Here is a 459,326-nt window from a genome sequence, read left to right as displayed (position 1 = left end):
TAGCGCCACGAAGGACCTCCCAGCACGCGCTCGAGGGGCGTCGAGTCGCCCCGCTGCTCGATCGTCTTGGCCAAAACCAGCTCGCGCATCCTCGTCGCGCAGAGCGTGATCAGGCCGTAAGCGGGGTTCTTTCCCAAGCGCGGATACATGCCCACGCAGGCGGCCACATCGCGCCGCGCCAGCGCGTCGACGAAGTTCCACGGCGCCAGCTCGGACGTGCGCGCCACCATCGACTCGATGTCGCGATCGGTGACCGGGGCGCTTGTTCCCGCATGGGAAAACGCAAGCTTCCTTAATTCCGAATCGATGCGAACGGTGTCGGTTCCCACGAACTCGACCAGCTTGTCGGCCGCGGCGGCGGTCATAGTGAAACCGTGGCCGGGCGCCATGGAGCGCACCGCCTTCGCCAGCTCATAGGATTTCATGGGGGCGCAGTCGATGATCGCCGTCTTCCCCACACCGGCCACGGCCTTGTACAGGCGCGTGTTCTTGGCGAGCTTGTCGGCTATCAGGGCCAGCACGGTCGAAGGGGACGGATGGGCAAGGTAGTCGACCAAGGCCTCGGAATCCTCTTTCCTCATCTTGTCGGCCTGGGCCACCTCGACGAGGCGGACGTCGCTCATGAACGGCAGGGTGTTGCACGCCGCCGCGACATCGGCGCCCGACGCGGACTCGCCGTCGAACCGGTCGTGGTTGAACTCGAGGTCCCCGAGTTTGGATGCGCTTTCCCTCAACCTCTCGATCACGCGGCGCTGCTTCAGCAGGTCTTCGCCGACGATGAGGTAAGCGGGCAAAAGCGTTGGTTGTTTCGATGAGGTATCCATGCATCCATTCTACCGTTGTGCGGAGACCTTCAGCCCCGAAGCCGTTATTTCGCACGAAACCTCGCCGCTCAGATCGGTGCGCATGATGATCGAGCCCTCGTCCCGAAGAAGCGACAGGACCCGTTTGCTCGGATGGCCGTAGCGGTTGTCCTTCCCGACGCTCACCAGGGAAAGGCGGGGAGACAGGGCCTTTGCGGACGCGGCGTCCAGCCCCGAATCCGACCCGTGGTGACACACCTTCAAAACGTCGATGCCGCTCACTCCCCCGCTCACGACCTCGGAAAGCTGCTCGACCTCCAAATCCCCCGTGAACAGGGCCCTGCAGTCTTCGGATCCGTCTGAATCCGCGTCGCAGCGAACGTCGAGGCAGACGCTGTCGGCGTTGCCGCACTCGTTCTCGATGCGGTAGGGCCACACCACCCGCATCGAGAACGTTCCCAGCGACATCGAGTCGCCCGCCTGCACATAGCGCACCTCGCCGGAGACGCGTCGCGCGGTTTCGACGAGATCCTCGACCTTGCGCTGAGGGCACGCATCGGCGCCGCGGGCAAGCACGACGCGGTCGATTTCGGCCACGCGGCCCAAAGCGTCGAGGGAGCCGCAATGGTCGTCGTCGGCATGCGTGATGACCACTGCATCGAGATGGCTCACATGGTTTCGAGCCAAACCCCTCACGAGGCTCGCATCCGACCGACCCGTGTCGATGAGCATGGTTTTTCCGCGTCCGATGAGGAGAAAGGAGTCCCCCTGGCCCACGTCGAGCATGACGATGCGGGAACAGAACCAATGCGGGGGCCATGCAACCGAAAAGACCGCAAGCGCCAAAAACGCCGCAAGGGCAACGACAGCGCACTTCTTTCCCCAAAAAGGCGGGAGGGCATAGAGCGCACCGGCGGGGACGAGCGTCGCTAAAAGCGCCTGCGGTGCGGAAAGATAGAACGGAACGCAGGCATACGGGATACCGGACAGCAGGGACAGAACCTGGGCCAGGGCATCGCACGAGAGCAGCGCCGGGACGAATGCGCAACCCGAAAGCGCGGGAAACGCGGCCGAGACGATGCACGCTGCGAGCCCGAGCGCGCATATGAGGGGAAAGAACGGCGCTGCGATCACATTGGACACGAGAAAGACCAGCGGAAAACGCGAGAACAGATGGATCGACAACGGGAGCGACAGCAGGTTCGCGGATACGGAAAGGGAGATCGCCTCGACGATCGCGGACGGGACGAGGGGCGCCAAGTGCCCCAGATACGCCGCGATGCGCGCCTGGAACAGCACGATGCCCAAAGTGGAAAGCACCGAAAGCGCGAAAGACGGGGAGAGGGCGCAGAACGGATCGATCACGAGGCATCCCACGATCACCAGCGCGAGGGCCTGCAGGCAAGCCGGCCTCCTGCGAGCGAAGAAGGAGGCTGCCCCGAGGGTGCACATGACCGTCGCGCGCACCGCCGAGACGGGCGCGGCCGAGAACACGAGATAAGCGGCCAGCACGCCGATAAGCAGCACGATGCCGAACGCGCGGGGCAGCCTCAACCTCCGCACCGCAAGCATGATCATCCCCGCGACCATCGCAAGGTGCGCCCCCGACACGGCCACCATATGCGCCAGCCCGCAGGCTTTGAAATCCTCCCCCGCCTCGGTTTCCAACAGCTCGCCTCGATACCCGCACACGATCGACTGAACGATCGCCGAGGATTCGCCCCCTCCTTTCAGGCGCTCGATCGAATCGCGCCTCGCCTTCCCTATCGCCGCGAACGGGGAATAGTCGGGTATCGGCTGGGCTTTCTCCATCCGCACAACACAGGCGGCGCCCGCGCTCCAAGCCGCCGTGTCGTCCTCGAAGTCGACTGCCAAAAACGAGCCGGCCCCCGCCACGCGGTCCCCGTAGAGCAGACCGCTGTCCTTTGGGAGGACGACCTTGGCCCTCAGATTGCGCGCGACTACGTAACCCCAGGCCGTGTCGTTCCATGAAGAAGGCCTCGCGTCGCTGGTGAGCACGATCTCGGTGCGCTCTGACGAGCCTTCGATCGAAGAGGCTTCACCATGCAGCTGCTTCGAGGCGAAGATCGATGAAACGATCACGCATACAGCCAGAACAACCACAAAAAGTATCTTTAAATAATACTTGGATAGCCGTTCAGCGATTTTAAATAAAAGAGAATTTTCTGAATGATCTGGATTTCCTTTCCGAACGAAGCGACGGGATGCCAGCGCTGCGAACCCGAGCGACGCCGCTGCCAGGAAAAAGGCAAACGCCAAGGCAGATGCGAAATGAGGATCGCTCCGACCCGACTCCAGGATCGCGGCTCCCGCGCCCCAAAGGCAAAGCGCTGCTGTGAGAAGAAGCGGGATGCGCGGGCTTCGAGCAGAGCTCGCCTCAGGCGCGCTCATACCGTGATCTTGTCCTTGAACTTGGCAAGCGTCTTCTGCCCGATGCCCGGCACCTTGGTAAGCTCGTCAACCGACGCGAACCTGCCCCGCTCGGTTCTGTACGAGATGATCTTCTTCGCAAGCGACGGGCCGATCCCGTCTAGGGACTGAAGCTCTTCGGCCGTTGCGGTGTTGACGTTCACCAGCTTCCCCTGGGATCCGGCAGGCGAACCGGCGCTCGGGGCGGGGTTATCGGCCGTCGGCGCAATGTGGGCCGCATCGTCTTTCGAGGGAATGCGAACTTCTTCCCCATCGACCAGGACGCGGGCGAGCCCCAGTCCCGAGTCGGCCGCATCGGATGTCAGACCGCCGGCAAGCATCACGGCGTCGTTGACCCGTGATCCCTCGGAAAGCGTGTACACCCCCGGTTTTTCCACGCACCCCGAAACCTGGATCGTGATATCCCGGTTTTCAGCCGCAGCCGGCTTCTCCGCCTCCGTCGAGGACTGCCGGGCTTCTTGCGGCGCCGTCGGATCGGCCTTGGCTTCGATATCGAACGAAGCGGGTTGGAACGCGTAGGTTTTGACGAGTACCGCAACCAGCACGACGATTGCCAGCAAGCCCAATCCGATCAGGGATTTTTCCGACTCGTTCTTAGAAGCCCGATCTTTCAGCGCCTCGAGGCGCGTGTCGATATGCATGACGTCTCCTTCCCTCGAGGGAAAGATAAGCCCGCAACCTCGCAGGATCCCACCCGCTGTGCGCCCGAACCCCGCCTGGAAGGCGGTTCGGAATCCAAGCGGAATCGGCCTTCTCAAACAGAAAACCGGCCCAATGGACCGGTTTTCCAACGAATCTTGCCTTCGCGCTCTGCGGAATCCGACGAATCCCCTCTATTGCCCCTGCTGATCGGCGGCAATAGAGCCGCGGGGCCGCTTGTACGAAGGGCATGCGTAGTCGTGGACCTCCGCCGAATCGGCGATGGAACAAACCCACTGCTCGATGGGAAGGGCGCTTTCGGCCTCCTCGACCACCGCAAGGTCCCCCTGCGTCTCGGGGTTGCGCGGCATGAACAGCGTGCAGCAGTCGGATACGTCCTGGGAGGAGATGTCGAACGTGCCCAGCGCCTCGGCATCGGCTATGATCTCCTGCTTGTCAGACCCGATGAGCGGCCTGAACACCGGCAGATCAACCACGGCGTCGGTGCAGCGGATGTTCGCCAGCGTCTGGGATGCCACCTGGCCCAGGCTCTCGCCGGTGACGAGCGCCCCGGCGCCCTCGCGGCGGGCGATCTCCTGGGCGACCCTGAACATCAGGCGGCGGTACATGATGATGCGCAAGGCGGGCGGTACCTTGAGGGATATCTCGCGCTGGTGGTCGCCGAACGGCACGATGTAGGTGCGTGCGATGCATCCGGAGCGCTCCAAGACCCGTGCGATGTCATCCACCAGATACTCGCTTGCATCGGATGCCTGGGGACGGCCCGAGAAATGCACCGCGATGCATATGGCGCCGCGCCGCGCGATGCGCCACGTCGCAACCGGGGAATCGATGCCGCTCGAGAGCAGGGTGACCACCTTGCCCGAGCTTCCCACGGGAAGCCCGCCCACCCCGCGCACGCTGCGCGCGTAGACGTACACGGCGTTCTGCACGACTTCGACCCCCACCTGAACATCGGGAGCCTTCATCTTGACCTGCTTTTCGGGGAAGCGCTCGCACAGCACCGCTCCGATGATGCGGTTCATATCCATGGACGTGGTCTCGAAGTCGGTATGGTTGCGCCGCGCTTGAACCTTGAAGCTGGAGAAATCCCCCGCCTCGGCAAGCGCCTCGATCGCAACCTGCCCCATAACCTCGAGGTCGCGTATGCATTTGAACCCGCACGAGACGCGGGCGACCCCGGGAACGCGCAGGATCACTTCGGAAGCGCGCACGGCCGTATCGAGGTCGGTGCCCTCCTTCAGAAACACGCACAGGCGGCCCGAGATGCGATGGATGGTCACCACCGGGTACCCGACAAGAAGAGACTCCACGTTTTTGAGGAGCCTCATCTCGAATCGCGCCCTGTTGTGACCTTTCAGCCCGATCTCGTGGTAGTGGATCAGGCAGATGCGCTGATGGTCCTGACTCATACGGTTTGCGAGCCTAGTGGTTCATCGCGTCGATCGAAGCGGGATCGTAGGAGACGTCTCCCTGCGCGATCTCGCCGAATGCGATGCTCAACGGCTTGGTGTCGGCAGCGCGCGCGATCTCGACCGCGGTCTGCAGCTGGATGGCGCGCTCGCGCTGACCGTGCATCATGTCGTTGATGTCGTGGGCGCGCTTGGAAGCCATCGCGCACAGCAGGAAACGGTCGTTGTCGGTGTGATCCAGAAGTACGTCGACCTTGGGTTCGATAATGCTCATACAGTCATCCCCGTTATTGTTCGGCTTGTTCGTTCACATAGTCGACGAGTTCCCCGAGCGCTCGCTCGAGGTCGTCGTTGACCAGGCAGTGATCATATTCGTGTTTGCGGGCGAGCTCGATTTGCGCCGTGCTCATGCGCGCCTCGATCGCCGCCGCGTCCTCGGTGCCGCGGCCCTCGAGGCGCCGCCTCAGCTCTTCGAGCGAGGGGGGTTCGACGAACACCAGGTGCGCGAAGGGCATGCGCTCCTTGACCTGGAAGGCCCCCTGCACTTCGATCTCGAGTATCACCTGGTCGCCCGCGGCCATATGCTCCTCGACCGACGCGCGCGGCGTCCCGTAGCGATTGCCCGAGTACGACGCCCACTCCAGCAGCCCGTCATGGGCCACCAGATCGTCGAACTCCTCGTCGCTCAGGAAGAAGTAGTGGGTCGCGTGCACCTCGCCCGGACGGGGCTTCCTCGTCGTGGCCGAAACGGACACCCACGCATCGGGAAGCTCGTCTAAAAGACGAGCCACCAGCGTGCCTTTGCCGGCACCTGATGGCCCAGATATGACGAAGAGATTTCCGCGTCGCATGAATTAGGAGAGGCGCTCCAGCAGGGCGGTCTGCTGACGCTCGCCCAGACCGCGCAGACGGCGGCTCTCGGCGATCTGGAGCTCGGCCATGATCTTCTCGGACTTGGCCTTGCCATAGCCGGGAAGCGTCTCGATCAGCGTGGAAACCTTCATGCGGCCGACCACGGGATCGTCCTTCATACCCAGGATGTCCTTGACGGAGAGCTTGCCGCTCTTCAGCTGCTCGCGGATCTCGGCGCGCTTGATACGAGCCGCCTTTGCCTTCTCAAGGGCAGCCTTGCGCTCTTCTGCGCTGAGTTGAGGAATGGCCATCGTAATCTCCTTTATAAGATTGGCTATCGGTAGTGAAATCCTACCGCACATTTCGGATTCCGACGAGTAGTTTAGCGTTGCCGTCGAAAAATTCAACAGTCAAACACAACGAACCCCATTTCAGGTGAAGAAAAACCTGAACAGGACACCCAACGGCTCCATCGACGGTGATTGTAGCGGATTGGAAACGCCGCGTCTACGCAATCTCGCCGCAAATACGCTCAAAAGCCTGAACTGGGTCTTTCGCTTGGGTGATCGGACGGCCCACGACGATGTGCGATGCACCGGCGCGAAACGCCTCGGAAGGGGTGGAAACCCGGCTTTGATCTCCCTTTTCGCTTCCTTCGGGACGCACTCCGGGAGTCACAATGTATGCATATTCGCCCAGAATCGAGCGCAGGGCGGCCGCTTCGCGCGGAGAGGCCACGACGCCCGAGATCCCGGCCTGCTTCGCCACATCTGCGAGAAGAGCCACCTGCTCTTCGGGTGCGCGCGGCACCCCTACCGAGGAAAGCGCGGATGCGTCCATGCTCGTGAGCACCGTGATGCCGAGCGTGACGATGCCGTCTTCGCCGCGCTCTGCCGAACCGGCCGCCGCTCCCGCCCGGCCCGCCTCGAGCATCTCGGGGCCGCCCGCCACGTGCATGGTGAGCATGTCGGCACCCGAGCGCGCAGCCGCCTCGGCGGCGCCGCGCACCTGGTGCGGGATATCGTGGAGCTTGAGGTCGAGAAACACCTTGAAGCCCTTCTCGCGCAGCTCGGAAACGATCGAGGGGCCGCACGAGTAGTACAGCGTCATGCCCACCTTCAGCCACGTCGCGTGCCCGCGCAGGGCCTCGGACAGCGACAGCGCCTCGTCGCGCGAGCAGTCCAGGGCGACAATAACGCGCTCGCGCGCCGGGATCTCATCGAAGATACTCAGCATTCCAAAGCTCCTATCAGCTCGTTCACATCGGATACGCCATGCCGTTCGCAGTAGTCGGCGATGCCGTCGATCACCTTCACGGTCGCCTGGGGGTCGACGAAGTTCGCCGTCCCGACGGCCACGGCGGTCGCGCCCGCCAGCATGAACTCGACCGCGTCGGCGCCGCTTGCGATGCCCCCCATGCCCAGCACCGGGACCTGCACCGCGCGGGCGACCTCCCACACCATGCGCAGGGCGATCGGCTTGACCGCGGGACCCGACAGCCCTCCCACCACGCGCGCGAGCTGGGGACGGCGGCGCTCGGGGTCGATCGCCATGCCCAGAAGCGTGTTGATGAGCGAGATCCCGTCGGCGCCGGCGCTTTCTGCGGCGCGGGCGATCTCGGCGATGTCGGTGACGTTGGGAGTGAGCTTCACGATGAGCGGGCGCGCGGTCGCCTCCCGGCACATCGACACGACCCTCTCGACGCTGTCGGTCCTGCACCCCATGGCCATGCCGCCGGCGTCCACGTTCGGGCACGAAATGTTCACCTCGTACGCATGGACGGCCTGCGACTGCTCGAGCGCCTCGATAACCTCGACGTACTCCTGGAAGCTGTGGCCCGACACGTTCACCATCGTCGTCGCGCCGATGGATTCGAGCCAGGGGATGTCGTGCTCGAGCAGATGGCGCACGCCGGGATTCTGCAGCCCGATGGAGTTCAGCATCCCGCACGGGGTCTCGGCGATGCGCGGCGAGGCGTTGCCCTCCCAGCCGTTAAGGGACACGCCTTTCGTGGTGACGGCCCCCAGCGAGGCCACATCAACGAAGTCATGGAACTCCCGTCCCGCCGCGAACGTCCCCGACGCGACCGTGACCGGGTTCTTCATGCGAAGCCCGCCCAGATCGACCGCAAGGGCCACCTTCGTGGGCCGGGGAACCAGCCGCTCTGCTGCCTGCATCATCGCCACACCACCTCGTCTGCATCGAAAACCGGGCCGTCCACGCACGCACGGCGCTTGCCCGCCGCAGTGTCCACCACGCACGAAAGGCACGCGCCCACGCCGCACGCCATGCGCCGCTCCATCGACACCTGGCACGCAACGCCCACCTCGGCGGCCATGTCGGACACGATGCGCATGAGCGGCTCGGGGCCGCAGCAGCAGACCAGATCGTAGGGCGCTCCGTCGGAGGCGCATCCCCCATCGAGGCGCCTGCTTGCAAGGCCCGTGCAAAAGCCCCGCTCGCCGTACGTCCCGTCATCGGTGGCGCATTCGACGCCGATACCCAGGCGCTCACGGTAATCCGACAGCGTCACCAGCGCGCTTCGGGTCTGGGCGCCCATGACCATATCGACCTTCGCCCCGCGCTCCACCAGCTGCTGGGCAAGCAGGTACAAAGGCGCGGCGCCCACGCCGCCCGCCACCAGCAAAACGCGCCCGGCATCGGCGCGCTCGCCGCCGGTCCGCGCACCCCAGGGCCGCCCGACAGGACCCACGAGCTCGATCGCGGGATCCGCTTCGGGGGAAAGCCCGGTCAGGTAGTCGGTGCCGTACCCGACCACCTGGTACAGGATGACGACCCTCCCCTCGCCCGGATCGGTCCGATACACCGAGAAGGGCCGCCTCAGGATATGGTCGGCCATCTGGTTCACGCGCATATGGACGAACTGGCCGGGAAGGATGGTCCGAGCGATATAGGGAGACTCGAGCTCCATGAGAAAGAGCCTCGGTCCCACCGGTTCGTTTGAAAGCAGCTTTGCCGGCTCGTTGGCAAGTGCGGCCATAGTCACCCTCTCTTTGCGAGGAAACGCCGCGCACCGAAGCACGCAGCGCATCCGATCGAAAACCCAGGCCCGATCGCGCCGGGGACCCCTCCGCCCGAAGCGGCCCCCGGCGCACCGCAGCCTTTCTTACGCCGTATGAAGCGCCTCGCCGGTCACTGCGCCGTCTTCGAGCATGGCGTAACCGGCGACGTAGACGTCGGTGGCGCGGCCGACGAACCGCTTGCCGATGAACCCGCTGTTGACCGACTTCGACTCGAAGCCGTCTTTCTCGACCTCCCACTCGATGTCGGGGTCGATCACGGTCAGGTCGGCGCGGCAGCCCGGCTCGAAAGCGACCCGGTCGATGCCGATGATCTCGCGAGGACGGACGCTCATGAGCTCGACCAGGCGGTTCCAGTCGATATGGCCGGGCTTCACCAACCCGGTGATGACCGCCGCAAGCGAGGTTTCGAGCCCCGTCATGCCGAAGGGCGCCAGCTCGAACTCGCGGTCCTTCTCGTAGATCGCATGGGGCGCATGATCGGTGACGATGCAGTCGACCGTCCCGTCGACGACCCCCTCGATGAGGGCGCGGGCGTCGTCGGGCGTGCGCAGGGGCGGGTTCACCTTGAGGTTCGTGTCGTAGGTCTCGTCGATGCACTCGTCGGTGAGGAACAGATGATGGGGCGTGACCTCGCAGGACACGGCGATCCCCTCTTCCTTGCCGCGGCGCACCATCTCGAGCGCGCGCTTGGTGGTGAGGTGCTGGATATGCAGGGGGCAGCCCGTAAGGCGGCCGATCTCCATGTCGCGCGAGATCTGGATCTCCTCGCCGGCGGAGGGCCAGCCGAGAAGGCCGAGGCGCGTCGACACCGCGCCCTCGTTGATCTGGCCCTTGTCGACCAGACCCTCGTCTTGGCAGTGGCTCATCACCGTTTTGCCGAACTGCGAGGCGTACTCCATCACACGGCGCATCGCACCGGCGCTCTGCACGCCGCGCCCGTCGTCGGTGAAGGCGACCGCGCCGTGCGCGACCATGTCGCCCATGTCGGACAGCGCCTCCCCGGCGAGTCCCTTCGTGCAGGCCCCCGACACGTGCACGCGGCATTTCCCCACGCGATCGGCCTTGTTGCGCACGTAGTCCACCACGACGGCGCTGTCGATGGTCGGCGCGGTGTTGGGCATGCAGCACACGTCGGTGAATCCTCCGTGAACCGCCGCGCGCGTACCGGACTCGAGGTCCTCTTTGTACTCCTGGCCCGGATCGCGGAAGTGGACGTGGATATCGACCAGGCCGGGCACGACGATCTTGCCGCCCAGGTCGCGCTCGACGCCCTTGTCCATCTTCAGATCGTGGCCGACCTCCACGATCCTTCCGTCGCGCACGAGCATCTCGCAGACCTCGTCCAGGCCGGTCTGAGGATCGATAAAGCGCGCGTTCTTAAGCAGTAAGGCCATCTTCGCTCCCTCCGAGCAGTAGGTACATTGCAGCCATGCGCACGAGGATGCCCGCGTACACCTGGTCGAGGATCACCGAGCGCTGCGGGTGATCCGCCATGAAATCGTCCAGCTCGACGCCGCGGTTGATGGGGCCGGGGTGGCACACGATCGCGTCGGGGCGCAAGAGCTTGTCGCGCTTCTCGTTCAGGCCGTACAGCATGCTGTACTCGCGCAGGTTGGGAAACGGCGAGTTCTCGAGGCGCTCCTGCTGGATGCGCAGCATGTAGACGACGTCGAGCTCGCCCAGCGCCTCGTCGAGGTTCGACGTGACGTGGTGCGCACCGAGGGCCTCGGGCGCGGCGGGAAGGAGCGTGGGCGGGGCGATGAGCGTGACTTCGCAGCCCATGGTGTTGAGCGCCGGAACCAGCGAGCCGCACACGCGCGAGTGGGCCACGTCGCCCACGACGCCCACCTTCAGCCCGTCGAGGGTTCCCTTCGCCTGCCAGATGGAGTACAGGTCAAGCAGCGCCTGGGTGGGATGCTGGTGCTTTCCGTCGCCCGCGTCGATCACGCTGACGCCGGAGGTCTCGGCGATCTGATGGGGAACCCCGGCGTGCTTGTCGCGCACGATGATCATGTCGATCTTGTAGGCGCACAGCGTCTCCACCGTGTCTTTCAGGCTCTCCCCCTTGACCGAGGAGGTGCTGGAGCCGCCGAAGTTCAGGCTGTCGCACGACAGGCGCTTCTCGGCGATCTCGAACGACGAGCGCGTGCGGGTAGATGGCTCGTTGAAGAACATGTTCACGACCGTGAATCCCTTGAGCGTGGGAACCTTCTTCACGCGGCGCTCGTTCACCGAGCGGAACCGCTCGGCGGTCTGGAGCATCAGCATGATGTCGTCGGCGGAGTACTCGCGGATGTCGATGAGGTGGCGATGATGAAAGCCCATGCTATTCTCCGATCTTTCCGGCGTTGCCCAACGGTGCCGAGCCGATCCGCTCGCCCGGAGCGGCGGCGAAGATCTCGACGCAGGACTCGCCGTCGGCTTCCTCCAGATAGAGCCTCACGTTCTCGTCGCGCGCCGAGGGGACGTTCTTCCCCACGAAGTCGGCGCGGATCGGAAGCTCGCGATGCCCGCGATCCACCAGCACCGCCAGCTGGATGCAGGAGGGGCGCCCGATATCCATCAGCGCGTCGAGCGCGGCGCGGATGGTGCGCCCGGTGTACAGAACGTCGTCGACCAGAACCACGTGGGCGCGATCCAGTTCGAAGGGGATGTCGGTGGAGTGCACCTCGGGCGCGAGGTGGGTTGCGAAGTCGTCGCGATAGAAGCTGATATCGAGGCGGCCGAGCGGCGGGCGGGTGCCCTCGATCTGCTCGATCTTGTCGGCGAGGCGCTTGGCGAGCAAATCGCCCCTCGTCACGATGCCGACCAGGGAGATGCCTTCGGCTCCCTTGTTCTTCTCGAGGATCTGGTGCGCCATGCGCGTCAGCGATCGCTCGATCTCGTCTGCGTCCATGCAGACCGTTTTCAACTTACCTGGATCCGTCATGTGTGCTCCTTGCTCGAAGTTGCACGGACAGACAGACGTTTCGCCCGATCCAGAAACAAAAACGCCTCTGCATCAGGCAAAGGCTCGTCAATGGCGCATGTATGTGAAGTGCGTGTGCGCCGCCGCGGTGCCTTGCCGGTCTCTCTGTACCGTCTTTAAAGGACTGAATCGATGATAGAACCTCGGTCGAGGATGCGGGACCGAAAACGATGTCTCGACAATTCCTACACATTCGCTCTCGCCATCGCGATGCAGGCACGGCGATGGCGCGGATTCGAGCGGATGCACGGGCGCGATGCCGAGCCAGAGCCGGGCGTGGTAGTATCCGAGCATCGACCGACGAGATACGGAGCAGCCGATGACAAGCGCCCACCAACCCTTCCGCCGCAGCCTGGCGAGGCTGCTGTCCACCAAAAAGGCCAAGCGCGCCGCATCCGCCGCCGCAGCGGTGCTGGTGGCCTGCGCGATCGGCGGAGGGCAGCTCGCGCTGAACGGGAGCGGAAACGCAGGCTCCCCCTCCCCCGCGGCCGACGCGCCGGCAGACGCAACCGGCGCGCGCCAGGCGACCCCTCCCATCGAGGAGGGCGGCTCCTACACCGACAAGGACGACGTGGCGCTCTACATCCACACCTACGGCAGGCTTCCCGGCAACTTCGTTTCGAAGACCAAGGCGCAGAAAGCCGGGTGGAACGCCTCGGAAGGCAACCTCGACGAGGTGCTGCCGGGAAAGAGCATCGGCGGCGGGCGCTTCTACAACGACGACGGGCTGCTGCCCGATGCGAAGGGGCGCACCTGGACCGAATGCGACATCGGCTATCGCGGGGGGCATCGGGGGCCCGAGCGCATCGTGTTCTCGAACGACGGTCTTATCTACTACACGAGCGACCACTACGCGTCGTTCGAGCGGCTGTACTGAGGAGCGACGGATGCAACGATTGTCGGTTACGCTGAACGAACGCGTTCTGACCAGCTACGATGACGTCCACGACGAGATCGTGCGAACGCTCGGGGTCCCCGCGCATTACGGGCGCAACCTGGCTGCGCTCAGCGACTGCCTGCAAGACGCAACCCGGCCGACCACCGTGCGCGTTCTGTTCGATCGCGAAGAGGGGCCGATGCACGACTACCTGGAGAAGATCGTGCGCATCGCCTACCGCGTCCAAGCCGAAAACCCCGCCGTGGACGTGCGCCTCGGAGGATGCCCGGAATAAAGCGGGGCCTTAGCGGAAGCGCACCACGCCGTTCTCGCCGCGGTGGCAGGTTTTCACGAAGCGCACCGTGCGGTCGGCCGCGTTCATCACGACGCTTTCAGTGGTGACGGACCCGCCGGCCTTCGAGACGCCGGACACCATCTCGCCGTCGGTCACGCCGCAGGCGAGGAAGGCCGCGTCGTCCGAACGCACCAGCATGTCCATGGTCAAAACGGCATCGAGGTCGATCTGCGCGGTCTTCTCCGCGCGGGCGCGCTTCTCGGCGCCGTCCTTGTCGAGGTCGAAGCGGAGGCGACCCATGAACGCGCCGCCGATGGCCTTCAGGCCCGTGCAGGCCAGCACGCCCTCCGGAGCTCCGCCCGAACCCATGTACAGGTCGATGCCCGTTCCCGGAACGGCGGTGGCGATGGCCCCGAACACGTCGCCGTCGTCGATGAGGCGCACGCGCGCGCCGGTCGAGCGGACCTCGGCTATGAGGTCGGCATGGCGGGAGCGGTCGAGGATGCACACGCACAGCTCATCGACGGGCTTGCCCAAGGCGCGGGCCACGTCGCGCACGTTGTCCGCAGGGGACTTGTCGATATGGACCGCGTCGGCCGCCGCAGGCCCCACCGCGATCTTCTGCATGTAGGTGTCGGGGGCGAACAGAAGCGATCCGCGCGGGGCGATGGCGATGGTGCACAGCGCGTTCGGCTTCATCGCCGCGCAGAGGTTCGTTCCCTCCAAAGGATCGACCGCAATGTCGATCTCCTCGCCGCCGCGACCCAGCTCCTCGCCGATGAACAGCATGGGAGCCTCGTCGCGCTCGCCCTCGCCGATGACGATGCGGCCGGAGAAGTCGATCTCGTTGAACGCATCGCGCATCGCCGTGGTGGCCGCTTGGTCGGCCGCCATCTTGTCGCCCAGGCCGTTCCATTCCGCGCTTGCGATCGCAGCCTTCTCGGCGACGTTCAGGATCTCCATGATGCGTGCGTTGTGCATTCCCCTCACCTTTCGGTTGAAAATCGATGCGATGTACCCAATCAGCGCGATTCTACCCCCAAACGACCGCTCGCCGCCTGAAAAGACGGCGAGCGAGGAGGTTTCCACCCGTGGCGGCTAGCCCTTCCGCACGAAGCACGCGGCGAAATGCGCGTCGGGCGACCCTTCGTCCAGCTTGGTCGAAATGCACGGGGCCCCGTCGATGGGAGCGAGCGCGAACCGCGAGCCCGCGGGGCTTTCCAGGAAGCGCTTCACCATCCCGGTGTTCTCGTCGTAGGTGACGGTGCACGTGGAGAAGACCAGGCGACCGCCTTCCTCCACATGCTCCGCCGCACTGCACAGCATCGCGAACGAGGTTTCGCCCACCGCATCGATGTTCTCCTTGTTGATGCGCCAGCGGATCTCGGGATGGCGCCGCAGCGTTCCCAGCCCCGAGCAGGGGGCGTCGACGAACACCGTTGCGAACGTGCGGTCGCCCAGAACCGTCTCGAGGCGCGTCGCGTTTCCGACCAGGGCGTCGGACAGATCGGCCCCGTACGCGCGGGCGCGGTCGCGCAGCAGGCCCACCTTGAACTCGTGCAGGTCCAGAGAGGTCAGGTCGACCTGCGATCCGAAACGGCGCTGGGCGTCGCTTTGGATGAGGATGGTTTTGGTGCCGCGCCCGGCGCCCACTTCCAGAACCGACGCGGGCTTCTCGTCGCCCAGCACGCGCGATGCGATGAGCTGGGCCGAAGCGTCGGACACGAGGATCTTTCCGTCCTCGAACAAACGGGCGATGGCACCCTCGACCAACACGCGCGGGTTGGACACGTGGAAGCATCCCGCAACCGCGGTTCCGTTCACCAGCACGGGGGTGAGCGCGGCATCGCAGGCGGAAAACGCCTCGATGACCTCCCCGTCGGTCGCCTTCAGCGCATTCACGGCGATGAACAGGGGCGCCGGGTCGTTCGATACGCGAAGGAACGTGGCGGCGTCTTTCGCGCCCATATCCTCCACCAGGCGCCGGGTCATCCACTTGGGGAAGGCGTAGACGCGCGCGAGCGCATCGATGTCGGTGTTCGGATCGCCGAAGGGGAACTCGCCCCTCATGCGCTCGATACGGTGCAGGATGGCGTTGCCCAGGCCGTGCGCCGACGGCGAGATCGCGCGCACGAGCTCGACCCCCTGGTCGATAGCCGCATGGGGCTGCTTGCCCAGGAAGATGAGCTCGTAGGTGGAGATGCGCAGCGCATCGCGCACGTCGCTGAACGCGTCGGCCGGACGGTCGAGCGCGCGGTTGATGACCTCGTCGAGCACGCCGTAGGTGCTCACGACGCCCAGGGACAGAAGCGTGGCGAACGCGCGGTCGGCCTCGGACATGTCCGACGAATCGACCACCGTCTCGATGACCTCCTGGGCATAGGCCTCGCGCATACGGACGATGCGCGTGACCTGGAGCGCCGCCAAGCGAGCGGGGCTTGCGGCGTTCTTGTAGAACCGCACCGTCCCGTCCTCGTTGGTATCGGGGCCGCCGCCCTTCTTCTCGCCGGCGCGCTTCTCCCGCTCGACCTCGCGCAGCTCTTCGAGCTTCTCGCGCGTGTTGCGCCCGGGGGCGATCTTGGTGCGCTGGCCCAGTTTCGGGTCGAGCTCGCCGCGGTAGATGCCGGCGGTGTCGTCGACCAAACGCGCGATCTGGCGCTCGTTGAACGCCTTCTTGTTGCGGGGGACGAACGCCTTCTTCACGCGGTCTTTCGAGGCGGCCTTGCCCTTCGCCCCGTCGAAGCGCCGGGGTTTGGCCGAGCCCCCGTCAAGCGAGCGCCCCGCCCGATCGGGACGGTTCGACGGGCTTCTGTCGGAACGGGCCGTGCGCTCGAAGCCCTTCTCCCCGCGATCGGAACGTCCCTTGAAGCCTCCCTCGGCCCCTTCGCGACGATCCTTGCCCGCGAACCCGCGCCGGTCGCCTCGGTTGGAGAACCCCCGTTTGTCGTCGCGCTTTTCGCCTCGCCCGGAAAACCCGCGCTTGGCGCCGTTCTCACGCGACCCGTCGGACGGCTTGCGGTCGTCGAAGCGGCGCTTGGCTCCCCCGAAGCGAGCGCCCTCGCCGCGCGTGCGCTTATCCCCGTCCCTGCCGAAGCGGGGCGCCCGTCCGTCGGCAGGCGCGTTCGCACCCGCAGAACGATGGTCTTTGATGCGCGATCCGGGCGCCGCTCCGGACGGTTTGCCGTCCGCGCGCGGTGCGCGCCCGCGACCTTCGGCCGAACCGCGATCCGACCGAGGACGCGACGGTCCCCCACCCGAACGGGAGAAATGACGGCGATCGCCGTCCCGACCGGCAGGACGGCCCTTGCGGTCTTTCCCGTCGCGATTCTTACCAGGTTGGCGATCGGCCATTATTCGGTCCCCCACTCCATAACGATGTTCTTCACGTTCTGGATGCCCGCCGCGAACGACCGGGCGTCCATTGATTTTTTCCCTCGGGGCCTCAGCCCCAGCACCTCGACGGCCCCTTCAGAGCACTTGAGGACGAAGCGCTTGCGCGAGAAGCGCGCCTGGCCGGGCTCCAGCCCTTCGGCCAGATCCTCGTCGGATTCAGCCAGAACCCGCACCGATTCGAGGATGGTGTCGCGGTCGGCGATGACCGAGTGCGAGGGATGGGCCCCGCTCGATGCCCGCACCTTGCGCTCGACGTCTTCGGCGGAATCGTCCGGACGCGGATCGAGCTCCCCCTTGCCGATCTTGTCGGCGTACGTGACGGCCGCCTCGTCTTGGGCCGTCCAAGAAAGCTCCGAGCGATCGGCCAGATCGAGCGCCTCGATAAGCGCCTCGGCCCCGCAGCGGGCAAGCCGCGCGGTGAGGTCGCCCGCATTGCTCGAACCGATCTCCACCTCGCGCATGCAGGCGAAATCGCCCGTGTCGAGGCCCGCCTCCATCCTCATCACGCACACGCCCGCACGCTCGTCGCCCGCCAGGATGGCGCGCTCGATGGGAGCCGCGCCGCGCCAGCGCGGAAGCGCCGAAGCGTGAACGTTCAGGCAGCCGTGGCGTGGGATGGAGAGAACCGACTCGGGAAGCAGCGCCCCGTAGGCCGCCACGCAGATGACGTCGGGGGCAAGCGCGTCGAGATACGCCACCTCGTCGGGATCGCGCAGGGTGCGGGGCGTGCGCACGGGGATGCCCAGATGCTCGGCCAGCTGTTTGACCGGAGATGCCACCAGCCCGTTTCCGCGCTTGCGCACCGCGTCGGGACGCGAGTACACCGACACGATCTCGTGCTTTTCCGCAAGCGATTCGAGGATCGTCGCCGCGATGGGAGGCGTCCCCATGAAGACCACGCGCATCAGTCGATACCCACTTCGATGGCGGTCTCGCCGGGACGGGCGCCCTCGAGGCGCGCGCGTTCGTAGGCGGCGAGCAGGTTGATGCGCGCCTCGGGCACGCAGCTCTCGAACAGCGTGCGGCCGTTCAGATGGTCGATCTCGTGTTGGAGGCAGCGGCCTAAAAGCCCGTCGCTTTCGATCTCCCACTGCTCGCCCTCGAGGTCGAAGTAGCGCACGCGCGCCCAGGGTGCGCGCGAGACGGGAGCGGATACGCCCGGAACGGACAGACAGCCCTCGTGATCGATTACCGGGTCGCCCCAGGTGTCGACGAGTTCGGGATTGACGAGAACCAAAGGATCGCGATGATGCTCGTCCCAGTCGCAGTCGACCACGATGAGGCGCTTGAGCACACCCACCTGGGGAGCGGCGATTCCCACCCCGTTGTTCTTGTACATAGTGTGCGCCATCTGGGTAGACAGCCTCTTCAAACTCTTATCCCCCAAATCGCACGGTTCGCATACCGTGCTCAGCAGGGGGTCCGGCGATTGGACCACTTTCAGCATCGTAACCATCCTTCAGTTATCAAAGAACGCACGGCGTGCGTCGGTAGGCAGATCTTAGGTGCAGTATAGCGTCTCGGCGGCGCGGCGGGCCGCCGCCTTGTCAAGCGAAAGCCAAACGACAACCGAACAACACGTCTTGGCGCGCGGGTGCGAGCTTCCCTTTAGGAAACCGGCGGCTTGTGGGCCGCCTTCAGGGCGCGCAGCTGCTTCTGGGAGGCGACGACGCTTTGGAACAGCAGGTCGCGCTCGTCGGCCGAAAGCTCGGTCGCGCCCGAAAGCTCGGCGCGCAGCTCCTCGATCGCATCCTCCATGTCGCCGATCACCAGCTCTTCGGCCAGGTAGTCTGCAAGCGCGGCGTCATCGACCCCCTCGCGGGCCGAACTCGCCGTCAATATGCGCGCAGCGCGCTGTTCGACCGCGGTTGCCGCAGTGACGATCTCGCCCGACGAAGCGGAGGGACACGCGGCCAGGGTGTCGGCGATGCTTCGGGCCAGCGTCTCGTGAACCGGCAGATGCCAGCGCGTTTGCACGAGGGTGTCCGCTTTGGCCAAGGCGAGGTAGGGAGCGCGCACGCACAGGCACAGGAAATCGCGCTCGACGCGGCGGCGGTTGCTTTCTGCCTGTCCGATCTGCGCGGGCGATCCCGGGGCGGAAGGGGCCGCACCCGCATGCGGATCCGGCTGCGCGGCCCCTCCCTGAATCTGAAGGGGCTCCTCCCTCTCGGCGCGCACGGGAGGGCGAAGGCGCGCGAGCATCGCCAGGACGTCTTCCTCGCGAGCGCGGCAGCGATCGGCGATCTGATGGGCGTAGTCCTTCGCAAGCAGCGAGTTCTTGATGGGAGCCAGCACCGACAGCGCGTCGGTGAGCGCGCGCGTGCGCCCCTCGGCCGTTGCGAGGTCGTGGCGGGACAGCCTGCGCTCGATGCCGTAGGTCAGAAGCGGCACCGCTCCCGCCACCAGCTCGCGCAGGGCATCGGCGCCATGCGCCGCGACGAATTCGGCGGGATCCTGGTCGTCGGGAAGCGTGACCGCGCACAGCTCGATGCGCGTGCGCCCCGCTTCGGGCGTCATGCTCTCGTCGATGAACTCGAGCGCCCGATCGGCGGCGCGCTGACCTGCGGCGTCTCCGTCGAACAGGTACACGATGCGCTTCTTCGCATGGCGCGAGATGATGCGGATATGGCTCATGGTGAGCGCCGTTCCCAACGTGGCCACCGCGTTTCGCACGCCGGCCTCGTGGAGCGCGATCACGTCGGTGTAGCCTTCCGTGATGATGGCCACGCCCGTCGCGGTCATGTCCGCCTTCGCCTTGTCCAGGCCGTAGAGCACCTGGGACTTATGGAACAGGGGCGTCTCCTGGGAGTTCAGGTACTTCGGCTCGCCCGAGCCCACCACGCGGCCGCCGAAGGCGATGCACTCGCCGGTCTGGTCGCATATGGGAAACATCACGCGGTTGTAGAACCGGTCGCGCGCGCGCCCGTCGCGGCCCTTCAGGGCGACGTTGGCCTCGATCATGTCGGACACGGGGATTCTCTTCGCGGAAAGATGGCGCACGAGGGAGCCGGATCCCGGCGCGAAGCCCAGGTTCCAGCGCTTGGGCACTTCCCCGCCGAACCCCCTGTTCGCCAGATACGACCGCGCCGCGGCGGCTTCGGGCGCGGGCGAGCGCATGAGCTGCAGATGGTAGAACTCGGCTGTGGCCGCGCACACCTCCTTCAGCCGCGCCTTCTTGCTGTCGGGCACGCGCGGGCCGCCCGAATCGGACAGCTCGATCCCCGCGCGCTGCGCAAGCGAGCGCACGGCGTCGGGAAACGACAGTCCGTCGAGCTTCATGACGAAGGTGAACACGTCGCCGCCCTCCCCGCAGCCGAAGCAATGCCACAGCTGGGAGTGGGGATCTATCTTGCACGAAGGGGTTTTCTCCTGATGGAAGGGGCAGCAGCACCAGAAATCGCGGCCGCGCTGCTTCACGGGCACGCGCTCGCCCACGATCGAGACGAGGTCGCTCGCCTCGCGCACCTTTCGGAGATCGTCGTCGCTTATCCCGCCTGCCATGCGATGCGGGCTCTTAGTTCTGCTGCTGGGCTTCGGAGGCGGACCGCTTGGCCTTGCGGCGGGCCTGCCACAGCAAAAGCCCCGAGGCAAGGTACAGCACGACCACCGTCATGACGCGGCCCATGCTGGGGTCTTTGTATCCGATGACGAAAACGCCGATGCCGAACGTGGCCATGACGGCGCAAAGGATGCCCAACCAGGTGAGATACGTGGAAGTGTTGCTCATGTCGCCTCCAGAAGAGATGCTTCGCTCGATTACCGCTTGAAGTATACCGCAAACGCACGGTGCCGCCCGAAGCGAGCCGAACCGAAAGACTGCTGATACAATGGCGCTGAAACACCGAGATTGGAGCCGTTTTATGAGCGATGCAAGCTACCTTGCGCTCGATCCCGCAATCGAGCGCGCCATCCGGGCGGACCGCGCCGCCGGCAAGCGCAACCCCCATGCGTTTCGCGACGAAGACGTCGTGCGCCGCGACGCGTTCGACCACGACCGGGCGACCCTCGTGCGCCCCGCGTTCGAGCGCGATACCGAGAAGATCATCAACATCCCCGCCTACAACCGATACGCCGACAAAACGCAGGTGTTCTCGTTCGTGGAAAACGACGATATCTGCCGACGCGCCCTCCACGTCCAGCTGGTCGCGCGCGTCGCGCGGTCGATCAGCTCGCTTCTGGGCCTGAACACCGCGCTCGCCGAGGCCATCGCGCTCGGACACGACCTGGGGCACACCCCCTTCGGGCACGCCGGCGAGAAGTTCCTCAGCACCTGCTACCACGAGCGCACCGGGCGCTTCTTCAACCACAACGTCCAAAGCGTGCGCGTGATGGACCGCCTGTACCGCCGCAACATCAGCCTGCAGACCCTCGACGGGGCGCTTTGCCACAACGGGGAGTTCGCCAAGCAGGAGCTGAGCGTTGGCAGCCTCGGCAGCTTCGACGAGCTCGACGAGCTGGTGGAGGCCTGCATAGCCGACGAGGAGACCATCGGATCGCTTCGCCCCTCCACCCTCGAAGGCTGCGTGGTGCGCATGTCCGATATGATCGCGTACCTGGGGAAAGACCGCATCGACGCGCGCGACATGGGCGTCATCGACTCGTTCGACGCGTTCGAAGGCGACTACATCGGGAAATCGAACGTCTCGATCCTCAACAACATGATCGTCGACATCGTGAACCACAGCTACGGGTGCGACCGCATCCGCATGAGCCCCGAGGCCTTCAGGGACATCAAGCGGGCCAAAGAGCAGAACTACGCCCTCATCTACCGGCGCGAGGGCATGTCCGACGAGCATGCCGACATGATGCAGGAGATGTTCGAGGAACTCTACGGAAAGCTTCTTGACGACCTGCGGCGAAAAGACGAGTCCTCCCCGGTGTTCAAGCACCACGTCGACTACCTGGTGCGCAAGTCGCGCAGCATCACCCGCGAGAACTACCTGAGGGAAGACCCCAACACCATCGTGGTCGACTACATCTCGTCGATGACCGACAGCTACTTCAGCGCCCTGTACGCGCACCTCTTCCCCGAAAGCGGCAAACGCGTCGTCACCCGCACCTACACCGATGATCTGAGGTAGCCATGAACCTGCTTTTCGCCTCCGACCTGCACGGGTCGGCAAACGCCGCCGAAGCGCTCGCCCAGCGCGTTCGCGCAGAGCGCCCCGACCGCATCATCTTGCTGGGGGACCTGCTGTACCACGGACCCAGAAACGCGCTTCCCGACGGGTACGATCCCGCGCGCACCGCGCAGATCCTCAACGAATTCGCCGAGAGCACCCTCGCGGTGAAGGGCAACTGCGAAGCCGAAGTCGATCAGTGGATGCTCGACTTCCCCTGCATGGCCGAATACGCGCTCGTCGAGACCGACGGCGTCTGCTTTTTCGCCACGCACGGGCACCGCGCGCGCATGGCGCCCAACGACCTGCCCTCCCTTCGCGCAGGCTCGGTGTTCGCATACGGGCATACCCACGTGAAGCAGCTTCGGCGCGAGGGCGGCATCGTGCTTTTGAATCCGGGCAGCGCCGCTTTGCCGAAGGATGGCGCGCGAAGCTACGCGACCTACGAGAACGGAACCCTGCATCTGAAGGCGATCGACGGCGCACCGCTTGCGCACCTCGATCTTTAAACGAGGAAGCCGCGGCCCACAGGGACCGCGGCTTCGCGTGAACGGTTTCGATCGGTCGTTACGCCCGCTGCCTCAGCGCACGCAGGGCAAGCAGAGCGGCACCCGCAGCAACGAGCGCGAAGGCGACCGTAGGAGCATCGCCCGTGGCGGGGATACCGTCCGTAGCGGGCGCCTCACCCGTGGTCGGCGTATCGCCGGGGTCGGTCGGGGGCACGTGGACGGGAGCAGGCTTATGGGTGTTAGTGACGATGAAACCCGAAACCGCGTCACCTGATACGGCCGCCTCGTAGCCCTCGGGGACGTCGCGCTCCTCGACGGTGTAGGCGATCTCGGTTCCCGCCTCGAATCTCTTCAGGTGCGCAAAGGAACCCTTCCAGTCGTTCGTTTCGGTGAGCACGAGAACCTCGCCGGTCGGCTTCCCATCCGCGAGCAGCGCCACGGTCGCGCTCGCGGGGCGGATGCCGTCAGCGTCGTTGCCGTCGTCCCACACCTTGGCCACAGCCACGGAAACCTCGGCCGACTTATAGGAGTTCGTAACCGTGAAGCCGTCCTTGGCCGTGCCGGACACCACCGAGGCGTAGCCCTCGGGCACGCCCTCCTCCGTGACGGTGTAGGCGACCTCCGCGTCATCATCGCCATGGGTTCTCAAACCCTCAAAGGAGCCCTTCCAGCCGTTCCCTTCCGAAAGCACGAGGGTCCTGTCGGTGGGAGTGCCGTCAGCGAGCAGGCGCACCGTCACGGAATCAGGGCGCGCGCCGTCGCGGTTGCCATCATCGTCCCAGTTCTTTGAGACGGCGATGCCTATGCGCTTGAGCGCGTTCTTAAGCGCGAGGGAGGCCTCAGGCGTTTCCGCATTAACGGTTACCTCGACCGGCTCTGCAAGCTTGAAGCGGGCGGGGGCGGAGACCTCGGTCACCACGTAGTCGCCCAGGACGAGATCCAAGAAGACGACGTTGCCCTCGTTATCGGTCGCGGCGTTCGGCACTTCCCTCTCATGGATATCCAGGGCGGGAGAGCCGTCTTTCTTGGCGATACTGAACTCGATACCCGCAAGAGGACGGGTCTGCTCTCCCTCTTCAGCCTCGGCGGTCTTGGTAAGCGAGACCTTGCCGGGGACGTACTCGACGGCGATGTTTCTAGTGGCCTCGCGCTGCTGGGGGTTCAGGGCGAATTCAGTGGTCTTGGCGGTCAGCCCTTCGTAGGTCGCCTCGTCCAGATCGCTGCCCGGGGCCGCGGTTCCGTCGGCCTTGGGCAAGAAGCGCTCCTGCGCGGTGCGCTCGGCCGCGATGCGGTAGGTCCCGCGCAGGTAGACGGGGGCCTCGTAGTGCCCCTCCGCGTCCGTTACCAGTTCGATGGCGGTGCCGTCGGGATTCTTGAGCTCGCTGCCGTCCAAGCCGACGATCTTGAGCGCGCGGCCCGCGAGCGGCCTGTCGGTGCCCTCGGTGTAGGCGCCGTCGCCGTCAAGGTCGAGAAAGTAGATACCGTCGACCTTGTAGGTGGAGAAGTAGGCCTCCACCGAATTGGCCTCCGAGTAGTTCTTTCCGTCGGTAGAGAAGGCAGAGGAGTTCACGGCCTTGTCGGGGTTCTCCGACGCGTCGTCGTGAAGCGTGCGGTCGAAGGGGATCGCCGAGGGAACGTAGATGTCGACGTCGGCCTTGCTCGCGATCTCCTTACCGTCATTGAGGACGGCCTTGAAGGACTTCACCTGGGAGAAGTCGGTCACCTGGGCAGCCGTGAGCCAGGCGCCGTCGCGCACCGACTCGAGGTCCGCGCCCTGCGGCGCTACCTGGTAGTAGAAGGTGAAAAGATCGTTGACCGCCCCGTCGTTGGCCGACTCGATGCTCGCGGTAAGGCCCGTGGGAAAGCTGGAACCCCGCGGCGGATAGGCGCCCTGGGCGTTGGCGACGACCGTATGGTCGCCAACGGCAGGCAGGACGTCGATCACAGAGAGCGCGGTCACCGGCACGATGGAGTTGTTGAACACGTTGAGGCGGTAGGTAAGCGGGTAGCCCAGATCGCCCGTAGTGGCAAGGCCGTAGTCCTCGCCATCGTAGGAGATGGCCTTGGAGAGCATGAGCTCCAAGGGCGGCACGTAGGTCACCGTGGAATGGACCTGCATGAAGACCTCGTCGTGGTCGCCGTCGCCGTCGAGGTCGAGGGCGTCTGCATAGTTGTACATTCCCTTCTGGTCGCCTGTGGCGTTGAACTTGTAGGGGCGGATAAAGTCGTTGTCATCCCAGGTCATGTACGTTGCCACGTCGTTGTCGCCGCGCTGGGTGTACTTCGTGGCGCGCAGGTGTAGCTCGACCAGGTGGCGGCGGGCGACGGGCACGTCGCCGTAGTCCACGACGACGGCGGTCCTGCCCGTGCCCTGGTAGTTGGGAACCGTCGTAACCGCGGGCACATCGAGGTCCGCCTGCTGGTCGACGCGTTTGTAGCCGTCGTATTCGATGCCGTCGGGCAGAAGCGTGATCGTCTTCAGATTTTTGATATGGGTGAAGTCGCCGTAGTCGCTGCGCCAATCAGTGGATCCTGTGGGAAGGTCGGGGCCGACGAGGAAGTTGAACGGCGTGCCGCCGGTCTTATAGACGACCGTCTGGTTGGACTGGATGTACTCGCTCACGATCGGCATGAGCGGCGAGACCGAAACGAAAGCGTAGTAACCGCTTGAGAGATACGTGCTCGTCTGTCCGCTCTCCAACGTGAGCGTTGCCGAGGAGCGGTACGGGGTGGTGTTGAAGTTGCCCATCTCGCTTAGGCGGTTCGTCTCGCTTTGCACGAGCCCCACGTAGGCGTTCGCGATGAGGCGCATATTGTCGAGCACCACCGGCTCTTCGAAGCGCGCCACGAGCTTCACGAACTCGCGCTCGGTCGCCTCCTCGACCGCGACGCGCTGCCCCATCTGGACGTGCTCGGCCAGAAGCTTCTCGGTGCCATCGGCGCGGACGCCGTAGAGCCTGGTGTTACCCTCGTTCACCACCTTGGTGGCGACGGCGATGTTGCCCTCGATGATCGGCCTGTTCTCGGCAGTCCAATCGCGGCTCGTCTCAAAACGCGTGAGCACGAAGGACTTGTAGTAGAGCTCGTCGTTCGCAAGGGCGTGCTCCACCTGAACGATGCGCGCGGTCGCGCCCCCTTCCCAAGGACTCGCGTAGCCCGACCCGTTGTTCGTTTGAGAGATTCTGATCCTAAATCCCATACCTTCTTCGGTCCAGTCGCTCTTGTTGTGGAAGAGCCGACCGTCGAGGTATCCGTAGTCGTAGCTGCCCCACGACGCACCGGGGTGGGACTCCGCCACATGACCCGAGTTCTCGATGCTGAGGTTCGAGGCTCCCTTGTAGACGACAGGGGCAAAGTTTACCGTCTCGTTGCGCGTACCGATGAAAGTGCCGCCCGTGCCGTCATCGTTGGCGTTGTAGTAGAAGTCCGCAGTGACCGAAATGTCGGTGTTTACCGGGGTGGTCGTGTCGAACCGAAAATACATGTAGGAATTAGGACGACCGTTAGACAACCCGCCCGTGATGTATTCGGACTGGTAGTTGCCGTTCAAGAAATACGGGGTGTCCGCGAACCTGGGTCCGGCGTAAAACGTCGTGACCTTGGTCGTGCCGTCGGCCTGCGGCTCGATGGTCGTGCTGGGAGCCGGATTGGTCAGGCTCACCCCCTTAGGAAGCGTTAGGACCGCTTTGACGTTTCTTGGGAACTCGAGCCCTTGATTGCCGGTAGCTCCCGACTCGGGATTGGCATGGAGGCTCCAGCGAAACGACATCCCCACGGGTACGTCCAGCGTCGTGGAATCCGCCGAATCGACAGGGCCATACACCTGCGCCCAGTGGCCGTTTGCCACAAGGCCGCCGGGGTTTCCAGCCGGAATGGGCGCGCCGTCGACGGCGTCAACGTACTTCGGCCTTGCCTGGGAATAGTCCCAGGCGTAGGAGTACGGCCCGAAACCCGCGGTCTTGGCGGTGTAGGTACGCGCGGTGTGCGCCACGACCGCGCCGCCGCCCGCATAGAGCGTAGCGTCGAGGGTGACCGTGTCGCCGTCGGTGGCGAAGTGGCCGTCGAAGTCGAACAGCACGGGATAGGTGGAGTGCGTGCCGCCCGAGAGCGAGCCGAAGCTGTACTTCACGTAGGAGTAGCTCTCGTCGCTGTAGCGCTCGGTGGTGCCGGCCTGGGAGTCTGCGAAGACGAGCTTCTCGATCTTGTTGGTTTTGTCGATGCGCAAGACGACGTAGGCGCCCGGGATGACGTAGTCTTTGCCCGAGACGTCGAGATCCACCACGTCCGAGACGTTCTCGAAGGTCCAGTAGTCGGACTTGCCCTCGGTGAAGGAGCCGTCGGGCGCGAGCGCGCCGATGCGCAGCTCGACGCGGGAGGTGTCGTTGGCCAGGGGCGCCAGAGCCGCCTCGCGCACGGTCGGGACGGGCGCGGGATTTTCGGCTTGCGCGGCCTCGGTGGGCGCGGGCGCCTCGGAAGTCGGAGCCTCGACCTGCGCCGAGGGCGCATCAGACGCGGCCTGTGCGGCGGTGGGCGCACTGGGCGCAGACTCCGTTGCGGCGGCCTCGAGCATCTGCGCACCCGTCCACGGGAGCGCAAGCGTGCAGGCCAGCGCGCAAGCGAGCAGCTTCTCTCTCAGTTTCATGGCTCTCCTACTCATCCGGGGCGTGCTGTGAAGGCACCCCCCCTCCCGAGCAGAGTTCCACGGACCCGATACGCCCTTCATACATGTGAGTCCACTATACCTGGTTTCTTCTCACATTGCAGGCCGACAATCGAATTATTAAGACCGCTCACCTATTTTCGTCGTTCTAAAATTGACTTGTACGCACAACTTAAAGCGCTTTCATTCACCCGGAAACGAAGAAGGCCGCACCCATACGGATGCGGCCTTTTCAATGCCTCGGAGCGCGAAACCCGTATAGGGACCTACACGAGCACCTGAAGCGCGATGAAGAGCGGCGAGAACGTCAGCGCGATGATCGTCATCAGGTTGATGAGGATGTTCATGGACGGGCCGGAGGTGTCCTTGAACGGATCGCCCACGGTGTCGCCGACCACGGCGGCCTTATGGGCATCCGAGCCCTTGCCGCCATGCGCGCCCTTCTCGATGTACTTCTTGGAGTTGTCCCATGCGCCGCCGGCGTTGGACATGAAGATGGCCAAAAGCATACCGGTGGAAACGGCGCCGGCGAGGAAGCCGCCCAGCATCTCGGGGCTGAAGCAGCCGATGACGATGGGGATGACCACGGCCAGAAGACCGGGGAGCATCATCTTTTTGAGGGCGGCGTTCGTGGAGATGGCGACGCACTTGTCGTACTCGGGCTCGGCCTCGTACTCCATGATGCCCTTGATCTCGCGGAACTGACGGCGCACCTCTTCGACCATGGCATGGGCGGCCTGCGAGACCGCACCCATGGTAAGCGCCGCGAACATGAACGGAACCATGGCTCCGATGAAGATGCCGGCGATGATGAGCGGGTTGGTGAGCGTCAGGCTGAAATCGGGGAACGCGTGGTGCATGGTCGCCTGGTAGGAGACGAACAGCGAGATGGCCGCGAGGCCCGCGGAAGCGATCGCGAAGCCCTTGGCGATGGCCGCGGTGGTGTTGCCCACGGCATCGAGCGAGTCGGTGCGGTCGCGGATCTCCTCGGGCAGGCCCGCCATCTCGGCGATGCCGCCGGCGTTGTCGGCCACGGGGCCGTACGCGTCGACGCCGATGGTGATGGCGGTGTTGGACAGCATGCCCGTCGCCGCGAGCGCGACGCCGAACAGGCCGACGGCGATGCCGCCCTCGCTGGTGTCGACCAGCGGGAAGGCCATGTTGCCGAAGAAGTACGCGCCGATGATGGCGAACGCCACCAGCAGGATGGGAACGATGGTGGACAGCATGCCCGTGGACAGGCCCTGGATGATGTTGGTGGCAGCCCCGGTCTCGGAGGCCTCCGCGATCTTATGGACGGGCTTGTACTCGTCCGAGCAGAAGAACTCGGTGGTCTTGCCGATCAGCATACCGGCGACCAGGCCGCAGATAACCGACCCGAACAGCCACAGGGGCTGGCCCTCCTGGGACTGGCTGTTCCACAGGAAGAAGATCGCGAAGATGGCGCAGATCTCGAGCACGGCCGCGACGTAGGTGCCGCGGTTGAGCGCCGCATGCAGCGAGGCGCCCTCCTTGGTGCGGACGGCGAACAGGCCGATGATCGAGGTGATGATGCCGCAGGCGGCGATCACGACGGGAACGACGACGGCCCACACCAGATCGACGCCGGCGAAATAGCCCAGCGAACCGAAGGTGACGGCCAGGATGGTGGGGGCGATGATGGAGCCCGTGTAGGACTCGAACAGGTCGGCGCCCATGCCCGCGACGTCGCCCACGTTGTCGCCCACGTTGTCGGCGATGGTGGCGGGGTTGCGGGGGTCGTCCTCGGGGATGCCGGCTTCCACCTTGCCCACCAGGTCGGCTCCGACGTCGGCGGCCTTGGTGTAGATGCCGCCGCCCACGCGCGCGAAGAGGGCGACTGCGGAGGCGCCGGTGGCGAAGCCCTCGACCATGCCGACGTGCTCGTGCATGAGGTCGACGGCGTTGATGTTGCCGAACACCAGCAGGATCAGCCACAGGGACAGGCCGAACAGGGCGAACGACGCAACGCACAGGCCCATGGTGAGGCCGGATTTGAACGAGACGTTCAGAGCGCGGGCGACGGACTCCTCAGCCGCATGCGCGGTGCGCGTGTTGGCGCGCGTGGCGACATGCATGCCGGCGTAACCGGCGCAGGCGGACAGCACGCCGCCGGTGATGAACGCGAGCGCGGTCCACGGAGACAGCGCGACGGCCATAACGACAGCGACGACGGCCACGAAGATGGCGAGCATCTTGTATTCGCTGACGAGGAATGCCTTGGCCCCCTGCTGGATCTTGACCGAGATGCTGTTCATCTTTTCCGGACCGGGGTCTTGCTTGAGGACCCAGGATCCGAGGTATGCTGCCACAGCCATGCCGATAAGGGCACAGATGGGAGCAAGCCATGCTACCGAAGTAGTCATGTAATCCCTCCTTGATACGCATAGGAAACAACTACGGAACGGTCTTTACGCTAGGCATTAGAGCGTAAAGACCGCATCGTAGTAATTCTAGGTGATTTGGAAGGAAATCGTAACCTCAAAAGTAAGCGTATTTCGGCGGTTTTATACCGCTCGATGCAGATTCCCCTCGCCGCTACAGGTTCTTTCGGATCCACTCGATGTTCGACTTCACGGTTTCGATCAGCTCCTCGACCGAGTCGAATTCGATCATGGGGCGGATCCGCGTGTCGAAGTCGACCGCGATCTCCTCGTCGTAGATATCGCCCGAGAAGTCGAGCAGATGGACCTCGCACGTGGCCGTCGCCTCGTCGCGGAAAACCAGCGAGACCCCCACCGACACCGCCGCTTTGTAGGTGGCGCCCCTCACATGGGCGTACGCCCCGTACACGCCGTCGGCCAGCACGCGGTTTTCCTGGGGGACCACCAGGTTGGCGGTACGGAACCCCATGTCGCGCCCCTCCCCCCTTCCGGGAAGCACGCGCCCGCGGATCCTGAAGCGCCTGCCCAGAAGCTGGTTGGCCTCGCCGATCGCGCCGCGTTGCAGAAGGGCGCGGATACGGGTGGCCGAAACGGGCATATCGGCGAGGCTGAGCAGGTCGTGGGCGCGCACCGTCATCCCGTGGGCGCTCCCCCACGCCGTCAGCTCGGCGATGCCGCCCGACGCCTTCGACCCGAAATGGAAGTTCTGCCCCACATGGATGCACGACGGGACGCGGCCGGCAAAGGCCCGCTCCAAAAACGCCTCGGGGGACAGCGACGCGAAGGCCCGCGAGAACCTGAACGCCACCACCGCATCGACGCCCGTCTCGGAAAGCTCGCGCAGGCGGTCTTCGTTCGACATGAGCTTTCTCAGGCTGTCTGCGCGAAACAGCTCGTCGGGATCGATGTCGAACGTCAGCGCGACGGCCCGCGTCTGCCGCTCGCGGGCATCGGAGCGCGCCTGGTCTATAAGGAACCGATGCGCCGAATGCACACCGTCGAAGACGCCGAACGCGCAGGTGGCGCCGGAAAGGACGCGCGGGTCGAACCCCTCGTCGCCCACGAACATGATCTCAGCCACGCGATACCCCCACAGAAAAGCCGCAGCACGATTTCCAGCAGCCGCGATCCGAATCGAATTCGTACAAGGCGATCAGCGACCCGCGCGCAACCAGCGCGACGACCTCGCCGGGCTCGGGCCGCTTGCAGCTGGGTTCGAACGCCGAGGAGCACAGCGAACCCGCTTCGAGGATCGGGCGCGGGGCGAGATCGAACAGCTCGAGGTCGCGCGCGGCGAAGCGCCCCCCGTTGCGCACGAGGGACTCCCGATCGTCGGCGAAGGCGAACCGATATCCCAGGACCGCGACCGGATCGAGGGCGGCCCGCTCCCGGACATCTTCCAACCGATCGAGCGTCACGCAGTCTTCGAGCCGAATCGAGCCCGCCTGGATGCGCCGCAGCTCGAACACGTGCGCCGGGCACTGGGCGACGCGCCCCACCGATCGGGCGAGCGAGCGGATGTAGGTGCCCTTCGACACCGAGAAGCGCACGTCCCAGAACACGAGGTCGGTCTCATCGTCGTGGGATATCCCCAGAAGATCGGCCGCGTACACCTCCACCGCGCGCGCCGCAAGCTCCACCTCGGCGCCGGCGCGCGCCCGCGCGTAGGCCGGCTTGCCGTCGATCTTCACGGCGCTGTACTGGGGCGGCACCTGCATTTGGGGGCCGACCTGAGTCTCCAGGACACGGCGGGCGAACGACTCCGACGAGAGCCGCGCCGATACGGGGCACACGACGGTCGGCTCCCCCTCGCGATCGTCGGTTGAGGTCTCGTACCCGAAGGCGATGCGCACGTCGTAGGACTTGTCGTGGCCCACCATGAACCTGTCGAGCCTCGTCGCCGGGCCGATGCATATCGGCAGGACCCCCGTTGCCAGAGGATCGAGCGTTCCGGTGTGCCCGACGCGCTTCTCGCCGAAGATGCGGCGGCACCGGTTCACCACGTCATGGGAGGACATCCCCTGGGGCTTGTCGACGGCCACCAGAAGCGAGTAATCGGTCGCGGCGCGCTTCACGTCGTATCGACCCTCCTTACGCGGACGCGCCGTACAGCGCGTCGATACGGGCCAGCACCTGGTCGAGGGCGCCTTCCAGCGTGTCTTCGACGGTGAAGCCCGCCGCCGCGGTATGCCCGCCGCCGCCGAACCCGCGCGCGAGGACCGACACGTCGGCCGCATCCTTCGCCCGCGCGCTCCCGCGCACCGAACCGTCCTGCTCGCGCAGCATGACGGCAACCTCCACACCCGCGATCTTGCGCAGGGCGTCGACCAAAGGCTCGGTGTCGGCCTTCACGGCGCCGAGGCGCTCCATATCGGCCGCCGACACGAAGCTGACCACGCAGCGACCCTCGCACGAGAACACCGCGCGCTCGATCGCGAGAGCTTCGAGGCGCATCGAGGCGAGCGTGCGGTACTGGAAGAACTCGCGCGCGACGAGGGCGGGGTCCGCCCCGTGCTCGACCATGGAAAGCGCCCCCGAAAACGCCGAGGCGTCGGCGTTTTGGAACTGGAAGCACCCCGTATCGGTGGCGAGCCCCGCGTAGGCGCACAGCGCCGCCTCGCTCGTCGGGCGCCCGACGAGCTGCAGGCACATCTCCCACACCATGAGCGCGGTGGCGGGAGCCGCGGGCTCGACGTGCACGAGGTCGGTCATGGTCGTGTCGACGGCGTGGTGGTCCACCGTGATGGAAAGCCCCGCCCGTTCCAGCAGGCGGGCCGCGTCGCCGATGCGCTCGACGGTGGGGACGTCCACGGCCACGAACACGCCGCAGGCCCCTTCGTAAAGCGCCGCGGGAACCATGTCGGAGGCGCCGGGGAGCAGCGAGAACGGACGATCGAGCGGATCGTCTTTCGCCAGAACGCAAACGGCGCGCTTGCCCATCTGGCGCAGCGTATGGGCGAGCGCGAGCTGAGAGCCCAAACAGTCGCCGTCCGGGCTCACGTGCCCGGTGATCACGAAGTCGTCGCCCGCGCGCAGCTTAGAGACGATGTCTTCCAGCGAGGCGTTCGTCTGGGGCGTGATGGCGGGCATGTTAGTCTTCCCGCGCATCGCTCGCGCGGCGGTCGCGCTCGTTTTTCAGGGCGATCGCGATGCGTTCAGCCTGATCAACGCTTTTATCCACGAAGAAGCGCAGCTCGGGGGCCACGCGCCAGGTGAGCTTCTTGCCCATCTGCGTGCGGATGCGCCCCGAGGCCGCTTTCAGGGCCTTGGCCACCTCGTCGTAGCGGCCCTTGTCGGCCGAGTAGTACACGTTGCACACCGAGCGGTCGAAGCTCACCTCGCAGTCGGTGATGGTGACCAGCGCCAAGCGCGGGTCGGCAACCTCGAACATGAGGATCTCGGCGATGACCTGGCGCGCCTGTTCGTTCACGCGCCGGCTAGACGATCCCTGTTTCATAGCGCCTCCTAACTTGAAAGCGGGCGCCGGAACATCCCAGCGCCCGCAACGGTGCATTGCCTGAGCGAAGCGGGCCCTACTCGGTGCGCTCCACTTCCTTGACCACGAAGCCCTCGATGGTGTCGCCCACCTTGAGGTCCTGGAAGCCGTTGATGCCCAGGCCGCATTCGTAGCCGGAGCGGACCGACTTCACGTCGTCTTTGAAGCGGCGCATGGACGCGAGCGTGCCCTCGAAGACGATGGTGCCGTCGCGCACGATGCGCACCTTGTCGTCGCGGTTCATCTCGCCCTCGATCATATAGCAACCGGCGATGGTGCCGACCTTGGGGACCTTGAACAGGTCGCGAACCTCCGCGATACCGGTGTCCTGCTCGACGATGTCGGGCGACAGCAGGCCCACACGCGCGGCGTTGATCTCTTCGAGCGCCTGGTAGATAACGCGGTACAGGCGGATGTCCACCTTCTCCTTCTCGGCCTGCTGCTTGGACTTGCCGGTCGGGCGCACGTTGAAGCCGATGATGATGGCGTCGGATGCCGCCGCCAGGGTGACGTCGGTCTCGGTGATGCCGCCCACGGCCGAGTGAACGATGTTGATGCGCACCTCGGACTGGTCCATCTTCTCGAACGCGTCGCGCAAAGCTTCGATGGAGCCCTGCACGTCGGCCTTGACGATGAGGTTGAGGTCGGTCTGCTTGCCCTCCTCGATGCGCCCGAACAGATCGTCGAGCGACATGTGGGACTTGGCGTCCTGCGCGGCGAGGCGCTCGCGCAGCGCGCGCTCCTCGGCCAGCTTGCGGGCATCGCGCTCGTCCTCGAACACGCGGAACTCGTCGCCTGCGACCGGCACGCTGTTCAGGCCCAGGATCTCCACCGGATCGGCCGGACCGGCGGCATCCACGTGGGTGCCCCGCGGGTCGACCAGCGCGCGGACGCGGCCGTAGGACGTTCCGGCCACCAGCGAGTCGCCCGGCTTGAGCGTGCCGCGCTGGATGAGGACGGTGGCAACCGGCCCGCGGCCCTTGTCGAGGTTCGCCTCGATGACGAAGCCGGATGCGAGCGCATCGGGGTTGGCGCGCAGCTCCAGCACGTCGGCCTGGAGCAGGATGGTCTCGAGCAGGTCGTCGATGTGGAGGCGCTTTTTGGCCGACACCTCGACGAACATGTTGGTGCCGCCCCATTCCTCGGGAACGACCTCGTAGCTCACCAGCTCCTGACGCACGCGATCGGGGTTGGCGCCGGGCTTGTCGATCTTGTTGACGGCCACGACGATGGGCACCCCGGCCGCGCGGGCGTGGTTGATGGCCTCGATGGTCTGGGGCATCACGCCGTCGTCGGCTGCGACCACGAGCACGATGATGTCGGTCACCTGGGCGCCGCGGGCGCGCATGGCGGTGAACGCCTCGTGACCCGGGGTGTCGATGAAGGTGATCTGGCGGCCGTCGATGGACACCACCGACGCGCCGATGTGCTGGGTGATGCCGCCGGCCTCGCCCTGGGCCACGCCGGTATCGCGGATGGCGTCGAGCAGCGAGGTCTTGCCGTGGTCGACGTGGCCCATGACGGTGACCACGGGGGGACGCGGCTTGAGATCGTCGTCGGAGTCGTGGTAGACCACCGCGAACTCCTCTTCGGGCGACACGACGCGCACCTTGCGGCCCATGTCGTCGGCCACGAGCTCGATCAGCTCGTCGCTCATCGACTGAGTGAGGGTCAGCACCTGACCCAGCATAAACAGGCGCTTGATGACCTCGTTGGGCTGAGCGCTGATGAGCTCGGCGAACTTGGAAACCGATGCGCCCTGGGGGATCTCGACGACGGAATCGTCGAGCACCAGGCTGGGATCGAGACCCTTCTCCAAGGCCTCCATCTCCAGGCGCTCGCGCTGCTCGGCCTGGCGCTTCTCCTTGCGCTTCTTGCGACGGCCCTCGTTTTCGGCGGGCGTGGCCGCCGCGACGGCCGCACGGGCCTCGGCCAGCACCTTGTCGCGCTGGAGCTTCTCGACCTGGACGGCCATGCGCGCGTAGCGATCGTCTTCGCTCGTGCGCTCGAGCTCGGGGACCACCTGCTCGCCGCGCTTGCGCTTGCCTCCGCGGGCGTCGTTGGCCCCTGCGGGCGCGCCGCGGCGGCCCGAAGCGGGCTTGGGAGCGGGACCCTGCTCGGCTATGCGCTTCTTCTCGGCTTCGATCTGGGACAGAAGGGAGTCGAACCCGCGCTTGGGAGCGGAAGCCGGGGGAACGAGGCGCTTAGCGGCGGGCGCGTCGGCTGCGCGGACGGGAGCCTTCTTGCCCCCGTTGCGCTGGCGAAGCGCCGCCTCGACGGCCTGCTTCTTGGCGACCTCGCGCGCTGCGGCTTCGGCGCGCGCACGGATGCGGGCCTCCTCGGCCTCGCGGCGAGCGCGTTCCTTCGCGTCGGCGATCTGAGCCTCGAGCCCGGAGAAGGGAGAGGCCGAAACCGGCGGCTTTTTCGCCGCAGGGGCAGCCGGAGCCGCCTTGGGCTCGCCTTCGGGGCGCTGGCGGCGGGCGCGTTCCTGCTCGCGCAGCGCGCGCTCCTTCTCAACCGCCTCGCGGCGGGCGCGCTCCTCTTCGGCCTGGCGCTCCTTTTCCTCGGCCTCCTTCTCGGAAACCACGACGATCTTCTCGACGCCGTTTTCAACCACTTCTTTGACCTCGGGCTCGAGGGCCTTGCGGATCTTGTCCACGTAGGCCTCCTCGAGCATGGAGGCATGGCTTTTCGCCGGGATCTTCATGTCGCGGATGCGATCGAGCATGTCCTTGCTCGACAATCCGAACTCTTTAGCCAGCTCATGTACGCGCATACCTGCCATAAACCACTCCTTTACGCTTGGGCATCGGCAAAGGCGCTCGAAACCTGCGCCGCAATGCTTATCACTTGATCGTCGTCAATCTTCATCTTCAATGCCCGCTGCAGTTTGGAGGTCCTTGCCGCCTTCTCGAAGCATTCCTGCGAGCACACGTACGCGCCCCTCCCCGCCATGCGGCCCTTCGGATCGACCTGCGCGGCTCCATCCGACGTGCGCACGATGCGCAGAAGCGCGGTCTTGTCCGACGTCGCGCCGCACCCGATGCAGGTGCGCTGGCGCTTGGGCTTTTCCTGGGGACGGGCTGCCATGATCGAACCTACTTGCCCGCCGGGTCGATCAGCAGGTCGTCGCCGCCGAGGGATTCGGTGGAAAACGACGAGGACTTGATGTCGATGTGCCATCCGGTAAGGCGGGCGGCCAAACGGGCGTTCTGACCCTCCTTGCCGATGGCCAGCGACAGCTGGTCGTCGGGAACCACCACGGTGGCGTACTGCTTGTCCGTGTCGACCGTCACCGAGGTCACGCGCGCCGGGGAAAGCGCCTGCGCGACGTAGCGGGCGGGATCCTCGCTCCACTGGATGACGTCGACGCGCTCGTTGTGCAGCTCCTCGACCACCATGCGCACGCGGCTGCCCTTCGGTCCGACGCATGCGCCGACCGGATCGAGGTTGTTCTCGCGCGAGAACACGGCGATCTTCGAGCGCACGCCCGGCTCGCGGGCGATGGACTTGATCTCGACCAGCCCGTCGTAGATCTCGGGAACCTCGATCTCGAACAGACGGCGGATGAGGTCGGGATGGGTGCGGCTGACCACGATGGAGGGACGCGCCTGGTCGCCTCGGGTGCGCGGCGCCTGGTTCGCGGGGTTGCGCACGTCGACGATCAGCACCTTGAGGCGCTGGTTGTGGCGGTAATGCTCGCCCTTGGGGCGCTCGTTCGACTCGCCGGGGTTGCGCTCGAGGTCGAAATGGGGAAGCTCGGCCTCGATGCCGTCGCGGATCTTGATGATGGTGAAGTCGGGGGTTCCCTGAAGCACCGTGCCCGTCACCAGGTCGCCCACGCGCTGGGAGAACTCTTCGTAGATGGACTGGCGACCCGCGTCGCGCACGATGGACGCGATCACGCTCTTGGCGTTTTGCGCCGCGATGCGGCTCACGTCGTCGGGCGTGACGTCGCGCTCGTCGAACTCGGTCCAGTTGCCCTCTTCGTCCATCTCACCGGTGGGAACCAGCTCGTAGACGTAGATGCGCCCGGTCTGTCGGTCGATGGTGACGCGGGCGTCCCATTCGAGGTCGAGGATATGCTGGTAGCTGCGGGCAAGGGACTCTTCCAAACGCTCGATGAGGTAGAACTCGTCGATCTTGCGCTCGTGCGCCAGCGATTGGAGGGCTTCGATCAATTCTGATGCCACGTTTGCCTGTCCTTTCTACGAACTGAAATCGATTTCGCCCTTGAGGTGGGCGCGTTTCATCTGGGTGTACGGAATGAATACCTGCGCTTCGCCGCATTCGACGGCCACCCCGTCTCCATCGGCCGAAACGATCGTGCCGATGAAGCTCGAACGGCCCTCGATCGGTTCCGAGGTCTTGATGCTGGCCTTCTGCCCCACGTGGTCCGAAAAGTGCTGCGGCGTGCGCAGCGGTCGGTCGACGCCCGGGGAAGACACTTCGAGCATGTAGGCCCCCGGGAAGGGGTCGAGGCGGTCCATGATCTCGTTTATCCACACCTGAGACGAAGAGAGCTGGTCGAAGCTCACTCCCTCGGGGGTGTCGATGTAGACGCGGATGGTGGGAGACTTGCGCGAGCCGATGACGTCGACCGTCACGATCTCGACGCCCTCTTCGGCCGCCTTGGGCTCCAAAGCGCCCAGCAGCTGCTGTTCCTTCGCGGTGAGCATGCAGCCTCCTCCCTCCTTGTTCGGTATCCGCATCGCGGTTTTCACTCCCACAATAAAAGAAAGCGGGACAAGCCCACTTTCTCGAATAGATGAAAGTTTTAACACCGCAACGTGCTCACGATAAAGCAAGCGCCCCATCTTTATACCACATCGGCGCGAACATTCACAGCCCCGCCGCGCCATTGTGCGCGGCTCCATCACAAATCCCCCGCAAGCTCACGACGCGGAGGGGCCGCTGCCGCCCCCCGCGCGACCCGCACGGCGCGCCGACACGATCGCACGGACGCCCGCATAGACGTAGAACACCGTGGTCGCAGCACCGATGGCCAACCCGATATAGACGAGCCAGATACCCCAGGAAACCGAAGCGGCGTTCAAGCCGGGAAGCCACGCAGCGTCGACCACACCCAGACCGGGAAGCTGCGGGGTGTTCAGCAGCAGGCCCGCGAACCCGGCGAACAGAAACGTGGTGGCCACCTTGCCCGGAAAGATGACCGGGACGCGGACGTGCCACCGCGCAAGCAGCAGTGCCCCGCCCGCCAACAGGGACAGATCGCGCACGATAACCAGCACGATGATCCACAGGGGCATGCGCCCGACCACGAGCAGGCCCAGCACCGCCGTGATCATGAGGATGCGATCGACCGCCGGATCGAGGATCTGCCCGAGCTTCGAGACCGCGCGCGTGCGGCGGGCGATCTGCCCGTCGACGAAGTCGGTGCCCGAGGCGATGCCGAACAGGATCGCAGCGGCGACGTCGTTTCCGCCGAACAGCAAAAGCAGGAACACCGGAACCATGCACAGGCGGATGAACGAGATCACGTTCGGAATGGTGAAGATGGCGTCGACCACTTCCTCGTCAGCCTGTTCCGATCGCGCCTTCTTCAAGGTCCCGGAGCTATGCGGCACTCGATCCACCTTCTCTGCGAAACAACGAACCGGATACCCGCAGGCCCGGAATACACAAGGGATTCGCTCCCATCCCCTCGATTATACCGAAAAGGCGCCCCTCGCCGCCGGACGTCGTTGCGCCGCCCGCCCATCCGCACAAACCGCAAGCATTCCGAAGCGAGCAGCCACGGGAAGGCCGCAAAGCCGCCGTTGGCGGATTCTATTGAAACCATGACTAACTTTTCCTATAATCAACTTCTGTTAGCTATAACTAACTGTAAGGAAAGGAGTTTCATGAAGTTGTCAGATGCAAGCAAGGGGGTTTGCTCGGCAGTCTTGGCCTGCGGGCTGGCGCTCGGCATGCCGGCGGCGGGCGCCTGGGCCCTCGATCCCGCTTCCGGATCGTCCGCAGCTCCTGCGGCGGCAAGCGAGGAAGCCCAGTTCGAGACCACGTTCGATCTCACGGTGATGTTGGAGAACAAGGACAACGACATCGTAAACCGTAATCTCAAAGGCGCGAAGTGGCGCCTGCACCGCGTCGTTGACAAGGATGCAAAAGTTCCGGAGCCCATCGAGATCACGCAGTCCGATCATACAGACGGGCCCCTCTCCAGCAGCACGGGCATCCACTGCAAGAAGAAGCTGCCTGCAGGAACCTATCGCCTCGAGTTCATGGGGATCGAGAACAGCGAGCTTCCTGCAGACTACTATGTGGCACGCCAAAGCCTCAAGGAATTCAAGATCGGACCGTCGTACGACTACCATGTGTCGAACGTCACCTTGCGTGAGGGAAAGAACCCCGGATATGTCCCGGACGATGATTTCAGCAACTACTTCACGCCCAGCTATTCGATGGATCCCGCCGGCACGGTGTTCACCGTGGCCGCCGGCAAAACCTTGAACGTCCCCGCTCCCACTAACGTTCTCGGCAAGATGCCGCTGCCCGAATACATGCGCTACAGCTCGACCAGCGTCCAGCACCCCAGCTTCGTGACGGTCAATCCCGACGGCTCGCTGGTCATCGCGCCCGACAAGCTGCAGCGCCCCGACTCCTACGACATGATGGTGTGGGCGGTGTATCCCGACGGCAGCTGGGACCGCATCTTCGCGACCGTCCGCGTGACCGACCCGTCTGAAACGGGCGGAGACGACCCCGTCGCGCCGCTGCCTAAGGTGACGGGCAAGGCGACCGTGATCCAGGCAGGCCCTGAAGGCCTCGTCGCGCGCGCCGACGTCGAGGGGCTCATCTCCGACGACCTTCCCGCCGGGTTCTATGCGGGCCTGATCGAGCGCGGCACCGAGCTGAACCCCGGCATCATCCCCGCAGGGGCCGTCTGGGTGAAAGACGTCCCGAAATCGGGCAAGGCCTCGGCCGTCATCAAGCCGGTCGATCCCTCCATGCTCGATCGCACGAAGAAGTACGACCTTCTGATATGGAAGGCCCACGGAAGGCCGTCGTCCGATCTCAACCGCGCGGTTCTTCCCCTCGATATTTCTGACGCTCAGTGGAACGACCTGATGACCGAGCCCAAGCAGGCCCAATGGAGCCGTCTTGCGGGCGATGACGCCTTCGGCACGATGAAGGCCATCACCTCGAGCGCCCAGGGCTGGGCGGGCGGATCGTGCAAGACCGTCGTTTTGGCCACGTCGTCGGGTTACTGGGACGCGCTGGCCGCCTCGGCCCTCGCCGGCGCCGAAGGGTGCCCCGTCCTGCTGACCTCCCCCACCGGCCTTCCCGAGCAGACCGCGTCTGAAATCCGCCGCTTAGGTGCCGAGAAGGTCGTGATCTGCGGCGGCGAGGCGGCGATCTCGGCTGGCGTCGAGAAGTCGGTTAAGGATCTCGGTGTGGCCGTCGAGCGCGCTCAGGGCGAGGACGCCCAGATGACCGCCGTCGAGATCGCCAAGCGCGTGCGCGCGCAGGCCAAGCCCACGACCTGCGTTATCGCCACCTCTGCGGGCTACTACGACGCGCTGTCCGTCGCTCCGTGGGCGTTCGGGTCCACCATGCCCGTGTACCTCACGGACGCCGAGGGCAACCTGGGAGAGGCGGCCCTGGCCGACATGAAGGCCGCGGGCTACACCCGCGCCGTCATCGTGGGCGGAACGGCCGCGGTGAGCGCCTCTACCGAGGCCAAGCTCGTTTCCACGCTGGGCATCCCGAAAGCCGATATCTCCCGCCTGGCGGGCGACAACGCCTGGCAGACCTCGGCTGCGATCGCAAACGCCCAGATCGAAGCCGACCCGTCTCGCGCCAAGTGCGTTGCCTTGGCTGACGGCAACGGGTATTGGGACGCCCTGACCGGGGCCGCCCTCGTCGGCAAGAACGGCGGCGTCATGCTGCTCGTTCCCCACGACGGCCCGAACTCCGAGGGAGGGGCGTTCTCCTTCGATCCGTTCGTCATCGACGAGGTCGTGAAGAAAAACGCCGATAAGATCAAGCGCGCGTTCGTGTTCGGAGGCGAGGCCGCCGTGCCCGCATCCACGCTCGACGCCGCGCGGGCTGCCGAGACGAGCAAATAGCGCAACCGCTCCGTGAAAGGCGAAGGCCCGGACCTGCTTGCAGGTCCGGGCCTTTCTGCTCATCTCGGGCGTTGCCGGGACGCCGCGCTCTGAAACGTCATTGGATCCGTGAGGCTTACGCGTCCGCCGCCTCGGTCGCAGGCGCCCCGTCGGAAGCCGGTTCCTTCGCCTCCGACCCCTCGGTTGCAGGGGCTCCGTCCTGCGTTGCAGCAGGCTGGGATTCGGCCTTTTTCTGCGCTTCTGCGCGCTCGGCCCGGGCGATAAGGCCGGCGCGCACCTTCTCGGCGCGCTCGGGATCGAGCCCCTCGGTCCGCTTGGCTATCTCGGCCTCCAGTTCGGGCGAAAGCGGTTCCCGGCCTTTCGCTTCCGCAGCGGCTGCCGCAGGCGCGCCGCCTGCCGGCTCGGCTTTCCCGTCGGTCGCAGCGGGGCGGGGCTTGCGCTCGGGTTTGGGCTTCTCGGGAACGACCAGCACGATATCCGTTCGCTTGCGGCCCACCGCAGTGCGCGACACTTCCATCGTCAGGCAGTTCTTCGGGCAGACCTCGACGCACAAACCGCACTGCACGCAGGCAAACGGCCTGATCGACCAGGTGCTTCCCTTCTTATCGACCTCGATGCACCCCGTCGTGCAGGCCCGCGAGCAGGCGCTGCACAGAATGCACTTCGTCTCGTCGTTTTCGATGTGCCCCCGAAACCCCGCCGGCTCGGTCACCGTCTCGAAGGGGTACAGGACGGTCTCGGGCTTCTTGAACAGCCCTTCCAGGGTCATCTTCCCCAGCTCGAACACTCCCATGCCCGCCTACCTTTCCGAACAGCTGATACACGGATCGATGGTCAGGATGATCATGTTGACGTCCGCCAGATCGCATCCTGCAAGCGCCTTGGCCATGCCGCCCAGGTTCATGGACGTGGGCGTTCTCATGCGCATGCGCTCGAGGTACTTCGTCCCGTTGCCCTTGGCGTAGTAGTAGCACTCGCCGCGCGGCTGCTCGACCGCCGAGCACGCCTCCGCGCCGTCGGCGGGACTCCCCTTCACCGGGACGAGGATGTCGCCGTCGGGAATGCGCGCGATCATCTCCTTGATGATCTCGATGGACTGGAGCACCTCTTTGCCGCGCACCTCGGTGCGCGCATAGCAGTCCCCGTCTTTGGAAAGCACCATGTCGAAGTCGCCCAGGTCCCCGTAGGCCCCGATGCCCAGCGAGCGCACGTCGTAGGCGACGTTGGACGCGCGGCCGAACGGGCCCAGCATCCCCAGCGCCTTGGCGTCCTCATGGCTGATATGCCCGATGCCCGCCAGGCGGTTGCGCACCGATCCGTTGTTCAGGAAGGTGTTGAGGATCTGGCCGTACTCGCCTTTGATGCCCTCGAGCACCGTGAGGATGTGGTCGAACTGCCCCCGGTCGATGTCGCGCGCGACGCCGCCGACGCGGTTCACCGACATGATGACGCGCCCTCCCGTGGTCTTCTCGAAGATGTCGAGCACGCGCTCGCGCAGGCGCCAGCAATGCATGAACAGGCTCTCGAAACCGAACGCGTCGGCAGCGAGGCCCATCCACAGCAGATGGGAGTGGATACGCGACAGCTCGTGCCAGATCACGCGGAGATACTCCGCGCGCTTGGGCACCTCGACTCCCATGAGGCGCTCGACCGTCTCGGCATAGCCCAGGGAATGCCCGAACGCGCAGATGCCGCAGATGCGCTCGGCGACGTAGATGAACTGGTTGTAGTCCTTCGTCTGAACCAGGCGCTCGAGACCGCGATGGATGAACCCGATCTGGGGCAGCGCCTCGACGACGTGCTCGTCTTGCACCACCAGATCGACGTGGATGGGTTCGGGGAGCACCGGATGGTGCGGCCCGAACGGTATAACGGTTGCCTTGCCCATCTTACCTCTCCCCCGCTTCCGTCTCGTCTGATGCGGCATCGGGCACAGCTTTCGCCCCGTCCGATGCCGATTCCTGCTCAGCCTTCGCAGCTTGCGCCGCAGCCTTGCGTTCGCGGGCCGCCTTGGCAAGCGCCGCCTTCTTCGCCTTCTCCTTCGCCTCTTTCTGCTCGGGGGAGATAAACGTCATCGGCTCGGTCTCCACGGTGCCGTAAAGCGTCCCGCCGAAGTCGAGCGCGATGTCGTGGAGGTCCACTCCGAACAGCTCGCGCGTCTCGTTCTCGAACACGAACGCCGAGAAGTACACGTCGGTGACGCTGGGAACCGGCATGTCGGGGGTAAGGCCCCGCACCGCCAGGTTCTCGAACACGCCGTCTTTGACGTAGGTGTAGTACACGTCGATGCCGGACTCGGTGTTCACCGCATGGATGTTGGCCAAGCGCCAGCCTCCGTCCATCCTGAGAACCGCCTCGTCATGGACGCGATCGAGCTCAAGATCCGAGAACGTGCCCTTGAAGTCCATTTACGCCCCCTTCCTGGCGAGCGCGAGCGCTTCGGCCTTCTCTTCGAGGATCTTGGTCGCCTCGACCACCGCGTCGATGATCGACTCGGGGCGGATGGCGCATCCCGGCGCGTACACGTCCACGGGGATGACCTTGTCGACGCCTCCCAGGATGTTGTAGCAGTCATGGAAGATGCCGCCGGAGCACGCGCACACTCCGCACGCCACAACCACCTTGGGCTCGACCATCTGGTCGTAGATCTGCTTGACGATGGGCGCGTTGCGCTCGTTGACCGACCCTGTGACGAGGAAGATGTCGGCATGCTTGGGGTTTCCCGTGTTCACCACGCCGAACCGCTCGGCATCGAAGCCCGGGCAGAGCGCCGCGAGGATCTCGATGTCGCAACCGTTGCAGCTGGAGGCGTCGTAATGCACGACCCAGGGAGACTTCGACAGGTAGCTCATGGCCGCCCTCCTTACAGAAACATCAGCCAGGCGATGTTCACACCGCCGGCAACCAGCGTGACCGCCCATGCGGACTTCAACATGAACTGCCACTTCACACGTGCGAAGTTGTTGTCGATCCATATCTCGAAAAACCATGCGGCCAGCGCGGCCACGACGCCGACGGCGATGGTGGCGGGCCCTCCCCATACGAAGAAGATGCCGACCCAACCCAGGAACAGGATGTTCTCCGCCCAGTGCATCAGCTCGACCTTGGCAAGCGTAGGGCCGCTCATCTCGGTGGTGATGCCCTTCACAAGCTCTTGGTGGGCGTGATGGGAATACGACAGGTCGAACGGGGACTTGCGCAGCTTGATGGTGAGGATGAACAGAAACCCGAGGAACACGAGCCAGATCTGCGTGAACGCGGGGGCCTCCAGCCCGAACACCGCCGATGCGTTGAAGGAGCCGACGGCCAGGTAGAACCCGACGGCCATCAGGATCACCATCGGCTCGTAGGCCATGACCTGCAGCGTTTCGCGCGCCGCGCCGATCTCGGCGAAGGGGCTGCGCGACGAGTACGCCGCAACGATGAAGAAGATTCCCGCGAGCGTGATGATGAACGAGCTCATAAGGAGGTTCCCACCGGAAAAGAAGATACCTCCCGCGAACGCGGTGAACACGCAGGCGCACGTTACGTACACCCCGTCGACGCCGCTGACCGAAACGTCCGACTTCATCAGGAGCTTGCGAACGTCGTAGTACGGCTGGAGCAGCGGCGGGCCCACCCGGCCCTGCATGCGCGCCGAGATGATGCGGTCCAGCCCGGCAAGGAGGCATCCAAGAGCCGGCGCTATCAGCGCGAAGAGAACGGTGCTGATGAGGATCGAGATCAGTGACATCGTTTCAACCTTTCCCTACGCGAACAGACCGAACTGGGCGAAGCCGTACAGGAAGCAGCACACGATGACCGCCGTGCACGCCGCCTCGCCGACGGGCCGCCACCGCGCCTCGCCGAAGTACTCCTCGAGGTACATGTTGCGCGTCGAGGCGGTCGCCTCGCGCGTGAGCGAATCGCTGAACGTGCGCGCATCACCGTCGACGGCAACGCCCGACAGGTACACCTCGCCCTTCTGCTGCGTCGTGCGTTTGATGCGGGCGAAGAAAACGACCAGCGAGAACGCCGCCAGGATGGAGGCCACCCACAGGTTGTCGGTCGCGATGTTCTGGCCGAGCGTCCCGAACACGCCGACGATGTAGGGCTCGGCGAACACGAACGAGAACACGGGCAGCAGGATGGTCGACACCAGGGCCGCGGCGGCCATCACGTTGATGGCGACCCACTCGGAAGTGTGCACGTCGACCTCCACGTTGTCCTGCGCAGCCGCGATACCCGAAAGCTTGCCCAGCCACTTCGCCCAGAACAGGAAGGTTGCGCCCGACCCGAAGGCCAAAAACATGATGAGGGCGAACTGGTGCGTGTCGGCGAACGAAACGAGCGCGGCCCACTTCGCGATGAGCATGCCGAACGGTGCGATGAACATGCACATGATGCCGATCATCATGTAGCGCGCCAAACGGGGCATGCGCTCGAACAGCAGGTCCATGTCTTCGATGTCGCGGCTGCCGATGTGGTGCTCGGCGGTTCCCACGCACAGGAACAGAAGCGATTTGGCCGCGGCGTGGAACACGATGAGCAGGATGGCCGCCCACACCGCCTCGGCGGTTCCCACGCCCGCGCAGGCCACGATGAGGCCGAGGTTGGCAACGGTGGAGTACGCGAGCACGCGCTTAGCGTTCGACTGGGAGATGGCCATGAACGAGCAGATGAGGAACGTCAGCCCTCCGACGCCGATGACCATGAGCGAGGGCGCCGGGCAGACGAAGAAGATGGGAGCGAGCTTGACCAGCAGAAACACGCCCGCCTTCACCATCGTCGACGAGTGCAGGAGCGCGCTGGTGGGCGTGGGCGCCACCATCGCGCCCAAAAGCCAGGTGTGGAAGGGCATCTGGGCGGCCTTGGTCAGGCCGGCGAACGCGAAGGCGCAAGCGGGAACCGCTGCGATCTGCGGGTACTCGACGCCCAGGGCGATGAAGTCGGCCATGGACAGCGTGTGGAAGTCCACAGCCACCAGCATGAGCCCCACGGCGAACGCGATGCCGCCCGCCATGTTCATCATGATCTGCCTGAACGAGTTGTCGATGGCCTCCTGGGTGCGGGTGTAGCCGATCAGGAGGAACGAGCAGACCGTCGTAACCTCCCAGCCCGAGAACACCCAGGCCAGGTTGTTCGAGAAGACGATGACGAACATCGCGGAGAGGAAGACGAACATCAGGGCGAAGAAGTGATGGCGCCGGTCGTCCCCGGAATCATCGTGATGTTGGAAGTCCTTCATGTAACCGAGGGCGTACACGCAGATCCCGCTGCCGATGGTGCCGATGACCAGGGCCATGACCAGGGAAAGCGAATCGATGTAGAGCCCCTGGCGCACTTCGATCCCGTGGGCGAACAGAAACTCGAACGCGAGGGTGCACGCGATCTGGACAGCGGCGAGCGCCACGGCGAACGGCTTTTTCCATTTGATGCCGAAATAGACGACCGTGCCGGAAGCCGCCAACCCTACGAGCGTCGCCAGCATATCGAGCCACGGAGAGCGGAAGTCGAACAGCACCCAGGGCGTCCCGAGAAACGAGAGGACCAACGCAACGGAGAGGACCGCGGTAGCAACCGCTCCGCCCCACACGATCGGCGCGCGGACTTCGTCGCTTCGGGCGAACAGAAGCGCAATGCCCGCGACGAGCGGCACGACGACAAGCAAACCGATGTATGCCACGAGGACTCCTTTGCGATCGACGGAAACAACCGAAGAGGCCTCGAGCGAAGCGGGACGGTTCAATTCCCCGCGTGGGAACTCGGTCGGACAACCTCTCTCGCAACCGATTGTACTTAACGAGGGAAAACCGATACCGAACGTTACTTGCTGGTAGATTTTTCGTTCGGTGAACGGAAAACGAAGGCGCAAAGCGCTGCTGCGATGACGACCGCCGCCGTGTCGACGGCCCAATCAAGCGGGTCGCACGAGCGCCCCGGGACGTAGAACTGATGGAACTCGTCAAGGACGCCGTAGGCGCTGGCAAGCGCGACGGACAGGGGCAGAGCCGCTGACAGGTCGAAATGGGATGCAAGCGCATTGACCAGCAGCGCGCCGAGGACGAAGTACTCGAAGAAGTGGCCGACCGCCGAAACATCGACGCCGCTTCCCATGATCGGGGCGGCGAGATCGTAGAGGACGCGCTTCAGCTGCGTGACGATCCCCAGGTCGTTATCGACCTCGGCACCCGTATGGGCACTGACGAACCAGATGAGGAGAACCCAAGCTACCACCAGGGCCCACGATAGGGCGCAGTATGCGACGCCGCGACCGCGGCGCAGGGCGAAGGGGGCGTCGGTATGCTCGATCGTTTCCATCGCCCGATTCTACGACGGGGCGGGCCGCCTCCCCGCATGCACACAGAGCATCCAGAGAAACTGCAGCAAGCCCCCAAGACGGCGCATGCACTCCCCCCAGACGAGCGCTTCCGCAGCCGTCCCGGACGAGCTCTTCGGGGCCGTCCCGGACGAGCGCCTCGGGGGCTGTCCCAGACGAGCTCTTCGGGGCCGTCCCGGACGAGCGCCTCGGGGGCCGTTCGACGTCAAAAAACGGACGGTTTGCATCGGCTCGCACGATTCGGGGGCTTTTCTGCCAAGAATCGACCGGTTTGCATTCGCGTGCGCGCCGATCCGAGGGTCTTTTTCGAAACAACCCCTCCCCTCTCCAGGGATAAACTAGCAAAGCGCCAGGTCGCTGAGATGAAACAACCACCGCTGGAAGTGCGAGCCGATGCAAACCGGTCGATTCTTGACAAAGAAGGGCTCTCTTCCCGCATTCCGATGCAAACCTGCTGATTCTTGACGAATGTGACTCTCTTCCCGCGCCCCTATGCAAACCGGCCGTTTCTTGACCTGCAGCCCTGAGTAATGCGGGCGAACGCACTCTTTGAAGCATAGTCCCGAACCCAACAGCGCCTTTCGGCCTATAGCCTGTTTTCGGTCCGAGCCTGGTCCGAAGTAGGTTTTGAAGGTGGTCGCCGAAAGCGTCGACTGAGCCGTTTAAGGGATCACCGTGCGGATGAGCGTTGCCCTTAGCCCACATGAACCCACAACCGCGTTATTTACAAACGAAAGCAGGCCAGACGTTTTAACCGTCTGACCTGCTGTTATAGCTGGTCGGGTTGACAGGATTTGAACCTGCGACCCCTTGACCCCCAGTCAAGTGCGCTACCAAACTGCGCCACAACCCGTTGTGCGTACCCGTCTCGTTCACAGGCAGCTCAGATATAGTAACCTTGCCCGCTTTTCCTTGCAAGCAGAAATTTCCGAATCCGCCGTTTTCCCCTCCCGCCGCTTTTCGACCCAAACGGGAAAACGCCGACGGGAAACGCCGGCACTCGCCTTGAAGCGTCTGTGCAAGACCCGAACCCCAGCGCTCGTCCTCGAAGCATCCGCTCAAGGACCCAGTCCCCGGTGCTCGCCTCCGAAACACCCCTGCGAACCCGAACCCCCAGTGCCCGCCCCGGCGCCCGTCCGACCCGAAAAAGACGCGCGCCCGAGTTGCGGTGGTACGCGACCCGAACCACGACGCCCGCCATCGACAGAGCCGATCCATCTCCCGAAAACCAAAGCCGTTTGCTAGGATATCCCCGAACGATGAACCCGACTGGAAAGGACGGCCATGGACTACCGCTGCAACCTCATCATCGATTCCTGCTGCGATCTCCCCTCCGACATCGTATGCCGGGAAGGCGTCGAGCTGATCCGGTTCCCCTACTTCTTCGACCAGGAAGAGTTCCACGACGACCTCTGGCAGTCGGGAGACCCCTCCTCGTTCTACGACCGCATGCGCAACGGAGAACAGCCCACCACGGCCCAGGTTCCCATCCCGGTGTTCGAAGACGCGTTCGGCCGCGCCATCGCATCGGGCGTGCCCACCGTGTACCTCAGCTTCTCATCGGCCCTCTCGGGAAGCTACGACGCCGCGATCCTCGTGCGCGACCGCCTGCTCGCAGAGAACCCCGGTGCCGAGCTCTACGTCGTCGACACCCACCTGGCCTCGTCGGGCGAAGGACTGCTGGTATTCGAAGCTCTCAGGCAGCAAGAGCGGGGTTTGAGCGCCCTCGAGCTGGCTGAATGGGCCGAAGAAGCCCAGTACTTCGTCAATATCTACTTCATGGTGGAGGATCTGGAAAGCCTTCGGCGCGGGGGGCGCATCCCGTCTTCGGTCGCCTTCGCCGGAAGCAAGCTGGATGTGAAGCCGCTGCTCTACGTCGCAGCCGACGGATCGCTTTCCGTCAAGGGCATAGCGCGCGGGCGAAAGAAGGGCCTGAAGCAGCTGGCGTCCCTGTACGAGGAGCGCGCCGATCGCGCGGCGGAAAGCTACGCGGTGACCGGAACGGCGGACTGTCCCGAGGACGTCCAGAAGCTCGAAGAGTACATCGCCAACACCGGATGCGAGCCGTTGCTGGTCGAAGGATCGATCGGACCGGTGGTGGGCTGCCACGTCGGCCCCGGCATGGTCGCGCTGGCATTCTGGGGGCAAGACAGGCGCACCGACGTTTCCGTGGCCGATCGCATCGCCCGCAAGGTCAAGGGAGGCGAATAGCTCGGAGAGGCGCCGAAAACGAAACGGCGCCCGACCCGTCTTCCGAACGCCACACGCTAGTTGATGGAGCGTGCGGCGTTCGATCGAAAACGGAGTCGGGCGCCTCGCTATCGCTTCCGCGCTACAGCGCGAAGGCGAGGGCTGCCGTGAGCAGGACGCAGATCGCCGAAGTTGCAAACGTGCTTTCCGCAACGGCCATGAAGAAATCTTTGTTAGACATAATTTCCTCCTTCGATCGTCCGATGCGGATATTATATACCCTATTTTGTATATTTGCTACACTTTTTAAAGTTATATTGCATTACAAAATTACTTATAGCGTTTCAGCCGACTTCGATGCCAACTGAAATACCTGGTCATTGACGAATTCTCAAAGCAAGGCAATCTGATCCGGCAAAAAGAAAAGGGCACCCGTCAAGGTGCCCTTTCCCGCATAAGAAACTATAAGCGATGCTTCGATTAGAGCTCGGCGACCCACAGACCGTGGAGGTTGCAGTACTCGTACACGGCAACGGCCTTCTCGCCGTTGAGGTTGAACGAAGCGGTGGGAGCCTCGCCGGGGTTCAGCTGCTTCACCAGCATGCCGGACTCGGTCTCGACGTACACGAAGTTGATGAAATGCTCGTCGAGCATGGGATGCTCGACCTCGCCCACGGTAGCCGTGAGGACGTCGCCATCGACCGAGACGACGGGCACGTGCTTCTCAGTGGCGGCGTCAGTGGTGTTGGCCTTGAGCTCGACCATGTCCTTGCCGCAGCAGGCGGGGTTGGCAGAGCCGCCCGCGAGCTTCACGATGATGTCGCCGGACTCGTTGCACTTATAGAAGGTAGCTTTAGCCATGATGGTTCCTCTCGAAAAAATTAGCTGCGACCTCTCTTACGTCGCTGATGCGACTATACCATCAGAAGCGCTTTTAAATTGCATACAATTTAGTAACGGGCCGCGAATGCACCGACGGTCCGGGCTTTCCTAGCGATCGCCCAGAATGTGGTCGAGCAGCGCATCGGCAACCGCGGATTTAGACGAACGGGGATACGAACGCTCGCCCTCGGCGCTTACCACGACTACTTCGTTGTCGTCGGCGTCGAACGCCCCGCCCTCGCCCACGAAATTGGCGACGACGTAGTCGGCGCCCTTCGCCCGGAGCTTCTTGCGGGCGTTTTCCACCACATCGTCGGTCTCGGCCGCGAATCCGACCACGACCTGCTTGGACTTCCGACGGGCCATCGTAGCCAGGATATCGGGATTCTCCACCAGTTCGATGCGCGCCAGCGCATCGGCGTCCGACCCCTTCTTGAGCTTCTTGGCAGCCGGCGCAGCCGGGCGCATGTCCGCGACCGCAGCGGCGAACACCGCGATATCGGCCTCGTCGAAGCAGCCCTCCACCGCCGCGAGCATCTCCCGGGCGGTCTCCACGCGCACCGTCTCGATCCCTGCGGGATCGGCCAGGGACACCGGACCGGTCACCAGGGAGACCTCGGCGCCCCGGCGGGCGGCTGCCTTCGCGATCTCGAATCCCATCTTTCCCGAGGAGCGGTTCGACAGATAACGCACCGGATCGATGGGCTCGATCGTCGGTCCCGCCGTGACCAGCACCTTCTTCCCCACCAAATCGCGAGACATCCCCAGTTCGGCGCAGATCGCCTCGACGATGTCGGCAGGTTCGGCCATCCGCCCCCGCCCTTCGTCGCCGCAGGCGAGATACCCGCTTTCAGCTTCCACCAAACGCACGCCGCGCGCACGGAGCCGATCGCGGTTCTCCCTCGAGACCGGCGCCTCGTACATGTTCACGTTCGCCGCAGGCGCGATGACGATGGGCGCCGTCGTCGCAAGCGCCGTGGTGGTCAGCAGATCGTCGGCGATGCCGCAGGCTATCTTGGCGATCACGTTGACCGTGCAGGGAGCGATGGCGAACACGTCGGCTTCCTTCGCCAGCGAGATGTGGTGGATGGGGTCCGACGGGTCGTCGAACAGGCCCACCGCAACGGGCTCGCGCGTCAGGGACCGGAACATGGTGGGATCGATGAACCCGCGCGCGTGCTCGGTCATGATCACCTTGGCTCGCACGCCCCTTTTCTGCAGAAGGCGGATGATCTCGCAGGTCTTGTATATCGCCACGCATCCGGTGACGCCGATGACCACGGTGGGCTGGATGGGTGCACTCAACGGTTCTCCTAAAGACGGGGGCGGATGACGTCGGTGAGGACGCGCACGTGGGCGTTGGTCTTTCCCAAGCAGGGAACGTAGACGAAGGTCGCCTCGTCCCCCGATCGGGAAAGAATATGGGCTTTCTGGGCGAAAACGGGCAGGACCTCGTAGAACACATCGTAGCGCGTCTCAAGGCAGTCCACCGAGAACCCGGGGCACACGAAGAACACGCGGCCCTCCCCCGCTTCCGCATACCGGGCAACCACCTCGTCGGTGGCGGGTTTGAGCCATTCGCAGTACTTGGCGAACTTGCTCTGGTAGCAGATGGTCCAGCGGCGCCTGTCAAGGCCAAGCTCCGTGGCCACCGCAAGCGCCGTGGCGCTGGTCTGCAGCTCGTAGGTGTCCCCCGCCTCGATGTCGGGCACGGGGATGGAGTGGAACGAGAATATCAGACGGTCGCTCGACTGGGGCCTGAAGCCCGCGTGCCTGACCGACGCGGCGATCGCACGGACGTAGGTTTTGTCGTCATGGTAGTCTTCGATGATCTCGCAGGGAACGTCCCATTTCATGCGGGAAAGGGCCCTTTCCACCCGATCGGTCGCAGAACCCGTGGTCGAAAACGCGCTCTGCGGATACATCGGCAGAACCACCAGACTGGTTGCACCGGCGGCGCGCAGCTCGGACAGGCCCGACGCGATAGAGGGATTGCCGTAGCTCATCCCCAAGCGCACGACCACGTCGCGGCCCTCGGCCTGGAACGACCGCTCGATCTCGGCGGCGAGCTTCACGCTGGCCACCATGAGGGGGGACCCCTCGTCGGTCCACACCTTCTCGTAGCGCTGCGCCGACGTGACGCTGCGATGGGGAAGGATAAAAAGACGCAGGATCAGGCCCCAGGCCATCCGGTTGATGTGGTGGACGAGCCGCCGATCGGAAAGCATCTGCTTGAGAAACGCCCTCACGCTGCGCGGCGTCGGTTCGTCGGGCGACCCCGTGTTGACGAGGAGCACCCCCGTCTTCTCTGTGGATTCGGCCATGTTCATCACCTCGTCGTCGCCAATGTCCGCTCGCAATCGATGCACTGCAGACGATTCTACCCGTTAGGATTCCGCCAGCGGAACCCCCTCGACGCTCGGCCTCGGCGAATGAGCCAAGAGCCCGAACGCCTCTGCGCCCGCCGGCGTGCGCCCCATGCTGCGATCCGACAGGCTGTCGAGGGCCTCCTGCAAATCGCGCGGCACGTTGTCGGCGAACTCGAGGCGCTCTCCCGTGACCGGGTGATCGAACGCCAACTTGAAGGAGTGGAGGAACTGCCGTTTGAGCCCCAGGTTCGGATCGCCCTTCCTCGGCATGCCCGACGTGTAGACCAGCTCGCCCACCAGCGGATGGCGCGTGTACTCCATGTGCACGCGGATCTGATGGGTGCGCCCGGTGAACAGCTTGCAGTCGATGAGCGTGTACCCGTCGTCGAAACGCGCCGCCTCGAACCGCTCGAGAACGTGGAAGGTGGTGATGGCGTCGCGCGCCGAGGGGACGTCGCGCACCGCCATGCGCTTGCGGTCCTTGGCCGACCGCGCGATGGGGGCGTCGATCATGCCCGTGTCATGGGCGATGATGCCGTGCACGAGCGCAAGGTAGTGCCGATCGACCACGCGATCCTGGATGGCCTGCATAAGCGCCTCGCCCGCCGCATCGGACTTCGCGGCCAGCATAAGGCCGCTCGTGTCCATGTCCAGCCGATGCACGATGCCCTTGCGATCGTTGTCCCCCTGAACGTTGCAGAGGTTCTGCTCGCCGCAGTGATGCAGAAGCGCGTTCACGAGGGTCCCGTCGCGGTGGTCGTCAGACGGATGGCATACGAGTCCCACCTGCTTCGACAGCACGATGAGATCGTCATCCTCGAAACGGACGTCGAGCTCGATGGGCTCCCCGCGCATCGGGGCGGGATCCTCTGCGGGCGCCTCCTCGACCTCGTAGACGATCGGATCTCCCGCCTTCACCGAGAGCTTCTTGGCAGCGGGTTGGCCTTTCACCAAAACGCCGCCCGCCTCGATCGCTCGAACGGCGGCCGAGCGGCTCGAGAACAGCCCCCGATCAGCCAACAGGACGTCGAGCCTCGTCCCTTCGTCATCAGGTGCGACGATGTACACGCGCGATGCGGCCATAGCTCCCCCTTTACTCGGTTTTCTCGGCCGCTGCGCCCTCGGTGTGCGCACCCGACAGCAGGATACCCGCCATGAACAGCACGATACCGCAGGTGACGCCGATATCCGCGACGTTGAACACCGGGAAGTCGATGAACGTCGTCTCGATGAAGTCGACCACGTACCCCTGCACGAACCGATCGACCGCATTGCCGATGCCGCCGCCCACGACCAGCGCCAACCCGATCGTTTCGAGCCAGGACGCGCGCTTCACCGTGAGGAGGAAGTACACGAACGCCACGGCACACAGCACCGCCGAGAACACCCCGAGGGCAAGCGTCGAATCGGAGAGCATCCCCCAGGCCGCGCCCCTGTTGTGAACGAGGCGGATGTCGAACAGGCCCGCGAACGGACCCGCGACCAGCTGGCCCACCTTCACTTCGGAAAAGAGGCTCTTCGTATACAGGTCGGCGAGCAGCCACACGATGCCCGTGCAGATGAACGCAACGGTCTTTAAGCCGGAGCGGGAGGGCGGCCCGTCTATGGCCGCCTCTCCCGCACCGTGTCTATCGAGAAATTCGCGCAAGAAAACGTCCGATCTATTCGATTTCCTCTTCGAAGCCGAGCTGGTCGAGCACCTCGCCGCAGCGCGCGCACACGTGAGGATGGCGCTCGTTTCCGCCCAGCGTGCGGTAGTTCCAGCAGCGCGGGCACTTCTCCCCCGCCGCGGAAGACACCTCGACGCTCAGTTCGTCGCCCTCGGAAAGCGCAACCGACGAGACCACGAACAGCTCCTCGAACACCGTCGGATCGAAGCCCTGCAGCACCGCGTAAACCTCGCCGGGCGCGACGATGGACACCGCGGCCTCCTGGCTCTTGTTCACCAGCTGGCTCGTGCGCGCATCCTCGAGCTGCTTCATGACGGCGGCGCGCACCTCGAGCACGGTGTCGAAGCGGCGGGCGACCTGATCGGCCTGTTCAGCCGGGATGGTCGGCACGAAGGCGCCTTCCTCGGGCCAGCCGGCCAGCTGGACGTTGGACGGGCGGCCGGCGCGCGCACGCTCGGCCTCGGGGTAGCTTTCCCATACCTCGTCGGTGGTGAACGTGAGAATGGGCGAAAGGATGCGCACCATGACCTCCAGAACGTTCATCAAAACGGTCTGGGCGCTGCGGCGCAGGGGCGAATCGGGGGCCTCGGAATAGAGACGGTCCTTCGAGGTCTCCATGTAGATGGCGGACAGATCGCCCACCACGAAGTCGTAGACGAGGCGGTACACGTTATGGAAGCGGTACTCGTCGTAGGCGGTTTCGACCGCACGGAGCAGCTCGCGCGTGCGCACCATCATCCACTGGTCGACCGGGGTGAGGCCGTCCCATGACGAGACGGCGTTTTTCTGGAAGTCGAAGTCGGAGAGGCTGCCCAGGATGAAGCGCAGGGTGTTGCGGAAGCGGCGGTACGTTCCTGAAACCTGGGCCAGGATATCGTCGGATATGCGCACGTCCTGCGAGTAATCGACGCTTGACACCCAAAGGCGCAGGATGTCGGCGCCGTACTTGCCCGTCACATCGGCGGGATCGATCCCGTTGCCCTTGGACTTCGACATCTTCTCGCCGTTGGCGTCCACCGTGAAGCCGCAGTGCATGACCGAGCGGTACGGAGCGCAGCCGAAGGCCCCCACCGACGTGAGCAGCGACGACTGGAACCAGCCGCGATGCTGGTCGGAGCCTTCGAGGTAGAGGTCGGCCGGCCAGCGCAGCCCCTCGCTCGCGCGGTGCTTGAGCACGCTGGTATGCGACACGCCGGACTCCCACCACACGTCGAGGATGTCCTTCTCGGGAACCAGCTCGTCGCAGCCGCAATGCTCGCAATGCGTGCCCGCGGGCAGGTACTCTTTGGGGTCGCGCGTGAACCAGGCGTCGGCGCCCTCGCGCTCGAACAGATCGATGATGGCGTCGAAGGTCTCGGCCGTCGCCACGGTCTCGCCGCACTTGGCGCATTTGAACACCGGGATGGGAACGCCCCACGAGCGCTGGCGCGAGATGCACCAGTCGGGACGGTCGGCCACCATGGAGCCGATGCGGTTCTTGGCCCAGTCGGGCACCCACCTCACCTGGTTGTCGATGGCGTCCAGCGCGCGCGTGCGCAGGTCGTTTCTCTCCATGGAGACGAACCACTGGTCGGTGGCGCGGAAGATGACCGGCTGGTGGCAGCGCCAGCAGTGCGGATAGCTGTGCGTGATCTCCTTGGCCGCAGCCAGCGTGCCCGCTTCGGTGAGGTAGGCGATCATCTCGGGGGCCACCTCGTCGGTGTCCATGCCCGCGAACCGCTCCCCCGCCTCCTCGGTGAGCTTGCCGTCGTCGTCGACCGGCATGTACAGCGGCACGCCGAACTTCAGCGACACCAGGTAGTCGTCCTGGCCGTGACCGGGCGCGGTGTGCACGACGCCGGTGCCGTCTTCCAAGGTGACGTGGTCTCCGTAGATGAACGTGCCGATACGGTCGGTGCGCACGGGGCACACGTAGGAAAGGCCCGCGAGCTCGGTCCCCTTGTAGCGAACCGGCTCGCCGGCCGCGTCGGACACCACCGACCACTCTTGCCATCCCACCACGCCGGCGACGCGTTCGATCAGCGCCTCGGCCATGAGGTGGTTCTTCCCGTCGGCCACGACCATCACGTAGTCGGCCTCGGGAGCGAGGCACACGGCCGCGTTCGCGGGAAGCGTCCACGCGGTGGTCGTCCAGATAAGGACCCAGGCCGTGCCCTCGGCCCCCGCTTCAGCGAAGCGCTCGGGCATGCTGGTCATCTCGAAGCGGACGAACAGGGACGGCGACGTTTCGTCCGAGTACTCGATCTCGGCCTCGGCGAGGGCGGTGTGGCAGCGCTTGCACCAGTGGATGGGCTTGCGGCCGCGGTACACCGAGCCGTTCAGGTACATCTCCTTGAAGATCTCGACGTTGCCCGACTCGAAGTTCGGCTGGAACGTCAGGTACGGATGCTCCCAATCGGCGTTGACGCCCAGGCGCTTGAAACCCTCGCGCTGGATGCCCACGTACTTCTCGGCCCATTCGCGGCACAGGCGGCGCAGCGTGGGCTGATCGATCGCAGCCATCTTCTCGGGACCCAGCGTGGTCTCCACCATATGCTCGATGGGCTGGCCGTGGCAGTCCCAACCGGGGATGTAGGGCGCGTAGTACCCGCGCTGGGTGCGGCTTTTCAGCACGAAGTCCTTGAGGATCTTGTTGAAGGCATGGCCGATATGGATGGGGCCGTTCGCATACGGAGGGCCGTCATGGAGAATGAACGGCTCGCCGTCCTTGTTCTTCTCCAGCACAGCCTGGTAGATATGCTCCTGCTCCCATTTCAAGAGGCGCTTGGGCTCGTTTTGAGCCAGGTTCGCCTTCATCGAGAAATCGGTTTGGGGCAGGTTCATCGTTGCCTTGTACGTGTTCGCCACCTGATGACCCCTCCTGCATTATCCTCGGCACAGCGCGGTTGCGCGCGCTGAAATAAACCCGTCCAGTATATGCGATAATGCAGTGAACGACGTGCATTTCGCACAACGCGTAGAATTTCGGGCAACCGAGCCGCGGCGGCTCGTCGTTGCAGCAAGCGAAGGGATGAGGGCATATGGATTTCGAACTGGTCACCGATACGAGCAGCAACCTTGTCGACGACGTGATCGAGCGGTTCGGCATCCACGTTCTGCCCCTGCAGTTCACCGTGGACGGCACCGCCTACCAAAGCTACCTCAAGGGCGAGAAGTCCGATCTCAAACGCTTCTACACCATGATGCGGGAAGGCAAGGTGATCACCACCTCGCTACCCATCCTGTCCGCATCCGACAAGACGCTGCGCGGCATCCTCGAAAGGGGAAAGGACCTGCTGTACCTCGGGTTCTCCTCGGGGCTTTCCGGCACCTTCCAGGCAACCGCCCTGCTGCTCGACCAGCTCGCGCGCGAGTATCCCGAACGCACCGTGCTCTACGTCGACACGCTGGCCGCCTCGGGCGGAGAGGGGCTTTTGGTGTACAAGGCCGCCCTCATGGCAAGCGAGGGGGCCTCGATCCGGGAAGTGCGCGATTGGGTGGAGGAGAACAAGCTGCGCCTGGCGCACTGGTTCACGGTAGACGACCTCATGTTCCTGTTCCGCGGCGGCCGCGTGTCGCGCACCAGCGCATGGGCCGGCACGATGCTGAACATCAAGCCCGTCATGCACGTCGACGACGAGGGGCACCTCGTCCCCCTCGAAAAGGTGCGCGGAAGGAAGAAATCCATCCAGGGGCTTTTCAAGCACATGGAGGCCACCGCGCTCGAGCCCGTCGAAGAGCAGACCGTCTACATCACCCACGGCGACTGCCCGGAAGACGCGGAGGCCCTTGCCGACCTCATCCGGAAGCGCTGGGAGGGCATCGACATCACCATCAACTACATCGACCCGGTGATCGGCGCCCACTCGGGGCCGGGAACGCTGGCCCTGTTCTTCCTCGCAACGGGTCGAAAGTAGCCTATATTTGTGTTTTGATTAATAGATCGCATTTTATTAATTAAAACACTTTTCTACTTGTAATCTGCAGGGTTCTTCGAACTTGAACCTGTGGTGTTGCCGCGTGTCCTCATCTCCTTGCCGTAGAGCAGAACGTCATCGCCGAAGCGGTCGCGCACCCGATCGGTCGCGCAGAGCAGCTCGTCGGTCTTGCGCGCATCGCGCGCTTCCTGAAGACGCTCGCGCTTCGCTCCCGGGTACCGCTTCGCTGCGGAACGCGGAGCGCTCGCAAAGCGATCGTCGGCGATGACCGCTGCCATAGGATCGTCGGTCGAGTGGGGCTCGAAGAACGCAGCGGCATCGAAAAGGGACTGCTGGACCGCTCGCTCGTCGAAACCCGTGACGGCCACCCCGACGAGCCGCACGCTCATCCCCTCGTGCCACAGCTCGTCGAGCATCGATTGCAGCATCCTATCGAAGGCGAATTCGCTGTCGGTCGGCTCCGGCAGCCGATGCTGAACGGAGCGGACCGTCCGATCGCCGAATCGGATCTTCAGGGTCAGCGTGCGGCCCTTCAGCCCTTTTCTCCGCAATCGGCGGCCCACCTTCGCCGCCATCGAGCTCGCCGCAGCCAGTATCTCGTCGCGACCGGATGCGTCGATCCCGAACGTCGTTTCGCTCGACACCGACTTCACCTCGTCGTCCGGACCGATGCTACCCGCCTCGACACCTCGCGCCCGATCGAGCATCATGCGCCCCGCCTTGCCGAGCAAGCGCTCGATGCGCGCGTCGTCGGCGTCGATCAGATCGCCCAGCGTCTCTATGCCGGCCGAAATGAGTTTGCGCTCGGCCGCCGCGCCGATCCCGCTCAGCTTCCTCACCGGCATGTCTTCGATGAACGCCCGCTCGGAGCCCGGATACACCACGGTCAGGCCGCAGGGTTTGTCGTAATCCGAAGCGATCTTGGCGATCGATTTGGAGGTGGCCACCCCGATCGAGCAGCTCACGCCGAGCTCTCGGACGCGGCTCTGGATGCGCGCGGCCACCTCGACCGGATGCTCGTCGAAACCGCGTCCGGGCGTCACGTCGACGAACGCCTCGTCGATGCTCACCTGCCGCACATGGGGGGTCTCGTCGAGGAGAATGGCCATGATCTGGTTGGAGACCTCGCGATAGCGGTGAAAGCTGCCTTCGGTCCAGATAGCCTGGGGGCACAGGGCCGCCGCCTGCGACGAGGGCATGGCGCTGCGCACCCCGAACGCGCGCGCCTCGTACGAACAGGTCGAGACCACGCCCCTCCTCTCGGGGCTTCCGCCCACGATGACCGGTTTGCCCCGCCAGGCGGGGTGGTCGAGCTGCTCGACCGAAGCGAAGAACGCATCGAGGTCGACCAGGAGCACGGCGCGGGCACGACCCCAGGGGTACAGATCGGGCTTGACGGGATGCTCCCGCCTACCCTCGCCCTCGTTGTCGCGATGGTTCGCCACAGGCTCCCTTCCCTTTCAGAAACGCCGCGAAACGGCCCTAACGGACCTCGAGCACTTCATAGCCGGCTTCGGTAACCGCAGCCGTCAGAACGTCTTGCGACACGGCCTCGTCCGCCTCGATCGACGCGGTGCCGGACTCGAGGTCCACATCGACGGACGACACGCCCGGCACGGCCTCGAGGGCCTTCTTCACATGGGACACGCAGTGCATGCACATCATGCCTTCGATCCTCATCGTCTTTTCCATCTTCGATTCCTTTCCTTCGCGTTCTCCCCCGCTTGGCAAGGGGGCTTTTACGATCTCCGAAGCGCGCCGGGGGCTCCATCGGCGCAAGCGCAGCGCATTCGACACCACGCTGACCGACGAAAGGCTCATCGCGGCTGCGGCGATCATGGGGTTGAGCGTCACGCCTATGCCCGCAAGCGCTCCCGCCGCAACCGGTATGCACACCGCATTGTAGACAAGCGCCCAGAACAGGTTCTGCTTGACGTTGCGGAGCGTGGCACGCGACAGGCTGATCGCAGCCGCAACGTCGAGCAGGTCGCTGCGCATGAGCACGATGTCGGCACTGTCGATGGCGATATCGGTGCCGGCTCCGATGGCGATGCCCACGTCGGCGCGGGTAAGCGCGGGAGCGTCGTTGATGCCGTCGCCCACCATCGCCACCTTGCCCTCGCCCGAAAGCCGCGCGACGAGCGCCTCTTTGTCGGCCGGGCTGGCGTTCGCCACCACCTCGTCGACGCCTGCGACCTTCTGGACCGCCGCAGCCGTGCGTTCGTTGTCACCCGTGAGCATGATGGTCCGGATCCCCATCGAGCGAAGCTCCGCCACCGCCTCGGCGCTGGTGGGCTTCACGGTATCGGCGACCGACACGATGCCGACGAGCGCACCGGCGCGAGCGAAGAACAGCGGCGTGGCGCCCTCGTCGGCACGCTGGCGGGCACGCGCCGCGAGCGCTCCGACCTCGATCCCCTCGTCCTCCATCAAGCACAGGTTCCCGCCGCAGACGCGCTCTCCCGCGATCTCGCCGATGATGCCGCGCGCCGGGACCTGGGAGAACCCTTCGACTGGAACCGGCTCGGCGCCGTTGCGCTGCGCATACGCGCAGACCGCGCGGCCGAGGGGGTGTTCCGAGCGCGCCTCGAGCCCCGCCGCGATCGAAACGAGGTCCGAATCCGCGACGCCTTCGGCCGCATCGAGGGCGACGACTTCGGGAACACCCGAGGTCACCGTCCCCGTCTTATCGAGCACCACCGTCTTCACGTCGTGGGCGCTCTGGAGCGCCTCGGCGGACTTCACCAGGATACCGTTGCGCGCGCCGCGCCCGGTGCCCACCATCACCGCAGTCGGCGTGGCGAGCCCCAGCGCGCACGGGCACGAGATGACGAGCACGGTGATCGCATGGACCAGCGCGTCTTGGAAGCCCGCGCCCAAAACCAGCGTCCAGATGGCGAACGCGGCAAGGGAGATCGCGATGACCACGGGGACGAACACGCCGCTCACCTTGTCGGCGAACTGCTCGATGGGGGCCTTGGTGCTGGTGGCCTCGTCGACCAGCCTGACGATCCCCGCCAGCGCGGTGTCGTCTCCCACCCGCTCGGCCCGCATGACCACGTATCCGCTCGCGCAGATCGTCGCCCCGATAACGGGGTCGCCTGCGGCCTTTTCGGCCGGGACCGACTCTCCCGTGATGGCGGACTCGTCGAACGCGCCGGCGCCCTCGACGATCGCGCCGTCGACCGGAACCGCCGCGCCCGACCTGACGACCAGGCGATCGCCCACGCAGATCCGCTCAACCGGGACGCATTCCGTGGACCCGTCGGCGCACAGGCGCTCGCCCGTCTTGGGCGCGAGCTCCATAAGCGACGACAGGGCGTCGGTGGTGCGCAGCTTGGCCCGGGCCTCGAAGTACTTCCCCAGCGTGATGAGCGTGAGGATCATGGCGGCGGACTCGAAGTACAGGTCCATGCCCGCCATAACCGCCTTGTCGAGATGGCCGAGACCCAGGTGGTACTGGATCTGGAACAGCGCGTACACGCCGTATACGGTAGAGGCTCCCGACCCGAGCGCGATGAGGGAATCCATGTTCGGCGCCCTGCGGGCAAGCGACCTGAAGCCCGTGCGGAAGAACCTGAAGTTCACGGCCAGCACCGGAACCAGCAAGATGAACTGGGCAAGCGCCAGGATCCCGATGGACTCGTCCGCTTTCAGCGCCGCGGGAAGCGGCCATCCCAGCATGTGGCCCATCGAAAGGTAGAACAGCGGCACGGTGAAGACGACGGACACGAGCAGCCGCCGGAGAACGGCGCGCTCCTCTTGCGCCGCCGGATGCTCAGAGCCGTCCGGCGCGCCACCCGGCCCGACCCCGGAGCCGGAACCCGGTTCCCGCAAGCGCGCGCCGTAACCCGCTTTGCCGACCGCGGCGCTAACCGCCGCCGCATCCTCGGAGCCGTCGTCGAATTCCACCTCCATGCTGTTCTTCAGGAGGTTGACCGAGACGTCGCGCACGCCCGCAACGCTGCGCGCCGCCTTCTCGACGCGCGCCGAACAGGCCGCGCACGTCATACCCGTCACATCGAAGGTCCGCTTCATGCCGATCACCCGCCCTACGACCGCGAGAAGCGGCGCATGAGGCCCAGCACCTCGTCGACCACTTCGGTGCGACCCTGCTGGATCTGCTCGACGACGCAGGTTTCCATGTGGTTCTTGAGCACCATCTCGGACACGCTGCGCACCGCGCTTTGCGCTGCGGCGAGCTGGATGAGCACATCCCCGCAGTAGCGGTTCTCGTCGAGCATGCTCTTCACGCCGTTCAGCTGGCCTATCGCACGGTTCAGGCGCTTGTTCAGATCGGCCACGAACGCATCTTCGCGCGGCGTCGCCTTCATGCGGCACGGGCAGGCCTGCGCCTCGCGGGCCCCGGCACGCCCTTCGATCGCTTCTTCCATGATCCGCCTTTCATTCGGCTCCGAATGAAGACAACATACCCCCAGAGGGTATATAGATCAAGCGGCGAACCGCTGGGATCCGCCGCGTCATCGAACCGTTGACGGCCCGTCCTCCAGACGCGCCGGCCGCCGAGCTCCAACGACCGCCGAGCGCCCAGGCTAGTTGAACTTGAACACCTTGCGGGCCAAGCGGTATCCTCCCAGCCCGATCCCCCGGCCCAGACGCCCGGGAAGGTTCATCCCGACGTTCAGCGGGCTTCTGCGGATGCGCCCGTAGGTCTCGGGGCGCACCTTGTTCAGATAATCCCACGTATCGGCGAGCTTGCGGTTCGATTCGGGCGTGTCGATCATGCGCAGGAACACGGCGCAGATGCACATCATCATCGACAGGTAGTTGCACAGATACGCGCGCAGGCGGGGCGAATCGACCTCCTTGTCGATGGCCACCTGGTCGATCATGAGGCGCGTCACGCGCAGATGCTGGTCGATGCGGCCCTTCATCACGTCCTCGTTCACACTTTGGCCCTCGCGCCCGATGAAGTACCGGTACATGTCGACGTTGAAGTACCGTATGGTGCGCACATGGGGCAACGGCACGTACACGAAGATGTTGTCCACGTAGAAGCAGTGCTCGGGAAGCACGAGCCCGATGTCGCGCAGCATCTGCGTGCGGTAGATGACCGAATGCATGAGCAGGTACTGGCTGGACTTGAAGCGCCCGACCTCGTCCCAACCGAACTCGCGGCCCTCGGGAAACACGTTCGCGTAGTCCATGACCGTATGCTTGCCTTCGAACACCTTCTCGTAGACGTAGTTCGCAACGACCATATCGGTGGCCTCGGAGCGGCCCGCCTGCTCGCGCAGGTACGGCATGATGGTTCGCATAGCCGCCTCGTCCAGCCAGTCGTCGGAGTCGACCACCTTGTAGTAGAAGCCCTCGGCATGGGCCAAGCCCGTGTTGACCGCCGATCCGTGACCGCCGTTGTCCTTATGGATCGCACGGATGACCTGCGGATGGCGCGCCTGCCATTCGTCGGCCTTCTCCTTGGTGTCGTCTTTGGTCGAGCCGTCGTTCACGATGAGGATCTCGATATCCTCGCGTTCGTCGCAAAACGCGAGGATCGATTCGATGCACTTATCCATGTACTCGGCCGAGTTGTAGCACGGCAACGCAAAAGAAATCGTTTTCACGAACAGGTCCCTTCGGAAGTCAGATGGAAACGGGCGCAAGCGGCCGCAAACCGCCGCGTGTGCGCTCATCGTCTATTCTAACGGGTAAACGCGTCGACGACGGGCTACCATATAAAGCGTACAGAGCAGACTGCGCGCAGCGCGCACGCGATCGCGGCCGCTTGCGCCGTCCTGCACGATCGACCGATCTTGAAAGGGGTCGCCATGTCCCGCTTCCTCGACCGTATGGTGGCGCAGGCGCGCACCGGAAAACAGACCATCGTCTTGCCCGAAGGCGAAGACCCGCGCACGCTCGAAGCCGCCGAGCGCATCCTCGCCGACGGCGTCGCCAACCTCATCATCCTGGGAGACGCCGCGACGATCGAAGCGTCAGGACGCGATCTGGGCTCCGCCACGCTCGTCGACCCTGCGACCTATCGGGACAAAGGCGAACTCGCCCGACAGCTCTTCGAACTGCGCAAAGCCAAGGGCATGACGCCCGAGCAGGCCGCCGAGAAGGTCGAAGACCCCCTCTACCTCGGCGTCATGATGGTCAAAGCGGGAATCGCCGACGGCATGGTGGCGGGCGCATGCCATTCCACCGGCGACGTGCTTCGCCCGAGCCTCCAGATCCTCAAGACCGCACCGGGCGCGAAGCTGGTCAGCTCGTTTTTCATCATGAGCGTTCCCGATTGCGAGCTGGGATCCGACGGGACGTTTCTGTTCTCCGACTGCGGGCTTGAGGTGCAGCCCGACGCCGAGGGCCTCGCCAACATCGCCGTGAGCTCCGCCAGGTCGTGGGAGGCGCTGATGGGAGTCGAACCCGTCGTCGCGTTGCTGTCCCACAGCACCTACGGATCGGCTAAAAACGACGACTCCGCCAAGGTAGTGGAAGCGGTGTCGATGGCCAAAGAGCTCGCTCCCGACGTGAAGATCGACGGGGAGCTGCAGCTCGACGCGGCCATCGTCGAGGCGGTCGGTTCCTCGAAGGCGCCCGGATCCCCCGTCGCCGGAAAGGCGAACTGCCTGATCTTCCCCGATCTCGATGCGGGAAACATCGGATACAAGCTGGTCCAGCGCCTCGCTCGCGCCGAAGCCTACGGCCCGATCACCCAGGGCATCGCCGCCCCGGTGAACGACCTGTCGCGCGGCTGCAGCGCATCGGATATCTACGGCGTGGTCGCCATCACCTGCGTACAGTGCCAGAGCCGCTCGGCGTGAAACCGGAAAGTGCCCTTCTCAAAGCGATGAGCGCCGCATAAGGTCGCAGTGCGCCGCAAACATGAAAAAAGGCCGAAGCCTTCAAGCTTCGGCTTTTTTTCATGTTTGGTCCCGCACACTGCACGCAAACGGACCACCATGGATGAATCGCGCACTACCGGGGAGTCGAGAAGGAGACGGCGTGCTTCTCGTGGACCAGGTCGTAGGTGTCGCGCGCGATCATGTACTCCTCATCGGTGGGAATGATGATGATGCGCACCGGCGACGAGTCGGTGGATATCTCGCGCTCGTAGCCGCGCTCGCGGTTGCGCGCCTCGTCGAGCACGATGCCGAGCGGCTGCAAACCGGCGAAGATGAGGCGGCGCATCTTGTCGCAGTTCTCCCCCACGCCGCCGGCCAAAACGATGGCGTCCACGCCGCCCATAACGGCGATGTACTGCCCGATGTGCTTCTTCACCGACTGAGCGTACATCTCGTAGGCCAGGATGGCGCGGGCGTCGCCCGCCTCGGAGGCCGAGCGGATCGAGCGCAGGTCGTTGCTGATGCCCGATACGCCCAGAAGGCCCGACTTCTTGTTCAGGACATCGTCCATCTCGGCGGGCGCGAGGCCCTCGTGGGCCATGAGGAACGTCACGATCGCGGGATCGAGCGCACCCGAGCGCGTCCCCATCATCAAGCCGTCGAGGGGCGTGAGGCCCATGGACGTGTCCACCGCGATGCCGTGGTCGATGGCCGTCACCGAGCAGCCGTTGCCCAGGTGACAGGTGATGAGCTTCAAATCGGCCAGGGGCTCGTCGAGCACCGCTGCGGCGCGCTCGGCGATGTAGCGGTGCGACGTGCCGTGCGCTCCGTACTTGCGGATGGAGTACTTCTGCGACAGCTCGTAGGGAATGGGGTACATGTAGGTGCGTTCGGCAAGCGTCTGGTAGAACGAGGTGTCGAACACGGCGACCATGGGAACGCCGGGGATGTGGTGGCGGCACGCCCGGATGCCCATGAGGGCGGCCTTGTTGTGAAGGGGGGCCAGCTCGGCCAGCTCGTCGATCTTCTCGATGACGTCGTCGTCGATGATCACCGAGCTATCGAAGTACTTGCCGCCCTGAACCACGCGATGCCCCACCGCGTTGATCTCGGAAAGCGAGCCGAGAGGGGCGTCGTCGCCTTCGACGAGGGTTTTCAGGACGATGCTCATCGCCGCGTCGTGGTCGGCCATGGGTTCGGAGATGACCGTCTCGTTGTCGTCGATGCCGTGCTTGTGGCTGGCCTCGTCGGTACCCACGCGCTCGCAGAGCCCCTTCGCCATAACCCGCTGGGTCTCGACGTTGATCAGCTGGTATTTGAGCGATGATGAGCCTGCGTTGATAACGAGAACGTTCAAGGATGCCCCCTTGTTTTCCTCGGCGGATACCGTCGTGGAACTAGTTTAATGGGGCGTATGTCGTTTCACTAAAGCCGCACACACGATTCGGCAAGCGGCAGGGCCGCCCGCCCGCAGCCCGAGCGGGCGGCCCCGTTGGGTGAAGCGATGGTGCGAAAAGCGCTACAGAGACGGATCGCCGCTGTTCATGGGCGCGCCGCCCAGCACATGCACGTGCAGGTGGAACACCGTCTGCCCCGCATGGGCGCCCGTGTTGACCAGCGTGCGGAACCCCTGCTCGCGCACGCCCTTGATGTCGGCCACCTTCTCGACGGCGGCGAACAGGTGCCCCAGCTCTTCGACCGGGATCCCCGCGGCGATGTTGTCGTAGTGGTTCTTGGGAACGATGAGCGTGTGCACGGGCATCTGGGGGCTCACGTCGTCGAACGCGTACACGTACTCGTCCTCGTACACCTTGGAGGAAGGGATCTCCCCCCTGATGATCTTGCAGAACAAGCAGTCGTCTCTCTGCATGGCTCGCCTTTCGTCTCGCATCGGCCGTCAGCCCTATTCTACAACGGGCGCGGGCGGGAAGCGGCTAGGAGAGCGTGGTGTCGCGCGCCTCGTCGTCCTTGTCGCCGCTGAGCTCGCCCATCAGCACTTCGACCTTCTGCTGGGCTTCGCCCAAACGACCCTTGAGGGCGCGCAGCAGCGCTACACCGCGCTCGTACTTGACGAGGCTCTCCTCGAGTTCGAGGGTGTTGCTTTCCAGCATGCCCACGATCGAGTCGAGCTCGGCCATGGCCTCCCGAAACGAAAGCTCTTCGATGGGCCTCATATCCTCAGACATTCCTGATCCTTCCGACGATGGTTCGACAGGGCGCCCGCGCAGCGGCGCCTTAGCTGATAGGCGGTTTCGGGGAACCGTCGCGCCCGACGCCGACGGCTTCGCAGGCGACGACGCCGTCGGCGACGGTCACTTCCAACCGCTCCCCCGTTTCGACCTGGGAAACCGATCGGACGACCGACCCCGCGGCGTTCCTGGTGATCGAATACCCGCGCGCGATCACGTTGAGCGGCGACAGGTCGCTTAGACGCGCGGCGGCCAGCGCGATCTCGCGCTCGCGGCGGTCGAGCAGGTCCCTACCCTGGCGAGCGATAGCATCCCCCCTGATCGCGACGTCGCGTTCGCGGCGGGAGACGGCCTCGCCCAACCCGGCGCGCAGCCGGTTCTCGAAATGGTCGATGGAAAGCGCATCGCCGGCGAACAGCTGCATGGTGTCGGAAAAGACCGGGCGCGTCTCTACGCGGGCGAGATGCGCGCTCGCGAACTCGATGCGCGACGAGACGCGATCGGCAAGCGCTTTCGACCTGATGCTGAAAGCGTTTTGCAGGTATTCGCGCGACGGGCTGACGGTTTCGGCCGCCGCCGTGGGGGTGGAGGCCCGAAAATCGGACACCATATCGGCGATGGAGTTATCGGGCTCGTGCCCGATCCCCGTGACGACGGGCACCGGGCAGGCGGCGATGGCGCGGGCGAGCTGCTCGTCGTTGAACGGCATGAGGTCCTCGTACGACCCGCCCCCGCGCACGACCAGCACCACTTCGGCTCCCGCAGCCGCGACCGCCTCGATTCCCTGGATGATATGGGAAGGCGCGCGCTCCCCCTCGACCGGGACGCCGGCCAGAAGTACGTCGGCGATGGGGAAACGGCGGCGCAGCGTGCGCATGACGTCGTGGACGGCCGCGCCGCGCGGCGACGTGACCACGCCGATGCGCTCGGGGTACTTGGGGATGGGGCGCTTGCGCTCGCGCGCCATGAGCCCCTCGGCTTCCAGCTTGCGGGCCAGGTTGGCAACGCGGATCCTCAGGTCCCCCTGTCCCGCCACCTGGATGGAGGACACGTCGAAGTTCATGCGCCCCTTCGCCACGTACAGGGTGAAGCGGCCCACCACCTCGACCAGCATGCCCATCTGGAGCTGCACGCCCGACGCGGCGTAGCGGTTGTTCCACATCATGCAGGGAAGCGCGGATTTGGCGTCCTTGATGGTGAAGTAGGCGGCCTTGTAACCGGGTTTGACCGAAACCTCGGACACCTCGCCCACGATCTTGACCGTGAAGGACTCGAGAGCGGTTTTGGCCAGCCCCATCGCCTCTGAGACGCCGAGGGCGTCGGAGGCGGGGGCTTCGGTTGCGAAGGGGCCGCCCATGGCTACTCGCTTCTCTGGCTGAGCAGCCACACCAGCTGGAGGATCGAGGTCAGGGCCGCGGCGACGTAGGTGAGGGCGCAGGCGCGCAAGACGTCGAAAGAGCCCTTGCGCTCGGTCTCGGGGAGGTTCACCGAGCCCATATAGGCCATGGCCCGGCGCGACGCGTCGAACTCGACCGGCAGGGTCACGAGGCTGAACAGCACCACGACGGCGTACATGATGATGGCGAGGTTGACGAAGCCCGCGACGTTGAGCGCGATACCGATCATCAGCAGGAACACCCAGGCGTTCGAAGCGGCGTTCACCGCGGGCACGATGGCCGTGCGCAGCTTCATGGGCGTGTAGTCCTGGGCGTACTGGTAGGCGTGCCCGCACTCGTGGCAGGCGGTTGCAGTGGCCGTCACCGAGCGCCCGTCGTAGACGTCGGGAGACAGGCTGATGGAGTTCGAGCGCGGATCGAAGAAATCCTGGCCCTCTCCGCCGCGATGCACGTCGACGCCCTGGATACCGTAATAAGCGAGCATCCTGCGCGCCGCCTCGGCTCCGGTCATTCCGTTGGTGACGGGGACCTTGGAGTAATGCTTGAGCCGATTGTTCACGTAAAACGTCGCTCCGGCTCCGATGGCGATCGTCGCGGCGATGAGCAGCAGATAGCTCATGGAAAACATGGGGCGGTCCTTTCTCGATTGCACCTGCGCATGTCGTTCGCACCGATTATAGCGAAGCGGGCGCCTTTCCTCCGAGCGCCTTCATCACAACAGACCTTTGTCACCGCGCCGACACGGGAGGTTAAGGGATCGTTAAGGTAGGCGCACCGGCCTCAGAACCGATCGACGCGCACCGAGCCGTTCTCCACCGAAAGCGCGATCCTCCCGTTCAGAAGATCGAGCAGCTCCGCCCCGATCAGCTCGCGGCGCCACCCGCGCAGGATCTCGACGTCGTCGCAGTACCCGCGGGCGATCTTGGTCAGGTCGTCGTGGCTGGCAAGCGTCGGGATGGCGATGTCGTTCTCGCGCGCCCGCATGCGCACGATGGCCATCATGAGATCGACCTGCATGTCGACGTTGGGCTCGCTTTTCGACGGATTCCCCGAGTCGGGCCAGGTGCTGGCCGGCGCGTTCATCGCCGATGCGACCCGCGAGATGATCGTGCGGGCGTCGCGCACGTTCAGCCGCTCGCGCATGCCGCGGACCATGAACAGATCGTCGATGGTGCGCGGCTCGCGTTTGCAGGCCTCGACGATCTGCTCGTCTGACAGGACCCACTTGCGGGGTATGTTGCGTTCGCGCGCGGCGGCTTCCCGCCAGGCGGCCATCTCGCGCGCAGCGGCCATCTGGCAGCGCGACAGGGACGAGACGTGCTTCAGCCGGCGGAACCGTTCGCGCTCGTCAACCTCGTAGCGCGACGGGTCGGACAGCTCGGCGAAATCGTTGCGCAGCCACTCCAGACGGCCCTTCTCCTCCAGACGGCGCTTCATCGTCGCGTAGATCTTGGGAAGGTAGACCACGTCCTCTCCCGCGTACTGGATCTGGGAGTCGGACAGGGGGCGGTGCGACCAGTCGGTGAACGAGTCCGCTTTCTTGATCCGCACCCCGCACAGGGCCCCCACCAGCGACCCGTATCCGATCTGCTGGGTGTGCCCTAAAAGCGCTGCGGCGATCTGCGTGTCGAACACAGGCGAGGGCAAAACGCCCACGTTGCGGTACAGAAGCTCGAGATCCTGGTGACCCGCGTGAAAGATCTTGACGATGCGCTCGTCGACCAGAAGCGGCGCGAGCGCGGTGATGTCGGATACGGCCAAAGGATCGATGATGACCACTTCGTCATCGGTGGCGATCTGCAGCAGACAGAGCTTCGCGTAGTAGGTTTTCTCGCGGAGGAACTCGGTGTCGATCGCCAGAAGCGAGGAATTCGCAGCCCGTTGGACGAAGGAGACAAGCTCGTCTTGGCTTTCTATGTACATGCAGACAGATCCTCGCCTTGCTATATCATGGGAACAACTCGGATCATTCTACCAAAACGAGGGCCGCTCGATGAAACTGCTCGTTATCAACAACTTGAAGGCGGGATACGCCGACGGGGCCATCTACGACTACGTGCGCTTCGTCAACAAAGACGCCGACGAGATCTGCATCCGCTCGACCGACGGCTTCATCGACGCACAGGCCCTGCTCCACGATGCCGCCAACTTCGATGCGGTGGTGGCGGCCGGCGGGGACGGAACGGTGGCGACGGTGTCGTACCATCTGGCGAAGACGGGGATACCCATCCTCCCCTTCCCCGCAGGCACCGCGAATCTCCTGGCGAACAACCTGCTTGCCCCCATAGAGCCCTACGCTCTGGCCACCATGACCCGCGATATGCGCACGCTCGATTTCGACCTGGGCGAGATCGAGGTGGCCGGAGAGAGGTTCGGGTTCGGGATCATGGCCGGCGCAGGGTACGACGCCACCATCATGCACGACGCGCGTCCCTCGAAAAAGCTTCTGGGCCCGATGGCCTATTTCCAGGCGGCCGTGTCCAACCCGCTGCCCAAGAAGTCCCACCTCACCATCGCGCTCGACGACCAGACCATAGAATGCGACGCGCTGGGGGTCCTGCTGGTCAACTTCTCGAAGATCCAGTTCGACATCACGGTCACGCACGAGAACCTCCCGCGCGACGGGTCGCTCGACGTGGTGATCCTGAAGGCGGAAAACGCCTTCGGGCTGCTCCCCGCGCTGTTGGCGGGTTTTCTGGATCGAGACGGGGAGTTCCCCGACCGCACCGATTCGCTGGAGATCCACCGCTCGAAAACCGTGCACGTGCAGGCCGATCCCCCCATGCACATCCAATACGACGGAGAGACCCCCGGGCTCACCACGCCCTTCTCCGCCCGTGTGATCGAAGAGGGGGCGCGGTTCATCCTGTCCGAAAACGGCTTCGACCGGTTCTGCGGCGCAGGGCCGCACAGCCGGCCGAAGCGATAGGCCTTCGGCAGCGCGTTAGCGCGACTCGGGGGAATTCTCCTCCAGCCACTTCTTGGCGTTGGAGTTGTAGCGCATCTGGATGAACTCGAGCACCACCGCGAACACCATGGCGAAGTACACCATGAGCTTCTCCACGTGCATGTCGAGCAGCTCGATGTCGGTGTGCAGGCCCATGGAGTCGAGCACGAGCAGGATGCCGATGACCGAGATGAACACGAGCGCGAGGATCTTCATCTCAATGTGCTTGTTGATGAAGTCCGAGATGGCGTCGATGAACACCATCATCAGCACGATGGCGATGAGGACGGCCAGGATCATGATGATCAGGTAGTCGGACAGGCCCACGGCGGTGATGACCGAGTCGATGGAAAACACCAGGTCCATAACCATGATGGTGCCGATCGCCTGGCCGAGCGCGAGCTTCTTCACATGCCCGCTCGCACCCTCTTCGTGCTTCTCTTTCAGCTCGTCGAGGCGAAGCAGGCTGCGCAGCTCATCGATGCCCTTGTAGATGAGGTAGGCGCCGCCCAGAAGAAGGATGATGTCGCGCACCGAGAACCCGTGCGAGAAGAAGCCGAGGTCGATGGTGAACAGCGGCTGGATCAAGTGCGTGAGGAAGGCGGCGACGCTTAGGAACAGCGCGCGCATGAGGAAGGCCCCCGCCAGACCCAGCTTGCGTCCCAGATGCTGCTGGGATTCGGGCAGGCGGTCGGTTGTGATCGTGATGAACACGATGTTGTCGATTCCCAGCACGATCTCGAGGAACGTGAGCGTGATCAGGGCGATCCACGCATCGGGCGAGGCGAATATCGAAAGGTCGAACATCGAGGCTCCTTGTCTTGTCTCATATCGGTGCAGCCCGGGGCGAGCATAAAAAAACTCGCAGCGCCTCCGCGAACGGAAGCGCCACGAGTCTCGTTTTTTAAGGAGTGCCAGGCCCGAAAGCCATGATGTTGACACAACCCGCAAGCACGCTTGCGCTAACTACTCCCCCATGGGCGGGATCATCCTAGCACGCCTGCGGTTTCAGGCCAATGGTATAATGCGCACTGCACAAAACCGCTAGGAGTCGCCCTGTGAACATCGAAGAGATACTGCACGGTCAAAGCGCCCACCTGGAGCGCGCTTACGACACCGAACACGAGGGCGTCCGCTACCTGGACGGAAGCTCTTTGAAGCGCCCGAGCCGCCCCACCGGGCCGGCGCTCGCGTTCATCGGAATCGTCGTCGCCGCGGGAATCGTCCTCGGCGGCCTGTTCGTCAACACGACGGTGATCGAACCCCTTCGCGCCAGCGAGGACGCCTCGTCCGCAGTCGCACGAAACCTCGCGAAAGAGCCTTCGATCGCAAGCCTTCCCAAGCTCGCTGAAATGGCCACCCTCAGCAACGACGAGATCAAGAAGGCGTTCGACGATGCCGGATACACCTATATCGCCCAAAGCGAGGAGGGCGACAGCGACCTGACCCTGTACAAGCTTCCCGCCGACACGTCGTCTGCCGCCGCGTCCCTCATGTACTTGAAGGGGTTCTCGGCGCTTAACGCAGGCGAGGCTTCCAAGCTCATGAACGGCGGATGGCTGTTCTCCGCCGACCGAACCACGAACAGCATGGTGGTTCGCTATGCCGACTTCGCATCCGGCAGCGTCGAGGCCGCCGTGCGCTCCGCGATCACCGCCCAGGGATTCGAGGCCGACTCGGTCACCGATACGGGAACCGACGAAGCCGGCAACACCTTCACCGAAGGCGAGGTCTCCGTCGAGGGGACCGATTACGTCTGGAAGGTGTCGGGCATCCAGCTTTCCAGCGTCTACGACATAGCGGGGCTGCCGGAAACCTCCTGCTACATCGGCATCCGTCTAACGAAGGCGGCTTAGCCGGCCCTGCACTCATACGACCCGCACCCACGCAACGCGAGGCGCGGAGCCGCGCCGGGGAACCGTGGGCCGGGGGCTGGCCCGCCTCCACCGGGAAGGCCCCCGGATACGCGAGAGGGGCCCCGGGAGGGGCCCCTCTCGGGGTCTTTTCTGGAGGCGACGCCCGGATTCGAACCGGGGGTGAAGGCTTTGCAGGCCTCTGCCTTACCGCTTGGCCACGTCGCCGGGGATGAAGCAAGGGGCCGGCCACGCTTGATGGCCGGCCCCGGGAAGACGGTGGAGCGGACAACGGGGTTCGAACCCGCGACCCCCACCTTGGCAAGGTGGTGCTCTACCAGCTGAGCCATGTCCGCGTCACGGGTGACCATGATACGCGACCGGGCGGGGGCGCGCAAGAGCGAAATTTGACGAGCACACAGAGTTCATCATCGGTAAAGGGCGAAACGGTCGCTTCCTTCGAATCTAGTCCTCGGTATTGCCGAGAATCTTATTCGCGGCGTATATACCGCTGATGCAAGCCGACTCCATATAACGCCCGGAAAATCGCGACCGCCCGCATAACGGGCGGTTTATCGTCTCCCGCGCTTCGCGCAGAGGGCAGGAAGACCCTAGAAGAAGAGGGCTTCCGGGACGTTCCCGAAAGCCCTCGGTTTACTCTCGTTTCCGTAAGAGGAAGAGCCCGGCGATCGCTGCGACAAGCACGATCGGCGCAATTCGGACGAAAGCCCACTCAAATCCGTGATATAGGGCGCCCGCGACCGCCAGCTCGGGATCGGAGAAGTCCCAATACGAGTAAGGGCTTCCCAGCAGAATCAGGCACGCGAAGACGAGGACGATCGCAATGGCCAAGGCGAGCAGGGTTCCGCGGACCAATCTCCGCCACAACTTCCTCCCACGAGCGAGCTGGAGGTCGACGACCTGGAGCTTTTCGGCAATTGCACTAAGGTTATCCGCTTCAGGTTCCGAAACGGTTTCACCAAGCAGCGCCCCCACGGAAGCATCGAGCACTTCCGACATCGAGACAAGCATATCGGAGTCGGGAACCGAAAGGCCGCGCTCCCATTTTGAGACAGTCTGGCGAACGACGTTCAGTTTGATCGCCAGCTCTTCCTGAGAGAGGCCGCGCGATTCGCGGACCGCTCGGATGTTCTCGCTCAACATTGCGGTCTCCTTCCTTCGATCGACTTTATTATCGTCGGTAGCGAGCCGTTGCGGCAAGCAACGGGAAGCGACATGGGGCGAACCCAGGCATGATTCAGGCATCATACCTGGCGGCTTGCAATGGGAGCCCGCCTTCTGGAGGAGAAGCGAGCCGGCGTCCACGGGGGCATCTACCATAACGCGGCCCGAAGGAGTTGCAGGAGAGATCGGCGGGCTCCTGCGGGAATACGACCCGAGGGCGGCTCACATGCTCGAGCAGATCATCGAGTTTCACGTCAAGTTCGAGCGCATCTATCCCTTCCAGGACGGAAACGGCCGCGTCGGCCGGCTCATCATGCTGAAGGAATGCCTGGCGAGCAACGTCGTGCCGTTTGTCATCGCCGCCAGCATGAAGGCCTATTACTACCGCGGTCTCTCGGAGTGGAACCGGGAGCGGGGGTATCTGACCGAGACGTGCCTCGCTGCGCAGGATCGGTTCAAGACGTGGATGGACTATTTCCGCATCCCGCATGGCGAGTAGGATGATGCGCGGATGACGGGTCGATTAAGAAAGCGCCATCAATCGTTCGGCTCAAGACGTTTCCGAGCGCGATCTACGGTTACGCTACCATCACGTTCGTTTCCGCCCACAGGAAATCCGAACCGTCGATAGTGCCGAGCGACAACTCCGTCGTATAGGCATCTCCCATGAGCGCGATTCCCTCGTGCTTCATAACCAGGGCGATCTTCCTATACATCTCGAATACCAGGTTCTCTTCGAGCGGACCGTCATCCCTGACCGCACCGAGGGGCAGGGCGCTCAGATACCGCAGATAGCGTCCTGCGGGACGCAGCCGGTATCGGTCGCAAGGTACGGGACGCAGGGTCTGCGTGCACAGGAAGAAGCCGAGCTGATAGCTATCGGCCGCAAAGCAGGAGCGTTCTATGCGGTAAGACGCCTGCTGCGACTCGGCAAGGAGCTCCAATCCCTTCCCGTTGCAGTAGGCGATGTGGTCGGCAAGCGCGTCGAACGTCACTTCGATGTCGCCGGCGAGGGGCAGGCGCGTCTCGATGTAGTGCGCCTCGGGGCATTCTTGGATGCGCCAAGAGCCGGATGTCAGCTCGCCTGCCCCACCTCGCCACGTTTCGAGCTCGTCGATGCGCTCGACGAAACTTGCGAGCAGATCTCGCTTGCGCTCAAGGAGGGCGATCTGCCGACCGAGTGCCTCCATGCGCTTGGCTATGACCTCCCTAAGTTCGCCCTTGTCGCCTTCCAGGAACCGCTTGATATCCGCAAGGGAACAACCCGCATCCCTAAGCGATGAGATGAGCATGAAGTCCATGACCTGGTCGGGAAGGTAGTTCTTGTAGCCATTTTCGGCAATGAAGGCAGGTGACAGCAGCCCGATATCCTCATAGTGCCGCAACGTGTCCTTGGTGGTCCGGCACAAGCGAGCGAACTGCCCACTGCGAAGCGCCCTGTTCATAGAGACGACTCCTTTCGCTTGTTTCAGCATTCGCATTTTAGCGCTTGACTATGGTGTTACCCCATAGTTTAAGGTCACTTCGTGATGAAGGCGACAAAGGGCGATCAAAGGAAGCGAGCATGGACGAAAAGCGGACAAGCGCGTCGGGCTCATCGGGCATGAGCGGTTGGAAACGCCGAGCGATGACCATATGGACGGGGCAGGCGCTCTCGTACGTGTCCACGCAGACCGCGACCTTCGTGGTGATGTGGCATGTGACCACGTCGACAGGATCAGCTGCGGCGTTGTCCTTGGCCGGTCTTGCGGGGCTTTTGCCGGCGGCGCTCCTTTCGCCCATAGGCGGCGTAGTAGCAGACCGATACAGCCGAAAGGCCGTCGTGCTGATCGCCGACGGCGGGGCGGGCCTCGTCTCGCTTGCGATGGCACTCGCCTTCGCGGGAGGCGTCACAGCGCTACCGCTGGTCATCGCCCTTCTGGCCATGAAGGCTACCGCGACGGCCTTCCACGGCCCCGCGCTTTCGGCCATGATGCCCCAGATCGTCCCCGAACGCCACCTCATGGGCATCAATGCACTCGACCAGATGCTCATCAGCGGCTCGGCCATAGCGGGACCGGTTCTCGGCGCGCTTCTCTATAGCACGCTCGGAATCTCCGCCGCCCTCTTCCTCGACGCCGCCTGCGCTGCACTCGCCTGCTTCTACCTGGCGTCGGCCCGGATCCCCTCTCATGCCCGTCTGCAGATCGCCGGACTTGCCAGCGTGCGCATGGAACTGAGGGAGGGCATTGCGTGCGTGTGGCATGACAGAGGCGTGCGCATGTTGATGCTGGTCGAGATGGCGGGCATGGCGCTGCTCATGCCCCTCGGCAGTCTGGAGCCGCTGATGGTCTATAGCCGCTTCGGCGGCGACAGCTGGGCGGCATCGTTCGTCGAAGCGGCTTTCGGCACCGGTCTCCTACTCGGCTCGGGGATCGCGATGGCGCTGACGGGTGTCCGCCGCAAGGTGTCGATCGTCTTGGGATCGGGTGCCGCGATGGGCGCCGCCCTGCTTTCCTGCGGCCTGCTGCCGCAGAACGGCTACGCGGCCTTCGTCATCCTTTTCGGCCTAGCGGGTGCAGGTATGGGCGTATACGCCGCACCTGTCATGCCCCTGGTGCAGCGGCGTATCCCCGAAAGCCATCTTGGACGGGCGATGGGCGTCTACTCTTCGGGCGTGCTCCTGGCATCGCCTGTGGGCCTCGCACTTGCCGGACCTGCGGCCGCGACGGTCGGCATCGCTCCGTGGTTCATGGTTTGCGGCTCGCTCATGCTGGCCGTCCACCTCGTAGCATTTGCGTCTGGCGGCCTTCGCGCGCTCGATAGGGAAGCTTCCTAGTTTCGCTGGTCGGTATCGTTTCCAGCGAACGGCATTTTTGAGGCTCATGATGTCCATTCCAATAGACAGCTTCTCAGAGCCTTTGGCGAAGAGTTGTCGTATATTGATGTCCTGCGTGGTCATATTCTAGAATCGAACCCGCACAGTTAATCGACGGTGTAAGCGCGAACTTGCTGGAGGGAAAATGAAGCCGGTTTTTGAAAATGCTGGAGTTCACTACGATGTTCCGGGGCGATACCGCCTGCATGTTCATGAGAAGGGCATCACTTATGCACCGACCGATGGGAAGAAGTCAGTTGATGTGAGGTTCTCGGAGGTCGGCTCGATTTTTCTTCTTGGATACTGCAACTCGAATCGAAGCTATACGGTGACTTTCCGTGATTTCGAGGGAAAGGACATCGGCGAGATTCAGACGGATGTGCATGACGACCGGGAATACCACAACGTCCGAGAGACGAAATCTATCCTTATCGCCTTTGCGGAGAGCAAGCTCACCGGGGAGTTTCCCGAGAACATCGACAACCTGGATCTGAAGATCGCATCCAGCCTGGCCGAGAAGGACATCTACATAAGGGACGGCTACCTGATGGGAGCTAAGCACCGGATAAGGCTCTCGGATATCCGCAGGGTGAAGTGCATCACCAACGGAACCTTGAGCAATCTCTCTGTGCACACCAAGGAAAAGGGCGGCTTTCTCGATAAACCCGATATGAAAGTTCCGGTCAACGAGCTGACGCTGCCGATCCTGGAAGCCGCAGTCGTTCGGAACACCGGAAATGTCATAGATTTCACCAGGGGCAACGGGTTCGACCAGAAAACGTGCGAGTTCGTCCTCGTTCGGTATATGAACTCGAGCTTCTTTGCGAACAGCGACGGAAGCGTCGCAGACGACTGGCGCCGAATCGCCTACAACCACATTCAGTCATACCAGTCGGATATCGCAATTCCCGAAACACGCTGATCAGCGTCTTTCCCATGCAGCCTCCCCCTCCCGCATTGTTTTCATCGGAAGGTGTGCGGCATTCGATGAAGCCGATGCGGGGATCCATCAACGCGCCACACTCTGTTGGCCGAGCAGCAGTCTCCGATAGATAGCGTAATCCGTCTCGGAGAACACGTCGAACACCACCGTCATGCCGCCGCCGTGCGACTCAAGCCAGCCGCGCACCGCATCGACCGCGATTCGCGCCGCCTCCTTCTGGGGAAACCCGAATATACCGGTGCTGATGCAGCAAAAGCCGATGGAGCGAAGCCCGTACTTCGCGGCAAGATCGAGGCAGCTGCGGTAGCACGATGCCAGCTGCATGCGATGCGCGTCGTTCGGCCGGCCGTCGGCGATGGGACCCACCGTGTGGATGACATGCCGGGAAGGCAGGTTGTAAGCGGCGGTGATCTTGGCCGCACCCGTAGGCTCGTCGCAGCCCTGCTCCTCCATGATGCGAGCGCATTCGGCTCGCAGTTGGACGCCGGCGAAGGTGTGGATGGCGTTGTCGATGCAGTGGTGCCCGGGCACCCAGCATCCGAGCATCCGGCTGTTGGCCGCGTTCACGATGGCATCGACGTCGAGCGTCGTGATGTCGCCGCGCCACAACCGGACGCGCCCATCGTCGGAAACGGCTTCGGTGGAATCGACGCCGGATATCCCGGCCTCGGCGATCATGCCCGTCAGAAGCTCGTCTTGCATCTCGATCCAGCGAGCGTCGGCCGCCCATGCAGGACGTGTATTCACCAGCGCCCGGAACGCATCCCAAAGCCCGTCTTCGTTGGCGGCCGTCGGCGCAGCGATGCCCCGCTCGGCGCTAAGGCCCTTCACGAGCTCTTCGAGCAGATGTCGTTTCCTTCCAGGTTCCATGCGCATCCTCCTCAATCCCCCGATCAAAGCAGCTCGCCCAGCACCGCGTCGATATCCGCATCCAGCACGATCGAACGGTCTCGAATCTCGACGGCCGTGTACGCCTCTCCGTAGTTCACGCAGGCGTAGATAGCCTCGGGGTTCTCGTAAACGCGCCGGTAGAAAGGGTACTTGATGATGATCGGGGTGTTCATGCCCACGCCCAGCTCCAGATAGAGCACCCTCCCCGTTTCGTGCGCCTCGAGAAACGCCCGGTAACGCGCAGCCGCCGCGCGCCAACCGGCATCCTCCACGAAGGTCCCGTCCGCGCGCAGGTTCATGGTCATGGGCTTGCCGCAGCGGGGGCACGTGGGCACCAACTCGCTGGGAACGCGCATATCGCGCTGCTCTTCCACCATGCGCTTCACCGCAGCGTAGTTGTCGTAGGTGATGTCGTGGCATGGTTCGCTGCACTGCCACAAACCGTAGTCGCCCTGGGTGTAGAACAGCCGCTCCCGAGGAAAGCCCGCCTGTTGGAACTGATGGTCGACGTTGGTGGTCAGCACGAAGAAATCCCTGCCGTCCAGCAGCTCGAGGAGCTTCCCGTAGGTGTCTTTGGGCGCCGGCTCGTAGCGGTTGCACCAGATATGGCGGCTCCACCACGCCCACCGCTCTTCGGGCGCGGCGAACGGGAAGAACCCGCCCGAATACATGTCGCGGATACCGTACTTCGCGGCGAAGTCTCCGAACAGCCTCTCGAAGCGCTCCCCCGCATACGTGAAGCCGGCCGCGGTTGACAAGCCCGCACCCGCTCCCACGACGATCGCATCGGCGCTCTCGATAGCTTCCTTCAAGCGTCCCAGGTCGTTTCCGTACCGGTTGCCAGTCACTGCGACCTCCCGTCCTTCGACAATCGCCCGGCTGCGACGGCTGGGATCGGCGCGATGCGCCCTTTCCCTTTTCGTCCGACATCGGCGTTCCGTTGATTTCTGTCGATGCGAATACTAGAATCGTTGCATACCGATGGAAAGTAGGCACAATATAGTGCTGTAGGTACCTTTTTGTAACTAATGTGCTTAAACTGGAGTTTAGGATGTGGTTAGACTATGGGGATAGCGAAGAACGAGGCGGTTCTCGAATCGCTGCCGCCTTGTCCCGTGGAAACGACGCTTTCGCTGATCGGCAATAAATGGCAGGTGCTCATCCTGCGCGACCTCGTGCTCAACGACACCATGCGCTTCAAGGAGCTGCAACGCTCCATCGGCAAGGTGTCGCAGAAGGTACTCACCTCGAACCTCCGTACCATGGAAGCGCGGGGCCTCGTTCACCGCGAGGTGTACGCCGAGGTTCCCCCGCGCGTGGAGTACTCGCTCACCGAGCTGGGCAAGACGCTCGAGCCCGTGCTCGACGCCCTGTGGGCCTGGGGCGAAGGATACAAGGAGCGGCTGAAAACCAGCGGATAGCCGGCCGGATGGAAGGTGGGCGCGTTGCTTGGCTCGAAGGCCCTATATCCTCAAAAGCCGCCGCACGTTTCCTCCCAGAACGGCCTCTGTGACGGCGTCCGAGGGGCTCGTCCGCCAGGAAGGCCCCCGGATACGCGAGAGGGGCCCCGGGAGGGGCCCCTCTCGGGGTCTTTTCTGGAGGCGACGCCCGGATTCGAACCGGGGGTGAAGGCTTTGCAGGCCTCTGCCTTACCGCTTGGCCACGTCGCCGGGGATGAAGCAAGGGGCCGGCCACGCTTGATGGCCGGCCCCGGGAAGACGGTGGAGCGGACAACGGGGTTCGAACCCGCGACCCCCACCTTGGCAAGGTGGTGCTCTACCAGCTGAGCCATGTCCGCGTCACGGGTGACCATGATACGCGACCGGGCGGGGGCGCGCAAGACCCAAAAAGTTTTTCTCCTGTCGAAAAAACCTTTGACAGCCTTAACCGTTCCTGTATACTAACTGCTTGCTGATGCGGAAACGCATCCACGGCTAATCGGGCGGTTAGCTCAGTGGGAGAGCACTTCCCTGACACGGAAGGGGTCACAAGTTCAAATCTTGTACCGCCCACCATGAATGCACGGACACGCGCTACGGCGCGTGTTTTTCTTTTCCAGGCAAGGTATCGAAGCGCGATCCTCCAATCCCGCGCTAGAGCTCGCGCAGACTCGCGATCGTAGGGCATCCCGGCCGGCGGCTCTTCCCCTCCCGATCCAACAGCACGGCCTCGATATCGGCGTTCAGGGCCCCGCATACGTCGGCCTCGTACGAATCGCCCACATGGACGGCGCTATCGACCGCCGCGCCCAGCCGCTGCAGCGCCAGCTTGAAGATGGCGGGATCGGGCTTGCGCAAGCCCACCGCCGCAGAAGCGACCACCTCGTCGAAATACGGAAGCAGGCCCAGATCCCGCAGAAGCCCCTCGAGATGGTTCGACCAGTTCGACACCGCAGCCAACCGGCATCCCCTCCGTTTGAGCCGCGTAAGGCACGGCACGACGTCGCCGTAGACCTCCCATGAGCGCGCGTCGAGGTAGCGATCGTACATGAGGCGCGGAATCCGGTCGATCTCGTCGTCAAGACCCGTTTCGCGGCACATAAGCGCGTACATATCGAGCCATATCAGAACCGACCGATCCTGGTGGCACCAGAAGTCGCCGTCTTTGAGGTACTCGGCTTCGTAGTACTCGTACACCAGCGGCTGGAGCCTCACCGCGTGCCTTCGATCCACCTCGTAGCCAAGCTCGGTGCTCACGCGCCAGAACATCTCGCCGATATCGGGGCAGGCGCGCACGAGCGTCTGTCCGACATCGAACAGGACGACGCGGTGGCCCTTGGGCGAGGCGCCGCTAATCGACATGGCCGTCGTTGGGCTCGATGTGCACGAGGGCCTCTTTGACTTCGGGGCGAGCCTCCTTGATGGTGCGCTCGACCGCCTCGGCGACGCGGTGGGCCTCCCCCACCGTCATCCCTTCGTCCACAAGGACATGCAGGTCGCAGTAGATCTCGCTTTCGGAGCCGCGCGAGCGCTCGTGGTGGGTATCCTCCACTCCCTCGACCGACATCGCCAGCCCGCGAAGCTCCTCGACCGGTATGACGGCATGGTCGGACAAGGTCACGATAGCCGTGCTGAACACTTCGTAAGCGGCCTTCAGAATGGCCAGCATGACCAAAAGCGTCATAATGGGGTCGGCCATCGGGTAGCCCAGGGCCACAAGCCCCAAGCTCGCCAGAACCCCGATCGAGACGAACACATCGGAAAGCGTATGGCGGGCGTCCGCCGCAAGAACCTCGCTTTTCAGCTCGGCCGCGCGGCGCTTCTCGTACTGGGACACGAATATGTTCACCCCGAGCGTGCCGATCATCAGGACGAACGAGAACGGCTCGACCGTACCCGTCGAGCCCGTCGCGATCTTGGACAGCGCCTCCGAACCAACTTCGTAGGCCGCGAACAGCAGCATGACCCCGATGATCACGCTCGCATAGGTCTCGAACTTGGCGTGCCCGTACGGATGCGTCTCATCGGGGGGCCTCGAGGCGATCAGAACGCCGAAGATCCCCACCACGTTGCCCGCCGAATCGAACAGCGAGTGGACGCCGTCGGCCTGAACCGACGACAGACCCGAAACCGTTCCGTAGATGAACTTGGCAAACGCCACGGCCAGGTTGAACAGCAAGACGACGACGAGCACCGTCTGCACCTGGTTCGTGCGCGAGGTCGAATTGGAAGAAAGGAAGGATGCCACGGTATCTCCTTGCGCCCAAATGCAAAAAGTGCGAACCGACAGGTTCGCACTTAGTTCTCCTGGTGTCGGAGGCGGGATTTGAACCCGCACACCCGAGATATGGGCACTAGCACCTCAAGCTAGCGTGTCTGCCGTTCCACCACTCCGACGAATGCTGCTTCAAAAGCAACGCTGGTAACTATAACCGAAACAACGTCGCTTGTGAAGTAGGAATTTCTAACGGGAAATCGTTCCCTGGGGGTACACGAACATCAGCGCGACGAGCGCCAGCATGAAGATGATCGCGAGCGCAATGGTGATGCGGTCGAGGTTCTTCTCCACGATGCTGGTGCCGGTTTGCGACGAGTACACGGCGCTGGCGACCATGTCGGACACGCCGGTGCCCTTGCCGGAATGCAGCAAGATGAACACGATGAGCCCCAGACCGGAAACGATCAGGAGTATGAGCAGGATAATCAGAAGAGGGTTCACAGCGACTCTACTTTCAGATTGCCTATTACAACAACTCGGAGATTATATTAGAAAACGAACCGCAATCGGCACCGTTTCGGGAAACAAACGGAAAGATCGACCATCCCTCCACAGATGGGAACCGCGCGATACCGTCACCCATCAGGCAAGAAGGCTGTCGGCGGTCATCTCGGCCGGCCGGGCCACGCCCATCATGTCCAGCAGCGTGGGCGCCAGGTTGCACAGCGATCCGACGCGGTTTCGCAGCGCGAGGCCCCTTCCCGAATAATCGACCAGGGCCAGCGGCACGAGCGCGGTGGTATGCGCGGTCATCGGCGTCCCGTCCTCGGCGATCATCTTGTCGGCGTTGCCGTGGTCGGCGGTGATGAGGGCCACGCCCGATCGGCGCTCGAGCGCCTCCAGCACCTGCCCGACCGCCGCGTCGACCGCCTCGACGGCGCGCACCGCCGCCGGGATGACGCCGGTATGCCCCACCATGTCGCAGTTGGCGAAGTTCACGATGTAGACGTCGGCCTCGTCGGCGTCGATCGCGCTTGCGAGGGCATCGGCCACCAAAGGAGCGCTCATCTCGGGCTGAAGATCGTACGTGGCCACCTTCGGGCTCGCGATGAGCTTGCGCATCTCCCCCGCCTTGGGCTGCTCGCGACCGCCGTTCAGGAAGAACGTGACATGCGCGTACTTCTCGGTCTCGGCGATGTGGTACTGGGCGAGACCGGCTTCGGACACCACGTCGGCCAGCACGTTTTCCGGGAACGTCTTCGGGAAGGCGACGGGTGCGTCGATGGTCGGATCATACTCGGTGAGGCAGACGAACGAGACGTCCCTTCTCTGCAAACGGTCGAAGCCGTCGAACGCCTCGTCGACGAACGCCCTGGTTATCTGACGGGCGCGGTCGGGGCGGAAGTTGAAGAACACCACGGCATCGCCGTCGCGCACGCCGCGGGCGTCGAACGCGGCCGGAACGACGAACTCGTCGGTGACGTCGCGCTCGTACGACGCGGCCAGCGCCTGCTCGAACGAGAGGTCGCTGAGCGGATGCGCGCCGACGATCGCGTCGTAGGCGAGCTGCACCCGTTCCCATCGGTTGTCGCGATCCATCGCGTAATAGCGCCCCGACACCGAGGCGACGCGCGCGCAGAAGCCGTCGTCGGACAGGTCGGACAGAACCGACTCCAGCTCGCGTGCGAATCCCGTGCCGCTTTTCGGCGCGACGTCGCGCCCGTCCATGAAGCAATGGACCGACACGTTGCCCACGCCGCGCTCCTTAGCGGCCCTCACCAGGGAGTACAGATGCTCGTTGGAGGAATGGACGCCGCCGTCGGACAAAAGCCCCATGAGATGGAGCACCGACCCGGGGCCCTTCGCCGCATCGAACGCAGCCTGCAGCACGGGGTTGGCGGCCAGCTCGCCGGTGCGACAAGCCTGGTTGATGCGCGACAGCTCCTGATGGACCACGCGGCCTGCGCCGATATTGAGGTGCCCCACCTCGGAGTTGCCCATCTGACCGTCCGGCAGCCCCACCGACTCGCCCGACGCATCGAGCTTCGTCATCGAGCAAGTCGAGAACACTTTGTCGAGCACCGGCGTCGAGGCGAGCGAGATCGCGTTTCCCGGGCCCGCGTCATCGAGCCCAAAACCGTCCATGATGATGAGCGCGGCCGGAAGCGTGTAGGCTGCGCGCGCTTCGGCGCCTTTCCTCTCCCACGTCATCGCACGCACGCCCTCACCAGCGACAGAAAACCCCTCGCATCGAGGCTGGCGCCGCCCACCAAACCGCCGTCGATGTCGGGTTGGGCCATGAGCAGCTCGATGTTGCCGATGTTCACCGACCCGCCGTACAGGATGCGCACCGCCTCGGCCGTATCCGACCCGTAGCGGCGCGCCAGCACTCCTCGGATGGCCGCGCAGATCTCCTCGGCCTGCTCGGGCGTGGCGGTGCGGCCCGTGCCGATGGCCCACACAGGTTCGTAGGCGATGACGCACGAGCGGGCCTCGACCTCGTCGATCCCCGCGAGCGCCGCTTCGACCTGGGAGCATACGTATTCGACCGCTTCGCCCGCTTCGCGCACGAACAGCGATTCCCCCACGCAGACTATGGGGGTCATGCGCGCGGCGAGAACGGCCTTGGCCTTGCGGTTCACGTCCTCGTTGGTCTCGCCGAACAGATTGCGGCGCTCGGAGTGGCCCACGATGACCGCCGAGCAGCCGGCCGAAGCCAGCATGCCGCAGGAAAGCTCGCCGGTAAAGGCGCCGCTTTCCTCCCAGTACACGTTCTGGGCTCCCACCTGGACCTTGACGCGATCGAACTCGAACACGGTCTTCACCGGTTTGATGTCGAGCGCGGGGGGGCACACCAGCACGTCCACTTCGCTTGCCCAGTCCCGTTCGAAGTTGTTGCAGATGTCTTGGGCCAGCACCACTGCTTCGGGAATGGTGTTGTTCATCTTCCAGTTGCCTGCGATCAGAGGTGTGCGCACGGATGCCCCTTTCTAAAAACGGTTACGCTACCGGCTAGCGGCAAAGCGCCGCCACGCCGGGCAGCTCCTTGCCTTCGACGAGCTCCATCGAGGCGCCGCCGCCGGTCGAGATGAAGGTCATGCGGTCGGCCAGGCCGAACTTGTTGACGGCCGCCACGCTGTCGCCGCCGCCGATGATGGTGGTTCCGGTGCGGTTCTCGGCAATGGCCTCGGCAACCGCGCGGGTTCCCGCCGAAAACGCATCCATCTCGAACACGCCCATCGGGCCGTTCCAGAACACCGTGGCGGCCTTGCGGCACGCCTCTCCGTACAGCTCGGCGGTCTTCGGGCCGATATCGAGCCCCATGCGGTCCTCGGGAATGGAATCGACCCCGACCACCATCGAATCGGCGTCCTCGGCGAACCGGTCGGCCGCGACGACGTCCACGGGAAGCAGCAGCTCCACGCCTTTCTCTCGCGCGCGCTCGATCATCTGAGCGGCGCGGTCGACGAAATCGCGCTCGCACAGGGACGAGCCGACGCCGTGGCCTTTGGCCGCAAGGAAGGTGAAGCACATGCCGCCACCGATGACGAGCGTATCGCATTTCTCCATCAACGCGTCGATGACCTGGATCTTATCGGATACCTTGGATCCTCCCAGCACCGCGGTGAAGGGGCGCTCGGGCTGGGCGAGCATGCCGGTGAGCGTGGACACCTCGCGCTCCATGAGGTAACCCGCATAGGTCGGGAGCAGCTCTGCCACGCCCGCGGTCGAAGCGTGGGCCCGATGAGCGGTGCCGAACGCGTCGTTCACGTACACTTCGCCCAGTTTGGCCAGCTCGGCGCAAAACGTCGGATCGTTTTTCTTCTCGCGCTTATCGAAGCGGAGGTTTTCCACCACGAGGATCTCGCCGGGCGCCAGGGACTCGGCCTTGGCGAGGGCGTCGGGGCCCGCGATATCGTCTGCCATGCGCACCGGCGCATCCACGAGCTGGGCCAGCCGCTTTGCGGCGGGCTTCAGGGAGAAGCCCTCCTCGAACCCCTCGCCCGAAGGGCGGCCCCGGTGGCTCATGAGCACCACGCGCGCGCCCTGGCCCACCAAACGCTCGATGGTGGGAAGCGCGGCGGTGATGCGCGTATCATCGGCGACCAGGCCGTCTTTGACCGGGACGTTGAAATCGACGCGCACCAGAACGCGTTTGCCGGCGGCGTCGAGCTGATCGATGGTGTTGATGGTGGTCATGCATGTGTCCTTTTCGTACAACCGGTCTGCAAAAGCAATCGGGCGACCCCGAGGCCGCCCGAGCGAAGTGCCTAGAGCATGATCTTGACAAGATCCTTGACGCGCTGGGAGTAGCCCCATTCGTTGTCGTACCAGGCAACGCATTTCACCAGGTTGCCCTGGCCCCCCAGAACCATGGTGAGCTGGGAGTCGAAGATAGACGAATGGGAGTTGCCCACGATGTCGCACGAGACCAGCGGCTCGTCGAGGTACTGGAGGATGCCCTTCAAGGGCCCCTCGGCGGCGGCCTTCATAGCGGCGTTCACCTCGTCTACCGTAACGTCGCGCTCGAGCTCGACCGTCAGATCGACCATCGATCCGTCGGGGGTGGGCACGCGCGTGGCGAACCCGTCGAACTTGCCCTTCAGCTCGGGAAGCACGAGGGAGACCGCGCGGGCGGCGCCGGTGGTGGTGGGGATCACCGACAGGTTGGCCGCGCGGGCGCGGCGCAGATCCTTATGCGGCAGATCGAGGATCTTCTGATCGTTGGTGTAAGCGTGGATGGTGTTCATGAACCCGCGCTTGATGCCGAAGCTGTCCAGGAGGACTTTGGCGAAAGGAGCGAGGCAGTTGGTGGTGCACGACGCGTTCGACACGATGCAGTCGGCGTCCTTGTCGTAGTCGCCCTCGTTCACGCCCATGACGATGGTCTTGTCGACGTTTTTACCGGGAGCGGTGATGACGACCTTCTTCGCGCCCGACTCGATATGGGCGCGCGCCGCATTGGCGTCGGTGAAGCGGCCGGTGGACTCGACGACGACGTCGACTCCCAGCTCGCCCCAGGGAATCTCGGAGGGGTTGCGGGTGCCGAACACCCGGGAGGGATGGCCGTCGACGATGAGGGTGTCTCCGTCGATCTCGATCTTGTCGAACATGCGACCGTGCACGGAGTCGTATTTCAGCAGATGGGCCATGGCCTCGATGCTACCAGGGTCGTTGATCGCGACGATCTCGACCTCCGGATCGTTCGCCATCGCACGATAGACAAGTCGACCGATTCGTCCGAAGCCGTTGATGCCTACCTTGGTTGCCATTGCTCCCCTTTCTTCGAATGACAGATGCGTTCTCGCGTCCAGCGCACGGAATGCGCGCGGCCATTTTAACGTATCGGAAACGTTAGGATTGACGAGCGAGCGCTTCTATTCGGCGGACGCGATGGTAAACGGCCGATTTGGACAGCGGCGGGTCGGCCCGCTCGCCCAACTCCTTCAGCGTGGCGTCCGGATACTTCACCCTCAGCTGGATGATCTCGCGCAACGCGGGGGGAAGCTTGTCGGGGCCGTGCGTTTCCAGCACGCGGCGCATGGCGTAGATCTGATCGACCGAGGCGTTCGCCGCCTTCGTGGCGTTGGCCATCTCGGCGTTGGTCATGCGGTTCACGTCGTTGCGCACGCTTTTCACCACGCGCGCGTTCTCCATGTCGAGCGCCGCCTGGTTCGCGTGCGCGTAGGCCAAAAACTCGAGGATGGCTTCCCCGCTTTTCAGGTAGACCATGTACGAGCTGCGCCGCTGCATGATGCGCGCGTGAATGCCCGCGCCGCCCATGAGCGCCGCCAGGTCCTCGGCCAGCTCGCGCGACTCGAGCGTGATCTCGAAGTGGAAGTCGCCGCGCGGGTTGGCGACGAAGCCGCTTCCCATGAAGGCCCCGCGCAGGTAGGCCGAAGCGCAGCAGCGCTTGGCAACCAGCTGGGGCGCCAAACCGCGCACGAGCCCCTCGTCGCCCAGCACCCCCATGTCGCGCAGCGCCTCCCCGAGGTTTTCCTGGTCGGCGAAGCGGATGAGGTAGTTCGGCGTCTTGTGCAGAACGCTGCGGCGGATGACCAGGTTCGTCTCGAGGCCGTACAGCTCGTGGGACAGCGTGATGACGCATCGCGCGACCGCGGCGATGTCGGTCGAGATCTCCAGGCCGTAGCGGCCCGGCCCGCGCAGAAGCAGCGTTCCCTCGACGCGCACGAGCGCCGCGAGAACGGCCCGGCCGCAATGCGAGCATTCGGGCGCGACGCGCGCAAGCTCCTCCTTCACATCCGAGGCGAACGACATCTGCCCAGCACCTCCTCGAACGCCTCGCGCAGACGAAGAGGATCGTGCCAGGTCACCGCATTATGGTCAGCCAGATCGCGCATGATCACCTGAATGCCGCGCGCTTCGATGCGCGCCGCCTCGGCAGAAGAGAGCAGCACGGGGCGCACCGCCTCGCCGCGTTCGTCGATCGCAGACGGCGCGTTTGCGATGAGGAAGTCGACCAGTCCGGTCATGCCGTGCTCTTCAAGCGCGCGCACGTGGTCGGTGACCGACATGCCGCGCGTCTCGCCCTGGACGTCGGCAAGCGAGCACACGAATGCGACCGGCGCCGACGAGCGGGAGATCGCCTCCACGATACCGGGGACCAGCAGGTTCGGAATGATGGAGGTGAACAGGGATCCGGGGCCGAGCACGATGAGGTCGGCCCGCTCGATCGCATGCACGGCGGGTTCGTAGGCCGCTATGGGCTCTTCGGACGAAAGGCGCACGCGCGAGAGCGGCGAGCGGGAATGCGACGCCACGGCCTGGCCGAACACCGTGCGTCCGTCGGCCGTGTCGGCTTCGAGGATAACGCGCCCGAGCGTGGAGGGGTACACGTGCCCGCGGGCCCCCAGCATCTTCTCGCAGATGGCGATGGCCTCCGGAAAGCTCCCCGTAGTCGCCTCGAGCGCGGAGAGCACGAGGTTGCCCAGCGTGTGGTTCTCGGCGAACGTGAAGCGTATCTTGAAGGCCTCGGTGAACGGATCGTCGGAATCGGACGCCATGGCGGTCAGGCACTTCCGAATATCCCCCGGTGCCGTCGCACCCGCTTCCGTGCGCAAGATGCCGGTCGATCCTCCATCGTCGGCCATCGCGACGACCGCGGAGGTCTTCACGCCCATGGACAGGAGGGTCCGTATCGAAACCGGCGCCCCGGTGCCACCGCCGATGACCACCGCCTTGAAGCGGCGTTTGGGAAGTATGGAGCCCGACAGGTCCTTCAGCACGGCGAAGGCGGCGGTTGCGGACGGATCGTGGACGAAGGCCTCTTCGGCCTGGCGGTCGCGCTTCATCATCAGTCGTTCGCGCTCTCGCTCACGTTGGCCACGGTGACCGACCCGTCACCGCGCACCGCCAGCTTCAGATCGCGGTGCGCGACGCTCACGCGGTATCCCTTCGACGAAAGGTAGTCGCCTGTGACCTCGGCGAGCGCGACGCTGCGGTGCTGGCCGCCCGTGCATCCGACCGCGATGGCGAGCTGCTGCTTTCCTTCCGACACATAGCCCGGCATGACGCAGTCCAAAAGCGCCTCCCAACGGCGCAGGAACTTCTCGGTCTCCTCGTTGTACAGCACGTAGTCCCGAACCGGCTGGTCCAGCCCGGTCAGATACTTCAACCTGCTCTCGTAGTAGGGATTGGGAAGGAAGCGCACGTCGATGACCACGTCGGCGTCGGCGGGCGCCCCGTGCTTGAACCCGAACGAGTACACCGTGACCGAAAGGCCCTGCGCGGGAGAGCCGTCGGAGAACAGCTCGTGGAGCTTGGCGCGCAACTCGGCGGGCAGCAGGTTGGTGGTGTCGATCACGAACGTGGCGGCCTGCTTCAGCTCGAACAGCACGTCGCGTTCGCGCGCGATGCCGCGCGAGATGGTGGCCCCGTCGCCGCACAGGGGATGGCGGCGACGGCTGGACTTGTAGCGCGAGATGAGCTTCTCGTCGTCGGCGTCGAGGAACACGATGCGGTAGTTCACGCCCTTGTCCTTGAGGCTTTCCAGCTCGGTGTGCATCGCCTCGAAGAAGTCGCCCGTGCGCGCGTCGCACACGAACGCCAGCTTCGCGGGCTTCCCTTCGACCCCGTGGGCGCGGTACATGTCGATGAGGCTGCCGATGAGAACGGGAGGCAGGTTGTCGACGCAGTAATAGCCCAGGTCCTCGAACACGCGCATCGACTCGGTGCGGCCCGCGCCGCTCATGCCGCTGACGATGACCACCTCGAGGTTTTCAAGCGTGACGTCGCGATCGCCCATACCCAGCACTCCTTACTCCTCGCGCTTTGCCGCGCCCGACGCATCCGCCGCGCGCTCCGCTGCATCCTTATTATACTGCCGCAGGACCGCGAACAGCTCTTCTGCCACCTCGTCGGGAACGACGCGGGCCGAACGGATGTCGTCGAGCGAGGCTTCCTTCAGACGCTTGAACGACTTGAAGTGCCCCAGAAGCGCTTTTTTCCGCACGGGGCCCAGTCCCGCGACATCGTCGAGGATGCTGGCCGTCATACCCTTGCCGCGCAGCTCCCGATGGAACGTGATCGCAAAGCGGTGGGCCTCGTCTCGCACCTGCTTGACCAGGTACAGAGAAGCCGACCCGCCCGGCAGGACCACCGGCCCGGCGCTCTGCCAGGGCACGAACAGCTCCTCGTCCCGCTTAGCCAGGCCAGCGAGGGCGATGTCGTCGATCCCCATCTCTTCGAACATCTGCAGAACGACATTGAGCTGGGGTTTTCCACCATCGAGAATGATAAGGTCGGGCTTTGCGCCGAATCGGCGGTCGGCCATGCGCTCGGGGGCGTAGCGCCGCCGCATAACCTCCTGCATGCTGAGGAAGTCGTTCGCCTCGGTAAGCGGCGTCTTTATCTTGAAGCGGCGGTACTGGTTCTTGTCGGGGCGCCCGTTGGTGAACACCACCATGGACGCGACGGTGTAGCTGCCGTGGATGGTGGAGATGTCGAAGCACTCGATGCGGTAAGGGGGCCCGTCCATCGCCAACGCGCTTTCCAGCTGCAGCAGCGCCTCGTTGATGCGCTTGTCGTCGTAGTTGGTGCGCACCTTGTAGCGCATGAGGGTGTGCTTGGCGTTCTTCTCGGCCAGCTCGACCAGCTCGGCGCGCTCTCCTTTCTGCGGGGCGACGAAGCGCACCTTCGCCCCGTGCGCGTTCGCGAGCTTTTCCGTAAGCCATTCGCCCATCGCCTCGGCGTCCTCGGGCATCTCGCGCACGACGACTTCGCGCGGGATGGGGATGGACGTCGTCGCGTCGTAGTAGCGCAGCAGGAACATGTGGAGCAGGTCTTCGTCGGGCACGTCGCGCCCGCGATTCAGCACGAACTCGTTCGAGTTGATGATACGGCCCTCGCGCACCATCAGCACATGCACGCCGGCAACCGTCTCCTCGCGCTCGATGCCCACCACGTCGGCGTCGAGCGCATGGGTGGAGACGGCGCGCTGCTTGTCGGTAAGCGAGTTGATGGTGTCGATGCGGTCCTTGATGCGCGCCGCCCGCTCGAACTCGAGGTTCTCGGCGGCCTGCGCCATCTCGCGGGAGAGCTCGTCGAGGAACTCGCGGTGCTGCCCGTCCAGAAAGCGCGCGACCTTCTTCACGTTCTCGGCGTACTCGTCCGGCGTGATGCGCCCGCAGCAGGCTCCCGGCCCCAGGCCCACATGGCAGTCGAAGCAGGGACGCGACGACGTCTCGGGCGCCGCGTCCGCCTCCCCGCGCTCGAGGCTGCGCGACAGCCGCCGCCAGTCGGCGCACGACGACGCGCAGATCGGAACGATCCGGCGCGCGATGTCCACCAGGTTGCGCGCCGCGCGGCTATCGGTGAAGGGGCCGAAGTACCGGGTTCCGGCCCGATGCCGCTCGCGCGTGTACTTGATGGCGGGAAAGACATCCGATTTGGTCAGTGCGATGAACGGGTAGGACTTGTCGTCCTTGAAGTCGGCGTTGAAGAAGGGCGCGTGCTGTTTGATGAGGTTCTTCTCCAAAACCAGCGACTCGTGCTCGTTGGCGACCACCAGGTACTCGAACGAGTGTATCTGCTCGACCAGCAAAGGGATCTTGGCGCGGTCGTCCTGGAAGTTCACGTATTGGCGCATGCGGGCGCGCAGCTGTTTGGCCTTGCCGACGTAGATGACCTCCCCTGCGGCGTTCTTCCACAGGTAGCAGCCGGGCAGCGCGGGAACGCTGTCCAGCTCGCGCTTTATCCGCGCGATCTTTCGGGCAGAGGACTGCGCAGATGCCGAAGCCTGAGCAGATGCACCGGAAACAGAAGGGTTCGAGGATGAGTGGATCGTATCAATCATAGGCGCAGTATAGCAAAGCGCCTCGAGACAAACGCGATACGTGCCCTAGCTGAAACCGCAAGAGCGCCATCAAGGCTCAGATCAGGATGCCGCGCCGCCGCTTTCGGATATCGTGCGATTATCCTCCAAACTAATTAGCGGGATACACAACGTCCCAATCGGGGGGAGACGGCGGCCAGAAAGGCAGGTTCAAGACAACACCTCGCGACAAGGCGGCCTCGCCACCGAAGACGAAGCCCTCGCACCTCGTGTCCCGAGCGACGGGCGCCTGGCAGCGCTTCAGCGCGAGCACTGCCGCCCACCCATCCTCGTACCCATCGGAGCTGTAGTCCTCCACGAGGGCGAGGCCGAGCCCGTGGCGCCCGCAGCAGGCCGAGGCCACGAGAGCGTCATAGTAGTCCTCCACCGTGGCCACGCCACCGCCCCAGAATCGGTAGCCGCGTGCAGCCTGCCAGTCCAGAAGCGCTGCACAGGTACCCACTGCGTCCACACCCCAGACGCGCTCGGGCGCGGCGGCACCGAGCCGAGCGAGTTCCGAAGAGGGAACGGCACTGTCGCCACCGAGAACCACCGCTTCAGAGAACGCACCCGAGCCGAGTGCGGCGGCGGCTTCGACGGACAGAACACCGTCGGCCCCGGCAAGGACCACCGGGCAGCGTCGGGCATAGGCGTAGGGGCCCGCCGACAACGCGTCCTGGAAGGTTCCGGAGGTGGCAACGAAAGCGGTAGACGACCACGAGCTACGCGACGTGAGCACCGCGAGCGAAGTGCCCACCGCATCCTCGCCCCAGATGCGTTCGGGATCGGAGCCCACCAGCTCGGCCAGCTGGGCGGCAACGCGAGCCGACACCGCGGCCTCACCGCCCACCACGATTGCGTGGGAGGGGGAAAGCTCCTCGATAACCGCACGGGTCTGCGCAGACAGCTCGTCGGGCTCGGTCAGCAGGACGGGTGCGCCCTCGATCCCGGCCAGACCCGATGCCGATAACGCGTCCCACCAACCCCGGGAAGTGCACACCACCACACAGTCGGGCGCCGGTTTCTCGGGGGAGCTGGCATCGAAGTCATCCACCCCGCCCCCACGGGGAACGAAGCCTGCGCCACGGTGAAGGACGGCCTCCTTCATGGTGTCGAGGGCGGAATCCCCGTAGACGCGATCCCAAATGACCAGGTAGTTGTAGTCGCATCCGTCCGAGCCGGGGATGCAGGCCCGCTGCTCGTCAGCCGAGGCAGTCGCCGGGGACCAGACGGAGATGAGCGCTGCCGCCACAAGAGAGCAGAACAGACCCGCAAGCGAAGCGGCCTTGGTTGCGTTCGTCATTTGGTCATCCTCCTTAGAGCAGCGCGTCGTTGAGACGCTTCTCGATGTCATCCGACGGAGCGGCCTTGCCACCCAGGATATAGCTTTCATTGATCGACCACTTGTTCGGCCTCACGAACCCGTCTATAGCCTCGCAATGACCTTCCGAGGCAAGAAGAAGCACCGATCCGAACTTGCCGCACAGGGACCCGCTCAAGTAAGTTATATCAAATTATAAGGAAAATGCCGACTTCTAACCTAAGCGTGCAGACACGCCTGGCGGATTCACACCAGTTTCTCGTAGGCGTAGCGCTCGGTCACCGGCTCGGGGCAGCCCACCAGATGGAAGGTGCCGCACTTCGTGTACCCCAGCTTGGCCAGGAGGCGGTGCATGGGGACGTTGCCCGGATGGGTGTCGAGGCGCACGCCCCTCATGCCGGCGGCGCGGGCGAGCTGCTCGGCCTGCCCCATCAGAAACGATGCGACGCCGCGACGGCCCGTGCGGGAGTCGGCTACCAGACGATGCACGACGCCGTAGTCGGGGTTTTCCGAATCGCCGTCGGACAGCCAGCTTCCCTCGAGCCTATCGTAGCTCGCGTCGCCGCGCAGGCTGAACATGACGTAGCCGAGGACCGAATCGCCCTCGACGCAGGCGAACAGCTCGCCGTTGACGATGTCGGCCTCCAGCATCGCGCGCGAGGGCCGGCCGTGCTGCCACTGGTCGATACCCAGGTCCGCGAGCGCCCGACGGCCGTCCTCGTATACATCCATCACCTGATCGAGCTCGGAGAGCTCGGCTTTGCGCAGTTCCATGAACGCCTCCCGCACTGAATCGCAAACGCCCGGCGCAGCTTGGATGCCGGGCGTTCCCTAACGCCCCGATTCGATACCGAGCAGGGGCCGTAAGAACCGGCCGGTGTGGCTTTCGGCCACACGGGCAACCTCTTCGGGCGTGCCCGCCGCCACTACGGTCCCCCCGCGGAAGCCCCCTTCAGGACCGAGATCGACTATTCGGTCGGCAGATTTTATCACATCGAGGTTATGCTCGATGACCAAAACGGTGTTCCCCGCATCTACCAGGCGCTGCAGCACCACGAGCAGCTGGCGAACGTCTTCGAAGTGCAGGCCGGTGGTGGGTTCGTCCAGTATGTAGAAGGTCTTGCCCGTCTGGCGCTTGTCAAGCTCGCTGGACAGCTTGACACGCTGGGCCTCGCCTCCCGACAGCGTGGTGGCCGGCTGGCCCAGGCGTATGTAGCCCAAACCGACGTCGTGCAGCGTCTGCAGCTTGCGCTTGATGCCCGGGATGTTCGCGAAGAACTCGAGCGCATCGTCGACCGTCATGTCCAAAACCTGCGAGATGTTCTTTCCTCGATACGTGACCTGCAACGTCTCGCGGTTGTAGCGTTCGCCGCCGCACACCTCGCACGGCACGTAGATGTCGGGGAGGAAGTGCATCTCGATCTTGATCTGGCCGTCGCCCTTGCATGCCTCGCAGCGGCCGCCCTTCACGTTGAACGAGAAGCGCCCCGGGGAATACCCGCGCGCCTTGGCCTCCTGCGTCGAGGCGAACAGGGCGCGGATGTCGTCCCACAGGCCGACGTAGGTGGCGGGATTCGAGCGCGGCGTGCGGCCGATGGGGCTTTGATCGATGTTGATGACCTTGTCGATCTTGTCCACGCCCGTGATCTTCTTGTAGGCTCCCGTGCGGCGGCGCGCCCGGTTCACGCGGTTGGCCAGAAGCGGAGCCAGGGTATCGGTGATAAGCGAGCTTTTCCCCGAACCCGACACGCCCGTGATGACGGTGAGCGTGCCGAACTCGATATCGAGCGAGACGTCTTTCAGGTTGTTTTCCGAAGCGCCCGCAAGCCGCAGCTTGCCGCGGTTGGGGCTGCGCCGCTCGGCGGGAACCTCGATGGACCTCCGCCCGCTCAGATAGTCTCCGGTGACCGAACCGATCGTATCGGTGACCTGCTGGGGAGTACCCGCCGCAATCACCTCGCCGCCGTGTTCGCCCGCGCCCGGGCCCATGTCCACCACGAAATCGGCGGCGCGGATCGTGTCTTCGTCGTGCTCGACCACCACCACCGTGTTGCCCAGGTCGCGCAGATGGCGCAGCGTCTCGATGAGCCGCTCGTTGTCGCGCTGGTGCAACCCGATGGACGGTTCGTCCAGAATGTAGAGCACGCCCGTCAAACCAGCGCCGATCTGGGTGGCAAGGCGGATGCGCTGGGCCTCTCCCCCGGAAAGCGTGGCGGTGGCCCTCTCGAGGGTCAGGTAGTCGAGCCCCACGTCGACGAGGAACTTCAGACGCGCGACGATCTCCTTCACGATCGGGCCCGCGATCTTCTCGTCGGCCCCCTCGAACGAAAGGGATCGGAAGAACCGCAGCGACTCGATCGCGCTCATCTCGCAGGCGTCGATGATCGACTTGCCCTCGATGGTGACGGCGAGGATCTCGGGGCGCAGGCGGCGGCCCTTGCAGGTATGGCACGGGATCGTGGCGAAGTAGGCCTCCAGCTTTTCCCGCTGCCGGTCGCTTGACGCCTCCTTCAGCTTGTCCTCGATCGCCTTGAGGATCCCGCCCCACTCGATGTACCAGTAGGTTTCGCGGCCATCGACGGTCACGTAGTCGACGCGCACGCGGCCCGCTACGCCGTTCATCAGCCCGTCGCGCACCTTTTCGGGCAGGTCCTCCCACGCGGTGTCGGCGTCGGCCCCGAGGTGCTGGGCCACCGCGACGAGGACCTGGGGGTAGTAGTTGCCCGTTTTGAACGGGGCGACCGCCCCCTCGTTCAGCGACAGCGAGGTGTCGGGAACCACCAGCGCAGGATCGACCTCTTCCCTGCTGCCCAAACCCAAGCAGTCCGGGCAGGCGCCGTACGGGGCGTTGAAGGAGAAGTCGCGGGGCTGAAGCTCGGCCATGGAATGCCCGTGCTCGGGGCAGGCCAGAGCCAGCGAGAACATGTGCTCGTTTTCGGCCAGGCCGCCCGTGGCGCCCGAAGAGGTCTTCTTGGAGGCGACGTCCTGGTCGCCGCTCTTGCCGATGACCTGGACCAACACGCGGCCGTCGGCCAGCGAGGTGGCGATCTCGACCGCTTCTGCGATGCGCGTCGTCGCGGATTCCTTGAGGGACACGCGATCGACCACCACTTCGATGAAGTGCTTGATCTTCTTGTTCAGCACGATCTCCTCGCCGGTGAGGCGAACGATCTCCCCGTCGATGCGCACGCGGGCGAAGCCCTCGCGGTTCAGGTCGGCGAACAGGCGGGTGAACTCGCCTTTCTTCCCTTCGACCATGGGAGCCATGACGATGGCCTTGTCGGCCTGGTCGGTTGCGAGCTTCAGGATCTCGTCGGTCACTTGGTCGGTGGTCTGCTTCTGGATGACGCGCCCGCACTCAGGGCAGTGCGGCACGCCGACGCGCGCGTACAGAAGGCGCAGGTAGTCGTAGATCTCGGTGGTGGTGCCCACCGTGGAGCGCGGGTTTCTGCTGGTGGTCTTCTGGTCGATGGACACTGCGGGGGAAAGCCCGTCGATGCTGTCCAGATCGGGCTTGCTCATCTGGCCGAGGAACATGCGCGCATAGCTGGAAAGGCTCTCGACGTAGCGCCGCTGCCCTTCGGCGTACATCGTGTCGAAGGCCAGGCTCGACTTGCCCGACCCCGACAGACCGGTGATCACCACCAGCTTGTCGCGCGGAATGGACAGGTCGACGTTTTTAAGGTTATGCTCGCGCGCGCCCTTGATGACGATTTCGCTTTGACCCATGTGAACCTTCTTCTTTCCCAAGTCGGCGCGCAGGCCCCGCAGCGGGGCCGAACCACCCGACCGGTCGCCGGACGGGTATCTGCGCAATAGTCGGATTTTACCGTCTGGCCGGAAGACGGAACCGTCTTGTAACGCAGTCTCTGAAAAACCGCTTTTTGTTCGCTTTTCGCCTACGAGCGGGGATGCGCCGCACGATGGGCCCGACGGAGGCGCTCGACGGTAAGGTGGGTGTATATCTGCGTAGTCGAAAGGGAGGCGTGCCCCAGCATCTCTTGCACGCTGCGCAGATCGGCCCCGCCCGCAAGCACGTCGGTCGCGAAGGTGTGGCGCATGTCGTGGGGCGTGATGTCGGCGGGAAGACCCGCCTGGGCAAGCGTCTGCTTGAACATCTTCCTCATCGCGTCGGTCTTCATCTGGTTGCCGCGCGTCGACACGAAGAAGAACTCGCTCTCAGCACCGCGCAAGAGCACCGGACGGGCGAGGCGGCGGTATCTCATCATCGAGTCGAGGCACAGAGCATGAACGGGCACGATGCGCTCCTTGCGGCCCTTGCCCACGACCTTCACCTGGCATTGGGAGAAATCAACCAGGTCGTTGCGCAGCTCGGACGCCTCGGAGATGCGCGCACCGCACGCGTAGAGGAACTCGAGGATAGCCTGGTCGCGCAAGCGGACGGCCTCGGCCTTGCCGATGTCCCCTTCGCCGGCGTCCACCGCGTTCACGCCGAGGAGCCGCGCCATCTCCTGCGGCTTGAGAACGCGGGGGAGCCGCGCCCCCTGGCGCGGACCCTGCAGAACCGATGCCGGATCGGACTGGATGGCGCCCTCGACCAGCAGCCAGCGGTAGAAGGCCCGGATCGACGAGAGGATACGATTCACGGTCGATCGGGCGTAGCGGGCCTGCGCGAGCTCGGCGAGGTAGAGGCGCAGCCCCCGATGGTCGATGGACAGGAAGTCGTATCCGCCCCTCTCGCACCACGCGAGAAACGCCGCGATGTCGCCGCGATACGCCCTTAAGGTATGGTCTGAGCAGTTGCGCTCGGCCCTCAACGACCCGCAGAAACGGTCGATGCACGTTTCCGCAGAGTGCAGGGCTCCCGCATCGTTTTCACCCATCTAGCAGCCGTCCCGTTCCAAAAGCCCCTCCGATTCGAGGATGCGGACATAGCCCGCAAGCGCCTCTGCACCCCGCTTCGCGTACGCAGCGTAGCGCAGGCCCTTGTTCCTCACGCGCTCGGAAAGGGGCGGCATGATGCCGAAGTTGACGTGCATGGGCTGGTAGCCCTCGGTCTGCGGGTCGGTGGCGTAGCGCAGAAGCGCGCCGAACGCGGTTTCAGCGGGAAGCTCGGGCGGCTCGATCCCCTTGAAGCGGGCCGCGATAGCCAGCGCGCAATGGAGGCCCGAGCGGATCGCCTCGCAGTACCCTTCCGTTCCCCCCAGTTGGCCGGCCACATAGATCGGGACGCCCCCGAGCGCCGCGCCGCGCAGGGCGAGGTTGGAATCGAGCAGATGGGGCGCATCGATGAAGGTGTTGCGATGCATGACGCCGAACCGGGCGAACTCGGCGCGTTCCAGGCCCGGGATCATGCTGAACACGCGCTTCTGCTCGGGAAAGCGCAGGTTGGTTTGGAAGCCGACCAGGTTGTATGCGGTCATCTCCGCATTCTCCGCACGCAGCTGGAGCGCCGCGTACGGACGCCGGCCCGTGCGCGGATCGGTAAGGCCCACGGGCTTGAGCGGGCCGAAGCGCGGGGCATCGATCCCCTTCCGCATGATCTCCTCGATGGGCTGGCATGCCTGGAAAAGATCCTTCGCCTCGAAATCGCGCTGGATGACGCGCTCCGCCTCGAGCAGGGCGTATGCGAACCTCTCGTACTCTTCGCGCGTGAACGGGGCGTTGAGGTAGTCCCCCTGGCCGCCGGGCCCTTCCCCGCCGTCCTCGTAGCGGCTCTGGCGAAAGACCTTGCCGTAGTCGATGGAGTCGGCCATGACGATTGGGGCCGCAGCGTCGAAAAACGACAGGCGGTCCGACCCGGTTATCGAAGACAGCTCTTGCGCAAGCGCATCGGTGGTGAGGGGGCCGCTCGCGACCACCACCGCATCGGCCGATCGGGAGACAAGGCTCAGACTCTCGACTTCCCCTTCGATGACCTCGATGTTCGGATGCCGACGCACGCTCTGGTCGAGCGCGGAGCTAAACGCGTCCCGATCGACCGCAAGCGCGCCGCCCGCCGCCACGCGCGTCTCGAGCGCAGCGGCGTAGGCGAAGGAACCGAGGGCGGCGAGCTCGGCTTTGAGCATGCCCGCAGCGCTTTCCGGCTTGGTGCTTTTGAGCGAGTTCGAGCACACGAGCTCGGCGCATCGTCCGGTTACGTGAACCGGGGTGCCCGTTTCAGGGCGCATTTCGTACAGGGAGACCCCGAACCCGCGCGAGGCGAGCTGAAGGGCGGCTTCGGTGCCCGCGAGCCCCGCGCCGATTATCGCGATCGTTTTATCCATGGCGACAGTGTAGCGCATGAGCTTCGGCCCCGCCGCCCCCGTTGGCGCGCACGCATCCGCCGCACACGGCTATCGGGACACGACAGACGCCCACCTCCCGTCAGGTTGGCGCGCGATCAAGCCGCGCGCCTCGGCCTTCACCGTTTCGCCCATGATCCAGCCCCGCACCCGATCGGGGGTTCCGTGCGAAGCGAACCGCGCGCACAGCTCTTCGGACGATAGCGGCTCGGCCAGCAAGGCCTGCACGACCTCCCCGCAGTTCGAAACCGAAACGCCGTCGCCAGCCGGCCCCCTCTCGTCCTGCAATGAGCCGAATACGGCCGTCATCTGGTCCTCGAACGTTTCATCGTCGATGATCGGAATCGCGCCGTCGTACAGGAGGCGGTTCGAGCCCCGCGAGTACGCAGACGTGATGGCCCCCGGAACGACGAATACCGGCTTTCCCGACTCGAGCGCCTCGTCGGCCGTGGAAAACGTGCCCGAGGGCATGCCGGCCTCGACGATGAGCACGGCTTTCGCAAGACCCGCGATAAGGCGGTTGCGCTCTCGGAACATATAGGGACGCGGCTCGGTGCCCCATTCGTGTTCCGACACCACCGCTCCTCCGCTATCGATCACATCCTGGAACAGCGCCCGGTGCTCGGCGGGGTACAAACGGTCGCAGCCCCCTCCCAGAAACACCACCGTCTTGGATCGAGACTCGACGGCTGCGCGATGCGCCTCGGCATCGCATCCCCGAGCTCCGCCCGACACGATGACGACCCCTCGTTCGGAGGCCTTCCGGGAAAAACGGGCCGCGCAGCCCTTGCCGTACGGGGTGGCGTGCCGCGCCCCGATCACCGCGAGCCCGCTTTCAAGCGCATGGGGGTTCCCCACGATGAAAAGCCGTTTGGGCGGTTTGCGCACGTGCTTGAGGCTTTCGGGAAACAAGCGGCTCTCGCATTCGATGATGAAGCGGCCCCCTTCCAGCATCGGACGTCTCACCTCGAACCCTCCCCTTTCTCTGCATTGCTCACGATCCCTCCGCCCTCCTCAATCTGAATTCCAACGCCTCGCATAAATCCGAACGGGACACCGATTCCCGTTCGGCCATATCCGCAATGGTTCGCGCGACCGACAGGGTGCGCGCCATCCCCCGCCCGCTCATCGCATGGGCGCGCGCAACGGAGGTGAAGAACTCGGCATCGCCTTCGGCCATGCGGCACGACTCGATGATTCCCTGCGTGGACGGATCGCACGGGTACCGCGCCCTCCTCCACGCCGCGAAGCTGCGGGCCCTCGACACCCCCTCCTTAAGGCACGACGACGATTCCGTCCGATCGAGGCTCATGATCTCGTTCGGGGGAACGCGCCTCACATCGATCTGCATGTCGAAGCGATCGAGCAGAGGGCCGCCCACTCTGGCCTGATACGAGGCGATCTGGGAGGGCGTGCAGGTGCAAGCGCGCTCGGGATCGCCCAGATAGCCGCACGGACAGGGATTCGACGCGGCGACGAGCATGAACCGGGCCGGAAAAGCCGTGTTCCCATCGGCCCTCGTGATGGTGACGCGCCCTTCCTCCAGCGGCTGGCGAAGCCCTTGGAGAACGGAGGTTTTGAACTCTGCGAGCTCGTCGAGGAACAGCACCCCGTTATGGGAAAGCGAGATCTCGCCGGGGCGAAGCGGAGACCCTCCCCCTATGAGGCCCGCCGCGCTCGCGCTGTGATGAGGCGCTCGAAACGGCCTGACACCGGCCAGGATGGATGAGATGTCGCCTCCCGCGACCGAGTGGATCAGAGCCGATTCCAGCGCCGATTTCCTATCGAGGGCGGGAAGGATCGAGGGCAGCCGCGAAGCGAGCATGGTCTTTCCCGATCCGGGGGGACCGATCATCAGAAGCCCGTGAGACCCCGCCGCCGCGATCTGGAGAGCGCGCTTCGCAAACGAGTTGCCCGAAACGTCCGCATAGTCCGACAGCGGACCGGAAAGCTCGCCCGCACAGCAGGAAACGCAGCCGAGCTCGCCGGTGCGTGCCGCCGCCAAAGACCCCATGCACCGCAGCGAGGCTCCTTCGACCTCTACCAGCCTCTCAGGAGCGTCGGCGCATACGAACTCCACTCCCATCTCGGCAGATTTGACCGCGCAGGCCAAAAGGCCGTTGATCGGGCGGACCGACCCTTCCAAGGACAGCTCGCCGACGAACATCCTGCCTTCGACGAAGCGCGCGGGAACCTGACCCGAGGCGACGAGGACCGCCAGGGCGATAGCCAGATCGAATCCCGTGCCGCGCTTCTTCAGGAAGGAAGGGGCGAGATTGACCACCACGCGATCTCCCGGCATGGAAAACCCCGCCGCCCTCAACGCCGCGCGGACGCGCTCTTTCGACTCTTGAACGGCCGCGTCTGCCAGCCCGACGATATAGAATCCCGGAAGCCCCGACGACACCGACACCTCGACTTCGACCGGCATCGCCTCGACACCCCTCAAACCCGCCGACAGAACCGTGCAGCGGCCGTACCGTGCGCTCATAGCTGCCCGAACGCGTTGATGTGATGGCGGACCAGGGCTCGATCGGAGGATACGACCAACAGCCCTATCACGTCGAAGCGCACGGGCACCTCGTCGAAGCCCTGCTCCATCTCCCTGAGGTAGCATGCCGCGATCTTCTCGTACCGCGCTTTCTTGTGGGCGTCCACCGCCTCCTCGGGCAAACCCACATTCAGGTTCGAACGGGTTTTCACCTCGACGAACACGATGCAGTCGCCATCGCGCGCGATGATGTCCGCTTCTCCTGCGAAACACGTCCAGTTGTTTTCGATGATCTCGTAACCCCGCATGCGCAGATAGCGCTCGGCGGCCCGCTCGCCCCGAATCCCCAATTCGCAGGGGGTCATATCCTCGATGCGCGCCTTCCCTTCGGGCTCGGCGCAGGCCTTCGGCTTTTCTTCGACAGCGTTTGCAGCCATACCGTCTCCTTTCATCCGAAAAGAGGATAGGGAGACGATCCGACGCGGATCCAACCGAAATCGATCGGAAACGCGGCTTAGATCGAACGCGGTTTGGAACAAAAGTCGCAGCATTCCATCCGAACGGCAGCGCCGCTTCTACTCATCCTGGCAGAAAGACCTGCAAAAGCTCCTCCGGTGTATCGGGGACAGCCCATGCAGCTTGATCGCTTCGATATGAGCTGGGGATCCGTAACCTTTGCATTCGTCGAACCGGTAGAGCGGGAATCGGCGGGAATATTCAACCATCAAGGAGTCGCGCTCGACTTTCGCTATGACGGAGGCGGCGGCGATCGACGCGCACTTGCCGTCCCCTTTGACGACGTTGACTTCGCGCTCGTCGACATGCAGGGGGTTCCCGTCGATCAGGACGAGGTCGGGAACGATTCCCTGGCGCTCGATATCCGCGATCGTCCGCGAAAACGCAACGCGCAGCGAGGCGGCCATCCCGGCAGCGTCGATCTCGTCCGGTTGGATGTGCTGTATGCTCCAGGCCAGCGCCGTTTCCTTGACCATGCGGGCCATTGCGGGCCGATCTTCCGGCTTAACCTGCTTGGAGTCGTTCAGGCCGGTTATGGGGACCGCAGGATCGAGCACGACGGCGCCGATCGTCAAGGGACCCGCCAGAGGCCCGCGGCCGACCTCGTCCAAACCGACGATAACGGAAGCCTCGCGCTCGCGTGCCAGATCCCGCTCGAAGCGGTACAGCCCCTCGAGGCGCTCCCGCTCGCGGTCTTCCCGATCGAATCGCCTTCGCGCGGATGCGAAAGCGGCGACGACCCCCTTGCGGTCGTCGTCCGAAAACTCCTGCTCGAGCTTGGCGAACCCGGCGCGATCGGCTTTGGACAGCATGTCTTTGATCTGCCCCACCGTCGCCCGATTGCCCGAATCGCCCATACCGCCCTCCTTGATCAAGCCGGTAAAAAGAAAAAGCCCACGCCGTAGCATGGGCTTGAGATGACAGCGGCTCCTAGCGGAACGACTTCTCCTTGATCTTGGCGGCCTTGCCGACCTTGTCGCGGAGGTAGTAGAGCTTGGCGCGGCGAACGTCGCCGTGACGCACGACCTCGATCTTGTCGATCTTGGGGGAATGCACGGGGAACGTGCGCTCGACGCCGATGGAGAAGCTCATCTTGCGAACCGTGAAGGTCTCGCGGCTGGACTCGCCGTGACGGCGGATGACGTCGCCCTGGAAGACCTGGATACGCTCGCGGTTACCCTCGGTGATGCGATAGTGAACCTTCACGTTGTCGCCCACGTGAAAAACAGGAAGATCCTGCTTGAACTGCTGCTGTTCGATAGCGCGAATGATATCCATGTCTGTTTCCTTCTATATGGTAAAACTTGAAAGCCGTTTTGCAATCTGCTTAAGACGCGATTAGGTAGTATATCGCCACAACGCCCCGTATGCAAGAGCATTTTAGACCTGCTCATTTCATGCATAAGCGGGCCGCGCACCGAGGATTATAACAGCGCTCGCCGCTCGAAGGGAGAGAAGAGGGGTTTCCTCGAAAACCTCAGAGCCGCATTCTCGCAAAAGCGGGGATCCAGGGAAAGATACGGGGCGGCAGTCACCCGCAAGTCCCTTATCCGAAGTCCTCCAGCGCCCGAAGAAGCTCGTCGCGATTCGTGGTGCCGGTCTTCGAGTAGATGTGGTTCAGGTGGGTCTTGACCGTGCTTTTGGAGATGACCAGCTTCTCCTCGATGTAACCGGCCGTGTGGCCCGTAACCCATATGGAAAGGACCTCGTATTCCCGGGGAGACAGCCTGTGCCTCTCGGACAGAAGGCGAACGCGACGCTCGAACGACAGAGGGGCTTCCTCCGGTCGGCCTGGGTCCGAGGCGTCCGAATCCCGTGAAAGCGCACCCGGTTCGCCCGACTCCGAAAAGGGGAACCCTATCAGGATGAGAAGGGCGACCATCAGCGAAATCAACACCGCTATGGTAACCATTGCGGTGTCCTCGAGAACATCGGCTCCGATCTGGCCGAGGCAGCTTCCCGCCCACTGGGAGAACCTCATGACCGCAAGGCAGAAAAGCGCCGGCATATCCCTCTTCATGATCGAATCTATCATGAAGAACCACACCAGGTACTTCACCAGTTCCGCACCGACGAGCGCCGTGCAGAACAGAGTCGCCCCCGCAAGCGGATCGAAGGAAACCGGAACGACCGAGGCGACGGCAATCAAGGGAAAGGCCAGGTACAGGGCGAAGATGGGCTTCCATCGATAGAACAGCCAGGCCAAAATGATAGCCGAGCACGAAGCGAGGGCCGGGGTCCCGGGAGACACGCTGTGAAATATCCCCGTCGCCTCGAAGCCCCCCGCAACGCCGCCGACCCTGGTTGCCCCGTACCCGAAAAACGTCAGAGCCAACGCGATCATGAGCTTCCATGGAATGCGCCTTAAAAGGGCGGTTGGCGCGGCTTCGCCCTCGTCGCAACGAGGACGCTCCTCGGGATCACCCGCCGACTCGACTGCGCGCGGCACGAACATGAGACCCCATGCGACAAGGGGCATGCAGGCCGAAACCACGAGGGCGGCAAAGGACGGGAGGGCGGAAACCGAGACGAACAAGCCGAAACCGACCAGATACGACAGGGCTGCCCCCACCGCCGTGTACCCCACTCCTCGGACAGAGAGCCTCTCTTCCCAGCCCAAGCGGAACGCGCTGCCGATGCCGCTCAAAGCGAAGGCGGCAACCATCCAGTCAGACGGAGCGTCGCCGTACCCCGACAGCGCGCCGATAACCATCGCCACCGAAGACACCAGCGAAAGAACGCCGAAGCACACGGCCCGCCTTCGAAGCGAAAGGGAGGTCGCAGACAGCGCGATCGCAAGGGCGGCGACCGCCGTGAAAGCAGCTTGAACGATCTGGGATTGCCCGATGATCGCCTCTCCCCTGACGCTCTCGAACAGAAGCGAGCCGTTCCAGAAGACGAAACTCCATGCGATGTAGAGCGCCAACCCCAAGACATCCTTCACGAGGAAGGCGTCGCGATGATGCAGCAAGGCGGAAACCCCCTTGGAAAGGGTGGGTTCCGATGCATTATCGGTGTAGCAGGTATCCCGTTTCATAAAGTGAATTCTACTCGAGGCTCAGATACGCGTCGAGACGCGTCCGCGGGCAAGCCCGCAGGCGCGTCTCATTCGATTCTCGCAAGATTCCCGCTAACGTGCGAAGGAAGCGGCCCTTTCCCCTGCGATGCGGCCGAAGACGAAGATGTCGGCGATGGAGCAGGATCCCAACCGGTTGTTCCCCATCTTGTGGCCCGCCTGCTCGCCGGCTGCGAACAGACCGGGGATGGCCTTGCCGCCTTCGTCGAGCACCTCGGCATCCACGTTGATGTGCAGCCCGCCCATGGTGTAGTGGACCGAGGGCTTGTACGCCAAGATGTAGTAGGGGCCCTCTTCGATCGGGTTCAGCGTGCCCCGGTAATTGAAATCGGGGTCCTTGCCCTGCTTGCAGTACTCGTTCCACTTATCGAGCGTCACGCGAAGCTCCGCCGCGTCGATGCCGAACCCGGAGCAAGCCTCTTCGAGCGTATCGGCCTTGACGAGCTTCTTGCGGGACATGAGGTTGTCGACCTCGCTCTCGTTCGCGCGGAACACCCCCGTCGAATCCACCTGCTTCTGGCAGAACAGCATGTAGCCGATGCCGTCGGTCTGCTTCTTCACCGCATTCGATATGACGTCGCGGCGCTCCAGCTCCTCCACAAAGCGACGCCCCTCTTTGTTGATGCATATAGCATTCATGTTCAGCCTCATGTTGCCCGTGTAGAGCAGCGAGCCCGTCTCGGTGTCGCATGTCGGATACGTCTGAATGTACTGCATGTCTATCAGGTTCGCGCCTATCTTCTCGGCCATCGTGATGCCGTCTCCCATGGCGCCGACGCTGTCGGTGGACAGGATGCTCTCATCCATTTCGGGGTTGTACTTGACGCGCATCTCGACATTGGACCCGAAGCCGCCCGTGGCAAGCACGACGGATTTCGACGAGAACTCGTATTTCCGATCGGAAAGCAGATGGGTCGCCTTGACCCCGGCCACCGAGGAGCCGTTCATGATCAGCTCTTCGACCTTCATGTTCCTCACCACGGTGAGATTAGGAAGCTCTGCGGCGCGTTTATCGAGCTTGACGATGAGCTCGCTGCCCTCCTGCCCGTAGGGGATCAGAGAGCGAGCCACCGAATGACCGCCGAAGAACTGCTGGTAAGGCTGCCATGCCACATCGGCTTCGAACGTCAGCCACTCCATCGCGTCGTAAGCGCCCTCGGCGATGACGCGAACCAGTTCGGGATCCCCGATATTGTCTCCGCCCACCAGCATATCCTCTGCGAGCTTGCTTGCGCTGTCTTCGATCCCGTCTCTTCTCTGGAAGTAGTTTCCGGGAACCGAGATCGCGCCGCCCGACAAGATGGTGTCGCCGCCCGTGATTCCGAGCTTCTCCAGAAGAACCACGTTCTTCCCCGCTCGGGCCGCCGTCAGGGCCGCCGCATACCCGGCCCCTCCCGCACCCACGACCACGACATCGGCCTCCGTCGGCATGCCGTCGGGAAGTTCCACGGCCGCCTTGTCCCTCTTCTTCCATTCCGAAGACTTCTCCCCCGCTGCATCGAGTGCAGACGAAAGAGCCGACAGGTACGCCATGCTGGTCAGCGTCGCGCCCGAGACGGAATCGATGTTGAGGGTCTGGTGTTCGACGGCTAGATCGGCAATGATGTCCATGGCCGCCGTCCCAACCCCTTCGGATTCCCGAGACTTGAGGTTGTTCACATGGAGGAGCTTCCCGTTCTCGACGACGACTTCTACGGTGAGCTCCCCTCCCTTCCCCACTGCGGTGCCGGAGCCCGCCGCTTGTGCGGAAGCCTTCGATCCCTTCCGACCGGCTTCGCCCGGCGCACAGCCCATAAGCGCAAGAGACCCTCCCAATGCGGCAACCGCTCCTCCTGCAATGAAACCCCTTCGCGAGATTCGATCCATTTCCCTTCCTCCTTCTCACGTTTCGAAAGCAGCCGACAACGCGCATCGGCATCGGTCGAAACTATGGAAGAAAGAAGGAGGGCCCGCATCGCCCTACAGGTTCGATACGCACGCCGAAGGAGCGCGAAGCTGCGCCAGAGACGCATCGTACTTTGAGTACGATAGCCTCGATCAGGTAATTCAGGACCCGAGTCCCGTAACCGAACCCATCCCGAACGCGCGTGCGCTAGATCAGCATGAGCAGCGAATAGGCTGCGATGCCCGCCACGGCGCACCAGAGCAGCGACTTCGTGAGCCGGGCGACCACCATCACGACCAGCGCGGCCGCGAGGGGGGCTCCCGCGGGCCAAAGACCCGCATCGAACATCCCCGGCGTCAGAAGGTCGTTCGCGACAAGCGCGGCGAACGCCGCGGGAGGGATGTATCCCAGCGCATCGGACACGCGCGTCGGGAGCTCCTTTCCTTTCAGGAGCATCATGGGAAGCACGCGGCTCGCAAGCATGCACGATGCGGTGACGGCCAGGATGATGAAGAAGTCGGGCCAGGTGATGGGAGCGGTCATCGAAGCACCTCCCTCAGCCGGTCGAACGCGATGGCCGCGACGACGCCGAGGGTTGCTCCCAGCAGGATCGCCGGGCCCGACAGGCCGACGAGCTTGCACAAGAACACGCCCGCAACGGCGGTCGCTATGGCGACGATGTTGGACGGCGTCATCTTCTGCGTGACCATAAGGCAGATGAAGATCGAGGTCATGGCGAAGGCCGCGATGGGAAGGGGTATGTTCAGGGCGCTGCCGATGAAGGTTCCCGCCACGCACGAGAGCGTCCACGACGACCACGAGAAGCAGTTCACCCAGGTAGCCCGTTCGACCGACCAATCGCCCGCCAGAAAGCGGTTCATATTCACGCCGAAGCTCTCGTCGGTGATGGTGGCCGCGAAGAAGAACGAAAGCGGACGGGGAACGTCTCTCACCCACGACGTGATGGACGTCGAATACAGGATGTGGCGCATGTTCACCAGCGACACGCTCGCCACGATCGAGGCGACCGGCGAGGCGGCCAGCCACATGTTGGGAATCATGAACTGACCCGCTCCCGAATACAAAAGCAGGCACATGATGAGGACCTGAAGCGCGTTCATCCCGATGGACGAGCTGAGGATGCCGCACGGGATCCCGATGGCCACGTAGCCGAGCACGATGGGGAAAGCCGCGCCGAAGGCCGCTTGTATGTTATCGCGAGAAAGCATAGGGATCCATTATAGAGGTACGAAGCCCCGTTTAGGACGCCAATTCGTTCGCCCGCAGCGAGCGGGGCGAGAAGATGTCGTGGAAGCTGTCGCGCGCGAACCGGTCGGTCATCCCCGCGATGTAATCGACCGCGGCGACCACCGCATCCCCGCCCGCGATGTCCCGGTATTCGCCGGGCACTTCGCCGGGATGCTCGACATAGTGCTCGAACAGCAATCCTATCAGGCGAGACGCCTTGTCCGCCTCCGTCTTCACCGCAGAGCTGGTGTACACCGAGTCGAACAGGAACGAGCGGAGCTCCATCATGGCGGCCCACATGGGATCCGACATGCGGATATCCCCGAATTCGGCCGACGTCTCGACCAGGTCGAGCACGAGCGACTCGATGCGCTCCGAATGGTCTTTCCCGATAACCGCGCGCGTCGACTCGGGCAGGTCGGCCTTGGACAGCAAGCCGGCCCTGATGGCATCGTCGATATCGTGGTTCACGTACGCGATCCGATCGGATACGGCCACCACGCGCCCCTCGAGCGTTTCGGCCCGCAGGTTCCCGCTGTGGCACACGATGCCGTCGCGCACCTCGGCCGTCAGGTTCAGCCCCGCACCGCCGTTCTCGATCGCCTCGACCACGCGCAGGCTCTGGCGGTTGTGCTGGAACAGCAGGTGGGAACGGTCTCCGCTGCCCGCGAACGACGGCCCGTCCAGCACGAGGCCCTCCCGGCGCGCAAGGCAATCGGACAGCGCGGCCTCCCCCGCGTGCCCGAACGGCGTATGCCCCAGATCGTGGCCGAGGGCTATGGCTTCGGTCAGATCCTCGTTCAGCGACAGGGCCCGCGCAACCGTGCGCGAGATCTGGGACACCTCGAGGGTATGGGTCAGGCGCGTGCGGTAGTGGTCGCCCTCCACGGCCAGAAAGACCTGCGTTTTATGCGACAGGCGGCGAAACGCCTTGGAATGGAGGATCTTGTCGCGATCGCGCTGGAAATCGTTGCGGAGGATATCTGGCGCAGACGAGCGGTCGCGCCCCTCGCTCTCGGACGAAAGCGTCGCGTCGCCGCCTAGAACCTCGCGCTCGCGAAGCTCTTGGTCTTCCCTTCTGGTAACGCGCATGGTCCCTCCCTTCAAGAGCCGCATCGACAACATCTTCCCCGATGTTAGCCAAAAAACGGACCGCCTGCAATCGCCGAGGCGCACTGTCCGTTTCAAGATAATATGAAGGCCCGCCTTTGCTATCTTGACTTTACCTAGATACATAATAGGATTTAGCTGTACGCAGGAGCTCGAACGACAAAGCGCTCGGGCACGAGAGGAAGAAGGAATCATGACCGTCTACAAGAACGTGTCCGAGCTCATCGGAAACACCCCCTTGGTGGAGCTCTCGAACTTCGAGGCCAACCACGGGCTTCGCGCGACCGTCATCGGCAAGGTCGAGTCGTTCAACCCCGCCGGTTCGGTGAAAGACCGCATCGCCAAGGCCATGATCGATCAGGCCAAGGCCGACGGCGCCATCGACGATGACACCGTGTTCATCGAGCCCACCTCGGGCAACACCGGCATCGGGCTTTCCGCCATCGCCGCTGCGACCGGCCACCGCATCATCATCACCATGCCCGAGACCATGTCGGTCGAACGCCGCAACCTCATGAAGGCCTACGGCGCCGAGCTCGTCCTCACCGACGGCTCGAAGGGCATGAAGGGCGCCATCGCCAAGGCCGACGAACTTCATGCCGAAATCGAGAACTCCTTCATCCCCGGCCAGTTCGTCAACCCCGCCAACCCCGCCGTCCACGCCGCCACCACCGGCCCCGAGATCTGGGAGGCGACCGAGGGCAATATCGACATCCTCGTCGCGGGTGTCGGCACCGGCGGCACCATCTCGGGCACGGGTTCGTTCCTCAAGTCGAAGAACCCCGACATCAAGGTCGTCGCCGTCGAGCCGGCCGGCTCCCCCGTCCTGTCCGAAGGCCGCCCGGGCGCCCATAAGATCCAGGGCATCGGCGCCGGATTCGTTCCCGACACCCTCGATACCGCGGTGTACGACGAGATCATCACCATCACCGACGAAGAGGCGTTCGAGACCGGCCGCGAGCTCGCAGCCAACGACGGGCTGCTGGTGGGCATCTCGTCGGGCGCTGCCGTGACCGCCGCCCGCAAGCTGGCCGAGCGCCCCGAAAACGAGGGGAAGGTCATCGTCGCCATCCTCCCCGACACCGGCGAGCGCTACCTGTCCACCGCGATGTTCAACTTCTAGGAAACCGCAAAGGCGGTTCCGACGCGCCGAAAAGCACAGATGCGCCGTCTCGATCGGGACGCTCGGACTCCGGGCGCCCCGATCTCGCTTTGAGGGGCCCGCCGGGCTTCCGCAGCGCCTCCCCTCCCTCGACCGCGCATCCTGGTTCTGTGATATGATCTGCCCATTCGACGAAACCTGAATAACCGCCCGAAAGGCCCGCCATGCGAATTTCCACCAAAGGCCTCTACGCCGTGCGCCTGATGATCTACCTGACCACGAAGGGCCAAGCCGAACCGGTGTCCCTGAAGGAGATCTCGGAAACCCAGTGCATCTCGAAGAAGTACCTCGAGCAGATCACGCCCAGCCTCACCGGAGCCAAGCTCCTGAAATCGACGCGCGGCGCATCAGGCGGGTACAAGCTCGCTCGCCCCGCCGACAAGATCAGCATCTACGACATCCTCGACGCAACGGAGGGAAGCCTCTCCCCCGTCGGAGCGCTCGACGACGGAGATCTCGAATGGACGCCGGCATCGCCCTTCCTCGAAGGCAGCATGTGGCGCGGGCTCGACAGCCTCATAAGGGAGTACCTGAGCGGCATCACGCTGCAGAAGATCGTCGACGACGAATCGCCCGTGGCGGCAGACAGCTACGCGATCTGATGAAGGCGCCCGAACACGCATACCCCTCGGCGGGACAGCGGGTCCTCTCCGCTATGAGCGGCGGCGTCGACAGCTCCGTTGCCACGCTCGCCCTCGCCGAAGCCGGCTTCGACGTGCAAGGGGTCACCCTCAAGCTGTTCGAGAACGAAGACGCCTGCCTCGCCGAATCGAAGACCTGCTGCTCGCTGAAAGATGCCGAGGACGCGCGGCAGGTCTGCCTGGAAATCGGCGTGCCGCACTACGTGTTCAACTTCACCAAGACGTTCAACCGGGAGGTCATCGACCGGTTCTGCGACGGATACCTTGGAGGGATGACCCCCAACCCCTGCGTCGACTGCAACCGCTACGTCAAGTTCGAGGCGTTGCAGGCGCGCCGGCGCGAGCTGGGGTTCGACTACGTGGCCACGGGCCACTACGCGCGGCGCGGCTACAACGAGAGGACGGGCCGCTACGAGCTGAGATGCGGCGTCGACGGGAACAAAGACCAGAGCTACGTTTTGTTCCACCTCGACCAGGACACGCTCGAGCACATGCTGTTCCCCCTCGGCGAGCTCACCAAACCCCAGGTGCGCGCGATGGCGGCCGAGCACGGGTTCATCAACGCCGACAAGCGCGAGAGCCAGGACATCTGCTTCGTCCCCGATGGCGATTACGCGCGGTTCATCGAGCTCAGAACAGGCTCGAGGTTCGAAGCGGGAGAGATCGTCGACCGCAGCGGAACGGTGCTGGGAACCCACGACGGGCTTGCGCGCTACACCGTCGGCCAGCGCAAGGGAATCGGCGTTGCGGCGCCGGAGCCGCTCTACGTCTACGCGAAGGACGTCGAGGGAAACCGGCTGATCGTCGATTTCGACCGCAACACGCTGTGCACCCGGATCCTCGTGCGCGACGCCAACTTCATCGCGCGGGCCCGTCTGGAAGAACCTGCCGCATTGCGCGTCAAGGCGCACTACCGCCAAGCCGCGCGGCCCGCAACCGTCGAGCAGGTTGGCGAGACGAACCTGGTCGTCACCTTCGCCGAACCGCAGCGCGCCTGCGCACCCGGGCAGTTCGCGGTGGCATACGACGGCGATACCGTCGTATGCGGCGGGACCATCGAGCGCGTCCTTGCCTAACGCGCGGGTCGTCTGCGGGCCCTCGCCTTCGACCGCAGGGCCGCAAGCCCGCGCGGCCGGCGCGACGATGCTCGCGTTTATATGGAACAAGAGGGGAACCCGCGGACAGGCGCGGGTTCCCCTCTTTCTTCGAAACGCAAGCCTCCGATGGGAAGCGGCTTCCTACTTCAGAGCGGCCTGGGCGGCGGCGAGGCGCGCAACCGGGACGCGGTAGGGAGAGCAGCTGACGTAATCGAGCCCGATCTTGTGGAAGGCGTGGATGGAGTCAGGATCCCCGCCGTGCTCGCCGCACACGCCGACCGTGAGGTCGGGATTGCCCTGACGGCCCAGATCGACGCCCATCTTCACCAGCTTCGCAACGCCCGGGTCGATGGTCGCGAAGGGGTTGTAGGGCAGCAGCTTCTCGGTGAGGTACTGCGGGATGAACTCGCCCTCGACGTCATCGCGGCTGAAGCCGAACGTAGTCTGCGTGAGGTCGTTCGTGCCGAAGCTGAAGAAGTCGGCCTGCGTGGCGATCTCGTCGGCGGTGACGGCCGCGCGCGGGAGCTCGATCATGGTGCCGATCTCCAGATGGAGCTCGACGCCTTCCGCCTCGACCACTTCAGCGATGGTGCGCTGGGCGACCTCGCGCAGCTTCGCCAGCTCGTTTACAGTACTGACCAGGGGAATCATGATCTCGGGACGAGGATCGAGCCCTTCTTTCTTCAGGCGGGCCGCCGCCGTCGCGATGGCGCGGACCTGCATGACCGGGAGAATCGGGTACACGATGCCCAGACGGCAGCCGCGCAGGCCCAGCATCGGGTTGGCTTCGACGAACGAATCGATCTTGGCCAAAAGCGCGCGCTTCTCGGCAACCGCGCGCGCATCGGCGCCGGACGCCTCCATGCGCGCGATCTCGACATCGAGGGTGCGGGGGCTTTCCAGGAACTCGTGCAGCGGCGGGTCGAGCAGGCGCACGATGACGGGCAGGCCGTCCATCGCCTTGAACATGCCGTAGAAGTCGCCGGTCTGGGCGGCGTACAGGTCGGCGATGGCCTTCTCGCGGGTCTCTTCGTCCTCGTTGAGGATGAAGCTCTGGATGATCTGCTTGCGCTCGCCGAGGAACATGTGCTCGGTGCGGTCCAAGCCGATGCCCTCCGCGCCGAACTCACGGGAGAGCTGGGCGTCTTCGGGATTGTCGGCGTTGGCGCGCACGCCGAGAGTGCGGAACTCGTCGGCCCATTCGAGAATGGTGTCCAAATCGCCGGTCAGCTCGGGCTGGACCAGATCGACCGCGCCCAGGACGACGATGCCGGTGGTGCCGTCCAGCGAGATGATATCGCCCTCGCGCAGCACCACGTCGGTGCCGACGACGGTCGCCTGCTTCTTCTCGGCGTCGATGCGCAGCGCCTCGGCGCCGCACACGCACGGAGCGCCCATGCCGCGGGCGATCACGGCGGCGTGCGAGGTCTTGCCGCCGTGCGAGGTGAGGATGCCCTCGGCGGCGATCATGCCCGCCAGGTCGTCGGGCGTGGTCTCCCAGCGCACGAGGACGGTCTTCTCGCCGCGCTCGGCCGCTTCGACCGCGTCGGCGGCCGAGAACACGACCTTGCCCACCGCAGCGCCCGGCGACGCGTTCAGACCGCGGGCGAGCACGTCGTAGCGGGCGTTCTTATCGAACTGGGGATGGAGGAGCTGGTCGAGCTGCGAGGGCTCGACGCAGCACACGGCCTCCTCTTTGGAGATGAGGCCCTCGCGCTGCATGTCGATGGCGACCTTGAGGGCGGATGCGGCGGTGCGCTTGCCCGCGCGGGTCTGGAGCATCCAGAGCTTGCCCTGCTCGATGGTGAACTCGATGTCCATCATGTCGCGGAAGTGGTTCTCGAGCAGCACGAACACGTCCTCGAGTTCCTGACCGGCCTCGGTGAGCCCCTCGACGTGCTTGAGCTCGGAGATGGGGCTCGTGTTGCGGATGCCCGCGACGACGTCTTCGCCCTGGGCGTTAACCAGGTAGTCGCCGTAGAACTCCTTGGTTCCGTCGGCGGGGTTGCGCGTGAACGCCACGCCGGTAGCCGAGGTGTTGCCCTTGTTGCCGAACACCATGCACTGGACGTTCACAGCCGTGCCCAGATCGTCGGCGATCTTGTTCTTCTGGCGGTACAGAGTCGCGCGCGGGTTGTTCCAGCTGCCGAACACGGCCTCGATGGCCAGCTGCAGCTGGACCATGGGATCCTGCGGGAAGCGCACCTCGCCGTCGACCACCAGGGAGGGGTAATCGGCAGCCGAGGTGTTCTGGGAGAAGATCGCCTTGAACTCCGACACCAGCTCGGCGAGGTCCTCCGCCGTCAGATCGGTGTCGGAGGCGGCGCCGCGGCGCTGCTTCATGGCGATGATGGCGTTCTCGAACAGGTCCCCGTCGAGCCCGATGACCACGTTGGAGAACATCTGGATGAAGCGGCGGTACGAGTCCCATGCGAAACGGGGATTGCCCGTCTGGGCGATGAGCCCCTGGATGGATTCGTCGTTCAGGCCGAGGTTCAGAACCGTGTCCATCATGCCCGGCATCGACATGGGAGCGCCGGAGCGGACGGAGACCAGAAGCGGGTCGGACGCGTCGCCGATCTTTTTGCCCATGCGCTCTTCGAGGTCGACGCGGTACGCGCGGATCTCGTCGAGGGCGCCGTCGGGCCAGACGTTGCCGGCGTTCGCGTACTCCATGCAGGTCTGGCAGGTGATGGTGAACCCGGGAGGAACGGGAAGGCCGATGTTGGCCATCTCAGCGAGGTTGGCGCCTTTGCCGCCCAGCACCCCCTTCATGCTCGCCGCACCCTCGGTCACGTTGACGCCCTGGGAGTCCTTACCGAACCGGTACACGCGTTTGACTTGCTCAGTCACCTTGTTCTCCTTAGCACTGATTCATTTGTTCTTACGCGTCTTGGGCCAATGCCCACGAACGACAACATGTTAACGCAGCGGTAACAAAGCCGCCTTCGATTCGGGTGCCCAAACGGTAAACGGCGGGCATCTCTCAAGGAAAAACACGGCTCGCACATGCGGCGGCGGCGCACCGGTTCCGATGCGCCGCCCGCCCGTTAAACGCTCGCTGCGGACTGGAAGGCCCCGGTGCGCCCTTGCATCATCTGCATGCCGCCTCCCATGCGGCCCGCCCCCGCCGAGGACGTCGCCGACGTCGATGCGCTCAGCGCAAGCGTCTGGGACCCCACCGACACGCTCACGCTGTCTCCCTCGGCGTACCCGGGGGCGGAAACCGTGATGGTCTGGTAGTCGGACGCCGGGGTGAACCGGGCGACCTCCGATCCGTCCGATCCGTACAGGACGATCTCCTGGCCGGCCGACCCGCTCACGCTCGACGTCGCGAAGGCCTGGGTTCCCGACGAGAATCCCCCGTCCATGCCCACGCTTCCCACGGCGATGACCGTGCCGCCGTCGATGGTCGCCGAAATCCCCGAGTCGACGGCCGAATTATCCGACAAGGAAGGCCCGCTGACGAGCACCGTCCCCCCGGTCACGGACAGGGTTCCGTTGCTGTCCAGGCCGTCGCCGTGCGAAAAGACGGTCACGCTCCCGCCCGAAATGGATATCGAGCAGTTCTCGTCGGTCTCCATGCCGCCCCCGCCGCCTCCGGGCATGCCGCCGCCCTGCGGGGCACCCGTCGCGGGCTGCTGCGACTGGGCCGGCATCGCGGCGGTCGTCGCGGACGCGCCCGCCGCCTGGGAGGCGGCCGCGCTCGCCGTGCCAGAAGGCGATGCGGCAGACGATGCCGAAGCGCTCTGGGAGGAAGCCGTCGCATCCGCCGTCGCCGCGTTCATGCCGTCGTCGCTCGAGACGATCGACACCTCCCCGCCGCTCACGGATATCGACTGCCCCTCGAGGCCCTCGACGCTCGACTTCACGTCGACCGTGCCGCCCGACACCGACAGGCCGTACTCGGCATGCACGCCGTCGTCGCCCGCCTCGATGCCGACGGATCCGCCCGTCACCTCGAGGTCGAGATCGCTGTGCAGCGCGTCGTCGCCCGACTTCACGTTCAGCGAACCGCCCGCCACGCGGATGTAGTGCGCGGCCTGCACGCCGTCGTCGGCGGCATCGATCGAGAAGGAGCCTCCGTCGATGCTGACGAACCCGCGGTCGGCGTCGTCTTCGTTCGACGACGCGATGCCGTCCTCGCCCGCCGTCAGCGCGAAGGAGCCGTCCTTGACCTTGACGCAATCCTTGCCGACCAAAGCGTCGCCCACCGCGCTCACGGTGTACGTTCCCCCGGTGATCACCAGGTCGTCTTTCGACTTGATGCCGTCGTTGCACGAGCCCGTCACCGAAAGCGACCCGGTTCCCTGCAACGTGAGGTCGGCCGTGCTGTACAGCGCCGCGTCGAGGGCGTCGCCTTCGCTGTCGGTGACCGCAGACGACGAATCCGCCAGCGTGTTCTGAGTGCCGGCCGCAAGCGTGACGAACACCTTGTCGGCGCTTTCGACGTAGAGGGCCGGCCCCGACGACGACGTGATCGACGCGCCGCTCAAAACGATCTGGACCTTGTCGGAGTCGGCGGCGCTCACCACGATCTGCCCGTCGGACAGCGAACCGGACACCACGTAGACGCCCGCTTCGGTGATGGTGACCGTGGACCCCTGCGCCACGGCGCCGCTGCCCGAAACAGAGGCGGTGGTGCCGGAAAGCTCGATGGAGGTCGCCGTGGAGGCGTCGTAGCTCGCATCGAGGTCGCGATCCGAGTAGGAAAGATCGTATCCCGTCGAGTCGACCGCAGTCGATGCGGCTGCGGTCGAAGCGAAGCCCGATGCGGCCGACGAAGCGGCGCCCGCCGATGCGCTCGTGCAGGCGGCAAGCGACGCAACCATGCAACCGGCGAGCGCGACGCCTGCGGCCTTCCTTCCCGCGCCCCTGAGGGCCCGGGCGACGACGTTGAATCTAGAAGGGTTGTTCGGAGTATTCATTACAGCACCTCTCGGTTGGCGGGGGTCATCCCCAACGATACTTTCAGGTTTCCGTTGTGGCAGCGAATCTCGTCGAGCAGCTGCTTGAAGCTTGCGCCCTCGTCCATCAGGATCGAGTATTCAAGCTGGTAGAGGCTGCCCATGTTGGTCGTGCGCACCGACACCAGCTGGACCTTCGTGGCATACCGCTCGATAACGCCCTCGAACACGCCCTCGAACTGCAGATCCTCGGGCACGGTGATGGACAGGGTCTTCGATCGGGGAGGGCTCTCCGAGAAGGGCGTCGCGACGTAGACGATGTTGAGCGCGCCCACCACCGCGGTGAGCATGACCGCGATGCCGATGTAGCCCATGCCGGTGGCGAGCCCGACGCCCATCGCCAGGAACACGCTGCCGATATCCTTGGCCGTCCCGGCGATCGAGCGGAACCTCACCAGGCTGAACACGCCCATCACCGCGACGCCCACCCCGAGGTTCCCGTTGACCAGCAGGATCACCATCTGGACGATCACCGGAAGCAGGGCGAGGGTGACGACGAAGTTCTTGGAGTAGTCGTGGCGGAACCGGTACACGGCGGCGATCGCCAGGCCGAGCGCCACCGAGGCCGCCGTGCATGCGGCGAACCCGAGGGGGTCGACCGTAACCGCCGAATCACTGGCGACGATCACGGAGGAGAACAACGAATCAAGCACTTTTCATCCTTTCATACGCAGGCAGGATCGCCGGGGGGTTGAACGGTTGGGCGGACCGGATGCCCTCGTAGGCGCTTCCGTATTTGGAAAACGACGAGGGGTAGATGCGCTCGGCGTCGAACAGCTCGAGCAGCCAGCGCGGAAGCGGGCCCTGGCACTTGACCTCCAGCAGCGCCTCGCCCGGGTACAGCAGCAAACCGCGCGCCGATCGGGGCCTCGTGCGCGCCTCGTACGGGGAGGCCTGCAGGTTGCGGTACCCGATCTGCCCGTCGAAGGTCAGCCGAAGCCCGCATTCGGCATCCTCCCGCGTCGTCGGCGCGAAAGCCCGGCGCACGCACGTGGTCACCAGGGCGGGCCTCAGGTTTCCCCAGCGCCCCATCATGCCCTCGATCTCGCGGGCGATCTGGACGTCGGTGTCGCGCAGCTCGTCGGCGCCGGCGGATCGCGGGTACAGCCCGCAGGCCCGCTCGAACCCCGCACCGGCCAGAAAGGCCTCCGCCGCGCGCCTGGACATGCGCACGCGCCGCTTGTACACCACGCCCTTCAGCTTCTTCTTCAGCTCGACGAACGCCTCGTCGGCCTGCTCGTAGGGCCCGTAGGTCCTCACGCGCAGCTTCTCTTTGTACAGGAGCTTTTCCATGGACCGCCCTATCACTTCCCAGGCGGGGGTGTCGTAGTAGACGCTCTCGATGCGCGCGGCGCCGAACCCGTCGAGGGCGAGTCTGCCCGCAAGCGCGCCTTCGACCGCGATAAGCTGCTCGGGAGAAAGGCGGTACTTGATCTCTTTGCGCTCGAACGTCTCGATGAATCCCGTCATCGTCTCTCCTTTCCTCATGAACCGGCCCGGACGGGTCGGGGTCTCGGCGAGGCGCGGGTCCGATCCCGCTCCTGCGCCGCGCCTCCGTCCCGGGGCCTTCGCTGGCGACGATGGGAAGAATAGACGGGGAAGCTGAAAACCCTCTGAAAGGGCATCGGCGAGGGCGGCGCCGAAGCGGCGGGCTCGCGCGAAGGCGCCACCGAAGCGCTCGAAACGGTTTTCTCCGCGCATTTTCAGACTGGTTTCAGCCATTTGGGGGACAATGGGGGCGCATCCCGTGAAGATGCGCCGCGGTTGAAAGGAATCGCATGCAAACGCTCATCATCGAAGACGACCGCCGCCTTTCGGATGCCCTCGTGCGCATCCTCGAAGAGAACGGCTGGCGAACCGACGCCGTGTACGACGGGCAATCCGGCCTCGACTACGCGCTCTGCGGCACCTACGACGTCATCATCTGCGATCTCATGCTGCCCAAAAAGGACGGCTACGCCGTGGTAAGCGAGCTGCGGCGCGCCAACGTCTCCACGCCTTTGCTGATGCTGACGGCCCGCGGGGCCATCGGGGACAAGATCGAGGGCTACGACAGCGGGGCCGACGATTACATGACCAAGCCGTTCTCCCCCGCCGAGCTGCTCGCCCACCTGCGCGCCCTCACGCGGCGCCAAGGACAGGTGATCTTCGAGAACGTGGAGTTCGGAGACCTTGCGCTCAATCTGGAAAGCCATGATCTGAGCTGCGGCGGCAAGACCATCAACCTCAGCTACAAAGAGTTCTCCATCGCCCAGCTGTTCATGTCGAACCCGCGCCAGGTCATCTCGAAGGAGACCCTCATCGCGAAGGTCTGGGGAGTCGAGTCGACGGCGGTGGACAACAACGTCGAAGCCTACATCTCGTTTCTGCGCAAGAAGATGCGCTTTTTGGGGTCGACCCTCCAGATAGAGACGATCAGGAAGACGGGCTACCGCCTGTGCGAAGGCCAGCCCGATGCTTAACCAGCTGAAGAGGAAGTTCGTAACGATCATCATGGCGATCGTCGCCGTGGTCCTCGCGACGGTGTTCGCGGGGATCTGCTACAGCGAGTACCGAAACGAAGTCGAGGCCTCTAACCAGGCCCTGCGAGAGTCCATAGACCGATCGGCGGCGTTCGAGGCCCGCAGCGCGGCGAACGCGGCGGGAGGGGTCCAGTCCTCCAATCCCCCCGAAATCGGAGGGGGCATGCGCACGGGGCGCTTCTTCGCACCCGCAGCCGTGTTCAAGATCACAGACGACGGCTCCGTCGTCTCGGACGAGGCCACCGCATCGGCATCCCTCTCGGCCGACACGCTCGCGGCGTTCTCCGCACGGGCCACCGCGCTCGACTACGGTATCGGAGATCTGCCCGACCTCGGTTTGAGGTACGCCAAGGAAACCGTCAACGGGATCACCTACCTTTCTCTGGTCGACTCCTCGACCGTGCAAGGGTGGCAGCGGATCGCGCTGCAGCTGTCCGTTGCCGGGATCGCGGCGCTGGCCGTCTTCCTGCTGGTAAGCATCAAGCTCGCCAACTGGGCCCTCAGGCCCGTGCAGGAGGCTTGGCGGGCGCAGAAGCAGTTCGTGGCCGACGCGTCCCACGAGCTGAAGACGCCGCTCACCATCATCCTCGCCAACAGCGCCATCCTGCTGAAGCACCCCGAGAGCACGGTCGCCCAGCAAAGCAAGTGGATCGAAAGCACCCAGATCGAAGCGGAGCGGATGCAGGGCCTTACCGAAGAGATGCTGTCTTTGGCCGAGATCGAGGCGCAGGCCTCCATCGAGCTTTCAGACGTGGACCTCAGCGACCTCATCGACCGGGAAGCGCTCCAGTTCGAATCGATCGCGTTCGAGCGGGGATGCGCGCTGGATGCGGATACCGAAGAGGGAGTCGTCGTCAAAGCCGACGCCCAGCGCCTGGGGAAATCGATCGCGACGCTCATCGAGAACGCCTGCAAGTACGTCGAGGCGGGCGGGCGCGTCCGCATCGGGCTTTCCAGCGAAAACGGCAGGGCCGTCCTGTCGGTCAACAACTCCGGATCGTATATCGAGCGGGACGACCTCGAGCACATCTTCGACCGGTTCTACCGAACCGACAAGGCGCGCAGCGGGGATGCGACCGGATACGGCCTGGGGCTTTCCATCGCGAAGGAAACCGCGGAAGCGCACGGGGGCACGCTGTCGGCCTCCAGCTCGCGCGAAGGCGGGACGACGTTCACGCTCACCCTCCCGCTTGCGTGAGAAAGCCCCGCGAAAAGCGGGTCCGGGCGAGAAGCGCCCCGCAGGCCTACGAACCCGCGCGCTGCGCGATGGCCGCAGCCGCCGCGTAGGCGGTCGTCCACGCGGCCTGAAAGTTGAACCCCCCGGTGATCCCGTCGATATCGAGAACTTCGCCGGCATAGAACAGACCGGGCGTCTGCTTGGACTCCATCGTCGCTTTGTCGATGGCATCCAGCGGCACCCCTCCGCACGTGACGAACTCGTCTTTGTGGCTTGCGCGGCCGGACACCGCGTACATGTCGCCCGTCAGAGCCTCGGTGAGCCGGGCGAAGTCCCGCTTCGACAGGTCGGCGCACCGCTTGCCGCCGATCGGCGCCTCCCCGCGCCCTGCGGCGCACAGGACCACGTGCGACCACAGGCGGCCCGATAAGCCGAAGGGAGCGACGTTCAGCACGGCCTTTCTCGCATGGGTGCGCGCGAGGTCCCTCAGCGAACCCGACACCTCGTCGTAGTTGCGCCCGCCCGCCCAGTTCACCTTCAGGTCGAACCGGTATGCACAGCCCGCCAGCTCCCGAGCGGCGTAGCTGGAAAGCTTCAGGATGGCGGGCCCGCTGAAACCGTCGTGCGTGACGAGGAGCGCGCCGCGCGCCGAAAGCTTCGTTCCCGAAACGGACGCGACGACTTCGGGCGCCGACACGCCGGCGAGGCCGACGTGTGCGCCCCCCGCAAGCTTGAACGCGAAAAGGCTCGGAACGCACCCCTGGCCGCCGGGGGTTCCCCCGATCGTAACGGCAACGAAATCGAAGTCCCCTCCCCTGTCGCGGAGAAGCGCTTCGGGCCGATCGATCCGGCATCCCGTCCGAACGCGCACCCCGAGCCTATCGGCTTCGGCCTTCAGACAGCCCGAGATCGCGCGGCTGTCCTGCGCGCGGGGAAACACCCGATGGTCGTCGGCGATCGCGAGGGGGACGCCGCGGCTCTCGAACCAGGCGAAGGCATCCCGGGGGCCGAACCGCTTGAACTGGCGCTTGATCAGGCCCGCCCCGCGCGGGTAAACCGTCTTGAGGTCCTTCACGTCGGCAAACGTGTTGGTGCAGTTGCAGCGGCCCCCGCCCGAAGCCTCCAGCTTCGACAGCACGCGGGCGCGCTGTTCGAACACGACGACCTCGAGGCCGGGCGCGGATTGCGCCGCGTTGACCGCCAGGAAGAACCCCGCAGCGCCGCCGCCGATTACCGCCAACCTCAACAGGTTCCCTCCTCACTGTCCGATACGGTACCCGCCCGACCCGAATCCGCACGCGGCGGGCAGACCCGCGACGCCCGCGAAAGCGAAAGGGCTTTAGCGGTATCCCAGCACGTCGGGGTGGTTGCGTGCGAAATGGGCGAGGATCTCCTGGGCGGTCTCCTCGACGGCGCGCCGCTCGGTGTGGATGACGATGCAGCCCAGGCGGCGCATGAGGGCCCGTGCGCGCTCGAGATCGTCGTACACGTACTCGGGATCGGCGTAGCTGCCGGCCACGCTGCAGGCGTTGCCCAGGCGGCGCTTGCGGATGTCGACCAGCACGTCGGGCGTGGTCATCAGGCCGAACAGGCGCGTCGGATCGACGTCGTAGATCTCCTTCGGCGGCTCGGTGTGCATGTCGAGCGGGACGTTCGCCACCTTGAACCCCTGTTGAGACAAATAGATCGAAAGCGGCGTCTTAGATGAGCGCGAAACCCCCAGAAGCACGATGTCGGCCTTGCAAAGCTCGTGGGGGTTGCGTCCGTCATCATGGGCGATGGTGAACTCGACCGCCTCGATGCGGCTGAAGTACTGCTGGTTCGCCACGTGCAGCTTCCCCGGCAGCTGGGAGGGCGCGAGCCCCGTCATCGAAGCGATCGCCTTGAGCGCCGGGGTCATGATGTCCACGGCGACGATGTTGGGGTGATCGGCCACGTACGCGCACAGCTTATCGGCCAGCTCGTTCGTGACCAGCGTGTAGAACAGCAGCAGGCGGGCGTCTCCCGTCTCCCGACCGCTCGACCCCCTGGGACACGTGCTCTTCCAGGAAAGACCGGATCTGCTCGAACGAGCGGACCTTCGAGAGCACCTCGACATGGGGGGCTTCGACGCCGAACTGGACCGCCGCCGCGCGCGCGATGGACTGGCCGGTTAAGCCGACCGAGTCGCTGACCACGTATATCGTCGGGAACGCAACGCCTGCTCCGCTCGTCTCCGTTTCGGGCATACGCCCCCCTTTCGAAAGCTACTTTCCCGACTTCGCCATCTTGCCGAAGTCGGCGACATGGGCGAACACCGACACGAAGCGGTTGAGCACCGCGAGGTGGTTCGCGCGCAGGGAAAGGTCGTCGTCCATGATGCGCGTCTTCTCGAAGAAGTCGTCGATGGGCGCCCTCAGAGACGAGAGCTGGGCGAGGGCCGCGGCGTAATCGTGGCGCTCAAGGGCCGAGGCCACCTCGGCGTCGGCGACGGACACCGCGTCGATGACGGCCCGCTCTTCCTCGGAAAGGAGCCCGTCGTCCACCTCGGTACCCGCCTCGGGGTCGCGCAGGTTGTTCGCACGGGCGTAGGCCGTGGCGAGGTCGGCGAACGCCTCTCCCTGCTCGCTGCGGGCGGCCTCGAGGGCGCGGGCGCGGCTCGCGAGGATGCGGGGCTCTTCGACCCCGGCTGCCAAAACGGCCTCGATCGTATCGGCGGCGCAGCCCTCGTCGCGCAGCATCACGCGGGCGCGGGTCACGAAGAACTCGACCACCTCGTCGCGCACGGAAGCGGCGTCGAAGGACACGCCGTCGGCCGAGAAGGCGGATAGCGCGCGCTCCACGGCTTCCACCAGCGAGAACTGGATACCGGACTCCATGATGGCCAGTATGCCGATGGCGCTGCGGCGCAGCGCGAACGGATCGGACGACCCGGTGGGACCCTGCCCCACCGAGAACAGGCCGCAGATGGTATCGAGTTTGTCGGCAGCTGCGACGATCTTGCCCACCGCCGTTTCGGGCAGCGCGTCGCCCGAGAAACGCGGGCGGTAATGATCCCTGATGGCCCCGGCGACGACAGAGCCTTCCCCGGACGCTTCGGCGTAGTAGCCCCCCATGACGCCCTGGACGCTGGTGAACTCGACGACCGCGTTCGTGACCAGATCCGCCTTGCACAGAAGCCCGGCGCGCCGGCAGTCACGCACCTCGTCGGCGCCCAGACCGGCCGCGCGAGCCAGGTCGCCCGCGAGCGATTCGATGCGCAGCGCCTTGGCGTGGGTGCTTCCCAGCTGCTCTTGGAACACCACGGCCTCGAGGCCCGCAACATAGGATTCGAGCGGCTTTTTCAGGTCTTCCTCGTAGAAGAACTTGGCGTCGTCCAGGCGGGCGCGCACCACGCGCTCGTTGCCGTCGACCACCACGTCGGAATGCGCGGGATCGCCGTTAGACACCACGATGAACCGGTTCGTGAGTCTTCCCTCGCCGTCGTACAGCGGGAAGTAGCGCTGATGCATGAGCATCGCGTCCACGATGATCTCTTCGGGCACGCGCAGGAAGCCCTCGTCGAAGGTCCCGCATAAAACGGAAGGGGCCTCGGACAGGTTCACCACTTCGAGCAGGGTTTTCGCGGGAAGCTCGGCGGTGTATCCGGTTTCGCGCTCGATGCGGGCCACGCCGGCACGGATAACGGCCTCGCGCTCGGCCTCGCTGACCACGATCTTCAGGGAACGCACGGTGTCGATGAGGCTGTCGGCATCCTCCACCTTGTGGGCGCCGGGCGACAAGACGCGATGCCCCCAGGTGAAACGGCCCGCGTCGACGCCCGCGAAGCTCACGGGCACCACCTCGTCGCCCAGAAGGGCGACGATCCAGCGGACCGGGCGCGAGAACGACTCGGTGCGGCGCGCCCATCGGCACGACTTGGGCCAGGACAGCTTCTCGAACACCGAAGCCAGGATGTCCCCGATGAGCCCCTTGGTGGAAGCCGCCTCGATATGCTTGGTCGCGTACAGGTAGTCGACCCCGTTCTCGGAGCGCACCTCCAGATCGTCGGCACCCACCCCCTTGCCGCGGGCGAATCCCAGCGCCGCCTTGGTGTAGTTGCCCTCGGAATCGATGCCAATGCGGGCGGCGGGGCCGCGGTACTCCTCGTCCACCGCTTCGGTCTGGCTGGCCACGTCGAAGACGATGGCGGTCAAGCGGCGGGGGGTCGAGTAGACCTCGATGGCGCCGTGGGGCACCTTGGCCGCATCGAGCAGCTGCTTCATCAGCTTGCCCAGCTGGTCGGTCGCTGCATGCAGGTCGAATGCCGGGATCTCCTCGGTGCCGATTTCGAACGCGAGCGTTTTCAGGTTACTCATTTCCGGCCTTCTCCCTCGAATCGGCGGCGTCGTCTTCGACCTCGACGCCGCACACGTGCTTCATATAGCTGGCGCACACGGCCTTGGCGATGGTCCGCACGCGCAGGATGTAGGCCATGCGCTCGGTTGCGGAGATGACTCCGCGCGCATCCAGCAGGTTGAAGGCGTGGCAGCACTTCAGGACGCTGTCGTACGCGGGGAGGGGCAGGCCCGCCTCGAGCGTGCGCAGGCACTCGGCCTCGCGATCGTTGAATTCGTTGAACAGGAACTCGGTGTCGGCGACCTCGAAGTTGTAGCGCGAGTACTGGCGCTCGTTTTCCAGGTACACGTCGCCGTACGTGAAGGTCACGCCGTCGTCGCCGCGCGCCCACACGATGTCGAACATGCTGTCGACGCCCTGGATGTACATGGTGAGGCGCTCGAGGCCGTAGGCGATCTCGACGGGAACGGGGCTGCACTCGAACCCGCCCACCTGCTGGAAATAGGTGAACTGGGTGACCTCCATGCCGTCGATCCACACTTCCCAACCCAGGCCCCAGGCGCCCAGCGTGGGGCTTTCCCAGTCGTCCTCGACGAAGCGCACATCGTGCGCGTCGGTGTCGATCCCGATGGCGCGCAGCGACCCCAGGTACAGATCCTGGATGTTGTCGGGAGAGGGCTTCATGAGCACCTGGAACTGGAAGTAGTGCTGCGTGCGGTTCGGGTTCTCGCCGTAGCGCCCGTCGGTGGGACGGCGGCATCCCTGCACGTAGGCCGTCCGCCACGTGTCGGGACCCAGCGAGCGCAGCGTCGTGGCCGGGGCGTTGGTTCCCGCGCCCACCTCGTTGTCGTAGGGCTGCAAGATGACGCACCCGCACGACGACCAGTAGCGCTGCAGGTTCATGATGATGTCCTGGAACGTCGGTGCGGAATCGGATTGCGGCTTTGAAACCTCGGGATCGGTGGGCATATCTCTCCTTCTCTGCTGATACGAGCCGAACGACGGATTAGGCGAGCGACCTGATGTCGGGAATCGGCCAGAAGATAACGACGGCGCGCCCGGTGACGCGCTCCTTGCTCACCGCGCCGAACCAGCGGGAATCCTGCGAGTTCGTGCGGTTGTCCCCCATCACCCACAGCGAGCCTTCCGGCACCGTGTAGGGAAACGAGATGCTGGAGTTCTCGAGCGGGTAGCTGGGCTTGGCATCGGTATAGGGCTCGGACAGGGGCTTGCCGTCCACGTAGACGACGCCGTCGACCAGATCGACCGTCTGGCCCTCGGTAGCGACGACGCGCTTGATCAGCGTGCGCACGTCGCCCGAGAAAGCGGGGTCGTAGAACGTGACGATATCGCCTTGCTGGGGGTCGCGGAAGTAGTACGAGACCTTCTCGGACACCAGGAAATCACCCGTCATGATGGTGTCTTCCATCGAGCCGGAGGGGATCTTGTAGGGCTGGAACACGAAGGTCCGCAGCGCCCAAGCCAGCACGAACACGAAGACGACGGTCGCCACGTTGCGCACTATCGATCGAACCATGCCCGAAGAGCGGGGCTCGGCATGTTGCCCGAGATCCATCGGCAACCGCACCTTTCTATGAGAGCAGGGCGCCGAAGCGCCGAAACGGTTTATCGAACCATGATACCGCGATCAGGTTATCCTTCGTCTGCGATGCCGCATCTCTCGACAAATTCCCTTTCGCAGGCGCTCAGGTCGGCGCCGTCGAGAAGATCGGGGCGCAGCCGCGCGGTGCGGATGAGGCTCTGCTCGCGGCGCCACGAATCGATGAGGGCGTGGTTTCCCGACAGCAGCACCTCGGGCACCGCTTCCCCCCGAAAGACCGCGGGGCGCGTGTACTGGGGGGGTTCCAGCAAGCCGTCCACGAAGCTCTCGTCGGCGGCCCCGTTCTCCGCGCCCAGAACCCCGTCGAGCTTGCGCACCACCGCGTCGATGACCACCATGGATGCAAGCTCGCCGCTGGTGAGCACGTAGTCGCCCAGCGAGATCTCGTAGTCGGCCAGCCGGTACGCGCGCTGGTCGATTCCCTCGTAGTGCCCGCACACGAACAGAAGGCGCCCCTCGCGGGAAAGCTCGGTGGCAAGCGCATCGTCGAAGCGGCGCCCGCACGGGGTGAGGAACACGGTTTTGGGGAGCGCCGCGTCGCAGAAGCGGGGACGCGGGCCGGTGAGGGGCTGCTCTGAGCCCGTGGGCGAAACGGAGGGGCCCCGCCCGCAGATCGCGTCGTAGGCCTCGAAGATGGGCTCGCACTTCATGACGAGCCCCGCCCCGCCGCCGTACGGATCGTCGTCGGTCGTGCGATGGCGGTCGTGCGTCCAATCGCGCAGGTCGTACGCAGCGAACTCCAAGATCCCCTTTTCCTGGGCGCGCTTCATCATAGACGAGCCCATGACCGACTCGTACATGGCGGGAAACGTGGAAAGGGTTTCTATGATCACGGCAGGGTCCTTACAGGTTCAGCAGCCCTTCGGGGATAGACACGACGATGCGGGAGCCGTCCGGATCCGCCGACATCACGAACTCGTCCACAAGCGGGATGAGGAGGGGGTTCTTGCGATCGGCGGAGACGACCTCGAGCAGCATCTGCCCGGGGTTCTCGAGGATATCGGACACCTCGCCCAGCAAACCGAAGCGCTCGTCAACCACGCGCGCACCCACCCACGACAGGGCGCCGACGGCAGGCGACGCGAGGTCCAGCGATTCGGACCGAACGAGGCAATGGCAGCCGACCAGGGCCTTCGCCTGAGACATCTCTTCGATCCCCTCGAACAGCACCTGAGCCGTCGTATCGGTCGCGCCCGTGATCTGCGATACGCGGGCGCGCCGGGGAACGTCGGTAACGGGCGGCACGAACGCCACCTCCATGCCGACCTGCAACAAAAAAGGAAGGCCCGCCGTGCTCTTCACGACGAACCCTCCGGCGAGGTTTCTGGTCTTCGCCAACACGGCGACATCGGTCCACGCGCGCATCTACTCGATGATCTCGACTTCCACGTGCGTGTTGGTGCGCGACGCAGCGGCGCGGGCAAGCGTGCGGATCGACTTGATCACGCGGCCCTGGCGGCCGATGATCTTGCCCGCATCCTCCTCGTTGACCTTCACTTCGACCAACACGACCCCTTCGGGAGAAACGCTCGAAGAGATCTGCAGGTCGTCTTTGTGGTCGATGAGGGGAGCGACGATGCACTCGACCAGGCTGGCGATTTCAGTGGGCTGATCGGCCATGACCGTTATTCGCTCTCGCGGCCCTTGATGAGGCGGGCGACGGTGTCGGTGGGCTGGGCGCCGCACTCGAGCCAGTACTTCAGGCGCTCGTCGTTGAACGACACCATGGTGGGTTCGGCGCAGGGGTTGTAACGGCCGATCTCCTCGATGAAGCGACCATCGCGCGGCGAGCGGGAATCGGCGACGACGACGCGGTAGTACGGACGCTTCTTCGCGCCGTGACGGGCAAGGCGAATTTTGACTGCCATTAAAGAACTCCTTTTATCCTATCAACTTCGGCGCAGACTTTGAGGCTGACACCGGAGTCTGCAAACAGCGACTGTACATGATACGGTTCAATACCGTTTTTGACAAGGGCATCCTTGCGCAATCTCTACAAGCGGGGCATATGCGGGGGCTCCTTCATAGGACCGCCACGCCGAAGGGTTACTCCCCCTTCATCAGATCCTGGATCTTCTTCAGATCCGACATGTTCATGCCGCCGAAACCGCCGCCCGGCATGCCGGGAAGCAACGGGCGGCGCTGCTTCTTGCCCTTCTTCCCCTTCTTGCCCTTCTTGCCGCGCGCGGGTTGCTCGGTGATGGCGGGCATCATCTTCTTCACCATCTTGCGCGCCTCGCCGTAACGCTTCATCAGCTGGTTCACGTCGGTGACGGTCACCCCGGCGCCGGCGGCGATGCGGGCGCGGCGCTGGCCGTTGATGAGGTCGGGCTTCTCGCGCTCGGCCTTGGTCATCGAGTTGATGATGACCTCCATGCTGTCGAGCGCCCTTTCATCGACCTGGCCTTGGGCAAGCGCCTTGTCGCCGCCGGGCAGCGCGCCGATAAGGCGCGAGATGCCGCCCATCTTGCGGATCTGGCGGTTCATGTCGATGAAGTCGTTCAGGTTCAGGTCCGCCCGGGCCAGCCGTTCGGCGACCTCGGCCTCCTCCTCTTCCTTCTGGACCTTCACGGCGCTTTCGATAAGGCTTAGGACGTCGCCCATGCCCAGGATGCGCCGGGCCATGCGGTCGGGATGGAAGGCCTCCAGCGAATCGGGCTTCTCGCCCGACGAGACGAACTTGATGGGCTTTCCCGTAGCCTCGCGCACCGACAGCGCGCCGCCGCCGCGGGCGTCGCCGTCCATCTTGGACATGATCACGCCGTCGAAATCGACCCGCTCGGCGAACGCCTTGGCGACGTTGACCACGTCTTGGCCGGTCATGGCGTCGACCACCATGAGGATCTCGTCGGGCTCGACCGCCGAACGGATGTTTTCCGCCTCGGTCATCATGGCCTCGTCGACGTGCAGGCGGCCCGCCGTGTCGATGATCACGACGTCGCGCAGGTTGTCCACCGCCTCGCGCACGCCCGCCTTGGCGATGGCGACCGGATCGGCTCCGTCGCCGCGAAACACCGCGACCCCGATCTCCCCACCCAGGGTCTCCAGCTGGTCGGCGGCCGCGGGACGGTACACGTCGCATGCCACGAGCTGGGGCTTGTGGTTCTGCTGCTTCAGCAGGTAGGCGAGCTTCGCCGCCGCCGTGGTCTTGCCCGAGCCCTGAAGGCCCACGAGCATGATGACGTTGGGTATGCGGTTGGGTGACAGCTCGAGCGTCGCATCGGTTCCGCCCAGGATGCGCGTCAGCTCGTCCATCACGACCTTGATGACGTTTTGGGCCGGCGTGAGCGAATCGAGGATGTCGCTTTCCATGCACTTCGCCGTGGCGTTGGCCGTGAAGTCCTTCACCACTTTGAAGTTGACGTCGGCTTCGAGCAGCGCCATGCGGATCTCGCGCATGGCCTCGTTGATGTCGGACTCGGTGAGGCGGCCCTTGCCGCGCAGGTTGGCGAACACGCCTTGGAGGCGGTCGCTCAGGCTTTCGAACATATCAGCTCCTCGAGAAACTTTAAGGGAAACGCAAGTATAGCGGACGCGGCGGGCCTAGGCGCTGCGCGCGTCGAAGCTCCCGATGAGCGCGTCGGCGTACTCGCGCGCGTCGAAGGGCTTCAGATCGTCCAGGCCCTCGCCCACCCCGAGCTTCAGCACGGGTAGGCCCAGGCTGTGCGACACAGCGAGCGCGATGCCGCCTTTCGCGGTGCCGTCGAGCTTGGTGACGACGACGCCGTCCAGATCGAGCGCGGAGTGGAACTCGCGCGCCTGGTTCAGCCCGTTTTGGCCGGTAGTGGCGTCGATCACGAGGACCGTGTGCACGGGAGCGTCGGCGCGCTTGCGCACGACGCCCACCACCTTGCCCAACTCGCGCATAAGGTCGGCCGAGGTATGGAGGCGTCCTGCGGTGTCGATGAGGACCAAATCGGCGTCGAGGGCCTCGGCGCGCTCGATGGTGTCGTAGCACACGCTGGCCGGGTCGGCCCCGCGCTCGCGCGCGCATATCTCCACCCCGGCCCGCTTCGCCCACACCTCCAGCTGCTCGATGGCGGCGGCACGGAACGTGTCGGCGCTGCCCAGCACCACCGAGCGGCCCGAATCGCGCGCCTGTTTGGCGATCTTGCCGCAGGTGGTGGTTTTGCCCGCCCCGTTGATGCCGACGAACAGCACCACGGAGCGGCCCTCGTCGAACACCTCGGGGCGGGGTTCGGAAAACGAGTCGGCTATGCGCTCTTTCAGAAGGTCGAGCACCGCGTAGGCGTCGGGAAGCGCCCGCCTCGTCGCGGTGTCGCGCAGATCCAAGACCAGCTCGGAAGCGAGCGCCCCGCCGATGTCGGCGAGTATCAGCGCCTCCTCGAGGCCGTCCCAGAACTCGTCGTCGAGGTCGGGGCCCCGGTCGAGCAGAACGTTCATCTGCTCTTTGAAGCGCTCCCTCGAGCGCTGCAACCCTTCGGTGAACCGTCCGAACAAACCCATGTGATCCCCTATTCTGCGTGCTTGAGCGCGTGTTCGAGCTTCTGGCTGATGACGCGCGTAACGCCGTCGCCTTGCATCGAGACGCCGAACAGCACGTCGGCCATCTCCATCGTGCGCCTCTGGTGCGTGATCATGATCAGTTGCGTCTCGTTGCGCAGCGAATCGACGTAGGCGGCCAGGCGGCGCAGGTTCGAATCGTCGAGCGCAGCCTCGACCTCGTCCAGTATATAGAACGGAGTCGAGCGAATGCGGTAGACCGCGAACAGCAGCGCGAGCGCCGTGAGCGATTTCTCGCCGCCCGACATCAGCATCATCTTGGTGATGCGCTTGCCGCGGGGCTGCGCGACGACCTCGATGCCCGTGCCGTCGACATCCGACGGGTCCACCAGCTCGAGGCGCGCCTGGCCCCCCGGGAACAAGACGGAGAATATCTCCGAGAAACCGCTGTTCACTTCGTCGAACGTGCGGACGAAATCGTCTTTCATGCGCTTCTCGATGATGCGCACGATCGAATCGAGCGACGTGCGCGCCGCCTCCATGTCCGCCAGCTGGGCCTCGAGGAAATCCGTGCGCTTCTTCAGCTGCTCGAATTCCGCGGCGGCGTCGGGGTTGACCGAGCCCATGTTCTTGATGCGCCGCTCGAGCCTGAACATCTCGTCTTCGAACGCAGCGCGGTCCTCGAGCTCGGGAAGGCCCTGGGCCGTCTCGATCGACGTCGCGCAATCGCGCGTGATCGCCGTGACGGCCGCCTCGATCTGAACCTCCAGGCGGCCCTTGTCGACGCGTACCTGCGTCATGCGGGCGTTGGCCTCATCGAAGCCCTCCCGCGCCGCCTGCGCCTCGCCGCGGGCCCGCGCCGCGCTTTCGGTGAAGCCCGACGATGCCTGCTCAGAGCTTGCCAGCGCCTCCTCGAGGGCGCGCACGCGGCGCCGCAGAGAAGCCCCCAGGCAGCCCATGGCCTCGAGCAGGGGCTCGCAGCGCTTCTGGGCGGCGCGCTTGACCGCCAGGACCTCGACGGAGGACTCGGCCTGCTCGTCGATCAGGGCGATGTCGCGCCCGCGCGCCTCGACGACGCGGCGGGCGTACGTGCGCCTCTCGGTAAGCGTCGCCAGCGAGAGCTTGGCGTTTGCGAACTCCTCGTTCAGGCGCCCCGCCTCGCGGCGAAGCGGGACGATCCCCTCTTCCAGCTCCTCGACGCGGGCTCGCGCAGCAACCAGGCCGCCTTCGATCTCGCACAGGCGCGCGTCCATCTTCTCGACGGCCGGGCGCAGATCCCCTACCTTCTGGCGGGCCCGCTCCAGCTGGCCGGTGATCTCGTCCCGTTCGCGGACGAAGGCAGCCAGCTTCTTCTCGGCCCGATCGGCCTCGGCGGCCGCGGAATCGACCTCGCCGCGGCAACGGGCCAGCTGCTGGCTGAGCTCGAGGCTCCTCTCCTGGGCCGTGCGGCAGGCGCCTTCGGCCGCAAGCGCCTCCCCGTCGCGGGCCCCCTTCGCTTCGACGGTCTCGGAGAGCCGCGCGGACAGCTGGTCGAGGCGGCGTTCGCGGGCCAAAACGCCGTCTGCCTCCTTGCGGGCCGCCCCGTACACGCGTACCTTCCCCGAGGGCCACGCCACAACGCCGTCCCGGGAGGCGAACCGGACGGGCGCGCCGCCGGCGCCGCGCTGCGCCTCGAGCGCCTCGCGGGCCGTATCGACGACGATCACGTCCCCCAGAAGCGACTCCACCGCGCCTGCGGCGTCTTCGCTGTACGAAAGGAGCTCCACCAAAGGGCGACCCCGCGGGGCCTCGCAGCGAGCCGGGGCGCTCGCCGTGCGCGCGACCAGGCTCACGTTTCCCGCACGGCCTTCCTCCAGCAGCGCCTCGACCGCCTCGCGCACGCGGGCGGAGTCGGGCGCGACGAGGCCGGCGAGGTCCTCGCCCAGAAGGCTTTCGACCAAGGACTCCAGACCCTGCGGCGCGCCGACCGCCTTGGACAGCGGCGCGAGCACGCCCTTGAAGCGGTCCGTGCCGTCCACCAGCCACGAGAGGGCCGGATCGTCGGCGCGCCCCGCTCGTTGGAGCTGCTCGAGGGCCGCGATCTCGTTTTCGGCCGCACGGACGGCGTCTTGGGCCGCATGGGCCGCCGCGCGCGCGGCGTCGCGCCTCTCCAGCGCCGAGGAAAGCTCGACCTGGGCAGCCCGCTCCCCTTCGATGAGCCCGTCGAAAGACGCGCGCAGCGACTCGAGCCGCGCTCGCTTCTGCTCGAAGTCGCTTCGGGCCGCGGCGATATCGGCGTCTATCTCGGTGCGGCGCGCATCGATGACCTGCTCGCGGGCGAGCTCGTTCGAAAGGGTGTCGCCCACGGATGCGCGGCGGTGGCGTATCTCTTCCCGCTCCCGCTCGTCTTTGCGTACGGTCACCTGCAGCCCGTCGAGCTCGCGCTCGACCGCGCGCCGGCGCGCGACCGCCTCGTCGCGCTGGGAGGAAAGCTCATCGACCTTGGCCGAAGCGGCGGCGAACAGGGCCTCGACCTCTTCGAGGGCCGCACGCGACCGATCGAGTTCGAAGCGGGCCTCCCGCCTCTTGGACGCGGCGGACGAAAGCGAGATGCGCACGTCCGCCTCGTAGCTTTGGGCGGCGCGGCGCTTTTCGCGCAACAGCATCTCGGCCGAGTCGAGGCGCTCGGCCGCCGACGAGGCGCGGCGCTGGGACCGGGCGATCTCGCCGGCGCCCGCGGTTTCGCGCTGGATAAGCTGCTGGAGGTCTATCACGGCCTGCTCGCACCGGGCAACCAGCGCGCGGCGGTCGTCGATGTCCGACGCGATCCGGCCTTCCTGCGCAACGATCTCGTCCCAACGACCCTGAAGCGACCGCAGGTCGTCCACTGCCAACGCCAGCCTCACCTCGGAAAGGCGGGCCGACGCCTCGGCATGCTCGCGGGCGCGCTTCGCCTTGCGTTCCAGGGGAGCCAGCTGCTTCGCGATCTCCGCATGAACATCGCGCACGCGGGCCAGGTGGTTGTCCATCTGCTCGAGCTTGCGGGCGCTTTTCTCCTTGCGCTGCTTGTGCTTGAGGATGCCCGCCGCCTCCTCGATGAGCGCGCGACGGTCCTCGGGGCGCGACTGGAGGATCGAGTCGAGGCTTCCCTGCGAGATGATGGAGTGCGTCCCCGTCCCCAACCCGGTGTCGTGCAGGATGTCCAGCACGTCCATGCGGCGCGCCACCGACCCGTTCACCAGGTACTCCGACTCGCCGCTGCGGTACAGGCGGCGCATGATCGACACTTCGGAGTAATCGATGGGAAGCGTCCCGTCGGAGTTGTCCAGCACCAGCTCGACCTCGGCCACCGACACGGGCTTGCGCGCCGTGGAGCCCGAGAAGATGACATCTTCCATAGCCTGCCCGCGCAGGTGGCGGGCGTTGCGCTCGCCCAGAACCCACAGCACCGCGTCGGAGATGTTCGACTTGCCCGAACCGTTGGGGCCGACCACGGCGGTGATCCCCGGTTCGAGGGAGAGGGCGCTGCGGTCGGCGAACGACTTGAACCCTTTGAGGACGAGCGATTTCAGGTGCATGCGCTAATCCGCCTTGTGGAGCTTCCTGCCCTTGCGAGCAGCGGCCCGCTCGGCCGCCTTGCGCGCGCGGGCTTCCGCGTTCGCGGTGATCTTGTCCGCTTTGGCGAAGGCGTCGGCCACCGTGCGCTCGGCCTTGGCCTGGGCGTTGGCCACGTCTTTCTTGGCCTTTTCCTCCTCGTCCAAGCCGAAACCGAAGAACTCGCCCAGACGGGCGAGGGTGCTTTTCGCCGCCTGGCTCTCGGCCTCCTTCTTCGTGCGGCCCGTTCCGCGCGCCAGGCCCTGGGTCCCGGCGAACACCTGGGCGACGAAGGTGCGGTCGTGCGGCGGTCCCTGGGTTTCGACCAGCTTGTACGTGGGCGTGATGCCGCCTTCCTGGAGCTTTTCCTGAAGGGCGCTCTTGGGGTTCTCGGGCTCGCGGGCCATGTCGATCGACATGCGCGGGATGAGGGTGCGCTGGACGAACTCGTTTGCGGCGTCCATGCCGCCGTCGAGGTACAGGGCCGCCACCACGGCCTCGAACACGTTTTCCAAGGCGGAGTGCAGCCCGCGCTTGCCCGTGCCGGTCTCCGAGGACCCGAACACGATCGCATCGGCGAACCCCAGCCCGGCCGCCACCTCCGAAAGGCTCGTGCCGGACACCAGCGCCACCTTGATGCGGGTCAGACCCCCCTCGTCGAGGTCGTGGAAGCGGTGAAACGCCGTCGAGGCGACGATGGAGCCCAGGATGGAGTCGCCCAAAAACTCGAGACGCTCGTAGGAGTACTTGACCGAACGGCCCTCGGTTGCCGACGGGTGCGTGATGGCCGACAGCAGCAGGTCCTCGTTTTCGAATCGATGCTGCACGATCTTCTCGGCAAGCGCAAGCTTGCCCCGCTGCTCTTCAGTAAGGTTCATACATCCCCGTTGCCGCGCCCTTGCGGGCGCTCCCATCGAAGCGGGCGCGCACCTGCAAGGGCCACGCACCCGACCTGTTCGCATACACGTACGCGAAAGCCCCGTTTCCAGGGCTTTCGGAATCCGTTTTCCTTATTGTACGCCAAGCAGCGCCGATGCGCGTTACCGCAGCGCGGTTTGCTCGATTAAACCAGAAACGTCGGCGCGCACCACCAACGCGGTGGTGAGGATGCCGTTGCGCACGGCGCGCGCGTTGGACGAACCGTGCCCGACGATGCAGGCGCCCTTGACGCCCAGAAGCGGGGCGCCGCCGTACGCGTCGGCGTCGACCCTGTTCTTGAGGTCGCTCAGCCCGCCCTTGATGGCCAACGCCCCCAGCTTCGCCGTGGGGGATGCCGTAAGGACCTGTTTGAGCTGCCCGAACAGCACCTTGGCCGTCCCCTCGAGCGTTTTGAGGGCGACGTTGCCGGTGAACCCGTCCGTGACGATCACGTCGAACGTCCCCGCCAGCACATCGCGGCCCTCGGCGTTGCCCTTGAAGCGGGGCTCCTTCTCCTTCAGAAGCTCGTGGGCCTGCTGCGCGAACTGCGACCCCTTGGTTTCCTCTTCCCCGATGTTCAAAAGCCCCACGCTCGGATCGTCCACGCCCAGGACCTTCTCGGCGTACACGCTTGCCATGCGGGCGAACTGCACGAGGTATTCGGGCTTGCAGTCGGCGTTGGCCCCGACGTCGCACAGCACCGTGGGTTTGAGGGGCGAGGGCACCACGGTGGCCAGAGCAGGGCGGGCCACCCCTTTGATGCGGCCCATGACCAGCGTGGCGGCCGCCAGGCAGGCCCCGGTCGACCCAGCGGAGAAGAACCCCTGGGCGGCGCCCTCCTTCACCAGGCGGCATCCCACGACGATGGAGGAGTCCTTCTTCTTGCGAACCGCGTTGGCCGGATGCTCGGCCATATCGATGAACTCGGTGGTCGCCTGCGCCACGCAGCGGGCGTGCCGGGCCGCGAAGGGTTCCACGGTCTGCGCGGGACCGCACAGCACGATGTTGAGGTTCTCGTCGGCCGCAAGCGCCTCGGCAACGCCGTCGAGCACCACCGAGGGGGCGTGATCGCCACCCAGAGCATCGACCGCTATCGTTACCTTTTCCTGCATGGGGCTCTCCCTTCAAACAAAAACCTCCCGACCGGCATGCCGCGGGAGGTTCTATTCTACGATCGTCCGAAACCGAGCCTAGTCGGTCTCGACAACCTCGCGGTTCTTATAGAAACCGCAGTTGGGGCAGACGCGATGAGGCAGTTTGACCTCGCCGCACTGCGGGCAGACGGAGCGCGAAGGCGCATCGATGCGGTCATGGGTGGCGCGACGGGTACGGGTGCGGATACGGCCCATGCGTTGTTTAGGTACTGCCATGTCTCTCTATCTCCTTCGTCGAGCCGCTGCCTTGAACCGCAGCTCAAATCTACATAAACATGCGACGTGATATGTTAGCAAAACAACCCGTGCGCCGCAAGGCCGTTTGAAATTTCAACGACCCTCCATCTTCGCGCAGCCTGCGATCCAAGGGAGATGGGCAGCGCTTGGAGCGGATCGAAACCGAAGCGGCCTATCCCAGATCGATCCGCTTGAGGACCGAAAACGGGTTCGCGGCCTCATCGAACTCGCGCACGGCGGCGTCCCCGCCGCAACCGCAGTCGCCCTCGTTGAGGTTCGCGCCGCAGTTCGGGCACAGCCCCGCGCAGTCGTCCCGGCACAGCGGCACGAAGGGAACCTCCACCAGCAAAGCGGCTTCGATGAGCGGAACCAGGTCGATCTCGTGGTTGGCGGGAAGCACGTCGAACTCGTCGTCGTCGAGACCCTCGACGCCGTCTTGTTCGGAGCCGATGAGGAAATACCCCTCGATCTCGCCTTCCAGGTCGAACTCCACCTCGTCGAGGCAGCGCGCGCAATCCACGACGGCGCACCCGCTCGCCCGCCCCGAAACAAGGAGCGCCTCGCCGGTGTTGGTGACGTCGACCTCCCAGGCAACCGGATCCGAAAAGCGGTACTCGTCGCTTCCGGCATGCAGCGTTCCCAGGTCGAACAGACCCTCATAGCGAGAGCTCTCCGCAGGTGCGAAGAGCTCGGCAGGGATCTTGATGGTTGCGAATCTGGCCATTAACGCGAAGACTGGGTGGTGGCGTTCAGCCGATCGCGGCAGCGGCGCACGTTGTTCAGCAGCGAGTCGAGGCTCTGCTCGACATGGCCGAACACCTCGTCGGCGTAGTCTTCCGCACCGGCGCGCGTCTGGCGTTCGAGCTCGCGGGCGTCGGCGACGATCTGGTCGCTCTGCTGCTGCGAGATGCGCACGATCTCCTGCTCGCTGGCGATGGTCATAGCCTGGCTGCGCGCGTCTTCGATCATGCGCGCGGCCTCGGCCTCGGCGTCGTCGAGCAGGCCCTGGCGCTCGCGAACGATCTGGCGGGCCTGGGAGAACTCGCTGGGGAACGTGTCGCGGATCTCGTCCATGATCTCGAATGCAGCCGAGATGTCGATCTGGCGCATGTTGTTCTTGCCGAAAACGGGCTTCGAATCCTCGAGGAGGATGGACAGCTCCTCGAGCAGTCCCAATACTCCTGTTTCGTCCATAATCGTCCTTCCAAGCCTGCTGCGTTTATGTTCCTGATAAATAAGCGCCCAACGCGCGTAATCGTCTGAATTTTAACAGGTTTGCCCGCAGCCCCAGACCACATCACAAAGCATTTATATTATAGCCGCTCTTCACGGCCCGATCCCGCGGAAGCGGCATCTGCGCCGAATCGGGCGGCGGCGCGGGAAAAGCCGCCTCAGCCGCCGAAGCGCTCGGCCAGCGCCTCGGCGACGCACGTGGGCACGAAACGTGCGTAATCCCCTTTCAAGCTGGCTATTTCGCGAACGATGGAAGAGGACAGGTACATGTATTCCGGCGACGACATGATGAACACCGTCTCCAGCTCTTCGTCGAGCTGGTAGTTCATCGCCGTCATCTGGAACTCGTACTCGAAGTCGGTGATGGCGCGCAGGCCCTTGATCACGACCGTCGCCTCGACCTCGCGGGCAAAGTCGACCAGGAGGGAGTCGAAGGCGACCACGCGCACGTTCGGGAGGTGGGCGACGGCCCGCTCGACCAACGCCACGCGCTCGTCGATATCGAACAGAGGATTCTTCTTCTTCGATGCGGCGACGGCCACCACCACTTCGTCCACGAGCTGCGACGCGCGCGTGATGACGTCGAGATGGCCGAGCGTGATGGGGTCGAAGGTCCCCGGTGTGAGCGCTCGCTTCATTGAACGGTCCCCTCTCATCTGAAAAGCGCATCCCGCTGCGCTGGAAACGACAAGCGTATTATGCCCTACCCTTCGACCTGCAGGATCGCGACGCCGGTCTTTCCGTACCTTTTATCCGCCAACAGCGAGAACCCGGCGGCTTCGGCCCGCTCGCGCACCGCCCCGCCCGACTTCGCGTCGAACTCGTAGGCGACGAGCGCGCCTTCAGCCAGCATCCCGGACGCCGCGAGGCAGGCCGGGATCGACAGCGCCTCTTCGGGAGCGTACCGGTACGGGGGGTCGAGGAACACGAGGTTAAACGGGACGGGACCCAGGCGCGCCGCCGAATTGAAAACGTCGGCCCTCAGCACGCAGGCGCGGTCGCGCCCGACTTTGCACCGCGCGAGGTTGGATACGACGACGCGATGCGCCTTCGGATCGCACTCGCAGAACACGGCGCGGGCCGCCCCGCGGGACAGAGACTCGATGCCCAGCGCGCCCGACCCGGCGAAGGCGTCGAGCACGCACGCGCCCTCGAGGGGCCCTCCGATGCTGATAAGCGAGCTGAACAGGGCCTCTCGCACCCGATCGACCGTCGGGCGCGTCGCATCCCCCGCAGGCGCGTCGATGGGACGGCCCTTGAACTGTCCTGCTATGATGCGCACGCTATCCTCCTTGGAACTCGGTTGATCGGCTGAACGACAGCCGCGCCTCCCGCGCGAGCGCGCGCACGTCTTCCCCCTCGAGCAGCGGATCGGCCTCGACGATCGCGCGGGCGTCTTCGTGGGCGGCTTCGATGAGGGCCGCGTCGCGTACCACGTTCACCAGCTTCAGCCCCGACGCCCCGTGCTGGCGGTTCCCGAGGATGTCGCCCTCGCGGCGAAGCGACAGGTCGAACGATGCGAGCTCGAATCCGTCATCGGTCCCCTCCATGGCCGCAAGGCGCGCGAGGGCCTGCTCGGAGCGGGAAGACGACACCAAGAACACCTGGGCGGGAAGACCCGCGCGCCCCACGCGGCCGCGCAGCTGGTGCAGCTGGGCCAAACCGAACCGATCGGCATCCTCGATGATCATGATCGTGGCCTGCGCGACGTCGACGCCGACCTCGATCACCGTCGTGGCCACGAGCACCTGGGTCTGCCCCGACCGGAACCGCTCCATGACCTCCTGCTTGCGCCGCGCGGGCATCTTCCCGTGCACCAGCTCGACCGCGTGATCGGTGAACACCTTCGTCTGGAGAAACGCCGCCTCCCCCTCCGCGGACGAAAGCTCGGCCTCGCATAGGTCGTCGTCCGATTCGATGCTGATGGACGCGTAGACGTATTCGGACTCGGCCTGCGATCCCCCGTCGGCGCTCTTCCCGCCCTCGGCGGCAGACGCCCCCACCAAAGGGCACACGACGTAGACCTGCTCGCCCCGCGCGAGCGCCTCCTTGGCGGCGTCGTAGGCGATGCCGCGGGAATCCTTGGTGAGCACCCGGGTCGCGCGCGGCGCGGCGCCGGCGGGGCGATGGCGCAGATACGACAGGGTCATCCCGCCGTACAGGGCAAGCGCAAGGGTGCGCGGGATGGGCGTGGCCGTGAGGAAGAGCGCATCGGGGCAAGACCCCTTCCCCACCAGCTTCGCGCGCTGGTCGACGCCGAAGCGCTGCTGCTCGTCGATGACCGCGAGCGAAAGGTCCTTGAAGCGCACGGCGTCCTCGATGAGCGCATGGGTTCCGATGAGCACGTCCACCACCCCGGCCTCCACGCGCTCGAGCAGCAGCGCGCGTTCGTCGGCAGGGGTCGATCCGGTCAGGACGTCCCAGATCACTCCCACCCGATCGAAAAGCGGGCCGAGCGTGGCGGCGTGCTGACGGGCGAGGATCTCGGTAGGGGCCATGAGCGCGGCCTGGGTTCCGGTATCGGCCACCGCAGCCAGGGCGTGGGCCGCCACGACGGTCTTTCCCGTTCCCACGTCGCCCAGAAGCATGTGATTCGCAGGTTTCGGGGCCGCCAGGACCGACAGGATCTCGCCCACCGCGCTTCGCTGCTCGGCGGACAGCTCGAACGGAAGGGCCGCCGAGAGCTCGGTCACGCGGCGCCCGTCCACTCGATGCGCAACGGGGACGCGTCCCTCGCGGTTCAGCGATTCGTCCCGCATGAGCTGCAACTGGAGGAAAAGCACCTCCTCGTAGGCAAGGCGGCGGCGGGCGGAGGCCTGTTCGGCCATCGACCGGGGGAAATGGATCGCGTTGAAGGCGCACCCGCGGCTCATGAGGCCGCGGCGCGCGCGCAGCTCGAGCGGAAGCGGGTCGAGCATCCCCGCCGTGTGCTGCAAGGCGTTTCTCACTAAGCGGCGGACCCAGGCGGTCGAGAGCTTCTCGGTGGCGGGGTGGATGGGCACCACCAGCCCGCCCGTTTGCCCGCCCGCGTCGTCGAGCACTTCGATGAACGGGTTGGTCATGCGCTTGAACCCGTAGTTGAACTCGACCTTGCCGGCAACCGCGACCGCCGCGCCCGGCTTGATCTGGTCGGCCAGCCAGGGCTGGCGAAACGCCGTTACCATGAGCACGCCCGTATCGTCTACGAGCGAGATCTCGACCAGAGACAGGTTGCGGCGGGGGCGCTTGAGCTTCACCTCGTGGACGCGCCCGTTCACCGTGCAGTTCTCGCCGATGGCCGCATGGGCGACCGCCTGGACGCTGGACAGGTCCACGTAGCGGCGGGGGAAGTGCTCGAGCAGGTCGCGGACGGTGCGCACCCCGAGCTTGCGCAGGGCCGCGGCCCGCGCGGGGCTGACGAGGCGCACGGCCGACGCATCGGCGTCGAGCGCCATCGTGGCCTCCAGGCGATCGCGCGGGGTCTCTCGCGCGGCCCTCGAGTGCTTGGATCCGTCTGCCACCGAACCGCCCGCGCTTTCTTCGGGCCGCTATTCGACGGAGAAGACGACCGGGTACAGCGGCTGCTCCCCGCGATGCGACTCGACCTCGATGTCCTCGTACTTCTCCTCGATGAGCGCGACCAGCGCCGCAGCCTCTTCGTCGCTGAAATCCTCGCCCGCCAAAAGCGTGAGGGTGTCGGCGTCTTCGGCCTCCATCGCGTCGAGCAGGGCCATGACCACCTGAGCGATATCGGATCCCACGGCCTCGATGGACCCGTCGGCGATGCCGATGACGTCGCCCGAGGCGATGGGGTTGCCGTGCGCGTCGCGCGAATCCTTCACCGCACGGGTGATCTCGCCGGTCTTGACGTCGGAAAACGCCTCGGTCATGGATTCGAGGTTGGCCGAAAGGTCGCATCCCTCGTTGAACCCGAACAGGGCGGAAAACGCCTGCGGAACCGTCTTGGTGGGAACCACGCCGCACGGGATGTCGGCCAGCTCGCAAGCGCTTTGGGCGGCCATGATGATGTTCGAGTTGTTCGGCAGCACGATGACCCTATCGGCGTTGATGGAGGCGATGGAGTCGAGCAGGTCCTTGGTGGACGGGTTCATGGTCTGACCGCCCGAGACCACCACGTCGACGCCCAGGCTCTTGAGGATCTTCGCGTTGCCCGCGCCGCTCGCGACGGCGACGAAGCCGTAGGGCTTGCGCTCGGCTTCCTGGGAGGCCTGCTCGGAAGCCAGCTTGTCGGCGCGCTCGGCGCTTTGCAGCTGCATGTTGTGGATATGGACCTCCGAGATCTGCGAGTCATGGGTGAGGAACCACTGGAGCACCTGGTCGGGGCGGTTCGAATGGACGTGCACCTTGAAGTTCGGATGCATGCCCACCATAAGGTCGCAGTCTCCCATGGTGGGAAGGAACTCGCGGGCCGCATCGACGTCGACCGAATCGGAATGCACGAGGAACTCGGTGCAGTAGCGGAACTCCGAGCCCTCCCAGTCGTTGATGAGCTCGATCTCCACCTTGGGGGCGTCGGTCCGCGCGAACGCGAACTCGTCTTTCAGCCCCCCTTCCTTGCCCATGAGCGCGGCGACGAAGCCGTCGACGAGGATGGCCAGGCCGTACCCGCCGGCATCGACCACGTTGTTCTCCTTCAGAACGGGCAGGAACTCGGGCGTGCGCTGAACCGAAGCGTAGGCTTCGCCCACCACGAACTCGAGCGCGTCGTCGAGCGAAAGGCGCTTCTTATGCGCCTGCCTGGCCGCCGAGGCGATGTCGCGCAGCACGGTGAGGATGGTCCCCTCGACGGGCTTGCGGACCGCTTGGAACGCAACTTCCTGAGCGCGGGCGAACGCGGTGTCGAGCGCCGCGGTGTCGAACGTCGAGCATTCGGCGCAGCCCTCGCACAGACCGCGCAGGATCTGCGAGGTGATGACGCCCGAGTTGCCGCGCGCGCCCATGAGCGCGCCGGTGGTGATGGCCTTGTAGATGTCGGCCGACGGGGCCCCGATGGGAACGCGGGCCACGTTTCCGATGACCGATTCGAGCGTGAGCGACATGTTAGTGCCGGTGTCTCCGTCCGGCACCGGAAAGACGTTGAGGCGGTTGATCTCGTCTTTGCGCGCGGAAAGCCCCTTGCTCGCCGCCGCGAGGGCGTTGAGCGTATCGTTGGCGGTGTATTCAGACATAAGTTGAAGATTCTCCTTGCATGCCGCACCCTGAAACGGGGTGCGCGACCCTGTTGCTACTTGCGGACCTTGACGCCCTGGACGTGCACGTCGACTCCGGCGAGCGGAACGCGCGCGTACTCCTTCAGCACGAAGGACACCTGGTCGACCAGGTTCTGGGACACGGTGTTGATATTGGTCCCGTACTCCATGACCACATACAGATCGACGTGGATCCCCCCTTCGACGGCTTCGACCACCACGCCGCGGCGCAGGCGGGACGTCGGGAGGATCTTGGCGATACCGGGCACGTTGGTGGGTGCGGTCATGCCGACGACGCCGTAGCACTCGGCGGCGGCATGGCCCACCATATCGGCAAGCACGTCGTTGGCGACGTGGAGCTCTCCGGGAATGACGGTGCTCATATGCGGTCCTTTCGATGAACGGGCGCTGTCTCGCCCGTTGTATGATCAGATCAACGGTAGTATAGACTAAAGGCCGTGGCCCGCGGTGCGCGCTGCGGCGAGGCGAAACCCTATACAGGAAAAAACCTTGCGGCCTTGAAAACGTTTATGGTACACTTCCAAGGCTGTTTGTCGATTACCATTTCATTCGTCGATGGAATGCCAAGCATGGAGTTGATTCAATATGTCTAAAGTTTGCGAAATCTGCGGTAAGCACCCCGTCGCCGGGCACAACATCAGCCACTCTCATCGCGTGACCGGGCGCATGTTCCGCCCCAACATCCAGAAGATCACCATCAGGGACGCGAAGGGCCGCGTTCGCAAGGCCAACGTGTGCACCAGCTGCATGAAGGCCGGCAAGGTCGAGCGCGCCTAACGCGCGACCCAACTCCCTTTTTGGCATTCGAGCCCCGCAGTCGCTGCGGGGCTTTTTCTCGTTTCCCGAACGTTTTGCCCCCTCGGCGAAACCCTTTGTGCGAAGGGAACCCGCGGAAGGCGGCTCGGCAAAGCGCTTCGGGCCCTCGCCGCCTCTTGCGGCCTGCGCCGCAAGCGGGACCGCGACCGCGCCGCGGCCCCGCTGTTCCCCTCACCCGGCGCGATGGCAGGATCAATCGGCGACGATGAGCAGGCGCCCGCAGTTCGGGCACACGCCCAACGGGGCATGGGCGCGCAGCTCGATGAGCTTGCCGTGCTCGAGGGGCGTTCGGCACGAGCCGCACTTTCCCTCGCTGAGCACGCCCACTCCCACACCGCCTCCGCGCGCAACCGATGCGGCGTAGCGCTTCAGCAGGTCGGCGGGCAGCTGCGAAGCCAGATCGTCGCGGCGGTCGGCCAGCGCATCGGCCTTCTTGCCGTATTCCGCCCGCGCCGCCTCGAGCGACTCCGACCAGCGTCGATCCTCCGAGGCGAGCGCCGACCGGGCCTCCTCGATCTGCCTGCGCAGACCCGCCGCCTTCTCGGAATCGGCATAGAGCTTCTCGAGGCGCTTCTCGCACGCCGTGCGCTTGTCGCCCAAAGAGCGCAGCTTCTTGGAATCGACCTCGATGCTGCGGTAGTCCGTCCCCGCCGCATCGATCCTCGCCTGGGCGCCCGCCTGCTCTTCGGCCAAACGGGCGTCTTCGGCCTCGGCCTGGGCTATCGAGTCGGTCAGCTGCTTTTGCGCCGAGGCGAGCGCACGGGCCTTCTGTTCGACCTGGGCGATCTTCGCCCTCACGGACGCATGCTCTTTGCGCGCGGGCAGCTCGTCGAACTCTCTTTTCGAACGCGCGATGTCCAGATCGACGCGCTGGAGCCTCATCAGGTTGTTCATATCCTCGTGTCGCAGCTGCATAGCGCCCCCCTTGCAAACCTATACGGTGAACCAGTTAGAACTTTGATCGTAGATGTGGATCGACTCGGCGTCGACGCCCACCGATGCGACCGCTTTGGCGAGAACCGCGCAGAACGGCAGCTCGCTCACGTCGTGCCCGAGCTCGACGAGCGAAAGCCCCCGCTCCTGCGCATCGAGGGCGTCATGGTACTTGACCTCGCCGCACACCAGGCAGTCGGCACCCTGGGCCAAGGCCCCCTCGATCACGTTGCCGGCCGATCCCGTGGCGGTGACCACGCGCGCAACAGGCGTATCGGGATCCCCCCACACGCGCGGAGTGCGGCCGAACACCCGCTTGCAGCGCACGGCGAGGCTCCGGAGATCCAGCTCGTCGCCGCGCACCGTGCACAGCTGCCCGTATCCGAGCCGGCCCTCGCGCGCCGAGGGGACGACGATCCCGTCGAACTCCAGGTCGAGGATCCACGGCAGCATGCGCGCCCCGTCGGAGCTCACGTCGAGCGCCGTGTGGAACGACAGGCAGCTCACGTTCCAGCGCGCCGCCGCATGCACGCGCGTGCCGGCCGCATCTCCCCCGTTGCCGAAGGCGATGAAGCCCTGCGGAGGGTCGATGAACAGGGGGTGATGGGTGATCAGCACGTTCGCCCCGAATTCGCGGCAGGCGCACAGCGCGGCGTACGTCGGGTCGAGCGCGATCGCCACCGACGACACCGGCTCGCCGGGATCGCCCACCACCAGGCCCGTTCGGTCCCAGCTCTCGGCGTCTTCGCGCGGATACAGCTCGAGCAGCCTGCGCTCCAGCTCACCCACGGTAAGCGCCGCCGCGAGCTCGTCTTCCCTCAGAAGATGGTTCTTCATGCCAGTTCGACCTCCCGTCGGTCACCGTCGCGCGTCGGCACCGTCACCGTGCGGTACCCCGCGGCATACATCGATCGCAGCGCCTCGGAGATTCCCCGCCCCACGTTTTCCGGGCAATGGGCATCGGAACCCACCGTGCAGGGAACGCCCGCCGAAGCGAACCGCTTCAGCAGGTCGGGCGCCGGATACACCTCGGCACACGGGCAGAAGGTCCCCGAAGCGTTCGTCTCGATCATGCGGTCCGAGGCGAGCACCGCATCGACCGCGTCGTCGTAGAGCGCATCGACGCGAAACGACGGGTAGATGCCGAACTTCTTCACCAGATCCGGATGGCACATCACGTGGAACGGCAGACGGGTGCACGCGGCCGCGTCGCACCACAGCGAGAAGTAGTCACGCCATATCCCGTCCGCTTCCCCGCGCACCTCCCAGCGCTCCATGCTTAAGTCGGGATGGTCGATGGGCCAGGTGCCGATGAAATGGACCGACGCGCACACAAGCTCGAAGCGCTCCAGATCGGCGGGTTCGATCCCCCGATCGTCCGCTTCGCCCAGCCAATCGAACTCGCAGCCGGCGAGGATCTCGATCCCAGGATGCTCGACGCGCGCCCGCTCGATCGCCTCCAGGTAGGACGGGAGCTCCGAGGCGGGCATGGCCGAATCGCCGTTGGGGTCGAACGCAGGGGAAAGCGGGTAGTGCTCGGTGATGCCCAGCGTGGACACGCCGCGAGCGCAGGCGGCCCTCACCAGATCGGACACCGATCCCGTCGCGTGGCCGCACAGCTCGGTATGGGTATGCGCGTCTACGAGCTCCCTCATTGCCAGTCCAGACACTCCCTCAGCGCGGCGACGAAACCGTCGATATCGGCTTCGGTGGTGAATCGCCCGAACGAGATGCGCAGGGCCCCGTAAGCCGCATCCGCATCGACTCCCATCGACTTCAGCACGTGGCTGGGTTCGAGGGAATGAGACGAGCAGGCCGAGCCGCCCGACACCCCGAACCCCTTCATGTCGAGGCGCAGCACGAGCGTCTCGCTTTCGTAGCCCTCAACGAGCACATGGACGATGTTGGGAAGGTAGTCCTCGCTTCCCGGCGCAACCGAGACCGTGGGCGTCACGCCCGCGATGGAGGCCAGCTGGGAATACAGGCGGTCGCGCAGGGTGCGCTGGCGAGCGCTCTCGTCCGCCCGCAGCTCCACGGCCGCGCGCGAGGCGGCCGCGAACCCCGCGATGCCCATCACGTTCTGCGTGCCGCTGCGCCGCCCGGCCTCCTGGCCGCCGCCCAGCAGGTAGTCTTGGAACGGGACGCGAGCGCGCACGTACAGCGCGCCGACCCCCTTGGGGCCGCAGATCTTGTGCGCCGCGAACGAGGCGGCGTCGACGTCGAGCTTCTGGACGTCGAAGTCGACCTTGCCGAGGGCCTGCACCGCATCGGTGTGGAACAGCGCCCCGTGATCATGGGCGATGCGGGCCAGTTCGGCGACGGGTTGAAGCGAGCCGACCTCGCTGTTGGCGGCCTGGATGGACACGAGGACCGTGTCCTGCCCGATAGCCGCGGCCAGCCTGTCGGGGCGGATGAACCCCGAGCGGTCGGGATCGATGCGCGTGACCTGGAAACCCAGCGACTTCAAACGGTGCGCCGGGGACAGAACGGCCTCGTGTTCGATGGACGAGATCACGATATGGGGCTCGAAGGAGCCCTGCCGAGCGCGGTTGCGCTGGGCGGCCGCGGCCTGCGCCAGCCCGATGATCGCGGTGTTGTCGGCCTCGGTCGCCCCTCCCGTGAAGATGACCTCGCTCGGACGGGCGGCGTTGATGTCGCGGGCGAACGAGCGGCGCGCGTACTCGAGCGCCTCGAACGCCGCGCGACCGGGCGCATGCAGGGAATTGGCGTTGGCGTTGAGCGCGATGTTGCGCCTTCCGGGCACCAGGTAGGGCCGCATTGCCTCGACGGCCTCTTCGCACAGCGGGGTGGTCGCGGCCCAGTCGAGGTACGCGTAGTTTTCAGAAACGGTGACGGCCATGCCCTACGCCTCCCGAGCCGCGCGGCGGGCGGCGTTTCCCAGATCGCAGATGCGCTTCAGCTCGGCTGCGGGGTCGTCCGCCTTGAAGAAGGCGTTTCCGCACACCATCACGTCGGCGCCGACCGCCGCCACGCGCTCGACCGTCGATGCGGAGATGCCGCCGTCGACCTCGATCAGCATGGCTTCGTTCCCGGCGGCGCGAGCCATATCGGCGATGCGGGCGACCTTGTCCTCGCTCCCCTCGATGTAGCTTTGCCCCGAGAATCCCGGCTCGACGCTCATGACGAGCGCCATGTCCAGCCTGTCGATGACGGCATCGAGCGCGGATGCGGGCGTGTTCGGCTTCAGCGACGCGCAGGCCTTGGCGCCCGACGACCGGATGAGGTCGACCGCCCGTTCCAGCTCGCCCTCGCCGAGCGCTTCGGCATGGACGGTGAGGATGTCGCTTCCCGCCTCGATGAACCAGGGGAGCTGGTCGAGCGGGTTGGAAACCATGAGGTGGACGTCGAGGGGGATGCGCGCGATGCGCTTGAGCTGCTTGACCACCGGGACGCCCATCGTCAGGTTCGGGACGAAGTGCCCGTCCATCACGTCGACGTGGATAAATCCCGCATCGGCGCTCTCGACGAGCTCGATATCGGCGGACAGGTTCATGAAATCCGCCGATAGAATCGACGGGGCGACCCGCAGAGGCTGGAACATTCTCGACCCTTCCCAACTGGATTCTCACGGATCCCCATTCTAGCGCAACGGTTCGACGGGCGAGGGCGCCTGAGCGCATGAGAACGTACTGTTAAACTAAAATAAGCGCATAACCGAGAAGGAGGGATGCATGGAACGGTCGAACTGGTGCACCTATCCCATGCCTCACGGCCCGCTGACCATCGCAGCCGACGATCGCGGCCTGACCGCGCTTGCGTTCGGGGCGGTGCCGCTTCCCGGAAGAAACGCGCCCTCGGCCCTCACCAACCAGGCCGCCACCGAGATCCAAGAGTACTTCGCCGGGAAAAGGCGCTCTTTCGACCTGCGGCTGTCGTTGAAGGGAAGCGCGTTTCAGCGCGCAGTATGGACCGAGGTGTGCTCGATCCCCTACGGCGAGGAGCGCACCTGCGAACAGCTCGCCCGCCTCATCGGCAAGCCGGGCTCCCACCGGTCGGTGGGGACGGCCGTCAAAAGCTGCCCGCTGCCGCTGATCGTGCCCACGCACCGCGTGGTCGGCAAGAACCGCGAACCCTTCGGTCACGACAAATCAGCCCAGGTAAGGCGGGGACTGCTGGCGTTCGAGCAGAAAACGGCGCAGAGATCCTAGATCCCGTAGAACTCGGGTTTGAGCGAGCGGGTGTTCAGCGCGTCGCGGGCCTCGTCGATGGCGAGGCCCTCCCATATCAGGCCGCGCACCACGTCGGTGATGGGAAGCTCGATGCGGTAGCGCCGCTCGAGGACCGCAAGGTTCCTGCAGGCGAGGGCCCCTTCGACCACCATGTGGGTTTCCTCGGAGAACCGATCGAGCGTCATGCCCTGCGCGAAGGCCTCGCCGAAGCGGCGGTTGCGCGAATGGTGCGACATGCAGGTGGCGATGAGGTCGCCCGCCCCGGCAAGCCCCATGCAGGTGAGCGGATCGCCTTCGGCCTTCGAGACCAGGCGGCTCATCTCGGCCATACCGCGCGTGATGAGCATCGCGGCGGTGTTGTCGCCGTAGCCCACGCCGTAGGACAGGCCCACCGCGATGGCGATCACGTTCTTGGCGGCGGCGCACAACTCGACGCCCACCGCGTCCGAGCTGGTGTACACGCGGAACTGCGGGGCCGAGAACAGCTGCTGGAACAGATCGGCGGTTTGCGCGCTCGGCGAGGCGACGACGGTTGCCGCCGGGATGCCGACGGCGACCTCCTCGGCGTGGTTCGGGCCCGACAGCACCGCCAGGCGGTCCGCGCCGCCCATCTCCTGCTCGAGCACCTCGAGGGGCAAACACCCCGTCCCCTCTTCGACGCCCTTGAAGCACACGAGCACGGGAACGTCCGGCCCGACCAGGCGGGAAAGCTCGCGCGCCGTCGAGCGCATGACCTTGGAGGGCGTGACCAGCACGACGGCCTCGGCCTCCCGCGCGACCTCGGCGAGGTCGGACGACGCGCGGATGGATGAGGACAGCTCGACCGACGACAGGTAATCGGGGTTGCGGTGGGACGACTCTATGGCGCGCGCAACCGACGCGCGGCGCGCCCACAGGGAGACCTGGCTTCCGTTCTTCGCGAGGGCCTGGGCAAGCGCCGTTCCCCACGATCCCGCTCCGATCACCGCTATGGTCATTGGGCGCTCCTTCCCTATCGGTCGCTCTTCTTGCTTCCCAGCTTCGATTCGGTATGCGCGCGCAGCCGCTCGATGTTGCCGCGATGGGCCCACACCACCGTGGCGGCGGCCAGCGAGCACACAGCGACGGCCCAGCCGTTGGGCCAGAACACGAAGGCGGCCGTGATCGGGCAAAGCAACGCCGCCGCGATCGATCCCAGCGACACGTAGCGCGACGCCGCCACGACGACGATGAACACCGCCAGCTCGATAAGGCCCGGCACGGGTCCGAACGCGACCATCATGCATCCGAACGCGACGGCGATTCCCTTGCCGCCCTTGAAGCCCAGCCACGGGCTGAAGATATGGCCCCAGGTGCAGGCCAGGAACGCGACGGCGGACAGGATCTGCAGCTCGAAGGCCGAGGGCGCAGCCTGGAAGGGCAGCAGGGAGGCGAGGCCGACGGCAACCCCGCTGAGCAGGCCCTTGGCCGCATCGAGGGCGAACACGGCGGCTCCGCCCTTCTTCCCCAGCGTGCGCAGCGCGTTGGTGGTCCCGATGTTGCCGCTCCCGTGCTGGCGCACATCGGTGTGGAAGAACAGGCGCGAGACGATGACGCCCCAGGGTATCGACCCCAGAAGGAACGAGGCCGCGAACACGGCCGCAACGGCGATTGCGAACAAACATGCGCCTAGTCCTTCTTCTTGAACTTCATGCGAACGGGCGTCCCCTCGAGGTCGAAATGCTCCCGCAGGCGGTTCTCGAGGTAGCGCTCGTAGTTGTCGTCGACGAGGTCGGGACGGTTCGCGAAGAAGGTGAACACCGGCGGGCACGTCCCGGTCTGCGTGACGTACTTCATGCGCAGCATGGCCTTGCCGTGCGAGACGGTGTGCCCGAACTCGCGGATGCCCTGCAGCCAGGTGTTCAGCTGGTTGGTGGGGATGGTCTTTCGGAAGTTGGCGTACGACGTGTCGATGGCGTCCCAGATGCGCTGGATGTTCTTGCCGGTGAGCGCCGAGATGGCGACCACCGGGGCGTAGCCGACGAACATCAGGCGGTCCTGGATACGTTCGCGCACCTCGGCCTTCGCCTCCGGTCCCTCGACGATGTCCCACTTGTTCAGCACGATGACCATCGCGCAGCCCCGGTCGGCGGCGAAGCGCGCGACGCGCTGGTCCTGGTCGGTGAGCCCCAGCGTGCCGTCGATGACGAGCAGCGCCACGTCGGCCCGGTCGATGGCGCGCATGGCGCGCACGAAGCCGTAGTACTCGACATCCTCGTCGATCTGGCTTTTGCGGCGCAGACCGGCGGTGTCGACGATGGTGTAGGCCTTCCCCTCGTGCTCGATGTAGGTGTCGATCGCGTCGCGCGTGGTTCCCGCGACGTCGGAGACGATGGAGCGGTCGTTGCCCGTGAGCTTGTTGGTGAGCGAGGACTTGCCCGCGTTGGGGCGCCCGATGATGGCGACGTTCACGCCCGTGTCGAGCGTACCCGAAAGCTCCCGGCCGGCCACGGCCTTCTGGAGCGCGACGACCACCTCGTCGAGCAGATCGCCCGTCCCGTGCCCGTGAACCGCCGAGACCGGCCAGGGATCGCCGATTCCCAGCTGGTAGAACTCCCAGATCTCATCGGTGCGGCCCGGGGTGTCGAGCTTGTTCACCACCAGGAACACCGGCTTGTCGGTCTTCCTGAGGATGCGGGCCACCTCGGCGTCGTCGGCGTTGATGCCCGTCTTGCCGTCCACCAGAAACACGATCGCATCGGCCTGCTCGGCGGCGACGAATGCCTGATGGCGGATGGACGCCTGGAAGTCGTCCTCGCCGCCCATCTCGATGCCGCCGGTATCGACCAGCGTGAACTTCACGCCGTTCCACTCGGACTCGTGGTACGAGCGGTCGCGGGTCACCCCGCGCATGGAATGGACGATGGCCTCGTCGGCCTGGGCGATGCGGTTGACGAACGTGGATTTGCCGACGTTGGGTCGGCCGACCACGGCTACAAGCGGCAGGCTCATACGGTGTTTCCTTCTCTATGTCTATGAGCGCTCGGCCAAGGCCGTCAGCTCGCGCAGATAATCGAACGGTGAACAGGATACCATGTTAACTTCGACCCCCGCGATCGCCTCCACATCCTCCAGACGCTTATCATCGAGCATGATCAGGTCGTCGTTGAACATGACGCGGGGAACGAGGTAGATCGCATCGCGCCCTCCCCTCTCGCGGTGGACGCGGCGGATGGCGGCCCCCACATCGGCGCCCACGAGCAGGCCCGTGACGTTCACGTTGCCGCCGAAGTACTCGTTTTCGACGTAGAGGGGCTCGAGCAGGCCGCGCAGGCAGCTCGCCTCGATGCTGGGCGTGAGGAAGTGCCTCTGCGCGGTGCCCGCGACGAGGTACGCCCTTTTCCCCGAAGCGCTCAGCGCCTGCGCGCAGCGCTTCACCGCGCCCTCGGCAAGCGCGCGGTGCCAGTCGTCCAGAAACGATCGGATGATGCCGATCCCGTCCTCGAACAGGCCGAAGTCGCCGTAGTGCTCGCTTGGCGGCAGCCGGTCGATGAGATCGGCCCCGTAGGCGTTGCTGTAGAACTCGTCGGCGGCGTGCACCCACGGCACCCCCCGCTCGGACAGGGCGCGGCGCTGGAACGGCTCGATCTGCGCGAGGAGCCTTCCCGATGAGGCGGGGTCGTCGAAGCTGTGCTCGAAGCGCTTCTGGAAGCGCGTGTAGCCCAACGGCACGATGCCCACGCTGAGGATGCCCGGGCGCGCCCAGGCCCATTCCAGCGAGGCGGACAGCTCGTCTCCGTCGTTGGCCCCCGGAACCAGCACGATCTGCACATGGGCCTCGATGCCGGCGGAAAGCAGCCTATCGAACGCCTCGATGCCGTGCTGGGCGCGCTTGCCGATGATGGCGCGGCGCACTTCGGGGCTGGTCGCCTGCAAAGAAACGTGCAGGGGCGTGATGCGCTGCTCGACGATGCGCGCCTCGTCGTCTGCCCCGAGGTTCGTGAGGGTGACGAAGGTCCCCACCAAAAAGCTCAGGCGGTAGTCGTCGTCGCGCAGGTACAGCGAGCGGCGCATGCCCTTGGGAAGCTGGTGCATGAAGCAGAACGTGCAGGCGTTGCGGCACTGGATGACGTCGTCGAACACCAGCCCGTCGAACTCGATGCCCCAGTCCTCGCCCAGATCGCGCTCGAGCTCCACCGTGCCCGCATCGCCGTCGGTGTCGATGTAGCCCACTTCGATGGAGAAATCCCCCGACAGCCAGCGCCAGTCGATGACATCGCGCAGCGGGTGCCCGTCGACCGACGTGATGTAGCATCCCGGGGAAAACCCCGCATCGTCGGCCGGAGAGCCCGCTCGCACGCTGGCGATGAGGGCGTGGGTGGGACAGCGAGACGCCGCGAGCAGGGCGGGCGAAACCGCGCAGGCGTCCTTCCCGTCCGAAGCGCCCCCCGCCGCGCGCTCGATGTCGGCGCCCGGATACGAGAGGGACGATCCTTTCAAGGGGGCGATGGTCACATGCGCTCCAAACGGGCGACGACCTCGGCGATCTGGTCTTCCGGCGTCGAAGCGCCCGCGGTCACGCCCACGGCGCCCACCCCGGAAAACCACGATTCGTCCAGCTCGGCCGCCGATTCGATGTGGAACGTGCGCTCGCACTGGGCCGCGCAGATGTCGAACAGGCGCGTGGTGTTCGACGAGTTCCGCCCGCCGATGACCACGATCGCGTCGACCTGCTCGGACAGGTCCGCCGCAGCGTCTTGGCGCTGCGAGGTGGCGAAGCAGATGGTGTTCTTCACCTCGGGCTCGATGCCGAGCGCGCGCAGATGCGACACGATCTCGTCCAGCTTGTCCTTTTGCTGGGTGGTCTGGACCACCACGCCCACCGGCGCCTCGATGTCTGCGGGCACCTCGGCGGGCGAGGTGACGGCGTAGACGCGCTCGGTGCTCTCGCGGGCGCACGCGACGATGCCCTCGACCTCGGGATGCCCCGCTTCGCCGACGACCACCACGCTGCCCAGCCGGCGCGCCATGTCGGCCGCCGCCTTCTGCGCGCGCGCGACATGAGGGCAGGTCGCATCGACCACGGTGTTTCCAGCCGCCGCGACTGCGCGCATGACCTGGGGGGTGACGCCGTGGCTGCGGATGACCACCGAGGATCCGCGCTCGGCGTCCTCGATGGCGGACACCTCGGTCACGCCCTGGTCGGACAGCTTCTCCACCACCTGGGGGTTGTGGATGAGCGGTCCCAGCGTGTAGGCGCGACCGCCGTCGGCCACGCTTTTGAGGGCGAGGTCGAGCGCGCGCTGGACCCCGTAGCATGCCCCTGCGTGCTTCGCCCGTACCACCTTCATGTCAGTTCCCGCCTTCCTCGGCCGGATCCCCGGCTGCTCTTTCGTGCTTGCGCGCCGCCGCGGCGGCTATCTCCTCCGCAGTATGCCGAGGGATCGGATGCGCGGCGAAAACGGGGGTGAAATCGTAACCGTTCGGGAAGAGCTCGACCATATCGACCTCTTCGGGGGCGCAGCGGCGGCTGAGGGCGAAGCACTCGCGCATCGCGTACCACGCGCACCCGTCGAGCCTTTGGTCTTTGGGGAGGAAGTCGAAGTCCTCCAGCAGGATGGGCTGGCCGTATTCGGTGGTGACGCGCGGGAACCGCACGAAGCGGCCCTTCTGCTTGATGTTCTCGGCGTCGCGCACGGTCATGGGGAGGATGGGGGCCTTGCCCATGCGGGCGATGAGCGCCGCGCCTCCGTGCACTTCGGGAGCGCGCCCGCTTTTCCCGCGCCGCGTTCCCTCGGGAAGGATGACGATCGTCTCGCGGTTCTTAAGCGCCGTGGAGGCGCGCTTGATGGCCGTTCGATCGGCCGAATCGCGCTTGATGGGTATCACGCCCAGGCGGGACAGGGCCCAGCCGAACACGCGGGGCTTGCCCGCAAACAGCGTGTCGCGCCCGATGAAGCGCGGCCAGATAGCCGGCCAGGCCGACAGGAACAGAAACACCACGTCCATGAACGAGGTGTGGTTCGACACCACCACCACGCCGGTTTCCCGTGCGAGCGCGACCAGGCGCTCGCGATGGTCGACGCGGTAGCGGAACAGCAGCTTGCTCAGGGCGGCGACCACCACGATGATGATCGTGGCCACGCCCTTGGGGATATGGCGGTCCGCAGACACCCCGCCGAAGGGCATGTCCCAGAAACGCTCGTACCCGCGCGGGGCGGCGTCGGCCTTCTTGTCGGCAGCCATCTAGCGCATCCGCTCGCGCGCGAGACCGCAGATGCGGGCCACCACCTCGTCTTGGGAAAGGTCGGTTGAGTCGACCAGCACCGCATCGTCGGCGGCCACGAGCGGGGAGGCGGCGCGGGCCGAATCGCGCTCGTCGCGCGCGACGATGTCGGCGAGCACCGTGTCGAAGTCGGTGGATCCGATACCGCGGGCGGCGTTCTGGGCGACGCGGCGACGGGCCCGCTCTTCGTCGCTGGCCGTGAGGAACACCTTCGCCTCGGCATCGGCGAACACCACCGTGCCGATGTCGCGGCCCTCCACCACGTAGTTGCCCGCGCGGCCGATGACGCGCTGCTGCTCGACCAGCGAGGTGCGCACGGCCGGCACGGCAGACACCTTGCTCACCGCCCGATCGATCTCGGCGGTCCTGATCGCGTCGGTCACGTCGCACCCGTCCACGAGAACGGCGCGGGCGTCGACCTCGCCCTCGCCGTGCACAAACGATATGCGGCACGTTCGGGCTATCGCGCCCAGCGCCTCGGCATCTTCGAGCGAGACCCCCTCCCGAAGCGCCTTCCACGCGATGCAGCGGTACATCGCCCCGGTATCGAGGCACGAGAACCCCAGCTCCTTCGCGACGAGCTTGGAAACCGTGGACTTGCCGGCTCCCGAGGGGCCGTCTATGGCAACGATCATGACATCAACCTTTCCATATCGGTGAGGAAACCAGGATAGCTTACCTTAACGCACGCCGCATCGAGCACCGAAACCGAAGCCCCCGCGGCTTTCGCCACCAGCGCCGTCATGGCGAGGCGGTGGTCGCCCTCGGGGCTGAACGGACGGGCGTCCGAAGCGCTCCATCGGCCGCGCCCCTCGACCACGAGGTCGTCGCCTTCCTCATACGCGACCACGCCGAGGAGCCCCAGCAGGCCCACGATGCCCGCCAGACGGTCGGATTCTTTGTTGCGCAGCTCCCCCACCGACCTGAAAACCGAGGTACCGAGCGCCTTCGACGCGACGAGCGCCAGCACGGGGACCTCGTCGATGATGGACGCCGAAAGTCCGGGGTCGGTTTCCACCGAAACGAGCGAGGGGGTGAAGGCGGCCTCGATCGAGCCGACGGGCTCCGCTGCGCTGGCGAGTGCGGCCCGCACGCTCACGCGGGCGCCCATGCAGCCCAGCACATCCAGATATGCGATCCTCCCCGGGTTGAGCCCGACGCCCTGCGCGCGCACGCGGCTTCCCTCGGACAGAACGGCCGCCGCCAAGAAAAACGCCGCCGAGGAGGGATCCGCCGGCACCGAGACGTCCGCGGCGCGCAGCCGTCGGCCCCCCTCGACGACCAAGCGCCCGCCGACCGTGCGCACTTCGACGCCGAACAGGGGGAGCATGCGCTCGGTATGGTCGCGCGAGGGCGCGGGCTCGGAAAACGAAGTGGTCCCGCCCGCCAGCGAACCTGCCAGAAGGACGGCGCTTTTCACCTGGGCGGACGAAATGGGCGAATCCCATGTGACGCCCTTAGCCGACGATGCGCCCTTGAAGCGCAGCGGCAAAAAGAGCTCCGGAAGGCGATCTACGCGGGCGGCGCTTCCCGACGCGGAAACCGAAGCGCCCATGGCGCAAAGCGGCGACGCAACGCGCCCCATGGGACGGCGGCGAAGGGAATCGTCCCCGGTGATCAGCGCTTCAACGGGCCACGGGGCGAGCACGCCCATGAGAAGGCGGGCGGTCGTCCCCGAATTCCCGCAATCGAGCGGCGCGTCGGGCGTGCGGGGACCCGACGCGCCCCACCCCTCGACCAAGGCGGTGAAGGCGGGCGGGCGGGCGCCGGCGGACGGGGCGGGAGCGGCGTCGTCGCAAGGGACGCCCGAGCGGTGCCCGAGGTCCGCAAGAGAGGAAGGGCCCTCGACGCTCACGCGCGCACCCAGGCTCTCGATCGCGCGCGCGGTGGCGAGCACGTCGTCGGATGCGGGAAGCCCCTCGATGCGGGATGTCCCTTCCGCCATAGCGGCCATGAGCAGGGCCCTATGTGCGATGCTCTTATCGCCGGGAACGCGCACGCACCCCCGCAGCGGGCCTTTTCGCACCATGTTCGCCTGCGCCCCCGATCCGATCGACCAACGTATCCAACCGCGTCATTCTACTACCGCAGGCCCCGACGGCCGCGCGGCCTCGGCGCTCTGCACGCGATCACCGCCGATACAGCGAAGTGATGCGGTCGAGCAGGGAGCGCTCCATGGGCGCGAGGTGCCTCCCCTTCTTCCAGAACAGGTACAGCGGGATGGAAATGGCCTCTCCCCGATCGTCCACGACGGGGACCACCCCCACCCGCGAGCAGCTCACCGTGCGCAGCGCGTGCTGGAGGGGCCGGATGGAGTACACCTTGCACTCGGTGATGAACTCGATATCGCTGTTCGGCGCGATCTGGAGCGACGACACCGTGACGAGGTCGCCCTGCGCCTCGGCCTGATCGATGAACACCTTGTTCAGCTCGCGCTCGCCGGACAGCGACACCAGGCTGCGGCCCGACAGCTGGGGAACCGTCAGGCTTTCGGGAAGCGCGGCGCCCTCCTCGCGCGGGACGATGGCCGCGATGGGGAACAGCTTGAGCTCGATCGACTCGTAATCGCTCTCCAGGTTCCCGGGCGGCACGGTTATCGCGAAATCGAGGTTGTCGGCCGCGATCGACTCGACGATGGCGTCCCCCGACATCTCCATGAACCTGAAATCGACGTCGGGATATCGGGACGAGAAGCTTAAGAGGTCGCTGCGGGCGATCGATCCCCCGTTCTCTTTGAAGCACAGGGAGTGAATGCCCACCGACACGATGGACACGCGGTCGGCCACGTGCCGCTCGGCCTCGCGCTGCAGCCCCTCGAGCTCTCCGATCACCGCACGGGACTTCTCATAGAACAGCTTCCCGAAATCGGTGAGCGCGATGCCGTTGGAATTGCGCTCGAACAGGTTCACCCCCAGATGGGATTCGAGCACTTGAACGCTTTTGGAGATGGCCTGGGGCGAGACGAACAGGTGCTTGGCTGCTTGGGCGTAGCTTCCCATCCTCGCCGCGGCGGTGAAGTATTCGAGCTGCCTGATCTCGATGTTGAGCACGGAATCCTCGCTTATCGCCGTTGTCGCGCCCTGCCCTGATTGCCTTCCGAAACATAGTAGCAAATCGAATGGGCGAATGCGGGCTTCGATGCGGCCGCGATCCCCTCCGATGGCAAGTATGCCCCCTCGCGCACCTGCACAGAAGCGCCCTCGGCGGCTTTTCGGCGACGCTTCACCCGAGTCGGGCCCTGCTCTCCTAAACGATAAGTTGCCCTCCATCAAATTTACATTGCTTCCCTTCACTTTCTCCAAACCAGTAGAATAACTGTATCGTTAATGCGGCTTGAACAGGGGAAACTATACGGCCGCACGCCTATGCGAGAAAGGGGATTTATGTCTATTGGAAGAAGGGATTTCCTGAAAGCGGCAGGCGCAGCCAGCGTCGCGCTCATCGGCGGAGGGGCCTTGGCGGCGTGCTCTCCCAATTCCTCCAAGGGAACCTCCGCATCGAAGGACTCCGAGATCAAGTGGGACGTCGAGTCCGACGTCCTGGTAGTCGGAACCGGATTTGCAGGCCTCGCCGCCGCGATCGAGGCCAAAGAGGCGGGATGCGACGTCGTGGTGATCGACAAGATGTCCTCCTACGGCGGCAACTCCACCATCAACGGCGGCGACATGGCCGCTGTGGGCACCCCCCTTCAGAAAGAGGCGGGCGTCGAGGACTCCTTCGAGCTCATGCAAAAGGACATGCTCGTCACCGGCAAGTACTACAACCACGTCGACAAGGTGAAGACCCTCGTCGAGAACTCCGCCGCGGCCGTCGAGTGGTGCACGGGCCTCGGTGTGGAATTCACCAAGCTGAACTTCCATGGCGGGCACTCCGTCCCCCGCACCAACACCACGTCCAACGCCATGGGCGCCGATATCGTGAAGGCCGAGGTGGCGCGCCTCGAGGAGCTGGGCGTGAAGCTCACCATGAGCACCAAGCTCATCCGCCTGATCGAAGACGACTCGGGCCGCATCATCGGCGCGGAGTGCCGCAAGGGCTACAAGATCGGAAACGAGGACAGCGGATCGGCCTACTTCGTGAAGGCGAAGAAGGGCGTCGTGCTGGCAGCGGGCGGCTTTTCCAACGACGTCGCCATGCGCCAGATACACGAGCCGCGCCTGACCGATGCGCTAACCAGCACCAACCACGAGGGCGCGACCGGCGAGGCCCTGCGCGAGGCGCTGAAGCACGAGGCGATGGACGTCCATATGGACTGGATCCAGCTCGGCCCGTGGACCAGCCCCGACGAAAGCGGCTTCGGCTACTGCCCCCAGTTCTGCGAGCGGTTGGTGGGATGCGGCATCATGGTCGACCCCGAGACCGGCAAGCGCTTCGTGAAGGAGACCGGCGACCGCAAGGTGCGCGCCGACAAGATGCTCGAGCTCAACCACACGACCCTCGTGATCGGCGATGCCCCCACCTGCGAAAAGCGCGTGGTCGAGCGCATCATGAAGGGCGGCGCCGAAGCGGGCGTCATCACCTCCTACCAGACGCTCGAAGAGCTGGCTGCGGCGTTCGACATGCCCAAAGACGCCTTCCTCGCCGAGGTGGAGCGCTGGAACGGGTTCGTGGCCGCCGGTAAGGACGAGGATTTCGGCGCGCTTATCCAGGAAGGCGCGACGGGCATCAAAGAGCCCCCGTTCTACGTCTCGAAGCTGTGGCCCAAGGTCCATCACACCATGGGCGGCCTGGTGACGAACATGAAGTCGCAGGTGCTGAACCAGGACAGCGAGCCCATCCCCGGCCTCTACGCCGCGGGCGAGATCACGGGCGGAACGCACGGCGCCGTGCGCCTGGGAAGCTGCGCCATCACCGACTGCGTGGTGTTCGGCCGCATCGCGGGCCAGGAGATCGCGAAGGAATCCGCGTAAGGAACCGGCGCGTTCAGGGCGGTATCGGCGGAAAAGGGCGCGACACGCGGCTCAGACGCAGGCCGCCGCACCCGGTATGCCGCATATCCGAAACGGAGCCCCCGAGGCCATGATCGGGGGCTCCGCGCCGTCTCAGAGGCGATGCGCCCCGTTGAGCGCCGCCACTTCCCCCTCGTCCAGGACGCGCCACGAGCCTCGGGCAAGGCCGCCCAGCTCTATCGGGCCGAACGCGTCGCGATGCAGGGCAACCACGGGATGGCCCACCGCTTCGAGCATACGCTTTACCTGATGGTAGCGCCCTTCGCGAATCTCGAGCCGCACCGCGGAGAAGTCGAAGGCGCGCTCTTTGGCGGCCTGCTCCCGACGCGCCCGAGCGCTTTTCGCCAGCGCCGACGGCAGAACCAGCCCGAATCGCTCGACCACGCGCCGCGGGTCGGCCAAAAGATCCACCCGAGCCGGCTGGGTCGGGCCGTCGTCGAGCTCCACCCCGTCGCGCAGCGCCTCGACCTCGCCTTCTGCCAGCGCCCCTTCAACCAGCGCGATATAGCGCTTCGGGACGTGGTGGCGAGGATGCAGAAGCCCGTTTCCCAACTCCCCGTCGGTCGAGAACAAGAGCAGCCCCGTCGTATCGGCGTCGAGGCGCCCGATGGGAAACAAGCCCGGGTAACGGTCGGTCGGAACCAGGTCGGCCACGCAGGCGCGCCCGTGGGAGTCTTTCATGGTGGTTATGACCCCGGCGGGCTTGTGCAGCATGATGGTCGTGGGGCCCGCCGAGAGGACGACCGGCACGCCGTCTACGCGCACCTCGTCGATGCGCGGATCCACCTTGCTGCCCAATTCGGTGACGACGACGCCGTTCACGGTGACCCTCCCCGCCGTCATCAGGTTCTCGGATCCCCGGCGGGAGGCCACCCCGGCGCGCGCGAGGAATTTCTGGAGGCGAAGGGGAACCACCCTGTTCTGCGGTTCGGTCATGGGCGCCTACTCGTCGTCGGTGTTGAAGGTCAGCTTGTCGAAGTCGACCTTCTCCACGGCCCCGAACAGCGATTCGAGCGAAGGCTGCCGGGGCTCTTCCACATCGAACAGGGAAAGCCCGCCGTGCTCGTCTTTGACGAGGCCGTGGGAGGAAACCTCCACCTGCGTGGCGCCGAGGCGCTCCTTGATGAGGCGCACGGTTTCCGCATCGGGGGCGAAATCGGCCAGATCCGGCAGGTCCTTGGGCGAATCGAGGCCGAAGCGCTCCAGAAAGCTGCGCGAGGTCGCGTACAGGGTCGGGTTGCCCGGAGCGTCCAGCGTGCCCGCCTCCCTCACCAATCCGCGATCGATCAGCGTGTTCAGCGTCGAGTCGGAGCTCACCCCGCGCACCGAGGCGATCTGGGCGCGCGTGATGGGCTGGCCGTACGCGACGACGGCCAGCACCTCGAGGGCCGCCTCCGACATACGGCGCGTATCCCACGACAGCACGTATTTCTCCAGCAGGTCCTTGAAGTCGGGATGCGTGTAGAGCCTCCATCCGCCGGCCACCCTCAGAAGGGAAAGGCCCCTCCCCTCGCGCTCGAAACGCTCGGCCAAGCAGGCCAGCTCGTCTTCGACCCGTGCGGGATCGACTTCGACCATGGCGGCGAGCTTTGCGGCGTCGACCGGCTCGTCGGTCACGAACAAAAGCGCCTCGAGGGCAGCCGACAGGCGACCCTCGTCAAGGTTACCGAACATGGAAATCCTCCTCGAACGACGTCAAACGCTCGCTTTCGCCATCGAAGACGAGCTCTCCCGAACCCTCGATGTAGTCGATCCGGATATCGCCGAACTCCTCGTCTTGGGTCAGATCCACCATCGAGCGCTTGAACAGCTCGAGGACCGCCAGAAACGTGACGACCACCACCGGGGTCGCAGACCCCTCGTCGATCAGTTGGCTAAACCGCAGCGACTTGCGGTTCGCGATGCGCCGATGGAGCGCGCGCACCTGCACCTCCACGGGAATCGGCTTGCTCGCGATATGCTCGGATTCCAGCAGGAACACCTCGCGGCGGGCATAGCAGCAAGCGGCGCGGTACGCCAACCCGTCCAAGCTCACATCGCGCAGGAAATCCGGCATAACCGAACGCAGATCGGCGTCGGGGCCGAACGTGCGCGCGAGCATGGCGCCGCGCGCAGCGTAGAGACCCCCCAGCCCCGCCGCCGCGTTCTTGAACTGCTTGTAGGTCAGAAGGCGGCCGACGAGGATGTCGCGCGCTTCGCTGGGTGACAGCTCGGCGATCTCCTCGTCCTCGGGGGAATCGGGCTCGCGCGGAACCAGGCTGTGCGCCTTTATCTCCAGCAACGTGGAGGCAACTAAAAGGAAATCGCTCGCGACATCGAGGTCGAGTTTCTGCATGCGCGCGACTTCGCCGAGGTACTGATCGACCACGGAGGTGATCGAGATCGCGCCGATGTCGACCCGCTGCTTGCTCACGAGGTACAGCAGCAGGTCGAACGGGCCTTCGAAGGAATCTGTCTTGACGCGGAAAGCCATGCGCTACGCCATGAAGGGAAACAACAGCGCCCAGATATTGCCGGCGGTTGCATCGAGGTAGATGCGGAACGGATTGATATGGAGCACCTGGGGCACCAGCACCACGATCGCGATGAAGATCGGAAACGCGTACTGTTGGACGCGATAGTACTGCGGCAGATAACGCTCGGGAAGAATGAAAGCGAAGATGGACGAGCCGTCCAAAGGCGGGATGGGCAGCAGGTTGAAGAACATCAGGTACAGGTTGATGAGCGCGTAGAGCGGCAGAAACAGGCTGTAGAAGTAGCCGAAGACGATGTTGTCCATCCACGACGACAGCGGGGCGAACATGAAGAGCGCCAGCGCGATGCCGGCTGCAGCGAGCGCTTGGACCAGGTTCGCCGCAGGGCCGGCCAGGCCGACGATCAGGTCGCCCTTGCGCGGATCCTTGAAATAGGAGGGGTTGTACGGAACCGGCTTCGCATACCCGAACACCGGCATATTCACCGCCATCAGCATGACCGGGAGGATCACCGTGCCGAACGGGTCGATGTGCCTGATGGGGTTGAACGAGATGCGCCCCTCGCTGCGCGCCGTCGGGTCGCCCAGCTTGTACGCGGCGAAGGCGTGCCCCATCTCGTGCAGAACGATTCCCGGTACGAACGCCAGAACCGAGCAGATCAGATACGGAATTGACACCATGAGCACTCCTATATACAGAAAACGGCCTGGGGGTTAGCCAGGCCGTCCGAAAACGAGATCCGAGGACCCTACTTGAAGAAACCCTCGTAGTTGTGCATCTTCAGCTGGCTTTCCACCTTGGTCATGGTATCGAGCGCAACGCCGATCATGATGAGGATGGAGGTGCCGCCGAACGCCTGGATCAGCTGGTTGTTCGTGAAGTAGAACAGGATCGAGGGAACGACCGCGATAAGCGCGATGAAGATGCCGCCCGGCAACGTCACGCGGCGCAAGACGTTGCGGATGTAGGCGACCGTCGCCGTGCCGGGGCGGATACCGGGGATGAACCCGCCCTGCTTGCGCAGGTTGTCCGCCGTCTCCTCGGGGTTGAACACCATGGAGGTGTAGAAATACGCGAAGAAGACGATGAGCAGCAGCGTGAGGATCCAGTTCAGCCAACCCGTCGAGATGGCGTTGGACAGAGCCGTCAGCCAACCGACGTTGAACAGCGCGGCGATCTGGGCCGGGAAGTAGATAAGGCAGCTGGCGAAGATGATGGGGATGACGCCCGCCGCATTCACCTTGAAGGGAATGTAGGTGGACTGCCCGCCCATCATCCGGCGGCCCTGCATGCGCTTGGCATAGTTCACCGGGATACGGCGCTGCGCGCGCTCCACGAAGATGATCAGGGGGATGGCGATGAGCACCACGGCCACGATGAGCACGGTGATCGCGATGCCCGTCCCCATGTCGGAATTAGTGGTGACCGACGAGAAGATGGACGAGGGCACGCGGGATACGATGCTCGCGAAGATGATGAGCGACATGCCGTTGCCGATACCGCGCTGGGTGATGAGCTCGCCCATCCACATGATGAGCCCGGTACCCGCGACCAGCGTGAACACCACGATGACGCTGGTAAGCCACTGGGGCACCTCGGTGCTGAACTGCACGCCGTAGGCCGGGGACTGGAACAGCAGCAGGTACCCGATGGCGTTGATCAGGCCGAGGCCCAGCGTGAGGTAGCGCGTGGTCTGGGTGATCTTGCGCCGCCCGGTCTCGCCGTCCTTGGCCCAGCGGCCGACCGCCGGGATGACGCCCTGCATCAGCTGCATGATGATCGATGCGGTGATGTAGGGCATGATGCCCAGGGAGAACACCGAGAAGTGCGACAGGGCGCCGCCGGTGAACAGGTCGAGCATCGTCATCGAGACGCCCGTGCCCGAGTTCGCGAACGCATCGGCGAACTGACGGAACGGGATGCCCGGGACGGGAAGGTACGCACCGAAGCGGTACAGCGCAAGGATCCCCAGGGTGAAGAGGATCTTCTTGCGCAGCTCCGCGACTTTGAATGCGTCTACGATCGCACTTAGCAAGGCAGTTCGACCTTTCCGCCGGCAGCCTCGATCTTAGCCTGGGCGGTGGCGGAAACCTTGTCGACCCTCACGGTGAGGGCCTTGGTGATATCGCCGTCGCCGAGAACCTTGACGGGAGCATCGGCATTCTTGATGATGCGCTTGGCCTTCAGGGACTCGCCGTCCACGACCTCGCCGGCCTCGAACTTGTCCTCGAGGCGGCTGACGTTCACGGGGATGTACTCCACGCGGTTGATGTTGCGGAAGCCGGGGAGCTTGGGCAGACGACGCGCGAGCGGGGTCTGGCCGCCCTCGAAGCCGGCGCGCTTCTTGCCGCCGGAGCGGGAGCCCTGGCCGTTCAGGCCGCGACCGGCCGTCTTGCCCTTGCCGGCTGCATGACCGCGGCCGACGCGCGTGCGCTTCTTACGAGAACCCTCTGCGGGATGAAGATCGGACAATTCCATGTTGAACTCCTTTGGTTCGCTCGGCCCGCCCCTGCGGACCGCGCTAGCAGCTCGCCGCTAGCAAACTCCATTACGCGTCCTGGCCGATACGGCACAAAACATGACGATTATAAAGTAAAAAACCCCGCTTGCCTACAACAAGCGGGGTTTAAATGTCAGCGATTCAGAGAAACGGCTAACTTTAGATCTCCTCGACGGTGATGAGGTGCTTCACCTTGAAGATCATGCCGCGAACGGACTCGTTGTCGACCTGATCGACGGTCTTGCCGATGCGGCCGAGGCCGAGGGCGCGCAGCGTGCGTCCCTGATCGGCTTTGCGGCCGATCGAGCTTTTGACCTGGGTGAGGCGGAGAGTCTTCTTTGCTTCGGACATTAGTTGCTCTCCTTTCGGCCGAAGATCTGGTCGACGGTCAGACCGCGACGCTCGGCGACCTGCTCGGGGCTCTGCATGTTCTTCAGGCCCTCGGCAGCCGCCTTGATGATGTTCATGGAGTTGGTCGAGCCGAGCGACTTGGTGATGACGTCGGTGACCCCGGCGAGCTCCATGATGGCGCGGACGGCGCCGCCGGCCATAACGCCGGTACCGGGCATCGCCGGGCGAATGAGGACGCGGCCCGCGCCGTACTCGCCGATGATGTCGTGGGGAACCGTCTTGGCCTCGGTCAGGGGAACATCGAACATGTTCTTCTTGGCATCCTCGACGCCCTTGGAGATGGCGGCGGGAACTTCCTTGGACTTGCCCAGGCCGATGCCGACGCGGCCGTTGCCGTCGCCGACGACGACCAGAGCGGTCAGCGCCATGCGGCGGCCGCCCTTGACGACCTTGGACACACGGTTGATCGAAACGACGCGCTCCTGGAGCTCGGGAACGCCTGCCTCCTGTTGCTGTTTACGAGCCATAGCTTATTCCCTTCTAGAACTTCAGGCCTGCTTCGCGAGCGCCCTCGGCAACCGCCTTGATGCGCCCGTGATAGAGGTTGCCGCCGCGGTCGAACACGACCTCGGTGACGCCGGCCTCGAGTGCCTTCTTGCCGATGATCGAACCGATGGCCGAAGCGCCTTCGACCGTCGCGCTCTTCTTGCCGGTCTCCTTGAACTCGGGACCGAGGGTCGAGACGCCGCAGATGGTCTTCCCAGCCACGTCGTCGATGACCTGCACGTAGATGTTGTTGTTGCTGCGCGTAACGCAGAGGCGGGGACGGGCTGCGGTGCCGGAGATCTTGCCGCGCACGCGACGATGACGGCGAACGAGCCCTGTCTGCCTCTTCTTGAAATTGGTGTTCATTGAGATTCCCTTCAATCCTTAATCATATGCAGACGAGGCAGCTTTAGTCGCCCTTGGCAGCCTTGCCGAGCTTACGACGGACGTATTCGCCCTCGTAGCGGATACCCTTGCCCTTGTAGGGTTCGGGCTTGCGCCACTTGCGGATGTCGGCCGCAACCTGGCCGACCTGTTCCTTGCTCGGGCCGGAGACCACGATCTCGGTCTGAGTGGGAACCTCGAAGGTGATGCCCTCGGGGCAGGGCACGACGACGGGATGGGAGAAACCCAGCTGGAGGTCGAGATCCTTGCCCTTCAGCGCGGCGCGGTAGCCGACGCCGACCAGCTGGAGCTTCTTGGAGAAGCCCTTGGCGGAGCCTTCGACCATGTTCGCGACGAGCGTGCGAACCAGGCCGTGGTAGCTCTTCGCCTCACGGGAGTCGTCGGGACGCTCGACCGTGATGACGTCGCCTTCCTGCTTGATGATCATCATAGAGGGGAACTCGCGGGTGAGCTCGCCTTTGGGGCCCTTGGTGGTGACCTTGGTACCGTCGATGGTGACCGTCACGCCAGCAGGAACGGTAATGGGCTGTTTGCCGATACGAGACATATTACCTCGCTCCCTTCCTACCAGACGTATGCGACGACTTCGCCGCCGATGCCCTTTTTACGCGCATCGCGGTCGGCCATCACACCCTGGCTCGTAGAAATAATTGCCGTGCCCAGACCGCCCAGAACGCGGGGCAGCTCGTCCTTGCCGGCGTAGATACGCAGGCCGGGCTTCGAGATGCGCTTGATGCCGCGGATGGTCTTGGCCTTCTTGTTGCCGTACTTGAGGGTGATCTCAAGGGTGGCGCGGGGCTCGCCGTCGATCACGTCGAAGCGGGCGATGTAGCCCTCCTGCTCCATGATGCGGGCGATTTCGACGAGCTTCTTGCTCGACGGCATGGACACGGTGTCCTTGCCGACAGAATTTGCGTTACGCACGCGCGTAAGCATATCTGCGATTGGATCGGTCATTGTCATACTAGATTCTCCTTTAGTCCTTGATGAACCGCATCGCTCGGTTCGTTCGCACCCGTAGCGCGAACGCCTGAGCGCGGGCACACCCTAAACGTATACCGGTCGCCTACCAGGAGGACTTGGTCACGCCAGGAAGTTCGCCTTTGTTGGCAAGCTCGCGCAGGCACACGCGGCACAAGCCAAACTTACGGTAGTAAGCACGGGGGCGTCCGCAGCGCGTGCAGCGGTTGTGCTCGCGCGTCGAGAACTTGGCCTCGCGCTTCGCCTTGGCGATCATCGATTTCTTAGCCATGCATTTCCTTCTTTCCTATTAACGCGGGGGCATGGGGCTCCCGAACGTCTACGAACGATACGCGGTCTAGTCTTCCTTGAAGGGGAAGCCCAGGGCCTTGAGCAGAGCGAGCGCAGCAGCGTTTTCCTCGGCGGTGGTGACGAAGGTGATGTCCATGCCGCGGGTGCGATCGATCTTGTCGTAATCGATCTCGGGGAAGATCAGCTGCTCGGTGATGCCCAAAGAGTAGTTGCCACGACCGTCGAAGCTCTTCTGCGAGATGCCGCGGAAGTCGCGCACGCGCGGCAGGGCGACGGCCAGAAGACGATCGAGGAACTCCCACATGCGGTCGCCGCGCAGCGTAACCTTGGCGCCGATGGCCTGGCCCTCGCGGATGTGGAATCCGGCGATGGACTTGCGGGCGCGGGTCACGCAGGGCTGCTGGCCGGTGATGACGCGCAGGTCGTTGATGGCCGCGTCGAGCAGCTTGGAGTCGGACGCAGCGCCGCCCACGCCCATGTTCACGACGATCTTCTCGAGACGGGGAACCTGGTTCACGTTCTTCAAACCGAGTTCGGACTCGAGCTTAGCCACGATTTCGTTTTTGTAGAGTTCCTTCAAACGAGGAGTCATGGTAATGCTTTCCTTTCCGATGAATTAAACGCGAGATTTCCGACCCCGCGTCCCCGGCGCCTTGCCGGGGCCACAACCGCGAACGTCCAGCCCCGCGAAACGAGGCTGGAAAATTCGCAATTCACTATGTTAATCGATATCCTTGCCGGAAACCTTGGCAACGCGCACCTTCGTACCATCTTCTTTAATGCGGTAACCGATGCGGGTCGGCTTCTTGGTCGCGGGATCGATCAGCATGACGTTCGACACGTGCAGCGGGGCCTCGATCGACATGATGCCGCCCTGCTGGTTCTGCGGCGTGGGTCGCTGGGCCTTCTTCACGATGTTGACCTTCTCGACGACGACGCGGTTGCGCTCGGGAAGCGCGCGGAGCACGACGCCCTCTTTGCCCTTGTCCTTACCGGCAATGACCTTGACGAGGTCGCCCTTCTTGATCTTCATTCCACTCATCAGCGCACCTCCTTTACAGCGTTTCCGGTGCCAAAGACACGATCTTCATATACTTCTTGTCGCGCAGTTCGCGGGCGACGGGCCCGAAGATGCGCGTGCCGCGGGGCGAGCCGTCCTCGTTGATCAGAACGGCGGAGTTCTGATCGAAGCGGATGTAGCTTCCGTCCTTGCGGCGCACCTCCTTCTTCACGCGAACGACGACGCAGCGCACGACATCGCCCTTCTTCACGTTGGCGTTGGGGGTCGCCTCCTTAACCGCGCAGATGATGACATCGCCAAGGCCGGCATAGCGACGGCCGGTGCCGCCGAGGACCTTGATGCACTGCACCTTACGGGCGCCGGAGTTATCGGCAACCGTGAGCATGGTTTGCACCTGAATCATTGCTTCTACCTTACTTTCCTCTAGAGGAGAATGCAGCAAAGCCGCAAACTACTGTGCCTTCTCGACGATTTTCACCAGGCGCCAGCGCTTCATCTTGGACAGCGGGCGGGTCTCCATGATCAGGACGGTGTCGCCGACATGGGCCTCGTTGTTCTCGTCATGAGCGTGGAACTTCTTGGTGGTGGTCATCATCTTGCCGTAGATGGGATGAGGCTTGCGATCCTTGATCTGCACTACGCAGGTCTTGTCATTGGCGTCGCTGACGACGATGCCCTGACGGACCTTGCGAGAGTTGCGTTCATCAGTCATGTTCTTCTACCTTCCTAAAATCCGCGCTCTAGTTAAGAGCCTTAAGCTCACGCGCGCGCATCTCAGTCTGGATACGAGCGATGTCCTTTTTGACCTGGCCGAGGCGGGCGGTGTTGTCCAGCTGGCTCGTGGCCATCTGGAAGCGCAGGTTGAAAAGCTCTGCGCGGGCCTCCTGAAGCTTTGCCGTCAGATCCTCTGCGGAAAGCTCGCGAATCTCTGCTGCTTTCATTTATTCCTGACCTTCCGTTTCGCGCGTCACGACCTTGCACTTGATGGGAAGCTTGTTGATGGCAAGACGGAGCGCCTCGCGAGCAACCTCGTCCTCGACGCCGGCGATCTCGAACATGATGCGGCCGGGCTTGACGACGGCGACCCAGGCTTCAGGGTTGCCTTTGCCCGAGCCCATGCGGGTCTCAGCGGGCTTCTTGGTGATGGGCTTGTCGGGGAAGATGGTGATCCACACCTTGCCGCCGCGCTTCATCTCGCGGGTCATCGCGATACGAGCTGCCTCGATCTGGCGGTTGGTGATCCAAGCGGCTTCGAGAGCCTGGATACCGTACTCGCCATGATTCAGACGGGTTCCACCCTTGGCCTTGCCCTTCATGGAACCGCGCTGCACCTTGCGGTGCTTCACACGCTTAGGTACGAGCATCTACTTAGCACCCCTCTCGTTGCGGTCGCCGCGGTGGTTGTTGCGACGAGCGCGATTCGGGCGAGCGCTGCCCTCGAGAGCAGGCTGCGGAGCCTTCTGGCCCGGCAGGACCTCGCCATGATAGATCCAAACCTGAACCCCGATGGAGCCCATGGTAGTCGCTGCGGTGTGAGTGCCGTAGTCGATCTTGGCACGCAGCGTGTGCAGCGGCACGCGGCCCTCGCGATACCACTCGCGACGGCTCATCTCGGCGCCGCCCAGGCGGCCGGCGCACTGGATGCGGATGCCCTTGGCACCGCTTTTCATCGCGGACTGAACGGCCTTGCGCATGGCGCGGCGGAAGGCGACGCGGCCCTCCAGCTGCTCGGCGATGGACTGGGCGACCAGGGTGGCGTCCAGCTCGGGGCTTTTGACCTCGATGACCTCGACCGAAACGGTTCCCGTCGCGATGTTTTGCAGCTTCTTGCGCAGAGCGTCGATCTCCGAACCCTTCTTGCCGATCACGACGCCGGGACGGGCCGTGGTGATGATGACCTTGGTCTTGTCGCCGGCGCGCTCGATCTCGACGCGGGAGACCGAGGCACGGGACAGCTCGCGCTCGAGGAACGAGCGGATGGCGATGTCGTTCTCGAGGTTGGCGGCGTAATCCTTGCCCGCATACCAGCGGCTACGCCAATCCTCGGTGATGCCGAGACGGAAACCGGTAGGGCTTACTTTCTGACCCATAAGGCTTTATGCCTCCTCTCGCGTGCCAACAACGATGGTGATGTGGCTCGAACGCTTGCGAATACGTGAAGCGGAACCCTTCGCGCGCGGACGAATGCGCTTCAAGGTCGGGCCTTCGTCGACATAGGCTTCCTTGACGACGAGGGACTCCGGACGGACATGATGAAGGTTCTCGGCATTGGCGACCGCGGAATTCAGGGTCTTCTCGACGCACTCGGCGATGCCGCGGTTCGTGAACGCGAGGATCTCGCGAGCCTGCACCACGGATTTGCCGCGGACCAGATCGACGACGACGCGCGCCTTGCGGGGCGAAACACGCACGTAACGTGCGATAGCTCTAGCTTCCATTGTTCACCCTCTCCTTATTTCTTGCGCTTGTCGGCTGCGTGACCCTTGAAGGTGCGGGTCGGAGAGAACTCTCCCAGCTTGTGGCCGACCATGGACTCGGTTACATAGACGGGGACGTGCTTGCGTCCGTCGTGAACGGCGATCGTGTGACCGACCATCTCGGGGAAGATGGTGGACGCACGAGACCAGGTCTTCACGACGTCCTTGGTTCCGGCTTCGTTCATAGCCTCGATACGACCGAGAAGGCGCGGCTCGACGAAAGGTCCCTTCTTCAAACTTCTGCTCACTATTGCTCCTTTTCGCGTGCGCTACTTCTTGCGGCGGCGGATGATCAGGCGGCTCGAAGCCTTCTTGCGGTTGCGGGTGCGATGGCCCTTGGTGGGAACGCCCCACGGAGACACGGGGTGACGGCCCGAGGACTTGTTCTTGCCTTCGCCGCCGCCGTGCGGATGGTCGACCGGGTTCATGACGGTACCGCGGACGGTGGGACGGATGCCCAGCCAGCGGCTACGGCCGGCCTTGCCGATCTTGATGTTGGAGTGCTCGGCGTTGCCGACCTCTCCGACGGTCGCACGGCAGGTGAGCAGCACGCGGCGCATTTCGGAGGAGGGCATGCGCAGGATGGCGTACTTGCCTTCCTTGCCCATGAGCTGGATGCTGGTTCCCGCGGAGCGAGCGAGCGCCGCGCCCTTGCCGGGCTGGAGCTCGACGGCGTGGATGAGGGTGCCGACGGGGATGTTCGCGAGGGGAAGCGCGTTGCCGGGCTTGATGTCGGCCTCGGGACCGCTCACGATCATGTCGCCCACGTGCAGCCCCTTGGGGTGCAGGATGTAGCGCTTCTCGCCGTCCACATAGTGCAGAAGGGCGATGCGGGCGGAACGGTTGGGGTCGTACTCGACCGTGGCAACCTTGGCGGGCACGCCGTCTTTGTTGCGCTTGAAGTCGATGATACGGTAACGGCGCTTGTGTCCGCCGCCCTGATGGCGGGTGGTGATGCGGCCGTTGTTGTTGCGTCCTGCCTTCTTGGACAGGGGCGCGAGGAGCGACTTCTCCGGCTTATCCGTGGTGATCTCCGCGAAATCGGAGACCATCTGGAAACGGCGGCCGGGGCTAGTCGGCTTGTACTGCTTGACTCCCATGCTAGTGTTTCCTTTCTCAGACGCCCGAAGCGCAACGGACTTCGAACATCTCTCTTCCGGGCCTTTGCTCGCACGCCTCGTCGTACACCAAAGACCCCCTACATGCCGTGGATCACGATTGCCGACCTGCGCATGATGAGGGCACGCGCTTTCGACTCCGATAATCCACGCGTCCGGGTGTATCCATAGATCGCCCAGACACAAGGAAGAATTATATACAGAAGGGAAATTATTATCAAGAAGCCCAGATGAGCACATAACCTGCGCACAAGCGCCCCTCGCGCACCGACGGACGGACGCGGAAAGGGGCTGAAAACCGCCCGCCCGAAACGGCGCAGGGCCCTTTTTGGGGAACCGCTGCCGCCGAAGCGGTTGAGGGGCGCTGCCGAAAGCGGCCTAGGCGAGGGCAAGCACCGAAAGGGCGCGGGGCGCGACGCCGATCTCGAAGCGCGTCCCCTTCAGCTCTTCCCCGTCGATCTGGGCGGGAACGGCAGCCGAAAACTCGACGGTGACGCGCGATCCGCGGCTGAAGCGCACGCCGGGGCGCACCGTGTGCTTTCCGCCCTTCGCCAAAAGGAAGGTCTTGGTCGCCCGGGCGACCGACTGGGGGCCGTCGACCCAGCACAGATCGAGCTCGGCGTCGTCGGGGCGCGCATCGGGGCACACCGCGAACCCTCCCCCGTACGTCACGCCGTTTTGGACGGCCAGAAGATGCACGTCGAGGGAAACGGGGTCGGCCCCGTCGACGGAGAGCTTCGCGCAATGAACGTCGAGATGCCCGATGAGCTGGCTCAAACCGCTCACGAGGTAGAGGGGCGCGCCCGAAAGCCGCGTGGTCTTGCGCCGCTGAACCGTATCGAGCGCGATGGCCGCGTCCAAGCCGAAGGAAAGCGTCTGCAGGAAGAATTCCCCGTTGCACACGCCCAAATCGAAGCGATGGGGATGGGCGCGCTCCAGCGCCCGGACCGCTGCGCGCAGGTCGCTGGGCATGCCCAGCGTGCGCGCGTAGTCGTTGCCCGACCCGAACGGGAGCAGGCCGAACAAGGGCCGATCGGCGACCTCGATGCACATGAGGCCGTTTGCCACCTCGTGGGCCACCCCGTCGCCGCCCAGGGCCACCACGGTGTCCCACGTATGCGCCGACGAGGCGATGCGGGTCGCATGCGCCGGCTGCTCGGTCAGCACCAGCTGCACCTCTTCGACCGAAGGGCATGCCGTGCGCAGGGCATCTCGGGCCTCGAGGGCCACGTTCCTCACGCGGCCGTTGTTCGCGGCGGGGTTTGCAATCAGAAGGACGCGACCCAGGTTGGATTCGCCCACGCGATCTCCTATCGTTTCGGCATGCAGTTCGTTCCGACGGGATACCATACTGCAAACGCACCCCGTCGGCACGGGATCCGTGGACGCATCCGCAAAAAACCTGCACCGTGCGGCGTCGGCGCGAAAAAGGGACCGAGCGCACTCGGTCCCTCGAAGTCCCGGCCCATACGGTCGGCCCCGCTTCCGGCCGCCCCTTGCGCGGCGAACGTCCGCGCAGGGGCGGCAAAGCGCCTCGGGCGCTTCCCTATTTGCTCGCTTCGGCATCGCGGGCGGCATCCATCGTGGACGCGGGCACGGCCGCCTCGCCGCCGAACACGAACGCGCGCTCGATCGCATCGGCGTGCTTCTTGATGACGTTTTCGATGGTGAAGGCGTCATAGGAGAACGAGCCTCCCTCGGACGTCGGGCCGTCGTGGGGCACGAGCAGCATGACGCCGTTGGCCTTCCCGATGAGAGCGCCGCCAGTCAGAGCGTCCCAGTACCCGTTCCCATCGGCCACGCCCACGGTGCGAGCGCAGGTGGGATCGGCTTCGATCTGGGCCTTCGCTATCGCAGCCGAAGTCTGCCACGCGTCTTGGCCCGCGATCCTCGAAACCGAGCCGGGTGCTGTGCCAAGCGCTTCGGCGAGCTTGGCCTCGGTGCCGTCCGCTATCGCGGCCGTTCCGCCCACGATGACGGCGCGGGTGTAGCCCGCGGCCTTCATGTCGGCCAGGGCCGCCTCTCCCAGGTTACCCTCGGCGTCCGTGAGGTATATGGGCGCAGCCGAGCTGTACGACCACGGGGAAACCGACAGAGCGTCGTAATAGCCCGCGGACGTGGCCACGATGCAGGTCGTGGGCTTGGCTTGGGCGCGCACGCGCTTGGCGATCTCGACGGCGGTCGCCTGGGCGTCCTCGCCCTGAGCGCGCTCGACGGCTGCGCCGAGGCCCTTGACGGCGCGCTCGACCTCGGCCGAAACGGCGGCCTCGCCGCCGCAGATCACGACCTTCTCGGCGCCCAGGCGGCGGATTTCGGAGGCAGTCTGGTCGGTCAGCGACGAAGCGTCGGTGATGAGGACGGGCGCTTTGTGGGCGCCGGCGAGGGCGGCCGCGGACAGCGCGTCCCAATAGCCCGACGACGTGGCCAAAACGACGGTCTTGCACGATCCGTCGGCCCAGCCATGGGCACTCGAAGTGATGGATTTCATCGTGCCGAAGGCGTCATCGCCCGCAAGGCGCACCCATTCGGCCTGCTTTGCGGCTTGGTTGCCGCCCTCTCCGGGAACCTCGGCCTCGCCGCCGGGCTTGGGAGCGACCGCGCCCTTGGGCCATGTGAGGGTGGTCTTGTCCTTGAGGTGGAACACGACGACCGGATTCTCGGCGTTTTTGTTCCACGCCTCGTTATGGCGCTTCAGGATGCCCTCGGCTGCCGAGCCGTACTCGACGCTGCAGATGTCGTGGGCCATTCCGCGATGGAACTCCTTGATGGGAAGCTCCACCCCGTTGACGTCGATCGACTCGATCTCGTTGAAGAAGTAGTTCTTCTTGGTTGAGCTGCTGCCCTTCAGTTCGATGCAGATCTGGTTCGAACCCGCGATCTCGATTTTGTCGATGTCGTCGAGCGATACGTAGGACACATGGGGGATCGTCTTGGGATCGGGCTTGTTCTGCTCGTCGAACTCGACGACGGTGCCGTCTTTCAGAACGACCTTGATCTTGTTGTCGCCCTTCGTCTTGCCCTGTTCGTCCACATGCCACAGGTTATAGGCTTCGCGCTGGTATTCGTTGGTGTGAATGCGGTCGACGTGCAGCGCGCTGGAGGTGAAGATGGACGGGTCGGTAACCTTCGTTCCGTTGATGTAGACCTCTTTCATCTTGGACACGAAGTCGGCGGTGGACACGCCCTCGTTGAGGTACAGGTAGAATTCGCCCTTGTAGTTGCCGAACCCGCTACCGTCGCCGCGGGCCGCGTTCATGATGTAGTACGTGACCTTCCGGTCGCCCAGGCCCGGGTCTTCGGCTCCCGATCCGGGAGTGCCCGCATGGGCCACGTAGCCGGCATCCTCTTTCACGAAGCGGTAGGATTTGCCGGCACCGTCGGTGAAGTTCACGACCACCTGGTGCTTGTCGCCGCACTTCTTCACCATGTCGTAGAGCTCGGTCTGCCCCGTCAGCGTAAGCGTGCCGGCCGCGGTGTCGCAGCGGGCGTGGACGTAGTTCTTGAAGTCCCTGACGTAAACTCCGTCGATCTGGAAGTTCTGGATCTGGTCGGACACCCGGTACCACCAACCCGCCTCGGATCGGATCCCCATGCCGTCGATGTGGAGCACCACGCTTTTGGTCGAATCGACCGCTTCGACCTTGCTTACCGAGAAACGGTAGGTGTATTCGGGTGCCGTCGCCGGGTCCGTGTTTTCCAGCGCGTAGGCACTCTCGACGGAAAACACGGCACCCGCCCCTGAAAGCGCCAGGACGGCCGAAAGAGCGACGGCCGTCCCTTTGCGCGCGTATCTTCCGCAATCGAATGCGTATCCCACCTGCAACCTCCTTGATCGATGAAGCTTCGGCGAACTTTGTTCGCTCCATATAACTTCACCGTTATACGCGAGGTTGTAAGCTATGTCAAACTTTATGCGCCCGTCTTCGGAACGGCGTCTACTCCTCGCCGCGCACCTCGATGCGGGCGTGATCGACGAGCCACTTGTTCGCGCACAGCCGTTCGGCGGACTCCTTCAGGGTGAGGCTGTGGCCCATCTCCTCCATACGACGGCGAGCAAGCGCGGGGTCGGCCGGATTGAACGCGCGGCATACGTCCATGACGTCCTCGTCGGTGTAGGAGAGGCGCTCGTGGCGATACAGGGCGTCGAGCGCGTAGCCCTGAACGAGCATCGAGCGCACCTGCATCATCAGCATCATGTTGACCTGTTGGTCTCCCCCGTTCTGGGCCACGAAGTCCTCCCAGCGCATGCCCTGCTGCTGGACTTCGGCGCGCATGTTCATCACCGTGTTGCGCATGGTGCCCTCGTACACTTCGTCGGCGATCTTGCCTTCGAAGCGCTTCCCCAGCTCGTCGGCGGCGAGGTTGCGCTTGTACTCTTCGTAGCCCGCACGGCGCTTGCCGTCCAGGTCCTCGAAGATGGATGCGCGCAGCTGTTCGACCGAAGAGTACATCGGGAACGTGTAGGTTACGAACTCGTCGGTGATCTCGGCCTTGACGCGCTTTTGGGTCTCGAGGTACGTGACCTCGGCCCGGTACTCCTTCTCGGAGGGGTTGCCCTCGGCGTCGATGTCGGGCGCGAGGAAGGTAAACGAGCGCTCCTCGCCCACGTTCATGCCCAGAATTCCCTCGTCGAACGACGGGGGCATCATGCCGACGCCCACCTGGTAGCTGCGCCCCGGCGTGGTGACGCCCGGAACCTCTTCCCCATCGGACAGGCAGCGCACGGCCAGAAACACCGTCATGCCCTGATCGATGGGGGCCGCATCGGCGGACTCGAACGTCGAGAAGTTCTCGGCGATCTGCTCGAGCTGGGCGGCGACTTCGTCATCGACGCTTCCGTAGGGCTCCACCGTGATGGAAACCGCCTCGTAGCTGGACAGTTCGTAGGCGGGCTTGGGCGTCGCGTCGAACTCGAACTCGAAGGTCTTGCCGCGGCGCACCGGGTTGTCGGCGCGCACCTGCGGGATGAAGGCGGGAATCATGCCGTGCTTCTCGAACGCCATGGGAACGAGGTACTCGACCGCCTGGCCGGCGACGATGGCGTCGAGATCCTTGATCCCCAGCTGCTCGACGGCCGCTTGGGCCAAAGACGAACCGGGAACGGGCATCACGCCCATCTGCTGGCAGAACACCTCCTGGGCGGCATCGAGCACGCGGCTGACCTCTTCGGTCGACGCGACGGCTTTGAGATGGAAGGTGCCGTTGGGGTTTTCCTTCTTGATGACCTTCATGCGATCCCCCTCGAAATCGAAAGAGCCGAACCGTGCCCATGGGGCAGGCGGCATCCGAACCAAAAGACGTGTGCGGCGCGGACCGACCGCCCCGTGGGCGCATGCAGCGCGCACACGATGGGTATTGTAATCCATCCGAACGGAAAAGAGGGCGCCCCTCAGCGGGACGCCCTCTTCGAACAGGCAGTGCGGTGTCGCTTAGGAGGCGAACAGCTCGATGGTGTCGCCGTCCTTCAGCGTGACCATGGCCTTCTTCCACGTGCGGGTGTAACCCTGCTGGACGCGGACGCGCTTCTTCTTCGGCTTGACCGTAAGCGTGTTGACCTTGACCACCGTGACGTCGAAGATCTCCTCGACAGCCTTGGCGATCTCGATCTTGTTGGCGTTTTTGGCAACTTCGAAGGTGAAGGTGTTCTTCTCCATCATGTCGTAGCTGTGCTCCGTGATGATGGGGCGGATGATGATCTCGCGTGCGTTCATTTATGCAAGCACCTCCTCGATGCGCTTCAGAGCCTCGGAAGTGAAGATGAGAGCCTTGTTGTCGAGCATCTCATAGGTGTTCGCCTCGGCCACGGGAATGACGTTGACCTTCTGCAGGTTGCGGAAGGACAGGAAGGTGTCGACGTCCTCGTTGCCGATGACGATGGTGGTGCGGCCCTCGATGCCCAGAGCGTTCAGAGCGGCGACGGCCGCCTTGGTGCAGGGCTTATCGAAGCCGAAGTCGCTGACGACGTGGAACTGGCCGTCGGCGAGCTTGGCGGAGAGCACGGAGCGCATCGCGAGCTTGATCTCCTTCTTGTTCACCGGGAACGCGTAGGAGCGGGGATGCGGTCCCCACACGACGCCGCCGCCGCGCCACTGGGGCGAGCGGATGGAGCCCTGGCGGGCACGGCCGGTGCCCTTCTGCCTCCAGGGCTTCTTGCCGCCGCCGCGGACTTCGCCGCGGGTGCGGGTGTTGTGGGTGCCCTGGCGCCAAGAAGCGCGCTGAGCGCGGACAACCTGGTGCATGACGGGCACGTTCGGCTCGATGCCGAACACAGACGCTGCAAGCTCGACGGACTCGACCGTCTTGCCAGCGGCATCCTTGATTTCGATAGTGGTCATACTGCAAGCTCCTTAAGAGGTTCTTCGATCAACTAGGCCATGCGGACGCGAACGATGCCGTTCTTGCCGCCGGGAACTGCACCCTTGACGAGGATGAGGTTCGACTCTTCGTCGATACGGACAACCTCGAGGTTCTTCACGGTAACCGTGTCGCAGCCCATGTGGCCCGGAAGGCGAACGCCCTTCAGGACGCGCGAGGGCGTGGCGCACTGGCCGATGGAGCCGGGGGCGCGGTGGAAGTGGGCGCCGTGGCCGCCGGGACCGCCCGCGAAGCCGTGGCGCTTCATGACGCCGGCGAAGCCCTTGCCCTTGGAAGTGCCGGTAACGTCGACCTTCTTCACCTCGGCGAAGTTGCCGACCGTGACCTGCTCGCCGTTCGCATGGGCGCTGCCGTCCTCGACGCGGACCTCGCGCAGGTAGCGGCGCGCATCGACGCCCTGCTTGGTGAAGTGGCCGCCCATGGGACGGTTCACCTTCTGGGGCTTGATGTCGCCGAAGCCGAGCTGCACGGCGTCGTAGCCGTCGGTGGCGACGGTCTTGACCTGGCAGACGGTGTTGGGCTCTGCCTTGATGACGGTGACGGCGACGACTTCGTCGTTCTCGTTGAACAGCTGCGTCATGCCGACCTTTTTGCCGTAAATCGCGTTAATCATACTCTGAGGCACCCCTTACAGCTTGATCTCGATGTCGACGCCGGCAGGGAGATCGAGGCGCATCAGCGAGTCAACCGTGTTGGGGGTGGGCTCGAGGATGTCGATCAGGCGCTTGTGGGTGCGCATCTCGAACTGCTCGCGGGAATCCTTGTCGACGTGCGGGCCGCGCACGACGGTGAACAGGTTGCGCTCCGTCGGCAGCGGGATGGGACCGGAAACTTTTGCACCCGTCTTCTGAGCGGTGTCGACGATGAGCTTCGTGGACTGGTCCACGATCTCATGGTCGTATCCCTTCAAGCGGATGCGAATCTTCTGATTAGCCACTTGTGTTTTCCTCCAATTGAATTCTAGCGTCCGCTTAGGAAGCGCTTCCGCCGGCCTTGCTGATGATCTCGTCCGCAACGTTTTTGGGAACGGCCTCGTACGAATCGAACTGCATCGTATAGGAAGCGCGTCCCTGCGTCGTGGAGCGCAGATCAGTAGCGTAGCCGAACATCTCGGACAGCGGCACCTTGGCGCTGATGATCTTGGCGTTGCCGCGATCGCCCATGCCGCGGATCTGGCCGCGACGGCTGGAGAGGTTGCCCATGACGTCGCCCATGTACTCCTCGGGCGTCTCGACCTCCACGGCCATCATAGGCTCGAGGATGACCGGGGCGGCCTTCTTCATAGCGGCCTTGAACGCCATGGAGCCGGCCACCTTGAAGGCGGCTTCGGAGGAGTCGACGTCGTGGTAGGAGCCGTCGACCAGCTCGACGCGGACGTCGACCACCGGATAGCCGGCCAGGATGCCGTTGTTGAGAGCCTCCTGGATGCCCTTGTCGATCGAGGGGATGTACTCCTTGGGAACCACGCCGCCCACGATCTTGTTCTCGAACTCGTAGCCCTTGCCGGCCTCCTGCGGGTACAGGTTGATGACGGCGTCGCCGTACTGGCCGCGGCCGCCGGACTGGCGGACGAACTTGCCCTGGACGTTGAGGACTTCCTTGGTGGCCGTCTCGCGATAGGCGACCTGGGGCTTGCCGACGTTGGCCTCGACCTTGAACTCGCGCAGCAGACGGTCGACGATGATCTCCAGATGGAGCTCGCCCATGCCGGCGATGATGGTCTGGCCGGTCTCCTGGTTGGTGGAGACGCGGAAGGTCGGGTCCTCCTCGGCGAGCTTCTGAAGGGCGATGCCCATCTTGTCCTGCTCGGCCTTGGTCTTGGGCTCGACCGCGATGTCGATAACCGGCTCAGCGAACTCCATGGACTCCAGGATGATGGGGGCCTGCTCGTCGCAGAGGGTGTCACCGGTCGAGGTGGCCTTCAGGCCGACGACGGCCACGATGTCGCCCGCGGCGCACGAGTCGATGTCGACGCGCTGGTTCGAGTGCATCTGCAGCAGGCGCCCGACGCGCTCCTTCTTGCCCTTCGAGGCGTTGGTCACGTACGAGCCCGCATCGAGCTTGCCCGAGTACACGCGCAGGTACGTGAGCTTGCCGACGAACGGGTCGGTCATGATCTTGAACGCCAGAGCGGAGAACGGGGCCTTGAGGTCGGCCGGACGCTCGTCCTCGGCACCGGTGTCGGGGTTCTCGCCCTTGATGGCCGGGATGTCGAGGGGGCTCGGCAGGTAGTCGACGACGGCGTCGAGCAGCTCCTGGACGCCCTTGTTCTTGTAGGCGGAGCCGACGAACACGGGGTTCATCTGGCAGGCGATGACGCCCTTGCGGATGGCGGCCTTGAGCTCGTCGATGCTGAACTCTTCCTCCATCAGGACCTTTTCCATGAGCTCGTCGTCGCAGTCGGCGGCGGCCTCCACGAGTTCCTGGCGGCGCAGCTCGGCCTCCTCGGCGAACTCGGCGGGGATGGCGTCCATGGGCTCGGGATAGGTCATGCCCTTCTCGTCGGCCTTGAAGTCCCATGCGGTCATGGTGACCAGGTCGACGACGCCCCAGAAGTTGTCCTCGGCGCCCATGGGCAGCTGAGCGGCGACGGCAGCGGCGCCCAGGCGGTCCCTCATGGTCTCGATGGCATGGAAGAAATCGGCTCCCACGCGGTCGTACTTGTTGATGAACGCGATGCGGGGCACGCCGTAGCGCTCGGCCTGGCGCCACACGGTCTCGGACTGGGGCTGCACGCCGGCAACGGCGTCGAACACGGCGACGGTTCCGTCGAGGACGCGCAGGGAGCGCTCGACCTCGGCGGTGAAGTCCACGTGGCCCGGGGTGTCGATGATCTGGAAGCGGTACTCGACGTCGTCCTTCTTCCAGAAGCACGTCGTGGCGGCGGCGGTGATGGTCACGCCGCGCTCCTGCTCCTGGACCATCCAGTCCATGGTGGCGGCGCCGTCGTGCACCTCGCCGATCTTGTGGGTCTTGCCCGTGTAGTACAGGATGCGCTCGGTAGTGGTGGTCTTGCCCGCATCGATGTGGGCCATGATACCGAAGTTGCGCGTCTCTCTCAGAGAGGTCTTAGCCATAGAAGAAGCCCCCTCTAGAAACGATAGTGCGAGAACGCACGGTTGGACTCGGCCATCTTGTAGAGGTCCTCGCGGCGCTTGACGGAAGCGCCCTGGCCCTCGGCGGCCTCCATGATCTCGTTGGCAAGGCGCTCGCGCATGGTGTGCTCGCGGCGCTTGCGGGAGAAGTCGACGATCCAGCGGATCGCGAGGGTGGTCGCACGACGGGAAGGCACTTCCATCGGGACCTGGTAGGTGGCGCCGCCGACGCGCTTGGGCTTGACCTCAAGCGTGGGGCGGACGTTGTCCATGGCCTTCTTGAACACGGACAGGGGATCCTCGCCGGTCTTCTCCTGGACGAGGTCGAACGCGCCGTAGACGATGTTCTCGGCGAGCGATTTCTTGCCATCGAGCAGGACCTTGTTGATCAGCTGCGTGACAAGACGGTTGTTGTACTTGGCATCCGGCTGCACTTCGTGGCGGATGGCTGCTGCGCGACGCGGCATTCTTTCTCCTTCGAGATCTTGCGCACTTCCGAGCCTTATCGGCCCATTAGACCGGCCGCTTCCTTTTGTTTTGCGGCGTTACAGCGGTCCGTGCGGCTTACTGACAACTTATTTGGGGCGCTTTGCACCGTAGCGGCTGCGCGCCTGCTTGCGGTCGTTCACCGCAGCGCAGTCGAGCGCGGCGCGGATGACCTTGTAGCGCACGCCGGGCAGGTCCTTGACGCGGCCGCCGCGGATGAGCACCATGGAGTGCTCCTGCAGGTTGTGGCCGATGCCGGGGATGTAGGCCGTGACCTCCATGCCGTTGACCAGGCGCACGCGGCAGACCTTGCGAAGAGCCGAGTTCGGCTTCTTCGGGGTGGTGGTGTACACGCGGGTGCACACGCCACGCTTCTGGGGGTTGCCCTTCAGAGCAGGGGTCTTCTTCTTGTCGACCTGCTTGGCGCGGCCCTTGCGGACCAGCTGGTTGATTGTAGGCAACTTCTTCTCTCCTTCTTGCAATCGAAATGTGCCTTCAGACCCGGGATTTCACCAGGTCATTTTCGAGTTAAGCCTATCGGTTGGACCGAAGCGCCTAAGCTCTCGCGCACCTTCCCGCGTGAGTTCGGGCACGGCGCAACGAGCGCCTCATCGAGACGCGATGGCAAACATTATCACCCGCTATCTGGGTTGTCAAACGCCACGCACCCGGGCGTATCTATAACGCCTCCACAGAGCTTACACAACGGAAAACCCCTGGTTCGAACGGATTTCAGCGCGAAGGGCGACCCGCCCCGAAAAACGGCGACGGGGCTCGCCGGGGCGCTACGAGCCCAGGATGCGGGCGGCCACCTGCTTTTTGCGCGACAGGACGCCGGGCATCCAGGTGCCCCCCTTGCCCGTGCACGAGATCCCGAAGGCGCGGTTGAGCAGCTTGCGGTTGCCCTCGCAGAGGAACTGGCTTCCCTCAGCGATGATGTCGGTCACCATGAGCAGCACGAACTCGTATTTCCCCGCCTCCAAAAGGCGCTGCATCTCGGTGCGGATCTCCTGCTCGCGTGCCAGAGACGAGCGCAGGTCGACGGTCTCGTGCTGGGCGATGAGCACGACGCTGTCCCCCACCTGGAACTCCTTGGCATCGGCGCCCACGAACTTGTCGATGGGCATATGCTCGTCGCCGCCGCGCAGCTTGAACACGCCCATGCCGAACTCGATGGGATCGACACCCAGGATCTCGCCCAGATATCCGGCGACGCGCTCGTCGGTGGGCGTTGCCGTGGGGGATTTCAGGATAACCGTGTCGGTCATGAGAGCCGACAGCAGGATCTGGGCGATGGGCTCGGGGATCTGGATCCCCTCGCGCTGGAACTCCATGGTGACGATGGTGGCCGAAGAGCCCACGGGCAGGTTCAAGAACCTGATGGGGTTGACGGTGGAGACGTCGGCGATGCGGTGGTGGTCGATGATCTCGACGACCTCGGCCTCATCGATACCGGGGGCCGCCTGGCGCCGCTCGTTATGGTCGACCAGGATGACCTTGCGGTGCGGCCTCACCGCGACGTCCGAGCGCGTGACGATGCCGATGGCGCGGCCGTCGTCGTCGAGGACCACCGCTTCGCGCAAGGGGCTGGCCATGAGGTCGTCGATGGCCTCCTTGAGGATGACCTCGGCGTCGAGCACAAGCACCTCGGTCTCGAGGATCTCGTCGACCGTCTGGTCGAGCGAGGCGATGAGGTCGGCGGCCACGGCGTCTTGGGACGAGCCCTGCGTGAGGACGTCGGTGGCCGAGATGTAGCGCTCGGCGATCATGCGGGTGGTGACCAGGCCCCGATAGGTCCCGTCGTCGTTGGTGACGATGAGGGCGCGGATGTTGTGCTTGCGCAGCATGCGCCCGGCCTCGAGCAGGGTGGCATGGCGGTTGATGGACACGGGGTTGCGCGTCATGACGTCGGAGACGCGCGCGTGCACGTGCCCGATCATGCGCGGCGCCTCGATGCCGCAGCGCCCGAAGACGCCGGCGGTCTCGGGGGGAAGCGGACCCAGGCGGGCGGGAACGTAGCGGTCGGACTCGCATCCGTCGGCGGCATCGCGCGCGGCGACCGCGTTTTTCAGGTAGGCGTAGGCGACCGCCGAGCTGATGGCATCGTTGTCGGGGTTGCGGTGTCCGATGACGATGATGGTCGAAGGCATGGGGGCTCCTCGGATCGGGGCGGCGATGAGGCCGCGGATGCAGGGTATCCCGTCCATTTTAGCCAGAGCGCCCGATCCCGAAGAGATCTGATTCCGTACGGATGATTTTGCCCGGCGAGCGCAGGGGCTGGCTCGAAAGCGGCGAAAGGAGCCTCAGTCCACCTTGACGATGGGGGCGTAGTCCTTCAGCAGCTTTTTGACCTGACCTGTTTTCGAGAACCTCACGAAGATGGTGTCGCCGTCCACCTTGGTCACCACGCCGGCGCCGAAGGTCTTGTGGCTCACCTTGTCGCCCGAAGAGAACGTCGCCCGCGCACCGGAGCGGCCCTCCGACGCCGAAGAGAAACCGGTTTTCCCCCGACGCGCCCGCTCTCCCGCACCGCTTGCGCTCGAGCGCCCGAACACGCGGCCCTCCCCCGCCTCGGTTCCCGAACCGGCGATGCCGCGGCGGCTCCCGCGCTTCTCCCAACCCGTTCCCGAGAAGCCGGCCGACCCGACGCCCACGGCGCTGCGCACCTCGGGGGGTATCTCGTGGATGAAGCGCGAAACCGGGTTCACCTGCGTCTGGCCGTAGATGGTGCGCTGGCTGGCATAGGTGAGGTACAGATACTTGCGGGCGCGCGTGATGGCGACGTAGGCCAAGCGGCGCTCCTCTTCGACGCTGGCCGATTCCTGGATCGAGCGCGCGCTGGGAAACAGCGACTCCTCCATGCCGGCCACGAACACGCAGTCGAACTCGAGGCCCTTCGATGCATGGACGGTCATGAGCGTCACCGCGTTGCCGTCGTCGCCCGCGGCGTCCAGATCGGTGCGCAGGCGCACCCACTCGATGAAGTCGGCCAGGGAGTCGCCGCGCAGCGTGCGCACCCCGGGCCCGTCCTCCCCGTCCGCCTCCGATACGGCCGTGGGCGCTTCGAACAGCGCGTCTTCGTCGGTATGCGTGTCGGCGAACTCGTCGACGACGCCGAGGAACTCGCGGATGTTGTCGATGCGGCCGTGCGCCTCGTCGGTCCCTTCGGCCTCGAGTGCCGCGATGAGGCCCGACTGATCGATGATGGCCTCGACCACGCGGCGCAGATCGCCCGAAAACGAGCGCCCCGCCTCGAGGACCCCCAGAAACTCGCCGAGCGCCGTGCGCGTCGCGGCGCGCAGCGACTGGTCTGCCAGGGCCATCTCGGCTTCCTGGAGAAACGTCGCGCCGGTTTCGCGGGCGCGGCCCTCCAAAAGCTCGACGGTGGTCTTGCCCACGCCGCGGCGCGGCACGTTGACCACGCGCTTGGCCGCGATGTCGTCGGAGGGGTTCACCACGCACGTCAGATACGCCATCACGTCCGAGATCTCCTGGCGCTCGAAGAAGCGCGTGCCCCCGACGATGCGGTAAGGCACGCCCGCCCGCAAGAACATGTCCTCGATCATGCGCGACTGGGCGTTCGTGCGGTAGAAGACCGCCATCTGGTTGTAGCTCATGCCCTCGCCGCGGCGCTGCTCGATGCGCCCGGCGATCCAGCGGCCCTCGTCCCGTTCGTCGGACGCGCAGTACACCTTCACGGGATCGCCGTCTTGCGCCTCGGTGAACAGGTTCTTCACCTTGCGCTCGGTGTTGTTCGCGATCACGGCGTTGGCGGCCTTCAAAACGTTGCCCACGCTGCGGTAGTTCTGCTCGAGCTTGACCGTGGTGCAGCTCGGGTAGTCCTCCTCGAAGTCGAGGATGTTGCGCAGGTCGGCGCCGCGCCACGAATAGATGGACTGATCGTCGTCGCCCACGACCATGATGTTGCGGTGCCGCGCCGCCAGCAGGCGCGTAATCTCGTACTGCGCGTGGTTGGTGTCCTGGTACTCGTCCACCATGATGTAGCGGAAGCGCTCCTGGTAGGCCTCGAGCGCATCGGGGTAGTGCTTCAGCAGCAGGTACCCGTACAGCAGAAGGTCGTCGAAATCGAACGCGTTGGCCTTGCGCAGGCGGTCCTGCAGGCGCTCGTAGACGCGCGCGGCCACCTTCCCCACCGGGTCGCTTACCCGCGCCGTGAAGTCGCCGGGGACCATGAGCTCGTTTTTGGCCTGGGAGATGCGCCCGCGCAGCGCTTTGATGGGAAATCGCCGCGGATCGATGTCGAGCTCGGCCATGATCTCTTTGACCAGGCGGTTGGAGTCCGAGTCGTCGTAGATGGTGAAGTTGCGCGAGAACCCCAGGCGCTCGGCGTCGGCGCGCAGCATGCGCACGCACATGCTGTGGAACGTCGAGACCCACATGCCGCGCGAGCGCGGGCCGATGATGTCGGCCACGCGCGTCTGCATCTCTTTGGCCGCCTTGTTCGTGAACGTGATGGCGAGGATCTCCCACGGAGCGACCCCCAGATCGTTCACCAGATGGGCGATGCGGAACGTGAGCACGCGCGTCTTTCCCGACCCGGCTCCCGCCAAGACGAGCAGCGGGCCTTCGGTGCACTCGACCGCTTGGCGCTGGGGGCCGTTGAGCACGGAAAGATCGATCGACATAAAAACGCACCTTCCTCGGTTGCGCAGGGGTCGGATCCTGCGGTTACGATTCCGTATTGATCAGGGAATTCGATAGATTTCGAAACGGCTCGCCGCCTCGGATCGCACCGAGCGGTAAAGCCCTCCGTATTATAGATGAGAAGCGCCGACGAAGCCGCGCCGAGCGCCTCCTTGAATAAAAAACCGAATCAAGAATGGGTTTATTCTCGCGTTCAAACCCCTTCCCTTGCTTTTGCGCAGATACGCTAGAATGTAGCGGGCAATGTAATCGGGCGGGTGGCCCGGTATATGCATAAGGAGTCTGATGGAACTCACACTCGGCGCGTTCATCGAGCAGGTGGCTGTCTACCCCTCCCTCGCCGTCATCATCTTCCTGGTCATCGGCGTGACCGTCATCTCCGGGGCCACCGACGCCCCCAACGCCATCGCAACCGCGGTGTCGACCCGCTGCATGACCCCGACGTGCGCCCTCATCGTCGCCGCGGTGTTCAACCTGCTGGGCATCATCCTCATGACCTACATCTCCACCGCCGTCGCCCACACCATGTTCTCGATGGTGAATTTCCAGGGCGACACGCACCAGGCGCTCATGGCGCTCGAAGCGGCGATGATCGGGTCCATCATATGGGGATTCATCTGCTGGTTCTTAGGGATCCCCGCCTCGAAGTCCCATTCGCTCATCGCCGGCATCACCGGGGGCGCCATCGCGCTCAACGGCTGGTCGGGCGTCGTTCCCTCGGAATGGGTCAAGGTCGTCTACGGCATGGCCTTCTCGCTCATCGCCGGGTTCGCCCTGGGCTGGCTTGCCGTGAGGATCCTCGAGAAGCTCTGCAAGTCGATGAACCGCAAGGTGGCCAACGACCGCTTCACCATGGTCCAGAACGTCAACGCGGCGCTCCTGTCGTTTCTCCACGGAGCCCAAGACGGCCAGAAGTTCATGTCGATCGGCCTTCTGGGCATCGCGCTCGCCTTCGGGTCCGAATCCTTCGAGGGGACCGGGTTTCCCCTGTGGCTCATGCTGATCTGCTCGCTCGCCATCTCCCTCGGCACGTTCCTCGGGGGAAAGCGCATCATCAAGTCCGTGGCCATGGACATGGTGAGCCTCGAGAAATACCAGGGAGCGGCGGCCACTTCGGGCACGATCATCACGCTGTTCATATCCAGCATGACCGGTATGCCCGTCTCCACCTCCCATGCGAGCACCGCCTCCATCATGGGCGTGGGCGCGTCGGACAACCCCCGCAAAGTGAAGTGGGGCATCGCCAAGAACATGGTGCTGGCCTGGATCCTCACCTTCCCCTGCTGCGGCCTGATCGGGTTTTTGCTGGCCAAGGCCTTCATGATGCTCTAGCCTCAGGACCGCCGCGCTTCTGCCCCGCGCCGCTCGGCACTGCCGACGCCGCCGAGCCGCCCGACGAGCCCAACGAGCCCGGCCAAGCGCCCCGTCGCCTTCGCAGGCGCCGCCAAGGGCGCGTCCCCCTCAGCCGACGAGGATCGGACGGCGCTGGAACCCCACCTGCACCGACGCGAGATGGCCTTCCTGCTCCACGACGCTTAAGAGCGCTTCGCGCGCGGATCGGTACGTGTTGGCGTTCTCGGAAACGTGCAGGGCCGCCACGGATTCCAGGCGCGCGCTGAGCAGCAGCCGAAGCTCCGAGGCGCTCTGATCGTTGTTGAGGTGCCCGCGATCGGATGCGATGCGCTTCTTCACGTACGCCGGGTACTCCGCCGCATCCAGCATCTTCAGCCCGTGGTTGGCCTCCAGCCCCAGGATGCGCACGCCGCCGAGCGCCTCGCGCGCCTGCGCGGACACCACGCCGGTATCGGTCGCGAAGCCGAGGGCGTCGCCATCGCATTCGAAGCGGAACCCGAACGACGCCGAGGCGTCGTGCGAGGTGCGAAACGGATGCGCGCTCATGCCCGCCGCCGATATCTGATCGCCGTCCGAAAACGTCCTGACGTCGAAATCCGACCGAAGGTCGGACAGGGACCTGGAGGCTTCGATGCAGGCCGCATGGGCGTACAGGGGCGGGCGGCATCCCATCTTGGAAAGGCCCCGCATCACAACACCGAGCCCTTTGACGTGATCGGCATGCTCGTGGGTGACGACGACGGCCTCCAACCCGGACGGATCGAACCCGGTTGCCGCACAGCCCTCCATGAAGGCCCGCTTCGAGATGCCGCAATCGATGAGCACGCCTTTGCCCGTGTGCATATCCTCCACCACCGACGCGTTTCCCGAGCTTCCGCTGGCGAGAACGTGGAGCCTGAACACGCGCCCCATCACGCGTTCGCCCGGTCTCCCGGCTTGACCGCGCACAGGACGCGGGGGCGGTCCGCGAGGTCGCGCACGATGCGCACGGAGGAGAATCCCAGATCGAGCGCATGCGCGGCCGCTCCGTCGAGGCAGGTCTCGTGCAGCTCGACTGCAAGCGCCCCTCCCGGGCGAAGGAAATCGAAGGCCCAGGCGGCAAGCGGCCTGAACACGTCGAGGCCGTCGTCTCCCCCGTCAAGGGCGAGCGCGGGCTCGAAATCCGACACCTCGCGCGGGATGCCGGCCAAAATCTCGGTGGGAACGTAGGGCGGGTTGGAAACGACCAGGTCGAGACATCCCCGGTACCGCTGGGGAACCCCTTCGCCCAGGCTGCACGAAAGCACCTTGACGCGGTCGGCCAACCCCAGGTCGGCGACGTTTTCGCGGGCGAGCTCCACCGCTTCGGGGGCGATGTCGGTGGCAAACGCGCGCACGAGCGGGTGCTCGTAGGCCAAGGAGCAGGCGATGCAGCCCGACCCGGTGCACAGGTCCGCTACCAGAAGCCTGCCGGGGTCCTCGGCACGCGCGCTTTCCCGCGCCGCAAGCAGCAGCTCGCGCGCCCGATCCGACACCCCGCTCAAAGCGGGGTCGCCCTCGATGCGCTCGGCCTCGGCGGCAAGCGCATCGACCAGGTCGTCTTCGGCCCGCCGCGCGGTCGGACGGGCGGGAAGCAGCGCAAGCGCTTCGCTGACCAGCACCTCGGTCTCGGGACGCGGGATCAGAACCCCCTTGCGGGTCTTAAGGGCGATGTGTCGAAACGCGCACTCCCCCACGATGTACTGAAGCGGCTCGCCCGCACCGCGGCGCTGCACGAACCCCCTCATCCGCTCGAGCTCGGAGGGGTCGAGCGGGCGGTCGAGCGCGGTGTAGAGGCCGACGCGGGAAAGGCCGCACACGGCCCCCACCAGCCATTGGGCCGACAGACGGGGGTTTTCGTCCCCTTTGCCTCCCAGGTACGCTTCGGTCCATTCGAGCATGCGACGGACAGTCCACGTTTCGGTAGAATCGGCCATCGGGCTTCCCTACACGGCCGCTTCGAGCTTCTTGGCGCGGTCGGCAGCCTGCAGCGCCGTGATCAGCTCGGCCAGGCCCGCGCCGCCTGCGTTCAGCAGCACGCCGTTGTAGGTGCCGTTGTAGCCGATGCGGTGATCGGTCACGCGATCCTGGGGGGCGTTGTAGGTGCGGATCTTCTCGGAACGGTCGCCCGATCCGATCTGGCTGCGCCGCGCCGCGCCCTCGGCGGCCTGCTGCTCGGCCAGCATCTTGTCGTACAGGCGCGCGCGCAGAACCGCCATGGCGGCGATCTTGTTCTGGAGCTGGGACTTCTGGTCCTGGGACTGGACCACCAGGCCCGACGGGATGTGCGTGATGCGCACCGCCGAGTCGGTGGTGTTCACGCACTGGCCGCCCGGGCCGCCGGCTCGGTACACGTCGATGCGCAGGTCGTTCTGGTTGATGTCGATCTCGACCTCGTCGGCTTCGGGAAGCACCGCCACCGTCGCCGTGGAGGTCTGGATGCGGCCCTGGCTCTCGGTTTTGGGAACGCGCTGCACGCGATGAACGCCGCTTTCGTACTTCATGACCGAGTACACCTTGTCGCCCGACACCTTGAACTCGATGGTTTTGAACCCGCCGGCTTCAGACGGGCTGGAAGACAGCACCTCGATCTTCCATTTGCGTGAGGCGGCGAAGCGCTCGTACATGTTGAACAGGTCACCGGCGAAGATGGCGGCCTCGTCGCCGCCCGCCGCGCCGCGGATCTCCACGATGGTGTCCTTCTCGTCGGCCGGATCGACCGGGATCAGCATGAACTTCACTTCCTCGGCGATGCCGGGCAGCTTCGCCTCGATCGCGGCGATCTCCTCCTGGGCGAACTCCTTCATATCGGGGTCCGCCAGCATCTCCTTGGCCGCCGCCAGGTCGTCTTCGGCCTCGACGTAGGCGCGGGCCTGCGCAACGAGCGGGCCCTGGTTCGCGTACTCTTTGGCGAGGCGGTTGTATTCCTTTTGGTTCCCGAGGACCTCGGGATCGCCCATCCTGACCTGAAGTTCTTCGTAGGCCCTGATGATCTTCTCGAGCTTCTCGCGCATATTCGCTTCCTGCATGGGATATTCCTTCGTCGCTTCGAAACAGACTCTTTCGTCTAAGCACAAGGAACCATGCTATCAGATTCCCTCGAATTCCGCAGCGTTCTCCGCAGCCTGCGCACCATCGGAAATCGCAGTTGAAACCTGGCGAAGGGACTTCGTGCGCACGTCTCCGGCCGCGAACACGCCCGGAACCGACGTGCGGCCCGTCTCGTCGGAAACGATGTAGCCGCCCTCGTTCAGCTCCAGCGCATCGCCCAGAAACTCGGTGTTGGGCACGGTCCCGATGGCAACGAACACCGCATCGGTGGCGATCTCGCGCACCTCGCCGGTTTCCACGTCCTTCACGCGCAGGGCGCTCACAGCGCCGTTATCCCCCGAGACCAGCTGGTCGGGAACGGAGTTCCACACGAACTCGACGTTGGGGAGCGCCTCGAGGCGCTTGTGGTAGACCGCCGTGGCGCGCAGCTTGTCGCGGCGGTGCACCACGTAGACCTTCTCGCAGATGCGCGACAGGTAGATCGCATCGGCCGCGGCGGTGTCCCCGCCGCCGACGACGACGGCGGTCTTCCCGCGGAAGAAGTTCCCGTCGCAGGTCGCGCAATACGACACTCCGCGTCCCTTCAGCTCGTCCTCGCGGTCGATGCCCAGGTTGCGCGGCCGGGCTCCGGTCGCAACGATGACGGTGCGGGCGAGGATCTCGTTGCCGCTCGCAGCGCGCAGCACCTTGGGGGATGCGGAGAGGTCGACCGAAACGATGTCCTCGGAGCCCATGACGGCCCCGAAGTTGACGGCCTGCTGCTGCATGGCGAAGGCGAGCTCGAACCCGCCCGTCCCCTCGGGAAACCCGGGGTAGTTCTCGATGATCTCGGTCTGGGCGAGCTGGCCGCCTGCGGATATGCGCTCGAACACCGCAACGTTCAGGCCGGCGCGGGCAGCGTAGAGCCCGGCGGTCAGGCCGGCGGGGCCGGCGCCGACAACCGCCACGTCGAGCACGTCTTTCTGTTCGGTTCCAGAGCTCATGGGGCTCCTTCCTTCGATGTTCCCTAAATTCAATTGTGTACAATATTATCTTTGGGGCGTTCGATCAAGCGAAGTTGCGCGAACGTTACGTAACGGCCGCCCCCGCATGCGCCCGGCCTGCGCCACCGGGCCGAGGCTTCCCCGGTTTCCGACGATGCCCCGGTTGCCGGGCCCGGCCCGTGCCGCCAAGCCGGAACGACCCCGGCACCACCGCGCCCCGCCCCGCGCGCCCTCCATCCCGAACACCCCTCCATCAGGCACGGTTCCCGCGAATCCCGCGCTTGCGGCCGCATCCCCGATTTCCCTGCGGCGTTTACGGGAAAACCGCGGGCGAATCACCACTCCTCTATTGACAACCATAGCTAACTTCTTTAAGTTAGCGCTGTTTTACTTTCTAGCGCGGGAAGGAGGGTCGGCGGATGAGCGGGGAGAAGACCCTCGAGGGCATGATCGTGCACCACTGCGCTCCCGTGCTCCGGGGAATCAAGCCGGGCGGCCTGTTCAACGCGCCCGCCCTCGGCGCGCGAACCCCCTCTCCCGCCGAAGCGGGCGAGGGCCCCGTTCGGCGCGAGGCGTCCGACGCGGACCTTTGCCGCGCCCTGAGGGAGGCGCAGGCCAAGCTCGCCCCCCTGGGCGTGTTCCTCGACACCCTCGCGACGCGGCCCTTCGGCAGCCTCGTGTACGTGTACCGCCCCGCGATGGTCTCCCGCATGCTGGGCCGAGCCGAGTCGGCGCGCTTTCTGGAAGGCTACGGCTATCCGCGCACCTGCGCCGTGAAACCCCACATCGAGCGCATGAGGCAGCGCGTCGCCGAAACCGACGCATCGCCCTCTTGCGCCCATGCCCGTCGGTTTCCCCACGAGATCGGGCTGTTCCTGGGCTATCCGCTCGAAGACGTGGTCGGGTTCATCGAGAACCAGGGCCGAAACTGCCTGGCCTGCGGATGCTGGAAGGTATACGCCAACGAACGCGACGCGCAGGCCTGCTTCGGGTGCTTCCGAACCTGCACGAAGGAGCTGCGGGAGCTTTTCAGCGCGGGCGTTCCCATCGAAGAGCTGACCCGGGCGCACGCCCCGCGCAAGCCGGGCGAAGCCGCCCCCGAGCCGATGAAGCGCAGGCGAGCACGCACGAAGCGCCCTCGCCTGCGCTTCCTTAGCGAACGCGAACGGTCCTACCTGCACGATAACGAACGAGTGAGGAGCACGAACATGAGCAACGTCGCAGTGGTTTTCTGGAGCGGAACGGGAAACACCGAGGCTATGGCCGACCTGGTCGCCCAGGGCGCATCGGCCAAGGGAGCCAAGGTCAGCATCATCCAGGCGTCCGATTTCGGAGCGGACAGGCTCGACGGGTACGACGCCGTCGCCTTCGGCTGCCCGGCCATGGGCGACGAAGAGCTCGAGGACACCGAGTTCCTCCCCATGTACGACGAGGTCGAGCCGCTTCTGGGCGACCGCAAGGTGGTCCTGTTCGGTTCCTACGACTGGAACGACGGCGAATGGATGGAGCTGTGGGAGCAGCGCGCAGAGGCCGCCGGAGTGAACGTCGTCGATTCCCTGATAGCCAAAGACTACCCCGATGACGAGGCGTCCGCCGAATGCATGCGCGTCGGAGCGCTGCTCGCCTAGCGTCGGCAGGGCGCGGCGCGCGAAACCCCGTGCCGAAGCGCCGGGAATCGGGAAGAAGGCCGTCTTCGAGCCGACCGCAACCACAGGGCCCGCATCGGGAGGCAGATCCGATGCGGGCCCTTCCATGCAGGTAGAAAGAAACCGGCCCCGCAGCCGTGTCGGTTGCGGGGCCGGAAGCGGAAACGGGAAGCGCCGATATGCGGCGCGGGGTCTTCCTACGCGAATACGAACATGAGGAAAAACGCCACGGTCGCCACCCACATAAGCGGCCTGATCTCGCCGATCTTGCCCTGAGCCACCTTGATGACCACGTAGGACACGAACCCGAACCCGATGCCGTCGGTGATAGAGTAGGTCAGAGGAATGCCCATGATGGTGATGAACGCGGGAAACGCCGAATCCATGGAGGTCCAGTCGATCTCGCCCACGCCCGTCATCATGAGGTAGCCCACGACCACGAGCGCGCCGCACGTCGCGGGGGCCGAAACCATGCCGACCACCGGGGCGAAGAAGGCGAACACGGCGAACAGCACGCCGATGACCACGTTGGACAGGCCCGTGCGCGCGCCCGCGACCGCACCCGCGGTGCTCTCGGCATAGGTGGTGATGGAGCTCGCGCCGAAGAAACCGCCCAGGGCCGCGGCGGCCGAGTCGACCATGAGGATGGGCTGGATATCCTCGACGTTGCCGTCCTTGTCGACGAAGTCGGCGCGGTCGGCAACGCCCATGACCGTGCCCATCGTGTCGAAGAAGTCGCTCATGAGAAGCGAGAACACGAACATGAGCAGCGCCGGCGTCGTGACGACCTGCAGGATGGCCACGGTGTTGGACTGCGGATCGATCTGGAAGGGCGCCGCGAACGCGGAGAAGTCGAGGCCGAAGCCCATCTCGGTGGGCATGACCGTCACGCCCAGGGGGATGCCCACGATGGTGGACACGACGATGGAGATGAGCAGGGCGCCTTTCACCTTCAGGGTTTCGAGCACCACGGCAAGCGCGATGGCGACCAGCGCCACGATGCACTGAGCGCTGGTCAGGTCGCCCAGCGTGAGGATGGTGGCCTCGTTGCCGACGATGATGCCGCCGCCCTTGAGGCCGATGAACGCCACGAACAGGCCGATGCCGATGCCGATGGCGCGCCTGACGTTGACCGGGATGGCGTCCATGATGGCCTTGCGCAGACCGCACAGGACCAGCACCAGGATGAGCACGCCTTCCAAGAAGATGACCGCCATCGCAACGCGCCAGTCCACGCCGAGCGCGGTCGCGCCGCACAGGCTGTAGGCCACGATCGCGTTGATCCCCATGCCCGAGGCGAGCGCCAGCGGGCGGTTGGCGAAGATGCCCATCGCGATGGTCATGATGGCCGCGCCGAAGCACGTCGACGTGAGGGCGGCATCGAACGGGATGCCGGCGATGCTCATCATCAACGGGTTGACCGCAATGATGTAAGCCATGGCCAGAAACGTAGTCAAACCACCGATGACCTCGTTTCCAACCGTGCTCTTCCTTTCGGAAATCTTGAAGAACCGATCCACTCCCTTTTTCTCCTTCCGAACCGAGGGTGCGCGAACGTACCCGCCTATCGGCGGAACCGACGATGCGAACCCTCCCCTACGACAAAAACCACGGAGTGATTCTACACCGAAACGCCATGCGCGGACCTCTTGCAATCCGACCTTTTCAAGAGGTCCGCAGGTCGGCGCACCGCATGTGAATATTTCCCCCTTCCGTAACCATCCGCAGCCGCCCGGGTACGCGAAACGCTACCGAAGCGTTAACAGCGCTCTTATCCCCCTACGACCTGCAATAACACTATGTATTGATGAATCATATAACTGCGGACACAATATATTGTGTCCGCAGCTCTTACATCGCGGGGCCGTTTGGCGTATCATGTCACCACCGATCACAACCTACCCGTATTCATTATTCATCCATGCATACCGCGAAGCGCATCCGCTACCGCGCCGCCCGACCGCACAGAAAAGAGGCCCCGCTCATGAAGATCATCAAGCGCAACGGATCCGAAGTCCCCTTCGACGTCACCAAGATCGCCAACGCGATCGCGGCCGCCAACAAGGAGGTCAAGGATAGCCAGCGCCTGACCGAGCGCCAGGTCATGTACGCCGCCGCCAACGTGGCGGATCTGTGCGAGGCGTCGGGCCACACCGTGTCGGTCGAAGAGATCCAGGACATGGTGGAAGACGAGATCATGCGCCTGGATTGCTACGAGGTGGCGCGCAAGTACATCATCTACCGCTACCTGCAAAACGAGAAGCGCCGCAAGAACACCACCGACGACCAGATCCTCGCGCTCATCGAATGCAACAACGAAGAGGTCAAGCAGGAGAACTCCAACAAGAACCCCACGGTCAACTCCGTCCAGCGCGACTACATGGCCGGCGAGGTGTCCAAGGACCTCGCCATGCGCAAGCTGCTGCCCTCCGACGTGGTCGAGGCCCACAAAGAGGGCATCATCCACTTCCACGACTCGGACTACTTCGCCCAGCACATGCACAACTGCGACCTGGTGAACCTGGAGGACATGCTGCAAAACGGCACCGTCATCTCGGGCACCCTCATCGAGAAGCCCCACAGCTTCTCGACCGCCTGCAACATCGCCACGCAGATCATCGCCCAGGTGGCTTCCAGCCAGTACGGCGGCCAGTCCATCTCGCTGTCCCACCTCGCGCCCTTCGTCGACGTGAGCCGCCGGCGCATCCGCCGCGAGGTCCTCGACGAGATCAACAGCCTCGGGCTCGAAGCCGCGTCCGACAAGATCGACGAGGTTGTCGAGGGACGCCTGCGCGACGAGATCCGCCGCGGCGTGCAAACCATCCAGTACCAGGTCGTCACGCTGATGACCACCAACGGCCAGGCTCCGTTCGTCACCGTGTTCATGTACCTGAACGAGGCGCGCACCGAATCCGAGAAGCACGATCTGTCCATGATCATCGAGGAGACGCTGCGCCAGCGCTACCAGGGCGTGAAGAACGAGGAGGGCGTCTGGATCACGCCGGCCTTCCCCAAGCTGGTCTACGTGCTGGAAGAGGACAACATCACCGAGGGGTCGCCCTACTTCTACCTCACACAGCTCGCCGCCAAGTGCACCGCCAAGCGCCTGGTCCCCGACTACGTGTCCGAGAAGATCATGAAGCTCTCCAAGATCGACAAGAACGGCGAGGGCCACTGCTACACCCCCATGGGATGCCGCAGCTTCCTCACTCCCTACCTGGACGAGAACGGCCAGCCGAAGTACTACGGCCGCTTCAACCAGGGCGTCGTCACCATCAACCTGCCCGATGCCGCGCTGTCCGCCGAAGGCGATCTCGACAAATTCTGGACCATCTTCGACGAGCGGCTGGAGCTCTGCCACCGCGCCCTCATGGCGCGCCACAACCGCCTGAAGGGAACGCTGTCCGACGCAGCCCCCATCCTGTGGCAGCACGGGGCCCTCGCGCGGCTGAAGAAGGGCGAGGTCATCGACAGCCTGCTGTACGGCGGGTACTCCACCATCAGCCTGGGCTACGCCGGCCTGCACGAGTGCGTCTACGCACTCACCGGCCGCAGCCACACCGATCCCGAGGCCACGCCGCTCGCGCTGCAGATCATGCAGCACATGAATGACAAGTGCGCCCAGTGGAAAGCCGAGCACAACATCGACTTCTCCATCTACGGGACCCCGCTCGAGTCCACCACGTACAAGTTCGCCAAAGCGCTGCAGCGCCGCTTCGGCGTCATCAAGGGCGTATCCGACCGCGGCTACATCACCAACAGCTACCACGTCCACGTGGCCGAGAACATCGACGCGTTCGACAAGCTGGCTTTCGAAAGCCAGTTCCAGCCGCTGTCGCCCGGCGGGGCCATCAGCTACGTCGAGGTGCCCGACATGCAGGACAACCTCAAGGCCGTCATCGCGACCATGCAGTTCATCTACGACCACATCATGTACGCCGAACTGAACACGAAATCCGATTACTGCCAGAAATGCGGGTACGACGGCGAGATCATGATCATCGAGGAAGATGGCAAGCTGGTATGGGAATGCCCGCATTGCGGCAACCGCGAGCAGGACAAGCTGAACGTCGCCCGGCGCACCTGCGGCTACATCGGCACCCAGTTCTGGAACCAGGGCCGCACGGCCGAGATCAAGGACCGCGTCCTGCATCTGTAGCCCCGGACCCGCAGAACCGCGCCCACTGCGCTATCCACCCGCAGGACTGCGCGCGCCGCGCTACCCAACAACAGGACCGCGCCCACCGCGCTACCCAACCGCCTCACCATGCGCCCCGTTTCCCCGAAAGAGAGGCGGGGCGCTCCTCTTAAAAGCCAGGTGATCTTGTGAAATACGGAAACGTGAAGTTCTTCGACATCGCCAACGGCGAAGGTGTGCGCACATCGGTGTTCGTGTCGGGGTGCACCCACCGCTGCAAGCATTGCTTCCAGCGCGAGACCTGGTCGTTCGATTACGGCGACGAGTTCGACGACGCGGTGCTGGACCGCGTCGTCGACAGCCTTGAGCCCCCCTACGTCGAGGGGCTTTCCATCCTCGGCGGAGAACCGATGGAGCCGCGCAACCAGAAGGGCGTGCTCGAGCTGATCGAAGCGGTACGAAGCCGCTACGGCAGCGCCAAGACCATCTGGATCTACACCGGGGATCTCTACGAGGATCTAACCGATCCCGCAAGCCCGCGCCACACGCCCTTCACCAACAGCATCCTGGAGCGCATCGACATCCTGGTCGACGGCCCCTTCGTCGAAGAGCTGAAAAACATCACCCTTCGGTTCAGGGGGTCGGAAAACCAGCGCATCATCGACGTTCCGGCGACGCTCGAAGCGGGAAGCGTGCAGCTTTGGCAGGATCAGCAGGTCTACTCGACCCACACCATGGATTAAGCCGCCGATGCCGCTTCGCGCCGGGCATCGAGGCGGCGATTGCGGAAGTACACGGCCCAGTTCGCACCCAGAGCCACGAGGTTGGCCAGATACACTGCAAGCACCCAGGTGATCTGGCCCGACGCGAACTTCGCGGCGATGCCCGCCAGGTATCCGAACGTGATGAGGCCGATGAACTGCCAGCTCGTTCCCGCAGCGGTTGCGGCTTTGTACCCCTTCCATGCGTTCAAAGGCCACGAAAGGCCGAAGCTGACCAACATCAGCGCTTCCAAAACTTCCGCCATGCTTGCGCTCCTCGAAAAGCTGCTCGAAAAAGAATCTTCGTCCGCATCCGATTATGGACTGTTCGCACGGAAAGTGAAGGCCGCCGACAACATTGGCGGAAAACAAAACCTTCGCCCCACAATTGCGATTCTCCCTACAACCGCAACTCTCCACATAGCTGCAATTCTCCCTACAATCGCAACCCTCCACACAACTGCACTTTTCCCTACAACTGTGATTCGCCGCATAACTGTAAAAACCCCTTACGCAAAAATAGGTCAAAAGTATAGTGAACTCGCTATACTTTTGACATGACGAAAGCAACCCGCATATACGATGCAGTCGACGGCTTCGGGCTGATAACATCCGCCCAGGCGGCAGAGCTGGGTATGTCCAACGCCGAGCTCGTGCAACAAGCGCGCATGGGAAGGTTCACGCGCGTCGCACGGGGCGTCTACCGCGTATCCGTGTGGCCTCCGCAACCCGAAGCGCCCTACGCTATCGCCGTAAAAGCGGTTGGCGACGAAGCGCTCCTTTACGGCGAATCCGTTGTCGCGCTGCTCGACCTCACCCCAACCGACACCTCGGCAATATGGGTCGCAACGCCGAAACGGGTACGTCGAACCATCGATATCAGCGCAGAAATAATCCAATCGAGCGAAGCCGCTCCCGCCAGCGTGAAGATCATCCGATCACGCGAAATCGATCCCGTGTCGATAAAGGGAATTCCCTGCCAGCCTATCACCGACGCCATCATATCCGCATCTACGACCATGGGGATCAACCAAGCGCGAGAAGCACTTGTCGAGGCGATGCATCGCGGATACATCACCCGCGTGGAGAGGGCGGATACGGAAAGGGGCTTCGCGCGGCAGAGGAAACGAGCAGCCCGCATGGCGGCGCGCGGCAGGCAAGGCAAGCGGCTCGCGTGACCGCAATCTGCGCTGCAACGGCTCGAACGGTAGCAGTTCGCGCGGCAGCGAGCGATCCGAGCGGCAGCAGTTCTCGCGGCGGCAAGCGATCCGAACGGCAGCAGTTCGTGCGGCGCAGCCTGAACGACGGCGGTTCGTAGGGTGCGCCCCGGACGACGGCAGTCCGCGCGACGGCAACCCACACGATGGAAATTCGCGCGGCAGCGACCCGCGCAACCTGGGCACCGATCGCAAAACGGCTCCGGCGCAACCAGCACCGGAGCCGTTTTTCGCCGAACCTACCGGAGGAACCCTCGGCAAGGCCTTCGGGGAAACCCTCCTACCGAGAAGCCCCGCGATCGGTTTCGCGCGAGAACAGCGCGATCATCCCGACGTTCAGCGCAATCGCGCACAGCGTCCATCCGATCACCCACGGAAGGGAAACGCTCTCGGCGTTGATCGCCCCGAACGACCCGGCCGTGAACACGCAAACCAGAGCCCCGCACACCGCGAACCTGGCCATCACGCGCCTGAACCAGCCTTTCGCAGCGCCCTGAAGCGCCGAGCCGAGGCCCACGCATGCGGCCGCCACCAACGTCGATGCGCACAACAGCACCATCAGCAGCACTATCTTCGTCTCGGCGCCCCCCTTGCTGGCTATCTGGTGCAGCTGAACGCCCGAGAACAAACCGGCCACGATAACCCCGAGGCACACCAAGGACACCGCCACGCACGCGACGCCCCATACCAAAGCAGGCCCCGCAAGCCGGCGTCCCGATTCGCCGCGGTACACGTAGGCGAACACGAGCACCGTCGCAACCGCAAGCGCCATCGCCAAGCCGCTCGCCACCATGAAGCCGATCAGGGTGCCGCCCGAAAGCGCCATGCACAGCTGATCGAGCGTCGAACCCGTCTGGATATAGGGCGCAGTCGCCGCGCGGTAGCTGTACGAGAACGCTCCGACCGCGTCAAGCGCGAACACCCCGATGCGCGCGAGCAGGGCGATCACCAACCCCCCGAGGAACACCGACCCGAACGGGGCGGCGCCTTTCTTCAGATCTGCAGACATACTCCACCCCTTCCTAATCGAGTTCCGCGTCGTTGGCGAACGTCCCGCACAGGTACCCGCCGCAAAACGCCAGACTCACGTCGCCCAGAAGAGATCCCAGGATGACATCGCCCACATACGAGTTCTCGCCGCACGCGCCGCCCGCCGTATGCCAGCCGGCGTACAGGCCGGGGATAACGCGGCCCGACGTGCTGACAACCTGCATGCGGTCGTTGATCATGAGGCCGGCCTTCGTGCCGTACAGGTTGCCGCCGATCCGGCACCCGTAAAACGGCGGGGTCGCCACCTCGTGCAGCCACTCTTCGGGCATGGGATACATGAAATCGTCCTTACCCTTGCGGCAGCATTCGTTCCACTTCTCCACGGCGCCGACCAGGATCCCCTCGCCGAAGCCCAGATCGGCTTCGAGCTCTTCGAGCGTGTCGCGCTTCTTCAGCACGTCGGCCTCGATGGCGTCCTCGACGCCGTGATGCCAGTCCCGGTAGTGCTCGGGAACCTTCTCGATCTGCTCGAGGTCCGGAGAGATCAGCTTGCGGCAGTGTTCTTGGGCGAACCCCGCCAGATGATCCTCGAACTTCGAGTCGAAGATGATGTAGGAGCGATGCCCCGGAGGCGTCATCTGCACCGTGGCCAGATCCCCCAGCGCATAGATCGCCGCCGCGCCGTCTTTCTTCACGCGCGAGTCCATGTAGCGAAGGCGGTTGCCCGCACGGTCGATGGTAAGCCAAGGCTGGCGCGACAGCTGCGTCATGCCGTCGTACAGAAAGCGCGCCCACTGGCCGCCCTCGGACGCCCAGTCGACACCGCCGTCGAACGACGCCGAGCTGTTGAAGCCCGACACGTCGGCCGAAACGCCCAGGCCCATGCGGAAGCACTCCCCCGTCTCGCCCAAGGGGAGGTAGCTCGATGCGCAGCCCATGGCGGCCGTCGGAATGTACTTGTCGAGCAGTGCCTTGTTGTTGCAGAAACCGCCCGCCGTGAGGATGACGGCCTTCTTCGCATGGATCGAGATCTCCCGCTCGTAACCTTCTTTCGCGTAGATTCCCACCACGCGTCCGTCCCCGTCTTGAACCAGAGCCGTCGCGGGGCATTGGAAACGGAAGTCGACCCCTTTGCGAAGCCCGTAGCTGAACATCGCGTCGGTGGCGTCCTTCATCTTCAGGACGTGGTGGTCGAGCGTCGAGTTCTTCGGGGCGACGTACACGGGGACCTCGCCCAGCCTCCACTGGACGCCGCAGTCGGCCATCCAGTCGATGCACTTGCCCCCTCCCTCGGCGATGCGGTGGATGAGCAGCGGATCAGCCGCGAAGTGGTATTCGTCCATGGCCCAGTCGGTCATCTTCTGGGCGTCGAAGGGATACGAGGGCAGCGCGAAGCGACGCTCTTCTTGCAGGCGCGACCCTCCCAGGATCGCGCACATCCCAGCGGACTGGGCGTTTCCTCCCTGCAGCCCGGCCGACTCCACGCAGATGGTCTTCGCGCCCAGCTCGGCGGAGCGCGCGGCCGCGTTCAGCCCGCCGCCGCCCGCGCCCACGACGACGATGTCGCACTCGAGGTCCCACGATGCGGGAACCGGGCGCGGAGGGATGGGGGTCGCGTCGTTTGCCGGAAAAGCGCCGGCGAAGTGGTCGCGGTACGTCGCATCCCCGCCGCCCGACCCGTTTCCCGCCGCGCTGTCGGGAACGGCCACGGTATGCGAGCCGTCGGCCGACCAGTCGCCAATGAATCCCTGCTCGACCGCGAAGGCGTTCAAGGGCGCCGCGTTCGCCGCCACCGCACCGGCGGTCGCAGCGAGCGCCATCCCCAGAAAGTCGCGGCGGGAGCAGCCGTTTTTCTGTTCCTGTCCGTTATCAGGCATGTCTAGCCCTCCTTCTGCGCGCCGGCCGAGGCGGCCGAAGCCTGGGAAAGCGCATCGGCGACGGCGTCGCGCACGGCCTGCGTCGTGATGGTGGCGCCCGAGATCGCGTCGATCTCGCTATCCTGGGCCGCATCGATCATGCGGGCATACACCCCGTCGCGGATGGCCTCGTAGCCCCCTACGCTCTGGGTCTCGCCCTCCTGGGTCATCTGCGTGCAGGTGATGACGTTTCCCTTCACCTGCAACGTGACGGTGATCAGCCCGTCCATACCCTTTGCAACGCCCGTGTAGGTGCCGTCGGCATACGATCCGCTCGCCGTCCTCTGCTCGAGCGGGGCCCGGTCGATCCAGGTGTTCGGCGTATGGATGGCCAGCTGCTCGGCGCTGGCGGCGTCTTTGGAGCCGGAGCCCTCGAACGACGCACCGCAGCCCACAAGGCCCGCGGCCATGGCGACGCTCACGCCCCCCAATACGATAACCTGGGGTTTAAGCATAACTCCCCCTTCCCTACCGCCGCAACGCAGCCGGGTTCTCCCAGCCGTCCGGCGTCTTGAAATCATGGCAGCCGTTGCACCACATCTGGGAGGTGCCGTGCGACGAATGGCAGTACGAGCAGTCCATCGCGTAGGCGCCCATCGACCCGGACAGAACCTCGCCCGAATCCTCTCCCCCGTAGTACTGGTGGCTGAAATGCGGGTTCACGCCCTTGCGACCGCCCCAATCCTGGGTCGAGGCGGCGATCGCCTCGAAATCGTGGCATCCGCCGCTTGCGCACTTCTTGTAGTCGAACGAGATGCCCTCCGCCGCGAGCTTGCCCCGAGCGTCCGTCTCGAAGTCGCCCCGAGCCCACGAAACCGCTTCGGCGACCTGCTCTTTCAACGTCGCCGGATGGCAGTCAAGGCAGCTCACGTTCGCCTCGCGATGCGCGGCCATGATGGGCTGGTCGCTGTTCAGGTACCCTTCGACGTACGAATCCATGGGCTGATGGCAGATCGCGTTGCAGAACTGCGGCGTCGCATGCCATACGTTGAACCCGACGCCCACCGCCACCACGACGGCTGCGATGCAGCCGACGATCGCCCAGCGCGGACCGCCTCTCCGCGGCCGCTTCCCGAGGCTTTCCGCCGCAGCGGGCGAAGCCGTCTTCTTATCAGGCATAGCTTCCCTTTCTCCCACCCCTGCCGCACAAAGCGGCAGGGGCAACCGACATCGGACCTAGGCGGCAGCCTCGCGGCGCTCCATCGCGCGGTCGAAGTCGCGCGTGCCGGTGAACACCTCGTGGGTGTACGGGTTGACGCCGAGCTTCTTGGCGCGGTAGGCCACGTAGCCCAAAGCCGCGACGTTAGCCGCAAGCGCGATCAGCGACACCGTGGTGTTCGTCGTCGCGTTCAGGGTCGACTGGACCGCGAAGATGCTATCGACGCCCATGTCGGGGAAGCTGATCTGGAACGTCGGGAACACCTGCGCGAACATGCACCAGATCGCCAGCGTGTACGCGCGGTTCTGGATCCAGGCGCCCTTGTTCCACAGCGCGTTGGCAACCGTCGGAGCCAGAAGCAGGGCCAAGCCGCAGTACCAAGCGTGGTTGGGCAGGCAGTTGTAGGTGTAGCAGAAGTTCCACAGGTCGTAGGAGATGATGAACACCCACGTCATATCGGGCCACAGCATGTCGTGCTTCTTCTTGGAGACGTAGATGCCCCACCAGCCCGTCATGCAGAAGATGTTGAGGATGCCCGCTATCCCGTTGAACACGTTGTTCCAGCCGCACACCTGGGTCGCGTGCTCGGAGGTGACCCACACCGGCGAACCGTTCTGCATGAAGAAATCCCCGGTGAAGAAATGGGCCGCCGACTCGAAATCCGAGATCACAGCGATGAGGATGTTGATCGCCACGATCACGAACGGGAAGCACTTGAACATCTGCGACTTCCCGAGCCTGCCCCATCGGTACTTCAGGATCATGAAGCCGACGCAGCCGGCCAGGGCCGCATACACCTTCGCGTAGTGGAACCAGCCGTTCTGGAACACCACCGTGGGGTTGTTCACGCCCCAATCCAGCCCCGCGCCCGCCGCAGCGGTCACGACGACGCAGTACACGGTCATCGCGATGGGCAGGGCGACGAACATGAAGATACCGCCCGCCTTGGAGCGCCGTGCGACCTCGTTCAGCAGGATCAGCCCGCAAAACACCATCGCCCAGCCAAGCCACTGGTATAGCGCGTGATCGCCATACACCTCGAACAACATCGTTTCCTCCTTACATCGTTTCGCTCATTCCGACGCGCAGCCGGAACCAATCCCCTTTTTCGGACGCAAGAAGCCAAGCCCTCCCCCGGGCGCTTCTCACATGTATTCCAAGGCGGACGAACCGCCGCGATTCTCAGTCGGCACCGCCTAGCGCGGCGCGGCCCCCGTCGCACAAGGCGCGACCTTCGACCCGCCGGGAACGTAGTCGAGGTCCAGCCGCAGGGTCTGGGCGACGATATCGGCCAGCACCTCGTCGGACACTTCGGGGTTGTAGCGCATGTAGCTCACCAGTCCGCTGATCAGCACGTAGAAGGTCTCGAACACATGGTCGATCTCGATTTCGTGGTACCGGGCGTAATCGACCACCGTGGTGTCGGTGATGTAGCGGGCAAGCGCCTCCGACACGCGCGAGGCGAATTTCAGGTACAGGCCGGCGTTTTCGTTGTTGGCCAGATCCTTGCGCAGGGAGTTGTTGTCGAACAGGCCCCTGCGAATCACCTTGATGCTCTCGGACAGGGCCTTGCGCACGTTCCCGAGCTCGCGCGAGGCGTTCCAATGCCGGACCAGCTCGACGAAATCCTGAACGTAAGTGTCGAGGACCGCCTCGGTGACGTCGTCTTTGTTCTTGAAGTAATGGTAGAACAGGCTGCGTGTCACACCCACTTCGGCCGCGATGTCTTTGACCGACGTGCTGCCGATGCCCTTCCTCTCGTACAGGCTGCGGGCGGCCTCGACGATATCGGTTCGCCGAAGCTCCGCGATGGGCGCATGCCCGCTTTGTTCAGATACCGAGACCGCCATGACAACCCTTTCATCTGCTCCCTATCCGAACATAGGCACATAATATGTTCACATTTGACAGGGCGTCAATGAACAGATTGCAAAAAGTGTCAACGGCCTGAACAGGCGTTGTAAGAACAGGTAATTCAACCGCTTGAAGCAATCATGGAGGTTTCGCGCTTAATCATACGGTTGGAAAACACCAGGCGAGGTCTGCGGGCGGCACGGCGAGCCGGTTTTCCGACCCCCGCCGATCCGCTTCGAGGTGCAGCGTATCGATAACGATGTCCGCAATCACGTCGTCGGGCGTATCGGGGTAGCGGCGGATAAGGCCCACCAACCCGAACAGCAGCAGGTACACCGTTTCGTACGGATGCGCGAGCTCGAAGGGGTGGAACCTCCTGTATTCGGGGATGACCTCGCACAGGCAGAACCGCGTCACCTCTTCGGTGCAGCGGAACGTGAAGCTCAGGTACCTGTCGGCGCGCGTCGGCCCCGCGATCTCGGCGCGCAAGGGGTTGTCGTCGAACACCGCCTGGCGAAACAACCGCGTGCACTGGGACACCGCGGTGCGCACATCGCCCCGCGCGCGGCGCTCGTTCCACCGTTGCGCCAGTTTGACGAAGTCGCGCACGTAGGTGAGAAGCACCCACTCGGTTATATCGTCCTTATCGACGAAGTAGTGGTAGAACAGGCTGCGCGTCACATACAGGTGGTCGGTTATGTCCTTGACGGAAGAGCGCTCGATGCCCTTCTGTTCGTATACGTACCGAGCAGCCTCGATGAGCTCTTTGCGACGGAGCTCGCCTGCGCGAAGATGGTTTACGGCAGGCTTTCCTGGATGAGTAGCCATAGCTTCCATCCTTTTGCACGACCCAACCTTGGCTCGTACTGTAGCACAGTGAGAATTTCTAATGTAACCGAGACATGACATTGAGACGCAATAAAGTTATTAGTAAAAGAAATAACCTGATTCTCACAAAAAACGGCCCTCTTTCGAGGGCCGTTCGCAAACCGCGTTCGATCGATGCTAGGAAAGGAGATCGAGCAGAGCCTGCTTGGGCTGCGCGCCGATCACCTGCTTCTTGAGGTTGCCGCCCTCGAACGAGATGAAGGTCGGGATGCTCATGACGCCGTAGCGCTGGGCGATGTCGGGGTTCTCGTCGATGTCGATCTTGTAGACCGCGACCTCGCCGGCCTTCTCGGCGGCGATCTCGTCGACGGTAGGGGCCATCATCTTGCAGGGGCCGCACCAGGTTGCATAGAAGTCGACCAGAACGGGGGTCTTGGCATCCAGAACCTTCTCCTGGAAGTTTGCGGAATTGATCACTTCGCTCATCGGAGCCTCCTTATGTTTCCTATCGGCATGACAGGCGTTTAAATTGCTTACAATCTTAATGCATTTCCGACGCAGGGACGACCTCGTTTCCAACCGTTACCTTCCGTATACGTGCGGACTGCGTGCAGGCGGGAACCGAACGGCGGCGGTATCCCTATACTAAGGAAACGGCCCCCGAACGGTTCGGGCGGCCCTGCGGCCGACATCGACGCCCAACCTGCACTCCCTGCAAAACCGATGCGCGCACGCACCCGATGAAAGAAGGCACCATGGAACGCACCGCACCCGGCCCTGCAGCCGACGCCCCCGCCTACCAGGGACATGCAACCGCAGCCGTCGATCTCGTGTTGGAGGGCGGAGCCATGCGCGGCCAGTTCACCGCGGGCGTGTGCGACGCCCTCATGGAGCGCTCCCTGTTCTGCGACCGCGTGATCGGCGTTTCGGCGGGCGCGCTGTGCGGTTGGTACTACGTGGCCGGCTACCGCGGCCAAACCGCGTACTTGAACGCGAAGTACTGCCAGGATTGGCGCTACCTGTCGCTCAAAAGCTATGCGCTCACGGGAAACGCGTGCGGTCGGGACTTCATGTTCCGGCAGATCCCCGAAAAGCTCGAGCCCATCGACTACGGGTTCTTCGACCGCTCCCCCATGACGCTGGTCAGCGTGGCGTCGGACCTGGAAACGGGCGAAGCGGACTACCATGCCCATCTCGGCTCCGAAGAGGGGCGGCCCTACCTGATAGCGTCGTCTTCCATCCCCTTGGTCAGCCAGATCGTGGAGGTCGACGGCAAGAAGCTTTTGGACGGGGGGACCTGCGACAGCATCCCCATCATCTATTCCCAGATCACGCGACCGAACACCAAGCGGATCGTCGTATGCACCCACCACGCCGACTTCGAACGCGAACCCGACAAGCTCGCAGCGCTCGAGCGGCAGGTGTACCGCGATTTCCCCTACTATCTCGACCGCCTGGAGTGCCGCCACATCGAGTACAACCGGACCTACCGAGCCCTCAAGCGCATGCACGCCGCGAAAGACGCGTTCGTCATCTGGCCCGAGCATCCCGTCACCGTCTCGAACATGGAGAAGGACCGCGATGCGCTGATCGACCTCTACCTCCAAGGCTACGAGGTCGCGCACCGTCTGTGGCCCGCACTGGCAGCCTACCTCGAAGCATAAGCCGGGCGCGTCGTGCCGTGTCGGCGCGTCGCGATGCATCGGTGCAGCGCAGAGGGAGCACCGGCCACCCGGACGCTGGCCGCCCGGGCCGAACCGCCTTTCTCCCCGCGCAAAAAAACAGGGCGCCCTCCCCCGAAAGCCCGGGGGAGGGCGCCCGATTCAAGCGGAAGCGAAACGCGGCGCTCGCCTAAACCTGCGCGTCGTTCAGCAGCTCCTCGAGCTTGGACACGTCCCACGTGCCCAGGTCGCCCTCGAAGCGCTCGCGCACCGAAACGGTGCCCGTCTCGATCTCTTTGTCGCCCAGAACCACCATGTAGGGGACCTTGCCGGCCTGGGCCTTCGCGATCTTCACGCGCATCGGCTCGTTCTGGCCGTACACCTCCACGCGCCCGCCTGCGCGCTGAAGGCGCTTCGCCAGCTCGTCGGCCGCCTCCTTATGGCGATCGGCGATGGGCAGCACGACCACCTGCACGGGCGACAGCCACAGCGGCAGCGCGCCGGCGTAGTGCTCGATGAGGATCCCCAGGAAGCGCTCGATCGACCCGAACAGCGCGCGGTGCAGCATGAAGGGGCGCGCCTCTCCGTTGTCGGCTGTGCGGTACGAGATATCGAACCGCTCGGGCAGGTTGAAATCGACCTGGACCGTCGAGCACTGCCACATGCGCCCGATCGCATCTTTCACCTTGATGTCGATCTTCGGGCCGTAGAAGGCGCCGTCGCCCTCGTTCAGCTCGTACTTCAGCCCGCGCACCTCGCAGGCCTTCTTCAGCGAGCTCTCGGCATGCTCCCACATGGCGTCCGATCCGATGGACTTCTCGGGGCGCGTGGAGATCTCGGCCTCGTATTCGAACCCGAACTCGCCCATGATGGCGTCCGCCAAATCGAGGATCTCGACCACCTCGTCGACCACCTGGTCTTCGCGGCAGAACACATGCGCGTCGTCTTGCGTGAAGCCGCGGGCCCGCATGAGGCCGTGCACCGCGCCGCTCATCTCGTGGCGGTACACCGTGCCGAACTCGAAGAAGCGGACGGGAAGGTCTTTGTACGAGTGGATGGAGTTGCCGAACAGCATCACATGACCCGGGCAGTTCATGGGCTTCACGCCGTATTCGGAGAAGCGGGGCTGCTCGTCGGTTCCCTCGTTGATGTTGAAGAAGTACATGTTGTCGTGGTAGAAATCGTAATGGCCGGACGTCTTCCATACGTCTGACTTGTAGATGTGCGGCGTGATGACCTCTTCGTAGCCGCGGCGGTACAGCTCTTTGCGCAGCCATTCCTGCAGCGTGCGGATGACCCGCGCGCCGTTGGGAAGGTAGAGCGGCAAACCCACGCCCGCCATATCGCTCATCATGTAGAAATCCAGGTCGCGACCGAGCTTGCGGTGGTCGCGCTTCTCGGCCTCCTCGAGGTTGGCCAGGTAGGTGTCCAGATCGCGCTGCTTGAAGAACGCCGTTCCGTAAATGCGCTGCAGCTGCTCGCGCTCGGCGTCCCCGCGCCAGTACGCGCCGGCGATCTTGGTCAGCTTGAACGCGGCGACCTTCGACGTGTCGGGCACGTGCGGGCCGCGGCACAGATCGCTGAACGACCCGATGCCGTACGTGGTTATAACCTGGTCGGAAGGCAGCTCGTTGATGAGCTCGACCTTGAACGGCTGGTCGGCGAACAGCTCCAGCGCCTCGGCCTGGGTAACCTCTTTGCGCTCGAAAGGCGTACCCGCAGCGACGATCTCGGCCATGCGGGCCTCGATCGCGGCGAAATCGTCCGAAGACAGCGTTCGGTCGAGCTGGACGTCGTAGTAGAAGCCGTTCTCGATGGCCGGGCCGACTCCGAACTTCACGTCGCCGTACAGATCGACCAGAGCGGCCGCCATGACATGGGCCGTCGAATGGCGCAAAAGCTCGAGCGCCCCTTCGCTCTTATCGGTGACGATGGACACTTCGTCCCCGTCAGACACCGGAAACGATGCGTCTACCGCCTTTCCGTTGACGATTCCGCCCAGGGCGGCTTTCGCCAGACCGGTCCCGATGGAGGCGGCGACATCCGCTACCGTCGATCCGTCCTCGAGCTCTTTTCGAGCCCCGTCGGGAAGGGTGATGAACATGATGGATCCTCTCTTTCTGCCGGGTGCGTACAAAGCACCTGCTTCCTGCCGGGCGCATACAGAGCGCCTGCAGCCTGGTATATACAACAAAACCGCCCCGAGACGAGGCGGTTCATGCTGACAGCGTACGTGCGCCCGCTATGCCTCGTCCGGCATGACCGGCTTGCGGCCGGCGGGGGCGGTAGTTCGATTCTGTCCCGAGCGCGCAGCGACCGGCGTGGCGCAGTACGGGCACACCGTCCAGCGCGGATCGAGCGCATGATGGCACGTGGGGCACAGGTTCTTCAGCTGCGTATGGCAATTGGGGCACAGCACGTAATCGGCCTCGACCGGGTAACCGCAATGGGCGCACTCGCCGTACTTCATCAGCTCGCGCTGCTTAAGCGCCACCTCCAGCTCCTGCTCGTCCCGATCGATGAGCAGCAAAGGCGGCCTCAGCAGGCAATACGCGATGACGCCCAGCAACGGGACGAGGGCGACGACCGCCCACACGTACCAGTGCCCGCCGCGCAGGTACGCGTCGCGCGCAACCCACACGATGGAAAGGACGTACAAGATGACCAGGAACACGACCGCGAGCGTGAAAGCCGCCTGGACCTCGGGAGTCCACAGCTGCGCCAGAATATCGCCCATACGCTTCTCGTTTCCTCTCTTACGATTTGCAGAAGGCCCGCATGCGCAGGCGGGGTCGATTATACCAAAAGGAAGTTACCGCCCAGCCGCGAGCACACAGCCCTCACACGCGCACCCAGGCCGCAGGCCCGCTTAGCGCGCAAGGGCCTCGGCCCACGCGTCCTCGCGGAAGCCCACGAGGACGAAGTCGGGCCCGACGACGATCGGGCGCTTCACCAGCATGCCGTTCCCGGCGAGCAGCTCTAAGGCCTCCTTATCGGAGATGCCAGCGTCCAGGACCGCCTTGATGTTGCGCTCGCGGTACAGCATGCCGCTGGTGTTGAAGAACCGGCGCACCGGAAGCCCGCTGCGCTCGTGCCATACAGCCAGCTCGTCTGCCGTCGGGTTGTCCTCGACGATATGGCGGCCGGTGTAGGAGACCCCGTGCTCGTCAAGCCACTTCTTCGCCTTCTTGCACGTCGTGCACTTGGGGTATTCCACGAACAGAACGTCGGCCATGTCTCTCCCACCTCTCCGAACCCGCCGCGCTACCGGGCGGCAACGCGGCGGGCCTGAATCCGAAACGGTTGCTTACGCCAGCTCGGCAAGCTGAACGTCGATGCGGGCGATGCGGTCGAGCGCGTCGGCGTGCTTCGCCCGGTCCTTCTCGATGATCTCGGGGGCCGCCTTCGCGAGGTAGCCCTCGTTCGCCAGCTTCTTGCCCAGCTTCTCGGCGTCCTTCTCCAGCTTCGCCCGCTCTTTCTCGAGCCGCGCGCGCTCGGCGTCGAAGTCAACCAAGCCGGCCAGCGCCACGTACACCTCGATACCGCTGCCCAGAACGGCCGCCGCCTGCGCGGGCTTCTGCGCATCGGCGGAGATGGCCAGATCAGACGCGTTCGCCATCGCCGAGATGAGGGCGGACTGCGCACCCAGCAGGCGACTGTCCTCCTCGGATGCCTTCACGGCAAGCGCCAGGGGCTCTTTCGGCGAGATCCCGTAGCGGGCGCGCGTCGAGCGGACCCCCGTCACGACCTCGCATACCATGTCGATCGCGCGCTCGGCCTCGTCGTCGGCGAAGCGGGAAAGCTCCGAGGCGGAAGGCCATGCGGCGCCGATCAGGTACGGAGCCTGCGAGCGGTCGAAGGGAAGCTCTTGGTAGATGTCCTCGGTCACGAAGGGCATCACCGGATGCAGCAGGCGGATGGCCTGGTCGAGTACGAACATGAGGTTGCGCTGGCACGCCAGGCGATCGGCCGGGTCGGCCGACTCGTCCAGGCGGCTCTTGGAGAACTCGATGTACCAGTCGCAGTACTCGTTCCAGAAAAACGCGTACAGCTCGCGGGCGATGTCGCCGAACTCGAACTCGGCGTACAGGTCGTCCAAACGCGCCACCAGCTTGGCCAGGCGGCTGAAGATCCACTTGTCGGCGGGGGTGGTGGGTTCGGGCGCGCCGGGCTCGTAGCCGTCCAGATGCATTCCCACGAAGCGGGCGGCGTTGCGCACCTTGTTGGCGAAGTTGCGGCTGCTCTCCAGCTTCGACTCGTTGAAGCGGAGGTCCTGCCCGCCGGTGACCTGCATCAGCAGGCCGAAGCGCATGCCGTCGGCACCGTAGTCTTCCATGAGGCGCAAAGGATCGACGCCGTTTCCGCGCGATTTGCTCATGGGCTTGCCGTCGGCCCCCATCACCGTGGGGTGGATGATGACGTGCTCGAAAGGGATCTGCCCGGTGCAGTACGTGGAGGCCATCACCATGCGCGCCACCCACAGGCCCATGATATCGCGCGCCGTCGAGAGCACCTGGGTCGGGTACACCTCTTTCAGCTCGGGCGATTCGGTGCCGTCGATGGTCCATCCCAGGATGGCGAAGGGCCACAACTGGGACGAGAACCAGGTGTCCAGCACGTCCTCGTCCTGACGGACGGGCTTGCCGCACTTCGGGCACACCTCGATGTTGGCGACCGACGCATCCTCCCAGCCGCACTCGTCGCAGTAGAACACGGGGATGCGGTGACCCCACCACAGCTGGCGCGAGATGCACCAGTCCTTCAGGTTCTCGAGCCAATCGAGATAGACGCGCTTCCAACGGGCGGGATGGAAGCGGATCGAACCGTCCTCCACCACGCGGGCGGCCTCCTCCTTCAAGCGGTCGACCGCGACGAACCACTGCTCGGACTCCCAGGGCTCGAGCTTGGTGTGGCACCGATAGCAGGTCATGACCGAATGAGGGTGGTCTTCCACCTTCTCGAGCAGCCCGAGGGCGTCGAATTCGGCGACGATCGCCTCGCGCGCCTCGTCGCGGCTCATCCCCGAGAAGCGCCCGTAGCCCTCCACCACGTGCGCGGTCTCGTCGAACACGTTGATGCGCGGCAGCCCGTTGCGCTCGCCCATCGCCCAGTCGTTGGGGTCGTGCGACGGCGTCACCTTGACGAAGCCCGTGCCGAACGACGCGTCCACGTGGTAGTCGGAGAAAATGGGGATCTCCCGATCGACCAGCGGCAGCTTCACCGTCTTGCCCACCAGCGCCTTCTTCGATTCGTCCGAAGGGCTCACCGCGACACCGGTGTCGCCCAGCATGGTCTCGGGGCGCGTGGTGGCCACGACGATGTGGTCCATGCCGTCGACGGGCTCGGTCAGAGGGTAGCGCAGGTACCACAGGTGACCCGCCTCGTCCACGTACTCCGCCTCGTCGTCGGCGATGGCCGTGGTGCAGTGGGGGCACCAGTTCACGATGCGCTTGCCGCGATAGATGATGCCGTCGTGGTACCAGTCGACAAACAGCTTGCGCACCGCATCCACGTAGTCGGGGTCGAGCGTGAAGTGCTCGTCGTCGTAGTCGACCGAGCAGCCCATGCCCTTGATCTGGTTCACGATGGTGCTGCCGTACTGAGCGCGCCATTTCCAGCATTCCTCGATGAACGCCTCGCGGCCGATCTGCAGGCGGGAGATACCCTCCTCGGCCAGCTTCTTGTCGACCTTGGTCTGGGTGGCGATGCCCGCATGGTCGGTTCCCAGAACCCAGCGGGTGCGATACCCTTGCATGCGGGCGCGGCGGATGCAGGTGTCCTGGATGGTGTCGTTCAGCGCGTGGCCCATATGGAGGAAGCCCGTGATGTTGGGCGGGGGGATGGTGATGGTGAAGGGATGCTGCGCGTACTCGCCGCGACCCTCGCTGCGCGAGAAGTACCCGGCATCCTTCCATTGGTTGAACCGAACGCGCTCGCGGGCGGCGAAATCGTCTTTCGGCCTGCCCTGATCCTGTGTCCCGTTAGAAGTCATTGAGAACCGCCTTTTTGAGAACCGCTTTCCTTCATCGATGCAAAGAAACGGGCGCTGCGAAAAGCCCGGCGCCCGTTTCCATGATACCCCATGGCGAACCGCCTACCCTTGCGGCGCATCCTCCGCCGCCGCCTCTTCGACCACCTCGATCTCGGGCTTCGTATCGCCCGCGATGTCGCTTTCGCGCAGCGTCACATGCGAGGCGCCTTCGTGCTCGGGCAGATCGTACATCACGTCTTGCAGCACGCGCTCGCAGATGGAGCGCAAACCGCGCGCGCCCGTTCCGTGCTCGACCGCCTCGCGGGCGATGGCGCGCAGGGCCCCGTCGGTGAACTCCAGCCGGGAATCCTCGAACTCGAACATGCGCTGGTACTGCTTGACCAGCGCGTTTTTCGGTTCGGACAGAATCCTGATCAGGTCGTCCTCGTCAAGTGCGGAAAGCGAGGTGATGACCGGGATGCGGCCCACGAACTCGGGGATCATGCCGAACTTGTTCAGATCCTCGGGCAGGACCTTCAGCAGAAGCTCGGCCTCGGACTTCTTGGCCGACTCGGGGATCTCGGAGTTGAAGCCGATCACGCTCTTGCCGATGCGCTCGGCCACGATGTCGGAAAGGCCGACGAACGCGCCGCCCAGGATGAACAGGATGTTCGTCGTGTCGATGCGGATGAGCTCTTGCTGGGGATGCTTGCGCCCGCCCTGCGGGGGGACGCTCGCCTCGGTGCCCTCGACGATCTTCAGGAGCGCCTGCTGCACGCCCTCCCCCGAGACGTCGCGCGTGATGGAGAGGTTCTCGGCCTTGCGCGCCACCTTGTCGATCTCGTCGATGTAGACGATGCCGATCTCGGCGCGCGGGATGTCGAAGTCGGCTGCAGTGATGAGCTTGAGCAGGATGTTCTCGACGTCTTCGCCCACGTACCCCGCCTCGGTGAGCGTCGTGGCGTCCGCGATGGCGAACGGGACGCGCAAGCTGCGGGCGAGCGTCTGGGCGAGCAGCGTCTTTCCCGACCCGGTGGGACCGAGCAGCATGATGTTGCTCTTGGAAAGCTCGACGTCGCCCTCTGCCGCATCGGCCCCCAGGCTGACGCGCTTGTAGTGGTTGTACACCGCCACCGACAAGGCGCGTTTGGCGGCCTCCTGCCCCACGACGTACTCGGAGAGCTGGTCGTAGAGCTGATGCGGGGTGGGCAGGTTTTCCAGGACGTCTTCGGGCGAAGGCTCGGCGGCCTCGCCTTCCACGGCGGCCGCCGGTATGAAGTCGGGATCGAAACCGGCATGGGGGCGGCGCCCGGCAACGTTCATGCCCATGTCGCGCATAAGCGACTCGGCGCACACCGAAATGCACTCATCGCAGATGTAGATCCCGTTGGGACCGGCGATCATCGCCGCAACCTCATGCGGGCGCTTCCCGCAGAAGGCGCAGGCGATGTCGGCTTCGTTCGTGAATTCGTCGGTTCGTTTGTCAGTCAAGGTCGTTCCTCGTCTCGGCCCGAAAGGGCTCTTGCTAGTGTGCGGCGGCGGATCGCGAGGTGGTGATGCGGTCGACGATGCCGTAGGCCACGGCTTCCTCGGCGGTCAGCCAGTTGTCGCGCTCGGTGTCGCGCTGCACGTCTTCGAAGGGGCGGCCGCAGTTGTCCGCGAGGATCTTGTTCAGGCGCTCGCGGGTCTTGAGGATCTGCTCGGCCATGATGGCGATCTCGGTCTGCTGGCCCTGGGCCCCGCCTGAGGGCTGGTGGATCATAACCTCGGCGTTGGGAAGCACCAACCGCTTGCCCTTGGCTCCGGCCGACAGCAGCACGGCGCCCATCGAAGCGGCCATGCCCATGCAGATCGTGGACACGTCGCACTTGATGAAGTTCATGGTGTCGAGAATGGCCAGGCCGGCGGTGACCGATCCCCCGGGCGAATTGATGTAGAGCGAGATGTCCTTGTCCGGATCGGCGCTTTCCAGATGCAGGAGCTGCGCGACCACGGAATTCGCAACGTTGTCGTCGATCGCCTCGCCCAGGAAGATGATGCGGTCGTTCAGCAGGCGCGAATAGATGTCGAAGCTGCGCTCGCCGCGCGGCGACTGCTCGATGACGTACGGAATCAAGGCTCCGTTGATGTTGTGTGCCATGTCGATCCTTCTCTCTTCGGGGCGAACGTGCGCCCGGTTGCTACCTTCGTCACCGGCCAATCGTGATGCTGCTGCGCTCGGCGTTCAAGCCGAAAGGCGGCCGCGTTACCCGATGGAATAGAAAAAAGCGGACGCACCGTCACGCGATGCGCCCGCCCATTTTATCGCTAAACGGAGCTATTCGGCGTCAGAAGCCTGCTCGGCGTCCTTCTTCTTGGAAGACTTCTTCGCAGGGGCCTTCTTCGCGGGCTTGTCCTCGGCGACTTCCTCGGTGATGACCGCGGACTCCAGCGCGTTGTCGAGCGCCTTCTGGCGCAGGACGCCCTGGCGGACCATGTGGATCTGGCCGGCCTCGCGCCAGCTCTTCTCGACGGCCGCGGGATCCTCGGCGCCGGAGTTGGCGAACTCGGCGGAGATGTCCTCGTCGGTGACCTCGAGGCCCGCATGGGCGGCCCAGGCGTCGAGCGCGAGATCCTGCTTGACCGTGTCGGCGGCCTGCTTCTTGAGGTCGTCGCGGAACTGCTGGGAGGTCAGGTTCTGGGAGGCGAGGTAGGCGTCGAACGTGAGGCCCTGCATCTGAAGCTGCTGGAAGAAGTCCTGCACCAGCTGGGCTTCAGCGGCCTCGACCATATTCTCGGGCGCGTCGCCCTCGAGCCGCTCGGCAAGCGCCATAAGCGCGCGGTTCTCCTTCAGGCGGGGCAGCACGGCGGCCTTCTGGGCCGCGATGGACTCGGAGATGTTCGTGCGCAGATCGTCCACGCCCTCGAGGCCGAAGGTCTCCTTGACCCACTCGTCGGTCATCTCGACGGCTTTCTTCTTCTTGACGACGATGACGGTGACGTCGAAGGCGATCTTCTCGGTCTTGCCGACAAGGGCGCTGGTCATAACCGTGGGCTCGGCGGGAACGTCAATGGTGAACTGCTTGGAGTCGCCCTTCTTCAGGCCCAGCAGCTCGTCGTCGAACGACTTGGGGAACAGGCCCGACCCGAGGCCGTACTGGCGCGACTCGGTGGAGATGGACTCGATGTCGTTGCCCTCGTCGTCGGTGGCCTTGATGGCCAGGTCGGCGTAGTTGTCCTCTTTGATCTTGGTGTTGGCGGCCGCATCGACGATGTCGTAGTAGTGCTCCTGCAGCGCCGCGACCTCCGCGTCGACCTCTTCGTCGGACGCGCCCTCGGCGGGCATGGCGAAGGACAGGGCGTCGTAGCTCTTCAGCTCGAAGGAGGGCTTCACCGCAACCTCGAAGGAATACGAGAAGGACGCTCCGTCGACCGCGAGGGCTACCTCGCCGTCGAACTCGGGCTTGGCGACCGGGAACAGCCCGTTGTCGTCCATGGCCCGACCGCAGGTCTCGTTCACCAGATCATCGGTGACCTGGGCCGCGACGGCCTCTTTGCCCAGCGCGTTGTCGATAACGGCGCGCGGGGCCTTCCCGCGACGGAAACCAGGGAAATTGTACTGGCCGGCCACCTGCTTGTACTGCTTCTTGAAACGGGCGACGACCGTAGCCTCATCGACGGTGACGGCCACCTTGACGCGGTTGTCCTTAAGGACCTCAGCTGAAGTTTCCACTTATGTTTCCTCCGTTGTCTGTAAGCTTCGTGGCACGCCCGTTGCAGACGAACCAGCGTGCGCCCAAGCGCTCCGCGCTGCTTAATCGCAGCGAACATACCGAGTGGGGATTATCGCATACTCGGGATTGCAGATAAAGCGATTCACCAAGAGTACGGACGCGAAAAAATCGAGGACGGCCAATTGGGCCCCGCAAGGGCGCCTCCCATGTCATATAATCCGATCAACGACAAAATGCAGCGTAAACGAACCCGAAAGGCCCCGCCGTGTCATTGCAGCTCAACCTCGCGCAGGAACGCGAACTCCACCGACTGATCGACTACGAGCGCTCGCTGTGCTCGGCGAACTCCGATCCGGTCTTCCGCTGCGCGTTTCCCTACCGTCCCGACAACGACCTCCAGGCCGAGCTGATCGAAGCGGGCGCCCTCAACGTGAAGAACGACCCGCGCCACGGAACCATCGTCGTCATCTCGTCTTCGGGTTACTCCCACTTCCCCGAGAAGGCGCGCGACGAGAAGGCCGAGTACGACCGGGCCCGCCGCGATGCGCGCCTCATCGGCATGACCGCGCTGTTCTCGGCCGTCTGCATGGCAGTGGGCTTCCTCCTAGGGCTCATCGCCCGCTAGGCGCTAGGCGCGCGCAGCCGCGCCGCTTTGCGACCCGCCGCCGCATCGGACGCGCCTGCGACGTGCTAGCATAAGCGCAGCATCCCCCTTTCGTGAAAGGTGGTCCGTATGGTCGCTGCGCTCGTTATCGCCGCCGTTGCGTCGCTGCTCGCCGTGATCGTCGTGCGGGGCCTGCGCGTGAAGCCCGCAACCGTGGACGATCCCCTCCCTCCCACCTCCGTCAGAGGAAGCGACGAGGCGGTCGAGCGCTTCCGCGACATGCTGCGCATTCCCACGGTGTGGGACCGCGAGAACCCCGATGCCGACCGCGGGCCCTTCGACCGCTTCGTCCCCCGCATGCGCGAGCTGTACCCGCGCGTGTTCGGCCAGCTGGAGCTCGAGATGATCAACACCTACGGCATCCTGCTGAAATGGGAGGGGTCGGATCCTGCGCTCGATCCCGTGGTGCTCATGGCCCACCACGACGTGGTGTCGGCCGATCCGCGCGGATGGACGCACGATCCTTTCGGCGCCGATGTCGAGGACGGGCGGATCTGGGCGCGCGGGGCCGTCGACACGAAATGCCTTCTGGCCGGGCTCTACGAGGCGGCCGAGATGCTGCTGAGCGAAGGGTTCGCACCCGTGCGCACGATCTATCTGTGGTCGTCGAACTGCGAGGAGGACAACGGGGACACCACGCCCATCCTGGTCGAAACCTTCAAGCGGCGCGGCATCGAACCGGCCTTCGTGCTCGACGAGGGCGGCGCGGTCATCGACAACGCGCCCCTGAACGTGAAAAACGAGTTCGCCGTCATCGGCTTGGCAGAAAAAGGCCTGTTCAATGCCGATATCACCGTAAGCTCCGAAGGAGGGCACGCCTCCACCCCGTCGTTGTCGGACTCCACCGCGCGCCTGGTCACGGGCCTCGAGCGGCTGCAGAGAAACCCCGGCGCGGCCCGCATGTCCGCGCCCCTCGAGGCCATGCTGCGCGAGCTGGCCGCCCACAGCGGCCTTCCCTACCGCATCGTGTTCGGAAACCTGTGGCTGTTCAGGCCTCTGGTCGTGCGCATGCTCGAGGGGAATCCCGAAACGGCCGCCATGCTGCGCACCACCTACGCCCTAACCGAGCTGGAGGGGTCCCCTTCCGCCAACGTCATCCCCAAACAGGCGAGAGCCAACGTGAACGTGCGGGTCGATCCCGCGGAAAGCGTGCAGGAGGCCCGCGCGCGCATCGAGGCCGCCTTCGAGGGGGAAGCCGACGTCTGCCTGTTCGACGCCATCGAACCCTCCCGCATCGCCCCCTGGAGAGGCGATCGCGCCTGGAACTTTCTGTGCGCGGTGGTGCGCAGCGCCTACCCCGAAGCGGGAATCGCCCCGTATATCCAGGTCAGCTGCAGCGATGCCCGCCATTTCCAGCGGGAGTTCCAGCGCGTGTACCGCTTCGCCGGCATGCTGTTCCGAGGCGACCAGCGCTCGCGTATCCACGGGCAGGACGAGAACATCGACGTGGAAAGCTTCAAGCGCGGCGTCGGATTTTACTACGAGCTGATACGCAACATCGACAGGCTGGGAGGATAGCATGGCCGAAACCGAGGGCAGCGCGGCGCGCAAACCGTTTTACGGCTGGTGGATCGTCGCGGGCGGGTTCGCGCTCATGGCCACCTGCTACACGGCGTTCGTCAACTGCATCCCGCTGTTCCAGACCCATATCGTGCAGGATCTGGGAATAACGGTCGGGCAATTCAACACCGGCGTGTCGCTGTGCACCGTCGCCGCCGTCTTCGCGTCGCTCGCGATCGGCAGGCTCATCGACGTCTGGGACGCGCGCATCCTGGGCACCTTCACCGTGATCTGCGCCTTTGCGGTGCTCATCGGGCTCTCGCGCGCAACCCAGCTGTGGCACCTCTACGCCCTTTGCATCGCGGCCGGAACCATCGTCGTGGCCGGCACGAGGCTCCTGGCAAGCGTCGTCATCGCCAACTGGTTCACCCTGAAACGCGGCCTGGCCGTGTCGATCGCCCTATCGGGGTCGGGGGCCGGAGGCGTGGCGCTGTCCCCCATCACCAGCGCGCTCATCGTGAACATGGGCTGGCGCAGCGCCTTCACCGTACTTGCCTTCGTGTGCCTGGTGCTGGGCCTGCCCCTGGTGGCGGCCTTCTTCCGCAACCAACCCGGCGACAAGGGGCTTTCCCCCTACGGTGCCGGACAGCTGGAAAGCGCGCGAGCCGACCGCTCGCCCGACGAACCGGTGACCATCGACATCGGCTGGAAGGTGCTGCGGAAGAGCAAGGCGTTTTGGCTGATGACCGCCGGATTCGTGATGATGGGCATCGACAACGGGGCCATCATCACCAACGCGGTGTCGAACATGACCTCGGTGGAGCTGAACGGGACCGTGATCGTCACCGGGGGCCACGACGCGCTGTGGGCCGGCAACGTCTGGGCTTTCTACCTGGCCTGCGTGATCGTGTTCAAGGTTTCGCTCGGCGCCCTGTACGACCGCTGGGGCATGCGCGCGGGCACGGTTTTGGGCACCGCCGCGTCTTTCGCGGCTGCGGTGGCCCTGTGCTTTCCCGCCACCGACGCAGGCCCCATCCTCGCCTCGCTGTTCTTCGGGTTCGGCACCTGCATGGGCACCGTCGCCCCGCCGCTTATGACCGTGAAGGAGTTCGGGAAGAAGGACCTGGGTACCGTGACGGGAATCGTGACGGCCTTCGAGATGTTCGGGGCGGCTGTGGGCGCCGTGGCTTCGGGCGCGCTGTTCGACGCTTACCTGTCGTTCGTGCCGGCTTGGATCATGGTCATGGTCGCCACCTTGCTGATGGGCGTCTTCCTGCTCGCATCCATCCGCGCGGCGCGCGGGCTCGTGCGCAAGCTCGGCGAGGCCGAAACCCCGTCGGCACGCGAAGGGGGCGGCAACGATCCGCGCTGATTAGAAAGGTAAAGCGAAACGGGAAAAGGGGCCGTCGCCCTGCCCGAGCGACAGCCCCCTCGTCTGTGGTGCGGGCGAAAGGACTTGAACCTTCACGTCAAGGACACCAGAACCTAAATCTGGCGCGTCTGCCAATTCCGCCACGCCCGCGAAAGCGCGCAGCCACAGCTGCGCAGCGCGTCTCATGGTACCAGAAACCCGGCACCGAAGCGCTCTGAACCCGCAGCGCGGGTCGCACGCGACAAAAAACGAGCCGTTTATGAAAAACCTCCCGACCCATACCCTGTTTTTTCGCTAATATTCGTCAAATGAAATGGGCGGATTCGCTCATTGGAAGCCCCGAGGTAAGGAAACCTATGAAAAGCCTTCTACAGAAATGGAGCGGCATCGATCTGATCGTCAGAATCCTGATCGGTCTCGTCATCGGCGCTCTGCTGGGCGTCTTCGCTCCCGCAGACCTCTCGATCGTGACCCTTCTGGGCTCCCTGTTCGTCAACGCCCTGAAGTCCGTCGCGCCGATCCTGGTGTTCTTCCTGGTCATCAGCGCGCTGGCTAACGCGAAGGGCGTCGGGACCATGAAGACCATCGTCCTTCTGTACGTCATTTCCACCTTCGCCGCCGGCCTCATCGCCGTGCTGGCCTCCTTCGCGTTCCCCATCGAGTTGACGCTTGCGAACGCAGACGCGGTCACCCAGTCCTCACCCGAGGGAATCGGCGAGGTTCTCAACACGCTGATCCTGAACATCACGGTGAACCCCGTCGCTGCGCTCACGAACGCCAACTACATCGGCATCCTGGCTTGGGCCGTCGGCCTGGGCGTCGCCCTGCGCGTCGCGAGCGAGAACACCAAGTCGGTGTTCGCCTCCATCGCCGATGCCGTCGGCAAGATCGTCTACTGGGTCATCCAGCTCGCCCCCTTCGGCATCCTGGGCCTGGTCTACACTTCCGTCTCCACCAACGGTCTGGACATCTTCACCGAGTACGGCGCGCTCATCGTCTTGCTGGTGTCGTGCATGTTCTTCATCGCGCTGGTGGTGAACCCGCTCATCGTGTTCGTGTTCACGCGCAAGAACCCCTATCCTTTGGTGCTGCGCACCCTGAAGGATTCGGGGCTCACCGCGTTCTTCACGCGCTCCTCTGCGGCTAACATCCCCGTGAACATGCAGCTGTGCCGCCGCCTCGGCCTGGACAAGGACAACTACTCGGTGTCCATCCCGCTGGGAGCCACCATCAACATGGCGGGCGCTGCGGTCACCATCTCGGTCATGGCCATGTGCGCGGCCCACACCATGGGCATCGCCATCGACATCCCCACGGCCGTCATCCTCTCGGTTCTGTCCGCCGTCAGCGCGGCGGGCGCCTCGGGCGTGGCCGGCGGCTCGCTCCTGCTGATCCCGCTCGCCTGCTCGCTGTTCGGCATCTCCAACGACATCGCCATGCAGGTCGTTGCGATCGGACTCATCATCGGCGTTATCCAGGATTCCTGCGAGACCGCCCTGAACTCCTCTTCCGACGTCCTGTTCACCGCAACCTCCGAGTACCGCGAATGGACTCGCGAGGGCCGCACCTTCACCATGGGTGCGTACGTGGAAGACGCCGAGCTGGACTAAACCGACCTTCCTTCCGCCCATTTCATTTGTGGAGAAAAATCGCTCGTCACCTGTGGCGGGCGATTTTTTTCGCGCCTTTAAGGTTCCTTTAAGGCACGGCCCGTACAGTAAGCACCATCGAAAGCGGAGCGACGAAAAGAACTCGGAACATCCCCTCGAAGATGGGAGCGAAACCCATCGAGGGCGTCGCCCGTTTTCGCTGAAAACCGCATACCCGCGTGTCCGCCGAAGCGAGAACCCTCCCTTTCTCCTTTCCCTTCACCGTCGCTTCGAGCCGGATCCCCCTTGCTAAGCGCCCTGTTCTCCCTTGACAGGGCGCTGCTTTTTTCCAGCGCGCCCCCATCGCAGCCGGCCGGGATCGAGCCGAGGGGCGGATGGGGCGAAAACGGGGCGGCCCGGCGGGAAGGCGGATCGGGCCGAGCGGGTGATCCGATGCAGACGGTGGCGCAACGCAGCCGACAGTCCTATGATGCTCGGAAAGCCCGGGCATCCGGCCGCGGGCCGCACCTCTATCGAGACGGGAACCTATGAACAGCGACCAGCAACTCCGCACCGCTCCTACCGACCGCTTCTTCATCATGAGCGACACCCACGTCTCGCTTGCGAAGCCCTACCGGGCAAAACGACTCGAACGGGTCGTCTCGAAGGCGCTGGAGCTTCAGCCCGACTCGACCGTGGTCATCGTCGGCGACTTCACCGACTACGGGATGCCCTGGGAATACCGGCTGGTAGCCCGAGCCGCGCGACGCGCGGGACTGCAGCGCGACCGACTGGTCCTGGCCCTGGGGAACCACGAGTGCCGCCTCCCGCGCTTTACTTGGTCGCTTTCTCGCTTCGCGCGACATGTCGGTTCCGAGGCGCCCTATCGCGACCTCACTGTGGGCCGCACGCACCTGATCCTTCTGGCCGGGGACGAGAAGCCGCAGCGCTGGGACGGCTGCAGGATATCGGATAACCAGCTGGAATGGCTCGACCGTATGCTCTCGGACGACGAAGAGAGGGGTTCGGCGCCGCTCGTCTTCAACCACGAGCCCCTCTTCGACACGGTTGAGGGGAGCCTCGCGCACCACGGGAGCGGCCGCTCGATCGAAAACGACGCGGATCTCAGGGCGGTGCTCGACCGCCATCCCGGCGCATACGTGTTCACCGGGCACAGCCACTTCCCGCTTGGCACAAGGCGCATAGGCGTCGGCCCCACCTTCGCGAACACGGGGGCCATAGCCTACGACGACGGCTACGGTCGGGAGTTCGCCCAAGGATGGTTCGTAAGCGTCGACGAGTACGGCGTTTCCCTGCGCGGATACGATTTCATCGAGGAAGCCTGGATCGACGGCTGCCGGTAGCGGACGCGCAGGCCGCTAACAGCGCACCGTCACATGAACGAGGCCGCCGGGAAAACCCGACGGCCTCGTTGGTGCCGCGCATATGGAAGGTCCCGCACAAAGCACCCGAGCGCAGACGTCCTCGAGCACCCGGCGCTTCCGGAAAAAGGCCGCCTAGTCGGTATACCCCGACGCGGGAATGGCCATCATGGCCTCGTCGGAAAGCGCGGCCGTGCCTCCGAAGATCCAACCGGAGCACTGCTTCCAGGAAGGGGTGTTCCAACCCTTGCGGGCCACCTCGGTGATGGCGGACGTATCGTGGTCGGTCGCGAGCAGCAGGACCGAATCCTGCTTTCCGCACAAAGCCGCGCCCGTCAGCGCATCGTACCAGCTGTTCGCCGTGGCCACGCCCATGCCTTCGCGCGAAGCCCCTTCGTCGAGGCGCTTCTGGGCGAAGAGCTTCGACGTGGCGACCGCGTCGGCGCCGCCCACGCGCTGGAGGAAGCGGGATCCGAGCTGCTTTTCCACCGAAGCGGGAACGGCAGCGGTGCCGCCCATCACGATGACCTTCCGATTCCCGATGGCGGAAAGGGTCGTGCTCGACAGGCTGCCATCGGGCTGGGTGAAGAACACCGGGGCGCGCTTCGCGTAGGCGAAGGGAGCGGCGGACAGCGCATCGTGGAAGGTGGCGGCCGTGGCCACCACCGCGTACTCGGACTTGTTCCCGACAGCCTCGGCTACGGCCTCGGCCGTGCCGACGGCATCGGCGCCCGCATAGCGCTTGAGGTTCGAACCGGCGACGGCCGCGAGCTCGGCGGCGGTCTTCTCGGACACGGCGGCCTCGCCGCCCACGATCACGACCCTGGCCGGCTTCAGGCGCTTAAGCTGGTCGCGCGTCTGCTGGGGGACCGAATCGCGGTACGACAGCAGCACCGGCGCGCTCTCGCTACCGGCCAGCGCCGACACGGACAGCGCATCCCACCAGCCCTCGCCCGAGGCGATGACGACCGTTCCGCCCTCGACCGACCAGCCCGCATCGCTCGATACGATGGAGGACATGGTGTCAAGCGCGATATCGCCCGCCAAGCGCGGCCAGCCCGGCTGGGGCTTGGACCCTGTGATCACATTGCCGTACGCGTCGGTCTTCACCGCGGGGGCGGCAGGCTCGTCCGCAAAGGCCGCGCCGGCCGGAAGCGCGAGGGCGCACGTAAGCGCCAAGGACGCCGCCAGCATGGTTCTCTTCTTCATGAGGTTGGTTCCTTTCCAAATGACTCTTCTCGTCACCATTTGACTTTTATTCAATACAGTGGTCGATTCTCAATAATATATTTAGTTATGTCAATGAATATTGAATATCTTCTCGAAACAACCGCGACGCGAAAGGCGGCCGACAAACCCCGGGCAGGCACGCTTGACCGACCGTCGAGTCAAAATATGATGAAAACGCAGATAGAACGCCGATCCGACAGAGCCCCGGGGTCCGAAGGCGACCGACGATCGTCGACGCGAACAGAAATCGAAATCGTTTGACAACCGATACGGCGGACACAGATACTGTGCGGTAAGCGGCGCACACCGATAGCGCTGCGCGATTCCTCGAAAGGGAGGCTCTTATGGGCAAGTTCGAAATCAGAGAAACGAACACCGGCTTCAAATTCGATCTGAAGGCAACAAACGGCCAGATCATCGCAACTTCACAGGTTTATTCCAGCAAGGACGCCGCTAAAAAGGGCTGCGCGTCGGTCGTGAAGGCGGCCGAGGCGGGACGCATCGAGGACCAGACGGTCGAGGGATTCGCCACCGAGAAGAACCCCAAGTTCGAGGTGTACGCCGACAAGGCCGGCGAGCTGCGCTTCCGCCTGAAGGCCTCGAACGGCGAGATCGTCGCAGTCGGAGAGGGCTACAAAACCAAGGCCAGCTGCATGAACGGCATCGAAAGCGTCATGAAAAACGCCCCCGAGGCTCCCATCGTCGACGCCGAATAGCCCGGTAACCCAGCTTGAAGAAAAGGCCGCGCCGGCACCGCCCGCGCGGCCTTTTCTGCGCGCACCGATCCTGCAAGGGGAAATGAAAAGACCAGCGACTCGGCGCTGGCCTGGGAGTTTCATGGTGGACCGTCGGGGACTCGAACCCCGGACCTTGGGATTAAGAGTCCCCTGCTCTACCAACTAAGCTAACGGTCCATGAAAGGTATGTTGTCGCGCGTCTCAAACAGCGCTGGAACAGTTTAGCAGACCTCGAAGCGATTGCAAGAGCTTTTCCAGCGCGCTGGGGTGGATGATCGGACTCGAACCGACGACCTCCAGAGCCACAATCTGGCGTTCTAGCCAACTGAACTACACCCACCGAATGCGCAAGGAGACATATTAGATGCATAGCGGCAGAAAATCAAGGGGTCGCGGCCTTTTAATTCCCCCTTTCCCCACACACCCCCGATAAACGCAGAAACGCTGGACGTTTCAAGCCGCGGTAAAGTTATTCATCTGGGGATTCTATAATCATAGCTGCACATCATCGGCATACGCCGCCCTCACGCAAGGAGATCAATGGACGTCAAACCATCATCCGAGAAGCGCCTCGCCCTTCTCATCGACGCCGACAACGTTTCGTACAAGTACATCAGCGCCGTGCTCGACGAACTGTCCAAGTACGGCATCGTCACCTACAAGCGCATCTACGGCGACTGGACCAACCCCCAGCACGCCAAATGGAAAGACAAGCTGCTGCAGAACTCCATCCTTCCCATGCAGCAGTACAGCTACACCCAAGGGAAGAACTCCACCGATTCGGCGCTCATCATCGACGCCATGGACATCCTCTACACCAACTCGGTCGACGGGTTCTGCCTCGTGTCCAGCGACAGCGACTTCACCAGGCTCGCCGCGCGCATCCGAGAAAGCGGCCTCACGGTGATCGGCATGGGCGAGAAAAAGACCCCGCTGCCCTTCCGCACCGCCTGCGACATCTTCACCACGCTCGAGGTGCTCATCCAGGGCACCGAGCCCAAGGGCCGGCCCCCCAAGTCGCGCGGCGCCAACGAGGAGCGCTCCGCCGACGAGCCCACGCTCTCGCGCGAGAAGATCGAGATGACCGTCACGTCCATCATCAACGACAACCTGGCCCAAGACAAACCCACCACGCTCAGCGACGTGGGAAACCGCCTGCTCAAGCGCTATCCCGACTTCGACGTGCGCAACTACGGCACCAACCAGCTGAAAAAGCTGCTCAGCGACTTCCCCTCGCTGAGCATCGAGACGAAGGGCTCCATCGCCATCGTCAGCCTGGTCGAGCCGAAACCGAGCGCGAAGCGGAGGCCGAACAGGCGCTCCGCGAAACCGACCGGCGAGCCGGAAGCAGCGGCGCCCGCCTCGCCCGACCAGGGCGCCGAGGCGGCCCCGAAGCCCGATGCGGCGCTTGCCGGGCAGGCCGACGGCGCAACGCCCCAGGCCGAGAAGGATCCGGCCGCCGCGCGCTTCTCCGACGAGGACAAGCCCACGCCCGGACGCGCCTTCAGGAACCGCAGACGCGTCGGGAGCTCCAAAGAACAGGATCGCGCCGCCTCCGATCAGCCGAAACGGGAAGAAACCCAGCGCGAGGACGCCAAGCGCGCAGCCGCATCCGCGGTCGAAGCCGAAGCGAAGACGGAAACCGCGAAGCGGTCGGCGCCCGCCGATATGGAGGCCATTCGCGCCTACGTCGCAGCGGAAGTCGACCGCGCCGGCGAGCGCGGCGTGGCCATGCCCACCTTGGGCAAGCGCCTCCGCGCGCAGTTCGAGGGATTCGACCACAAGGCGTTCGGGTACCCCAAGCTCATCGATTTCCTGGCGCAGCTCGACGGAATCGCCGTCGATCGGCGCGAGCGTTCGAGCTACGCTATCGCCGAAAGGTTCGCCCCCGAAAACTAACCGCACTATCGCCTCGATCGACGACACCCGGAAGGATCCCCGCCTATGGAAACGCTCACACTCGCCCTGGTTCTTTTAGCGGCAGTGCTGGTTTCCGCCATCGTCGAGCAGATCCTTCCCAAGGTGTCGTCCCCCCTCATCCAGATCGGCATGGGGTCGCTGGTGGCGATCGCCGCCCAGGGGCATGTCTCGATCGAGCTCGAACCCGAGATCTTCCTCGTGCTGTTCATCGCTCCGCTCCTGTTCAACGAAGCGCGCGAAGCCGACAAGGCCCAGCTGTGGAAGAACAAGTCCGCCACGCTGGCCTATGCGGTCGGGCTCGTCTTAGTCATCGCTTTGGCGATCGGGTTTTCGGTGCACGCGCTCATACCCTCGATCGGACTGGCCGCCGCGCTCGCCCTCGGTGCCGCGCTCGGGCCGACCGACGCCGTCGCCGTGGCCGCCCTCAGCGACGAAGCCGATATCCCCGAGCGCCAACAGGCCGTTTTGCAGGGAGAATCGCTTCTCAACGACGCCTCGGGCATCGTCGCGTTCCAGTTCGCCATCGCTGTTGCGGCGGGCGGGTCGTTCGTCGCCTCGGAGGCCCTGGCCGACTTCCTCGTCGAGTTCTTCGGGGGGCTCGCCCTCGGCATCGGCATCGGCATCATCGTCAACCTGATCACCGCGAAAGTGCGCGACCTCGGACTGGAAAACACCACCTTCCACGTGCTCTACGAGATATTCACCCCGTTCATCGCCTTCCTCATCGCCGAGAAGGCCGGGGTGAGCGCCGTCATCGCCGTCGTCGCCTGCGGCGTCGCCATGTCGTTCGCGCGGCGCAACCTGGGTCCCTCCATCGCGCATATGAACATCGTCTCGGCCAGCGTCTGGAAGGTTCTGACCTTCACGCTGAACGGCGTCGTGTTCGTCTTGCTGGGCACCCAGATCCCCAACGCGTTTTTCGGCGGGTTCATGCTGCCCCTCGCCAACATCGAGCTTTTGGGGTACGTGGTGCTGGTGACCCTCATCATGCACGGAGCGCGCCTGCTCTGGTCGCTTGCCGCCGAGCGCATCGCCGACAGGAAAAGCGAGTCGAAGCGGGCCTTTCCCGAGCGCCTGCGCAGCGCGGCCCTCACCACGCTTGCCGGCGCCAAGGGAACCATCACGCTCGCCATCATGTTCACCATCCCGACCACTATGGTCGCCAACGGCGTGGTCGTGCGATTCCCCAATCGCGACCTGCTGATATTCATCGCATCGGGCGTCATTTTGCTGTCCCTTGTGCTGGCCACGTTCCTCGTGCCGCTCCTCGCGCCCCGCAAGAAAGAGGCCGAGCACCTCGACACGCGGCGCGAGCGGGCTGAAAAACAAGCCGATATCATGCGCTCGGTGATCGAGGAGCTCTCCGCGCGCCAAACCGCCTCGAACCGCCGCGCGACATCGGAAGTGATCAGGCGTTACAACGACCGTATCGCACGCGTCCTGGAATCGGGGGACATCGAGGTCGCATCCGACGCCGAAGTGCGCATCCAGGCCCTCCAGTGGGAGCAGGAACACGTTTGGAACCTGATCGAGCGCGGCGAGATCCCGCTGATCGAGGGTTATCGGTTCGCCAGCCGCCTCGAGCATCTCGAAGCGGCCATACAGCGCTCGGGAGGGCGCCTCGCCCGGATGAGATCGCGGATCGGCCGCCTTCTGTTGGCGGCGAGGACCTTCTGGCACGAAGCGCGGCGGCGCCTTCCCAGCACCGAGAAGGCCGACTCGGCCGCGATCATGCGCGACATCCAGGCACGGGCCATCAAGTACGCCATACAGCGCATGCAGGCCGAGATGGCCAGAAGCGGCACGCGCACCGAGGCGTACAGCAACCTCATCATCGAGTACCAGATGGCTCTCGCGTCCCTGTGGCTGTCCTCCCCCTCCATAACCGCGATCGCGAAGCGGGAGAGCTCGGTCGAGGAAGTGGTCAGGACCGGGCTCATCATCGAGCTCGAGCAGATACAGTCCGCCTACGAGGAAGGGCGCCTGTCGCGCAGCGAGGCGCGCGACATGAGGCAGAACGTCATGCTGATGCAGATCGATCTGGACAACCAGGTATAACGAAAGGGCCCCTCGATCGAGGGGCCCTTCTCATGCACCGCGTTCTGCAGCGTCCCGCCGACAAGACTCGGGCGGACAGAGCCGCGCCGACGCTTGGCGAGAGGCTACATTTTCTCGGGAGCGCTCACGCCCATCAGGCTGAACGTGAGGGCCAGCACCGTGCGCGTGGCGTCGGCAAGCGCCAAGCGGGCGCGCATGACACGCTCGTCTTCCCCGATGATATGGCAGTTCGTATAGAACTGGTGGAACAGGCTGGCCAGATCCTGCGCATAGTGGGTCAGGCGGAACGGGGCGCGATCGCGAGCCGCGAGGTCGATGAGCTCGGCGAAGTCGTCCATCCTGCGCATGAGGGCCAGCTCGGACTCGTGCGTGAGGACGCTCAGATCGACGTCGGAGCCAACGACCTTCGCCGCCAACTGGTCAAGCGTCAGCTCGCCCGCCTCGAGGGCGGCGGCGTCGGCCTCAGAGGCGGCCTTGCGCAGAACCGAGCAGATGCGGGCATGCGCGTACTGCACGTAGTACACCGGGTTCGAGGAGTCCTGCTTCTTAACCACTTCGATGTCGAAGTCGATGGGCTGGTCGCTGGAGCGCGACAGCATGGTGTAACGGGCGGCGTCGGTGCCCACTTCTTCGATGAGCTCGGAGAACGTGATCATCTCGCCGGTACGTTTCGACATACGCACCGATTCGCCGTTGCGGAACAGGTTCACCAGCTGGCCCAGCAGCACCTCCAGCGCGCCGGGATGCCCCCAAGCCGCCAGCATGGCCTCGCAGCGCTTGATGTAGCCGTGATGGTCGGCGCCCCACAGGTCAATGAGGTGGTCGAAGCCGCGGCCCAACTTGTTGTGATGGTAGGCCATGTCGCTCATGAAGTACGTGTACTCGCCGTTCTCCTTGATGAGCACGCGGTCCTTCTCGTCGCCGAAGGCGCTGGACTTGAACCACACCGCCCCGTCGCTCTTGTAGATGAAGCCCTTGGCGTCCATGGCCTCGAGGGCCTTGTCAATGGCGCTTTTTCCGGACTCGTCGGCAACGTAGAGCGAACGCTCGCTGAACCAGCAGTCGAACGTCGTGCCGAAGTTCGACAGCGTCTCGCGGTTCAGATCCATCATCTGCTGATAGGCGATCTCGCGAAACGCCAGCATGCGCTCCTCTTCGGACGCGCCTTCCCACTTGTTGCCGTCGGCGTCGATGATGCTCTGGGCGATGTCGGTGATGTAGGCGCCGCCGTAGGCCTGCTCGGGCAGCTCGACGTCGTGGCCGAGCAGCTGCATGTAGCGCACGGCGACGGAGTTCCCGAACACGTTCATCTGAACGCCCTGGTCGTTGATGTAGAACTCCTCGTACACGTCATAGCCCGCATGCTTCATGACGCGTGCGATGGAATCGCCGAGGACGGCCCAGCGGCCGTGGCCAACATGGAGCGGGCCGGTGGGATTGGCCGAGACGTACTCGAGGTTCACGCGGCCGGCCTCGGGGTGGGATCCGCGGCCGTAGTCGAGGCGCTGGTCGCGCACCGAGGCGACGACCGTCTGGAGCACCTCGTCGGAAAGGCGCACGTTGATGAAGCCGGGGCCGGCGATATCGACCGACTTCACCAGCGTGTTCGCGGGGATGTGGTCGACGATGATCTGGGCTATATCGCGAGGGGCTCGCTTCGCGACCTTAGAGCATCGCAGTGCGACCGTAGATGCCCAGTCGCCGTTGGATTCGTCACGCGGGCGCTCGAGCGCCGGTGCGGGAATCTCTTCGAGCGCCAGCGAGCCGTCTGCGACGGCTGCGGCAAGCGCGCTTCCGATAAGCTCTTCAAGTTGTTCGCGAATCGTCATTGCAAGCTTCTCCTATCGGGATCCTTCGAATGGGGCCAGACAGGGCCCCGCCCAAGCGAACAGCATGCACCGAGCCGGGCGCCTCTGTTCGCGAATGGTTCATTATAACGAGGATTGTCCGCTTTCAAGCAGATAGCGCACGGAATTCACCACACGTGCGCACGACGCCGCATTTTTACGCTATCATGTGGAAGCGCTTTTGCGCAGCGAAAGGCGCCCATGGCTCAACGGATAGAGCAACGGACTTCTAATCCGTCGGTTGCAGGTTCGATTCCTGCTGGGCGCGCCATGAAACACGAGGTCAGACGCTTGTCTGGCCTCTTCCTTTTCCTATCGATGTTTCTGATATTGCGGGTGATCACAGGCGGATCGGCGCAACGAAGCGCCGCTTAGCGCCGCCCGATTATCCGGGCGGCGCCTCGATGCCAAAAAACAGCTGGTTTGTATCGACGCGCATGAAAAAGCCCTCCGTATGCCAAAAATCGGTCGGTTTGCATCGGCGTGCGTCGCGCATAAAGACCATCGGATCAGTATGATCTGGCGTTTTATTATCAAAATCGCTGAAGGAGACGGCCACATTGCAAGAAAGCTCCCCAATCAGCGTACGAGAGAATGCAAACCCGTCGATTTTTGACTGATAGACGCCCCAATCACACACGCCGATGCAAACTTGTCTTTTTTTTCACAAATGGACGCACCACTCATCGCCGCATCTTATCCAAGCTCGAAATTTCACCGAAACCAAAACCAATCGAACTTATGGCGATTCGGAGATTCGGTCGACAACCCGCAAGCAAGGCCCCATACTGAACCGCAGCTTTTCACGAAATTCTTTCTTTTCGCATCGGGCGCGCCGCAAGCGCAAGACCCGTCGCACGGCGCAGGCAAAGCGCCTCCTGGAAACCCCAGCACCCATAGAGAAAGCGGCTCGCGTCAAGCGCAAAGCACTCCGCAAGAGGCGGGTGCGGCTGCATAACCTGCAGTTTTCAAGTGCATCGCGTTGCCCGCAAACGGCCCTGGGGCCTTGTTGCCAGGCGGCTTCGGCCAGAGGGCCGGTCGCTTCTGCGCGCTGCGAACGACGAGGAAGAAGAACATGACCAACGGATTCAAAGAACTCGGCCTTTCCGAAGCGGCGCTCAAGGCGGTCGACGCGCTGAAGTACACCGACCCCACGCCCGTACAGGAGCAGGCCATCCCCACCATCCTCGACGGAAGGGACGTCTGCGCCGCCGCGGCCACCGGCACGGGCAAAACCGCCGCCTTCCTGCTGCCCACCATGAGCAAGCTGGCCAAATCGAAGCGCGGCTGCGGCCCCCGCATGCTGGTGGTCACCCCCACGCGCGAACTGGCCCAGCAGATCGGCGATGTGTGCTTCACCATCAGCCGCCACACCAAGCACTTCCAGTGCACCGTGTACGGCGGCACGAAGTACGGCCCCCAGATCTCAAAGCTCAAGCGCGGCGTCGACATCCTCATCGCCACCCCCGGCCGCCTGAACGACCTGCGCGAGCGCGGCGTCGTGAACCTGCGCGACATCGACGTGCTCGTCATCGACGAGGCCGACCGCATGCTCGACATGGGATTCTGGCCCTCCATGGAGTCGATCATCGCCGAAACCCCCTCCACGCGCCAGACCCTGCTGTTCTCCGCAACGCTCGACAAAAAGGTGCTGCGCAGCGTCGCCCCCATCCTGAACAACCCCGCAACGGTGGAGATAGCCCATCACGGCGAGACCGCCAAGTCGGTCGACCAGTTCATCATGCCCATCGAGCACCGCAAGAAGCAAGACCTCCTGCAGGCCGTTTTGGACGAGAAGGGCTTCGACCGCGTCATCGTGTTCACCCGCACCAAGAACCGCGCCGAGGAATGCATGGAGCAGCTGCGCGATGCCGACTACGCCGCCGAGTCCATTCACTCCGATAAGTCCCAGTTCAAGCGCCGCCGCGCCCTCGAGAACTTCGCCAAGGGCAAGACGAACATCCTCGTAGCCACCGACGTGCTGGCCCGCGGCATCGACGTGCCCAGCGTCAGCTACGTGGTGAACTACGACCTGCCCGACATGGCCGAAGACTACGTGCACCGCATCGGGCGCACCGGTCGCGCGGGCGAGGTGGGCTACGCCATCTCGTTCGTCAGCCGCGAGAGCCGCAACGGCCTGAAGGACATCGAGCGCCTGATCGACCGCGAGATCCCCATGATGGACCTCGAAAGCTACGATCTGGATCCCACGCTTTTGTCGGCCAAGAGCAAGAAGGCCAAGAAGAAGCCGGCCCGCGCACGCGACATCGAGCGCGCCCGCGACTTCAAGCAAAACGGCGGTAAGAGCGCCTCTGCCGACCGCCCATTCAAGGGCATCCCCCGACCCGCCCGCAAGGGCGCCAAGGCGGACGATCAGCGCCGAGGCGAGTCGGGCGGCCACCGCAAGAAGGAAGGCTCGCAGCGGTTCAACCGCGACTTCGAGCCCAAAGACGCCCGCCGCGCCGGCCGCTCGGAGCGCAGTGAGAGCCGCGTGAGGCGCGCGCCCGGCACCGGCGAGGGATGGAAGGGCACCCGCGGCAAGAAGAACGCCTACGGGTTCGACATCGAGGGCGGCCGCAACGGCGCGCGCTCCGGCCACGGCGAGCGCAGCTTCGCAGCAGAGCGCCCCAACCGCAACCGCCGCAGCGAGCACGGCTTCGACGGGCGGGGCAAGGCCTCCAAGAAGCGCCCCGAAGCCGTGGAGGCGTCGGTAGACGGCGGCTTCTACAGCAAGGTCGCCAAGAAGGGTCGCCGCTAAGGCGCTAGAGGCCGCTCGTCTGGCGCCGGCCTCAGCGTCGGCGCCAGATGTCGTGGACCAGCCAGATGGAAAGGGCCATCGCCCCGGCATACCCGAAGAAGGACAGAAGCGGCATGCCCAGCACCTTCGGATCGGTCCCGTAAGGGGCGAACAGACTTGACCCTATGAACAGGCCCGCGATGACGATACCGATGGTCAGGCGGTTCATCATGCGCGACAGCGAGCGCATCGGGGCCTCGGAGCCTAGAACCTCCATGTTCACCTTGATCTGCCCGCGCGTCAGCATGCGCAGCACCTCGCCCGACAGCCGAGCCGCGCTCACCAGCCCGTCGCTCGCCCCCTTCAGGGCGATCGCCGCCGCCTCCAGCTCCTCGACCGCGGACTTCCCCTTCTCGACGCGCAGCAGATGCTGGTTGATGATGTTCACGATGTTGTCGTTGGGGATGTAGGCCGCGACCGTCCCCTCGATGGTCACGATCCCGCGCGACACGTTGGTGATGGCCGAGGGAAGCGTCACCTTGCTCGTGCGCGTCAGCGCGAAGATGTCGCTGAGGAAGTTCCCGATATCCAGATCGGCCACCTCGCAGGACCCGTAATCTTGCAGCAGCAGATCGAGGTCGGCGAGAAAGCGCGCGTGATCGACCTTCGACAAGTCCTTCGATGCGGCGAACGAGAACAGGGCGTCTTTCAGTTCGGACGCGCTGCCCGTCCCCACGCCTTTGATGATGCGGGAGAATCCCGTCCGCTGGCTGGGCGAGAGGCGCCCCATGATTCCCAGATCGATGTAGACGATCTTCCCCGCCCGCACGAGGATGTTTCCCGGATGCGGATCGGCGTGGAAGAACCCGTGCTCGAGCACCTGGGTGGCGTAGTTGTCGAGGATCTTCTCCCCGATCTCGGAAAGGTCGTATCCGGCTGCCACAAGCCGATCGGCCGCCGCGATGGGAATGCCGTCGATGTATTCCATCACCAGAACGTATTCGCTCGAATACTCGGGGTACACGCGCGGGCAGTCCACGAACACCGTACCGGCGTTCAGCCGCTTGAACAGCTGGAGGTGCCGGGCCTCGCGCTCGAAGTCGGTCTCCTCCAGAAACGTGGTCCACATCTCCTCGACCACGTCGCGGAAATCGAGCACCTGCTCGTCTTTCACCAAAGCCGCTGCACGGACCGCCAGCGCCCGCATAATGTCGATGTCTTGCGCCATCGTCTCCTTCACGCCGGGGCGCTGCACCTTCACCGCAACCGTCTCACCGGTTGCAAGCTGGGCCTTGTGCACCTGCGCGAGGGAGGCCGACCCCAAGGGCTCGGGGTCGATCGAGGCGAACACGTCGTCGAAGCGCTCGCCGTACAGACCGCGTAGCTGCCTATCCACCTGGTCGAACGGCAGCGGATCGCATGAAGTCTGAAGTTTCGCCAACTCGTCGCAGTACACGCGCGGCAGTATCTCGGAGCGCAGGGCGAGGGCCTGCCCGATCTTGACGAAGCTCGGGCCCATCTCCTCGAGACAGCGCCTGAACTCCACGGGGGTGAAGCCCTTCAGCGCATCGTGCTTGAGGGCGATCCCCGTGATCTGCCGCATGCGACGGAAACGGGAGAGCGCGTTGAACCGATAACGGCTGTCGGCGCCCGCCCGCCCCGTCGAGAACAGGTATCTGAGCAGCGTGTTTCCCGCCATGAAAGCTAAGGGGCTACGCCTGTCCGGCGCGGTCCGCTTCCCCGGTCGCGCCGTCCGGCCCCGCGTCGCTATCGCCCTTATCGGCGCTCGGCGCGGGATCCGCCTCCTCGACCACCGCTTCCACCTCGGCGACGACCTCTTCGGTCTCCGCGTTCTGGCGCTTGGCGAGCTCGGCCACCTTGGCCGCGAAGGCATCGCGCTCGTCGGGGGACATGGCCTTCATACGCGCCTCGAGCGCGGTGTCGCGCGCGGTCTCGGCGACGGCCGCCGCCTTGCGCTGCAGCTCGGAGTTGATCTCCTTGCCTTGCTCGAACGAGATCTCGCCTTGCTTCACCATAGCATCGACCAGTTCTTTTCCCTTCTCGGCGCCTAGGGAAAGCGCACCGAGACCCGCAAGGAAGACGCTTTTGAACCCATCGCCTATGACCTCGAAGCCGCTGTTGCGATTGTCCGTCATCTGACCCTCCTTCGCTCGTGGTCCCGAGGCCCTCCGCACAACCCGCGCGACACCTCGGGATACCGTTCGGGTGATTCGATAATGCACCAAATCCGAGCCGATCTCAATAGGCGCCGCCCCGAAACCCGAGACATCGAGGCGATGGGGCGCGAAAGACTTCCGGCCATCGGATGCGGAAGCGGGCGAGGGGGCTGCGAGAAGAGCCGCTCATCGAGAAACCCGGCGAAGTCCGAGATTCCGAGCGCGGAGGGCGAGGGCGGGCCGTACACTTGGGGCGTTAGGCGCTGCCGGTGCGGCGGCGATGGAACCGACTCGGGGAAAGAAGGAATCATGATGAAATCCGACATCGAAATCGCCCAAGAGACCGAAACCTCCCCGATCTCAGACGTCGCTGCGAAACTGGGGATACCGGAGCGCTACCTTGAGATGTACGGCAGCCGCAAGGCGAAGGTCGACTACAACTACCTGCGCGAGAACCCGAGCGAACCCGGCAAGCTCGTCTTGGTGACCGCCATCAACCCCACCGCCGCCGGCGAGGGGAAGACCACGACGACGGTCGGTTTGGGCGACGCGCTTTCCCGCATGGGGAAAAAGACGGTCATCGCCCTGCGCGAACCGTCCCTCGGACCGGTGTTCGGCATCAAGGGGGGCGCGGCCGGGGGCGGATACGCCCAGGTCGTTCCCATGGAAGACATCAACTTGCACTTCACCGGCGACTTCCATGCCATCGGAGCCGCCAACAACCTGCTCGCGGCCATGATCGACAACCACATCCACCAGGGCAACGCGCTCGGGTTCGACGCGCGCAAGATCACCTGGAAGCGCGCCGTGGACATGAACGACCGAGCCCTGCGCGAGATCGTGGTGGGCCTGGGCGGCAAGGTGAACGGGTTCCCGCGCCAAGACGGGTTCGACATCACCGTCGCAAGCGAGATCATGGCCGTGTTCTGCCTGTCCACCAGCATCAGCGACCTCAAAGAGCGTCTCGCGCGCATGGTGGTCGGATACACCTTTGACGACCAGCCCATCACCGCCGGCCAGCTGAACGCCCAGGGCGCGATGGCCGCGCTTCTGAAAGACGCGCTGAAGCCGAACCTGGTCCAGACCCTCGAGGGCACGCCCGCCTTCGTCCACGGCGGCCCCTTCGCCAACATCGCCCACGGCTGCAACTCCATCATGGCGACCAACATGGCGCTCGCTTTGGGCGACTACACGGTAACCGAGGCGGGGTTCGGCGCCGACCTGGGGGCCGAGAAGTTCCTCGACATCAAGTGCCGCCTCACGGGCGTGCGCCCCAGCGCCGTCGTGGTGGTCGCCACCGTCCGCGCGCTGAAGATGCACGGCGGAGCCGATAAGAAGCAGCTGGGAGACGAGAACCTCGAAGCGCTCGAGGCAGGTCTGCCCAACCTGCTGCAGCACGTCGAAAACGTCACCGGCGTATTCAAGCTGCCCTGCGTCGTGGCCATCAACCGCTTCCCCACCGACACCGACGCCGAGGTCGCCCTCATCGCGGATCGCTGCCGCGAACTGGGCGTGAACGTCGCTCTGTCCGAAGTGTGGGAAAAAGGCGGAGCGGGCGGAGCGGCGCTTGCCGAAGAGGTCGTCCGCCTGTGCGAGCAGGAAAGCGAGCTGGAATTCGCCTACGACGCCGAGGCCGGGATCGCCGACAAGATCGAGGCCATCGCGAAGCGCATCTACCGAGCCGAAGGCGTGACGATCGAGCCGAAGGTGCTCAAGGAGATCGCCAAGCTCGAATCCCTCGGTTTCGGGAAGCTCCCCGTCTGCATGGCGAAGACGCCCGCCAGCTTCACCGACGACGCCGCGCGCATCGGCGCCCCGCGCGGTTTCCGCATCTCTGTGCGCGACGTGAAGGTAAGCGCCGGCGCCGGCTTCGTCGTGGCGCTCACCGGCAGCATCATGACCATGCCGGGGCTGGGCAAGTCCCCTGCCGCCGAGCGCATCGACGTCGACGAGACGGGTCGCATCGTCGGGCTCTTCTAAAGGCAGCCGCGCCCTTCGGGGCGCTTCCATGGAAACCGAGGACTTCACCGAAACGAACGGCCGCCCGCACGCGCGGGAGCCGTTCGTTTCGCTATCATACGCGCATGCCGTCGAACCCACCAAGGAGGTACCCCGTGACGTTTCGCACCGACGCGATCGACGATTTTTCCCGTAAGCTGGCCTCGAAGGACGCCGTTCCCGGAGGGGGCGGGGCAGCCGCGCTGGCCGGGGCGCTCGGGTGCGACCTCGCCGGCATGGTGGGCAACCTCACCATCGGGAAGAAGAAGTACGCCGATGTAGAAGCCGAGGCGGCCGCGCTCGTCGAGGAGGCCGCCGGGCTCTCCGCAGCGCTCAAAGCGGCGATCGATGCCGATGCCGAGGCGTTCGCCCCGCTGTCGAGAGCCTACGGGATCGCAAAGGACGATCCCGACAGGGAGCGCATCATGGAAGCCGCCCTGAAGACCGCCTGTACGCCGCCGCTCGACATCATGCGCCTGGCGGCCCGCGGAATCGCCGTGCATGCCCGCATGGCGCAGATCGGATCGAGGCTCGCCCTGTCCGACGTCGGAGCGGGTGCGGCGCTTTGCAGGGCCGCCCTGCAAAGCGCGAGCCTCAGCGTGTTCATCAACACCAAGTCGATGACCGACCGCGCCTGCGCCGACCAGCTGGAATCCGAGGCCGACGAACTGCTCGCAACGTACGGGCCCCTCGCCGACGAAACGCTCGCATCCGTCATGGACGCGGTGCGAAGCCCCCGCTAGCCGAAAAGACCGCGAGCCGCCCGCTCGACCCACCCCTTGGGAAAGGAACCCGCCATGGCCATGCTCCTGTCCGGAAAAGACGTCGCCGCAGCGATGAAGGAACGCCTCAGCGACCAAGCCCGCCGCCTGCGCGACTCCGGCACCGTTCCCACCCTCGCCGTGCTGCGCGTGGGAGAGAGAGAAGACCAGATCGCCTACGAGCGCGGTGCGACGAAGCGCTGCGAGGGCATCGGGATCGAGGTGCGGCACATCCGCCTGCCTGAGACCTGCGCCCAAGAAGAGCTGCTCGACGCCATCCGCAACCTGAACGCCGATGCGGGCGTCCACGGCGTCCTGATGCTCAGCCCCCTGCCCGCGCACCTCGACCTCGACAAGGCCGCCGCCACGCTCGATTCCCGCAAGGACGTCGATGCGGCGACCGCCGGATCGCTCGCAGGGGTGTTCGCGGGATCGAGCGACGGGTTCGCCCCCTGCACCGCGCAGGCCTGCCTCGAGATCCTGAAGCACTACGGCATCGAGACGGCCGGCAAGCACGTGGCCGTGCTGGGACGCAGCCTCGTCATCGGACGGCCCGTGGCCATGCTGCTGCTGCACGAGAACGCAACGCCCACCATCTGCCACTCGCGCACGAACGACGCGCCCGCCCTCACCCGCGCGGCCGATATCGTGATCGTGGCCATCGGGCGCGCTGAATCGATCGGCGCGGAGTACTTCGGCGCCGGCCAGACCGTCATTGACGTTGGGACGAACTGGAGCGACGAGAAGGGCAAGCTGGTCGGCGACGTGAGGTTCGACGAGGTCGAGCCCCTCGTGGGCGCCATCACCCCCGTTCCCGGAGGCGTGGGGGCCGTGACCACCAGCGTTTTGGCAAGCCACGTCATCGAAGCGGCCGGCGCATAGGAACGCGCCGTCCACGACGCGTATTCGCCACCGTTTCCGTTTCCCCACGAGAGCGTGACGCCGGGCCCTGCGCGCGGCTTGCCCTCCGGCTCGTTCCCTACACTGGGAGGGACAGACCGAAAAGAGAGGAACATCATGGAACGCACGGTGAAGAGCAAAGTGGTCGGATACCGCACGCAGGACGGTGCGGGCGTGAGCCTCGTTCGCGTTTTGGGGGACCACTCCGTCGACGAGTTCGACCCCATCCTCATGCTCGACTCGTTCGACAGCACCGACCCCGACGACTACACGGCGGGGTTCCCCCTGCACCCGCACCGCGGAATCGAGACCATCTCGTACCTCGCACGCGGCAAGATGACCCACCTGGACAGCCTCGGCAACGAGGACACCATCTCCGACGGCGAGGTGCAGTGGATGACGGCCGGTTCGGGCATCATGCACGAAGAGAGGCTCCCCGCATGCGAGCGCATGCTGGGCGTGCAGCTGTGGCTGAACCTCCCGGCGGACGAGAAGATGTGCGAGCCCGCCTACCATCCCATCAGGAAGGGCCAGATCGAGGATATCGAGATCGAAGGCGGCGTTTTGCGGCTCGTCGCGGGATCGTACAAGGGGCGCACGGGGTTCGAGGCGCCGCACCTGCCCTTCGATTACTATGCGCTCGAACTCGAGCCGCACGCGCACGTCGTCCTCGATTTCGAGCGGGATCGGTCGGTCATGGCGTTCACGCTGCTGGGCGACTGCCGCATCGCCGGAGAGCCCATCGAGGAGAAAACAGCGGTAAAGCTCACCGAAGGCGACACCCTGTCCGTCGAGACCGGCGACACACCCGCCCAAGTCCTGGTCATGAGCTCGCAGCGGCTCGATGAGCCGGTCCATTGGGGCGGACCCATCGTCATGGACACCCGCGCCGGGCTGCTGGAGGCCTTCGACGAACTCGATCGCGGAACTTTCATCAAGGGCAAGATCCGCTTCGACGCTTAGCAGCAGCAGCCGCCGAGGGCCCCGCCGGAAACGCACTGTCTTCGCAGCGGGGCCTTCGGCGCGCGTGCGGCCTTCCTTCCAACGCGGTGTCGCTCGCCGAAAGAGGAGGTCCCTACCCTTCGACCATCGTGTGCGCGTGCTCGACGTACAGCGCGCGGATAGCGGGAAGCTGGCCCAACCCCTCCACCTGGCATTCCACATCGACCCCGCGAGCCGACAGCATCCCCGCCAGCGATTCGGGATCGTCCGCGTCGGCCATGTCGTTGTTCGCATGATCGCCCGCCACCACCATAAGCGGCCTCAGCACTGCGCGGCGCGCCCCGGCGGCGACCATCTCCCCAACCGCGTCCTCGAGCGTGGGCGTGCCCTCCACCGTACCAATGAAATGGCGAAACGGACCCTTGAGCGCAAGCGCGTCGCGCACGGCGAAGTACACTGCGTTGGCCGCGACGTTGGTCCCGTGGCCCATCAGGCACAGCGCAGTCTCCCCCTCGCCTCCCGAAGGGTCCATGGCCTCGACGCAGGCCTCGATCACGCGGTCGATGTCGTCGGGGGAATCGAGGAGCGGCCCGGCCATCTTCAGCACGTCGAAGCGTCCCGAGAACCCCTCGACCGCGCGGCGGGCGTCGGCGTATTCGCGCCCGGGAATGAGGTGGGTGGGAAGCACGTACACCTCGCGGACGCCGTCTTCATCGCAGCGGGCGAGAGCCTGCTCCACCGTGTCCACCCGGTATCCGTCGCGCTGGGCGAGCTTCTCGATAATCTCGAGCGCCGTGAACGCCCGGCGCACTTCGAAGCGCGGAAACGCAGCGGCCAAAGCGCACTCGATCGCGCCGATGGTGTCTGCGCGGTTGTCGTTATAGCTGGTGCCGAAACTGGCGACCAGCATAACCGGGCGAAGCTCGCCTTCGTCCCGTCCGCAGCGGATGCGGCCGAGCTCTTCCATATCGCGGGCGCCCCGCGCAAAGTCGATCGCCTCCAACCGACCGACCCCCGCAGCCGCGGCGGCGTCGTCGGCGATCGGTTCGCACGATCCGAAACCCATATGCCCTCTTCTTTCTACGAAACGCCCAGGATGCGCGCGGCCTCCGCAGCATCGTGGGCCCAAAACGTCGGTTCAGCGGCTTCGGCGATCTGCCGGCGGGAGAACACGCCCCAGGTCACCCCCAGGGTCCGAACGCCCGCCGCCCGGCCGGCGAGGATATCGTAGGGGCTGTCCCCCACATACACCGCCTCGGACGGATCAATGCCCAAAAGCTCGCAGCCGTACAGCACCGGACCGGGCTTTGGCTTATGCTCGCTGCAATCGTCGGATCCGACCACGAACTCGAAGCGATCGGCGATCCCGCAGATCTCAAGCCCGTGCTGGCACACGTCGTGGCGCTTGGACGTAACCACGCCCAAGCGGATCCCAGCGCGCTCCAACGCAAGCAAAAGCTCGGGGATCCCGGGAAACACCGAAATCATTTCGTCGTGTATCGTCTTGTTGTACGCACGGTACACCCGCAGCAGCTCCTCGGCCTCGACCGGATCGTCGGTGAAGTCGTACATCTGGTCCGCAAGCGGGATGCCCACGCCGCGCATCAGCTGTTCGTCGGTGAACTCCCGGTTCAAAACGGCCCTGGTCGCATAGCGGAACGTCTTCAGCAGAAGTTCCGCCGTATCGACCAGCGTGCCGTCGTTGTCGAACAGCACCGCCTTCGCTCTCGCCATGCCGCTTCGATCCTACTGGAGGATGGAGGCGTAGGCGGTAAGGGGGCTGACCCCCTGGCGCACAGCCTTGTGGGCGAACGTGAACAGCTCGACGATCGACGAGAGGGAGACGTCCTTCTTCTCGCCGGTGCGGCGATGCTTGACCTCGACGGTTCCCGCCTCGAGACCGCGCTTGCCCACGATGATCTGGACGGGCCAGCCGATGAGGTCGGCGTCGTTGAACTTCACGCCCGCGCGGTCCTTCCGGTCGTCGATGGCCACCTCGACGCCGAGCTCGGCCAGCTCCGCCGCCAGCTTCTCGGCCGCCGGCCCCACCGTATCGTCGTTCACCGTCAGGGGAATCACGCACACGTGCGCGGGGGCGACCGACGCGGGCCAGGCGATGCCGTGCTCGTCGTGGCACTGCTCGACCACGGCGGCAAGCGCCCGGGACACGCCCACGCCGTAGCATCCCATGATGAACGGCTTCTCGCTCCCGTCCTCGTCCATGAACGTGGCGCCCATGGCCTCGGAGTACTTCGTGCCCAGCTGGAACACCTGCCCGACCTCGATGCCGCGCGCGCCCTTCAGGGGCTCGCCGCTCACCGGGCAGCTGTCGCCGGGTTGGACTTCGCACAAATCGGCCCAGCCGTCGATCTCGAAGTCCACGCCGAGCTGCGCTCCCACGTAATGGTATCCGTCGTCGTTGGCGCCCACGACCCAGCGCGAGATGCCCTGAAGGGACCGATCGGCAACCAGGCGCGCGGCCTTGGGCAGCCCCACCGGGCCCATCGAGCCCTTCTTCAGGCCGAAGCCCGTCATCTCGTCGTCGGTGAGCAGCGTGAAGCCCCCGAGCTCGCGCACGGCCTTCAGCTCGTTCAGCTCGTGGTCGCCGGGGATGAACAGCACCGCCAGGCGACCCTCGCCGTCCTTGCCGGACAGGGCCTTCACCGTGGAGCTTGCGGGGATGTCCAGGAACGCGGCCAGCTCGTCGATGGTGTGGACCCCCGGGGTGGCGATCTTCTCGATGCCGTCCACCTTGTACTCGGTGGGCCGCGCGATGCACACGCCCGCCTCGGTGTCGGCCGCATACCCGCTGTCGCTGTACACGATGGACGCCTCGCCCGCATCGGCGAGCGCCATGAACTCGATGGTCACCTTTCCACCGATCTGGCCGCCGTCGGCCTCGACCGCGCGCCACTGCAAGCCCAGCCGGTCCATGATGCGGCCGTAGGCCTCGCTCATGTCGTCATAGGTTTCCTGGAGCGATTCCTGGGTGGCGTGGAAGCTGTAGGCGTCTTTCATGAGGAACTCGCGCGAGCGCATCAGCCCGAAGCGCGGGCGGATCTCGTCGCGGTACTTCATCTGGGTCTGGTACAAGGCCAAGGGCAGCTCTTTGTAGGAGCGCAGCTCGTTGCGCACCAGGGCCGTGATGATCTCCTCGTGGGTGGGCCCCAGGCAGAAATCGGCGTCATGGCGATCCGAGATGCGCATCAGCTCGGGGCCGTAGGCTTCCCAGCGGCCGCTCTCGTGCCACAGATCGGCCGGCTGCAGGATAGGCATGATGATCTCCTGGGCGCCGATCGCGTCCATCTCCTCCGAAACGATGTTCGAGATCTTGTTCAGAACGCGCATGCCCAAAGGAAGGAAGGTGTACAGGCCCGAGCCCATCTTGCGGATCATGCCCGCGCGCAGAAGGAGCCTATGGCTCGCGAGTTCGGCGTCGGACGGATCCTCCTTCAAAGTGGGCGCGTACAGGCTGCTCATGCGGATGATATTCGTCATAGCTTTTCGATCTCCTCTATCAATGCGCCCACAACCTCGTCTTCGGGGACTTTGCGGACGACCTCTCCGTTCCTGAATACGACGGCCGATCCCTTGCCGCAGGCCACACCCACGTCGGCGTCTTTCGCCTCGCCGGGACCGTTCACCACGCAGCCCATCACGGCCACCTTCACCGGATGGCGCACCGTGCGCAGATGCCCCTCCACCCGCTCGGCCAACCCGATCAGATCGACCTGGCAGCGCCCGCACGTGGGGCAGCTGATGATCTCGGGGCCCCTGCGACGCATATCGAGCGCCGAGAGCAGCGTCCAGCACGCGCGCACTTCGTTGACGGGATCGTCGGTGAGCGAGATGCGCATCGTGTCGCCGATCCCCTCTTCGAGCAGGATGCCCAGACCCGATGCCGACTTCACGATCCCTTGGAACCGGGTGCCCGCCTCGGTGACGCCGATGTGCAGCGGGACGTGCGGGATGTCGCGCGCGAGCTGACGGTAGGTGCGCACCGTAGTCATCACGTCGTGCGCCTTCGCGCTTACCACCACGTCGCGAAAGCCCCGCTGCTCGCAGTGCCGCACGTACTCGGACGCCGACAGCGCGAGTTTCTGGGGAAGCGAAAGATCGTCGCGGCGGGCGATGGACTCGTCGAGCGAACCCGCGTTCACGCCGATGCGGACGGGGATCCCCGCCGCTTCGGCGGCGTCGAGCACGAGGTCGGCCTTATCCCACCCCCCGATGTTTCCCGGGTTGATGCGCAGCTTGGCCGCCCCGCGGCGGGCGGCCTCGATGGCGATCTGGGCATCGAAATGGACGTCGGCGACCACGGGAAGCGGCGAGCGTGCGCACACCTCCTCGAACGCATCCAGGCAGGAACGGCGCGGGACGGCCATGCGGATGATCTCGCATCCGGCTTCCGCCAGGGCCTCGATCTGGGAGACGTTCGCCCCGACGTCGAGCGCGTCGGCCGTCAGCATCGACTGGACCGCCACCGAGGCCCCTCCGCCGACGGGAACCGACCCGACCATGACGCGACGGGTGAGCTGGTTGGGCTTTTCCGCCTGGGCGCCAGGTTCTCTGTAAGCCACGCTTCCCCCGTTTCGTTTCGTGATTTGCACAGCCTTCTCATTTTACCTCGCAGAGCGGGGAAACGGCGGCAGAACCGTTGCAGCGCCGCCTTGCCGCAAACAGGCGCCGAAGCCCGCGCGACCCCGAGGGCGCGCATCGCGGGCGGCCCGCGGCGCACCCGCCGGCGAAGCGCTATCCGCCCAGCACGAACCTCGAGATGTCCTGGCCCATCATCACGACGAACAGGAGGCCGAACAGCGCGAGCCCCACGGTGGACAGACGGGTCATGACCTTCTCGGACACCAACCGGCGCGAAGCCTTCTGGTACACCTCCACCGCGAACCGCCCGCCGTCGAGCGGCGGGATGGGGATGAGGTTCATGACGCCCAACGACACCGACAGCATGGCCATGAACGACAGGAACGACTGGAGCCCCTGCTCGGCCGCCGTCTTCGAGATCACGGCGATGCCCACGATCGAGCTGGACTGCGACACGGTTTCCGCCGCCGTCTGGGGATTGAACAGCTGGGCCACCGCCTGGAACACCATGCCGATGTAGGCGAAGCCGACCGCGACCGAGCGCAGCGGGTCGATGACGCGGTGAACCACCTCGCCCGTTTGCGTGTTCTGCAGATCGATGCCCAGAACCGAGTAGACGAACACGAACGCGAGCACGGCGAACAGCAGGTTCACGAAGATGCCGGCGAGCAGGATGACCGAGCGCTTCCAGAACGGAAGCGAGCGGTACTGCCGGCGGTACTCGCTTTCGTAGAAGGCGTGCGCGTCGTCGAGTGGGCGGGCCGACCCCATCTCGGACTTCTCGGGGACGGTCAGGCCCTTTTTCCGAGCCAGCCTGATCTGGCGCTTGGTCGGGTTCACCGCAGGGGTGCGGTACGTGTTGTGCTCGTCGGACTTCAGGGGCCGCTTCGCCGTGCCCCACTCGTCCAGCTCTTCGAGGGCGTCGTAGGCCTCGTCGTCGGTGATGCCGCAGTCGGCGGCCACCTCCTCCATCGTCGCCGTGCCGCGGCGATAGAGCGATTCCATGACCTTCTCGAGGTGCGGGCTCATCTCGCCCGGCTCCATGCCGCACACGCGGGCGTACCCGCCCAAAAGCACGGCCGTCACGCCGAAGCGCGTCTCGCCATGGGTGAAGCCCACGGAAGGCCCGGGCAGGCCCAGCATGAATTCCGACACGCGCACGCCGAAGGCCCGCGCAGCCAGGTAATGCCCGCCTTCGTGGATGAAGACGAGGAATCCGAGTGCGATCGTCGCGTACACGATCATGAGAATGACGTCCACAGAGGGGTCCCTTCGTTCGATGTTTCCCCTCGATTATAGGCGAGCCGTCCGCAGGTGGGCGACTGTCGAGAAAATGACTACAAGTCGAACTGCCGCCTACCGCACGTTTGCGCGGGCGGTCGCGCGGGCCCAGGCATCCACGGCCTCGAGCTGCTCGATGCTCTCGACCGCTTCGACGTCGTGGCGCTCCATGACGGCCTCGACGCACGAGGCGATCCCCAGGTAGGTTCCCTCCCCCGCGAGAAACGCCGCCACGGCCACCTCGTTGGCGGCGTTCATGGCGCACGGCAGGGTGCCGCCGCGCTCGCCGGCCGCGCGCGCAAGGGCGAGGCACCTGAACGTATCGGTGTCGGGAGCGGAGAAGTCGAGCGACCCCAGCTTCGTGAAATCGAGCGGTTCGACCGGCGCATCCCAGCGCTCGGGGTACGAAAGCGCGTACTGGATGGGTATGCGCATGTCGGTGGTTCCCAGGTGGGCCTTCACGCTGCCGTCCGAGAACTCGACCATCGAATGGATGGCACTTTGCGGCTGAACCACCACGCTGATGCGATCGTAGGGGCATCCGAACAGGTGATGCGCCTCGATCACCTCGAGGCCCTTGTTCATGAGCGTGGACGAGTCGATGGAGATCTTGGCGCCCATGTTCCAGTTCGGATGGGCAAGCGCCTCGGCGGGCGTGACGCGGGCCAGCTCGCCGCGCGTGCGGCCGCGAAACGGACCGCCCGACGCCGTCACCCACAAGCGGGACACCTCGGAGGGATCTTCCCCGATCAGGCATTGGTAGATCGCGCCGTGCTCGGAGTCGATGGGCATGAGCATGCCGGTGCGCTTCGCGAGCGGCATGATGATGTCGCCGCCCACCACGAGCGACTCCTTGTTCGCCAGAGCCAGCACCCGGCCGCGCCTGAGCGTGTCGTAGCTCGCGCGCAGCCCGGCCGCGCCCACCAGCGCGTTCACCACCGCATCGACCCCGTCGAGGCCGACGAGCGCCGCAACGGCGTCCACCCCGAAACCGATCGAGCCGCCTTCTCTCGCCTGGTCGCGCAGCTGATCGGCGACCGGGGTGGCCGCCTGGGACTCGTCTCCCAGGGCCAGATGGCGCACGCCCAGCTCCCGCGCCTGATCGAGCAGCTTCGAGGCGCGCGTTCCGGCGGCAAGCGCCACCACTTCCACCTTATCGGGATGCCGGCGCGCCACGTCGAGCGTCTGCATGCCGATGGAGCCGGTGGAACCCAGAACGGCGATGCGGCGGGGACGGCGCGCGGCCGCGGGAGAATTATCACTCATGAACAGGCCCTCTTCCTGAAAGACCGGACCTTAGAGGACCGGGTTGATGCAACCGAACAGCACGAGCAGCACGAAGGCCGCCGTCGCCGTGGTCATCAGCGAGTCGCAGCGGTCGAACAGCCCTCCGTGGCCCGGCATCATCGTCCCGGAGTCCTTGAAGCCCACGCTGCGCTTGATGCGGCTCTCGCACAGATCGCCCAGAACCCCGGCAAGGCCGCACGCCGCGCCCAAGACGAACGTCTGCAGAGGGTCGATGTGCACGCTGGGGATCTGCCCGACGAGGAACCAGACGGCCACGCCGCCGGCAAGGCCGCCGAAAAACCCTTCCCAGCTTTTGTTCGGGCTGGTGCGCGGGGCGAGCTTATGCTTTCCGAACTTGCGTCCGACCAGATAGGCGAACGCATCGTTCGCCCAGATGCTGGCGAACAGGAGCAGCACCAGCAGCCCGCCGTCGGTCCCGGGAAACGCCGTGCGGACCAGCATGATGCATGCCATCTGCATGCCCGTGTACAGCGCTCCGAACAGGCTCACGCCCACATCCTGCATGCGTGCGCGGCTCCAGAACACGTACCACAGGGTAAGCGCCAGCATCAGCAGAAGCGCGCCGGCCACGATGCCGCGCAGGCCGAAGAAGAAGGCGGCGATGGGCAGGTACGCCGCACCGACCACGCCGATCCACTCGTTGGGCATCTTCGCGTCGGAGCGCAGCATGTAGAAGAACTCGGCAGAGCAGATGCCCGCCGTCGCAGCCAAAAACAACATGGTGGGAACATCGCCCGCCAAGATGCTGGCGATGCAGATGATCACGTACACGGTTCCCGTGCGGAGCCTGATCTGGAAATCGCTGGCGTTCTTGAACTTCTCGGGGGTCTTCTCGTAGGCGAAGTCCTTGACGCGCTGGGCCGTGCCCTTCTCGTCGTCGCTTTGCGAGCCGGCCATGCTGCTACACCGCCCCGAACCGACGGTCGCGCCGCTGGAACTCCAGCAGAGCGCGCAAAAGCTCGTATCGGTCGAAGTCGGGCCACAGGGCGTCGACGCTCACGAACTCGGAGTAGGCGCCCTGCCACAGAAGGAAGTTCGACACGCGCATCTCCCCGCTGGTGCGCAGGATGACGTCGGGGTCGGGAATGCGGGAGGTGTACAGGAACCGCTCGAATTCCCTTTCGGTGACCTCGGGGGGCTCCCCGCCTGCGCGGACCGCGGCCACGGAGCGCTCGACCAGCGCGCGGGCCGCATCCACGATCTCGGTGCGCCCGCCGTAGTTCACGGCGATGACCAGCGTCATCCCGGCATTGTCCTTCGTCTTGTCCCAGGCCTCCTGGAAGGCGGCGCGGGTCTTGTCGGGCAGGCCCTCGGTATGCCCGATGGTCATGACGCGCACGCCCTCTTCATGCAGGCCGTCGACCTCGGCGAGCATGGTGGTGGCGAACAGGTTCATCAGCCCGCTCACCTCTTCGAGCGGGCGCTTCCAGTTCTCCGACGAGAACGAGTAGATGGTGAGGTAGTCCACCCCCACGTCGTTGGCGCAGCGGATGGTCTCGCGCACCGCCTCGATCCCGGCTTTGTGGCCGTTCAGGCGGTTCAGCGCGCGCTTCTTCGCCCAACGGCCGTTGCCGTCCATGATGACCGCGACGTGGCGCGGCACCGCTTCGACGACAAGCGATTCCGGGTTCAAGCCCTCGGGAGGGCTCGGGAATATGTAGTCGAGCGGTTTGCGCAGCATCGGCTAGATCTCCATCACTTCCGCTTCTTTTTTCTTCAAAGCGGCGTCGACCTCGGCGATGTACTTGTCGGTGAGCTTTTGCACCTCGGCCTCGCCGCGGCGCTGGTCGTCCTCGGGCAGGCTGTCGTTCTTCACGGCCTTCTCGATGGCGGTGTTGGCGTCGCGACGGGCGCTGCGCACGGACACGCGCGCCTCTTCGGCGTAGGTTTTGCACTGCTTGACCAGGTCGCGGCGACGCTCCTCGGTGAGGGCGGGGAACGGCAGGCGGATGACCGAGCCGTCGTTGGAAGGCGTCACGCCCAGATCGCTCTCGAGGATGGCGTGCTCGATGGCGCGCAGAACCGACTTGTCCCACGGCTCGATGACCAGCATATGGGCGTCGGGAGACTTCACTCCGGCCATCTGGTTGATGGGCGTGGGGACGCCGTAGTAGTCGACGCGGATCTTGTCGAGGACCATCGCGTTGGCGCGCCCGGTGCGCACGCCCGCGAACGCGGTGTTCAGCGATTCCAGAGAGCCCATCATGCGCTCCTCTGCCTGCTCGATAATGCCTTCGATCATACCGAAGCTCCTTTGCGGTCGAAATGCCCGACGCCTGGCGTCCGGGCCGTTCAAGTGCGTCGTCTCGGCGCACCTACGGTTATACCTTAGATCGGCTCGCCCCGCCATCGCCCCTTCGACGATCGGCGGCGCGGCGCCTTACGCCGACTCGACGACGGTTCCCACCGGCTCGCCCCTCAGGGCGCGGGCGATGTTGCCCTTCTCGGTGAGGTCGAACACGATCATGGGCATGTCGTTGTCCATGCACAGCGACGTGGCGGTGGCGTCCATCACGTTGAGGCCCTTGGCCAGAACGTCCATGTAGGTGATGCGGTCGAAGCGCTTCGCATCGGGGTTCTTCACCGGGTCGCTGTCGTAGACCCCGTCGACCTTCGTGGCCTTCATGAGGCAATCGACATCCAGCTCGCAGGCGCGCAGCGCCGCGGTGGTGTCGGTGGTGAAATAGGGGTTGCCGGTCCCGGCCGCCAGGATGACGACGCGGCCCTTCTCGAGGTGGCGCAGGGCGCGGCGGCGGATGTAGGGCTCCGAGACCTCCTGCATGTTGATGGCGCTCTGGACGCGGCTGAAGATGCCGTGGCGCTCGAAGGCGTCCTGCAGCGCAAGGGCGTTCATGACCGTCGCCAGCATGCCGATGTAGTCGGCCTGCGAGCGGTCCATGCCCTCGGCCGAACCCGCCATGCCGCGGAAGATGTTCCCCCCGCCGATGACCACCGCGAGCTGGACCCCGTCGTGGACGATCTCCCCGATCTGGTCGGCCAGGTCGTCGACGACCTTCGGATCGATTCCGTAGCCGACGTCTCCTGCCAGGGCTTCACCGGATAGCTTCAGCAAAACGCGCTTGTACTTGTAATCTCCAGCCATTCAGGTCTTCCTTCCGACAGGCCTTTCACATCCCGCCCATATTACCTGATTTGGGCAGAAGAAAGGGGCCGATCAACTCGGCCCCGCTGAAAAAAACAGGTCGCGTTCCTAGCTTTGGCTCGACCCGGACAGCTGCTGCCTCGATGCCGAAGCGACGCTCGTCTCGGCGTCGGATCCCAGGGTCACCGTGAGGTCCATCGTCTGCCCGTCCCGGTTGACCGTCACCGTCACCGTGTCGCCGGGGTTGTGCTCGCGCACGTCGAGCATGAGATCGCTCGCGTCGGTCACCGCCTTGCCGTCGAACGCCGTGACGATATCGCCCTCTTTCAGCCCGGCGCTGTCGGCTCCCGTGCCCGCCGACACCGAAGCGACGTAGGCGCCCTGGCTCACCGGGAGGTTGTAGCGCTTCGCGATGCTCGCGTTAACCGTGTTCAGCGTCGCTCCCAGACGGGCATGCGTGGGCGTTTCCCCCGCGATGATCTGCTGCGCGATGTTGATGGCGTAGTTGACGGGGATCGCGAAGCCCACGCCCGAGTAGTTGCCCGAGCTGGAGGTGATGAGCGTATTCACGCCGATGACCTTGCCGTCGGCATCGACCAGCGCGCCTCCGGAGTTACCCGGGTTGATGGCGGCGTCGGTCTGGATCATGTTGGGGTAGATGGTGCTGCCGGAAGCCATGTTGCTCCAGTTGCCGGTACCCTCGGACTGGGAGTTGTCGACGATCTGCGAGCGGCTGGTGGCCGAAACCACGCCGGTAGCCACCGACTGCTCGAGGCCGAAGGGGCTGCCGATGGTCATGACCCACTGCCCCACCGTGAGCTTGGACGAATCGCCCAGATCGGCGGCTTTCAGGCCCGATGCGCCCTGGAGCTTGATGACGGCCAGATCCGAGCTCGGGTCGCTGCCGACGATATCGGCGCTGTACTCGGTGCCCTCGATGTTCACCTTGAGGGCGTCGGACCCTTCGATCACGTGGTAGTTCGTGAGGATGTAACCGTCCTGCGAAAGGATGATGCCGCTGCCCAGAGACGACTGGGACAGCTCGGTCGAGCCGCCGTTCTGGCCGAATCCGAACGAGCCGTTCCCGTAGGGGGTGCTTTGGGTGTACGCGTAGATGCATACGACCGAGGGAAGCGTCTTTTCGGCGACCGCCTCGGAAAGCGTCTGATCGGGATCGGTCGCCTCGATGGTGCTGGGGTTGGACGACCCGAGCGTCACGTTGGACGCCCTCGAACCCTGGCCGGTCGCTCCCTGGACGGCGGCGAAACCGCCCAGGCCCAGCACGACCGCCAAAGCAGCGCCGCCGAACGCCTTGGCGAAGACGTGATCGCCCTTGGGAGACGGGGTGGAGGGCACGCGGGGCCCGCCGTATCCCGCCGCGCCGGAAGCTGCCGCGTGGGATGTCGGCGGCACCGGAGCCTGGTTGACCGGAGCATAGACGCCCGTTGAGCCCGCGGGGAAGCCCGTGCGGTCCTGGGGAGGAACGGGCGCCGCGTTTCCGAACGACGAGGACCCCGCCGCGGGCCGGGAAGGCGGCACGGGCTGTTGGGGCTGTTGGGGCTGTTGGGGCTGTTGGGGCTGGTTGGGCAGATGGGATTGATCGCTCATGGTCCGCTCCTTTTCACATGGAGGTCGAAAGCCGCCGCGGCGCCAACCGTCCCCTGGTAAGCAGACGGCCGACAGGCGGCCGTTGCGACCGCTCGTTCGATGCTCCGAACATACCATGAGGCGAACGGCTATCCGCGCGGCGCACGCTTTCGCCACGTTTGCGCCATCGAACCTTTGCCGTTTCTGCTCTTAATCGACACGATCCTTAAACAAACCTTAAAACATCCGGCAAGGGGGCGGGGGCTACTCCCCCATGCCCTGGAGGAAGGCGCGCGTGCGCTCTTCGCGCGGATCGTCGATGACGCGCTGGGCGGGGCCCTCCTCGACGATCACGCCGCCGTCCATGAACACCACGCGATCGGCCACGTCGCGCGCGAACGACATCTCGTGCGTGACGATGACCATCGTCATATGCTCGTCGGCCAGGCTGCGGATGACCTTCAGCACCCCCTGGGTGAGCTCAGGGTCCAACGCGCTCGTGGGCTCATCGAAGAACAGCACGTCGGGATTGAGGCACAGGGCGCGCGCGATGGCGACGCGCTGCTGCTGACCGCCCGAAAGCTCGCCGGGAACCGCGTCCTCTCGATCCTCGAGGCCCATCTTCACCAGCAGCTCGCGCGCCTGGGCCATCACTTCGTCTTTGGGGCGCTTCTGAACGGAGATCGGCGCATCGGTTATGTTGCGGATGACCGTGTAGTGCGGGAACAGGTTGAAGTTCTGGAACACCAGGCCGAAGCGCTGGCGCGCGCGGCCCAGCACGTCCTTGCCGCCGTACACCGACCGGCCCGCCCCGTTGTCGCGCGCGACCTCGATGTCGCCGTACGACAGCGATCCGGCGTCCAGCGTCTCGAGCAGCGTGCAGCAGCGCAGAAGCGTGGACTTCCCGCCGCCCGACGGGCCGATGATCGCCAGCACCTCGCCCTGGGCGACCTCGAGCGATATGTCTTTGAGCACCGGCGTGTCGCCGAAGCTCTTCTTCGCGTTCTCCAACCGAACCAGCACGGGGGATTCAGCCATGGTATCTCCTCACAACGATGCGCAAAGCGCTAGTCTCGGTAGTAGTTCATCTTCTTTTCCATGCGGTTCAGCACGACCTCGACCAGCAGGCTGAACAGCCAGTAGATTCCCGCTGCGATCGCGTAGGGAACCATGCTGACCTGCGATGCCGCGATAGACTTGGCCTGGCTGAACATCTCGCCCATGCCGAGGACGAACGCAAGCGACGTGTCTTTCACCAGCGTGATGACCTCGTTGCCCATAGCGGGAAGGATCCGCTTGACGACCTGGGGGAATATGATCTTCAGGAAGGTCTGGAACTTGGTGTAGCCCAGCACCTCGGCCGCCTCGTACTGGCCGCGCGGGATGGACTGGATGCCCGAGCGGTAGATCTCGGCGAAATAGGCCGCGTAGTTGAGGATGAAGCCGATGGCGCATGCGAAAGTGCGCCACTCGGTGGACAGGTTCAAGCCGAAGATGAAGTACGGGCAGAACGTGATGGCCATGAGCTGGAGCATGAGCGGCGTGCCGCGCATGAACGAGATGTAGACCCGGGTGACGAGGGCCAGCGGCTTGAACCGGCTCATACGGCACAGCGCCACCAGCACGCCGAGGGGCAGCGATCCGACGAGCGTGACCGCAAAGATCTGGAGCGTGAGCGCGAAACCCGCGCCCAGCAGGCTCATCATGGTTGGGAAGTCCACGGAAGTCCCCTCTCGAGCGTCTATCGGCAGTACCGCCGCAAGGGTTCGACGCACCTGGGGCCCTCACAGCGACGCGCACCCCCCGCCATTCGACCGGAAGGTGCGCGATCAACGATCCGCCTCAGTATACCGAGGCTTTGCGCTTTAGGACACTAAAGTTATTTGAGAAGCCAGTTATCGTAGGAAATGCCATAGGTCGCATACTTCTCGCACAGCGCCTTGACGGTGCCGTCGGCCTCCATGTCCTTCAGCGTGGCCGAAACGGCCTGGGCAAGCTCGGTGTTGCCCTTGGCGAAGCCCACCGCGTAGTGCTCGGAGGAAAGCGGGGTCTCGATCTGGAGGTACTTGCCGGGGTTCTTGGAGATCTGGTACTGGGCGATGGACAGATCGCAGGCCACCGCGTCGACCACGCCGGTTTCAAGCTGGAGGAACGCCCCGTTGTAGTCGCCGATGGTGGAAAGCGTGCCGAAGGTCGCGGCGAGGTCGGCCTGGCCGCCCTCGGCCGTGGGGGCCTGGAGCACGTCGAGGGCCGCGGAGTCGACCTGGGTCATGACCGACGCGCCGGCCAGCTGCTCGAGGGTGGTCCTGTCAGACCCGCTCTTCACCACGACGACCTGCTCGTTGAGCATGTAGGGATCGCTGAAGGTGTAGGAATCCTCGCGGCCCTCCATGGTGAACCCGTTCCAAACGCAGTTGATGGAGCCGGACTGCAGAAGGGCGTCTTTGGCATCCCAGTCGATGGGCGAGGCCTCGAACTCCCAGCCGTTGCGCTTGGCCACCTCTTTGGCCAGGTCGAGGTCGAACCCGGTGTAGGAGCCGTCGTCGCCCACGAAACCGTAGGGCGGATACGACGAATCGAATCCGACCGTGAGCTTGCTGATACCGCCCGGGCCCTCCGCCTTGGCAGGCGAATTCGAGCCCGAACCGGCGCAGCCTGACAAAACCAAAGCGAGCGCCACCGTTGCCGCCGCGACGACGACTGCGAACCTTGCCTTCTTCATGGGATCCTCCCTTTAGGATACGGGCGATGCCGCCCTCCGTTTTCTCTGCCGATACTTTATCACAGTAGAGTGCCATAGCAACCCTGGATTCACATTTTCTCGACAGACGCGCCCCCCGGGTGTCCGTCGCGTAACGCCCGCGCGCCCAACCCTGCGAAAACCCCGCCCCATCGGGCGCTGTGGTACCATTCCCAGCAAGATCCCCTCGCAAGCGAAAGGTCGCCCATGCAGCTCACCATCGGCTCGAAACTCCACGGATTCACCGTCGAAGACGCGCAGGACCTGAGCGAGATAAACGGAACGGCCTTCGTGATGCGCCACGAAGAGTCGGGCGCACGGCTCCTGTTCCTCGAAAACGACGACAACAACAAGTCGTTCTCCATCGGGTTTCGCACGCCCCCCGCAGACGACACGGGCGTGTTTCACATCCTCGAGCACTCCGTGCTGTGCGGATCGCGCAAGTTCCCCGTGAAAGAACCCTTCGTCGATCTGCTGAAAACGTCGATGCAGACGTTTCTGAACGCCATGACCTTTCCCGATAAGACCCTCTACCCAGTGGCGTCCACCAACGAGCGCGACCTGCTGAACCTCATGGACGTCTACCTCGACGCCGTGCTCCATCCGGCGATCTACTCCAACCGCTCCGTATTCGAGCAGGAAGGCTGGCACTACGAGCTGCGCGCGAAAGACGGCGCGGACGAAAGCGCGGCGCTCGATGCCGAAAACTCCGAGCTCGTCTACAACGGAGTTGTGTTCAACGAGATGAAGGGGGCCCTGTCGAACCCCTCGTCGGTTCTGTTCGACGAACTGCAGCTCGCCCTGTTCCCCGACACCGCCTACGCGTTCGAATCGGGCGGGACCCCGCAGGCCATCCCCTCGCTGACGTACGAAGGGTACCTCGACGAGCATCGGCGCCACTACCGCCTGGACAACAGCTACACCGTCCTGTACGGCAACCTGGATATCGACCGCGTCCTGGCCTTCCTCGACGGCGCGTATTTCTCGCCGGTAAGCAGGGAGACGGCCGAGGCGGACCGGAACCGGGCCGACCGGGGGCTTTCTCCCCTGCGCCCGCGCGAGCTGCGCAGGCAGGCGCCGGTCGTGCGCGGAGACGTCGTGCGCGCGATGGATACCGCGCCCGAAAACGCCTGCGTGGGCGCGGCGTTCGTGATCGGGGACTTCTCCGATCCTGCGCGCATCCTGGCGACGGATGTCCTGCTCGACGCGCTTATGGGGTCGAACGAAGCACCGGTCAAGCGGGCGCTGCTCGATGCGGGCGTAGCCGCCGAGATCGTCGCGTACACCGCCGACTCCCTGCTGCAGCCCTTCGCGGTCGTCGAGGCCCGCGGCATCGACGGATCGACGTCGGAACGGCTGCTACCCGAGCTGAGATCGGCCGTGACGCGCCTTGTGGAGCAGGGTTTCGACCGCGAGCTCGTCGAGGCGTCGCTGTCGCGCTCCGAGTTCGTCATGCGCGAGCACAACTTCGGCATGGCCGACGGCGTGGCCCACGCCATGACGGCTTTGTGCGGATGGCTCTACGACGACGCGATGCCGACGGCGTACCTGCGCTACGAGGAGACGTTCTCCCGGTTGAGAGATGGTTTGGAAACCGGCTATTTCGAGGATCTGGCACGCAGCCTGTTTCTGGGAAACGATCACTGGGCCAAAGTCGAGATCGTTCCCGAAACTCCGGGCACCGATATCGAGAAATCGGAGCTCGCGTGCAGAAACGCGCAGATGGGAGACGAAGAGCGCGCGCGTATCATCGAAGCCGAGCAGGCCTTGCGCGCCTTCCAGACCGCTGACGACTCCCCCGAGGCCAAAGCGTCGCTGCCGCGCCTCACGCTGGACGATATCGGAAGCGCACCGGCCGAAGCCCCGGTCGAGTTGGACTGGAAGACGCCGATCACCACGTTGCGCCACCGCATCGAGACCAACAGGATCGCCTATGCCTACCGTTACTTCGATGCGGGGGTCCTGTCGTTCGAGGACCTTCCCTATCTGAGCGTTCTCTCGATGGTGCTGGGAAAGCTCGCCACCGACAGCCACAGCGCCGCCGAGATCGACACGCTCGTCCAGGGCAAGCTGGGCAACCTGTCGTTCTACGCGCGCGTCTTCGAGCTGCCCGAAGCGGACGGCGACCCCGAGCTGAAGCTGGTCGCAAGCGCAAGCGCGCTCGAGGAGAACGCGCACTGGCTGGCCAGCCTGCCGCGCGAGGTGATGCTCGAATCCGACTTCAGCGACGCCTCGAAGATCAAAGATATCCTGATGCAGCGCAGAATAGACATGGAGCAGGACTTCGCGAACTCAGGCCATCTGTATGCGAGCGAGCGGGCGCGATCGTACTACTCGAAGGCGGGCGTCCTCGGAGAACAGCTGGGCAACGTCGATTTCTACCTGTTCCTGAAAGACCTCCTCGATAATTTCGATCAGCGCGCGAACGACCTATCGAAGCGGCTGCGCGCCTTGTCAGAGAAGCTTCTGAACGACAACCTCTGCACCGTCAGCTTCACCGGATCAGACGATGCCTACGACGAGTTCTGGAAAGCGCACCCCGCGCTCGGGCGCACAACCCAGAGGGAAGCCCGCCTGGAGATCCCCGAACCCTCCGTGCGCAACGAGGCGTTCATCGTGCCCTCCGACGTGAGCTACACGGCCCTCGGATGGGACAGCCGCCTGATAGGCGCTGCCTACACCGGCACATGGAACGTCGCCTCGCGGGCGCTGACCTTCGACTACCTGTGGAACGAGGTGCGCGTGAAAGGCGGCGCTTACGGCGTCGGCTTCAAGACTTCCCGCTACGGGAACATGCGCTTCTACTCGTACCGCGATCCCCATATCGACGAGACCGTCGAGCGGTTCTGCGCCGCCAGCCGGTGGCTGGACGGGTTCGACCCCTCCCCCGAGGCCATGGAGGGCTTCAAGGTGAGCACGGTCGCCGAGATGGACACGCCGATCAAGGCGCGCCAGCTCATCCTGCGGCAGGACATCGAGTTCTTCAGCCGCTGCAAACCTGAGGATCGCGCGCGCATCCGAAAGCAGGCCCTCGAGGCGACGGCGCACGACGTCCGCGCCCTCGCACCCTTCGTCGAGCAGATGACGCAGCACCGGGCCATCTGCACGTTCGGCAACCGCGACGCCATCGAGGGCTCTAAGATCGACATGACCGTCGTCGATCTGCTGGGCTCGTCTTCCCGCTAGGGTAGAGACAGAGAAACCGAGAAGGGGGCCTCCTCGCCGACGAGGAGGCCCCCTTCATGTAGACCGCATCGGTCGGACGGGCTTTTCAACCCGAGATCAGTTCGCCTGCGCCTGATTCTGCGTCTGATTCTGAACCTGACCCTGGGTCTGAGCGGTCGGCACCTGTCCCTGCGTCACCGTGGTGGGAGAGCCCGACGTAGCGCTCGCCGATGCGTTCGGCGACACAGCCGACCCCGTATCGGTCCCGGTTGCGCCCGAGGTCGACCCGGTCGAGGCGGCCGTGTCGGAGGAAGCGGCGTCGGTCGAAGACGGAGTCTCGCCCTTATCGGACGAATCGTCGGACTGGTCCGCAACCGTCGTGGCGCCCGATCCCGATATCACCGTCAAAGATGCGATGTCGACCTTCTGTCCCAGCCACTTGCGCTCGATAACCTCGATGACGCCTCCCGACGCCAGCTTGCTCAGCGCGCTCGAAACGGCCTTCTGGAGCTCGAGGTTGCTGGTCGACACGCCCGCGCAGTAACCGCCGGGCTGTTGGAGCAGCGCTACCACGCTCGCATCCACCCCCGAGGTCTTGGCGAGGTAAACCCCCGTCAAAGCGTCGGACGCAACGTAGTCGACCGCGCCGGCCTTCAGGTCTTTGAACGCCACGGCCAGGCTCTCCTCGACCGTAAGCGCGTTGCTTCCGAACAGGTTCTCGACGCTCCAGGCGCTCTTCGACGATACCTGGGCGCCAATCTTGACCGAGTCGGTCACGCGGGGAGCAGACGAGCCCTCCTTGGCCGAGAACAGGGCGACGCCCGTCTGAAGGTATGCGTTTGACCTCCAGTAATCGGTGTCGGTAGACGACACGTCGGCGCCGAGCACCATATCGACGTCCCCCGATCGAAGCGCGCTGGCCGGGTCGCTTCCCGCGTCGACGATCTCGACCTTCACGCCCAGCTCGTCGGCCACTGCGGCGGCGATATCGACATCGAGGCCCACGATCTTGGAAGATGACGAGGCCTTTCCCGCCAGAGGCGCCGCCGAAGCGTTCACGCCCACGCGCAGGACGCCCGGCTTCTTGAGAGCCGAATCGGCTACCGTCTGGGTCTTTTTAGCGGGCTCGTAATGGTTGGAAGCGCACCCTGCAAGGCAGAGCGCCGCGCACACAGCCGCCGCAACGGCGAGGACCGCGACCTTCGATCGCTTCATGTAGCAAAACCTCCGTTCGGCTCCGAAGAGCTGAGTATACAACGCGCTTCTTCCGGCTGACCTAGTCTTCGACCCCACACCCGCGCATCGGGGCTGAGCTCTCACCATCACCCTCTCGCCCGCCGCGGCACCATGCTGCGGAAATATGAACGGGCGATGCGACTTACCTCTAGAACGCGCCGTGCTCGCGACCCCGCCGAAGCGAAGCCGTTTACGTGGATCCTTTCGACCGCGTCTGCCTTGGACTTGAAGCGCAAGCGCGCCTCGCAACTACAGACCCGAAAGAAGCCCCCTGATTCTAGCAGAAACCGAAACGACGCTTGGAGATCGGCGCTTCGGCGGGCGAATCGATGGGTTTCCGAGCGCGTTCGGTTGCGTTCGCTTGGCTTGCCGGGCGGAAAAAACGGGGTTTTCCGCCCGAGATCTGATGGGCGCCCGTCGGTTTTCCGTCGGACTCGCGCCGTATCCTTTCCGCATGAGCAGTCTATGGAGCACAGCTCGCAAGGCAGCGCGCCTCGCGAAGGACGCGGCCCTCGAGGCCGTGTGGCCGACGCGCTGCTGCATATGCGACGAACCCGGGTTCACGCTGTGCCCCTCGTGCGAACGCGCCCTGCCCTACCTCGACCGCTGGACCGCCTGCCCTGCCTGCGGCGCCGCGTTCGGAATCGTGCAGTGCACCGAATGCGCTCCGGTGCGCCTTACCCGCCTGGGTCGGGACGGCCTGCCCTTCGACGGGTGCGCCAGCGCGGTTCGGTTCGGCCCTGGGGCGGGGCGGATCGTCAGGACGTTCAAGGACGGAGGGGAGCGGCGCCTCGCGCTGGACATGGCGCGGATCATGCACGCCTGCATCCATCCCGAGTGGGACCTCGACGCCGCCGCATTCATCCCCGCCTCGTCGTCAGCCCTGACCAGAAGGGGGTTCGATCACGGAGAGCTCCTCGCCCGCGCGTTCTGCGCGGAAACCGGGCTCGCGCTGGCATATGCCCTCGAGCGGCCCGACTCCGAAGACCAGCGGGCGCTTTCGCGCGCGGAACGCGCCCGGAACCTCGCCGGGCGGTTCAGCGCACGCCCCGACGAATGCCGGGGCCTGAACATCCTTTTGATCGACGATGTCCTCACCACCGGATCAACCCTGTTCGACGCCACCGATGCGCTGAAGGCGGCCGGGGCGGAAACCGTGCACTGCCTGACGTTCGCGCGGGTTTGATATGTCTTCCATACGGCGCTTCGGCCGTTGGTATAATGGCCGCTATGCCGGATTTTCCGAAAATAATCACGAGCCTGCTGATCGCCCTCGCGCTCATGGCCCCCGCGACCCTGGCCGGATGCGCCCCTCGCGCGTCCGCGGACGCCGACGGCGGCGCCGCTGAAGCCCCGGCCGAGGACCAAGCGGCAGCATCGGCCGAAGCCCCTGAGGCGGCCGAGAACCCCTATCCGGGAACCGGGCAGGTGTACCTCGTCGTCGCCCCCAACCTATCCTGGGACGACATCAACAACGAATCCACGCCCGTCCTCCAGCACCTCGTGGGAAACGGGGCGGTCGCCAACGTCATCACCGAACGCAAGATCGACGTGATAAGGCTCGTCGACAACCCGCGCATGCACTACATGCGCCTGAACGACACCAGCGCGAGCGTCATCGAAAGCTACGTCTCGGGCATCTACGCCAACCTCGGGGAAAACGATTCGCTCATCGTCACCTCGTCCCCGTCGCTTGCCAAGATCGACACCTACCGCCTCGATGGGTACGGGCTGCTCATCATGGTGGACGGCGGCGACAACGGGCTTCTCAGCTCGCTTACCGTGCGCAGGAGCGGACTCATCACCTCGGGAAATCTGGGAGACGCCATCGACCAGCTGCTCCTGGAAAAGCAGCGCAACCCCGCCAACCTCTCGGTTTCGGCGTTCACGGGCAGCTACGGCGCCATCCAGCGCGCCGACACGCTTTCCCGAAACGACTCGATCGCCGTGTCCGTCAAGGAGTCGAAAGACGGGTTCATCTCGATGTTCATCGCGCTCCTGGGGATCACTCTCGTGCTGAGCATGGGCCTCATCTCGCTCGACATCCATATACGCCCCCGCTTCTTGGCCTATCTGCTGCCGATCACCCGCATCCTGTGGATCGTCATGCTGTCCATCCCGCTTGCGACCTTCATCATGCACCTGCAGCTCCCCTCGTTCACAACAGCCGAGATCACCTTCGACTTCTTCCTGTTCGTGGCGATGGAGATCTCGTTTGTCTGCATCATCGTCGCCCTCGTGTTCCGCTGGACGTACTCGCTTCTGCTGATACTGGCGCTCACCACCTTCACGCTCCTCGTCGACCAGCTGCTGGGCGGACCGATGACGGTATGCGGCTACCTCAGCTACTCACCCATCGAAACCACGCGCTACTACGGCATCGGAAACGAGGGGGCTTCGCTCGCGTTCAGCGCCTGGATCATGCTCTCGGGCCTCGTTCTGAACCGCTTCGCGAACACGGGGCCGGGACGCCATTTCAAGCGCTGGGTGTTTCCCGTCGGCTGCGTCGTGGTGGTCACGATCCTCGCCGCCCCTTGGTGGGGCTGCAATTTCGGGACGCTCATCTGGGGGACCGTCGGATCCATCGTCGCTTGGTCGCTGTTCAACAACGTGCGCGTCACCTGGAAGCGCATGGGCGCCTTCGTGCTGGTCGCCTTCGCGCTCACCATCGGCGTGCTGTTCCTCGATTCCGCCTTCAGCGACGAATCCCATCTGGGCGTCACCACCGACGCGCTCACCGGCGGCTGGTACCTGGTGGCGTTCCGCATCATCGCCGACATGCTGAGGCTGTCGTGGAACACCATCCTGTTCTCGCCCGTGCTGGCCGCGATCTTCGTCGCGATCGTCGCCTTCATGATCTACCTGCGCTGGAAGAAGCCCGGGCAGTACCGCACCTTCTGGGACGAGAACCGGCCGTTCACAGCCGCCTACACCGCCCTTGTGGCCACGGCGCTGCTGATGCTGCTGATCGAGGACTCGGGAATCCTCATGCCGGCGCTCGTGCTGCTCTACGAGACCGCCGGCCTGCTGTGGCTCGTATGCAACCGCCACAGCTGGCATATCCGAAGCTTCACGAGACGCAGGATGAACCTGGACTTCGAGCAGATGGATCACCGCACGCACGACGAGATCGACAAGAACCAGATGAGTTTGAGGTTCTAGGGAGCGCGCGGGCTCGGCTTCGGCGGTCGCGCGGGCTCGAGGGGCCTCGCACGGGCCTTCGCCTAATTCCCTTACGCCCGCAGGCTCCGGTCGAAGAACCACCGGTAGAGCTCGATTTCCTCGGGGGAGTTCTTGCTCGAGCGGAACTCGACGAGCCCCTCGCCCGGATAGTCGGACAGAAGCTCGGCCTCTTCCAAAACCAGCGCCAGATGGCGCGCCGTCCCCTCCCCGCCGTCGAAGAGCATGACGTCGTCGCCGAGGACCCTCTGGATCTGGCGGGCGATGAACGGGTAGTGCGTGCAGCCCAAAACGACGCTGGTCACACGTCCGCAATACGGCCCGATCAGCGACTCGAGCAGCTCGATGAGGTCGGGAGCGCCCAGGTTCCCCTGCTCGATGCGGGCGGCCAGCCCGTCGCAGGCGACGGTGTGCACCTTGTCGCCGCCCCATTCTTCGCTGAGCTTATGGAACTTCTCGAGACCCAACGTGACCTGGGTGGCCATCACCAATATGCGATCGCCCTCGGGCGAGATGGCGGCCGGCTTAAGGGCCGGTTCGACCCCGATGATGGGCACGTCGGGGTATTTCGCGCGCAAAACCTCCGCTGCGGCCGAGGTGGCCGTGTTGCAGGCGATGACCACGGCCTTCACGCCGCTGGCTATCAAATGGTCCACGATCTGCTCGCTGCGCTCGCGCACCCATTCGACCGACTTCTCACCGTAGGGAGCATGGGCGGAATCCCCGAAGAACAGGAAATTCTCGTGGGGAAGTTCGGCAACCGCCTCTTTCAGGACGCTGATGCCGCCCACCCCGGAATCGAAAACGCCGATATAGCCATCAAACTCGTCCATGCAGCCCCTGTGTTCGACCAGTAAAACCAGGCGGAGGACGCCGAAACCCGTCGGCGCCGCACAACCCTTCCCGACATTCTACCATCTGAGGGCCGAAGCGTTCCCGCACCGAGTACGAGTCGCCCGGCTCGGCGCGGCCGCCCCGCACGGCTTCGGCTTCGGCTTCGGCTTCGGCTTCGGCTTCGAAGTTTCCATCTGAACGGCCATCGCCTCAAGACCGTTGCGCTATGATTGTCCGCAGGTGCCCGCCGCGCCTGCCGCAGGCTGCGCAAGACGATGCGCGATCGCTGCGCGCGAGGGCGGAGGCGCCGTTTTGCAAGCGAAGCGAAAGGATCGGACGTGGAATCTTACAAGCAGGAGTTCATCGAGTTCATGGTCGAAAGCGACGTCTTGAAGTTCGGAGATTTCACGTTGAAGAGCGGTCGCAAATCCCCCTTCTTCATGAACGCGGGCGCATATGTGACCGGCGATCAGCTGCATCGCCTGGGGCTGTACTACGCACGGGCCATCCACGACAGCTTCGGGCTCGATTTCGACGTGGTGTTCGGGCCCGCGTACAAGGGAATCCCCCTTTCCGTGATCACCACCATGGCCATCTCAGAGCTGTACGGCAAGCAGGTGCGCTACTGCTCGAACCGAAAAGAGGTCAAGGATCACGGCGATGCGGGCATCCTTTTGGGCAGCAACCTGCGTGACGGCGACCGCGTAGTGATGGTGGAGGACGTGACCACGTCGGGAAAATCGATCGAGGAGACGTTCCCGCTGATAAAAGCGCAAGCCGATGTCGAGGTCAAGGGCCTTATGGTGTCGTTGAACCGCATGGAGGTCGGCAAGGGGGGCCGCAAATGCGCGCTCGACGAGGTAAGCGAGCTGTACGGGTTTCCCACCGCGGCGATCGTCAGCATGGCCGACGTGACCGAGCACCTGCACAACCGAGAATGCCAGGGACGCGTTGTGATCGACGACGCCATGAAGGAGCGGATCGACGCGTACTACGAGCAGTACGGAGCATAGCTGCCGACCTTGTCCGGTTCGCCCGGGTTGCGGCCGCGAATCGAGCACCGCAGCCCCGGGCAGCCTTCCCGCTGCGCGGCACCGTGACGCAACCCGGATGATCTTCCCGCTGCGCGGATCGCGCGCTCGGCGAGCTCGTGCCCGCCAAAAAGCGCCGGGTTTGCATCGACGTGCGTGATCGGGGGCCTCAATTGCCAAAAAACGGCAGGTTTGCATTCGCTATCGCCCTTATCCGAAGAATGTCCGAAAACCAATCGGGCCTTCATCCATCTTCTGTCACGAAAGATGCTGATGAAGCGCTCGACCTGATTTCCAAGTGGCACGCGAGGCAATGCAAACCTGCCGATTTTTGACACAAGCCGAAGCTTTTCGCTCTCGGCGATGCAAACCCGACGTTTTCTGGCAGGCGTCGCAGTAACGCAACCATCATCAGAGCCCGTAGTCCGAAAGCGCGGAAGCAGGGCCGTTGGCACCTTGCGGGAGCCGGCGAGACGCGCAACCTCTCAGCACCGCCTCGCGTACGATTCGAAACCCGGCACGATCCGAGGCGCTGCAAGCCGTTGAAGGCGCGGAAGCACCTGGTTCCCCATGCGAAATGAAAAGCAGGTCGGATTCACCATCCGACCTGCTGAAACGTTGGAGCCAGCGACAGGAATCGAACCCGCAACCCACTGATTACAAAACCGGAGAATTCTATTAGCTCAATAGCCGTTAAGTTGCAAAACACCATTTCAAACGGCATAATTTCAAGTTGTTTTAATTATCTAAAAAACTTATATTAAGGGTAATTGCGGCTAATTGCGTGTAATAAAGTACCGCTTAGTACCGCCCTGGATACCGCAATGCATCATGGACGGCGACAACCAGCAAAGCGAAAAGCCCCCGCGATCGCGTTTCGCGGGGGCAGCGCGCCACGGAGGTTCCGATTGCTTCCGTCTGCTTCCGTTTGCGCATCGCAGGCGGTCGGAGCGCTCCGCTCAGCTGATAGTGCTGGTTCGGCCGGAACCCGCCTGCGCCCCTCATTGTATCAGCGACGGGCGGCGGCCGTGCTGCGCTACCTCGGCCACGAGGTGAGGTTCGTCGGCCCCGGCGAGAGCGCGGCGGCCGACCTCGCGTCGGAGGCGCGGAGGGCGGGGATCGCCAGCGGCTTCGACCGCACCGCAGAGTAAACGAAGACAACCCCCTCCCGCTTCGGTGAGAGGGGGTTGTCTTTTAATTTGACCAAATGCTCAAGAAAAAGCGAAGTCGAAACAACCCCAGGGGCAAAGGATTCTAAGCGTTTCCGCCTACTCCCATTCGGGAACCCAGCACTGATCCGTCATAAGCAGTCTCGACTCGCCATCATTCTACCGCAAGCGATTGGATGAGTCGATGGCGGCTCAGTTAAAAAACCGGCCGTTTTTTTGACTCAGCGCGCCGAACGGCTCGGTTCGATCGAAGTCTTTGCTGGACGCGCGCGTCATCTGTCGCTTTAGTGGGACAGAAAGCGCGCCATCTGTCCCACAACATCATCGGACCTATTCCGCCATGCGCTTCGCCGCGTCGTCGTTGACGGCCTTGGCGAGCGCAGCCGCCAGACGGTCGTAGTCGACGGCGGTCTGGAGCATGCCCTTCTTGGCCATCGCCTCCACGATCTTATCGTAGTCGAACTCGGCCGGGGCCTCGTAGCGCGGGTCGATCGCCTCGACCTTCTTCTCGAGCTCGGCGATCTTCTCCTCGATCCGCCCGAGCGCCTGGCTGCTGTCCTTGCTGTAGTGCAGCGACCATCCCAACGCCTGGCCTGCGTTCACGTTGCCACCCGGTCCGATGACTTCCTGGTCCATGAGCTTCATGTCGTCGTCTCCATCTCCTCCGCTCGCCTTGTAATCCCTGTAGAACCAGGAGGCGTCGAGCGGTCCCACGCCCCCGATCCATTCCTGGCTCGTGTACTGCCACGCGTCGAGCCGCCCGCTGAAGGCGCATCGGCTCGCGCCGTACTCGGCGACCCATGTCTCGCCGGGAGCGGCGGCCAGGCCGTACTGGTTGGCCAAAGCGCGCCCCGAGTACCATCCCGCCGTGTAGCCCGCCTCGCGCAGCCCCGAGACCCAGATCTCGATGGCGCGGCGGAAGAACCATCCGAGCGAGGACTCCTCGACGTCCAGGTACACGGGGAAGGCGAGCTCCGAGGGGGGAGGTAGCAGGCGCAGGGCGTGCGCCACCTCGCTGCGGGCTATGTCGTCGGTCCGCGCGTAGCTGTAGAGGTACGCTCCGAAGGGCACGCCGAGCCGTCTGCACTCGGCGACGTTGCGCGACCACTGGGCGTCGTCCTGGCTGGCGAAGTCCGAGCCGTAGCCGAGCTGGATGATCGCCCCGCCGATGTGCGGGGCCACGGCGTCCCAGTCCATGCGGCCCTGGGCGTAGCTGACGTCGATCACCTTGACCGCCATCAGGCCTCCACCTCGGGCAGGCCCGCGACGCTCGTGAGCAGCGACACGATCGCCGCCGTGATCGACACGCCGACGATCTGCGGCCAGTCCAGCGCGATAACGCTCACGACGTCGCCTCCGATGAGCGCCACGGCGGTCTGGGCGGCGGTCTTGAGACAGCGCACGGCGGCCGCCTTGCCCCAGCGCTCGATGTAGTCCTTATCGCTCAAATGCATGTTCGTTCCTTTCTCTCTATCTCGTTCCGTGCGTCGTCGCGCACTTCTTGTCGTGGTCGTCCTCCAGGCGGTCGAGGCGCTTCTCGACGTTGCCGATGCGCGCGTCGAGCCGCGTCTGCTCTATCATGAGCTTGTCGAGCTTGGCATCGACCCGCTCCATCCCCCCGCGCATCTCTGACACGTCCGCGACCACCATGTCGAGCTTCGCGTCGGTGCGCGCCCTCGACCTGGCGTCGTCCTCCCTGTCCCTGATCCTCGCCCGGTCGTCGCGCGAGAGCGTCGCCATGAGGCCGGCTATCGACACGACCGCCGTCGCCATCGCGAGCAGCGACTCGACGGGCATTGTCATCTGGTCCATCGGCATCGCCTCCTATCTGTATCCGACGATCTTGTCGATCGTGATGTTCGCGACGTAGTAGTTCGTGGCGGCGCCTCCGTTGATCTGGGCGTCGCCCGTGCGGTTCCACGTGCCGTTGTTGTAGGTCTTGACGCTCGTGCCGCTGATCGACACGACCCTGCTCTTGATCCACATGTTGCCCCCCGCGCCGTTGTCGGCCCACACCGTGGACAGCGACGCGCGCTTGCCGTTCGGCGCGTAGACGCGACACGATCCGGAGTTCCCGTCGTTGTCGTGGTAGTAGATGTCGATGTGGCGGAAGTTCGCGGCGGACTCGGAGAGCGTCGGGTTGGTGAAGCCGTTGGCTCCCGACGGGGCCGTGTACAGGTCCCTCTCGCGCAGCACCCGCTCGCCATTGATCTGCACCCCCGACCCGGTGACGGCCAGGGTCGTGGTCTTGCCGCCGGTCGTGAGCGCGATCCTGAACGCGGGCGCCATCTCGTCGTGAACCACCTTGACGCCGCCGCCCAGCGTGTCGGACGACTCGATCGAGAAGCCGCCGTACATGCCGAACTTCATGAGCGAGTTCGCGCTCGATCCCACCGTCATGCCGGCCTCGGCGAGCACGGCCATGATGTTGGACTTGATCATGGCGGCGACGCCCGTCCCGTACGCCCCCGCGTCGTAGGGCCTGGCCTCTATCGAGAAGCGCCCGCCGAGCATGGCGAGCGCGTCCTTGGCGAATCGGGCCACGGTGCTGCCGCCCTTCGCGACGACCTCGAAAGCGTCGCCGGACTGGCGCGTCGAGCCCTCCGGGAAGGCCCCCGTCCCGTCGTCGCGGCCCACGACCACGCCCTGCGGCGTGTCGCGCACGAGCATGGCGAGCTCGGCCGACCTCTCGGAGGCCCTGGCGGCGTCCTCCCTCGCGGCGGCCGCGTCGGACTTTGCGGCCTCGGCGGCCTCCGCGGCCTCGCCGGCAGCCGCCTCGATGCGCGCCACGGTCTCGGGGTCGGCGTCCCTGCCGTCTGCCCCGGGAGGTCCGGGCGCGCCGTCTGCGACGGATGCGGTCTTGACGCCCTCGGCGTCCGTGACCGATATCACCGTCTCGGAGCCCTTGCGCTCGATCGAGACCACCGGGCTCACGCCCGGCCTGCCCTCGACCTTGGACGCGGCCTCGACGGCAACCTCGGCGTCCTCGACGGCGCGCTCGGCGCGCTCGGCGCTCGACGCGGCGCCGGCACTCGCGGCCTCGGCCGCCGCCTGCGCCGCCTCGGCGGTCTCCGCCGCCGCCCTCGCGGCCTCCGACAGCGCGGGCACCGCCTCGACGGCGGGGGCGACCGCCGACCTGATGTACTGCTCGGTGCGCGCCTGCCCGCCCGTGAGCGTCCTCCTGGACGCCCCGAACACGTACCGCGTCTTTGACGGGTCGAGCGCGTCGAGCCTGCGCTCCACGCAGAGCATCGAGGCGCGGAAGCCGTGCGGGCGGCTCGTCACCGTCACCCAGTCCAGGTACCTGATCGGGGGCACGGACGGGTCGATCGCGGACAGGTCGACGGCGGAGACCTCGATCGAGGACACGGCGAGCTTGGCGGAGTCGAGGTCAGCCATGGCGAGCTCGACCAGCTTCTCCGGCGCCGAAGCATCGTACTCGCGTTTCTCGGCTATGATGCCCTGGACGGAGGCCTGCGCCTGGTCGAACACCATGCCGGACGCGAGGACGTAGTCGCCCCTCGTCGACCCGCCCCAACCGTCGAGGGAGACTGGGTCGCCCTCCCTGGGCTTGGAGACGGGCACGATGCCGTTGACGACGTCGGCGGCCGACTCCTCGCGCGCGAAGTCGAGCAGGTTGCGCCCGAACTCGATCTCCTGCCCGCCCTCGCCGGCCCCGTCGTCGAGCCAGTCGAGGACCTTCGCCCCGCCCTCGTAGCGCACGGCCAGGATGCCGCCCGACCCCAGGAGCTTGGACTTGATCTCGGACGCGGTCGTCGGCCACACGGTCGACGAGCGCAGGAGCTCGCGCCCGGCCGCCGATCGGCCGGGGCGGAAGCGCTTTGAGTCGAGGAAGGCCCGCTCGTTGTGGCGCTCCACGAGCCAGGCGAAGAGCTCCCCGGCGTCCCTCGGGGCGTTCGGCTCGCCCCCGTAGTCGGGCGCGGCGTAGTTGGCGTAGGGCGGCACCACCGTGTCGTTGAGGTAGGCCAGCGCGTCCTCGCCCTCGACGGCGACCGACCCGTCGAAGCGCCGCTCGATCGAGGTGAGGCGGCCCTGCCAGGTGATCCGCCCTCCCTCGTACAGCGTGACCTCGCTAGCGGCGTCCATGACGCGCACGCGCCCCGCCAGCGGGTGGCCGGGCGGCAGCACCGCCGAGAACCGACCCGCCTGCCCGGCCTTCCAGTGGAACGCCGCCTCGGAGAGGAACGCGCCCGCGCGCGGGTCGAGCAGCGGCTCGGCTCCGTAGTCCACGCGCAGCATCTACGCGGTCCTCTTCCACATGTAGGCCGCCACGTACGGCGGCATGTTGTTGTGGGCCGCACCGGAGCCGGTCTCCCCGATGTAGCCGCCGCCGAACGGGCCGCCGCTCGCGCCTGACGCCGAGAAGTCGATCCCGGCGCCGCCCGACCCCTGTCCCTTGAGCAGCACCGAGTGGTTGTGCCTCGGCATCTCCGACACGGTCAGGGCGTGGCTGGCCTCGCCTCCGGTGCTTCCCGCCGGGTAGGCGGACGACGCCCCCAGAATGAAGCGGCCCTGGATCGGCTCCCACGTGCCGAAACCAGGGGTCTTGTTGACCGTCGACATGTAGATGCATCCGATCGGGTACAGGGCGGCCGATATCGCTTCGAAGTTGTCGCCGAGCCTTTTTATCGTGTCCGTCACCTGGTCCGTGACGTCTGGTTTCGAGAGCTTGATGCCCCCCGTCGTAGTGCTTGCCATCTATAGGTCCTTCCATTCGTAGGTGAAGAAAACGTCGCGTCTCGGCGGGTTCTCGGCGACCCTGTAGGCGTTGTCGAGCCACGTGCCGCCGACGTCGGCCCACGTGCCGTCGAACGGCTCGTCGCCCCACGCCCTTGGCTCCATCTCGGGGCCTCCGGCGCCCGCCAGGTAGGCGAGCCTTGCCCAGCCGTAGTCGGCCCACGACCTGCCCTCGTACGCCGACCACGCGGCCGTCCCGTGGTCGGGCGTGGCGTTGACCGTCAGGTACGCCTCCGGCCCCCGCAGCACGAGGCTCGGGTCCCTCGACGTGCCAGGGCCGAAGGCGTGCGTCTCGCCCATGTAGTTGACCAGGCACGGGACGTCGCACGTCACCGTCGGGACCACGGGGGCGCCCAGGCGCAGCACGACGGTCTTGCCGAGCGACGCCTCGACGCGGTAGGTCCTCTCGCCCTTGGTCTTCCAGGGGCCGCAGTCGACCGTGAGGCGCGCCTCCGCCACGCCGTCGTACGCGGCGTTCTCCGCGACGGCGAAGCGGCCCTCGTATGTGTAGCCCGGGTCCCATCCGACCGCGAAGCGCAGGCTCCTGTTGTGCAGCCAGCGCCGCAGCTCGGTGAGCCAGGTGACGGCGGCGCGCTCGCTGCCGTCGACGATGCGCAGAAGGCGGATATCGAGCCTCCTGCGCCCGTACTCGGGGGCGCCTGTCGCCGCCTCCGACGCATCGATCGGGCCGTCCTGCCTACCCGGCACGTCGATCCATCTCTGGACTGGCTCTGGAGGCGATTCGGTCCAGTCGGCGACGACGGCCCCCGTGCGGCCGAGCAGGCTCTCGCCGCCGATCTCCATGTCGTACATCGTCATCTCTGCATCTCCTCCTTGACGGCGCCGAGGCGCTCGTTGATGATCGGCGCGAGGATTCGCCCTGCGCGCTCGCCGTCTATGAGGACGTCCATCTCGCGCACCTGGTCGGTGAGCGCGTCGAGCCTCGACTCGACGCCGCTCAGGTCGATGGGCGGGGCCTGCGGGATCTCGGCGGCGACGGCCCGGGCGAACGGCCTCACGTAATGGCGGTTCGTCAGCGGGACGATCGCCGATCCTCCGGGGCCGTTCAGCACGGCCTCGGCGCCCGCCTCGCCGACGACGCCGACGTTCGTCAGGGTCGCGGCCGTGTAGATGCCGCCGTCGGCGTGCATGGGCACCCTCTCGATCCTCACGGGCGATATGCCGCCGGACGCGTTTCTCCCGACGGGGATGTCCACGCCCGCGAGCGACAGGAGCTTGTTCTTGATGCCGTCGATGATGCCCGTTGCGCGGTCGAGGGCCCTGACGGAGAACTCCTTGTCATCGATCTTGCGCGCGTCGACGGCGGCGACCTTGTCGCCCGCCTGGGCCGCCGTTCCGCCGTCGGTGACCTCGAACGGCTTGTCGGCGACCTCCATCGCGTTCAGCCCGTCGATGCTCGTCCCGGCCACGCTGATCGTGCCGTCGTCCGAGACGGTGTAGTGCTTGCCGTCGATGGTCTGCGCCTTGAGGTCCCAGACGCGCCCGAGCTGGTCGCTGATCGTGCCGTCGTCGGAGACGCGGAAGGTCTTCGGGTCGATCTTGAGCGCGTCCATCTCCTTTACCTGCTCGGCGAGTCCGAACAGCTGGTCGGTTGACATCGCCGCTGCGCGCTCGGCCGACACGCCCATGTCCGTGAGGGCCTTCGACAGGTCGGCCGATCCTAGGCCGGCGTCCCTCAGCCTCACGGCCAGCTCGGAGTTGCGGTCTATCAGCTCGATCATCTTCTGGTCGACCAGGTTCATCTTCTTGGTCGTGTCATCGATCGACCTCGACGTGTCGTCGTACGCGCCCTTGAGGCCGTCGAGCGCTTCTTTGGCCTTTCCGAGTTCCGTTATGAGGCCCGTTGATGGGTTTGTCGACTCGTCGTACCTCTTCTGCAGTTTGTCGACCTCCCTCTGGGCCGCGACCATCTGCTCCTGTATCTCGACCTGCTTCTCGAAGAGGTCGCCGATCTGCTTGGCGTAGGCCTGCGCCCTGGCGCTGGCGTACCACGCGTCTGCCATCTTCTCGATCGCGTCGGCGGATTGGATCGCGTTGCCCTCGGTGTCGGCGAGCTTTCCGTTCGCCTCGTCGGTTATCGAGATCGAGTCTCCCGTTATCCTGTTGTAGCCGTCGACCGCGTTCTTGAGGGCGTTCTGCTTCTCCGCAGTGAGGCCCGACTGGCCAGCAAGCTCCTTTATGGTGCCCACGTAGCTGTCGAGCTCAGCCTTGCTGCCGTGCAGCGACGCCCAGTTGTCGGACCACCCCTTCACCATGTCGGCCATCTCGCGCCTCAGGTCGGCGAAGTCGTCCCTGACCGACGACAGGGACGACGACGCGTCCTCGGCGGCGTCCCCGGCGCTCGACACGGCCGCCGCCGCCGCGCCCTCGGCGTTCGCGAGACCGCGCGCTATCTCCTCGGCCTGCCGCATCTCCCTGTTGTGGTCTTCCCACTGCCTGTAGACGAGCGCTATCTCGGCGGCCACGATCGCGAGGCCCATGCTCGCGAGCCCGAACTTGACCGATCCGGACATCTTCTCGACGCCGGACATGGTCTCGCTCATCTTCTTGAGCGACTCCCCGAACCTGCCTATGCTGCCGATTCCGCCGCCGATCACCTTGAGCGCCGGTCCGAGCGCCGCCGCGAGGGCGAGCGTCTGGACTACGGCCCGCTGCTCGCCGTCGCTCATGTTCGCGAAAGCGCGGACTCCGGACTCGATCTGCTTGATGAGCGGCTCGGCCTGGTCGACGACGTCGAGCAGCGCGTCGGCGAGCGGGCCGCCGAACTCCTCGGCCATGGCGATGACGCGGTTCTTGAGCATCTCTATCTTGGCCGCGAGCGAGCTGTTGCGGTTCTCTACCTCGGCTCCGAGGGCGGTGTTCTTCGACCATTCGTCGTTGGACAGGGAGACGGCCTTGGCCACGAGATCGGAGTTGCCGGCCAGGCGCTTCATGATGTCAGTCTGCCGCACCGAGTCGATGCCGAGCTCCTCGAGCATGACGGACATGTTGCCGCCTTCGGCGGTGGCGCCCTCCATGCCGGAGAGCAGCGCCGACAATGCGTCGACCGGGTCGCTGCGCCACGCGTCGGCGAACGCCTGGGCGCTCATCCCGGCGGCGTCCGCCCACGTCTTGACCGACGCCGAGTTGGTCGCGACGTCCTTGTCGATCTGGCTCATGATGGTCGATATCGCGGTGCCGCCGGCCTCGGCCTCGACGCCCATCGAGGACAGCGCGGCGGCGAGGCCGAGTATGTCGGCCTGCGACATGCCGACCTGCGTGCCGGCGGCGGCGAGCCTCATGGCCATGGCCGATATGTCGCTTTCGGTGGTGGCCATGTTGTTGCCGAGGCCGACGACCGCCGAGGCGTAGTTCGATATCTCGCCGTGCGACATCTTCGTGATGTTCGCGAACCTCGCCATCTCGGTGCCGGCTGTCTCGGCATCCATGTTCGTGGCGATATCGAGGCCGGAGACGACGCGCGAGAACTCGTCGAGCTCGTCGATGGCGAACCCGAGCTGCGCGCCGAGGGCCTGGATGTCGAGCACCTGGTCTGCCGACACGGCGTTGACCTTTGAGAATTCGATCGCCGACTCCTTGAGCCTCTGGTACTGCTCGTCGGTTCCGTTGACGGTCTTCTTCACGCCGGTGAGCGCCGCGTCAATCTTCACGGCCGCCGCGAGCGACGCGCCGCCCGCCCCTATGATGGCGGGCGTGAGCGTCCTCGTGAGCGCCGATCCGGCCGACGAGACCCTCGCCCCGATGCGCTCGAAGTCGGCGGACCTCGCCGCGAGCGCGCCGCCGAGGCTCGACAGCACGGCGGGGTCGAGCCTCGCCCTCGTGACGGCGAGCTTGTCGTTGAGGTCGTCGAGGCGGTTCTGGGTGAGCACGATGTCGGCCTGGAGGTACGTCCACTGCTCGCCCGACATGTTCTCCTTGCCGATCTCGGATTCGGCCTTCTTGAGGAGCTCGAGCTTCTCGGTCGATGCGGCGACCTGCTTCTGGAGGACCTCCTGCTGCTCGGCCAGCAGCTTGGTGTTCCCGGGGTCGAGCTTGAGCGCCTTCTGGAGGTTCCTCATCTCCGCGCCGGTGCCGTTCGCGAGCTTCTTCGCGTTCTTGAGCGCGGCGGACAGCTTGGTGTCGTCCGCGCCGAGCTTGATCGTCAGTCCCTTGTATGCGTCAGCCATCTCTATCCCATCAGTCTGTCGATGTCGGCCTGGGTGGCCCTCTTAGGCTCGTCACCGGCGCCCTCGGAGCCGAGCGATTCGGCGAGCACGTCGCCGTACACCACGTAGTCGCGCCAGCTCATGCGCCGCACCTCGCCGACCGAGAACCCGAGGCGCTTGAGCGCCATCACCGCCCTATGCCCGTCGAAGCCGTCGCGCGGCCCGTCGGACGAGCCGTCTGATTCGGGCGAGCGGGCCCCTCCCGGCCTTCGCGGAGGGAAAAAACTCGGCGACCAGCGCCGACGAGATCACGGCGATCACGTCGCCCGCGCCCTGCTCCGAGATGTCGAACGCCGACCATTCGGGAGAGCGGCACCATTCGTCGTATCCGGGCGTCCCATCGTCTGCGGTGGCGCACATCGCCCATGCGAAGGGGAGGTAGTCCGAGACCGTGACCCTCTCGCGGCGCTGAACGTCGGAGAGCGCGGCGAGGAAGTCCCCGCCGCGCTCGCGCTCCCAGACGACGAACGTGTACGGGCCGCCGACCATCTCGAGGTCGCGGCCCCATATCCGCGCCGTGCGCATCGCTACGCCCCGGGCACCGAGGAGGCCTTGGGCGCCTTGGGCTCGGACACCTTGGTGAAGAAGGTCCCCCAGTCGGGGTCTGCCTTGTGGACGACCATCTTCGGCGTCGAGATGCCGGCCTCGGGGAAGCTCTTGTTCAGCATGGAGATGTCCACGCTCTCGGTCTGGACCTCGACGGTCTCCTCCGACGTCTTGTGCTCGACCTTCGGACGGGCCGCGACGACGTCGAAGAAGCATCCGCCGCGCTCGACCTCGTCGCCCTCGACCTGGTAGAGCAGCGCGAAGTGCTCGGGCTTGCCGTTCGCGTTCTCGACGTAGTGCCCCGACTCGTCGATGTAGTCGCCGAGCATGCGCGCCTTGACGTCCTCGGGGAGGAGCGCCATCTCGAGCGACCCCTTGTAGCCGCCCTTCTTGTTAATGACGTAGTACTTAGTGTTATCGGCGTAAAACACCTTCTCGTCGCCCTCGGGGTCCGCCGTGAGCGTCACCGCGCCCTTGACGGGCTTCGGCGTCTCGTACGCGCCGTCCTTGCCGATGAAAGCGACGTGGACGTTCGACAGTCCGTATTCGACCATGTTTGCCATTTCTTCTCCTAACATGCGGAGGGCCGCCCCGGTCGGGGCGGCCCGTTCGTTCGTTGATTTCCGTTCGGCTACGACATGCGGCGCCTCAGCTCCGCGATGCCGCGCTCGGCGGCCGGCTCGATGTGCGGGCGGGCCGGGGCGGGGTGCGGCCCGCCGTGGCCCTTCTCGAGCAGGTGCGTGAGGCCGGGCTTGTCGCGGTTTCCAACGACCGCCTCGACCGATCCCGGCGCGGGCCTCTTGACCGATGCCGCCCATCCGGCCGCGTACTCGCCCGTGCCCTTCGGGGACGTCGCCCTGAGCTCTTCGACCGCGACCCTGGCGGCGGCGCGAACGTCCCTCTCGGTCTCTTTCCTCACCTCGTCGGAGTACCCGCGGATCACGCGCTCGAGCTCGCCGCCGAGGTCTCCGAGCGATATGGTCACCTCGCTCATGCCATCAGCCTCACTTCGTAGACCGTCTGCAAAAACGCCCCGTCGGCGGCCTCGTATTCGGTCGCCGAGAACCTTATGCCGTGCGCGTCGAGCAGGGCCTCGACCTTCGCCGAGGCTTCCGGCTGCTTGCCGCGCGTGTACAGGTCTATGTCCCAGCGCCGCGTCCTCACGAGCGCGCGGTTGTCTGCGCTCATGTCGCGCGTCCCGACCTCGCGGTAGGTCAGGTAGGGCATGGGGTGGTCGCCGGTGAAGTGGCCGTAGTGGACCTCCATCCCGGTTTCGAGGAGCAGCCTCCTCAGCTCTCTGGCGTCCATCTAGGCAAGCTCCCTCTCTCCGGTCACGACGGCCCACCCGTTCGCGGCGCGGACGGACTTGACGTCGTAGCGCCTCCCGCCGAGCTCGAAGCGCCTCTCGTCCGCGTAGTCGCGCTCGCGCAGCGTGACGGATACCGACCTGGCGACTCCGAGGCGCGCCGCGTCCATCGCCTGCGCGCCGGCCCGCGCCGTGTCGCGCACGTGCACGGGCGTCCTCGACTCTCCGACCGGGTTGCCGATATCGTCGCACCCGCCCGAATCGGCCACGAGCGAGACCGTGCCGGCCGAGCGCAGCTGGTCGAGGAACAGGTAGGCGTACCCGCCGCCGTCTCGGTCCACGTATGCGACCTCGAACACGTCCGGGCCTATCAGCGCGAGCCTCGCAGATCGGACGGCGGGCGCGTCGCGCACCCTGACCTTGCGCTCGAAAGCGAAGCCCTCGCCGGTGGCGAGCTCCATGTCGGTCTGGCGGCTCGACGCGTGCGCGAAGGCGAGCGGCGTGGCGGGCGACGTGAGCAGCGAGGCGTCCGAGAAGTCGGCCCCCCTCGCAGCCGACGCGCCGCCGTCCTCGTACAGGAGCGCCACGCCGTCGACCAGGCGCGGGAATGGCGGTCTCCTGCTAAGCATCGCGCGCCTCGTGCTTCATCCGCACGCGCAGGATGTCGGCGGCGTAGTTCTCGGCGAACTCGTCGGCGGCGTCGTTGAAGGCGTAGAACACGGCCTCCATGAGCAGCCCAAGCTCCTCTCCCTGCTCGAGCAGCGCGCTTCCCCCGTCAAGCCCCAGGAGGTGGGCGAGGCGGGGGCGGGCGGCGTCGATCGCGTCGCGCACGCGGGCGTCGGTGCCCTCGTCGCTCCACGTGATGTTGAGCTTGCGCTTCGCGCGCGCAAGCAGCTCGTCGCTGGTCATTCCGCCCCCTCCCGCTCGCTAGGCCTCGGCCTTGGTGGACACGGTGCCCTTGACCTTCACGGGCGCGGCGGCCTCGGCGACTGCGGACAGGTCGAGCAGGACGGCGCTCGTGTTGTCGTACGCCATGCCGGCGGCGTAGAGCACGGCCTTGAAGGCCCGCTGGTCCTCGAGGAACTTGGCGTCGTCGCTGAACTCGATGCCGCGGTCGGCCCCGACGAACATCTCGTACTCGTCCATCAACGCCAGGACGCCGCGGTCGTCGGCGACCGCAACGGAGGGGATCACCTCGGTGGGCACCGGGAAGGAGTCGCGGTAGATCCCGTCTGCGCCCATGACGCGGACGCCGGGCATGACCTTTGTGAGGTAGGTCTTGTTGTTGACGATGAGCGTGAGCGACTCGCCGTTGACGACGTTCACGGACTTCGCCTTGCCCGCCTCGTCCGTCATGAGCGTGGCTACGACGGCACCGTAGGCGGCGGGGCCGAAGTCGGCGAGCTTGACGGCGGCCTTCTGGGGGTAGCCGGTGCCGGAGTTGATCGAGACGCCCTGGTGGATGTCGCGGTCGATGCCGACGGGCTGGCCCTTGATGCCGTTGCCGGAGACGAGGCCGGTCTCGAGGCCGATGGCGATGGCCTCGGAGAGGACCGTGGTCACGTACCCGTCGAGCCACACGGGGCCGAGCTTGAGCATGTCCTGGGAGACCAGCGCGAAGCAGGAGAGCTTGCCCTGCTTGATGTCCACGACATCGAAGGCCGACGTGATCTCCTTGGTTATCTCGCTGTTGAGCTCGCCCCACACGGCGGCCAGACCCTTGTCGCGGTTGCGCACCCAGCGGGTGAGCGCGGCGGCGGGGACGGCCTTCACGCGGGCGAGAAGGGGATGCGCCTTGGAGATGTTGCGCATCACGTCCTCGATGATCGTGATGGGCATGAGGTTGTCGCCCATGGTCGCGAACGCCTGCTTGGGATCGACGGCGGAGAGAGCGTCGGTGATGCGCTGATAGTAGGTCGTCTCCTCGCTAGTGAGAGTGCGGAACCCGCGCGCCTGGAGGACGGCGGAGTCCTGGGTCGCGACCGCGCACCGGTACTGCTCGGCGACGTCGTCGGCGATCGCCTCGGCGAACTGGGCGAATGCGGCTTCGGAATCCGCTCCCTCGGTCTGGAAGGCCTGGTAGAGCCTGGAACCCGCCTCGCGGGCCTTGTTGAGCTGGATGGTCATGTGGTTCCTTTCTCGGTTGTCGTTAGATGCGGCCGAAGAACTCGGCAAGCCTATGGGTCGCTTCCTGCGCCTGGATGCGCTGGTCGCCTATTCCATGGTCGCTCTCGGCGGGGTCGTCTGCACCGATGCCGAGGTGCGCCATGATCGCGTCGAGCTTCGCCTCGACCGTGCGGCCCTCTCGCTCGGCCTTCGGCTTTTTGGCGTGAACCTGCTCGGTCAGGAGCTCAACGAGCTGCTTGGCGTTGAAGCGCGCCGACTGCGCGGGCCCGCTCGCCTCGCTGGATTCGACGGCGGTCGCGAAGCCGTGCTCGACGCAGAACTCGGGCGTGAGCCACGTCTCGTCGTCCATCATCCGGGTGAGCTCCGCCTCGTCGAGGTCGGTCGCCGCGAGGTAGATCCCGCGCGACAGGCCGGTGATGGTGTCGAGGTCGTCGGCGAGCTTGCGGAGCTTCGGGGCGTCGCCCCCCGCCCAGGAGGAAGCGTTGTGGATCATCAGCAGCGAGGCGTCGCTCATGACGCGCTCCTCGCCCGCCATGAAGATCACCGAAGCGATCGAGCAGGCGAAGCCGTCGCACACGGTGGTCACCCTCGCCTTGCAGGCGCGCAGCGCGTTGTATATCGCCACGCCCTCGGCGACCTCGCCGCCGTAGGAGTTGATCCGCACCGTGACCTCCTCCACCGTGTCGGGGAGCGCGGCGAGCCGCTGGGACAGGCCCCAACTGGAAACGTCGGACTCGTCCCACGGGTACGAGCAGATGTCGCCGTATATGACGATCTCCGCCGAGGTCGGGGCCTCCACCATCTGGAAGAATCTCTTAGCCATTAGTTTTCACCCCCTTCGGAGTTCGCCTCGCCCGCGAGCGAGTAGTTCCTGGTCATGTAATGCCGTCGGCTCCACTCCTCGTTGAGCGGGTCGAGGCCGAGGAAGGTCATAACCTGGTCGGGGGACATGAGCGAGCTGCTTACGAGCTTCTCGGCGTCCTGCGCCGCGTCCAGGAGGTCTACGTGCTTGACATGGGATAAGTCGATCGAGAAACGGTCTCCCCGCCTCCATCCGTCGAAGCCGAACACCTTGGCGGTCAGCTCGTGCTCCATCATGGAGGCGACAGGGGCGACCGCGAAGGTGAGGAAGGACTGGTGCACCTGGCCGAAGTTGTTCACGTTTCCATAGAGCATCGAGGTGGGCATCTTCATGGCGTTGGCCACGGCCTCGAAGCAGTCCTTTCGGAGCCTGACGAAGTCGTCGCTCGTCCGCCGGGTCGCGGTCGCCTTGTCGAACTCCACGAGCTCGCGGCCCTTGAACTCCGGGAGTACGGCGTTCTTGCCCTCGAAGAAGGCCCGGAGGTTCTTCTCGGCCCACTCCTCGTACTTGCGCCGCTCCTCCTCGGTGCCGCCCTGGGCCGTCTCGATCTTCATCTTGTACCGACGCGACGCGTCGGACACGAACGAATCGGACGCGGCGGACACGAGCCGGGCGTACTGGGAGCCCATAGACTCCACCAGGCCGCGAACGTCCGGGTCGCCCAGGTCGAAGACGAACAGGTCGGACGCGCTGACCGGTCCCGGTATGCTCGCGCTTCCCACCCGCAAGCTCGCGTACTCGTCGGCCCCGAGGGGGTTCTGTCTGGTCGGGGGGTCGGGCTCGGCCCGGTACAGCCTCCCGCCGCGCGGCACGACGAGGCCACGGCCCTTCGAGTACATGTCCCACACCAGATCGGACACGAGCTTGTTCGCCGTCTCGTTGTCGTTGGGGGCGACCGTCCACAGGTACGACCACTCGTCGCCCTCGGAGAGCCTGCCGTCCCTGTAGACGCGGAAGTCGGCCTTGGATATTGCGGCCGAGACGTAGCCGACGGCCACCTTGAAGGCCACCATGTGGGTGGCGGCGGCGGTCGCCTGGATCGCTATGATGTCGCCCGTCTCGCCGTCGTCCAGGCGGTTGCCCAGCCAGTCGTAGAGGGTCCTTACGATTCCCAATGCGCTCTCCTTAGTAGGTCAGGACGTCGGCCCATTCGATGGGCGCGTAGTCCGGTATGCGGTCGTTTATCGCCATCGCGGCGACGAAGGCCATGAAGCCGTCGGTCTTGCGGCCCTTCGGCTCGATCTTTCCGTACTTGAAATTGTTGTTGGGCGCAGGCTCGAGCTTCGCGTTGTTGGTGAACCAGCGCATCGCCGGGTCGTCGCCCCACGCGATCGAGCGCGTGACGAACGCCGAGTTGATCACCGGCTGTATCCTCATGACGTCCGACGGCCTCACGAGGTAGACGGTCTTCTCCTTCGCGGAGAACCCGACGTTCTCGAGTTGCCTCTGGAACATCGTGTAGCGGTAGTCGTCGATCGCGACGCACTGAACGTTGAACTCGAGCGACTGCTGGAACACCCAGCGCGTCACGAAGTCCGGGTTGATCTCCACGTCGTCCACGATCGTCACCAGCCCGCGCTCGGCCCAGTCGTCGAGCGGGGCCTTGATCGCGCCCCTGTGCTTCGAACGTGAGCAGAACCACGAGTGGTGCCGCGCGTAGTACGTCCCGTCCTTTCGGAACAGCAGCACCGCCGACACGAAGTCGGTCGTTCGGGCGAAGTCGATGCCCACCACGCAGGGCATCCCCGACATCTCGGGAAGCTCGCGGTTGGTTGCCAGTATGTCCTCCCAGCTCGCCACTTCCAGCTCGACGCGGCCCACGGGGAAGTTCATGCGCTTCGTCATGAAGTCCGGGTTGGCGATCGGGTTGAGCCTGTAGTCGTCGTACTCGCCGCGTATCTCGTCCATGAGGTCGGCGTTGAACCGGAGGTGCGGGTTCGCCTTGTGCCAATTGCGCTCGTCGGCTATGTCGTCGGCGGCGTCGATGCAGCACATGAACGGCAGCATCCCGTTGTCGGGCTGCTCGCCTTTGAGGATCGCCCTCGCCCTCTTCTTGAGATCGTCTATAACGCCGTCGCGGATGTTCCCGTCGGTGGTGCAGTAGAGGATGCGGGGGTGCGGCTTCTTGCCGAGGCCCGTCTTGAAAACGCCGATGTTGCGCTGGTCCGGGTAGGCGTGGACCTCGTCGAACACAACGCATCCGGAACGCAGGCCGTCCTTGCTGTCGGGGTTCTTCGTGTAGTAGGCGACCTCCGACTTCGTGGCCTTGTTCTGGATGACCGTGTTCGTCCAGGCGTAGGCCTTGGAGAGGCGGTTGCCCGGCTTTTCCAGCACGTCCTCCTTCAGTTCCTTGAACGAGGTCATCGCCTGGGCCTCGGTCGTGGCGCATATGTCCACGTTGTACCGCTCGATGCCGTTGCCCTTGCTCGTCAGGCAGAAGGAGCAGAACGTGATGAACCCGTTCTTGCCCGAGCCGCGCCCCAGGTAGCAGAACAGCTCCCTGAACCTCGGCCTGCCGTCCTCGCGGTAGGTGCAGAGCCAGACGGCGACCAGGAACCTCTCCCAGTCGTCGAGCTCGAAGGGGAAGAACCGCTGGTAGCCCATGTAGGTCGCCAGCTGCTCCCTGTTCACGAACAGCCTCTCGGACGCGAACACGCGCCTGACGAACGCGGCGAGCAGCTTCTGCTCCTCGCACGCGACGTAGCTCCCGGACTCCACCGCCCGGAGCCAACCGGTTATCTCGGGGACGCCTATCCGCTTGCGGACGCGCGGCCTAAACGTCGCCGACATCGATACCGGCCTCTTCCCTCGCTCTCGGCGGGATCTTGGCGAGCGTCCCGGGCGTGAGGCACAGTTCGGAGCGCAGCGCCCGCTCCTGCTTGAAGGCACGCTCCTGGATGCGGCTCCACCTCTCGGCGTTGGCGAGGTCTCCGCGCTTCACGGCCTTCTTCGTCCTTACGGAGGCCTCCTTCTCCGTCTCCATGACGTGCACCAGGTCGGCGAGCGGTCGGGCGTATATGGTTCCCCATATGCCCAGCCTGTCCATCCAATCGGCGTGGAGCAGGTACCACTGGCGCTGCTCCTCGGTGTCCACGTCGTCGGGTATGACGATCTGCCTCAGAGGAGGCGGCGACTCCGCCTGCTTGCGACGCTCTATCTCGGCCTTCCCGAGATGCGAGCGGGCCTTCTTCTCGACGATCGATGCGGGCTCTTTCCTTCGCGGCACGGCGTTTGCCTCCTTTCGAAAAAGGCCAAAAGGCGTCTGAGTCAGGGCCCCTGCGTCGGTTCCCCTGACGTTTCCCCAGGTGGGGTTTGGGGGGTGGGGGTATGAGCTGGGGTGATACGAAAATCTATATACGTAGTACGAAAATCACCAGAGCTCGGCGTTGGTAAACGCCTCGCGCTGCCGGACGGCTCCGGGCACCCTGCCGTGCCTCGCCTCGTGGCACGCGTGGCAGAGCGGAATCAGCTGCTCGTGCGTCACGCCCCTGCCGTCCGTCCATTCGTCGGCGAGGCAGAGGTCGGGCCGCTTGTCGAGGAAGCGGTCGTGATGGACGGTGTCCGCGCGAGTGTAGGCCGCAGGGGATTTCGCCCTGCAATCCCGGCATTCGTAGTGGTTGCGGGCGAGCACCTCGGTCCGCTTCTTGCGCCACGCGGCGGAGAGGTAGAACCTCGTGGCCCGCCCCTCCGTCTCGAAGAGGTGGCGCACCCATTCGGGGAAGCTCATACCCGATGGCTTGGCGTTGGTCATCGGCACCTCCTGACGATCGAATCCCGCTTTCCGACGGCATGAAAAAGACCGCCTCTTTCGAGACGGTCTTGTGAACCCCCCGAAACGAACCCGCCATCACAGGCTGGTTTTTTCGATGCGATTCAAAAAAATATCTGTGCTGCTATATACATTATCTATGTGCTGCTGTATAATAACCTCATCAGGAAGAGAGAAAGGAGAGGAATGGAGATCCTGATGAGCTTCCTTGTTTCGCTCGCCGCGAACCTAGCGGTCATCCTAGCGGAGCGGATATGCGAAAGAAGGAAGTCCCGCAAGGCAAACCGTGGGAAGCACGCCAAGCGGGACTGAAGCGGAGCGAGGGGCGCAAGCCCCTTGCTCCTCCATCCTAGCACGAAAGGAGAGCATCATGGGAGCCGTCGACTATCTGCTCATGGCGATCGCGATCATCGCTGGCGCCGTCGCTGCGAGGATCGTGGCGCACATCGTCACCCGCAATCGGAAGGACAAGTAATGGCCGTATCGGAAGCGCAGAAGCGCGCCGCCGCGAAGTACGCCCGCGAGAAGACCAAGACCATCACGCTGAGGCTCTACCCAGGCGACGCCGACATACTCGAGCACCTCGGCACCCAGGAGAACAAGCAGGGCTATCTGAAGCGGCTCATCCGCGAGGACATGGAGCGAGAAGCCTAGACCGAGTCCATCGGGCTGCCATGGTTGCGGAAGCACTCGCGCAGCCCCCGGTACGCGCGGCTGGGCCTCTTCGCCCGGCACTCGCCGCGTTGCCCTCCACCACCCTGTATGCCCAGGGCGCGCCTGAAGGCCGCGCACACGGGCATGCGCGGGTCTCCCAGCAGCACGACGGCCCTTATCTCGTCGAGGCTCACGGCGACCACCTCCATTACCATGCGCAAAAAAACTTACACGCGGGCGCGGGAAAGCCGCGGTTTCGCACGGAAACCGGCGTCGGATGCAAGTTTTCGCATGCTGAAAGTTACATGTGCGGATGAACGGCGCTGGAACGCAGAAGGCCCCTCCGTCCGTCTGGCAGAGGGGCCTTCGCTGTCTGTATGTTCGGGTTATCCGCGTCCGTACACAGAAAACCACTGTACACATATTAGCATTTATGCGGTTGAAATCAAGCGTCGCCGCATCCGCCGCCGCCGTCTCCACGATCCGCACACAGCACCGACCGCTCTGCGAGGTCGAGGGCGCGGGCCTTGCCGACGGCATCCAGCCACCTGATCGCCCTCGCCCTCCTCGACTTGACGGTGAACTCAGAACATCGCATGATCCGCGCCGCCTGCTTGACCGTGAGCCGATCGACGTACAGCATGTCAAGCACGTCGGCGTACTCCGACCCATTGTCGCCGTACAGCATCGAGAAGAACGCCCTCACGCCCTCTATCACCGCAAGGCCCTCGCCTATCGCCGCCTCGCACTGGCTCGCGGCCTCGGCCCATTCCTCGCGCTTCGCCTTGAGCTCTGCGAGCCTGATCGCCGCCGCCGCCGTGGGGTCGGACGGCCCGCTGCCCCGCCCGCCGTCGGGCCTCCACTGCTCTCCGCCCGACTCAAGCAGGGCGCGGGCGTCTGCAAGGTCGCGCACGGCGCGCCGAACACCCTCGAAGTACTCAGCCGCCCATCTGCCCGCCATCTACGACACCAGCTCCAGAAAGAAGTCATCCATCATGCTCGATACCATCATCTCCCGCCTCCGATCTCTGCGCGCAGGATGCGCAGGCATTCTATGGCCTTGTCAACGTCCTGGGCTCCGCTCTTGAGCGGCCAGCGCCACAGGTACTTGAGCGCGGCCCCGGCCCAGTAGACGGCTGTGGGCGCGACCCCGGCGTAGCCGGCGAGCATAGACTCCATCGCCCGCTTGCACTCGACCTCGCCGTCGCCCGCGTAGTGAGCCGGCGCGGTCACGGGGTCGTGCTCGGCGGATGAGCTCCCGTCGGTCGCGTCCGCTTCGGCGCCCTCTTCGAGGTCCAGCATGGCGCGGAGCGCCGCGAGCATGCTATTGGCCGCATCGCCGATGGAGCCGAGATTTGCATTGTTTCCCATCTATCGATCCTCCCTTATGTCTATCACGTAATGCTCTCCCTCGTAGTCCAGGACGAGCGCCGTGCGCCCGTCCCCGTCCTCGCGCTCCACGACCACGGGCGTGCCCGGCTCGGGGCGGTGCGCGAACTCGACCGCGGCTATGGCCACGATGCTCGCCGCCGCAAGGACGGCCGACACCGCCGCCACGATGGCGGCCTCCGGGTCTATCCTGCCCATATCCCACCGCCCCGTTCGATCATGCGGCCGCCGCGAACCGGGCCGCGCAGTCGCCTGGCTCCCATCAGCCTGCCACCTTCCTGATCGCCTCGAACGCGTACATCGCGAACTTGCCTTCGGGGGCGAGCGCCCACATGAGGCAATCCGTCAGTTTCGGCAGGCCGAACAACAGGATCAGAACAGCACCGACAACCGTCCCTGTGCCGAAGACCACGAGCTTGTCTTCATCGTCGCCGAAGCGGATTCCGTCGGAGCCGTCCAACACTTTCTTAATCATGCGCACGCATGGAACCGCAAGCGCTAAGCCGAGGCCGAGGAAGGCGGCCGCCCACACGCCGCTGTCGATCGCCTGGGCGAGGGCGAACCTGGGGATGATCGAGACCAGCTGATCCGTCGCCACCCCGAGCGAGGCCGCCAGCTGCGCCAGCGCCTCGTTCACGTCGAAATCAAAGTTCATTTCGCATCCTTTCGATCAGCGTCTATCCTGCTCATCTGGCATCGCCCCATTCGATAACGTTCCCGCAGTTCGCGCAGTACCTCGGGGTTATCGGCCCGCACAGGTCGGTCAGGCCGTCGCGGGCCATGAACGCCCCGCAGGCGCGGCACCTGATGTGCGTGTCCCCGACGTCCACGCGGCACTCATTGACGGGGGCGTACCTGCGGCCGGTGAGCATCGCCAGCTTCGCGACGTGCTCGTCGACCAGCAGACCCACCACGTCGCCGTAGGCGGCCGCCTCCTGCAGCGCCTCGGGCGCGATGCCAGATGCGACCTTCGCGGCGGAGAGGCCGAGGCGGTCGGCCATGGCGTCGATGTCGTAGACCCCGCTCATTTGGCAACCCCTTCCGCCCGCCTGACCGCATCGGCCAGAGCCTCGAACCGGGCGACGGTCGGCTTGCGCGCGTACCTCGCGGCCATGCGCTCTAGGTAGCCGCCCGCCTTGCGCTCCATCTCTTCGGCGGCGAGGCGGACGATCTCGTCCTCGAACGACTTGAAGAAGCCATACGTCATGACCATCCCCTCGTCGATCCCGTCGTAGACGTTGCCGCTCGGCCCCATGTCTCCGCCGTGCTCGATAATGTCGTAGGCGAACCGCCTGACGGCTTCGCCGAGCGTCGCGGGCTCGCCTTCGTGGTCGAGCGAATCGACCCATTCGCGCCATGTCATCGCATCGCTCATCGCCCCTCCGCTCCGTCGGCTGCGCGGGCGTCCTCCGCGCAAGCCATAGCGAACAGCCGTCTGATCGTGTCCCTCATTTCGAAATCAAGATTGGATATCGCCCCTACTACCTCCTCGGCCTGGTCCTCTCCGACCGTCTCGTTGACGAGCTCCTGCAGGCAGTCGAGGTCGAGATCGTTGTAGATGTCCTCTAGCGCCTCGGCCTTATCAATCCATCCGCTCATGCTGTCTCCTCTCCGTCCACGGCGGCTATCCGCTCGCCTATCCACCTCATCACGGGCACCGCCATGTCCCATCCCATGCCGTCCCAGGCGCAGCTCGCGGCCTCGATGCCGCTGAAAACGCTCACGTACCTCATAGACAGATTCCCATCGCCGCCGTGGCTGGCAGGCTGTATCCGTATCCGCTCCCTCTGCCGCAGCAGCAGCCGAAGCCTTCCCCGCTGCCGAATCCGCAGCCGTAGCCGTTCCCGCTGCTGCGGTCGCCGATGTAGCCGCAGCCGCAGCCGCCAGCGTTTCTGTCGCCGTATCCGTATCCGTAGCCGTTGCCGTCGCCGTAGCCGTAGGCGTCGCCGTAGGTCGGTCTCCACATAATCGTCACCATATCGCCGCCGTCTCCGATATGCCGTAGCCGTCGCCATAGCCGTTGCCTTCCCGGTCTCCGCATGGATAGCCGTCTCCGCATCCGCCTCCGTCTGCGTCGCCGTAGTATTCGCCGTTGCCGCCTCTGACTCCGGGCGATCCGTATCCGAGGGTGTATCCGATACCTGCGCCGCACCTCGCGTAGCCGAAAGTCGTGCCGTTGCCGGTCCCGTCTCCCTGATCGGTGACGTACTCGGTCCCGCAGCCGTGGCCGCAGCCGTAGGCGGTCCTCCCTGCCATCCTCACCACCCCAGCGCGATCTCGGCCACGACCGCGTGGACGCGCACCGTCCCGCACGCGTCGAGCGTGTAGTCGTCCTTGTGCTCGGCCTCCGCGATGCCGCCGATGCCCAGGCCGTTGTCCCAGCAGCGCACGACGGACGCGTCGGCCAGCAGGATCGAGTTGTAGGTTCGGTCGGCGACATGGCCCTCGAATATCCATCCGTTCGTCGCGATGACGCACACGTGGTCGCTCTCCTGCGCGACGCGCGCGTCGTCCCTGGCTATGTACTCTCTTCCGTTGATGTTGACGGTCTCCATGACCCTCTCCTTTCGTCCGATCTCCTATCCGATCGCGGGCTCCCACATCTCGCAGGCGCGCGCCGACCGCTCGCACTGCATGACCTCGCCTGCCAGCAGGCACAGGCCGTCGTGGGCGAGCGTGCGCACCTCGTGCGGGTACTCGCGGTACATGGCGCACGTCCCGCAGCTCTCCTCCAGCCACCGCTCGCACTCGGGGGCGAGCGGCGGCGCGGACGTCATTGGACCCTCCTGCACTCGACGACGGCGACGGCGCCTCCGCGCGCCCAGCACATGTCCTCGAACTCGAAGCCCGCCGAGCGGAGGAAGTCGATCGCCTTCCGCTCGGTCGAGAACAGTCCGAGGCGCGCCGACCACCCCGGCTCGTACGCCGTCACCTCGTGCACGGTCGCGACGGCGGCCCCGGCCTCACTCGCCATGGCGGCCTCCCCCGAACTCGGCCGCGCTCCCGCAGGCCGCGTAGCCCGCGATGTCGACCCAGTTGTCGCGGTGCCCGCCCCGCGCGTTGCGGGCCACCTTGAGCAGCACCATCATGTTCGCCACGTCCCTCGGGGCGATATCGACGGCCAGGTACGCGCCCCAGAAGGACGCGATGCGCGAGAAGCTGTCCTCGGCGCTGCCGTAGGCCTCCTCGCGCCCGCCGAGCACGGCCGCGCCGGCGTCCGCCAGCAGGAGCTCCCTCTCGTCGGTCGTTTCGTTGCATTCCCTTTCCAACTCCGATCCTTTCTCTCTTTCCAGCTCATATGCGTTTTCCGCGCTTTCCTGGTGCGCGGTCGGTGCGCTATGCCCAGACGGGCGGCGCGGCGCTCACGACAGCCTCCTGTTCGCCCCGGACGCCTCTATCCGCTCGCAGCGCTCGAACAGCCGCTCGAACACGCGCGGGTCCGCCTGGGCCATCTGCCGGACGGTCAGGTTGGTCGTGACGATCATCGGCGTGCGGTAGCGGTAGCACGCGTCGACGATCTCGAACACCTGCTCCCTCATGTAGTCGGTCGCCCTCTGGGCGCCGTAGTCGTCGAGCACGAGCAGGTCGCAGCCGCATATCCTGCCCATCTCGGCGTTCTTGTCGCGCGACGAGAACACGGCGTTGGCGATCTCGGTGGCCGTCCCCATGACGGCCCTGCGGCCCCTCGACACGGCCATGTTCACGCACGCGGCGGCGGCGTAGGTCTTCCCCGTCCCGCGCGGCCCGTGCACGATCGCGCCGACCCCCCTCTGGCACACCGAGTAGAGCGCCGACGTCAGCTCCGGGTTCTTGCCGTCCGACGCCTCGAAGGTGCAGGCGGACCCCCAGGTCGGCGCCGACGAACGATGCGCGCCGCCGCGCCTCGGCGAGCCTGGCGATCGACGCCCGCTCGCACTTGGCGCTGAACGCCTCCCATTCCTCCTCGGCGCATGCGCACGCGATCGGAGCCAGGCTCTCGGCGCCCCCCGAGCGGATCACCACCCTCGTCGGCCTCCCGCACTTCGGGCACGGCTCGCACGTGCCGGCGACCTCGATCCTCTCCATCGCGTCACCACCTCGCTATCGCGGCGGCCAGCTCCGGGTCGACCGGAGGCGGTCCCGGAGGGGCGGACGCGCCGTCCCTGGCCGCCCAGTTGCGCGCGGCGGCCCTCCAGTCCCTCATGGGGCTGTTGCCGACCCTCCATCCCTTCGATGCGTAGAAGTCGCAGAACCGCTCCGCGTCGATGGCGATCCCTCGCTCGGCGGCGTAGTCCGACACCTCCGCCGGGGTCGGCGCGGTGAAGCGCCGCGCAGCGGCTTTCTTTTCCACACCGTTAGGTGTGGTTTCTTTAATCTCACTCTCACTCTTTAATAGAGCGGGTTCGGTCTGGGTTATGGTCTGGGTTATGGCCTGGGTTTCGGTTTCCGATGCGTTTTCCGAAACCCGTGGGTTTCGTCTGGGTTTCTCCTTAGGCGCGTTTTCTGGAACCCGTGGGCTTTCTTTTTCGGCACTCTTCCGAAACCCGCTGGTTTTCGGCCTTCCGCCCGAGCGGCCGTTCTCGACGCTCCTCTTGGCTGCGTCGATACGGTCCCTGCACAGCGTGAACATCGCCTTGGTAACGCCAGACAGGTTAGGGGCCTCCCCCGTGTAGTGGTACTCCACCAACGCGGATACGAAGTCCCTTCGCTGCGCTGCCGTTAGACTCTGCGCAGCTTCCCAATAGTCATCCTGGATGTACATTCCCATCGGTATCAGCCCGCTAAAACGGAATGTCTTCGTCGTAGGGCGAAGCCGACGCGTAGCCGGCCGGATCGGGCATCGAGGGGGCGGCGTCCATGGGGGCGCTGCCGCGCGACGACATGAACTCCAGGTCGTCCACGATGACCTCGATCTTGCTGCGCTTCTGCCCGTCGCGCTCCCACTGGCTCCAGCGCAGCTTTCCCTCGATGGCGACCTTCGTGCCCTTGCTCAGGTAGTTCGAGAGGCTCTGGGCGCGAGCACCGAACATGGTGCAGTCGATGAAGTTCGGGTAATCCTCCCACTCGCCGGTCTGCGCGTTCTTGCGGCGGTCGTTGACCGCCACGCCGAAGCCCAGCACCTGCATACCCGAGGCCGTCGATCTGAGGTCCGGGTCTCTAGTCAGGTGGCCGCTCAGGACCACTCGGTTGATGCTCATGTTCCCTCCTTCTCGGGGCCTCCCGGCCCCGTTGACGTTGCATTTCCTTTCCAACGCATCCGTGCGCTGTATCTCCTGGTCGCTGTCCGTTTCGCCGCGTTCTCGGTGCGCGGTCGGTGCGCTACCCGAAGCCGTCTATGCCCTCCATCGCGCGGGCGAACCTCGCCGCCGCCTCGCGGCCGCGCCCGGGCAGGACGTGGCCGTAGATGTCCATCGTTGTCTTGGCCGACTGGTGCCCCAGCCGCTCGCGCACCGTCAGGATGTTCTCGCCGCTCTCGAGCAGGTAGGTGGCGTGCGTGTGGCGCAGGGTGTGCAGGTGCGCCCCCTTCGCCAGCCCGATGCGGCGCGCGGCCTCACCGAACTCAGACGTGAGCGCGTCCGGCATGACCGGCCCGCCCGCGTCCGTGCGCACGAGCGGGGCGGACTCCGCGAGCCCTTCGGCGTGCGCCGTCACCATCGCCGCCGTCGAGGCGTCGAGCGCAACCACGCGCTTCGACGAGCGGGACTTCGGCGCCTTCTCCGAGCCGTCGTAGGACAGCACGCGCGCGATGCGCAGCGAGACCCCGTCGGGGTCGGCTGTGACGTGCCGCGCCTGCAGGCCGCATATCTCGCCGCGCCGAAGCCCCGCGTACAGCCCGAGCCGCCATGCGATGGCGAGGGAGCGCCTGTAGGCCCCCGCCCCGTGGTCTGCGAGCTCGGCGGCCACGAACCTGTCGAGGCGCGCCACGTCCTCCGGCGAGAGCGCCGCCGCCTCGCGCTGCTCCGGCATGGGGAGCACTATCCCCGCCGCCGGGTTGCCCTCGACCATCCCGTCTCGCAGCATCCGGGTGAAGCAGCCGCAGCAGAAGGCGTGCACCTTCTTCACGGTTGAAGCTGAAAGCCCCGCCCCTCCGGCTGACGCGGGCCGGCGCAGCTCCCTGTACATCCTCGAGAAGTGGGCCGGCGTCAGCTCCTCGACCGGCACGCGCCCGATCCTCGGGGCGATATGGCGGCGCAGGTACGAGCGGTACGCCTTGAGCGTCGCGGGCGACGCCCCTCCCTGCTCGCACGACTCGAGGTAGTAGCCGAAAAGAGCCGATGCCGAGAGCAGCCTCGCGCCGCCCTTCGACACCTCGGCCCTGCGCGAGACGCGCTCGATCGCCGCGTCCAGCTCCTCCTCCGTTGCTTCGGGCGGCAGCACCTCGCCGACCGTCATGGGGCGGCCCGTCACCGGGTTCACGCCCGCATAGGCCCTGACGGCGTAGCCGCCGCCCTTCCTGTCGCTCACGTACGCCATCTAGCCACCGAACCCGTCGGTCATCGAGGCGTGCGTGCGGAACGCCCCTCTGAGGCGCGGCCGCTGCTCGGCCGCCATCCTCGCGAACGCGGGCGAGCACGAGTTCGGCACCGGCACGCGCAGCTCGTTGCGCACCATGTGGACGAGGTAGTTCGCGCTCACGTACCCGCGCGATGCGAGCCGCTCGGCGTTGTCGAGCATGTACTCCCATGCCCCAGGGTTCTCCTCGGCCCAGGCGCGCGCCTCGGCCATGACCTCCTCGCCCCTCGCGCCGAGGCCCGGGAGCTCCGCCTGGAGGCTCTGCGGCCTCGGTCTGTACCTCTCGTCGTTCATCGTCAGATCACCCCCCACACGAACCTGGCCGCGTAGATCAGCCAGCAGATTCCCTCAGCGGCCGCGATCGCCAGCGCGACGCCCGCGACGGCGGCCGCCGCCCTCCCGGCTGTGCAGCCGAGGCGCGGCAGCGTGTAATCGTCTAGCCTGCTACGGCTTCCGCGCGGCGCCGATCGGCGTCTCCGCCGCGCGCTTATCCCTCCTGTCATGGCTTCCTCCTTGCCTCCGCGTACGGGACGCGGTTCCTTTCGAACCATCCGCTCAGGTCCGAGACCAGGACCACGGCCCCGCGCCTCTTCCCCTCTATGTAGTAGGCCGGCAGCGGGTCCTCCGCGCGCCTCGCGAGCGCGTACAGGCCGTTGAGCTCAACGCCCATCTGCCTGCTCAGCTCGCCCAGCGTCACGAAGACCGGCGCCGGCGGCGCTGGTCTTTCCATCGCCCCATCCTCTCGTCGCGTCAATCTCCTTCCGGCCGGATTCCCACCGGCCTCCGCGCTTATCGGGGAGCGCGGTGCCCCATGGCCGCCCAGGGCTCACGTTTCATGGCCTGTTGCCCGGGCGGTATGTCAAGGTGCGTGCCATATAGACGCGGGCAGGGCGGCTGGTAGAATTCATCTGTTCGTTCTAAGGGGGATGTATGGATCGCGTTCCGGGCTACCTAATCGTCTACCTGCTGAGGATCAGAAGGCATTCGAACGAGGATGGGTATCTCGAGAAGAGGGCCGGGTCGCTCAGTGTCGATCAGGCGGTCTACGAGCGGTCGATGCTCCACGAGATGCAGGAGCTCCACCTGATCGCCTACCCCGATCCCAAGGAGATCGCAATCGAAGACGGCGACGGGCTCTCATGGGTGCCGTTCCCGCCAGAGTTCATTCTGCTGGCGCGAGGGAAGTACCTTTTCACGGAGATAATCGCCGACTCGCTCAAGTGGGTTGCGGCATCGGCCCTCGGAGCCGCTATCGCCCTCGTCGTCTCCAAACTCGGATAGGAGCAGCAGCGGATGCGCCGCATCGGCGAGGGCGGCGGCCGTCGCCCTCGCATCCGCGAACGATGCGGCTTCGAAGGTTCTGATTGGCGCATCGTAGTAGACCGCTCGCCACATCGCTGGTGCCGTGCCGCTTCAATCGCCCCCGTCGTGCTCGGCGTCGTCCGCTCCCTGCTTCTGCATCGCGGAGACGATTGATTCCGTGTCGATCGGGAAAACCGGCTTGGTGCTCTCTCCGATGAACTTCGCCATCAAATGGATCAACCCGATGTATTCTCTTTCCTTCATGGCGGTCGTCCTTTCTCCGTCCTGCCTGCGTCTATATGGTTGTCAAAGTGCTCGGTGGTGCTTCTGAGCTGATCCCGAACGCCCATGAACGCGGCGGCCCTCGGTCACAGGAGGGCTTCGACGGCGACGCCGAGTTTCCGCGCCACCTTCGCCAGCTCCCCCGCCCTGGCCTGGGAGCAGCCGAAGCGCTCCCAGTCCTGGATGGTCCTGCGCGGCACACCGGCGAGCCTCGACAGCTCCGCCTGGGTGACGCCCGCCGCCTTCCTTGCTTCCCCGAGCGACATGCCTCCAGCCTTTCCGCACGGTCGTCCGTGCTAAGATGTTCGGGTCCCGAAGCTCTCCGGTTTCTTTAGGAGGTGGTTCTTTTGAGCCAAGTTTTGAGGGCGAGGTACCCGTTGGCCGGGCGAGCCTGCGTGCAGCTCACGGAAATCGCCCGGTAAAGACCCGGCTGCGCAAACAGCCGGTCGCTGCCGCGAAGCCGCGGGCGTCGCCGCTCCGACGACTCGGCGGCGTGGAAAACCGCCTGGCCCCGCACGGGGCATCGGAGACCCGGCCCCTTCCAACGGCCGGAGTCGGCGATGCGGATCGACAGCGTGCTGGTCGGGTCATCAGCTCTTGGCCGCCGTCGGCGTTTTTGCGGACGTCCTCGGCGGCCTCGTACCCCCGGGCCGCCGCGTTCATGGGTGTTCGGTTCTCAAAGTGCTCGGTGGTGCATTGGTTGCTTAGATAATCTTGTTAGTTGTATTTAATGCAACATCTAATCCAAAAAAATAAACTCTTTCACTGCTTCTGCCAGAAGATCTTTCCCAACATCGTCTAACTCAACGTATATGGTACGGAGTTCATTCAAACGAAACATGCCGGGGTCTTCGGTATGGCACTTAACCGTTTGATACGTTTGACCAGTTCTTTTACCAAGATAATCGTATGTCAGACCAGAAGCTTTAACAGCTGATCTGAACTTGTTTGACCGACCATTCATTTTCTCCTCCTTTCATCATCGCCGCAAAACGATAGTAAATCATTGTTGTATTAAATGCAACATTTTTTTCTAGTATTTCATTTTATGAAATATATAATTGATTTAAAGGAAATGGAGGCGATCATGGGAGTACCCGAAAACATAGATGCCCTTTTGGTCATGCACGATATAACGCTCGAGGGCCTTGCGCGAATCGCCGGAGTTGACAAGTCCACCGTAAGCAGATGGCGTAAGGGAGTTACGCCACGGGATGAACCGCTCAGACAAATTGCGGATCACTTCGGTATAACTATCGACGACCTGATCTCCGATCGATTTGGGCTTGCCGCCAAAGAGCATGGCGGCACTCGGGCTTACGATTGCGGCTATATCGATATACCGGTGTACGGATCTATAGCGGCTGGAACTCCTATAGAGATGGTCGAGGATTATGACACTTTTCCTGTGCCGATTCAAATAAGAACAAAGCACCCAAACAGTGGCTTTCTCCGTGTTAGAGGAAATAGTTACAACGTGAAGCTCCCGGATGGATGCCTTGCCCTGATCGACTTCGATCAGACAGAAGCGAATGAGTTTGATGCTTTCGCTGTATGCGTCAACGGATATGCTGCCACGATAAAAAATATCCGGATCATACCGAACGGCATAGAGCTCGTCCCCAATTCGACTGATCCGACATATCAGCCAATAAGGTACGACTACACGATAGACGGGACCGACGAGGTTACGATCATGGGGAAAGTCGTATGGGCTACCATGCCGTTCGATTACAGAATTTAAGGTGAAGCGATGACCTTGGATAGCGGAAACGTGCGCTGGCGTTACGCGGATGATACGAGAACCCTTGTTGTTTCCGGCTGCAGTCCAATGCCGTATTTCTGGAACAGCGATACGGATCTTTTCGACAAGTCTCCGTGGTTCGATCTCAAAAAAGAGGTCAGAAAGGTCATCCTCGAACCAGGAATATCTACGGTGTCGCCCGGAGCGTTCGCATGGTTCTCTTCGCTGAAAACCGTCGAGGCTTCCGGCGTCGTTCGAATCTGTTCCGGAGCGTTCTTCGAATGCAAGGAATTGGAAGATATTGAGACCGGAAACTTATCGCTTGTCGATGTCGGATCTTTCGAGGGGTGCGTATCCCTAGCAAAAGTAGGAGAAAGAAACTCGAAGATCGGATTGAGTGGCAATGAGATCAGATTCGTTGACGACTTCGCATTTTCTCGGTGCGGCAGCTTGGAAAGAGTGTCCCTGCCAAATCTGAAGATGATCGGAGAAGGTGCGTTCTTCAAGTGCTCATCGATCACGTCAGTCATCGCTGAAAAACTTGAATTCGCAGGAGACAATGCTTTTTTCAAGTGCTCTTCGATTGAGAAGTTCAAGGTTGGAAATCCATGCGCTTTCGGAAAAGGGGCGATAAAAGATATCCCGAAAGGAGCAGTGATGAAATGAACTATGCTTTTATCGACGTGGAGACTCCCAACAGGAAGAACGACAGCATCTGCTCGATTGGCGTCGTTGAGACCGATCGATTCGGAAACGAGATCGATAGGTCGTATTTCCTCGTGAACCCCGAAGACAGGTTTGATGACGTGAATATGAGGATTCACGGGATCGCGCCTATAGATGTGGCCAATGCTCCGACGTTTGAAACGGTGTGGGCCGATTCGATCGGGCCGCTTCTGCAAAGGTCGTTTGTCGTGGCCCACAACGCTTCGTTCGATTTGAACGTGCTATCCAAGGCCGCCGAAAGGATAGGCGCCGGGCATCAGGAGATGATGCATGCATGCACGAAGACAATGGCTCGCGAGCTGATGTCGGCAGATAGCTGCAAGCTCGCTGATTTGTGCGCGATGATGGGTATAAGGCTCGACAACCACCATAACGCCCTCGGCGACGCCGTCGCGTGCGAGAAGCTGTTCTGGCGCCTTGCGGGCATGACAGACAGATTGGGTTCTCACTTCTCGACGTTCATCCCGGCCCGCCGCGCCGATCTATGGTGCGATGGGGCTGTCAGCAAGAAGAAAAGCAATATCAGATCGGCAAAGACCATCGCCAGCAAGCATCTTCTGGAAGTCCTGGCAAACGTGGCATCAGATGGGAAGGTAACAGACGACGAGGTGTCGGAGATGCTGGAACTCATGCTCTCGAACGACGAGATAGCCTCCGACCCCGCATATGGCAAGATCATGAGAATTGCCCAGGAAGCGTATGCCGACGGCGTAGTTACCGATGCAGAGGCGGAGCTCATGCTGAAAGAGATCTCCAGCATTCTCGATCCCGTGATGCGAAACGAGGTCGTCAGATTCCCCGGCTCGAAATTCTGCCTCACTGGGGCGTTTTCGCACGGATCTCGCGATGCCGTGAAGTGCTACATCGAATCTCGCGGAGGGAAGGTTCTCACCGGCGTTACGGGTAATACGGACTATGTCGTCGTCGGCCTCCAAGGAAGCGAGGCTTACAGCTTTGGTAACTACGGCAGCAAAGTCAAAAAAGCGCTCGAACTTAGAGAAAAAGGAAAGCCTGTGATGATAGTTTCAGAAGAATGCATATACAGCTGAGGCAATATCAGCAGAACGCGCGAATCAAGTTCGTGGTGCAGCGCTGCGTGCCTATGGATTGGGAGTTCTAAACGAAGGAGGGGTGATGGGGAACCAGGCGGCTAGAACCATGGTCGCGTACATGCTGACGTTCAACAGAAGGCGTCATCCAGACGAATCCGTCGATATCGACGACATCGACGGATCGCACGTCGGGAAGGTCTTCGAGGACTTCTGCGCGGCTCAAAACGGCAAGATGATAAATATAAAGCACACCGAGAAGTACGTGGTAACATCTGCGCCCGAAAGGCTCGGGGGCGGGGTGCTCGTTCATCTATCGTCGGGCATCGCCGGGGAGAGGCGCGACGTCTACAACGTTCGATCGAAGAAGAAAACAGCCCAGCTGAGCATCGACGACGCGCCTATGTCATCGACCAGGGTCATGCTCTCATGGAGTGGAACGGGGCTCGGGTATTCTCTGCTGATGATCGAGCACGCATACGGCGGAGCGGGTGACACCGCGCTGTTCACGCCGTTCAAGCAGTATCTGAGAGAAGTGGCCCCCGACGTCGTCGTGAGGATCGAAGCGGTGGTCGAAGCCGAGACGATCGATCAGTTCGTGTCGCTGGAAAGAATAGAGCTGAGGCGCTACCTTTCCCAGTCTGACTTAGCGGGAAGCCTCACGAGAGAGGGCGACTACCTGTCGTGCGTCCTCACGCACAAGCGGGGAGCGCCGTGGCACACCGATTCCCTTCGCTCAATTATCAGCGGGAAGAAGAGGGCGGCGGACATAATCGGCGTCGGCGGCACCATATTCGATTCCGAAAAGAGCGAAGTCAGAGCGTCCGTGAAGGACGTAAACGGGAAAAACAGAACGTTCGTCGTCGGCTGCGACATAGGGGCGAAGGTAAGCGAGCTACTTAACGACCACGGCGAGGAGCCGCTGGGCGACGAGGAGTTCGTTGAGCGATGCACGAACAGATGTGCGATAATATCGGAAAGACTCGGGCGGCGCATCTGACGCAGCCGCCACCGGCGACCGGAACGGGGTGATTGGGTTGGCAAGGCTTCGGATATTGCGGGCCGTCGGCGATCAGAAGATCAACCTGTCAAACGTCGCGGTTGGATACGCAAGAACTCTGGTGAACGCATCGACCGGGAGGGTGTCGGCGGTTGACGTCTTCCTGCACGTCGTCATCCCCGTCGCGCTGGCAGCAGGCATGTTCGCCTTCTGGCCGCTCGACGCGAACACCATGCAGCGCGCGTCGTCGAATATGGTGACGGGCGCCTCAATCGTCTCGTCCCTCATGTGCGGCGTGGCGGTCATGCTGTTCCAGCTGCGAACCCAGATAGCGTCAGAACGCGGGTTCGCAAGCAGAGGAGAGAGGAGGCTGATCGACGAGACGTACTACGACGTCCTTTGGTCCGTCGTCGTCGGGTTCTCCGCCGTCGCCCTGATCGTCGTCGGTGACTTCGTATCCCATCTCTCGCCATGCGCCTGGAAGGCGCTCGTGGCAGCGGCGATCGCCCTCGTCGCGAACATGGCTATGGCGACGTGCATGGGCATCAAGCGCATCGCCGCCGCCTACGAGATAATCTCCAAAGTGTGGGACCGCGCGGGCAACGGCGATAACCCGCGCTCGTAAGGGCCGCGCCCTGCTGAATATTAGCTCGAACAACAAAACAAGCCCCCGCGCATAAGGGCTGCAACCCTGCGCGGAGGCTCTGGATTACCAACCGACGAACGGAAGGCGGCTACATCATACCATGCCCAAATCGAGGTTCGGCCACATAAGGCGCCTAGGCCCTGATTACTACCAGGCGTTCTGGGTGGAGAACGACCGCAAGCGGTCGAAGCGCATACACGGAAGCATTGACGACGCCGAGAGGTTCTTAGCCTCCGTGCAGGTGGGTACGCGCGGTGCAATGCCGTCCACCACGCTTTCAGATTACTGGTGCTTGGTCGTGAGGCCGTCGTGCGACGGCTTGGAGACGCGAACGAAGCAGGGATACGATGCCTTGTGGGCGAAGCGCGTGGGGCCGATTCTCGGCAACCGCGAGGTGTCTACCATATGCCGCGAAGACGTTCAGCAGGCCATAGACGCCATAGAAGCTCCCGGGACGCAGCGCGCGGCGTTCAGGCTGCTGCGAAAGATACTCAACCGCGCCGTGTCAGACGGCGTAGCAGCGCGCAACCCGTGCGACCGCTACATAGAGTTCAGAACGCTGACGCGCACCGAGAAGCGCCTTTTGAGAGCGGCCGAAGTCAAGCCGTGGCTAGACTCGCTTTCGGGATGCAGGTACCTACCGACCATACTCGCGGAGCTTGGAGCCGGACTCCGCGTCGAAGAGGCTTGCGCACTCGATTGGGAAGACGTGGCGTTCGCCGAACACCGTGGCAGGAAGTACTGCGCCGTGAGGGTTGACAAGGCGATAGTTACCGTCAAAGGCGGCTCTGAGATGAAGGCGCCGAAGACCGCGATGTCTCAGCGCGTAGCCGTGATGGGCGATCCATTCGCATCACTCATGGAGCAGCTGAGGGCAGAAGGCCCAATCGTGGCAACCAACGGCACGAGGACGCAGCCGGCGACGATCACGCGGAACTTCAAGCTGTGGTGTCAGCGTCACGAAGTCGAGTACATCCAGCCGAAGAACCTGCGCTCGACCTTCGCCACATTGCACGGGGAGGCGGGAAGCCCCGATTCGCTCGTATCGCTTGCTATGGGCCACGCAGACGGCACGACGCGTGGGACGCATTACCAAGCATCAACAGAGGCGGGGATGATGGCGATAGCGGACTGCTTGAGCGACTACATATGCGGTCAAAGTACCGCTAAAGTACCGGTTTTTTTCGACTTTGGAAAGTAAAGCAGGTCGGATTCACCATCCGACCTGCTGAAACATTGGAGCCAGCGACAGGAATCGAACCCGCAACCCACTGATTACAAATCAGTTGCTCTACCGTTGAGCCACGCTGGCATTTGAAGCGCACGGCTATTCTACGGTAAGCGGCCTGGTTTTCCCGGCAAGATCCCCGTTTTTTCCAGAGATTGCCGATCGCGGGATCCCGCCGCTCGGAAGCGCGCCGGCGGGCTCCAACACGCCGGTATGGTCCCATGCGGGAACGAAGCTCTCCTCCGCCGCTTCCCCGTCCTGCCAGAAATAACCGTCCAACCCCCGCTCGTCCGCATAGTCGAGCAGCTCTTCGTACTCGGCGTCGGTTACGCGCAGGGCAAGCTCGGGGCAGCTGCGCACGACATCCATCGCGCGCTTGTCCCCGGATCGGGCAGCCGATGCGACCACCGGCGTGTACTGGCTCATCAGCGACAGCAGCGCCCGGTCGCCGTAGCGGTCCGCAACGATGTCGACCACGCGCTTCGAGTCCTCCAGATTCCCCGGAAGAAGGAGATGCCGAATGCACACTCCGCTCACCAAGCGCGTTTGGCCTCGGTATTCGTCATAGCACGGCTCGCCAGCCTGCTCGAGCATGCGATCGATCGCCGCGATCGCCACATCCGGGTAGTCAGCCGCCCGAGAATAGCGCCGGGCGATGTCGGAACCGGCGTACTTCAAATCGGCCAGCCACACATCGACCGTGCCCGCGAGGCGAGAAACCGACTTGGTCGTCTCGTAGCTCGAGGTGTTCCATACGATCGGAAGCGCCATTCCGGCCGATCGGGCCAGGTAAACCGCGCGCTCCACCTGGGGGATGAAGGGAGTCGCCGTCACACAGTTGATGTTGAGCGCGCCTTGTCCCTCGAGCTCGGACATGATGGCGGCCAGCCGCCCGACGGATATATCGAGACCCGAGGCCGCGTATGCGATCTCGGCGTTCTGGCAGTAGACGCAGCGCAGGGGACAGCCCGAAAAGAACACCGTGCCGCTTCCCGACGATCCCGAAATGGGCGGCTCCTCCCAGAAATGAAGGGCCGCGCGCGACACGACGACGCCCGCCCCCGCCCCGCATACTCCGACGGCACGGCTTCGGTGCGCGCCGCAATCGCGCGGGCAGAGATGGCAGGCGTCGGACATGGAACTAGCGCTCGCCGTGGCGCTTTCCGCAGCACTGGTGGCCGGAATCGTGCGAATCGTGACCGCATTCGCACTCATGCTGGGCTTCGCTTGCATGGTGATGGCCGCAACCGCACCCGTGGTCATGGCCGTGCGCATGCCCGCGATCACGGCCGCCGTCCTGAGAACGGTCGGGCGCAAAGCCGCCTTCGTACTCGCCGAAGTCGCCGTCGAAGTCGCCGTCGAAATCGGCTTCCTCGTCGTCGGAGTGATCGACCTCGTAGTACTCGCGGGCGCGCGCCCAGTCAAGACCGGCGCGGCGCCCGTCGTCCTCGTCGCGGTACAAAAGCGAAACGGCGGCCGGGCTCTTGTCGGCGCCTCCCAGAACGGCCAGCAGCTGGACGAGGTTCATCACGGCCTCGGCCTGGGGAACGACGAGATCGACGTCTTCGGCCGCACGCAGCGCCGCCGCGATCTCGGCAAGGAACATCTCGACGGTGTAGGTCGCATCGAAGCGCCCCTCGGCGATGCGCTCGAGGACGCTTGCCGATTGCGGGGTGACGGCCCCGACCGAGCCCTCGAGCCCCTCGACCGCCGTCACCGAGCGCTGAGTCGCCGCGTACAGAGCCTCGGCCTCGATGGCCGCCACGATCTGGGAAGCGGTCTGCAGCGTAAGCGCACAGCGCGCGAGCTGGGCAGACCCTGCGGCCCCCGTGCGGCTTGCCGTGCCCACGACAGCCGACACCAAAGGAAGCGCCGCCTCCACGTCGGCCTCGTCCCCGCCGACGAAGCAGGCCAGGCGGGACATGTCGGCGAACGCGTCGGCCGCGCCCAAATCGACCACGGCCAGCGGAGCCTCGACCGGGCGCATCCCCGAAACCGTCGCGAGCGATGCCAGTTCCTGGGAAAACGCCGGAGTCGAGGGAGACAGGTCGATCAGAAGCGCCTCGGCGGGCGCCGCCTGCGCGATGCCGCCCTCGCCGAAATACGCGTCCTCGAGCTCCTGCAGCGACGCGAAGTACGTGAACACGGCGTTCGCAGATGCGACATCGTCCACCTCGACCCAGGCAAGGCCCTCCATACCGCGCCTTACCAGCGCGCCGATCGACTCGTGACCTTGAAATGCGAACCTGTTGGACATGGGATCCCTTTCCCGCAAGCGGATGTGCCGCTATTGTGACGGATAGTCTAATCGCGATGGACGCGCGAGGCGATGCGCTCGGAGATGGACAGCATCTCGCGGCTGTCGACGCCCCAGAATGCCAGAGCCAGCATCCCGGGCCCCACATGGGAGCCGATGACAGGGCCGATGGAGGTTTCCAGGAACACGATCGACTCGTCCACCTTGCGCAGTTCGTCCTTGAGGCGCTCGACGTCTTTCGGGCAGTCGGAATGCCCGATGATCACGCGGCGACGCTCGTCGGTCACGCTCTCGATGCGCTTCTTGTAGAACTCGGCGAGCTGCTTGATGCCCTTCTTGCGGCCGCGGGCAACCCCCACCAGCGACAGCTTCCCGTCGAGGGCGATATCGAGCATGGGCTTCACGTCGAGCTTCGCTCCCGCCAGCGCCACCGATGCGGGGATGCGCCCGCCGCGGCGCAGGGACTCGAGGTCGTCGACCATGAACATCTCGTTGATGAAGTACTTCGCCTCGTTGGCCCACTCGACCATCTGGGAGGCCGTCAGACCGCGCGAGCGTTCGCGCAGGGCCTCGTACACCAGCAAGCCCTCGGCGATCGACGCGAGACACGTTTCGACCACGTGCAGCTCGAACCCGGGGTACTCCGCCACGATCTGGTCGCGCACCATGAGCGCGGTGTCGAAGCTGCCCGAAAGCCCCCGCGTGAAGCTGAGGTACACGGTGGGGACGCCCTCGCGGGCCGCCTGCTCGAACACCTCGCGGAACCTCACCAGGGGAACCTGCGCCGTCGAAGGCTGCTCGCCGTTGCGCATGCCCTCGTAGAACTCATGCGCGCTGATCGATTTGAACAGGTCGTCGGAACGCTCGCCCTCGCTGGTGAGGTACGGGAATTCCAGAAGGGTCACGCCTTCGTCTTCAACCACGTCGAAGGGAAGGTCGCAACACGAGTCGATGATCAGATTGCACTGAGGCTTCATGCGCCCCTCCTAGCAGAGCAAGGGGGCCGAAGCCCCCTTTTTGGAAAATATCAGGCAGAGCAGACAACGGCCGATAACGGCTTGTTTATCTTGTCGGCAATTCTACTCGCGCATTCGTATGCGATGCCAATCGCGGGGCCAACATGCACACCAACAACAGGAGTCACCGGCTTGACCGCAACGGCGTGCCCCAGCAGCGGTTCGATCTTCTCGCGCGCCCACGCGACGGCGTCGGTCTTGTCGCCGATGTAGTGGACCACGACGTTTTTGATGCCGTACTGCTCGACGTCTTTCTTGAACAGATCGTACATGGCCTTCATGGCCTTGCCGTGCGTGCGCACCTTGACGAAGGGGTTCACCTTGCCGTCCGTGACCGTGATGATCGGGATGATCTTCACCAGCCCGCCGATGAGGGCGGCAGCCGCCCCGATGCGCCCGCCCGCGCGCAGAAACGCGAGGGAGTCGGGGACGAAGAGGAAGCGCGACGAGGCGATGCCCTCGTAGCATTCCGACACGCACGTATCCAGATCGGCCCCGGCATCGCGCGCTGCGACGGCGCGCAGAAGCGGCCAGGTCTCGTCGTAGGACACCGAGCAGGCGTCGATGATGCGGAAGTTGAACCCGGCGTTGCGGGCAGCCACCGAACGGGCGGCTCGAATAGCGCCTTCGTAGGTTCCCGACAGGCCGGAGCTCAGGAACACGCCCAGAAGCTCGTCGCCGTCTTGGGCGATCTTCTCGAAGATCTCCTCGAGCTCGTGCTGGGAAGGCTGGCTCGACGTGGGGGTGTTATCCACCATATCGGCTATCTTTGCGTAGAATTCCTCGACATCGAGGTCGGACTCGACGTATTCGACCCCGTTCCAATTCACGAAAAGCGAGGCGACCGCGATATCGCGCTCGCGCGCCTCGTCGACGGACAGGCCAGCCAGTGACCGAATCGGTGACGATCTTTACCATACACCCCTCCTTAAAAGTGGATCCATCCAACCTACTCGATACCGAGCAGGCGCGCAACCAGTTCTTGCCTTCTGTCGAAAAGCGTGCGCTCCAAACCCACAGGATACGTATGCGGGTTGAGCATGCGCTTCTGGGTTTCGTCGAGCGTCGCCAATCCGGCGCGAGCGCGGTCGCGTGCGGCGAGGGCATCGCGCTGGGACGCCTCGAGCACCACGTTGCCCCCGCGGGCGAACGGCGCCAGCAGCGGCTCGAACCGCATGCCGGCCAGCTTTTTTCGGCGCAGCGCATCGTGGGGGTCGACGATGGTCTCGCACTCCCCCACCCCGTAGTTGACGTCGAACACCATATCGCCCGCGATCAGGCCGTTGTCGTAGAAGTAGCGCCGCACGTCCAGCACGCCGGGCGTCGTGAGCTTCTGAGCGCTTCCCGTGATCTTGACGTGGTCTTTCCATGCGCCGCCGGGTTCGCGCGTGGCGCCCAGCTTGTACACCCCGCCCAGTGTGGGCTGATCGTAGGCGCAGGCCAGCTTCGTCCCGACGCCCCATCCCGCCACCTGGGCCCCCTCGTCGCGGATCGATTTGATCGCGTATTCGTCGAGGTCGTTGGAAAGGACGATGCCGCAATCGGAAAGCCCCGCCTCATCGAGCGTGCGGCGCGCGCCCTTGGCCAGCCATGCCAAGTCGCCCGAATCGATGCGGATCCCCGCGAGCCGCTGGCCGCGTTCGCGCATCTCGAGGCCCACCGTGATGGCGTTGCGCACGCCCTGCTCGACGTCGTAGGTATCGACCAGAAGCACGCAGTTGTCGGGGAACGACTCCGCATACGCCCGGAACGCCGACAGCTCGTCGGGAAACGACATCACCCACGAATGCCCGTGCGTCCCCGACACGGGCAGGCCGAACATCTGGCCCGCCAGCACATTCGACGTCGAGGCACATCCGCCCACCACCGCGGCGCGCGAGGCCCACACCCCGCCCGCCGCCCCCTGGGCGCGGCGCAGTCCGAATTCGGCGACGGGCGCCTCTGCGGCCTGGCACACCCGCGCGGCCTTCGTGGCTATGAGCGTCTCGAAGTTGATGCAGTTCAGAAGAGCCGTCTCCAGAAGCTGGCACTCGAGGATGGACCCGCGCACGCGCACGAGCGGCTCGTTGGGAAACACCACCGTCCCCTCGAGCACCGCGTCGATGTCGACGCCCAGCCTGAAGCCGCGGAGGTATTCCAGGAAGTCGCGGCCGAACAGGGGCCTGCCTTCGGCCGACCTCACCTCCGACAGGTAGTCGATGGCCTCGTCGTCGAAGCGGTAGGACTCCACCATCTCGGCGAGCTGGTCGGTGCCGCATGCGATCGCGTAGCCCCCTTTGAAGGGGTAGCTGCGAAAGTACATATGGAAGCATGCTTCGGTGCCGCCCACCCCGTGGTCCCAGTACCCCTGGGCCATGGTGAGCTGGTACAGATCGGTGAGCATCGCGTAATCGATCTTCACGGGAAATCCTCCTTGCACGGAACCTGCCTGCCTCCGATGATGCGACAGATGCCCCGTTCGGGGCATCTGATGGGGTCTATCCGGTCGGGGTCGGGGAGTCGCCCGACGCGTCGGTCCTGTGGGTGCGCCTGCGCGGGCGGCGGCGCCCCTGTCCCCCCGCCTGCTCCGCTCCGTTCTCGCGGGCTCCCTGGGAAGGCGCTTCGGACGGCGCGGACGCGTCGTCCCGGCGCTTCCTCAGCTCCGACGAACGGCGGCCGGGACGGGCGGCGGATCCCGCCTGCGCCCCCTCGGACGACGAGGCGGGGCGCTGCGCGGAAGTTCGGGCGCCATCGGCGCCCTGCTTGCCCGAACGGGAGCGCGATCGGCGCGAAGAGCGGCCCTTGGGAGCCGCGTCGCCCCTCGGGGCATCAGGGGCCTGTTCTCGGGTGCGGGGCGCCTCGGATGCTTCGGCGGGGCGCTCGGACCCGTCGGCGGACAGCTTCACCGACCGGCGGCGGCGCTGGCGATGCGACGTCTGCTCTGATGCGGCGGCTTCGTCGGCGGCCTCCGACGCGCGCTTGCCGCGGCGGTTGCGCGGCTTGGCGTCGCCTTTGCCCGAACGGGACGAACCGGATGCGTCGGATTTCCCGCGCGCCTTCCCGCCTCCGATGGTCCTCACCTTCGTAGGATCGCCCAGCTGGTCTTCCTGGGTGATCTGCGAGGTCGACAGGTCGCCCAGACCGAACGTGGAAGCCGCCTCCTCCGAGCCGATGCGCTCCCACTCCTGCTTTTTGATGCAGTTGGGGCGCGAAGAATCGCCGCAGCAGCACATCGACGACAGCGGAACCTTGACCGGCTTCTCCCCTTCGAGCTTGACCGAAACCACTTCGCGGGGAACGTCCAGATCGACGACCTTCCCCACGCCGTCGGGCGTTTCGATCTTGGCGTTCTTCTTCGGCGCGCGGCCCTTGAAATCCTTGTAGGCGTCGTATTCGTAGCGCAAACAGCACATCAGGCGGCCGCACACCCCCGATATCTTCTGGGGGTTCAGCGAGAGGTCCTGCTCTTTGGCCATACGGATGGAAACCGGGCTGAACTCGCCGCCCAGGCGGCGGCAGCACAGCTCCTGGCCGCAATGGCCGTAGCCCCCCACCATGCGCGCCTCGTCGCGCACGCCGATCTGCTTCATGTCGACGCGCACGTGGAACTCGGCCGCCAGCTTGCGCACGAGCTCGCGGAAATCGACGCGCTCTTCGGACTCGAAGTAGAAGACGGCCTTGTCGCCTTCGAACATGAACTCGACGGCGATGGGGCGCATATCCTTCACCGTCTCGGCTGCCAGCTGCTTGAACAGCGGCAGCGCGTCGCGACCGCGCTGGTCCATCTCGACCGAACGCGCGACGTCCTCTTCGGTCGCCAGGCGCTTCACGGGCTTGAGGGCGCTTTTCAGCGAGCCCAGCTGCTCTTGGGTGGGCTCGAACACCGAATCGCACAGGGCGCCGAACTCCAAGCCGCGCGCCGTGAGCACCACCACCGAATCGTTCGGATTCAGTTCGAGGTCGCGGGCGTCGAACCACAGCGTCTTCGGATTATATGCAAGCCTGATAGGGGCTATGCGAACCATACAGGGCCTCTTTCAATTCAAACAGCAACGCGTCGAAGCACGTCTCGGGGGAAACATTATACGAGATAGCCGCGCTGCACGTGCGCACCGAGGCGATCGCGCGCGCTATGCGGGCCTCGTCGGTGGCGGCAGCGGCCTCTTCGATGGCCGTCATGACGTCGACGTTCACGACGACCTCGGGCGATTCCGCGCACACCGCCAAGACGTCGCGGAGAAACGAGGCGATGATCGAGGCGACCTGGTTCAGCGACTCGAGGTTCTTCGCCGTCAGGGCCTTCTTGTTGCGCTCTTCGATGCGGCGGATGGCCGACTTGGCGAGGAAGTCCTCGCTCTCCCTGATCTCGGCCTCCTGCGCCGCCCTGATCTCGTCGAGCGGGGCCTTGGCCAGGCCCACCAGCTCGCGGGCAGCCTCGATGCAGGCCCAGGAATCCATCGAGTCCAAACGGCCCATGACCCCCAGCACCGATTTCCTGAACTCCATGCGCTCGTTGGACTTCACGAACTCGATGGTCCTCGTGATCGACCCGTCGCAGGCGGCCAGGCCGATGCGTGCGCGGGCGGGGGTGACGCCGGCCTGCTGGGCTATGATGCCGGCGGCCTCGGTTGCGGGTATATGGCGAAACGGCACCACCGAGCAGCGCGACACGATGGTGGGCAGCACGCTTTCGCGCGTCCGACCGAGCAAGATGAGCACCACGTCGTCGGGAGGCTCTTCGAGCGTCTTGAGGAAGGCGTTGGCCGAAGCCGCGTTCATGAGGTCGACCCGGTCGATGATGTAGACCTTCCTGTCCGCCTGGATGGGGGAAAGCGACGTGTCGGCCACGATGTCGCGCACCTGGTCGACCAAGTAGCCGGTGGCCCCTTCGGGCGCGTAGTAGTGCACGTCGGGATGCTTGCGCCGGCGCACCCTGCGGCACGCATCGCACTCCCCGCATCCGCCCGACGCGCAGACGAGGGCCTCGGCGAGCGCGTAGGCGGCCAGCGTCTTGTTCGAACCGGCCGGACCGGTGAACAGATATGCGTGGGTCACGCGGTCGTTTCTGACCGATGCGCGCAGAAAATCGCGCACCTGGGGCTGCCCGAACACGCCCTCGAACGGATCGCCCCCGCTCATCGAGGCCTCCCTTCATGGCGCGCGCGGTCGAGCGGCGCGAACAGGTCCTCGCCGCAGACCTCGTCGTCGCCCATCCAGGGGAACAGATCCGACAGCTCCGAGAAGATCATCCGCGACGTTTCGGACTTGCGGTCGGCGGACACCACGATGCGCACCCGGTCGCTCTCGCTTTGCGCGAGGGACCGAAAGCCCTCCATCACGCGCTCGTGGAACTCCAGGCCCGCAAGCTCCATGCGGTCGGCCTCGTGATGCCGCGTGGCGCGCTCCAAGCCCACCTGGGCCCGCTCTCCGGTAGTCATGAGGATGGTACGATCGGGCACGAGGCCCTGGGTCGAAAACTCGTTGGCCTGCTCGACGAACGCGCGCGGCAAACCCCGGCCGAACGCCTGGTAGGCAACGGTGGAGTCGCAGAACCGATCGCACAGGACGACGGCCCCGCGCTCGAGTGCGGGCGCGATGACCTCGGCGACGATCTGAGCGCGGGCGGCTTCGTACACGAAGAGCTCGGCCCGATCGGACATCTCGGCGCAGGCGGGATCCAGCACCACGTCGCGCAGCCGCTCCCCGATGGGCGTTCCGCCGGGCTCGCGCAGGCACACGACCTCGCGGCCCTGCTCGCGGAGGTGCTGGGCGAGGAACCTGATATGGGTGGTTTTACCGGCGCCGTCGCCGCCCTCGAACGTGATGAAGATCCCGCGCCCGGGCGTTTCGGCATGCGAATCGAAACTCATGAGATGTCCTGTTTGAGACGCCCTCGATCACAGGGCGAAGTCGTAAACGTCGTTTCCGCGCACATCGATCCCGACGAACACGGGGAAGTCCTCGACCTCGATCCGTCGGAGGGCTTCCGTTCCGAGATCATCATACGCTTCAACCGTCTCCGAGACCACGCACTTCGCCAAATAAGCAGCAGCTCCCCCGACGGCGACGAAGTACACCGACCCGGTTTCCATGCACGCGCGGCGCACCTCGGCCGAGCGGGTTCCCTTGCCCACGGTCGCCGCCACCCCGGCGCGGTAGAGCCGAGGGGCGGCGAAATCCATGCGCGACGCCGTCGTGGGACCGATCGCCCCGAACGGGCGCCCGGAAGCCGCGGGGGTGGGACCCGCGTAGAAGATCGCCTGGCCGGAAAGGCCGTAGGGCAAACGATCGCTTCCGGCGGCGTCGAGCTCGGACAGAAGGCGGATGTGCCCCGCGTCGCGCAGCGTGTACAGGGGCCCGCTCAGAAGACAGGCGTCCCCCGCGTTCAAGGACGCGAGGTCGGAGCGGCTCAAGGGAAGGCGCAGGCGCTTAGAGCTCATAGGTGCCCCTCCTCATGGCCGAGCATCCCATGTTGACGGCGACGGGAAGCGCCGCGATATGGCAGGGGGCCGTGGCCACGCGCACGCCCAGCGCAGTGGTCGAGCCCCCCAGGGCCCCGGCCCCCAACCCCGTGGCGTTCACGGCTTCGAGGAGCTCGCGCTCGAAGCGGGCGGTCCGCTCGTCGCAGGCCGGTTCGTCCAGGGGCCTCATGAGCGCCCGCTTGGCCAAACCCGCCACCTTGTCGAAGGTCGAGCCCACCCCCACGCCCACCACAAGCGGGGGGCAGGCGTTGGCGGCCTTATCGCGCACGCAGGAGACGACGGCGTCGATCACGCCCTGGCGCCCTGCGCTGGGAGAAAGCATCACCACGCGGCTGGCGTTATCCGACCCGCCCCCCTTCAGCATGACGTGCAGGCGCGCACCGGGACGGGCGCACGGATGGATCTCGCAGAACGCCGGGGTGTTGGACGCGGTGTTGGTCCGGTCGAACAGCGCATCGCGCACGATGGACATGCGCAGGCGCCCCTCGGCGTAGGCAGCGGCCACGGCATCGTCCACGTCGGCCATGACGTCGCCGGCGACGCACATGTCGGGCCCCACTTCCAGGCTCACCCATACCGACCCGGTGTCCTGGCAGATGGCGACCCTGTCCTCGGAGGCGATGCGCGCGTTTTCGACCAGCAGCTCCAGGACCTTGGAGGCGCGCGGGCTGTCCTCCGCCTTTGCGGCCTCGACGAGCCCGCATCTGATGTCGTCGGGCAGATCGAACGCCAGGCTGGAAACGGCCTGGCGGACGGTGCGGGCGACAAGCTCGCGCTCAATCGGTCTCATCGGGCTCCTTCCGCGCTGTCGCAACGCCCACCTGCACCCGGAAGGGCGCCTAGAGGCATTCCCTCACGGCCCGGGCGACAACCTGGGCGGCGCGCGGGTCGAAGGGGTCGGGCATGATGAAGTCCTCGTTCAGCTCTTCGTCGGAGACCAGGTCCGCAAGCGCTTCGGCTGCGGCGAGCTTCATGTCGTCGGTGATGGCCGGGGCATGCGCCTCGAGGGCGCCCTTGAAGATACCCGGGAACGCGATGACGTTGTTGATCTGGTTCGGGAAGTCGCTTCGGCCCGTCGCCGCGATGCGGGCACCGGCGGCCTTGGCGTCGGCGGGGTAGATCTCGGGGACGGGGTTGGCCAGCCCGAAGATCACGGGATCGGCGGCCATGGTGGCGATCATGTCGGGCGTGATGGCCCCCGGTGCCGAAACGCCGATGAAGATATCGGCTCCCACCAGGGCGTCTGCAAGCGATCCCGAAAGGTCGTCGAGGTTGGTGACTTCCAGCATCGCGCGCTTGACGTCGTTGAGTCGCTCGGAGCGAGACGAGATGATGCCCTTGGAGTCGCACAGCACGACGTGCTTGAAGCCGTACAGCAACAGCAGCTTGGCGATGGCGATGCCCGCCGCGCCCGACCCGTTCACCACGATACGGCAATCCTCCACCCGCTTGCCGATGATGCGCAGCGCGTTGATGATGCCGCACAGAACCACGATGGCCGTGCCGTGCTGGTCGTCGTGGAACACCGGGATGTCGAGCTCGGCTTTCAGGCGCTCCTCGATCTCGAAGCAGCGCGGGGCCGAGATGTCCTCGAGGTTGATCCCGCCGAAAGTGGGCGCGAGGCGCTTCACCGTCTCGACGATCTCGTCGGCGTCTTGCGTGTCGAGGCAGATGGGAAACGCGTTGACGCCCCCGAACTCCTTGAACAGAACCGCCTTGCCCTCCATGACGGGCATGGCCGCCGCAGCACCGATGTTGCCCAGCCCCAGCACGGCGCTCCCGTCGCTGACCACGGCGATGGTGTTGCCCTTCAGCGTGTAGTCGTAGGCCAGCGCCTCGTCGGCGGCGATGTCCTTGCAGGGCTCCGCGACGCCGGGGGTATAGGCGATGGCCAGGTCCTCGCGCGTGGCCAGCTTCATCTTCGGTTCGGTGGAAATCTTGCCGGCCCACTCCCGATGCAGCCGGATCGCCTCGTCACGATTGCTCATTGCTGTTCCCGTCCCTCTCGTTCGCTATTCCGCAGATTCGCTTTCGGCAGAAGCCTTCGGCGCGGCCTTCTTCGACGCAGAGCGCTTCGCAGGCGCCTTCTTGGCGGGCGCTTTCTTGGAAGCGCGCCCCTTGCCGCTTGCGGCCTTGCCGTCCTGGCCGTCCTTCTCCTTGCCCGGGCAGTCGAAGTTCGGGCACAGCTTCCACGGACCGCGCGCCGTGGTGACGATCACCATGGGCGCGCCGCAGTGCTCGCAGACCTCTTCGGTTGCCGTGAGGTTACCGTACTGCGGAAGGGGGTAGCTCGTCTCGCATTCCTCGTAGTTCTCACAACGAATGAAGCGCTTCAGGGTTCGGGGGTTTCGCTGGGCGATGAGCTTGCCCGTCTTGCCGGCGGCCCTGCACGTCGGGCACTCGCCCACCACCACGTCGGGCTCCTGGTTGGTGGCGCAGTTCGGGTCGATGCACACCACGCGCGGCTTCGAGCGGAACGCCGTCACCTTCACCTGGGGCATGCCGCAGGTCGGGCAAAGCTCGGGCACCGACTCGATCTTTCCCTTGGGAAGCGGGTACGTGACGTCGCAGTCGGGCCACCCCGAACAGCCGATGAACATCGACTTGGTTTTCTGGGATGCGCGTATCTGCAGATCCTTGCCGCACTTCGGGCATACGCCCACGTACGCGTCGGCCGCCACCGCGTCGGCAAGCGCCTCTTTCACCTCCTCGGCCTTGGGAAGAAGCGCCTGCAGCTGGCTTGCCAGGCGGTTGCGCGAGTCCAAAACGACGTCGCCTTTGGTGGTCTTGCCCTCGGCGATGTTGTTCATCTCCTGCTCGAGCTCGGCCGTCATCTCGGGGTGCGTGATATGGGGCGCGTACTTGTCCAGCGCATCGCACACCGCCATGCCCAGCTGGGACGGCTCGATCGGATCGTTTTGGATGTACTTCACGTTGTAGAGGCGCTCGATGATGGCGTGGCGGGTCGATTTGGTTCCCAGTCCGAGCTTTTCCATCTCCTGGATAAGGCGCCCCTGCGAGTAGCGCGCGGGCGGCTCGGTCTGCTTCTTCGTGCAGGTCGCGCCGTTGAACGCCACGGTATCGCCCACCGAAAGCGCGGGCAGCTGCTCGTCTTTCTTCAACCCGTACGGGTAGATGGCGCGAAAACCCGGCTTGACCAGCACGTCGCCGCGCGCGGCAAAGGACTCGCCGGCCACATCGAGCGACACCTTGGTGCCCTCGATGACCGCCGCCTCGGAAAGCGTCGCCAGGAAACGGCGGGCGATGAGGTTGTACAGCTTGTAGTTCGCCGCGGGCATGTCGTCGGGCGTCGCCTTCGACGTGGGATAGATGGGCGGGTGGTCGGTGGTCTCCTGCTTGCCCCGCGTGGCCACCAGCTTGCCCTTCCTCAGAAGGGCCTCGCAGTACTCGGTGTAGGCGGGGTTGCCGGCGATGGTGCGCACCGTTTCCTCGAGGCTCATGGAAGACGGGTACACCGTGTTGTCGACGCGCGGATAGGAGATGTAGCCGTCCATGTAGAGGCTCTCGGCGATGCGCATGGTGCGCGCCGGGCTGATGCCCTCGGCGGCGGCTGCGGCCATGAGGCTGGTGGTGTTGAACGGGGCGGGCGGGCGCACCGTGCGCTTCTTGCTCTCGACGGCGGCCACCGAGGCGACGCTCGCCTTTGCCACGCGGCCCATAACCGCCTCGGCCTCGGCCTGGACCTTGAAGCGCGCCGTGGCGTGCGGAGCCGTGAACTCGCCTTCGCCCGACCCGAACGAGCCCTGGATGACCCAGTAGTCCTCGGGCACGAACGCCATGCGCTCGCGCTCCTTCGCCACGATGAGGGCGAGCGTGGGCGTCTGGACGCGCCCCGACGAGCGCACGTTGCCGTACCCGGCGAACTTGACCAGCGTGAGGTAGCGCGTGAGCACAGCGCCCCAGATAAGATCGATATCTTGGCGCGACGCCCCCGCCGAAGCGAGGTCGCGGTCGAGCTCCACCAGGTTGGAGAACGCATGCGTTATCTCCTCTTTGGTGAACGCGGAATAGCGGGCCCGGCTGACCGGGGCGGTGGGATTGACCTCTTGGATGCAGCTGAGGGCATCGGAGCCGATGAGCTCTCCCTCGCGGTCGAAGTCGGTGGCGATGATGACCGAATCGCACTTCTTCGCCAGGTTCTTAAGCGACCGAATGATGTCCTTTTCCTTGGGGAGCTTCTCGATGGGCGCGTACACCAGGTACGGCAGGGCGTCCATCTTCCACGACTTCAGCTCGATGCCGTCGGGGAGGAATGGCTTGCGCTTCGTCTTGTACGGCGGCTTTTCGAGGTCGGAGGGAAGCTGTGCGGCGACGACTTCCCCTTCCGCCGTCACCCCCTGCCAACCCTTGGACTTCTTGTACACCAGCGTGGGAGTGAAGTCGGGCTCGAGAATGTGCCCGCGAAGGCCGATGGTGACCCATTCCTCCCCGTCGATGGTGAAGCGGTAAACCGGCGTCGAGAACACCTTGTCCTTCGTCGGCTTCGATGCGCCCAGCAGATCGGCGATCTTCTCGGCGGCGTCGTTTTTCTCGGTGACCACAAGTTTCATGCGGCATCCTCTCTCGCGCTGCGCACGGCAGCGCCGCTATTCGCACGAAAGCCCTTGCTTTGTTTTTACGTGCGGGGCGTTCAAGCGCAGGTTCGGCCCCTGCGCACAGCACCGCTCCGGCAGCGGGGCGGCACTGCGATAGGATACACGATAGCAGCAAACCGGACTCCAACCAAAACCCAACCCGCAGACTATCCAAACGCACCCGAACCGCGCTCGCTTCGGGCTACCGGGAAGCGACCCCTTCGGCCCGCTCGCGGTCGAGCACGAGCCTCATCGCCGCGATGGCGCACTCGATCTGCCCGTCGTCGGGCTCGCGCGTCGTGAGGTACTGCATCTGCAGGCCCGGCCACAGAATCACCTTGACCAGCGGGTTGTCGGGACGCGACCCCGCCCACTTCACCGTGATCTCGTACGATATGCCGGCGATGACCGGCATCAGCAGGATGCGGACCGCAACGACCAGGGCCAGCTTCGCGGGACCGTCGGGCACGCCCCAGGCTGCGATCAGGGAGTTGATCGGCGTGACGGCGTACACCACGATGGCGATCAGCATCACCATGATGAGAAACGCCGTCCCGCAGCGCACGTGCAGGCGCGGGAAGCGCCGGGCGTTTTCGGGCGTGAGGGGCAGGCCGTGCTCGAAGCAGTGGATGGCCTTGTGCTCGGCGCCGTGGTAGCCGAACATGCGCTTCGTGTCCTCCATGCGCCCGATCAGCCATATGTAGAACACGAAGACGGCGACGCGCAGGATCCCGTCGACCACGTTCCAGGCAAGCGTGTTGCGGTCGTACTCCCCCACGATGAGGTTCGTGAGGAACGCCGGGGCCACCATGAACAGCACGATGCCCACCACCAGCCCGACGATCATCGACAGGGCCACTTCGCGGTCCCCCAGCAAAGGGCGCGGCTCCCCGTCGGCGGCGGGCCGGTCGCGCGCATCCGCCCCGTCGGAGCCCGAACCGAAGCCGCAAGACGGTTCCGCATCGCCCTCGTCGTCGATGAACGCGTGGGCGGCCGCGATCTGCAGCGCCTTGTACCCCAGGGCGATCGATTCGGCGAAGGCGCGCACGCCGCGCACGACCGGCCAGTACAGCCACCGGTTCTTCTCCTTTCCGCTGGCAAGATCGTGCTCTTCGGTGTAGATGGTGCCCTGCGGTTCGCGCACGGCAACCGACCAGTTCAGCTTTCCGCGCATCATGACGCCCTCGAGAAGGGCCTGCCCCCCCACGTGGGTCTTCAGAGCGCCGTCCTCCGCAAACGCGCGGGACAGGTCGCTTTTCCGAGGTTCGGTTTCCGTCGGCATCGTTTCCCTTTCAGGTGCATTCGAAAACGGGCGCAGCGCAACCGAACGGATCGGAAGCCGCGGCCCCTTGTCAGTCGCGCTTCACGCGCGGGAAGGGCTTTCCGCAGGTCATCTTGCCCTCCGAGCAGCGTCCGCGCACGCAGCTCGCACCGGCGTCCATGAAGATGTAGGGCGCGGTGGGCCGAGCGAGCTCGAGCATGCGGTTGGCAAGCTCGCGGATCTCCCACTGCGCGCGCGAGCAGCAGCGGTGCGTGAAGAAGTGCAGAAGCTCGCGCACGTTCATGGTCACGACGATCTTCGTTTCGGCCGCGTTGGGAAGCAGGTAGCGCGCGTCCTCTGCGGGGACGCCCGCTTCGAGGAAGCGCTGGTAGGCCTTCTCGATATCGGCGATGAGCCGGTCGAACTCGGCCGAGGCCTCGGGACGCTCGGCGATCGTGGGCGGCTTGACCGTATCGAACCCGTCTTTGAACTTCACGTAGCGCTGGCTTTGCTGATTGTAGCTGGCGAGGCGATGGCGCACCAGCTGATGGGTGAGGGCCCGCGACACCCCGTCGACGGCGAAGGTGTAGCTGGCGTGCTCGAGCGTCGAGAAATGCCCGGATCCCATGATAGTCTTCAGCACGCTGTACATGCGCTCTTCCGACATCGACTCCATGAGCTCGGACGCCCCCACCGGCGCATAGCACAGGCGCGCGGCGGTAGCGATGGCCCGTTCGGGATCGGGGGTGTGGTACAGCAGCTCGACTTGCATGGGTCCCTCTCTTTCAACCTCGGCGGAACCGAGAAAACCGGCGTTCCGCCCGCCTGGACGGCGCAGAGCAATTAGTATAGTACGCAAGCAACGACAACCGCCGAGGCGCGCCGGGAAGGCCGTAAAACAACTGCAACCGCCGAGGCGCGACGACACCCGGCAAAGCGAACCTGCCGACCCGCACCGCACACGAGGAGCCCCCATGACCGATCAGCCCCGACCCCTGTTGACGACCACCGACTGGAACGACGAGTGGCGCGCGCTCCAGAAAAGCCGCGCGAAGGCCTCCGACGCCAAGGCTTGGGACGAGCGCGCGGCCACCTTCCCCACGGCGCACGGATCGCAAAGCGGCTACATCGAGCGGTTCTTGGAGCTGGCCGGGGTTCGCGAGGGCGAAACCGTGTTCGACATGGGATGCGGCACCGGGGCGCTGGCCATTCCCCTCGTCGAGGCGGGCCACCCCGTGATCGCTGCGGACTTCTCGACCGGCATGCTGGGCGTCATGATGAGGGATCTCGCGCGCATCGCAGAACCCGAGGAAGGGTCGCTCGGACCGGACGTTCGGGTTATGAAGATGAGCTGGGAAGACGATTGGGAGCGCTTCGGCGTGAAGCCCCAAAGCGCCGACGTCGCCGTCGCAAGCCGATCGATCGCGACCAGCGACCTCGAGGACGCCCTGATGAAGCTTGATGCAGTCGCACGGCGGCGCGTGTGCATCACCCTGCCCTGCGCCTCGTCCCCGCGCATCGACCGCGCGTTCATCGATGCGGTCGGGCTCGGCCGGGGGCTGGGGCGCGACTTCCTCTACGCCTTCAACATCCTCGCCGCGCGCGGCATCCGCCCCGAAGTCGCCTATATCCCCAGCAAGCGCCACGATACGTTCGAAACCATCGACGAAGCGCGCAGGCTGTTCGGCGCGATGATCGAGTCCGCCGCACGGGAAGACGACGACGCATCGGTCGAACGGGCCTTCGACCTGCTCGAACCGTGGCTGTCCGAAAACATCGTCCCGAACGACCGCGACGGGGAAAAGCCCCTGCGCACCAAAAACCCCCGCAACGTCACGTGGGCCTTCGTTTCCTGGGACAAGTAGAGGCGCCGTTTCAGGGGCCGCGCCCTGCGGGAGCCGCGCGGCCTAACCCTCGCGAGCGCCGAAGCTGAGGCGCAGATCGCGCGAAAGGCCGCTTCGATCGGGACCCACCACGCGAACGCCGCCCCATGCGCCTGCGTCCAGCCGGGAGAGGGCGCGGGGCAGCAGGTCCTCCCGGACCACGACGAGCGCATGGGGAAAGGATGCGGTTGCGCCGGAATCGAGCAGGCGGACCGCCTCGACGAGCCCCTCTTCGCGCTCGAGCTCGAGACGGCCGAGCTCGTCTACGACGAGCAGGCCGGGAACCGTTGGAGGCCGCAGCGACAGGCGCGAGAAGTGCGCGTTCACCCTCGCCAGTGCGCCGTCGTCGATCGACCATCCCAGCCCGGCTCGCTCTGCCTGGCTTTGCGGGTCGAGGGCGCCGCAGCGGACGGCGACGTCCCTGCGCAGGGCGAACGTCACGCGTTGGCGCTCGGGGAGCAAGACGTTGTCGATGCCGACCTTCTCGAGCGCGCCCGAGCCGTCCTGCGGGGATGCGCCTGCCCGAAGACCGCGCCACATACCGGGAGCGACCACCCCGTACGCGGGGACGCCGGCATCGTCGAGATCCCGGATGAGTCGCTCGATCCACCTGGTCTTTCCGATCTGGATCTTTCCCGTCAGAACGAACAGCACGCCTTTGCCCTTCGCCAAGCCCCAACCATACCCGTCCAAGGATAAACCATTCCCCCGGGAAGAAGCGGCGGGAAGGCGACCAAGATCCCGCCGCCGCAGCCTGCGCTATGCGCCTTCGGGAAGCAGCTTCTCTGGGTCTATGCCGACGATCCGGTTGCATCGCGCGAATCTATCGGATTCGTTTGGCTCGAATCGAGAACCCTTTCGAGCGAGGAGCTCTCGTTCATGGAGTATCTGCAGGAGCGGTAACGCACGAGGCCCCTTCGAGAGATTCTCGAAGGGGCCTCGTCGACCTATGAAGCGAGTTGAGTCGGATTACTCGGCGGACTCGGGAGCAGCGGTCTCCTCGACCGTCTCTGCAACCTCGGCGGCTTCGGCCTCGGCGGGAGCCTCGGCAGCGGCCTTCTCGGCCTCAGCGGCAGCCTTCTCGGCTTCGGCAGCGGCCTTCTTAGCGAACTCCTCGGCGCGCTTGGCCTTCTCGGCGGCCTTCGCCTCGCGCTCGGCCTTGCGCTTCTCCTCGGCAGCGGCCACCTCGGCGGCGCGCTTGGCCTTGCGCTCTTCCTCGCGAGCGGCGACGGTGTCCTTGGCAGAGCCGAACTTGTCGGCGAAGCGCTGGACGCGTCCGCCGGTGTCGACGAACTTCTGCTGACCGGTGTAGAACGGGTGGCACGCGTTGCAGATCTCAACACGGATCTCGGGCTTGGTGGCGCGAGTCTTGAACGTGTTGCCGCAGCTGCACGTGACGGTGCACTCGACGTACTCGGGATGGATATCAGGTTTCATATGGGTTCTCCTTTTCGAGGACTTGGTTTCCGACCAAGTCGAAGACAAGCTCATGCATGATAACACATCCGCCGTCGAAAGCCGATGGCGCATCGCGCCTCCATACGACGAACCTTCGCGGATGCAGCGAAGGCGCCGCAGGGACGCTCATGTATCATGGGTTCTATGTACGAACGATTCTACCGCGACATATCGAGCGCCCTAAGGCGCATCCCCCGCGCAGGACGGGCCCTCAACCTGCTGGACAAGGGCCTCGTGTGCCTCATCGCCGGCGGCTATGCGTTCGAGCTGTGCCGCATGCTGCTGGGAGGAGACGGCCGTTGGATGCGGTTCGCCCTCGTCCCCGCTGCCGGGTTGGCGATCTGCACCGCGATCCGCGCCGCGCTGAACGCGCCGAGGCCCTACGAGCTGTTCGACGTCGAGCCGCTTATCGAGAAGAAGACGGCCGGCAAGTCGCTTCCCAGCCGCCATGTGTTCAGCGCGGCCGTCATCGCCTGCGCAATCGCGTGGATCGATCCCGCCTGGGGCGCTGCCGCCTGCGCCGCAACCGTCGCCGTGGCCGCGGCGCGCGTTTTAGGAGGGGTCCATTTCATCCGCGACGTAGCCGCCGCCCTTGCCCTCGCGCTCCTCGTGTCGGCAGTGGGATTCTGCCTGATCTGATTTCGCGAAGATGGGCGCCCGGCACGCGGCGGGGCGTTTTAAAAGAAGGTCTTCGCAGCGAACAGAACGAACGCAAACAACCCGAACGATGTGACCAGCGCGGCAACGAACGCGTTGCGGCCGCGCGAGAACAGGGCCTTGAAATTCACCGACATGCCCAAAGCGGCCATCGCCATCCCGAGCACCAGATAGCTCAGCCTCACGAGGAAATCCAGCATCTCCTGCCCCAGGGGGACGAACGTCCCCACGATGCTGGTCGCAACGAAGCCCAGCATGAACCAGGGAACGGGCACCCGACGCCCGGACGCATCGCCGACCCCTTCCTTCCTGCGGTACCACACGCCCACGATGAGGGCGACGGGAACCAGCAGCAGCACGCGGGAGAGCTTGGCGACGATCGCGACGTCCAAGCCGTCCGGACCGGCCGCGCTGCCCGCCGCAACCGCGTGCGCGATCTCGTGCAGGGATCCGCCGGCAAGCACGCCGAACTGATGCGGATTCATCCCGATCAGCGGATACGCCAACACTTCGATCAGCGTGAACAGGGTCCCCAGCAACGCGACGATGGCAACCGCGACCACCTTGTCCTCGGCGAAGCGCTTCGTGTTCTCGTCCCCGTCGGCCACCTGCGACGCGATGCCCATGACGGCCGCAGCCCCGCAGATCCCCGTACCCGATGCGGTGAGGATGGCCAATCGGCGCCCCACGCCGAGGCGGCGTGCGATGTTGTAGGCGACGAGGACGGTGAGCGATACCACCAAGCAGGACAGGGCCATCGATTTGACCCCCGCCTCGGCCAGCATCGCGAGGTTCAGCTTGAAGCCCAAAAGGATGATGCCGAGCCTGAGGAACTTGTTCGAAATGAAGCCGATCCCGCTGCTGGCGTAATCCACCGCCCTGCGCCACGTCTGAAACGCCATGCCCAATACCAGCGACAGAACCAGGGCTCCGACGATGGACAGATACGGGAGCCCCGCAAGAAACGCCCCCAGGCACGAGCAGGCCAACGTTGCAAGGCATGCCGCCAGAAACCTTGGCGACAGAATCGTCTTCTTCACTTCACCATCTCCTTCACCTGCAACCCTAGCACGCCAAATCCATAAATTAATATTAAGATAAACGAGGTTATGCAAATTATTATTTATAGGAGAGCTATGAACCCGCTGTTCGACTATCGTCTCGAAACGCTTCTTAACGTAGCCCGAACCGGGTCGTACACCGCGGCGGCGCAGCAGCTGTTCATCAGCCAGCCGGCCGTCTCTCAGCAGATCAGGTCCCTTGAAGGCGACCTGGGAATACCTCTGGTCGAACGCGGGGGGAGGACGATCGAGCTCACCCGCGCCGGCCGCGATCTCGTCGGGTACTACGCGCGCCTGTCCATCGACGGCTGCAAGTTCGTGGAGGGTCTGCGCGAAAGGGCCGAAACGCCTCTGCACATCGGTGCAACGCTCTCCATCAGCCAGTTCCTTCTCCCCGACCTCCTCGTCGGCCTCATGAGGGAGAAAAGGCGCTTCACCGTCCAGGTGTCGAACACCGAGTCGCTGCTGCGGCGCATCGGGGCGGGCGACATCGATTTCGCGCTGGTCGAAGGCAATGTCGACCGGTCGGCGTTCGGATTCGTAGACCTGGGCGTCGCCGAGCTTCGCACCGTGATGGGAGCGAGCGAGGACGAGCCCGAAAGCATCCGGCAGATGCTGAGCATGCCCCTGTTCGTGCGCGAGAAAGGGTCGGGGACGCGGGCCATCCTGGAAAGCTGGCTTGCGGGCAACGGCTACCGGATACAGGATTTCAAGCGCGTCGTCGAGATCGGCGACCAAACGACGATCATCCGGCTGCTCGAACGCGGGAAGGGCGTTTCGCTGATGTACCGGGACCTCGTTTCCGAGCAGATCGCCCGGGGATCCATCCGCGAAGTCGGCGGCGAGGGCTTCCGGCTATCGCATCCCCTGCTGGCCGTCTTCCTGAAGAGCAGCAGCTGGGCGAAGGATTACAGGAAGCTGGTGGGCACCCTGCTGAAAAACAGGGCGGCAGCCGATTCTCCCGACTGCCGCCCCGCGTAGGATCTATACCGCCAGCTTCTCCACCTTGACGGCGCACACCTTGTATTCGGGCGCCTTGGCAACCGAATCGAGCGCTGCGATGGTCAGCCAGTTGGCGTTGCCGTCCTGGAAGTGGAAGGGCATCCAGGTCTGGCCGGGATTCGTCTTGCCTGACACGCGCGCCGTCGATTCGATGCGCCCGCGACGCGACGAGACGGCCACCCGGTCGCCGTCGCCGATCCCCAGCCGGTCCGCGTCGGCGTCGTTCATCTCGATAAACGACGTGTTGCCGATCTGCTCGATACCCTCGGTGCGCCCGGTCATGGCGCAGGCGTTGTACTGATGCAGCACGCGCCCCGTCGTGAGGACAAGCGGGTACTCGTCGTCGGGCAGCTCGACCGAAGGCTGGTACCGCTCGGGCTTGAACAGGCCCAATCCGCGCGTGAATGCGCCCTTGTGCAGGTACGGCGTTCCCTCGTGCTCGGGCGACGTGCACGGCCACTGCAGCCCGTCGTTGCGATGCGCGCGGCTGTCGAGACGCTCGTGGGACACGCCCGCATAATGCGGGTCGACCGAAGCGATCTCGTCCATGATCTCGGCCGCCGTCAGATACGGCTGAGGATACCCCATGCGGTTCATGAGGTCGGTGATGATATCGGTGTCTAAGCGGCTGTCCCCTTCGACCTCGACTGCCTTGCGCACGCGCTGGATGCGGCGCTCGGTGTTGGTGAACGTGCCCTCCTTCTCGGCATAGCTGCGGCCGGGGAGGATGACGTCGGCGTATTTGGCCGTCTCGGTGATGAACAGCTCCTGCACCACCAGGAAATCGAGGGACTGGAGGGCCTTGATCACGTGGTGGGTGTCCGGGTCGGTTCGCACGGGGTCCTCGCCCATGATGTACATGGCCTTGAGCTCGCCCGAGATCGCCGCAGGGAACTCTTCGGTGGCGAAGCGCCCCTGCTTGCGGTTGAGCTCCACCCCCCAGGCCTCCTCGAACTTCTCGAACACGCCCGGCGTCGAGAACTTCTGGTACCCCGGGAAGTCGCCCGGGTTGGCGCCCATGTCGCAGGCTCCCTGGACGTTGTTCTGCCCGCGCACCGGGTTCACGCCGCACCCCGGCCGGCCGATCTTGCCGGCCGCCATGGCCAGGTTCGACAGCGACACCACGCCCGCGGTGCCGGTGGAATGCTCCGTAACGCCCAGGCAGTACATAATGGCGGCCCTATCGACGCTGCCGTACAGGCGCGCCGCCTGCACCAGGTCGTCCGCATCGATTCCGCAGATCTCCGCCACGCGCTCGGGCGTGTAGTCCGCAACGACCTCCTTCAGCTCTTCGAAGTTCTCGGTGCGCTCGGAGATGAACGCCTCGTCTGCCAATCCCTCGCGGATCAGCAGATGGGTCATGCCGTTGGCGAACGCGACATTGGTGCCCGGGCGCAGTTTGAGGTGGACGTCGGCCTTCGAGGCCAGCTCGATGCTGCGCGGATCGACCACGATCAGCCGCGCACCGCGTTCGACCGCGCCGCGCACCTGCATGCCGAACACGGGATGCGCCTCTTCGACGTTGGTGCCGACCATCATGATGACTTCGGCGTTCGTCGTGATATCGGAAATGGAGTTCGTCATAGCGCCCGAACCGAGTGTGGTTGCCAGACCGGCAACGGTGGGGGCGTGTCAAACCCGGGCGCAACTGTCGACGTTGTTCGTCTTGAACACCGTGCGCGTCATCTTCTGCAGCATGTACACGTCTTCGTTGGTCGAGCGCGAGCACGCAAACGATGCGATGGCGTCCCCTCCGAACTCGTCCCGGATGCGCGTCATCTTGGTTGCGACCAGGTCGAGCGCCTCGTCCCATGTGGCGGACTCGAACTCGCCGGTTTCGCGGTTCTTGATCAGAGGCGTGGACACGCGATCGGGCGAGGTGACGAAGTCGAAGCTGGCAGAACGACCCTTCACGCACAGAAAACCTCTGTTGGAAGGTCCGTCGAGCGCTTCGGTATCGACGATCTTGCCGTCTTTCACGATGAAGTTGAACTGGCAGCCCACCGCGCAGTGCGGGCACGTGGTCCGCACGCGCTTGGCGCCCTTCATCGTGTAGTCGCGGGTGCGCTTCTGGGAAATCGCCCCCGTCGGGCACGCAGCCGCGCAGCAGCCGCACGATTCGCAGGTGCTGACGTTCCAATCGGGCCCGAACGGCGCGTCGATGGTTGCCCGGGTCCCGCGATGCACGGTGCCCAGGATGTGGTTGTGCGCACCTTCGTTGCAGGCCGCGACGCATCGCTGGCAGCGGATGCAGATGTTGGGATCGAAGGACAGGAACGGGTTGCTGTCGACCAGAGGCTCGCGCACGGAGTGGGGATAGGGCTCGCTGATGCGCGCCGTATCGGCCCCCACCATCTTCGCCACGCGCTCGAGCTGGGTCTGACCCACGTTATCGGGATCGCGCAGCGGGTCGGGCCGGTACTCGGCCAAGATGAGCTCCATGGCCATGCGGCGGTAGCGCTGCACGCGCTCGGACTTCGTGTCGATGACCATACCGTCTGCGACCTTGGTGTTGCAGGCGGGGACCAGGTTCGCCCGCCCCTCGACCGCAACCGAGCATATGCGGCACGAACCGAGGTTGTTCAGGCCCTTCAGAAAGCACAGCGTCGGAACGAACGCGCGCGCCAGAGGGACGGCTTCGAGAATCGTGGAGCCCTCGGCGACCTCGACGTCGATCCCGTCGATCGTGACCTTACACATATTGGATACGACCTCCCTTCTGCGTCCCGCATCCGAAATGATCGCAGCGAAGGCAGCGGCCGCATTCCTGCAGCACCTCTTCGCGCGAGATCTCCAGCTCGACCCCCTCGAAATCGCGCTTGCGCTCGCGCGCGGGGCGCTCGGCGATGTTCACCCGGCCGGTGGGGCGCCGATCGTTCGGCTTGGCTTCGGGAGCCGTCACGCCCGGGTCGAGCGTATGGTTGTAGCCCAGGTAGTGGTCGATGTTGCGCGCAGCCACCTTGCCGGCGCCGATCGCCTTGATGATGGTGGCCGGGCCGGTCTGGCAGTCGCCGCCGACGAACACGCCCTCGAGCCCCGTTGCGACGAGGAACTCGTCGGCCGTCAGGCGGCCGCGGTTGGCGGTCATGCCGAACTCCTCGAAAGGAGCGCTGACGATATCCTGTCCGACTGCAACCAAGATGACGTCGGCCTCGATGCGGTTGGCCGGCCTGTTCGCGTTCACCGGCGCGGGGCGCCCGCCGCGAACCAGGCTTATCATCTGGGGCTGCGTGACAAGTGCTGTGCAGCGGCCCTGCGCGTCGACCTCGATCTCGAGCGGGGCTTCGAGCATCATGAGCTCCACGCCCTCGTTCGCCGCGGCCTCGACCTCGGCCTCGAGCGCCGTCATATCCTCCCGGCGGCGCCGGTACACCACCGACACCTCGGAGGCGCCGCAGCGCACGGCGGTGCGCGCGCAGTCCATCGCAACGTTGCCGCCGCCGATAACGGCCACGCGCTTGCCCGTGTAGTCGGGGTAGTCGCCGTCCCCGATGCGCTCCAGCATGGCGACGGCCGACGAAACGCCCTGCGCGTCGATGCCGGGAAGGTCGAGCGTTTTGCCCACCTGGGCGCCGATGGCGACGAACACGGCGTCGAACTCGTCGGCGATGCGGCGCATCTCCGCTGCGTCGACCGGATGCTCGTACTCGACCTCGATGTCCCTCAAAGCCAGAATGCCGCGGATGTCTTCGTCCAGGCGCTCTCGCGGGAAGCGGTACGCGGGGATCCCGTAGCGCATCATGCCGCCCAGCTGCTTGCGGCCTTCGAACACCGTCACGCTGTGCCCCATGAGCGCGGAAAAGTAGGCGCAGGTCATTCCACCGGGACCGCCGCCGATGACGGCCACGCGCTTGCCCGTGGGAACGTTTTGCGGAGGCGTGGGAACGGTGTCGCACGGGGCGTTGTCAACCGCGTACTTCTTGATGCCGCGGATGTTGATGGGGGCGTCGATGATGCGCCTGCGGCAGCGGATCTCGCAAGGATGCTCGCACACCAGGGCGCATGCCGTCGGGAACGGGTTGTCCTTGCGAACCATGTTCACCGCGCCGGCGTTGTCGCCTTCGGCGACCAGCGCGATGTAGCCGGGAACGTTCACATGGGCGGGACAGAGGGCCTCGCACGGGACCTTCTGCTCGATGCGCGGACCGCAGCACCCCCGCTCGACGTGCGAAGCGTACTCGTCGGCGAACGTATCCATGCCCTGAAGGAACGCTTCGGCAGCGTTGTACCCGATCGCGCAGTCGGACGTGTCGCGGATCATCTCGGCCAGAGCGCGGATGTCGTCGAGGTCCGACGCGTCGGCGCGGCACTCGGCCACACAGCGGACCTTCTGCGCCAGCGCCGGGATGCCGTCGCGGCACGGGACGCACTTGCCGCACGTCTGGGCCCCGCTCGATTCGAGCATGGTCAGATGGAGATGAACCGGGCACATCCCCGGCGGTGCAGTCTCGACGCGGCGCTGGAAGTCAAGCAGGTAGCTTTCCAGCTTCGCATCGGCGGCAGACTGCGGAGATATTGACAACCTGCTCACATTCCCCCCTCAAGAAAACGTGTCGGATCGATTCCGCCTATGGTCTCATCGCGCGGCGAGGCGCTTGCCGATCACGGCCGTTCCGTTGCAGAAGGGTCACGTTGCCCGAAGGTTTTCCACATGCGGGCAAACTCGGCGAAACATCGCTTGGAGCAGCGGGTTCGGCGACCCGCCGCGAGACGGGGAGCGGCCTTCCATCATATCCGACCGATTACAGGCCCCCTGATCTTACCCTCCATTTAACGCAGGGTTAACAAGCTTATCGGCAGCTGGCCGAAAAGCCCCGATCGAGGGCGCATCCGCTGCCCGCGGTCCGCGACCGGGAAGACGCTTTGCATCCGCCCCGACGCAGCACGGCTCCCAGGCCGCTACGGCGCCTGCCTTCCGGGCCGAAGGGAGCGCCGGCATCCGTCCCGGCACGGTCGCCGCCGGGCCGCTATGCCGCCGAGCCGCCCTGCGCCTCGTCGTCGGCGAGCGCATCCGAAGAACCGCCTTCGCAAACCGCCGGCAGCCCCTGTTGCGGAAGCTTCTTGGCAAGGGAAAGCGCCAGCACCACCGCCCCTGCCACGATAAGCGGCACGGAAAGCACCTGGCCCATGGTGAGCCATCCGCCGTAGAGGTAGCCCAGCTGCACGTCGGGCTGGCGCACGAACTCGACGAGGAACCGCGCGATGCCGTACACGACGAGAAACGCCCCGATGAAGGTGCCGCGCGGACGGGGCGGGGTCTTGCGCGACAGAGCGAACAGCAGCGCGAACAGCAGCAGCCCTTCGAGGGTGGCCTCGTAGAGCTGGGTGGGATGGCGCATGACGTCTCCCGCGGCACCGCCGAAGCTGACGCCCCAGGGGGCATCGGTTGTCGCCCCCCACAGTTCGCCGTTGATGAAGTTCGCGCAACGTCCGAAGAACAGGCCGATCGGAGCGGCGATCGCCCCGAGGTCGGCCAGCGTGAGGTACGGGATGCCCGTAAGCCTTGCCGCCACCGCACCGGCCGCCAGGGCCCCCAGAAGCCCGCCGTGAAAACTCATGCCCCCGTGGTTGAGCGCCAGGATCTCAAGCGGGTTTCTCAGATAGTCGCCGTCTCCGTAGAACAGCACGTAACCCAGACGGGCCCCGACGATAACGCCGACGATAACGCAGAACACGATGGTGATCAGCGCATCCTCGTCGATCCGCAGCTTCCAGCGCCTCGAGGTACGCGCGATCACCAAACCGGCGCACGCGAACCCCAGGATATAGGCCAGCCCGTACCATCGCACCGCGAAAGGGCCGATGCTGAAGGCAATAGGATCGAGGGCGTGGTAGATCTCGTTGAGCACGTGGGTTCCTTCCGAAAAAGCGACCCTGCCGCCGCAAACCGGCCGAGCCGCGGAATCTGCACGAAGGACTTCATTTTAGCAGGGCGGCGAAACGCCATCGCCCCCGCAATCGGGCGTCTGCTCAACAAAACCCGACGCGGACCCGGAAAACGCGTCGAACGCTTCTTATCGGCGCAGCTCCCAAAACGCGATAGCCCCTGCAACCGCCACGTTCAGCGAGTCCACCTCGTGCGCCATGGGAATGATCACCGTGCGGTCGCACGCCTCGATCGTGCTTTCGAACAGCCCGTCGCCTTCCGTCCCCAGCACCAGCGCCACGCGCCCGCCTGCCTGCCCGACGCATGCGTCGAGGGGGACCGCGCCGTCGCGCAGGGCCATCGCCATCACCGTGAACCCCAGATCGTGCAGAAGCGGCACGGTCGAAGGCGCCCATTCGCGCGGGGCGTCGATGCGCGTCCAGGGCACCTGGAACACCGCCCCCATGCTCACCCGCGCGCAGCGTCGGTAGAACGGATCATGGCAGGAGGGCGAGACGAGCACCGAATCGATTCCCAGCGCCGCCGCCGAGCGGAACAGCGACCCCATATTCGCGTAGTTGGTCACGTCCTCGAGAATGGCGACGCGGCGCGCGCCATCCAGAACCTCGCCCAGGCCGGGCAAAGGCGGACGCTCGAAGGCCGCAAGGGCCCCGCGCGTCACCTCGTAGCCGGTCAGCTCGCGGAACTGCCCGTTGCTGGCAACGTACACGGTGGCTTCGGGGTAGTCGGCCTCGACCCGCTCGATCACGGGACGCTCGTGCTCGAACCAATGCTCTTCCACGAACAGGGAGATGGGCCGCACCCCCGCATCGAGCGCGCGTTCGATCACCCGGAGCGACTCGGCGATGAACGCCCCGTTTCCCAAGCCGGGACCCAGGCCCTCGCCGCGCTTGAGCTGGCCGTCGGTCATGCCCGAGTACAGGCGCAGACCCCCGTCGGACAGATCTTTCATGCGCACGACCGTCATCGGCCCAGCACCTCGCCCACCGCCTCGGACACTTTGCGCTCGAGCCGCTCGAAGACCTCCCGCTCGTCGGCATCCAGGCGCGACGAGCGCATCGCCTCGAACTGCCCGCACACGCGGTCGACCTTGCGCAGAAGAGCGTCGGCCTGCGGGGTGAGCGACACGTCCAGCAGGGTCATCATCTGCTCGCGCAAGGGCAGCTGGAGGTTCGAGGCCACATCGGAAAGGCTTTCCGCCGACCCGATGGGGACGAACCTGCGCGCCACGAGCTTCTGCAGCGAGGCTGCGATCGCTATGGGAGACAGGCCCAGCAGCTCGGCGGCCTCCTGAACGCTGCGCCGCTCCCCCGCGTTGCGCAGGTACAAAAGCAGCTCGACGTCGCGCACGTCGAGCTCGAACTCGCCCGCCACCTCTTCCAGAGCCCGATCGAACAGCACGCGCTGGCGGCACAGGCCGAAAAACGAGTCGGCCCTGCCCAGACCTTCGGAGGCCGGCACGTCTTCGTCCAGCGAGAGGCGCTTCGACTCGGACACGAACGGGATCGCCGCGTCATCGTGGGAGAATTCGACCAGGAACCGGTACACGCCCAGCCTGCGGGCGCGGTAGTCGCGCTCGTCGTAGAGGCGGCGGTAGAAGTCGCGGTAATACTCAACCACGTTGAGCTTCATACGCACCACGTCGGCGACGTTCATGCCCTGGCTCACCAGGCTGCCCTCGGTTTTGACGTAATAATAGCCCGGCGCATGCAGGGGGAACACGGTTGATGCGTGGAGCACGTACTCCATGTTGAAGATGAAATCCTCGCACCAGCTGAGCTGGGGATCCATGCGCAGCGAGAACTCCTCGACGACGCTCCTCCTGAACAGCTTGTTCCATAGGGCGCCGAAATAGTAGTCGGCCGGGTTCTCCAAGAGCAAGTCGCCGTACTCTTCGCGCGTGAGCGGTCCCTGGCCGGAAATGCTGCCCTTCACCGCCGCCCACTCGTTCACCACGCGGTAGAAATCGGCGATCACCATATCGCAGCCGCTCTCCTCGATGGCCCCGACCATATTCTGGGTGCAGTCGGGAGCGATCCAGTCGTCCGCATCGACGAACTGCAGGTAATCGCCGCAAGCCAGGTCGAGGGCGGTGTTGCGCGCCATGGAAACCCCGGCGTTGCGCTTGTGCACGACCTTGACGCGCGCATCGCGATTCGCGTAATCGTCGCAGATCAACGGCGACGAATCCTCGCTTCCGTCGTCTATGAGAAGCAGTTCGAAATCGGCCAGCGTCTGGCAGAGGATGCTGTCGATGCAGCGCTCCAGCACCGACGCGGCGTTGTACACCGGAACGATGATGCTTACTTTGGGCATGTCAACCTCGCGTTCTTTGGCAGGGACCCGTCACGGCGCCGGCGATGCGCCGCACAGGGCCGCAAAACGACCCGCTCCATTTAACCGCACCGTTGCGCATATGCGCATCACGTTCCCGGACGATCCTCAAAAGAAGCCCGCAACCCAAGCGAGGAAGAGGCGGGTCGGCAATCCGGCGGGGAGACGGCACCGACTCGGGCGCGTTCGCGTACAATGACGGAAACGGAACCGGGAGGAAAGGCCGCAATGGGCAAGCGCACGAGGATACCTCTGCACTACATCGGATGGGGGCTGCTGCTCGCATGGCTGTTCTGCACGTTCTACACGCGGATAACCGCCCTCGCCCTCCCCTCGCCCGCCATCGAACCCCTGGGAGGGTTCGCGATGCGGGCGGCCTTCGCGATCGCCCCCGTGCTTTTCGCCGTCGTCACCATCCTCGCGCTGATCGCCGGCGAGCGCCGATGCTCCGACATGGAATCGAGCAAGGGCCTTTCCTTCGTCGCAGCCTGCGTCACCGGCGCTTTCACCCCGCTTATGTACCTGCGGACCGGAGACGCGGCCCTCGATGGGGCGTCGTACCTGGTCGGAGGCATCGCAAGCGGGATCGGAAGCGGTTTCATGTGGGTGTCGTGGGGCGCCCTCTACGCCAATCTTGATCAGGAGACTACGGAGTCGGCCTCGATCATCGCCTGCGCCGGGGCGATCCTCGTCGCCCTGGGGGTATCGGCCATGGTCGGCTGGGCCGCCGTGGGGCTCGTTTCAAGCCTGCCCCTCGTTTCGGGTTGGCTGCTGAGGCTCTCATGGCTCGATCAGAGCGAAGCCGAACCAGGGCGAAAGTGCGACGGAGCACCCTCCCGGGCAATCGCTGCGAACAAGGAGAAGCCGCTCGAGGCGCTTTCCCGCGTGTGGAAGGGCAGTTGGGGGCTTCTCTACCTTTCCGTATTCGTCTGCATCGCAGGCAGCTTCTGGGAGCGCAGCGACACGATCTCGCCGTCCTTCCAGGCCGTTTTAGCGATCGGAGTGCTGTTCGTCATCGGGGTGGGGCTTATGGCCCAGTTCGGTCCACGGCAAACCTCGATCGTTTTCCTATGTCGCTGGGCCAGTCCGCTCGTCGTTCTCGCGCTTGCCCTGGTCGCGTTCGACGCATCGGAGACGGGGCTGTTCATCGCCTCGTCCATCGCGCTTTTGTGCCGCTTCGCGTTCTGCATGGTCACCCAGATGCATTTCGCACGGTTCGCGAAGCGGGGGCTCGCCACTCCCATCCAGGCATATGGGGTGGGATGGATCCTCATCCACGTGGGCGACCTCGTCGGCTTGCTGGCGTTCGAGGCCGTCAGCGCAAGCGACCCGATCGGTGGCCGCTCATTCGCCCTGGCCTCCATCGTCGTCCTGGTTGCAGGGGTCATGGTCTTCCTCGGCCGGGACGACAGCTTCGTCACCCCTGCGCAGATCGCGGCGATGCCCCTCGCCGATGACAAGGGGCATCGCCAAAACTCCGAACAAGACGCCGCTTCCCGCCGCGAGGGCTTCGAAGACCCGCGCGAGCAGAGGATCCTGCAGCTCGCCCGATCGTTCGGGCTTACCGAGCGCGAGACAGCCGTGTTCGAGCTGCTGATGAAGGGCCGTTCGGTCCCTTATATCCGCGACGAGCTCGTCATCTCGAAGAACACCGTCGCGACTCACGTGAAGCACATCTACGCCAAGTCCGGCGTCCACACGCGCCAAGAATTGCTCGACCTCATGTGAGGAAGCGCTCCGGCCGGTTGCGCTTACGCGATGCCGCACGCATGCTTCGCCGCGATGCGGGCGAACGTCGCGGTCCGGCCGGCGTTGATGCCCGTGAACATGCTGGGGTAGTTATGAGGGTAGAACCCTCCCTGGTCGTTTCCGCACACGTACAGCCCCTCGATCGCCGACCCGTCGGCGCGCAGCGGTTGGGAGTTCGTATCCGTGATCACGCCGTGTATGGTGACGAGGAGGTTTCCCGCCGTGCGGATGGCGTAGAACGGAGCCTCGTCGACCGTCGAGCAGCGAAACGCCTCTTTCCCGAAATCAAGGTCCTTGCCGGACGAAACCAGCTCGTTGTAGCGCTTCACCGAAGCGAGGAAGGTCTTCTTCTCCTGCTCTCCGAACGCCATAGCGTCGGCGAGCTCTTCGAGGGTGTCGCACTTCTTCATCGTGCCGTCGGCCAAAACGGGTTCGAACCAGAACGAATCAAGATGCTCTTTCGTGAGGGCCTCGAGATCGTAGACGTCGGCGTTGAAAGCCGACCCGTCGGGAGCGGGAGCCAGGCGCGAGCAGCCGCATGTGTCGAACCGCACGATGTCTTCCCAGTACGTCGAGTCGAACACCTGCCAGCTGTATCCACCGGGCTGGTACTGGCCCTGAGCGAATATCTCGGGATAGGTGGAATCCTCGTTCATGAAGCGCTCGCCTCGGGCGTTCACGCGCAGGAACGGCTGGCTGGCAGGAAGGAACATCGCGTTGTTCAGATCGGCTCCCAGCTTGCAGTCGTCACCGACCACGGCGCGGTTCCACACCATCGCTCCGCCGCCCTCTTCCAGCTGCGCACCGGCCCAAAGCGCCATGCGGATGCCGTCGCCCTCCTCGGTCGTCGCCGCGGTGGCCGTGGAGTAGGTGTACGCATTGGGGCATAGATCCATCATCATCTCTTTGTTCGCCCCGTAGCCGCCCGTGCACAAGATCACGCCTTTGGCCGCGTTGTAGCGAACGTGCTGCTTGTCGGCGTTGCGCGCGATAACACCGCTCACCTTACCCGACTCGTCCTGCACCAACTGCTTTGCCGGAGTCTCGTATTCGATGACGCCTCCCGCTTCGAGGAACAGATCGCGCAGCACTTCGAGGTGGACGTAGGCCCCGTAGTTCGGCCCGTTCGGGTTGAACTCCCCCATCACCGGGTTCACGCACATCGGAGGGTAATACGCCTCGGGAGCGATCGAGGGATCGGGTGCGTGGTACTCGAAGGGAAAGGTCATGCCCATCGGTTCCTCGAGATCGCCCAGCCAGTCCATGAACTCGCCCGACTTCTCGGCCCAGGTCTTGTAAAGCGCCATGTTCACATCGCCCGACTGCACCCTCCGCGCGAAGTTCATAAGCTCGGGAACATCGACCTCGTGCCCCTTGGAGTACCGGGAGCCTATCGTTCCGATAGCCTCGCGCGCAGCCGCGATCATCCTCGACTTCTCCAGAACGCATACCTTGAATCCCTTCTGCTGGGCCGTCATGGCGGCGACCAGGCCGCCGTTGCCCGCGCCTACGACCACCAGATCGTAGTCGGCCTCCGAAGCGACGTCGGTGATCGGGTCGGGTGCATCCCTCCACGAAGCGGCGTTCCGGGCGGTTTCGCTATCCGCCTTCGACGACCCCTTGCCTTTCGGAGCGCATCCCGCAAGCGCGGCCGCCCCCATCATTCCCACAGCGGTCATTCCGCTGAACTTGAACAGGTCGCGACGGCTCAGGCCCGGCGCCTCGGTGCGGGGCTCGCTGGATTCGTCGAAACCGGCCGCGCGTCCCGTTCCGCCTCCGATCACATATCCGTTGAACCCGCTCTGTTCGCCTGCTTTCATTTCCTCCCCTTTCAACGAGGCCGCTTCTTCGCAGCGCACTGACGGGAAAGACTCTACGGAAACGAGCGGAACATGAAATCGCCTAAAGGCTGGTAGTTTCGCCTGATCACTTGAAATAGGTGAGGCCTGAAACCAAGATCAAATCGAGCGGAATCCGAGGGAAGGGCTCGGCGGCACAAAAAAATCCGCCCCGAAGGGCGGATGGGTGATTCTGGCTGGGCCACAAGGATTCGAACCTTGGTAGCTGGTACCAAAAACCAGAGTCCTGCCGCTGGACGATGGCCCAGTTTCGCGCATTCGGATGCAGGCGATGCGGCTGCGGACCGCAAACACCCCCGTGCAACCGAAACCAGCCCGATGAAAGGAAGGTGGTGGGCCGTGGGGGACTCGAACCCCCGACCTTGGGATTAAAAGTCCCCTGCTCTACCAACTGAGCTAACGGCCCTCAAAGTCGCAATGCGCAAGTAGCTATGGTAGCGGAGCCGTTTGCTTTGGTCAATGAGGCTCGTCGATTATCCAGCTCTGAGCGCAGCGCGCCCGAACGCGAAAAAGCCGCGTCGGAATCGCTTCCGACGCGGCTTCGTGTCGCGAAAGAGCCTTGCGGTGTCCTACATCATGCCGCCCATACCGCCCATGCCGCCGGGAGCAGCGGGCATCGGCTCGGGATCCTTGGGGATCTCGTTGACGGTGGCCTCGGTGATGAGGATGAGGGCAGCCACGGAAGCGGCGGACTCGAGTGCGGTGCGGGTAACCTTGACAGGATCGTTGACGCCCATCTCGATCATGTTGCCGTACTCGCCGTTGGCGCAGTTCAGGCCTTCACCCTTGGGCAGGGCCTTCACATGCTCGACCACGACGCTTCCCTCGAAGCCGGCGTTCTGGGCGATGGCGCGCATCGGGGCCTCGAGAGCCTTGCGGATGATGTTCACGCCCACTTCCTCGTCCTTGTCGGCAGCCTGAACGGCATCGAGCGCGGGAAGGGCGTGGACCAGGGCGACGCCGCCACCGGCGACGATGCCCTCTTCGACAGCGGCGCGGGTGGCCTGAAGGGCATCCTCGATGCGGCTCTTGGTCTCCTTGAGCTCGGGCTCGGTCGCAGCGCCCACCTTGAGGACGGCCACGCCGCCGGACAGCTTGGCGAGGCGCTCCTGCAGCTTCTCGCGATCGAAGTCGGAGTCGGCGCGGGTGAGGTCGGACTTGATGATGGCGATGCGGTCCTGAATGGCCTTCTTGTCGCCGGCGCCGTCGACGATGAGCGTGCGTTCCTTGGTGACCTTGACGGACTTGGCGGTGCCCAGCATGTCGATGGTGGCCTCGGACAGGCTCATGCCGAAGTCCTTGTCGATGACCTGGCCGCCGGTGACGACGGCGATGTCCTCGAGGATGCGCTTGCGGCGATCGCCGAAGCCGGGGGCCTTGATGGCGGCGACGTTCAGGGTGCCGCGCAGCTTGTTCAGAAGCAGGGTGGCCAGAGCCTCGCCCTCGACGTCTTCGGCGACGATGAGCAGGGAGCGGCCGGACTTCATGATGCTCTCGAGCAGGGGCACGATCTCCTGGATGCTGTTGACCTTCTGGTCGGTCAGCAGGATGAAGGGCTCGTTCAGGTTGGCCTCCATGCGCTCCATGTCGGTGGCCATGTAGGGGGAGATGTAGCCGCGCTCGTACTGCATGCCCTCGACGATGTCCATCTCGATGCCGAAGGTCTGGCTCTCCTCGACGGAGATGGCGCCGTCCTTGCCGACCGCGTTCATGGCCTCGGCGATCTTGGAGCCGATCTCGGCGTCGCCCGCCGAAATGGTGCCGACGTTGGCGATCTGCTCCTGGGTGGAAACCTCGGTGGAGTCGGCCTTGATGGCCTCGACCACGGCGTTGGTGGCCTTCTGGATGCCGCGGCGGATGCCCAGGGCATCGGCGCCGGCGGTCACGTTGCGCAGGCCCTCGCTGACGATGACGTCGGCCAGGACGGTGGCGGTGGTGGTGCCGTCGCCCGCGACGTCGTTGGTCTTCACGGCAGCCTCGCGGATGAGCTGGGCGCCCATGTTCTCAACGGGGTTCTCGAGCTCGATCTCGCGCGCAACCGTCACGCCGTCGTTGGTGATGAGGGGGGCGCCGTAGCTCTTCTCGATGGCGACGTAGCGGCCCTTGGGGCCAAGCGTCACCTTGACGGTGTCGGCGAGCTTCTTCACGCCGGACGCGAGGGAGCCGCGCGCCTCGGACTCGAACAGAATGTCTTTTGCCATGTTGATCGTTCCTTTCGAAATGATTCAGTCGGATCGCAGTTCTGACGAAACGCTATTCGCAGATGGCGTAGATATCGTCTGCGCGCAGGATCAGGACGTCCTCGCCGCCGTAATGAACCTCGGTGCCGCCGAACTTGCCGTAGATGACCTTGTCGCCCACGGAAACGGGAACCTTGATGAGGTTGCCGTCGTTGTCGAAACGGCCCTCGCCCACAGCGATGACCGTACCGGTCTGGGGCTTTTCCTTGGCCTCGCTTGCCAGATACAGGCCGGATGCAGTGGTAGCCTCAGCTTCGTCTACCTTGACGATCACGCGATCGCCCAGCGGCTTCAAACTCATATTCAGCGCCTTCCTTTCATGGATGTACTACCGAAAACCGAGCGGCCCGCCCGAGGGCGGAGCCTCGAAGGCTTAGCACTCAAAATAATCGAGTGCTAAGACAACAGCTACTATAGCATCCCGCCTTGCGAACGCAACCGATTTTTAGCAATCTACCGATACGTTTGCTAATCGTAGAACCGATCGGCGGGAAACGGCGGCTCGCATGCGCGCTTGAATGCGCTGCGCTCTACCCTTTCAATCAGCTGTCCTGCCTGGTCGATGGCAACTCCTTCGGCCTCGGCGGCGCTTCGGGGCGCCTCGCCGCGCTCGTAGACGCGCTCGAGGAAGGCGTCGAGCTGCGCGTAGGGAAGCCCCAGGCTGTCCTCGTCGCGCTGGCCTTCGGCAAGCTCGGCCGACGGCGGCTTGGAAAACACGTTCTCGGGAATGATCGGGCAACCGCGCGAATCGAGCTCCACCTGGTTGCGGTAGCGCCCGACGGCGTACACGTCGGTTTTGTACAAGCCGCCCAGAGGGGCGAAGGCCCCCGCAGTGTCGCCGTACAGGGTCGAGTACCCCATGAGGGCCTCGCTTCTGTTGCCGGTGTTCACCAGCATCCACCCGTAGCGGTTCGACAGCGCCATGAGCACCACCATGCGGCAGCGCGCCTGGGTGTTCTCGAACGCGAGCCCCGAAAGCGAGCCCCCGCAGGCACCGGCCAGAAGGTCGGAGAACGCTTCGAACGGGCCCGTTATCGGAAGGGTCTGCGCCTCGATGCCCGCATTCCGGGCCAGCTCGAGCGCATCGGACACGGAATGGTCGGACGAGTACGGTCCGGGAAGCAGCACGCCGTGCACGTTGTCCGCGCCGAACGCGTCGAGGGCCATGGCTGCGGCCACGCTCGAGTCGATGCCGCCGGAAAGACCGATGACCGCCTCGGAGAACCCGGCCCGGCAGGCGTAGTCCCTCAGGGCCGCCACGCAGCGCTCGTACTTGTCCCGCACATCCATACCGGATGCCCCCTTCGCTTCGAACCTACACGTTGCGGATCTTCTCGGCCAGGTACTCGGCCCATTCCTCGACCCCGTCGCCCTTGGTCGCGGCGATGGGGAAGATGGGGGCCGCCGGGTTCAGCTCGCGCACCGAGGCCTCGAACGCCTCGCGGTCGAAATCGAACACGGGAAGCGTGTCCACCTTGTTGAGGATCACGGCGTCGGAGGCCTGGAACACGCCCGGGTACTTCAAGGGCTTGTCGTGTCCCTCGGGAACCGACAGGATCATGACCTTGCTGTTCTCCCCCAGGTAGAAATCGGTCGGACAGACCAGGTTGCCCACGTTCTCGATGATAATGAGGTCGAGGCGGGAAAGATCCAGCACGTCGATGGCGCGCTTGAGCATGGCGCTTTCCAGATGGCAGGCGCCCCCCGTGTTGATCTGGACGGCGGGGATCCCCTGGTTCTTGATCTTCTCGGCGTCGACGCTGCTGGCGATGTCGCCCTCGATCACCGCGATGTTGAACTCGTCGCGCAGGGCGTCGATAGTGGCCAGGATGGTCGAGGTCTTGCCCGATCCTGGGCTGGCCAGCAGGTTCAGCACGTACACGTGGTGTTCGTCGAAACGCTGCCGCAGCTCGGCGGCAAGCGAGTCGTTCTTATCGAGGATCGGTTGCTTCAGGTCTATCTGCATGGTTCCTCCTTCGCGAAACGCTTCGCGTCCTACGCTTCCCCGTCGTCGGGCAGATCGACCTCGATGGAGTCGATGCGCAGCTCGCGCCCCGCCACGAGGTCGGTCGAATAGCTCTCGCACTTCGGGCAGGCCCGGTGGAAGCGATCATGGTCGAATTCCTCACCACAGTCCAAGCATACGCTTCTGGGAGACACTTTGTGCAGCACCAATTCGGCGCCGGCGCTCAGCGTCCCTTCGGACAGCGCCTCGAAGGCGAATTCCAGCGCATCGTCGATGGCCTCGGTCATCTCGCCGATGGACAGATCGATCCTCGTGACCTTCAACGCGCCCGCAGACGCCGCCGACGCGTTCACCGCATCCAGGACGCCCGACATGATCCCCAGTTCGTGCATGTCCGCTCCTCTATACGAGAAGGAGCCGCCCCAAGCGGCTCCCCGTTCTCAGAATCGCGCGATCGGCTACTTCTTCTTCACGACCGCTTTCTTGGTGGACCCTTCCGCCGCCCGTTCGGCGGCCTCCTCTTCGGCGAGCTCGGCGTTTTGCCGCTTGATGCGCCGCGCAAGGACCACCCGCGCGAACATCAGAGACGCCTCGTACAAGACGATGAGCGCCGCGAACATGAGCCCCATGGTGACGGGGTTCGCGTCCGGCGTGACGATCGCCGAGAACGTCAGCAGGCCGACGTATACGTAGCGCCAGCTGTTGCGCAGCTTCTTGTACGGCACGACGTCGAAGATGACCAGGTAGAAGATGACGATGGGCAGCTCGAAGGCCACGCCGAACCCGAGCTCGAACTTGATGATGATATCGACGTAGGTCGACAGGCGCGCCTGGACCAGCCCGACGCCGGCCGACTGATCGACCAGCCAGTCGAACGCGGGGCTCAGGATCACCAGGTAGCAGAAGATGGTGCCGAAGATGAACAGGGCCGTGGCCGCCGCGAAGGTGGGCATGAACCACTTGCGCTCCTTGGGCTTGAGGGCCGGGAGGAAAAACGCGATGATCTGCCAGAGGATGACCGGGGACGTCGCGACGATGGACGCCCAGAACGACACCAGGAAGCGCACGGAGAAACCCTCGAACGGGTCGAGGACGTAGAGCTGCGCCGCCCCCGTGGCCGGGTCGATCCCCACCGAATCCCCGATGGGGATCATGAGGAACTGGATGAGCGTCGGCGTGGCCATGTAGAACACGATGACGGCAACCAGCAAAACGGCGAAGATGCGGACCAACCGCATGCGAAGCTCGCCCAGATGCTCCATCAAGGGCATACGCGCGGGACCGATGGGCATGGCTATTCTCCCCCTTCGGTCTTGTTGTCGGCGGACGCCGCAGCCGCATCGGATGCGGGCGCAGCGGCGGAAGCCTCTTTGGCAGTCGCCTCCTCGGCGGCCTTCTTCGCCGCCCTCTCCCGCTCGTAGCGGGCCTTGCGCTCGGTGAAGCTTTCCTGACGCGGGGCGACGGCCGGCTTCTTATCGTCGGATGCCGCAGACGAAGCCCCCGCTGAAGCCGAAGCGCCGGATGCGGGCGCAGGTTCGGAAGCGGCCTTCTTCGAGTCGACGGCCGCCTTCGTCACGCCGGAAACCTTGCTGACCACCTTGTTCACTGCCTCGGTGGGATCCTTGAACGGCTCGTCGGAATTGGGATCGAACACGTCGTTTTTGATGACTTCGCTCATCTCCTGCTGGGCGCTGCGGAACTTGGCGATCCACCTGCCCAAGGTCTTGGCCATTGCAGGAAGCTTGTCCGGACCGAAGATGAGGAAGCCGAACAGCAGAATGAGGAAAAGCTCGAAACCACCGATGCCAAACACTGCGTACCCCTTTGAGAGGGCCTTCCGTCGCGGAAGGCCCGACGTCTTAACGAACCGCCATCCTACCACAACCCGAAACGGGCGCTTCCATGCATGTCCCCCGCATAAGAAATCACGTCAAATACCCAAGCGGCAGCTAGGCCCCGGAGCCGAGGACCGACAGCGCGACGGTCGGTATGGTGAGGCCCAGGATGAGGATGACGGCCACCACCACGGTGAAGACCTTCTTCATGCGCGCCGAGCGCTCCTGCGCCGCCCGCGCCCGCGCTTCGCGCTCCGCAGCGGCCTTGATGCGCGCCTCGCGCTGTTCGGCGGACAGCTTCTGCCTGCCCTTCTCTTTCGAGCCCATGCTACCCCCTGAGCTTTCCGCGAATCTCGATGACGCGGGCGATGTCGCGCGCCACCTCGATATCGACATGCCATTTATCCTTTTCGTAGCGGATTTCCCCGCCCACCATCGTCATCAGGACGTCGCCGCCCGTGCACGTGCTCACGATGGCGAAGGCCGGATCGTCGTTGGGCGCCTGATGCGAACCCGACAGATCGACCGCGACGAGGTCGGCGAGCTTGCCCACCTCGATGGATCCCACCTGATCCTCCATATGGAGGGCGCGCGCCGCCTCGATGGTGCACAAACGCAGCATATCGTCGGCGGCGATGAAGCGGCCGGGGTTCAGCGCGCGGTGCAGGAGCATGGCGATGCGCGTCTCGGCGATCATGTCGGTCGCGTCGATGGCCGCCGTGTAGCCGGTTCCCAAGCCCACGCGCAGCCCCGAGCGGATGAAGTCGCGCAAAGGCGCCATGCCCATGCCGAGCTGGGCGTTGCAGCGCGGGCACATCGCCACGGCGACGTCGTATTCCTTCAGCTTGTTGATGTCTTCGTCCTCGACGTGCACGCAGTGGGCCGCCATCACGTTGTCGGCCTCGAACGCGCCCCAGTTCAGAATGTAGCGCACCGGGGACACGCCCGTGGGAAGCCAGGGCGGGATCTCGACGTAGCCGTGCCGATCGGTCATGTTGGCCACCGAAAGGTTCGACGCCCCGAAGCGGATGAAGCGCGCCTCCTCGTAGCTGCCGCCGATGGTGATGGACAGCGGAATCCCCTCGCGGCGCGCCAGGTTGGCGGCGAGGGTGTAGATCTCGGGATGGCACATGTACGACTCGCGGGGGGCGATGCCCACCTTGATGCGCTCGGAATCCACCGACTCGCTCCAGCGGACCACGTCGTTTTCGGCGTTGCAGATCGCGCGGCGCACCAGGCGGCGATCCATAGCGCCCACCTCGCGGTACACCACGCCGCGCAGTCCCAGCTTCTGCATGGCCGAGCACGACGCGCCCGTCGAGGAAATATCCGCGACGCAGGTGATGCCGTTGGTAAGCGCCTCGAGCCCTCCCAGAACGGAGGAGGCGTACCAGTCGCGGGCGCCGAGCTTCGTGGAGGTTTCGCGCATGGCCCGCAGCCACTGGGTGTACGAGCCGTCTTTGATGGTGCCGCGCATGACGGAGTTCTCGAGGTGCGTCTGCAGATCGATGAAGCCCGGCATGAGGGCCGCGCGGCCGTAGTCGATCTGCTTCTCGTCGGGGTACCGGAGCTTCAGCATCTCGGAGTCGCCGATGTCGCAAATCTTCCCATCCCGCACCAGCACCGCACCGTTTTGGAACGGGGTGCCGACAACCGGGACGATGTACTGCGCGCAAAGAAGCATACAAACCCGCCTTACACATACGTTGAACGTGGGGAAATCGCGTAAGGGACATTTTAGCATTGCCGGCTCCCGCGCCCGCACCAGTCGCTATTTCTCCTTGATTTAACGTTGCCGAAATCACTATCGAGCAGGAGAAACGCGCTTGGCCCATCCAGGGAGCGCGCACGGCGGGGCGGTAAGCGGCACGATGGGGGGCTGAGGGAGATTGCGCCTGCGCGGCGCAAAAACCGCGCGGGACGTTTACACTGGATGGATTGTTCCGCACGGCGCGCCGCGCCGGCCAGAAGACGAGGACCGCCAACGCACATGAGCAGCATCGATACCGCAACCGGCAAGACCGCCCCCGAAGAGATCTCCAAAGAGCGCGTTCGCGAGATCTTCTCCTCGATCGCGAAGAAGTACGAGCGGTTCAACGCGATATCGAGCTTCGGAGCCTATCGACTTTGGCTGGGCGAGCTGGTGCGCCGAGCCCCCGTCACCCCCCAGAGCCTGGTGCTCGACCTTGCGGGAGGGACGGGCGACGTCTCGTTCGCGCTCGCACGCGCCAAGCGCCCCGCCCACATCCAATGCACCGACCTGGTGAGCGAGATGCTCGAGGTGGCGCGCGAGCACTACGGGCAGGGACGCGCAGACGGCGTGGCGATCGATTTCGAGGTCGTCGATGCGCAGGACATCCCCTACAGCGACGCCTCCTACGACGTCGTCACCGTGGCTTACGGCATCCGCAACATGCCCGACCGCGAGCGCGCGCTCGCCGAGATGTTCCGCGTGCTGAAACCGGGCGGCACCCTGGCCTGCCTCGAGTTCTCAACGCCGCCCAATCCCGTTTGGCGCGCCCTGTACGGCTTCTACCTGAAGCACCTCATCCCCTTCTGGGGAGGGCTCATAACCGGGGACCGGGAAGGGTTCGTGTACCTCTCGAAGTCGATCAAGGCCTTCCCCGACCAGCGAACCTTCGCGCGCATGCTCGAGGACGCGGGGTTCTGCGACGTGGAGTGGACGAACTGCACGGGGGGCATCGCCGCGGTCCACACGGCGCGCAAGCGCTAGGGCCCGTCGGCCCGTCGGCCCTCGGGCACCGCTGGGCCGACGGGCGAAGCGTCAGTACGGCTGCTCCAAATCGGTACGGGCCCTGGCGTCCGCGTCCAAACCGAAGAACCGCCCGTCCCGATAGCGGTCGAGGGCCACGAGCGCGATCATGCCGGCGTTGTCCCCGCACGAGCGCAGAGGCGGCATGATCAGGCGCACCGAGCGTTCCGAGCACATCTTCTCGTAGGCCGCCCGCAAAGCGGGGTTGGCCGCCACGCCTCCCCCCAGGCAGAACAGGGGCGCGCCCGTCTCGTCCAGCGCAGCGGCCGATTTGGCCACCTGCACGTCGATCACCGCCTGCTGAAAGCTGGCCGCGATGTCGGGCACGTTCGGCTCGCGTCCGGCCGCCCGCTCGGCGTTGATGTGGGACACCACCGCCGTCTTCAGGCCGGAAAGCGAGAAGCGCAGGTCGCCCGAATGCATCATGGCGCGCGGGAAGGCGATGGCGCTCGGGTCGCCCTTGGCGGCGAACTTCGAGATCACCGGACCGCCCGGATACCCGAGCCCCAAAGCTTTGGCCACCTTGTCGAACGCCTCCCCCACCGCATCGTCGATGGTCGAACCCAGCACCCGGTAATCGCCCCAACCGCGCACGTGCACGAGCAGCGTGTTGCCGCCCGAAACAAGCGACGCGACCATGGGGGGCTCGACGTCGGTCGCCCCGATCTTGTTCGCATACAGGTGGCCTTCGAGGTGGTTCACCCCGATGAAGGGCTTTCCCGCAGCCCAGGCGGCCCCTTTGGCGAACGCGACGCCCACGACGAGCGCCCCCACGAGGCCCGGGGCGTACGTCACGCTCACCGCATCCATATCGGACCAGCTCAAACCGGTGCGCCCAAGGTTGCCGGCGGCGACGGAGAAGCACTCCTCGCACACCCCGCAGATCGCCTCGATATGCTTGCGGCTGGCGATCTCGGGAACCACCCCGCCGAAGCGCGAGTGGAAATCGATCTGGGAAGCCACCACGTCGGCCAGCAGGTTCCCCTCGCCGTCCACGATGGCCGCGGCCGTCTCGTCGCACGAGCTCTCGATGGCGAAGATCAGCGGTCGCTTCGGCTCGGCGCTGGCCGCCTCGTTCTCCTCCTGCTCGCGCACCTCCATGCCGCCCGCGCGGTGGGTGCCGGCGGGAACCGCACCCGTCATGATCAGCGCGTCCTCGCCATCGGAATAGTACCGGGGGCGCACGCCCGCGTCAGCCAGCCCCATCGAGCGGTAGAACGCCTGCGCTGCGCGGTTTCCGACGCGCACCTCGAGCATACAGCGATCGGCTCCCAGATCGCGCGCGTCGCGGGCCATGCGCTTCATCAGCTCGGATGCGATACCGCGGCGACGCAGCCGCTCGTCGGACCCGATGCGCAGCACCTGCATCTCGCCGTCGACCACAAGGCAGCCCGCATACCCCGCCAACCGCAGGTCGGACGCGAGCGTCTCGTCGGTGATACCCGCACCCTCCCCATCGGGCGCCCCGTAGGCCGCCCACCATACGCGGTCGCGCTGGGCGAGCTCGTCGAGGATCATGCGCTCGCTCCAGGGCTCCCCGTCCATGACCCGCGCTTCGAGCGCGGCGACGTCGGCGGCGTGCGCCGCATCGAGCGGACGGTACAGGATCCCCTTCACCACCTGGTTCGCATCGATGGGAGACGACTCGTGCATGCTGGAGTGCGACTTCGCCCGCGCATCCTGCACGCCCGTGCGGAGGTTCTTCGGTTCGAGGGACGAAAGACGCGCGCGCTCGTTTTCCTCGGCATCGGACAGCCGCGTGTACACCGGCAGCGCGAGCGCGGGATCGTGGCGGTGCGCGTCGAGCGGGTCGATCCGCCCCTCCTCCCAGGCGCGCTGCAGGCAGGCGATGAGGCCGGTGCCGGTTGCGTACCAGTGATCCTGCCCCAGCAGCTCGCCGTGCCGGGCGAACAGGTCGGCGTACTTCACCAGGGCGTCGCCGGTAAACCGCAAACCGCCCATGCCGGCGAACCCGTCGGCCGCATCCTGCGCCTTCACCACGCGATCGGCCCCAAGGCGCTCGACGCCCGCGTCGGAAAGCTCGTAGGCGACCGGGTACACCTCGCCCCGCATGGCGTCCGCGACCACCGCGATCGGTCCGCGAACGCCCTTGAGCTGGGCATCCCACGCGATCGCATCAAGCGTCGAAAGGCCGACGAGGCCGACCCCCAAAGCCTGGGACATGCCCTTGGCCGTGGCCATGGCGATGCGCACGCCCGTGAACGACCCCGGGCCGCGGCCGACCGCGATGCAGGCGAGGCTGCCGCGCCGCTGCCCCGCTTCGTCCATCAGGCGGTCTATCTGGGGAACCAGCTGGGTGTTCGAGGCGCGGTGGGCGGGAATCACGCGCGACTCGACGACTTCGAGGCACCCATCGGCCACGATGCGCGCCAACCCCAGCGTAACCACCTCGTTGGAGGTGTCGAACGCGAGGACGAGGTCGCGCTCCGATGAGGGCGCAAGGCCGTCGGCTTGGTTGCGGAAGCCGGCGAGCGCATCGTGCGCGCCGGCGCGGCCGCTTGGTTCAGTTGTCGGCATTACGACTTATCACCTGCGAATTTCATGAGACGGGATTTGGAATCGCTTCCCCACACCGTGAGAAGCGAGCGGGCGCGCTGCCCGTAGGCGTGGACGCGTATGCGGCGGGTTTCGTCCTCGTCGATGGTCAGCTCGATCTCCAGGAACGTGGCGCCCATGCACCCCGGGCACTTCTCGGCCCATTCGACGAAGCTCACCCCGTCGGCGTCGACCACATCGTAAAAGCCGGTGTCTTCCAGCTGGTCGAGGCCATCGAGGCGGTACAGGTCGAAGTGGTGCAGCGGCAGCGCTCCCGAATCGTAGGAGAGCAGCACGTTGAACGTCGGGCTCACCACCGACTCGGCGACCCCCAGCCCTTCGGCCACCCCTTGGACGAACTGGGTCTTTCCCGCGCCGAGATCCCCTTTGAGCTGGATCATGTCGCCCGGACGCAGGTAGGGCGACAGCGTCGCGGCAAGCTGCTTGGTCGCCTGGGGCGACGTCAGTTGGCGGATGTAGGTCAAACCGCAGGCCATGTCAGTCCTCCTGCACTCCGAGCGCGGCCTCGTGGATGAGGCGCAGCCCCTCGAGGGTCAGCTCCTTGTTCACGCGCGTCGGGGTCCTCATCACCGAGACCAGCCGTCCGGCCAGTCCCCCCGTCGCGACGACGGGAGCCGTGTACCCGAGCTGGTCGAAGATCCTGTCCAGCAGCCCGTCCACGCGGTCGGCCTCGCCGTAGACGATGCCGGCCTGAATGGCCTGCACGGTCGAGCCGCCGATCGCCGTGCGGGGATCGACCAGCTCGGTTGCGGCCAGCTTCGTGGCATGGGAGAACAGCGCCGATGCCGACGTCTCCAAACCCGGGGCGATCACACCGCCGATGAACCGGCCGTCCTTGTCGATGACCTCGATGTTGGTGGCCGTTCCGAAGTCGACCACCACGACCGGCGCGCCGTACAGCGCGCGGGCGGCCACCGCGTCGGCCACGCGGTCGGCCCCGATCTCGAGAGGGTTGGCGTAGCACGCCTCGAACAGGTCCTGCGCGCTGCTCGCCGAGCACACTACCGGATCGCGGCCGATCAGGCGCTTGAGGGCGACCACCCACGCGGAGGTGAGCGTCGGGACCACCGAGGCGAGCGCGGCTCCCGTCACGTCCCCAACCGTGATGTGCTCGGATTCGAGCAGCGGGTTCACCTTCAGCCGCAGCTCGTCGGAGGTGTGGACCTTGTTCGTCGCAACGCGCCACATATGGCGCAGACGGCGCTTCTCGTACAAACCGATGACCGTCTGCGTATTGCCTACGTCGATGGCAAGAAGCATGGTATAAGCTCCTCAATAATGTGAATACGTCTCTACACTCGATGCTGTCGGGTTATTATAACAAGAGTAGAACCAGGCCCTGGGCCGTCGGGCCGCAGAGCCGCAACGCGAACATATAAGGAGATCCCATGAGCGATGCACCCAAGCGCGTGCTCGTCGTCGACGACGAAGCCTCCATCACCGAATTCGTGGGGTACGCCCTGAAGAAGGAGGGCTACCAGGTAGACACCAGCGCGAACGGAGAAGACGCGCTGGCCCTGGCCCGCAAGGGAAGCTACGACCTGTTCGTTTTGGACATCATGCTCCCCGGCATGGACGGCTACGAGCTGTGCCGCCGCATCCGCTCGATCACCGCAGCCCCCGTGCTGTTCCTGTCCGCCCGCGACACCGAGCTCGACAAGGTGGTCGGCCTCGAGATCGGCGGCGACGACTACCTGGCGAAACCCTTCGGCGTGCGCGAGCTGATCGCACGCGTCCACGCCCTTTTGCGGCGCGGTTCGGGCGGGGATTTCCCCAGCGCCAGCCGCGCGATCACCGCAAGCGGCATCACGCTCGACGAAGACGCCCACACGGCTTCGGGCGAGAAGGGCTCGCTCGACCTCACGCCGCGCGAGTTCGAGCTGCTGGCAAGCCTCATGAAGCAGGCCGGGAAGGTCGTTTCCCGCGAGGATCTGCTGCGCGACGCCTGGGGCTGGGAATACCTCACCGAAACCAAAACCGTCGACACGCACATCAAGCGCCTGCGCGACAAGATCGAGAAGGCGGGATACGACCCCAGCCTGGTCGAGACGGTGCGCGGCTACGGCTACCGCTTCCGTCAATAAGGGCTCGGCCCGCACCTGACCAAAGTCCTTAGCCAGCCCGCCGCGCGCGGGCGGCGACCGCGCCGGCTCCGCGCCCCGTCCATCGGCCGGAGCCGGCGATCTATCGAGGGGATTTCGCATCAAACGCCTGCAGACATACTTCACCATGCTCGCGACGCTGCTCACGCTGCTGTCCGGAGTGCTGATCGTCGTCGCGTGCATCGTGTTTTTCGGCGTCCCGCTGCGCTCGATCCTGCTGCTCGTTCCCTCGGGCCTCATCACGTTCGCGCTGGCCCTGATGATCGGCCACTTCCTATCAGAGCCGCTCACGGTGCTGGTGCGCAAGGTGAACGCGCATCGCCAGGGGATCGAGGTGAGCTTCGAGCCCGACGGGTACCTGCGCGAAACGGACGAGTTGGCCCAGACCATCGGGGCGCTGGTGAAGCGCAACGAATCCCAGAACGCCGACCTCGTTCGAAAGGAGCGCCGCCAGTCCGAGTTCGTCAGCGACGCGGCCCATGAGCTGCGCACTCCGCTGACCGCGATCCGCGGGACGGCGGAGATGCTGCAGGACCCCGACCTGCCCGACGAGCTGCGGGACAAGTTCGAACGCACCATCATCGCGGAAAGCACGCGCCTGTCCGACCTGGTGAACGACCTTTTATCCCTCACGCGGCTCGAAAACGACAACGCGCACTACACCCTGTCGCGCGTCAACCTGCGCGACGTCGCCACCGGCGTGGTCGACACGCTGCGGCCCATCCTGAACGACCGCCAGGCCAACGTCGACATCATAGGGGAAGCGCCCGACGTGCTGGGAAACGCCGACCGCTTGAAGCAGGCCCTCACCAACCTCGTCGAGAACGCGTCGCGCTTCATCGAGCCCGAAGGGCACATCGACATCGAGCTGTGCGGCCTGCGCGGCAACTCCGTGGTCCAGGTGAAAGACGACGGGACCGGTTTCGGCGACATCGACCCCCAGCTCCTGTTCGGACGCTTCTACCGCACCGACGCATCCCGCGCCCGCACCACGGGCGGCACGGGACTGGGGCTTTCCATCGTGAAGACGGTCGTCGAACAGCACGACGGCACGATCGAGGCGTTCAACCGCGCCGAGGGAGGGGCCTGCTTCATCATGGCCATCCCCTCCATCGAAGCCTCCGAATAGCACCTGGAGCCTGAGGACCCGAGCACGGCCGCGGCGGCCGCGAACGACGCGTCAAGCGACAACAAAGAGAGGCCGGCCCCCGCCCGAACGAGCGGAGAGCCGGCCTCGATAAACGATGATGCGCGGTTGGAGCCTAGCGCCGAACCACCCGGGCCACAGAGCGCGCCACCACCGTGGCGGCCGCCAGCTTCGCGATGTCGATGATCACGAACGGCGCCACCGTGACCGCGAGCGCGCCCGCGAGATCGGTATGGGCAACCGCCATGAACTGGGCGCAACCGCATACGTGCACCACCACCATGAACACGACGCCGGCCGCGATGCTTCCCGCGAAGTTGTCGATGCCGCGGGAGCGCAGCAGGTGCAGAAGACCGGCCGCCAGCACGGCGCCGATCAGAAATCCCCAAATGAAGCCGCCGGTCGGACCGACCAGGACGCCGAGGCCCCCGCGCATGCCCGAGAACACCGGCGCGCCGAAGCCGCCCAGGATCAGGTACCCCGCAACGGCGGCGATGCTCTGCTTGGGCTCGAGCACCAGGATGGCGAACATGATGGCGAACGTCTGGAGCGTGAACGGAACCGGCCCGAACGGAACCGTGATCCAAGCGGATACCGCCATGATGGCGATGGTCAGAGCGACGAATGCGATAGAGCGCGTGCGGCCGGCCGACGCGGTCAGAGCTGCTGCCTTGGTCATGAACCTTCCCTTTCGACTGAACTCGCAACGACATCGGACGCGGCCCATCCGCGCCCAGTCGCCCGGCATCGGCGCGAGGCGCCTGAACCGTTTTTTCCGATATGCTTGACTATCTTACTACGAGATCGGCCGCAGCTCTGTTTCCTTCCTTTTAAGCTTTCGCAGCTCGACGCAGATCAGGATACCGGTGAGGACGATGGAGAGAGCATCGGCCATCGGGGCAGCGAAGTAGATCGCATCGAGTCCCGTGAACTGGGGGAGCGCGACGGGCAACCACGGCGGGAGCAGGAAAAGAAGCGGGATCAGGAACAGGATCTGGCGCGACATGGACAGGATGATTGAGCGCACGGGCTGGCCGGTCGCCTGGAAGTAGTTCGCCCCGATGATCTGGAATCCGACAACGGGAAGCATCAGCAGCTGGACCTTCAACGCGAAGATGGTGAACTCGCGCAGCGATTCGTCGCTGATGCCGAACGCGCTGACGATCTGAACGGGCCAGACGTGCACGGACACCCACATGAGCAGGGCGATGGACGTAGCGCCGAGGATCCCGTAGCCCAGCGTCGCGCGCACGCGGCCGAACAGGCGCGCTCCGTAGTTGAAGCCCAGGAGCGGCTGGATGGCCACGGCGACGCCGACAAGCGGCAGCACCGTGAACATCGCGATGCGCTGGACCACGCCGATCGACGCCAAAGCGGCGGTCTCACCGATAGCGCTCTGGGCTCCGTAGACCACGAGGAGCATGTTGACGACGAACGACACGACGGCCATCCCCACCTGCACGAGGCTGCTGGGCACGCCCAGGGTGAGGATGGAGGGAATGATGGCCTTATCGGGCCTGATAGCCCGAAGCCGCAGCTTCAGCGGAGAGCTCTTCGACACCACGAAGAACCACAGAACCGAGGCGCAGGAGGCCGCCTGGCCGACCACCGTCGCCAAGGCGCTGCCGTGCACGCCCCAGCCGAGGCGCATGACGAACAGGTAGTTGAACACGATGCAGACAAGCGCCCCGAGGACCATGGTGAGGAGCGCCCGGTTGGGGGCCCCGGCCGTGCGGATGAAGTTGTTGAGCCCCATGCCGACGATCTGGAAGAGGACGCCGAAGCCGAGGATGCGGATGAAATCGGCGGCGTAACCGCGCACCTCGTCGGTCGCGCTGGAAATGTCGAGGATCGCATCCATCACCGAGGGAACGGAAACCCCTATCGCGATGACGACCCACAGCACGATGGCCAGAAACATGGTGTTTCCCAGCGAGCGCTCGGCATCGGCGTGCTTTCCCTCTCCCAGCCGCAGGGCCGCCAGGGCGTTTCCGCCGTTTCCGATGAGCATGCACAGCGAGAGGAACACGATCATGATCGGTTGGGCCACGGTCGTGGCCGACAGGCCGATCGAGCCCATGGCCTGCCCGAGGAACATCGAATCGATGACGTTGTAGGCCCCGTTCACCAACATCCCGATGATCGACGGGATGGCGAACTCGGTGATCAGCCGCGGAATGGAGTCCGTTCCCATGCGCGTGATGCGGTCGTCGGAGCCTCCGGAAGGCCGTCCCTGCAACGCGGCTTCTCGATCGAGCCCGTCCCCGCCAACCGCTTCGCTCTCGTTCATCCAACCTCGCAATCACCTTATCCGAACCTTCGAGATTATACGCGCTTGGATCCTGCAAGCAAGGATCCCTTGCAAATCACCAAGACTTCATGCCGCGCAAACCCCGTCTGAATCGTCCTGATCAGCAAACTCGGCAGAGAATACCCAACGCCATCACCCGAATTTCGTTCGGTCGAAAGCAACCGCGGGCTCTCGAAACCTCAAACCCAGCTTTGAGCAGAGGGTACGCACGAACGCAGAGAAACCTTGCGATGAACGATACTGCTCGCGGGTCAGCGTCAGAAGTTGCACCCCTGCCCGAGAAAGGGCGTTTCGACGCTGAGCATCGAATGCGATCCTGTCGGATCCTGTGTGAAATCTATCCGAATCGTATTCCACCGCAACCATCCGGTCGGGCCACATAAGATCGCATTTCAGATAGCGGCGACCCAAGGAATCCGCCAATTCCCCAGGCAGATCGATGCTGCGATTCATCTGAGGAGCGGGCAATCCGAACCCGCCCAGACGGCGCGGGAGGGAAAGCCTCATCGCAACCCTCGACTCCATGGGAGATGCCGAATCCTCCACGATGAATCGAGAGAAACCCCTCGCCTTCACCGCCCCGAACGGACGGCAGCGCTGCTGGGCGAGTGCCCCGAGGCTCTCCTTCGTCATAAACTTCCTCGCAGAAACCATTCCTTCGGAACGAACCCTGTAGGTACCGCATAGCTCATACCCAAGTGCCACGGATTCGATCAACGAGAGGGTTCTGCATACTTGGATAAAAGCCAGCTCAGGTGAGACGACGTATACATCAGGGCCCACTTCCATGAAAGAGTTGACCGGCAAATCAGACGAATGCACGTGAAATACGAAATCATGCGATATCAATCGCTGATCAGACCGCGAAACCATCAGATGCAACGGCTTGTTTCGCCCGGCGCTCCCTAACCGAAGAAAGCCCTCGAGGCCAGGAATCGCGCCGAGGTCCGATCTCGTGCGCGGAGTATCGAACGGCCTTCTGATACGCGTCTTTTTCCCGGGAGGTTCAGAGACGCTCCTCCAATATGTCAATGCCGATATGTCGCATACGAAAACCTTCATGCGAACCAGGCTACTCGATGAATTCAACCGCCAACCAACAAAAGGCTGTCCGGCTCCGCCGCAAAACCTCCGAGCAGGCAGTCGAAACTCACGTGGGAATCACAACCGGCGTCAAAAAAAGCGCGGTTTGCATCGGCGTGTGCCAAAGAGACTGCTTTGCGCCAAAAAACGGGAGGTTTGTATTCGGTATAAGCCCTCTATAAGCTCTCTCAAACCGCCAGCATCGAATCCTTCGATAGAAACTCCAGGTGAAAGCGGTACTCACTTCACACACCCACGAGCAAGCCAATGCAAACCCCTTAATTCTTGACAGACAACGGCCTTTTTCACGCACGCCGATGCAAACCGCGCCTTTTTTGACACAAACGTCCGCGCGCACATCACCCACGGAGAACGGGCGGATCGAGTCTCGCGGAGACCGGCTCGGTGCCAGGGCGGATCAAGTCCCGCAAGGGCCGGCACACCGCCGAGACGCGAAAACCGACGACGTAATCCTGCGGAAGCAAGCGCAAGCCAAGGCCCCCGGAACCGGGCGAACCTCGCCTACCGCGAAGACCCTCCGCCCGCTAGCTTCTCCATAAACCCGAACACCGACTCCAGCAGATCGTCCTGATCGAAATACCGCAGCGGCAACCTGAGCTTTCTCTTGTCCGCAACGTAGCGGCCGCCCGCCCGGCGGATGCCCAGCATCATATCCTGGGGAATGTCGACCGGGTCGAGCACCAGGCGCCCCTCCACCACCGATACCAGATCGATGCGGTGCTCGAAGGCAAACGCCTTGATGCGCGCTTTCATCAGGAGGTTGCGCGCCTCGTCGGGCATGTCCGGGCGCTTCTCCGCCAAATCGCCGAACACGTCTTCCACCGCGGACAGGGTCGACGCCGACGCGATCTTGCGATACCACAGCACGCGCTCATCCACATCGGGAATGTAATCTTCGGGTAGGAACGCATCCCCTGGAACGTTCACGGTGATATCGGACAGCGCCGGGGGCAGCACGTCGGCTTTCAGGTCGCCCTCGCGCGTCGCGTTCACCGCCGTGGCCAGCATCTGGGCGAACAGATCGAAGCCCACCGCCGACATATTGCCGCTCTGCTCGGCTCCCAGCATGCTGCCCGCTCCACGGATCTCCAGGTCGCGCATGGCGATGCGCATGCCGCTCCCCAGCTCCTGATGCTCGTTTAGCGCGGTCAGGCGCGCAAGCGCCTCCTCGGTCAAAGGAACGTTGTCGGGGAACATGAACAGCGCGTACGCCTGAGTCGACGAGCGCCCTACGCGCCCCTTGAGCTGGTACATCTGAGCCAGGCCGAGACGCTGAGCATCTTCGATGATAAGGGTGTTCGTATGGGGGTTGTCGATCCCGCTTTCAATGATGGTCGTGGCGACCAGCACGTCGAGCCGACCGGCCGAAAACTCCTCCATCACGCGCTCGAGCGCGTCTTTGTCCATCTGCCCGTGCGCCACCCCGATGCGGGCCTCCCCCGCCGCGGACTGGACGCGCGCTACCGCTTCCTCGATCGAGCGCACGCGGTTGGACACGTAGTACACCTGGCCCTTCCGGTCGAGCTCGCGTGCGATGGCCGCTGCCACCAGGTCGGGATCCCATTCGCCCACATGGACCGAAACCGGGCGGCGCTCGTCGGGAGGCGTGAGGATCAGGCTCATGTCGCGCACCCCCGACAGAGACATCTGCATGGTGCGCGGGATGGGCGTCGCAGACAGCGTCATCACGTCGATGTACTCGCGCAGGTTCTTCATCTGCTCCTTGTGACCCACGCCGAAGCGCTGCTCCTCGTCGATGATGACAAGACCCAGGTCATGCGGGTTCACATCGCGCGACAGCAGGCGATGGGTGCCCACCATCACGTCGACGGTTCCCTCGGCGAACCCCTCGAGCGCCTTTTTCTGCTGGGCCGGCGTGCGGAAGCGCGACAGCACCTCCACCTTCACGCCGAAGGGCTCGAACCGGTCTTTGAAGTTGGTGAAGTGCTGCTGGGCCAAGATGGTGGTCGGACAGAGCACCATGACCTGCTTGCCGTCCTGCGTCGCCTTGAAAGCCGCCCGCAGCGCGACCTCGGTTTTACCGAACCCCACGTCGCCGCACACGAGGCGGTCCATCGGACGGGCGCTTTGCATGTCGGCCTTCACATCTGCGATAGCGGCCAGCTGATCGGGGGTTTCCTGGTATGGGAACGACTCTTCCATCTCGCGCTGCCAAGGCGTGTCGGGCCCGAACCTGAAGCCCTGCACCGCAGCGCGGCGAGCATACACATCGACCAGGTCGAACGCCAGCTTCTTCGTCGCCTTGCGCGCCTTGTTCAGCGCGCGGGACCAGTCGCTGGTATTCAGGCGGGTCAGGCGCGGATCGGAGCCCTCGGGCCCAACGTAGCGCGTCACACGGTCGAGCTGCTCGACCGGAACGAACAGGCGATCTCCCTCTGCATAGTCGATATGCAGGTAATCGCGGGCGGTACCGCCCACCTCCTGGCGAACGAGGCCGACGAAATGCCCGATGCCATGCGCGGCATGCACCACGTAGTCGCCGGGTTTGTACGGAAACGTGATCTCGGTGATATCGACGCGGCGCGCGGGCCGGCGCGAAGAGGCGCCCTGGGTGTCCGAGATGCTGATCATGGCGAGCTTCGCCTTGGGGATGATCATGCCCAAGGGGATATCGACGTCGACCACGTTCACCACGCCGCGCCGCAGTCGCCGCCGGCGCAGCCCCTCGATCTCCCCTTCGTCGGAAACGCGCGCGTCGGATTCGCGCGACAGGGCCGTTTTCTTGCCCGACGAGGGCGATGAGGAAGAGACGTCTTCGAAAGCCCCGGTCGACCGGGGCGAACCGGAGCCGGAACCATCCTCGGCGAGCGCGTCGGCGCCGTCGTCCAGCACGTCGAGGCGCTCCTGTATGGGCAATCCGTTCTCTACGAACGCAAGTTTCATATCCTGGCGGGCCCGGAAGTTCGGTGCGGAGAACACCACCGTGTAGTTGTCGTCCACCAACTGCCGCAAGCGTCCGAACAGCCGGTCGGGATGCCCCGCGACCTCGACCCGCTTGACGGGCAGCTCGTCGTCGATCGAAGATCCCACGCGCATGATCGAAAGGTAGGTCGCGCGCTGCCCCCCGCCGAAGTCAAGCTCCCCCGGTTCGGCGAACAGCCCTTCGAGCGACACCCCGCTGCCCTTCGCCTTGCCGTATATCTCGTCGATCGCATGCTGGGCATCGTCGAACAGCGATCGGGGCTCGACAAGCGCGGTGAGGACCCCTTCTTTCGCATACGAACCCAACGTGACGGTCGTGTCGTACAGATAGGGAAGCAACGCGTCGGCGCCGTCGAAACCGAGACCGCCTTCAAGCCGTTCGAGCAGGTCGCGCAAATGCGGATTGGTGCGCGCGGGGCGTTTCAGCTCGCCGATCGCCCGAACGCGCTGCTTATCGGAGCACGAGAACTCGCGCACCGGATAGATGTCCACCGAGGAAAGCGCCGAGATGGTCTGCCCGGTCGTAGGGACTATGCGGCGGATCTCGTCAAGCTCGTCTCCGAAGAAGTCGAGGCGCACGGGATACACCAGGTTGCCGGGATAGACGTCGATCACGCCGCCGCGCACGCAGAAGGTCCCCGGACCGTCGAGCTCGCCGGTGTTGGCGAAACCCCGATCTTCGAGCGCCCGCGCGACGTCGTCGAACTCGGACAGACCGCAACCCATGTCGGCCAGCTCGGTGGAGGCGGAAAAGCTCAGCGGATGGCACACGTCGGACTTAGACGGCGCCAGCATGCGCACCAGGGCGCGCGCCGAGGCCACCACGACGACCTTGCGGCCGCTCTTCAGCGCATAAGCGGCCTCCATGCGCTGCGCGACGACGCGCGCGTCGGGCCTCTTGGGGGAAAACGGGTAGTCCGCCCGCTCGGGGAAGCGCAAAACGCGCTCGTCGCCCACGTAGGCCGCGACGCTGCGCGCGAACGCCACCGCAGCCTCTTCCCCGGCAACGAGAACCAGCGTGGTCTGCGGCGCGCAGACGAAACGTGACGCCACCGCAAACGGGCGGGCGGACGAAGCGATACCCAGCGTCGCATCGTCTCCCGCATCGAGCTTCCCCCAGAACTTCCCCAGGCAATCCGACCGTTCGAGCGTGTAGACAAGCGAGTCGATAAGCACGGCGCAACGTTCCTTCCCATGCAAAAAAGCCCGCAGCAGACAACTGCGGGCATCAGGATCTATGGCGGAGATGCGTGCGAATCGAACACACCCAAGACGTTCTGCGCGCCTCACAACGGCTTTGAAGGCCGCGGGCTCCACCAGGAGGCCGTCCATCTCCGTGAGGAATGATACCATTGTCGGCCGATCGTTTCGCGAAAAGCTGCCGATGGGTCCGAATCAACCGAAAGGCACCAAAGACCGGGTGGCGAAAGGGAGCGGCTCGAGGCGGGGAGCGCGATGCGCAGGTGAAAAACCGAGTGCGCGCAGGAAAGCCGAATCGTCGCTTCGCGTTGTGGAAACAACGGAAACCGCCTCGCGGGTCCGCTAGGCTGGAAGGGATTTCAAGGCACATCCCCGGATTCCAAGGAGAACGCATGCTCAGCTTCCTGCCCGGATTCATACCCGACATCGTCCAGGCCGCGCCGTTCGTCCTCGCGTTCATCATCGGCTGTATCCAGCCGCTGCGCCGCCGGCCCGCCCTGTTCTACCTCGCATTCGGGATCATGGTGGCTCTGCAGACGGCGCCCGACTTCGGCTCGTTCGTGTTCGGCGGCCGACCGCCCGCCGCGCTGCAAGCCTACGTATCCGCCTTCGAATCCCTGAAGACGTCTATTCCCCTGGTTGGCGACCTGTTCGACCTTACCACCGGGGCCTGCACGGGCGTATGGTTCTACCTCGTGGTCATGTTCATCGGCGTGCTTCCCAAAACCCCCTTGGTCAAGCGCCTCTACACGGTGCGCTCCGAGCTTTCCATACTCGGCGGCATCATCGTGTTCGGACACGTCCTGCGCGTCATCTTCTTCCCGCTGTACTTCCTGGTTCCGCAGTTCCGCGCCGTCTGGGGAATCCCCGGCGTATATTTCATGGCCCTCGCGGGCGCCGTTGTGGCTATTCCTCTTCTGATCTGCTTCCTCGTCCCCTGGGTCACTTCGTTCAAGTCCATCCGCAGCGCCATGAGCGCTCGCGCATGGAAGCGCTCCCAAAAGCTCGCCTACCCCTTCATGATCCTCATGATCCTCCAGGGCCTGTTCTTCGGGCTGGGGCACGGATTCTACGACCTGAACGGAGCGGGTATGGGCATGATGTCGATGGGAGGCGTCCCCGTCGCCGACAAGACCACCGAAACCATCCAGCATTTCTCGCAGGCCGCCGTTTACGCGCTGCTGCTGGTCGCCTACGTGGCTCTGCTGGCGAAGCGCACGGTCGAGCGCAGGAAGAAGAAGCGAAAGATCGCCTAGAGCCGCGCTGCGCGAAGCGGGCGGCCCTCTACGCAGCGGGGCCGTCCCTCCGGCCCGAACATCGTTTCGCGTTCGGAGCCCGAAGGACGGCCCGCCGTTACAGATCCCGAGATTTCAGAACCTTCGGGATCAGATGAGGTTGACGTGCGCCTGGACTAGCAAACGCCCTGAGCGATCATGGCGTCGGCGACCTTCTTGAAGCCGGCGATGTTGGCGCCCGCAACGTAGTTGCCCTCCAGCCCGTACTCGCGCGCAGCATCGTCGCACTGGTGGAAGATGCTGACCATAATGCCCTTGAGCTTCGCGTCGACTTCCTCGAAAGTCCAGCTGAGACGCTGAGAGTTCTGGGACATCTCGAGCGCGGAGGTAGCGACGCCGCCGGCGTTGGCAGCCTTGCCGGGGAAGAAGGCCACACCGGCCTCCTGCAGCGCCGCGGTCGCGTCGAGCGTGGTGGGCATGTTAGCGCCCTCGCCGACCGCCTTGCAGCCGTTGGCGATGAGCTGCTGGGCGTCTTCGAGATGAAGCTCGTTCTGCGTTGCGCAGGGAAGGGCGATGTCGCACGGGATAGCCCAGACGCCGCGGCCCTCGTGGTACTCGGCGTTGGGGCGGTAGTTCACGTAATCGCTGATGCGGCCGCGCTTGACTTCCTTGATGTCCTGGACGGCGGCCACGTCGATACCTTCGGGATCGTACACCCAGCCGGTGGAGTCGGACACGGTGAGGACGGTCGCGCCGAGCTGCTGGGCCTTCTGGGCCGCGTAGATGGCGACGTTGCCGGCGCCGGAGATGACGACCTTCTTGCCCTCGAAGCTGTCGCCGTTCACGCGCAGCCACTCTTCCACGAAATACACCAGACCGTAACCGGTCGCCTCGGTGCGGGCGAGCGAGCCGCCGTAGGTGAGGCCCTTGCCGGTCAGAACGCCCTCGTGCACATCACGGATGCGCTTGTACTGGCCGAAGAGGAAGCCGATCTCGCGGCCGCCCACGCCGATGTCCCCGGCGGGAACGTCGGTGTCAGCGCCGATATGGCGGGAAAGCTCGGTCATGAAGCTCTGGCAAAACGCCATCACCTCGTTGTCGGACTTGCCCTTGGGATCGAAGTCGGAGCCTCCCTTGCCGCCGCCGATGGGAAGCGTGGTCAGAGCGTTCTTGAAGATCTGCTCGAAGCCCAGGAACTTGATGATGCCCTGGTTGACGGTGGGATGGAAGCGCAGGCCGCCCTTGTAGGGGCCGATAGCGCTGTTGAACTGCACGCGAAAGCCGCGGTTCACCTGGACCTTGCCCTCGTCATCGACCCAGGGGACACGGAACTGGATGATGCGCTCGGGCTCGACGATGCGCTCGAGCAGGGAAACCTGCTGGTACTTCTGGTCGGACTCGACCACCACGCGCAGAGAATCGAGAACCTCGGTAACCGCCTGAATGAACTCGGGCTGATCGGCGTTCTTCACCTTGACGTCCGCGATGATGTCATCTACGTAAGACATGTGAAACTCCTTTTTCGCTGTCGATGTTCGATGCGTCCCGGAACGGCGGCGCCTCGTCTAACGCAGACGATTCTAAAAGACTGAAAACAACGAGTTTGTTACCAGCCGATTAAACCGCCATCGAGAAGCTCGAAGCGGCTTCCGCAGGCGCCGCTAACACGCTCGTACAAGCTAGCTACCTGGTAAAACTCATGAAGCAGAACAAGCGTTTCAAGCGCGTTAATTCGCGTTTCGGCTTCAAACGACAACGATATCCCGCATCCCGCGCTTATCTCGGCCGGGGTCGATACGACCGAAAAGCGCACGGGATCCGCGCCGTTGGGCGGCTTCTTCAGAACCTCCTGCGCGGCGATGGCCGCGTGAGTGGAATCGAATGCGATGACGAAAGACGCCATCAGAGCGCGATGACCTTCGACGCCGCGCGCATCCGCTCCATGATGGCCACCATGTTGCTGACCTCGCCCACCCTCAGCGCGTCTTTCACACCGTAGAAATCAAGGCAGGTTCCGCACGAAAGCACCTCGCACCCCGCTTCGGCCATGCGCCCGAGGCTCGCGGGAACATCGTCGTTGTCGGGGTCGGCCACCGCCTTCACGCCCGAGTTCATGAGCAGCACCGCCGAGGGAAGCTCGTCGGCGTCGGCGAACGCGTTCAGAGCCATCTTCAACAGGTTCGCACCCAAAACGGGATCCCCCTCGCCAACATGATCCTTCCCCACGAACAGCACGTAGTTGCCAACCTGCGCCATTTCAGCCCTCCATTCGAACGATGCGACGGAACTCTCCGACCCGATTCTAGCACCGGTGCGGCCCAAGGTTTCCCCGCCGATCGCGGTTGATGGAACGCGGCAAGGTTTTCCGTTTATTACCGGTGGGGATCCGCCGCACTCTCGTTGGAAAACCGTCTGAAGCGAAGGGGTATACTTCGATCGTGAACGTTCCCGACAGAAAGCCCGAGCGCACATGCCCACCTCCGAACAGCAACAGCTCCTCAGAAAACTCCCCCAGGTAGAAGAAGCGCTGCATCATCCGGCCATCGAAGCCCTGCTCAACATCTTCCCGCGCGGGATCGTCGTCGATCAGACGCGCGAGGGCATCGACGATATCAGGGGCCAGATCCTGTCGGGCTGCGAGGTCGAGGTCGACCTCGACGCGGTTGCCACCGTCATCCTCAAGCGTTTCGTCAAGCTGGAAAAACCCTCCCTGCGCCGCGTCGTCAACGCGTCGGGCGTGATCGTCCATACCAACCTGGGCCGCAGCCCGCTTGCCGAGACCGCCGTGGCCGCCGTGAACGACGTCGCACGGGGCTATTCCACCCTCGAATACAACGTGCGGGAAATGAAAAGGGGGAGCCGCCACGATCATTACGAGTCGCTGATCTGCACGATCACCGGCGCTGAGGCGGCCATCGCCGTCAACAACAACGCCGCCGCGGTGATGATGGTGCTCCAGGAATTCGCGCGCGGCCACGAAACGGTCATCTCGCGCGGCGAGCTGGTGGAGATCGGGGGGAGCTTCCGCGTGCCCGACATCATGGAGGCCTCGGGTGCGACCATGGTCGAGGTGGGAACCACCAACAAAACCCATCCTTTCGACTACGAGCGGGCCATCGGCGAACGCACCGCCATGCTGCTGAAGGTCCATCCGTCGAACTACCGCCTGACCGGTTTCGTGGAAGACGTATCCGTCAAGGAGCTGAGGGGCCTCGCCGATGCCGCAAACGAGCATCGAGCGCCCGAGTCGCCCGAAGTGCTGGTCTACGAAGACCTCGGCTCCGGGGCGCTGGTCGATATCCAAGCGGCCGACCTGCGCGAAACCACGGTGAGCGAGGCCATCGCCGAAGGGGCCGACCTCGTTTCCTTCTCGTGCGACAAACTGCTCGGAGGCCCTCAGGCCGGCATCGTCGTCGGCACCGCCGAGGCGATCGGGCGACTGAAGAAAAACCCCCTTGCGCGCGTGCTGCGCCTGGACAAGCTGACCATCGCCGCGCTCGAAGCGACGCTGCGCCTGTACCTCGACGAAAACGACGCCCGCAAGCGCATTCCCACGCTGGCCATGCTCTCGGCAAGCGCCGAAGACGTCTCCGCGCGCGCGGACGTCCTCGCCGAAGCCCTGCGAAAGCGGATCCCTTCCAACGACGCGACCGTGTCCGTCGAACCCGAGATATCGCGCGCGGGAGGCGGGGCCTTGCCGATGTGCGACATCCCCACCACCGTCGTCGCGCTCGACCTCGCACGATCGAGCGCCCTGGACTGCGAACGCTACCTCGTCTCCGAGCACGAGCCCCCCATCGTCGCGCGCATCAAAAACGAACGGCTGCTGTTCGATGCCCGCACGCTTCTATCCGACGACGAGGCGCTCGAGGTCGCCGAGGGCGTCGCGTCCTACTTCTCCCAGCTCGACGGAAAGGAGCGATAACCATGGCCGCAACCCGCAAGGTGCTCGGAACCGCCGGGCACATCGACCACGGCAAGTCCTCCCTCATCCAGGCGCTCACGGGAACCGATCCCGACCGCCTCGCCGAAGAAAAGGAGCGCGGGATCACCATCGAGCTCGGGTTCGCCCAGCTGCAGCTTTCCGACGGAACTTCGATGGGGGTCGTCGACGTACCCGGCCACGAACGGTTCGTGCGCCAGATGATCTCGGGCTCGACCGGCATCGACATCGCGCTTCTCTGCATCGCCGCCGACGACGGCATCATGCCGCAGACCCGCGAGCACGTCGCGGTCCTCGAGCTGCTCGCAGTCCCCTCTTGCGTGGTCGCCCTCACCAAAAGCGATAGGGTCGATGAGGAATGGATCGAGATGGTCTCGTCCGATATCAGGGCCTACCTCGCCGACACCCCGTTTGCCGACGCCCCCATCGTCCCCACTTCGGCTCGCACGGGCTACGGGCTGGACCGGTTGAGAAGCGCGCTCGCCGCCGAAGCGGAAAAAGGCAGCTCGATCCACGAGAACCCCTATGCCCGCATGCCCGTCGACCGCGTGTTCACCGTCAAAGGAGCCGGAACCGTGGTCACCGGCACGCTGTGGAGCGGATCAGTGAAAGTGGACGACGAGCTGCAGGTGCTGCCCTCCAAGGCGATATCGCGCGTCCGCTCGATCCAGCATCACGACCAGGCGGCAAACGAGGCTTCGCCGGGCGAGCGCACCGCGCTGAACCTCAGCTCGTTCACCGTAGACGACGTGCGCCCCGGGGACTTCCTCGTCACGCCCCACTCCATCGAGCCCACCGACCGCTTCGACACCCGGTTCACCTATCTATGCCCCCTGAAAGAGGGCAAACCTCTGGCAACCGGAACGCGTATCCGCATCGCGCACGGAACCAAGGAGACCTTCGGGCGCCTCCTCCTGGCCGACGGGCTCCAGGAAATCAAGCCGAACGAATCCGCATACGCTCAGATCCGCCTTGAGGAAGACCTGCCTCTTTCGTCCGGGGACCGCTACATCGCCCGTTCGTACTCCCCCGTTGCCGTCATCGGCGGAGGCATCGCCCTCACCTGCCATCCCCGCCGTCGCACGAACCTTTCGGCGCTCGATCGGGCGCTCCTCGAAGCTTTGGAGAGGGGCGACTACCAGCAGGCGGCGTCGAAGGCCGCTCAAGCCCAAACCCTCCCCTTCTCCCTCGATGACATCGCAAGGACCGCAAGCGTTCCCGAGCCCCTCGCGAAGACGGTCCTCGAAGGCCTGGTGGAAAGCGGAGCGCTCTCGCAGCTCCGATCAGGAAGCCGCGAATTCTTCGTCACCCGGGCCGCCATCCAGAAAACGATGGGGGCCATCGAAAACGCCCTGCTGGCATTCCACGCAAAGAACCCCAACGAACCCGGGGTGCACAAAAACGACCTGCTGCTGCGCTGCGGCCTATCCATGAGCCAAGCGGCGTTCGACGCGCTGCTCGATATCGCCGCTCAAAGCGGGAAGGTCGTCATCGACTCGGGGGCGGTCAGCCATCCCAAGGCAGGCGCCGGAGCCAAGGCGGCCGAATCGAAGGCGGCCGAATCGATCCTGGCCGTGCTTGAAAAGGAGCGCTTCACTCCCCCCGCCATCCCCTCCCTGTTCGAGCAGGCCGGAGTGAAAGACCACAGCCTCGCCTACCGCGCACTCGGAGCGCTCGAGAGGCAGGGAGACGTCGTGCGAGTCGGAAAAGAGCTCGCTTTCAGCAAGGAGAGTTTCGACCAGCTGGTTTCCCTCACCCGCTCGCACCTCGGCGAATGCGGGTCCGCCACCGTGGCCGAGCTGAAGGACCGGCTGGGAATCTCGCGCAAGTACGCGGTGCCTCTTCTGGAGGAATTCGACGCCCGGGGAATCACGAAGCGATCGGGAGACGCCCGCGTTCTGGGATAACGCCGAATCGAGACAGCACCTGCAACCTCGATACCGCCCGGACCCGGTCTCCCAAGCGAACCGAACGGTTCGGGCGGGTCTGTCAGCCTGCATGGGGATCGAAACATTTTTTCTCTAATATAAAAGCACTGTAGAAAATGATCCGTTATTCGGGTTTGCGACCGCGGATGGATAATATTCCAAGCCCTTTATCAGTTCCTTGTATAAAGTACCGCTTATATCCGCATGTCTTCCTTCCGAAGCGGCCGTTCCCACGTTGCGAAGAAATTCACAGAGTCTTACTTTGGGGATGAAGCCGCTTCGCCACAAGGGCGGAGGGCGCACAAGGGAAGGAAGTAGCAAGCATGGGAGAAGAGCTGAAAGTTCCCGCGAATCTGACGCGCCGCACGTTCGTCACCGGCATGGGAGCCATCACCGTGATGGGAGGACTGAGCCTCGCCGGTTGCAGCCCCTCGGGAAAGAAAGCCTCCGACAAGGCAGACGAGTACGACATCGTCATCATCGGATCGGGCGGCGCGGGAATGTCGGCGGCCATCGCCGCGTTCGATAAGGGCGTGAGCAAGATCGTCGTTCTAGAGAAGATGCCGTCAACCGGAGGGAACACGAACTTCTCATCGAGCGGCATGAACGCATCGGAAACCAAGTTCCAGAAAGAGCAGGGCATCGACGACAGCAACGCCCTGTTCGCCGAAGAGACCCTCACCGGAGGACACGACACCGGCGACGTCGAGCTGGTCACCTTCATGTGCGACAACTCCGCCGGAGCCATCGACTGGCTGGACGGGCTGGGCATCACTCTCAACAACATCACCATGACCGGAGGCATGTCGGTGAAGCGCTGCCACCGTCCCACCGACGGTTCCGCAGTCGGAAAGACCCTCGTCGCAGGCCTCGTCGAGGCGGTGAAGGACCGCAAAATCGAAGTGCGCACGAACTGCGATGCGAAGGAGCTGGTCGTCGAGGGCAGCACCGTCACCGGCGTGAAGGTAGAGGAGAAGAGCAAGCAGTCCACGCTGTCTGCAAAGGCCGTCATCATGGCCACGGGCGGCTTGGGCGCGAACCAGGACATGGTGACGAAGTACCGTCCCGACCTCAAAGGATACGTCACCACCAACCAGTCGGGAGCGACCGGCGACGGCTACACCATGGCCGAGGCCGCAGGCGCCGAACTGGTCCAGATGGACCAGATCCAGATCCATCCCACGGTCGAGCAGGAAAGCTCCCAGCTCATCGCCGAGGGCATCCGCGGCGGCGGCGCCATCCTGGTGAACAAGGAAGGCAAGCGCTTCATCGACGAGATGAAGACCCGCGACAAGGTGTCGGCGGCAGAGCTCGAGCAGCCGGGCGGTTTCGCCTGGGAGGTCTTCGACCAGACGGTTTACGACTCGAACAAGGCCGTCGCCGGATACGACAAGGCCGGTTTGGTGAAGAAGGGCGACGACCTGGCCTCGCTCGCCAACACCATCGAGGTGGATCCCGCCGCGCTCAAGGCCACGGTCGAGGCCTACAACGCCGTGACCACCTCGGGTGCCGCCGATGAAATGGGCCGCACGCAGGGCTGCATCGCATTCGCCGACGGGGCGATGTACGCGATCAAGGTCGCTCCCGGCATCCATCACGAGATGGGCGGCATCAAGATCAACACCAAAAACGAAGCGCTGTCCGCAGACGACAAGCCCATCGCCGGCCTCTACGCCGCAGGCGAAGTGACCGGCGGCATCCACGGCAACAACCGCATCGGCGGCAATGCCGTATGCGACATCATCGTGTTCGGCAAAAACGTCGGCGAAGTCGTAGCAGCGACCTTGTCGAAGTAAGGCCGTCGCCCGAACGCACGCGGAAACGGTGCGTTTTGCCTGGCTTTGCGCGAACCCGAGGGCCGTTCGCACCGTCGCTGCGAACGGCCCTCTTTTTCGCAGAGCGCGCCGGCCGCCGGCATATGAACGACCCTCCACCATCGCCCCGAGCACCGCCGATCGGCGCCAGCAGGGTATATACTGGTCTGGTTCGTAACAAGCGTACGGGGGATCCGATGAGCGAAGCCGAGAGAATCAAGATGACGCAACTCACCTCCAAGGGAGGTTGAGCGGCGAAGTGGGGTCCGGGCGACCTCTCCGAAATCTTGAAACCGCTTATGCCGGCCGCCGATCAGGACCTTATGCTGGGATTCGAGACCAGCGATGATGCGGCCGTCTACAAGCTGAACGACACGCAGGCCGCGATCCTCACGGTGGATTTCCTCACGCCCATCGCCGACGATCCGTACGAATTCGGCCGCATAGCCGCGGCCAACGCGCTCTCCGACGTGTTCGCCATGGGCGCAAAGCCCCTGTGCGCCCTGAACATCCTCGCCCTCAGCGTCAAGCTGGGCGCCGAGGTGGCAGGGCAGATCATGCGCGGCGGCAGCGACGCCGTGAGCGAGGCGGGGGCCTTCCTCGTGGGCGGGCACTCCATCGACGACAACGAGCCGAAATACGGGCTGGCCGTATTCGGCGTGGTCGAGCCCGAAAAGGTCGTGCGCAACGCCGGAGCCCTCCCGGGCGACAGGCTCTACCTCACCAAACCGCTGGGAACGGGAATCCTCAGCCAGGCGTTCAGAAACGGCAGGATCACCGGCGAGCAGTTCCAGGTGGCCATCGACTCCATGATGGAGCTCAACGCTGCGGGCGGGCGGGCCATGACGGCCGCCGGTGCGCACGCCGCCACCGACGTGACGGGCTTCGCGCTGGCCGGGCACCTGCATGAGATGCTGACGGCAAGCGGCGTGGGCGTATGTTTGGACTGGCAGCGCATACCGTTGTTCGACGGAGCCTGGCGGCTCTGCTGCGATCAGGTGCGCCCGGGCCGCACGAAGTCGGTTGCGGCGTTTTGCCGGCCCTTCGTCGATCAGGGCGGGCTTTCCGACGAAGAGTTCGACAACCGCATGGCCATCGTCTGCGACCCCCAAACGTCGGGTGGGTTGCTGGTCGCCGTCGCGCCCGAAGACGCTCGGACCTTCGAGGAGGTCTTCGCGCGCGAATCGGGGCGGACATGCGCCTGCATCGGCACCTTCGTCGAAGATCCCGCGTGCCGCATCCGGTTCTCAGACGCCGAACCCATGCGTTAGAAACCCCGGTAGACCGCACGCCGAAACAACCGCCCAGCACTGCAAAGCGATCCCCCCGAACCGAAAGGAACCCCATGCCGCGCGAATCGATCGCCTCGAAACGAACCCGCGCCATCGAAGTGGCCAACCGCATGGAAGAGCACTACCCCGCCGCCGAGTGCGCACTCACCTACTGGGGGGATCCGTTCAAGCTCACCGTCGCCGTCCTGCTTTCGGCGCAGACCACCGACGCCTCGGTCAACAAGGTAACGCCCACGCTCTGGGAGCGCTTCCCCACCGTGGCCGACCTGGCATCCGCCGACCTGGGCGAAGTCGAAGACATCCTGCGATTCATCGGGCTGTACCGCAGCAAGGCCAAAAACTGCATCGCCTGCGCCCAAATGGTGCTCTCCGAATACGGCGGCGAGGTGCCCCGCACGATGGACGAGCTCGTCCGCCTGCCCGGCGTGGGCCGCAAGACCGCCAACATCGTGCTGAACGAGGCGTTCGGCATCGTGGAGGGCATCGCGGTCGACACGCACGTGCACCGAATCGCTCGGCTGTTGAAGTTCAGCAACCAGGCCGAAGCGCTGAAATGCGAGCAGGACCTGCTGAAGCTGTACCCACGCGAGTATTGGAAGCCCGTCAACCACCAGTGGATCCTGTTCGGCCGCGAAATCTGTATCGCCCGCCGCCCGAAATGCGACCGGTGCTTCCTGGCCGATCTGTGCCCGAGCGCCGGCAAAGCTACGGTAACGAGCAAACCGAAACCTAAGACCGGAGCCCCTCGCACCTCGAAAACCGCTCCGTCGGCTCGCGCGAGAACCCGAAAGTAAGCGCTCTTCGAAACCGCGCCTTCGAAGAGGCGACCTGCAAGGACGGAGCCGAAAGCACGGGCCGCAGCAAAACGGGAGTAGCCGAGAAGGCGTCTTTCGCGACCCGTGTGGCCGCGATTTCCCGCTGAACGCTTCCGATCGGATCACATCCCCCCCAATACATTTTCTTTCATAATGCAATATTTATTTGACATTATGATCGGTATACCTTACTCTGCTCTACAGAAAGCAAGATATATCTGTCAGAAAGGAAATTATGGATGGCAAAAAGAATCTTGCTATGAAAGCGGCACGCGCAGCAAAGGGGCTTTCGCAAAGCGACCTCGCCGTCATCGTCGGAGCCACGCGCCAAACCATCGGCCTCATCGAGGCTGGAGGCTACAACCCCACGCTGAACCTGTGCATCGCCATCTGCAAGGCACTCGACGTCACGCTGAACGACCTGTTCTGGAACCAAGGAGAATAAAGATGAAGCTTTTAGCGCAGTTCCGCGATTACTTCCAACCTGCAGACGAGCGCATCGAACTCGAGCTGAACCGCACGTACGCCCGCATATTCAACGGGATGATCATGGTACTCCTCGTCTTGGGGTTCTACTGCCTGTCCTTTTCCCAACTGCTCTCGGTGCACAATATCCCTAACAGCGACGGGTTCTCGTTGCAGATGCTGATAATCACCCAGGTCATCTTCCTTCTCGTCTTTATCGCCTCCGCCGTCGCATCGAGGAAGGCCGTTGAACTGGGCACGTTCGTGAACTTGAAGATCGTGAACGAAGAGTCCTTCCCGGCTTCGTTTTCCTCGAAGTTCTCCGCCTTCTCATGCGTGCTGGTAGCCATCGTGCTGTTCCTCACCCGATCGATCGCCGAAATCCAAATCGTGCCGATCGACCAGTGCTTCTTCTACATCAACGCGATCCTTGGCGGCGGGCTGGCGGTCTTCTTGTTTCCCCTCATCTACGCGGGACTGTACCTTACCTGGAAGGAGGCCCGCGCGAAGGCAGACGAGCTGGCGCGGGAACTGGAAGACTGATCGCGCGAAAACCCCGATGCCTTTGCAGCGAAAAACGAAAAGCGCCGTCCGACGCTCTGTCGGACGGCGCTCGCGCTCGAACGAGGTCGAAGGGCGGTAGGACCTAAGCCTACAGCTTACCGACCAGGTCGATTCCCGGATGCAGGGTATCGGCGCCCGGAACCCACTTGGCAGGGCACACCTCGTCACCGTGCTTGGCGACGAACTGGCAGGCCTGGACCTTGCGCAGAAGCTCGACGGCGTTGCGGCCGATAGCCCCCTGGTTCACCTCGTAGGCGACGATGCGGCCCTCGGGGTTCACGACGAAGGTGCCGCGCTCGGCGATGCCCTCGTCCTCGATCAGCACCTCGAACATGCGCGAGAGCACGTGGGTGGGATCGGCCAGCATGGGATAGCGCAGAGATCCGATGTTCTCGGAGGCGTCATGCCATGCCTTGTGGACGAAGTGGGTGTCGGTCGAAACCGAGTAGATCTCGCAGCCGGCCTTCTGGAACTCGTCGTAGAGGCCGTTGAGGTCCTCGAGCTCGGTCGGGCACACGAAGGTGAAGTCCGCTGGATAGAAGAAGAACACGCTCCACTTTCCTTCGATGTCGGAACGGGTCACCGTGGTGAACGAGTCGTTGTGGAACGCCTGGACGGAAAAGTCCCCGACCTCTTTATTGATAAGCGACATAGAACGCTTCCTTTCGTCTCGTGCGATCCGGCAGCTGCCGAGCCGCGCCTTGAATTTCCCTTACTTTAGCTTTATGCAATTCAATTGCCTATAAGAAATTAGCTAAAGTTTACAAGGTGTAACGAAACGGCGAACGCTCCCGAGGCGCGGCGGCTCGCTGCGCATCTGCGCTCCTCACCCCTGCGAGCCCTCCCAGAACCCTTCGGGCAGAGGGCCCGTGACGCACCTTCCCGTCGCGCGGTCGACGAACGGAACGCCCAATCCCGCCAACTCGGTGGAAAGCGCCTCGAACAGGCGGGGAAGCGCGGCTCTCACCGACGGGGTCAAGCCGATCGCCATGCTGGAGGGGGAACGGTTCTCCACCTGGATCCCGAAGCACACCCCCTGCGCCCGATACCCCAGAAGAGCCGCGGTGTCGAACAGATCGGCCAAACGCAGATCGTGCAGGGACGGAAGCGCCTGCTGGATGCGCGCGAGGTCGTCCGGGGCGTACCGGAATACCGTGCCCGGCTCCTCCCCTTCCGCATCGGCCGCATCGACGGTGATCAGCACGTCGCATTCTTCGACGTAGGGCAGCATGTCGAGGGTCATGCAACCCACGTCGTACAGGCGAACCGACGGAGCGGGATCAAGGCGCTCCGCGATCATCTCGTAGAGGGCAGGCGCGGCGCCGTCGTCGTACATCAGCTTGTTCCCCACGAAGAAAACCGCCACCTTGGGCGGCTCGACGCTTTCCGGACGCTCGATCAACGCGCCTCCTTTCCGCTCCTTCAACGACGACGCCGCTGCACCTGACGGGTCAGCGGCGTCGAGAAAAAGGGGAGCCCCGCTAAAAGACTCCCCTTCGCCTTGCCTAATGATTCTCGTGGCCGAGGTTGTCCTCGCCGACGATGACGTGCTTGTCGGGGTCGTACACCAAGCCGCCGTGCTCCTTGCGGAAAAAGATCAGCTTAGTGGGCTCGAACCCTTCCACGTTGGCCAGGTACACGTGGATGAACATGAACAGGATGAACACGAACATCCCAAAGAAATGGATGATGCGCATGTTCATGGCACCGCCCACCGCCGCCGTGCCCGCCGCGAAGATGGGCAGGTTCGCCGTCGCTCCCCACAGGCACAAACCCGTGTAGAACATCGCGATGATCAGGAACGGGATCAGCAGATACGAGATCTTCTGAGGAACGCCCAGCTTGGCGGACAGCGGATGGTCCTTCTTCAGGAACAGGTAGTACTTGATCCACTCGAGCGCCTGATGGCGGTTGTCCTTCTGGGGCAGCCAGGTGAAGATGTCCTTCACAGTCTTGCGCGTACCGCCCGTGGGGGCCGACTCGATGAAGAAGGCCAGGACCACGCGAACCAGGCAGTTAACGAACAGGACGAAACCGAAGAAGATGTGCAGGCCGCGCATGTAACCCATCGTCCCGGCGACCGGGAAATGGATCAAAAAGCCCGACACCAGCAGGAAGATCATCGCAACCAGGTTGACCCAATGGGTGATGACGAACTGGATCGGATGCGCCTCACGGTAATGTGCGAGATGCGCCATGTTACTTCACCCCCCAGGGATTCGTGACCGTCGAGAAGCGCTTGCCGGTAGCCGGCTCGCTCACGTGCACCGAGCAGGACACGCACGGGTCGTAGCTGTGGACCGTGCGCAGCGCATGGATGGGCTTGTGGATATCTTCCACCGGGCACCCGATGAGCGCCTGCTCGACCGGGCCGTGCTCGCCATGCTCGTTGATGGGGGCGAGGTTCCAGGTGGTGGGGATGATGATCTGGTAGCCCTTGATCTTGCCGCCGTCGATCTTGGCGGAATGGTACAGCGCGCCGCGCGGGGCCTCCCAGAAACCCGACCCGGAACCGGTGGTGGTGGCGGGCTCTTTGAAGTACTCGGAGTCGCCGGACTTCACGGCCTCGATCAGCTCGTCGGCCCAGTCGCACATCATCTTGGCGATGTAGGTGGTCTCGATCTGGCGCACCGCGGTACGGCCGAGGGTGGACTTCAGGATCTCGAGGTCGCCCGGATGGCCCAGCGCCTCGAGCATCGCGTCCATATGCTCGACCATGTACGGGACCTTGCGCCCGTAAGCGGCCAGGGCGCGGGAAAGACTGGTGGCCTCATAGGGCTTGCCGCCATAGGCGGGCGCCTTGCACCAGGTGTAGCGATCGTTCACGTCGTACTCGGTAAACTCGGGCTCGGTGGTGAAGTCGGGAGCCTGGTAGGTGCCCGATCCCTTGTACCACGAATGGCCGACGTACTCGGTGATCATGCTCTCTTCGGGGTCGGACAGGCGGTTGTTCTCGTCGACCACGCCCGAGGGCAGGTAGCGCTCGGACATCTTCATGCTCTTGTTCTCGAAGACGCCCCAGGCCAGGTAGCGGCCGCAGCCCTTGCCGTAGCCAAGCGCGTCCAGGTAGTACGGAGCGATGGCCAGCGTGTCGGGGACCATGGTCGTGCGCACCCACTCGTAGACCTCGTGGCAAAGCGCACGCAGGTCGTCGAGCTTCTGGGCTGTGGGAACGAACGAGGTGCCGCCGGGGATGAGCGTCATGATATGGGGCATCTTGCCGCCCAGAAGCGCAGAGATCTCGGAGGACTTGGCCTGGAACTTCAGGGCCTCGAGATAGTGCGCGGTGCAGATCAGGTCGAGCTCGGGCGGCAGCTTGTAGGCCGTGCCGTCTTCGGCGTCGAACCAGTTGCCCGAGAAGATGGACAGCTGGCCGTTTTCGGCGAACGCCTGGAGGCGGGTTTTGAGCGCGGCGAAATCGCTGTTGATGCTGGTGCCGGCCTGCTGGGCGAGCGCGAGCGCGTCGGCCGGGTCGGCCTTGAGCGCATTGAGCGGGTTCACGTAGTCGAGCGCCGCGAGGTTGTAGAACCACAGGATGTTGCTGTGCAGGAACTGGGCGCCCTCGAGCAGGTTGCGGATGATGCGGGCGTTGTTCGGAATGGTGATGCCGTAGGCCTTCTCGGAAGCGATCGAGGCGGACTGGGCGTGAGAAACCGGGCAGACGCCGCAGATGCGCTGCACGATCTGAGCCGCATCGGCAGGGGTGCGGTTCTCCACGACCAGCTCGATGCCGCGGAACGAACCGGCGGTGGTCCAAGCGTTGGTCACCTTGCCGTTTTCCACTTCCATCTCAACGCGCATGTGTCCTTCGATGCGCGTAATGGGATCGATGACGGAACGAGTCATGTAAGCCTACCTCCCCTCTTCGTCGGATGCCTTGGCGGCATGCTTCTTCTCGGGCTTGAACGCCCCTTCGTACTGTCCGACGGACTTGTCGGGGTGCTTGGCGTCCCACTTGCGCACTTCCTCGAAGTCGGCGCCGCCGTCCATGCGGCCGACCGCCTTCATGCCGAAGCCGTGGACGACCAGGGCGGCCGCGACCGCGCCGGTGACGGCGAACGCGACCGCGTAGGGCTGAACCGTCCAATCGCCGATGCGCAGGTCGCGATGGCGCTCGTAGAACGGGGTGTTCACATCGACCCAGTTGTCGTGGATGTTGTTCGGATCCGCCTCGCAGCAGCCGATGCAGGGGGCGCCGGACTGGACGCACCAGCTGCGGCGGTTGTTCCACATGGTCACACCGCAGTTGGAGTTGGTCTGGGGCCCGCGGCAACCCAGCGGGTACAGGCAATAGCCCAGCTCCTCTTCCTTGGAGCCGAACTTGTACACGAACTCGCCGTTCTCGAAATGGCCGCGACGCTCGCAGTTGTCGTGAACGGTCTGGCCGAAGATACCGGAAGGCCTGTTCATCGAATCGAGCTGCAGATGATCGGAGCCCAGCATGAGCACTTCGGTGAGAACCGCCATGAGATGCTCGGGGTTCGCCGGGCAGCCGGGAACGTTGATGACGGGCTTCTCGATGCCGACCTTCTTCAGGTACGCCTGAACGCCGGTCGCGTCGGCGGCGTTGGGAGCGGCCGACATCCAGCCTCCGTTGACCGCGCAGGAGCCCAGGGCGACGACCGCTTTCGCATTCTTAGCGGCCTCCTCCAGATGATGGATGCCCGGCTCGGCGGCGACGCGAAGGGCGTTTCCCCCCCACGCCTGGACAACGGCGCCTTCGTATACAAGCAGATAGTTTCCAGCGGCGATGGTCTGCTCCTTGGCAAGCTCCAGCGACTCGCCCGCGCCCGCGGACAGAACGTCGGAGTAGTTCAGGGACAGCATCTCCAAAACGACCGTTCCCACATCGGGCGTCTCGAGCTGCGCGAACGACTCGGTGCATCCCGTGCAGGACGCGCCCTCGATCCACAGCACCGGATACAGCTTCCCTTCCTTGGAACCGATCACCGACGCCTCGACGGCCTCGGCGACTTTCGGAGCAGCCAGCTCGGACATGCCGGCGGCAACGGCCAGTGCGCCGCAGAATTTCATGAAGCTGCGTCTGCTTACCCCACGTTCAGACAGCATACCTTCGAATTCAGGCGCAATGGTGCCTTGTTCCATCTGTGCACCCCCTTTAGGTGTTTCTCGTCTTACACTAATTCTTCATTTTTCCAGCAAAAAATTTCGGACACGTTTTATGTTCGATCCCGTAACCCAATTAATGGACTAAATCCAGAATAATGTTACTGGAAATATTTCTAGTAATATCCAAGATGCTCTATCAGGGTTTTGGTGCCGATAGCCACGAGCACGGCGCCTCCCGCCAGCATGGAAGGGCGCTCCCAGCGCGATCCGAACGCATGTCCCACGGCAACGCCGACGAGCGACAGGCCGAACGTCACGCAGCCGATCAGCGCGGCGGCGGGCGCGATGTCGACCGAAAGGAACGCGAAGCCAACGCCCACGGCGAGCGCGTCGATGCTGGTCGCAACGGCCAGCGCGAGCAGCTCGCGCACGTCGAGCCTCGGATCGGCGGGGCACTCGATAGGCCCGTCGCCTCCCCGCACGGCCTCGACGATCATCTTTCCGCCGATGAACAGCAGCAAACCGAACACGATCCAGTGATCGACCGGGGCGATCGCATCGGCGAACTGGGCCCCCAGAAACCACCCCGCCACCGGCATAAGCGCCTGAAACGCCCCGAAGAACGCGGCGATCACCACCGCCTGGCCCTTATCGAGCCGCTTCATGCACAGCCCCTTGCACAGCGCGACCGCGAACGCATCCATCGACAAACCGACCGCGATGAGCAGCAACTCGACGACCCCCACGCGCACCTCCGTTCAGAACCCCGAGACCCGCTACGGTACGAGCAGCTCCCCCTGCCGTTTGAAGAACCCCTCGTCGATCAGCTGATCGACGAGAGCGCGACCACGGGCGGCATCGATCGCGTCGCGGCCCGACTCCAGTTCGAACCTCGATAGAGCCGCAAGCGCCTCCGCCTCGGAAACCCCTTCGGGCGACGCGAGGGCCAGCTTCAGGATGAAGCTGCGCTTCTGGCGGTGCGAACCCTCGAAGGCGCTCTGGCGCGCGTAATGCGAGCTGCGCCTGGACGGATTCGCCACCTGCGTCTTCAGATGCGCACCGTAGTCCAACAGCGCATAGTACCACGCGCGGGCATCTTGCGAGGGATCTCCCAAAGGCTCGAACGGAACCGCGCCCCGCGCCCCTGCGGCACCGTCGCCTTGCGAGGCGCCTGCGCCTCCTTCCCCGTCCGCGCGCACGGGCGTCTCGGGGCACGTTTGCCGCACGTAGGGTTCGAGCACCCGATCAGAGACATTCTCGCGGTCGGGAAACAGCTCGTGGAGAAACACCGTGCGCACGTTCGTCTCGATGTACACCGAGGGCAGGCGGTACGCGAACGCCATCACGCCCGCGGCCGTGGCGGGGCCGACGCCCGGAAGCGCCACCAGGCCTTCGGCCGTGCGCGGCAGGACGCCGCCCATTTCGGCGGACACGAGATCGGCCGCGCGCTTCAGCGCCAGCGCGCGGCGGTTGTAGCCCAGCCCCTGCCAGTGCTCCAGCACGTCGGACGTGGACGCCGCGGCCAAAGCGTCGACGGTGGGAAAGCTGGACAAGAAGCGTTCCCAGTACTTCGCAACGCGGGAAACCTGCGTCTGCTGAAGCATCACTTCGCTCACCATGACGGCGTACGGATCGTCCACGCAGCGCCACGGAAGATCGCGGTAGAGCTTCCGCCCCTGGTCGCACACCTTGGCAACGAACTCGTCGCGCGAAAGCGCCGTCTGGGTCCAGTCGGCCTCGCACACCGGCACGGCCTACTCCCGACCCTTCAGCAAATCGTCCAGATGGTCGAGGTCGCGGCGGAAATCGCGCAGCACCTCGGTTTCGAGCGCGCGGTACTCCTTGGAGTCCAGCGGCTGGTAGGCAGCCATCTTCTCGAAGATGTTCTGTCCGGTGACCGGCGTGTACTCGCCCGAATTCAGGCTCTGCTTGTACGCTTCCTCGATCGCCTCGCGCGCCGCCATGTACAGGTCGAAACGGGGCATGCCCTCCGAATAGCGGACGAGCGCGCTACGATCGATCCCGCGCATGGACGGATGGTCGGCGGCGATCTCGACCCAGATCTCGGTGCGTTCGGCCTGCGTCGGGTAGTCGATGTCGATGATCGACACCGGATCGAGCAGATCGTAGAAGAACGGGTCGATCTCCTCGGCCGTCGACGCCGTGGCCAAGACGTACACATCGGGGTTGTCCACCGCCGAGCGCACGAAATTCAGCGTCTCGCGCACGGCCCGCGACAGGTTGGCGGCGGAAAGCCCCGCAGGGATGTCCGCCGGATCGAAGTCGGGATCGGGCACGTTCCAAAGATCGATGTCCTCGAGCACCAAGACGCCCGGACCCTCGAACCCCGCGCGCTGCATGTTGACGCGCGGGCGGCGACCGGACTGCGTCATGACGCACAGCACGGGCAGGCCCTGGAAGTTCTCCTCCATGACCATGCGGATCATGGGGAGGTTCAGCTCGCCGAGCGTCGCCAGCATGAAGCGGTTCGCGTCCTCGCGGGCGGGAGAGCGGAACAGCAGCGTGTCGGCCACGGGCACCCGGTCGACCCCGTGCTGGCGGTTCAGCGTCTCGATAAGGTCGAGGTAGCGCCGATCGTTCTTCACGCCGATCCCGAACTGGCGCATCGCGGCGACGGCCCCATGGTATCCCGAGAGGTCGGCGTAGGTGACGGTCTCTTCCATGATGCGCATCTGCTCGCCGACGGGCATACCGGGAATCCCCAGGATACCGTCGGGCTTCTGGGAGGCGGCATCAGCAGCGGCCGGCGCGGCGGAAGCGGGCGACGGCGCGGACCCGGCGGGCGAAGCGGTTCGGGCGACGGCGCCCTCGGCCGCGCCTTCCGAACGAGCCGGGGCGGCGTCTGGCGATCCGCCCTGTGCGGACGGCTGGGCGATCCGGTCGGAGCCCTCCCCGGACGGCGAGGCACCCGACCCCGACACAGCGGGCTCGCCCAACGAGGGCTCGGCGGCTTTCGGCGCCGCGTCATCGTCGTCGGGCTCGTCGGCGCGCGCCAAGGCCGACTCGATATCGGCGGCGCTCTGATCGGCCGATCCGTCTCGTGCGCCCATGCGCTCCCGGTCGGAGGGAGCCGCGCCCTTCGCCGCGAAGGAACCCGGAGCGGACAGGTCGATCTTCTCGAACTGCATGAACGGCAAAGCTCCCCCCAGGTAATCCTGAGAGATCATCTCGGCCATGTCCTCGAGCTCTTCGCGCGAAAGGCCGAACTCCTCGAGCTTGTCCAACGCGAGGTTCTGCAGCCGATCGGCGCATTCCTGCATCTCGTCGGCCGACAGGTACGGCTCGAGCCGCTCGAAGATGTACTCGGCAAGCGAGCGCTCCTTCAGGTCGCATGCGATATCCCACGCCTCGTGCAACCCGGCGACCGCCGGCTCTCCGGGAAAGCCCCCCTTGGCCGCCTCTTCGAACGCCGTGAGGTACAGGTGCATGGAAAGAACGCGCTGGCCGTCGGCTCCGGCGGCGGCGGCGCTGGCAAGGTAGTCGGAAGCGGCGGGGCGCCTTTCCCGATCGAACGGGGCGTTTTCGGCGCCGTCATGGTTATCTAGCATGGGACCCGACCTCCTAGATCGCGGTGGGTTCTCGTATCTCTCAATTGTAATGGTAGTTTTTCCCAGATGAAATGGGAGGCTCATCTTCACTCATTGAACGAAACGTAACCTCCCCGCCACAGGGAGCTACACATCCCTACCAGTCCAAGTTTGACCAATCCTCGGCGCGCGCGGTGCGGCGCAAGGGACGGTCGGGGGTCACGGCGTGGGCGTGCTTCGCGGCGCGCAGGAGCGCACGATCGGAGTGGTGGTCGCCGAACGCGTGGAGCAGCTCCCATCCGTCCTTGCCGTACACGCGGTCGCACAGCTCGTTCAGGGCGGTGAGCTTGGCTTCCCCCTCGACGCACTCGCCGTCGACCTCGCGCGTGTACGTGCCGTCCTCGGCGATCTTCATGCGCGTCGAGGCCTGGTACTTGATGGGGTGCGACTCCATCGCCCGCAGGATGATGGGCTCGAAGGTGGCGGACACCACCACGACGTCCACCCCCTCGCTCGACAGGCGCCTCATCTCCGCGTCGGCGGCGGGACGAAAGCGCCTCTCGATCTTGCGGTCGTAGAATTCGGTGAGGAAGCGGTCCACCTCGTCGGCCGGTTTGCCCTCGAACGCCGAGAACACCAGACCGCGCACCCACGACTCGCTCTGCGGCAGCCGCAGTTTGTACGCCGTCGCCCAAAGCCCTATGCGCAGCACCACGCTGGGACGCAGCATGCCGCGCAGCGTCATGTAGCGCACCAGGATGACCGGGGAGTTCCCGTTCATGCTGGTGCCGTCGAAATCGAACACCGCAACCTGCTGCCTGCCCCGATCGGCGGGCGGGTCGCCCGCAGCCGCAACGGCGGCCTCGGGGCTCGTTGAGTCTATAGAATCGCTTACCGCAAAGGGCATGCCCAGTCCTCGTCGTTCAGCCATGCGGCCCGGGAGGCCCCGGGTCGGGCGTTTATTTGCAAACGCTAATTTTATCAGGCCGTTTCACGGAGGGCTATATCGGTGAACTGCGAATTGTAAAGGTCGGCGTAAAAACCGCCCCTCTCGATGAGCTCGTCGTGGGTTCCCTGCTCGACGACGTCCCCCTGGTCGATCACCAGGATGAGGTCGGCGTTTCTGATAGTGGACAACCGATGCGCGATGACAAACGACGTGCGGCCCTTCATAAGCTCGTCCATCGCGCTTTGGATGCGGCGCTCGGTGCGGGTGTCGACCGAGCTGGTCGCCTCGTCCAATATCAGCATGCGCCGATCGGAGACGAACGCGCGCGCGATGGTGAGCAGCTGGCGCTGGCCGGCGCTGATGTTGCTCGCATCCTCGTTGATCACGCAATCGTAGCCGCCGGGCAGCGTTTCGATGAAATGGTGCGCGAACGCCCGCTTCGCCGCAGCCTCAACCTCGGCGTCGGTCGCGTCGGGGCGCCCGTAGCGGATGTTTTCCCGCACCGTGCCGTTGAACAGCCACGCGTCTTGCAGCACCATCCCGAACAGCGAGCGCAGATCGTCCCGATCGAACGACCGGACATCGCGGCCGCCGATGCGGATGGAGCCTTCCTGCACGTCGTAGAAGCGCATGAGGAGCTTCATCATGGTCGTCTTGCCCGCGCCCGTCGGACCGACCAGCGCAACCGTCTGACCGGCCTTCACATGGGCGGTGAAATCCCTGATGACAGGGGTGCCTTCGATGTATCCGAAACGCACGTGGTCGAAATCGACCTCGGTTGCGATCCCGTCGGGCAACGACGTCGCCTCCTGGCACTCCTCTTCGGGAGCCTCCAGGAACTCGAACACGCGCTCGGCCGCCGCGGCGGTCTGCTGCAGCATGTTGCCCACCTGCGCAAGGGAGGTTATGGGCTGGGTGAAGTTCCTCACGTACTGCACGAACGCCTGGATGTCTCCCACCGTGACAACGCCGCGCGCAGCGAAGACGGCGCCCAAAATCACCACGGCCACGTACGCCAGGTTGCTGGTCAGGTCGAGCAAAGGGCGCATGAGGCCCGAAAGGAACTGGGATTTCCACGCCGACTCGTACAGGCGCTCGTTGATCTCGTCGAACGAGCGTATAACCTGGTCTTCCGCTCCGAACGCTTTCACCACCGCATGGCCCGAGAACGTCTCCTCGATCTGACCGTCGATGCGTCCCAGCGATTCCTGCTGAGCGAAGAAGTACTTCTGGGACCACTTCACCACCAGGCGCACCAGCAGCATCGAAATCGGAAGTACCAGAAGGACGCACAGCGCCATGACCGGGTTTATGGACAGCATCATGGCCAGCACGCCCACGATCATCACCAGCGAGCGCACCGCCTCGGACAGGCTTTGGTTCAGGCTCTGGCCCAGCGTGTCGACGTCGTTGGTGATGCGCGAGAGCACGTCGCCCACCGACGAGGACTCGAAGTACCCCACCGGCAGGCGATCGATCTTCTGAGCGATCTCCTTGCGCAGGTTGAACGACGTTTTCTGGGCGACGAACGACAGCACCCACCCCTGCGCGAACGAGCAGGCCGCCGCGAACAGGTACAGGGCCAGCGTCTGAAGCAGCACCGTCGATATCCGGTCGAAGTCGATGGAGCCGGTGCCCGCGAGCTTCGCCATGACGCCCTCGAACAGCAGCGTGGTCGCCGTGGACATGACCTTGGGACCCACGATGGCGAACACGGTCGATCCGACGGCGAATACCAGGGCGAGGACGAGGGCGGACTTGTAGCGGCCGATGAACCGCAGCAGCTTCGCCACCGACCCCTTCACGTCGTGCTTCTCCCCTGTCGGGATCATGTTGCGCATCGGGCCGGTGAAGCGGGGACTTTGCCGACGGGCGGCCTCTTTCCGCTCGTTCATCTCGCGCTCAAGCCTATCGTCGCGCTCGCTCATGCCGCATCGCCCCCTTCCAGCTCTTCTGCGGACAGCTGCGACAGAGCTATCTCGCGATACTGGTCGCACGTCTTCAAAAGCTCGTCGTGGGTTCCCTGCCCCACCACGCGCCCCTCGTCCAGCACGACGATCTTGTCGGCGCCCATCACCGTGGCGACGCGCTGCGCGACCATCAGCACCGTCTTTCCACACATCTCCTCGGCAAGGGCGCGCCTCAGCGCCGCATCCGTCCGGTAATCGAGCGCCGAGAAGCTGTCGTCGAACAGCAGCGCGCGGGCGTCCGAGGCCAGGGCCCGGGCGATCGCCAAGCGCTGGCGCTGACCTCCCGACACGTTGGTTCCCCCTTGGGAAACCGACGCATTGGCGCCCTCTTCGCGATCCTCCACGAACTGGGAAGCTTGGGCGCAGCGCAGCGCCCGGTCGAGCCGCTGCTCGTCTTCCGGAGAAAGGGCGCCTTCGTCGAGGCCGTCGGCCGAAACCAGCACGTTTGACGCGATCGTCCCCGAGAACAGGAAGGCTTTCTGGGGGACGTAGCCCAGCTGGCGCCGCAAATCGGCCTGGGCGACCTCGCGCACGTCGATGCCGTCCACCCTGACAGCCCCCTCCGAAACGTCGTAGAAGCGCTCGACCAGCTTGATAACCGTCGACTTGCCCGACCCCGTCGAGCCGATGATGGCCGTGGTCTTGCCCGCCTCGGCCGTGAAGCTCACGTCGTCCAAGACGCATTCCTGGGAATCCGCGTAGCGAAACGTCACGCCGTCGAAGGCGATCTCGGCGCCTTCGGTCGAAGGGAACGCGTGCTTAGAGGCCACGGTCGGATCCTGGATCGAGCAGGGTGCCGACAGCACCTCGTCGATGCGCTTGGCCGACACGTCGGCGCGGGGAATGACCACGCCCAGCATGCCCAGCATGAGAAATCCCATGATGATGACCATGGAATAGCTGATGAGCGCGATAAGGTCGCCCGGCTGCATGGTTCCCGAGTCCACAGCGGACGACCCCGTCCAAACGATCAGCACCGACACCGCGTTCATGACCAGCATCATAAGCGGCATCATGAGCGACATGACCCGGCTGGTGAACAGCTGGGTCCTCATGAGCCGTTCGCTGGCATCCTCGAAGCGGCGCTGCTCCCGCGCCTGCTGGCCGAACGCGCGTACCACCTGCAATCCCGTGATCAGCTCGCGCGACACCAGGTTCACGCCGTCCACCAGCTTCTGCATCCGCTTGAACTTGGGCATGGCCGCGGCCATGAGCGCCGCGACGATGACCAGCACCGTAGCGATCGCAAGCACGATGATCCAGCTGAGCGAGGCGTTCGTCCGCGCCACCATCACGATGCCCCCGATGGCGAGGATGGGGGCGTACAGGGCCATGCGCAGGGCCATGACGGTCATGACCTGGATCTGCTGGATGTCGTTGGTTCCGCGGGTGATGAGCGACGCCACCGAGAACGACTGCACCTCCGCATCCGAGAAGCGCACCACGTGGCCGAACAGCTGCGAGCGCAGCCGACGGCCGATGCGTGCGCCGACGCGCGAGGCGATGAGGCTGATGAGCATGGCGATGACCCCCGACGCGGCGACGAATCCCAGCATGGACATCCCCGTGCGCAGAAGGTACGAGAACCGCAGCTCGTCCAGATCGACGCCCGCGGCGGCAAGCTCGCTTCCCGCGCACTGGATCGCCCGCTGGGAAAGGATGCCGTCGGAAAGCGGCATCTGCGCCTTCACCTCTTCGACGAGACCGGCCGCCTGCTGCTTTGAAAGCTCGCCGGAAGCCGCGCGCTCCAAAAGCCCCGCGATCGCCGCGCCCTCGGACGAGGAATCCCGGGCGGCGTAGACGGCCACCAGCGGGAACTCCATCGCAGCGTCGAGATCGGCGCGTTCGTCCGCAGACACGTCGCGCAAGCGGTACGTCCCGTCATCTTGCGGAAGGTAGGCGCTGCGCAGCGCCGCCTCGTCGGTAGGATCGAGCAGGGAAGCGACGCCCTCGAACGTAGGGGCGGTCATGGCCTGGGGAGAGGCATGCTCGACCCCCGATTGCTGCAAACCCACATCGACCAGGTCGGACGTGTAGCGCGGCAGAGACAGATCGCAGAACGCCTGCCCTATCATCAAAACGAAGACGAGCGCGACCGCGACGCCCTCGCCTTTCAAGTAGCGAAGGACCGCCATCTAACCGCGCGCCTTCCTGAACTCCAACATGCGGCGCATGATGCGCATGAAGTCTTCCAGATCCTCTTCTCCCAGGAAATCAAGGAGATCGCTCCAGTAATCCGAGCGCAGGCGCGCGGCCTCGGCGGCCACCTCGGCGCCGCGGTCGGTGAGCCTGACCACCACGCTGCGGAAATCCTCGTTCGCACGCTCGCGCGTGATGAGGCCCTTGCCCTCCAGCGACCTCAGCGTTTGCGACAACGCGCTGGGCGTGGTGTGCCCCGCCTTGGTGAGCTCGCTGGGCCGAACCGCGCCGCACCGCTCCTGCAGCATCGCGATCGAGGCGATGATGTGGGATTCCGTGGGCGTCACCCCGTCAGGCACCGGCATGCCGGCTCCCTTGCGGTGGATCTCCTGCATCACCGCCGATATCTCGCGTTTGAAATCGGCATACCGATCGTCGTCGGAAGCCGAACCGAAATGGCACATCGCGCCTTCCCTCTCTTCCCGCCGCACGGACGCGCGGCGACTCGCCCGTCATCCCGCTCGGCAAAGCGTTTTAGAAGCATGAATAGTTTAGCTGCTAAAAACTTTATGAAGATGTCGGCACGGTTGCAGAATTCCCCCGATTGACCGAAAGGCCCCGCACCCGAGAAGGGCGCCAGACGCAAAAGCGGGTCGGCGGGCATCGGAACAGGCGGATGACGCGGCCGATGCGCCAAGCGATCCGGCATTTCCCAAGAAACCCACTTTTCTAAAAATTTCTCTTGCACAGCGAGGGACAGTCCTCTAGAATATCCTTCGCTGTCACAGCAATGGGGAGTTAGCTCAGTTGGTTAGAGCGCCGGCCTGTCACGTCGGAGGTCGCGGGTTCAAGTCCCGTACTTCCCGCCATTGAATCCAGAAAGCCGCCTTCGGGCGGCTTTTTCGTTTCCCAGCTCGAAACCAAGCACGATGTGCAGAACTTTTCTACCCTGTATATGCACGATATGCAGAACTTTGCTACCCCGCATACGCACGATGTGCAGAACTTCAGAACCCGTGCAAACCAAGCGACCGTAGATGAAATGCCCGGATTCGAAAACGGAGGCCCCTCGATCGAGACTCCATCGAGGGCCCTCGTTAAACATGAAGCAGCCCAAAGCCCTCGATCTTCAACAGATTTCGTCATCAAGTGAAAACCGCGCTGCGCCCAACCGCTGCATAACCGATAATGGAACCGTCAGCAAAAGCGACGTCACCACCAGTTAGGAGACCGCATGTACAAAATCGGCAACTTCCTCCAAAACGACGATGTCAACATCCTCGTCCAGAAGGGAGCCTTCAGCGTCATCGAATGGAAGCGCGACCTCTCGGTCGACCAGTTCACCGCCCAAAGCGCCTGGTTCGCCTCCGAGATGAACGTGCGGCGCAGGCAGGTTATGTGCAGCCTCGATACCGCACCGGTCACCATCCAAGCCGGCGCGATGCAGTGGTCGGTTGGAAACGTCCAGGCCACGACCGGCGTGAAGAGCGTTGGCGACTTCCTCGGCAAGGCGGTGCGCGGCGCGGTCACCAAAGAAAGCGCCATCAAGCCCGAATACACCGGCTCGGGCATGCTGGTGCTGGAGCCCACCTACAAGTACATCCTCCTCGTAGACGTGGCCGAATGGGGCGGCGGGATCATCTTGGACGACGGGCTGTTCCTGGCTTGCCATTCGTCGCTCAAGCACCAGGCCGTTGCGCGCAGCAACTTCTCGTCGGCCATCGCCGGCGGCGAGGGCCTGTTCAACCTGTCCCTCTCCGGATCGGGCGTCGTCGCCCTCGAGTCCCCCTGCCCGCAAGAAGAGCTGATCGAGGTCACGCTCGACAACGACGTGATGAAGATCGACGGCAACATGGCGCTCGCCTGGAGCCCGTCGCTGCAGTTCACCGTCGAGCGCTCCAGCAAATCCCTCATCGGATCGGCAGCTTCCGGCGAGGGCCTGGTGAACGTGTACCGCGGCTCCGGCAAGGTCCTCATGGCTCCCACCATCTACGGGACGAAGGTGCCGGCAGTGGCGTCGGGAGCGGGATCGGGCGGGTTGGGGTCGCTCGCCGACTTCCTGTAGGAACCGCACAAAGGCGGGCCACTCCGCCGCGATCAGCCCGCTGCAAAGACGGCCCTTCGCGCACCGCCTGCGTTGCGGGGCCGCAAACGGCAAGGGGGACGATGCATCCACGCATCGTCCCCCTGCTCGTATTCGGAACTGGAAACCGAACCCTAGCGCTGCGACTGGGAGATCATCCAGATGTTCTTGGAAAGCGAGGCGATCAGCTCGTCAAGCGCCGCGGAGACAAGGTAGTTGTCTTCCTCGTCGGCAAGCTTCTTGGCATCTTTCACGTCGGCCAGGATAAGCTCGTAGTCACCCTTCACCACTTCGAACATCTGGGAAGCTCCCAGGTACTCGTCCTCGCGCTCCTGAACATGGGAGGCCTCGAGGTACTTCTTCATGGAAGCGAAGGGCTTGCCCCCGTTCATGAGGATAAGCTCGGCGATCTCGTCGACCGCTTCGTTCGCCTGGTCGTACAGGGTCTCGAGCGTCGCATGCGCCTGGAAGAAGCCGTGGCCGCTCACGTACCAGTGAAGGTTCTGGAGCTTGCGATGGTTGACGGCGTAGTCGGAAAGAAGCACGTTGAGTTTCTGATTCAGCATGATGGTTCCTCTCATTCTTGGGCAAAGCCCACATCGTCCTTACGGGCCCGGCACGCTTCGCATATCCCGAAAAACGAAACCGAATAGGCTTCGAGCGTGCCTGGAAGCGAGGGCTCCACTCCTGCGGCGAAGAGGGGTCCCGACGGTATCTCGACGTCGAACAGCCGACCGCAGCGCGTGCACCGATAATGCTGGTGCTCGTCGATGCGACGGTCGAACCTGGTGGGTCCGCTGCCGACATCCACCGCAGAGATCATCCCCGCTTCGCACAGTTGGATGAGATTTCGGTACACCGTCCCCAAACTGATCTGCGGAAGGCTCGTACGCACACCCTCGTAGACCTCGCTTGCGGTGGGGTGCGAGCAGCTCTCCTGAACGAAATCGAGGATCGCGGCCCGCTGCTTGCTGTACCTCATCTTCCTGCTTCCTAACTAGTAATAGTTACTGATATTGTTATAGCGTTTCATTGCACGCAATGCAATAGCGGCACGGCAACGTTGCCGTGCCGTTGCCCGCGCACTCCGAAGAAACCCCCGCCGTGCTTTGCGAGCCGCCGTTTCCTCCAACAGAAAAAGCGGCCCGCTGCTCGACGGGGGTTTCCGTACCGCAGTCTGAGGTTGCGCGTCCTTACGCGGATCGCTGGCCGATGCGCGTCACCGACACGATGCGAAGCGGATCCTCGACCGGCGAGGCGCCCTCGTTCATCCTGTCGAGGCACGCCCTGAGAAGCGCATCGGGGCGCAGGCTCCCGCTCGGCTTCGCCTCGAGCGAGAACTCCCACCGATCGGACTTTTGCGGGCATGCGGAACCGGGGCCCCCTTCCCCGACAGGAGAGAACCCCGACACAAGGAAGTCCGCAACGACCAGCACTTTCTCTTTGCGCTTCCGCACAACCGAGATGCTCTCGGGAACCTCGATGCGCGCGACGGGACGGGACAGCACCGCCTCGTACGTGCTGATGGGAAACGCCACGCTGGCGGCTTTCTCCCCAGGTCGAATATAGGCGCAGCTCTGCACCATAAGATCGGGCGGGCAGCTCGCCCGAAGGGCTTCAAGCGCCTTTTCAGGGGCAACGTAGTCGGTGAGCTGCACGTCGAATATCTCGCAGACGCTTCCCACTCCTACCGGCAGCGCCGCTCCGAACGCGACCTTCATATGCGGCGAGAAACCCTGACTGACCGCGTAGGGAAGGCCCGCACGGCGGATCGTCCGCTCGATGGTGCGCGCCACCTCCAGATGGGACAGCATGGCCAAACGACCGCGCTCTATGTATGTAGCGCGCAATATGAATCTCTGAGCAGCTTCCATCTACCTCACCGCCGCCAAAACGTTGTCGAATCCAAGGCTCGGGCACACGCCGCACGCCGAGCAGCGGTCGAACGTGCAGTCGGGCGTGGTCCTCTCGCCATCGGCCAGCTTGCGCTCGCGCACCAGCCAGCGCCTGCTCGCACCGGTCGAGATGTGCTCCCAGGGCAAAACGTAATCGAGCGGATAGGCGGTTTGCGCCACAGCGTCCACATCGAAGTCCAGCGCTTCTGCGGCGTCGCGCCACGCCTGCTCGTTGAAGCATTCGGTCCATGCGTCGAAGCGCGCGCCGCGGCGCCACGCCTCCTCGATCAGAGCCGCCGCTTCGCGCCCGCTGCGACTGGTGACCGCCTCGACGAAGCTGGTCTTCGGATCGTGCCAATGCACGTCGATCGCGCGGTAATGCACGCTGTTGCGCAGCAGGTTGACGCGGCGGATCGCCTCTTCGGGCGGAATCTGGCCATCCCACTGAAACGGCGTCTGCGCCTTCGGGACGAACAGCGCCACCGAAGCGCTGATCTTGATCGAGCCCTTCTGGTCGGCCGGAACCGCCTTCACCGCGCGGTCGTAGGAGCGCTGCAGCAAGCTGGCGATCCCCTTCACGTCCTCGTCGGTTTCGGTGGGAAGGCCGATCATGAAGTACAGCTTGCAGCGGCGCCACCCCGCCGCGAACGCGGCGTCGATCGCCCCGAACAGATCCTCTTCGGTCACGTTCTTGTTGATGACGTCGCGCATGCGCTGGGTGCCCGCTTCGGGGGCGAACGTGAGACCGCCCTTCTTGCGGCCGGCCACCAAAGCGGCCATATCGACGCCGAACGAATCGAGGCGCTGGGACGGCACCGAGATGCGCACGCCCTCCCCTTCGGTCGCCCGGTTCAGGCGCTCCAGGATCTCGCCGATCTGGGAGTGGTCGGTCGAAGAGAGCGACGTGAGGCTGACCTCGTCGTACCCGGTCTCCCTCAGCCCCGTCAGGACCGACTCCACGATGTTGTCGGCCGTGCGCTCCCTCACCGGCCTGTACATCATGCCCGCCTGGCAGAACCGGCAGCCGCGCGCGCACCCGCGCAGGACCTCGACGTTCAAGCGGTCGTGAACGGCCTCGGCGAAGGGCACGACACAGGGCTCCCACCCCGAGCTTTCGGAGAACCCCTCGAATATCTGCTTCTCGATCACCACGGGGACGCCCTCGACCACAGGCTCGATCCAAGCACCGTGCTCGCGCGCGTAGTCGGCGTCGCGCCAGCGGTAGAACGACGGAACGTACCAGCCCGGAACCTTCGCCAACTCGACCAGGGCCTCAAAGCGGCTCGCGCCCGACGCGCGCATGCGGCGGATGACCTCCAGGCCGTTCGGCAGCATCTCCTCGCCCTCTCCGATGTTCAGCGCATCGAAAAACGGGGCGTAGGGTTCGGGGTTGAACGCGCAGGGCCCTCCCGCGATGACGAAGGGATCGGATTCGCCGCGTTCGTCGGTATGCAGGGGGATGCCGCCCAGATCGAGCGCTTCGAGGATGTTGGTGGCGGCCAGCTCGTGGGGCAGCGTGATGCCCACCACGTCGAATTCGTGCAGCGCAGCGCAGCTCTCGATGGAAAACAGCGGCAAACCCGCCTGCCGCAGGGCGTCGCACATATCGGGTGCGGGAAGGAACCCCCGCTCGGCAGCCATGCCCTCCCGCGCGTTCACCACGTTCACGAGGATGCGCAGAGCCTGATTGGGCTGGCCGAGCTCGTAGGTATCGGGGTACAGCAGGCAGAAGTGGAAGTCGGCGTCGGCCTTGCGCACCGCGCCCCACTCGTGATCGATGTAGCGCGAGGGACGCTCGGCGGCCTCGACAAGCGGGCGCACCTTATCCCACAGATCAGTCAGTTCAGCCATATGATGGTTCTACGCCTCTCGTTCGTTTCGCTTCGCCAGCGCGCGGGCGGCCCTCGATCCCACCGAGCGCACGCCGCCGGCTGCCTTCGAAGCCGCGCCGAGCGCCCCGTGGGCGACGTTGGCCAGACCCGACAGGCTCTTACCTCCCTCGAAGTACCCGATGACCGCACGGCCCATGGCGACAGTTCCCGTGAAGCCGATGGTTCCGCGTACGGCGAAGCCGGCCACCGGGATCAATCCCCCCACCTCGCGCGCGACGGTTCTGAACGCGAAGCCTCCGCCGACGATGGCGGCGATCTCCTTCAGGCGCTCGGGGCTCATCGGCTCCCCGTAGGCGGCAGCGATCTCGAGCACCATCTTGATCTGGTTGAACGTCATCAACGGCATATCGGCGCCCGGGATTATGTCCAGCGCGCCGATTCCGGCGTTTTGCATGGCGGCGGAATTCACCGCATCGAGGGCCAAAGGACGGCGAACGAACGGAAACGCCAGCGAGAACGCCAGGCGCTTGTCGGGGCATGCCCCGATGATCCATTGACCCATGCGCTCGCCCAGGGCGACGCGGTGCTCCTCGTCGAGCGCGTAGGGCTCGAGCGACTCGTCGAACTCCGAAGGACCCGCCGCCTTCGACGCCGCCGCAGACGCCCCCCAATCACCCGCGGCGCGCACTGCCTTGCCGGCGACCTTCGGCACGTTCGGCACCTGCTCGGCCACGTTGGCGATAGCCCCCGCGGCCGCCCCCACCGCTCCGACAGCTGCGCTGGCCAGGCCCGATGCGCCCGCAGGTTTCGCGGGGCACACCACGTCGAGCGCCGGAATGGGAAAGCCTGCGGCCTCGGCCATCTGAGAGACCAGCGCCGGAAACGTCGATACCACCATAGCCGGAACGCCCACCGCGCGCAGGGATGCGGCGAGTTTTCCCGTGCTCGGAGAGAACCCCGCGATCAGCACCGCCGCGTCATCGGTGGGCTTGATCGACGGCAGGGCCCCGCCATACAGCGCGACCGAGAGGTCCACGTTGGGAGTGACGGCCCCGAATGCGCTGCGCGCGAAGGTAGACAGGTCCTCTGGAACCGAATCGTCCAGGTAGACGGTTACGTTAAGCGGGGTCTGACGAGCCTCGTCGATCGAACGGGCCTCGAGAAGAACCGCCGAGATGTCAACGGGTAGCCGCATAGCCGGCCCTCCTTGCGTTCTGTTTGTTGTGGGCCCACACCGACCCCACGAACCCCAGCATAGCGAAATTCACGACCATGAACGACGAGCCGTAGCTCACAAACGGCAGCGGGATTCCGGTAATGGGCATCAATCCGCAGGTCATACCGATATTCTCAAGAATCTGGAACAACCACATCCCCACAACGCTCATAACGATGAGCACGCCGAACACGTCCCCAGCGCGCGTCGCGATGTAAAAGCAGCTCGCCAGCAAGCCGATGTACAGGACCAAAAGCAGCATCGCCCCGGCAAATCCGAACTCTTCGGCCAGCACGCAGAAGATGAAGTCGGTGGGAGCCTCGGGAAGGATGCCCAGGCCATGCTGCGACCCTTGCATATAGCCCTGACCGAACAGCCCTCCCGATCCGATGGCGATCATGGCCTGGTTGAGGTTGTAGCCCTCTTCGGAAAGGTTGGTCGACCCCTGGTTCATGAACACCAAAAGCCGGTTGCGCTGGTACTGCTTGAGCAGCTTGTAGTCCCCCGTCGCGTTCTTGATCACCTCGTCGACCGAGAACACCAGGGCGACCAGCGCGATGCCCACCAAAAGGCTCGCGATGAGGAACCGGCGGTTCGCCCCTCCCGCAACGAGCGCAGTGGCCCCGATGAACAGGTACACCAAGCCCGTGCCCAGGTCGGGCTGGGTCATGATGCACGCGAACGGCACGAGCATCAGCCCGACGGTCCTCAGGTACTCGCGCACGTCGTTCAAAGCGCCCTGGTACTTCGCCATGACGGCGGCATCGAACAGGATCACCGTGATCTTGGCGAACTCGCCGGGCTGCACCTGCATCCCGATGTTGATCCACGACGTCGCGCCCATGGTGTTCACGCCGATGACGGGCAGATGAGGCGACAGGATGAGCACCACGTTGATGATGAGGAAGATGTTCTGGTACCCGGCAAGGCGCGTGTAGTCGAAGTGCCACACGACCGCCATCACCACAAGGCCCACGGCAACACCGCCCAGCTGGCGGGAGAAGCTGTAGTCGGCATCCGCACTGACCGCCGAGAACACGACGACGAGCCCGTAGGCCACCAGCGCGGAAAACGCCAGGACGAACGGCCAGAAGATCGGGCGGCGCCTCTTGGACGCCGAAGCGTCGTGCGCCCCGCGATCGGGGACGCGCACGGTGCTGATCTGGTTAATCGACGGCATATCCCCTCCTAGTCGGTTCGTCCGGACGAAGATGACACGTAGGCGACCGACTCGCCGCTCGAAGCTGCGACGGCCCCCACCTCTTTGAGCTCGCCCGCATCGGCGGCCAGCGCCGCAGCGAGCGCCTTGGCTCCGATGGGACCGGCAGACGTCGATCCGCCACCGCCCTGCTCGATCATGACGGCCACCACGTATTTCGGGTCGTCGTAGGGAGCATAGCAGGCGAACCAGCCGAAGTCCTCGGTGTCGGTCATCTCGGCGGTACCGGTTTTGCAGGCGACGTCCCAGGGGTCCATGCCGACGTCCCTGAAGGACTTGGCCAGCGCCGAGTTCGATCCGGCGACGCCGTTCAGCGCGTCGCGCAGGATGGCGTAGTTCTTCTCATCGACGTCCGGAACGTCGATGATCTGGGGCTCGAAGGTCACGGCCGCCACGTTGTCCCCGTTGCGCACCTCTTTGAGCACATGGGGCCTCATGAGGTTGCCCGTGGCTATGGCGCCGTACGCCACGGCCACCTGAATCGGCGTCACCAGCACGTCGCCCTGGCCGATGACGGTGTTGGTCATGTCGCCTCCGCGCCACACGCCCTCGGTGGGAACATCGGCCCAGTACGACTGCTTCCACTCGGGAGTAGGGATGCGGCCCGCCTCCTCGGATGCGAGATCGATCCCCGTAAGCTGGCCGAAACGGAATTTCGCGGGCTCTTCCTGCATGGCGGTGTCCGACAGCGTGCCTCCCTGGCTCTTGCCCGCGTAGTAGAAGTTGTACGCGATGTCGTAGAACACCACGTCGCACGACTGGACGATGCCGCCTTTGAAATCCAGGCTGCCATGGCCCGTCTTCAGCCAGCATTTCTGGGGGCTCCCGGTGTTGAACCCGTCCCACGAGCCCGTGCAGGTCCAGTACTTCGAGGTGTCGGCGAACCCGTAGCGCAGCGCCGCCAGGCCCGTGAACGACTTGAACGTCGAGGCCGCCGCGTACGTTCCCGAAATGGTGCGGTTCAGCAGCGGGTAGTACGAGGACTTCGACGAGTACAGATCCCATATATCCTGCGAGATGCCGCCGATGAAGGTCTCCGGGGAATACGTGGGGTAGCTCGACATGGCCACGATCGAGCCGTCGGTCACGTCCATGACCACGCAGGCCCCGGCCACGCCCTTGCCCGTTCCGATGACGCCCTTGGGGGCGATGAGCTCGGCGAGCTCCTTGTCCACCACGTACTGGACCGGAGCCTTGATGGTGAGGTACAGGTCGCTTCCGCGCGTCGGCTGCGTCTCGGCCACCACGCGTACCACGTTCCCGTCGGCATCCGCCACGACGCGGCGACGGCCGTGCTCGCCCGAAAGGATCTCGTCATAGGTGTACTCGACGCCGCTTTTGCCCACCTCGTCGCCCAGTTCGATGTCGCGGTTCGCCGGAACGGACTTCAGGTCGGCGTCGGACACGGCCCCCGTGTAGCCCAGCACGTGGGCCGCGAGGGCCCCGTACGGATAGCTGCGGATCGTGCGGTTCTGGATGTTGACGCCCGGAAACGCATCGGAATGCTCGGCGATGAAGGCGACGTTTCTAAGCGACGCGTCGCTTGCGATGACGCGCTGGCTCTGCGCGCCCGACGAAGTGTCCTGCAAGCGGGACCTCACCACGTTGTAGGGAATGCCCAGCACCGCCGACAAGCGCAGGACCACATCGTGGTCGGACAGCACGTCGGCATCGGCCAGAACGGTGAGCGACGAGCGGTTCTTCACCAGGGCCACCCCGTCGGCATCGTAGATGTATCCGCGCGGAGCGGGGGTGGACACGTCGGTGTACTTGTTCTCGTTGGCCTGCTTCTGATACGACGAGGCCTGGAGGATCTGCATGCCGAACAGCTTGGCGCCCAAAGTGGCGAACACGCCCGCGGCGAATACGCCGATCGCGGCGAAACGCGCGTTCAGGGGAGCCGACGCGCGGCCGTCGGGACTGGAAGACGTCTTAACGTGCGTGTCGGGAAGGCCGTCGGTCGACGAGGACGCCGACGCGACGTCCAGGGTGTCGATGGAGCTGATCGAGGCCCGCCCGCGCTTCACATGCACAGACGACGAGGTGCGCAGCCTCTCGCGCAGCGCGAAGAACGCCACCGCGACCAGGGCGGCGACGATCAGCGTGAGGATGGCGACGACGATGGCGACCAGCATTCAGGGGCTACCTCACATTCGAGACGTTGGTGGGGACAGCCGCCGTCTGGCGCGGAGCGAACCGATGCATGACCAGATACGTCGCCGCTCCCAGGAAAAACTCGTACACGGCGCAGGGTACCACCACGTGGACCAGCGCATCGCCCAAAGAGGCGCTCACCCCTCCGGCCAGCATGAACAGCGCATGGATAAGCTCGATGGCAAGCACGCCGCCTCCCAGCAGAACCAGCGGGACGAGGATCGCGTCGTTGTCCAGGGCCTCGAACAGGCGGGCGACGACGATCGAGATAAGCAGCAGGGAGAAGGCCATGGACCCCACCGGCGCTCCCGACGCGAGATCGAACGCGAGCCCCAACGCGAACGGCATGACCGGGCCGAGGCGGTGCGGGCGCACCAGCGCGTAGGCCATGACGAACACGATGGCGAAATTCGGAACGGCGCCGCCGATGGACAGCGCGGGGGCCGCCAGCAGCTGAAGCAGCAGGGCCGCAAGCGCGCCCGCGAAGCCGAGCATGTTGCCGTTGGAGACGTTCATGCAGTATCGAAACCCTTCTCGCGCAAAGCGCGCATCGACCTAGGAGGCAGACGGGGTGGCGCCCGCAGACGAGGAGGACCCGCCGGCCGAGCGGCTGGACGCGTCGGTTGCGGCGCTGCCCTGCCCGGTCACGACGAACATCTCTTCCATAGCGCTCACCTTGGCGTTCTGAGAAACGATGATGGTGCCGGTCGCGTTGGCCGACGACGCATCGACGCTCACCACGGACCCCACCAGAAGACCGCTCACATAGCTTCCGCCCAAGCCCGACGTGATGACCACATCGCCCACCGACGGCAGGCTCCCCTCGTCGATATCCTCCAAGCGAAGCAGCCCGTCCAGCGACCCGCGGACGATGCCGTGCGCACGGCTGGACTGGATCATGACGGCGGCGCCCGAATTCGCGTCCGTCAGCAGGCGGACCGAAGCCGTGCCCTGGCTGACGCTGGAAACCTGGCCGATGACGCCCGAAGCGCCCATGACCGCCATGCCGGTGGACACCCCGTCTTCCGCGCCGACGTTGATGACGAGCGACTGGTTCCACGCATCGGAGCTGCGTCCGATGACCTTGGCGCCCAGGCCCTCGAGGCCCGTGGACTCCTTCATGTTCAGCAGCCCCTCGAGGCGCTGAGCCTCCTGGCGCGACTCCTCAGCATCGGAAACCAGCTGGCGCAGCTCGGCGTTTTGGGCCCGCAGCTGGCTGAGCGTCCCCTCGGACGCCGTCGCGTCCGAAAGCGCGGTCGATGCGGCGTCGGCGGCGCCGTCGATGCCCGCACCCACCTGCGACACGGGAGCGGCTCCGCCCCGAACGCCCGCCTGCAGCGCGTGCAAAGCGCCCTCGTCGCCCTCGCGCAAATAGACGATCGCCAGCACGAGCGAGACGACGAGCAGGATGATCGCAAGGATGCGCCTGATGAAAGGCGATGCGCTCTGTTGGAAGTTCAGCGACATACCGATCCTGCGCAGGCTATCGCGTGCGCATGAGGGTCTGGCGAAGCGCGGTAGGCGTATCGAGGACCTTCATGCATCCCGTCACCACGTTGGTCAACGCGGTTTCGCTGGTCCAGACGGGAATCTCGAGCTTGTCGGTAAGGTAGCGGTCCAGACCCGCCAGAAGACCGCCGCCGCCGGTGAGCAGGATGCCGTTCTGGATGATGTCGCTGGCCAGGTCGGGGTTGGTCTTCTTGAACGTCTCCTTGATGTTGAGGACCATCTCCTCGCACGGCTGCACCAGCGCGGCACGCACGTCCTCGGACTGGATGGTGACCTCTTTGGGCTGCTCGGTAAGGACGTCCTGACCGGAGATGATCATGTCGCGCTCGTGGCCGTCCTCGAACGGGAGGATGGACCCGATCTTGATCTTGATGACCTCGGCGGTGCGCTCGCCGATCTTGATGCCCAGAAGGTCGCGCAGATGCATGGAGATCGCCTCGTCCATGCGGTTGCCCGCCAGGCGCAGCGACGAGGACGTCACAATGCCGCCGAGCGAGATGACGGCCACCTCGGTGGTGCCGCCGCCGATGTCGACGACCATCGAACCGGTGGGCTCGGTGACCGGCAGATCGGCGCCCATGGCGGCCGCCATGGGCTCCTCGATGAGGAAAGCCTGGCGCGCGCCGGCCTGGATGGTGGACTCGAACACCGCGCGCTTCTCGACGGAGGTGGCGCCGCAGGGGATGCACACGACGATGCGGGGCTTCGCCTGCCAGGGATACTTGCGCGGCGCGGCCTTGTTGATGAAAGCCGAGATCATAGCCTCGGTGATGTCGTAGTCGGCGATAACGCCGTCTTTGAGGGGATGCTCGGCGGAAAACGCGTCGGGCGTATGGTTGATCATGTTCTTCGCCTCGTGCCCCACCGCCAAGACGCGGTTGGTGTGGCGCTCGATGGCGACGACCGAGGGCTCGTTGATGACGATGCCCTCTCCCGAAATGGCGATGAGCGTGTTGGCGGTGCCCAGATCGATGGCCATATCGGCGCCCATGCGACCGGTGAGCCCGGAGAAGAAGTCTAAAAAGGACATTGAGTAAAGCCCCTTGGATCTCGTTTGCAAGTAATACCGAAGTCTACCATAGCCGTCGGTTTCCGTATGAAAATCCATACCCGAAACACCAGATGAAACAGAGTGGAAAGGTCCCCCCAACACGAGGGGCCGCCCTACCAGGACGGCCCCTTTCGCACGGTTTCAGGATGCGGCTTTAAGCGAAGAAGATCCCGATCTCGCGCTCGGCCGACTCGGGGGAATCGGAGCCGTGGATGACGTTCTCGTCCATGATCAGACCGAAGTCGCCGCGAATGGTGCCGGGAGCCGCGTCAGCGGGGTTGGTCGCGCCCATGAGGGTGCGCACCTTGGCGACGGCGCCCTCGCCGGAAACGACCATCTTCACCACGGGGCCGGAGGTGATGTAGGAAACCAGACCCTCGTAGAAGGGCTTGCCCTCGTGCTCGGCATAGTTGGCGGCTGCCTGCTCGGCGGTAACCATGCCCATCTCCATGCGCTCGATGGACAGGCCGGCGCGCTCGAAGCGGTTGACGATCTCGCCGATGTGGCCGTTGCGCACGCCGTCGGGCTTGATCATGGTGTAGGTCTTCTGGACTGCCATGTGCTTCCTTTCGTTCAGACGGCCCCTGCCGTCATCTCGCTGTTAATTCTGACTTGCGAAATATAGCTCAACGTTCGAGATTTTCCAACTGATCTTATCGCGAACCAGCTCGACTTTGTACTGGACCGAACCGCCCTCGGGCGTGGCGGCGGTCACGTACGCCGTCGAAGAGGCGGCGCTGCGATCGATGCCGTCGATGGTGGCCTTCGAGCCCTCCGGGATGAGGGCGGCCATGCTCTTGGCGTCGTCGGAGGAAACGCCGCTGTCAAACGCGCTGGAAACCGCGCTGGTCGGATGCGAGAACAGCTGCTCGACCACGGTTTCCTGAGTGGGATAGCCGTACCCTTGCAGGTACAGGAAGATGCCGGCGGCAAGGGCGGCCAAAAGCAGCAGGATGACGACGATGAGCGCCTTCAGGCCGGCTCCGCGGCCCCTGCGCTCCTGCTTCACCACGCCCTTGGACCAGCGCTCGAGCTCTTCGTCGGTGGCGTTGAAGAACCGGTCCTCGCCGTTCTCGTACGTCTCGTCGCCGTAGTTGTCGGCGTAGTAGTACGGATCGTCCTCGGACTGCGCGGGTTCGTACGCCTCGCGCTCGACCAGGGAGCTGGTGGGGTTCGCGGGGACGTCGAGGCCCGACATGTCGTTGCCCGCGAGCACGGGAAGCGCCTGGGTCACATCGGCGGTTCCCTGGGAGACCGCGGCGACCGCGCGCTGGTAGTCGACCGTCGCCGACGACGTGAGGAAGTAGGTGCGATCGGCGATGGACTGCTCGAAGGCGTCGACCGCCTTCTGCATCTGGCCGCACGCGGTATAGGCCTGGCCCAGGCTGGCGTAGAGCTTGTTGCGCACGCTCTGCTTCATGTCGAACTGCAGGGCGCTTTCGTAGGAAGCGACCGCATCGGCCGGCCGGTCGAGCGCCATGAAGCAAACGCCCAGGTTGAGAAGGGCCTTGGTGGGATCGGGGTTCGAGTCGTCGAGGGCCGCCTCGCGGAAGGCCACGCCCGCCTCAGCGGACTTGCCCTGCTTCAGCAGCACGTTGCCCAAAGCCGAATGGGCCTTGTAGGGCGTCGGGTAGCTGCGATCGGACACGGCGATCTCGAAGTGCTTGACGGCTTCGGCGTAATCGTGGAGCGCCGCGTAGGCCATGCCCACGTTGTAGTTCACCGCTCCGCACGCGTCGTAGCCCGAATCGGCCGTCGCCTTGCCGTAGGTTTCGATGGCCTCGGCGTAGCGCTTCATCTTCGTGTAGCAGTTGCCCATGCGGTGGTACAGCAGCCCCTGCTCGCCCGGCTCGAGACCCTCTTCGTCGGACATGCAGGCGCTGTACAGCCGCAGCGCGGTCTCGTAATCCTTCGCCGCGACCATCGCATTGGCCTGATGGAATAGATCCTTGTTCATATGAACCCTTCTGTTTACCGAACCAAGCCCGCGTCGCGGCTATTCGGCTGCGTTTTCAATGGTGATGCTCTCGATCACGTCGCCAGCGCGGAGCTTGCCGATGACGTCTTTGCCCTCGATGGTCTGACCGAACACAGTGTAGCCCGAATCCAGCATGTGCTGGGCGCCCAGGCAGAAATAGAACTGCGAGCCGGCGGAGTCGGGATCCTGCGAGCGCGCCATGGCCAGGGCGCCGTCTTCATGGGAGTTGTTAGGGTTCGTGGAGAACTCGCCCTTGATGCAGTAGCCGGGACCGCCCGTGCCCAGGCCGGCGAACGGGTTGCCGGCAAGACGCGCCACGTCCTCGCCCGAATGCTCGCGGGTCTTGGGATCGCCGCCCTGGATGACGAAGCCGGGAACGTAGCGATGGAACTTCAGATCGTCGTAGAAGCCCTTCTGCGCAAGCTCGACGAAGTTGCCGACGTGGATGGGGGCGTCCTTGCCCGCCAGCTGCACGCGGATGGTTCCCTGCGAAGTGGCGACGACGGCGATCTCCTCGCCCGTCGGCTGGTACTCGGGAGTGTAAAGGGCCATGCGGCACCCTCCTTCTCGTTTCATGCGGGGGGCCCGCGCGCGAGCCCCCTATCCGTAGGTTTTTCGATTGTACCAGCAAGTGGGCGACGAAATGGAAAACCCTACAACAACTCCGCGCGAAGCAGGGCAAACGCGGCTGCGCCTAGGACGTCCGCGCGAGGATGGACACCACTTCGACGTGGAAGGTCTGGGGGAACATATCGACCGGCTGCACGCGCTCCAACCGATATCCCACCTGGGAGAACCGGGCGATATCGCGCGCCCAGGTAGCGGGATCGCAGCTCACGTACGCGACCTTCTGGGGACGCGCGGCCGCGATGTCGGACGGAACGCTGGCGGCCAGGCCCGAACGCGGGGGGTCGACCACCAGGGCGTCCAGGTCGCCCAGACCCGCGAGCTCGCGGGCGGCGTCCCCGCCCAAGACGTCGACTTCGACGCCGTTCAGATCTGCGTTGAACCGCAAATCGCGCACCGACGACCCCGCCGATTCGACCGCCACCACGTCGGCTCCGGCCGCGGCCAACGGGATCGAGAACGTGCCGCCCCCCGCATAGAGATCGGCGATGTATTTGCCCTCGACGCCTCCGAGCCCCTCCATCACCTGCTCGACCAGGCGGCCCGCCTGCGCGGTGTTCACCTGGAAAAACGACGGGGCCTGCGTCGAGAAGTAGAAGTCGCCCACCCGCTCGCGCCAGAAACCGCGCCCGGAAAGCGTTTCCACCCCTTTGATGCGGCGGGCGGCCCCCTCGTCGGCCATCACGCGCACGATGCTGGTGGCCTTGCACGCGTCGCCCACGGTCTTGGCGAACAGGGCGCGCGGAAACGGGCCGGGGCGCGTCCACGCCGCCACCTCCAGCTCTCCGGTGGCCATGCTGTGGCGCACGCCGACGCGGTAGATCCCCAGATCCTGGTTGCCCAGCACGAAGCGCATGGCGCCGCGCAGCGCCTTGGGGACCTTTTGAATCTTCGTGTGCGCGAGCATGGTCTGCTCGACGGGAAGCAGCTCGTCGGTGCCCTCCCGCATATAGCCCAGGTTGAAGGCGCCCCGCTCGTCGATGCGGGCGCTCATCTCGATCTTGTTGCGGTACGCCCATTCGCGCTTGCTGCGCATGGTGGGCTCCACCAGCTGCTCGGCCCGTTCGGCATCGATGCGGGCGGTGCGCACCAGCTGGGACACCACGTTGTCGCGCTTGGCCTTCAGCTGGGCCTTGTACGAAAGATGCTGCCAGGGCGCTGCCCCCGAGATCTGGTCGTACGGGCTGGCGGGCTCGACGCGGCAGGAGGACGGCTCCACCACCTGGACCAGCTTCGCACGCGCGAACGAGCCCTTGTCCTCGACCACCTCGACCACGGCCGTGTCGCCCGGCGCAACCAGCGGGCAGAACACCGCCTTGCCATCGTCGAGGCGACCCACCGCGTCTATTCCGTATGACATGCGTTCGAACGTAACCGTCTGTTGCATAAAAGCCCTAATTCCTTCAACTTTGCAATAATCTGTCCGTAGTAGCGTAGTATACTTGCTTTCGCGTGCCCTCGTAGCTCAGGGGATAGAGCGTCTGCCTCCGGAGCAGAAAGCCACAGGTTCGAATCCTGCCGAGGGCACCATTCTCCCTTTCGTCGCCTCATATATATTGGAACCCCCTTTGGCAACATCTCAAGAACAGCTCCGATCCACCGAGGTTTCTCACGACGAGCTGAAAAGCGCCTCGGGGCGCCCCCTCTCCTCCCGCTGGCTGCAGCTCATCGTAACCATCTGGACCGGGCAGGCATTCTCCATCATCACGAGCGGCGCGGCCGGATGGGCCATCATCTGGCATGTGACGCAGACGACCCAAAGCGCGCTGGCGCTTTCGCTGATCATGGTGTGCGCCATGCTCCCCCAGGGCGTGCTGTCGCCGCTCGGAGGCGTGCTGGCCGACCGCTTCAACCGCAAAACGCTCATCATAGCGGGCGATCTGGGTGCGGGAACCGCCTCGCTCCTGCTTGCGCTCGCCATCGCGGCAAGCGAATCGTCGCTGCTCCTCATCTGCCTGTTCGGAGCGATCCGCAGCGCGTTTTCGGCCGTGCACGGGCCGGCCATGATGGCCGCCATGCCCATGCTCGTGCCCGAACGCCACCTGCTGCGCATCAACACGCTCGACCAGGTTCTCGCCAGCCTCGCGAACGTGTGCTCGCCGGCTATCGGCATCGGGCTGTACGCCGCGTTCGGGCTGTCGTTCGCACTGGTGCTGGAGTTCGCGGGCGCCGTCGTGGCCGTCGCGGCCATGCTGCTGGTGAAGATCCCCACCGTGAGGGCCGAAGACGGATCCTCGGCCCTCGGGCAGATGGTCGAAGGATGGCGGGTCCTGGCAGCCACGCGCGGACTGGTCATGCTGCTGGGCGGCCTGACCGTCGGCCTCATGGCGTTCTCGTCGATATCTGCAGTGTATCCGCTGATGAGCACACAGTACTTCGGGGCAAACGGGACCATGGTCTCCATCGCCGAGGCGGTATCGGGAATCTGCATGCTCGTAGGGGCCGGCATCATCATGGCCTGGGGCGGAGGGCGGCGCCTCGCCCTTTTGCTGTGCGCGTCGTCTGTGCTGGTCGCGGCGCCCACCATTGCGGCGGGCCTGCTTCCCTCCGACGCCTTCTGGGTCTATGTGGCGCTCATGGGCCTCGCCTCGGTGTTCATGGCATGGTTCAACGGCCCCGTCATGACGCTCGTCCAGAAAAACGTGCCCGAAGCGAAAACGGGGCGCGCCCTGGGGTTCCTCTACGCGGCCATCGGCATCGCCATGCCCGCGGGCGTCGCTTTGGGAGGCGTGCTGGCCGAGCACATCGGCGTCACCTCCTTCTTCGTGGCATCCGGCGCCCTGTTCCTGTTAATCGGCCTTATAGGCTATGCTTTCCGCGATATACGCGCACTCGATGCGGGCGACCCCGCAACAGAGGCATAGGGTCCGGCGCATTCGGCAGACCGTGCGCCCGGCCACGTCAAGGCGTGCGGGTGGAGGCCCCGGAGCGCCGCCCGAACGCACGAGCACACGAGGAGCAGCCCATGTCCACCATCGCAGAAGCCGGCACGCCCTTCCCCGGGTCGGCCTTCGCCGCGCCCATCTACCGCATCCCCGCCGTAACCCGCACGCAGTCGGGCCGCATCATCGTGTGCTACGACGTGCGGGAAGACTGGAGGGACCTCCCCGCCGACTTCGACATCGCCCTGCGCGCTTCCGACGATGGCGGAAGGACCTGGACCCAGCCGAAGGCCCTGCGCCGCCACGAGCCCGGCCACGGATACGGCGACGCGTCGCTCACGTTCGACCCGCGCACGAAGACGACGTATTGCTGGTATGCGGGTTCCACCGGAGAGTCGTACTTCAGCGCCCGGGCGGGCGGCGCGGGACTGGAGCTGTGGCTGGCCGCCTCCCGCGACGACGGGCGAACATGGGAGCACCGCGACATGAGCTCGCTTCGCCCCGCGCATGTGGCTGGCATGTTCTGCTCTTCGGGAAACGGGGGCGTCGCCCGCGACGGGAGGCTGTTCCAAACCTTCGTGCTGCGCATCGACAACCGGGACTTCGCGGCGATCGCCTGGTCGAGCGACAACGGAGAGACCTGGGAGCTGGGAAAAGAGGTCGGTCCCGACTGCGACGAATGCAAGGCGGTCGAACTTGCCGACGGCTCTGTGCTGCTGCACGCCCGCTCGAAACCGGCACGCCGGGAGGCCCGCGCGCCGCGCCTGGGGGAAAGCTTCGAAGCGCCCGTTCCCAACCCGACGCTCACCGATCCCGCATGCAACGGCGGGCTCGCGCACGTGGGGGGCGCGCTGGTGGCATCGCTTTGCGACGACCCGAGCAGGCGGCGCAACCTTTCCCTGCACGTCTCCACCGACGAGGGATCCACGTGGAGCCCCGCCTTGCCCATCGATTCGGGGGCGGCCACCTATTCGGCCGTGGTCGATCTTGGGAACGGGAGGTTCGGGGTCGTGTGGGAGGCCGACAACTACCGTCTCATCGTGTTTCGATCCTACAGCCTGGAAGACCTGGGCGTGACGGCCTCCGAGGCCGGCGGGGCCCTTACGTGGGACCCCTCGAGGGTGAGGCTCCCCGTTCGGACGGGAGCTCCCGGCGCGGCCGAACCGCCCGTCGCGAACGGGAGAACGCGTTGACCTCGGATCGGATGATGGAAGGCCCGCGAACGAAAAAAGCGCCCGGTTTCCCGAGCGCTTCGTTTCCGTGGTGCCCCCAACGAGAATCGAACTCGTCTCTCAGCCTTGAAAGGGCCGCGTCCTAACCGATAGACTATGGGGACGAAAGCCTGCTCTAAGAGCAGCCCGAATATTATTGCAGAGAGGCCCTTTGATTGCAAGGGGAAATCGGCCGAGCTCGCGGGCCGACGACAACTTCCCCGCAAACACCGAAGCGCCCCTTCGCCGGCTTCGGCCGTATATCCGCAGAGAATGAAGGGAACGGGCGCCTTGCCGCGCCGACGGCGCTTCTCGGCGAAACATCGGCTAGAATGGCAAGCATGACGAACCTCGATTCTGCCACCGCGCCCGCTAAAGGCGCGGCTTCCCTGCCCGAAAAGGGCGCCTCGACCGCCGCCGACGCATCTCGTTGCGAAAAGCCCCTGGTCATGGTCGTGCATGCCTCGGTTGGGTCGGGGCACAAAAGCGCGGCGAAGTCCGTTGCGCAGGCGCTCGAGCTGCTGCGCGACGAGGGGTTCGGGCTCGCCCCTTCCGACCTCGAGGTGGAAGTGGTGGACATCCTCGATTGGGGCCGCCACAAATTCGACGGCGACCGGGCCGCCTCCTACTTCGTTGGGGCGACGCGACCCATCTACGACCTCGTCTGGCGCTACACCTTCACAGGGCGCCTCCTGTGGGGCGGCGGCACCATCTGGTCCCACATCATGTACGCCCCCTTCACGCGCTACATCGCCGAAAGAAGGCCCTGGGCAGTGGTGGCCACGCACATCACGGCGGCGAACTCCGCCGTTGCCGCGCGCATGCTCACCCGGCAGGACTTCCCCGTGATCAGCGTTCCCACCGACTACGAGACCGAGGGCCTGTGGCCGCACAAGAGCTCCGATCTGTTCTGCGTGGCCACCCAGTCGATGGCCGAAACCTTGCGCGCCCGCAAGGTGGAAGACGACCGCATACGCATCACGGGCATTCCGACCAGGGAAGACTTCCGCAAACCCTACGACCGGGAGGAAACGCGCCGAAAGCTGGGGCTGCCCCTCGACAAAACCGTCGTGCTGGTCTTGGCGGGAGCGCAGCTTCCCACGCCCTACCTGAGGTTTCGCGAGGCGCTGGACAAGACGCTCCCGTACCTGCACACGCTTTCCGACCTGCACCTGGTGTTCATCGCGGGCAGCGATGCCGAGTACGAAAAGCACCTGCGCGCCATGAAGCGCGACTACGAGCTGGACAACATGACCGTCTTCGGATATGTGGACGGTATGGCCGCCCTGATGAACGCCAGCAATCTGGTAGTATGCAAGTCCGGTGGCCTCACGGTGACCGAATGCCTGTGCGCCGAGGTCCCCATGATCCTCGTGGGGCGCGCCTACGGGCAGGAAAAGATCAACGTCGAAATGCTCACCTCGGCAAGCGCGGCCATGCACGTCACCACGCCGCGCGAGCTCATCGACGCTTTGCGCTACATCATGAGAAACCCCCACGGGATCGACGCGATGCTGGTGAACGCCCGCTTCATTCGCAGGCCGGACGCGGCGCGCGACGTCGCGGCCGAGGCCCTGAAGCTCGCACGGGTTTCGCGCGATGCCTCCGATCCCTTGAGGAAGAAGCGCTTCGCCCGGTTCTACATCGGGCACCAACCCGCACACGTTCGCTAACGCGAGAGGAAACGCAATTTGAAATCGTTCTCAGACCTGGGTCTTTCGACCAACACGCTCGCTGCCGTCGAGGATATGGGCTACACCGAGCCCACGCCCGTCCAGCAGCAGGCCATCCCCCTGATCCTCGAAGGGCACGACGTCATCGCCGCAGCCAAGACGGGAACCGGGAAAACCGGCGGGTTCTCGCTGCCCTCGCTCGACCGGCTGGGGCACGCCAAGAAGGGCACCGGCCCCCTCATGCTGGTGATCACGCCCACCCGCGAGCTGGCTCAGCAGATCGGCGACGTGTGCGAGGCCATCGCCCGGCACACCCGCCACCATATCGCCATCGTGGTGGGCGGCCTGTCCTACGGGCCGCAGATCGAACGCATCAAGCGCGGATGCGATGTCCTCATCGCCACGCCCGGGCGCCTCATCGACCTCATGGACCAGCATGCGGTCAATTTGAAGGCCGTGGAAACGCTGGTCCTCGACGAGGCCGACCGCATGCTTGACATGGGATTTCTTCCCGCCGTGAAAAAGATCGTGGCCGCCACGCCGAAAAGTAGGCAGACGCTTCTGTTCTCCGCGACCATCGACCGCTCGATCATGTCCACCGTGAACACGATGCTGCACGATCCGGCGCTCGTCGAGATCGCCCACAAGGGGGACGTGGCCGACACCATCGACCAGTTCATCATCCGCACGCCCCAAACCGTCAAGCCTTCCCTCGTGAAGGCCGTGCTGGAGGAGAAGGGCGCCGAACGCGTCATCATCTTCGCCCGCACCCGATCCCGTGCCGACTCGACGGCGCGGCGACTGAAGCGCGCCGGGTACAACGTCGAGGCCATCCACTCCGACCGCAGCCAGAACCAGCGCAAGCGGGCGCTCGACCGCTTCTCTGCCGGAGAGGTGAACATACTGACCGCCACCGACGTGCTGGCCCGCGGCATCGACGTCACCGAGGTGGACTACGTCATCAACTACGACCTGCCCACCCAGCCCGAGGACTACGTGCATCGCATCGGGCGCACCGGCCGAGCGGGCGCTGCGGGATTCTCGGTCTCGTTCGTCACGCCCGAGACCGAAGACGCCCTCAAAGACATCCAGAAGCTCATCAAGCAGGACATTCCCGAGATGAAGCTGGCCTCGTTCGATTTCTCGGAAGCCGAGGCGGAGGCCGCGGCCAAGCAGATGGAATTCCAGGCCAAGCGCGACCCCGAAATCGCCGCCGCGAAAAAGGAGCTGCGGGCGAAGGCCCAGCGCAAGGCCCACAAGCGGGAAGCCGCTTCGGAAAGCGCGCCTGCAAAGGGCCGCAGCGCGAGAAAGAAGCCAACGGCGACCCGCCCGAAACCGGAGACGGGCGGCAAGCGCAGCCAAGGCCGTGCGCAGGTGCGCGGCGAGTCCGCGGGAGGCACGGCGGCGAAGGGCCGCGGCACGGCGGGCGATTTCCGCCCCGGCCGCGCACAGCGCGCCGCCGCTGCGCGCAGGCGTACCAGGTCGTAGCGCGTCGGTAACCAGCGGAAAGCTCAGACCCCGGTCGTCCGAGACCTGAGCCTATCGGGAGGGGCGAGTGACAATGGGTTGGATCGCGGCATCATGCGGAGCGGCGCTGTTCGCGGGCCTGGTTTCGATACTGTCGAAGCTGGGTGTGCGAACGACCGACCCCGATGTCGCCACCGCCGTGAGGACCGTCGTCGTCGCGATCGCCGCATGGTGCGTAGCCGCCCTGGGCGGGTCCCTTTCGTCCATCCCGGACATCTCCCCGACGACGTGGCTGTTCCTCGCACTGTCGGGTCTTGCCACGGGGGGCTCGTGGATCTGCTACTTCAAGGCGCTGTCCTGCGGCGATGTGAACAAGGTCGTCCCCATCGACAAGAGCAGCGCCGCTCTGGCCGCACTGCTGGCCATCGCGCTGTTCGGCGAGTCGAACCACCTGGCCGTGAAGCTCGTCTGCATCGCCACGATCCTGATCGGCACGTGGCTCATGATCGAGAGGAAAAGCGGCGAGGCGCACGGCGAAGGCGCGTCGTGGCTGGCTTACGCGGTTATGGCCGCCGTCTTCGCGGCGCTCACCTCGATCTTGGGGAAGGTGGGGATCGACGGGGTCGACTCCAACCTGGGGACGGCCATCAGGACCTGCGTGGTGCTGGCCATGTCCTGGCTCATCGTCGCCTGGAAGGGGAAAACCTCCCAGCTCGCCCTCATCGACAAAGGCGAGCTGGGGTTCCTCGCCCTATCGGGGCTCGCCACCGGGGCGTCGTGGATGTGCTACCACTACGCCATCCAAACGGGCGTGGTCAGCACGGTCGTCCAGATCGACAAGCTGTCCGTTCTGGTGTCGGTGCTGTTCGCCTTCTTCGTGCTCAAAGAGCGCCTCGCGAAGCGCGCCGCATTCGGTCTGGTTCTCATGGTGATCGGCACGGCGGTCATGGCCGCCTTCTCGTAAGCCGGCGAAACCAGGGACGGGCGCCCCTCGCCGCGACCGCGGCCGCGCCACCACAGCCGCCCCGCCCTGTCATTCACAGAATTTACCGACCCGCTCGGCGAGGGGTTGCGACGGTTCGGCGGCGAAGGACTATGGTAGTCGATGACCGGTCGAGAAGAAGGAGCGCCATGGTCGTCGCGGTAGCATGCAACGGGCTTCGAATCCCCGCCCTTTTCGCACATGCGACCGATCTTACGTTCTACCGAGTGGATCGCGGCGTCATCGTCGGCAGCCGCACCATCCCCCTAGGAGACTTCCCCAGCCAGCAGCGACCCGACCTGGTATGGTCGCTGGGAGCCAACGCGCTTGCCTGCCGAAGCATAGACGTCGGCTCGCGCGCCGCCCTCGAAGAGAAGGGCGTCGAGGTGTTCCTCGCGCAGGCAGACGACCCCGCATCGGCGGTGAGGGAGTACCTGCACGAGGCGTTCCTCGCATCGGACGGCCTCCAGGAAGAGGCCCTTACCTAAAGCTCGCGTCGCGCTTCGATCGCGCGGCCCAGCGTGACCTCGTCGGCGAACTCCAGGTCTCCCCCCACCGGAAGGCCGCTGGCAAGCCGCGTGACCCTCACGCCCAAAGACTTTATCTGGCGGGAAAGGTAGGCCGCCGTCGTCTCCCCCTCCACGTTGGGATTCGTGGCGATGATCACCTCGCGGACAGACGGGTCGGACAGGCGCCTCAGAAGCTCGGCGATGTGCAGGTCGTCGGGCCCCACGCCGTCCATCGGCGAGAGCTCCCCGCCCAAAACGTGATAAACGCCCTTGAACGCGCCCGTGCGCTCTATGGGCGGGATGTCGCGCGGTTCGGACACCACGCAGATCATGCCGTGGTCGCGATCGTGCGAGCGGCATATCTCGCACAGGTCGTCCTCTGCGTAGTTGAAGCAGCGGGAACAGAACCGAACCGCGTCCTTCACCTCGGTTATCGCGTCAGCGAGGCGAACGACCGTCTCGCGATCGGTGTTCAGCATCCAGTACGCGATGCGCTGCGCCGATTTCGGCCCGACGCCGGGCAGGCGCTCGAGTTCGTCGAGCAGTTTCTGAAGCGCGGGTGCGACGAACATCGGCTACCTCAAGCCGGGGATGTTCATGCCGCCGGTCACGGCCGACAGGCGCTGCTCGGACTGCGCGGCGACTCCGCGCAGGGCCTCGTTGACCGCCGCGAGAACCATATCCTGGAGCATCTCGGCGTCGGCCATCTGAACCGCGTCGGGATGGATCGCGATGCTCTCGAGCGTGTTGTCGCCCTTGGCGGTAGCTTCGACCATGCCACCGCCGGCAGAAGCGGTGAACCGCATGTCCTTGATCTCGTCTTGGGCGCGCGAAAGCTCGAGCTGCATCATCTGGGCCTGCTTCATCATCTTCTTCATATCCATGGCGGTTTCCTTTCGTCGGTGTCTCTATGCGAAGCGCTTCGCCCGAAAGGCGCAGCGCGCAGCTTAGCCGGTAGGTGCGGAGGGGCTAGCTCAGTTCCGTGAACGAAACCGACCCCCCGAACGCGCCGCGCATCATGCGCTCGACGTTCGAGATGTCGTTCGCGTCGCCGCCCGCCGCAGGTGCAGGTGCAGGTGCAGGTGCAGGTGCAGGTGCAGGTGCAGGTGAGGCAGGGTACTCGTCCTCGCCCGCGAAATACGCGGCATCGTCGTAGGGCACCTCGTCGTAGGGAACGGGCTCGTAGACGGGCGCCTCGGGCACAGGCGGAGAAGCGGCCGGGGTCCGGTCCGCGCCTGCGGCAGGCGCCGCCGATCCGACGGCCGCCCCGTTCTGCGCGGCGCGGGCCCGCGCGGCTTCGCGCACTTCCTGGACCCGGGCAACGGCGGAGCTCGCGGCTGCCCGCACGGCCGCCGCCGTGGTCGCCGTGGGCTGCGAGGAAGCGCCTTCGGGGGAAGCGGGCGCTATCGGAGTTGCCCGAGTCCCGGCTTGGACGAACCCGTAGGGAACGAAACCTCCGGCGTTCTTGGCGAACGACGCGTCGACGGTCTCTTGCACCTCGGGCTTCTGAACCGCCCCGTAGGCGAAGGCCGCTTCGGCGCCGAACTGGATCAGCACCATGTCCCGATCGGGATCGAACAGCGCCTTGGTGTTCATGAACAGAACCCCGTAGGCAGCCTTGTGCTTCTTCACATCGGACAGAACGCTTTGCCACAAACGCTGAAGCGAGGCGGGATTGGCCAGAATCGCCCGCGTCTGCTCGGAAAGGCGCCCGGCGGCCTCGGCGGGAGCAGGGGCGGAAACGGGAGACGAAGCCGGATCCGCGCTGGGAGCCGTGAAAGCCGCAGCGGCCTCGGGAGGGGTTGCGGGCTGGGCAACCGGGGGCGCCGCCGGCGCGGCGGGCGCCGCAGTTTGCGCCGTTTGGGCGGGCGCGGGCTCGGGTCGCGCGGGCGAAGGCGCAGCAGGGGGTTCCGGCCGCATCGCCTGCGGCTCGGGCGCCGGCGCGGCGGGCGCGGCCTGCACCGGCGCGGCAGACGCAGCGGCAGCGCGCGCAGGCGCCGCCGACGTCACGTGCGCCACGGAGGAGTACCCCGATTCGAGGGCCTCGATGCGCTCGGCAAGCGCCGCCATAGTCAGGTCGGAATCGGGGCGCACCATGCGGGTTAGCGCGATCTCGAACGACAGGCGCGGGTTCGAGGAGGTCTTCAGCTCGACCGTCAGATCCCCCAGCACGCCCATCAGGCGCGCCAGGCGATCGGAGCCGAACATCTCCAACTCGCGCACCAGCTCCCCGCGCTCCGAGTCGGCGACGTCCAGGTCGACGTCGGCTCCCGCCAGCGACATGATGTACATGTTGCGCACGCGCTCCGACATGTCGCGCGCGAACTGCGCGAGGTCGGCTCCCGTCTCGACGTATTCGGCCACCCAGCTGAAACATGCGGCGACGTCGCGCGTCCCGACCGCCGTCATCAGCTCGGCCATCTCGTTGGAATCGATGGAGCCCAACAGGCGCTCTGCACCGGCCAACGTCACGGCCCCGTTCTCGAACGCGATGATCTGCTCGAGCGAGGTGAGCGCGTTGCGCAGGCCCCCTTCCGCACGCCGGGCGATCAGCTCGAGAGCCTCGCCTTCGAACGCGACCCCCTCGGCCGTGCACACCGCGCCCAGCCGCGCCACGATGGACTCGGGGGCGATGCGGCGGAAGTCGAAGCGCTGGCAGCGCGAATGGATGGTTTCGGGAACCCTCTGGGGATCGGTGGTGCACAGGATGAACACGACGTGGGAAGGTGGCTCTTCAAGCGTCTTGAGCAGCGCGTTGAACGCTGCGGTGGACAGCATATGGACCTCGTCGACGATGTAGACCTTGTAACCGCCGCGCGTCGGGGCGAACTGGACGCGGCTGATGATCTCCTCGCGCACGTTCTCGACGCCGGTGCGGCTGGCGGCGTCCAGCTCGTACACGTCCGGATGCGCCCCTTCGGAGATCAGCCGGCATTCGGGACAGGTGCCATCGGGCTCGGGCGTCGGGCCGCTTTCGCAGAGAAGCGCCTTGGCCACGAGGCGCGCCGTGGTGGTCTTGCCCGTGCCGCGCGGACCCGTGAACAGGTACGCGTGGCTCACCTTCCCCTGCTCGATTGCGTTTTTGATGGTTCGCTCGATATGCTCTTGGCCAACCACGTCTGAGAAGACCTGCGGTCGGTACTTTCGATACAGCGATTCAGCCATTGTCCCCTGCGCTTTCTAGCCCTACGAGGGCGGTCGTTCCACGAGCATCATACCGCTAACCCGCGCCTACTTTCCCGAACGGGCGGCGATGAGCCCCTTCGCGGCGCCCACGATGGCGGGAAGCACCGATACCCCCACGATGAGCAGGACGATCACCTCGAAATGATCCTGGACGAACGGAAGGCCGCCGAAAAAGTAGCCCAGCAGCACGAACGAGGACACCCAGGCGATGCCGCCCACGGCGTTATAGAGCGTGAACTTCGCGAAGTTCATATGGCCGGTTCCCGCGACGAACGGGGCGAACGTGCGGAAGAAGGGCATGAAGCGCGTGATGACGATGGTGAGGCCCCCGTAGCGCTCGAAGAACCGGTCGAGCTTGGCCACGCGCTCGGGCGTGAAGGCCTTCACCTTGCCCGAATCGATGATGCGCGTGCCGAAGAAGCGCGCGATCCAGTAGTTCGAGGTGTTGCCCAGGATAGCCGCCGAGATGAACACCGCAAGCGTGGCCGCAAGGTTCAGCCCTCCCCCTTCGGCCGAGAAAACGCCCGCTGCGAACAGGAGGGAGTCACCGGGAAGGAACGGAAAGAACACCAAGCCCGTTTCCACGAACACGATGAGGAACAGGGGCGTGTACACGAGAACGGGACCCAGTGCGACGATCCAAGCCGCGATGGCGGCGCGCGGATCGTTGATGAGCCCGACGAGAGCGGAGAGCAGATCCATCCGTCGCCTTTCGACTTCGAGCCGGCCGTCGAGGGCCTGTAAAGCAAAAAGTATCCCGAATAGGCAGGGACGCTCGTCAGCGGTCCCTTATGGCTGCTTCCTCCCGGACCTGACCAGGTTCGGAACTTGGCGCCGTCCCAGCCCATTCGAGATACTAGGTAATCCGACCCGCCCAGTATACCCGACGGGGCGGCCCGCCCGCTTGCGAACCGCCCCGCTTTTATGACTTAATCACATCCCGCGCCGAAGCGCGAAAACCTAGTCCCGGTTCCTGCGCGCCTGCGCCAGGGCGATTCCGATGAGGGAAGCCGCGATGACCGCAGCGCACAGCAGGTAAACCGCCGAATCCCCGGTGGCCGGCAGCTGCTTGACCGCAGAGGCCGGGGGAACCGTTCGAACGACCGAGGGGTTCTCGGTGTTGCCGCCGGGCGGCTCTTCGATCTTGCCGGGCGGCTCTTCCTCGACGAAGGTATTGGTGATCACAGAGCCCTCGACGCTTTTGCGGTAGCCCGCGGGGACCTCGACCTCATCGACCGTGTACTGGTAAGCCGCGCCCAGCTGGTCGGTCTTGTCCAGATCCTTCCAGGTGTAGGAGGTGGCACCGTCCTTCAGCGTAACGGGGTCGCCCAGCTTCTGCCCGTCGCAGAACAGCTGCAGCTGAATGGCGGGGCGCTCGTCGCTGCCGCCCACCCAGACCTTGCTCGCCGTGAAGTCGGTCCGCTCGATGCGCTTGTTCTGGACGGAAAGCTGCACCGTGGGAACTCCCTTGTCCAGGTCCTTGACGACCACCTTGACCGGCGTCTTGTCCAGCAGGTACCCTTCGGGCGCCGCCGTCTCGACCAGCACGTACTGACCCTTCAGATCCAGGCTCTCGACAACGGCCATGCCCGACTGGTCGGTCGTCACGGTCTGGATGGGATCGCCCTTCGCAGCGCCGTTTTCCGCACGATAGACCTCAAAGGTCGCCCCCGCCAGCTTCTTGGACGCGTCATCGGCATCGACCTTGGTTATCTCCAGGTTCCTGACCTCGCGGCAGGGGACCTCGTCCCTGTTGCCGATCGCATACGCTGCGGCCATCAGGCTTTCCTTAGCGATGTTGACCGTGGTTCCGGCCGCCTGGCCCCCGTTGATGGAAAATCCCAGATACGAGTTGATCGCGGCGTTCGGATCGAAGTCGTTGACCAGCTCGACCATGAAGCGCGTGTAACCCGCTTCGGCAACCGTCGACTCCAGCTTGATGCCGCTGGCCTGGACCGTTACGGAGAACTTCGTCGTCACGTCCTCAAGGCTGGAAGCATCGGCGCCGAAGCTATCCGCCGCCTCGTCGCGCAGCCCGTACACCTTCAGCCTCGTTTGGGCGGTGTAGGGAGACGTTCCCGTATACGAAATCGCGATGCCGTCCGTATCGGCCACGTTGTAGAACCGGGCGTATGCGCGGTGCGTGTACTTGTTCTGGGTGCCGTCCTCGGATATCAGGACGTTGGTGACCATCGCGGTCTGGCGCACTTCCTTAGCCGTCACCTCGCTGGGAGCGGGAAGCGGCTTCTCCCACAGCACGTCGTAGGTGTAGCTGTAGGGAGTTCCGGCATAGGTGCTGTTGAACGTGTACGTCCCGTTGCCCGTCGCGCGCTTGAGGTCGGGATAGTCCGCGAGCTTCACCATGAAGTCGAGGCTGTCGACCGATTCGATGTAGTCGGTGAACACGTACCGTATCGTCTTGGTGGTCGGGTTGTAGTCGGGAACGGCCACCACCACGTCGGACCCGTCCACCGTCGTGGTGAGCGTCGGGATGAGCGCGGAAACCGACTCCTCGTCGAATATGCCGTTGGGCCGCAGGCGGTCGTCCAGCTTGATCGTGAAGAAGTCGCCCTCCCTGATGGAAGAGTCGCGGTTATCGACCGTGCCCTTCATCGTAACCAGGAGGTACTGGTAGTTGTTCACCTGCCAGTCGCTCGACTGCCCGTTGTAATCCCTCTTTTCGTGGGACACCTCGACATTTGCGATGTTGCTGTCGACGTTCTTGCCGATACCGCACAAAACCGACTCCGCCTCGGCGCTCGATCCCGTGTTAAGCAGGAACGAAAAACCCACCAGCAACGCGAACGAAACGAAAAGGCGCTGTAGCCTACCCGCCCTGCTTGCCATTTCCACCTCTCAATCTACCTTCACCGTCACCGGCGCCTCGAAACGCCGGCTGCATCGCGGCGACGGGCTGCCGATCGGCTCCGAGAACCCGAACGACCCCGCATGGCGCAGGCGCTTGACGCCGCCGCAGCATTCCATTATAAGGAGCGCCTCGAAAATAAGATAGATCGGCTATCTTCACAAATGGAAAACAACGCAAGCCGGGTCCGAATATGCGAAGAGGGGCGGCGCAACCGCACCGCCCCCCTTTTTTTTCGCTTTTCCGCGCCGGCCTATCGGACGAAGCGGTTCACCAGCACGATGTAGGCGCCTGCGACGAGCGAGACGACCCCCGCCACGATCGCGATCTCGACCAGCGTCGGCGCGTACGTTCCGGCAAGCGCCCACATGTCGGGGCCGCCCGCAAGCGCCGCTCCCTGCGTGCCCAGCGAGATGCCGGGGGCGCCCTCCACGTTCGGCGTGATGAACGCGGTGAACAGCAGCCAGATGCGCTTGCACAGCACGCCCAGCACGACCAGCGCAGACGCCAGCACGATCAGCCCCGTCTTCTGGCGGTTCTTCGCGAACACCAGGATGAGGAAGGGAACGAGCAGGCCGCATACGATCTCGAACCAGAAGAACGGCGAGGTCGCTCCGACGGTCATGTGCGAGAGCGCGTGCGCATGCTCCCCGCCGGGATACGCCATGGTCAGAAGCTCGCAGCCGATGAAGAAGGCGTCGACCGCGATGAAGACGGCGAGCAGGCCCGCCAAGCTGGCGAGAAGCTCCTTGCCCGTCTGGAAGATCCCGAAGCGCTCCAGCAGCACGAGCGTGATGAGCAGCAGGGCCAGCCCCGAATCGCAGGCCGAGGCCACGAAGATGGGGGCCATGATGGCCGTGTACCAGGTCTTGGCGATCTGCAGGCCGAAGATCCACGCGGTCACCGAGTGGACGAGGATGGCCGTGGGCAGCGCCACGCGGGACAGAACCGCGACCGCGCGATGGTTGCCTCGCACTAAAAAGACCAGGTCGAGGATGTTGATGGTCAGGTACAGCGTGATGACGCACACATCCCACAGAAGCGGCGAGGAGAAGTTCGGCCCCGTGGCGATGCGCCACACGCGCGCGATGCCGCCCAGATCGATGAGGACGAACATGCCCGCCGCGCAGATGCACACCATCGAGCAGATGACTGCGGGGATGGCGACGCGCTCGTATTTCTCGATCTTGAACACGCTTGCCGAAGATGCGACGATCAGGCCGCCGGCGGAAAGGCCGACGAAGAACATGAACATCGCGATGTAGAGCCCCCACGAGGTGGCGTTCGACATGCCCGTCGCTCCCAGGCCCACCACCTGCTGGTATACCCATGCGCCGACGCCGATGGCGGCGACGGCCGCCAGAACGCCCAGGGCGCCCTTCGTTTTGGTAGACAATTCCATCAGTGCACCCCTTATTCGAAGTAGAAGACTTGCGGGCTCGTGCCCATCTCTTCCAGCAAAATGCGGACGTTCTTCTCGCGGGCGATCTTCGAGATCTCCGAATCGGGATCGTCGAGGTCGCCGTAGACGCGTGCGCGGGCCGGGCAGCACGTGACGCACATGGGCGCATCGCCCCGGTCGGTGCGCTCGGAGCACAGCGTGCATTTCTCCATCACGCCCTTGGGGCGCACGGGCACATCGGCCTCCCCGTAGTTCGAGCCGGCGCTGCGCACCGGTTCGGTCCAATTGAACACGCGCGCGTTGTAGGGGCAGGCGGCCATGCACATGCGGCATCCGATGCACTTGTCGTAGTCGATCTCGACGCGGCCCTTGCCGTCTTTGTAGGTCGCCCCGGTCGGGCACACCTTCTGGCAGGCGGGGTTCTCGCAGTGCTGGCAGGCAAGCGGCAGGTAGTCGCGTGAAAGAGCGGGATACACGCCCACGGCGCCGTCGATAACCTCGCTGTTCTCGGTGAGCACGCGGTTCCACAGCATGCCGTCGGGAACGTTGTTGCTCATCTTGCACGAGATAGAGCAGGTGTGGCATCCCACGCAGCGGCCCACGTTGACCGCGATTGCAAGTTTCGTCATGGCTCCCCCTATGCCTTCTTGATCGCGACGAGCGTGTCGGAAAACGGGATGACCGGCCCGCACATCAGCTTGGATCCGCGCGCGATGAACTCGTCGTTGGTCACCGACTGCATGTTCCCCTCGACGGTGTAGTCGGCCGTGGCCCCCTCGATCATGCGGACCGATCCCGGACGCACCGCCTCGTTGCCCGATACGCGCACCTTGAAGCTGCCGCGGTCGTTGAACACCTCGGCCACGTCCCCGGTCTTAAGCCCGTATGCGGCCAGATCGGCGGGGTTGGCGTTCAGCGTGGGCTCGTAGAACTGCTGCAGCCATTCGGCATCGTTGAACTGGTTGTGGATGCGGAAGCGCGAGCGCACGTTGATCAGCTGGAACGGAAAGCGCTCGCGGTCGGGGTTGTCCCACGTGGCCTCCGAGCAGGGCTCCCACTGGGGAAGCTCCTGGGCGTCTTCGACCAGCGACTCGTAGTACACGTCCATGCGGCCCGAAAGCGTGGGGAACGTGCGGTCCATGGCCACGCGGCGCACTTCGGCGATCCCCTCGCACGGCCACATGCCCTGGTTGTCCGCCAGCTTCTCGACCGTCAGGGAAGAGACGTAGGGGTCTTCCGACGTGCCCAGAACGGCCTGGGCGCGCTCGAGCGACGTCTTGGGAAGCGCGTCTTCGACGCCCATGCGCTTGGCGATCTCGCGCGTGAGCCACAGGTCGGTGCGGGCCTCGAACAGCGGATCGATGACCTTTTGCTGCATGACGATATGGCTGTAGCCGCTCGCGATGTTGCCGATCTCCTCGTCGTACTCGAAACGGCTGGTCAGCGGCAAAACGTAATCCGCCCATTTCGCCGCTTCGGTGAAGTACGGATCCGCGGTGACGATGAGGTCGAGGCTGCGCGCCCACTCTTCGCTCTTGGACATGTTGGCCATGCACTGCGCGAGTTTGTCGCCCACCGCGATGTGCGCGCGAACGGAGTTCTCCTTGTAGCGCAGGTCGTACATGGGAACATCGGCTTCGCCGGCCGCCAGCGTCTCGGGAAGCGCCCAGGAGCCCAGCGTCGCGGCATACCCGCCGTACGAAGCGCCCACATACACGCCCACACCCGCGCCCTCTTTCCCGATGTTGCCGGTGATGGCGGTCAGGACGGCGGCCGCATGGCCGGCGATGTCGGCGTTGCTCATCTTGTCGTTTCCGCCCCAGCCGAGGCACAGCGACGAGGGGCCCGCGGCGTACAGCTCGGCCAGCTCCCTGATCTTGTCGGCCGGGATGCCCGTGATGCGGGAGGCCCATTCGACGCTGTACTGCTTCTGCGTCTCTTTCAGCAGGTCGAACACCGTGCGAGCACGCACACCGTCCACCTCCGCCGAGCCCGACAGCACCGTCGTGGCCGCCTTGTCGGCGCGCACGACGCTACCCGAGCCGTCGATGACGTAGAACAGGTCGAGCTGGCCGGGCACGGGCGCCTTCTTCTCAGGGTCGATCGAGGGCTCGCGGTCCTTCAGCAGCGCGCCCGTCTCGGCGTTCACCAAAAACGGCAGCGACGTGTGGTTGGCCATGAAGGCCGTATCGGCCAGCCCCGACTCGAGAATGTGGGTGATCATGCCCAGGAACAGGGCAGCATCAGTTCCCGGCTCGATGGGCACCCATTCGTGGGACTTGCCCGCCGTCGTCGAGAAGTGCGGATCGACGGTCACCATGCGGGCCCCGGCCTCCTTCGCCTCGAAGAACAGGCGGGCAGACGGAAGGCTCGACTCGCAGTAGTTGCTGCCCACGGTGAGCACGAGCTTCGACTTCGTCCAGTCGCGCGCCTCGGGGGCGCTCATGGCGTAGCCGGCGCCCATGCCCGTCGCCGGATCGAGGCCGTTGCCGATGCCGACGTCGATGCCGGGGTTTCCGCCTCCCCGGGCCCCGAGGACGGGGGCCAAAAACGGCACGTCGGCCTCGGCTCCGCTGGTCACCATGACCGAGCCCTTGCCCGACTCCGCCTGGATGCGCTTGATCTGGTCGACGATCTCGTCAAGCGCCTCGTCCCACGACACGGAGACGAACTTGCCCTCGCCGCGCTCTCCGACGCGCTTCAGGGGCGTCTGGATGCGCTTGTCGCCGTAGATGTGCTGGATCTCGGAAATGCCCTTGAGGCATATGGTGCGGTACCTGTCCTCGCAGATGTCGTTCGGCTGGATCATGGCGAGGCGGCCTCCGCGCACCGTGCACTTCAGCGGGCACATGCCCCCGCAGTGGCTGTGATGGTACGTGTAGGCCACGCGCTCGTCTGCGGCGGCGTCTGCAGCGATCGGCTTCAGCCAGCCCTGCGTGGACGTCATCGCCGCGGCGCCCGCCGCTCCCAGCGCGCCCGCCGCTCCGACGCCTTTGAGAAAACCTCTGCGCGACAGCCCGTTTTCCGAACGTTTCGGCATGGTGATTCCCCCTCCTATTGTCGAGGAAGCGCACCGGGCTCTCTCTTCTCCCCCGGACATGCGCTCCCGCCCGCCTTCGCTTCCCTCGAGCGAATCCGTATCGGTGGGGAAACCATATCAAATTGTCATAGGACAAAACAAGATTTATCCTATGACAATTTCTACCTGCATTATCCTATGTTGAAAATAGTATCGACCCGCTCCGTCGCACCGGAAAGCCGCGCTGTTCCGACGGGCGGCTACCGACCCAGCTTCTTGAGGATATCGGCCAGGTCATCGGCCTTTGCGGAGCCGAAGCCCTCGCTGAGCGCGCTGGGGACCACCACCGAGCTTCCCGTGTCCTTGATGCTCTCGTACAGCAGGTGCATGGCGCGCAGGTTGAGCGCGCGGTCGTTATCGGAATAGCTCTCCCCCGCCTCGTCGAGCATGGCCGCGATGTCCTGCTCGGCCTCCATGAGGATGATGCGGGCCTTCTTGCGCTGCTCGGCCTGGGCTTCGAGCGACATGACGTTTTGCAGCTCGTCGGGGATCAGGATGTCGCGCACCTGGACCGACATGATGGTGATGCCCCACGGGGCAACCTCTTCTTCCAGCACCTTCTTCAGTTCGCGGTCGAGCTGCTCGCGCCGAAGCGCCACCTCGGCCACGCCCGCGCGCCCGATCGCATCGCGCAGGGCCGTCTGGGCGGCCAGCTCGACCGATTTGGTGAAGTCGGCGACTTCCATGCAAGCCGCCTTGGCATCCCACACCACCCAGAACAAAACCGCGTCGACATCGAGCGGGACCAGGTCGGACGTAAGGGTGCGCTCGGCTCCGAACGTCGTCACGCGCACGCGGCTGTCGGTGCGCATGGCAAGGCTCTCGAACACGGGGATGGTCAGGAACATGCCCGGTCCCGCCAGGCGCTGGAAACGGCCGAGGCGCAGCACCACGACGCGCTCCCATTCCTGCGCGATGTGGGTGGAAAGCGTCGCCAGCGACGCCACCACCAGGGCGGCGAACACCGCCAGGACGTCGACGGCGGAGCGCAGCGCGAACGATGCCAGCACAACCGCTCCGAACGTCACGGCGAACACGACGGTCGAAAACAGGATGATGCCCGAATTGGACGCGCGCTCGCCGACGATCTCGGTGTTGACGTCGACGGCGACCGAATCGCGCAACGAAATCCGACGGCCCTCCGGCAAGCGCCGCGAGCCCGTCTCGAACGGGGCCGGTTTCTTCATTCCCATCATTCTCGGGTTCCTTTCAAGCTCGCCAACTTGGCGTTCATGCGTCTCTGGATATCTTCGAACGAAAGCCCCAGATCCCGACAGGAGGCGATGCACTCCTGCAGGATCCGGTCGATCTGCTGGAACTGGGCGTCGTCCTCACTCGCGATCCCGCTGGACACGATGGTTCCGCGCCCCGGGGTGGACTCGATCAGCCCGTCCGACTTCAGCCCCAGATACGCCTTGTTCACTGTGTTGTAGTTGATGGAGGCCTCGGATGCCAGGGCGCGCACCGTCGGAAGGGCGTCGCCCGGCTCCAGATAGCCAGACGAGATGAGGTACGCGATGCGGTTGCGCAGCTGAACCCACAGAGGGACGTCGCTCGTCTCGTCGACCGCAAAGCTGATCCGCTTCGATTCCCTCGCCCTCATCGCATCACCCCCTGCACGAAGCTCACCTGCGCACCCGCCATCACGATGCAGTAACGCAGCGCGAACGCACCTGCCAGGATACCCGCCGATCCCGCAAGGGTCAGGGCGGCGGTGCGCCTGCGCATAAACAGCGCAACGGCATCGAGGACCAGAGGGCACGCCAGCCCCGCCCCTATGAAGCCGAAGACGAACGGATCCCTCAGGGACCCTCCCAAAAGCTCCGCCGCGCCGTCGGCCGCGGCCGCGTAGGAACCGCTCAGCGCCGTTGCGAGAAGCGCGAAGCACACGAGCGCCTCGAGGACGACGAGCAGGGCATCGGCCCTCACCGCGTGCTCGACCAGGCTTGCGAACGCGGCATCGAGCCCGGTGAAGCACAGCAGCGCGAGCAGCGCGGCCACGCCGCAGGAAAGCGAGGACAAAACGAACAGGGCGGGAACCCAGGGACCGTACCACAGAGGGACCGCCACCAGGCTGCCCAGGAGAAGGCCCGTGTACGCCGCAACCACCGCCCCCGCCGCGACCGACGCCGCGGCGAGCTTTCGCAGGATGCCCACCCTGAATCGGGACGAGGGCAGCCCCCAGCCCACCGACGAGACGGCGCTGAGGGCGAAAAGCGCGACCAGGGCGAACGAACCCACCGTCAGCAGCGAAGTCGTCGGCGACTGGAACAGCAGGGTCGCCCGGTTCGGAACGCCCAGATCGACGAGGAGCATGATCGACCCCACCGCGATGCAGAAGGCCGCGGCGAGGTACCCTGGCGCGACGAGCATGCGGTAGGCGCGCGGAACGACCGCGTACAGGACAGACGGCGCCGCACCGCGCGAGCGGAGACGCGCGCCGTAGCGCTCGACCGGCACGAGCAGGGCGACGACCGAAGAGCAGATGCACAGTCCGGCGCCCATGCCGCCCAGAAACAGGTAGCAGATAACCGGCATTCCGAACATCTTCCACCCCCTCGGTCGCTTGCCGTCGAATCGAACGTGATAATCATAGGACAAATAAGGCCTCCCTCCCGCAGGAGGAAGGCCTTATTCGAAGAGATTGCGCGGGTCGCCTCCTTTTTTCAGGGAGGCACCCTGCGATCGAGCGGGCTCGCGCGCTCGGGACCGCCGTCTTAGCGGCTGCGGCGCATCCGCACAGCGGCGAGCGCTACTGCGAGTGCGGCCAGAGCGAGAAGCGAAGCCGCCAGGTCGATCGGGCCATCGCCCGTCACCGGCAGCGCAACGGGAGCCACCACCGTGCGGCCGGGCTGCGGATCGGGCGCCAGATCAGGTGTCGGCGCGGGAGCCGGGGTGGGAGTCGGGTCCGGATCCGGGATCGGAGTGGGAGTCGGGTCCGGATCCTCGGGCACGGGCGTGCCCGCCTTCTCAACCTGCAGCGTGAGCTGGATCGCTTCAGCAGCTCCATCGAGAACGGCATCCGTGCCGTCGCCTATGGCCCCTTCGGTCACGTCCTTGTCCTGCACCGCCTCCCAAGCGAAGGAGAAATCGCGCTCCTGGCCGAAAACGGAGGCCTTGGCGCCCATGCTACCGACGACCGTTCCCGCCACCGTCAGGTTCTTCCCCTCGGGAGCCGCAGAAACATCCACACCGGAAACCACCAGCGTGAGGTAGGCGGGCTCGGCGAACACCGCATCATGGAGCTTGGCGTAGGTGGCGTACGCGACAGGATCGGCCAGCTCGAAAGTCACGGTCACCTTGGTCGTCCCATCGGATTGCGAAACCACCTTCGCCGCGTCCTTCACGGCATACATGCTGCTCGCCGCTCCGCCGGAAAAATCGGTTCCCGCCAGGCTCTTGAATGCGTACGCCGACGGGTCGGTCGGCGGCCTCACGCCCGCAGGGAAGGTGAGCTGCGCCTCGAATGCGCTGGTCACACCAGAAAGCGCGATGCTGTCGCGCGGAGGCTCGGCGCTGCCGTAGAAGCGCTTCTCAACGTCGGTCATCTGGTCTTTGATGCTCGAGGTCTTGAACGCGAACCCGAACGAGAGCTTGTCTTCGGCCTTCGTCTTGTACACCGCATCGTGCTCGGTGGTAAACGAGGCCTCGTCCTTCTTAGCCACGGCGATGTCCCCGACCACCTTGTGCTGTTCCACCAGGGTAAGGCCCGCATCGACCTGACCCGTCGGGTGCGACGCGTTCAGCGCGACCGCAGTCTCGTTGAAGGCCGAAGCCTGTTCGTTTATCGGCGTGACCACGGAGGGGCGGTTGCCGGAAGCCGTGGTGGGGCTGAACCGGTAGGTCTTCGGGAAGGGGTTCGACACAGTGACGACCACGCGCGCATCATCGGCGTTCCCACCGGCCGCATCTGCCTGCGCACCGCGCAGGAAGGTGAAGCTGTAGGTTCCGTCGAGTGCGGTGACGCCGGTCTTCTGGGTCACAACCGCACGTCCCTGCTCGAGCGGCAAAAGACCGCCTTCATTCACCCCGTCGCCATCTTTTTCCACCAGATAGGAGGCCTCGGCCCTGACCTCGACGCCGCTGAGGGGCATCTCGCCCGGATCCTGCACCCCGTTATCGTTGAGGTCCTCGTACACCAGGCCCGTCACCGTGCCCGGATTCAGCGCGGCAGACGCCGAGAAGTGCGCGGTGGGAGGAACCACCGTGGTGGTGCCGATGGTGTAGCGCGTCGCGCAATTCCAGGTGTTCACCAAGGAGCCGTCCGCAGGCAGCTTCAGTTTCGCCATATCGGGCGTGACCACGTCGAAGACGAATTCGTAGCCCGCTCCGTCGGGAATCTCCCCCTCGCGGTTGAGCATGATCATATCGGCATCGGCCGGATCGGAGACCACGGCGTAGTCGCCGTCTGCGGGCGCCGTGCGCTCGGCGTAGGACACGCCGTCTTTCATCTTCAGGTAGGACACCGTCCATCCGTCAGCAGGCGCACCCTGCAGCGTGAACGTCATGTCGAAGGCCTGTGCGCCATCCGGGTTGAACGCCGCCCCGAAGTCCTGGCCGGCCTTGGGAACCGGAATGAACACGCTGCCGCCGCGGGCGTTTTCCTTCGTCCGGTTCGTCACCACCAGCTTGTACTGAGCCTTGTAGTCGAAGCCCAGGCTCACGCGGGTGTTGTCGGGGTCGGATGCGCGAAACACCGTCCAGGTGCCAAGCGGCGAGCCGTTGCGCACGGCCTGCAGAGCGTTCGATACCTCGATGCCCTTATACTCCTGAACCGTGAATTCGCCGGTCAAAGGACCCAGGGGCTTGCCGGTGTTGATGCCGTACACGTTGTTGTTCTGGGAAGGCGACGTGGTGTATTGGTAGGCGCCGTCCACCGAAGACGTGCCCGCCCCCACGAACATCATCTTACCGAGATCGAACGTGGAAGCGCTCATGGTAGTGTCGGTGCCCATGGTGAAGCTCACGTCGAAGCTCGAGTACGTCTGGTTGGAGGCGTAGTAGCCCGTATGGGTCTTCGGAGGCGTCTGGTACTTGAGGATTCGCGTGCCGTCGGTCGGCGGGTTTGACGCCTTGGCCGTTACGTCCTCGAAAGCGACCTCGGTGCCGTCGATGACCATCTTCATCGGCTCGAAGCCCTTCTGCAGCACCAGGTACAGCGCAGGCTCCTCGTCATACGCGCTGCTGTGCCCGTAAAGCTCCGGGTAGGGCGGAACCCACAGGCGCAGGTTCACCGTGGTCTCGTCACCTGCGGTCATGTGCGGGTTCGTGATGGCGGGCTTTCCCGGGATGGTGCCCTGGCGGTACACGAGCACCTTCTCCTTGACGGGAATGCCCTTCACCGAAGCGACCTTCTTGTTCGCCTCGGAGGAAAGCGCGGGATCGGTCCCCTTCTCGTATACGCGGTACTCCGCCACGGCGGGTTTTCCGTCCGTGACCGACCCGTACGACGACAGGCGGTTGAGGTTGTTCTCGTCGCTGTGGTCGCCCGAATCCAGACGCGAGGTGTACCCGCCGCGCATCTTGCCCACCTCGTACACCAGCGTCTCGATGGAATCGTTCGGACCGAGCCCGAGCTTGGTGTTCACGATGGTGGCGTAGCCGTTGGTGTCGCCTGCGGACACCTCGTGCATCTCGGCAACGTCGGCGAGTCGGTAGTCGGTTCCGTTGATGGTGACCGTATCCGCATGATCATCGAACAGCGGGATGTTCACCGCGCGCACGATGGCGTTCGGAGCATAGGTAATGCTGATCATCTGGCTCTCGGTCTGGATGCCGTTCTTGGCGCCGCGAGCCCGCAGGTCGGCTTCGCCCAGAAGGGCGTTATGCTCGATGCCCTCCATGCCGTGCCAATCGTAACGCCTCTCGTTGTACGGCTCGATGGTGACCTCCGGGGCTCCGTCAAGGATGGTCCACCTCAGATCCGTGCTGCCCTCCCGCAGATGACCGTTCTCGTCTCCCCAGGTTGCAGACGTCATGCTGGTGATGGTCATCACCTGCTCGGATCCGTTGGGAAACGCCGGCGTGTTCGGGAAGCTCATCGAGGCCCCGACTTCGGCCGGGTTTCTGCCGTGCCCCGTCGGCTGGTTGACGACGCAGTGGATGGTGGACGATCCGTCGCCGTTGTCGTGAGCGGCGCCCTTCTCGGCTTTCACGCCACCGAAGGTCACGTCGCCCACGGTAGCGCCGGTGGGATAGGTCGCATCGAACTCGACCTTGGTCCAAACCGTGCCTTCCCAGAAGTAGCCCGCCCACGCATCGCGCGCCGAACGCTGCATATCGTCGTAGGCCACGGTGGGGAAATAGCTTTCGTAGTAGTTGAAATTGTTCGAGCCCGTTTCGACCACCCTGGTCGTGGCCACGCGCTGGGAAACGGCGCCTTCGGCCGCTCCGTTCATGGCGCCCGTCTCGAACGCGAACTGGTTGGCCGGAAGCGCCCAGGTCTGGTTGTCCTTGCTGCCGTTGGAGTACTCCTTGGCGGGACGGAACGACACCTGGAAGCCCGCTTCCTTCACGCTGGCCTCGGCGGTGTTGCGGATATGGTAGGCAACGCGCCCGGCGCTGGTCTTGCGCGCGGCGCTCGCGCCCGTGGCCGCTTTGAAGCTCAGCACCTTGTCAAGCGACGTGTGGTCGATCTCGCTGCCCGCTTTGTTCCAGGCCGCATTGCCGACCATGTTCACAGCATCGACCCACCAGGGAAAGTCGAGGGCGACCCACGTGTCGTCGGTGGGGTGGTCTTTCATCACCTTCACGGCCAGGTAGTATTCCTTGCCCGCATCGAGCGTGGGCTGATCGCCCGCCAGCAGGTCGAACAGCTGGGTACCGCCTTGGGCCGGAGAGCCGTCGAAGATCGCAAGCTGGGTGAACTTCGGTACCGGAACGCCTGCCTGAGGCGCCAGCGCGAGGGACGCCGCAGCACCCTGCGCATCGGCGGCGCTTGGTGCCTCGGGCGATGCGGTGGCTTCGGAGGCGCCGACAACCTCGAGCGTGCCCGCGGCCTCGGTGACGGCAGGCGCGGCTGCGGGCGAAGCCTCCCCATCAACCGGCTGGCCCTCCTGGGCGAACGCCCCGATCGACCCGACGGGCGCCAAGCCGACCACCAATGCGAAAGCGACGAGAGCGCACCCTACCCGGCGCGCAACACCGTGCGACCCTACCATATTCGCTCCTTGCTCAAGCAAAAGTTATGACAACAAACCCTCTTGGCTGGGATTCTACCTCATCAGGAGCCTAAAAGGTATAGAAAACAACGACCCGCCGGATCGATTCGGCGGGTCGTTTTCTCAGTTTCAATAAGGCGAGCTTACATAAGGCGCAGGTTGACGTCCTTCAGCTGGCGCGCAGACACGGTGCTGGGCGCACCCGTCATGGGGTCGGATGCGCTGGAAGTCTTCGGGAACGCGATGACGTCGCGGATGGAGTCCTTGCCGCCCAGAAGCATGACCAGGCGATCGAGGCCCAAAGCGATGCCGCCATGGGGAGGCGCGCCCAGCTCGAGCGCGTGGATGAGGTGGCCGAACTTCTCGTCGATCTCTTCGTCGGTAAGGCCGCAGCGGCGCAGAACCCGGCGCTGGAGCTCGGCGCTGTGGATACGGATCGTGCCGCCGCCCACCTCGAAACCGTCCATAACCAGGTCGTACGAATAGCTTCCGCACTCGAGCGGGGCCTCTTCGATCTTGTCGAGGTCCTCCTTGCGGACCATCGTGAACGGATGGTGCTCGGCCGCGTACTTCTTCGTCTCCTCGTCGTACTTGAACATGGGGAAGTTCACGACCCACAGCAGCTCGTGGCCCTCGCGCGGAACGCCCAGGGCCTCGGCCATGTGCAGGCGCAGGGCCGACAGAACGGCGGAAGCGACCTCGAACGTATCGGCGGCGAACAGCACCAGGTCGCCCGGCTCGACGTTCATGGCCTGCTTCAGCTGGGCGAATTCCTCATCGGAGAAGAACTTGACGATGGGGCTCTTCTCGGCCCCGTCGGAGGTGAACGCGATCCAGGCCATACCCTTCGCCCCGTTCTCGGCGGCGATCGCGGCCAGCTTCTCCACATCGCCGCGGCTCCAGTCGCCCGCACCCTTGGCGTTGATGGCCTTCACCACGCCTCCGGACTGGGCGACGCTCGAAAACACCTTGAACCCGGTGTTCTTCACGATCTCGGTGATGTCGACGAGCTCCATGCCGAAGCGGGTGTCGGGGCGGTCGTTGCCGAAGCGCTCCATCGCCTCGGACCACTGCATGCGCTTCAGCGGGAAGGCGTGATCGACCCCCACCGCCGCGAGCGTCTCGCGCATGACGTCTTCCATCATGTCGATGACCTCGTCGTTCTCAACGAAGCTCATCTCGACGTCCACCTGGGTGAACTCCGGCTGGCGATCGGCTCGCAGGTCCTCGTCGCGGAAGCACCGCGCGATCTGGTAGTAGCGCTCGATGCCGCCCACCATCAGCATCTGCTTGAACTGCTGGGGGCTTTGGGGAAGCGCATAGAACTTGCCGGGGTTGGGACGGGAGGGAACCACGTAGTCGCGTGCGCCCTCGGGCGTGGAATTCGCGAGGATGGGCGTCTCGACCTCCAAGAAGCCCCGCTTGTTCAGAGCGCCGCGCATGGCCTGGGCGACCTGATGGCGCAGCAGCATGCTCTTGTACATCTCGGGACGGCGCAGGTCGAGGTAGCGCCACTTCATGCGTGTGGTCTCGTCGGTCTCGATGCCGTCTTCGATGGAAAACGGCGGCGTCACGCTTTTGTTCAGCACCTCGATGGAGCTGGCGAGCACTTCGATCTCGCCTGTCAGCATGTTGGGGTTCACGCTCTCGGCGCCGCGCGCGCGGACCGCGCCGGCGACCTTCAGGACGAACTCGCGGCCCAGATGCTCGGCTTCGGCGAACTGGTCGGCGGGCACGCAGTCGGGATCGATGACGACCTGCGTGTAGCCCTCGCGGTCGCGCAGGTCGACGAAGATGAGCCCGCCGTGATCGCGGTTGTGCCAGGCCCATCCCGCCAAGACGACCTCGCGCCCGACGTCTTCGCGACGAAGCTCACCGCACGTTGCGGTGCGCATGCAGTACTCGTTCAGATAATCCGTCATCTCAGACTCGCTCCTTGCCCATACCGACCGAAACCCGCGCGCCGCCCAGAGCGCACGCGCGGGAAAACGTTCTCGTAAACCTGGTCATTTTACTTCATTCGCACCACTAAGTGGCAACTATTGAGCGCAGCACCACATTCGACACGGAAAACAGGTGCGATCAGCCCGCCCCTCGGCGATCGAGGGACGCGCGCGACTAGAACAGCGCGCTTTCGACCTCGTCGAACGGGACGGTGCGCTCGGTATGCCCCACCATGTCGCGGACGGTGACGAGCCCTTCGGCCAGCTCGTCGGGGCCGAGCACCGCAACGAAGCGCGCCTGCAGCTTGTTCGCCAGCTTCAACTGGCTTTTCAAGCTGCGATCCTGGTGGTTCATATCGGCCGCCACCCCCGCGTCGCGCAAGCGCTGCACAAGGCCGAACGCCTGCGGCTTTAGGGAGTCGTCCACCGTCGCCACGAACACCGTGCACGACGGCGCGTCGGAAACGCCCTTCCCCGCCGCCTCGAGGGCGATGCGGCAGCGCTCGAAGCCCAGCGCGAACCCGAACCCGGGCGTGGGGCGCCCGCCCACCTCTTCGACCAGCTTGTCGTAGCGCCCGCCGCCGCCGATGGCGTTCTGGGCGCTGCTGCTGTCGAGGGCCTGCACCTCGAACACCGTGCGGGTGTAGTAGTCCAAGCCGCGCACGAGCTTCGGGTCCTCGACATAGGAAATGCCCGCCGCGTCCACATACGCCAGCACCGTCGCGTAATGATCGCGGCACTCGTCGCACAGGTAGTCGGTGATCTTGGGCGCCGCGTCCATGACCTCCCTGCATGCGGGGTTCTTGCAGTCGAACGCGCGCAACGGGTTGATCTGGGCGCGCTCGTTGCACTGATCGCACAGCTTCTCGGCGTGGGCGGCCATGTAGGCGCGAACGGCGTCGCGATAGGCCGGGCGGCACTTCTCGCAGCCCATGGAGTTCACCAGCAAGACCATCGATTCGGACGGGATGCCCAGCTCGGAGAAGAACCTCATGAGCATGATGATCCCCTCGGCATCAACCGAGGGAGCTTCGGCCCCCAGGCATTCGATACCGATCTGGTTGAACTGGCGCAACCTGCCCTTCTGTGGCCGCTCGGCCCTGAACATGGGGCCAGCGTACATCAGCTTGGCCGGAGCTGCGCCCTGCGGAACCAGGTCGTGCTCGACCACGGCGCGCACCACGCCCGCCGTGCCCTCGGGGCGCAGGGTAAGGCGGCTCTTCGACTTGATGTGGCCGCCGCCCAGAAGCGTGTTGAGGTTCTCGCCCGAGATGGCGGTGAACATCTCTTTGGACACCACGTCGGTCGCCTCGCCGATGCCGCGCACGAACAGCTCGGTCACCTCCACCTGGGGCGTGATGATGGGCACGTAGCCGTACGCGCCGAAGATGCGGCGCGCGGTTTCGACGAACCCGTGATAGAACCGCGCCTCTGCGGGAAGCATGTCCTCGAAGCCGGAGGGGAGGGTGATGGCCATGGTCGTTTCCTTCTTCGTTTCGAAACGCGGCGGCGCGCCGCGCGGTCGGTGACACCTTGCAGCGCCTCTGACGAGGCGCCGAACACGAGCATTGTACCCCAGAGCGCCCTACAGCGACCCGCGCTTGAACGAGCGCGCGACATTGAACAGAGCATCGTCAGGCCGATGCTGCATAGAGGTCGCCAAAAAGTCGCGAGCGCACTCGTGCAGGCCCGAATCGGCCGCCGCCTGCGCGCCTGCGAGCAGTGCGTCCATCACCTCGTCGGTCGGCGCGACCACGATGCCCGCCTCCCTCAGCCTGTCGTCGATCTCGGATCGGGGGCACAGCTCGACGTCGCTCTCGTCGGCCAGCTCGCGCAGCTCGGCCATGGACTGGGGAGCCGCAACCGCAGACATCGACGCCGACTTCAGATAGCACAGCGCCGCCTCCTGGGGGTGCCCCTGCTTCCACAGCACGTACGCCAGCTGGTAATAGCACAGCGCGACGTCCGTCGAGGAAACCGACACGCGCAGCGCGCGCCATAAAGCGGCGCGGGCGTTTTCCAGATCGCCCACCAGCATGCAGGACCGTGCCAGCTGACGGTGCGCCACCGAAGACGAGGGCGCGAGCTCGCAGGCGCGCCTGCCGTATTCGATGGCCCGCTCGTTATCGGAGAACGAACGCTCCATCAGGCGCTCTGCCTCGATGTAGCACAGATGCAGCGAAGAGGGCGCAAGTTCGACGCGCCGGTCGGCGTCCTGGATGCCCAGCGTCGGGTTCGCGGCGTTCAGCGCACCGGTGCGCGCGAGGTTATATACCAGGCGGGCGGCATACGAGTCGAAGACGCGATGGACGACCTCCAGCGTGTCGGCGTATTTCCCCGAAAGCTCGGCCGCATCGATCGTCGCGCGCAGCGATTCGAGCGCGGCGTCCGGATCGGTCTCGAAAAGCGACCGCGCCCGCACGAGCGCCTGAGCGTAGGGGTCCTCTCCCAGATATGCGTTGACCACCGCGTTTTTGTCGCTGCGGTCCAGCTCTCCGCGCACCAGCAGCTCCATGACGCGCGTGCACCCGTCCCGATCGATGGGATCGAGCACGGAATCCCTCAGCTCCTGGGCAGCCTGGACCGCCTCGGACACCGACCGGGCCGCACCGAAGCTCTCCGCCAGGCCCTCCGCTCGGCTGCGCTGGACCGACTGGTACAGGATGCGCATATCGCTCGCGTAACGGGCGCCCAGCGCCTCCCTGTGCGCAGGCGGGATCTCGCCGTCTTCCGACTCGGGGAGACGCGACGTGCGCGCCGGCCCCTCTAGGGAATCGACCGCGGAAAACGCCCCTCCGACGCACGCGTCCGATTCCGATTCCCCGTCGGGGAACAGGGACGAAAGGAGCCGGGCGAAGCTCGCAGGATCGCTGTCGATGGACCGGTAGGCGCCCTGATCAGCGAACACCTCGCGCGAAATCGTCGCGACGCGCGCGCCGTCGTCCGCAACGGAGTCGGACGCCTCGGCGAGGTTCCCGTCTTCGTCCCACGAGGGGAACCGCACCTGGTACAGCACGCGCTCGATGCGGTCCGACTGGGCGAAGGCGCATGCGGCCACCGCAACGCCCAGGACCTTCCAGTAACGGGCGGCCAAAACGGCGCGCGTGGCCGGATCGAGTTCGACCCAGGAGGAAGAGGAGGGGCTCCATGCGGATTTCGGCATGAGGCTCTCGTCGGGCACGTGGGATACGACGGCCACGATGCCCGAAGCCAGGTCGACCCGGAACTCCACCATCACGCGATACGCTGCGCGCAGCTGTTCCAGCCGTTCCGCGAAACCCCGCCTGAACTCCCATTCCCCCTCGTACCCCTCGATGAGCGCGACATTGGCGGTATCGGGATCCGCCGCAGGAGCGGACGCGGGCGAGGCGGGCTGCCCGGCGTCGCGCGAAAGCGGCGCGATATCGGGCAGATCGCGCACGATCAGGTCGAACAGGGAGTTCGACAGCGCCCCCACCGCATCGGCGCCGGCCGATTCGGCATCGTCGCCCAGAAGGTCGCGGATGATCTTGTAGCGGTTCAGCGCAGCCTCGAGCGCATACAGGCCGCGATCGGAGACCCGCTTGCCCTCGCCGCCCTCGTCGGTACGCACCACCAGGTACGGATCGGCGTACTTCAGCGTCCTCATCACGCGCAGCGCGATGTCGTCCGGCCCGATCTTGGACAGCGACTCGGCATCGGCTTCGATCAGCCAATGGCACAGCGCCGAGGACAGGGGGAAGGGGCGCAGCACCGGGTCGGACTCCGCACGCGCACCATCGGACAGCACGCTTTCGAGCGCAAGCGGGAGAGCCTGGTGCAGAAGGTAGCCGTCGAAGGCATCCACATGGCAATACGGGGGGATCTGGCCGCCCAAGCCGGCGCGATAGAAAAACGCGCAGAAACAGCGGGTCATGAGGTCGGCGTAGCCCAACCCGGACGCAACGTCGCCGAACTGGAACCACGAATCGTACAGCGAATAGAGCCCGTCGGAATCGAGGCGGTAGCGGCTCACCCACACCTCGCCCTCCCCGCCCGCCGGGCGCACGCCCACCAAGCCGCGCTCGCATTCGGGCGTGGTGATCTCGTTCAGTATGATCAGGCGCATATCGGGCGCCCTATCCGGCGTCTCCACGATGAAGTGGTCGACCGCCCACGCATGGCCGTTGCGATCCATGTACGCCAAAACGCGCAGGCGGCCGGTCCCCACGCGCTCGACGATGTAGAGCCCCCGTTTCTCGGGAACCGGAACGTCGGAGCCCGCCTGCATCCAGCCGAAACGACGGTTCGCCAGATCCTTCGATCGGGCGATGTCGTCGGCGGACAGATCGTCGGATGGCTGGGCGTCCTCGGCGACGAACGGGGGAACCGCGTTCTCGACCTCGCGGATCGGCAGAAGGAACTGGTTGAATACCCCTCTGGGGCGGTACGTGCCGTCGGGTTCGATTTGCATAGGCTATCCTCAAACGAAATTCATTCGACCCAGAATATCATGAGGTCGAAGCCGCACGCGACCGGCGGGACCGCGCAGGGCAGACGGTTACTTCCCGTTGAATTCCCGCTGGGTCTTCTCGAGGCCCTCGTCGATGAGCGAAAGCGCCGCGCGGGCCGCCTGATGAACCGCCTCGGCGAACTCGTCGGCCGCATCCCGACGCGGTTCGGACAGCACGAAGTCGGACACCGGCATCCGCCCCGGAGGGCGCCCGATGCCGCAGCGCACGCGCAGCCAGTCCCGGGTCTGAAGCTTGTCGCAGATCGACCGGAGGCCGTTGTGGCCCGCATGGCCCCCTCCCCGCTTCACCTTCACGGTTCCGGCGGGGATGTCCAGCTCGTCGTGGATGACGATCAGCTGGTCGGGCGTCGCCTTGTAGGCCGCCATCACCTGCTTGACCGGACCGCCCGACGTGTTCATGTAGCTTTGGGGCTTCGCCAGCACGATGTCGCAGCCCCGATGCGAGCCTTTGGCGGTAAGGGCGCCGCCCTCGATTTTCCAGTAGCGCGCGCCGATGCTCTCCGCGATCTCGTCAACCGCGAGGAACCCGGCGTTGTGCCTGGTCTTCTCGTATTCGCTTCCGGGATTTCCCAAACCGACTATCAGATACATCTTCTTCCTCGATGCCGTTCCAACTTAAAAAGGGGCGCACCGCACGGCGCGCCCCCGAAAACCGGGTTTTCGCTACAGGGCGAAATCGGGGTCGAACAGCTCGGACACCGATCCGTTGCTGTACACGTTGTTGATCGCGCGCGCGAACAGGGAAGCCACGCTGATCACCTTGATCTTGCCGGTCTGGTACTCGAGCGGCACCGGGATGGTGTCGCACACGACCACTTCCTTCACGTCCAGGTTGGCCATGCGCTCGAGGCCCGGGCCGGAGAACACCGGATGGGTCGCGCACACGTAGACCTCCTCGGCCCCGCGCGCCTTGAGCGTATCAACCGCGGCCACCACCGAGCCGCCCGTATCGATCATGTCGTCGTTCAGGATGCAGATCTTGCCGGCCACATCGCCGATGAGCGCGGTGATCTCGGCGCGGTTATGGCCGGGGCGGCCCTTGTGCATGATGGCCAGGTCGGCCTCCATCATGTCGGACAGCTTCTTGGCCGCCTTCGCGCGCCCGACGTCGGGGCTGACCACGCACAGCTTCGAGTGGTCGAGGTTCTTCGACTTGAAGTAGTCGGCCATGATGGGAAGCGCCGTGAGGTGATCCACCGGGATGTCGAAGAAGCCCTGGATCTGCCCCTGATGCAGATCGATGGTCATGACGCGCGTGACGCCGGAGGTTTCCAGAAGGTTGGCCACCAGCTTCGCGGTGATGGGCTCGCGGGCTGCGGCCTTGCGGTCCTGACGGGCGTAGCCGTAATGGGCGATGACGGCGGTGATGGTGCGCGCCGAGGCGCGACGGGCCGCGTCGACCATGATGAGCGTTTCCATCAGCGCATCGTTGACCGATGCGCCCGCGACGGACTGCACGATGAACACGTCGGCCCCGCGCACGCTTTGCAGGTAGCGGGCGTAGATCTCGCCGTTGGCGAACTTCTCGAGCTTGACGTTTCCCAGCGAGACGCCCAGGCTCTGCGCGATGGCCTCGGCCAGCCGCGGGTTCGTGGAGCCGGAGAACACGGCCAGGCTCTTCTGCATTTCCGTCATGAAGACACTCCTATCGTATGCGTGCGATGCGCCTTAGGACAGGCGCAAAACCATTGTATCGCCCCGCAGGGTGCAAAGGGCCGCACAGCGCGGCCGCCGATGTTATTTCTGCTCGAGACGCCCACGTTTGCGGGCGGCCCACCCCTCGATCGACACCTGCTCGGCGCGGGCGATGCCCAGCGCATCGGCGGGAACGTCTTTGGCGATGGTGGACCCGGCGCCCACGATGGCGCCCGCGCCGATGGATACGGGAGCCACCATCATGGTGTCGCTGCCGATGAAGGCGCCGTCGCCGATGGAGGTAGCGTGCTTGTTCTTCCCATCGTAGTTGCAGGTGATGGACCCGGCGCCGATATTGACGCCCTCGCCGATGACCGCATCGCCGATGTAGCTGAGGTGGGGGACCTTCGAGCCTTTGCCCACCGTGGACTTCTTGATCTCCACATGCGTTCCGGCCTTGGCACCCTCGCACAGATGGGCTCCCGGGCGCAGGTAGGCGCGCGGACCGGAGGTCGCCCCATCGTCCAAGCGGGCGTCGAGGGCCACGGTCTCGTCGACGACGCAGCCCGCCCCCACCACCGTGTCGGTGAGGCGGCTGTTCGGGCCGATGACGCTGTCTTCGCCGACGACGGTGCTCCCCATGAGGAACACCTGGGGGTACAGCTCGACGTCGGACGCGATGCGCACGTCGGGCCCGATCCATACCTGGTCAGGGTCGATCATGGTCACGCCGTTGTCGAGGTGGCGGCGGTTGATGCGCCGCTGGGCGACCTTGACGGCCTCGGCCAGCTGGACGCGCGAGTTCACGCCCAGGCATTCCTGCGGATCGGGCGTGACCACCTCGACCACGCCGCGGCCCTCGCGGTATGCCAGCTCCACGACGTCGGTGAGGTAGAACTCGCCCTGGGCGTTGTTGTCGTCGATGCGGGTAAGCGCTTCGAACAGCCATGCGGAGTCGAAGCAGTAGAAGCCCGAATTGCACGAGTCGATCCTGCGCTGGGCCTCGGTGGCGTCCTTCTGCTCGACGATGCCGCACACCCGGCCCGCCTCGTCGTGCACGATGCGCCCGTATCCGAACGGATCGGCGAGCTTCATGGTGAGCAGCGCCACGGCCGCGTTGTCGGCTTCGCGGGCCGCCACCAGGTTGGAAAGCGTTTCGGCCGTGATGAGCGGGCAGTCGCCCGACAGCACCAGAAGCGAGCCGTCGAAACCGGAAAGCGCCTCGCGCCCGCTTGCCACCGCATCGGCCGTTCCCAGGCGCTGCTCCTGCACGACGATTTCGGTGCAGTCCTCGACCAACGGGATGACCTGCTCGCGCAGATGCCCCACAACCGACACGATGCGGTTCGCGCCTGCCGCGCGGGCCTCATCGACCACCCATCTCACCAGGGGCTTTCCCAGAACTTCGTGCGCTACTTTGGGTTTTTTGGATTTCATGCGCGTACCGGCGCCGGCGGCTAGAACGATCGCGGCTGCTTCCATGAGACTCCTCACGTCGTGCTTTTCTCAGCGGAAGAAGTATAGCGCAGCTCAGGATGGACAACCGCAACCCTCAGACAAACAACGGGTCGGCGCGTGTCCATCGTCGTCCATCGCTGACGCTTTCCCGAAAGTGCGCTATGCTAGGGAGCACAGCCTGTCGGAAGGAGGCCGCCAAGGTACAGCGCGAGCGATCGATACCAGCTCCCGAACCTTGCACGGTTCCCTCGCAGGCTTTTTTCATCGGCCCTCGAGACAAGAGGTGAAACCATGAGCATCACCGTTACTGGACGCAAACTGACCGTTTCCGACGCGCTGCGCGCCTACGCCGAAGAGAAGATCGGCAACTCGATGAAGGTCATCGACATCAGCCCCCTGAACGCCGAAGTCGTTTTGCATGTAGAGAAGAACCCCGCCATATCCGAGCGCTGCTGCTGCGAAGTGACGCTGCACACCAAAGGCCACGTCGTGCGCGTGGAAGAGGGCGAAGAGGACATGTACGCGGCCATCGACGTGGCCGCTGCGAAGGTCGTGCGCCAGCTGCGCAAGTACAAGACGCGCGTCATCGACCGCAAACTGCATGCCGACGCCCCCAGCATCAAGGCCGCGCCGGTCGAGTCGGGGCCGTTCGACCCCGACAAGCTGATGAACGAGCTCGTCGCCGAGGAAGAGGCCGTCGTGCGCGTCAAGGAGATCGAGTTCGAGCCGCTTACCGAAGAGGAGGCCCTCGTGAAGATCGACCTTCTGGGCCACAATTTCTTCGCCTATACCGACCGCGACACCGGAGTCGCCTGCGTGATGTACCGCCGCGACAACGGAGGCTACGGCATCCTCAGGCAAACGGCGTAAGCTAAAGCCAAGGCTGACCTCACCGAGTTGAAAGGCAAGGAGCCGCAGCTCTCATCGAGGCTGCGACTCCTGTTAATCGCCCATCTTGCACGAGATCCAGGTCTAGGCACCGGAAAACCTGATGCGTCCCCGCCCGAATCAACAGGCTCGGTCCGATTTAGCTGCGCGAAGCTTCATCTGGAGCAGCTTGATCTTTTTCCAGCGAAACGGAGAAAGGGCCGTTTTCCGCGCTCCTCAACGCGTCAAGCACGCCATCGCGTACAGCTTTCCTCACCACAAGGTAAAGCAAGACCGCCACGATAACCGAGGGTATAACTATTATCCCGACCATATAGACGATGGCATTGCTCACAACGCACCTCCATTACGCATAGTTGATTCGAATAAACGAGCCACCACTTGGTCCGAAAGATGCATAGATCCTGAAAGTCTGGCTAAAACCAAAAATATTGCGGAGGGTTGCGGTGTAATTCATCACGAGAGACCTACCTCCGTCGGCAATGGTGTAATCATAGTAAGAGTTCGTAACTGTGCTTTGCGTCCCGTGAACCCACCCATCGTAAAAATGCCATATCCTATTACTATCATTAACATCATAAACAGCTACGGCTGTGATCTGATCAGGAATAGTACCTACGGTCGTACCTCCAGACACGGTGCCAGTTCTCTTTACTCCCAACGGAATGGGATTCTCATGAGGCTTTATACGGTAAAAGATAGGATCGCCGTTCTCCAAAGCCTTTGCTTCCGCATCAGCCCACAATTCATCGACCGTCATCTCTGCGTTGATTTCGTCTTCGGCAAAAGCAACCGTTGGAGCAACTAGGGACACAGCCAATCCAGCAACCCCCACACCAATCGCGGCCACCAAATCTCTCCGGCTCATAGAGCTATCATTATTGTTTGCCAGCATTTCACACACTCCTTGACTCGCAGACGAACTATTAAAATGCAAGTCAAAGCACATTTGTCACCTATGGATAAAAAAGATCGCAGGCGACCATACCTTGAACTCAGAGTTCCTAAAACCAAGGAGCAGCATACGATCACCATCCTGCAAAGCCGCCCGTTATCAGCCCAACAAGGACTCGCCTTCTATAGGATCATAAACTTGTCTGATTATATCATTATTAATACTATACTGTATATATGAGTATAAAAACATTCTTTTATTTAATAGATAGTACAAAAAATTACTTTCAATATTACTCTCTTCGGGCTTATCAAGGAGATCGAATAGACTGACGTCAGGTTCCGGTACTTCCACGAACACAGTTTTCTGCAAGTTTCGTCGATGCGATAGTCAAAACTTGCAGATGCTGCAAGTTTTGACTATCGTTGGGGTAACCGATCGCGAACTTGGAGACCCTTATGATCACGCGGCAGAAGTACCTCGACAAGCTTATCGCATTCCAAGACACCGATCTGGTGAAGGTGGTCACCGGCATACGCCGCTGCGGAAAATCAACCTTGCTCGACATGATGAAACGGCATCTTGCCGAACAGGGCGTCGAAGAAAACCGCCTTCTCACCTTCAAGATGGAATCCATGGAGCTAGCGGGCATAACCGATTATCGCGGCCTGTACGACCTGGTTGTCAGCCGCATCGGAGGACAACCTCGCCCCTACCTGTTCTTCGATGAACTGCAAAACGTCGAAGGTTGGGAAAAGGCCGTCAATGCCTTGCGCGTAGACGTCGATTGCGACATCTACGTGACCGGCTCGAACGCGTTTCTGCTCTCCAGCGAACTGGCCACGCTCATATCGGGCCGCTACGTCGAAATCCCCATGCAGCCGCTCACATTCTCCGAATACCTCGATTTCCGCAGTGCGACCTGGCAGCCTGCCGATAAAACGAATTCGGATATCGCGCTGTTTCCAGACGGATCCTTCGCCACCCTCTCCAGCCTGTTCGAGCAATATCGCACGTTCGGCGGGTTCCCATACCTGGCCCTGCAGGAACCCGACGAGCTGAAACATCGCGAGTACATGCGCAGTATCCATCAGACCATCATCGTCCGCGACATCATGACGCGCGCCCAGCGCAAGGGACTGCGTGCCGTCAGCAGCCGCACCGTGCTGGAGCGTATCTGTGCATTTCTGGCGAACAATGTCGGAAACGAGACGTCTGCGAACAAGATAGCCGGCACCCTGAAGGCCGACGGGCAATCAACAACCAGGGCGACCACGGACTTCTACATTTCTACACTCGTAGAAGCGTACCTGTTCAGACACGTGCCGCGCTATGACGTAAAGGGCCGAGAGCTGCTGAAGACGGGAGGCAAGTACTATATTGCCGATACGGGAATGCGCAGCTACCTGGACAGCTACCGCGGAGCCGACACAGGACGCGTGCTGGAGAACCTGGTGTACAACCAACTGGTGTTCGACGACTACGACGTGTTGGTGGGGCACCTGCGCGGCGGAGAGGTGGACTTCGTTGCCACGAAACCGAAGCAAAAGGTGTACGTCCAGGTAACCGAGAACATGCAAGACGACAAGACCATGCAGCGCGAACTCGCGCCTCTGCAACGCATAGGCGACGAATACCGCAAGATAGTGGTGGTGGGAAGCGGCAGCTACCCCTCCGATATCGATGGCATCGAAATCGTGAACATCATCGATTTCCTCCTGCACCGATAGCGAAACGTGCGGCGAAAACCGCCGTGAAACCTATTTTGAGCCGCTATCGTTCGGCGCCGCGGAGGCATCTGCAGAAAGCGCGGCGGGCAGCGGAGAAGACCCGTCAAGGCTCCTCATCGCATCGCGCACCCCGTCGCGCACGGCTCTCCTGACGACGAAGTAGAGAAGCAGGGCGCCGGCCACCACCGGAACAAGGTAGAACATGAAAAGGAAGACCTCGACTTGCATACCCGACCTCGCTTTCATCTGAAGCGGTCAGCGGCCTGCGACGACCTCTCCTCACCCGCCGCGTATACGACAAGTATAACAATGTAGGAATGTGACAAGGGGACTGTCCCCTTGTCACATTATCGTGACGAGGGAGTGGATCTCGGCATCGGTTGCCTGGGAGATGACCCCGCGGGGGTCGAGGAAGGCGAGCTCCAAAAGAAAGCCCATCCCCACCACTTCCGCACCGGCTGCCTCCACCAGCTTGACCTGCGCGATAGCGGTTCCGCCCGTCGCAGCCAGGTCGTCGATAAGCAGAACTTTATCGCCCGGCACCAATGCGTCAACGTGCATCTCCAGGCTGTTCGTCCCGTACTCGAGGGCGTATTCCTGCGAACGCACTTCGCGGGGAAGCTTGCCCGGCTTGCGCGCGGGCACGAAGCCGGCCCCCAGCTTGAAGGCCACGGGCGCCCCCACCATGAAGCCGCGCGCCTCGGCACCCACGACCTTGGTGACGCCCTTGTCGGAAAAGCGGTCTGCCAAATCGTTCACCAGGGCGTTGAACCCTTCCGGATCGGCCAGGAGGGGCGTGATGTCCTTGAACACCACGCCCGGCTCGGGATAATCGGGGATGCTTGCGATGAGGCTCTCGTAATCGAATGCCATGATGCTCCTTCGCACCGAAACAGATCGGCGCCCTCTCGTGAAATGCTACATCAGCTCGCTGATCTGCTCGGCGAAGGCCATCGGGTCCTCGATGGGCATGCCTTCGATCAGCAAAGCCTGATTGTACAGCAAATCAGTGTAGAGCCGCAGCTTCTTATCGTCGCCCGCATCGTGGGCAGCCTTCAGAACCCCGAAAACGCGATGGCCGGCGTTCAGCTCCAGCACGCGCTCCGATTTGGCGCCCTGCCCATCCGGCATGCGCGATAGCAGCTTCTCCATCTCGAGCGATATGGGACCGGCCGTGGTAAGCGCGGCGGGAACGTCGGTCAGGCGCGTGGAAACCACCACCTTGCTCACCGACTCGCCCAGCATGTCCCGCATCTTCTCGAACATGCCCTCGTTGGCCTTGCTGGCCTCTTCGGCCGCAGCCTTCTCCTCATCGGTAGCCAGATCGAGATCGGCGCCGGCCACGTTGGCGATCTCCCGGTCGTCGAAACGGCCCAGGGCCTGGAAGCAGAACTCGTCGACGTCCTCGGTGCACAGCAGCACGTCGAAGCCCTTCGCACGGGCCGCCTTCACCATGGGAAGCTTGTCCAGGTGGGCAAGCGATTCGCCGCAGGCGTAGTAGATGGCGCCCTGGCCCTCGGGCATCGCCTCGACGTACTCCGCCAGCGTGACCATGCACTTCTTGGATGCCGAGTAGAACATCAAAAGCCCGGACAGCTCGTCGGACTTCGCCCCGTAGCTGGTGTAGATGCCGAACTTCAGCGCACGCCCGAAATGCTCGAAGAACGCCTCGTAGTCCTCTCGGTCGTTGTCGCGCATCTTCTCCAGCTCGGCCGTGATCTTCTTCTCCACCTTGTTGGCGATGGCGCGCAGCTGGCTGTTGTGCTGCAGCGTCTCGCGCGAGATGTTCAGCGTGAGGTCGGACGAATCCACCACGCCGCGCACGAACATGTAATGGTCGGGAAGCAGCTCGGCGCACTTGTTCATGATCAGCACGTTGGAGCTGTACAGCGCGAGGCCCTTCTCGTAATCGCGCGAGTACAGATCGAACGGCGGGCGCTTCGGGACGAACAGCAGCGCGTCGTAGGACAGCGCCCCTTCGGCATGAACGCTGATGGTGCGGGCCGGCTCGGTGAAGTCATGGAAGTCCGACTTGTAGAACTCGTCGTAGTCCTCCTGCGTCACGTCGGACTTGCGGCGCTTCCAAATGGGAACCATCGAGTTCACGGTCTCGACATCGGTGTAGTCCTCGTATTGCTGGACGTAATCTTCGCCCGCATCTTCGGGCTTGGGGATGGGACGGCGCTTGGTGACCGTCATCTTGATGGGATAACGCACGTAGTTGCTGTAACGGCGGATGAGGTCTTTCAGGCCCCATTCGGAAAGATAGGCGTCGTAATCCTCTTCCTCGGTGCTGTCCTTCAGCGTCATGATGACGTCGGTGCCGTGCGTCGCGCGCTCGGCAGGCGAGATGGTGTAGCCCTCGATGCCGTTGCTGGACCAGCAGCTGGCCTCGTCCGACCCGTACGCGCGCGAAACCACGCGGACGCTTTTGGCCACCATGAACGACGAGTAGAACCCGACACCGAACTGGCCGATGATGTCGGCTTCAGTGGAAGCGGCCACCTCGGGATCGCCCTTGAACTGCTCGGATCCGGAGTGCGCGATGGTGCCCAGGAACTTCTCCAGCTCGTCGGCCGTCATGCCGATGCCGTTGTCGGAAACGGTGATCGTGCGGGCCTCCTTGTCGAAGGACACCTCGATGGCCAGTTCGCTGCGGTCGATGACAACCGCGTCGTCGGTGAGGCTCTTGAAGTACAGCTTGTCGACCGCATCCGACGCGTTCGAGATGAGTTCGCGCAGGAATATCTCACGGTTCGTGTAGATGGAGTTGATCATAAGGTCGAGAAGCTTCTTGCTCTCGGTTTTGAATTTGCGCATGCCGATCCGTCCTTTCATCGCCCTGCGGCGGGACCTCGAACGTCCGCCGCGAAACGCCGCGCTTAGCAGTCGTGGCTTTAGAGTGCCAGACAGATTTTAACGCGGGCCACTGGGCTGTCAAGGAACCTTGGGTATGGAAAGGCCGCACGGTAACCGAACGGTCGACGGAGGGTTCGCGCTGTGCAGAACCGGTGGAGCCCCGTTCGCGGCGATGTGAGAAAGCGGGGCGCAAACGCAAAAGGGCTCGGGAGCGAGCCGAAACCCGCTCCCGAGCCCTCGGTGCTGCAATGCACCTTCGAAAGGCGCCGTCCCAGCGCCCGAACGAACCTATCGGCCGAGCTGGGCCGCCTTCTTCGCAGCGTCCATCGTAGCCTGGGGAACGGCCGCGGTCCCCCCGAACACGAACCCCTGCGAGGACTCGCCCGCATGGCCCGCGATCACCGAGTCGATCACGTGGGAGTCGTAGCTGAACGCGTACCCGTCGGCGGTGGGCCCGTCATGCGGCACGAGCAGCATCACGCCGCCCGCCTTGCCGATAAGGGCCGCGCCGGTAAGCGCATCCCAGTACCCGTTACCATCCGCCAAGCCCACGGTGTCGGCCGCACCGGGCACCGTCTCGATCTGCTTCTGCGCGATCGCGGCGGAGGTCTTCCAGGCATCCTGGCCGGCCAACCGCTGGACGGAACCCGCCGGTACGCCGCCCGAAGACGTCAGGGCGCTTTGCGTCCCCTCGGTGATGGCGGCGGTTCCGCCGACGATGATCGCATCGGTGTAGCCCGCGGCCTTGATGTCGGCCAGCGCCGCTTCGCCCAGGTTGCCCGATGCATCCGTCAGATACACCGGCATGATCGAAGCGTATGCCCAAGGAGACACGGACAGGGCGTCGTAGAATCCGGCGGACGTGGCGATCACGCAGGTCTTGGCTGCAGAGTCCTTGCGCACCTGCTGGGCGATCTTCACCGCCGTCTGCTGGGCGTCGTCGCCGAACAGACGGACGGGGGCGTTGACTCCGGGGATGGCGTCAACCGCGCGCACCACGTCGTCGGACACCGCCGCCGGGCCGCCGCACACGTACACGTTCTTCGCGCCCAAGCGCTCGATCTCGGACTTCGTCTCCGCGGTCAGCGACGAGCCGTCCGTGATGAGGACCGGGCAGCGATGCGCGCCCGCCAGAGCGGCGGCGGACAGGGCGTCCCAGTACCCGCCCGACGTGGCCAGGACAACCGTGTCGCAGGACTTGTCCGCCCAGCCGGCCGAGCTGGACGTGATGGCCTTCATCGTGCCGAACGCGTCATCGCCCGAAAGGCGGTTCCAATTCGTGTCCGAAACGGGAGCCAGGTTCGACAGATCGATCGCCACCTTCTTCGAGGCGAGGTTGCTCACCTCTCCCACCGTCTCGCTGAACAGGTACAGCTTGTCTTTCGACGCGTCGAAGCCCGCGGGAAGGTCGAAAGCGGCCTTGCCCTTCGCCGCAGCCCTCGCCGCGACCGTCCCGTATCCCGAAACGACCGTCTTCGAGCCGTCCGTGCGCTCGATCAGCGCGGAAACCTGGCTGCCCTCGGTTGCTCCGGACGTGTACTCGACAACGACCCGGTTTCCGTTCTTGGACACCGCCTTCGCATCGAACGCGCGCGAGGAGTCCAGAAGCGTGAGCTTCCACACGTTCTCGTCGGTGGCGCGAGGCGCCTGGATCCCTGCGGGGATATCGGAACCCGCCGGGGTGGTGAGCAGCACGTTCGCCTCGTTCAAGCGCAGGACCGGGGACGATCCGAGGCTGCCGATGTAGCCGGGAAGCTCCATGGCCGACCCCCACACATCCATCAGGCCGGCCACGGTGACCAGCTGGATGCCCAGGTTACCGGGCGTGCGCGTGAACTGCGACTGGGAGCCCTCCGCGCTCGCGCGGGACGCGTCGTCGTAGAAACCGTACGATGCGTTCGTGAACTCCTTCTTGGACAAGACGTATACCTTGTCCTGGGTATCGGCCTGCGACGATCCGGCCGCCTCGTTCTTGATGGTGGATGTGGCGATGGCCGCCTTGTCCGCATCGCCGAACGCCTTTTCGTAGTACTCCTTGTTCAGGTACGAGCGCAGCAGGCTCTTCTCCCACGACTCGGCAGCGACCGGGGCTTCCTCGTCCTCTGCGGGCTCGGCGCTGAAGGGGGTGTTGCTCAGGACGGTCTCGCTCATGATGACGCCCTGCTGGGCATCGAGCACGCGCCACGAGGCTCCGTCGATGCCGAAGCGCACGCGGCTCCCCGCCCAGCCGATGTCTTGGACGCCCGACCCGTCATAGGGGGCGTTGAAGGCGCTCAGGCCCAGGTTGACGGTCTGGGCGTGCCCTTGGTTCTGGATCGCACGCAAACCTCCCACCGCATCGTTGAGAGCAGAGAGCGCGCCGTCGATGGCTTCTTGGGAAGCCTGGGGGTCGCCGGCGATGCGCTGAGCCTCCTTCAGCGCGTTCGAGAACGCCTCGAACGTCGAGGACGTGTAGTTCGACGCCTTGTACCCCTTGTCGGTCGCCGCCTTGATAGCCGCGTTGAGGCCGCGGAAATCGGCGTGGTCTCGGATGGTCGACCAGTCGAAGCGAAGCGAAGCGGCCTTGTCCTTGCCGTTCAGGTCGCTTGAGATGAGCACCTGGTAATAGCCGCTGGGGCTGTTGTAGGGCAGCACGAACTTCCAGACGACCCCGTCTTTGCCGTTGTCGGCAACCGACACGGTCTTTCCCTTGGCCCCGTCTTTGTCGAGGATCGTCGCTGCGGTGACGACGAAGTCCTTGACCTTCCCGGGCAAGAATGGATAGTGCTGGTTGTTGAAGGTCACGGTTACGGTCGATACACCGGAGGCATCGGTTTCGACGACGGCCTCGCGCTTGATGGAGCGTCCCGAATCGACGTCGCCTTCGGCATAGACGTCGAGGAACATCGTGCTGTTCGCCTTGAAGGGGTTCTCCATATCCGTGCGCAGCGCCTTGAACGCGTGTTCCATCTGCTGGATGGCGGGAACGATCTGGTCAGACGATGAGTCTTCCAAGCCCAGCACGTCGTCGGCTTTCACCACCGCCTCGCGAAGCGCCTTCCAGGTGGGGGCGTAGTAGTTCCCGGCCTCCAGCTTTTCGGCCTCGTCCTTGAGCTTCTTCAGGCGATCCGAAGTGGAAGATGCCTGCTTCATGCTGGACCAGCTGAGCGCCAAGATGACCTCGCGGTTCATGTACCCCGAGAACACCTCGCTGCGGTAGTTGCCGCTCTCCTCGATGTAAGGGAGCTTGATCTGCAGCAATATCGAATTGTCCGGCGCCATGGTGACGTACTGGCCTTCGGCGAACTTGTTCATGTCCGGGTTCTGGCTATCGTCCGATTCGCCCTTCTTGAACACCTTCAGATCGGACGCATAAGCGTCCTGGCCGAACACCTTGCCGGGGCGCATGCGGATGGTGAGGTAGGGGTTCCCCTGATTGTCGACGTCGATCGTGCCCTGCTTCTCGATGAGCCCGGCCACCGCCGAGGACCCGCCCGAAACCGCGTTCAACGCGACATCGACCGTATAGCTTTTGTTCTTGTCGAACGCCGGCGCGGCCAGAGGAGCGAGCCTATCGGGCGCCGCCTGCGCCTCGACCGCCGACGATGCCGATGCCGCGTCGTCGGCGAACGCAGCCGGCGCGGCGAGACCGGCTCCGCTGCACGCGAGCGCGGTTGCGATCGCGACCGAGCACACCTTGCTCTTTCCAGATCGAGAGGTTGACATTCGTTCTCCTTCTCCCTTCTGTTAGTTTCACCTAACTCAAACTCACGATTCTATAGAAAGCCTCGGAGCTGTCAAAAAAGGCCTTCGCGGCTGTCCCGTCGGATCGCGCGCCCGATAGCCGGCCCCTTACGTCCCCCAACACGCGAAAAAGCCCCTCCGCACTCCCGAAGGATGCGAGGGGGCCCTGAAAAAGTTAGCTATACTTCACAAAAAATATAAAATTAGCTGTGTCTAACCTCAGATGAGGAACCGCGTGGTCTGCCTTCCCTTATCGGGGATCCCGCCTGTGCGCGAGGCCTTGTCGGCCATGCTGGGGCCGTGCTTCAAGAAGAACTCGCACCAGTGGCAGCACTCCTTGACCGCCGCGTCGTAATCCCGATCGGGGTTCAGCAGCAGTTCGAAGTCGGTGGCGACCTTGTGGTTGGGGCGGAAGCAGTCGGCGTTGAAGCATTCCGACGGGCACAGGTCGTCGGCCAGGCTATGGGGGCAGCGCGCCATCCACTCCTCATCGCACCCGCGTATCTCCCAACAATGCGGCATAGCGCTCCTTCCCGCACGACCACACGAACCATCTGCTCAAAAGCTTATACGAAAACGGAGGGAGGCTCGACGGCCGCCCTCCGTTAGACACGCATTCGTCATGCAAGCCAAGCCTAGTTATCGGCTGCAACCACCTTGGTCACGCCGGGGACGCGCTCCTTCAGGATGCGCTCGATGCCGTTGGCAAGCGTCAGCGCCGACATGGGACAGCCCTTGCAGGCACCCACCAGCTCGACCGTGACCACGCCGTCTTCGGACACGTCCACCAAATGCGCGTCCCCGCCGTCTGCAACGAGGCTGGGACGGATGAGGTCGAGGACGGTCTGAACCGAATTCTTATCTACCACGGGGGGCTCCTTCTCTCTCGATAAGTTCAAGGACGCATTCTAGCACAGCCCCTCCTTCGAGAAGGACCGCAGCGGAAACGCGAAGCCCGCACGATGCGGCGACGTTACGAAACCGGCTTGTAGTCTCCTCCGATAACCACCAGCACATCGCCGGTGTAGGTGTAGTACCCCACATCCTTCACCGCACGGCCGAAGCCCATGCGCTCGACGATCGCCTTGGCCTGGTCCTCGTGGCCGGTGCTGTACACCACGAGCGTTTCCTCGAAAACCTGCTGCTCGGCGTTGCCCGTCGCCGTGATCTCGCATCCCATCTGGGAAAGAAGCTGGGTCGTGGAGGCGGCTGCGCCCGTGACTGCAGCTCCGTTCTGGACCTCGACCTTCAATCCGGAAACATCCACCGCGCCCGCCTTGGCGGCGCTCGCCGCATCGCCGCCTTCGACGAAGGCCGCCTGCACCTGCGCCCATTCGGATTTGGACGGGGTGAAGACGCGCGGGGCGCTCGACACCAGCGAAGAGGACGAGCCGGTAAGCGACCCGGGGATCGCCGCCGACGAAACGCTGTCCCCCGAGATGCCGACGAGCGCCTCCCCGGCCGCCAGAAGGTCGTTGGACGAGATATCGGTTTGGAAGCACGAGCTGACCTTGTCCAGAAGCGACGCCGACGAGAGCGTCCCCTGGGCGCTGAACAGCTTGACGACCAGCTGGGAGAAGAACGCCGCCTGGTTCTGGGCCTGGGATTGGACCCCCTTCGACAGGTTCGTCGCGCGCAGAAGCGTGAGCGCCGCGGACCCCGACAGCTTCTGGGGACCCGCCGCGAGGTAGTCGCTTCCCGCTGCGGGGTCGTCTACCTCTTCGGACAGGTCGAGGTCGACCCCTCCCGCCGCATCGACCAGCTTCACCAAACCCGCCCGATCGATTTTGACGAAATGGGCGATATCGACACCCACCAGGTCGGACACCTTCCCGATAAGGGCGGCGTCACCCTCTCCCGCCGCATCGCGCAGCTGATGAAGGTTCCCGTCGGACAGGGTCGCGCCCGTTTCGGCGGGGATCCCCAGAAAGCTCATGGTCTTGTTCTGGGAGTCGACGCGCATCAAAACCAGGGCATCGGGCCCTTCGAAATCCGACGAGGCGGTGGCTCCCCCCAGATCAGCCGAAATCAAAACGTAGGAAGCCGCCTTTTCCTGCGGGGCCTTCAAAGCGGAGGCGGCGTCGGAATCGCGCAGGGCCAGCTTCGATCCCACGCTGCCGAAATAAACGAACACGCCCACGGATACCGCAAGGACGACCAGCAGCACGGCAACCGCCGCAATGCCGGCGATGCGGCGGACGCGCGTTCGGCGGTGGATGTCCTGAGCGAAGTTGTGCCCTCCCACGTGGAGCGCAGGGGCTCCCGACTGGCGGTGCGCGTGCGAAACGACGTTGCGCACCTCCCCATGCGAGGCCCGCGATTGCTTGCGGCCGTTGGCGAACGAAACGCTTCCGGCGTTCATGGTCCGCCCGCCGCGCTGGACGGAGGGGCTGATGTGCGATCCAACCAGAGAGCTGTTCGCCTTGCGGGCGGTTTCGCGCAGCTTGCGCGCGTTCACGCTCCTTCTGCTGTCGGCCATGGCGCGCCTACCGGATGTCGTCGCCGAAGGCGCCTTCGACCACGCGCTGGACATCGACGCCCAAGGAGCGCAGCTTGCCCACGTAGTCCTCGTATCCGCGGTCGATATGGGCCACCTTCCGCACCCGCGTCTCGCCCTCGGCCACCACGCCCGCTAACACGAGCGCCGCCCCTGCGCGCAGGTCGGTCGAGGTCACCGGAGCGCCCTGGAGCCGATCCACCCCGCGCACCAGCGCATGATGGTCCTCTATGACGATGTCGGCCCCCATGCGCATGAGCTCGGATGCGAACATGAAGCGGTTCTCGAACACGTTCTCGGTGATGACCGATGCCCCTTCGGCCCGGGCCGCCAGCAGCATGAACTGGGCCTGCAGATCGGTGGGAAATCCGGGATGCGGGAGGGTCTGGATATCGACCGGGGACAGCGGGCGGGTGCGCGAGACCGTCACCCAATCGCTTCCCTGCTCGACGTCGCAGCCCATCAGCTCGAGCTTCATCAGCGCCATGCGCAGAAACGACGGATCGACGCCGCGCACCGTGACCGGCCCGCCCGTAAGCGCGCCGCCCACCAGGAACGTCCCCGCCTCGATTCGGTCGCCGCAGGTCGCATGCTCGCACGGATGCATCGACGAGAGGGCGACCCCCTCGATCTCGATAAGCGACGAACCCGCTCCGCTCACGCGCGCGCCCATCTCGTTGAGCATCGTGGCCAGATCCACGATCTCGGGCTCGCGGGCGGCGTTCTCGATCTGGGTCGCACCCTCGGCGGTCACGGCCGCCATCAGCAGGTTTTCCGTCGCGCCCACGCTGGGGAAGTCGAGCACCACATGCGCCCCGTGCAAACCGCGGGGCGTCGTGGCTTTGAGGAACCCGTGCTCGGTGACGAACTCGACGCCCAGAGCCTCGAGCCCTTTGAGGTGCATGTCGATCTTGCGCGCGCCGATCTGGCAGCCCCCGGGCATGGCGACGTGGGCCTTGCCGAAGCGCCCGACCAGCGGCCCAAGGATGGAGATGCTCGCGCGCATCTTCGAGACCAGCTCGTAGGGCGTCTCGAACCGCTCGACCGACGACGTGTCGATGGTGAGGGTATGGCCCTCCCGCTCGACCGGCGCCCCCAGCTGGCGCAGAACTTCGGACATGATGCGGATGTCCGAGATATCGGGAACGTTACGGATGATGCACGTCCCCTGCCCCAGAAGGGATGCGGCGATCAGCTTGAGGGCGGAGTTCTTCGCGCCCGATACGCGCACTTCCCCCGATAGCGTGTTGTTGCCCCTGACAAGGATGATTTCTTCCGACATAACCCCACCTCGTGGTTCGATTCGTAAGCGATTGAGCGGTGCGGTCGCGCAGTCCCCCCGCCGTCGGCCGCACCCGGGAACCCCGCCGCATCCGCCTCTCGAAAACGCGGCGCATCGAGGTTCGGACCGAAGCGCAGGGCCGTCGTCATATGCTCTCGCCCATTATAAGGATCGGGCGGCCAACCCGCCCGCGCGTTGCCCTGCCGATAGACAATTTACGCGAATGCACGCGCGGAAAACGCCGCCGCGAAACGAGGAGGGACCGCGCCGTGCCGACGCGGTCCCTCCCGTAAGGCGATCGGTTCGATCGGGCTTCGTTACGCACCCAGAGCGAAGCGGACGAAGTCCACGACCTTGATGGAGCCGCCGAGCTGCTTGGCGACCTCGTCGGTGTACTGGGCGATGGTCTGGTCAGGGTTCTTCACGTAGTCCTGCTCGGTCAGGCAGTTCTCCTTGAAGAACTTCTCGAGGCGACCTTCGGCCATCTTCTGCTGGATGTTCTCGGGCTTGCCGGACTCGGCGGCCTGAGCCACGTAGATGGCGCGCTCGTGCTCGACCGCGTCGGCGGGAACGCCCTCGCGGTTAGCGGCGACCGGGGAGATCGCGGCAACCTGCATGGCCACGTTGCGGCCGTAGGCGACGAAGTCGGCGCTGGTGGGGTCGATGCCCTCGACGTCGAACTGAACCAGGACGCCGATCTTGCCGCCCATGTGGATGTAAGAGCACACCGCACCGGCCTCGACGGTCTTGACGCGGGCGAGGTTGGCGTTCTCGCCGAGCACGTGAACGGCGTCGGTGATGATGTCGGCGACGGTCTCGCCGTTGTCGGACAGCTCCTTGAGCGCCTCGACGTCGGAGCACTTGTTGGCGAGCGCGATGCCGGCGATGCGGTCGGCGTAGGCCTTGAACTTCTCGTTCATGCCCACGAAGTCGGTCTCGCAGTTCAGCTCGAGAACGACGCCGGACTTGCCGTCCTCGGCGACGATGGCGGTTACGGTGCCCTCGTTGGTGGCACGACCGGCCTTCTTGGCGGCAGCGGCCAGACCGCGCGTGCGCAGAACGTCGACGGCCTTGTCCATATCGCCGTCGGCCTCGTTCAGGGCCTTCTTGCACTCCATCATGCCGGCGCCGGTGAGCTCGCGGAGCTCCTTGACCATAGCAGCGGTGATTGCAGCCATGTCTGTCCTTCCTCTTCTTCTTCAAAGCGCCCCGCACCCAGGGCGGAGCGCTTCACGTGTACGTGGAACATAAGGGGCCCGCGAAGCCGAGGCTTCCGCACCCCTGGAACCGACGGCCCGACGGGCCGCGGCGGTTACTCGGCCGCGGGAGCCTCGACGGCCTCGGCGGCAGCGGCCTCGGCGACGGGGGCCTCCTCGACAGCGGCCATCTCCTCGGCGGTCACCGGGGCACCCGTGCCGGCGATGACGGCGTCGGCCACGAAGTCGGTGAGCAGGCGCACCGAGCGGATCGCGTCGTCGTTGGCGGGGATGCCGTAATCGACGTCGTCGGGATCGCAGTTGGTGTCGAGGGTGCCCACCACGGCGATGCCCAGGCGCTTCGCCTCGTGGATGGCGAGGGACTCGCGGTTGGTGTCGATGACGAACACCGCATCGGGGGTGCGCGTCATGTTGCGGATGCCGTTGAGGTTGGACTGCAGCTTGGCCAGCTCCTTGTGGCGCAGGATCTGCTCCTTCTTGGGCAGAAGGGCCATGCGGCCGTCGGCGTCCATGGCCTCGAGCTCTTCCATGCGCTTCACGCGGGAGCGGATGGTGACGAAGTTGGTGAGCATGCCGCCCAGCCAACGGGAGTTCACATAGGGCATACCGCAGCGGTTGGCAGCGTCGGCGACGGCTTCCTGAGCCTGCTTCTTAGTGCCGACGAACAGGACGGTGCCGCCCTTCTTGGACATCTCGGAGACGAAGGTGTACACGTCGTCCATGCCCAGGAGGGTCTGCTTGAGGTCGAGGATGTAGGTGTCGCCGCGCTTGCCGAAGATGAATGGCTTCATCTTGGGGTTCCAGCGACGGGCCTGATGGCCGAAGTGCGCGCCGGCGTCGAGCAGCGTCTGAATGCTGACTTTCGTCATGTCTTGACTCCATTCGTTAGTCCTCTGCCCGCGGTCATCCCCGGGTTCCGCAGCCTTTTCCGGTGGCCACTAGCGGTCCGAGTCGCACGAGCATGTGTGATTAGAAACTGCGCCAGTATAACCCATTTTCCGAGGTTTCGACGCGAAAAACACAGGGTGCGCAGCGAAAGTCGGGACGGACCCGAAGACCCGTCCCGTGCGGAAAAGCGAATGGGGCGAAGACCGGGGCGCGAAAAGCCTAGACCCGGTACCGGCGACCCGCCGACAGGCTGAGGCCGATGGTGGTGGCATTGTGCAGCAGCGACGAGGTCTGCGGCGTCACCGCCCCGAGGATACCCAGCAGCATGAACACGCTGTTACATACCATCACCTGGGCAAACGAACGATCCATGCGCCTTGCCAGCGCGCGGCTGAGCTTGACCAGCGTCACGATCGAGGACAGGTCGCCGTCGGTCAGGGTGATGTCGGCCACCTCTTTGGCAACCGCCGTCCCCTGCCCCATGGCGATGCCGACGTCGGACAGGGCGAGGGCGGGCGCATCGTTCACGCCGTCGCCCACCATGACCACCTTGCAGCCTTGCGCCTTGAGGCCCTCGACGTAGGCATGCTTGTCCTCGGGAAGCAGGTCGGCCTTCCATTCGGTGACGCCCGCTTCCTCGGCGACGCGGCGCGCCGTGCGCCCGTTGTCGCCCGTGAGCATGACGACGCGTTTGAAGCCGAGGCCGCGCAGCTGCCCGACCGCTTCGCGCACGCCCTCCTTCAGCGGGTCCTCGATGCCCAGCACGCCGACCAGCTCGCCGTCAACCGCGAGGTAGAGCGGGGAGAGCCCTTCGGTCTCGTGCGCGATGCGGCCCTTCTGAGCCTCGTCGATCGCGACCTTCTCGTCGCCGACGACGAAATGCTCGGACCCGATGACCACGCGCTTCCCGTCGAGCGACGAGGCGATGCCGTGCGCGACGATGTATTCCACCTCCGCGTGGCGCTCGCGATGGTCGAGCCCGCGGTCGGCCGCGGCGCGCACGACCGCGCGGGCGACCGGATGCGGGAAATGCTCTTCCAGGCAGGCCGACAGGCGCAGCACCTCGTCCTCGTTCCAGCCGTCGAACGAAAGGACGGTGGCCACCGACGGGGTGGCCTCGGTGAGCGTCCCGGTTTTGTCGAACACGATGGTGTCGGCGTCGCACACGGCGTCGAAGTACTTGGACCCCTTCACGGTGAAGCCCGCGTCGGCCGACTGGCTCATGGCGGACAGCACTGAAATCGAGCTGGTGAGCTTCAAGCCGCACGAATAGTCCACCATCAGAGCCGCCGACGTCCTGGTCATGCTGCGGGTGGCCAGGGCCACGCCGGCAGCCAGTCCGAAGTTCCACGGCACGATGCGGTCGGCCAGGGCCTCGCGCGAGGCCTGCCGGCGCGACTTGTACCGGTCGGCGTTCTTGACCAGATCGACGATGGAGCGCAGGCGCGTCTCGTTCGGAGCGCTCTTCACGCGCACCAGGATCTCGCCGCTCTCGACGCTCGTGCCCGCGAACACGTCGTCGCCGACCGTGCGCTCCACCGCCAGGGGCTCGCCGGTGAGCGAGGACTGGTTCACCATCGCGCACCCGCGGATCACCTGGCCGTCGATGTTGACGCCCATACCCGTGCGAACGGCGACGACGTCGCCCACGGCAAGCGAGGACAGCGGCACCTCCACCTCGAGGTCGCCTTCGACCTTCTGGGCGTTCTCGGCCACGTTGAGCAGCGCATCGACCAGCGCGCCTTCCGATCGGGCCTGGGTGTAGTCCTCAAGCGTCTCCCCCACCTCGAGCAGGAACATGGTCTCGCCCGCGGTTTTGGGATCGAACTGGACGAACGACATGCCGATGGCCGCGGCGTCGAGCACCGGAACGTCGAGCCGGGCTCTGCCCAGCGACGAGAGGGCCTCGACGAGGAAGCGGCGGTACGCGACCAGCCCCAAGACGATGGAGAGGGGCTTGGGCAGAAACCACCGGCGCAGAAGGTAGGTGCCCGTCAGCCAGGCGAGGTCGAGCATGAGCTGATGGGAATGCTGCGCGGCGGAAAACGAGTACTCGGCGCGCATCCCCTCGATAGCCGCCGCATCGATCGAGGCCAGATGGGCGATGGCCCGCTCCCTGCCCTGCTCTCCGCAGTACGACAGCGCCACCTCCCCGATGCGCGGGTACACCTTGGCCTCGCTGATGCAGGGCGCCGACCGCAGCACGGCCTCGAAGGGGCCCTGATCGCGGGCGGGGACGAACCCGGCCAGCTTGATGCGCAGACGGCGCCCGGGGATCTCTGTCTTGATGGAGAAATCCACGGTTAGTTCTCTTCCTCCGCGGCCTTCTTGGCATCCTCGACGTTGATGTAGGTCGCCTGGGCCACGATGTCGTCGTACTCGGCCTTGGCCTGCTCGACCATGTTCTCGTAGGAGTTGCGGATCTTCATGCCGCGCGCCAGGGCATGGACGTAGCCGGTCTTGGCCGCCTTGGAGGTGAGCACCTTGGCGCCCACGGTCCCCGCGAGGAAGCCGCCTCCGACGAGCAGTGCGTTGCGCGTGCAGTTCTTCATGATGGTTCCTTTCTTCCAACAGCGGGGTCCCACACCCCGCCGACACGTTCCACGAGGGCGCTCGAAGCCTTCGCCTAAACCGAGGATAAAAGCACTCTCAAGCGAAGTCCAGGGTAACTTGAAGCGTAAGCTTCGGTGGACTTTTCGCAGGTCAAAGCTAACTTTGTGGCAACCTCGACTAACTTGGTATCATGCTACAATGCATCGAGGCGACCGTAAAGATAAATAAGGTTAACTTACGGAAAATCCGCCTTTTTCAGCTGGTGGGGCTATACTGTTAGCAAAGGAGTACCTTATGAAGAGCCACAAGTTCTGGGCCGTCGCAAGCTGCGTCTGCATGGCGATGGCGCTCTATACCGGTTGGGCCCTCACCGGAAAGCACCGAAAAGGATAGAGATTGAATTTCAAAACCGTAGCCTTCGAGCGATCGTTCGGCATCTCCTCGCAGCTCACCGAATCGACCTTGCCCGAAATCGCCTTCGCCGGGCGGTCGAATGTGGGCAAGTCGTCCCTCTTGAACAAGCTCTTCAACCGAAAAGGGCTTGCCAAGGTGTCGTCGACCCCCGGGAAAACCGCCACCATCAACTTCTTCTCCACCGATGACGCGCGTTTCGTCGACCTGCCCGGATACGGGTACGCCCGCGTGTCCAAAACCGAGCACGAGCGCTGGGCCGAGCTCATCGAGGGGTATTTCAACCAGGAGCGCAACTTCGCCCTGGTCTGCTCGCTGATCGACATCCGCCACCCGGCCTCCGCGCTCGACGAGAACATGGTGCGCTTCCTGCAAGACGCCCAGCTCCCCTACCTCATCGTGCTCACCAAGGGCGACAAGCTCTCGCAGCAGAAATGCAACCAGCAGAGAAGCGCCCTCAGAAAGCAGCTGTCCATCGACGACGACACCCCCATGGTGATCACGTCGTCGCTCAAAGGCTCGGGCATCGACAACCTGCGCCGCGAGATCGCGCGCTTCGTGGAAAACGGACCGCGGAACCTCTGATGAAGACCGACCGGCCCGTGAACATGCTCGATCAGAGCATCGACCCTGTGGACGCCAACGACCGCGTGCCGATCGCCCTGCGCGTGTTCGGCGCGCTGGCCATCCTCAACGGGGTGGTGTCCATCCCCTTCCAAGCGTTCATCATCGTCGATTCCGTTATCGCGTTTCAAAGCGGGGAGATGTCGGGGCTGTCCATCGTCAGCCTCGTAACCGCCGGCGTGGCCGGCCTGTTCGCCACCGCTTCGCTCGTCCTTTCCATCGTGTTGGGCGCGCGCTTGTTCAGAAACCAGCGCCGCTGGGCGGGACGCATTGCGAACATCCTGGTCGCCGTGGGTATCGTGCTGCTTTTGACCACCGTCTTGCAGCACGGCATCGTCTCGTTCGACACCCTGGCCGAGACGATCACGCTGGCGGTGAACGTCGTCTTGTCGGGCTACCTCGATCCGGGGCTTTCCGAAGAGCGCAGGCTGCAGCGCAAGCTGCGCGACATGGACGAGCGCGCCGACGCGCAGAAAGGCGTCCTGGGGCGCGATAAGTCGGGAGCAGGCTACATCGCCCTGAACTTCTTCAACCTGTTCTGGATCTTCGTGATCTGCTGCGTGGGAGGGCTCATCATCGAGACCATCTACCACTTCGTCGTCTTCGGCGGCTACCAGGACCGGGCGGGGCTTCTGTTCGGGCCCTTCTCCCCCATCTACGGGATAGGCGGCGCGCTCGTCACCATCGCGCTCAATCGGTTCTACCGCGCCAGGGTCGCCGTGGTGTTCGTCGTGAGCGCCGTCATCGGAGGCGCCTTCGAGTTCTTCGTGAGCTGGTTCATGGAGGTGGCCTTCGGCGTGACCGCCTGGGACTACTCGGGGACCTTCCTGAACATCGACGGGCGCACCAACCTCCAGTTCATGCTGATGTGGGGCGTGCTCGGGCTGTTCTGGGTGCGGTTGCTTTTGCCGCGCATGCTGGAACTGGTCAACCGCATTCCCTGGAACTGGCGCTATTCGCTCACCACCGTGTTCGCGGCGCTCATGCTGGCGAACTGCGGCCTCACGCTGGTATCGCTTGACTGCTGGTACGGGCGGCTGGCGGGCACCAACCACGACGAGACGTTCATCGAGCAGTTCTGCAACCAGCATTTCGACGACGACTTCATGAAGAACCGCTTCCAGTCGATGTCCATCGACCCTGCAAACGCAGCGCGTTCGTAAAGCGAGCCCGGGCAAACGCCCGCGCTTCGACTGGTGCGCCGAGGCGGGCTGCTGACCGGCTTAATCGGCCTCGCCCGAAAAGCCGGCGTCCTCGACCCATCGGGACCGGTCGTCGGCAGCGGCGGTCGCCAGCGCATCGCAGCGCTCGTTTTCCGGATGCCCGTTGTGTCCGCGCACCCACACGAACCGAACGCGATGAGGCGACTTCGCCTCCAGCAGGCGCTTCCAGAGATCGGCGTTCTTCACCGGCTTCTTCTGGGAATTCTTCCAACCGCGCGCGATCCATCCATCGATCCAGCGGTCGTTGAACGCACGCACCACGTACTGGGAATCGGAATGGAGCACCACCTCGCACGGATGCTTGAGCGCTTCCAGACCCGCGATCGCGCCCAGAAGCTCCATGCGGTTGTTCGTGGTGCAGGAGAATCCCTGGGACAGTTCCTTTTCGTGAACGCCCCCCGTAGGATCGACGTAGCGCAGCACCGTCCCGTATCCTCCCGGACCGGGGTTGCCCCGCGACGATCCGTCGGAGTAGATCTCCACTTTCATGCAATGCGCTCCTCGTACCGCAGGCGAACAGGCGCGCCCCGCCTTCGACGGACCAAGCCGCCGCAGGTGAGGCGCGAACCGAAAACAGGTCGAAAAAGCGCCGGCGCGCATCCCGGCAAATGGGAGCGCACCGGCGCCTACGTGCGAAGCGTCCCGTGGTTACGGGCGGACGTAGATCATTCCCGGCTGAACCGGACCGACCACGACGCCCACGCCGTAGGTGGCCGCATGGATCATCTGGCCTCCGCCCACGTAGATGCCGCAGTGCTCCCAGTTCGTGCACACATCGCCCGGCTGGGGATCGGACACGCGGGGCCAGGACATAAAGGTATAGGTGCTGCCGATGCGCGACGTGCTGCCGGTAAGCGCATAGCCCACGAAGCCCGAGCAGTCAAACGATGCCATGCCGCTCGCCTGCCAGGCATAGGGCTTGCCCAGCTGGGAGTAAGCGCGGTCGAGGACCGAACCGCCGCCGTTGGAAGGCGCAGGCTGGGGCGAGGGGTTCGACGGTGCGGGTGCGGGAGCGGGCTGGCTGTTCCCGCCTTCGCTGCTGCTGCCGCCGTTGTTGGAAGCCTCGGAAGGAGCGGGGGCGCCCACCGCCTCGACGGCGGCCTGCGCGGTTGCCTGCTCGGATGCGCGCTGCTCATCGATGAGGTCGCGCGCTTCGGCGCTCAGCCCGTCGTAGGTCTGCTGCATCGCGCTCACCGTCACCTGGGCCTCGGAAGCGATCGCAGCGGCTTCCGCAGCCTGACGGGCCGCCTCGTCGGCCTGCTCGGAGAAGATCCGCTCCTGCTCGGACGCCTCGGCGCGCAGTTCCTTGGACTGGCGTACCAGATCCGCGTCGCTCTCGTTCACCCGGCTAAGCAGATCCCAGTTCGACGTGAACTCGGAAAAGCTCGCGGAACCCAACAGCAGGTCCAGGAAAGACGTCGGACCGCCGCGGTACATCGAGCGGGCGCGGTCGTTCAGACGGGACTGGACCGAATCGATCTCGCCGGAAAGCTCCTCGATGCGCGCGCTCGCGTCGTCGCGCTGCGCCTCGGCCGCCTCTTGGGCCGCCAGCGCCTCGCCGTAGTCGGCAGATGCGCGGTCGAGCCGTTCTTGCATTGCGTTGAGCTGGGCAAGCGCGTTCTGCGCTTCAGCCTGCTTGTCGGAGACCTTATCGGCGTAGGCATCG

At 64.8% G+C, this 459,326-nt stretch carries 431 protein-coding genes, 18 tRNA genes and 1 other RNA gene (2 of these 450 only partly in view); 85 read left to right on the top strand and 365 right to left on the bottom strand.

Annotated features, from left to right (window positions below; translation table 11 throughout):
• The 13 genes from holA to pyrR all read right to left on the bottom strand — a co-directional run.
• Positions 1-824: the 5' portion of a DNA polymerase III subunit delta gene (holA, locus tag JI75_RS03835; protein ID WP_039688891.1), read on the bottom strand. Its footprint begins 163 nt before the window's first position; only the first 824 of its 987 coding nucleotides appear in the window; its start codon is at positions 822-824; its stop codon lies off the left edge, out of view.
• Between the two features lie 9 nt (positions 825-833).
• Complete coding sequence (locus tag JI75_RS03830; RefSeq protein WP_158407617.1) at positions 834-2,906, bottom strand: DNA internalization-related competence protein ComEC/Rec2; 2,073 nt, start codon at positions 2,904-2,906, stop codon at positions 834-836.
• A gap of 305 nt (positions 2,907-3,211) precedes the next feature.
• Positions 3,212-3,895, bottom strand: coding sequence for a helix-hairpin-helix domain-containing protein (locus JI75_RS03825; protein WP_052241568.1), 684 nt, complete (start codon positions 3,893-3,895; stop codon positions 3,212-3,214).
• Positions 3,896-4,087: 192 nt separating this feature from the next.
• On the bottom strand, positions 4,088-5,326 hold the full coding sequence (thiI, locus tag JI75_RS03820) for a tRNA uracil 4-sulfurtransferase ThiI (protein ID WP_039688889.1): 1,239 nt from the start codon (positions 5,324-5,326) through the stop codon (positions 4,088-4,090).
• 13 nt (positions 5,327-5,339) lie between these two features.
• Entirely contained in the window at positions 5,340-5,600 is a 261-nt protein-coding gene (locus JI75_RS03815; RefSeq protein ID WP_039688887.1) for a DNA-directed RNA polymerase subunit omega, read from the bottom strand.
• 13 nt (positions 5,601-5,613) lie between these two features.
• Positions 5,614-6,177 carry a guanylate kinase gene (gmk, locus tag JI75_RS03810; protein ID WP_039688884.1) on the bottom strand — a complete coding sequence of 188 codons (564 nt, stop codon included), beginning with the start codon at positions 6,175-6,177 and terminating at the stop codon, positions 5,614-5,616.
• A gap of 3 nt (positions 6,178-6,180) precedes the next feature.
• Positions 6,181-6,489: an integration host factor, actinobacterial type gene (mihF, locus tag JI75_RS03805; protein WP_039688882.1), complete on the bottom strand. Its 309-nt coding sequence runs from the start codon at positions 6,487-6,489 to the stop codon at positions 6,181-6,183.
• 196 nt (positions 6,490-6,685) lie between these two features.
• On the bottom strand, positions 6,686-7,414 hold the full coding sequence (gene pyrF, locus JI75_RS03800; protein WP_039688880.1) for an orotidine-5'-phosphate decarboxylase: 729 nt from the start codon (positions 7,412-7,414) through the stop codon (positions 6,686-6,688).
• Positions 7,408-8,358: a dihydroorotate dehydrogenase gene (locus JI75_RS03795; protein ID WP_420804814.1), complete on the bottom strand. Its 951-nt coding sequence runs from the start codon at positions 8,356-8,358 to the stop codon at positions 7,408-7,410. Before JI75_RS03795 ends, pyrF begins: the two co-directional genes overlap by 7 nt.
• Positions 8,355-9,179, bottom strand: coding sequence for a dihydroorotate dehydrogenase electron transfer subunit (locus tag JI75_RS03790; RefSeq protein ID WP_039688878.1), 825 nt, complete (start codon positions 9,177-9,179; stop codon positions 8,355-8,357). The genes JI75_RS03795 and JI75_RS03790 overlap by 4 nt, the downstream gene beginning before the upstream one ends.
• 126 nt (positions 9,180-9,305) lie before the next feature.
• A complete protein-coding gene (locus JI75_RS03785; protein WP_039688876.1) occupies positions 9,306-10,616 on the bottom strand; it encodes a dihydroorotase in 1,311 nt (436 codons plus the stop codon).
• Complete coding sequence (locus JI75_RS03780; protein WP_039688874.1) at positions 10,600-11,547, bottom strand: aspartate carbamoyltransferase catalytic subunit; 948 nt, start codon at positions 11,545-11,547, stop codon at positions 10,600-10,602. The genes JI75_RS03785 and JI75_RS03780 overlap by 17 nt, the downstream gene beginning before the upstream one ends.
• A gap of 1 nt (position 11,548) precedes the next feature.
• Positions 11,549-12,151: a bifunctional pyr operon transcriptional regulator/uracil phosphoribosyltransferase PyrR gene (gene pyrR / locus JI75_RS03775; RefSeq protein ID WP_039688872.1), complete on the bottom strand. Its 603-nt coding sequence runs from the start codon at positions 12,149-12,151 to the stop codon at positions 11,549-11,551.
• Positions 12,152-12,509: 358 nt separating this feature from the next.
• Between pyrR and JI75_RS08735 the strand changes: the two genes are divergently transcribed.
• A complete protein-coding gene (locus JI75_RS08735) occupies positions 12,510-13,067 on the top strand; it encodes a ribonuclease domain-containing protein (protein ID WP_052241567.1) in 558 nt (185 codons plus the stop codon).
• A gap of 10 nt (positions 13,068-13,077) precedes the next feature.
• Positions 13,078-13,362, top strand: a complete 285-nt coding sequence (locus JI75_RS03765; RefSeq protein ID WP_039688870.1) for a barstar family protein — start codon at positions 13,078-13,080, stop codon at positions 13,360-13,362.
• Between the two features lie 9 nt (positions 13,363-13,371).
• On the opposite strand, the gene glpX is transcribed toward JI75_RS03765, so the two are convergent.
• The 6 genes from glpX to JI75_RS03735 all read right to left on the bottom strand — a co-directional run bounded on the left by glpX (position 13,372) and on the right by JI75_RS03735 (position 20,482).
• Entirely contained in the window at positions 13,372-14,343 is a 972-nt protein-coding gene (gene glpX, locus JI75_RS03760; RefSeq protein ID WP_039688868.1) for a class II fructose-bisphosphatase, read from the bottom strand.
• A gap of 117 nt (positions 14,344-14,460) precedes the next feature.
• Positions 14,461-16,713, bottom strand: coding sequence for a transcription antitermination factor NusB (locus JI75_RS03755; RefSeq protein WP_082019740.1), 2,253 nt, complete (start codon positions 16,711-16,713; stop codon positions 14,461-14,463).
• On the bottom strand, positions 16,713-17,660 hold the full coding sequence (gene fmt, locus JI75_RS03750; protein WP_039688866.1) for a methionyl-tRNA formyltransferase: 948 nt from the start codon (positions 17,658-17,660) through the stop codon (positions 16,713-16,715). The genes JI75_RS03755 and fmt overlap by 1 nt, the downstream gene beginning before the upstream one ends.
• Positions 17,660-18,202 carry a peptide deformylase gene (gene def / locus JI75_RS03745; protein WP_338058751.1) on the bottom strand — a complete coding sequence of 181 codons (543 nt, stop codon included), beginning with the start codon at positions 18,200-18,202 and terminating at the stop codon, positions 17,660-17,662. Before def ends, fmt begins: the two co-directional genes overlap by 1 nt.
• Positions 18,203-18,363: 161 nt before the next feature.
• Positions 18,364-20,256, bottom strand: coding sequence for a DNA primase (dnaG, locus tag JI75_RS03740; protein WP_039688861.1), 1,893 nt, complete (start codon positions 20,254-20,256; stop codon positions 18,364-18,366).
• A 13-nt stretch (positions 20,257-20,269) separates the two neighbouring features.
• Entirely contained in the window at positions 20,270-20,482 is a 213-nt protein-coding gene (locus JI75_RS03735; RefSeq protein WP_039688860.1) for a hypothetical protein, read from the bottom strand.
• Positions 20,483-20,615: 133 nt separating this feature from the next.
• On the opposite strand from JI75_RS03735, the gene JI75_RS03730 reads away from it, so the two are divergent.
• Positions 20,616-21,836 carry a deoxyguanosinetriphosphate triphosphohydrolase family protein gene (locus tag JI75_RS03730; RefSeq protein WP_039688857.1) on the top strand — a complete coding sequence of 407 codons (1,221 nt, stop codon included), beginning with the start codon at positions 20,616-20,618 and terminating at the stop codon, positions 21,834-21,836.
• A gap of 2 nt (positions 21,837-21,838) precedes the next feature.
• Positions 21,839-22,384, top strand: a complete 546-nt coding sequence (gene yfcE, locus JI75_RS03725) for a phosphodiesterase (RefSeq protein WP_039688855.1) — start codon at positions 21,839-21,841, stop codon at positions 22,382-22,384.
• A gap of 58 nt (positions 22,385-22,442) precedes the next feature.
• Here yfcE and JI75_RS08730 read toward each other — a convergent pair whose 3' ends face one another.
• The 11 genes from JI75_RS08730 to JI75_RS03670 all read right to left on the bottom strand — a co-directional run bounded on the left by JI75_RS08730 (position 22,443) and on the right by JI75_RS03670 (position 38,530).
• Complete coding sequence (locus JI75_RS08730; protein WP_052241566.1) at positions 22,443-27,026, bottom strand: Cna B-type domain-containing protein; 4,584 nt, start codon at positions 27,024-27,026, stop codon at positions 22,443-22,445.
• 284 nt (positions 27,027-27,310) lie between these two features.
• Positions 27,311-29,428 (bottom strand): sodium-translocating pyrophosphatase, encoded by a 2,118-nt coding sequence (locus tag JI75_RS03715; protein WP_039688853.1) that lies wholly within the window; start codon positions 29,426-29,428, stop codon positions 27,311-27,313.
• Positions 29,429-29,600: 172 nt separating this feature from the next.
• Positions 29,601-30,527 carry a riboflavin biosynthesis protein RibF gene (gene ribF, locus JI75_RS03710; RefSeq protein WP_039688851.1) on the bottom strand — a complete coding sequence of 309 codons (927 nt, stop codon included), beginning with the start codon at positions 30,525-30,527 and terminating at the stop codon, positions 29,601-29,603.
• Entirely contained in the window at positions 30,520-31,521 is a 1,002-nt protein-coding gene (gene truB, locus JI75_RS03705) for a tRNA pseudouridine(55) synthase TruB (RefSeq protein WP_039688849.1), read from the bottom strand. Before truB ends, ribF begins: the two co-directional genes overlap by 8 nt.
• 16 nt (positions 31,522-31,537) lie before the next feature.
• Positions 31,538-32,554, bottom strand: coding sequence for a DHH family phosphoesterase (locus tag JI75_RS03700; RefSeq protein WP_240993220.1), 1,017 nt, complete (start codon positions 32,552-32,554; stop codon positions 31,538-31,540).
• On the bottom strand, positions 32,538-32,903 hold the full coding sequence (rbfA, locus tag JI75_RS03695; protein ID WP_039688844.1) for a 30S ribosome-binding factor RbfA: 366 nt from the start codon (positions 32,901-32,903) through the stop codon (positions 32,538-32,540). The genes JI75_RS03700 and rbfA overlap by 17 nt, the downstream gene beginning before the upstream one ends.
• Before the next feature lie 76 nt (positions 32,904-32,979).
• Positions 32,980-35,727 (bottom strand): translation initiation factor IF-2, encoded by a 2,748-nt coding sequence (gene infB, locus JI75_RS03690; RefSeq protein ID WP_039688842.1) that lies wholly within the window; start codon positions 35,725-35,727, stop codon positions 32,980-32,982.
• Between the two features lie 11 nt (positions 35,728-35,738).
• Positions 35,739-36,032 carry an RNase P modulator RnpM gene (gene rnpM, locus JI75_RS03685; protein WP_039688839.1) on the bottom strand — a complete coding sequence of 98 codons (294 nt, stop codon included), beginning with the start codon at positions 36,030-36,032 and terminating at the stop codon, positions 35,739-35,741.
• 8 nt (positions 36,033-36,040) lie between these two features.
• The gene (gene nusA / locus JI75_RS03680; protein WP_173405180.1) at positions 36,041-37,135 is read right to left on the bottom strand and encodes a transcription termination factor NusA; all 1,095 of its coding nucleotides are present in this window, start codon (positions 37,133-37,135) and stop codon (positions 36,041-36,043) included.
• A 15-nt stretch (positions 37,136-37,150) separates the two neighbouring features.
• Positions 37,151-37,621 carry a ribosome maturation factor RimP gene (locus tag JI75_RS03675; RefSeq protein ID WP_039688837.1) on the bottom strand — a complete coding sequence of 157 codons (471 nt, stop codon included), beginning with the start codon at positions 37,619-37,621 and terminating at the stop codon, positions 37,151-37,153.
• 216 nt (positions 37,622-37,837) lie between these two features.
• Positions 37,838-38,530, bottom strand: a complete 693-nt coding sequence (locus tag JI75_RS03670; protein WP_240993219.1) for a CDP-alcohol phosphatidyltransferase family protein — start codon at positions 38,528-38,530, stop codon at positions 37,838-37,840.
• 276 nt (positions 38,531-38,806) lie between these two features.
• On the opposite strand from JI75_RS03670, the gene JI75_RS03665 reads away from it, so the two are divergent.
• Positions 38,807-41,032, top strand: a complete 2,226-nt coding sequence (locus JI75_RS03665; protein WP_039688836.1) for a cell wall-binding repeat-containing protein — start codon at positions 38,807-38,809, stop codon at positions 41,030-41,032.
• Positions 41,033-41,147: 115 nt separating this feature from the next.
• Here the strand turns inward: JI75_RS03665 and JI75_RS08920 are convergent, their stop codons facing one another.
• From JI75_RS08920 to JI75_RS03625, 8 genes are all read right to left on the bottom strand, one after another.
• On the bottom strand, positions 41,148-41,825 hold the full coding sequence (locus tag JI75_RS08920; protein ID WP_082019737.1) for a 4Fe-4S binding protein: 678 nt from the start codon (positions 41,823-41,825) through the stop codon (positions 41,148-41,150).
• Positions 41,826-41,831: 6 nt separating this feature from the next.
• Complete coding sequence (locus JI75_RS03655; RefSeq protein ID WP_039688833.1) at positions 41,832-42,920, bottom strand: hydrogenase large subunit; 1,089 nt, start codon at positions 42,918-42,920, stop codon at positions 41,832-41,834.
• A 1-nt stretch (position 42,921) separates the two neighbouring features.
• Positions 42,922-43,440 (bottom strand): NADH-quinone oxidoreductase subunit C, encoded by a 519-nt coding sequence (locus JI75_RS03650; RefSeq protein WP_052241565.1) that lies wholly within the window; start codon positions 43,438-43,440, stop codon positions 42,922-42,924.
• Positions 43,441-43,884: an NADH-quinone oxidoreductase subunit B family protein gene (locus JI75_RS03645; protein WP_039688830.1), complete on the bottom strand. Its 444-nt coding sequence runs from the start codon at positions 43,882-43,884 to the stop codon at positions 43,441-43,443. It abuts the gene before it with no gap.
• A gap of 11 nt (positions 43,885-43,895) precedes the next feature.
• A complete protein-coding gene (locus tag JI75_RS03640; protein ID WP_039688828.1) occupies positions 43,896-44,765 on the bottom strand; it encodes a complex I subunit 1 family protein in 870 nt (289 codons plus the stop codon).
• A gap of 15 nt (positions 44,766-44,780) precedes the next feature.
• Entirely contained in the window at positions 44,781-46,697 is a 1,917-nt protein-coding gene (locus tag JI75_RS03635) for an NADH-quinone oxidoreductase subunit 5 family protein (RefSeq protein WP_052241564.1), read from the bottom strand.
• A 140-nt stretch (positions 46,698-46,837) separates the two neighbouring features.
• Entirely contained in the window at positions 46,838-47,332 is a 495-nt protein-coding gene (locus JI75_RS03630) for a VanZ family protein (RefSeq protein WP_052241563.1), read from the bottom strand.
• Positions 47,333-48,127: 795 nt separating this feature from the next.
• Positions 48,128-48,204, bottom strand: a tRNA-Pro gene (locus JI75_RS03625).
• Positions 48,205-48,635: 431 nt separating this feature from the next.
• Here JI75_RS03625 and JI75_RS03620 point away from each other — a divergent pair.
• Positions 48,636-49,562, top strand: a complete 927-nt coding sequence (locus JI75_RS03620; protein WP_039688826.1) for a DegV family protein — start codon at positions 48,636-48,638, stop codon at positions 49,560-49,562.
• Between the two features lie 459 nt (positions 49,563-50,021).
• On the opposite strand, the gene JI75_RS03615 is transcribed toward JI75_RS03620, so the two are convergent.
• The 6 genes from JI75_RS03615 to ileS form a co-directional block, all read right to left on the bottom strand.
• Positions 50,022-50,402, bottom strand: coding sequence for a desulfoferrodoxin family protein (locus JI75_RS03615; protein WP_039688824.1), 381 nt, complete (start codon positions 50,400-50,402; stop codon positions 50,022-50,024).
• A gap of 129 nt (positions 50,403-50,531) precedes the next feature.
• Positions 50,532-51,728 (bottom strand): bifunctional phosphopantothenoylcysteine decarboxylase/phosphopantothenate--cysteine ligase CoaBC, encoded by a 1,197-nt coding sequence (gene coaBC, locus JI75_RS03610; protein WP_039688822.1) that lies wholly within the window; start codon positions 51,726-51,728, stop codon positions 50,532-50,534.
• An 8-nt stretch (positions 51,729-51,736) separates the two neighbouring features.
• A complete protein-coding gene (hemH, locus tag JI75_RS03605; RefSeq protein ID WP_240993218.1) occupies positions 51,737-52,747 on the bottom strand; it encodes a ferrochelatase in 1,011 nt (336 codons plus the stop codon).
• 63 nt (positions 52,748-52,810) lie between these two features.
• Positions 52,811-53,875, bottom strand: a complete 1,065-nt coding sequence (locus JI75_RS03600) for an RluA family pseudouridine synthase (RefSeq protein ID WP_039688819.1) — start codon at positions 53,873-53,875, stop codon at positions 52,811-52,813.
• 10 nt (positions 53,876-53,885) lie between these two features.
• On the bottom strand, positions 53,886-54,440 hold the full coding sequence (gene lspA, locus JI75_RS03595; RefSeq protein WP_240993217.1) for a signal peptidase II: 555 nt from the start codon (positions 54,438-54,440) through the stop codon (positions 53,886-53,888).
• Positions 54,441-54,453: 13 nt separating this feature from the next.
• Positions 54,454-57,309 (bottom strand): isoleucine--tRNA ligase, encoded by a 2,856-nt coding sequence (gene ileS, locus JI75_RS03590; RefSeq protein ID WP_039688816.1) that lies wholly within the window; start codon positions 57,307-57,309, stop codon positions 54,454-54,456.
• A 173-nt stretch (positions 57,310-57,482) separates the two neighbouring features.
• Between ileS and JI75_RS03585 the strand changes: the two genes are divergently transcribed.
• A complete protein-coding gene (locus tag JI75_RS03585; protein ID WP_039688814.1) occupies positions 57,483-58,358 on the top strand; it encodes a DegV family protein in 876 nt (291 codons plus the stop codon).
• A gap of 53 nt (positions 58,359-58,411) precedes the next feature.
• Here JI75_RS03585 and dinB read toward each other — a convergent pair whose 3' ends face one another.
• The 4 genes from dinB to JI75_RS03565 all read right to left on the bottom strand — a co-directional run bounded on the left by dinB (position 58,412) and on the right by JI75_RS03565 (position 63,964).
• Positions 58,412-59,824, bottom strand: coding sequence for a DNA polymerase IV (dinB, locus tag JI75_RS03580; protein WP_240993216.1), 1,413 nt, complete (start codon positions 59,822-59,824; stop codon positions 58,412-58,414).
• A 37-nt stretch (positions 59,825-59,861) separates the two neighbouring features.
• A complete protein-coding gene (locus JI75_RS03575; protein ID WP_039690451.1) occupies positions 59,862-62,417 on the bottom strand; it encodes a heavy metal translocating P-type ATPase in 2,556 nt (851 codons plus the stop codon).
• A 14-nt stretch (positions 62,418-62,431) separates the two neighbouring features.
• The gene (locus JI75_RS03570) at positions 62,432-62,773 is read right to left on the bottom strand and encodes a metal-sensing transcriptional repressor (protein ID WP_052241562.1); all 342 of its coding nucleotides are present in this window, start codon (positions 62,771-62,773) and stop codon (positions 62,432-62,434) included.
• 159 nt (positions 62,774-62,932) lie between these two features.
• Entirely contained in the window at positions 62,933-63,964 is a 1,032-nt protein-coding gene (locus JI75_RS03565) for a glycosyltransferase family 2 protein (RefSeq protein WP_039688812.1), read from the bottom strand.
• A 204-nt stretch (positions 63,965-64,168) separates the two neighbouring features.
• Here JI75_RS03565 and pta point away from each other — a divergent pair, with 204 nt between their 5' ends.
• Positions 64,169-65,164, top strand: a complete 996-nt coding sequence (gene pta / locus JI75_RS03560; protein ID WP_039688811.1) for a phosphate acetyltransferase — start codon at positions 64,169-64,171, stop codon at positions 65,162-65,164.
• A gap of 154 nt (positions 65,165-65,318) precedes the next feature.
• Here the strand turns inward: pta and JI75_RS03555 are convergent, their stop codons facing one another.
• The 6 genes from JI75_RS03555 to rnd form a co-directional block, all read right to left on the bottom strand.
• Complete coding sequence (locus JI75_RS03555) at positions 65,319-66,542, bottom strand: acetate/propionate family kinase (protein ID WP_039688809.1); 1,224 nt, start codon at positions 66,540-66,542, stop codon at positions 65,319-65,321.
• Positions 66,543-66,704: 162 nt separating this feature from the next.
• Entirely contained in the window at positions 66,705-67,055 is a 351-nt protein-coding gene (locus tag JI75_RS03550; RefSeq protein WP_039688807.1) for a histidine triad nucleotide-binding protein, read from the bottom strand.
• Positions 67,056-67,119: 64 nt separating this feature from the next.
• Entirely contained in the window at positions 67,120-67,371 is a 252-nt protein-coding gene (gene xseB / locus JI75_RS03545; RefSeq protein ID WP_039688805.1) for an exodeoxyribonuclease VII small subunit, read from the bottom strand.
• A gap of 49 nt (positions 67,372-67,420) precedes the next feature.
• On the bottom strand, positions 67,421-68,761 hold the full coding sequence (xseA, locus tag JI75_RS03540; protein ID WP_240993215.1) for an exodeoxyribonuclease VII large subunit: 1,341 nt from the start codon (positions 68,759-68,761) through the stop codon (positions 67,421-67,423).
• A complete protein-coding gene (locus JI75_RS03535) occupies positions 68,734-69,399 on the bottom strand; it encodes a zinc metallopeptidase (RefSeq protein WP_039688801.1) in 666 nt (221 codons plus the stop codon). The genes xseA and JI75_RS03535 overlap by 28 nt, the downstream gene beginning before the upstream one ends.
• Before the next feature lie 152 nt (positions 69,400-69,551).
• Complete coding sequence (gene rnd, locus JI75_RS03530) at positions 69,552-70,694, bottom strand: ribonuclease D (RefSeq protein ID WP_039688799.1); 1,143 nt, start codon at positions 70,692-70,694, stop codon at positions 69,552-69,554.
• 70 nt (positions 70,695-70,764) lie between these two features.
• On the opposite strand from rnd, the gene JI75_RS03525 reads away from it, so the two are divergent.
• Entirely contained in the window at positions 70,765-71,700 is a 936-nt protein-coding gene (locus tag JI75_RS03525; RefSeq protein ID WP_052241561.1) for a diacylglycerol/lipid kinase family protein, read from the top strand.
• Between the two features lie 15 nt (positions 71,701-71,715).
• Here JI75_RS03525 and JI75_RS03520 read toward each other — a convergent pair whose 3' ends face one another.
• Positions 71,716-72,525, bottom strand: a complete 810-nt coding sequence (locus JI75_RS03520) for a TerC family protein (RefSeq protein ID WP_039688797.1) — start codon at positions 72,523-72,525, stop codon at positions 71,716-71,718.
• A 251-nt stretch (positions 72,526-72,776) separates the two neighbouring features.
• Between JI75_RS03520 and JI75_RS03515 the strand changes: the two genes are divergently transcribed.
• On the top strand, positions 72,777-73,574 hold the full coding sequence (locus JI75_RS03515; protein ID WP_052241560.1) for a hypothetical protein: 798 nt from the start codon (positions 72,777-72,779) through the stop codon (positions 73,572-73,574).
• Between the two features lie 151 nt (positions 73,575-73,725).
• Here JI75_RS03515 and JI75_RS03510 read toward each other — a convergent pair.
• The 3 genes from JI75_RS03510 to JI75_RS03500 all read right to left on the bottom strand — a co-directional run bounded on the left by JI75_RS03510 (position 73,726) and on the right by JI75_RS03500 (position 74,735).
• Positions 73,726-73,799, bottom strand: a tRNA-Cys gene (locus JI75_RS03510).
• 52 nt (positions 73,800-73,851) lie between these two features.
• Positions 73,852-73,927, bottom strand: a tRNA-Gly gene (locus JI75_RS03505).
• A 298-nt stretch (positions 73,928-74,225) separates the two neighbouring features.
• A complete protein-coding gene (locus tag JI75_RS03500; protein ID WP_039688795.1) occupies positions 74,226-74,735 on the bottom strand; it encodes a helix-turn-helix domain-containing protein in 510 nt (169 codons plus the stop codon).
• Between JI75_RS03500 and JI75_RS08915 the strand changes: the two genes are divergently transcribed.
• A complete protein-coding gene (locus JI75_RS08915) occupies positions 74,719-75,255 on the top strand; it encodes a Fic family protein (protein ID WP_082019864.1) in 537 nt (178 codons plus the stop codon). The genes JI75_RS03500 and JI75_RS08915 overlap by 17 nt on opposite strands.
• Positions 75,256-75,334: 79 nt before the next feature.
• Here JI75_RS08915 and JI75_RS08725 read toward each other — a convergent pair whose 3' ends face one another.
• Positions 75,335-76,201 carry a MerR family transcriptional regulator gene (locus tag JI75_RS08725; RefSeq protein WP_052241558.1) on the bottom strand — a complete coding sequence of 289 codons (867 nt, stop codon included), beginning with the start codon at positions 76,199-76,201 and terminating at the stop codon, positions 75,335-75,337.
• A 119-nt stretch (positions 76,202-76,320) separates the two neighbouring features.
• On the opposite strand from JI75_RS08725, the gene JI75_RS03485 reads away from it, so the two are divergent.
• Both JI75_RS03485 and JI75_RS03480 read left to right on the top strand, forming a co-directional pair.
• A complete protein-coding gene (locus JI75_RS03485) occupies positions 76,321-77,574 on the top strand; it encodes an MFS transporter (protein ID WP_039688794.1) in 1,254 nt (417 codons plus the stop codon).
• Positions 77,575-77,758: 184 nt separating this feature from the next.
• Complete coding sequence (locus JI75_RS03480) at positions 77,759-78,535, top strand: hypothetical protein (protein ID WP_039688791.1); 777 nt, start codon at positions 77,759-77,761, stop codon at positions 78,533-78,535.
• An 87-nt stretch (positions 78,536-78,622) separates the two neighbouring features.
• On the opposite strand, the gene JI75_RS03475 is transcribed toward JI75_RS03480, so the two are convergent.
• Complete coding sequence (locus JI75_RS03475) at positions 78,623-79,426, bottom strand: protein-ADP-ribose hydrolase (protein WP_039688789.1); 804 nt, start codon at positions 79,424-79,426, stop codon at positions 78,623-78,625.
• Positions 79,427-79,449: 23 nt separating this feature from the next.
• Positions 79,450-80,295, bottom strand: coding sequence for an SIR2 family NAD-dependent protein deacylase (locus JI75_RS03470; RefSeq protein WP_039688787.1), 846 nt, complete (start codon positions 80,293-80,295; stop codon positions 79,450-79,452).
• A gap of 216 nt (positions 80,296-80,511) precedes the next feature.
• On the opposite strand from JI75_RS03470, the gene JI75_RS03465 reads away from it, so the two are divergent.
• Entirely contained in the window at positions 80,512-80,868 is a 357-nt protein-coding gene (locus JI75_RS03465; RefSeq protein ID WP_039688785.1) for a winged helix-turn-helix transcriptional regulator, read from the top strand.
• 175 nt (positions 80,869-81,043) lie between these two features.
• Here JI75_RS03465 and JI75_RS03460 read toward each other — a convergent pair.
• Together JI75_RS03460 and JI75_RS03455 are read right to left on the bottom strand one after the other, a co-directional pair.
• A tRNA-Cys gene (locus JI75_RS03460) sits at positions 81,044-81,117 on the bottom strand.
• Positions 81,118-81,169: 52 nt separating this feature from the next.
• A tRNA-Gly gene (locus tag JI75_RS03455) sits at positions 81,170-81,245 on the bottom strand.
• Positions 81,246-81,387: 142 nt separating this feature from the next.
• Here JI75_RS03455 and JI75_RS03450 point away from each other — a divergent pair.
• A tRNA-Val gene (locus JI75_RS03450) sits at positions 81,388-81,462 on the top strand.
• A 78-nt stretch (positions 81,463-81,540) separates the two neighbouring features.
• Here JI75_RS03450 and JI75_RS03445 read toward each other — a convergent pair.
• From JI75_RS03445 to dgt, 28 genes are all read right to left on the bottom strand, one after another.
• Positions 81,541-82,248 (bottom strand): HAD family hydrolase, encoded by a 708-nt coding sequence (locus JI75_RS03445; protein WP_052241557.1) that lies wholly within the window; start codon positions 82,246-82,248, stop codon positions 81,541-81,543.
• A complete protein-coding gene (locus JI75_RS03440; protein WP_039688784.1) occupies positions 82,238-83,134 on the bottom strand; it encodes a cation diffusion facilitator family transporter in 897 nt (298 codons plus the stop codon). Before JI75_RS03440 ends, JI75_RS03445 begins: the two co-directional genes overlap by 11 nt.
• Positions 83,135-83,194: 60 nt before the next feature.
• Positions 83,195-83,283 (bottom strand) — tRNA-Leu (locus JI75_RS03435).
• A gap of 67 nt (positions 83,284-83,350) precedes the next feature.
• A complete protein-coding gene (secG, locus tag JI75_RS03430) occupies positions 83,351-83,605 on the bottom strand; it encodes a preprotein translocase subunit SecG (RefSeq protein ID WP_039688782.1) in 255 nt (84 codons plus the stop codon).
• Between the two features lie 141 nt (positions 83,606-83,746).
• Positions 83,747-85,315, bottom strand: coding sequence for a 2,3-bisphosphoglycerate-independent phosphoglycerate mutase (gpmI, locus tag JI75_RS03425; RefSeq protein ID WP_052241556.1), 1,569 nt, complete (start codon positions 85,313-85,315; stop codon positions 83,747-83,749).
• A complete protein-coding gene (tpiA, locus tag JI75_RS03420) occupies positions 85,312-86,082 on the bottom strand; it encodes a triose-phosphate isomerase (protein WP_039688780.1) in 771 nt (256 codons plus the stop codon). The genes gpmI and tpiA overlap by 4 nt, the downstream gene beginning before the upstream one ends.
• 34 nt (positions 86,083-86,116) lie before the next feature.
• Positions 86,117-87,304 carry a phosphoglycerate kinase gene (locus JI75_RS03415; RefSeq protein ID WP_039688778.1) on the bottom strand — a complete coding sequence of 396 codons (1,188 nt, stop codon included), beginning with the start codon at positions 87,302-87,304 and terminating at the stop codon, positions 86,117-86,119.
• A gap of 71 nt (positions 87,305-87,375) precedes the next feature.
• Positions 87,376-88,377: a type I glyceraldehyde-3-phosphate dehydrogenase gene (gap, locus tag JI75_RS03410; RefSeq protein ID WP_039688776.1), complete on the bottom strand. Its 1,002-nt coding sequence runs from the start codon at positions 88,375-88,377 to the stop codon at positions 87,376-87,378.
• An 82-nt stretch (positions 88,378-88,459) separates the two neighbouring features.
• The gene (whiA, locus tag JI75_RS03405; protein ID WP_039688774.1) at positions 88,460-89,383 is read right to left on the bottom strand and encodes a DNA-binding protein WhiA; all 924 of its coding nucleotides are present in this window, start codon (positions 89,381-89,383) and stop codon (positions 88,460-88,462) included.
• Complete coding sequence (locus JI75_RS03400) at positions 89,362-90,420, bottom strand: gluconeogenesis factor YvcK family protein (protein WP_240993214.1); 1,059 nt, start codon at positions 90,418-90,420, stop codon at positions 89,362-89,364. The genes whiA and JI75_RS03400 overlap by 22 nt, the downstream gene beginning before the upstream one ends.
• A complete protein-coding gene (gene rapZ / locus JI75_RS03395) occupies positions 90,420-91,370 on the bottom strand; it encodes an RNase adapter RapZ (RefSeq protein WP_039688770.1) in 951 nt (316 codons plus the stop codon). The genes JI75_RS03400 and rapZ overlap by 1 nt, the downstream gene beginning before the upstream one ends.
• A gap of 12 nt (positions 91,371-91,382) precedes the next feature.
• Entirely contained in the window at positions 91,383-93,419 is a 2,037-nt protein-coding gene (gene uvrC, locus JI75_RS03390) for an excinuclease ABC subunit UvrC (protein ID WP_052241555.1), read from the bottom strand.
• A gap of 130 nt (positions 93,420-93,549) precedes the next feature.
• Positions 93,550-94,740, bottom strand: coding sequence for a cell wall-binding repeat-containing protein (locus JI75_RS03385; RefSeq protein WP_039688768.1), 1,191 nt, complete (start codon positions 94,738-94,740; stop codon positions 93,550-93,552).
• Between the two features lie 13 nt (positions 94,741-94,753).
• Entirely contained in the window at positions 94,754-94,936 is a 183-nt protein-coding gene (locus JI75_RS09160) for a hypothetical protein (RefSeq protein WP_039688766.1), read from the bottom strand.
• Positions 94,937-95,004: 68 nt separating this feature from the next.
• Positions 95,005-95,532: a GNAT family N-acetyltransferase gene (locus JI75_RS03375; protein ID WP_039688764.1), complete on the bottom strand. Its 528-nt coding sequence runs from the start codon at positions 95,530-95,532 to the stop codon at positions 95,005-95,007.
• Positions 95,533-95,589: 57 nt separating this feature from the next.
• Positions 95,590-98,487 (bottom strand): excinuclease ABC subunit UvrA, encoded by a 2,898-nt coding sequence (gene uvrA, locus JI75_RS03370; RefSeq protein ID WP_039688762.1) that lies wholly within the window; start codon positions 98,485-98,487, stop codon positions 95,590-95,592.
• 170 nt (positions 98,488-98,657) lie between these two features.
• Positions 98,658-99,602, bottom strand: coding sequence for a tyrosine recombinase (locus JI75_RS03365; RefSeq protein WP_039688760.1), 945 nt, complete (start codon positions 99,600-99,602; stop codon positions 98,658-98,660).
• Positions 99,603-100,985, bottom strand: coding sequence for a methylenetetrahydrofolate--tRNA-(uracil(54)-C(5))-methyltransferase (FADH(2)-oxidizing) TrmFO (gene trmFO / locus JI75_RS03360; RefSeq protein WP_240993213.1), 1,383 nt, complete (start codon positions 100,983-100,985; stop codon positions 99,603-99,605).
• Between the two features lie 69 nt (positions 100,986-101,054).
• Complete coding sequence (gene dprA / locus JI75_RS03355) at positions 101,055-101,969, bottom strand: DNA-processing protein DprA (RefSeq protein WP_240993212.1); 915 nt, start codon at positions 101,967-101,969, stop codon at positions 101,055-101,057.
• A 28-nt stretch (positions 101,970-101,997) separates the two neighbouring features.
• Positions 101,998-103,494 (bottom strand): YifB family Mg chelatase-like AAA ATPase, encoded by a 1,497-nt coding sequence (locus JI75_RS03350; RefSeq protein ID WP_039688755.1) that lies wholly within the window; start codon positions 103,492-103,494, stop codon positions 101,998-102,000.
• Complete coding sequence (locus JI75_RS03345) at positions 103,491-103,931, bottom strand: YraN family protein (RefSeq protein WP_052241553.1); 441 nt, start codon at positions 103,929-103,931, stop codon at positions 103,491-103,493. Before JI75_RS03345 ends, JI75_RS03350 begins: the two co-directional genes overlap by 4 nt.
• Before the next feature lie 138 nt (positions 103,932-104,069).
• Positions 104,070-104,867 (bottom strand): ribonuclease HII, encoded by a 798-nt coding sequence (locus JI75_RS03340; protein WP_039688754.1) that lies wholly within the window; start codon positions 104,865-104,867, stop codon positions 104,070-104,072.
• Positions 104,868-104,940: 73 nt separating this feature from the next.
• Complete coding sequence (gene rplS, locus JI75_RS03335) at positions 104,941-105,288, bottom strand: 50S ribosomal protein L19 (protein WP_039688751.1); 348 nt, start codon at positions 105,286-105,288, stop codon at positions 104,941-104,943.
• Positions 105,289-105,556: 268 nt separating this feature from the next.
• Complete coding sequence (locus tag JI75_RS03330) at positions 105,557-107,047, bottom strand: helix-turn-helix transcriptional regulator (RefSeq protein WP_082019732.1); 1,491 nt, start codon at positions 107,045-107,047, stop codon at positions 105,557-105,559.
• A 93-nt stretch (positions 107,048-107,140) separates the two neighbouring features.
• The gene (locus tag JI75_RS03325; protein ID WP_039688749.1) at positions 107,141-108,952 is read right to left on the bottom strand and encodes a flavocytochrome c; all 1,812 of its coding nucleotides are present in this window, start codon (positions 108,950-108,952) and stop codon (positions 107,141-107,143) included.
• A 226-nt stretch (positions 108,953-109,178) separates the two neighbouring features.
• A complete protein-coding gene (locus JI75_RS03320) occupies positions 109,179-109,514 on the bottom strand; it encodes an AzlD domain-containing protein (protein WP_039688747.1) in 336 nt (111 codons plus the stop codon).
• The gene (locus JI75_RS03315; protein ID WP_039688745.1) at positions 109,511-110,200 is read right to left on the bottom strand and encodes an AzlC family ABC transporter permease; all 690 of its coding nucleotides are present in this window, start codon (positions 110,198-110,200) and stop codon (positions 109,511-109,513) included. The genes JI75_RS03320 and JI75_RS03315 overlap by 4 nt, the downstream gene beginning before the upstream one ends.
• Positions 110,201-110,231: 31 nt before the next feature.
• Positions 110,232-111,311, bottom strand: a complete 1,080-nt coding sequence (gene dgt / locus JI75_RS03310) for a dGTP triphosphohydrolase (protein WP_039688743.1) — start codon at positions 111,309-111,311, stop codon at positions 110,232-110,234.
• 211 nt (positions 111,312-111,522) lie between these two features.
• Here dgt and cysK point away from each other — a divergent pair, with 211 nt between their 5' ends.
• From cysK to mnmA, 3 genes are all read left to right on the top strand, one after another.
• Positions 111,523-112,452: a cysteine synthase A gene (cysK, locus tag JI75_RS03305; RefSeq protein ID WP_039688741.1), complete on the top strand. Its 930-nt coding sequence runs from the start codon at positions 111,523-111,525 to the stop codon at positions 112,450-112,452.
• A 203-nt stretch (positions 112,453-112,655) separates the two neighbouring features.
• Positions 112,656-113,093, top strand: a complete 438-nt coding sequence (locus JI75_RS03300) for an RrF2 family transcriptional regulator (RefSeq protein ID WP_039688739.1) — start codon at positions 112,656-112,658, stop codon at positions 113,091-113,093.
• Positions 113,093-114,208 carry a tRNA 2-thiouridine(34) synthase MnmA gene (gene mnmA / locus JI75_RS03295; RefSeq protein ID WP_052241552.1) on the top strand — a complete coding sequence of 372 codons (1,116 nt, stop codon included), beginning with the start codon at positions 113,093-113,095 and terminating at the stop codon, positions 114,206-114,208. Before JI75_RS03300 ends, mnmA begins: the two co-directional genes overlap by 1 nt.
• A gap of 162 nt (positions 114,209-114,370) precedes the next feature.
• Here the strand turns inward: mnmA and ppdK are convergent, their stop codons facing one another.
• The 4 genes from ppdK to JI75_RS03275 all read right to left on the bottom strand — a co-directional run bounded on the left by ppdK (position 114,371) and on the right by JI75_RS03275 (position 120,666).
• The gene (gene ppdK, locus JI75_RS03290) at positions 114,371-117,082 is read right to left on the bottom strand and encodes a pyruvate, phosphate dikinase (RefSeq protein ID WP_039688738.1); all 2,712 of its coding nucleotides are present in this window, start codon (positions 117,080-117,082) and stop codon (positions 114,371-114,373) included.
• 197 nt (positions 117,083-117,279) lie between these two features.
• Positions 117,280-119,157 (bottom strand): carbohydrate-binding domain-containing protein, encoded by a 1,878-nt coding sequence (locus JI75_RS03285; RefSeq protein ID WP_082019731.1) that lies wholly within the window; start codon positions 119,155-119,157, stop codon positions 117,280-117,282.
• The gene (locus JI75_RS03280; RefSeq protein ID WP_039688735.1) at positions 119,157-119,849 is read right to left on the bottom strand and encodes a DUF4956 domain-containing protein; all 693 of its coding nucleotides are present in this window, start codon (positions 119,847-119,849) and stop codon (positions 119,157-119,159) included. The genes JI75_RS03285 and JI75_RS03280 overlap by 1 nt, the downstream gene beginning before the upstream one ends.
• Positions 119,842-120,666 carry a polyphosphate polymerase domain-containing protein gene (locus JI75_RS03275; protein WP_052241550.1) on the bottom strand — a complete coding sequence of 275 codons (825 nt, stop codon included), beginning with the start codon at positions 120,664-120,666 and terminating at the stop codon, positions 119,842-119,844. Before JI75_RS03275 ends, JI75_RS03280 begins: the two co-directional genes overlap by 8 nt.
• 308 nt (positions 120,667-120,974) lie before the next feature.
• On the opposite strand from JI75_RS03275, the gene JI75_RS03270 reads away from it, so the two are divergent.
• Together JI75_RS03270 and JI75_RS03265 are read left to right on the top strand one after the other, a co-directional pair.
• A complete protein-coding gene (locus JI75_RS03270) occupies positions 120,975-121,658 on the top strand; it encodes a response regulator transcription factor (RefSeq protein ID WP_039688733.1) in 684 nt (227 codons plus the stop codon).
• Entirely contained in the window at positions 121,651-122,916 is a 1,266-nt protein-coding gene (locus JI75_RS03265) for a sensor histidine kinase (RefSeq protein ID WP_039688731.1), read from the top strand. Before JI75_RS03270 ends, JI75_RS03265 begins: the two co-directional genes overlap by 8 nt.
• A gap of 46 nt (positions 122,917-122,962) precedes the next feature.
• On the opposite strand, the gene JI75_RS03260 is transcribed toward JI75_RS03265, so the two are convergent.
• From JI75_RS03260 to JI75_RS03155, 23 genes are all read right to left on the bottom strand, one after another.
• Positions 122,963-124,141 carry an aminoacetone oxidase family FAD-binding enzyme gene (locus JI75_RS03260; protein WP_039688729.1) on the bottom strand — a complete coding sequence of 393 codons (1,179 nt, stop codon included), beginning with the start codon at positions 124,139-124,141 and terminating at the stop codon, positions 122,963-122,965.
• 93 nt (positions 124,142-124,234) lie between these two features.
• Complete coding sequence (locus tag JI75_RS03255; RefSeq protein WP_277141249.1) at positions 124,235-124,843, bottom strand: pyruvate, water dikinase regulatory protein; 609 nt, start codon at positions 124,841-124,843, stop codon at positions 124,235-124,237.
• 1 nt (position 124,844) lies between these two features.
• Positions 124,845-125,123, bottom strand: coding sequence for a kinase/pyrophosphorylase (locus JI75_RS09390; protein WP_277141099.1), 279 nt, complete (start codon positions 125,121-125,123; stop codon positions 124,845-124,847).
• A gap of 18 nt (positions 125,124-125,141) precedes the next feature.
• A complete protein-coding gene (glyS, locus tag JI75_RS03250) occupies positions 125,142-127,232 on the bottom strand; it encodes a glycine--tRNA ligase subunit beta (RefSeq protein WP_039688728.1) in 2,091 nt (696 codons plus the stop codon).
• A complete protein-coding gene (locus JI75_RS03245; RefSeq protein WP_039688727.1) occupies positions 127,225-128,181 on the bottom strand; it encodes a glycine--tRNA ligase subunit alpha in 957 nt (318 codons plus the stop codon). The genes glyS and JI75_RS03245 overlap by 8 nt, the downstream gene beginning before the upstream one ends.
• A gap of 37 nt (positions 128,182-128,218) precedes the next feature.
• Entirely contained in the window at positions 128,219-128,788 is a 570-nt protein-coding gene (gene lepB / locus JI75_RS03240; RefSeq protein WP_039688726.1) for a signal peptidase I, read from the bottom strand.
• Between the two features lie 77 nt (positions 128,789-128,865).
• Positions 128,866-129,666 (bottom strand): tRNA (guanosine(37)-N1)-methyltransferase TrmD, encoded by an 801-nt coding sequence (trmD, locus tag JI75_RS03235; RefSeq protein ID WP_039688725.1) that lies wholly within the window; start codon positions 129,664-129,666, stop codon positions 128,866-128,868.
• 10 nt (positions 129,667-129,676) lie between these two features.
• Positions 129,677-130,198: a ribosome maturation factor RimM gene (locus JI75_RS03230; protein WP_039688724.1), complete on the bottom strand. Its 522-nt coding sequence runs from the start codon at positions 130,196-130,198 to the stop codon at positions 129,677-129,679.
• On the bottom strand, positions 130,199-130,453 hold the full coding sequence (locus tag JI75_RS03225; protein ID WP_039688723.1) for a KH domain-containing protein: 255 nt from the start codon (positions 130,451-130,453) through the stop codon (positions 130,199-130,201). It lies immediately after the preceding gene.
• A 5-nt stretch (positions 130,454-130,458) separates the two neighbouring features.
• Positions 130,459-130,701 (bottom strand): 30S ribosomal protein S16, encoded by a 243-nt coding sequence (gene rpsP, locus JI75_RS03220; protein ID WP_039688722.1) that lies wholly within the window; start codon positions 130,699-130,701, stop codon positions 130,459-130,461.
• Between the two features lie 178 nt (positions 130,702-130,879).
• On the bottom strand, positions 130,880-132,322 hold the full coding sequence (gene ffh, locus JI75_RS03215) for a signal recognition particle protein (protein WP_039688721.1): 1,443 nt from the start codon (positions 132,320-132,322) through the stop codon (positions 130,880-130,882).
• A gap of 54 nt (positions 132,323-132,376) precedes the next feature.
• Positions 132,377-133,300 (bottom strand): signal recognition particle-docking protein FtsY, encoded by a 924-nt coding sequence (gene ftsY / locus JI75_RS03210; protein ID WP_039688720.1) that lies wholly within the window; start codon positions 133,298-133,300, stop codon positions 132,377-132,379.
• 8 nt (positions 133,301-133,308) lie between these two features.
• A complete protein-coding gene (gene smc, locus JI75_RS03205) occupies positions 133,309-136,854 on the bottom strand; it encodes a chromosome segregation protein SMC (RefSeq protein WP_039688719.1) in 3,546 nt (1,181 codons plus the stop codon).
• A gap of 3 nt (positions 136,855-136,857) precedes the next feature.
• Positions 136,858-137,748 carry a ribonuclease III gene (gene rnc / locus JI75_RS03200; RefSeq protein ID WP_052241549.1) on the bottom strand — a complete coding sequence of 297 codons (891 nt, stop codon included), beginning with the start codon at positions 137,746-137,748 and terminating at the stop codon, positions 136,858-136,860.
• A 162-nt stretch (positions 137,749-137,910) separates the two neighbouring features.
• A complete protein-coding gene (plsX, locus tag JI75_RS03195) occupies positions 137,911-138,900 on the bottom strand; it encodes a phosphate acyltransferase PlsX (protein WP_039688717.1) in 990 nt (329 codons plus the stop codon).
• A gap of 78 nt (positions 138,901-138,978) precedes the next feature.
• Positions 138,979-139,158, bottom strand: coding sequence for a 50S ribosomal protein L32 (gene rpmF / locus JI75_RS03190; protein ID WP_039688715.1), 180 nt, complete (start codon positions 139,156-139,158; stop codon positions 138,979-138,981).
• A gap of 193 nt (positions 139,159-139,351) precedes the next feature.
• Positions 139,352-139,903, bottom strand: a complete 552-nt coding sequence (locus JI75_RS03185; RefSeq protein WP_039688714.1) for a YceD family protein — start codon at positions 139,901-139,903, stop codon at positions 139,352-139,354.
• Positions 139,903-140,373 carry an ATP synthase subunit B family protein gene (locus JI75_RS03180; protein WP_039688712.1) on the bottom strand — a complete coding sequence of 157 codons (471 nt, stop codon included), beginning with the start codon at positions 140,371-140,373 and terminating at the stop codon, positions 139,903-139,905. Before JI75_RS03180 ends, JI75_RS03185 begins: the two co-directional genes overlap by 1 nt.
• A 197-nt stretch (positions 140,374-140,570) precedes the next feature.
• On the bottom strand, positions 140,571-141,050 hold the full coding sequence (gene coaD / locus JI75_RS03175) for a pantetheine-phosphate adenylyltransferase (RefSeq protein WP_039688710.1): 480 nt from the start codon (positions 141,048-141,050) through the stop codon (positions 140,571-140,573).
• Between the two features lie 65 nt (positions 141,051-141,115).
• The gene (rsmD, locus tag JI75_RS03170) at positions 141,116-141,694 is read right to left on the bottom strand and encodes a 16S rRNA (guanine(966)-N(2))-methyltransferase RsmD (protein WP_039688708.1); all 579 of its coding nucleotides are present in this window, start codon (positions 141,692-141,694) and stop codon (positions 141,116-141,118) included.
• A 1-nt stretch (position 141,695) separates the two neighbouring features.
• Complete coding sequence (recG, locus tag JI75_RS03165) at positions 141,696-143,912, bottom strand: ATP-dependent DNA helicase RecG (protein ID WP_240993211.1); 2,217 nt, start codon at positions 143,910-143,912, stop codon at positions 141,696-141,698.
• A 27-nt stretch (positions 143,913-143,939) separates the two neighbouring features.
• On the bottom strand, positions 143,940-145,580 hold the full coding sequence (locus tag JI75_RS03160; RefSeq protein WP_039688706.1) for a DAK2 domain-containing protein: 1,641 nt from the start codon (positions 145,578-145,580) through the stop codon (positions 143,940-143,942).
• 56 nt (positions 145,581-145,636) lie between these two features.
• Positions 145,637-145,984: an Asp23/Gls24 family envelope stress response protein gene (locus JI75_RS03155; RefSeq protein WP_039688704.1), complete on the bottom strand. Its 348-nt coding sequence runs from the start codon at positions 145,982-145,984 to the stop codon at positions 145,637-145,639.
• A gap of 223 nt (positions 145,985-146,207) precedes the next feature.
• Here JI75_RS03155 and rpmB point away from each other — a divergent pair, with 223 nt between their 5' ends.
• A complete protein-coding gene (rpmB, locus tag JI75_RS03150; RefSeq protein WP_039688702.1) occupies positions 146,208-146,399 on the top strand; it encodes a 50S ribosomal protein L28 in 192 nt (63 codons plus the stop codon).
• 231 nt (positions 146,400-146,630) lie between these two features.
• Here the strand turns inward: rpmB and JI75_RS03145 are convergent, their stop codons facing one another.
• From JI75_RS03145 to rpe, 5 genes are read right to left on the bottom strand one after another with little or no spacing between them, the layout of a single operon-like run.
• On the bottom strand, positions 146,631-147,353 hold the full coding sequence (locus JI75_RS03145; RefSeq protein WP_039688700.1) for a zinc ribbon domain-containing protein: 723 nt from the start codon (positions 147,351-147,353) through the stop codon (positions 146,631-146,633).
• Between the two features lie 18 nt (positions 147,354-147,371).
• On the bottom strand, positions 147,372-148,208 hold the full coding sequence (locus JI75_RS03140; RefSeq protein WP_052241548.1) for a Nif3-like dinuclear metal center hexameric protein: 837 nt from the start codon (positions 148,206-148,208) through the stop codon (positions 147,372-147,374).
• Positions 148,205-149,041 (bottom strand): histidinol-phosphatase, encoded by an 837-nt coding sequence (locus JI75_RS03135; protein WP_240993210.1) that lies wholly within the window; start codon positions 149,039-149,041, stop codon positions 148,205-148,207. Before JI75_RS03135 ends, JI75_RS03140 begins: the two co-directional genes overlap by 4 nt.
• Complete coding sequence (locus tag JI75_RS03130; protein ID WP_039688695.1) at positions 149,023-150,231, bottom strand: cysteine desulfurase family protein; 1,209 nt, start codon at positions 150,229-150,231, stop codon at positions 149,023-149,025. The genes JI75_RS03135 and JI75_RS03130 overlap by 19 nt, the downstream gene beginning before the upstream one ends.
• 3 nt (positions 150,232-150,234) lie before the next feature.
• The gene (rpe, locus tag JI75_RS03125) at positions 150,235-150,933 is read right to left on the bottom strand and encodes a ribulose-phosphate 3-epimerase (protein ID WP_039688693.1); all 699 of its coding nucleotides are present in this window, start codon (positions 150,931-150,933) and stop codon (positions 150,235-150,237) included.
• A gap of 130 nt (positions 150,934-151,063) precedes the next feature.
• On the opposite strand from rpe, the gene JI75_RS03120 reads away from it, so the two are divergent.
• On the top strand, positions 151,064-151,540 hold the full coding sequence (locus tag JI75_RS03120) for a methylated-DNA--[protein]-cysteine S-methyltransferase (RefSeq protein ID WP_039688691.1): 477 nt from the start codon (positions 151,064-151,066) through the stop codon (positions 151,538-151,540).
• On the opposite strand, the gene JI75_RS03115 is transcribed toward JI75_RS03120, so the two are convergent.
• From JI75_RS03115 to JI75_RS03075, 9 genes are all read right to left on the bottom strand, one after another.
• Positions 151,537-152,538 (bottom strand): NAD(P)H-dependent glycerol-3-phosphate dehydrogenase, encoded by a 1,002-nt coding sequence (locus JI75_RS03115; protein ID WP_039688689.1) that lies wholly within the window; start codon positions 152,536-152,538, stop codon positions 151,537-151,539. The genes JI75_RS03120 and JI75_RS03115 overlap by 4 nt on opposite strands.
• Before the next feature lie 14 nt (positions 152,539-152,552).
• The gene (gene plsY / locus JI75_RS03110; RefSeq protein ID WP_052241547.1) at positions 152,553-153,200 is read right to left on the bottom strand and encodes a glycerol-3-phosphate 1-O-acyltransferase PlsY; all 648 of its coding nucleotides are present in this window, start codon (positions 153,198-153,200) and stop codon (positions 152,553-152,555) included.
• Between the two features lie 8 nt (positions 153,201-153,208).
• Positions 153,209-154,531: a ribosome biogenesis GTPase Der gene (gene der / locus JI75_RS03105; RefSeq protein ID WP_039688687.1), complete on the bottom strand. Its 1,323-nt coding sequence runs from the start codon at positions 154,529-154,531 to the stop codon at positions 153,209-153,211.
• Positions 154,532-154,552: 21 nt separating this feature from the next.
• Positions 154,553-156,019, bottom strand: coding sequence for a DUF512 domain-containing protein (locus tag JI75_RS03100; protein ID WP_240993209.1), 1,467 nt, complete (start codon positions 156,017-156,019; stop codon positions 154,553-154,555).
• An 11-nt stretch (positions 156,020-156,030) separates the two neighbouring features.
• Positions 156,031-156,870: a 4-hydroxy-3-methylbut-2-enyl diphosphate reductase gene (gene ispH, locus JI75_RS03095; RefSeq protein ID WP_039688685.1), complete on the bottom strand. Its 840-nt coding sequence runs from the start codon at positions 156,868-156,870 to the stop codon at positions 156,031-156,033.
• Between the two features lies 1 nt (position 156,871).
• Positions 156,872-157,765: a lysophospholipid acyltransferase family protein gene (locus JI75_RS03090; protein ID WP_052241546.1), complete on the bottom strand. Its 894-nt coding sequence runs from the start codon at positions 157,763-157,765 to the stop codon at positions 156,872-156,874.
• Positions 157,766-158,440 carry a (d)CMP kinase gene (cmk, locus tag JI75_RS03085; protein ID WP_039688683.1) on the bottom strand — a complete coding sequence of 225 codons (675 nt, stop codon included), beginning with the start codon at positions 158,438-158,440 and terminating at the stop codon, positions 157,766-157,768.
• Positions 158,437-159,834, bottom strand: coding sequence for a 3-phosphoshikimate 1-carboxyvinyltransferase (locus tag JI75_RS03080; RefSeq protein WP_039688682.1), 1,398 nt, complete (start codon positions 159,832-159,834; stop codon positions 158,437-158,439). The genes cmk and JI75_RS03080 overlap by 4 nt, the downstream gene beginning before the upstream one ends.
• A gap of 100 nt (positions 159,835-159,934) precedes the next feature.
• Positions 159,935-160,855, bottom strand: a complete 921-nt coding sequence (locus JI75_RS03075) for a LysR family transcriptional regulator (RefSeq protein ID WP_039688681.1) — start codon at positions 160,853-160,855, stop codon at positions 159,935-159,937.
• Positions 160,856-161,188: 333 nt separating this feature from the next.
• Here JI75_RS03075 and JI75_RS03070 point away from each other — a divergent pair, with 333 nt between their 5' ends.
• The gene (locus JI75_RS03070; RefSeq protein ID WP_205911734.1) at positions 161,189-162,715 is read left to right on the top strand and encodes a flavocytochrome c; all 1,527 of its coding nucleotides are present in this window, start codon (positions 161,189-161,191) and stop codon (positions 162,713-162,715) included.
• 132 nt (positions 162,716-162,847) lie between these two features.
• On the opposite strand, the gene JI75_RS03065 is transcribed toward JI75_RS03070, so the two are convergent.
• From JI75_RS03065 to JI75_RS02900, 34 genes are all read right to left on the bottom strand, one after another.
• Positions 162,848-163,690 (bottom strand): pseudouridine synthase, encoded by an 843-nt coding sequence (locus tag JI75_RS03065; protein WP_039688678.1) that lies wholly within the window; start codon positions 163,688-163,690, stop codon positions 162,848-162,850.
• 6 nt (positions 163,691-163,696) lie between these two features.
• A complete protein-coding gene (gene scpB, locus JI75_RS03060; protein ID WP_039688676.1) occupies positions 163,697-164,428 on the bottom strand; it encodes an SMC-Scp complex subunit ScpB in 732 nt (243 codons plus the stop codon).
• Entirely contained in the window at positions 164,418-165,227 is an 810-nt protein-coding gene (locus JI75_RS03055; protein WP_039688674.1) for a segregation and condensation protein A, read from the bottom strand. Before JI75_RS03055 ends, scpB begins: the two co-directional genes overlap by 11 nt.
• A 3-nt stretch (positions 165,228-165,230) precedes the next feature.
• Positions 165,231-165,908, bottom strand: coding sequence for a site-2 protease family protein (locus JI75_RS03050; RefSeq protein ID WP_039688672.1), 678 nt, complete (start codon positions 165,906-165,908; stop codon positions 165,231-165,233).
• Positions 165,909-165,976: 68 nt separating this feature from the next.
• Positions 165,977-167,263 carry a preprotein translocase subunit SecY gene (gene secY / locus JI75_RS03045; RefSeq protein WP_039688670.1) on the bottom strand — a complete coding sequence of 429 codons (1,287 nt, stop codon included), beginning with the start codon at positions 167,261-167,263 and terminating at the stop codon, positions 165,977-165,979.
• Positions 167,257-167,706: a 50S ribosomal protein L15 gene (rplO, locus tag JI75_RS03040; RefSeq protein WP_039688668.1), complete on the bottom strand. Its 450-nt coding sequence runs from the start codon at positions 167,704-167,706 to the stop codon at positions 167,257-167,259. The genes secY and rplO overlap by 7 nt, the downstream gene beginning before the upstream one ends.
• A 181-nt stretch (positions 167,707-167,887) precedes the next feature.
• Positions 167,888-168,079: a 50S ribosomal protein L30 gene (gene rpmD / locus JI75_RS03035; RefSeq protein ID WP_039688666.1), complete on the bottom strand. Its 192-nt coding sequence runs from the start codon at positions 168,077-168,079 to the stop codon at positions 167,888-167,890.
• Positions 168,079-168,606: a 30S ribosomal protein S5 gene (gene rpsE, locus JI75_RS03030; protein ID WP_039688664.1), complete on the bottom strand. Its 528-nt coding sequence runs from the start codon at positions 168,604-168,606 to the stop codon at positions 168,079-168,081. The genes rpmD and rpsE overlap by 1 nt, the downstream gene beginning before the upstream one ends.
• A 13-nt stretch (positions 168,607-168,619) precedes the next feature.
• Complete coding sequence (gene rplR, locus JI75_RS03025; protein WP_039688661.1) at positions 168,620-168,991, bottom strand: 50S ribosomal protein L18; 372 nt, start codon at positions 168,989-168,991, stop codon at positions 168,620-168,622.
• Positions 168,992-169,034: 43 nt separating this feature from the next.
• Complete coding sequence (rplF, locus tag JI75_RS03020; protein WP_039688659.1) at positions 169,035-169,577, bottom strand: 50S ribosomal protein L6; 543 nt, start codon at positions 169,575-169,577, stop codon at positions 169,035-169,037.
• 17 nt (positions 169,578-169,594) lie between these two features.
• Positions 169,595-169,993, bottom strand: a complete 399-nt coding sequence (gene rpsH / locus JI75_RS03015; protein ID WP_039688657.1) for a 30S ribosomal protein S8 — start codon at positions 169,991-169,993, stop codon at positions 169,595-169,597.
• 103 nt (positions 169,994-170,096) lie between these two features.
• Positions 170,097-170,282, bottom strand: coding sequence for a type Z 30S ribosomal protein S14 (locus JI75_RS03010; protein ID WP_039688654.1), 186 nt, complete (start codon positions 170,280-170,282; stop codon positions 170,097-170,099).
• A 66-nt stretch (positions 170,283-170,348) separates the two neighbouring features.
• Positions 170,349-170,894 carry a 50S ribosomal protein L5 gene (rplE, locus tag JI75_RS03005; protein WP_039688653.1) on the bottom strand — a complete coding sequence of 182 codons (546 nt, stop codon included), beginning with the start codon at positions 170,892-170,894 and terminating at the stop codon, positions 170,349-170,351.
• A gap of 129 nt (positions 170,895-171,023) precedes the next feature.
• A complete protein-coding gene (gene rplX, locus JI75_RS03000) occupies positions 171,024-171,344 on the bottom strand; it encodes a 50S ribosomal protein L24 (RefSeq protein ID WP_476693218.1) in 321 nt (106 codons plus the stop codon).
• Between the two features lie 13 nt (positions 171,345-171,357).
• Entirely contained in the window at positions 171,358-171,726 is a 369-nt protein-coding gene (rplN, locus tag JI75_RS02995; RefSeq protein WP_039688648.1) for a 50S ribosomal protein L14, read from the bottom strand.
• A gap of 48 nt (positions 171,727-171,774) precedes the next feature.
• Positions 171,775-172,035 carry a 30S ribosomal protein S17 gene (gene rpsQ / locus JI75_RS02990; protein WP_039688646.1) on the bottom strand — a complete coding sequence of 87 codons (261 nt, stop codon included), beginning with the start codon at positions 172,033-172,035 and terminating at the stop codon, positions 171,775-171,777.
• A gap of 28 nt (positions 172,036-172,063) precedes the next feature.
• A complete protein-coding gene (gene rpmC / locus JI75_RS02985) occupies positions 172,064-172,264 on the bottom strand; it encodes a 50S ribosomal protein L29 (protein ID WP_039688644.1) in 201 nt (66 codons plus the stop codon).
• A complete protein-coding gene (gene rplP / locus JI75_RS02980; RefSeq protein ID WP_039688642.1) occupies positions 172,265-172,687 on the bottom strand; it encodes a 50S ribosomal protein L16 in 423 nt (140 codons plus the stop codon).
• Positions 172,688-173,413 (bottom strand): 30S ribosomal protein S3, encoded by a 726-nt coding sequence (rpsC, locus tag JI75_RS02975; protein WP_039688640.1) that lies wholly within the window; start codon positions 173,411-173,413, stop codon positions 172,688-172,690.
• Between the two features lie 6 nt (positions 173,414-173,419).
• Positions 173,420-173,761 (bottom strand): 50S ribosomal protein L22, encoded by a 342-nt coding sequence (gene rplV, locus JI75_RS02970; protein WP_039688639.1) that lies wholly within the window; start codon positions 173,759-173,761, stop codon positions 173,420-173,422.
• 14 nt (positions 173,762-173,775) lie between these two features.
• Positions 173,776-174,048, bottom strand: coding sequence for a 30S ribosomal protein S19 (gene rpsS, locus JI75_RS02965; protein WP_039688637.1), 273 nt, complete (start codon positions 174,046-174,048; stop codon positions 173,776-173,778).
• 21 nt (positions 174,049-174,069) lie between these two features.
• Complete coding sequence (gene rplB / locus JI75_RS02960) at positions 174,070-174,900, bottom strand: 50S ribosomal protein L2 (protein WP_039688635.1); 831 nt, start codon at positions 174,898-174,900, stop codon at positions 174,070-174,072.
• 396 nt (positions 174,901-175,296) lie between these two features.
• Positions 175,297-176,220: a diacylglycerol/lipid kinase family protein gene (locus JI75_RS02955; protein ID WP_052241545.1), complete on the bottom strand. Its 924-nt coding sequence runs from the start codon at positions 176,218-176,220 to the stop codon at positions 175,297-175,299.
• 244 nt (positions 176,221-176,464) lie between these two features.
• Positions 176,465-178,735, bottom strand: coding sequence for a cell wall-binding repeat-containing protein (locus JI75_RS02950; protein ID WP_039688633.1), 2,271 nt, complete (start codon positions 178,733-178,735; stop codon positions 176,465-176,467).
• Between the two features lie 118 nt (positions 178,736-178,853).
• On the bottom strand, positions 178,854-180,149 hold the full coding sequence (locus tag JI75_RS02945; protein WP_039688631.1) for a trigger factor: 1,296 nt from the start codon (positions 180,147-180,149) through the stop codon (positions 178,854-178,856).
• Between the two features lie 198 nt (positions 180,150-180,347).
• Positions 180,348-180,629 (bottom strand): 50S ribosomal protein L23, encoded by a 282-nt coding sequence (gene rplW, locus JI75_RS02940; protein WP_039688629.1) that lies wholly within the window; start codon positions 180,627-180,629, stop codon positions 180,348-180,350.
• Positions 180,630-181,253 carry a 50S ribosomal protein L4 gene (rplD, locus tag JI75_RS02935; protein ID WP_039688627.1) on the bottom strand — a complete coding sequence of 208 codons (624 nt, stop codon included), beginning with the start codon at positions 181,251-181,253 and terminating at the stop codon, positions 180,630-180,632.
• Between the two features lie 32 nt (positions 181,254-181,285).
• On the bottom strand, positions 181,286-181,906 hold the full coding sequence (gene rplC / locus JI75_RS02930; protein WP_039688625.1) for a 50S ribosomal protein L3: 621 nt from the start codon (positions 181,904-181,906) through the stop codon (positions 181,286-181,288).
• 15 nt (positions 181,907-181,921) lie between these two features.
• A complete protein-coding gene (gene rpsJ, locus JI75_RS02925) occupies positions 181,922-182,230 on the bottom strand; it encodes a 30S ribosomal protein S10 (protein WP_006361610.1) in 309 nt (102 codons plus the stop codon).
• 34 nt (positions 182,231-182,264) lie between these two features.
• Positions 182,265-184,370 (bottom strand): elongation factor G, encoded by a 2,106-nt coding sequence (gene fusA, locus JI75_RS02920; protein WP_039688622.1) that lies wholly within the window; start codon positions 184,368-184,370, stop codon positions 182,265-182,267.
• A 14-nt stretch (positions 184,371-184,384) separates the two neighbouring features.
• Positions 184,385-184,855 carry a 30S ribosomal protein S7 gene (rpsG, locus tag JI75_RS02915; RefSeq protein WP_039688619.1) on the bottom strand — a complete coding sequence of 157 codons (471 nt, stop codon included), beginning with the start codon at positions 184,853-184,855 and terminating at the stop codon, positions 184,385-184,387.
• Positions 184,856-184,963: 108 nt separating this feature from the next.
• Positions 184,964-185,335: a 30S ribosomal protein S12 gene (gene rpsL, locus JI75_RS02910; RefSeq protein ID WP_039688617.1), complete on the bottom strand. Its 372-nt coding sequence runs from the start codon at positions 185,333-185,335 to the stop codon at positions 184,964-184,966.
• Positions 185,336-185,659: 324 nt separating this feature from the next.
• Entirely contained in the window at positions 185,660-187,024 is a 1,365-nt protein-coding gene (locus tag JI75_RS02905; protein WP_039688615.1) for a putative manganese-dependent inorganic diphosphatase, read from the bottom strand.
• 153 nt (positions 187,025-187,177) lie between these two features.
• Positions 187,178-189,520: an ATP-dependent helicase gene (locus JI75_RS02900; RefSeq protein WP_039688613.1), complete on the bottom strand. Its 2,343-nt coding sequence runs from the start codon at positions 189,518-189,520 to the stop codon at positions 187,178-187,180.
• A gap of 304 nt (positions 189,521-189,824) precedes the next feature.
• On the opposite strand from JI75_RS02900, the gene JI75_RS02895 reads away from it, so the two are divergent.
• Complete coding sequence (locus JI75_RS02895) at positions 189,825-190,871, top strand: inorganic phosphate transporter (protein WP_039688612.1); 1,047 nt, start codon at positions 189,825-189,827, stop codon at positions 190,869-190,871.
• Between the two features lie 129 nt (positions 190,872-191,000).
• On the opposite strand, the gene JI75_RS02890 is transcribed toward JI75_RS02895, so the two are convergent.
• Genes JI75_RS02890 through trxB form a run of 4 tightly spaced genes read right to left on the bottom strand, consistent with a single transcriptional unit; the run spans position 191,001 to position 194,944 of the window.
• Positions 191,001-191,804: an MBL fold metallo-hydrolase gene (locus JI75_RS02890; protein ID WP_052241544.1), complete on the bottom strand. Its 804-nt coding sequence runs from the start codon at positions 191,802-191,804 to the stop codon at positions 191,001-191,003.
• Positions 191,804-192,847 (bottom strand): N5-glutamine methyltransferase family protein, encoded by a 1,044-nt coding sequence (locus JI75_RS02885; RefSeq protein WP_039688611.1) that lies wholly within the window; start codon positions 192,845-192,847, stop codon positions 191,804-191,806. The genes JI75_RS02890 and JI75_RS02885 overlap by 1 nt, the downstream gene beginning before the upstream one ends.
• A 9-nt stretch (positions 192,848-192,856) precedes the next feature.
• Entirely contained in the window at positions 192,857-193,939 is a 1,083-nt protein-coding gene (gene prfA, locus JI75_RS02880; RefSeq protein WP_240993208.1) for a peptide chain release factor 1, read from the bottom strand.
• Between the two features lie 60 nt (positions 193,940-193,999).
• Complete coding sequence (gene trxB, locus JI75_RS02875; RefSeq protein ID WP_039688609.1) at positions 194,000-194,944, bottom strand: thioredoxin-disulfide reductase; 945 nt, start codon at positions 194,942-194,944, stop codon at positions 194,000-194,002.
• A 419-nt stretch (positions 194,945-195,363) separates the two neighbouring features.
• Between trxB and JI75_RS09455 the strand changes: the two genes are divergently transcribed.
• Positions 195,364-196,572 (top strand): flavodoxin, encoded by a 1,209-nt coding sequence (locus JI75_RS09455; protein ID WP_082019726.1) that lies wholly within the window; start codon positions 195,364-195,366, stop codon positions 196,570-196,572.
• 215 nt (positions 196,573-196,787) lie between these two features.
• On the opposite strand, the gene JI75_RS02860 is transcribed toward JI75_RS09455, so the two are convergent.
• A complete protein-coding gene (locus JI75_RS02860) occupies positions 196,788-198,110 on the bottom strand; it encodes an NCS2 family permease (protein WP_039688607.1) in 1,323 nt (440 codons plus the stop codon).
• A gap of 464 nt (positions 198,111-198,574) precedes the next feature.
• Between JI75_RS02860 and nrdD the strand changes: the two genes are divergently transcribed.
• Together nrdD and nrdG are read left to right on the top strand one after the other, a co-directional pair.
• The gene (gene nrdD, locus JI75_RS02855; RefSeq protein WP_039688605.1) at positions 198,575-200,749 is read left to right on the top strand and encodes an anaerobic ribonucleoside-triphosphate reductase; all 2,175 of its coding nucleotides are present in this window, start codon (positions 198,575-198,577) and stop codon (positions 200,747-200,749) included.
• 167 nt (positions 200,750-200,916) lie between these two features.
• The gene (gene nrdG / locus JI75_RS02850) at positions 200,917-201,471 is read left to right on the top strand and encodes an anaerobic ribonucleoside-triphosphate reductase activating protein (protein ID WP_039688603.1); all 555 of its coding nucleotides are present in this window, start codon (positions 200,917-200,919) and stop codon (positions 201,469-201,471) included.
• On the opposite strand, the gene JI75_RS02845 is transcribed toward nrdG, so the two are convergent.
• The gene (locus tag JI75_RS02845) at positions 201,468-201,755 is read right to left on the bottom strand and encodes a hypothetical protein (protein WP_039688601.1); all 288 of its coding nucleotides are present in this window, start codon (positions 201,753-201,755) and stop codon (positions 201,468-201,470) included. The genes nrdG and JI75_RS02845 overlap by 4 nt on opposite strands.
• Before the next feature lie 291 nt (positions 201,756-202,046).
• Between JI75_RS02845 and JI75_RS08720 the strand changes: the two genes are divergently transcribed.
• Positions 202,047-202,667 (top strand): type IV toxin-antitoxin system AbiEi family antitoxin domain-containing protein, encoded by a 621-nt coding sequence (locus JI75_RS08720; RefSeq protein ID WP_205911733.1) that lies wholly within the window; start codon positions 202,047-202,049, stop codon positions 202,665-202,667.
• A gap of 319 nt (positions 202,668-202,986) precedes the next feature.
• On the opposite strand, the gene JI75_RS02835 is transcribed toward JI75_RS08720, so the two are convergent.
• From JI75_RS02835 to trxA, 8 genes are all read right to left on the bottom strand, one after another.
• A complete protein-coding gene (locus JI75_RS02835) occupies positions 202,987-203,715 on the bottom strand; it encodes a hypothetical protein (protein ID WP_052241543.1) in 729 nt (242 codons plus the stop codon).
• Between the two features lie 13 nt (positions 203,716-203,728).
• Entirely contained in the window at positions 203,729-205,573 is a 1,845-nt protein-coding gene (locus tag JI75_RS02830; protein WP_039688600.1) for an FAD-binding protein, read from the bottom strand.
• A 2-nt stretch (positions 205,574-205,575) separates the two neighbouring features.
• Positions 205,576-206,067, bottom strand: a complete 492-nt coding sequence (locus tag JI75_RS02825) for an FMN-binding protein (RefSeq protein WP_039688598.1) — start codon at positions 206,065-206,067, stop codon at positions 205,576-205,578.
• A 13-nt stretch (positions 206,068-206,080) separates the two neighbouring features.
• A complete protein-coding gene (locus JI75_RS02820; protein WP_039688596.1) occupies positions 206,081-206,731 on the bottom strand; it encodes a cytochrome c3 family protein in 651 nt (216 codons plus the stop codon).
• Between the two features lie 57 nt (positions 206,732-206,788).
• On the bottom strand, positions 206,789-207,820 hold the full coding sequence (locus tag JI75_RS02815) for a DUF5692 family protein (RefSeq protein ID WP_039688594.1): 1,032 nt from the start codon (positions 207,818-207,820) through the stop codon (positions 206,789-206,791).
• Positions 207,821-207,967: 147 nt separating this feature from the next.
• Positions 207,968-208,621 carry a TetR/AcrR family transcriptional regulator gene (locus tag JI75_RS02810; RefSeq protein ID WP_052241542.1) on the bottom strand — a complete coding sequence of 218 codons (654 nt, stop codon included), beginning with the start codon at positions 208,619-208,621 and terminating at the stop codon, positions 207,968-207,970.
• 163 nt (positions 208,622-208,784) lie between these two features.
• Entirely contained in the window at positions 208,785-209,453 is a 669-nt protein-coding gene (locus tag JI75_RS02805) for a TetR/AcrR family transcriptional regulator (protein WP_052241541.1), read from the bottom strand.
• Positions 209,454-209,630: 177 nt separating this feature from the next.
• Positions 209,631-209,939 (bottom strand): thioredoxin, encoded by a 309-nt coding sequence (gene trxA / locus JI75_RS02800; RefSeq protein WP_039688593.1) that lies wholly within the window; start codon positions 209,937-209,939, stop codon positions 209,631-209,633.
• A gap of 269 nt (positions 209,940-210,208) precedes the next feature.
• Between trxA and JI75_RS02795 the strand changes: the two genes are divergently transcribed.
• A complete protein-coding gene (locus JI75_RS02795) occupies positions 210,209-211,117 on the top strand; it encodes a patatin-like phospholipase family protein (RefSeq protein ID WP_039688591.1) in 909 nt (302 codons plus the stop codon).
• A 187-nt stretch (positions 211,118-211,304) separates the two neighbouring features.
• On the opposite strand, the gene thrS is transcribed toward JI75_RS02795, so the two are convergent.
• The 7 genes from thrS to tig form a co-directional block, all read right to left on the bottom strand.
• Positions 211,305-213,218, bottom strand: a complete 1,914-nt coding sequence (gene thrS / locus JI75_RS02790; RefSeq protein ID WP_039688588.1) for a threonine--tRNA ligase — start codon at positions 213,216-213,218, stop codon at positions 211,305-211,307.
• Between the two features lie 138 nt (positions 213,219-213,356).
• The gene (locus JI75_RS02785; RefSeq protein WP_039688586.1) at positions 213,357-213,851 is read right to left on the bottom strand and encodes a zinc ribbon domain-containing protein; all 495 of its coding nucleotides are present in this window, start codon (positions 213,849-213,851) and stop codon (positions 213,357-213,359) included.
• Positions 213,852-213,983: 132 nt separating this feature from the next.
• On the bottom strand, positions 213,984-214,349 hold the full coding sequence (locus JI75_RS02780; RefSeq protein WP_039688583.1) for an arsenate reductase family protein: 366 nt from the start codon (positions 214,347-214,349) through the stop codon (positions 213,984-213,986).
• 72 nt (positions 214,350-214,421) lie between these two features.
• Entirely contained in the window at positions 214,422-217,106 is a 2,685-nt protein-coding gene (locus tag JI75_RS02775; RefSeq protein ID WP_039688582.1) for a valine--tRNA ligase, read from the bottom strand.
• A gap of 102 nt (positions 217,107-217,208) precedes the next feature.
• Positions 217,209-218,576 (bottom strand): ATP-dependent Clp protease ATP-binding subunit ClpX, encoded by a 1,368-nt coding sequence (gene clpX / locus JI75_RS02770; RefSeq protein WP_039688579.1) that lies wholly within the window; start codon positions 218,574-218,576, stop codon positions 217,209-217,211.
• 34 nt (positions 218,577-218,610) lie between these two features.
• Positions 218,611-219,225 carry an ATP-dependent Clp protease proteolytic subunit gene (locus JI75_RS02765; protein WP_039688577.1) on the bottom strand — a complete coding sequence of 205 codons (615 nt, stop codon included), beginning with the start codon at positions 219,223-219,225 and terminating at the stop codon, positions 218,611-218,613.
• Positions 219,226-219,402: 177 nt separating this feature from the next.
• Positions 219,403-220,797 (bottom strand): trigger factor, encoded by a 1,395-nt coding sequence (gene tig / locus JI75_RS02760; RefSeq protein ID WP_039688575.1) that lies wholly within the window; start codon positions 220,795-220,797, stop codon positions 219,403-219,405.
• Positions 220,798-221,063: 266 nt separating this feature from the next.
• On the opposite strand from tig, the gene JI75_RS02755 reads away from it, so the two are divergent.
• From JI75_RS02755 to JI75_RS02745, 3 genes are all read left to right on the top strand, one after another.
• Entirely contained in the window at positions 221,064-221,423 is a 360-nt protein-coding gene (locus JI75_RS02755; protein ID WP_039688574.1) for a hypothetical protein, read from the top strand.
• Between the two features lie 108 nt (positions 221,424-221,531).
• Complete coding sequence (locus tag JI75_RS02750; protein ID WP_039688571.1) at positions 221,532-222,980, top strand: M20/M25/M40 family metallo-hydrolase; 1,449 nt, start codon at positions 221,532-221,534, stop codon at positions 222,978-222,980.
• A 1-nt stretch (position 222,981) separates the two neighbouring features.
• Entirely contained in the window at positions 222,982-224,334 is a 1,353-nt protein-coding gene (locus JI75_RS02745) for an MFS transporter (protein WP_052241539.1), read from the top strand.
• A gap of 66 nt (positions 224,335-224,400) precedes the next feature.
• On the opposite strand, the gene JI75_RS02740 is transcribed toward JI75_RS02745, so the two are convergent.
• Positions 224,401-224,484, bottom strand: a tRNA-Leu gene (locus JI75_RS02740).
• A gap of 206 nt (positions 224,485-224,690) precedes the next feature.
• On the opposite strand from JI75_RS02740, the gene sstT reads away from it, so the two are divergent.
• Positions 224,691-225,944: a serine/threonine transporter SstT gene (sstT, locus tag JI75_RS02735; RefSeq protein ID WP_039688569.1), complete on the top strand. Its 1,254-nt coding sequence runs from the start codon at positions 224,691-224,693 to the stop codon at positions 225,942-225,944.
• Positions 225,945-226,471: 527 nt separating this feature from the next.
• A complete protein-coding gene (locus JI75_RS02730) occupies positions 226,472-227,287 on the top strand; it encodes a metallophosphoesterase family protein (protein ID WP_039688567.1) in 816 nt (271 codons plus the stop codon).
• A 153-nt stretch (positions 227,288-227,440) separates the two neighbouring features.
• On the opposite strand, the gene JI75_RS02725 is transcribed toward JI75_RS02730, so the two are convergent.
• Positions 227,441-228,514: a cell wall-binding repeat-containing protein gene (locus JI75_RS02725; RefSeq protein ID WP_039688565.1), complete on the bottom strand. Its 1,074-nt coding sequence runs from the start codon at positions 228,512-228,514 to the stop codon at positions 227,441-227,443.
• A 365-nt stretch (positions 228,515-228,879) separates the two neighbouring features.
• Here JI75_RS02725 and JI75_RS09280 point away from each other — a divergent pair, with 365 nt between their 5' ends.
• On the top strand, positions 228,880-229,251 hold the full coding sequence (locus JI75_RS09280; RefSeq protein ID WP_039688563.1) for a YegP family protein: 372 nt from the start codon (positions 228,880-228,882) through the stop codon (positions 229,249-229,251).
• Positions 229,252-229,373: 122 nt separating this feature from the next.
• Here JI75_RS09280 and JI75_RS02715 read toward each other — a convergent pair.
• Together JI75_RS02715 and JI75_RS02710 are read right to left on the bottom strand one after the other, a co-directional pair.
• A tRNA-Lys gene (locus JI75_RS02715) sits at positions 229,374-229,449 on the bottom strand.
• Between the two features lie 86 nt (positions 229,450-229,535).
• Positions 229,536-229,612: transfer RNA gene (locus JI75_RS02710), tRNA-His, on the bottom strand.
• 200 nt (positions 229,613-229,812) lie between these two features.
• Here JI75_RS02710 and JI75_RS02705 point away from each other — a divergent pair.
• On the top strand, positions 229,813-231,171 hold the full coding sequence (locus JI75_RS02705) for an NYN domain-containing protein (RefSeq protein WP_039688561.1): 1,359 nt from the start codon (positions 229,813-229,815) through the stop codon (positions 231,169-231,171).
• A 45-nt stretch (positions 231,172-231,216) separates the two neighbouring features.
• Positions 231,217-233,250 carry a cation:proton antiporter gene (locus tag JI75_RS02700; RefSeq protein ID WP_039688559.1) on the top strand — a complete coding sequence of 678 codons (2,034 nt, stop codon included), beginning with the start codon at positions 231,217-231,219 and terminating at the stop codon, positions 233,248-233,250.
• Positions 233,251-233,354: 104 nt separating this feature from the next.
• Here the strand turns inward: JI75_RS02700 and argS are convergent, their stop codons facing one another.
• Positions 233,355-235,079, bottom strand: a complete 1,725-nt coding sequence (argS, locus tag JI75_RS02695; RefSeq protein WP_039688557.1) for an arginine--tRNA ligase — start codon at positions 235,077-235,079, stop codon at positions 233,355-233,357.
• 213 nt (positions 235,080-235,292) lie between these two features.
• On the opposite strand from argS, the gene JI75_RS02690 reads away from it, so the two are divergent.
• A tRNA-Arg gene (locus tag JI75_RS02690) sits at positions 235,293-235,368 on the top strand.
• A 114-nt stretch (positions 235,369-235,482) separates the two neighbouring features.
• On the opposite strand, the gene JI75_RS09155 is transcribed toward JI75_RS02690, so the two are convergent.
• The gene (locus JI75_RS09155) at positions 235,483-235,737 is read right to left on the bottom strand and encodes a hypothetical protein (RefSeq protein WP_158407616.1); all 255 of its coding nucleotides are present in this window, start codon (positions 235,735-235,737) and stop codon (positions 235,483-235,485) included.
• Between the two features lie 435 nt (positions 235,738-236,172).
• On the opposite strand from JI75_RS09155, the gene JI75_RS02685 reads away from it, so the two are divergent.
• Positions 236,173-237,855 carry a DEAD/DEAH box helicase gene (locus JI75_RS02685; protein ID WP_039688555.1) on the top strand — a complete coding sequence of 561 codons (1,683 nt, stop codon included), beginning with the start codon at positions 236,173-236,175 and terminating at the stop codon, positions 237,853-237,855.
• A gap of 31 nt (positions 237,856-237,886) precedes the next feature.
• On the opposite strand, the gene JI75_RS02680 is transcribed toward JI75_RS02685, so the two are convergent.
• Together JI75_RS02680 and JI75_RS09210 are read right to left on the bottom strand one after the other, a co-directional pair.
• Positions 237,887-239,533 carry an ABC1 kinase family protein gene (locus JI75_RS02680; RefSeq protein WP_039688553.1) on the bottom strand — a complete coding sequence of 549 codons (1,647 nt, stop codon included), beginning with the start codon at positions 239,531-239,533 and terminating at the stop codon, positions 237,887-237,889.
• A gap of 13 nt (positions 239,534-239,546) precedes the next feature.
• A complete protein-coding gene (locus tag JI75_RS09210) occupies positions 239,547-239,990 on the bottom strand; it encodes a phasin family protein (protein WP_052241538.1) in 444 nt (147 codons plus the stop codon).
• Between the two features lie 333 nt (positions 239,991-240,323).
• Between JI75_RS09210 and JI75_RS02670 the strand changes: the two genes are divergently transcribed.
• The 4 genes from JI75_RS02670 to JI75_RS02655 all read left to right on the top strand — a co-directional run bounded on the left by JI75_RS02670 (position 240,324) and on the right by JI75_RS02655 (position 244,633).
• Positions 240,324-241,991, top strand: coding sequence for a formate--tetrahydrofolate ligase (locus tag JI75_RS02670; RefSeq protein ID WP_039690402.1), 1,668 nt, complete (start codon positions 240,324-240,326; stop codon positions 241,989-241,991).
• 134 nt (positions 241,992-242,125) lie between these two features.
• Positions 242,126-242,752 carry a cyclodeaminase/cyclohydrolase family protein gene (locus tag JI75_RS02665; protein WP_039688551.1) on the top strand — a complete coding sequence of 209 codons (627 nt, stop codon included), beginning with the start codon at positions 242,126-242,128 and terminating at the stop codon, positions 242,750-242,752.
• A gap of 54 nt (positions 242,753-242,806) precedes the next feature.
• Complete coding sequence (locus JI75_RS02660) at positions 242,807-243,652, top strand: bifunctional 5,10-methylenetetrahydrofolate dehydrogenase/5,10-methenyltetrahydrofolate cyclohydrolase (protein ID WP_039688549.1); 846 nt, start codon at positions 242,807-242,809, stop codon at positions 243,650-243,652.
• Between the two features lie 135 nt (positions 243,653-243,787).
• Complete coding sequence (locus JI75_RS02655) at positions 243,788-244,633, top strand: pirin family protein (protein ID WP_039688547.1); 846 nt, start codon at positions 243,788-243,790, stop codon at positions 244,631-244,633.
• Positions 244,634-244,745: 112 nt separating this feature from the next.
• Here the strand turns inward: JI75_RS02655 and JI75_RS02650 are convergent, their stop codons facing one another.
• From JI75_RS02650 to JI75_RS02585, 14 genes are all read right to left on the bottom strand, one after another.
• Positions 244,746-245,678: a sirohydrochlorin cobaltochelatase gene (locus JI75_RS02650; protein ID WP_052241536.1), complete on the bottom strand. Its 933-nt coding sequence runs from the start codon at positions 245,676-245,678 to the stop codon at positions 244,746-244,748.
• A gap of 14 nt (positions 245,679-245,692) precedes the next feature.
• Entirely contained in the window at positions 245,693-246,346 is a 654-nt protein-coding gene (locus JI75_RS02645; protein ID WP_039688545.1) for an HAD family hydrolase, read from the bottom strand.
• A 12-nt stretch (positions 246,347-246,358) separates the two neighbouring features.
• Positions 246,359-248,110 (bottom strand): proline--tRNA ligase, encoded by a 1,752-nt coding sequence (locus JI75_RS02640; RefSeq protein ID WP_039688543.1) that lies wholly within the window; start codon positions 248,108-248,110, stop codon positions 246,359-246,361.
• Positions 248,107-249,192 (bottom strand): flavodoxin-dependent (E)-4-hydroxy-3-methylbut-2-enyl-diphosphate synthase, encoded by a 1,086-nt coding sequence (ispG, locus tag JI75_RS02635; protein WP_039688540.1) that lies wholly within the window; start codon positions 249,190-249,192, stop codon positions 248,107-248,109. Before ispG ends, JI75_RS02640 begins: the two co-directional genes overlap by 4 nt.
• 172 nt (positions 249,193-249,364) lie before the next feature.
• Complete coding sequence (locus tag JI75_RS02630) at positions 249,365-250,471, bottom strand: site-2 protease family protein (protein WP_039688538.1); 1,107 nt, start codon at positions 250,469-250,471, stop codon at positions 249,365-249,367.
• 96 nt (positions 250,472-250,567) lie between these two features.
• Complete coding sequence (dxr, locus tag JI75_RS02625; RefSeq protein ID WP_052241535.1) at positions 250,568-251,758, bottom strand: 1-deoxy-D-xylulose-5-phosphate reductoisomerase; 1,191 nt, start codon at positions 251,756-251,758, stop codon at positions 250,568-250,570.
• Positions 251,759-251,788: 30 nt separating this feature from the next.
• Positions 251,789-252,697, bottom strand: coding sequence for a phosphatidate cytidylyltransferase (locus JI75_RS02620; RefSeq protein ID WP_039688537.1), 909 nt, complete (start codon positions 252,695-252,697; stop codon positions 251,789-251,791).
• A 4-nt stretch (positions 252,698-252,701) separates the two neighbouring features.
• Positions 252,702-253,481 (bottom strand): isoprenyl transferase, encoded by a 780-nt coding sequence (locus tag JI75_RS02615; protein ID WP_039688535.1) that lies wholly within the window; start codon positions 253,479-253,481, stop codon positions 252,702-252,704.
• A 3-nt stretch (positions 253,482-253,484) separates the two neighbouring features.
• Complete coding sequence (gene frr, locus JI75_RS02610; protein WP_039688532.1) at positions 253,485-254,042, bottom strand: ribosome recycling factor; 558 nt, start codon at positions 254,040-254,042, stop codon at positions 253,485-253,487.
• A 138-nt stretch (positions 254,043-254,180) separates the two neighbouring features.
• Positions 254,181-254,903, bottom strand: a complete 723-nt coding sequence (pyrH, locus tag JI75_RS02605; RefSeq protein ID WP_039688530.1) for a UMP kinase — start codon at positions 254,901-254,903, stop codon at positions 254,181-254,183.
• A gap of 108 nt (positions 254,904-255,011) precedes the next feature.
• Positions 255,012-256,511 carry a S1C family serine protease gene (locus JI75_RS02600; RefSeq protein ID WP_052241534.1) on the bottom strand — a complete coding sequence of 500 codons (1,500 nt, stop codon included), beginning with the start codon at positions 256,509-256,511 and terminating at the stop codon, positions 255,012-255,014.
• 243 nt (positions 256,512-256,754) lie between these two features.
• Positions 256,755-257,528 carry an amino acid ABC transporter ATP-binding protein gene (locus tag JI75_RS02595; protein WP_039688528.1) on the bottom strand — a complete coding sequence of 258 codons (774 nt, stop codon included), beginning with the start codon at positions 257,526-257,528 and terminating at the stop codon, positions 256,755-256,757.
• Positions 257,529-257,557: 29 nt separating this feature from the next.
• Positions 257,558-258,211, bottom strand: coding sequence for an amino acid ABC transporter permease (locus tag JI75_RS02590; RefSeq protein ID WP_039688526.1), 654 nt, complete (start codon positions 258,209-258,211; stop codon positions 257,558-257,560).
• A 158-nt stretch (positions 258,212-258,369) separates the two neighbouring features.
• Positions 258,370-259,212, bottom strand: a complete 843-nt coding sequence (locus JI75_RS02585; protein ID WP_039688524.1) for a transporter substrate-binding domain-containing protein — start codon at positions 259,210-259,212, stop codon at positions 258,370-258,372.
• A 225-nt stretch (positions 259,213-259,437) separates the two neighbouring features.
• On the opposite strand from JI75_RS02585, the gene JI75_RS02580 reads away from it, so the two are divergent.
• A complete protein-coding gene (locus JI75_RS02580) occupies positions 259,438-262,416 on the top strand; it encodes an insulinase family protein (RefSeq protein WP_039688522.1) in 2,979 nt (992 codons plus the stop codon).
• Between the two features lie 96 nt (positions 262,417-262,512).
• Here the strand turns inward: JI75_RS02580 and JI75_RS02575 are convergent, their stop codons facing one another.
• Positions 262,513-263,610 (bottom strand): substrate-binding periplasmic protein, encoded by a 1,098-nt coding sequence (locus tag JI75_RS02575; RefSeq protein ID WP_052241533.1) that lies wholly within the window; start codon positions 263,608-263,610, stop codon positions 262,513-262,515.
• 475 nt (positions 263,611-264,085) lie between these two features.
• On the opposite strand from JI75_RS02575, the gene JI75_RS02570 reads away from it, so the two are divergent.
• Positions 264,086-264,817: a ComF family protein gene (locus JI75_RS02570; protein WP_240993206.1), complete on the top strand. Its 732-nt coding sequence runs from the start codon at positions 264,086-264,088 to the stop codon at positions 264,815-264,817.
• Positions 264,818-264,861: 44 nt separating this feature from the next.
• Complete coding sequence (locus JI75_RS02565; protein WP_144299262.1) at positions 264,862-266,793, top strand: hypothetical protein; 1,932 nt, start codon at positions 264,862-264,864, stop codon at positions 266,791-266,793.
• Between the two features lie 71 nt (positions 266,794-266,864).
• On the opposite strand, the gene murI is transcribed toward JI75_RS02565, so the two are convergent.
• The gene (gene murI / locus JI75_RS02560; RefSeq protein WP_039688516.1) at positions 266,865-267,644 is read right to left on the bottom strand and encodes a glutamate racemase; all 780 of its coding nucleotides are present in this window, start codon (positions 267,642-267,644) and stop codon (positions 266,865-266,867) included.
• Positions 267,645-267,983: 339 nt separating this feature from the next.
• On the opposite strand from murI, the gene pyrE reads away from it, so the two are divergent.
• Complete coding sequence (gene pyrE / locus JI75_RS02550; protein ID WP_039688512.1) at positions 267,984-268,658, top strand: orotate phosphoribosyltransferase; 675 nt, start codon at positions 267,984-267,986, stop codon at positions 268,656-268,658.
• On the opposite strand, the gene JI75_RS09065 is transcribed toward pyrE, so the two are convergent.
• Entirely contained in the window at positions 268,637-269,014 is a 378-nt protein-coding gene (locus tag JI75_RS09065) for a hypothetical protein (protein ID WP_144299261.1), read from the bottom strand. The two genes, pyrE and JI75_RS09065, sit on opposite strands and share 22 nt — an antisense overlap.
• A gap of 666 nt (positions 269,015-269,680) precedes the next feature.
• Between JI75_RS09065 and JI75_RS09150 the strand changes: the two genes are divergently transcribed.
• Complete coding sequence (locus tag JI75_RS09150; protein ID WP_158407615.1) at positions 269,681-269,827, top strand: hypothetical protein; 147 nt, start codon at positions 269,681-269,683, stop codon at positions 269,825-269,827.
• 348 nt (positions 269,828-270,175) lie between these two features.
• Here the strand turns inward: JI75_RS09150 and JI75_RS08715 are convergent, their stop codons facing one another.
• The 20 genes from JI75_RS08715 to JI75_RS08705 form a co-directional block, all read right to left on the bottom strand.
• Complete coding sequence (locus tag JI75_RS08715; protein WP_052241532.1) at positions 270,176-271,084, bottom strand: GH25 family lysozyme; 909 nt, start codon at positions 271,082-271,084, stop codon at positions 270,176-270,178.
• Positions 271,084-271,299, bottom strand: a complete 216-nt coding sequence (locus JI75_RS02540) for a holin (protein ID WP_039688510.1) — start codon at positions 271,297-271,299, stop codon at positions 271,084-271,086. The genes JI75_RS08715 and JI75_RS02540 overlap by 1 nt, the downstream gene beginning before the upstream one ends.
• Before the next feature lie 16 nt (positions 271,300-271,315).
• On the bottom strand, positions 271,316-271,657 hold the full coding sequence (locus JI75_RS02535) for a hypothetical protein (RefSeq protein WP_039688508.1): 342 nt from the start codon (positions 271,655-271,657) through the stop codon (positions 271,316-271,318).
• 12 nt (positions 271,658-271,669) lie between these two features.
• Positions 271,670-274,105: a hypothetical protein gene (locus tag JI75_RS02530; RefSeq protein ID WP_039688506.1), complete on the bottom strand. Its 2,436-nt coding sequence runs from the start codon at positions 274,103-274,105 to the stop codon at positions 271,670-271,672.
• On the bottom strand, positions 274,106-274,564 hold the full coding sequence (locus tag JI75_RS02525; protein WP_039688504.1) for a phage baseplate protein: 459 nt from the start codon (positions 274,562-274,564) through the stop codon (positions 274,106-274,108).
• Entirely contained in the window at positions 274,565-275,422 is an 858-nt protein-coding gene (locus JI75_RS02520) for a hypothetical protein (protein WP_039688502.1), read from the bottom strand.
• A complete protein-coding gene (locus JI75_RS02515) occupies positions 275,419-278,790 on the bottom strand; it encodes a phage tail tape measure protein (RefSeq protein WP_039688499.1) in 3,372 nt (1,123 codons plus the stop codon). Before JI75_RS02515 ends, JI75_RS02520 begins: the two co-directional genes overlap by 4 nt.
• 2 nt (positions 278,791-278,792) lie before the next feature.
• Positions 278,793-278,957: a hypothetical protein gene (locus JI75_RS09145; RefSeq protein WP_158407614.1), complete on the bottom strand. Its 165-nt coding sequence runs from the start codon at positions 278,955-278,957 to the stop codon at positions 278,793-278,795.
• A gap of 7 nt (positions 278,958-278,964) precedes the next feature.
• Entirely contained in the window at positions 278,965-279,354 is a 390-nt protein-coding gene (locus JI75_RS02510; protein WP_039688497.1) for a hypothetical protein, read from the bottom strand.
• Positions 279,355-279,356: 2 nt separating this feature from the next.
• Positions 279,357-279,938, bottom strand: coding sequence for a major tail protein (locus JI75_RS02505; protein ID WP_052241531.1), 582 nt, complete (start codon positions 279,936-279,938; stop codon positions 279,357-279,359).
• Between the two features lie 68 nt (positions 279,939-280,006).
• On the bottom strand, positions 280,007-280,369 hold the full coding sequence (locus JI75_RS09060) for an HK97 gp10 family phage protein (RefSeq protein ID WP_039688495.1): 363 nt from the start codon (positions 280,367-280,369) through the stop codon (positions 280,007-280,009).
• On the bottom strand, positions 280,366-280,683 hold the full coding sequence (locus JI75_RS02495) for a DUF3168 domain-containing protein (RefSeq protein ID WP_039688493.1): 318 nt from the start codon (positions 280,681-280,683) through the stop codon (positions 280,366-280,368). Before JI75_RS02495 ends, JI75_RS09060 begins: the two co-directional genes overlap by 4 nt.
• Positions 280,684-281,310, bottom strand: a complete 627-nt coding sequence (locus JI75_RS02490) for a hypothetical protein (protein ID WP_144299260.1) — start codon at positions 281,308-281,310, stop codon at positions 280,684-280,686. It lies immediately after the preceding gene.
• Positions 281,303-281,590 (bottom strand): hypothetical protein, encoded by a 288-nt coding sequence (locus tag JI75_RS02480; RefSeq protein WP_039688486.1) that lies wholly within the window; start codon positions 281,588-281,590, stop codon positions 281,303-281,305. The genes JI75_RS02490 and JI75_RS02480 overlap by 8 nt, the downstream gene beginning before the upstream one ends.
• Positions 281,591-281,608: 18 nt before the next feature.
• Positions 281,609-282,808 (bottom strand): phage major capsid protein, encoded by a 1,200-nt coding sequence (locus JI75_RS02475; protein WP_039688484.1) that lies wholly within the window; start codon positions 282,806-282,808, stop codon positions 281,609-281,611.
• A gap of 22 nt (positions 282,809-282,830) precedes the next feature.
• Positions 282,831-283,631 (bottom strand): head maturation protease, ClpP-related, encoded by an 801-nt coding sequence (locus tag JI75_RS08710; protein WP_052241529.1) that lies wholly within the window; start codon positions 283,629-283,631, stop codon positions 282,831-282,833.
• Positions 283,631-284,785 (bottom strand): phage portal protein, encoded by a 1,155-nt coding sequence (locus JI75_RS02465; RefSeq protein ID WP_039688482.1) that lies wholly within the window; start codon positions 284,783-284,785, stop codon positions 283,631-283,633. The genes JI75_RS08710 and JI75_RS02465 overlap by 1 nt, the downstream gene beginning before the upstream one ends.
• Before the next feature lie 10 nt (positions 284,786-284,795).
• On the bottom strand, positions 284,796-286,460 hold the full coding sequence (locus tag JI75_RS02460; protein ID WP_052241528.1) for a terminase TerL endonuclease subunit: 1,665 nt from the start codon (positions 286,458-286,460) through the stop codon (positions 284,796-284,798).
• The gene (locus JI75_RS02455) at positions 286,444-286,896 is read right to left on the bottom strand and encodes a hypothetical protein (RefSeq protein ID WP_039688480.1); all 453 of its coding nucleotides are present in this window, start codon (positions 286,894-286,896) and stop codon (positions 286,444-286,446) included. Before JI75_RS02455 ends, JI75_RS02460 begins: the two co-directional genes overlap by 17 nt.
• A 144-nt stretch (positions 286,897-287,040) precedes the next feature.
• Positions 287,041-287,427, bottom strand: a complete 387-nt coding sequence (locus JI75_RS08705; RefSeq protein ID WP_144299259.1) for an HNH endonuclease — start codon at positions 287,425-287,427, stop codon at positions 287,041-287,043.
• A 486-nt stretch (positions 287,428-287,913) separates the two neighbouring features.
• On the opposite strand from JI75_RS08705, the gene JI75_RS02445 reads away from it, so the two are divergent.
• Positions 287,914-288,093, top strand: a complete 180-nt coding sequence (locus JI75_RS02445; protein ID WP_039688478.1) for a hypothetical protein — start codon at positions 287,914-287,916, stop codon at positions 288,091-288,093.
• Here JI75_RS02445 and JI75_RS02440 read toward each other — a convergent pair.
• From JI75_RS02440 to JI75_RS02340, 22 genes are all read right to left on the bottom strand, one after another.
• On the bottom strand, positions 288,090-288,302 hold the full coding sequence (locus tag JI75_RS02440; protein ID WP_158407613.1) for a hypothetical protein: 213 nt from the start codon (positions 288,300-288,302) through the stop codon (positions 288,090-288,092). The two genes, JI75_RS02445 and JI75_RS02440, sit on opposite strands and share 4 nt — an antisense overlap.
• Before the next feature lie 236 nt (positions 288,303-288,538).
• Positions 288,539-289,054 carry a sigma factor-like helix-turn-helix DNA-binding protein gene (locus JI75_RS02435; protein WP_039688474.1) on the bottom strand — a complete coding sequence of 172 codons (516 nt, stop codon included), beginning with the start codon at positions 289,052-289,054 and terminating at the stop codon, positions 288,539-288,541.
• A gap of 47 nt (positions 289,055-289,101) precedes the next feature.
• Positions 289,102-289,464 carry a DUF3310 domain-containing protein gene (locus tag JI75_RS08700; protein ID WP_052241526.1) on the bottom strand — a complete coding sequence of 121 codons (363 nt, stop codon included), beginning with the start codon at positions 289,462-289,464 and terminating at the stop codon, positions 289,102-289,104.
• Complete coding sequence (locus JI75_RS02425; RefSeq protein ID WP_039688472.1) at positions 289,465-289,680, bottom strand: hypothetical protein; 216 nt, start codon at positions 289,678-289,680, stop codon at positions 289,465-289,467. It lies immediately after the preceding gene.
• 64 nt (positions 289,681-289,744) lie between these two features.
• Entirely contained in the window at positions 289,745-290,137 is a 393-nt protein-coding gene (locus tag JI75_RS02420) for a hypothetical protein (protein ID WP_039688470.1), read from the bottom strand.
• A 31-nt stretch (positions 290,138-290,168) separates the two neighbouring features.
• Positions 290,169-290,510, bottom strand: a complete 342-nt coding sequence (locus JI75_RS02415) for a hypothetical protein (RefSeq protein WP_039688468.1) — start codon at positions 290,508-290,510, stop codon at positions 290,169-290,171.
• Positions 290,507-290,857, bottom strand: coding sequence for a hypothetical protein (locus tag JI75_RS02410; protein ID WP_039688465.1), 351 nt, complete (start codon positions 290,855-290,857; stop codon positions 290,507-290,509). Before JI75_RS02410 ends, JI75_RS02415 begins: the two co-directional genes overlap by 4 nt.
• Positions 290,854-291,081, bottom strand: a complete 228-nt coding sequence (locus JI75_RS02405; RefSeq protein WP_039688463.1) for a hypothetical protein — start codon at positions 291,079-291,081, stop codon at positions 290,854-290,856. Before JI75_RS02405 ends, JI75_RS02410 begins: the two co-directional genes overlap by 4 nt.
• Positions 291,078-291,215: a hypothetical protein gene (locus tag JI75_RS09140; protein WP_158407612.1), complete on the bottom strand. Its 138-nt coding sequence runs from the start codon at positions 291,213-291,215 to the stop codon at positions 291,078-291,080. Before JI75_RS09140 ends, JI75_RS02405 begins: the two co-directional genes overlap by 4 nt.
• The gene (locus JI75_RS02400) at positions 291,212-291,448 is read right to left on the bottom strand and encodes a hypothetical protein (RefSeq protein WP_082019861.1); all 237 of its coding nucleotides are present in this window, start codon (positions 291,446-291,448) and stop codon (positions 291,212-291,214) included. Before JI75_RS02400 ends, JI75_RS09140 begins: the two co-directional genes overlap by 4 nt.
• 5 nt (positions 291,449-291,453) lie before the next feature.
• Positions 291,454-291,738, bottom strand: a complete 285-nt coding sequence (locus JI75_RS02395; RefSeq protein WP_039688461.1) for a hypothetical protein — start codon at positions 291,736-291,738, stop codon at positions 291,454-291,456.
• Positions 291,739-291,740: 2 nt separating this feature from the next.
• Positions 291,741-292,037, bottom strand: coding sequence for a hypothetical protein (locus tag JI75_RS02390; protein WP_039688459.1), 297 nt, complete (start codon positions 292,035-292,037; stop codon positions 291,741-291,743).
• Positions 292,038-292,061: 24 nt separating this feature from the next.
• Positions 292,062-292,259, bottom strand: coding sequence for a hypothetical protein (locus JI75_RS02385; protein WP_039688458.1), 198 nt, complete (start codon positions 292,257-292,259; stop codon positions 292,062-292,064).
• Positions 292,256-292,456, bottom strand: coding sequence for a hypothetical protein (locus JI75_RS02380; RefSeq protein ID WP_039688455.1), 201 nt, complete (start codon positions 292,454-292,456; stop codon positions 292,256-292,258). The genes JI75_RS02385 and JI75_RS02380 overlap by 4 nt, the downstream gene beginning before the upstream one ends.
• Entirely contained in the window at positions 292,446-292,751 is a 306-nt protein-coding gene (locus JI75_RS02375) for a DUF6378 domain-containing protein (RefSeq protein WP_205911732.1), read from the bottom strand. Before JI75_RS02375 ends, JI75_RS02380 begins: the two co-directional genes overlap by 11 nt.
• A 93-nt stretch (positions 292,752-292,844) precedes the next feature.
• Entirely contained in the window at positions 292,845-293,261 is a 417-nt protein-coding gene (locus tag JI75_RS02370; protein WP_039688453.1) for an ATP-binding protein, read from the bottom strand.
• A gap of 290 nt (positions 293,262-293,551) precedes the next feature.
• Positions 293,552-294,223, bottom strand: a complete 672-nt coding sequence (locus JI75_RS08695; RefSeq protein ID WP_240993205.1) for a DUF6291 domain-containing protein — start codon at positions 294,221-294,223, stop codon at positions 293,552-293,554.
• 19 nt (positions 294,224-294,242) lie between these two features.
• Entirely contained in the window at positions 294,243-294,659 is a 417-nt protein-coding gene (locus tag JI75_RS02360) for a single-stranded DNA-binding protein (RefSeq protein WP_039688450.1), read from the bottom strand.
• A 121-nt stretch (positions 294,660-294,780) separates the two neighbouring features.
• Positions 294,781-295,935 (bottom strand): tyrosine-type recombinase/integrase, encoded by a 1,155-nt coding sequence (locus tag JI75_RS02355; RefSeq protein WP_039688449.1) that lies wholly within the window; start codon positions 295,933-295,935, stop codon positions 294,781-294,783.
• Positions 295,936-296,268, bottom strand: coding sequence for a hypothetical protein (locus tag JI75_RS02350; RefSeq protein WP_039688447.1), 333 nt, complete (start codon positions 296,266-296,268; stop codon positions 295,936-295,938). It abuts the gene before it with no gap.
• Positions 296,269-296,270: 2 nt separating this feature from the next.
• Positions 296,271-296,477, bottom strand: coding sequence for a hypothetical protein (locus JI75_RS02345; protein WP_039688445.1), 207 nt, complete (start codon positions 296,475-296,477; stop codon positions 296,271-296,273).
• The gene (locus JI75_RS02340) at positions 296,474-296,704 is read right to left on the bottom strand and encodes a hypothetical protein (RefSeq protein ID WP_039688443.1); all 231 of its coding nucleotides are present in this window, start codon (positions 296,702-296,704) and stop codon (positions 296,474-296,476) included. The genes JI75_RS02345 and JI75_RS02340 overlap by 4 nt, the downstream gene beginning before the upstream one ends.
• A 200-nt stretch (positions 296,705-296,904) precedes the next feature.
• Here JI75_RS02340 and JI75_RS02335 point away from each other — a divergent pair, with 200 nt between their 5' ends.
• The gene (locus JI75_RS02335) at positions 296,905-297,255 is read left to right on the top strand and encodes a hypothetical protein (protein ID WP_039688441.1); all 351 of its coding nucleotides are present in this window, start codon (positions 296,905-296,907) and stop codon (positions 297,253-297,255) included.
• A gap of 132 nt (positions 297,256-297,387) precedes the next feature.
• Here the strand turns inward: JI75_RS02335 and JI75_RS09135 are convergent, their stop codons facing one another.
• The 3 genes from JI75_RS09135 to JI75_RS09055 form a co-directional block, all read right to left on the bottom strand.
• Positions 297,388-297,540, bottom strand: coding sequence for a hypothetical protein (locus tag JI75_RS09135; RefSeq protein ID WP_158407610.1), 153 nt, complete (start codon positions 297,538-297,540; stop codon positions 297,388-297,390).
• A 104-nt stretch (positions 297,541-297,644) separates the two neighbouring features.
• Complete coding sequence (locus tag JI75_RS02330; RefSeq protein ID WP_039688439.1) at positions 297,645-297,824, bottom strand: helix-turn-helix transcriptional regulator; 180 nt, start codon at positions 297,822-297,824, stop codon at positions 297,645-297,647.
• A 473-nt stretch (positions 297,825-298,297) separates the two neighbouring features.
• On the bottom strand, positions 298,298-298,522 hold the full coding sequence (locus JI75_RS09055; RefSeq protein ID WP_144299256.1) for a hypothetical protein: 225 nt from the start codon (positions 298,520-298,522) through the stop codon (positions 298,298-298,300).
• Between the two features lie 84 nt (positions 298,523-298,606).
• Between JI75_RS09055 and JI75_RS08690 the strand changes: the two genes are divergently transcribed.
• The 6 genes from JI75_RS08690 to JI75_RS02300 all read left to right on the top strand — a co-directional run bounded on the left by JI75_RS08690 (position 298,607) and on the right by JI75_RS02300 (position 303,924).
• Positions 298,607-299,302 carry an XRE family transcriptional regulator gene (locus JI75_RS08690; protein WP_158407609.1) on the top strand — a complete coding sequence of 232 codons (696 nt, stop codon included), beginning with the start codon at positions 298,607-298,609 and terminating at the stop codon, positions 299,300-299,302.
• Between the two features lie 9 nt (positions 299,303-299,311).
• Positions 299,312-299,968 carry a leucine-rich repeat domain-containing protein gene (locus JI75_RS02320; protein WP_082019719.1) on the top strand — a complete coding sequence of 219 codons (657 nt, stop codon included), beginning with the start codon at positions 299,312-299,314 and terminating at the stop codon, positions 299,966-299,968.
• Positions 299,965-301,077: an exonuclease domain-containing protein gene (locus JI75_RS08685; RefSeq protein WP_052241522.1), complete on the top strand. Its 1,113-nt coding sequence runs from the start codon at positions 299,965-299,967 to the stop codon at positions 301,075-301,077. Before JI75_RS02320 ends, JI75_RS08685 begins: the two co-directional genes overlap by 4 nt.
• Before the next feature lie 85 nt (positions 301,078-301,162).
• On the top strand, positions 301,163-302,077 hold the full coding sequence (locus tag JI75_RS02310) for a hypothetical protein (protein ID WP_039688435.1): 915 nt from the start codon (positions 301,163-301,165) through the stop codon (positions 302,075-302,077).
• Positions 302,078-302,198: 121 nt separating this feature from the next.
• Positions 302,199-302,702 carry a hypothetical protein gene (locus JI75_RS02305; RefSeq protein ID WP_158407608.1) on the top strand — a complete coding sequence of 168 codons (504 nt, stop codon included), beginning with the start codon at positions 302,199-302,201 and terminating at the stop codon, positions 302,700-302,702.
• A 121-nt stretch (positions 302,703-302,823) separates the two neighbouring features.
• The gene (locus JI75_RS02300; RefSeq protein ID WP_039688430.1) at positions 302,824-303,924 is read left to right on the top strand and encodes a site-specific integrase; all 1,101 of its coding nucleotides are present in this window, start codon (positions 302,824-302,826) and stop codon (positions 303,922-303,924) included.
• Positions 303,925-303,960: 36 nt separating this feature from the next.
• Here JI75_RS02300 and JI75_RS02295 read toward each other — a convergent pair.
• The 15 genes from JI75_RS02295 to thyX form a co-directional block, all read right to left on the bottom strand.
• Positions 303,961-304,035: transfer RNA gene (locus tag JI75_RS02295), tRNA-Thr, on the bottom strand.
• A 15-nt stretch (positions 304,036-304,050) separates the two neighbouring features.
• Positions 304,051-305,088, bottom strand: a complete 1,038-nt coding sequence (locus JI75_RS02290) for a radical SAM protein (RefSeq protein ID WP_082019717.1) — start codon at positions 305,086-305,088, stop codon at positions 304,051-304,053.
• 4 nt (positions 305,089-305,092) lie between these two features.
• The gene (locus tag JI75_RS02285; RefSeq protein WP_052241521.1) at positions 305,093-306,208 is read right to left on the bottom strand and encodes an NAD(P)-binding domain-containing protein; all 1,116 of its coding nucleotides are present in this window, start codon (positions 306,206-306,208) and stop codon (positions 305,093-305,095) included.
• Between the two features lie 47 nt (positions 306,209-306,255).
• Positions 306,256-307,185, bottom strand: coding sequence for a DegV family protein (locus tag JI75_RS02280; protein ID WP_039688428.1), 930 nt, complete (start codon positions 307,183-307,185; stop codon positions 306,256-306,258).
• 50 nt (positions 307,186-307,235) lie between these two features.
• Positions 307,236-308,075, bottom strand: coding sequence for a DegV family protein (locus JI75_RS02275; protein ID WP_240993228.1), 840 nt, complete (start codon positions 308,073-308,075; stop codon positions 307,236-307,238).
• A 98-nt stretch (positions 308,076-308,173) separates the two neighbouring features.
• On the bottom strand, positions 308,174-309,625 hold the full coding sequence (locus tag JI75_RS02270) for a nicotinate phosphoribosyltransferase (protein WP_039688425.1): 1,452 nt from the start codon (positions 309,623-309,625) through the stop codon (positions 308,174-308,176).
• 76 nt (positions 309,626-309,701) lie between these two features.
• On the bottom strand, positions 309,702-311,228 hold the full coding sequence (locus tag JI75_RS02265) for a regulatory iron-sulfur-containing complex subunit RicT (protein WP_039688423.1): 1,527 nt from the start codon (positions 311,226-311,228) through the stop codon (positions 309,702-309,704).
• The gene (locus JI75_RS02260; RefSeq protein WP_039688421.1) at positions 311,194-312,342 is read right to left on the bottom strand and encodes a DNA polymerase III subunit; all 1,149 of its coding nucleotides are present in this window, start codon (positions 312,340-312,342) and stop codon (positions 311,194-311,196) included. Before JI75_RS02260 ends, JI75_RS02265 begins: the two co-directional genes overlap by 35 nt.
• The gene (gene tmk / locus JI75_RS02255) at positions 312,339-313,073 is read right to left on the bottom strand and encodes a dTMP kinase (protein ID WP_039688419.1); all 735 of its coding nucleotides are present in this window, start codon (positions 313,071-313,073) and stop codon (positions 312,339-312,341) included. The genes JI75_RS02260 and tmk overlap by 4 nt, the downstream gene beginning before the upstream one ends.
• 27 nt (positions 313,074-313,100) lie before the next feature.
• Positions 313,101-313,643 carry a fumarate hydratase C-terminal domain-containing protein gene (locus JI75_RS02250; RefSeq protein ID WP_039688416.1) on the bottom strand — a complete coding sequence of 181 codons (543 nt, stop codon included), beginning with the start codon at positions 313,641-313,643 and terminating at the stop codon, positions 313,101-313,103.
• Positions 313,633-314,475, bottom strand: coding sequence for a fumarate hydratase (locus tag JI75_RS02245; protein WP_039688414.1), 843 nt, complete (start codon positions 314,473-314,475; stop codon positions 313,633-313,635). The genes JI75_RS02250 and JI75_RS02245 overlap by 11 nt, the downstream gene beginning before the upstream one ends.
• A 49-nt stretch (positions 314,476-314,524) precedes the next feature.
• Positions 314,525-315,673 (bottom strand): NAD(P)-dependent malic enzyme, encoded by a 1,149-nt coding sequence (locus tag JI75_RS02240; protein ID WP_039688412.1) that lies wholly within the window; start codon positions 315,671-315,673, stop codon positions 314,525-314,527.
• A gap of 24 nt (positions 315,674-315,697) precedes the next feature.
• The gene (locus JI75_RS02235; protein WP_039688410.1) at positions 315,698-318,256 is read right to left on the bottom strand and encodes a DNA topoisomerase I; all 2,559 of its coding nucleotides are present in this window, start codon (positions 318,254-318,256) and stop codon (positions 315,698-315,700) included.
• A 226-nt stretch (positions 318,257-318,482) separates the two neighbouring features.
• On the bottom strand, positions 318,483-319,562 hold the full coding sequence (locus tag JI75_RS02230; protein ID WP_039688408.1) for a DUF1385 domain-containing protein: 1,080 nt from the start codon (positions 319,560-319,562) through the stop codon (positions 318,483-318,485).
• Between the two features lie 70 nt (positions 319,563-319,632).
• On the bottom strand, positions 319,633-320,313 hold the full coding sequence (gene thyX / locus JI75_RS02225; RefSeq protein ID WP_039688405.1) for an FAD-dependent thymidylate synthase: 681 nt from the start codon (positions 320,311-320,313) through the stop codon (positions 319,633-319,635).
• A 202-nt stretch (positions 320,314-320,515) separates the two neighbouring features.
• Here thyX and JI75_RS02220 point away from each other — a divergent pair, with 202 nt between their 5' ends.
• Positions 320,516-321,406, top strand: coding sequence for a class I SAM-dependent methyltransferase (locus JI75_RS02220; protein WP_039688403.1), 891 nt, complete (start codon positions 320,516-320,518; stop codon positions 321,404-321,406).
• 42 nt (positions 321,407-321,448) lie between these two features.
• Here JI75_RS02220 and JI75_RS02215 read toward each other — a convergent pair whose 3' ends face one another.
• Positions 321,449-322,117 (bottom strand): hypothetical protein, encoded by a 669-nt coding sequence (locus tag JI75_RS02215; RefSeq protein ID WP_240993204.1) that lies wholly within the window; start codon positions 322,115-322,117, stop codon positions 321,449-321,451.
• Positions 322,118-322,393: 276 nt separating this feature from the next.
• Positions 322,394-322,861 (bottom strand): 50S ribosomal protein L31, encoded by a 468-nt coding sequence (rpmE, locus tag JI75_RS02210; RefSeq protein WP_039688401.1) that lies wholly within the window; start codon positions 322,859-322,861, stop codon positions 322,394-322,396.
• Between the two features lie 165 nt (positions 322,862-323,026).
• Here rpmE and JI75_RS02205 point away from each other — a divergent pair, with 165 nt between their 5' ends.
• On the top strand, positions 323,027-323,521 hold the full coding sequence (locus JI75_RS02205; protein WP_039688399.1) for a phosphatase PAP2 family protein: 495 nt from the start codon (positions 323,027-323,029) through the stop codon (positions 323,519-323,521).
• Positions 323,522-323,559: 38 nt separating this feature from the next.
• Here the strand turns inward: JI75_RS02205 and JI75_RS02200 are convergent, their stop codons facing one another.
• Positions 323,560-324,579, bottom strand: a complete 1,020-nt coding sequence (locus JI75_RS02200; RefSeq protein ID WP_039688397.1) for a YeiH family protein — start codon at positions 324,577-324,579, stop codon at positions 323,560-323,562.
• A gap of 96 nt (positions 324,580-324,675) precedes the next feature.
• On the opposite strand from JI75_RS02200, the gene JI75_RS02195 reads away from it, so the two are divergent.
• Entirely contained in the window at positions 324,676-325,581 is a 906-nt protein-coding gene (locus tag JI75_RS02195) for a LysR family transcriptional regulator (protein WP_052241519.1), read from the top strand.
• A gap of 3 nt (positions 325,582-325,584) precedes the next feature.
• Here the strand turns inward: JI75_RS02195 and fdhF are convergent, their stop codons facing one another.
• The 5 genes from fdhF to JI75_RS02170 form a co-directional block, all read right to left on the bottom strand.
• On the bottom strand, positions 325,585-328,302 hold the full coding sequence (gene fdhF, locus JI75_RS02190; RefSeq protein WP_082019714.1) for a formate dehydrogenase subunit alpha: 2,718 nt from the start codon (positions 328,300-328,302) through the stop codon (positions 325,585-325,587).
• Positions 328,295-330,133 (bottom strand): NAD(P)-binding protein, encoded by a 1,839-nt coding sequence (locus JI75_RS02185; protein WP_039688395.1) that lies wholly within the window; start codon positions 330,131-330,133, stop codon positions 328,295-328,297. Before JI75_RS02185 ends, fdhF begins: the two co-directional genes overlap by 8 nt.
• A 436-nt stretch (positions 330,134-330,569) precedes the next feature.
• A complete protein-coding gene (gene lgt, locus JI75_RS02180) occupies positions 330,570-331,451 on the bottom strand; it encodes a prolipoprotein diacylglyceryl transferase (protein ID WP_052241518.1) in 882 nt (293 codons plus the stop codon).
• Positions 331,452-331,616: 165 nt separating this feature from the next.
• On the bottom strand, positions 331,617-332,456 hold the full coding sequence (locus JI75_RS02175; protein ID WP_039688393.1) for a TrmH family RNA methyltransferase: 840 nt from the start codon (positions 332,454-332,456) through the stop codon (positions 331,617-331,619).
• Positions 332,453-333,805: a glycosyltransferase family 2 protein gene (locus JI75_RS02170; protein WP_039688391.1), complete on the bottom strand. Its 1,353-nt coding sequence runs from the start codon at positions 333,803-333,805 to the stop codon at positions 332,453-332,455. The genes JI75_RS02175 and JI75_RS02170 overlap by 4 nt, the downstream gene beginning before the upstream one ends.
• Before the next feature lie 246 nt (positions 333,806-334,051).
• Between JI75_RS02170 and JI75_RS02165 the strand changes: the two genes are divergently transcribed.
• The gene (locus JI75_RS02165) at positions 334,052-335,551 is read left to right on the top strand and encodes a helix-turn-helix transcriptional regulator (RefSeq protein ID WP_039688390.1); all 1,500 of its coding nucleotides are present in this window, start codon (positions 334,052-334,054) and stop codon (positions 335,549-335,551) included.
• Positions 335,552-335,574: 23 nt separating this feature from the next.
• Here the strand turns inward: JI75_RS02165 and JI75_RS02160 are convergent, their stop codons facing one another.
• The 12 genes from JI75_RS02160 to JI75_RS02105 form a co-directional block, all read right to left on the bottom strand.
• Positions 335,575-337,392, bottom strand: a complete 1,818-nt coding sequence (locus JI75_RS02160; RefSeq protein WP_082019712.1) for an FAD-dependent oxidoreductase — start codon at positions 337,390-337,392, stop codon at positions 335,575-335,577.
• A gap of 212 nt (positions 337,393-337,604) precedes the next feature.
• Positions 337,605-337,678, bottom strand: a tRNA-Gln gene (locus JI75_RS02155).
• 83 nt (positions 337,679-337,761) lie between these two features.
• Positions 337,762-337,837: transfer RNA gene (locus tag JI75_RS02150), tRNA-Lys, on the bottom strand.
• A 163-nt stretch (positions 337,838-338,000) separates the two neighbouring features.
• Positions 338,001-339,632, bottom strand: coding sequence for a chaperonin GroEL (gene groL, locus JI75_RS02145; RefSeq protein ID WP_039688387.1), 1,632 nt, complete (start codon positions 339,630-339,632; stop codon positions 338,001-338,003).
• Positions 339,633-339,684: 52 nt separating this feature from the next.
• The gene (locus JI75_RS02140) at positions 339,685-339,972 is read right to left on the bottom strand and encodes a co-chaperone GroES (protein ID WP_039688385.1); all 288 of its coding nucleotides are present in this window, start codon (positions 339,970-339,972) and stop codon (positions 339,685-339,687) included.
• 167 nt (positions 339,973-340,139) lie between these two features.
• Positions 340,140-340,961, bottom strand: coding sequence for an NAD(+) synthase (nadE, locus tag JI75_RS02135; RefSeq protein ID WP_039688382.1), 822 nt, complete (start codon positions 340,959-340,961; stop codon positions 340,140-340,142).
• 25 nt (positions 340,962-340,986) lie between these two features.
• The gene (gene hypB, locus JI75_RS02130; protein WP_039688380.1) at positions 340,987-341,637 is read right to left on the bottom strand and encodes a hydrogenase nickel incorporation protein HypB; all 651 of its coding nucleotides are present in this window, start codon (positions 341,635-341,637) and stop codon (positions 340,987-340,989) included.
• Positions 341,638-341,666: 29 nt separating this feature from the next.
• Positions 341,667-342,029: a hydrogenase maturation nickel metallochaperone HypA gene (hypA, locus tag JI75_RS02125; protein ID WP_039688378.1), complete on the bottom strand. Its 363-nt coding sequence runs from the start codon at positions 342,027-342,029 to the stop codon at positions 341,667-341,669.
• A gap of 66 nt (positions 342,030-342,095) precedes the next feature.
• Positions 342,096-342,929: a twin-arginine translocase subunit TatC gene (tatC, locus tag JI75_RS02120; RefSeq protein WP_039688376.1), complete on the bottom strand. Its 834-nt coding sequence runs from the start codon at positions 342,927-342,929 to the stop codon at positions 342,096-342,098.
• A 2-nt stretch (positions 342,930-342,931) separates the two neighbouring features.
• Complete coding sequence (locus JI75_RS02115) at positions 342,932-343,450, bottom strand: Sec-independent protein translocase subunit TatA/TatB (RefSeq protein WP_039688374.1); 519 nt, start codon at positions 343,448-343,450, stop codon at positions 342,932-342,934.
• A 136-nt stretch (positions 343,451-343,586) separates the two neighbouring features.
• The gene (locus JI75_RS02110) at positions 343,587-343,799 is read right to left on the bottom strand and encodes a hypothetical protein (RefSeq protein ID WP_039688372.1); all 213 of its coding nucleotides are present in this window, start codon (positions 343,797-343,799) and stop codon (positions 343,587-343,589) included.
• Position 343,800: 1 nt separating this feature from the next.
• Positions 343,801-345,156 (bottom strand): amidohydrolase family protein, encoded by a 1,356-nt coding sequence (locus JI75_RS02105; protein ID WP_039688370.1) that lies wholly within the window; start codon positions 345,154-345,156, stop codon positions 343,801-343,803.
• A gap of 306 nt (positions 345,157-345,462) precedes the next feature.
• Here JI75_RS02105 and JI75_RS02100 point away from each other — a divergent pair, with 306 nt between their 5' ends.
• On the top strand, positions 345,463-346,206 hold the full coding sequence (locus JI75_RS02100; protein ID WP_039688368.1) for a class I SAM-dependent methyltransferase: 744 nt from the start codon (positions 345,463-345,465) through the stop codon (positions 346,204-346,206).
• A gap of 51 nt (positions 346,207-346,257) precedes the next feature.
• Here the strand turns inward: JI75_RS02100 and tsaD are convergent, their stop codons facing one another.
• The 3 genes from tsaD to JI75_RS02085 are packed head-to-tail and all read right to left on the bottom strand — an operon-like array spanning position 346,258 to position 350,082.
• Complete coding sequence (gene tsaD / locus JI75_RS02095; protein WP_082019711.1) at positions 346,258-348,783, bottom strand: tRNA (adenosine(37)-N6)-threonylcarbamoyltransferase complex transferase subunit TsaD; 2,526 nt, start codon at positions 348,781-348,783, stop codon at positions 346,258-346,260.
• Positions 348,783-349,298, bottom strand: coding sequence for a tRNA (adenosine(37)-N6)-threonylcarbamoyltransferase complex ATPase subunit type 1 TsaE (gene tsaE, locus JI75_RS02090; RefSeq protein WP_173405178.1), 516 nt, complete (start codon positions 349,296-349,298; stop codon positions 348,783-348,785). Before tsaE ends, tsaD begins: the two co-directional genes overlap by 1 nt.
• A 1-nt stretch (position 349,299) precedes the next feature.
• A complete protein-coding gene (locus tag JI75_RS02085; RefSeq protein ID WP_039688366.1) occupies positions 349,300-350,082 on the bottom strand; it encodes a type III pantothenate kinase in 783 nt (260 codons plus the stop codon).
• A 128-nt stretch (positions 350,083-350,210) separates the two neighbouring features.
• Here JI75_RS02085 and JI75_RS02080 point away from each other — a divergent pair, with 128 nt between their 5' ends.
• Together JI75_RS02080 and JI75_RS02075 are read left to right on the top strand one after the other, a co-directional pair.
• Positions 350,211-350,906: a response regulator transcription factor gene (locus JI75_RS02080; protein WP_039688364.1), complete on the top strand. Its 696-nt coding sequence runs from the start codon at positions 350,211-350,213 to the stop codon at positions 350,904-350,906.
• A gap of 145 nt (positions 350,907-351,051) precedes the next feature.
• On the top strand, positions 351,052-352,053 hold the full coding sequence (locus JI75_RS02075) for a sensor histidine kinase (RefSeq protein WP_240993203.1): 1,002 nt from the start codon (positions 351,052-351,054) through the stop codon (positions 352,051-352,053).
• A 133-nt stretch (positions 352,054-352,186) separates the two neighbouring features.
• Here JI75_RS02075 and JI75_RS02070 read toward each other — a convergent pair whose 3' ends face one another.
• The 5 genes from JI75_RS02070 to JI75_RS09120 form a co-directional block, all read right to left on the bottom strand.
• Positions 352,187-352,750 carry a biotin transporter BioY gene (locus JI75_RS02070; protein ID WP_052241517.1) on the bottom strand — a complete coding sequence of 188 codons (564 nt, stop codon included), beginning with the start codon at positions 352,748-352,750 and terminating at the stop codon, positions 352,187-352,189.
• Between the two features lie 117 nt (positions 352,751-352,867).
• Entirely contained in the window at positions 352,868-354,361 is a 1,494-nt protein-coding gene (locus JI75_RS02065) for an MATE family efflux transporter (protein WP_240993202.1), read from the bottom strand.
• Positions 354,362-354,514: 153 nt separating this feature from the next.
• The gene (locus tag JI75_RS02060) at positions 354,515-355,015 is read right to left on the bottom strand and encodes a hypothetical protein (RefSeq protein WP_052241516.1); all 501 of its coding nucleotides are present in this window, start codon (positions 355,013-355,015) and stop codon (positions 354,515-354,517) included.
• 972 nt (positions 355,016-355,987) lie between these two features.
• A complete protein-coding gene (mfd, locus tag JI75_RS02055) occupies positions 355,988-359,605 on the bottom strand; it encodes a transcription-repair coupling factor (protein WP_039688362.1) in 3,618 nt (1,205 codons plus the stop codon).
• A gap of 62 nt (positions 359,606-359,667) precedes the next feature.
• Positions 359,668-359,765: transfer RNA gene (locus tag JI75_RS09120), tRNA-Sec, on the bottom strand.
• A 256-nt stretch (positions 359,766-360,021) separates the two neighbouring features.
• Here JI75_RS09120 and JI75_RS08680 point away from each other — a divergent pair.
• Positions 360,022-360,885 (top strand): hypothetical protein, encoded by an 864-nt coding sequence (locus JI75_RS08680; RefSeq protein WP_052241515.1) that lies wholly within the window; start codon positions 360,022-360,024, stop codon positions 360,883-360,885.
• Positions 360,886-361,040: 155 nt separating this feature from the next.
• Here the strand turns inward: JI75_RS08680 and gdhA are convergent, their stop codons facing one another.
• From gdhA to yedF, 3 genes are all read right to left on the bottom strand, one after another.
• Entirely contained in the window at positions 361,041-362,372 is a 1,332-nt protein-coding gene (gene gdhA / locus JI75_RS02045; RefSeq protein ID WP_039688360.1) for an NADP-specific glutamate dehydrogenase, read from the bottom strand.
• 98 nt (positions 362,373-362,470) lie between these two features.
• Positions 362,471-362,767 (bottom strand): putative Se/S carrier protein, encoded by a 297-nt coding sequence (locus JI75_RS02040; protein ID WP_039688358.1) that lies wholly within the window; start codon positions 362,765-362,767, stop codon positions 362,471-362,473.
• Positions 362,767-363,120 (bottom strand): sulfurtransferase-like selenium metabolism protein YedF, encoded by a 354-nt coding sequence (gene yedF, locus JI75_RS09130; protein WP_052241514.1) that lies wholly within the window; start codon positions 363,118-363,120, stop codon positions 362,767-362,769. The genes JI75_RS02040 and yedF overlap by 1 nt, the downstream gene beginning before the upstream one ends.
• Positions 363,121-363,334: 214 nt before the next feature.
• Between yedF and selA the strand changes: the two genes are divergently transcribed.
• From selA to JI75_RS02000, 7 genes are all read left to right on the top strand, one after another.
• Positions 363,335-364,789, top strand: coding sequence for an L-seryl-tRNA(Sec) selenium transferase (gene selA / locus JI75_RS02030; protein ID WP_039688356.1), 1,455 nt, complete (start codon positions 363,335-363,337; stop codon positions 364,787-364,789).
• Positions 364,790-364,791: 2 nt separating this feature from the next.
• Positions 364,792-366,714 (top strand): selenocysteine-specific translation elongation factor, encoded by a 1,923-nt coding sequence (selB, locus tag JI75_RS02025; protein WP_039688353.1) that lies wholly within the window; start codon positions 364,792-364,794, stop codon positions 366,712-366,714.
• 344 nt (positions 366,715-367,058) lie between these two features.
• On the top strand, positions 367,059-368,531 hold the full coding sequence (locus JI75_RS02020; RefSeq protein ID WP_039688351.1) for a flavocytochrome c: 1,473 nt from the start codon (positions 367,059-367,061) through the stop codon (positions 368,529-368,531).
• A 215-nt stretch (positions 368,532-368,746) separates the two neighbouring features.
• The gene (gene selD, locus JI75_RS02015; protein WP_082019709.1) at positions 368,747-369,820 is read left to right on the top strand and encodes a selenide, water dikinase SelD; all 1,074 of its coding nucleotides are present in this window, start codon (positions 368,747-368,749) and stop codon (positions 369,818-369,820) included.
• A gap of 74 nt (positions 369,821-369,894) precedes the next feature.
• Complete coding sequence (nth, locus tag JI75_RS02010; protein ID WP_082019708.1) at positions 369,895-370,635, top strand: endonuclease III; 741 nt, start codon at positions 369,895-369,897, stop codon at positions 370,633-370,635.
• A 280-nt stretch (positions 370,636-370,915) separates the two neighbouring features.
• Positions 370,916-371,101: a helix-turn-helix transcriptional regulator gene (locus JI75_RS02005; RefSeq protein WP_240993201.1), complete on the top strand. Its 186-nt coding sequence runs from the start codon at positions 370,916-370,918 to the stop codon at positions 371,099-371,101.
• Positions 371,102-371,103: 2 nt separating this feature from the next.
• Positions 371,104-371,664, top strand: coding sequence for a hypothetical protein (locus JI75_RS02000; RefSeq protein WP_039688344.1), 561 nt, complete (start codon positions 371,104-371,106; stop codon positions 371,662-371,664).
• A gap of 109 nt (positions 371,665-371,773) precedes the next feature.
• Here JI75_RS02000 and ahpC read toward each other — a convergent pair whose 3' ends face one another.
• The 12 genes from ahpC to JI75_RS01935 all read right to left on the bottom strand — a co-directional run bounded on the left by ahpC (position 371,774) and on the right by JI75_RS01935 (position 385,825).
• A complete protein-coding gene (ahpC, locus tag JI75_RS01995; RefSeq protein ID WP_039688342.1) occupies positions 371,774-372,337 on the bottom strand; it encodes an alkyl hydroperoxide reductase subunit C in 564 nt (187 codons plus the stop codon).
• A gap of 174 nt (positions 372,338-372,511) precedes the next feature.
• Complete coding sequence (locus JI75_RS01990; RefSeq protein ID WP_240993200.1) at positions 372,512-373,087, bottom strand: hydrogenase maturation protease; 576 nt, start codon at positions 373,085-373,087, stop codon at positions 372,512-372,514.
• Between the two features lie 103 nt (positions 373,088-373,190).
• Positions 373,191-373,883, bottom strand: coding sequence for a cytochrome b/b6 domain-containing protein (locus JI75_RS01985; RefSeq protein ID WP_039688340.1), 693 nt, complete (start codon positions 373,881-373,883; stop codon positions 373,191-373,193).
• 1 nt (position 373,884) lies between these two features.
• A complete protein-coding gene (locus JI75_RS01980; protein WP_039688338.1) occupies positions 373,885-375,531 on the bottom strand; it encodes a nickel-dependent hydrogenase large subunit in 1,647 nt (548 codons plus the stop codon).
• 6 nt (positions 375,532-375,537) lie between these two features.
• Entirely contained in the window at positions 375,538-376,791 is a 1,254-nt protein-coding gene (locus tag JI75_RS01975) for a hydrogenase small subunit (protein WP_052241513.1), read from the bottom strand.
• A 137-nt stretch (positions 376,792-376,928) separates the two neighbouring features.
• On the bottom strand, positions 376,929-377,501 hold the full coding sequence (locus JI75_RS01970; protein WP_039688336.1) for a manganese efflux pump MntP: 573 nt from the start codon (positions 377,499-377,501) through the stop codon (positions 376,929-376,931).
• A 30-nt stretch (positions 377,502-377,531) separates the two neighbouring features.
• Positions 377,532-378,506 (bottom strand): HhH-GPD family protein, encoded by a 975-nt coding sequence (locus JI75_RS09270; protein WP_052241512.1) that lies wholly within the window; start codon positions 378,504-378,506, stop codon positions 377,532-377,534.
• A gap of 3 nt (positions 378,507-378,509) precedes the next feature.
• Complete coding sequence (locus tag JI75_RS08675; RefSeq protein ID WP_052241511.1) at positions 378,510-380,324, bottom strand: hypothetical protein; 1,815 nt, start codon at positions 380,322-380,324, stop codon at positions 378,510-378,512.
• Positions 380,325-380,460: 136 nt separating this feature from the next.
• The gene (locus JI75_RS01950) at positions 380,461-381,234 is read right to left on the bottom strand and encodes an HAD family hydrolase (RefSeq protein WP_240993198.1); all 774 of its coding nucleotides are present in this window, start codon (positions 381,232-381,234) and stop codon (positions 380,461-380,463) included.
• A gap of 50 nt (positions 381,235-381,284) precedes the next feature.
• Positions 381,285-383,180 (bottom strand): ABC transporter ATP-binding protein, encoded by a 1,896-nt coding sequence (locus tag JI75_RS01945; RefSeq protein WP_039688334.1) that lies wholly within the window; start codon positions 383,178-383,180, stop codon positions 381,285-381,287.
• Positions 383,177-385,357 (bottom strand): ABC transporter ATP-binding protein, encoded by a 2,181-nt coding sequence (locus JI75_RS01940; RefSeq protein WP_039688332.1) that lies wholly within the window; start codon positions 385,355-385,357, stop codon positions 383,177-383,179. The genes JI75_RS01945 and JI75_RS01940 overlap by 4 nt, the downstream gene beginning before the upstream one ends.
• Positions 385,358-385,825, bottom strand: coding sequence for a MarR family winged helix-turn-helix transcriptional regulator (locus JI75_RS01935; protein ID WP_052241510.1), 468 nt, complete (start codon positions 385,823-385,825; stop codon positions 385,358-385,360).
• 328 nt (positions 385,826-386,153) lie between these two features.
• On the opposite strand from JI75_RS01935, the gene JI75_RS01930 reads away from it, so the two are divergent.
• Both JI75_RS01930 and JI75_RS01925 read left to right on the top strand, forming a co-directional pair.
• Positions 386,154-386,230: transfer RNA gene (locus JI75_RS01930), tRNA-Asp, on the top strand.
• Positions 386,231-386,595: 365 nt separating this feature from the next.
• Positions 386,596-387,426 (top strand): AIM24 family protein, encoded by an 831-nt coding sequence (locus JI75_RS01925; protein ID WP_052241509.1) that lies wholly within the window; start codon positions 386,596-386,598, stop codon positions 387,424-387,426.
• A 152-nt stretch (positions 387,427-387,578) separates the two neighbouring features.
• Here JI75_RS01925 and JI75_RS01920 read toward each other — a convergent pair whose 3' ends face one another.
• The 14 genes from JI75_RS01920 to rlmD all read right to left on the bottom strand — a co-directional run bounded on the left by JI75_RS01920 (position 387,579) and on the right by rlmD (position 402,312).
• The gene (locus JI75_RS01920) at positions 387,579-388,010 is read right to left on the bottom strand and encodes a Dps family protein (protein WP_052241508.1); all 432 of its coding nucleotides are present in this window, start codon (positions 388,008-388,010) and stop codon (positions 387,579-387,581) included.
• Positions 388,011-388,021: 11 nt separating this feature from the next.
• A complete protein-coding gene (locus JI75_RS01915; protein ID WP_039688330.1) occupies positions 388,022-388,426 on the bottom strand; it encodes a Fur family transcriptional regulator in 405 nt (134 codons plus the stop codon).
• A 211-nt stretch (positions 388,427-388,637) separates the two neighbouring features.
• Positions 388,638-389,294: a TIGR03936 family radical SAM-associated protein gene (locus JI75_RS01910; RefSeq protein ID WP_240993197.1), complete on the bottom strand. Its 657-nt coding sequence runs from the start codon at positions 389,292-389,294 to the stop codon at positions 388,638-388,640.
• A 24-nt stretch (positions 389,295-389,318) separates the two neighbouring features.
• Positions 389,319-391,181 (bottom strand): TIGR03960 family B12-binding radical SAM protein, encoded by a 1,863-nt coding sequence (locus JI75_RS01905; RefSeq protein ID WP_052241735.1) that lies wholly within the window; start codon positions 391,179-391,181, stop codon positions 389,319-389,321.
• A gap of 18 nt (positions 391,182-391,199) precedes the next feature.
• Positions 391,200-392,366, bottom strand: coding sequence for a YcjF family protein (locus tag JI75_RS01900; protein ID WP_039688324.1), 1,167 nt, complete (start codon positions 392,364-392,366; stop codon positions 391,200-391,202).
• Positions 392,350-393,567, bottom strand: coding sequence for an FtsW/RodA/SpoVE family cell cycle protein (locus JI75_RS01895; RefSeq protein ID WP_039688322.1), 1,218 nt, complete (start codon positions 393,565-393,567; stop codon positions 392,350-392,352). The genes JI75_RS01900 and JI75_RS01895 overlap by 17 nt, the downstream gene beginning before the upstream one ends.
• An 8-nt stretch (positions 393,568-393,575) precedes the next feature.
• Complete coding sequence (gene mrdA / locus JI75_RS01890; RefSeq protein ID WP_039688320.1) at positions 393,576-395,741, bottom strand: penicillin-binding protein 2; 2,166 nt, start codon at positions 395,739-395,741, stop codon at positions 393,576-393,578.
• 7 nt (positions 395,742-395,748) lie between these two features.
• A complete protein-coding gene (gene mreD, locus JI75_RS01885) occupies positions 395,749-396,276 on the bottom strand; it encodes a rod shape-determining protein MreD (RefSeq protein ID WP_039688318.1) in 528 nt (175 codons plus the stop codon).
• A gap of 39 nt (positions 396,277-396,315) precedes the next feature.
• Positions 396,316-397,227 (bottom strand): rod shape-determining protein MreC, encoded by a 912-nt coding sequence (gene mreC, locus JI75_RS01880; RefSeq protein WP_039688316.1) that lies wholly within the window; start codon positions 397,225-397,227, stop codon positions 396,316-396,318.
• A gap of 16 nt (positions 397,228-397,243) precedes the next feature.
• Positions 397,244-398,299, bottom strand: a complete 1,056-nt coding sequence (mreB, locus tag JI75_RS01875; protein ID WP_039688314.1) for a rod shape-determining protein — start codon at positions 398,297-398,299, stop codon at positions 397,244-397,246.
• Between the two features lie 175 nt (positions 398,300-398,474).
• On the bottom strand, positions 398,475-398,879 hold the full coding sequence (ndk, locus tag JI75_RS01870; RefSeq protein ID WP_039688311.1) for a nucleoside-diphosphate kinase: 405 nt from the start codon (positions 398,877-398,879) through the stop codon (positions 398,475-398,477).
• A gap of 42 nt (positions 398,880-398,921) precedes the next feature.
• The gene (locus JI75_RS01865; protein WP_039688309.1) at positions 398,922-400,277 is read right to left on the bottom strand and encodes a tetratricopeptide repeat protein; all 1,356 of its coding nucleotides are present in this window, start codon (positions 400,275-400,277) and stop codon (positions 398,922-398,924) included.
• Between the two features lie 39 nt (positions 400,278-400,316).
• Positions 400,317-400,850, bottom strand: coding sequence for a peptidylprolyl isomerase (locus JI75_RS01860; protein ID WP_039688307.1), 534 nt, complete (start codon positions 400,848-400,850; stop codon positions 400,317-400,319).
• Between the two features lie 142 nt (positions 400,851-400,992).
• Positions 400,993-402,312 (bottom strand): 23S rRNA (uracil(1939)-C(5))-methyltransferase RlmD, encoded by a 1,320-nt coding sequence (gene rlmD / locus JI75_RS01855; RefSeq protein WP_039688306.1) that lies wholly within the window; start codon positions 402,310-402,312, stop codon positions 400,993-400,995.
• Between the two features lie 67 nt (positions 402,313-402,379).
• Between rlmD and JI75_RS01850 the strand changes: the two genes are divergently transcribed.
• The 3 genes from JI75_RS01850 to JI75_RS01840 all read left to right on the top strand — a co-directional run bounded on the left by JI75_RS01850 (position 402,380) and on the right by JI75_RS01840 (position 405,000).
• Positions 402,380-402,455: transfer RNA gene (locus tag JI75_RS01850), tRNA-Arg, on the top strand.
• 38 nt (positions 402,456-402,493) lie between these two features.
• Positions 402,494-403,789 (top strand): MFS transporter, encoded by a 1,296-nt coding sequence (locus tag JI75_RS01845; RefSeq protein ID WP_158407607.1) that lies wholly within the window; start codon positions 402,494-402,496, stop codon positions 403,787-403,789.
• 101 nt (positions 403,790-403,890) lie between these two features.
• On the top strand, positions 403,891-405,000 hold the full coding sequence (locus JI75_RS01840) for a sialidase family protein (RefSeq protein ID WP_039688303.1): 1,110 nt from the start codon (positions 403,891-403,893) through the stop codon (positions 404,998-405,000).
• Between the two features lie 68 nt (positions 405,001-405,068).
• Here the strand turns inward: JI75_RS01840 and JI75_RS01835 are convergent.
• Positions 405,069-405,143 (bottom strand) — tRNA-Glu (locus JI75_RS01835).
• A gap of 216 nt (positions 405,144-405,359) precedes the next feature.
• On the opposite strand from JI75_RS01835, the gene JI75_RS01830 reads away from it, so the two are divergent.
• The 4 genes from JI75_RS01830 to JI75_RS01815 all read left to right on the top strand — a co-directional run bounded on the left by JI75_RS01830 (position 405,360) and on the right by JI75_RS01815 (position 409,628).
• Positions 405,360-406,691, top strand: coding sequence for a glycosyltransferase (locus tag JI75_RS01830; RefSeq protein ID WP_173405177.1), 1,332 nt, complete (start codon positions 405,360-405,362; stop codon positions 406,689-406,691).
• Between the two features lie 18 nt (positions 406,692-406,709).
• Entirely contained in the window at positions 406,710-408,179 is a 1,470-nt protein-coding gene (locus JI75_RS01825; protein WP_039688301.1) for a DEAD/DEAH box helicase, read from the top strand.
• 73 nt (positions 408,180-408,252) lie between these two features.
• The gene (locus JI75_RS01820; RefSeq protein WP_039688299.1) at positions 408,253-409,122 is read left to right on the top strand and encodes an EamA family transporter; all 870 of its coding nucleotides are present in this window, start codon (positions 408,253-408,255) and stop codon (positions 409,120-409,122) included.
• A gap of 167 nt (positions 409,123-409,289) precedes the next feature.
• On the top strand, positions 409,290-409,628 hold the full coding sequence (locus JI75_RS01815; RefSeq protein WP_039688297.1) for a NifB/NifX family molybdenum-iron cluster-binding protein: 339 nt from the start codon (positions 409,290-409,292) through the stop codon (positions 409,626-409,628).
• Here the strand turns inward: JI75_RS01815 and recR are convergent.
• From recR to glmU, 19 genes are all read right to left on the bottom strand, one after another.
• A complete protein-coding gene (recR, locus tag JI75_RS01810) occupies positions 409,625-410,221 on the bottom strand; it encodes a recombination mediator RecR (protein ID WP_039688295.1) in 597 nt (198 codons plus the stop codon). The genes JI75_RS01815 and recR overlap by 4 nt on opposite strands.
• A 3-nt stretch (positions 410,222-410,224) precedes the next feature.
• Positions 410,225-410,533, bottom strand: coding sequence for a YbaB/EbfC family nucleoid-associated protein (locus JI75_RS01805; protein ID WP_039688293.1), 309 nt, complete (start codon positions 410,531-410,533; stop codon positions 410,225-410,227).
• An 85-nt stretch (positions 410,534-410,618) separates the two neighbouring features.
• Entirely contained in the window at positions 410,619-412,814 is a 2,196-nt protein-coding gene (gene dnaX / locus JI75_RS09380) for a DNA polymerase III subunit gamma/tau (RefSeq protein ID WP_052241507.1), read from the bottom strand.
• A gap of 66 nt (positions 412,815-412,880) precedes the next feature.
• A complete protein-coding gene (locus tag JI75_RS01795; protein WP_039688291.1) occupies positions 412,881-413,537 on the bottom strand; it encodes a VTT domain-containing protein in 657 nt (218 codons plus the stop codon).
• Between the two features lie 54 nt (positions 413,538-413,591).
• Positions 413,592-413,685: signal recognition particle sRNA small type (gene ffs / locus JI75_RS08900), an RNA gene on the bottom strand.
• A 110-nt stretch (positions 413,686-413,795) separates the two neighbouring features.
• Entirely contained in the window at positions 413,796-415,628 is a 1,833-nt protein-coding gene (locus JI75_RS01790; protein ID WP_158407606.1) for a SpaA isopeptide-forming pilin-related protein, read from the bottom strand.
• Between the two features lie 326 nt (positions 415,629-415,954).
• Entirely contained in the window at positions 415,955-417,103 is a 1,149-nt protein-coding gene (gene nrfD / locus JI75_RS01785) for an NrfD/PsrC family molybdoenzyme membrane anchor subunit (protein WP_039688287.1), read from the bottom strand.
• A gap of 11 nt (positions 417,104-417,114) precedes the next feature.
• Positions 417,115-417,732, bottom strand: a complete 618-nt coding sequence (locus JI75_RS01780) for a 4Fe-4S dicluster domain-containing protein (protein ID WP_039688284.1) — start codon at positions 417,730-417,732, stop codon at positions 417,115-417,117.
• Positions 417,733-417,740: 8 nt separating this feature from the next.
• Complete coding sequence (locus JI75_RS01775) at positions 417,741-420,143, bottom strand: molybdopterin-dependent oxidoreductase (RefSeq protein WP_039688282.1); 2,403 nt, start codon at positions 420,141-420,143, stop codon at positions 417,741-417,743.
• A 239-nt stretch (positions 420,144-420,382) separates the two neighbouring features.
• The gene (locus JI75_RS01770) at positions 420,383-421,378 is read right to left on the bottom strand and encodes a slipin family protein (protein WP_082019705.1); all 996 of its coding nucleotides are present in this window, start codon (positions 421,376-421,378) and stop codon (positions 420,383-420,385) included.
• Positions 421,375-421,785 carry a GntR family transcriptional regulator gene (locus JI75_RS01765; protein ID WP_039688280.1) on the bottom strand — a complete coding sequence of 137 codons (411 nt, stop codon included), beginning with the start codon at positions 421,783-421,785 and terminating at the stop codon, positions 421,375-421,377. The genes JI75_RS01770 and JI75_RS01765 overlap by 4 nt, the downstream gene beginning before the upstream one ends.
• Complete coding sequence (gene nrfD, locus JI75_RS01760; RefSeq protein WP_039688279.1) at positions 421,782-422,729, bottom strand: NrfD/PsrC family molybdoenzyme membrane anchor subunit; 948 nt, start codon at positions 422,727-422,729, stop codon at positions 421,782-421,784. Before nrfD (JI75_RS01760) ends, JI75_RS01765 begins: the two co-directional genes overlap by 4 nt.
• Before the next feature lie 170 nt (positions 422,730-422,899).
• Complete coding sequence (locus JI75_RS01755; RefSeq protein ID WP_039688277.1) at positions 422,900-427,342, bottom strand: hypothetical protein; 4,443 nt, start codon at positions 427,340-427,342, stop codon at positions 422,900-422,902.
• Between the two features lie 143 nt (positions 427,343-427,485).
• Positions 427,486-429,264: an aspartate--tRNA ligase gene (gene aspS / locus JI75_RS01750; RefSeq protein ID WP_039688275.1), complete on the bottom strand. Its 1,779-nt coding sequence runs from the start codon at positions 429,262-429,264 to the stop codon at positions 427,486-427,488.
• Between the two features lie 196 nt (positions 429,265-429,460).
• Positions 429,461-430,762, bottom strand: a complete 1,302-nt coding sequence (gene hisS / locus JI75_RS01745; protein WP_039688273.1) for a histidine--tRNA ligase — start codon at positions 430,760-430,762, stop codon at positions 429,461-429,463.
• A gap of 108 nt (positions 430,763-430,870) precedes the next feature.
• Complete coding sequence (locus JI75_RS01740) at positions 430,871-433,717, bottom strand: tetratricopeptide repeat protein (RefSeq protein WP_039688271.1); 2,847 nt, start codon at positions 433,715-433,717, stop codon at positions 430,871-430,873.
• Positions 433,718-433,804: 87 nt separating this feature from the next.
• The gene (pth, locus tag JI75_RS01735; protein ID WP_039688269.1) at positions 433,805-434,368 is read right to left on the bottom strand and encodes an aminoacyl-tRNA hydrolase; all 564 of its coding nucleotides are present in this window, start codon (positions 434,366-434,368) and stop codon (positions 433,805-433,807) included.
• Between the two features lie 72 nt (positions 434,369-434,440).
• Complete coding sequence (locus tag JI75_RS01730; RefSeq protein ID WP_039688267.1) at positions 434,441-435,412, bottom strand: ribose-phosphate diphosphokinase; 972 nt, start codon at positions 435,410-435,412, stop codon at positions 434,441-434,443.
• A 102-nt stretch (positions 435,413-435,514) separates the two neighbouring features.
• Complete coding sequence (gene glmU / locus JI75_RS01725; RefSeq protein ID WP_039688265.1) at positions 435,515-436,894, bottom strand: bifunctional UDP-N-acetylglucosamine diphosphorylase/glucosamine-1-phosphate N-acetyltransferase GlmU; 1,380 nt, start codon at positions 436,892-436,894, stop codon at positions 435,515-435,517.
• Positions 436,895-437,161: 267 nt separating this feature from the next.
• Here glmU and hpf point away from each other — a divergent pair, with 267 nt between their 5' ends.
• Positions 437,162-437,740 carry a ribosome hibernation-promoting factor, HPF/YfiA family gene (hpf, locus tag JI75_RS01720; RefSeq protein ID WP_039688263.1) on the top strand — a complete coding sequence of 193 codons (579 nt, stop codon included), beginning with the start codon at positions 437,162-437,164 and terminating at the stop codon, positions 437,738-437,740.
• Positions 437,741-437,897: 157 nt separating this feature from the next.
• On the opposite strand, the gene JI75_RS01715 is transcribed toward hpf, so the two are convergent.
• Together JI75_RS01715 and JI75_RS01710 are read right to left on the bottom strand one after the other, a co-directional pair.
• On the bottom strand, positions 437,898-438,092 hold the full coding sequence (locus JI75_RS01715; RefSeq protein ID WP_039688261.1) for a hypothetical protein: 195 nt from the start codon (positions 438,090-438,092) through the stop codon (positions 437,898-437,900).
• Positions 438,093-438,104: 12 nt separating this feature from the next.
• Complete coding sequence (locus tag JI75_RS01710; protein WP_039688259.1) at positions 438,105-438,653, bottom strand: hypothetical protein; 549 nt, start codon at positions 438,651-438,653, stop codon at positions 438,105-438,107.
• Positions 438,654-439,111: 458 nt separating this feature from the next.
• On the opposite strand from JI75_RS01710, the gene JI75_RS01705 reads away from it, so the two are divergent.
• Positions 439,112-440,383 carry an ATP-binding protein gene (locus JI75_RS01705; RefSeq protein WP_039688257.1) on the top strand — a complete coding sequence of 424 codons (1,272 nt, stop codon included), beginning with the start codon at positions 439,112-439,114 and terminating at the stop codon, positions 440,381-440,383.
• 30 nt (positions 440,384-440,413) lie between these two features.
• Here JI75_RS01705 and JI75_RS01700 read toward each other — a convergent pair whose 3' ends face one another.
• From JI75_RS01700 to JI75_RS01645, 12 genes are all read right to left on the bottom strand, one after another.
• The gene (locus tag JI75_RS01700; RefSeq protein ID WP_144299251.1) at positions 440,414-440,611 is read right to left on the bottom strand and encodes a hypothetical protein; all 198 of its coding nucleotides are present in this window, start codon (positions 440,609-440,611) and stop codon (positions 440,414-440,416) included.
• A gap of 114 nt (positions 440,612-440,725) precedes the next feature.
• Positions 440,726-441,256, bottom strand: coding sequence for an adenine phosphoribosyltransferase (locus tag JI75_RS01695; protein WP_240993195.1), 531 nt, complete (start codon positions 441,254-441,256; stop codon positions 440,726-440,728).
• A gap of 45 nt (positions 441,257-441,301) precedes the next feature.
• The gene (gene htpG / locus JI75_RS01690; protein ID WP_039688255.1) at positions 441,302-443,203 is read right to left on the bottom strand and encodes a molecular chaperone HtpG; all 1,902 of its coding nucleotides are present in this window, start codon (positions 443,201-443,203) and stop codon (positions 441,302-441,304) included.
• Between the two features lie 327 nt (positions 443,204-443,530).
• Positions 443,531-446,947, bottom strand: a complete 3,417-nt coding sequence (locus JI75_RS01685) for a cell wall-binding repeat-containing protein (protein ID WP_039688254.1) — start codon at positions 446,945-446,947, stop codon at positions 443,531-443,533.
• A gap of 237 nt (positions 446,948-447,184) precedes the next feature.
• Positions 447,185-447,487 carry a hypothetical protein gene (locus JI75_RS01680; RefSeq protein ID WP_039688253.1) on the bottom strand — a complete coding sequence of 101 codons (303 nt, stop codon included), beginning with the start codon at positions 447,485-447,487 and terminating at the stop codon, positions 447,185-447,187.
• 113 nt (positions 447,488-447,600) lie between these two features.
• Positions 447,601-447,834, bottom strand: a complete 234-nt coding sequence (locus tag JI75_RS01675) for a NifU family protein (RefSeq protein WP_039688251.1) — start codon at positions 447,832-447,834, stop codon at positions 447,601-447,603.
• Positions 447,835-447,938: 104 nt separating this feature from the next.
• Positions 447,939-449,444, bottom strand: coding sequence for an LCP family protein (locus tag JI75_RS01670; RefSeq protein ID WP_039688249.1), 1,506 nt, complete (start codon positions 449,442-449,444; stop codon positions 447,939-447,941).
• 7 nt (positions 449,445-449,451) lie between these two features.
• Entirely contained in the window at positions 449,452-450,744 is a 1,293-nt protein-coding gene (gene murA, locus JI75_RS01665) for a UDP-N-acetylglucosamine 1-carboxyvinyltransferase (protein ID WP_039688247.1), read from the bottom strand.
• A 317-nt stretch (positions 450,745-451,061) separates the two neighbouring features.
• Positions 451,062-451,922: a translation elongation factor Ts gene (gene tsf / locus JI75_RS01660; protein ID WP_039688245.1), complete on the bottom strand. Its 861-nt coding sequence runs from the start codon at positions 451,920-451,922 to the stop codon at positions 451,062-451,064.
• 134 nt (positions 451,923-452,056) lie between these two features.
• On the bottom strand, positions 452,057-452,830 hold the full coding sequence (gene rpsB / locus JI75_RS01655; RefSeq protein WP_039688243.1) for a 30S ribosomal protein S2: 774 nt from the start codon (positions 452,828-452,830) through the stop codon (positions 452,057-452,059).
• Positions 452,831-453,068: 238 nt separating this feature from the next.
• Positions 453,069-455,150, bottom strand: a complete 2,082-nt coding sequence (locus JI75_RS01650) for a heavy metal translocating P-type ATPase (RefSeq protein WP_039688240.1) — start codon at positions 455,148-455,150, stop codon at positions 453,069-453,071.
• 2 nt (positions 455,151-455,152) lie between these two features.
• Positions 455,153-455,401 carry a DUF6110 family protein gene (locus tag JI75_RS01645; RefSeq protein ID WP_039688238.1) on the bottom strand — a complete coding sequence of 83 codons (249 nt, stop codon included), beginning with the start codon at positions 455,399-455,401 and terminating at the stop codon, positions 455,153-455,155.
• A gap of 295 nt (positions 455,402-455,696) precedes the next feature.
• Between JI75_RS01645 and JI75_RS09260 the strand changes: the two genes are divergently transcribed.
• From JI75_RS09260 to JI75_RS01635, 3 genes are read left to right on the top strand one after another with little or no spacing between them, the layout of a single operon-like run.
• Entirely contained in the window at positions 455,697-455,795 is a 99-nt protein-coding gene (locus JI75_RS09260; protein WP_240993194.1) for a DUF6219 family protein, read from the top strand.
• Positions 455,796-455,798: 3 nt separating this feature from the next.
• Complete coding sequence (yihA, locus tag JI75_RS01640; protein WP_039688236.1) at positions 455,799-456,398, top strand: ribosome biogenesis GTP-binding protein YihA/YsxC; 600 nt, start codon at positions 455,799-455,801, stop codon at positions 456,396-456,398.
• On the top strand, positions 456,398-457,600 hold the full coding sequence (locus JI75_RS01635; protein WP_052241506.1) for a putative ABC transporter permease: 1,203 nt from the start codon (positions 456,398-456,400) through the stop codon (positions 457,598-457,600). Before yihA ends, JI75_RS01635 begins: the two co-directional genes overlap by 1 nt.
• 60 nt (positions 457,601-457,660) lie before the next feature.
• On the opposite strand, the gene rnhA is transcribed toward JI75_RS01635, so the two are convergent.
• Positions 457,661-458,149: a ribonuclease HI gene (rnhA, locus tag JI75_RS01630; protein WP_039688234.1), complete on the bottom strand. Its 489-nt coding sequence runs from the start codon at positions 458,147-458,149 to the stop codon at positions 457,661-457,663.
• A gap of 159 nt (positions 458,150-458,308) precedes the next feature.
• Positions 458,309-459,326: the 3' portion of a coiled-coil domain-containing protein gene (locus tag JI75_RS01625; protein ID WP_039688232.1), read on the bottom strand. It continues 92 nt past the right edge of the window; the window shows 1,018 of its 1,110 coding nt (coding positions 93-1,110); the start codon falls outside the window, past its right edge; it ends in the stop codon at positions 458,309-458,311.

Origin of the sequence: Berryella intestinalis, from assembly GCF_000814825.1 — a bacterium.
Lineage (GTDB): Bacteria > Actinomycetota > Coriobacteriia > Coriobacteriales > Eggerthellaceae > Berryella > Berryella intestinalis.
Note: the sequence above shows the minus strand (reverse complement) of the source record. Positions and strands in the feature narration are given on the sequence as shown.

Bases quoted from the DNA above. Each gene is read 5' to 3' on its own strand.
- JI75_RS03825 (WP_052241568.1), bottom strand. From the start codon at position 3,895: ATGCATATCGACACGCGCCTCGAGGCGCTGAAAGATCGGGCTTCTAAG.
- thiI (WP_039688889.1), bottom strand. From the start codon at position 5,326: ATGAGTCAGGACCATCAGCGCATCTGCCTGATCCACTACCACGAGATC.
- JI75_RS03815 (WP_039688887.1), bottom strand. From the start codon at position 5,600: ATGAGCATTATCGAACCCAAGGTCGACGTACTTCTGGATCACACCGAC.
- gmk (WP_039688884.1), bottom strand. From the start codon at position 6,177: ATGCGACGCGGAAATCTCTTCGTCATATCTGGGCCATCAGGTGCCGGC.
- mihF (WP_039688882.1), bottom strand. From the start codon at position 6,489: ATGGCCATTCCTCAACTCAGCGCAGAAGAGCGCAAGGCTGCCCTTGAG.
- pyrF (WP_039688880.1), bottom strand. From the start codon at position 7,414: ATGCTGAGTATCTTCGATGAGATCCCGGCGCGCGAGCGCGTTATTGTC.
- JI75_RS03795 (WP_420804814.1), bottom strand. From the start codon at position 8,358: ATGATGCAGGCAGCAGAGCGGCTGGTTCCCCGGCCCACGAAGGTGGCC.
- JI75_RS03790 (WP_039688878.1), bottom strand. From the start codon at position 9,179: ATGGCCGCACTTGCCAACGAGCCGGCAAAGCTGCTTTCAAACGAACCG.
- JI75_RS03785 (WP_039688876.1), bottom strand. From the start codon at position 10,616: ATGGCCTTACTGCTTAAGAACGCGCGCTTTATCGATCCTCAGACCGGC.
- JI75_RS03780 (WP_039688874.1), bottom strand. From the start codon at position 11,547: ATGGGCTTTCATCATCGCCACCTCATCGACATCCGCGAGTACTCCGCC.
- pyrR (WP_039688872.1), bottom strand. From the start codon at position 12,151: ATGACGGATCCAGGTAAGTTGAAAACGGTCTGCATGGACGCAGACGAG.
- JI75_RS08735 (WP_052241567.1), top strand. From the start codon at position 12,510: ATGACAAGCGCCCACCAACCCTTCCGCCGCAGCCTGGCGAGGCTGCTG.
- JI75_RS03765 (WP_039688870.1), top strand. From the start codon at position 13,078: ATGCAACGATTGTCGGTTACGCTGAACGAACGCGTTCTGACCAGCTAC.
- glpX (WP_039688868.1), bottom strand. From the start codon at position 14,343: ATGCACAACGCACGCATCATGGAGATCCTGAACGTCGCCGAGAAGGCT.
- JI75_RS03755 (WP_082019740.1), bottom strand. From the start codon at position 16,713: ATGGCCGATCGCCAACCTGGTAAGAATCGCGACGGGAAAGACCGCAAG.
- fmt (WP_039688866.1), bottom strand. From the start codon at position 17,660: ATGCGCGTGGTCTTCATGGGGACGCCTCCCATCGCGGCGACGATCCTC.
- def (WP_338058751.1), bottom strand. From the start codon at position 18,202: ATGCTGAAAGTGGTCCAATCGCCGGACCCCCTGCTGAGCACGGTATGC.
- dnaG (WP_039688861.1), bottom strand. From the start codon at position 20,256: ATGGCAGGCGGGATAAGCGACGACGATCTCCGAAAGGTGCGCGAGGCG.
- JI75_RS03735 (WP_039688860.1), bottom strand. From the start codon at position 20,482: ATGAGCAACACTTCCACGTATCTCACCTGGTTGGGCATCCTTTGCGCC.
- JI75_RS03730 (WP_039688857.1), top strand. From the start codon at position 20,616: ATGAGCGATGCAAGCTACCTTGCGCTCGATCCCGCAATCGAGCGCGCC.
- yfcE (WP_039688855.1), top strand. From the start codon at position 21,839: ATGAACCTGCTTTTCGCCTCCGACCTGCACGGGTCGGCAAACGCCGCC.
- JI75_RS08730 (WP_052241566.1), bottom strand. From the start codon at position 27,026: ATGAAACTGAGAGAGAAGCTGCTCGCTTGCGCGCTGGCCTGCACGCTT.
- JI75_RS03715 (WP_039688853.1), bottom strand. From the start codon at position 29,428: ATGACTACTTCGGTAGCATGGCTTGCTCCCATCTGTGCCCTTATCGGC.
- JI75_RS03700 (WP_240993220.1), bottom strand. From the start codon at position 32,554: ATGCGCGGGAAGACTAACATGCCCGCCATCACGCCCCAGACGAACGCC.
- rbfA (WP_039688844.1), bottom strand. From the start codon at position 32,903: ATGAAACAGGGATCGTCTAGCCGGCGCGTGAACGAACAGGCGCGCCAG.
- infB (WP_039688842.1), bottom strand. From the start codon at position 35,727: ATGGCAGGTATGCGCGTACATGAGCTGGCTAAAGAGTTCGGATTGTCG.
- rnpM (WP_039688839.1), bottom strand. From the start codon at position 36,032: ATGGCAGCCCGTCCCCAGGAAAAGCCCAAGCGCCAGCGCACCTGCATC.
- JI75_RS03675 (WP_039688837.1), bottom strand. From the start codon at position 37,621: ATGCTCACCGCGAAGGAACAGCAGCTGCTGGGCGCTTTGGAGCCCAAG.
- JI75_RS03665 (WP_039688836.1), top strand. From the start codon at position 38,807: ATGAAGTTGTCAGATGCAAGCAAGGGGGTTTGCTCGGCAGTCTTGGCC.
- JI75_RS08920 (WP_082019737.1), bottom strand. From the start codon at position 41,825: ATGGGAGTGTTCGAGCTGGGGAAGATGACCCTGGAAGGGCTGTTCAAG.
- JI75_RS03655 (WP_039688833.1), bottom strand. From the start codon at position 42,920: ATGGGCAAGGCAACCGTTATACCGTTCGGGCCGCACCATCCGGTGCTC.
- JI75_RS03650 (WP_052241565.1), bottom strand. From the start codon at position 43,440: ATGGACTTCAAGGGCACGTTCTCGGATCTTGAGCTCGATCGCGTCCAT.
- JI75_RS03645 (WP_039688830.1), bottom strand. From the start codon at position 43,884: ATGAGCTACCTGTCGAAGTCTCCCTGGGTCGTGCATTACGACGCCTCC.
- JI75_RS03640 (WP_039688828.1), bottom strand. From the start codon at position 44,765: ATGTCACTGATCTCGATCCTCATCAGCACCGTTCTCTTCGCGCTGATA.
- JI75_RS03630 (WP_052241563.1), bottom strand. From the start codon at position 47,332: ATGGAAACGATCGAGCATACCGACGCCCCCTTCGCCCTGCGCCGCGGT.
- JI75_RS03620 (WP_039688826.1), top strand. From the start codon at position 48,636: ATGGACTACCGCTGCAACCTCATCATCGATTCCTGCTGCGATCTCCCC.
- JI75_RS03615 (WP_039688824.1), bottom strand. From the start codon at position 50,402: ATGGCTAAAGCTACCTTCTATAAGTGCAACGAGTCCGGCGACATCATC.
- hemH (WP_240993218.1), bottom strand. From the start codon at position 52,747: ATGGCCGAATCCACAGAGAAGACGGGGGTGCTCCTCGTCAACACGGGG.
- JI75_RS03600 (WP_039688819.1), bottom strand. From the start codon at position 53,875: ATGGCCGCATCGCGCGTGTACATCGTCGCACCTGATGACGAAGGGACG.
- JI75_RS03585 (WP_039688814.1), top strand. From the start codon at position 57,483: ATGGATTTCGAACTGGTCACCGATACGAGCAGCAACCTTGTCGACGAC.
- JI75_RS03575 (WP_039690451.1), bottom strand. From the start codon at position 62,417: ATGAAGCGGACCTTCGATGTGACGGGTATGACGTGCGCGGCCTGTTCG.
- JI75_RS03570 (WP_052241562.1), bottom strand. From the start codon at position 62,773: ATGGAAGAAGCGATCGAAGGGCGTGCCGGGGCCCGCGAGGCGCAGGCC.
- pta (WP_039688811.1), top strand. From the start codon at position 64,169: ATGTCCCGCTTCCTCGACCGTATGGTGGCGCAGGCGCGCACCGGAAAA.
- JI75_RS03550 (WP_039688807.1), bottom strand. From the start codon at position 67,055: ATGCAGAGAGACGACTGCTTGTTCTGCAAGATCATCAGGGGGGAGATC.
- xseB (WP_039688805.1), bottom strand. From the start codon at position 67,371: ATGTCTGAGGATATGAGGCCCATCGAAGAGCTTTCGTTTCGGGAGGCC.
- JI75_RS03535 (WP_039688801.1), bottom strand. From the start codon at position 69,399: ATGTTTTCCATGAGCTATCTGCTGCTCATCGCCGCGACGATCGCCATC.
- rnd (WP_039688799.1), bottom strand. From the start codon at position 70,694: ATGTACATAGAAAGCCAAGACGAGCTTGTCTCCTTCGTCCAACGGGCT.
- JI75_RS03525 (WP_052241561.1), top strand. From the start codon at position 70,765: ATGAAACTGCTCGTTATCAACAACTTGAAGGCGGGATACGCCGACGGG.
- JI75_RS03520 (WP_039688797.1), bottom strand. From the start codon at position 72,525: ATGTTCGACCTTTCGATATTCGCCTCGCCCGATGCGTGGATCGCCCTG.
- JI75_RS08915 (WP_082019864.1), top strand. From the start codon at position 74,719: ATGTTCTCGCTCAACATTGCGGTCTCCTTCCTTCGATCGACTTTATTA.
- JI75_RS03500 (WP_039688795.1), bottom strand. From the start codon at position 74,735: ATGTTGAGCGAGAACATCCGAGCGGTCCGCGAATCGCGCGGCCTCTCT.
- JI75_RS08725 (WP_052241558.1), bottom strand. From the start codon at position 76,201: ATGAACAGGGCGCTTCGCAGTGGGCAGTTCGCTCGCTTGTGCCGGACC.
- JI75_RS03485 (WP_039688794.1), top strand. From the start codon at position 76,321: ATGGACGAAAAGCGGACAAGCGCGTCGGGCTCATCGGGCATGAGCGGT.
- JI75_RS03480 (WP_039688791.1), top strand. From the start codon at position 77,759: ATGAAGCCGGTTTTTGAAAATGCTGGAGTTCACTACGATGTTCCGGGG.
- JI75_RS03475 (WP_039688789.1), bottom strand. From the start codon at position 79,426: ATGGAACCTGGAAGGAAACGACATCTGCTCGAAGAGCTCGTGAAGGGC.
- JI75_RS03465 (WP_039688785.1), top strand. From the start codon at position 80,512: ATGGGGATAGCGAAGAACGAGGCGGTTCTCGAATCGCTGCCGCCTTGT.
- JI75_RS03445 (WP_052241557.1), bottom strand. From the start codon at position 82,248: ATGTCGATTAGCGGCGCCTCGCCCAAGGGCCACCGCGTCGTCCTGTTC.
- gpmI (WP_052241556.1), bottom strand. From the start codon at position 85,315: ATGACGTGGGAGAGGAAAGGCGCCGAAGCGCGCGCAGCCTACACGCTT.
- JI75_RS03415 (WP_039688778.1), bottom strand. From the start codon at position 87,304: ATGACCACCATCAACACCATCGATCAGCTCGACGCCGCCGGCAAACGC.
- gap (WP_039688776.1), bottom strand. From the start codon at position 88,377: ATGGCAACCAAGGTAGGCATCAACGGCTTCGGACGAATCGGTCGACTT.
- whiA (WP_039688774.1), bottom strand. From the start codon at position 89,383: ATGTCGTTCGCCTCGGATGTGAAGGAGGAGCTTGCGCGCGTCGCGCCC.
- JI75_RS03400 (WP_240993214.1), bottom strand. From the start codon at position 90,420: ATGATGAAGCGCGACCGCCAGGCCGAAGAGGCCTTCGTCCACGATCCG.
- rapZ (WP_039688770.1), bottom strand. From the start codon at position 91,370: ATGGGCGATCGCGACGTCACGCTTGAAAACCTCGAGGTGGTCATCGTC.
- uvrC (WP_052241555.1), bottom strand. From the start codon at position 93,419: ATGATTGATACGATCCACTCATCCTCGAACCCTTCTGTTTCCGGTGCA.
- JI75_RS03385 (WP_039688768.1), bottom strand. From the start codon at position 94,740: ATGACGAACGCAACCAAGGCCGCTTCGCTTGCGGGTCTGTTCTGCTCT.
- JI75_RS03375 (WP_039688764.1), bottom strand. From the start codon at position 95,532: ATGGAACTGCGCAAAGCCGAGCTCTCCGAGCTCGATCAGGTGATGGAT.
- uvrA (WP_039688762.1), bottom strand. From the start codon at position 98,487: ATGGGTCAAAGCGAAATCGTCATCAAGGGCGCGCGCGAGCATAACCTT.
- JI75_RS03365 (WP_039688760.1), bottom strand. From the start codon at position 99,602: ATGGGTGAAAACGATGCGGGAGCCCTGCACTCTGCGGAAACGTGCATC.
- trmFO (WP_240993213.1), bottom strand. From the start codon at position 100,985: ATGGATAAAACGATCGCGATAATCGGCGCGGGGCTCGCGGGCACCGAA.
- JI75_RS03350 (WP_039688755.1), bottom strand. From the start codon at position 103,494: ATGAGCGCACGGTACGGCCGCTGCACGGTTCTGTCGGCGGGTTTGAGG.
- JI75_RS03345 (WP_052241553.1), bottom strand. From the start codon at position 103,931: ATGGCTGCAAACGCTGTCGAAGAAAAGCCGAAGGCCTGCGCCGAGCCC.
- JI75_RS03340 (WP_039688754.1), bottom strand. From the start codon at position 104,867: ATGGGCGATTCGGGCAATCGGGCGACGGTGGGGCAGATCAAAGACATG.
- rplS (WP_039688751.1), bottom strand. From the start codon at position 105,288: ATGGATATCATTCGCGCTATCGAACAGCAGCAGTTCAAGCAGGATCTT.
- JI75_RS03330 (WP_082019732.1), bottom strand. From the start codon at position 107,047: ATGAAACGGGATACCTGCTACACCGATAATGCATCGGAACCCACCCTT.
- JI75_RS03325 (WP_039688749.1), bottom strand. From the start codon at position 108,952: ATGGATCGAATCTCGCGAAGGGGTTTCATTGCAGGAGGAGCGGTTGCC.
- JI75_RS03320 (WP_039688747.1), bottom strand. From the start codon at position 109,514: ATGACCGCTCCCATCACCTGGCCCGACTTCTTCATCATCCTGGCCGTC.
- JI75_RS03315 (WP_039688745.1), bottom strand. From the start codon at position 110,200: ATGCTTTCTCGCGATAACATACAAGCGGCCTTCGGCGCGGCTTTCCCC.
- dgt (WP_039688743.1), bottom strand. From the start codon at position 111,311: ATGCGCGTTACCAGAAGGGAAGACCAAGAGCTTCGCGAGCGCGAGGTT.
- cysK (WP_039688741.1), top strand. From the start codon at position 111,523: ATGACCGTCTACAAGAACGTGTCCGAGCTCATCGGAAACACCCCCTTG.
- JI75_RS03300 (WP_039688739.1), top strand. From the start codon at position 112,656: ATGCGAATTTCCACCAAAGGCCTCTACGCCGTGCGCCTGATGATCTAC.
- mnmA (WP_052241552.1), top strand. From the start codon at position 113,093: ATGAAGGCGCCCGAACACGCATACCCCTCGGCGGGACAGCGGGTCCTC.
- JI75_RS03285 (WP_082019731.1), bottom strand. From the start codon at position 119,157: ATGAATACTCCGAACAACCCTTCTAGATTCAACGTCGTCGCCCGGGCC.
- JI75_RS03275 (WP_052241550.1), bottom strand. From the start codon at position 120,666: ATGACGGGATTCATCGAGACGTTCGAGCGCAAAGAGATCAAGTACCGC.
- JI75_RS03270 (WP_039688733.1), top strand. From the start codon at position 120,975: ATGCAAACGCTCATCATCGAAGACGACCGCCGCCTTTCGGATGCCCTC.
- JI75_RS03265 (WP_039688731.1), top strand. From the start codon at position 121,651: ATGCTTAACCAGCTGAAGAGGAAGTTCGTAACGATCATCATGGCGATC.
- JI75_RS09390 (WP_277141099.1), bottom strand. From the start codon at position 125,123: ATGCCCGAAACGGAGACGAGCGGAGCAGGCGTTGCGTTCCCGACGATA.
- glyS (WP_039688728.1), bottom strand. From the start codon at position 127,232: ATGAGTAACCTGAAAACGCTCGCGTTCGAAATCGGCACCGAGGAGATC.
- JI75_RS03245 (WP_039688727.1), bottom strand. From the start codon at position 128,181: ATGCCCACCGATCCCGAGGTTTCAAAGCCGCAATCCGATTCCGCACCG.
- lepB (WP_039688726.1), bottom strand. From the start codon at position 128,788: ATGGATCTCGGGCAACATGCCGAGCCCCGCTCTTCGGGCATGGTTCGA.
- JI75_RS03230 (WP_039688724.1), bottom strand. From the start codon at position 130,198: ATGCGCGCGTGGACCGATGTCGCCGTGTTGGCGAAGACCAGAAACCTC.
- JI75_RS03225 (WP_039688723.1), bottom strand. From the start codon at position 130,453: ATGGCCGATCAGCCCACTGAAATCGCCAGCCTGGTCGAGTGCATCGTC.
- rpsP (WP_039688722.1), bottom strand. From the start codon at position 130,701: ATGGCAGTCAAAATTCGCCTTGCCCGTCACGGCGCGAAGAAGCGTCCG.
- ffh (WP_039688721.1), bottom strand. From the start codon at position 132,322: ATGTTCGAAAGCCTGAGCGACCGCCTCCAAGGCGTGTTCGCCAACCTG.
- ftsY (WP_039688720.1), bottom strand. From the start codon at position 133,300: ATGGGTTTGTTCGGACGGTTCACCGAAGGGTTGCAGCGCTCGAGGGAG.
- smc (WP_039688719.1), bottom strand. From the start codon at position 136,854: ATGCACCTGAAATCGCTCGTCCTCAAAGGGTTCAAGTCGTTCGCCGAC.
- rnc (WP_052241549.1), bottom strand. From the start codon at position 137,748: ATGAACCTTACTGAAGAGCAGCGGGGCAAGCTTGCGCTTGCCGAGAAG.
- plsX (WP_039688717.1), bottom strand. From the start codon at position 138,900: ATGCAGGAAAAGGTAACGATAGCGGTCGATGCTCTGGGTGGCGATCAC.
- rpmF (WP_039688715.1), bottom strand. From the start codon at position 139,158: ATGGCAGTACCTAAACAACGCATGGGCCGTATCCGCACCCGTACCCGT.
- JI75_RS03185 (WP_039688714.1), bottom strand. From the start codon at position 139,903: ATGGCCAGATTCGCAACCATCAAGATCCCTGCCGAGCTCTTCGCACCT.
- JI75_RS03180 (WP_039688712.1), bottom strand. From the start codon at position 140,373: ATGGACGAAACAGGAGTATTGGGACTGCTCGAGGAGCTGTCCATCCTC.
- coaD (WP_039688710.1), bottom strand. From the start codon at position 141,050: ATGAAGCGAGCGCTCACACCGGGGACCTTCGACCCCATCACGCTCGGC.
- JI75_RS03160 (WP_039688706.1), bottom strand. From the start codon at position 145,580: ATGTCTGAATACACCGCCAACGATACGCTCAACGCCCTCGCGGCGGCG.
- JI75_RS03155 (WP_039688704.1), bottom strand. From the start codon at position 145,984: ATGAGCACCGTCATTCCCGGAGAGCTCCACGTCGCCAACGACGTGCTT.
- rpmB (WP_039688702.1), top strand. From the start codon at position 146,208: ATGTCTAAAGTTTGCGAAATCTGCGGTAAGCACCCCGTCGCCGGGCAC.
- JI75_RS03145 (WP_039688700.1), bottom strand. From the start codon at position 147,353: ATGCAGCTGCGACACGAGGATATGAACAACCTGATGAGGCTCCAGCGC.
- JI75_RS03140 (WP_052241548.1), bottom strand. From the start codon at position 148,208: ATGAAGAACCATCTTCTGAGGGAAGACGAGCTCGCGGCGGCGCTTACC.
- JI75_RS03130 (WP_039688695.1), bottom strand. From the start codon at position 150,231: ATGGCCGTCACCGTTTCTGAAAACTACGCGTACCTCGACTGGGCCGCG.
- rpe (WP_039688693.1), bottom strand. From the start codon at position 150,933: ATGTTCCAGCCTCTGCGGGTCGCCCCGTCGATTCTATCGGCGGATTTC.
- JI75_RS03120 (WP_039688691.1), top strand. From the start codon at position 151,064: ATGGAACGGTCGAACTGGTGCACCTATCCCATGCCTCACGGCCCGCTG.
- JI75_RS03115 (WP_039688689.1), bottom strand. From the start codon at position 152,538: ATGACCATAGCGGTGATCGGAGCGGGATCGTGGGGAACGGCGCTTGCC.
- der (WP_039688687.1), bottom strand. From the start codon at position 154,531: ATGAGCCTGCCGCTTGTAGCCGTGGTCGGCCGACCCAACGTCGGCAAA.
- ispH (WP_039688685.1), bottom strand. From the start codon at position 156,870: ATGAAGGTGGTACGGGCGAAGCACGCAGGGGCATGCTACGGGGTCCAG.
- JI75_RS03090 (WP_052241546.1), bottom strand. From the start codon at position 157,765: ATGGCTGCCGACAAGAAGGCCGACGCCGCCCCGCGCGGGTACGAGCGT.
- cmk (WP_039688683.1), bottom strand. From the start codon at position 158,440: ATGATCGTTGCCATAGACGGCCCCTCGGGAGCCGGCAAGTCCACGGTT.
- JI75_RS03080 (WP_039688682.1), bottom strand. From the start codon at position 159,834: ATGGTGCGAAAAGGCCCGCTGCGGGGGTGCGTGCGCGTTCCCGGCGAT.
- JI75_RS03070 (WP_205911734.1), top strand. From the start codon at position 161,189: ATGTCTATTGGAAGAAGGGATTTCCTGAAAGCGGCAGGCGCAGCCAGC.
- JI75_RS03065 (WP_039688678.1), bottom strand. From the start codon at position 163,690: ATGACCGAACCGCAGAACAGGGTGGTTCCCCTTCGCCTCCAGAAATTC.
- scpB (WP_039688676.1), bottom strand. From the start codon at position 164,428: ATGTTCGGTAACCTTGACGAGGGTCGCCTGTCGGCTGCCCTCGAGGCG.
- JI75_RS03055 (WP_039688674.1), bottom strand. From the start codon at position 165,227: ATGGCTTTCCGCGTCAAGACAGATTCCTTCGAAGGCCCGTTCGACCTG.
- JI75_RS03050 (WP_039688672.1), bottom strand. From the start codon at position 165,908: ATGGTGTCAATTCCGTATCTGATCTGCTCGGTTCTGGCGTTCGTACCG.
- rplO (WP_039688668.1), bottom strand. From the start codon at position 167,706: ATGGAATTGTCCGATCTTCATCCCGCAGAGGGTTCTCGTAAGAAGCGC.
- rpmD (WP_039688666.1), bottom strand. From the start codon at position 168,079: ATGTCCGAAGCAAAGAAGACTCTCCGCCTCACCCAGGTCAAAAGCTCG.
- rpsE (WP_039688664.1), bottom strand. From the start codon at position 168,606: ATGGCTCGTAAACAGCAACAGGAGGCAGGCGTTCCCGAGCTCCAGGAG.
- rplR (WP_039688661.1), bottom strand. From the start codon at position 168,991: ATGAACACCAATTTCAAGAAGAGGCAGACAGGGCTCGTTCGCCGTCAT.
- rplF (WP_039688659.1), bottom strand. From the start codon at position 169,577: ATGTCTCGTATCGGCAAACAGCCCATTACCGTTCCTGCTGGCGTGACG.
- rpsH (WP_039688657.1), bottom strand. From the start codon at position 169,993: ATGACAATGACCGATCCAATCGCAGATATGCTTACGCGCGTGCGTAAC.
- JI75_RS03010 (WP_039688654.1), bottom strand. From the start codon at position 170,282: ATGGCTAAGAAATCGATGATCGCCAAGGCGAAGCGCGAGGCCAAGTTC.
- rplE (WP_039688653.1), bottom strand. From the start codon at position 170,894: ATGACTCCTCGTTTGAAGGAACTCTACAAAAACGAAATCGTGGCTAAG.
- rplX (WP_476693218.1), bottom strand. From the start codon at position 171,344: ATGAGTGGAATGAAGATCAAGAAGGGCGACCTCGTCAAGGTCATTGCC.
- rplN (WP_039688648.1), bottom strand. From the start codon at position 171,726: ATGATTCAGGTGCAAACCATGCTCACGGTTGCCGATAACTCCGGCGCC.
- rpsQ (WP_039688646.1), bottom strand. From the start codon at position 172,035: ATGACTGATGAACGCAACTCTCGCAAGGTCCGTCAGGGCATCGTCGTC.
- rpmC (WP_039688644.1), bottom strand. From the start codon at position 172,264: ATGAAAGCAGCAGAGATTCGCGAGCTTTCCGCAGAGGATCTGACGGCA.
- rplP (WP_039688642.1), bottom strand. From the start codon at position 172,687: ATGCTCGTACCTAAGCGTGTGAAGCACCGCAAGGTGCAGCGCGGTTCC.
- rpsC (WP_039688640.1), bottom strand. From the start codon at position 173,413: ATGGGTCAGAAAGTAAGCCCTACCGGTTTCCGTCTCGGCATCACCGAG.
- rplV (WP_039688639.1), bottom strand. From the start codon at position 173,761: ATGGAAGCTAGAGCTATCGCACGTTACGTGCGTGTTTCGCCCCGCAAG.
- rplB (WP_039688635.1), bottom strand. From the start codon at position 174,900: ATGGGAGTCAAGCAGTACAAGCCGACTAGCCCCGGCCGCCGTTTCCAG.
- JI75_RS02945 (WP_039688631.1), bottom strand. From the start codon at position 180,149: ATGAAGGTCATCAAGAAGGAAAACCCCAACGGCACCTTCCATCTCAAA.
- rplW (WP_039688629.1), bottom strand. From the start codon at position 180,629: ATGAACGCACGCGAGATCATCATCCGCCCCATCATCACGGAGCACAGC.
- rplD (WP_039688627.1), bottom strand. From the start codon at position 181,253: ATGACCACTATCGAAATCAAGGATGCCGCTGGCAAGACGGTCGAGTCC.
- rplC (WP_039688625.1), bottom strand. From the start codon at position 181,906: ATGATTAACGCGATTTACGGCAAAAAGGTCGGCATGACGCAGCTGTTC.
- fusA (WP_039688622.1), bottom strand. From the start codon at position 184,370: ATGGCTAAGACCTCTCTGAGAGAGACGCGCAACTTCGGTATCATGGCC.
- rpsG (WP_039688619.1), bottom strand. From the start codon at position 184,855: ATGCCGCGTCGCGCAGCAGCCATCCGCCACGAAGTGCAGCCGGATGCC.
- JI75_RS02905 (WP_039688615.1), bottom strand. From the start codon at position 187,024: ATGCCTTCGACCATCATCGTCATCGGACACCGCAACCCCGACAACGAT.
- JI75_RS02900 (WP_039688613.1), bottom strand. From the start codon at position 189,520: ATGTCGATCGATCTTTCCGTGCTCAACGGCCCCCAGCGCCAAGCGGTC.
- JI75_RS02895 (WP_039688612.1), top strand. From the start codon at position 189,825: ATGGAACTCACACTCGGCGCGTTCATCGAGCAGGTGGCTGTCTACCCC.
- JI75_RS02890 (WP_052241544.1), bottom strand. From the start codon at position 191,804: ATGGGGCGCGTGTTCAGGCTCCACGTTCTCGCCAGCGGAAGCTCGGGA.
- JI75_RS02885 (WP_039688611.1), bottom strand. From the start codon at position 192,847: ATGGCCGATTCTACCGAAACGTGGACTGTCCGTCGCATGCTCGAATGG.
- prfA (WP_240993208.1), bottom strand. From the start codon at position 193,939: ATGCAGGAAGCGAATATGCGCGAGAAGCTCGAGAAGATCATCAGGGCC.
- trxB (WP_039688609.1), bottom strand. From the start codon at position 194,944: ATGAGCTCTGGAACCGAACAGAAAGACGTGCTCGACGTGGCGGTTGTC.
- JI75_RS09455 (WP_082019726.1), top strand. From the start codon at position 195,364: ATGAGCGGGGAGAAGACCCTCGAGGGCATGATCGTGCACCACTGCGCT.
- nrdD (WP_039688605.1), top strand. From the start codon at position 198,575: ATGAAGATCATCAAGCGCAACGGATCCGAAGTCCCCTTCGACGTCACC.
- JI75_RS02845 (WP_039688601.1), bottom strand. From the start codon at position 201,755: ATGGCGGAAGTTTTGGAAGCGCTGATGTTGGTCAGCTTCGGCCTTTCG.
- JI75_RS08720 (WP_205911733.1), top strand. From the start codon at position 202,047: ATGACGAAAGCAACCCGCATATACGATGCAGTCGACGGCTTCGGGCTG.
- JI75_RS02835 (WP_052241543.1), bottom strand. From the start codon at position 203,715: ATGTCTGCAGATCTGAAGAAAGGCGCCGCCCCGTTCGGGTCGGTGTTC.
- JI75_RS02830 (WP_039688600.1), bottom strand. From the start codon at position 205,573: ATGCCTGATAACGGACAGGAACAGAAAAACGGCTGCTCCCGCCGCGAC.
- JI75_RS02825 (WP_039688598.1), bottom strand. From the start codon at position 206,067: ATGCTTAAACCCCAGGTTATCGTATTGGGGGGCGTGAGCGTCGCCATG.
- JI75_RS02820 (WP_039688596.1), bottom strand. From the start codon at position 206,731: ATGCCTGATAAGAAGACGGCTTCGCCCGCTGCGGCGGAAAGCCTCGGG.
- JI75_RS02815 (WP_039688594.1), bottom strand. From the start codon at position 207,820: ATGTTGTTCGAGGTGTATGGCGATCACGCGCTATACCAGTGGCTTGGC.
- JI75_RS02810 (WP_052241542.1), bottom strand. From the start codon at position 208,621: ATGGCGGTCTCGGTATCTGAACAAAGCGGGCATGCGCCCATCGCGGAG.
- JI75_RS02805 (WP_052241541.1), bottom strand. From the start codon at position 209,453: ATGGCTACTCATCCAGGAAAGCCTGCCGTAAACCATCTTCGCGCAGGC.
- trxA (WP_039688593.1), bottom strand. From the start codon at position 209,939: ATGAGCGAAGTGATCAATTCCGCAAACTTCCAGGAGAAGGTTCTGGAT.
- JI75_RS02795 (WP_039688591.1), top strand. From the start codon at position 210,209: ATGGAACGCACCGCACCCGGCCCTGCAGCCGACGCCCCCGCCTACCAG.
- thrS (WP_039688588.1), bottom strand. From the start codon at position 213,218: ATGTTCATCACCCTTCCCGACGGGGCTCGAAAAGAGCTCGAGGACGGA.
- JI75_RS02785 (WP_039688586.1), bottom strand. From the start codon at position 213,851: ATGGGCGATATTCTGGCGCAGCTGTGGACTCCCGAGGTCCAGGCGGCT.
- JI75_RS02780 (WP_039688583.1), bottom strand. From the start codon at position 214,349: ATGGCCGACGTTCTGTTCGTGGAATACCCCAAGTGCACGACGTGCAAG.
- JI75_RS02775 (WP_039688582.1), bottom strand. From the start codon at position 217,106: ATGACTTCTAACGGGACACAGGATCAGGGCAGGCCGAAAGACGATTTC.
- JI75_RS02765 (WP_039688577.1), bottom strand. From the start codon at position 219,225: ATGGCACACAACATCAACGGAGCCTTGATTCCGTACGTCATCGAGCAG.
- JI75_RS02750 (WP_039688571.1), top strand. From the start codon at position 221,532: ATGGTCGCTGCGCTCGTTATCGCCGCCGTTGCGTCGCTGCTCGCCGTG.
- JI75_RS02745 (WP_052241539.1), top strand. From the start codon at position 222,982: ATGGCCGAAACCGAGGGCAGCGCGGCGCGCAAACCGTTTTACGGCTGG.
- sstT (WP_039688569.1), top strand. From the start codon at position 224,691: ATGAAAAGCCTTCTACAGAAATGGAGCGGCATCGATCTGATCGTCAGA.
- JI75_RS02730 (WP_039688567.1), top strand. From the start codon at position 226,472: ATGAACAGCGACCAGCAACTCCGCACCGCTCCTACCGACCGCTTCTTC.
- JI75_RS02725 (WP_039688565.1), bottom strand. From the start codon at position 228,514: ATGAAGAAGAGAACCATGCTGGCGGCGTCCTTGGCGCTTACGTGCGCC.
- JI75_RS09280 (WP_039688563.1), top strand. From the start codon at position 228,880: ATGGGCAAGTTCGAAATCAGAGAAACGAACACCGGCTTCAAATTCGAT.
- JI75_RS02705 (WP_039688561.1), top strand. From the start codon at position 229,813: ATGGACGTCAAACCATCATCCGAGAAGCGCCTCGCCCTTCTCATCGAC.
- JI75_RS02700 (WP_039688559.1), top strand. From the start codon at position 231,217: ATGGAAACGCTCACACTCGCCCTGGTTCTTTTAGCGGCAGTGCTGGTT.
- argS (WP_039688557.1), bottom strand. From the start codon at position 235,079: ATGACGATTCGCGAACAACTTGAAGAGCTTATCGGAAGCGCGCTTGCC.
- JI75_RS02685 (WP_039688555.1), top strand. From the start codon at position 236,173: ATGACCAACGGATTCAAAGAACTCGGCCTTTCCGAAGCGGCGCTCAAG.
- JI75_RS02680 (WP_039688553.1), bottom strand. From the start codon at position 239,533: ATGGCGGGAAACACGCTGCTCAGATACCTGTTCTCGACGGGGCGGGCG.
- JI75_RS09210 (WP_052241538.1), bottom strand. From the start codon at position 239,990: ATGACGGACAATCGCAACAGCGGCTTCGAGGTCATAGGCGATGGGTTC.
- JI75_RS02670 (WP_039690402.1), top strand. From the start codon at position 240,324: ATGAAATCCGACATCGAAATCGCCCAAGAGACCGAAACCTCCCCGATC.
- JI75_RS02660 (WP_039688549.1), top strand. From the start codon at position 242,807: ATGGCCATGCTCCTGTCCGGAAAAGACGTCGCCGCAGCGATGAAGGAA.
- JI75_RS02655 (WP_039688547.1), top strand. From the start codon at position 243,788: ATGGAACGCACGGTGAAGAGCAAAGTGGTCGGATACCGCACGCAGGAC.
- JI75_RS02650 (WP_052241536.1), bottom strand. From the start codon at position 245,678: ATGGGTTTCGGATCGTGCGAACCGATCGCCGACGACGCCGCCGCGGCT.
- JI75_RS02645 (WP_039688545.1), bottom strand. From the start codon at position 246,346: ATGGCGAGAGCGAAGGCGGTGCTGTTCGACAACGACGGCACGCTGGTC.
- JI75_RS02640 (WP_039688543.1), bottom strand. From the start codon at position 248,110: ATGACGAATATCATCCGCATGAGCAGCCTGTACGCGCCCACTTTGAAG.
- dxr (WP_052241535.1), bottom strand. From the start codon at position 251,758: ATGAGTGATAATTCTCCCGCGGCCGCGCGCCGTCCCCGCCGCATCGCC.
- JI75_RS02620 (WP_039688537.1), bottom strand. From the start codon at position 252,697: ATGGCCGGCTCGCAAAGCGACGACGAGAAGGGCACGGCCCAGCGCGTC.
- JI75_RS02615 (WP_039688535.1), bottom strand. From the start codon at position 253,481: ATGCTGCGCAAACCGCTCGACTACATATTCCCGAGCCCTCCCGAGGGC.
- frr (WP_039688532.1), bottom strand. From the start codon at position 254,042: ATGATCGAAGGCATTATCGAGCAGGCAGAGGAGCGCATGATGGGCTCT.
- pyrH (WP_039688530.1), bottom strand. From the start codon at position 254,903: ATGGCTGGAGATTACAAGTACAAGCGCGTTTTGCTGAAGCTATCCGGT.
- JI75_RS02600 (WP_052241534.1), bottom strand. From the start codon at position 256,511: ATGAGCGATCAATCCCATCTGCCCAACCAGCCCCAACAGCCCCAACAG.
- JI75_RS02595 (WP_039688528.1), bottom strand. From the start codon at position 257,528: ATGGCTGAATCCCCCGTGCTGGTTCGGTTGGAGAACGCGAAGAAGAGC.
- JI75_RS02585 (WP_039688524.1), bottom strand. From the start codon at position 259,212: ATGAAGAAGGCAAGGTTCGCAGTCGTCGTCGCGGCGGCAACGGTGGCG.
- JI75_RS02580 (WP_039688522.1), top strand. From the start codon at position 259,438: ATGCAGCTCACCATCGGCTCGAAACTCCACGGATTCACCGTCGAAGAC.
- JI75_RS02575 (WP_052241533.1), bottom strand. From the start codon at position 263,610: ATGAAGCGATCGAAGGTCGCGGTCCTCGCCGTTGCGGCGGCTGTGTGC.
- JI75_RS02570 (WP_240993206.1), top strand. From the start codon at position 264,086: ATGAGCAGTCTATGGAGCACAGCTCGCAAGGCAGCGCGCCTCGCGAAG.
- JI75_RS02565 (WP_144299262.1), top strand. From the start codon at position 264,862: ATGCCGGATTTTCCGAAAATAATCACGAGCCTGCTGATCGCCCTCGCG.
- murI (WP_039688516.1), bottom strand. From the start codon at position 267,644: ATGGACGAGTTTGATGGCTATATCGGCGTTTTCGATTCCGGGGTGGGC.
- JI75_RS08715 (WP_052241532.1), bottom strand. From the start codon at position 271,084: ATGGCGGTCAAGGTGATCGACGTCAGCTACGCCCAGGGCCGCATGGAC.
- JI75_RS02540 (WP_039688510.1), bottom strand. From the start codon at position 271,299: ATGCATTTGAGCGATAAGGACTACATCGAGCGCTGGGGCAAGGCGGCC.
- JI75_RS02535 (WP_039688508.1), bottom strand. From the start codon at position 271,657: ATGGACCAGATGACAATGCCCGTCGAGTCGCTGCTCGCGATGGCGACG.
- JI75_RS02530 (WP_039688506.1), bottom strand. From the start codon at position 274,105: ATGCTGCGCGTGGACTACGGAGCCGAGCCGCTGCTCGACCCGCGCGCG.
- JI75_RS02525 (WP_039688504.1), bottom strand. From the start codon at position 274,564: ATGGCAAGCACTACGACGGGGGGCATCAAGCTCTCGAAACCAGACGTC.
- JI75_RS02520 (WP_039688502.1), bottom strand. From the start codon at position 275,422: ATGACGATGTACGACATGGAGATCGGCGGCGAGAGCCTGCTCGGCCGC.
- JI75_RS02515 (WP_039688499.1), bottom strand. From the start codon at position 278,790: ATGGCTGACGCATACAAGGGACTGACGATCAAGCTCGGCGCGGACGAC.
- JI75_RS09145 (WP_158407614.1), bottom strand. From the start codon at position 278,957: ATGGCGCTCAAGCGCCTCGGGTTCTCGGTCGGCGAGGTGCGGCGCATG.
- JI75_RS02510 (WP_039688497.1), bottom strand. From the start codon at position 279,354: ATGCGCACGGCGCGGATATGGGGCCGCGACCTCGAGATGGTCGGCGGC.
- JI75_RS02505 (WP_052241531.1), bottom strand. From the start codon at position 279,938: ATGGCAAACATGGTCGAATACGGACTGTCGAACGTCCACGTCGCTTTC.
- JI75_RS09060 (WP_039688495.1), bottom strand. From the start codon at position 280,369: ATGAGCGAGGTGACCATATCGCTCGGAGACCTCGGCGGCGAGCTCGAG.
- JI75_RS02495 (WP_039688493.1), bottom strand. From the start codon at position 280,683: ATGGACGCCAGAGAGCTGAGGAGGCTGCTCCTCGAAACCGGGATGGAG.
- JI75_RS02490 (WP_144299260.1), bottom strand. From the start codon at position 281,310: ATGCTTAGCAGGAGACCGCCATTCCCGCGCCTGGTCGACGGCGTGGCG.
- JI75_RS02480 (WP_039688486.1), bottom strand. From the start codon at position 281,590: ATGACCAGCGACGAGCTGCTTGCGCGCGCGAAGCGCAAGCTCAACATC.
- JI75_RS02475 (WP_039688484.1), bottom strand. From the start codon at position 282,808: ATGACCATCCAGCTCAACAAGGCCCGCGAGGCGGGTTCCAGGCTCTAC.
- JI75_RS08710 (WP_052241529.1), bottom strand. From the start codon at position 283,631: ATGGCTAAGAGATTCTTCCAGATGGTGGAGGCCCCGACCTCGGCGGAG.
- JI75_RS02460 (WP_052241528.1), bottom strand. From the start codon at position 286,460: ATGTCGGCGACGTTTAGGCCGCGCGTCCGCAAGCGGATAGGCGTCCCC.
- JI75_RS02445 (WP_039688478.1), top strand. From the start codon at position 287,914: ATGGCCGTATCGGAAGCGCAGAAGCGCGCCGCCGCGAAGTACGCCCGC.
- JI75_RS02440 (WP_158407613.1), bottom strand. From the start codon at position 288,302: ATGGAGGTGGTCGCCGTGAGCCTCGACGAGATAAGGGCCGTCGTGCTG.
- JI75_RS02435 (WP_039688474.1), bottom strand. From the start codon at position 289,054: ATGGCGGGCAGATGGGCGGCTGAGTACTTCGAGGGTGTTCGGCGCGCC.
- JI75_RS08700 (WP_052241526.1), bottom strand. From the start codon at position 289,464: ATGGGAAACAATGCAAATCTCGGCTCCATCGGCGATGCGGCCAATAGC.
- JI75_RS02425 (WP_039688472.1), bottom strand. From the start codon at position 289,680: ATGGGCAGGATAGACCCGGAGGCCGCCATCGTGGCGGCGGTGTCGGCC.
- JI75_RS02420 (WP_039688470.1), bottom strand. From the start codon at position 290,137: ATGAACTTTGATTTCGACGTGAACGAGGCGCTGGCGCAGCTGGCGGCC.
- JI75_RS02415 (WP_039688468.1), bottom strand. From the start codon at position 290,510: ATGAGCGGGGTCTACGACATCGACGCCATGGCCGACCGCCTCGGCCTC.
- JI75_RS02410 (WP_039688465.1), bottom strand. From the start codon at position 290,857: ATGAGCGATGCGATGACATGGCGCGAATGGGTCGATTCGCTCGACCAC.
- JI75_RS02405 (WP_039688463.1), bottom strand. From the start codon at position 291,081: ATGAGCGGATGGATTGATAAGGCCGAGGCGCTAGAGGACATCTACAAC.
- JI75_RS09140 (WP_158407612.1), bottom strand. From the start codon at position 291,215: ATGAGGTACGTGAGCGTTTTCAGCGGCATCGAGGCCGCGAGCTGCGCC.
- JI75_RS02400 (WP_082019861.1), bottom strand. From the start codon at position 291,448: ATGTGGAGACCGACCTACGGCGACGCCTACGGCTACGGCGACGGCAAC.
- JI75_RS02395 (WP_039688461.1), bottom strand. From the start codon at position 291,738: ATGGCAGGGAGGACCGCCTACGGCTGCGGCCACGGCTGCGGGACCGAG.
- JI75_RS02390 (WP_039688459.1), bottom strand. From the start codon at position 292,037: ATGGAGACCGTCAACATCAACGGAAGAGAGTACATAGCCAGGGACGAC.
- JI75_RS02385 (WP_039688458.1), bottom strand. From the start codon at position 292,259: ATGACGTCCGCGCCGCCGCTCGCCCCCGAGTGCGAGCGGTGGCTGGAG.
- JI75_RS02380 (WP_039688455.1), bottom strand. From the start codon at position 292,456: ATGGCGAGTGAGGCCGGGGCCGCCGTCGCGACCGTGCACGAGGTGACG.
- JI75_RS08695 (WP_240993205.1), bottom strand. From the start codon at position 294,223: ATGTACATCCAGGATGACTATTGGGAAGCTGCGCAGAGTCTAACGGCA.
- JI75_RS02360 (WP_039688450.1), bottom strand. From the start codon at position 294,659: ATGAGCATCAACCGAGTGGTCCTGAGCGGCCACCTGACTAGAGACCCG.
- JI75_RS02355 (WP_039688449.1), bottom strand. From the start codon at position 295,935: ATGGCGTACGTGAGCGACAGGAAGGGCGGCGGCTACGCCGTCAGGGCC.
- JI75_RS02350 (WP_039688447.1), bottom strand. From the start codon at position 296,268: ATGAACGACGAGAGGTACAGACCGAGGCCGCAGAGCCTCCAGGCGGAG.
- JI75_RS02345 (WP_039688445.1), bottom strand. From the start codon at position 296,477: ATGACAGGAGGGATAAGCGCGCGGCGGAGACGCCGATCGGCGCCGCGC.
- JI75_RS02340 (WP_039688443.1), bottom strand. From the start codon at position 296,704: ATGGAAAGACCAGCGCCGCCGGCGCCGGTCTTCGTGACGCTGGGCGAG.
- JI75_RS02335 (WP_039688441.1), top strand. From the start codon at position 296,905: ATGGATCGCGTTCCGGGCTACCTAATCGTCTACCTGCTGAGGATCAGA.
- JI75_RS09135 (WP_158407610.1), bottom strand. From the start codon at position 297,540: ATGAAGGAAAGAGAATACATCGGGTTGATCCATTTGATGGCGAAGTTC.
- JI75_RS02330 (WP_039688439.1), bottom strand. From the start codon at position 297,824: ATGTCGCTCGGGGAAGCAAGGAAGGCGGCGGGCGTCACCCAGGCGGAG.
- JI75_RS09055 (WP_144299256.1), bottom strand. From the start codon at position 298,522: ATGAATGGTCGGTCAAACAAGTTCAGATCAGCTGTTAAAGCTTCTGGT.
- JI75_RS08690 (WP_158407609.1), top strand. From the start codon at position 298,607: ATGAAATATATAATTGATTTAAAGGAAATGGAGGCGATCATGGGAGTA.
- JI75_RS02320 (WP_082019719.1), top strand. From the start codon at position 299,312: ATGACCTTGGATAGCGGAAACGTGCGCTGGCGTTACGCGGATGATACG.
- JI75_RS08685 (WP_052241522.1), top strand. From the start codon at position 299,965: ATGAACTATGCTTTTATCGACGTGGAGACTCCCAACAGGAAGAACGAC.
- JI75_RS02310 (WP_039688435.1), top strand. From the start codon at position 301,163: ATGGGGAACCAGGCGGCTAGAACCATGGTCGCGTACATGCTGACGTTC.
- JI75_RS02300 (WP_039688430.1), top strand. From the start codon at position 302,824: ATGCCCAAATCGAGGTTCGGCCACATAAGGCGCCTAGGCCCTGATTAC.
- JI75_RS02290 (WP_082019717.1), bottom strand. From the start codon at position 305,088: ATGTCCGACGCCTGCCATCTCTGCCCGCGCGATTGCGGCGCGCACCGA.
- JI75_RS02285 (WP_052241521.1), bottom strand. From the start codon at position 306,208: ATGTCCAACAGGTTCGCATTTCAAGGTCACGAGTCGATCGGCGCGCTG.
- JI75_RS02280 (WP_039688428.1), bottom strand. From the start codon at position 307,185: ATGAAGCCTCAGTGCAATCTGATCATCGACTCGTGTTGCGACCTTCCC.
- JI75_RS02265 (WP_039688423.1), bottom strand. From the start codon at position 311,228: ATGGTTCGCATAGCCCCTATCAGGCTTGCATATAATCCGAAGACGCTG.
- JI75_RS02260 (WP_039688421.1), bottom strand. From the start codon at position 312,342: ATGAGCGGGGGCGATCCGTTCGAGGGCGTGTTCGGGCAGCCCCAGGTG.
- tmk (WP_039688419.1), bottom strand. From the start codon at position 313,073: ATGAGTTTCGATTCGCATGCCGAAACGCCCGGGCGCGGGATCTTCATC.
- JI75_RS02250 (WP_039688416.1), bottom strand. From the start codon at position 313,643: ATGAGCTCTAAGCGCCTGCGCCTTCCCTTGAGCCGCTCCGACCTCGCG.
- JI75_RS02245 (WP_039688414.1), bottom strand. From the start codon at position 314,475: ATGAGACCGATTGAGCGCGAGCTTGTCGCCCGCACCGTCCGCCAGGCC.
- JI75_RS02240 (WP_039688412.1), bottom strand. From the start codon at position 315,673: ATGAGCAATCGTGACGAGGCGATCCGGCTGCATCGGGAGTGGGCCGGC.
- JI75_RS02235 (WP_039688410.1), bottom strand. From the start codon at position 318,256: ATGAAACTTGTGGTCACCGAGAAAAACGACGCCGCCGAGAAGATCGCC.
- JI75_RS02230 (WP_039688408.1), bottom strand. From the start codon at position 319,562: ATGCCGACGGAAACCGAACCTCGGAAAAGCGACCTGTCCCGCGCGTTT.
- thyX (WP_039688405.1), bottom strand. From the start codon at position 320,313: ATGCAAGTCGAGCTGCTGTACCACACCCCCGATCCCGAACGGGCCATC.
- JI75_RS02220 (WP_039688403.1), top strand. From the start codon at position 320,516: ATGACCGATCAGCCCCGACCCCTGTTGACGACCACCGACTGGAACGAC.
- rpmE (WP_039688401.1), bottom strand. From the start codon at position 322,861: ATGAAACCTGATATCCATCCCGAGTACGTCGAGTGCACCGTCACGTGC.
- JI75_RS02205 (WP_039688399.1), top strand. From the start codon at position 323,027: ATGTACGAACGATTCTACCGCGACATATCGAGCGCCCTAAGGCGCATC.
- JI75_RS02195 (WP_052241519.1), top strand. From the start codon at position 324,676: ATGAACCCGCTGTTCGACTATCGTCTCGAAACGCTTCTTAACGTAGCC.
- JI75_RS02175 (WP_039688393.1), bottom strand. From the start codon at position 332,456: ATGACGGTCGTGCGCATGAAAGATCTGTCCGACGGGGGTCTGCGCCTG.
- JI75_RS02170 (WP_039688391.1), bottom strand. From the start codon at position 333,805: ATGCCCAAAGTAAGCATCATCGTTCCGGTGTACAACGCCGCGTCGGTG.
- JI75_RS02165 (WP_039688390.1), top strand. From the start codon at position 334,052: ATGGGCAAGCGCACGAGGATACCTCTGCACTACATCGGATGGGGGCTG.
- JI75_RS02160 (WP_082019712.1), bottom strand. From the start codon at position 337,392: ATGAAAGCAGGCGAACAGAGCGGGTTCAACGGATATGTGATCGGAGGC.
- groL (WP_039688387.1), bottom strand. From the start codon at position 339,632: ATGGCAAAAGACATTCTGTTCGAGTCCGAGGCGCGCGGCTCCCTCGCG.
- JI75_RS02140 (WP_039688385.1), bottom strand. From the start codon at position 339,972: ATGAGTTTGAAGCCGCTGGGCGATCGCGTGATCGTCAAGGTAGACGAA.
- nadE (WP_039688382.1), bottom strand. From the start codon at position 340,961: ATGGATGTGCGGGACAAGTACGAGCGCTGCGTGGCGGCCCTGAGGGAC.
- hypB (WP_039688380.1), bottom strand. From the start codon at position 341,637: ATGCAGATAGACCTGAAGCAACCGATCCTCGATAAGAACGACTCGCTT.
- hypA (WP_039688378.1), bottom strand. From the start codon at position 342,029: ATGCACGAACTGGGGATCATGTCGGGCGTCCTGGATGCGGTGAACGCG.
- tatC (WP_039688376.1), bottom strand. From the start codon at position 342,929: ATGCCCATCGGTCCCGCGCGTATGCCCTTGATGGAGCATCTGGGCGAG.
- JI75_RS02110 (WP_039688372.1), bottom strand. From the start codon at position 343,799: ATGGGCTCGAAAGAGAAGGGCAGGCAGAAGCTGTCCGCCGAACAGCGC.
- JI75_RS02105 (WP_039688370.1), bottom strand. From the start codon at position 345,156: ATGCTTCTTTGCGCGCAGTACATCGTCCCGGTTGTCGGCACCCCGTTC.
- JI75_RS02100 (WP_039688368.1), top strand. From the start codon at position 345,463: ATGAGCAGCATCGATACCGCAACCGGCAAGACCGCCCCCGAAGAGATC.
- tsaD (WP_082019711.1), bottom strand. From the start codon at position 348,783: ATGCCGACAACTGAACCAAGCGGCCGCGCCGGCGCGCACGATGCGCTC.
- tsaE (WP_173405178.1), bottom strand. From the start codon at position 349,298: ATGGCCTGCGGTTTGACCTACATCCGCCAACTGACGTCGCCCCAGGCG.
- JI75_RS02085 (WP_039688366.1), bottom strand. From the start codon at position 350,082: ATGCTTCTTGCCATCGACGTAGGCAATACGCAGACGGTCATCGGTTTG.
- JI75_RS02080 (WP_039688364.1), top strand. From the start codon at position 350,211: ATGAGCGATGCACCCAAGCGCGTGCTCGTCGTCGACGACGAAGCCTCC.
- JI75_RS02075 (WP_240993203.1), top strand. From the start codon at position 351,052: ATGCTCGCGACGCTGCTCACGCTGCTGTCCGGAGTGCTGATCGTCGTC.
- JI75_RS02070 (WP_052241517.1), bottom strand. From the start codon at position 352,750: ATGACCAAGGCAGCAGCTCTGACCGCGTCGGCCGGCCGCACGCGCTCT.
- JI75_RS02065 (WP_240993202.1), bottom strand. From the start codon at position 354,361: ATGAACGAGAGCGAAGCGGTTGGCGGGGACGGGCTCGATCGAGAAGCC.
- JI75_RS02060 (WP_052241516.1), bottom strand. From the start codon at position 355,015: ATGACGAAGGAGAGCCTCGGGGCACTCGCCCAGCAGCGCTGCCGTCCG.
- JI75_RS08680 (WP_052241515.1), top strand. From the start codon at position 360,022: ATGCTCAGCTTCCTGCCCGGATTCATACCCGACATCGTCCAGGCCGCG.
- gdhA (WP_039688360.1), bottom strand. From the start codon at position 362,372: ATGTCTTACGTAGATGACATCATCGCGGACGTCAAGGTGAAGAACGCC.
- JI75_RS02040 (WP_039688358.1), bottom strand. From the start codon at position 362,767: ATGGCGTCTTTCGTCATCGCATTCGATTCCACTCACGCGGCCATCGCC.
- yedF (WP_052241514.1), bottom strand. From the start codon at position 363,120: ATGGCGCAGGTTGGCAACTACGTGCTGTTCGTGGGGAAGGATCATGTT.
- selA (WP_039688356.1), top strand. From the start codon at position 363,335: ATGCCCACCTCCGAACAGCAACAGCTCCTCAGAAAACTCCCCCAGGTA.
- selB (WP_039688353.1), top strand. From the start codon at position 364,792: ATGGCCGCAACCCGCAAGGTGCTCGGAACCGCCGGGCACATCGACCAC.
- JI75_RS02020 (WP_039688351.1), top strand. From the start codon at position 367,059: ATGGGAGAAGAGCTGAAAGTTCCCGCGAATCTGACGCGCCGCACGTTC.
- nth (WP_082019708.1), top strand. From the start codon at position 369,895: ATGCCGCGCGAATCGATCGCCTCGAAACGAACCCGCGCCATCGAAGTG.
- JI75_RS02005 (WP_240993201.1), top strand. From the start codon at position 370,916: ATGAAAGCGGCACGCGCAGCAAAGGGGCTTTCGCAAAGCGACCTCGCC.
- JI75_RS02000 (WP_039688344.1), top strand. From the start codon at position 371,104: ATGAAGCTTTTAGCGCAGTTCCGCGATTACTTCCAACCTGCAGACGAG.
- ahpC (WP_039688342.1), bottom strand. From the start codon at position 372,337: ATGTCGCTTATCAATAAAGAGGTCGGGGACTTTTCCGTCCAGGCGTTC.
- JI75_RS01985 (WP_039688340.1), bottom strand. From the start codon at position 373,883: ATGGCGCATCTCGCACATTACCGTGAGGCGCATCCGATCCAGTTCGTC.
- JI75_RS01980 (WP_039688338.1), bottom strand. From the start codon at position 375,531: ATGACTCGTTCCGTCATCGATCCCATTACGCGCATCGAAGGACACATG.
- JI75_RS01975 (WP_052241513.1), bottom strand. From the start codon at position 376,791: ATGGAACAAGGCACCATTGCGCCTGAATTCGAAGGTATGCTGTCTGAA.
- JI75_RS08675 (WP_052241511.1), bottom strand. From the start codon at position 380,324: ATGCTAGATAACCATGACGGCGCCGAAAACGCCCCGTTCGATCGGGAA.
- JI75_RS01950 (WP_240993198.1), bottom strand. From the start codon at position 381,234: ATGGCTGAACGACGAGGACTGGGCATGCCCTTTGCGGTAAGCGATTCT.
- JI75_RS01945 (WP_039688334.1), bottom strand. From the start codon at position 383,180: ATGAGCGAGCGCGACGATAGGCTTGAGCGCGAGATGAACGAGCGGAAA.
- JI75_RS01940 (WP_039688332.1), bottom strand. From the start codon at position 385,357: ATGGCGGTCCTTCGCTACTTGAAAGGCGAGGGCGTCGCGGTCGCGCTC.
- JI75_RS01935 (WP_052241510.1), bottom strand. From the start codon at position 385,825: ATGTGCCATTTCGGTTCGGCTTCCGACGACGATCGGTATGCCGATTTC.
- JI75_RS01925 (WP_052241509.1), top strand. From the start codon at position 386,596: ATGTACAAAATCGGCAACTTCCTCCAAAACGACGATGTCAACATCCTC.
- JI75_RS01920 (WP_052241508.1), bottom strand. From the start codon at position 388,010: ATGCTGAATCAGAAACTCAACGTGCTTCTTTCCGACTACGCCGTCAAC.
- JI75_RS01915 (WP_039688330.1), bottom strand. From the start codon at position 388,426: ATGAGGTACAGCAAGCAGCGGGCCGCGATCCTCGATTTCGTTCAGGAG.
- JI75_RS01900 (WP_039688324.1), bottom strand. From the start codon at position 392,366: ATGCGGCTACCCGTTGACATCTCGGCGGTTCTTCTCGAGGCCCGTTCG.
- JI75_RS01895 (WP_039688322.1), bottom strand. From the start codon at position 393,567: ATGCCGTCGATTAACCAGATCAGCACCGTGCGCGTCCCCGATCGCGGG.
- mrdA (WP_039688320.1), bottom strand. From the start codon at position 395,741: ATGCTGGTCGCCATCGTCGTCGCCATCCTCACGCTGATCGTCGCCGCC.
- mreD (WP_039688318.1), bottom strand. From the start codon at position 396,276: ATGAACGTCTCCAACGGCAACATGCTCGGCTTCGCGGGCGCGCTTGCG.
- mreC (WP_039688316.1), bottom strand. From the start codon at position 397,227: ATGTCGCTGAACTTCCAACAGAGCGCATCGCCTTTCATCAGGCGCATC.
- mreB (WP_039688314.1), bottom strand. From the start codon at position 398,299: ATGTCCTTTTTAGACTTCTTCTCCGGGCTCACCGGTCGCATGGGCGCC.
- ndk (WP_039688311.1), bottom strand. From the start codon at position 398,879: ATGGCAGTCCAGAAGACCTACACCATGATCAAGCCCGACGGCGTGCGC.
- JI75_RS01865 (WP_039688309.1), bottom strand. From the start codon at position 400,277: ATGAACAAGGATCTATTCCATCAGGCCAATGCGATGGTCGCGGCGAAG.
- JI75_RS01860 (WP_039688307.1), bottom strand. From the start codon at position 400,850: ATGGCCCTTTACACTCCCGAGTACCAGCCGACGGGCGAGGAGATCGCC.
- rlmD (WP_039688306.1), bottom strand. From the start codon at position 402,312: ATGCAACAGACGGTTACGTTCGAACGCATGTCATACGGAATAGACGCG.
- JI75_RS01840 (WP_039688303.1), top strand. From the start codon at position 403,891: ATGTCCACCATCGCAGAAGCCGGCACGCCCTTCCCCGGGTCGGCCTTC.
- JI75_RS01830 (WP_173405177.1), top strand. From the start codon at position 405,360: ATGACGAACCTCGATTCTGCCACCGCGCCCGCTAAAGGCGCGGCTTCC.
- JI75_RS01820 (WP_039688299.1), top strand. From the start codon at position 408,253: ATGGGTTGGATCGCGGCATCATGCGGAGCGGCGCTGTTCGCGGGCCTG.
- JI75_RS01815 (WP_039688297.1), top strand. From the start codon at position 409,290: ATGGTCGTCGCGGTAGCATGCAACGGGCTTCGAATCCCCGCCCTTTTC.
- recR (WP_039688295.1), bottom strand. From the start codon at position 410,221: ATGTTCGTCGCACCCGCGCTTCAGAAACTGCTCGACGAACTCGAGCGC.
- JI75_RS01805 (WP_039688293.1), bottom strand. From the start codon at position 410,533: ATGGATATGAAGAAGATGATGAAGCAGGCCCAGATGATGCAGCTCGAG.
- dnaX (WP_052241507.1), bottom strand. From the start codon at position 412,814: ATGGCTGAATCGCTGTATCGAAAGTACCGACCGCAGGTCTTCTCAGAC.
- JI75_RS01795 (WP_039688291.1), bottom strand. From the start codon at position 413,537: ATGGATCTGCTCTCCGCTCTCGTCGGGCTCATCAACGATCCGCGCGCC.
- nrfD (WP_039688287.1), bottom strand. From the start codon at position 417,103: ATGGAATTGTCTACCAAAACGAAGGGCGCCCTGGGCGTTCTGGCGGCC.
- JI75_RS01780 (WP_039688284.1), bottom strand. From the start codon at position 417,732: ATGACGAAACTTGCAATCGCGGTCAACGTGGGCCGCTGCGTGGGATGC.
- JI75_RS01775 (WP_039688282.1), bottom strand. From the start codon at position 420,143: ATGCCGAAACGTTCGGAAAACGGGCTGTCGCGCAGAGGTTTTCTCAAA.
- JI75_RS01770 (WP_082019705.1), bottom strand. From the start codon at position 421,378: ATGATGGGAATGAAGAAACCGGCCCCGTTCGAGACGGGCTCGCGGCGC.
- JI75_RS01765 (WP_039688280.1), bottom strand. From the start codon at position 421,785: ATGAGGGCGAGGGAATCGAAGCGGATCAGCTTTGCGGTCGACGAGACG.
- nrfD (WP_039688279.1), bottom strand. From the start codon at position 422,729: ATGTTCGGAATGCCGGTTATCTGCTACCTGTTTCTGGGCGGCATGGGC.
- JI75_RS01755 (WP_039688277.1), bottom strand. From the start codon at position 427,342: ATGGTAGGGTCGCACGGTGTTGCGCGCCGGGTAGGGTGCGCTCTCGTC.
- aspS (WP_039688275.1), bottom strand. From the start codon at position 429,264: ATGACGGATTATCTGAACGAGTACTGCATGCGCACCGCAACGTGCGGT.
- hisS (WP_039688273.1), bottom strand. From the start codon at position 430,762: ATGGCCATCACCCTCCCCTCCGGCTTCGAGGACATGCTTCCCGCAGAG.
- JI75_RS01740 (WP_039688271.1), bottom strand. From the start codon at position 433,717: ATGCAAATCGAACCCGACGGCACGTACCGCCCCAGAGGGGTATTCAAC.
- pth (WP_039688269.1), bottom strand. From the start codon at position 434,368: ATGTATCTGATAGTCGGTTTGGGAAATCCCGGAAGCGAATACGAGAAG.
- JI75_RS01730 (WP_039688267.1), bottom strand. From the start codon at position 435,412: ATGACGGAAATGCAGAAGAGCCTGGCCGTGTTCTCCGGCTCCACGAAC.
- glmU (WP_039688265.1), bottom strand. From the start codon at position 436,894: ATGGAAGCAGCCGCGATCGTTCTAGCCGCCGGCGCCGGTACGCGCATG.
- hpf (WP_039688263.1), top strand. From the start codon at position 437,162: ATGAGCATCACCGTTACTGGACGCAAACTGACCGTTTCCGACGCGCTG.
- JI75_RS01710 (WP_039688259.1), bottom strand. From the start codon at position 438,653: ATGCTGGCAAACAATAATGATAGCTCTATGAGCCGGAGAGATTTGGTG.
- JI75_RS01705 (WP_039688257.1), top strand. From the start codon at position 439,112: ATGATCACGCGGCAGAAGTACCTCGACAAGCTTATCGCATTCCAAGAC.
- JI75_RS01700 (WP_144299251.1), bottom strand. From the start codon at position 440,611: ATGCAAGTCGAGGTCTTCCTTTTCATGTTCTACCTTGTTCCGGTGGTG.
- JI75_RS01695 (WP_240993195.1), bottom strand. From the start codon at position 441,256: ATGGCATTCGATTACGAGAGCCTCATCGCAAGCATCCCCGATTATCCC.
- htpG (WP_039688255.1), bottom strand. From the start codon at position 443,203: ATGCGCAAATTCAAAACCGAGAGCAAGAAGCTTCTCGACCTTATGATC.
- JI75_RS01685 (WP_039688254.1), bottom strand. From the start codon at position 446,947: ATGTCAACCTCTCGATCTGGAAAGAGCAAGGTGTGCTCGGTCGCGATC.
- JI75_RS01680 (WP_039688253.1), bottom strand. From the start codon at position 447,487: ATGCCGCATTGTTGGGAGATACGCGGGTGCGATGAGGAGTGGATGGCG.
- JI75_RS01670 (WP_039688249.1), bottom strand. From the start codon at position 449,444: ATGGCCGACAGCAGAAGGAGCGTGAACGCGCGCAAGCTGCGCGAAACC.
- murA (WP_039688247.1), bottom strand. From the start codon at position 450,744: ATGTCGGAAGAAATCATCCTTGTCAGGGGCAACAACACGCTATCGGGG.
- tsf (WP_039688245.1), bottom strand. From the start codon at position 451,922: ATGGCTGCAATCACCGCTGCTATGGTCAAGGAGCTCCGCGAGCTCACC.
- rpsB (WP_039688243.1), bottom strand. From the start codon at position 452,830: ATGACGAAAGTCAGCATTCAGACGCTGCTCGACGCCGGCGCGCACTTC.
- JI75_RS01645 (WP_039688238.1), bottom strand. From the start codon at position 455,401: ATGAAGAACTGCACGCGCAACGCACTGCTCGTCGGAGGCGGCTTCCTC.
- JI75_RS09260 (WP_240993194.1), top strand. From the start codon at position 455,697: ATGAAGAGCCACAAGTTCTGGGCCGTCGCAAGCTGCGTCTGCATGGCG.
- JI75_RS01635 (WP_052241506.1), top strand. From the start codon at position 456,398: ATGAAGACCGACCGGCCCGTGAACATGCTCGATCAGAGCATCGACCCT.
- rnhA (WP_039688234.1), bottom strand. From the start codon at position 458,149: ATGAAAGTGGAGATCTACTCCGACGGATCGTCGCGGGGCAACCCCGGT.